This window comes from Ruegeria sp. E5 (assembly GCF_056534105.1).
Genome location: NZ_JBQFPA010000001.1, coordinates 167,971 through 617,878, shown reverse-complemented (window position 1 = coordinate 617,878; position 449,908 = coordinate 167,971). Strand labels below are relative to the sequence as shown.

444 protein-coding genes, 9 tRNA genes, 1 other RNA gene and 1 pseudogene (2 of these 455 running past the window's edge) are annotated in these 449,908 nt (G+C 56.5%); 227 read left to right on the top strand and 228 right to left on the bottom strand.

Annotated elements, in window-relative coordinates; all coding sequences use genetic code 11:
• Positions 1-1,734, top strand: the 3' portion of a protein-coding gene (locus ACR0BI_RS03150) for a ComEC/Rec2 family competence protein (RefSeq protein WP_480561442.1). The gene continues 294 nt to the left of window position 1, outside the view; the window shows 1,734 of its 2,028 coding nt (coding positions 295-2,028); its start codon lies beyond the left edge, outside the window; the stop codon is at positions 1,732-1,734.
• Here ACR0BI_RS03150 and lexA read toward each other — a convergent pair.
• From lexA to ACR0BI_RS03120, 6 genes are all read right to left on the bottom strand, one after another.
• A complete protein-coding gene (gene lexA / locus ACR0BI_RS03145; protein ID WP_170465326.1) occupies positions 1,728-2,426 on the bottom strand; it encodes a transcriptional repressor LexA in 699 nt (232 codons plus the stop codon). The two genes, ACR0BI_RS03150 and lexA, sit on opposite strands and share 7 nt — an antisense overlap.
• Before the next feature lie 70 nt (positions 2,427-2,496).
• Positions 2,497-3,669 carry a molybdopterin molybdotransferase MoeA gene (locus ACR0BI_RS03140; RefSeq protein ID WP_480561443.1) on the bottom strand — a complete coding sequence of 391 codons (1,173 nt, stop codon included), beginning with the start codon at positions 3,667-3,669 and terminating at the stop codon, positions 2,497-2,499.
• Positions 3,666-4,139: a cyclic pyranopterin monophosphate synthase MoaC gene (gene moaC, locus ACR0BI_RS03135; protein ID WP_170405973.1), complete on the bottom strand. Its 474-nt coding sequence runs from the start codon at positions 4,137-4,139 to the stop codon at positions 3,666-3,668. Before moaC ends, ACR0BI_RS03140 begins: the two co-directional genes overlap by 4 nt.
• Positions 4,139-4,951, bottom strand: a complete 813-nt coding sequence (trpC, locus tag ACR0BI_RS03130) for an indole-3-glycerol phosphate synthase TrpC (protein ID WP_170610843.1) — start codon at positions 4,949-4,951, stop codon at positions 4,139-4,141. The genes moaC and trpC overlap by 1 nt, the downstream gene beginning before the upstream one ends.
• The gene (gene trpD, locus ACR0BI_RS03125) at positions 4,948-5,967 is read right to left on the bottom strand and encodes an anthranilate phosphoribosyltransferase (protein WP_170421815.1); all 1,020 of its coding nucleotides are present in this window, start codon (positions 5,965-5,967) and stop codon (positions 4,948-4,950) included. Before trpD ends, trpC begins: the two co-directional genes overlap by 4 nt.
• A complete protein-coding gene (locus ACR0BI_RS03120; protein WP_480561444.1) occupies positions 5,964-6,545 on the bottom strand; it encodes an anthranilate synthase component II in 582 nt (193 codons plus the stop codon). Before ACR0BI_RS03120 ends, trpD begins: the two co-directional genes overlap by 4 nt.
• A gap of 197 nt (positions 6,546-6,742) precedes the next feature.
• On the opposite strand from ACR0BI_RS03120, the gene ACR0BI_RS03115 reads away from it, so the two are divergent.
• Positions 6,743-8,224 (top strand): divergent polysaccharide deacetylase family protein, encoded by a 1,482-nt coding sequence (locus tag ACR0BI_RS03115; RefSeq protein WP_480561445.1) that lies wholly within the window; start codon positions 6,743-6,745, stop codon positions 8,222-8,224.
• Between the two features lie 24 nt (positions 8,225-8,248).
• On the opposite strand, the gene trpE is transcribed toward ACR0BI_RS03115, so the two are convergent.
• The 5 genes from trpE to fabI all read right to left on the bottom strand — a co-directional run bounded on the left by trpE (position 8,249) and on the right by fabI (position 14,233).
• The gene (gene trpE / locus ACR0BI_RS03110) at positions 8,249-9,760 is read right to left on the bottom strand and encodes an anthranilate synthase component I (protein WP_480561446.1); all 1,512 of its coding nucleotides are present in this window, start codon (positions 9,758-9,760) and stop codon (positions 8,249-8,251) included.
• 12 nt (positions 9,761-9,772) lie between these two features.
• Positions 9,773-11,614: a peptidyl-prolyl cis-trans isomerase gene (locus ACR0BI_RS03105; RefSeq protein WP_480561447.1), complete on the bottom strand. Its 1,842-nt coding sequence runs from the start codon at positions 11,612-11,614 to the stop codon at positions 9,773-9,775.
• 81 nt (positions 11,615-11,695) lie between these two features.
• The gene (locus ACR0BI_RS03100; protein ID WP_480561448.1) at positions 11,696-12,871 is read right to left on the bottom strand and encodes an aminotransferase; all 1,176 of its coding nucleotides are present in this window, start codon (positions 12,869-12,871) and stop codon (positions 11,696-11,698) included.
• Between the two features lie 39 nt (positions 12,872-12,910).
• Positions 12,911-13,420, bottom strand: a complete 510-nt coding sequence (gpt, locus tag ACR0BI_RS03095) for a xanthine phosphoribosyltransferase (RefSeq protein WP_170421803.1) — start codon at positions 13,418-13,420, stop codon at positions 12,911-12,913.
• Between the two features lie 6 nt (positions 13,421-13,426).
• Complete coding sequence (gene fabI, locus ACR0BI_RS03090) at positions 13,427-14,233, bottom strand: enoyl-ACP reductase FabI (RefSeq protein ID WP_480561449.1); 807 nt, start codon at positions 14,231-14,233, stop codon at positions 13,427-13,429.
• A gap of 134 nt (positions 14,234-14,367) precedes the next feature.
• On the opposite strand from fabI, the gene pdxH reads away from it, so the two are divergent.
• From pdxH to ACR0BI_RS03070, 4 genes are all read left to right on the top strand, one after another.
• On the top strand, positions 14,368-14,973 hold the full coding sequence (gene pdxH, locus ACR0BI_RS03085) for a pyridoxamine 5'-phosphate oxidase (protein WP_170392982.1): 606 nt from the start codon (positions 14,368-14,370) through the stop codon (positions 14,971-14,973).
• A gap of 117 nt (positions 14,974-15,090) precedes the next feature.
• On the top strand, positions 15,091-15,618 hold the full coding sequence (locus tag ACR0BI_RS03080; RefSeq protein WP_170392983.1) for a cold-shock protein: 528 nt from the start codon (positions 15,091-15,093) through the stop codon (positions 15,616-15,618).
• A gap of 7 nt (positions 15,619-15,625) precedes the next feature.
• Complete coding sequence (locus ACR0BI_RS03075) at positions 15,626-16,093, top strand: DUF192 domain-containing protein (protein WP_170392984.1); 468 nt, start codon at positions 15,626-15,628, stop codon at positions 16,091-16,093.
• Positions 16,094-16,136: 43 nt separating this feature from the next.
• A tRNA-Pro gene (locus ACR0BI_RS03070) sits at positions 16,137-16,213 on the top strand.
• Positions 16,214-16,221: 8 nt separating this feature from the next.
• Here the strand turns inward: ACR0BI_RS03070 and ACR0BI_RS03065 are convergent.
• Entirely contained in the window at positions 16,222-16,656 is a 435-nt protein-coding gene (locus tag ACR0BI_RS03065) for a hypothetical protein (RefSeq protein ID WP_170392985.1), read from the bottom strand.
• Positions 16,657-17,200: 544 nt separating this feature from the next.
• Here ACR0BI_RS03065 and ACR0BI_RS03060 point away from each other — a divergent pair.
• Entirely contained in the window at positions 17,201-20,818 is a 3,618-nt protein-coding gene (locus ACR0BI_RS03060) for a vitamin B12-dependent ribonucleotide reductase (protein WP_480561450.1), read from the top strand.
• A gap of 543 nt (positions 20,819-21,361) precedes the next feature.
• The gene (locus ACR0BI_RS03055; RefSeq protein ID WP_170392987.1) at positions 21,362-21,607 is read left to right on the top strand and encodes a CREC-EF hand family protein; all 246 of its coding nucleotides are present in this window, start codon (positions 21,362-21,364) and stop codon (positions 21,605-21,607) included.
• Between the two features lie 54 nt (positions 21,608-21,661).
• Here ACR0BI_RS03055 and ACR0BI_RS03050 read toward each other — a convergent pair whose 3' ends face one another.
• Positions 21,662-23,206, bottom strand: coding sequence for a trimethylamine methyltransferase family protein (locus ACR0BI_RS03050; protein WP_170392988.1), 1,545 nt, complete (start codon positions 23,204-23,206; stop codon positions 21,662-21,664).
• 413 nt (positions 23,207-23,619) lie between these two features.
• Between ACR0BI_RS03050 and ACR0BI_RS03045 the strand changes: the two genes are divergently transcribed.
• Positions 23,620-24,138: an outer membrane beta-barrel protein gene (locus ACR0BI_RS03045; protein ID WP_170392989.1), complete on the top strand. Its 519-nt coding sequence runs from the start codon at positions 23,620-23,622 to the stop codon at positions 24,136-24,138.
• A 17-nt stretch (positions 24,139-24,155) separates the two neighbouring features.
• Here ACR0BI_RS03045 and ACR0BI_RS03040 read toward each other — a convergent pair whose 3' ends face one another.
• Together ACR0BI_RS03040 and ACR0BI_RS03035 are read right to left on the bottom strand one after the other, a co-directional pair.
• Positions 24,156-25,331, bottom strand: coding sequence for a pyridoxal phosphate-dependent aminotransferase (locus ACR0BI_RS03040; RefSeq protein WP_480561451.1), 1,176 nt, complete (start codon positions 25,329-25,331; stop codon positions 24,156-24,158).
• 57 nt (positions 25,332-25,388) lie between these two features.
• The gene (locus ACR0BI_RS03035) at positions 25,389-25,733 is read right to left on the bottom strand and encodes an MmcQ/YjbR family DNA-binding protein (RefSeq protein WP_480561452.1); all 345 of its coding nucleotides are present in this window, start codon (positions 25,731-25,733) and stop codon (positions 25,389-25,391) included.
• 218 nt (positions 25,734-25,951) lie between these two features.
• On the opposite strand from ACR0BI_RS03035, the gene cysS reads away from it, so the two are divergent.
• From cysS to ACR0BI_RS03020, 3 genes are all read left to right on the top strand, one after another.
• The gene (cysS, locus tag ACR0BI_RS03030; protein WP_480561453.1) at positions 25,952-27,532 is read left to right on the top strand and encodes a cysteine--tRNA ligase; all 1,581 of its coding nucleotides are present in this window, start codon (positions 25,952-25,954) and stop codon (positions 27,530-27,532) included.
• Between the two features lie 70 nt (positions 27,533-27,602).
• A complete protein-coding gene (gene cimA / locus ACR0BI_RS03025; RefSeq protein WP_170392993.1) occupies positions 27,603-29,237 on the top strand; it encodes a citramalate synthase in 1,635 nt (544 codons plus the stop codon).
• Position 29,238: 1 nt separating this feature from the next.
• Positions 29,239-30,015, top strand: a complete 777-nt coding sequence (locus ACR0BI_RS03020) for a squalene/phytoene synthase family protein (protein ID WP_480561454.1) — start codon at positions 29,239-29,241, stop codon at positions 30,013-30,015.
• Between the two features lie 2 nt (positions 30,016-30,017).
• Here the strand turns inward: ACR0BI_RS03020 and ACR0BI_RS03015 are convergent, their stop codons facing one another.
• Positions 30,018-31,244, bottom strand: coding sequence for an MFS transporter (locus tag ACR0BI_RS03015; RefSeq protein ID WP_170510179.1), 1,227 nt, complete (start codon positions 31,242-31,244; stop codon positions 30,018-30,020).
• A 98-nt stretch (positions 31,245-31,342) separates the two neighbouring features.
• On the opposite strand from ACR0BI_RS03015, the gene ACR0BI_RS03010 reads away from it, so the two are divergent.
• Genes ACR0BI_RS03010 through ACR0BI_RS03000 form a run of 3 tightly spaced genes read left to right on the top strand, consistent with a single transcriptional unit; the run spans position 31,343 to position 32,967 of the window.
• The gene (locus ACR0BI_RS03010; protein ID WP_480561455.1) at positions 31,343-31,975 is read left to right on the top strand and encodes a DNA-3-methyladenine glycosylase family protein; all 633 of its coding nucleotides are present in this window, start codon (positions 31,343-31,345) and stop codon (positions 31,973-31,975) included.
• Positions 31,972-32,637 (top strand): alpha/beta fold hydrolase, encoded by a 666-nt coding sequence (locus ACR0BI_RS03005; protein WP_170392997.1) that lies wholly within the window; start codon positions 31,972-31,974, stop codon positions 32,635-32,637. Before ACR0BI_RS03010 ends, ACR0BI_RS03005 begins: the two co-directional genes overlap by 4 nt.
• A 27-nt stretch (positions 32,638-32,664) precedes the next feature.
• Positions 32,665-32,967, top strand: a complete 303-nt coding sequence (locus ACR0BI_RS03000; protein ID WP_170646126.1) for a putative quinol monooxygenase — start codon at positions 32,665-32,667, stop codon at positions 32,965-32,967.
• 4 nt (positions 32,968-32,971) lie between these two features.
• Here the strand turns inward: ACR0BI_RS03000 and ACR0BI_RS02995 are convergent, their stop codons facing one another.
• Together ACR0BI_RS02995 and ACR0BI_RS02990 are read right to left on the bottom strand one after the other, a co-directional pair.
• Positions 32,972-33,397, bottom strand: coding sequence for a VOC family protein (locus ACR0BI_RS02995; protein WP_170392999.1), 426 nt, complete (start codon positions 33,395-33,397; stop codon positions 32,972-32,974).
• A gap of 31 nt (positions 33,398-33,428) precedes the next feature.
• Positions 33,429-34,034, bottom strand: coding sequence for an rRNA large subunit pseudouridine synthase E (locus ACR0BI_RS02990; RefSeq protein WP_480561456.1), 606 nt, complete (start codon positions 34,032-34,034; stop codon positions 33,429-33,431).
• A 211-nt stretch (positions 34,035-34,245) separates the two neighbouring features.
• Between ACR0BI_RS02990 and ACR0BI_RS02985 the strand changes: the two genes are divergently transcribed.
• Positions 34,246-34,833: an HNH endonuclease gene (locus ACR0BI_RS02985; RefSeq protein ID WP_170405905.1), complete on the top strand. Its 588-nt coding sequence runs from the start codon at positions 34,246-34,248 to the stop codon at positions 34,831-34,833.
• A gap of 3 nt (positions 34,834-34,836) precedes the next feature.
• Here ACR0BI_RS02985 and ACR0BI_RS02980 read toward each other — a convergent pair whose 3' ends face one another.
• Together ACR0BI_RS02980 and ACR0BI_RS02975 are read right to left on the bottom strand one after the other, a co-directional pair.
• The gene (locus ACR0BI_RS02980) at positions 34,837-35,301 is read right to left on the bottom strand and encodes a disulfide bond formation protein B (RefSeq protein WP_480561457.1); all 465 of its coding nucleotides are present in this window, start codon (positions 35,299-35,301) and stop codon (positions 34,837-34,839) included.
• A complete protein-coding gene (locus tag ACR0BI_RS02975) occupies positions 35,298-35,876 on the bottom strand; it encodes a YqaA family protein (protein WP_170393003.1) in 579 nt (192 codons plus the stop codon). The genes ACR0BI_RS02980 and ACR0BI_RS02975 overlap by 4 nt, the downstream gene beginning before the upstream one ends.
• Before the next feature lie 145 nt (positions 35,877-36,021).
• On the opposite strand from ACR0BI_RS02975, the gene ACR0BI_RS02970 reads away from it, so the two are divergent.
• Positions 36,022-36,107 (top strand) — tRNA-Leu (locus ACR0BI_RS02970).
• Between the two features lie 416 nt (positions 36,108-36,523).
• Here ACR0BI_RS02970 and ACR0BI_RS02965 read toward each other — a convergent pair.
• The 4 genes from ACR0BI_RS02965 to ACR0BI_RS02950 all read right to left on the bottom strand — a co-directional run bounded on the left by ACR0BI_RS02965 (position 36,524) and on the right by ACR0BI_RS02950 (position 41,446).
• Positions 36,524-36,748, bottom strand: a complete 225-nt coding sequence (locus ACR0BI_RS02965; RefSeq protein WP_170393004.1) for a hypothetical protein — start codon at positions 36,746-36,748, stop codon at positions 36,524-36,526.
• A gap of 615 nt (positions 36,749-37,363) precedes the next feature.
• Positions 37,364-38,398 carry a lipocalin-like domain-containing protein gene (locus ACR0BI_RS02960; RefSeq protein WP_480561458.1) on the bottom strand — a complete coding sequence of 345 codons (1,035 nt, stop codon included), beginning with the start codon at positions 38,396-38,398 and terminating at the stop codon, positions 37,364-37,366.
• Complete coding sequence (locus ACR0BI_RS02955; protein WP_480561459.1) at positions 38,388-40,802, bottom strand: ABC transporter permease; 2,415 nt, start codon at positions 40,800-40,802, stop codon at positions 38,388-38,390. The genes ACR0BI_RS02960 and ACR0BI_RS02955 overlap by 11 nt, the downstream gene beginning before the upstream one ends.
• Positions 40,799-41,446, bottom strand: coding sequence for an ABC transporter ATP-binding protein (locus ACR0BI_RS02950; protein WP_480561460.1), 648 nt, complete (start codon positions 41,444-41,446; stop codon positions 40,799-40,801). Before ACR0BI_RS02950 ends, ACR0BI_RS02955 begins: the two co-directional genes overlap by 4 nt.
• Here ACR0BI_RS02950 and ACR0BI_RS02945 point away from each other — a divergent pair.
• The gene (locus tag ACR0BI_RS02945) at positions 41,445-42,047 is read left to right on the top strand and encodes a potassium channel family protein (RefSeq protein WP_480561461.1); all 603 of its coding nucleotides are present in this window, start codon (positions 41,445-41,447) and stop codon (positions 42,045-42,047) included. The genes ACR0BI_RS02950 and ACR0BI_RS02945 overlap by 2 nt on opposite strands.
• Here ACR0BI_RS02945 and cls read toward each other — a convergent pair.
• Genes cls through ACR0BI_RS02930 form a run of 3 tightly spaced genes read right to left on the bottom strand, consistent with a single transcriptional unit; the run spans position 42,044 to position 46,125 of the window.
• On the bottom strand, positions 42,044-43,456 hold the full coding sequence (gene cls / locus ACR0BI_RS02940) for a cardiolipin synthase (RefSeq protein ID WP_480561462.1): 1,413 nt from the start codon (positions 43,454-43,456) through the stop codon (positions 42,044-42,046). The two genes, ACR0BI_RS02945 and cls, sit on opposite strands and share 4 nt — an antisense overlap.
• Before the next feature lie 23 nt (positions 43,457-43,479).
• Positions 43,480-44,454, bottom strand: coding sequence for an HAD family hydrolase (locus ACR0BI_RS02935; protein ID WP_480561464.1), 975 nt, complete (start codon positions 44,452-44,454; stop codon positions 43,480-43,482).
• 60 nt (positions 44,455-44,514) lie between these two features.
• On the bottom strand, positions 44,515-46,125 hold the full coding sequence (locus ACR0BI_RS02930) for an arylsulfatase (RefSeq protein ID WP_255612093.1): 1,611 nt from the start codon (positions 46,123-46,125) through the stop codon (positions 44,515-44,517).
• 191 nt (positions 46,126-46,316) lie between these two features.
• Here ACR0BI_RS02930 and ACR0BI_RS02925 point away from each other — a divergent pair, with 191 nt between their 5' ends.
• Entirely contained in the window at positions 46,317-46,997 is a 681-nt protein-coding gene (locus ACR0BI_RS02925; RefSeq protein WP_170421752.1) for a Crp/Fnr family transcriptional regulator, read from the top strand.
• A 7-nt stretch (positions 46,998-47,004) separates the two neighbouring features.
• Here the strand turns inward: ACR0BI_RS02925 and ACR0BI_RS02920 are convergent, their stop codons facing one another.
• Positions 47,005-48,096, bottom strand: a complete 1,092-nt coding sequence (locus tag ACR0BI_RS02920; protein WP_480561466.1) for an AI-2E family transporter — start codon at positions 48,094-48,096, stop codon at positions 47,005-47,007.
• 158 nt (positions 48,097-48,254) lie between these two features.
• Here ACR0BI_RS02920 and ACR0BI_RS02915 point away from each other — a divergent pair, with 158 nt between their 5' ends.
• From ACR0BI_RS02915 to ACR0BI_RS02905, 3 genes are all read left to right on the top strand, one after another.
• Complete coding sequence (locus tag ACR0BI_RS02915) at positions 48,255-49,112, top strand: YihY/virulence factor BrkB family protein (RefSeq protein WP_480561467.1); 858 nt, start codon at positions 48,255-48,257, stop codon at positions 49,110-49,112.
• A complete protein-coding gene (locus ACR0BI_RS02910) occupies positions 49,112-51,016 on the top strand; it encodes a cytochrome c3 family protein (protein ID WP_480561843.1) in 1,905 nt (634 codons plus the stop codon). The genes ACR0BI_RS02915 and ACR0BI_RS02910 overlap by 1 nt, the downstream gene beginning before the upstream one ends.
• A gap of 91 nt (positions 51,017-51,107) precedes the next feature.
• A complete protein-coding gene (locus ACR0BI_RS02905) occupies positions 51,108-51,302 on the top strand; it encodes a hypothetical protein (protein ID WP_170393013.1) in 195 nt (64 codons plus the stop codon).
• A gap of 6 nt (positions 51,303-51,308) precedes the next feature.
• Here the strand turns inward: ACR0BI_RS02905 and ACR0BI_RS02900 are convergent, their stop codons facing one another.
• Both ACR0BI_RS02900 and ACR0BI_RS02895 read right to left on the bottom strand, forming a co-directional pair.
• Positions 51,309-52,025 (bottom strand): RlmE family RNA methyltransferase, encoded by a 717-nt coding sequence (locus ACR0BI_RS02900; protein WP_480561469.1) that lies wholly within the window; start codon positions 52,023-52,025, stop codon positions 51,309-51,311.
• Positions 52,025-53,137: a Ppx/GppA phosphatase family protein gene (locus tag ACR0BI_RS02895; protein WP_170393015.1), complete on the bottom strand. Its 1,113-nt coding sequence runs from the start codon at positions 53,135-53,137 to the stop codon at positions 52,025-52,027. The genes ACR0BI_RS02900 and ACR0BI_RS02895 overlap by 1 nt, the downstream gene beginning before the upstream one ends.
• 241 nt (positions 53,138-53,378) lie before the next feature.
• On the opposite strand from ACR0BI_RS02895, the gene ACR0BI_RS02890 reads away from it, so the two are divergent.
• The 4 genes from ACR0BI_RS02890 (at position 53,379) to ACR0BI_RS02875 (ending at position 55,887) form a co-directional block, all read left to right on the top strand.
• Positions 53,379-53,675, top strand: a complete 297-nt coding sequence (locus ACR0BI_RS02890; protein WP_170393016.1) for a virulence factor — start codon at positions 53,379-53,381, stop codon at positions 53,673-53,675.
• 26 nt (positions 53,676-53,701) lie between these two features.
• Entirely contained in the window at positions 53,702-54,628 is a 927-nt protein-coding gene (locus ACR0BI_RS02885) for a methylenetetrahydrofolate reductase (RefSeq protein ID WP_170596104.1), read from the top strand.
• Between the two features lie 9 nt (positions 54,629-54,637).
• Positions 54,638-55,702 carry a methyltetrahydrofolate cobalamin methyltransferase gene (locus ACR0BI_RS02880; protein ID WP_170393018.1) on the top strand — a complete coding sequence of 355 codons (1,065 nt, stop codon included), beginning with the start codon at positions 54,638-54,640 and terminating at the stop codon, positions 55,700-55,702.
• A gap of 111 nt (positions 55,703-55,813) precedes the next feature.
• Positions 55,814-55,887 (top strand) — tRNA-Gly (locus tag ACR0BI_RS02875).
• Position 55,888: 1 nt separating this feature from the next.
• Here ACR0BI_RS02875 and ACR0BI_RS02870 read toward each other — a convergent pair.
• Both ACR0BI_RS02870 and ACR0BI_RS02865 read right to left on the bottom strand, forming a co-directional pair.
• The gene (locus ACR0BI_RS02870; RefSeq protein ID WP_480561471.1) at positions 55,889-56,746 is read right to left on the bottom strand and encodes a class I SAM-dependent methyltransferase; all 858 of its coding nucleotides are present in this window, start codon (positions 56,744-56,746) and stop codon (positions 55,889-55,891) included.
• Positions 56,747-56,770: 24 nt separating this feature from the next.
• Positions 56,771-58,816, bottom strand: coding sequence for an ASKHA domain-containing protein (locus ACR0BI_RS02865; RefSeq protein WP_480561473.1), 2,046 nt, complete (start codon positions 58,814-58,816; stop codon positions 56,771-56,773).
• Between the two features lie 215 nt (positions 58,817-59,031).
• Here ACR0BI_RS02865 and guaB point away from each other — a divergent pair, with 215 nt between their 5' ends.
• From guaB to ACR0BI_RS02850, 3 genes are all read left to right on the top strand, one after another.
• Positions 59,032-60,480, top strand: coding sequence for an IMP dehydrogenase (gene guaB / locus ACR0BI_RS02860; protein WP_480561475.1), 1,449 nt, complete (start codon positions 59,032-59,034; stop codon positions 60,478-60,480).
• Positions 60,481-60,540: 60 nt separating this feature from the next.
• Positions 60,541-61,704, top strand: a complete 1,164-nt coding sequence (locus ACR0BI_RS02855; RefSeq protein ID WP_170509795.1) for an RsmB/NOP family class I SAM-dependent RNA methyltransferase — start codon at positions 60,541-60,543, stop codon at positions 61,702-61,704.
• Positions 61,705-61,807: 103 nt separating this feature from the next.
• On the top strand, positions 61,808-64,099 hold the full coding sequence (locus ACR0BI_RS02850; RefSeq protein ID WP_480561477.1) for an ATP-binding protein: 2,292 nt from the start codon (positions 61,808-61,810) through the stop codon (positions 64,097-64,099).
• Between the two features lie 5 nt (positions 64,100-64,104).
• Here ACR0BI_RS02850 and ACR0BI_RS02845 read toward each other — a convergent pair whose 3' ends face one another.
• On the bottom strand, positions 64,105-64,698 hold the full coding sequence (locus ACR0BI_RS02845) for a sulfotransferase family 2 domain-containing protein (protein ID WP_170817787.1): 594 nt from the start codon (positions 64,696-64,698) through the stop codon (positions 64,105-64,107).
• A gap of 190 nt (positions 64,699-64,888) precedes the next feature.
• Here ACR0BI_RS02845 and recA point away from each other — a divergent pair, with 190 nt between their 5' ends.
• The 4 genes from recA to ACR0BI_RS02825 all read left to right on the top strand — a co-directional run bounded on the left by recA (position 64,889) and on the right by ACR0BI_RS02825 (position 70,076).
• Positions 64,889-65,953 carry a recombinase RecA gene (gene recA / locus ACR0BI_RS02840; protein WP_170595572.1) on the top strand — a complete coding sequence of 355 codons (1,065 nt, stop codon included), beginning with the start codon at positions 64,889-64,891 and terminating at the stop codon, positions 65,951-65,953.
• 180 nt (positions 65,954-66,133) lie between these two features.
• The gene (gene alaS, locus ACR0BI_RS02835) at positions 66,134-68,806 is read left to right on the top strand and encodes an alanine--tRNA ligase (RefSeq protein ID WP_480561845.1); all 2,673 of its coding nucleotides are present in this window, start codon (positions 66,134-66,136) and stop codon (positions 68,804-68,806) included.
• 1 nt (position 68,807) lies between these two features.
• Complete coding sequence (locus ACR0BI_RS02830; protein WP_170393026.1) at positions 68,808-69,095, top strand: DUF1330 domain-containing protein; 288 nt, start codon at positions 68,808-68,810, stop codon at positions 69,093-69,095.
• Between the two features lie 360 nt (positions 69,096-69,455).
• The gene (locus ACR0BI_RS02825; RefSeq protein WP_170562671.1) at positions 69,456-70,076 is read left to right on the top strand and encodes a transglutaminase-like cysteine peptidase; all 621 of its coding nucleotides are present in this window, start codon (positions 69,456-69,458) and stop codon (positions 70,074-70,076) included.
• Between the two features lie 101 nt (positions 70,077-70,177).
• Here the strand turns inward: ACR0BI_RS02825 and ACR0BI_RS02820 are convergent, their stop codons facing one another.
• The 3 genes from ACR0BI_RS02820 to ACR0BI_RS02810 form a co-directional block, all read right to left on the bottom strand.
• On the bottom strand, positions 70,178-71,035 hold the full coding sequence (locus tag ACR0BI_RS02820) for a hypothetical protein (RefSeq protein ID WP_480561478.1): 858 nt from the start codon (positions 71,033-71,035) through the stop codon (positions 70,178-70,180).
• 273 nt (positions 71,036-71,308) lie between these two features.
• Positions 71,309-73,126, bottom strand: coding sequence for a translational GTPase TypA (gene typA / locus ACR0BI_RS02815; RefSeq protein WP_170421712.1), 1,818 nt, complete (start codon positions 73,124-73,126; stop codon positions 71,309-71,311).
• Positions 73,127-73,202: 76 nt separating this feature from the next.
• Entirely contained in the window at positions 73,203-73,538 is a 336-nt protein-coding gene (locus ACR0BI_RS02810) for a DMT family transporter (protein WP_480438560.1), read from the bottom strand.
• A gap of 186 nt (positions 73,539-73,724) precedes the next feature.
• Here ACR0BI_RS02810 and ACR0BI_RS02805 point away from each other — a divergent pair, with 186 nt between their 5' ends.
• Complete coding sequence (locus tag ACR0BI_RS02805; RefSeq protein WP_255612097.1) at positions 73,725-73,856, top strand: hypothetical protein; 132 nt, start codon at positions 73,725-73,727, stop codon at positions 73,854-73,856.
• Between the two features lie 72 nt (positions 73,857-73,928).
• On the opposite strand, the gene ACR0BI_RS02800 is transcribed toward ACR0BI_RS02805, so the two are convergent.
• Both ACR0BI_RS02800 and ACR0BI_RS02795 read right to left on the bottom strand, forming a co-directional pair.
• Positions 73,929-74,174: a hypothetical protein gene (locus ACR0BI_RS02800; protein WP_170393030.1), complete on the bottom strand. Its 246-nt coding sequence runs from the start codon at positions 74,172-74,174 to the stop codon at positions 73,929-73,931.
• Positions 74,174-74,827: an alpha/beta hydrolase gene (locus tag ACR0BI_RS02795; protein WP_008758207.1), complete on the bottom strand. Its 654-nt coding sequence runs from the start codon at positions 74,825-74,827 to the stop codon at positions 74,174-74,176. The genes ACR0BI_RS02800 and ACR0BI_RS02795 overlap by 1 nt, the downstream gene beginning before the upstream one ends.
• 178 nt (positions 74,828-75,005) lie before the next feature.
• Here ACR0BI_RS02795 and iscR point away from each other — a divergent pair, with 178 nt between their 5' ends.
• The 10 genes from iscR (at position 75,006) to ACR0BI_RS02745 (ending at position 82,807) form a co-directional block, all read left to right on the top strand.
• The gene (iscR, locus tag ACR0BI_RS02790; protein WP_170393031.1) at positions 75,006-75,464 is read left to right on the top strand and encodes a Fe-S cluster assembly transcriptional regulator IscR; all 459 of its coding nucleotides are present in this window, start codon (positions 75,006-75,008) and stop codon (positions 75,462-75,464) included.
• A gap of 54 nt (positions 75,465-75,518) precedes the next feature.
• Positions 75,519-76,562, top strand: a complete 1,044-nt coding sequence (locus tag ACR0BI_RS02785; RefSeq protein WP_480561480.1) for a cysteine desulfurase family protein — start codon at positions 75,519-75,521, stop codon at positions 76,560-76,562.
• Positions 76,563-76,580: 18 nt separating this feature from the next.
• The gene (gene sufB, locus ACR0BI_RS02780) at positions 76,581-78,101 is read left to right on the top strand and encodes a Fe-S cluster assembly protein SufB (protein ID WP_170625886.1); all 1,521 of its coding nucleotides are present in this window, start codon (positions 76,581-76,583) and stop codon (positions 78,099-78,101) included.
• Entirely contained in the window at positions 78,101-78,304 is a 204-nt protein-coding gene (locus ACR0BI_RS02775) for a hypothetical protein (protein ID WP_170405842.1), read from the top strand. The genes sufB and ACR0BI_RS02775 overlap by 1 nt, the downstream gene beginning before the upstream one ends.
• Before the next feature lie 51 nt (positions 78,305-78,355).
• Positions 78,356-79,111, top strand: coding sequence for a Fe-S cluster assembly ATPase SufC (gene sufC / locus ACR0BI_RS02770; RefSeq protein ID WP_480561482.1), 756 nt, complete (start codon positions 78,356-78,358; stop codon positions 79,109-79,111).
• Positions 79,111-80,391 carry a Fe-S cluster assembly protein SufD gene (gene sufD, locus ACR0BI_RS02765; protein WP_170393036.1) on the top strand — a complete coding sequence of 427 codons (1,281 nt, stop codon included), beginning with the start codon at positions 79,111-79,113 and terminating at the stop codon, positions 80,389-80,391. Before sufC ends, sufD begins: the two co-directional genes overlap by 1 nt.
• Positions 80,391-80,876, top strand: coding sequence for a YIP1 family protein (locus ACR0BI_RS02760; protein WP_170625888.1), 486 nt, complete (start codon positions 80,391-80,393; stop codon positions 80,874-80,876). The genes sufD and ACR0BI_RS02760 overlap by 1 nt, the downstream gene beginning before the upstream one ends.
• Entirely contained in the window at positions 80,873-81,439 is a 567-nt protein-coding gene (locus ACR0BI_RS02755; RefSeq protein ID WP_170510265.1) for a Yip1 family protein, read from the top strand. Before ACR0BI_RS02760 ends, ACR0BI_RS02755 begins: the two co-directional genes overlap by 4 nt.
• 13 nt (positions 81,440-81,452) lie before the next feature.
• Positions 81,453-82,673 (top strand): cysteine desulfurase, encoded by a 1,221-nt coding sequence (locus ACR0BI_RS02750; RefSeq protein WP_480561484.1) that lies wholly within the window; start codon positions 81,453-81,455, stop codon positions 82,671-82,673.
• 57 nt (positions 82,674-82,730) lie between these two features.
• Positions 82,731-82,807 (top strand) — tRNA-Arg (locus tag ACR0BI_RS02745).
• A gap of 128 nt (positions 82,808-82,935) precedes the next feature.
• Here the strand turns inward: ACR0BI_RS02745 and mepK are convergent.
• Positions 82,936-83,505 (bottom strand): peptidoglycan L,D-endopeptidase MepK, encoded by a 570-nt coding sequence (gene mepK, locus ACR0BI_RS02740; RefSeq protein WP_170393040.1) that lies wholly within the window; start codon positions 83,503-83,505, stop codon positions 82,936-82,938.
• Positions 83,506-83,849: 344 nt separating this feature from the next.
• Here mepK and ACR0BI_RS02735 point away from each other — a divergent pair, with 344 nt between their 5' ends.
• From ACR0BI_RS02735 to ACR0BI_RS02720, 4 genes are read left to right on the top strand one after another with little or no spacing between them, the layout of a single operon-like run.
• On the top strand, positions 83,850-85,451 hold the full coding sequence (locus ACR0BI_RS02735; protein ID WP_480561486.1) for a L,D-transpeptidase family protein: 1,602 nt from the start codon (positions 83,850-83,852) through the stop codon (positions 85,449-85,451).
• Between the two features lie 34 nt (positions 85,452-85,485).
• Positions 85,486-86,577 (top strand): UDP-3-O-(3-hydroxymyristoyl)glucosamine N-acyltransferase, encoded by a 1,092-nt coding sequence (gene lpxD / locus ACR0BI_RS02730; protein WP_480561488.1) that lies wholly within the window; start codon positions 85,486-85,488, stop codon positions 86,575-86,577.
• A 32-nt stretch (positions 86,578-86,609) separates the two neighbouring features.
• Positions 86,610-86,867 (top strand): acyl carrier protein, encoded by a 258-nt coding sequence (locus ACR0BI_RS02725; RefSeq protein ID WP_170393043.1) that lies wholly within the window; start codon positions 86,610-86,612, stop codon positions 86,865-86,867.
• Positions 86,868-86,875: 8 nt separating this feature from the next.
• Positions 86,876-88,084, top strand: coding sequence for a beta-ketoacyl-[acyl-carrier-protein] synthase family protein (locus ACR0BI_RS02720; protein WP_170625892.1), 1,209 nt, complete (start codon positions 86,876-86,878; stop codon positions 88,082-88,084).
• Positions 88,085-88,136: 52 nt separating this feature from the next.
• On the opposite strand, the gene ACR0BI_RS02715 is transcribed toward ACR0BI_RS02720, so the two are convergent.
• Positions 88,137-88,736 carry an invasion associated locus B family protein gene (locus tag ACR0BI_RS02715; protein WP_170393045.1) on the bottom strand — a complete coding sequence of 200 codons (600 nt, stop codon included), beginning with the start codon at positions 88,734-88,736 and terminating at the stop codon, positions 88,137-88,139.
• Between the two features lie 443 nt (positions 88,737-89,179).
• Between ACR0BI_RS02715 and ACR0BI_RS02710 the strand changes: the two genes are divergently transcribed.
• Positions 89,180-90,727, top strand: coding sequence for a helicase HerA-like domain-containing protein (locus ACR0BI_RS02710; RefSeq protein WP_480561490.1), 1,548 nt, complete (start codon positions 89,180-89,182; stop codon positions 90,725-90,727).
• Positions 90,728-90,772: 45 nt separating this feature from the next.
• On the opposite strand, the gene ACR0BI_RS02705 is transcribed toward ACR0BI_RS02710, so the two are convergent.
• The 6 genes from ACR0BI_RS02705 to ACR0BI_RS02680 form a co-directional block, all read right to left on the bottom strand.
• Positions 90,773-90,985, bottom strand: a complete 213-nt coding sequence (locus ACR0BI_RS02705; RefSeq protein WP_480438555.1) for a hypothetical protein — start codon at positions 90,983-90,985, stop codon at positions 90,773-90,775.
• Positions 90,986-91,212: 227 nt separating this feature from the next.
• Positions 91,213-92,526: a branched-chain amino acid ABC transporter permease gene (locus tag ACR0BI_RS02700; protein WP_223118035.1), complete on the bottom strand. Its 1,314-nt coding sequence runs from the start codon at positions 92,524-92,526 to the stop codon at positions 91,213-91,215.
• Complete coding sequence (locus ACR0BI_RS02695; protein ID WP_170393049.1) at positions 92,523-93,533, bottom strand: branched-chain amino acid ABC transporter permease; 1,011 nt, start codon at positions 93,531-93,533, stop codon at positions 92,523-92,525. Before ACR0BI_RS02695 ends, ACR0BI_RS02700 begins: the two co-directional genes overlap by 4 nt.
• An 85-nt stretch (positions 93,534-93,618) precedes the next feature.
• Complete coding sequence (locus tag ACR0BI_RS02690) at positions 93,619-94,449, bottom strand: ABC transporter ATP-binding protein (RefSeq protein WP_170421675.1); 831 nt, start codon at positions 94,447-94,449, stop codon at positions 93,619-93,621.
• Positions 94,446-95,234, bottom strand: coding sequence for an ABC transporter ATP-binding protein (locus ACR0BI_RS02685; protein WP_170393051.1), 789 nt, complete (start codon positions 95,232-95,234; stop codon positions 94,446-94,448). Before ACR0BI_RS02685 ends, ACR0BI_RS02690 begins: the two co-directional genes overlap by 4 nt.
• A gap of 125 nt (positions 95,235-95,359) precedes the next feature.
• Entirely contained in the window at positions 95,360-96,541 is a 1,182-nt protein-coding gene (locus ACR0BI_RS02680) for an ABC transporter substrate-binding protein (RefSeq protein WP_480561492.1), read from the bottom strand.
• Between the two features lie 170 nt (positions 96,542-96,711).
• Here ACR0BI_RS02680 and ACR0BI_RS02675 point away from each other — a divergent pair, with 170 nt between their 5' ends.
• The gene (locus tag ACR0BI_RS02675) at positions 96,712-97,806 is read left to right on the top strand and encodes a PQQ-dependent sugar dehydrogenase (RefSeq protein ID WP_170662584.1); all 1,095 of its coding nucleotides are present in this window, start codon (positions 96,712-96,714) and stop codon (positions 97,804-97,806) included.
• Between the two features lie 88 nt (positions 97,807-97,894).
• Complete coding sequence (locus ACR0BI_RS02670; protein WP_170393054.1) at positions 97,895-98,422, top strand: GNAT family N-acetyltransferase; 528 nt, start codon at positions 97,895-97,897, stop codon at positions 98,420-98,422.
• Between the two features lie 20 nt (positions 98,423-98,442).
• Here the strand turns inward: ACR0BI_RS02670 and ACR0BI_RS02665 are convergent, their stop codons facing one another.
• Positions 98,443-99,447, bottom strand: coding sequence for a GlxA family transcriptional regulator (locus ACR0BI_RS02665; RefSeq protein ID WP_170393055.1), 1,005 nt, complete (start codon positions 99,445-99,447; stop codon positions 98,443-98,445).
• Positions 99,448-99,616: 169 nt separating this feature from the next.
• Between ACR0BI_RS02665 and ACR0BI_RS02660 the strand changes: the two genes are divergently transcribed.
• On the top strand, positions 99,617-100,987 hold the full coding sequence (locus ACR0BI_RS02660) for a class II 3-deoxy-7-phosphoheptulonate synthase (RefSeq protein ID WP_170393056.1): 1,371 nt from the start codon (positions 99,617-99,619) through the stop codon (positions 100,985-100,987).
• A gap of 55 nt (positions 100,988-101,042) precedes the next feature.
• Here ACR0BI_RS02660 and ACR0BI_RS02655 read toward each other — a convergent pair whose 3' ends face one another.
• Positions 101,043-101,714 (bottom strand): PAS domain-containing protein, encoded by a 672-nt coding sequence (locus tag ACR0BI_RS02655; RefSeq protein WP_480561494.1) that lies wholly within the window; start codon positions 101,712-101,714, stop codon positions 101,043-101,045.
• A gap of 232 nt (positions 101,715-101,946) precedes the next feature.
• On the opposite strand from ACR0BI_RS02655, the gene ACR0BI_RS02650 reads away from it, so the two are divergent.
• From ACR0BI_RS02650 to phoB, 10 genes are all read left to right on the top strand, one after another.
• Complete coding sequence (locus ACR0BI_RS02650) at positions 101,947-102,837, top strand: YicC/YloC family endoribonuclease (RefSeq protein ID WP_170393692.1); 891 nt, start codon at positions 101,947-101,949, stop codon at positions 102,835-102,837.
• A 15-nt stretch (positions 102,838-102,852) separates the two neighbouring features.
• The gene (gene gmk / locus ACR0BI_RS02645) at positions 102,853-103,494 is read left to right on the top strand and encodes a guanylate kinase (protein WP_170393058.1); all 642 of its coding nucleotides are present in this window, start codon (positions 102,853-102,855) and stop codon (positions 103,492-103,494) included.
• Positions 103,491-104,012, top strand: a complete 522-nt coding sequence (locus tag ACR0BI_RS02640) for a gamma carbonic anhydrase family protein (RefSeq protein ID WP_170405803.1) — start codon at positions 103,491-103,493, stop codon at positions 104,010-104,012. The genes gmk and ACR0BI_RS02640 overlap by 4 nt, the downstream gene beginning before the upstream one ends.
• Positions 104,013-104,018: 6 nt before the next feature.
• The gene (locus ACR0BI_RS02635; RefSeq protein ID WP_480561495.1) at positions 104,019-105,050 is read left to right on the top strand and encodes an ATP-binding protein; all 1,032 of its coding nucleotides are present in this window, start codon (positions 104,019-104,021) and stop codon (positions 105,048-105,050) included.
• Between the two features lie 181 nt (positions 105,051-105,231).
• Complete coding sequence (locus tag ACR0BI_RS02630) at positions 105,232-106,272, top strand: substrate-binding domain-containing protein (protein WP_170393061.1); 1,041 nt, start codon at positions 105,232-105,234, stop codon at positions 106,270-106,272.
• Between the two features lie 88 nt (positions 106,273-106,360).
• Positions 106,361-107,833 (top strand): phosphate ABC transporter permease subunit PstC, encoded by a 1,473-nt coding sequence (gene pstC, locus ACR0BI_RS02625; protein WP_480561496.1) that lies wholly within the window; start codon positions 106,361-106,363, stop codon positions 107,831-107,833.
• On the top strand, positions 107,830-109,146 hold the full coding sequence (gene pstA, locus ACR0BI_RS02620) for a phosphate ABC transporter permease PstA (RefSeq protein ID WP_170393063.1): 1,317 nt from the start codon (positions 107,830-107,832) through the stop codon (positions 109,144-109,146). Before pstC ends, pstA begins: the two co-directional genes overlap by 4 nt.
• Positions 109,147-109,158: 12 nt before the next feature.
• Positions 109,159-109,956, top strand: coding sequence for a phosphate ABC transporter ATP-binding protein PstB (gene pstB / locus ACR0BI_RS02615; RefSeq protein ID WP_170393064.1), 798 nt, complete (start codon positions 109,159-109,161; stop codon positions 109,954-109,956).
• 16 nt (positions 109,957-109,972) lie between these two features.
• A complete protein-coding gene (gene phoU, locus ACR0BI_RS02610; RefSeq protein ID WP_170393065.1) occupies positions 109,973-110,674 on the top strand; it encodes a phosphate signaling complex protein PhoU in 702 nt (233 codons plus the stop codon).
• 12 nt (positions 110,675-110,686) lie between these two features.
• On the top strand, positions 110,687-111,376 hold the full coding sequence (gene phoB, locus ACR0BI_RS02605) for a phosphate regulon transcriptional regulator PhoB (RefSeq protein ID WP_170393066.1): 690 nt from the start codon (positions 110,687-110,689) through the stop codon (positions 111,374-111,376).
• On the opposite strand, the gene ACR0BI_RS02600 is transcribed toward phoB, so the two are convergent.
• Positions 111,373-112,284 (bottom strand): LysR substrate-binding domain-containing protein, encoded by a 912-nt coding sequence (locus tag ACR0BI_RS02600; RefSeq protein ID WP_480561497.1) that lies wholly within the window; start codon positions 112,282-112,284, stop codon positions 111,373-111,375. The genes phoB and ACR0BI_RS02600 overlap by 4 nt on opposite strands.
• Before the next feature lie 98 nt (positions 112,285-112,382).
• Here ACR0BI_RS02600 and ACR0BI_RS02595 point away from each other — a divergent pair, with 98 nt between their 5' ends.
• Together ACR0BI_RS02595 and ACR0BI_RS02590 are read left to right on the top strand one after the other, a co-directional pair.
• On the top strand, positions 112,383-113,612 hold the full coding sequence (locus ACR0BI_RS02595; protein ID WP_170393068.1) for an acyl-CoA dehydrogenase: 1,230 nt from the start codon (positions 112,383-112,385) through the stop codon (positions 113,610-113,612).
• Positions 113,613-113,745: 133 nt separating this feature from the next.
• Positions 113,746-114,513, top strand: coding sequence for an SDR family oxidoreductase (locus ACR0BI_RS02590; protein WP_480561499.1), 768 nt, complete (start codon positions 113,746-113,748; stop codon positions 114,511-114,513).
• On the opposite strand, the gene ACR0BI_RS02585 is transcribed toward ACR0BI_RS02590, so the two are convergent.
• From ACR0BI_RS02585 to ACR0BI_RS02570, 4 genes are all read right to left on the bottom strand, one after another.
• Complete coding sequence (locus tag ACR0BI_RS02585; RefSeq protein WP_170662568.1) at positions 114,510-115,376, bottom strand: acyl-CoA thioesterase; 867 nt, start codon at positions 115,374-115,376, stop codon at positions 114,510-114,512. The genes ACR0BI_RS02590 and ACR0BI_RS02585 overlap by 4 nt on opposite strands.
• Positions 115,377-115,425: 49 nt before the next feature.
• On the bottom strand, positions 115,426-116,643 hold the full coding sequence (locus ACR0BI_RS02580; protein ID WP_170393071.1) for a serine hydrolase domain-containing protein: 1,218 nt from the start codon (positions 116,641-116,643) through the stop codon (positions 115,426-115,428).
• 107 nt (positions 116,644-116,750) lie between these two features.
• Positions 116,751-117,782, bottom strand: a complete 1,032-nt coding sequence (locus ACR0BI_RS02575; protein ID WP_223118051.1) for a phosphotransferase family protein — start codon at positions 117,780-117,782, stop codon at positions 116,751-116,753.
• Positions 117,783-117,809: 27 nt separating this feature from the next.
• Entirely contained in the window at positions 117,810-118,628 is an 819-nt protein-coding gene (locus ACR0BI_RS02570; protein ID WP_170393073.1) for an SDR family NAD(P)-dependent oxidoreductase, read from the bottom strand.
• Positions 118,629-118,736: 108 nt separating this feature from the next.
• Here ACR0BI_RS02570 and ACR0BI_RS02565 point away from each other — a divergent pair, with 108 nt between their 5' ends.
• The 3 genes from ACR0BI_RS02565 to ACR0BI_RS02555 all read left to right on the top strand — a co-directional run bounded on the left by ACR0BI_RS02565 (position 118,737) and on the right by ACR0BI_RS02555 (position 121,066).
• Complete coding sequence (locus ACR0BI_RS02565; RefSeq protein ID WP_223118052.1) at positions 118,737-119,738, top strand: NADPH:quinone oxidoreductase family protein; 1,002 nt, start codon at positions 118,737-118,739, stop codon at positions 119,736-119,738.
• A 129-nt stretch (positions 119,739-119,867) separates the two neighbouring features.
• A complete protein-coding gene (gene aroQ / locus ACR0BI_RS02560) occupies positions 119,868-120,317 on the top strand; it encodes a type II 3-dehydroquinate dehydratase (RefSeq protein WP_480561500.1) in 450 nt (149 codons plus the stop codon).
• Positions 120,314-121,066, top strand: a complete 753-nt coding sequence (locus ACR0BI_RS02555) for an autoinducer binding domain-containing protein (RefSeq protein ID WP_170393076.1) — start codon at positions 120,314-120,316, stop codon at positions 121,064-121,066. The genes aroQ and ACR0BI_RS02555 overlap by 4 nt, the downstream gene beginning before the upstream one ends.
• Before the next feature lie 363 nt (positions 121,067-121,429).
• Here ACR0BI_RS02555 and tsf read toward each other — a convergent pair whose 3' ends face one another.
• The 5 genes from tsf to ACR0BI_RS02530 form a co-directional block, all read right to left on the bottom strand.
• Positions 121,430-122,305: a translation elongation factor Ts gene (gene tsf / locus ACR0BI_RS02550; RefSeq protein ID WP_170393077.1), complete on the bottom strand. Its 876-nt coding sequence runs from the start codon at positions 122,303-122,305 to the stop codon at positions 121,430-121,432.
• 76 nt (positions 122,306-122,381) lie between these two features.
• Positions 122,382-123,182: a 30S ribosomal protein S2 gene (gene rpsB / locus ACR0BI_RS02545; RefSeq protein WP_170393078.1), complete on the bottom strand. Its 801-nt coding sequence runs from the start codon at positions 123,180-123,182 to the stop codon at positions 122,382-122,384.
• Between the two features lie 168 nt (positions 123,183-123,350).
• Positions 123,351-124,205, bottom strand: a complete 855-nt coding sequence (olsA, locus tag ACR0BI_RS02540; protein WP_170393694.1) for a lyso-ornithine lipid O-acyltransferase — start codon at positions 124,203-124,205, stop codon at positions 123,351-123,353.
• A complete protein-coding gene (gene olsB / locus ACR0BI_RS02535) occupies positions 124,192-124,947 on the bottom strand; it encodes an L-ornithine N(alpha)-acyltransferase (RefSeq protein WP_480561501.1) in 756 nt (251 codons plus the stop codon). Before olsB ends, olsA begins: the two co-directional genes overlap by 14 nt.
• 105 nt (positions 124,948-125,052) lie before the next feature.
• A complete protein-coding gene (locus tag ACR0BI_RS02530; RefSeq protein WP_170393080.1) occupies positions 125,053-125,235 on the bottom strand; it encodes a DUF3553 domain-containing protein in 183 nt (60 codons plus the stop codon).
• Positions 125,236-125,278: 43 nt separating this feature from the next.
• On the opposite strand from ACR0BI_RS02530, the gene ACR0BI_RS02525 reads away from it, so the two are divergent.
• The gene (locus tag ACR0BI_RS02525) at positions 125,279-125,875 is read left to right on the top strand and encodes a histidine phosphotransferase family protein (RefSeq protein WP_480561503.1); all 597 of its coding nucleotides are present in this window, start codon (positions 125,279-125,281) and stop codon (positions 125,873-125,875) included.
• Here ACR0BI_RS02525 and ACR0BI_RS02520 read toward each other — a convergent pair.
• From ACR0BI_RS02520 to ACR0BI_RS02480, 9 genes are all read right to left on the bottom strand, one after another.
• Positions 125,872-127,134: a glutamate-5-semialdehyde dehydrogenase gene (locus ACR0BI_RS02520; protein WP_480561504.1), complete on the bottom strand. Its 1,263-nt coding sequence runs from the start codon at positions 127,132-127,134 to the stop codon at positions 125,872-125,874. The two genes, ACR0BI_RS02525 and ACR0BI_RS02520, sit on opposite strands and share 4 nt — an antisense overlap.
• Positions 127,135-127,173: 39 nt before the next feature.
• Positions 127,174-128,280, bottom strand: coding sequence for a glutamate 5-kinase (proB, locus tag ACR0BI_RS02515; RefSeq protein ID WP_480561506.1), 1,107 nt, complete (start codon positions 128,278-128,280; stop codon positions 127,174-127,176).
• Entirely contained in the window at positions 128,268-129,302 is a 1,035-nt protein-coding gene (obgE, locus tag ACR0BI_RS02510) for a GTPase ObgE (protein WP_170405748.1), read from the bottom strand. Before obgE ends, proB begins: the two co-directional genes overlap by 13 nt.
• 37 nt (positions 129,303-129,339) lie before the next feature.
• Entirely contained in the window at positions 129,340-129,876 is a 537-nt protein-coding gene (locus ACR0BI_RS02505) for a GNAT family N-acetyltransferase (protein WP_170393085.1), read from the bottom strand.
• Positions 129,873-130,481, bottom strand: coding sequence for a LysE family translocator (locus ACR0BI_RS02500; RefSeq protein ID WP_480561508.1), 609 nt, complete (start codon positions 130,479-130,481; stop codon positions 129,873-129,875). The genes ACR0BI_RS02505 and ACR0BI_RS02500 overlap by 4 nt, the downstream gene beginning before the upstream one ends.
• Positions 130,482-130,576: 95 nt before the next feature.
• Positions 130,577-130,846, bottom strand: coding sequence for a 50S ribosomal protein L27 (gene rpmA, locus ACR0BI_RS02495; protein WP_010440093.1), 270 nt, complete (start codon positions 130,844-130,846; stop codon positions 130,577-130,579).
• 11 nt (positions 130,847-130,857) lie between these two features.
• The gene (locus tag ACR0BI_RS02490) at positions 130,858-131,475 is read right to left on the bottom strand and encodes a 50S ribosomal protein L21 (RefSeq protein WP_170421606.1); all 618 of its coding nucleotides are present in this window, start codon (positions 131,473-131,475) and stop codon (positions 130,858-130,860) included.
• A gap of 210 nt (positions 131,476-131,685) precedes the next feature.
• Positions 131,686-132,492: a DUF2059 domain-containing protein gene (locus tag ACR0BI_RS02485; RefSeq protein ID WP_170608870.1), complete on the bottom strand. Its 807-nt coding sequence runs from the start codon at positions 132,490-132,492 to the stop codon at positions 131,686-131,688.
• Positions 132,492-133,334: a DUF2059 domain-containing protein gene (locus ACR0BI_RS02480; RefSeq protein ID WP_480561510.1), complete on the bottom strand. Its 843-nt coding sequence runs from the start codon at positions 133,332-133,334 to the stop codon at positions 132,492-132,494. Before ACR0BI_RS02480 ends, ACR0BI_RS02485 begins: the two co-directional genes overlap by 1 nt.
• 123 nt (positions 133,335-133,457) lie before the next feature.
• Between ACR0BI_RS02480 and ACR0BI_RS02475 the strand changes: the two genes are divergently transcribed.
• The 9 genes from ACR0BI_RS02475 to ACR0BI_RS02435 all read left to right on the top strand — a co-directional run bounded on the left by ACR0BI_RS02475 (position 133,458) and on the right by ACR0BI_RS02435 (position 142,177).
• Positions 133,458-133,547: transfer RNA gene (locus ACR0BI_RS02475), tRNA-Ser, on the top strand.
• Positions 133,548-133,749: 202 nt separating this feature from the next.
• A complete protein-coding gene (locus ACR0BI_RS02470) occupies positions 133,750-134,304 on the top strand; it encodes a hypothetical protein (RefSeq protein WP_170421572.1) in 555 nt (184 codons plus the stop codon).
• Between the two features lie 210 nt (positions 134,305-134,514).
• Positions 134,515-135,543: a zinc-binding dehydrogenase gene (locus ACR0BI_RS02465; RefSeq protein ID WP_480561511.1), complete on the top strand. Its 1,029-nt coding sequence runs from the start codon at positions 134,515-134,517 to the stop codon at positions 135,541-135,543.
• 42 nt (positions 135,544-135,585) lie between these two features.
• The gene (locus tag ACR0BI_RS02460) at positions 135,586-136,461 is read left to right on the top strand and encodes a branched-chain amino acid ABC transporter permease (RefSeq protein WP_480561513.1); all 876 of its coding nucleotides are present in this window, start codon (positions 135,586-135,588) and stop codon (positions 136,459-136,461) included.
• 4 nt (positions 136,462-136,465) lie between these two features.
• Positions 136,466-137,563, top strand: a complete 1,098-nt coding sequence (locus ACR0BI_RS02455; protein ID WP_480561514.1) for a branched-chain amino acid ABC transporter permease — start codon at positions 136,466-136,468, stop codon at positions 137,561-137,563.
• On the top strand, positions 137,560-138,324 hold the full coding sequence (locus ACR0BI_RS02450; RefSeq protein ID WP_170421563.1) for an ABC transporter ATP-binding protein: 765 nt from the start codon (positions 137,560-137,562) through the stop codon (positions 138,322-138,324). The genes ACR0BI_RS02455 and ACR0BI_RS02450 overlap by 4 nt, the downstream gene beginning before the upstream one ends.
• A complete protein-coding gene (locus ACR0BI_RS02445; protein ID WP_170405694.1) occupies positions 138,321-139,094 on the top strand; it encodes an ABC transporter ATP-binding protein in 774 nt (257 codons plus the stop codon). The genes ACR0BI_RS02450 and ACR0BI_RS02445 overlap by 4 nt, the downstream gene beginning before the upstream one ends.
• A 5-nt stretch (positions 139,095-139,099) precedes the next feature.
• Positions 139,100-140,986, top strand: a complete 1,887-nt coding sequence (locus ACR0BI_RS02440; protein WP_223118060.1) for an AMP-dependent synthetase/ligase — start codon at positions 139,100-139,102, stop codon at positions 140,984-140,986.
• A 30-nt stretch (positions 140,987-141,016) separates the two neighbouring features.
• Positions 141,017-142,177, top strand: coding sequence for an ABC transporter substrate-binding protein (locus ACR0BI_RS02435; protein ID WP_170393109.1), 1,161 nt, complete (start codon positions 141,017-141,019; stop codon positions 142,175-142,177).
• 60 nt (positions 142,178-142,237) lie between these two features.
• Here ACR0BI_RS02435 and rpsI read toward each other — a convergent pair whose 3' ends face one another.
• Together rpsI and rplM are read right to left on the bottom strand one after the other, a co-directional pair.
• On the bottom strand, positions 142,238-142,723 hold the full coding sequence (gene rpsI, locus ACR0BI_RS02430) for a 30S ribosomal protein S9 (RefSeq protein ID WP_010440030.1): 486 nt from the start codon (positions 142,721-142,723) through the stop codon (positions 142,238-142,240).
• A 6-nt stretch (positions 142,724-142,729) separates the two neighbouring features.
• Entirely contained in the window at positions 142,730-143,188 is a 459-nt protein-coding gene (rplM, locus tag ACR0BI_RS02425; RefSeq protein ID WP_039536983.1) for a 50S ribosomal protein L13, read from the bottom strand.
• Positions 143,189-143,427: 239 nt separating this feature from the next.
• Here rplM and ACR0BI_RS02420 point away from each other — a divergent pair, with 239 nt between their 5' ends.
• Entirely contained in the window at positions 143,428-143,793 is a 366-nt protein-coding gene (locus ACR0BI_RS02420) for a nuclear transport factor 2 family protein (RefSeq protein WP_170595655.1), read from the top strand.
• 3 nt (positions 143,794-143,796) lie between these two features.
• Here ACR0BI_RS02420 and ACR0BI_RS02415 read toward each other — a convergent pair whose 3' ends face one another.
• On the bottom strand, positions 143,797-145,200 hold the full coding sequence (locus tag ACR0BI_RS02415; RefSeq protein ID WP_170595657.1) for an aminotransferase-like domain-containing protein: 1,404 nt from the start codon (positions 145,198-145,200) through the stop codon (positions 143,797-143,799).
• 99 nt (positions 145,201-145,299) lie between these two features.
• Between ACR0BI_RS02415 and ACR0BI_RS02410 the strand changes: the two genes are divergently transcribed.
• The gene (locus ACR0BI_RS02410; RefSeq protein WP_170393113.1) at positions 145,300-145,527 is read left to right on the top strand and encodes a YjiS-like domain-containing protein; all 228 of its coding nucleotides are present in this window, start codon (positions 145,300-145,302) and stop codon (positions 145,525-145,527) included.
• Between the two features lie 59 nt (positions 145,528-145,586).
• Here ACR0BI_RS02410 and ACR0BI_RS02405 read toward each other — a convergent pair whose 3' ends face one another.
• Positions 145,587-146,030 carry a PaaI family thioesterase gene (locus ACR0BI_RS02405; RefSeq protein WP_480453676.1) on the bottom strand — a complete coding sequence of 148 codons (444 nt, stop codon included), beginning with the start codon at positions 146,028-146,030 and terminating at the stop codon, positions 145,587-145,589.
• 49 nt (positions 146,031-146,079) lie between these two features.
• On the opposite strand from ACR0BI_RS02405, the pseudogene ACR0BI_RS02400 reads away from it, so the two are divergent.
• The 4 genes and pseudogenes from ACR0BI_RS02400 to gluQRS form a co-directional block, all read left to right on the top strand.
• Positions 146,080-146,874 (top strand): annotated as a pseudogene (locus tag ACR0BI_RS02400) (enoyl-CoA hydratase); the annotation flags it as partial.
• A gap of 251 nt (positions 146,875-147,125) precedes the next feature.
• Complete coding sequence (trmFO, locus tag ACR0BI_RS02395; protein WP_480561516.1) at positions 147,126-148,466, top strand: methylenetetrahydrofolate--tRNA-(uracil(54)-C(5))-methyltransferase (FADH(2)-oxidizing) TrmFO; 1,341 nt, start codon at positions 147,126-147,128, stop codon at positions 148,464-148,466.
• Positions 148,467-148,504: 38 nt separating this feature from the next.
• Positions 148,505-149,119 carry a class I SAM-dependent methyltransferase gene (locus ACR0BI_RS02390; protein ID WP_170595665.1) on the top strand — a complete coding sequence of 205 codons (615 nt, stop codon included), beginning with the start codon at positions 148,505-148,507 and terminating at the stop codon, positions 149,117-149,119.
• Positions 149,116-149,961 (top strand): tRNA glutamyl-Q(34) synthetase GluQRS, encoded by an 846-nt coding sequence (gluQRS, locus tag ACR0BI_RS02385; RefSeq protein ID WP_170393118.1) that lies wholly within the window; start codon positions 149,116-149,118, stop codon positions 149,959-149,961. Before ACR0BI_RS02390 ends, gluQRS begins: the two co-directional genes overlap by 4 nt.
• Positions 149,962-149,984: 23 nt before the next feature.
• Here the strand turns inward: gluQRS and hisI are convergent, their stop codons facing one another.
• Complete coding sequence (gene hisI, locus ACR0BI_RS02380) at positions 149,985-150,374, bottom strand: phosphoribosyl-AMP cyclohydrolase (RefSeq protein WP_170393119.1); 390 nt, start codon at positions 150,372-150,374, stop codon at positions 149,985-149,987.
• Between the two features lie 48 nt (positions 150,375-150,422).
• Here hisI and ACR0BI_RS02375 point away from each other — a divergent pair, with 48 nt between their 5' ends.
• Together ACR0BI_RS02375 and ACR0BI_RS02370 are read left to right on the top strand one after the other, a co-directional pair.
• A complete protein-coding gene (locus ACR0BI_RS02375) occupies positions 150,423-150,875 on the top strand; it encodes an iron-sulfur cluster assembly scaffold protein (protein ID WP_170393120.1) in 453 nt (150 codons plus the stop codon).
• A 56-nt stretch (positions 150,876-150,931) separates the two neighbouring features.
• A complete protein-coding gene (locus ACR0BI_RS02370) occupies positions 150,932-151,570 on the top strand; it encodes a MarC family protein (protein WP_170393121.1) in 639 nt (212 codons plus the stop codon).
• Positions 151,571-151,755: 185 nt separating this feature from the next.
• Here ACR0BI_RS02370 and ACR0BI_RS02365 read toward each other — a convergent pair whose 3' ends face one another.
• From ACR0BI_RS02365 to sciP, 5 genes are all read right to left on the bottom strand, one after another.
• Positions 151,756-151,878, bottom strand: a complete 123-nt coding sequence (locus tag ACR0BI_RS02365; RefSeq protein WP_255612104.1) for a hypothetical protein — start codon at positions 151,876-151,878, stop codon at positions 151,756-151,758.
• Positions 151,879-151,988: 110 nt separating this feature from the next.
• Positions 151,989-154,079, bottom strand: coding sequence for an ATP-dependent DNA helicase RecG (recG, locus tag ACR0BI_RS02360; RefSeq protein WP_480561518.1), 2,091 nt, complete (start codon positions 154,077-154,079; stop codon positions 151,989-151,991).
• The gene (ligA, locus tag ACR0BI_RS02355; RefSeq protein ID WP_480561520.1) at positions 154,076-156,328 is read right to left on the bottom strand and encodes an NAD-dependent DNA ligase LigA; all 2,253 of its coding nucleotides are present in this window, start codon (positions 156,326-156,328) and stop codon (positions 154,076-154,078) included. Before ligA ends, recG begins: the two co-directional genes overlap by 4 nt.
• Positions 156,329-156,453: 125 nt before the next feature.
• On the bottom strand, positions 156,454-157,170 hold the full coding sequence (gene ctrA / locus ACR0BI_RS02350; protein WP_170393124.1) for a response regulator transcription factor CtrA: 717 nt from the start codon (positions 157,168-157,170) through the stop codon (positions 156,454-156,456).
• A gap of 84 nt (positions 157,171-157,254) precedes the next feature.
• Positions 157,255-157,548, bottom strand: a complete 294-nt coding sequence (gene sciP, locus ACR0BI_RS02345; protein WP_170405653.1) for a CtrA inhibitor SciP — start codon at positions 157,546-157,548, stop codon at positions 157,255-157,257.
• 130 nt (positions 157,549-157,678) lie between these two features.
• Here sciP and mnmA point away from each other — a divergent pair, with 130 nt between their 5' ends.
• The gene (mnmA, locus tag ACR0BI_RS02340; RefSeq protein WP_170405650.1) at positions 157,679-158,824 is read left to right on the top strand and encodes a tRNA 2-thiouridine(34) synthase MnmA; all 1,146 of its coding nucleotides are present in this window, start codon (positions 157,679-157,681) and stop codon (positions 158,822-158,824) included.
• On the opposite strand, the gene ACR0BI_RS02335 is transcribed toward mnmA, so the two are convergent.
• The 18 genes from ACR0BI_RS02335 to ACR0BI_RS02250 form a co-directional block, all read right to left on the bottom strand.
• A complete protein-coding gene (locus ACR0BI_RS02335; RefSeq protein ID WP_480561522.1) occupies positions 158,821-159,402 on the bottom strand; it encodes a cadmium resistance transporter in 582 nt (193 codons plus the stop codon). The two genes, mnmA and ACR0BI_RS02335, sit on opposite strands and share 4 nt — an antisense overlap.
• Positions 159,402-160,559, bottom strand: coding sequence for a lipid-A-disaccharide synthase (gene lpxB / locus ACR0BI_RS02330; RefSeq protein WP_480561523.1), 1,158 nt, complete (start codon positions 160,557-160,559; stop codon positions 159,402-159,404). Before lpxB ends, ACR0BI_RS02335 begins: the two co-directional genes overlap by 1 nt.
• Positions 160,559-161,353, bottom strand: a complete 795-nt coding sequence (locus tag ACR0BI_RS02325; RefSeq protein ID WP_480561525.1) for an LpxI family protein — start codon at positions 161,351-161,353, stop codon at positions 160,559-160,561. Before ACR0BI_RS02325 ends, lpxB begins: the two co-directional genes overlap by 1 nt.
• A 4-nt stretch (positions 161,354-161,357) precedes the next feature.
• Positions 161,358-162,143 (bottom strand): acyl-ACP--UDP-N-acetylglucosamine O-acyltransferase, encoded by a 786-nt coding sequence (lpxA, locus tag ACR0BI_RS02320; protein ID WP_170405636.1) that lies wholly within the window; start codon positions 162,141-162,143, stop codon positions 161,358-161,360.
• Entirely contained in the window at positions 162,140-162,613 is a 474-nt protein-coding gene (gene fabZ / locus ACR0BI_RS02315; RefSeq protein ID WP_170393131.1) for a 3-hydroxyacyl-ACP dehydratase FabZ, read from the bottom strand. Before fabZ ends, lpxA begins: the two co-directional genes overlap by 4 nt.
• A 72-nt stretch (positions 162,614-162,685) precedes the next feature.
• The gene (locus ACR0BI_RS02310; RefSeq protein ID WP_480561526.1) at positions 162,686-163,270 is read right to left on the bottom strand and encodes an OmpH family outer membrane protein; all 585 of its coding nucleotides are present in this window, start codon (positions 163,268-163,270) and stop codon (positions 162,686-162,688) included.
• 6 nt (positions 163,271-163,276) lie between these two features.
• The gene (bamA, locus tag ACR0BI_RS02305; protein WP_170393133.1) at positions 163,277-165,637 is read right to left on the bottom strand and encodes an outer membrane protein assembly factor BamA; all 2,361 of its coding nucleotides are present in this window, start codon (positions 165,635-165,637) and stop codon (positions 163,277-163,279) included.
• A 128-nt stretch (positions 165,638-165,765) separates the two neighbouring features.
• Entirely contained in the window at positions 165,766-165,894 is a 129-nt protein-coding gene (locus tag ACR0BI_RS02300) for a hypothetical protein (RefSeq protein ID WP_255612105.1), read from the bottom strand.
• Between the two features lie 91 nt (positions 165,895-165,985).
• Positions 165,986-167,338: an RIP metalloprotease RseP gene (gene rseP, locus ACR0BI_RS02295; protein ID WP_480561527.1), complete on the bottom strand. Its 1,353-nt coding sequence runs from the start codon at positions 167,336-167,338 to the stop codon at positions 165,986-165,988.
• A 5-nt stretch (positions 167,339-167,343) separates the two neighbouring features.
• Positions 167,344-168,516: a 1-deoxy-D-xylulose-5-phosphate reductoisomerase gene (dxr, locus tag ACR0BI_RS02290; RefSeq protein ID WP_480561528.1), complete on the bottom strand. Its 1,173-nt coding sequence runs from the start codon at positions 168,514-168,516 to the stop codon at positions 167,344-167,346.
• Complete coding sequence (locus ACR0BI_RS02285; protein WP_480561529.1) at positions 168,516-169,298, bottom strand: phosphatidate cytidylyltransferase; 783 nt, start codon at positions 169,296-169,298, stop codon at positions 168,516-168,518. The genes dxr and ACR0BI_RS02285 overlap by 1 nt, the downstream gene beginning before the upstream one ends.
• The gene (locus ACR0BI_RS02280; protein WP_170393137.1) at positions 169,295-170,026 is read right to left on the bottom strand and encodes an isoprenyl transferase; all 732 of its coding nucleotides are present in this window, start codon (positions 170,024-170,026) and stop codon (positions 169,295-169,297) included. The genes ACR0BI_RS02285 and ACR0BI_RS02280 overlap by 4 nt, the downstream gene beginning before the upstream one ends.
• Before the next feature lie 9 nt (positions 170,027-170,035).
• On the bottom strand, positions 170,036-170,599 hold the full coding sequence (gene frr, locus ACR0BI_RS02275) for a ribosome recycling factor (RefSeq protein WP_170393138.1): 564 nt from the start codon (positions 170,597-170,599) through the stop codon (positions 170,036-170,038).
• A 184-nt stretch (positions 170,600-170,783) separates the two neighbouring features.
• Positions 170,784-171,779 carry an acryloyl-CoA reductase gene (gene acuI / locus ACR0BI_RS02270; protein ID WP_170393139.1) on the bottom strand — a complete coding sequence of 332 codons (996 nt, stop codon included), beginning with the start codon at positions 171,777-171,779 and terminating at the stop codon, positions 170,784-170,786.
• Positions 171,780-171,829: 50 nt separating this feature from the next.
• The gene (locus ACR0BI_RS02265; protein WP_170393140.1) at positions 171,830-172,924 is read right to left on the bottom strand and encodes a dimethylsulfoniopropionate demethylase; all 1,095 of its coding nucleotides are present in this window, start codon (positions 172,922-172,924) and stop codon (positions 171,830-171,832) included.
• Position 172,925: 1 nt separating this feature from the next.
• Positions 172,926-173,432: a DinB family protein gene (locus tag ACR0BI_RS02260; protein WP_480561530.1), complete on the bottom strand. Its 507-nt coding sequence runs from the start codon at positions 173,430-173,432 to the stop codon at positions 172,926-172,928.
• Positions 173,432-174,136 (bottom strand): DUF1326 domain-containing protein, encoded by a 705-nt coding sequence (locus ACR0BI_RS02255; protein ID WP_170393142.1) that lies wholly within the window; start codon positions 174,134-174,136, stop codon positions 173,432-173,434. The genes ACR0BI_RS02260 and ACR0BI_RS02255 overlap by 1 nt, the downstream gene beginning before the upstream one ends.
• Before the next feature lie 4 nt (positions 174,137-174,140).
• Complete coding sequence (locus ACR0BI_RS02250; protein WP_170562820.1) at positions 174,141-174,932, bottom strand: DUF2182 domain-containing protein; 792 nt, start codon at positions 174,930-174,932, stop codon at positions 174,141-174,143.
• An 89-nt stretch (positions 174,933-175,021) separates the two neighbouring features.
• Between ACR0BI_RS02250 and ACR0BI_RS02245 the strand changes: the two genes are divergently transcribed.
• From ACR0BI_RS02245 to ACR0BI_RS02205, 9 genes are all read left to right on the top strand, one after another.
• Positions 175,022-175,753, top strand: a complete 732-nt coding sequence (locus ACR0BI_RS02245) for a FadR/GntR family transcriptional regulator (protein WP_170732135.1) — start codon at positions 175,022-175,024, stop codon at positions 175,751-175,753.
• Between the two features lie 116 nt (positions 175,754-175,869).
• Positions 175,870-177,270 (top strand): selenium-binding protein SBP56-related protein, encoded by a 1,401-nt coding sequence (locus ACR0BI_RS02240; RefSeq protein WP_170393145.1) that lies wholly within the window; start codon positions 175,870-175,872, stop codon positions 177,268-177,270.
• A gap of 13 nt (positions 177,271-177,283) precedes the next feature.
• Positions 177,284-177,934, top strand: a complete 651-nt coding sequence (locus ACR0BI_RS02235; protein WP_170421484.1) for a hypothetical protein — start codon at positions 177,284-177,286, stop codon at positions 177,932-177,934.
• A gap of 62 nt (positions 177,935-177,996) precedes the next feature.
• A complete protein-coding gene (locus ACR0BI_RS02230; protein WP_480561531.1) occupies positions 177,997-178,359 on the top strand; it encodes a DUF4345 family protein in 363 nt (120 codons plus the stop codon).
• A 36-nt stretch (positions 178,360-178,395) separates the two neighbouring features.
• Positions 178,396-178,743, top strand: a transfer-messenger RNA (tmRNA) gene (gene ssrA, locus ACR0BI_RS02225).
• A 99-nt stretch (positions 178,744-178,842) separates the two neighbouring features.
• Positions 178,843-179,274: an ester cyclase gene (locus ACR0BI_RS02220; protein ID WP_170393148.1), complete on the top strand. Its 432-nt coding sequence runs from the start codon at positions 178,843-178,845 to the stop codon at positions 179,272-179,274.
• Between the two features lie 129 nt (positions 179,275-179,403).
• A complete protein-coding gene (locus ACR0BI_RS02215) occupies positions 179,404-180,219 on the top strand; it encodes a sulfurtransferase/chromate resistance protein (RefSeq protein ID WP_170625939.1) in 816 nt (271 codons plus the stop codon).
• Positions 180,216-181,466, top strand: a complete 1,251-nt coding sequence (gene chrA, locus ACR0BI_RS02210; RefSeq protein ID WP_480561532.1) for a chromate efflux transporter — start codon at positions 180,216-180,218, stop codon at positions 181,464-181,466. Before ACR0BI_RS02215 ends, chrA begins: the two co-directional genes overlap by 4 nt.
• 76 nt (positions 181,467-181,542) lie before the next feature.
• Complete coding sequence (locus ACR0BI_RS02205) at positions 181,543-182,010, top strand: ClpXP protease specificity-enhancing factor SspB (RefSeq protein WP_170405597.1); 468 nt, start codon at positions 181,543-181,545, stop codon at positions 182,008-182,010.
• 27 nt (positions 182,011-182,037) lie between these two features.
• Here the strand turns inward: ACR0BI_RS02205 and ACR0BI_RS02200 are convergent, their stop codons facing one another.
• Positions 182,038-182,601 carry a hypothetical protein gene (locus ACR0BI_RS02200; RefSeq protein WP_480561533.1) on the bottom strand — a complete coding sequence of 188 codons (564 nt, stop codon included), beginning with the start codon at positions 182,599-182,601 and terminating at the stop codon, positions 182,038-182,040.
• A gap of 207 nt (positions 182,602-182,808) precedes the next feature.
• Here ACR0BI_RS02200 and fumC point away from each other — a divergent pair, with 207 nt between their 5' ends.
• Genes fumC through ACR0BI_RS02180 form a run of 4 tightly spaced genes read left to right on the top strand, consistent with a single transcriptional unit; the run spans position 182,809 to position 185,259 of the window.
• Positions 182,809-184,203: a class II fumarate hydratase gene (gene fumC, locus ACR0BI_RS02195; protein ID WP_170510046.1), complete on the top strand. Its 1,395-nt coding sequence runs from the start codon at positions 182,809-182,811 to the stop codon at positions 184,201-184,203.
• On the top strand, positions 184,203-184,379 hold the full coding sequence (locus ACR0BI_RS02190) for a DUF4169 family protein (RefSeq protein WP_170393154.1): 177 nt from the start codon (positions 184,203-184,205) through the stop codon (positions 184,377-184,379). The genes fumC and ACR0BI_RS02190 overlap by 1 nt, the downstream gene beginning before the upstream one ends.
• The gene (locus ACR0BI_RS02185) at positions 184,376-184,597 is read left to right on the top strand and encodes a ribbon-helix-helix domain-containing protein (protein ID WP_480561534.1); all 222 of its coding nucleotides are present in this window, start codon (positions 184,376-184,378) and stop codon (positions 184,595-184,597) included. Before ACR0BI_RS02190 ends, ACR0BI_RS02185 begins: the two co-directional genes overlap by 4 nt.
• A gap of 59 nt (positions 184,598-184,656) precedes the next feature.
• A complete protein-coding gene (locus ACR0BI_RS02180) occupies positions 184,657-185,259 on the top strand; it encodes a DNA-3-methyladenine glycosylase I (protein ID WP_480561535.1) in 603 nt (200 codons plus the stop codon).
• Between the two features lie 12 nt (positions 185,260-185,271).
• On the opposite strand, the gene ACR0BI_RS02175 is transcribed toward ACR0BI_RS02180, so the two are convergent.
• From ACR0BI_RS02175 to ACR0BI_RS02160, 4 genes are all read right to left on the bottom strand, one after another.
• Positions 185,272-186,153 carry a fructose bisphosphate aldolase gene (locus ACR0BI_RS02175; protein WP_480561536.1) on the bottom strand — a complete coding sequence of 294 codons (882 nt, stop codon included), beginning with the start codon at positions 186,151-186,153 and terminating at the stop codon, positions 185,272-185,274.
• Between the two features lie 72 nt (positions 186,154-186,225).
• Positions 186,226-187,575: a cytochrome P450 gene (locus ACR0BI_RS02170; protein ID WP_480561538.1), complete on the bottom strand. Its 1,350-nt coding sequence runs from the start codon at positions 187,573-187,575 to the stop codon at positions 186,226-186,228.
• Positions 187,572-188,786, bottom strand: coding sequence for a hypothetical protein (locus tag ACR0BI_RS02165; protein WP_480561539.1), 1,215 nt, complete (start codon positions 188,784-188,786; stop codon positions 187,572-187,574). The genes ACR0BI_RS02170 and ACR0BI_RS02165 overlap by 4 nt, the downstream gene beginning before the upstream one ends.
• A gap of 87 nt (positions 188,787-188,873) precedes the next feature.
• Positions 188,874-189,626 (bottom strand): cytochrome c biogenesis CcdA family protein, encoded by a 753-nt coding sequence (locus ACR0BI_RS02160; RefSeq protein WP_170393160.1) that lies wholly within the window; start codon positions 189,624-189,626, stop codon positions 188,874-188,876.
• Between the two features lie 105 nt (positions 189,627-189,731).
• On the opposite strand from ACR0BI_RS02160, the gene ACR0BI_RS02155 reads away from it, so the two are divergent.
• Positions 189,732-189,965 carry a sulfurtransferase TusA family protein gene (locus ACR0BI_RS02155; RefSeq protein WP_170393161.1) on the top strand — a complete coding sequence of 78 codons (234 nt, stop codon included), beginning with the start codon at positions 189,732-189,734 and terminating at the stop codon, positions 189,963-189,965.
• A 56-nt stretch (positions 189,966-190,021) separates the two neighbouring features.
• Here ACR0BI_RS02155 and ACR0BI_RS02150 read toward each other — a convergent pair whose 3' ends face one another.
• From ACR0BI_RS02150 to purC, 6 genes are all read right to left on the bottom strand, one after another.
• Positions 190,022-192,853 carry an Rne/Rng family ribonuclease gene (locus ACR0BI_RS02150; protein WP_480561540.1) on the bottom strand — a complete coding sequence of 944 codons (2,832 nt, stop codon included), beginning with the start codon at positions 192,851-192,853 and terminating at the stop codon, positions 190,022-190,024.
• 507 nt (positions 192,854-193,360) lie between these two features.
• Positions 193,361-194,695, bottom strand: coding sequence for a sigma-54-dependent transcriptional regulator (locus tag ACR0BI_RS02145; RefSeq protein WP_170393162.1), 1,335 nt, complete (start codon positions 194,693-194,695; stop codon positions 193,361-193,363).
• 11 nt (positions 194,696-194,706) lie between these two features.
• Positions 194,707-196,485 carry a sensor histidine kinase gene (locus tag ACR0BI_RS02140; RefSeq protein WP_370644429.1) on the bottom strand — a complete coding sequence of 593 codons (1,779 nt, stop codon included), beginning with the start codon at positions 196,483-196,485 and terminating at the stop codon, positions 194,707-194,709.
• Positions 196,486-196,521: 36 nt separating this feature from the next.
• The gene (purQ, locus tag ACR0BI_RS02135; RefSeq protein ID WP_170393163.1) at positions 196,522-197,190 is read right to left on the bottom strand and encodes a phosphoribosylformylglycinamidine synthase subunit PurQ; all 669 of its coding nucleotides are present in this window, start codon (positions 197,188-197,190) and stop codon (positions 196,522-196,524) included.
• Positions 197,191-197,216: 26 nt separating this feature from the next.
• A complete protein-coding gene (gene purS / locus ACR0BI_RS02130) occupies positions 197,217-197,447 on the bottom strand; it encodes a phosphoribosylformylglycinamidine synthase subunit PurS (RefSeq protein WP_010439914.1) in 231 nt (76 codons plus the stop codon).
• Positions 197,448-197,547: 100 nt separating this feature from the next.
• The gene (purC, locus tag ACR0BI_RS02125) at positions 197,548-198,303 is read right to left on the bottom strand and encodes a phosphoribosylaminoimidazolesuccinocarboxamide synthase (protein ID WP_170393164.1); all 756 of its coding nucleotides are present in this window, start codon (positions 198,301-198,303) and stop codon (positions 197,548-197,550) included.
• 187 nt (positions 198,304-198,490) lie between these two features.
• On the opposite strand from purC, the gene ACR0BI_RS02120 reads away from it, so the two are divergent.
• Together ACR0BI_RS02120 and bmt are read left to right on the top strand one after the other, a co-directional pair.
• The gene (locus tag ACR0BI_RS02120; RefSeq protein WP_170393165.1) at positions 198,491-198,811 is read left to right on the top strand and encodes a DUF1476 domain-containing protein; all 321 of its coding nucleotides are present in this window, start codon (positions 198,491-198,493) and stop codon (positions 198,809-198,811) included.
• 121 nt (positions 198,812-198,932) lie between these two features.
• Positions 198,933-199,946 (top strand): betaine--homocysteine S-methyltransferase, encoded by a 1,014-nt coding sequence (gene bmt, locus ACR0BI_RS02115; RefSeq protein ID WP_480561542.1) that lies wholly within the window; start codon positions 198,933-198,935, stop codon positions 199,944-199,946.
• Between the two features lie 8 nt (positions 199,947-199,954).
• Here the strand turns inward: bmt and ACR0BI_RS02110 are convergent, their stop codons facing one another.
• From ACR0BI_RS02110 to ACR0BI_RS02065, 10 genes are all read right to left on the bottom strand, one after another.
• Positions 199,955-200,731, bottom strand: a complete 777-nt coding sequence (locus tag ACR0BI_RS02110; RefSeq protein WP_170393167.1) for an enoyl-CoA hydratase-related protein — start codon at positions 200,729-200,731, stop codon at positions 199,955-199,957.
• 73 nt (positions 200,732-200,804) lie between these two features.
• Positions 200,805-201,260, bottom strand: coding sequence for a cytochrome c-type biogenesis protein (locus tag ACR0BI_RS02105; protein WP_170405571.1), 456 nt, complete (start codon positions 201,258-201,260; stop codon positions 200,805-200,807).
• Entirely contained in the window at positions 201,257-203,221 is a 1,965-nt protein-coding gene (locus ACR0BI_RS02100; protein WP_480561847.1) for a heme lyase CcmF/NrfE family subunit, read from the bottom strand. The genes ACR0BI_RS02105 and ACR0BI_RS02100 overlap by 4 nt, the downstream gene beginning before the upstream one ends.
• A 74-nt stretch (positions 203,222-203,295) precedes the next feature.
• Entirely contained in the window at positions 203,296-203,874 is a 579-nt protein-coding gene (locus ACR0BI_RS02095; RefSeq protein WP_480561543.1) for a holin family protein, read from the bottom strand.
• Positions 203,865-204,476 (bottom strand): holin-associated N-acetylmuramidase, encoded by a 612-nt coding sequence (locus ACR0BI_RS02090; protein WP_480561545.1) that lies wholly within the window; start codon positions 204,474-204,476, stop codon positions 203,865-203,867. Before ACR0BI_RS02090 ends, ACR0BI_RS02095 begins: the two co-directional genes overlap by 10 nt.
• A 147-nt stretch (positions 204,477-204,623) precedes the next feature.
• Positions 204,624-205,070 carry a cytochrome c maturation protein CcmE gene (gene ccmE, locus ACR0BI_RS02085; RefSeq protein ID WP_170405562.1) on the bottom strand — a complete coding sequence of 149 codons (447 nt, stop codon included), beginning with the start codon at positions 205,068-205,070 and terminating at the stop codon, positions 204,624-204,626.
• A 7-nt stretch (positions 205,071-205,077) separates the two neighbouring features.
• Complete coding sequence (gene argC, locus ACR0BI_RS02080) at positions 205,078-206,106, bottom strand: N-acetyl-gamma-glutamyl-phosphate reductase (protein WP_170817735.1); 1,029 nt, start codon at positions 206,104-206,106, stop codon at positions 205,078-205,080.
• A gap of 94 nt (positions 206,107-206,200) precedes the next feature.
• On the bottom strand, positions 206,201-207,010 hold the full coding sequence (gene murI / locus ACR0BI_RS02075) for a glutamate racemase (RefSeq protein WP_170405556.1): 810 nt from the start codon (positions 207,008-207,010) through the stop codon (positions 206,201-206,203).
• Positions 207,011-207,018: 8 nt separating this feature from the next.
• On the bottom strand, positions 207,019-207,897 hold the full coding sequence (locus ACR0BI_RS02070; protein ID WP_170421435.1) for a lysophospholipid acyltransferase family protein: 879 nt from the start codon (positions 207,895-207,897) through the stop codon (positions 207,019-207,021).
• 78 nt (positions 207,898-207,975) lie between these two features.
• Positions 207,976-211,395 carry an indolepyruvate ferredoxin oxidoreductase family protein gene (locus ACR0BI_RS02065; protein WP_480561546.1) on the bottom strand — a complete coding sequence of 1,140 codons (3,420 nt, stop codon included), beginning with the start codon at positions 211,393-211,395 and terminating at the stop codon, positions 207,976-207,978.
• A 169-nt stretch (positions 211,396-211,564) separates the two neighbouring features.
• Here ACR0BI_RS02065 and ACR0BI_RS02060 point away from each other — a divergent pair, with 169 nt between their 5' ends.
• From ACR0BI_RS02060 to grxD, 6 genes are all read left to right on the top strand, one after another.
• Positions 211,565-212,473 (top strand): LysR family transcriptional regulator, encoded by a 909-nt coding sequence (locus ACR0BI_RS02060; protein WP_170393176.1) that lies wholly within the window; start codon positions 211,565-211,567, stop codon positions 212,471-212,473.
• 269 nt (positions 212,474-212,742) lie between these two features.
• Positions 212,743-214,989, top strand: a complete 2,247-nt coding sequence (locus ACR0BI_RS02055) for a mechanosensitive ion channel family protein (protein WP_170393177.1) — start codon at positions 212,743-212,745, stop codon at positions 214,987-214,989.
• 189 nt (positions 214,990-215,178) lie between these two features.
• Positions 215,179-217,338, top strand: a complete 2,160-nt coding sequence (purL, locus tag ACR0BI_RS02050) for a phosphoribosylformylglycinamidine synthase subunit PurL (protein ID WP_170610483.1) — start codon at positions 215,179-215,181, stop codon at positions 217,336-217,338.
• A gap of 138 nt (positions 217,339-217,476) precedes the next feature.
• Complete coding sequence (locus ACR0BI_RS02045; RefSeq protein WP_170393179.1) at positions 217,477-217,713, top strand: BolA/IbaG family iron-sulfur metabolism protein; 237 nt, start codon at positions 217,477-217,479, stop codon at positions 217,711-217,713.
• A 43-nt stretch (positions 217,714-217,756) separates the two neighbouring features.
• Complete coding sequence (locus tag ACR0BI_RS02040) at positions 217,757-218,047, top strand: hypothetical protein (RefSeq protein WP_170393180.1); 291 nt, start codon at positions 217,757-217,759, stop codon at positions 218,045-218,047.
• Positions 218,034-218,396, top strand: a complete 363-nt coding sequence (gene grxD / locus ACR0BI_RS02035) for a Grx4 family monothiol glutaredoxin (protein WP_170393181.1) — start codon at positions 218,034-218,036, stop codon at positions 218,394-218,396. The genes ACR0BI_RS02040 and grxD overlap by 14 nt, the downstream gene beginning before the upstream one ends.
• 1 nt (position 218,397) lies before the next feature.
• Here the strand turns inward: grxD and ACR0BI_RS02030 are convergent, their stop codons facing one another.
• From ACR0BI_RS02030 to ACR0BI_RS02020, 3 genes are read right to left on the bottom strand one after another with little or no spacing between them, the layout of a single operon-like run.
• Complete coding sequence (locus ACR0BI_RS02030; protein ID WP_170393182.1) at positions 218,398-218,748, bottom strand: MliC family protein; 351 nt, start codon at positions 218,746-218,748, stop codon at positions 218,398-218,400.
• Positions 218,748-219,140 (bottom strand): cell division protein ZapA, encoded by a 393-nt coding sequence (locus ACR0BI_RS02025; RefSeq protein ID WP_170393183.1) that lies wholly within the window; start codon positions 219,138-219,140, stop codon positions 218,748-218,750. Before ACR0BI_RS02025 ends, ACR0BI_RS02030 begins: the two co-directional genes overlap by 1 nt.
• A complete protein-coding gene (locus ACR0BI_RS02020) occupies positions 219,140-219,973 on the bottom strand; it encodes a coiled-coil domain-containing protein (RefSeq protein ID WP_170393184.1) in 834 nt (277 codons plus the stop codon). The genes ACR0BI_RS02025 and ACR0BI_RS02020 overlap by 1 nt, the downstream gene beginning before the upstream one ends.
• Positions 219,974-220,207: 234 nt before the next feature.
• On the opposite strand from ACR0BI_RS02020, the gene tkt reads away from it, so the two are divergent.
• Positions 220,208-222,229 (top strand): transketolase, encoded by a 2,022-nt coding sequence (tkt, locus tag ACR0BI_RS02015; RefSeq protein WP_480561547.1) that lies wholly within the window; start codon positions 220,208-220,210, stop codon positions 222,227-222,229.
• Between the two features lie 50 nt (positions 222,230-222,279).
• On the opposite strand, the gene ACR0BI_RS02010 is transcribed toward tkt, so the two are convergent.
• Together ACR0BI_RS02010 and ACR0BI_RS02005 are read right to left on the bottom strand one after the other, a co-directional pair.
• A complete protein-coding gene (locus ACR0BI_RS02010; RefSeq protein WP_170510103.1) occupies positions 222,280-223,080 on the bottom strand; it encodes a thioesterase family protein in 801 nt (266 codons plus the stop codon).
• Positions 223,081-223,167: 87 nt separating this feature from the next.
• Entirely contained in the window at positions 223,168-224,139 is a 972-nt protein-coding gene (locus ACR0BI_RS02005; RefSeq protein ID WP_170393187.1) for a DUF808 domain-containing protein, read from the bottom strand.
• A 182-nt stretch (positions 224,140-224,321) separates the two neighbouring features.
• Here ACR0BI_RS02005 and gap (ACR0BI_RS02000) point away from each other — a divergent pair, with 182 nt between their 5' ends.
• From gap (ACR0BI_RS02000) to gap (ACR0BI_RS01990), 3 genes are all read left to right on the top strand, one after another.
• Entirely contained in the window at positions 224,322-225,323 is a 1,002-nt protein-coding gene (gene gap / locus ACR0BI_RS02000; RefSeq protein WP_170393188.1) for a type I glyceraldehyde-3-phosphate dehydrogenase, read from the top strand.
• A 73-nt stretch (positions 225,324-225,396) separates the two neighbouring features.
• Positions 225,397-225,540, top strand: a complete 144-nt coding sequence (locus tag ACR0BI_RS01995) for a hypothetical protein (RefSeq protein WP_010439846.1) — start codon at positions 225,397-225,399, stop codon at positions 225,538-225,540.
• 81 nt (positions 225,541-225,621) lie between these two features.
• Positions 225,622-226,626, top strand: a complete 1,005-nt coding sequence (gene gap, locus ACR0BI_RS01990; protein WP_223118099.1) for a type I glyceraldehyde-3-phosphate dehydrogenase — start codon at positions 225,622-225,624, stop codon at positions 226,624-226,626.
• Here the strand turns inward: gap (ACR0BI_RS01990) and coaD are convergent.
• The 3 genes from coaD to ACR0BI_RS01975 all read right to left on the bottom strand — a co-directional run bounded on the left by coaD (position 226,618) and on the right by ACR0BI_RS01975 (position 228,593).
• Entirely contained in the window at positions 226,618-227,109 is a 492-nt protein-coding gene (coaD, locus tag ACR0BI_RS01985) for a pantetheine-phosphate adenylyltransferase (RefSeq protein ID WP_170393190.1), read from the bottom strand. The two genes, gap (ACR0BI_RS01990) and coaD, sit on opposite strands and share 9 nt — an antisense overlap.
• An 82-nt stretch (positions 227,110-227,191) precedes the next feature.
• Positions 227,192-227,629: a CBS domain-containing protein gene (locus ACR0BI_RS01980; RefSeq protein WP_170405529.1), complete on the bottom strand. Its 438-nt coding sequence runs from the start codon at positions 227,627-227,629 to the stop codon at positions 227,192-227,194.
• Between the two features lie 61 nt (positions 227,630-227,690).
• A complete protein-coding gene (locus tag ACR0BI_RS01975) occupies positions 227,691-228,593 on the bottom strand; it encodes a LysR family transcriptional regulator (protein ID WP_170405527.1) in 903 nt (300 codons plus the stop codon).
• 104 nt (positions 228,594-228,697) lie between these two features.
• Here ACR0BI_RS01975 and ACR0BI_RS01970 point away from each other — a divergent pair, with 104 nt between their 5' ends.
• Together ACR0BI_RS01970 and ACR0BI_RS01965 are read left to right on the top strand one after the other, a co-directional pair.
• A complete protein-coding gene (locus tag ACR0BI_RS01970) occupies positions 228,698-230,197 on the top strand; it encodes a CoA-acylating methylmalonate-semialdehyde dehydrogenase (protein ID WP_480561549.1) in 1,500 nt (499 codons plus the stop codon).
• Between the two features lie 187 nt (positions 230,198-230,384).
• The gene (locus ACR0BI_RS01965; RefSeq protein WP_170393194.1) at positions 230,385-230,984 is read left to right on the top strand and encodes a L,D-transpeptidase; all 600 of its coding nucleotides are present in this window, start codon (positions 230,385-230,387) and stop codon (positions 230,982-230,984) included.
• Between the two features lie 78 nt (positions 230,985-231,062).
• Here the strand turns inward: ACR0BI_RS01965 and ACR0BI_RS01960 are convergent, their stop codons facing one another.
• Positions 231,063-231,539 carry a fasciclin domain-containing protein gene (locus tag ACR0BI_RS01960; RefSeq protein ID WP_170393195.1) on the bottom strand — a complete coding sequence of 159 codons (477 nt, stop codon included), beginning with the start codon at positions 231,537-231,539 and terminating at the stop codon, positions 231,063-231,065.
• 71 nt (positions 231,540-231,610) lie between these two features.
• Entirely contained in the window at positions 231,611-232,462 is an 852-nt protein-coding gene (locus tag ACR0BI_RS01955; RefSeq protein WP_480561551.1) for a class I SAM-dependent methyltransferase, read from the bottom strand.
• A gap of 135 nt (positions 232,463-232,597) precedes the next feature.
• Here ACR0BI_RS01955 and ACR0BI_RS01950 point away from each other — a divergent pair, with 135 nt between their 5' ends.
• Complete coding sequence (locus tag ACR0BI_RS01950) at positions 232,598-233,713, top strand: carboxylate-amine ligase (RefSeq protein ID WP_170393197.1); 1,116 nt, start codon at positions 232,598-232,600, stop codon at positions 233,711-233,713.
• A gap of 2 nt (positions 233,714-233,715) precedes the next feature.
• On the opposite strand, the gene ACR0BI_RS01945 is transcribed toward ACR0BI_RS01950, so the two are convergent.
• Complete coding sequence (locus tag ACR0BI_RS01945) at positions 233,716-234,576, bottom strand: hypothetical protein (protein WP_170393198.1); 861 nt, start codon at positions 234,574-234,576, stop codon at positions 233,716-233,718.
• Between the two features lie 159 nt (positions 234,577-234,735).
• Here ACR0BI_RS01945 and ACR0BI_RS01940 point away from each other — a divergent pair, with 159 nt between their 5' ends.
• Genes ACR0BI_RS01940 through mmsB form a run of 3 tightly spaced genes read left to right on the top strand, consistent with a single transcriptional unit; the run spans position 234,736 to position 237,803 of the window.
• The gene (locus tag ACR0BI_RS01940) at positions 234,736-235,878 is read left to right on the top strand and encodes an acyl-CoA dehydrogenase family protein (protein WP_170393199.1); all 1,143 of its coding nucleotides are present in this window, start codon (positions 234,736-234,738) and stop codon (positions 235,876-235,878) included.
• A gap of 8 nt (positions 235,879-235,886) precedes the next feature.
• The gene (locus ACR0BI_RS01935; protein WP_170732086.1) at positions 235,887-236,927 is read left to right on the top strand and encodes an enoyl-CoA hydratase/isomerase family protein; all 1,041 of its coding nucleotides are present in this window, start codon (positions 235,887-235,889) and stop codon (positions 236,925-236,927) included.
• 3 nt (positions 236,928-236,930) lie between these two features.
• Positions 236,931-237,803 carry a 3-hydroxyisobutyrate dehydrogenase gene (gene mmsB / locus ACR0BI_RS01930; RefSeq protein ID WP_170732084.1) on the top strand — a complete coding sequence of 291 codons (873 nt, stop codon included), beginning with the start codon at positions 236,931-236,933 and terminating at the stop codon, positions 237,801-237,803.
• A 74-nt stretch (positions 237,804-237,877) separates the two neighbouring features.
• Here the strand turns inward: mmsB and uvrA are convergent, their stop codons facing one another.
• The 4 genes from uvrA to ACR0BI_RS01910 all read right to left on the bottom strand — a co-directional run bounded on the left by uvrA (position 237,878) and on the right by ACR0BI_RS01910 (position 241,716).
• Positions 237,878-240,736 carry an excinuclease ABC subunit UvrA gene (uvrA, locus tag ACR0BI_RS01925; protein WP_170662441.1) on the bottom strand — a complete coding sequence of 953 codons (2,859 nt, stop codon included), beginning with the start codon at positions 240,734-240,736 and terminating at the stop codon, positions 237,878-237,880.
• Between the two features lie 105 nt (positions 240,737-240,841).
• On the bottom strand, positions 240,842-241,384 hold the full coding sequence (locus ACR0BI_RS01920; RefSeq protein ID WP_480459362.1) for a methyltransferase domain-containing protein: 543 nt from the start codon (positions 241,382-241,384) through the stop codon (positions 240,842-240,844).
• A 126-nt stretch (positions 241,385-241,510) separates the two neighbouring features.
• Positions 241,511-241,587 (bottom strand) — tRNA-Asp (locus ACR0BI_RS01915).
• 52 nt (positions 241,588-241,639) lie between these two features.
• Positions 241,640-241,716 (bottom strand) — tRNA-Asp (locus ACR0BI_RS01910).
• A 213-nt stretch (positions 241,717-241,929) separates the two neighbouring features.
• Here ACR0BI_RS01910 and ACR0BI_RS01905 point away from each other — a divergent pair.
• Positions 241,930-242,004: transfer RNA gene (locus ACR0BI_RS01905), tRNA-Val, on the top strand.
• A 75-nt stretch (positions 242,005-242,079) separates the two neighbouring features.
• On the opposite strand, the gene ACR0BI_RS01900 is transcribed toward ACR0BI_RS01905, so the two are convergent.
• Entirely contained in the window at positions 242,080-242,307 is a 228-nt protein-coding gene (locus tag ACR0BI_RS01900; RefSeq protein ID WP_170405503.1) for a hypothetical protein, read from the bottom strand.
• Positions 242,308-242,555: 248 nt separating this feature from the next.
• On the opposite strand from ACR0BI_RS01900, the gene ACR0BI_RS01895 reads away from it, so the two are divergent.
• A complete protein-coding gene (locus tag ACR0BI_RS01895) occupies positions 242,556-244,142 on the top strand; it encodes an APC family permease (protein ID WP_480561553.1) in 1,587 nt (528 codons plus the stop codon).
• Positions 244,143-244,193: 51 nt separating this feature from the next.
• On the opposite strand, the gene lon is transcribed toward ACR0BI_RS01895, so the two are convergent.
• From lon to ACR0BI_RS01875, 4 genes are all read right to left on the bottom strand, one after another.
• Positions 244,194-246,602: an endopeptidase La gene (gene lon, locus ACR0BI_RS01890; protein WP_170393206.1), complete on the bottom strand. Its 2,409-nt coding sequence runs from the start codon at positions 246,600-246,602 to the stop codon at positions 244,194-244,196.
• 233 nt (positions 246,603-246,835) lie between these two features.
• Positions 246,836-247,246, bottom strand: coding sequence for a DUF6636 domain-containing protein (locus tag ACR0BI_RS01885; protein ID WP_170405494.1), 411 nt, complete (start codon positions 247,244-247,246; stop codon positions 246,836-246,838).
• 92 nt (positions 247,247-247,338) lie between these two features.
• Positions 247,339-248,469: a tRNA guanosine(34) transglycosylase Tgt gene (gene tgt, locus ACR0BI_RS01880; protein ID WP_170563488.1), complete on the bottom strand. Its 1,131-nt coding sequence runs from the start codon at positions 248,467-248,469 to the stop codon at positions 247,339-247,341.
• A gap of 63 nt (positions 248,470-248,532) precedes the next feature.
• A complete protein-coding gene (locus ACR0BI_RS01875) occupies positions 248,533-249,444 on the bottom strand; it encodes a nucleoside hydrolase (protein WP_480561555.1) in 912 nt (303 codons plus the stop codon).
• A 175-nt stretch (positions 249,445-249,619) separates the two neighbouring features.
• Here ACR0BI_RS01875 and ACR0BI_RS01870 point away from each other — a divergent pair, with 175 nt between their 5' ends.
• The 3 genes from ACR0BI_RS01870 (at position 249,620) to ACR0BI_RS01860 (ending at position 251,246) form a co-directional block, all read left to right on the top strand.
• Entirely contained in the window at positions 249,620-250,510 is an 891-nt protein-coding gene (locus ACR0BI_RS01870) for an SPFH domain-containing protein (protein WP_170393209.1), read from the top strand.
• Positions 250,510-250,788 (top strand): NfeD family protein, encoded by a 279-nt coding sequence (locus tag ACR0BI_RS01865; protein WP_170393210.1) that lies wholly within the window; start codon positions 250,510-250,512, stop codon positions 250,786-250,788. Before ACR0BI_RS01870 ends, ACR0BI_RS01865 begins: the two co-directional genes overlap by 1 nt.
• A 95-nt stretch (positions 250,789-250,883) precedes the next feature.
• Complete coding sequence (locus ACR0BI_RS01860; protein WP_170393211.1) at positions 250,884-251,246, top strand: SUF system Fe-S cluster assembly protein; 363 nt, start codon at positions 250,884-250,886, stop codon at positions 251,244-251,246.
• Between the two features lie 304 nt (positions 251,247-251,550).
• Here ACR0BI_RS01860 and ACR0BI_RS01855 read toward each other — a convergent pair whose 3' ends face one another.
• Positions 251,551-251,874: a hypothetical protein gene (locus tag ACR0BI_RS01855; RefSeq protein WP_170393212.1), complete on the bottom strand. Its 324-nt coding sequence runs from the start codon at positions 251,872-251,874 to the stop codon at positions 251,551-251,553.
• Between the two features lie 164 nt (positions 251,875-252,038).
• On the opposite strand from ACR0BI_RS01855, the gene ACR0BI_RS01850 reads away from it, so the two are divergent.
• A complete protein-coding gene (locus ACR0BI_RS01850) occupies positions 252,039-252,404 on the top strand; it encodes a HesB/IscA family protein (protein ID WP_170465407.1) in 366 nt (121 codons plus the stop codon).
• Here the strand turns inward: ACR0BI_RS01850 and ACR0BI_RS01845 are convergent.
• Complete coding sequence (locus tag ACR0BI_RS01845; RefSeq protein ID WP_480561556.1) at positions 252,401-253,315, bottom strand: isopenicillin N synthase family dioxygenase; 915 nt, start codon at positions 253,313-253,315, stop codon at positions 252,401-252,403. The two genes, ACR0BI_RS01850 and ACR0BI_RS01845, sit on opposite strands and share 4 nt — an antisense overlap.
• A gap of 120 nt (positions 253,316-253,435) precedes the next feature.
• On the opposite strand from ACR0BI_RS01845, the gene tpiA reads away from it, so the two are divergent.
• Positions 253,436-254,185, top strand: coding sequence for a triose-phosphate isomerase (tpiA, locus tag ACR0BI_RS01840; protein ID WP_170393215.1), 750 nt, complete (start codon positions 253,436-253,438; stop codon positions 254,183-254,185).
• A 9-nt stretch (positions 254,186-254,194) separates the two neighbouring features.
• On the opposite strand, the gene ACR0BI_RS01835 is transcribed toward tpiA, so the two are convergent.
• From ACR0BI_RS01835 to ACR0BI_RS01805, 7 genes are all read right to left on the bottom strand, one after another.
• Positions 254,195-254,641 (bottom strand): nucleoside deaminase, encoded by a 447-nt coding sequence (locus ACR0BI_RS01835; protein WP_170393216.1) that lies wholly within the window; start codon positions 254,639-254,641, stop codon positions 254,195-254,197.
• 65 nt (positions 254,642-254,706) lie between these two features.
• Positions 254,707-255,018 carry a DMT family transporter gene (locus ACR0BI_RS01830; RefSeq protein ID WP_480561558.1) on the bottom strand — a complete coding sequence of 104 codons (312 nt, stop codon included), beginning with the start codon at positions 255,016-255,018 and terminating at the stop codon, positions 254,707-254,709.
• Between the two features lie 156 nt (positions 255,019-255,174).
• On the bottom strand, positions 255,175-256,551 hold the full coding sequence (locus ACR0BI_RS01825; protein WP_480561560.1) for a TRAP transporter large permease: 1,377 nt from the start codon (positions 256,549-256,551) through the stop codon (positions 255,175-255,177).
• Positions 256,551-257,228 carry a TRAP transporter small permease gene (locus ACR0BI_RS01820; RefSeq protein ID WP_170393219.1) on the bottom strand — a complete coding sequence of 226 codons (678 nt, stop codon included), beginning with the start codon at positions 257,226-257,228 and terminating at the stop codon, positions 256,551-256,553. Before ACR0BI_RS01820 ends, ACR0BI_RS01825 begins: the two co-directional genes overlap by 1 nt.
• A 116-nt stretch (positions 257,229-257,344) precedes the next feature.
• On the bottom strand, positions 257,345-258,346 hold the full coding sequence (locus tag ACR0BI_RS01815) for a DctP family TRAP transporter solute-binding subunit (protein ID WP_304621967.1): 1,002 nt from the start codon (positions 258,344-258,346) through the stop codon (positions 257,345-257,347).
• 318 nt (positions 258,347-258,664) lie between these two features.
• Positions 258,665-259,894, bottom strand: a complete 1,230-nt coding sequence (locus ACR0BI_RS01810; protein ID WP_170393221.1) for a sigma-54-dependent transcriptional regulator — start codon at positions 259,892-259,894, stop codon at positions 258,665-258,667.
• Entirely contained in the window at positions 259,891-261,624 is a 1,734-nt protein-coding gene (locus ACR0BI_RS01805; protein ID WP_170595762.1) for an ATP-binding protein, read from the bottom strand. The genes ACR0BI_RS01810 and ACR0BI_RS01805 overlap by 4 nt, the downstream gene beginning before the upstream one ends.
• A gap of 46 nt (positions 261,625-261,670) precedes the next feature.
• Between ACR0BI_RS01805 and ACR0BI_RS01800 the strand changes: the two genes are divergently transcribed.
• The gene (locus ACR0BI_RS01800) at positions 261,671-262,852 is read left to right on the top strand and encodes a cytochrome P450 (RefSeq protein WP_170563490.1); all 1,182 of its coding nucleotides are present in this window, start codon (positions 261,671-261,673) and stop codon (positions 262,850-262,852) included.
• A gap of 106 nt (positions 262,853-262,958) precedes the next feature.
• Here the strand turns inward: ACR0BI_RS01800 and ACR0BI_RS01795 are convergent, their stop codons facing one another.
• Positions 262,959-263,432 carry an Lrp/AsnC family transcriptional regulator gene (locus tag ACR0BI_RS01795; RefSeq protein ID WP_010439761.1) on the bottom strand — a complete coding sequence of 158 codons (474 nt, stop codon included), beginning with the start codon at positions 263,430-263,432 and terminating at the stop codon, positions 262,959-262,961.
• 245 nt (positions 263,433-263,677) lie between these two features.
• On the opposite strand from ACR0BI_RS01795, the gene ACR0BI_RS01790 reads away from it, so the two are divergent.
• From ACR0BI_RS01790 to infC, 6 genes are all read left to right on the top strand, one after another.
• Entirely contained in the window at positions 263,678-263,992 is a 315-nt protein-coding gene (locus tag ACR0BI_RS01790) for a DUF2849 domain-containing protein (protein ID WP_170393224.1), read from the top strand.
• A gap of 65 nt (positions 263,993-264,057) precedes the next feature.
• Positions 264,058-265,722, top strand: a complete 1,665-nt coding sequence (locus ACR0BI_RS01785) for a nitrite/sulfite reductase (RefSeq protein WP_480561561.1) — start codon at positions 264,058-264,060, stop codon at positions 265,720-265,722.
• On the top strand, positions 265,712-266,473 hold the full coding sequence (locus ACR0BI_RS01780; protein ID WP_170510600.1) for a phosphoadenylyl-sulfate reductase: 762 nt from the start codon (positions 265,712-265,714) through the stop codon (positions 266,471-266,473). Before ACR0BI_RS01785 ends, ACR0BI_RS01780 begins: the two co-directional genes overlap by 11 nt.
• Entirely contained in the window at positions 266,470-266,877 is a 408-nt protein-coding gene (locus ACR0BI_RS01775; protein ID WP_480561563.1) for a DUF934 domain-containing protein, read from the top strand. The genes ACR0BI_RS01780 and ACR0BI_RS01775 overlap by 4 nt, the downstream gene beginning before the upstream one ends.
• 105 nt (positions 266,878-266,982) lie before the next feature.
• Positions 266,983-267,816 carry a ferredoxin--NADP reductase gene (locus tag ACR0BI_RS01770; RefSeq protein ID WP_170595767.1) on the top strand — a complete coding sequence of 278 codons (834 nt, stop codon included), beginning with the start codon at positions 266,983-266,985 and terminating at the stop codon, positions 267,814-267,816.
• A 116-nt stretch (positions 267,817-267,932) separates the two neighbouring features.
• Positions 267,933-268,523 carry a translation initiation factor IF-3 gene (gene infC, locus ACR0BI_RS01765; RefSeq protein ID WP_310793657.1) on the top strand — a complete coding sequence of 197 codons (591 nt, stop codon included), beginning with the start codon at positions 267,933-267,935 and terminating at the stop codon, positions 268,521-268,523.
• A 75-nt stretch (positions 268,524-268,598) separates the two neighbouring features.
• Here infC and ACR0BI_RS01760 read toward each other — a convergent pair whose 3' ends face one another.
• Complete coding sequence (locus tag ACR0BI_RS01760) at positions 268,599-269,915, bottom strand: aspartate aminotransferase family protein (protein WP_170625973.1); 1,317 nt, start codon at positions 269,913-269,915, stop codon at positions 268,599-268,601.
• Positions 269,912-270,664 carry a beta-keto acid cleavage family enzyme gene (locus ACR0BI_RS01755; RefSeq protein WP_255612110.1) on the bottom strand — a complete coding sequence of 251 codons (753 nt, stop codon included), beginning with the start codon at positions 270,662-270,664 and terminating at the stop codon, positions 269,912-269,914. Before ACR0BI_RS01755 ends, ACR0BI_RS01760 begins: the two co-directional genes overlap by 4 nt.
• 110 nt (positions 270,665-270,774) lie before the next feature.
• On the opposite strand from ACR0BI_RS01755, the gene ACR0BI_RS01750 reads away from it, so the two are divergent.
• Positions 270,775-271,674 carry a MurR/RpiR family transcriptional regulator gene (locus ACR0BI_RS01750; protein ID WP_480561564.1) on the top strand — a complete coding sequence of 300 codons (900 nt, stop codon included), beginning with the start codon at positions 270,775-270,777 and terminating at the stop codon, positions 271,672-271,674.
• A gap of 47 nt (positions 271,675-271,721) precedes the next feature.
• On the opposite strand, the gene ACR0BI_RS01745 is transcribed toward ACR0BI_RS01750, so the two are convergent.
• The 5 genes from ACR0BI_RS01745 to ACR0BI_RS01725 form a co-directional block, all read right to left on the bottom strand.
• Entirely contained in the window at positions 271,722-272,513 is a 792-nt protein-coding gene (locus ACR0BI_RS01745; RefSeq protein WP_170662396.1) for an FAD binding domain-containing protein, read from the bottom strand.
• Positions 272,514-272,608: 95 nt separating this feature from the next.
• Positions 272,609-274,969 (bottom strand): xanthine dehydrogenase family protein molybdopterin-binding subunit, encoded by a 2,361-nt coding sequence (locus tag ACR0BI_RS01740; RefSeq protein WP_480561565.1) that lies wholly within the window; start codon positions 274,967-274,969, stop codon positions 272,609-272,611.
• Between the two features lie 51 nt (positions 274,970-275,020).
• Positions 275,021-275,506 (bottom strand): (2Fe-2S)-binding protein, encoded by a 486-nt coding sequence (locus ACR0BI_RS01735; RefSeq protein WP_170393234.1) that lies wholly within the window; start codon positions 275,504-275,506, stop codon positions 275,021-275,023.
• Positions 275,507-275,662: 156 nt separating this feature from the next.
• Entirely contained in the window at positions 275,663-276,664 is a 1,002-nt protein-coding gene (locus ACR0BI_RS01730) for a molybdopterin-binding protein (protein WP_170510208.1), read from the bottom strand.
• Positions 276,661-277,629, bottom strand: coding sequence for an XdhC family protein (locus ACR0BI_RS01725; RefSeq protein ID WP_170735146.1), 969 nt, complete (start codon positions 277,627-277,629; stop codon positions 276,661-276,663). Before ACR0BI_RS01725 ends, ACR0BI_RS01730 begins: the two co-directional genes overlap by 4 nt.
• Before the next feature lie 206 nt (positions 277,630-277,835).
• Between ACR0BI_RS01725 and ACR0BI_RS01720 the strand changes: the two genes are divergently transcribed.
• Positions 277,836-278,336, top strand: coding sequence for a hypothetical protein (locus tag ACR0BI_RS01720; protein WP_170735148.1), 501 nt, complete (start codon positions 277,836-277,838; stop codon positions 278,334-278,336).
• A gap of 3 nt (positions 278,337-278,339) precedes the next feature.
• Here ACR0BI_RS01720 and ACR0BI_RS01715 read toward each other — a convergent pair whose 3' ends face one another.
• Together ACR0BI_RS01715 and ACR0BI_RS01710 are read right to left on the bottom strand one after the other, a co-directional pair.
• Entirely contained in the window at positions 278,340-279,596 is a 1,257-nt protein-coding gene (locus ACR0BI_RS01715) for a vWA domain-containing protein (RefSeq protein WP_480561567.1), read from the bottom strand.
• Positions 279,597-279,630: 34 nt separating this feature from the next.
• Complete coding sequence (locus ACR0BI_RS01710) at positions 279,631-280,539, bottom strand: AAA family ATPase (protein ID WP_480561569.1); 909 nt, start codon at positions 280,537-280,539, stop codon at positions 279,631-279,633.
• A 146-nt stretch (positions 280,540-280,685) separates the two neighbouring features.
• On the opposite strand from ACR0BI_RS01710, the gene pyrC reads away from it, so the two are divergent.
• The gene (gene pyrC / locus ACR0BI_RS01705; protein ID WP_480561571.1) at positions 280,686-281,723 is read left to right on the top strand and encodes a dihydroorotase; all 1,038 of its coding nucleotides are present in this window, start codon (positions 280,686-280,688) and stop codon (positions 281,721-281,723) included.
• Here pyrC and ACR0BI_RS01700 read toward each other — a convergent pair.
• Positions 281,720-283,015: an MmgE/PrpD family protein gene (locus ACR0BI_RS01700; protein ID WP_170610399.1), complete on the bottom strand. Its 1,296-nt coding sequence runs from the start codon at positions 283,013-283,015 to the stop codon at positions 281,720-281,722. The genes pyrC and ACR0BI_RS01700 overlap by 4 nt on opposite strands.
• A 38-nt stretch (positions 283,016-283,053) precedes the next feature.
• Positions 283,054-283,497 carry a type II toxin-antitoxin system RatA family toxin gene (locus tag ACR0BI_RS01695; RefSeq protein WP_170421329.1) on the bottom strand — a complete coding sequence of 148 codons (444 nt, stop codon included), beginning with the start codon at positions 283,495-283,497 and terminating at the stop codon, positions 283,054-283,056.
• A gap of 72 nt (positions 283,498-283,569) precedes the next feature.
• Between ACR0BI_RS01695 and hpt the strand changes: the two genes are divergently transcribed.
• Positions 283,570-284,118: a hypoxanthine phosphoribosyltransferase gene (gene hpt / locus ACR0BI_RS01690; RefSeq protein ID WP_480561572.1), complete on the top strand. Its 549-nt coding sequence runs from the start codon at positions 283,570-283,572 to the stop codon at positions 284,116-284,118.
• Complete coding sequence (locus ACR0BI_RS01685) at positions 284,118-284,291, top strand: hypothetical protein (protein ID WP_170421327.1); 174 nt, start codon at positions 284,118-284,120, stop codon at positions 284,289-284,291. Before hpt ends, ACR0BI_RS01685 begins: the two co-directional genes overlap by 1 nt.
• Here ACR0BI_RS01685 and ACR0BI_RS01680 read toward each other — a convergent pair.
• Both ACR0BI_RS01680 and lipA read right to left on the bottom strand, forming a co-directional pair.
• Positions 284,281-285,426, bottom strand: a complete 1,146-nt coding sequence (locus ACR0BI_RS01680) for an amidohydrolase (RefSeq protein ID WP_480561574.1) — start codon at positions 285,424-285,426, stop codon at positions 284,281-284,283. The genes ACR0BI_RS01685 and ACR0BI_RS01680 overlap by 11 nt on opposite strands.
• A complete protein-coding gene (gene lipA / locus ACR0BI_RS01675) occupies positions 285,423-286,373 on the bottom strand; it encodes a lipoyl synthase (RefSeq protein WP_170405410.1) in 951 nt (316 codons plus the stop codon). Before lipA ends, ACR0BI_RS01680 begins: the two co-directional genes overlap by 4 nt.
• Positions 286,374-286,635: 262 nt before the next feature.
• On the opposite strand from lipA, the gene ACR0BI_RS01670 reads away from it, so the two are divergent.
• Positions 286,636-287,184: a redoxin family protein gene (locus ACR0BI_RS01670; RefSeq protein WP_480561576.1), complete on the top strand. Its 549-nt coding sequence runs from the start codon at positions 286,636-286,638 to the stop codon at positions 287,182-287,184.
• A gap of 51 nt (positions 287,185-287,235) precedes the next feature.
• Here the strand turns inward: ACR0BI_RS01670 and ACR0BI_RS01665 are convergent, their stop codons facing one another.
• Positions 287,236-288,159: a hydrogen peroxide-inducible genes activator gene (locus ACR0BI_RS01665; protein WP_170562940.1), complete on the bottom strand. Its 924-nt coding sequence runs from the start codon at positions 288,157-288,159 to the stop codon at positions 287,236-287,238.
• 60 nt (positions 288,160-288,219) lie between these two features.
• Positions 288,220-289,317: a DUF6456 domain-containing protein gene (locus ACR0BI_RS01660; RefSeq protein ID WP_480561578.1), complete on the bottom strand. Its 1,098-nt coding sequence runs from the start codon at positions 289,315-289,317 to the stop codon at positions 288,220-288,222.
• 253 nt (positions 289,318-289,570) lie between these two features.
• On the opposite strand from ACR0BI_RS01660, the gene ACR0BI_RS01655 reads away from it, so the two are divergent.
• The gene (locus tag ACR0BI_RS01655; protein WP_480877981.1) at positions 289,571-289,858 is read left to right on the top strand and encodes a DUF6477 family protein; all 288 of its coding nucleotides are present in this window, start codon (positions 289,571-289,573) and stop codon (positions 289,856-289,858) included.
• Here the strand turns inward: ACR0BI_RS01655 and ACR0BI_RS01650 are convergent, their stop codons facing one another.
• Together ACR0BI_RS01650 and ACR0BI_RS01645 are read right to left on the bottom strand one after the other, a co-directional pair.
• Complete coding sequence (locus ACR0BI_RS01650) at positions 289,859-291,403, bottom strand: trimethylamine methyltransferase family protein (RefSeq protein WP_170393250.1); 1,545 nt, start codon at positions 291,401-291,403, stop codon at positions 289,859-289,861.
• A 134-nt stretch (positions 291,404-291,537) separates the two neighbouring features.
• On the bottom strand, positions 291,538-291,978 hold the full coding sequence (locus ACR0BI_RS01645; RefSeq protein WP_480561580.1) for a GNAT family N-acetyltransferase: 441 nt from the start codon (positions 291,976-291,978) through the stop codon (positions 291,538-291,540).
• Positions 291,979-292,048: 70 nt separating this feature from the next.
• Between ACR0BI_RS01645 and guaA the strand changes: the two genes are divergently transcribed.
• The 10 genes from guaA (at position 292,049) to ACR0BI_RS01595 (ending at position 302,126) form a co-directional block, all read left to right on the top strand.
• A complete protein-coding gene (gene guaA, locus ACR0BI_RS01640; RefSeq protein WP_480561582.1) occupies positions 292,049-293,608 on the top strand; it encodes a glutamine-hydrolyzing GMP synthase in 1,560 nt (519 codons plus the stop codon).
• A 57-nt stretch (positions 293,609-293,665) separates the two neighbouring features.
• Positions 293,666-294,256, top strand: coding sequence for an acyltransferase (locus tag ACR0BI_RS01635; RefSeq protein ID WP_170393253.1), 591 nt, complete (start codon positions 293,666-293,668; stop codon positions 294,254-294,256).
• Between the two features lie 187 nt (positions 294,257-294,443).
• Complete coding sequence (locus ACR0BI_RS01630; protein WP_170645961.1) at positions 294,444-295,331, top strand: DMT family transporter; 888 nt, start codon at positions 294,444-294,446, stop codon at positions 295,329-295,331.
• A 137-nt stretch (positions 295,332-295,468) separates the two neighbouring features.
• The gene (locus tag ACR0BI_RS01625; RefSeq protein ID WP_170393255.1) at positions 295,469-296,695 is read left to right on the top strand and encodes an OmpP1/FadL family transporter; all 1,227 of its coding nucleotides are present in this window, start codon (positions 295,469-295,471) and stop codon (positions 296,693-296,695) included.
• An 82-nt stretch (positions 296,696-296,777) separates the two neighbouring features.
• Positions 296,778-297,689: a DMT family transporter gene (locus tag ACR0BI_RS01620; RefSeq protein ID WP_480569467.1), complete on the top strand. Its 912-nt coding sequence runs from the start codon at positions 296,778-296,780 to the stop codon at positions 297,687-297,689.
• Positions 297,690-297,738: 49 nt separating this feature from the next.
• Positions 297,739-298,611: an ATPase gene (locus ACR0BI_RS01615; protein ID WP_170625984.1), complete on the top strand. Its 873-nt coding sequence runs from the start codon at positions 297,739-297,741 to the stop codon at positions 298,609-298,611.
• A gap of 38 nt (positions 298,612-298,649) precedes the next feature.
• Positions 298,650-299,567, top strand: a complete 918-nt coding sequence (gene metA, locus ACR0BI_RS01610) for a homoserine O-acetyltransferase MetA (protein WP_170610376.1) — start codon at positions 298,650-298,652, stop codon at positions 299,565-299,567.
• Positions 299,557-300,510 (top strand): alpha/beta fold hydrolase, encoded by a 954-nt coding sequence (locus ACR0BI_RS01605; protein WP_480561584.1) that lies wholly within the window; start codon positions 299,557-299,559, stop codon positions 300,508-300,510. Before metA ends, ACR0BI_RS01605 begins: the two co-directional genes overlap by 11 nt.
• Before the next feature lie 48 nt (positions 300,511-300,558).
• Complete coding sequence (ppk2, locus tag ACR0BI_RS01600; protein WP_170662364.1) at positions 300,559-301,428, top strand: polyphosphate kinase 2; 870 nt, start codon at positions 300,559-300,561, stop codon at positions 301,426-301,428.
• 83 nt (positions 301,429-301,511) lie between these two features.
• Positions 301,512-302,126, top strand: coding sequence for a TetR/AcrR family transcriptional regulator (locus ACR0BI_RS01595; RefSeq protein WP_170393260.1), 615 nt, complete (start codon positions 301,512-301,514; stop codon positions 302,124-302,126).
• 11 nt (positions 302,127-302,137) lie between these two features.
• Here the strand turns inward: ACR0BI_RS01595 and ACR0BI_RS01590 are convergent, their stop codons facing one another.
• Entirely contained in the window at positions 302,138-303,355 is a 1,218-nt protein-coding gene (locus ACR0BI_RS01590) for a tetratricopeptide repeat protein (protein WP_480561586.1), read from the bottom strand.
• Between the two features lie 239 nt (positions 303,356-303,594).
• Here ACR0BI_RS01590 and ACR0BI_RS01585 point away from each other — a divergent pair, with 239 nt between their 5' ends.
• From ACR0BI_RS01585 to ACR0BI_RS01565, 5 genes are all read left to right on the top strand, one after another.
• Positions 303,595-303,873, top strand: coding sequence for a hypothetical protein (locus tag ACR0BI_RS01585; protein ID WP_170817692.1), 279 nt, complete (start codon positions 303,595-303,597; stop codon positions 303,871-303,873).
• Complete coding sequence (locus ACR0BI_RS01580) at positions 303,870-305,510, top strand: sulfatase-like hydrolase/transferase (protein ID WP_480561587.1); 1,641 nt, start codon at positions 303,870-303,872, stop codon at positions 305,508-305,510. Before ACR0BI_RS01585 ends, ACR0BI_RS01580 begins: the two co-directional genes overlap by 4 nt.
• A 99-nt stretch (positions 305,511-305,609) precedes the next feature.
• Positions 305,610-307,277 carry a sulfatase-like hydrolase/transferase gene (locus tag ACR0BI_RS01575; RefSeq protein WP_480561589.1) on the top strand — a complete coding sequence of 556 codons (1,668 nt, stop codon included), beginning with the start codon at positions 305,610-305,612 and terminating at the stop codon, positions 307,275-307,277.
• 45 nt (positions 307,278-307,322) lie between these two features.
• Positions 307,323-308,567, top strand: a complete 1,245-nt coding sequence (locus ACR0BI_RS01570) for a DUF3179 domain-containing (seleno)protein (protein WP_480561590.1) — start codon at positions 307,323-307,325, stop codon at positions 308,565-308,567.
• Positions 308,568-308,647: 80 nt separating this feature from the next.
• The gene (locus ACR0BI_RS01565; protein WP_480561591.1) at positions 308,648-309,400 is read left to right on the top strand and encodes an outer membrane protein; all 753 of its coding nucleotides are present in this window, start codon (positions 308,648-308,650) and stop codon (positions 309,398-309,400) included.
• 7 nt (positions 309,401-309,407) lie between these two features.
• On the opposite strand, the gene ACR0BI_RS01560 is transcribed toward ACR0BI_RS01565, so the two are convergent.
• From ACR0BI_RS01560 to ACR0BI_RS01500, 13 genes are all read right to left on the bottom strand, one after another.
• On the bottom strand, positions 309,408-310,115 hold the full coding sequence (locus tag ACR0BI_RS01560; protein ID WP_170393266.1) for an ABC transporter ATP-binding protein: 708 nt from the start codon (positions 310,113-310,115) through the stop codon (positions 309,408-309,410).
• Positions 310,115-310,846, bottom strand: a complete 732-nt coding sequence (locus ACR0BI_RS01555) for an ABC transporter ATP-binding protein (protein ID WP_480561593.1) — start codon at positions 310,844-310,846, stop codon at positions 310,115-310,117. Before ACR0BI_RS01555 ends, ACR0BI_RS01560 begins: the two co-directional genes overlap by 1 nt.
• The gene (locus tag ACR0BI_RS01550) at positions 310,843-311,790 is read right to left on the bottom strand and encodes a branched-chain amino acid ABC transporter permease (protein WP_170393268.1); all 948 of its coding nucleotides are present in this window, start codon (positions 311,788-311,790) and stop codon (positions 310,843-310,845) included. Before ACR0BI_RS01550 ends, ACR0BI_RS01555 begins: the two co-directional genes overlap by 4 nt.
• A 2-nt stretch (positions 311,791-311,792) precedes the next feature.
• The gene (locus tag ACR0BI_RS01545) at positions 311,793-312,644 is read right to left on the bottom strand and encodes a branched-chain amino acid ABC transporter permease (protein WP_170510277.1); all 852 of its coding nucleotides are present in this window, start codon (positions 312,642-312,644) and stop codon (positions 311,793-311,795) included.
• 65 nt (positions 312,645-312,709) lie between these two features.
• Positions 312,710-313,990 (bottom strand): ABC transporter substrate-binding protein, encoded by a 1,281-nt coding sequence (locus ACR0BI_RS01540; RefSeq protein ID WP_480561595.1) that lies wholly within the window; start codon positions 313,988-313,990, stop codon positions 312,710-312,712.
• A gap of 96 nt (positions 313,991-314,086) precedes the next feature.
• Complete coding sequence (locus tag ACR0BI_RS01535; protein ID WP_480561597.1) at positions 314,087-314,497, bottom strand: Rid family hydrolase; 411 nt, start codon at positions 314,495-314,497, stop codon at positions 314,087-314,089.
• Positions 314,494-315,675 carry a malate dehydrogenase gene (locus ACR0BI_RS01530; protein WP_480561599.1) on the bottom strand — a complete coding sequence of 394 codons (1,182 nt, stop codon included), beginning with the start codon at positions 315,673-315,675 and terminating at the stop codon, positions 314,494-314,496. The genes ACR0BI_RS01535 and ACR0BI_RS01530 overlap by 4 nt, the downstream gene beginning before the upstream one ends.
• Positions 315,675-316,298 (bottom strand): BMC domain-containing protein, encoded by a 624-nt coding sequence (locus tag ACR0BI_RS01525; RefSeq protein ID WP_170393272.1) that lies wholly within the window; start codon positions 316,296-316,298, stop codon positions 315,675-315,677. Before ACR0BI_RS01525 ends, ACR0BI_RS01530 begins: the two co-directional genes overlap by 1 nt.
• On the bottom strand, positions 316,295-317,674 hold the full coding sequence (locus tag ACR0BI_RS01520; protein ID WP_480561600.1) for an aldehyde dehydrogenase family protein: 1,380 nt from the start codon (positions 317,672-317,674) through the stop codon (positions 316,295-316,297). The genes ACR0BI_RS01525 and ACR0BI_RS01520 overlap by 4 nt, the downstream gene beginning before the upstream one ends.
• Complete coding sequence (locus ACR0BI_RS01515; protein ID WP_480561602.1) at positions 317,674-318,858, bottom strand: hypothetical protein; 1,185 nt, start codon at positions 318,856-318,858, stop codon at positions 317,674-317,676. The genes ACR0BI_RS01520 and ACR0BI_RS01515 overlap by 1 nt, the downstream gene beginning before the upstream one ends.
• Positions 318,859-318,881: 23 nt before the next feature.
• Positions 318,882-319,190, bottom strand: coding sequence for a BMC domain-containing protein (locus tag ACR0BI_RS01510; RefSeq protein WP_170393275.1), 309 nt, complete (start codon positions 319,188-319,190; stop codon positions 318,882-318,884).
• A gap of 43 nt (positions 319,191-319,233) precedes the next feature.
• The gene (locus ACR0BI_RS01505) at positions 319,234-319,500 is read right to left on the bottom strand and encodes a EutN/CcmL family microcompartment protein (RefSeq protein ID WP_170393276.1); all 267 of its coding nucleotides are present in this window, start codon (positions 319,498-319,500) and stop codon (positions 319,234-319,236) included.
• A complete protein-coding gene (locus tag ACR0BI_RS01500; protein ID WP_170405351.1) occupies positions 319,500-320,792 on the bottom strand; it encodes a glutamine synthetase family protein in 1,293 nt (430 codons plus the stop codon). The genes ACR0BI_RS01505 and ACR0BI_RS01500 overlap by 1 nt, the downstream gene beginning before the upstream one ends.
• Before the next feature lie 92 nt (positions 320,793-320,884).
• Here ACR0BI_RS01500 and ACR0BI_RS01495 point away from each other — a divergent pair, with 92 nt between their 5' ends.
• Entirely contained in the window at positions 320,885-322,024 is a 1,140-nt protein-coding gene (locus ACR0BI_RS01495) for an FAD-dependent oxidoreductase (protein ID WP_170405348.1), read from the top strand.
• Here the strand turns inward: ACR0BI_RS01495 and ACR0BI_RS01490 are convergent.
• From ACR0BI_RS01490 to ACR0BI_RS01470, 5 genes are all read right to left on the bottom strand, one after another.
• Positions 322,021-322,371, bottom strand: a complete 351-nt coding sequence (locus tag ACR0BI_RS01490; RefSeq protein ID WP_170405345.1) for a hypothetical protein — start codon at positions 322,369-322,371, stop codon at positions 322,021-322,023. The genes ACR0BI_RS01495 and ACR0BI_RS01490 overlap by 4 nt on opposite strands.
• Positions 322,372-322,460: 89 nt before the next feature.
• Positions 322,461-323,105: a type 1 glutamine amidotransferase gene (locus ACR0BI_RS01485; protein WP_170405343.1), complete on the bottom strand. Its 645-nt coding sequence runs from the start codon at positions 323,103-323,105 to the stop codon at positions 322,461-322,463.
• Positions 323,106-323,155: 50 nt separating this feature from the next.
• Positions 323,156-324,580 carry an FMN-binding glutamate synthase family protein gene (locus ACR0BI_RS01480; protein WP_170393281.1) on the bottom strand — a complete coding sequence of 475 codons (1,425 nt, stop codon included), beginning with the start codon at positions 324,578-324,580 and terminating at the stop codon, positions 323,156-323,158.
• On the bottom strand, positions 324,565-325,278 hold the full coding sequence (locus ACR0BI_RS01475; RefSeq protein WP_170405341.1) for a GltB/FmdC/FwdC-like GXGXG domain-containing protein: 714 nt from the start codon (positions 325,276-325,278) through the stop codon (positions 324,565-324,567). The genes ACR0BI_RS01480 and ACR0BI_RS01475 overlap by 16 nt, the downstream gene beginning before the upstream one ends.
• The gene (locus ACR0BI_RS01470) at positions 325,275-326,219 is read right to left on the bottom strand and encodes a class II glutamine amidotransferase domain-containing protein (RefSeq protein WP_480561603.1); all 945 of its coding nucleotides are present in this window, start codon (positions 326,217-326,219) and stop codon (positions 325,275-325,277) included. Before ACR0BI_RS01470 ends, ACR0BI_RS01475 begins: the two co-directional genes overlap by 4 nt.
• A 128-nt stretch (positions 326,220-326,347) precedes the next feature.
• Between ACR0BI_RS01470 and ACR0BI_RS01465 the strand changes: the two genes are divergently transcribed.
• Positions 326,348-327,019 (top strand): GntR family transcriptional regulator, encoded by a 672-nt coding sequence (locus tag ACR0BI_RS01465; protein ID WP_170405336.1) that lies wholly within the window; start codon positions 326,348-326,350, stop codon positions 327,017-327,019.
• A gap of 58 nt (positions 327,020-327,077) precedes the next feature.
• On the opposite strand, the gene ACR0BI_RS01460 is transcribed toward ACR0BI_RS01465, so the two are convergent.
• On the bottom strand, positions 327,078-328,385 hold the full coding sequence (locus tag ACR0BI_RS01460; RefSeq protein WP_480561605.1) for an aminotransferase class I/II-fold pyridoxal phosphate-dependent enzyme: 1,308 nt from the start codon (positions 328,383-328,385) through the stop codon (positions 327,078-327,080).
• A gap of 96 nt (positions 328,386-328,481) precedes the next feature.
• On the opposite strand from ACR0BI_RS01460, the gene ACR0BI_RS01455 reads away from it, so the two are divergent.
• From ACR0BI_RS01455 to ACR0BI_RS01375, 17 genes are all read left to right on the top strand, one after another.
• Positions 328,482-329,360, top strand: a complete 879-nt coding sequence (locus ACR0BI_RS01455) for a LysR family transcriptional regulator (RefSeq protein WP_480561607.1) — start codon at positions 328,482-328,484, stop codon at positions 329,358-329,360.
• A gap of 298 nt (positions 329,361-329,658) precedes the next feature.
• Positions 329,659-330,903: a tyrosine-type recombinase/integrase gene (locus ACR0BI_RS01450; protein ID WP_480561609.1), complete on the top strand. Its 1,245-nt coding sequence runs from the start codon at positions 329,659-329,661 to the stop codon at positions 330,901-330,903.
• Between the two features lie 89 nt (positions 330,904-330,992).
• Complete coding sequence (locus tag ACR0BI_RS01445; RefSeq protein WP_480561610.1) at positions 330,993-331,172, top strand: helix-turn-helix transcriptional regulator; 180 nt, start codon at positions 330,993-330,995, stop codon at positions 331,170-331,172.
• The gene (locus tag ACR0BI_RS01440) at positions 331,169-331,354 is read left to right on the top strand and encodes a hypothetical protein (protein ID WP_480561612.1); all 186 of its coding nucleotides are present in this window, start codon (positions 331,169-331,171) and stop codon (positions 331,352-331,354) included. The genes ACR0BI_RS01445 and ACR0BI_RS01440 overlap by 4 nt, the downstream gene beginning before the upstream one ends.
• A 119-nt stretch (positions 331,355-331,473) precedes the next feature.
• On the top strand, positions 331,474-332,565 hold the full coding sequence (locus ACR0BI_RS01435) for a hypothetical protein (protein ID WP_480561614.1): 1,092 nt from the start codon (positions 331,474-331,476) through the stop codon (positions 332,563-332,565).
• Positions 332,562-334,139 (top strand): DNA primase family protein, encoded by a 1,578-nt coding sequence (locus ACR0BI_RS01430; protein ID WP_480561616.1) that lies wholly within the window; start codon positions 332,562-332,564, stop codon positions 334,137-334,139. Before ACR0BI_RS01435 ends, ACR0BI_RS01430 begins: the two co-directional genes overlap by 4 nt.
• Positions 334,140-334,475: 336 nt before the next feature.
• On the top strand, positions 334,476-334,991 hold the full coding sequence (locus tag ACR0BI_RS01425) for a hypothetical protein (protein WP_480561617.1): 516 nt from the start codon (positions 334,476-334,478) through the stop codon (positions 334,989-334,991).
• Between the two features lie 99 nt (positions 334,992-335,090).
• Positions 335,091-335,735 carry a hypothetical protein gene (locus tag ACR0BI_RS01420; protein WP_480561619.1) on the top strand — a complete coding sequence of 215 codons (645 nt, stop codon included), beginning with the start codon at positions 335,091-335,093 and terminating at the stop codon, positions 335,733-335,735.
• A gap of 150 nt (positions 335,736-335,885) precedes the next feature.
• A complete protein-coding gene (locus tag ACR0BI_RS01415; RefSeq protein ID WP_480561621.1) occupies positions 335,886-336,662 on the top strand; it encodes an HNH endonuclease signature motif containing protein in 777 nt (258 codons plus the stop codon).
• A 190-nt stretch (positions 336,663-336,852) separates the two neighbouring features.
• On the top strand, positions 336,853-337,266 hold the full coding sequence (locus ACR0BI_RS01410) for a hypothetical protein (protein WP_480561623.1): 414 nt from the start codon (positions 336,853-336,855) through the stop codon (positions 337,264-337,266).
• Positions 337,259-337,567 carry a hypothetical protein gene (locus ACR0BI_RS01405; RefSeq protein ID WP_480561625.1) on the top strand — a complete coding sequence of 103 codons (309 nt, stop codon included), beginning with the start codon at positions 337,259-337,261 and terminating at the stop codon, positions 337,565-337,567. Before ACR0BI_RS01410 ends, ACR0BI_RS01405 begins: the two co-directional genes overlap by 8 nt.
• On the top strand, positions 337,564-337,782 hold the full coding sequence (locus ACR0BI_RS01400; RefSeq protein WP_480561626.1) for a hypothetical protein: 219 nt from the start codon (positions 337,564-337,566) through the stop codon (positions 337,780-337,782). Before ACR0BI_RS01405 ends, ACR0BI_RS01400 begins: the two co-directional genes overlap by 4 nt.
• A complete protein-coding gene (locus ACR0BI_RS01395; RefSeq protein ID WP_480561628.1) occupies positions 337,779-338,054 on the top strand; it encodes a hypothetical protein in 276 nt (91 codons plus the stop codon). The genes ACR0BI_RS01400 and ACR0BI_RS01395 overlap by 4 nt, the downstream gene beginning before the upstream one ends.
• Position 338,055: 1 nt before the next feature.
• Positions 338,056-339,066, top strand: a complete 1,011-nt coding sequence (locus ACR0BI_RS01390) for a hypothetical protein (protein WP_480561629.1) — start codon at positions 338,056-338,058, stop codon at positions 339,064-339,066.
• A 2-nt stretch (positions 339,067-339,068) separates the two neighbouring features.
• Positions 339,069-339,605, top strand: a complete 537-nt coding sequence (locus tag ACR0BI_RS01385; RefSeq protein ID WP_480561631.1) for a hypothetical protein — start codon at positions 339,069-339,071, stop codon at positions 339,603-339,605.
• Between the two features lie 63 nt (positions 339,606-339,668).
• A complete protein-coding gene (locus tag ACR0BI_RS01380; RefSeq protein ID WP_480561633.1) occupies positions 339,669-340,076 on the top strand; it encodes a hypothetical protein in 408 nt (135 codons plus the stop codon).
• Positions 340,077-340,150: 74 nt separating this feature from the next.
• Positions 340,151-340,681 carry a hypothetical protein gene (locus ACR0BI_RS01375; protein ID WP_480561635.1) on the top strand — a complete coding sequence of 177 codons (531 nt, stop codon included), beginning with the start codon at positions 340,151-340,153 and terminating at the stop codon, positions 340,679-340,681.
• A gap of 14 nt (positions 340,682-340,695) precedes the next feature.
• On the opposite strand, the gene ACR0BI_RS01370 is transcribed toward ACR0BI_RS01375, so the two are convergent.
• Positions 340,696-341,397 (bottom strand): DUF5677 domain-containing protein, encoded by a 702-nt coding sequence (locus tag ACR0BI_RS01370; RefSeq protein ID WP_480561637.1) that lies wholly within the window; start codon positions 341,395-341,397, stop codon positions 340,696-340,698.
• A 188-nt stretch (positions 341,398-341,585) separates the two neighbouring features.
• Here ACR0BI_RS01370 and ACR0BI_RS01365 point away from each other — a divergent pair, with 188 nt between their 5' ends.
• Positions 341,586-342,467 carry an AbiJ-related protein gene (locus ACR0BI_RS01365; RefSeq protein ID WP_480561639.1) on the top strand — a complete coding sequence of 294 codons (882 nt, stop codon included), beginning with the start codon at positions 341,586-341,588 and terminating at the stop codon, positions 342,465-342,467.
• Positions 342,468-342,505: 38 nt separating this feature from the next.
• Here ACR0BI_RS01365 and ACR0BI_RS01360 read toward each other — a convergent pair whose 3' ends face one another.
• The 12 genes from ACR0BI_RS01360 to pyrH all read right to left on the bottom strand — a co-directional run bounded on the left by ACR0BI_RS01360 (position 342,506) and on the right by pyrH (position 354,375).
• Positions 342,506-342,934, bottom strand: coding sequence for a HEPN domain-containing protein (locus tag ACR0BI_RS01360; RefSeq protein WP_480561641.1), 429 nt, complete (start codon positions 342,932-342,934; stop codon positions 342,506-342,508).
• 150 nt (positions 342,935-343,084) lie between these two features.
• Positions 343,085-343,174, bottom strand: a tRNA-Ser gene (locus tag ACR0BI_RS01355).
• 64 nt (positions 343,175-343,238) lie between these two features.
• On the bottom strand, positions 343,239-344,066 hold the full coding sequence (locus ACR0BI_RS01350; protein WP_170645941.1) for an exonuclease/endonuclease/phosphatase family protein: 828 nt from the start codon (positions 344,064-344,066) through the stop codon (positions 343,239-343,241).
• Between the two features lie 87 nt (positions 344,067-344,153).
• Positions 344,154-346,607: a DUF3772 domain-containing protein gene (locus ACR0BI_RS01345; RefSeq protein ID WP_480561642.1), complete on the bottom strand. Its 2,454-nt coding sequence runs from the start codon at positions 346,605-346,607 to the stop codon at positions 344,154-344,156.
• Positions 346,607-347,641: a cysteine synthase A gene (locus ACR0BI_RS01340; RefSeq protein ID WP_480561643.1), complete on the bottom strand. Its 1,035-nt coding sequence runs from the start codon at positions 347,639-347,641 to the stop codon at positions 346,607-346,609. Before ACR0BI_RS01340 ends, ACR0BI_RS01345 begins: the two co-directional genes overlap by 1 nt.
• A 66-nt stretch (positions 347,642-347,707) precedes the next feature.
• Positions 347,708-348,826, bottom strand: coding sequence for an NUDIX domain-containing protein (locus ACR0BI_RS01335; protein ID WP_170393290.1), 1,119 nt, complete (start codon positions 348,824-348,826; stop codon positions 347,708-347,710).
• A 29-nt stretch (positions 348,827-348,855) separates the two neighbouring features.
• On the bottom strand, positions 348,856-349,296 hold the full coding sequence (locus ACR0BI_RS01330) for a TrgA family protein (protein WP_170405320.1): 441 nt from the start codon (positions 349,294-349,296) through the stop codon (positions 348,856-348,858).
• Between the two features lie 16 nt (positions 349,297-349,312).
• A complete protein-coding gene (locus ACR0BI_RS01325) occupies positions 349,313-350,521 on the bottom strand; it encodes an SAM-dependent methyltransferase (RefSeq protein WP_170393292.1) in 1,209 nt (402 codons plus the stop codon).
• A gap of 69 nt (positions 350,522-350,590) precedes the next feature.
• Positions 350,591-352,015: a cryptochrome/photolyase family protein gene (locus tag ACR0BI_RS01320; RefSeq protein WP_480561645.1), complete on the bottom strand. Its 1,425-nt coding sequence runs from the start codon at positions 352,013-352,015 to the stop codon at positions 350,591-350,593.
• Between the two features lie 47 nt (positions 352,016-352,062).
• Positions 352,063-353,289: an aminotransferase class V-fold PLP-dependent enzyme gene (locus ACR0BI_RS01315; RefSeq protein WP_480561647.1), complete on the bottom strand. Its 1,227-nt coding sequence runs from the start codon at positions 353,287-353,289 to the stop codon at positions 352,063-352,065.
• Entirely contained in the window at positions 353,276-353,485 is a 210-nt protein-coding gene (locus ACR0BI_RS01310; protein WP_170645933.1) for a hypothetical protein, read from the bottom strand. The genes ACR0BI_RS01315 and ACR0BI_RS01310 overlap by 14 nt, the downstream gene beginning before the upstream one ends.
• Before the next feature lie 137 nt (positions 353,486-353,622).
• Positions 353,623-354,375, bottom strand: a complete 753-nt coding sequence (pyrH, locus tag ACR0BI_RS01305; RefSeq protein ID WP_170405311.1) for a UMP kinase — start codon at positions 354,373-354,375, stop codon at positions 353,623-353,625.
• Positions 354,376-354,472: 97 nt separating this feature from the next.
• On the opposite strand from pyrH, the gene miaA reads away from it, so the two are divergent.
• The 5 genes from miaA (at position 354,473) to ACR0BI_RS01280 (ending at position 362,215) form a co-directional block, all read left to right on the top strand.
• Complete coding sequence (miaA, locus tag ACR0BI_RS01300; protein ID WP_480561649.1) at positions 354,473-355,366, top strand: tRNA (adenosine(37)-N6)-dimethylallyltransferase MiaA; 894 nt, start codon at positions 354,473-354,475, stop codon at positions 355,364-355,366.
• A gap of 352 nt (positions 355,367-355,718) precedes the next feature.
• Complete coding sequence (locus tag ACR0BI_RS01295) at positions 355,719-357,389, top strand: ABC transporter substrate-binding protein (RefSeq protein WP_170393298.1); 1,671 nt, start codon at positions 355,719-355,721, stop codon at positions 357,387-357,389.
• Between the two features lie 121 nt (positions 357,390-357,510).
• A complete protein-coding gene (locus tag ACR0BI_RS01290; protein ID WP_170393299.1) occupies positions 357,511-358,557 on the top strand; it encodes an ABC transporter permease in 1,047 nt (348 codons plus the stop codon).
• Positions 358,558-358,570: 13 nt separating this feature from the next.
• Positions 358,571-360,034: an ABC transporter permease gene (locus ACR0BI_RS01285; protein WP_170510747.1), complete on the top strand. Its 1,464-nt coding sequence runs from the start codon at positions 358,571-358,573 to the stop codon at positions 360,032-360,034.
• A gap of 93 nt (positions 360,035-360,127) precedes the next feature.
• Positions 360,128-362,215 carry a dipeptide ABC transporter ATP-binding protein gene (locus tag ACR0BI_RS01280; protein WP_170393301.1) on the top strand — a complete coding sequence of 696 codons (2,088 nt, stop codon included), beginning with the start codon at positions 360,128-360,130 and terminating at the stop codon, positions 362,213-362,215.
• 115 nt (positions 362,216-362,330) lie between these two features.
• Here the strand turns inward: ACR0BI_RS01280 and ACR0BI_RS01275 are convergent, their stop codons facing one another.
• From ACR0BI_RS01275 to ACR0BI_RS01265, 3 genes are all read right to left on the bottom strand, one after another.
• A complete protein-coding gene (locus ACR0BI_RS01275; RefSeq protein ID WP_480561651.1) occupies positions 362,331-363,317 on the bottom strand; it encodes an MBL fold metallo-hydrolase in 987 nt (328 codons plus the stop codon).
• Positions 363,318-363,447: 130 nt separating this feature from the next.
• On the bottom strand, positions 363,448-364,410 hold the full coding sequence (locus ACR0BI_RS01270) for a LuxR C-terminal-related transcriptional regulator (protein WP_170405297.1): 963 nt from the start codon (positions 364,408-364,410) through the stop codon (positions 363,448-363,450).
• 87 nt (positions 364,411-364,497) lie between these two features.
• Entirely contained in the window at positions 364,498-365,076 is a 579-nt protein-coding gene (locus tag ACR0BI_RS01265) for a lytic transglycosylase domain-containing protein (protein ID WP_170421251.1), read from the bottom strand.
• Positions 365,077-365,283: 207 nt separating this feature from the next.
• On the opposite strand from ACR0BI_RS01265, the gene ssb reads away from it, so the two are divergent.
• Together ssb and ACR0BI_RS01255 are read left to right on the top strand one after the other, a co-directional pair.
• Complete coding sequence (gene ssb / locus ACR0BI_RS01260) at positions 365,284-365,769, top strand: single-stranded DNA-binding protein (protein ID WP_480561652.1); 486 nt, start codon at positions 365,284-365,286, stop codon at positions 365,767-365,769.
• An 18-nt stretch (positions 365,770-365,787) separates the two neighbouring features.
• Positions 365,788-366,858, top strand: coding sequence for a site-2 protease family protein (locus ACR0BI_RS01255; RefSeq protein ID WP_170595835.1), 1,071 nt, complete (start codon positions 365,788-365,790; stop codon positions 366,856-366,858).
• A gap of 3 nt (positions 366,859-366,861) precedes the next feature.
• Here the strand turns inward: ACR0BI_RS01255 and aroB are convergent, their stop codons facing one another.
• Together aroB and ACR0BI_RS01245 are read right to left on the bottom strand one after the other, a co-directional pair.
• Positions 366,862-367,974 (bottom strand): 3-dehydroquinate synthase, encoded by a 1,113-nt coding sequence (gene aroB, locus ACR0BI_RS01250; protein WP_170595838.1) that lies wholly within the window; start codon positions 367,972-367,974, stop codon positions 366,862-366,864.
• A complete protein-coding gene (locus ACR0BI_RS01245) occupies positions 367,974-368,561 on the bottom strand; it encodes a shikimate kinase (protein ID WP_170393308.1) in 588 nt (195 codons plus the stop codon). The genes aroB and ACR0BI_RS01245 overlap by 1 nt, the downstream gene beginning before the upstream one ends.
• A 79-nt stretch (positions 368,562-368,640) precedes the next feature.
• Here ACR0BI_RS01245 and ACR0BI_RS01240 point away from each other — a divergent pair, with 79 nt between their 5' ends.
• The 9 genes from ACR0BI_RS01240 (at position 368,641) to ACR0BI_RS01200 (ending at position 380,195) form a co-directional block, all read left to right on the top strand.
• Positions 368,641-368,790, top strand: coding sequence for a hypothetical protein (locus ACR0BI_RS01240; protein WP_170393309.1), 150 nt, complete (start codon positions 368,641-368,643; stop codon positions 368,788-368,790).
• Positions 368,780-370,306 carry a hypothetical protein gene (locus tag ACR0BI_RS01235; protein WP_480561654.1) on the top strand — a complete coding sequence of 509 codons (1,527 nt, stop codon included), beginning with the start codon at positions 368,780-368,782 and terminating at the stop codon, positions 370,304-370,306. Before ACR0BI_RS01240 ends, ACR0BI_RS01235 begins: the two co-directional genes overlap by 11 nt.
• Positions 370,307-370,308: 2 nt before the next feature.
• Complete coding sequence (locus ACR0BI_RS01230) at positions 370,309-371,265, top strand: site-specific tyrosine recombinase XerD (RefSeq protein WP_480561656.1); 957 nt, start codon at positions 370,309-370,311, stop codon at positions 371,263-371,265.
• Between the two features lie 63 nt (positions 371,266-371,328).
• Positions 371,329-372,636, top strand: coding sequence for an HlyC/CorC family transporter (locus ACR0BI_RS01225; protein ID WP_170393312.1), 1,308 nt, complete (start codon positions 371,329-371,331; stop codon positions 372,634-372,636).
• A 105-nt stretch (positions 372,637-372,741) separates the two neighbouring features.
• The gene (locus ACR0BI_RS01220; protein WP_170817672.1) at positions 372,742-375,159 is read left to right on the top strand and encodes a GcvT family protein; all 2,418 of its coding nucleotides are present in this window, start codon (positions 372,742-372,744) and stop codon (positions 375,157-375,159) included.
• 31 nt (positions 375,160-375,190) lie between these two features.
• A complete protein-coding gene (locus ACR0BI_RS01215; protein WP_170405269.1) occupies positions 375,191-375,805 on the top strand; it encodes a nucleotidyltransferase family protein in 615 nt (204 codons plus the stop codon).
• 746 nt (positions 375,806-376,551) lie between these two features.
• Positions 376,552-377,988: a Do family serine endopeptidase gene (locus tag ACR0BI_RS01210; RefSeq protein ID WP_480561658.1), complete on the top strand. Its 1,437-nt coding sequence runs from the start codon at positions 376,552-376,554 to the stop codon at positions 377,986-377,988.
• 163 nt (positions 377,989-378,151) lie between these two features.
• Positions 378,152-378,832, top strand: coding sequence for a response regulator transcription factor (locus ACR0BI_RS01205; RefSeq protein WP_170393316.1), 681 nt, complete (start codon positions 378,152-378,154; stop codon positions 378,830-378,832).
• Positions 378,825-380,195: a sensor histidine kinase gene (locus ACR0BI_RS01200; protein WP_480569368.1), complete on the top strand. Its 1,371-nt coding sequence runs from the start codon at positions 378,825-378,827 to the stop codon at positions 380,193-380,195. The genes ACR0BI_RS01205 and ACR0BI_RS01200 overlap by 8 nt, the downstream gene beginning before the upstream one ends.
• A 35-nt stretch (positions 380,196-380,230) precedes the next feature.
• Here ACR0BI_RS01200 and ACR0BI_RS01195 read toward each other — a convergent pair whose 3' ends face one another.
• Entirely contained in the window at positions 380,231-381,454 is a 1,224-nt protein-coding gene (locus ACR0BI_RS01195) for a cytochrome P450 (protein ID WP_480561662.1), read from the bottom strand.
• Positions 381,455-381,546: 92 nt separating this feature from the next.
• On the opposite strand from ACR0BI_RS01195, the gene ACR0BI_RS01190 reads away from it, so the two are divergent.
• Positions 381,547-381,894, top strand: coding sequence for a TfoX/Sxy family protein (locus tag ACR0BI_RS01190; RefSeq protein WP_170563089.1), 348 nt, complete (start codon positions 381,547-381,549; stop codon positions 381,892-381,894).
• On the opposite strand, the gene rpiB is transcribed toward ACR0BI_RS01190, so the two are convergent.
• From rpiB to ACR0BI_RS01175, 3 genes are all read right to left on the bottom strand, one after another.
• Positions 381,891-382,340: a ribose 5-phosphate isomerase B gene (rpiB, locus tag ACR0BI_RS01185; protein WP_170563093.1), complete on the bottom strand. Its 450-nt coding sequence runs from the start codon at positions 382,338-382,340 to the stop codon at positions 381,891-381,893. The genes ACR0BI_RS01190 and rpiB overlap by 4 nt on opposite strands.
• A gap of 118 nt (positions 382,341-382,458) precedes the next feature.
• Positions 382,459-382,881, bottom strand: a complete 423-nt coding sequence (ndk, locus tag ACR0BI_RS01180; protein ID WP_008757405.1) for a nucleoside-diphosphate kinase — start codon at positions 382,879-382,881, stop codon at positions 382,459-382,461.
• A 104-nt stretch (positions 382,882-382,985) separates the two neighbouring features.
• Complete coding sequence (locus ACR0BI_RS01175; RefSeq protein WP_480561664.1) at positions 382,986-384,188, bottom strand: multidrug effflux MFS transporter; 1,203 nt, start codon at positions 384,186-384,188, stop codon at positions 382,986-382,988.
• A 105-nt stretch (positions 384,189-384,293) separates the two neighbouring features.
• Between ACR0BI_RS01175 and ACR0BI_RS01170 the strand changes: the two genes are divergently transcribed.
• The 7 genes from ACR0BI_RS01170 to ACR0BI_RS01140 all read left to right on the top strand — a co-directional run bounded on the left by ACR0BI_RS01170 (position 384,294) and on the right by ACR0BI_RS01140 (position 391,218).
• Positions 384,294-386,147 (top strand): ABC-F family ATP-binding cassette domain-containing protein, encoded by a 1,854-nt coding sequence (locus ACR0BI_RS01170; protein ID WP_480561665.1) that lies wholly within the window; start codon positions 384,294-384,296, stop codon positions 386,145-386,147.
• On the top strand, positions 386,144-386,764 hold the full coding sequence (locus ACR0BI_RS01165) for a MarC family protein (protein WP_170393323.1): 621 nt from the start codon (positions 386,144-386,146) through the stop codon (positions 386,762-386,764). Before ACR0BI_RS01170 ends, ACR0BI_RS01165 begins: the two co-directional genes overlap by 4 nt.
• A gap of 41 nt (positions 386,765-386,805) precedes the next feature.
• Positions 386,806-387,387, top strand: a complete 582-nt coding sequence (locus ACR0BI_RS01160; RefSeq protein WP_480561666.1) for a retropepsin-like aspartic protease family protein — start codon at positions 386,806-386,808, stop codon at positions 387,385-387,387.
• Positions 387,388-387,436: 49 nt separating this feature from the next.
• Complete coding sequence (locus ACR0BI_RS01155) at positions 387,437-388,063, top strand: ImuA family protein (RefSeq protein ID WP_223118162.1); 627 nt, start codon at positions 387,437-387,439, stop codon at positions 388,061-388,063.
• 43 nt (positions 388,064-388,106) lie between these two features.
• Positions 388,107-389,321: an MFS transporter gene (locus ACR0BI_RS01150; protein ID WP_480561667.1), complete on the top strand. Its 1,215-nt coding sequence runs from the start codon at positions 388,107-388,109 to the stop codon at positions 389,319-389,321.
• Between the two features lie 47 nt (positions 389,322-389,368).
• A complete protein-coding gene (locus ACR0BI_RS01145; RefSeq protein ID WP_480590666.1) occupies positions 389,369-389,914 on the top strand; it encodes a YceI family protein in 546 nt (181 codons plus the stop codon).
• Positions 389,915-389,994: 80 nt separating this feature from the next.
• The gene (locus tag ACR0BI_RS01140; RefSeq protein WP_170393328.1) at positions 389,995-391,218 is read left to right on the top strand and encodes an MFS transporter; all 1,224 of its coding nucleotides are present in this window, start codon (positions 389,995-389,997) and stop codon (positions 391,216-391,218) included.
• Between the two features lie 30 nt (positions 391,219-391,248).
• Here the strand turns inward: ACR0BI_RS01140 and ACR0BI_RS01135 are convergent, their stop codons facing one another.
• From ACR0BI_RS01135 to ACR0BI_RS01125, 3 genes are all read right to left on the bottom strand, one after another.
• Positions 391,249-392,922: a flotillin family protein gene (locus ACR0BI_RS01135; protein ID WP_480561668.1), complete on the bottom strand. Its 1,674-nt coding sequence runs from the start codon at positions 392,920-392,922 to the stop codon at positions 391,249-391,251.
• A gap of 35 nt (positions 392,923-392,957) precedes the next feature.
• Positions 392,958-393,674, bottom strand: coding sequence for an OB-fold-containig protein (locus tag ACR0BI_RS01130; RefSeq protein ID WP_170510375.1), 717 nt, complete (start codon positions 393,672-393,674; stop codon positions 392,958-392,960).
• A 206-nt stretch (positions 393,675-393,880) separates the two neighbouring features.
• Positions 393,881-394,807 (bottom strand): hypothetical protein, encoded by a 927-nt coding sequence (locus ACR0BI_RS01125; protein ID WP_480561669.1) that lies wholly within the window; start codon positions 394,805-394,807, stop codon positions 393,881-393,883.
• Positions 394,808-395,017: 210 nt separating this feature from the next.
• Between ACR0BI_RS01125 and metG the strand changes: the two genes are divergently transcribed.
• From metG to ACR0BI_RS01110, 3 genes are all read left to right on the top strand, one after another.
• Positions 395,018-396,736 (top strand): methionine--tRNA ligase, encoded by a 1,719-nt coding sequence (gene metG / locus ACR0BI_RS01120; RefSeq protein WP_480561670.1) that lies wholly within the window; start codon positions 395,018-395,020, stop codon positions 396,734-396,736.
• Positions 396,737-397,027: 291 nt separating this feature from the next.
• Positions 397,028-398,209 (top strand): efflux RND transporter periplasmic adaptor subunit, encoded by a 1,182-nt coding sequence (locus ACR0BI_RS01115; RefSeq protein ID WP_170393332.1) that lies wholly within the window; start codon positions 397,028-397,030, stop codon positions 398,207-398,209.
• On the top strand, positions 398,209-401,346 hold the full coding sequence (locus tag ACR0BI_RS01110) for an efflux RND transporter permease subunit (protein WP_480561671.1): 3,138 nt from the start codon (positions 398,209-398,211) through the stop codon (positions 401,344-401,346). The genes ACR0BI_RS01115 and ACR0BI_RS01110 overlap by 1 nt, the downstream gene beginning before the upstream one ends.
• 78 nt (positions 401,347-401,424) lie before the next feature.
• Here the strand turns inward: ACR0BI_RS01110 and glpD are convergent, their stop codons facing one another.
• Positions 401,425-403,002: a glycerol-3-phosphate dehydrogenase gene (gene glpD / locus ACR0BI_RS01105; RefSeq protein ID WP_480561849.1), complete on the bottom strand. Its 1,578-nt coding sequence runs from the start codon at positions 403,000-403,002 to the stop codon at positions 401,425-401,427.
• A 189-nt stretch (positions 403,003-403,191) separates the two neighbouring features.
• On the opposite strand from glpD, the gene ACR0BI_RS01100 reads away from it, so the two are divergent.
• From ACR0BI_RS01100 to ACR0BI_RS01085, 4 genes are all read left to right on the top strand, one after another.
• On the top strand, positions 403,192-403,950 hold the full coding sequence (locus ACR0BI_RS01100) for a DeoR/GlpR family DNA-binding transcription regulator (RefSeq protein WP_170510387.1): 759 nt from the start codon (positions 403,192-403,194) through the stop codon (positions 403,948-403,950).
• Between the two features lie 89 nt (positions 403,951-404,039).
• Positions 404,040-404,402, top strand: a complete 363-nt coding sequence (locus ACR0BI_RS01095) for a DUF3302 domain-containing protein (protein ID WP_170393336.1) — start codon at positions 404,040-404,042, stop codon at positions 404,400-404,402.
• A 21-nt stretch (positions 404,403-404,423) separates the two neighbouring features.
• Positions 404,424-405,569 (top strand): HlyD family secretion protein, encoded by a 1,146-nt coding sequence (locus ACR0BI_RS01090; protein WP_480561672.1) that lies wholly within the window; start codon positions 404,424-404,426, stop codon positions 405,567-405,569.
• Between the two features lie 11 nt (positions 405,570-405,580).
• Positions 405,581-407,131: an efflux transporter outer membrane subunit gene (locus tag ACR0BI_RS01085; RefSeq protein ID WP_480459381.1), complete on the top strand. Its 1,551-nt coding sequence runs from the start codon at positions 405,581-405,583 to the stop codon at positions 407,129-407,131.
• Between the two features lie 3 nt (positions 407,132-407,134).
• Here the strand turns inward: ACR0BI_RS01085 and mprF are convergent, their stop codons facing one another.
• Positions 407,135-409,741 carry a bifunctional lysylphosphatidylglycerol flippase/synthetase MprF gene (gene mprF, locus ACR0BI_RS01080; RefSeq protein WP_480561674.1) on the bottom strand — a complete coding sequence of 869 codons (2,607 nt, stop codon included), beginning with the start codon at positions 409,739-409,741 and terminating at the stop codon, positions 407,135-407,137.
• Positions 409,742-409,832: 91 nt separating this feature from the next.
• Positions 409,833-410,261, bottom strand: coding sequence for an Lrp/AsnC family transcriptional regulator (locus ACR0BI_RS01075; RefSeq protein ID WP_170393340.1), 429 nt, complete (start codon positions 410,259-410,261; stop codon positions 409,833-409,835).
• Positions 410,262-410,347: 86 nt separating this feature from the next.
• On the opposite strand from ACR0BI_RS01075, the gene rocF reads away from it, so the two are divergent.
• Genes rocF through ACR0BI_RS01060 form a run of 3 tightly spaced genes read left to right on the top strand, consistent with a single transcriptional unit; the run spans position 410,348 to position 413,238 of the window.
• A complete protein-coding gene (gene rocF, locus ACR0BI_RS01070; RefSeq protein ID WP_480561676.1) occupies positions 410,348-411,268 on the top strand; it encodes an arginase in 921 nt (306 codons plus the stop codon).
• The gene (gene ctlX, locus ACR0BI_RS01065; RefSeq protein WP_480561678.1) at positions 411,268-412,188 is read left to right on the top strand and encodes a citrulline utilization hydrolase CtlX; all 921 of its coding nucleotides are present in this window, start codon (positions 411,268-411,270) and stop codon (positions 412,186-412,188) included. Before rocF ends, ctlX begins: the two co-directional genes overlap by 1 nt.
• Positions 412,189-412,194: 6 nt before the next feature.
• Complete coding sequence (locus ACR0BI_RS01060; RefSeq protein WP_480561680.1) at positions 412,195-413,238, top strand: ornithine cyclodeaminase; 1,044 nt, start codon at positions 412,195-412,197, stop codon at positions 413,236-413,238.
• Between the two features lie 50 nt (positions 413,239-413,288).
• Here ACR0BI_RS01060 and ACR0BI_RS01055 read toward each other — a convergent pair whose 3' ends face one another.
• From ACR0BI_RS01055 to ACR0BI_RS01045, 3 genes are read right to left on the bottom strand one after another with little or no spacing between them, the layout of a single operon-like run.
• Positions 413,289-414,692, bottom strand: coding sequence for a TRAP transporter large permease (locus ACR0BI_RS01055; RefSeq protein ID WP_170393344.1), 1,404 nt, complete (start codon positions 414,690-414,692; stop codon positions 413,289-413,291).
• 3 nt (positions 414,693-414,695) lie between these two features.
• Positions 414,696-415,325, bottom strand: coding sequence for a TRAP transporter small permease subunit (locus tag ACR0BI_RS01050; RefSeq protein WP_170393345.1), 630 nt, complete (start codon positions 415,323-415,325; stop codon positions 414,696-414,698).
• A gap of 59 nt (positions 415,326-415,384) precedes the next feature.
• Complete coding sequence (locus ACR0BI_RS01045) at positions 415,385-416,401, bottom strand: C4-dicarboxylate TRAP transporter substrate-binding protein (protein ID WP_170393346.1); 1,017 nt, start codon at positions 416,399-416,401, stop codon at positions 415,385-415,387.
• A gap of 408 nt (positions 416,402-416,809) precedes the next feature.
• Here ACR0BI_RS01045 and acs point away from each other — a divergent pair, with 408 nt between their 5' ends.
• The 8 genes from acs (at position 416,810) to ACR0BI_RS01005 (ending at position 426,202) form a co-directional block, all read left to right on the top strand.
• A complete protein-coding gene (gene acs / locus ACR0BI_RS01040) occupies positions 416,810-418,774 on the top strand; it encodes an acetate--CoA ligase (RefSeq protein ID WP_480561682.1) in 1,965 nt (654 codons plus the stop codon).
• A 7-nt stretch (positions 418,775-418,781) separates the two neighbouring features.
• The gene (locus ACR0BI_RS01035; protein WP_170393348.1) at positions 418,782-419,465 is read left to right on the top strand and encodes an adenylate kinase; all 684 of its coding nucleotides are present in this window, start codon (positions 418,782-418,784) and stop codon (positions 419,463-419,465) included.
• Between the two features lie 182 nt (positions 419,466-419,647).
• Positions 419,648-419,932 carry a DUF4212 domain-containing protein gene (locus ACR0BI_RS01030; protein WP_010439512.1) on the top strand — a complete coding sequence of 95 codons (285 nt, stop codon included), beginning with the start codon at positions 419,648-419,650 and terminating at the stop codon, positions 419,930-419,932.
• 5 nt (positions 419,933-419,937) lie between these two features.
• A complete protein-coding gene (locus tag ACR0BI_RS01025; protein ID WP_170393349.1) occupies positions 419,938-421,722 on the top strand; it encodes a sodium:solute symporter family protein in 1,785 nt (594 codons plus the stop codon).
• Positions 421,723-421,830: 108 nt separating this feature from the next.
• Positions 421,831-423,654 (top strand): DUF294 nucleotidyltransferase-like domain-containing protein, encoded by a 1,824-nt coding sequence (locus ACR0BI_RS01020; RefSeq protein WP_170393350.1) that lies wholly within the window; start codon positions 421,831-421,833, stop codon positions 423,652-423,654.
• Between the two features lie 27 nt (positions 423,655-423,681).
• Positions 423,682-424,200, top strand: a complete 519-nt coding sequence (locus ACR0BI_RS01015) for a hypothetical protein (RefSeq protein ID WP_170393351.1) — start codon at positions 423,682-423,684, stop codon at positions 424,198-424,200.
• A 2-nt stretch (positions 424,201-424,202) separates the two neighbouring features.
• Entirely contained in the window at positions 424,203-425,615 is a 1,413-nt protein-coding gene (locus tag ACR0BI_RS01010; RefSeq protein ID WP_170393352.1) for a 3'-5' exonuclease, read from the top strand.
• An 86-nt stretch (positions 425,616-425,701) separates the two neighbouring features.
• Positions 425,702-426,202 (top strand): flavin reductase family protein, encoded by a 501-nt coding sequence (locus tag ACR0BI_RS01005; protein ID WP_170421191.1) that lies wholly within the window; start codon positions 425,702-425,704, stop codon positions 426,200-426,202.
• On the opposite strand, the gene ACR0BI_RS01000 is transcribed toward ACR0BI_RS01005, so the two are convergent.
• The 3 genes from ACR0BI_RS01000 to ACR0BI_RS00990 are packed head-to-tail and all read right to left on the bottom strand — an operon-like array spanning position 426,199 to position 428,431.
• Complete coding sequence (locus ACR0BI_RS01000; RefSeq protein ID WP_170393354.1) at positions 426,199-426,678, bottom strand: DUF6505 family protein; 480 nt, start codon at positions 426,676-426,678, stop codon at positions 426,199-426,201. The genes ACR0BI_RS01005 and ACR0BI_RS01000 overlap by 4 nt on opposite strands.
• Complete coding sequence (locus ACR0BI_RS00995) at positions 426,675-427,373, bottom strand: biotin/lipoate--protein ligase family protein (RefSeq protein ID WP_170421189.1); 699 nt, start codon at positions 427,371-427,373, stop codon at positions 426,675-426,677. Before ACR0BI_RS00995 ends, ACR0BI_RS01000 begins: the two co-directional genes overlap by 4 nt.
• Complete coding sequence (locus ACR0BI_RS00990) at positions 427,370-428,431, bottom strand: Mrp/NBP35 family ATP-binding protein (RefSeq protein WP_170393356.1); 1,062 nt, start codon at positions 428,429-428,431, stop codon at positions 427,370-427,372. The genes ACR0BI_RS00995 and ACR0BI_RS00990 overlap by 4 nt, the downstream gene beginning before the upstream one ends.
• A 132-nt stretch (positions 428,432-428,563) precedes the next feature.
• Between ACR0BI_RS00990 and ACR0BI_RS00985 the strand changes: the two genes are divergently transcribed.
• Entirely contained in the window at positions 428,564-429,292 is a 729-nt protein-coding gene (locus ACR0BI_RS00985; RefSeq protein WP_480561683.1) for a hypothetical protein, read from the top strand.
• Here ACR0BI_RS00985 and ACR0BI_RS00980 read toward each other — a convergent pair.
• Positions 429,286-431,241 (bottom strand): 4Fe-4S binding protein, encoded by a 1,956-nt coding sequence (locus ACR0BI_RS00980; RefSeq protein ID WP_480561851.1) that lies wholly within the window; start codon positions 431,239-431,241, stop codon positions 429,286-429,288. The genes ACR0BI_RS00985 and ACR0BI_RS00980 overlap by 7 nt on opposite strands.
• 250 nt (positions 431,242-431,491) lie before the next feature.
• On the opposite strand from ACR0BI_RS00980, the gene ACR0BI_RS00975 reads away from it, so the two are divergent.
• The 10 genes from ACR0BI_RS00975 to ACR0BI_RS00930 all read left to right on the top strand — a co-directional run bounded on the left by ACR0BI_RS00975 (position 431,492) and on the right by ACR0BI_RS00930 (position 440,647).
• Entirely contained in the window at positions 431,492-432,046 is a 555-nt protein-coding gene (locus ACR0BI_RS00975) for a DUF3305 domain-containing protein (protein WP_170393358.1), read from the top strand.
• Positions 432,043-432,624 (top strand): DUF3306 domain-containing protein, encoded by a 582-nt coding sequence (locus ACR0BI_RS00970; protein WP_480561684.1) that lies wholly within the window; start codon positions 432,043-432,045, stop codon positions 432,622-432,624. Before ACR0BI_RS00975 ends, ACR0BI_RS00970 begins: the two co-directional genes overlap by 4 nt.
• 4 nt (positions 432,625-432,628) lie before the next feature.
• Positions 432,629-433,240 carry a molecular chaperone TorD family protein gene (locus ACR0BI_RS00965; protein ID WP_170405167.1) on the top strand — a complete coding sequence of 204 codons (612 nt, stop codon included), beginning with the start codon at positions 432,629-432,631 and terminating at the stop codon, positions 433,238-433,240.
• Between the two features lie 56 nt (positions 433,241-433,296).
• Entirely contained in the window at positions 433,297-433,485 is a 189-nt protein-coding gene (locus ACR0BI_RS00960) for a ubiquinol-cytochrome c reductase iron-sulfur subunit N-terminal domain-containing protein (RefSeq protein WP_170393361.1), read from the top strand.
• A 105-nt stretch (positions 433,486-433,590) separates the two neighbouring features.
• Positions 433,591-436,485, top strand: coding sequence for a formate dehydrogenase subunit alpha (locus tag ACR0BI_RS00955; RefSeq protein WP_480561685.1), 2,895 nt, complete (start codon positions 433,591-433,593; stop codon positions 436,483-436,485).
• Positions 436,486-436,496: 11 nt separating this feature from the next.
• Positions 436,497-437,090 (top strand): formate dehydrogenase FDH3 subunit beta, encoded by a 594-nt coding sequence (gene fdh3B, locus ACR0BI_RS00950; protein ID WP_037307340.1) that lies wholly within the window; start codon positions 436,497-436,499, stop codon positions 437,088-437,090.
• A gap of 73 nt (positions 437,091-437,163) precedes the next feature.
• Positions 437,164-438,372, top strand: a complete 1,209-nt coding sequence (locus ACR0BI_RS00945) for a formate dehydrogenase subunit gamma (protein ID WP_170393363.1) — start codon at positions 437,164-437,166, stop codon at positions 438,370-438,372.
• Positions 438,373-439,635, top strand: coding sequence for a c-type cytochrome (locus tag ACR0BI_RS00940; RefSeq protein WP_170626029.1), 1,263 nt, complete (start codon positions 438,373-438,375; stop codon positions 439,633-439,635).
• Between the two features lie 13 nt (positions 439,636-439,648).
• The gene (locus ACR0BI_RS00935) at positions 439,649-439,774 is read left to right on the top strand and encodes a hypothetical protein (protein ID WP_255612119.1); all 126 of its coding nucleotides are present in this window, start codon (positions 439,649-439,651) and stop codon (positions 439,772-439,774) included.
• Positions 439,775-440,647 carry a helix-turn-helix transcriptional regulator gene (locus ACR0BI_RS00930; RefSeq protein WP_170635587.1) on the top strand — a complete coding sequence of 291 codons (873 nt, stop codon included), beginning with the start codon at positions 439,775-439,777 and terminating at the stop codon, positions 440,645-440,647.
• Between the two features lie 39 nt (positions 440,648-440,686).
• Here the strand turns inward: ACR0BI_RS00930 and ACR0BI_RS00925 are convergent, their stop codons facing one another.
• The 10 genes from ACR0BI_RS00925 to ACR0BI_RS00880 form a co-directional block, all read right to left on the bottom strand.
• Positions 440,687-441,502 (bottom strand): ABC transporter substrate-binding protein, encoded by an 816-nt coding sequence (locus tag ACR0BI_RS00925; RefSeq protein WP_480561687.1) that lies wholly within the window; start codon positions 441,500-441,502, stop codon positions 440,687-440,689.
• Between the two features lie 22 nt (positions 441,503-441,524).
• Positions 441,525-442,259, bottom strand: a complete 735-nt coding sequence (locus ACR0BI_RS00920; protein WP_480561688.1) for an ATP-binding cassette domain-containing protein — start codon at positions 442,257-442,259, stop codon at positions 441,525-441,527.
• Positions 442,252-442,965: an ABC transporter permease gene (locus ACR0BI_RS00915; RefSeq protein WP_480561689.1), complete on the bottom strand. Its 714-nt coding sequence runs from the start codon at positions 442,963-442,965 to the stop codon at positions 442,252-442,254. Before ACR0BI_RS00915 ends, ACR0BI_RS00920 begins: the two co-directional genes overlap by 8 nt.
• 161 nt (positions 442,966-443,126) lie before the next feature.
• The gene (locus ACR0BI_RS00910) at positions 443,127-444,116 is read right to left on the bottom strand and encodes an ABC transporter substrate-binding protein (RefSeq protein ID WP_170393369.1); all 990 of its coding nucleotides are present in this window, start codon (positions 444,114-444,116) and stop codon (positions 443,127-443,129) included.
• A 59-nt stretch (positions 444,117-444,175) separates the two neighbouring features.
• Positions 444,176-445,021, bottom strand: a complete 846-nt coding sequence (locus tag ACR0BI_RS00905; RefSeq protein WP_480561690.1) for an ABC transporter permease — start codon at positions 445,019-445,021, stop codon at positions 444,176-444,178.
• Complete coding sequence (locus tag ACR0BI_RS00900; RefSeq protein ID WP_480561692.1) at positions 445,018-445,935, bottom strand: ABC transporter permease; 918 nt, start codon at positions 445,933-445,935, stop codon at positions 445,018-445,020. The genes ACR0BI_RS00905 and ACR0BI_RS00900 overlap by 4 nt, the downstream gene beginning before the upstream one ends.
• Entirely contained in the window at positions 445,932-446,363 is a 432-nt protein-coding gene (locus ACR0BI_RS00895; protein ID WP_480561693.1) for a GNAT family N-acetyltransferase, read from the bottom strand. The genes ACR0BI_RS00900 and ACR0BI_RS00895 overlap by 4 nt, the downstream gene beginning before the upstream one ends.
• A complete protein-coding gene (locus tag ACR0BI_RS00890; protein ID WP_170421163.1) occupies positions 446,363-447,160 on the bottom strand; it encodes an ABC transporter ATP-binding protein in 798 nt (265 codons plus the stop codon). The genes ACR0BI_RS00895 and ACR0BI_RS00890 overlap by 1 nt, the downstream gene beginning before the upstream one ends.
• Before the next feature lie 55 nt (positions 447,161-447,215).
• Positions 447,216-448,670, bottom strand: coding sequence for a dihydropyrimidinase (gene hydA, locus ACR0BI_RS00885; RefSeq protein ID WP_170393377.1), 1,455 nt, complete (start codon positions 448,668-448,670; stop codon positions 447,216-447,218).
• A 92-nt stretch (positions 448,671-448,762) separates the two neighbouring features.
• Positions 448,763-449,908, bottom strand: the 3' portion of a protein-coding gene (locus tag ACR0BI_RS00880) for a Zn-dependent hydrolase (RefSeq protein WP_170563162.1). 105 nt of this gene lie beyond the right edge of the window; 1,146 of the gene's 1,251 nt are visible here — the last part of the coding sequence; its start codon lies beyond the right edge, outside the window; the stop codon is at positions 448,763-448,765.

The window sequence follows — 449,908 nt, the reverse complement described above, 5'->3', positions numbered from 1 at the left end:
TACTATGGCCCGGTCGAGGGGAGGGTCGTAGCGCTGGACCGCTCTGCGTCGGATGCGCTGAGGGTGACATTGGATCAGGTGCGGATCGGGGACGTTCCTGCTGATCAAAGACCCCGGCGCATCCGGCTGTCTATTCACGGGGAGTCAGTTGCGCTGTCCCCGGGTCAGCGGATTATGACCACAGCACATCTTTCGCCGCCGCAAGGGCCAGTTGAACCCGGAGGTTTTGATTTTCGCCGCCACGCCTGGTTCCAGCAACTTGGCGCTGTTGGATACACTCGGGTTCCGGTCCTGACGTCGGCTGCGGCGCAAGATGGTTTGGACGGAGTGCGTATCACGGCCTTGCGCATGGAGATCTCGGATCGGGTGCGCACGATCCTGCCGGGCGAAGTCGGGGGCTTTGCCGCCGCCGTAACTACCGGTGATCGCAGCGGGATGGGGCAGGCCTCGTTAGAGGCGTTGCGCGCGTCCAACCTGGCTCATCTTCTGGCGATTTCGGGCCTGCACATGGGTTTGCTGACCGGTTTCGTTTTTGTGGCGTGCCGCATGGGGTTCTCAATGGTACCTGTCATCGCGCTTCGCATGCCCGTACGCAAGGTGGCAGCGCTCTGCGCGTTATTCGCGTCGACAATCTACCTGCTTCTGTCTGGTGGGAACGTCGCGACTGAGCGCGCCTTTGTGATGGTCTGCGTTATGCTGGGGGCCGTATTGCTGGACCGGCGCGCGATTTCGTTGCGGGCGGTGGCCGTGGCTGCGCTGATTGTTCTTACCTTTCGTCCAGAAACTCTTTTGAGCCCCGGATTTCAGATGTCTTTTGCAGCCACAACCGCCTTGGTCGCAGGGTTTGGCGCGTTGCGGGGCTATGGCCCAATGCCAGGCCCAAAATGGCTGCGGCCTATGCTGGCCTTGTTGACATCCTCGGCGATCGCGGGGATCGCGACAGCTCCGATCGGGGCGGCGCATTTCAACGCTATTTCACACTACGGGTTGTTGGCAAATCTCGTCTCCGTGCCCGTCATGGGAACGCTGGTCGTTCCAAGTGCGGTGGTCGCCGCCCTTCTTGCACCTTTTGGGCTTGAAGCGATTGCATTGCACGTAATGGGTCTTGGGCTGAGATGGATCCTTACCGTTGCCAATTGGGTCGCGGGACTGGAGGGCGCGCGCGGGTACGTGGTAAGCCCAGACTATTTCGTATTGCCTGTTCTGGCTCTGTCTCTTCTGTGGCTAATGCTGTGGCAAGGGCACGCACGGTGGCTCGGCATCGCCCCGGCGGCATTGGCGATAGCGCTGTGGGGTCAGGGAAGCCGCCCAGACGTGCTGATCGCCGATACCGGCGGGCTGGTCGGAGTGATGACTGAACACGGGCGCGCGCTGAGCAAACCGAAAGGCAGCGGATTTGTCGCGTCGGTTTGGCTGGAAAATGACGGGGACGGGGCAGATCAACCAAAGGCCGCTTTGCGATGGCCAGAGGCACCAGCGGGAATTCAACGTTTTCTTCTGGGAGACAAAGAGCTTGTCCACTTGACTAGCAAGCGGGCTGCGAGCGCCTTTCAGGAATGCAGGAAAGATCAGATCATTGTCGCCCCGGTGTCGTTGACTTTGACCGGTGAATGCAGCGTTTACGATACGGAATTTCTGCGGAAGACAGGCAGTCTTGCGTTATCCAAGGGGCGTTTGTTCGCGAGTTCTGATATCTCAGGCCGCCGCCTATGGTCCCCCAAGCTGCCTCAGTAGCTTCGGATCAAGCCTACCAGGCGGCCCTGAACTTTCACCTTGTCCTCTGGCAGCACGCGGGTCTCATAGGCCGGATTCGCCGCTTCCAGCGCAATGGCCTGACCTCGGCGGAAAAACCGTTTCAGCGTGGCTTCCTGATCTTCCACCAATGCCACCACGATGTCACCGTTGTCAGCGGCCGTTGTTTCGCGGATCACCACGACATCGCCATCGTTGATACCGGCGTCGATCATCGAGTCGCCACGAACCTCAAGCGCATAATGTTCACCACGGCCCGAAACCATCGAGCCCGGTACCGCAACGCGGTGCGACACATGGCTGATCGCTTCGATCGGTACACCGGCAGCAATCCGGCCCATAACAGGCAATTCCATTGCATCAACTGTGATGGGTTCAAAGTTCGCGGGGCGTGGACCTTCAGGGCGATCGCCTTCAATCACACGGGGTTTGAAACCTGTAGTTGGCTCTCCCCCAAGGCTTTCGGGCAGCTTGACAACTTCGATGGCACGGGCTCGATGGGCAAGGCGGCGGATAAAGCCACGTTCTTCCAGCGCGGTGATCAGTCGATGAATCCCGGATTTTGACCGTAGATCCAACGCGGCCTTCATCTCATCAAAACTGGGCGGAACACCGTCCGCTTGCACGCGTTTGTGGATGAATTCCAGCAAATCCAATTGCTTCTTGGTCAGCATTGCTCATACCTCGTCGCTCATGCGTTTTCTTTTGTTCTACGCATGTTCACGTTTTGTGTCAACGGATTTGCTAGATCGGCAGGTAAAGGACCTCATCCCCGGCCTCGCGCGCGGGATCGTGGGGTTGGCGTAACAATAGTGCATTGGCTTGCGCCAAAACACTTAGCAGCGAGCTGTCCTGATCATCACAGGCGCGGATGCCGCCGTTGTCCAACACCGCCCGCATATAATGCTCACGCGGGCCATTTTTTTCGAGCGGGGCAGAAAGGCGGGCGCGTTGGAATGGCTGTAGGGCCTGTTCAATCCCCAACATGCGGCGCACCATTGGGATGAGGAACAGGTAACCGCACACCATGGCACTGACCGGGTTTCCGGGTAGACCGACCATCGCAGCATCCCCAAACCGCCCGGCCATCAGTGGTTTACCCGGTCGCATGCGAATCTTGTAGAACGATTGCTTCAGCCCAAGACCTTCCGAGACATCCGCAACCAGGTCGTACTCGCCAACCGACGCCCCTCCGATTGTCACCACGAGGTCAGCGCCCTGTGCCAAGCCAAAAGCTGTTTCTAATGACGCTAAGGTATCTTGTGCGATAGGAAGTACACGAACTTGTGCGCCAGCATCTTCCAGTAACGCCTTAAGACCAAAGGTATTTGAGGCGATGATCTGATCGGGGCCGGGTGTTTCTCCGGGCATCACCAGTTCGTCACCGGTTGAGATTAGTGCAACCACGGGTTTGCGGGTCACAGGGACCGAAGCGATGTTCATCGCTGCCATTAATGCGACATCTTCGGGTCTGAGCTGGCGCGGGGCCGTGATCTGCGTACCGATGCTGAAATCGATCCCCGCAGGGCGGATATTGGCCTTTTCACCGGGGGCGTCGATTATGGTGATCAGATCACCGCGTCGGTCGACATCTTCCTGTATGACGACGAAATCTGCACCATCCGGCACAGGCGCACCAGTGAATATCCGCACAGCTTGGCCGGGTCCGACGCTTCCAGCAAAGCGACGTCCGGCCGCTGCTTCGCCAACCACTTTGAACATTGCATGCAGTTCGACTTCGGCCGCCTTGACGGCGTACCCATCCATCGATGACGCAGCAAAGGGCGGCTGATCACGCGTTGCTGCAACGTTTTCTGCCAGGATACGACCGGCAGCCTCGGCAAGGGCAACCGTTTCTGCGGGCAGCGGTGAGACCAGATCGAACAGCAGAGCCCGCGCTTCTTCAACCGAGATCATGATGCCTCGTAACGCCCTGATTTTCCGCCGTCTTTCAGTAGAACACGAATGCCGCCGATCTCCATCGATTTGTCCACGGCCTTCGCCATATCGTAAACCGTCAGTGCGGCTGTCGAGACTGCTGTCAGCGCTTCCATCTCTACGCCGGTCTGGCCGGAAGTCTTTACAGTCGCTTCAATCTGAACGCCGGGAAGGTCCGGGTCTAAGCTCAGTTCAATTGCGACTTTGGTCACGGGTAGCGGATGACACAGAGGTATCAGGTCAGGCGTTTTCTTGGCGCCCATTATGCCCGCAAGTCTGGCAACACCAAGAACATCGCCTTTCTTAGCGCGTCCTTCTGAAATGATATCAAAGGTTTCCTTCGCCATCTTGATGTATCCAGATGCAACCGCAACCCGGTCGGTGACAGCCTTGTCGGACACGTCCACCATATGGGCCTCACCTTTGGCATCAAAATGGGTCAGCGGCATCACATCACTCCGGGAATGAGCGGGTTGGCGAGCAGTGCTCGAGTTGCCGAAGCTACATCATCCTGACGCATCAGGCTTTCACCAATAAGGAAACAGCGCGCACCGTAGCGGGCGATATCGGCGAGGTCCGCCGGAGTGCTCAGGCCGCTCTCGCAGACGATCGTGCGATCCGCTGGAACCAGCTTTGACAGATGACGAGTTGTATCAAGAGTCGTCTCGAAGGTCTTGAGATTGCGGTTGTTTATCCCGATCAGCGGGCTTTTCAGCTGCGATGCCTGCGCAAGCTCGTCTGCGTCATGGACTTCGATCAGAACATCCATGCCCCAGTCAAACGCGGTTTGCTCAAGCTCGGCGGCCTGTGCATCGCTGACCGATGCCATGATGATCAGGATGCAATCCGCACCCAATGCACGCGCTTCGACCACCTGATAGGGGTCGTACATGAAGTCCTTCCGCAATGCTGGCAACGAACAGGCCGCGCGCGCTTCGGTCAGAAAGGACTTGTCACCCTGAAAGCTAGGCGTGTCCGTCAGAACCGACAGGCAAGCCGCGCCGCCCTCTTCATAAGCTTTGGCAAGCGCGGGCGGATCGAAATCAGCGCGGATCAGACCTTTGGACGGGCTGGCCTTTTTGACCTCGGCGATCAATCCGTACCCCTTGCGCATAGCCGAATGCAGGGCTTCGGCAAAACCGCGTACCTCGGGTGCGTTCCGTGCCTCAGATTCTAGTGTTTCCAGAGGCTTATGCGCCTTATCCGCAGCGATCTCTTCCAGCTTGTACGCTTTGATTTTGTCCAGAACGGTCTCGGTCATGCGGCTTCCTGTGTAATGCGCGCCAGCGCGGTGATCTTTTCACGGGCCTTGCCGCTATCAATGCTTTCTGTGGCCATCGAAACGCCCTCGCGCAGATCGCGTGCCGCATCTGCAACGACCAGCGCCGCTGCCGAGTTCAGCAACACCGCGTCGCGGTAGGCTGAAGGTGCCCCATCCAGCAGGGCGCGGAAGGCGACCGCGTTCTCTTCGGGCGTGCCGCCGATGATATCTTCGAACGGATGCACCGGAAGGCCTGCATCTTCGGGGTGAAGCTCGACCTCTTTGACAACGCCGTCCTCAACTGATGCGACCCAGCTGACCCCGGTGATCGTAAGCTCATCCGTACCGTCTGAGCCGTGGACTAGCCAGGCATGTTCAGCCCCAAGCAGACCCAGAGTTTCGGCCATCGGGCGGATCAGGTCGCGGCTGAACGCACCGGTCAGTTGGCGCTTCACCCCGGCGGGGTTGGTCAGGGGGCCCAGAATGTTGAAAATCGTGCGCGTACCCAGTTCTTGCCGCGAAGGCATGACATGGGCGATCGCCGGGTGGTGCATTGGGGCCATCATGAAACCGATACCGACTTCTTTCAGCGCTTTTTCAACAACTTCCGGGCCGACCATTACGTTGATACCTAGCTGCCCAAGAGCATCTGCTGCGCCGGATTTCGAGCTCAGGTTCCGATTACCGTGTTTTGCAACGGTGACACCGGCGCCCGCCGTCACAAAAGCCGTGGCTGTCGAGATATTGAGTGTTCCTTTGCCGTCGCCCCCCGTGCCAACGATGTCCATCGCGCCAGCGGGAGCTTTCACTGCATTGCATTTCGCGCGCATTACGGCAGCGGCGGCGGCGTATTCCTCGACCGTCTCGCCGCGCGTGCGCATTGCCATCAGCAACCCGCCAATCTGGCTGGGCGTGGCGGCCCCATCAAAGAGGATGCCAAAGGCCTGTTCAGCCTCGGCACGGGTCAAAGGTCGATCGGCCGCAGCACCGATCAGCGGTTTCAGAGCGTCGCTCATGCGGGGACTTTCATTTCGTTCAGGAAGTTCTTGAGCAGGGCGTGACCATGCTCGGACGCGATGGATTCCGGGTGAAACTGGACGCCGTGGATCGGCAGTTCTTTGTGCTGCAGACCCATAATCGTGCCATCCTCAAGCTCGGCCGTGATCGCAAGGCAATCGGGCAGGCTTTTGCGTTCTACGACAAGCGAATGATACCGGGTGGCCTCGAAGGGCGAGGGCAGGCCAGCGAATACACCTTTGCCGGTGTGTTTCATCGTGCCCATTTTCCCGTGCACGATCTCATGACAGCGCACAACCTTGCCGCCAAATGCCTGACCGATGGTTTGATGCCCCAGACAGACCCCCATCAGCGGTGTTTGCGTTTCGGCCGCGGCTTCGGTCAAGGCCAGACAGATGCCCGCCTGATCGGGATCACAAGGGCCGGGGCTGAGCAGAATACCAGCCGGGTTCATCGCCATTGCTTCTTGCACATCCAGCGCGTCATTCCGGCGCACGACCATCTCGGCCCCGAGCTCACCCAGATAATGAACGAGGTTGTAGGTAAACGAGTCATAGTTGTCGATCAGCAGCAGCATTTGGGCACTTATCTTCCTATGGGCATTTCGGGCTGGCGATGCAGTCCCTGAGCGCGGTATAATGTCGGGACATACATGCTCAGGCTTGTGCGGCAGCGTCAAGAGGACATACCCAACTTGACACCGTACAGGTGAGCGTCGCGGAAGATGGCGTCTGGGCAGATGAGGCACGAAACAACGCGAGAGGCGAGATTTCGATGAGCGGATTTTACGGTGGAGCGATCGCCGGGGCGGTCTCGGTATTGGCACTGGGCGCGGTTCTTTCGCTGACAACTCCTTTGTCACGTAAACCAGATGTGACGGCAACAGCGCCCGAAGTGGCTGATACTCCGCAGCCCCTGGAGGCTGCGAAAGTTGAAGAAAGCAATGCCGATGCCGATCTGGTTGAGTTGCCACCATCCGGCCCTGAAACCCCCGATCTATCATCAGATTCGCTGGATGGCTTGGCAGGTATCGAGCTTGAGCCCGGTGCCCGTCCTGAGGCGGGTGGAGCACCGACCGTAGCCGAGGCACCTGCAGCGATCTCATCTTCTGACGTGACCGTTCAAACCGAAGCGCCCGCGGCACCGCCAAATCCACTTGCCGAACCGACCTCGCCACAACAGGAAGCCGAACCGGCAGCGCTCGCGGATGCTCCAGCAGCGCCTGCGCCCGAGGAAGCCCCGGAACCGCAGGTTGCGGAAGAAACGCCCAAGGAGGTCCCTCAGGTCGCAGCCCTGCAGCCTGAGACCGTCGAAGTGCCGGATGCCGCTCCAGAGGCTGAGGAAGCGGAACCCGTGCCTGATGAAAATCCAATCGCGGTTGAGGGTGAAGAAGATACCCGCCCTGTACGTCAGCCGCGCGTATTGACCCTGCCGCAAATTGGCGGAGAGGGGGTTACAGGTTCCGGTTCGTTGATCGGCAAGCGTGTCGTGCCCCTAACCGAGAGGGATGACCCGCCCGTCGAACAAGCCGTGATTACTCCAGAAGTGGTGGCCAAGCCCATCGAAGCACATGCTGCCACCTTCGAAAATCCAGAATCCAAGCCATTGATGTCGATCATTCTGATCGATGATGAAGGGGCTTTTGGGGTCGAGGCGTTGCAGGATTTCCCATACCCGCTAAGTTTTGCCGTCAGCCCGTCTGACCCGAATGCAGCGGAAAAAATGGCCCGTCATCGCGAGGCTGGATTTGAAGTATTGGCCTTGGTTGACATGCACGAAGCCGCCAGTGCTCAGGACGCTGAGGTGTCGTTGTCGGTGTGGTTGGATCAATTGCCTCAAACCGTTGGCATTCTGGAAGGTGTCGGAAGCGGCATTCAGGGCAACCGAAAGCTGGCTGATCAGGTTGCGGCGATTGCAGGAGATACCGGGCGCGGGCTGGTGACGCAGGACAATGGTCTAAACACTGCGCAAAAGCTTGCAGCGCGCAACGGCATTCCATCCAGCGTAGTGTTCCGCGATTTCGATGGTGCCAAACAGGACCCCAAGATCATGCGGCGTTTTCTGGATCAGGCAGCCTTCCGCGCCGGACAGGAAGGTGCCGTGGTGATGCTGGGTCGTCTGCGTCCCGAGACGATCTCGGCTCTGTTGCTGTGGGGGCTTGAGGATCGCGGCAGCCGCGTGGCGATGGCCCCAATTTCTGCCGTGATGATGAAAGAAGTCCAGCAGGGCGTTGCCGGATCGCTGACGGACGGGTGACGGCAGCGACCATCCGCCACCCCACTAGCTGTTTCCGCTGCCTGTAAACCGCGCCGCATCCGCAGCCGCGCCGCGAATGGCGTTCGATTTATGGACGGTCTCCATGTATTCCGCTTCTGGGTCGCTGTCATAGACAACGCCGCCTCCAGCTTGGATATACAGTTTGTGGTCTTTCACAATGGCCGTCCGCAGCGCGATGCACATATCCATGTCGCCGCCTGCGCTGAAATACCCGACACCGCCACCGTAGATGCCGCGCTTTTCAGGCTCCAACTCGTCGATGATCTCCATCGCGCGCACTTTGGGCGCGCCTGATACCGTGCCTGCAGGCATCCCGGCAAAGAACGCGTCCAATGCGTCCTTGTCTTCGGCCAGTTCACCGACCACGTTTGATACGATGTGCATCACGTGGCTGTAGCGCTCGATGATGAACTCTTCGGTAGGACGCACGGTTCCAATCTTAGAAACACGCCCGGTGTCATTGCGGCCCAGGTCCAGCAACATGAGGTGCTCGGCGAGTTCTTTCTTGTCGGCCAGCAGGTCGATTTCGTTGGCTTTGTCTTCTTCGGGCGTCGCGCCACGCGGGCGGGTACCCGCGATAGGGCGGATTGTGACCTCATTGCCGAAGACACGCACCAGAATTTCTGGGCTTGCGCCTACGACCTGAAAGCCGCCGAAGTTGAAATAGAACATGAACGGCGACGGGTTGGTGCGCCGCAGCGAGCGGTAGAGGGCAAATGGCGGCTGCGGAAAATCCTGTGTCCAGCGTTGGGCTGGGACGACCTGAAAGATATCACCTGCACGGATATATTCCTTGGCCTTTTCAACGGCTTCCATATAGCCCGATTTGGTGAAGTTAGAGACAGGAGCCCCAACTTCTATTGCGTCACCCAGATCGCGCGTCTCGGCCGGCATGGCACGCTCAAGATCACGCACGGCATCCATCACACGCTCGGCGGCCTGCGCATAGGCGGCTTTGGCGCTTTGGCCCTCGCTGGCCCATGCGGGCGACACCACGGTAACCTCGCCTTTGACGCCGTCCAACACAGCAATGACCGAGGGGCGCAGCATGATCGCATCGGGCAGGCCCAACGGGTCAGGGTTCACATCCGGCAGGTATTCCACCAACCGGACCATGTCGTAGCCCAGATAGCCAAACAGGCCAGCGGCGGCCTGCGGCAGGTCATCGGGAAGCGCGATGCGGCTTTCAGCCAACAAGGCGCGTAAGTTGTCCATCGGGTTGCCATCCTGTGGCTCGAACGCCTCGGCATCGAAGCGGGCTGATCGGTTCAAGGCCGATGTCTCGCCCTGACAGCACCAAATCAGATCGGGCTTCATTCCGATGATCGAATAGCGCCCACGCACTTCACCCCCGGTTACCGACTCGAGCATGAAGGCGTCTTTCTGAGCGCCTGTCAGTTTCAGCATCAGTGAAACCGGCGTATCCAGATCAGCGGCGAGGCGGGTATAGACGACCTGATTTTCGCCTGCATCATAAGCGCGCGCGAAACTTTCGAAATCCGGGGTCAGGGCCATGTTCTGTCTCTTTTAGTAACTGGCCCGTACCGCGTTCAGCGCTTGCTGATCCAGCACAGGGCGTGCGCGTGTCTGGGCATTGCGCACATAGATGTCAAAGATGTTCTGCGCCAGCGCCTGGCTCAATTGCGCAGCCAGTGCATCCTGCATCTGGCGTTGCTCATCGGTTTCCGCCGGAGGTAGCTCTTCATCCAGACGCACGATCAGGGCGTTACCGTTTCCGGGAATGACACGCAGCTCACCAGGGTCCATTTCAAACACCTGAGTCATGAAGTCCACGGGAACATCCTCGAGGAATGCGGTACGTGTCAGCGCATTTTCGACGCGGAAGGGCAGGCCTGTGGCGGTAAAGTCGCCATCTGTTGCCAGTTGGGTCAGAACCGTGTTGCCCTGATTTTGCAGCGCTTTCGCAGTTTCTACCTGCAGCCATGCCTCGGCGACACGGTCACGGGCGCTTTCCAGAGGTTCCGGGCGCGGTTCCAGCACTTTATTCAAGCGCAGCGCAAAGATCGAACCATCTTCAAGGAACGCGACCTCTGGGAAATCACCTTCTTGCACAGCCTCAGCGACTGAGCGGAAGCCGTCATACGCAGCAACGCCATCGTCGCTTTGCTGGGTCCAGTCGATCTGACCCAGTTCCATCTCGGTCTCACCGGCCAGTTCTTCCAGTGTTGCGCCGCCTGCAAGCAGGTCGTTGATGTCTTCGGCCTGTGCTTCGATCTGACGGCGCGCTCGGTCGGCGGCGAGTTCTGCACGAAGTTCGGGTTCGGCGTCTTCGAAACTGACATTGTTCTCGGCCAGCGATCCATTGATCCGGAACAGGGCAGGGCCGAACACCGTGGGAAGCGGGCCGACCACATCGTCGATCTCGGCGGCAAACACGGCGTCGGCTGCATCGCCCAGATCTTCACGTGTGACATCGCCCAGATCAACATCGCTCAGCTCAAGCTGACGTTCGCGGACCAACTGTTCGAAATCGGCCCCGCCAACTTCAAGTTGTGCCAGCGCCTCGGTTGCGGATTCTTCGCTGGGATAGGGCAGACGCTCGACCAAGCGGCGCTCGGGTTGGAAAAATTCGTCAGCGCGTTGGTCGTATAGACGGCGCAGAGAATCTTCGTCCACTTCGATCGTGTCGAGCAGCATGTCGGGCGACAGAATGGCGTAGGTCAGTCGCTTGGTGCGGGGCAGGGTGAACTGATCGGAATTCTCATCGTAATATGTCTGAATCTGCGCGTCTGTGGGTTGGGCCACGGGCGTTTCGAGAAGGTCGGCTGACAGGGTCGCCACGGTAAAGCTGCGGCGGGCCAGCACATAGTTCGACAAAGCCTCGGTCAGCGTACGGGGCATTTCAACACCGCTCATGACCGCTCCCTGAACGATGGTGCGTGAAGATTCTTTGCGCAGATCCGATTCGAATTCGGAATCGGTCATTCCGACCTGTTCCAGCTGAAAGCGATAGGCTTCGCGGTCGAATGTACCGTTTACACCTTGGAACGCCGGTATCTGTACAATCTCGTCCTGCAGGTTCTCGTCACCGATCGAAATGCCAAGCTGTCCGACCTCGTTATCGATTGCGGCCAGTGCGATCAGGCGCGAAAGGGCAAGTTGATCGAGGCCAAGATCATGTGCCTGCGAAATCTGCATTGCCTGTCCGGTTTGCGCTTCGACGGCCCGGATCTCGCGCTGAAGCTCACGAAAATACGCGTCGACCGAAACGCTTTCATCACCGACCTGCGCAACCGTACGAACGGTTCCGGTCAGGCTGGTGGCGCCAAAGCCCGCAAGGCCCAGCATCAAAAGACCCATGAGAATCCAGACAAAGGTTTTGGATAGGTTTTTCATGCCTGCGGCCATGGTGCCCTCTTGGTTTTGTCGGCAAATGTCTGCCCAGTCGGTTGCGGCCCTGAATACGATGCGTGCAGCCGGGGGGCAAGCTTAGAAGGACAAGCCCTGCAATCGGTCGAACAATTGCGCGATACCGGCGCGGTCAAGGTTGGCAAATGCTACGCGAACCTGCCGCTTTCCCGCGGAATCGCCCTCTGGCATGAACATGGTACCCGGCAAAAGCAGTATACCTGCCTCGGGTACCAGCCGTCGGGCCAATTCGTCGGAAGCGATGCCAAAGGGATGTTCGAGGTAGGCAAAGTAAGCGCCAAGTCCCAAAAGACGCCAGCCTTTGTCTTCAAGGCGTGGCATTCCTTCCGCGATGGCCGCTCTTCGGTCGAGAATTTCATCTCGTTCACCCGCAACCCATTGGGTCAAGTTCCGCATGCCCCAAAGCGCGGCAAACTGGCCGATCTGGCCGGGGCAGATTGCGACCGTGTCCAGAAATTTTTCGATCTCCGACAACAGGGCGGGGCTGGTTGAAATCGCGCCGACACGGTGACCGGTCAGGCGATAGGCTTTTGAGAACGAGTAGAGATGGACAAACGTATCGTCCCAACCCGATTGCTGGAACAGGTCATGAGGCGCGCCTGATCGACTGTCGAAATCGCGATAGGTTTCGTCAACCAAAAGACGAAGCCCCGTTTCCCGCGCAAGATCATAGAAGCGGCGCACCAAGTCCGCAGGATATTCGACACCACCGGGATTATTCGGCGTCACCAACGAAATCGCCCGTGTCTTTTCGGTGATAAGGGCGCGGGCCCGTTCCGGATCGGGAAGCAAATCATCGTCTGTGGGCAAATCAACGGTTTTTACCCCAGCCATATCCAGCCACATCTTGTGATTGAAATACCAAGGGGTCGGAAGGATCACCTCATCCCCCTGATCGGTAATTGCCGAAATCACGGCTGAAAAGGCCTGATTGCAACCCGAGGTGATTGCGATCTGATTCGCCGATACCTCAGCCGCATAATGTGCGCTGATCTGAGCCGCGAGTTCGGACCGCAGGTCATCGTTGCCCAGAACCGGGCCGTATAGATGCGCGCTGTCCTGCTCGACCGCGAATTCGGCCATTGCTTGCCGCAGCGCTAACGGGGGCGGATCGACCGGAGCCGCCTGACTGACATTGATCAACGGACGGTCAACTGCGAACTCGACCCCGTCCAGCCAACGGCGTGCCTCCATCACCGGAGGGGCAAAGGTGGCGGCAGTGCGGGTCATTGTCATGGTGAGTCCGTGATTTCAGCGCTTAGTTGAAACGCTTGATTAATCGGTGCCCCGATAGGGTTCGACATATTGCAGGGCCATGTCCCATGGGAAGAAAATCCATGTGTCCTGACTGACCTCGGTAATGAAGGTGTCTACCATCGGACGGCCTTTAGGCTTGGCGTATACGGTCGCGAAATGCGCTTTGGGAAACATATCGCGCACCAGTTCCAGCGTTTTGCCGCTATCGACCAGATCGTCGATGATCAGAATACCGGTGCCATCACCCATCAGATCAGCATTGGGCGCTTTGAGAATTTCTGCTTCGCCCTGCGCCTGATGATGATAGGATTTCACGCTAACAGTATCGACCGTACGGATATCCAGTTCGCGGCTGACGATCATCGCGGGGGCCATGCCGCCACGTGTAATTGCCACGACCGCACGCCAAGCGCCATCATCTGGTCCTTGCCCATCCAGACGCCACGCAAGAGCGCGCGAGTCGCGATGAATCTGATCCCAGCTGATGTGGAAGCCTTTTTCGTGTGGCAGGCGGTCCTTGGCGCTCATGGTCTGTTATCCTTTTTCAACGTCCGGCGCGTCGACGGCTTTCATCCCGACGATGTGATAGCCTGAATCCACGTGCAGATTTTCACCTGTCACTCCGCTGCTGAGATCAGACAGCAGATACAGGGCCGATTTACCAACATCATCGATGGTCACATTCCGGCGCAGGGGCGAGTTATACTCGTTCCACTTCATGATGTAACGGAAATCGCCGATGCCGCTGGCCGCGAGCGTTTTGATCGGGCCTGCCGAGATCGAATTCACGCGAATGCCGTCTTTGCCCAAATCCTCGGCCAGATACTTTACGGATGCCTCAAGGGCGGCTTTTGCAACACCCATTACATTGTAGTGTGGCATGACCTGTTCAGCGCCGTAATAAGTGAGGGTGATCGCACTGCCGCCTTCGTTCATCATTTTCTCCGCGCGCTGCATAACGGCGGTGAAAGAGTAGACCGAAACATCCATCGTCAGGTTAAAGTTCGCGCGCGACGTGTCGACGTAACGCCCGCGCAATTCGTTCTTGTCAGAAAAGCCAATGGCGTGGACGACGAAATCCAGTTTACCCCATTTCTTTTCGAGCGCGCTGAGGAGTTCATTAATTGATTCTTCGTCGCTGACGTCACAGGGCAAAACGATCTCGCTGCCCAGCTGCGCCGCCAATGGATCGACGCGTTTTTTCAGGGCGTCCCCCTGATAGGAAAAGGCCAGCTCGGCCCCGGCGTCGGACAAGGCGCGGGCGATACCCCATGCGATTGATTTGTCATTGGCCAGTCCCATGATGAGGCCGCGTTTTCCGGCCATCAACTGATTTGACATCTTCGGTTCTCCGCCTGTCGTCGCATTGTGTTCGGTTGGTTTATGCCATTGATTGTCCTGCTTCAAGGCCATGCGCTCTTGCCCGCAGCGGGTTCTCGCCTTAGGGTCATGTTAATTGTTTCCTGGGGATGGAAATGAACGAGCATAATGGCATCTTCGCCGGGGCTGATCCGTTTGAAATCGCGGATCGGTGGCTGGCCGAGGCAGAAAAGACCGAACCGAATGATCCTAATGCGATTGCTTTGGCAACCGTGGACCCGGAAGGTTTGCCGAATGCCCGTATGGTTCTGCTGAAGGAAATCGAGAAGGACGCGTTTGTTTTCTATACGAACTATCACAGCGCCAAGGCTCAGGAGTTGGACAGCGCCCACAAAGCGGCTTTTGTGATGCATTGGAAATCTTTGCGGCGACAAATCCGTGTTCGTGGTACAATCACCAAGGAAGATGGGCCGCAGGCGGACGCGTACTACGCCTCGCGCTCGCTCAAAAGCCGCTTGGGTGCTTGGGCGTCACACCAGTCGCAACCGCTGGAAAGTCGTGCATCCCTGATGGCCGAAGTGGCTAAAGTGACCGCAAAGTTGGGTGCCAACCCGCCTCGCCCTGAATTTTGGGGGGGATACCGTGTAACACCTGTCGAAGTCGAGTTCTGGGCCGATGGTGCCTTCAGGTTGCATGACAGGTTTCAGTGGAAGCGACAAAATGTCGATTCCGACTGGCAAGTGCTGAGGTTAAATCCATGACGTTCGCGTTGCGTGAAATGCAACTGTTTGCAGACAATAGCTTTTTTCAGCTTGAATTTGCGAGCCAAAACATAAACAAGAAACCCTTAACGACTTGCCTATCGTAATGGGAAAACAGTGCCAGAAGATCTGAACAGCATGTACCGCGTCCGTGGACACGTAAAATGGTTCGATCCCGCCAAGGGATACGGATTTGTTGTGTCTGACGAAGGCGGCCCGGACATTCTGTTGCACGTCAACGTGCTGCGAAACTTCGGGCAAAGCTCGGTCGCGGATGGCGCCGGCATCGAGATCATGACCCACAAAACTGATCGCGGTGTTCAAGCGGTCGAAGTGATCAGTGTTGACCCGCCTGTTCGCGCGGAAACTATGATGTTGGCCGATTTTGCCGAGCTTGATCCAACCGTGATCGGCAGCGCTCCGCTTGAGGCTGCGCGCGTCAAATGGTTCGACAAGGGCAAAGGGTTTGGCTTTGCCAATGTTTTCGGCAGCAGTGAAGACGTATTCCTGCATATCGAGGTGCTACGTCGTTCTGGGTTGGCAGATCTGCAACCGGGCGAAGCGCTGGCCATGCGGGTCATTGATGGCAAGCGCGGAAGAATGGCCGCGCAGGTTCTGGCCTGGGAAGCGGCCCTGAACGACTAGGTTCTGAATGATGAGAACGGCTTTCGTACTGGCGCTCCTGAGTTTTTTGATTGGCGGGATCGCGCGGGCTGAATGCCGTCCGGATCGTGTCGAGCTTCGAAATGATCTGGCAGAGGTTCGCTTCGACGTTGAGCTGGCCATCACACCGAAAGAGCGATCGCGCGGATTGATGTTTCGCGAAAGCATGCCGAACAGATCTGGAATGTTGTTTGTTTTTGATCCGCCGCAACCTGTTGCGTTCTGGATGAAGAATACCCTGATTCCGCTTGATATGATCTTTGTTGATCGCGCGGGCACGGTGACGCGTGTGCACGAAGGTGCAATTCCGGGGGATCTGAGCCCAATCGAAGGCGGCGATTCGGTTTATGCGGTCCTGGAAATCAACGCTGGCCTAGCCGAGCGTTACGCCATTCGGCCTGGTTCGCAGATGCGCCACGAAGTTTTTTCGCAAGGTCCTGCAATTTGGCCCTGTTAGGGCTTTTCAAATCAGATCGGCACGTTTAGGAAGGCGCACGGTCCGGGGCGTGGCGCAGTCTGGTAGCGCACCTGTTTTGGGTACAGGGGGTCGTAGGTTCGAATCCTGCCGCCCCGACCATTTTTCCTCTACACTGGCGTTCCGCCATAGTCGGTGTAGAGTTTGGAAAAATCCCTGTCCAAATCTTTGCTTTCAATAGGTATTCTAAGAGTTGAACCATCTTTCTGCGGAACCAGAAAGTACAACTCTGCGTCCACGCGATACCCGGCCTGATTCTTGGTCGAGCTCAGCCGCGTTACGATTTGCGGCAAGTTCTGCGGATAGCCGTTGAAGCTGAGAATCAAATACGCCGTTGCCTCGGGCGGCAAGGTCTCGCGGCATTCAAAGATGCTTGCGGTGGTCTTGATATACTTGTCGCCCGGCCCCGCGCAGTCGGTCCTGAAGGAATTGAAAAGGTTCTGCGGATAACCGTCGAATTGCGCGCTGCGAGATGCAGGTGGTGCTTCCTGTGATGTGCAGGACACGATTAGCGCCACAATAGTTAACAATGAAATCAAACGCATGTAGAGTAGATTTCCCATCCAGAAATGTCGTGTGATTTCAAGTATGGCACGCGCTGCGATGTCGTGACGATGATTCTCTGAACATCTCCTTAACGCGGGATCGGTTGATCAATGACCTCTAACTGTGGCGGAAAACACGAGAAATCACTCTGACACATCAAGGCGGAATGGGCTGGTCGTCCGGGACATGTCTGTGGAGGAATCGCGATGCGGCGAAATTCCGCCGGTTCAGCAAAACAGGTCAAGCTAAAAGATTCCAAAAATGACCGAAAAAGCCCGTTGACCAACTATGGGAATATACGTCAGATTGTATGGGCCGAAAGACGAGCCACTAAATCTGGTAGGCAATGACCGGAAAAGGCATCGGGCGAGGGACGGAAAGCATACCACTAAGACGTAGACCGTATTCGCGGTTCTGCGCTGTTCTAGGCAGCGTCCGGTCCCTTGCGTCTCAAATTCGTCGGTAGTGCGGGCGGCACCCCGCAGCATCAAGATTTAGTGCCGGGACTTGAAATTTGGACAGATCGAAGCTGGGGCAGCGGACATGAAGATTGAGAGAAAATTCACCAAACCGGGACAGGATGCATATGCCGATCTGGATTTTGTGTCCGCAACATCCGAGATTCGCAATCCGGATGGCACAATCGTGTTCCGTCTGGACGCGATCGAAGTGCCTGCAAAATGGAGCCAGGTGGCTAGCGATGTCATCGCACAGAAGTACTTCCGCAAGGCCGGTGTTCCCTCCAAGCTGAAGAAGGTTAAGGAAAAGAACGTTCCCGAATTCCTGTGGCGATCGGTTCCTGCGGAAGATGCTGAATTTGATGGCGAAACCTCATCGAAACAGGTTTTTGATCGTCTGGCCGGCGCGTGGGCTTATTGGGGCTGGAAGGGCGGCTATTTCTCGACTGAAGAGGACGCGAGCGCCTATTTTGACGAGATGCGCTATATGCTGGCGACCCAGCGTGCAGCTCCGAACTCGCCGCAGTGGTTCAACACCGGTCTGCACTGGGCATATGGGATCGATGGCCCGGCGCAGGGGCACCACTATGTTGACTACAAAACCGGCAAGCTAACCAAATCGAAATCCGCTTATGAGCATCCGCAACCGCATGCTTGCTTCATCCAGTCGGTCGACGATGATCTGGTCAACGAAGGCGGCATCATGGACTTGTGGGTGCGTGAGGCGCGCCTGTTTAAGTATGGCTCGGGCACCGGAACCAACTTCAGCCATCTGCGTGCAGAGGGTGAAGCGCTTTCGGGTGGCGGCAAGTCTTCGGGCCTCATGGGATTTCTCAAGATCGGCGACCGCGCCGCTGGCGCGATCAAATCAGGCGGTACAACCCGTCGAGCAGCAAAGATGGTAATCGTCGATGCAGATCACCCGGACATCGAGCAATTCATCGAATGGAAAGTGATCGAAGAGCAGAAGGTGGCCTCGATCGTTGCCGGATCGAAGATGCACGAGAAGATGCTGAACGGCATTTTCGAGGCCATCCGGTCTTGGGACGGCTCTGCCGATGATGCCTATAATCCAAACGCAAACGACGCCCTGAAAAATGCGGTTCGCGAAGCGAAAAATGTCGCGATCCCAGAAACTTACATCAAGCGCGTTCTGGACTACGCCAAGCAGGGCCACGATAGCATTGAATTCCCGACCTACGATACGGACTGGGATTCGGAGGCTTATAGCTCGGTCTCGGGCCAAAACTCGAACAACTCGATCCGGGTGACCAATGCGTTCCTGACCGCAGTTGAAAAAGACGCGGATTGGGAACTGATCAACCGCACCGACGGCAAGGTTGCTCGTACGGTCAAAGCACGTGATTTGTGGGAAAAGGTCGGCCACGCCGCATGGGCCTGTGCCGATCCTGGCATCCAGTTCCATGATACTGTCAACGAATGGCACACTTGCCCCGAAGACGGTGAAATCCGCGGTTCGAACCCGTGTTCGGAATACATGTTCCTCGATGACACTGCCTGTAACCTAGCGTCGATGAACTTGCTGACCTTTTTCAAGGATGGTGAGTTCCAGGCGGCGGACTATATGCACGCCTCGCGGCTTTGGACGCTGACGCTGGAAATCTCGGTGACCATGGCGCAGTTCCCGTCTAAGGAAATTGCGAAACTCTCTTACGATTTCCGTACGCTGGGTCTGGGTTATGCCAACATTGGCGGTCTGCTGATGAACATGGGCTATAGCTATGACTCGGATGAGGGGCGTTCGATCTGTGGCGCGCTGTCCGCGATCATGACCGGTGTGGCTTATGCGACCTCGGCAGAGATTGCAGGCGAGCTTGGCCCGTTCAAAGGATATGAGCGCAACGCAGACCATATGCTGCGCGTCATCCGCAACCACCGTCGTGCGTCGCAAGGAGTGACCGATGGTTATGAAAAACTGGCTGTTAAGCCGGTGCCTCTGGATCACGACAATTGCCCGGATAAGCGTTTGATCGATCTGGCCATGTCAGCTTGGGATGAAGCGCTGAGCCTCGGCGAAAAGAACGGTTATCGCAACGCGCAGGCCACAGTTATCGCACCAACCGGCACCATCGGTCTGGTGATGGATTGCGACACGACCGGGATCGAACCGGACTTTGCTCTGGTCAAGTTCAAGAAGTTGGCCGGCGGTGGTTACTTCAAGATCATCAACCGCTCGGTGCCTTCGGCGCTGGAAAAGCTGGGCTATTCCTCGGCTCAGATCGAAGAGATCGTGGGTTATGCGGTTGGTCATGGCACCATCGGCAACGCGCCGGGGATCAACCACACCTCGCTGACCGGTCATGGTTTTGGCCCGAACGAGTTGGCAAAAGTAGATGCCGCACTGGAAAGCGCGTTCGACATCCGGTTCGTCTTCAACCAGTGGACGCTGGGTGAAGACTTCTGCACCGGCGTTCTGGGCATCCCGGCGACCAAGCTGAATGACCCGACTTTCGATTTGCTGCGCCATCTGGGCTTTACCAAGGCGGATATCGACGCGGCCAACGACCATGTTTGCGGAACCATGACGCTGGAAGGTGCGCCGCATCTGAAGGAAGAGCACTATTCGATCTTCGACTGCGCCAACCCGTGCGGCAAGAAAGGCAAGCGTTTCCTTGGGGTTGATAGCCACATTACCATGATGGCTGCAGCGCAAAGCTTTATCTCGGGCGCGATCTCAAAGACGATCAACATGCCCAATGACGCGACCATCGAGGACTGCCAGAAGGCATACGAACTCAGCTGGTCGCTGGGTGTGAAGGCGAACGCGCTGTACCGCGACGGCTCGAAACTGTCGCAGCCTCTGGCGGCGGCGCTGGTCGAAGATGACGATGAGGCAGCCGAAGTACTAGAAAGCGGTTCGACGCAAGAAAAAGCCGTCGTTCTGGCCGAGAAGGTGATCGAGAAGGTTGTGGTCAAGGAAATGATCCGCAGCCACCGCGAGAAACTGCCGCATCGCCGCAAGGGCTATACCCAAAAGGCGATCGTTGGCGGCCACAAGGTCTATCTGCGGACTGGCGAGTTCGAAGACGGCAAATTGGGCGAGATTTTCATCGACATGCATAAGGAAGGCGCTGGCTTCCGGGCGATGATGAACAACTTTGCCATCGCTGTGTCGGTTGGCCTGCAATACGGCGTGCCGCTGGAGGAGTTCGTCGACGCTTTCACCTTCACCAAGTTCGAACCGGCCGGGATGGTGCAGGGCAACGACTCGATCAAAAACGCGACGTCGATCCTTGATTACATCTTCCGCGAACTGGCTGTGTCCTATCTGGACCGCACCGATCTGGCGCATGTCAAACCCGAAGGCGCAACCTTCGACGATCTGGGTCGCGGCGAAGAGGATGGTCTGTCCAACGTATCGGAAATCAGTGAAAGCGCGGCAACCAAATCTCTGGAAGTGCTGAAACAAATCAGCTCGACTGGGTATCTGCGCAAGCGGCTACCGCAGGATCTGATGGTCTTCAATGGTGGTCAAGCCGACGTGTCCGGTATGGCCGAAACCGCAGCGACATTCGAAGCACCCGCTGAGACGGCGGTTGCGACCGGAATGGACGCCCGTACCAAAGCCAAGATGCAAGGGTACGAGGGCGATCCATGCGGCGAATGCGGAAACTACACGCTGGTGCGCAACGGCACCTGCATGAAATGCAACACCTGCGGCGCGACTAGCGGGTGTAGCTGAGTTTAGCGCCCCGGCAACCCGGGGTGCAGGGGTCGGATGCTGCCACAGTAACCGGCCCCGACGAATACGAAGCAAGGCGCTGAGACTTACCATCGATGCCTTGTTTCACTCGGCCGACATGCCCGTGTCGGCCGGGAACAGGGTGGGGCGGAATATTTGCTCCCTCCCACTCTCTCACGGGACGGGTGCGCTCGTCCCATGCGCTGTCCAGGCCGCAGGCAAAAAAACACCGGGCGGTCAACGAAATGAGCCTGGAAGGCGAAACTGACAGGGGGCTTCGGCCCCCTTTCTTTTTTCAACCCTGAGTCGTGGATTTGAGCAGGGCATTGCCGGATCATCCCGTTTGGATCGGGCAAGAGTTGCCGAAACCTGCGCGGGCGATTTCGCCCGGCAAGCCTCCGCAAATGCGACTCAGTCAAACACGCAGAGATTGGCTCGAATGCGGTCATATCAATCTGAGCGGGTGACACGCTTTCAAGATGGCCTTTTTTTGGCGCTTGTCCGGACGCAAACACTCAAGAAAACGCAATCAGGAGGCATAACATGAAACTGCAAATAATGGCCCTTATCTCAACCTTCGCACTTGGCCTGCCGACATTGGCCGTTGGCCAAAGCGCCGCCGATACCAACGGCGACGGCGTGCTGACGATCGATGAAGTTCAGGCCGTCGTGCCTGACGTTGATGCCGAAGGCTTTGCGCAGATGGACGCAAACGGCGACGGTGCACTGGATCAGGATGAGATCACCATTGCTGAACAAGCGGGCCTGCTGCCGCCGTCCAACGGCTGATCAAGCAGGAATGCTGGCGGCCCGGAATATCCGGGCCGCTTATTTTTCAGCGGCTTACGCGGGTAAGTAAATGTTGAACTTGCCGCGAATTTCCGCGTCCAAAAGCGGGTCGAATCTGGCCGGGGATGGCACGGCGAGGATCTCTTCCTTCCGCTTCACTGCCTTTTTGATCAGATCTGGTTTGCCAAGCTCAACCCATTCCTTCGGAGATGATCGGTCACCAAAGGTAGGATAGACGTAATCTGCCTGCATACGGCCTAGCGTCGCATCGGTGCCAAGATAATGCCCAGGACCACCCATGCAGACTTCGGCCATCTGATCCAGTGCCAGCGTCTCGTCCGTTACCTCGATTCCGCGCACACAGCGCTGTGCCTGTCCGATCAGGTCATCGCTCAGGATCAGGCTCTCGTGGCAGAACCCCAGCAACGAGGCATGCATGCCTGCGGCTTCATACACCATGTTCAGGCCTGACAGCCCAGCCATGACGTTCGAACACATTTGTTCCCAACCGGCCTGCATGTCGGGCAATTTCGCGTCCGATGCACCAGCTGCGGCACCACCGGGCAGATCGTAGAACTGGTGCATTTGCGCGCAGCCAGCGGTTAGCAGAGCTTGTTCACCCGAGCCGATGGACATTGCACCCGTGCGCAGGTCCAGACCAAAAGGCCAAGTGCCAAAAATCGCGGGAGCACCGGGCTTTACGGCGTTTACATAAACCAAACCCGCCAGACATTCGGCGGTGGCTTGTGTGATCGCTCCGGCAACGGTCGAGGGTGCGGTAGCTCCTGCCATGCCCGCAGAAAGCAACAAAACCGGCATTCCGGCCTTGATGCATTCTTCCATCACCTCGCAGCTTTCGGTGGCGAATTTCATCGGGGGCACAACGAAGCAGTTGGAGTTGGACATGAAGGGCCGCTCGCGCCACTTGTCCTCTCCGCCCGCGATCATGTGCAGCATCTCGATGGCGGGGGCCACATGGCTGGGCTCCGTGAACGACGTACCGATATGTTTGAACGTGCCTGAGGTGGTGGCGTAGACCGTGTTCAGATCCATCTCAAGGTTGTCGGCGATATCTCGGCACACCATGGGGCGCTGAACAAAGTGAATGTTTTCAAGCTGTTCACAGATGCGAGTCGCGTCATGCAGGTCCTGCAGGGTCGAGTCGCGATATTCCTGCCCATGCACGTCGACCATGCTGACCGCTGCGCCTGCGGTGCCATAATGGACACGCGTTCCCGACAGCTCCAGATCCGATTTGCCGTCCCGGCTGTGCAGAGTGATCGAGCGATTGGCCTTGGCGATTGTGTCCTCGACCAATGCGCGCGGAAAGCGGATGCGGCCATCGTCGCCCAAGGTGCATCCCGCAGCCACGAGATAGTCGATCCCACTTTGTGGCGCATCAGCAAGGCCGATGGTTTCCAGTGCGGTCAGAGCGGCCTCGTGGATGCGTTCGATCTGTGCTTGGGTCAGAACCTTCAGGGTTCCGCCCTCCATACCAGGCCGAATCGGGCGAAGATGTTCCGGAAGAGCTGACGCACGGGCGGCACGACGCGCGGCGCGGCCACCGCTGCGGGATGAGTTTCGGGTTTGTTCGTTCATGTGTGTGTCCGGTCAAAAAAGTACGTTGTGGGTGAGTGTACCTAGACCAGTGCTGGCCGTCCTCGTGGCGCACGACCGCGATCCGCACCAATGGTGCGGCTAACCAGTCGAATTTTCCAAACTTCGTTATGCATCAACTTCCTCAGTCTGATGCGCCCATTGTTTCAATGCACTTCTGGACAATCTGTTCTGTTTGCGACTTTGGACTAATTTTATTGGGCCATCAGTCAAAATGAACTGGGCGCAAATCCTCGTGACTAAATGTTTTTTTCCAATTGCGGTAAGAATCTGTTAATCTGCACGTAGTTATTTGGATTTGTATCTTAGGTTTAAGTAAATACTGGGGTTGGCTGATCAGCAGATCGCTGCCTCGGGGATGCGCCCAAACCGGCAACGGATGTTTGGAGGTCTGCATGAAGTCATTACTGGCCGCACTCGCCACAGCACTGATAACAGGTGCAGGGCAGGTTGTGGCAGAAGACTGGACAGGCGCGTACGCTGGTTTCAGCTTTGGTTATGCAGATGTTGATGGGTCCGGAGGGGCAGGCGGAAGCGGGGGCAGTTTTGGCCCGCTGATCGGATACGACTATGATTTTGGAAATTTCGTGCTTGGCGGTGAGTTGGAATATAACCGCCTGAATCTTGATCTGGGACAATCCGAAGGAAGCCTTGATAGTATGTCGCGATTGAAGTTGCGCGGCGGCTACGACTTTGGATCAGCCCTTGGCTATGTTGTCTTGGGAACCGCGCGGGCCAGTACGTCGGGTGACAGTGATACGGCAGCCGTTTACGGGATCGGTGTTGCCTATCCGCTTGGCGATCGGTTTGTAATCAGTGGCGAAGCGCTGCGGCAGAACTTCGATGATATACCGGAGTCTGGTCGAAGCCTCGACGCAAATGTGTTCAACTTGCGCACCACATTCCGCTTCTGAATCTCGGTGGTCGATTGTCATCCATCTGCCAATTGAGCGGCAAATTCGCATAGGGTCTGTAGCGATGTGACGAATTTCTCGTCATCGATTGTCATGGCCACGCGGATGTGACCTGCGGCGGCAGAACCAAAGCTCTCACCGGGCATCACAGCGATGGCATGCGTGTCCAGCAGCGCATTTGCGAACACATCGCCGCTAAGACCCGTAGCCCGGATATCCAGCATCAGATACATCGCGCCTTGCGCCGGTATTAAGGTGACGACCTGCTGCGCAGCCAGCACTTCAATCGCCAGAGCGCGGCGGCGGCGAAACGGCGCGGCGATTTTGTCTTCGAGAGGTTGTCCCACGCTCAGCGCATAGTTGGCCGCATCCTGTATAAAGCCGGGCACACCATAGGTTGTATGTGTTGCCAAGTTGATCAGGTGGTCGATCACGCCTTCCGGAGCAACGATCCACCCACAACGCGAGCCAGTCATGGCATGAGATTTCGACATTGAACCCACGACCAGAGTGCGCTCAGCCATGCCGGGTAGGGCGCGCGGTGACAGGTGTTCACCCTCCCAAACCTGCGTATCGTAGACTTCATCGGAAATCAGCCATAGATCGCGGCGCTGACAAACCTCGGCGATGGCAGAAAGTGTTTCGGCGGAATAGACCACACCAGTTGGATTGTTTGGGGAGTTTATCAGCAGCGACACCGCCCCGCCTGCCGCGCCATCGATATCGGAAGCGCGAGGTTGGAACAAATCTTCGGCGCGTGTTTCTATGCGTTTGGCTACCGCTCCAACGCCACGGATCGTGCCGGGGTAGGTGGCATAATACGGATCCAGGTAGAGCGCGATATCGCCCGGATCGCAAAGCGCGGTGTGCGCCGCAAACAATGCGGCCTGACCGCCAGGGGTGATGATAACGTTGTTGCGTGTGGTCGCTACACCTGTTCGCATTTGGACACGGGCGGCCACAGTATCACGCAGCAGATCAGTGCCCGGAACCATCGCGTATCCTGTGTGCCCGCTGCGGGCCGAACTTTCCATGGCCGACAATATCGACTGATCGGTCCGAATGTCATGCTCGCCGATCGTCAGCTCGGTGACGGCATGGCCTTCGGCAATCATCCGACGCGCGCGGATGAACACCTCCCAGCCGTCTGATCCACCCTCGGTCAGATGCGTAATGCGATGCGATAGTTTCAAGGGATTCTCCCGACCGGCTATGACGCCGAATGGGGCAAAGCACAGCAATTTTGTCAATCAGCTTCGCAGCGGCAAACTCGCCTGTATCTTCTTGGTCAGCGATGCACGGACGATATCGTATGAGGTGATCAGGCGATGTTGCATCTCGTCGGCGTCGGTTTCCCACGGCAGGCGAACCCAGCTGCGGTGAAAATACGGGGCCTTGGTGCCAATCCCTGCGTCGATCAACATCTGCGCGGTCTCAATGTCGGGAGTCTTGACCGATACACCATCCCCGACCGAGCCGACGCAGGCGAACATCTTGCCGCCAACTTTCCATGCGTCGTGGCCGCCACCCCAAGGGTCCGAAAGTTCGGCACCGGGCAGGTCTGCGCATACGGAATTGACGTAATCACGGGTCATGGTGGGCAGACTGCCTCTGTGGAGGTTGAAACTCAAGGCTTGGCTCAGCATCAATCCCGTGCTAGGCAAAGCGCATGAACCGGAAAACTTGCATCATTATCTGCTGCATTACCTGCTGATTTCTCAAGCGGGCCGGTTTCTTTCGTTTTCATCTCTGAGACAAGTTGCTAAGCCCGCGCCAACGCGTGACGTATATGCTGTTTCAGGAGCACGACCCGATGACGACGATCAAACTGCACAACACAAGGACTCGGACGAAAGAGGATTTCGTGCCGATCGATCCCGATAATGTGCGGATGTATGTCTGTGGTCCGACGGTCTATGATCGGGCGCATCTGGGGAACGCACGGCCTGTGGTTGTGTTCGACGTGCTCTATCGTTTGTTGCGGCATGTATACGGTGCTGATCACGTGACCTATGTGCGCAATTTCACCGACGTGGATGACAAGATCAACGCCACCGCATTGTCGCGCAAGAAGGCTGGGGCTGACGGGTCTTTGGAACAGTTGGTGCAGGAACGTTCGGACGAAACCATCGGCTGGTATCTGCACGACATGGGCGCGCTGGGGGCGTTGGAACCCAACGCGATGCCGCGCGCCACAGAGTATATCGCGCAGATGATTGCGATGATCGAAGACCTGATGGCCAAGGGGCACGCTTATGCTGCCGAGGGTCACGTGTTGTTCGCGGTGGACAGCTGGAAGGAACACTATGGTGCGCTGTCGGGGCGGTCGGTTGATGACATGATCGCCGGGGCGCGGGTCGAGGTCGCGCCTTACAAGAAGAACCCGATGGATTTTGTGCTGTGGAAGCCGTCGACCGATGAGTTGCCCGGCTGGGACAGCCCATGGGGCCGGGGGCGTCCGGGGTGGCATATCGAATGCTCGGCCATGAGCTATGAATTGCTGGGCGAGAGCTTTGATATTCACGGTGGCGGCAACGATCTGATGTTCCCGCACCACGAGAACGAGATTGCTCAGAGCAAATGTGCCCACCCGCATGGCGAATTCGCGCGTGTCTGGATGCATAATGAGATGCTACAGGTCGAGGGCAAGAAGATGTCCAAATCGCTGGGCAACTTCTTCACTGTGCACGACCTGCTGGAACAGGGCGTGCCGGGTGAGGTGATCCGATTTGTGTTCCTGCAGACCCATTATCGCAAGCCGATGGACTGGACCGAGAAAAAAGCGCGCGAAGCCGAGGCAACATTGCGCAAGTGGCGGGCGCTGACAGCGGGCATCGAGCCCGCCGCCACCGCAGCACCTGCGGTTATCGATGCGCTTTCGGACGATTTGAACACGGCAGGTGCCATCGCGGAACTGCATCGCCTGGCGGCGGACGGAGACGCCGCTGGTTTGTTGGCGAGTGGGCAGTTGCTAGGGCTGCTGACAAGTGATTTGAGTGTATGGATTAATGACCGCGATAAACTTCAAGTTGGAGATTTCTCGGAAGAAATCGAACTCTGGGAGGCTTTGCTAACCAACATAAAAAGTGAAGCGAAAGGTCTAATCAAAGCTGGGGAAAAAGAGGTCGCGGGAAACATTTTTGATCTGAGAACTGATCTGAGAGACAAAGTCTTGAGCGAAATAGGTTTCAAAGTGAAGGACACAAAAGACGGTTATGATTGGGAACTTCTTAACGTATTAACAGTCGTTTCAATTAGGACCCCCGACGGTGTCGTGACAGAAGAAGCATTCCAGCGGAGCAAGGACGATCTACTAGGCCAGACGATTAGGCAGTTGAAAGATGCGCGCGCGCTTGGAGAACGGAGTTTCAATGACCTGCTCGCGAAGACGTAAGTATTAACTCAAAGTTCTCGTTCACAGTTTGTGAACGGGTGCCTTCGAGCTTAGCCAAAGAGCCAAACAAATGACCAAAGAACGCCTCTACCTCTATGACACCACGCTGCGTGATGGGCAGCAGACTCAGGGTGTGCAGTTTTCGACTACCGAGAAGGTGCAGATTGCGCAGGCGTTGGATTCGCTGGGGATTGATTACATCGAAGGGGGTTGGCCCGGAGCGAACCCGACCGACAGTGCGTTTTTTGAGAGCGCGCCTGAGACGTCGGCCTGTATTACGGCGTTTGGAATGACCAAACGCTCGGGCAGGTCGGCTGAGAATGATGACGTTCTGGCTGCTGTTATGAACGCGGGAACACCAGCCGTTTGTCTCGTGGGGAAATCGCACGATTACCACGTGACCCACGCGCTTGGTATCACGCTGGAGGAAAACACCGAGAACGTTCGCGCCTCGGTCGCGCATATCGTGGCGCAGGGGCGGGAGGCTCTGTTTGATGCCGAGCATTTTTTTGATGGCTACAAGGACAACCCGGAATATGCGGTTGAAGTCTGCCGCGCTGCGCTCGATGCAGGGGCACGGTGGGTGGTTCTGTGTGACACCAATGGCGGAGCATTGCCGGCAGAGGTCGGGCGGATCGTATCCGAGGTGATTGCGGCCGGTCTGCCGGGGGATCGGCTGGGCATTCATACGCATAACGACACCGAGAACGCAGTGGCGTGCTCGCTGGCTGCAGTCGATGCGGGGGCGCGGCAAATTCAAGGTACGTTGAATGGGTTGGGAGAGCGCTGTGGCAATGCCAACCTGACCGCTTTGATCCCAACGCTGATGCTGAAAGAAACCTATGCCTCGTGCTATGACATCGGAGTGATGCCCGAGGCGCTGGCCGGGCTGACGCGCATCAGCCGGATGCTGGATGATATCCTGAACCGAGTGCCCAGCAAGCAGAGCGCCTATGTGGGCGCGTCGGCTTTTGCGCATAAGGCCGGGCTGCATGCCAGCGCGATCCTCAAGGACCCGACAACCTATGAGCATATCGATCCGGCAAGTGTTGGAAATGCGCGCATCATTCCGATGTCGAACCAGGCTGGGCAATCGAACCTGCGTAAACGTCTGACCGATGCGGGATTGGCCGTAGAAGCGGGCGATCCGGCGTTGGGACGTATCCTTGAGCGGATAAAACTGCGCGAGGCCGAGGGGTATTCCTACGACACCGCGCAGGCTAGTTTTGAGCTGCTGGCGCGGGATGAGTTGGGGCAATTGCCCGAATTCTTTGAGGTCAAGCGCTATAAGGTGACCGTTGAGCGCCGGAAAAACAAATACAACAAGATGGTCAGCCTGTCCGAAGCGGTTGTTGTTGTGAAAGTGGATGGCGAGAAGAAGCTGTCGGTAAGTGAGTCGCTGGATGAAAGCGGTAGCGATCGCGGTCCGGTGAACGCGCTTGCCAAAGCTCTGGCTAAGGATTTGGGGCAGTATTCGCAGATACTGTCGGATATGCGGCTGGTCGACTTCAAGGTGCGCATCACTCAGGGCGGGACCGAGGCGGTCACGCGCGTGATCATTGACAGCGAAGACGGGCAAGGGCGGCGCTGGTCTACGGTTGGGGTGAGTGCGAACATAATTGATGCCTCGTTCGAAGCGCTGCTGGATGCGATTCAGTGGAAACTGGTGAGCGATTGCGCCCCGCAGTCAGCGGCCGCCGAATAAGGTGGAGTTCGACGACGACATCAAGGCTTGTGCTGCGCTGGTTCATCGGGCCGATCCCGATCGCTTTATGGCTGCCATGGCCGCGCCAGTTGAGGCACGGGCAGTTTTGTTCCCGATTTATGCGCTGAACGTCGAGGTGGCCCGTGCCCCGTGGGTGACGCAAGAGAGCATGATCGCCGAGATGCGGCTGCAATGGTGGCGCGATGCCTTGCAAGAGATTGCCGAAGGTCCATCTGTTCGTCGGCACGAGGTTGTTACGCCATTGTCGCGCGTGATTTCTCCGCATCTGGCAGCGCTGCTGGATGAATATGTGGCCGTAAGGCGTTGGGATATCTATCTTGATCCGTTCGTGGATGAGGCGCATTTTGACGCCTATATTGCCCATAGCGCTGGAACATTAATGGTGGTGTCGGCGCAGGCTTTGGGTTCGGCGGATGAAACTGTTCTGCGTGATTTCGGATATGCAGCGGGGATCGCGAATTGGCTGCGCGCAATTCCCGAGCTTGAGGCACGTGGGCGCATTCCTTTGCTGGACGGAACCCATGACGGGGTTCGGGCGCTGGCGCAGAAGGCTTTGGACCGATTGGCGCAGGCGCGGTCCGCCCGCAACGAGGTCTCGGCACAAGCACGGCCTGCGCTCTATGCGGGGTGGCAGACGGAATGGGTGTTGCGGACTGCATTGGCCAGACCGGACCGGGTGGCCGCAGGTGCGTTGGCTCAGGGTGAAATCCGACGTCGGTTTACCCTGATGAAAACGGCAGCGACCGGTCGTTGGTAGGATCAGGCCGTCTGGGGATCTGAAGGTCTCAGAACCAACCATAGCAGTGCGCCACCCGCAAGGGTCAGCAGCGGGATCATGGCGAGGTTTACGGCCGTCCAACCCTCGACCGCTGAGCCGCCCGAGCAGTTCATCAATCCGCCAGAGGCAAGCGAGGCAAAGGTCACGCCGCCAAACACCAGCAAGTCATTCAGGCCCTGCATTCGACCGCGTTCGTGCACTTCATGCGAGTCTGCCAACATGCTGGTGGCGCCAATGAAGCCAAAGTTCCATCCGATGCCCAGCAGGATCAGGGCGACGAAAAAGTTGCCTAGATCAACACCTTGCAGGGCGACAATGCCTGCGCCGCCAAGGATTGCCAAACCGAGAGCTACGATCTTTTCGACCCCAAACCGCGCGATCAGGTGGCCGGTGAAGAAGCTGGGAATGTACATCGCCAGTACGTGGCTGGTGACGATATCCGCGGCATCACCTTCGGTATATCCGCACCCGACGACGGCCAAAGGTGTAGACGTCATTACAAGGTTCATCAGCGCATAGGAAACCATTGCGCAGATGATCGCTACTGCGATGCGTGGGGTTTTCAGCAACTCCAGCCGTGTGCGACCTTTGGGTTCATCTTCGGTCGGTTTCGGCGGAGTAGGGATGTCGAGAAAGAAGAACAGGGCTGAGCCGATTACGTTGATCGCGATCACCGCCAGATAAGTGCCCAAGAACGGGACCACATACGCCTGCGAGGTCAGCTTGACGATCTGAGGGCCGATGATCGCCGCCGCAAGCCCTCCGGCCATGACGTATGAGATCGCCTTGGGCCGAAATGCATCCGATGCAGTGTCAGCCGCTGCAAAGCGATAAAAGCCATGTGCGCTCATGTATATGCCGGTCAGGAAGCTGCCGATCAGGAAGATCGGGAACGAGCCGAGATAAAGGCCGTAAGCCCCGATAACGCCCCCTGCGGCACCTGCGGTTGATCCCACAAGAAACCCGGCACGGCGTCCCCAGCGTTGCATGATGGCTGAAATCGGCGTGGCCGCCAGCATTGAACCCAGAACGATCAGTGAAATCGGCAGCGTCGCAAGGCAAGCGTTGCTGGCCAGCGATTGGCCTGCCAGCCCGCCGACGATGAACATCATCGGCATCTGTGCACCCAGGATTGCCTGTGCTGCCACCAAAACGGCGACGTTGCGTTTGGCCTGACTATCGTCAGGGGTGGCAGCGATCATTGTCATGGGCGAATGGTTATCTACGATTGAGACTTGGCACAAGCGGGTTGCATATGCGGCACATCCGCCTAACGTGCGGACAAGGATCACTTATCGGAGAGCGCATGTCCGTCGGACGCATCATCGAAACACCGGACTGCGTTACCGAAGGGGCCGAGTGGTTGGCTGAGGCTTGCCCCCGGATGGCTTATGCGATGGAGCAAACCGGACCCCTGCCACTCAGGCGCAAGCCTGACGGGTTCGCCCAATTGCTCAGCGCGATTGTCAGTCAGCAGGTCAGCGTGGCCTCGGCAAACGCAATCTGGAAGAGGCTGCAGGACGCAAAACTGACCGGTCCGCGCAAGATTATGTGGGCCACTGATGCTGATCTGCGCGCTGTGGGTCTCAGCCGTCAGAAAATTCGCTATGCCCGCGCCTTGGCCGAAGCGCGGATCGATTACAAAGCGTTGCGTGATACGCCAGATGACGAAGTGGTCGCAATTCTGACCGAGGTACCGGGAATCGGTGTCTGGACCGCCGAGATTTATGCGATGTTTTCGCTGGGTCGCGCCGATGTGATTGCACCGGGCGATCTGGCCTTACAGGAAGCTGCACGCATCCTCTATAAATTGTCAGAACGACCAAAAGACAAAGAGTTACGCCAGATGGCTGAAGCCTGGTCGCCATGGCGATCGGTTGCGGCGCGGGTGCTGTGGGCCTATTACCGGGTCGCAAAAGACAGAGAAGGGATCAGATGACACGGGTTTTGAACGCGCTCAGGAAAGAGCCGGTTTCAGGCGACACACGCTCGGTCGTGGTGTTTGTGCATGGTTATGGTGCAAACGGAGCCGATCTTTTGGGGCTGGCTGATCCGTTAGGCGAGCATCTGCCGGATACGTTGTTTGTAGCTCCGGACGCGCCTGAACAGATCATCGGTATGCCCAACGGTTTCCAGTGGTTCCCGATCCCGTGGATTGATGGCTCATCCGAGGAGGAAGCCCGACGGGGTATGGAAATGGCAGTTGAGGATTTCAACGCGTTCCTTGATGCGCTGATGGTGGATGAGGATGTCCTGCCAGAGCAGGTAGTGCTGTTCGGTTTCAGCCAGGGCACGATGATGAGCTTACATGTAGCCCCGCGCCGCGAGGACCCAGTGGCGGGGATCGTAGCGTTCTCGGGACGTTTGCTGGAACCTGATTTGCTGCCGGACGAAACCGTCAGTCGCATGCCAATCCTGCTGGTGCATGGCGATGCTGATGACGTTGTACCGCCGCAATCGTTGCCAGAAGCAGCTGAGGCACTTCAGGCGGCCGGGTTCAAAGAGGTTTATGCCCATATAATGAAGGGCACCGGCCACGGGATTGCTCCGGATGGCTTGAGTGTTGCGCTGGCCTTCATGCGGGATAAGCTGAGCCTCTGACTTGCGGGGTGATCTAAGGAGAGCATGATGCTGATCGTGACAGGAGTGGTCGAAGTTTCAGATGCAGCGGTCGAGAAAGCCATTGCTGCCGCGCAGGAAATGGTTGCGGAAACTCTGAAAGAACCCGGATGCCTGATCTATGAATTCAGTCAAATCCTGAGTCAGGCGACCCGCTTCCGGGTCTATGAGGAATGGCAGGATCAGGCCGCGCTTGAGGCCCATTTCGCGACCCCTCATATGGCTGCTTTTCAGGCGGCACTTGGTGAGGTCGGCGTTGTCTCTAGCGAAATCTACCGTGTGATCGGGGGCGAGAAGCAGCCGCTTCGCTGATCGATCACTCCCAAAGCCTTCCTTCCGAGAATTCGACCGAGTTGCCTGCAGGGTCTCGTACATAGAGCGACCGGGCTCCGTTGGGCCAGTCGAACTCGGCATCGACAGGGATGTTCCAGTCCAACAGATGCTTGCGCATCACGGTGATTTCATCGCGGCTCAGGACAAGGCAAACATGGCTGGGACCACGCGCCCCATGCGGTGGGACCGGCAGATCAGGGTTGCCTGGCGGTTTCTCGGTTTCGCTGGCATTGAACAGCAACAGGACGGACCCGCCGATCCGATAGAACACATGGCGGTCGGTGACGCGCTGGATTTTCTCTAGCCCCAATATCTGACCATAGAAATCCTCGGCCGCATCTAGATCGTCGACATACAGCGCGGCTTCCAGGATGGCAGACGGGGCAGGGATATCCGGAGTTACCTTCATGCCCTAAGCCTATCACATCACGCAGTTTTTGTCACCGGCGCGGGCGGCGGTCCCGCTTGCGCGACGGTGCTGCGTCAACAGCTGGCATCGGCAGGCTTTCCCACTGACCGGGATCAAGGCCGTCCAAAGTCCAATCTCCAACACGGGCTCGGATCAGGCGCAGAGTTGGGTGCCCGACTGCGGCTGTCATCCGGCGAACCTGACGGTTGCGGCCCTCTTTTATCGTCAGTTCAACCCAACTGTCGGGCACCGTTTGGCGAACCCGGATCGGCGGGGTGCGTGGCCATAGCCATTCGGGTTCGTCAATCAGCCGCGCCTTGGCGAGGCGCGTCAAACCATCCTTAAGTTCAACACCTTCCCGCAACGCCTTTAGTGCCGCTGTATCGGGAATGCCTTCGACCTGAACCCAGTATGTCTTAGGCATCTTGTGCTTGGGGTCTGATATCTGCGCCTGCAATCGCCCATTATCAGTCAGCAGCATCAAACCCTCGCTATCCCGGTCCAAGCGTCCCGCAGGATAGACACCGGGCAGGTCGATGAATTCCGAGAGCGTGCTGCGGGGCGAGTCAGAATTGGCGCGGTCGGTGAACTGCGGCAATACATCGTAAGGTTTGTTGAAACGGATGAACCAGGACATGCCCCGCCATAGCTTGCAGACCACATCTGCGCAACCTGTGGATAAGTGTCACTTATCTGTTACGTATTCGGCCTAACCAATACCCGAGATGTTGTGTGAACTCGGCACTTGTCAGAGATTTAACACGATATATAGTTAACTTAAGGCCGGGGCGGGTGTTCCCCGCTCTGATGTCACAAACGGGCAGTACAGAGCGAGGAGCGATTCTGTTATGGACGGAGACTTCAGGACCGAATTTGTCAGGGAAACCGGTGCGCTCAAGCATCATCCGGCATTGGTTTTGAACGCCGATTACAGACCTCTTTCCTACTACCCGTTGTCTTTATGGCCGTGGCAGGAGGCGATCAAAGCTGCCTGGCTGGACAGGGTGGATATTGTTGCGGAATATGACGAGGTTGTCCGCAGTCCCAGTACCGAGATCCGAATACCCTCGGTCGTTGTCCTGAAAGACTATGTAAAACCCAGAAAGCGCGTGGCCTTCACGCGCTTTAATTTATTTTTGCGGGACGAATTCAAATGCCAGTACTGCGGCAGCCGTGAAAACCTGACCTTTGATCATGTTGTACCGCGCGCTGCGGGCGGGGTCACAAGTTGGCAGAATGTCGTTGCAGCGTGCAGCCCGTGCAATCTGCGCAAGGGCTCAAAATCCCTGCGACAAGCCAGAATGTCTCTGAATAAACCGCCGCGTCAGCCGGATGCTGAGGCTTTGCGCAATATCGGTCGGAAGTTCCCCCCGAACCATCTGCACGAAAGCTGGATCGACTTCCTCTACTGGGATGCCGAACTGGATCAGCTATAAACCCTAGCGCGCGCGCCAGGCTGCGATCCAGATCAGGACCAGACCCGTCGAAATCAATCCATTCAAGCCCGCCATGGAAATCCCGAACATCTCCCACGGGATGTCATCGCAACGCACGAGCGGGGCGGACATGATCTGATCCATTAACTCTTCTGCACTCAGGCCGCCGATATCACCAGATGTGCAGGTCGATGGGCCTTCCCACCAGCCTTGCTCGACCCCAGCATGGTAAAACCCTATTCCCGCCGTCGTGGCCGCGGCCAGAGCGCCTAGTAGGGGCAGGGGGCGGACGCCCGGGAAGGCAAAGGCTAGAGCACCAAGAATCACTGCGACACCATGGGGATACCGCTGCCAGATGCACATTTTGCACGGCGCGAGCCCACCGATGTATTGAAAGCCCCAAGCCCCAAGTAGCAACGCGGCCGAGCCGGATGCGGCAACCAGAACCAGAAGTCTTTTGCGCGTCATAAGTATTTCACCACAAGAAAGCCGCCAAACAGCAGGATTATGAATAGGGTAAACATCAAACCCAACCGTTTTTCGATGAAGTCACGGATTGGTTCCCCAAATTTCCACAGCAGCCCGGCCACAAGAAAGAAGCGCAAGGCGCGCGCCAGGATCGAGGTGGCTATGAACGTCCCAATCGGCATCCCGGTCCAGCCCGACATGATGGTGATGACCTTATATGGGAAAGGCGTCACACCAGCCGCCAGCACGGCCCAGAAGCCGAAATCATTGAAGCGGGTATTGAATTCTTCCATTGCGTGGGCTTTGCCCATGGCTTCCAGAACAGGCTGCCCAAGGCTTTCGTAAAAGAATGCCCCAATTGCATAACCCAATATCCCACCCAGCACCGAGGCAACCAAGGCGACCGTCGCGATCAGCCAGGCCCGCGACGGACGCGCAAGGATCATGGGAATCATCAAAACATCGGGTGGGATCGGAAAAAACGAACTTTCGACAAAAGCCACAACAGCCAGCGCCCAGAGCGCATGAGGATGTTCGGCCAGACGAATGGTCCAGTCATAAAGGGATCGCAACATGAAGAATAAGTATCCTGGTAACCGCTGCGGCAAGCCAAACCATGCACCCGACTGACCGTCAACCTCCTTCGATGAAACATTCAGAGCAGTGGTTGTTTTTTGCCTCTGGACCTTCTCTCGGTAGGGCGCTAATCCAGTGTTCGTGGCCCAAGTGGCGGAATGGTAGACGCAGGGGATTCAAAATCCCCCGGTAGTGATACCGTGCCGGTTCGAGTCCGGCCTTGGGTACCAAAGTAAAAACAGTGAGTTAGGGGAGCCGGCTCGCTGTTTTTTCTTTTGGGGACATTTACTTTGAACTGTTTTGATTCATCAACGAGTTTGCTTTGAATGCACGAGTCATATCGCCATTTCTGGACAAGCCGTGGCTTCACAATTCTAGGTTTATGCAGATATTTCACACTTCCATAACATTTTCTGGACGGTCGGTTTCGGTATTCAGAATGGGTGCTAATCACGCGCGTTCCAGCGCTCGATCCCGCCAGTGCGATATTGGTTGAGGCAACGCGCCATTGCCCACTAAATCGCGGAACTCTGAAGTAGTCACATCCAGCAATTCTTAATAGTTCTGATGCCCAGTCGCGCGAGATGGCGGCTTTGTAATTGACCTGTGGGTGGGACCCGCTGCTTAGAACGCAGCGGGCAGAGCGTTAGCTACACTTTTGCTCGTAGTAGGCATCAAGTAATTCAATGATCCACTTGATGATAAATTTGGTTGCACCGTTCGCCTTTTCTTTGATCTTTTCCAGAACCACTCGTACCACAGGCCACGCATCGCAAAAATCGATACCTTTTACCTGTTCTGGTTGCCCTAGATCGAGTGAGTTCAAATAGGCTTCGATCTCTTCGCGGCTCACTTCAACGCCATTAGCCATTTTCAATTCCTTTCAAATAAGTGTGTGTAACAGGCAACGCCCGAATTCGATTAGTTAAAAATAGTTTTGTTGAAACGGGCGAAATTGCCGTGTTTTGAACACTAGTGCATTTGATCGAATTTTTCAATTTTCAGCACAACCGCATGAGCGAAATGGAAAAATGTTCGGCTTGCGCCTCGCTCAGACCAGACAGCTATTGCAAGTCTTCTGCCTATTCCTTGCGTGTTTTGTTAACGTGTTATGACATAGCGATTTTTCTGATTCCCTCGCCTCCCATCGATTAAAAATATGTGCAATCCTGACCGGGTGTTTATCGCACTCAGGATAGCAGAGTATGTTATAATACGACGAGGTTCAGTGTCGTGAAACTGATCTTCAGCTCCGATATCAAATACCAGCAACGTCCTGCAAACAGCTCGGGAATATCACTATGATGTGTGGGACGGCTCGGCGTGTTGTTTCTTGTGTTTCTGAATATGACCAGGAGTGGGAACTGGATTTCCACATGGTCTCGAATTTGAATAAGTGGGCGCTGGGTATTGCATGACCCTGAACAGCAAGCTCTGACCCCGTTTGGGGACATCCGCTAGCTTGAAAGAACACGAAATTTCAACTTCAATACCCCGTCATCTCAAGATATCCGCGCCCTGTGTGGCTACCTGTGATGGTGATTGGGCCTTCCCAGTATTCGAACCGGGTTCCCATCCAGGCTTTCGGGCTTATGGCATCGACTTCAACATTGATCCCGCGATCCGGCAACGACACCTGCCATTTGATCGGAACGTCACGTTGTGCCACGCGGGCGGATTCAAGGGGTTCTAGCAGGACTGAGCCGTCAGGTAGGGGGGTCGTTTGCCCATCAGGCTCAATCCACGTAGCGGCCGTGAAATCCCCTCGATCCCCGCGTAGGCGGAAGGCCATCAGCTTGTCACCGTCGTCAAAGCTGAGCGAGAACCAGTCCCAGCCGCTTTGATCTTCGGCCAAGGGTTGCGAAGACCATTCGCGATCCAGCCAACCCTGGCCGGCGACTTCGATATCTTCGTTGGGCAGGTGGAGCGTGCCCTCGACCGTGTAGAAGGGTTGCGAATAGTAATAGCTGGCCTGACCATCGGCGGATTTCACCGAATACCCCTCGGCCCCGTGAAACACCAATGGGCCTTGGGCCTTCAGAGTCAGATCATACCCAAAGTCTGATCCGTTTGCTGTCAGGCTGAGGGTTTCCAAATCATCGCCGCGCATGTGCCATTCATCGATCCATGCCTCAAACGGATGGGCCGTTACGCCAGCCTGTCCGACACCGCCGCGAGAGAGTCGTTCGGCGAAATAGTGTATTTCTGGCGTTGTGAGCGCGGCATGGCCCATCCAGATCTGCGGGCTTTGCCAGCCGTCAGCCTCGGACGGTTTCAGGGCCGATCGGAACAGGGTCCATTGTATGCCATAGTCGCGACCCTCTGCGTCTTTGATGTTTGCCGTCAGATACCACCATTCAATCCGATAATCCGGATGGGCGCCGTGATCTTGCGGAAACTGAAAGCTGTAGCCCGGTTCAGGACGCGTAAAGCCATCCGCATTGCCGCCCAACCCGGCATAACCCTGCGCCCAACCGGGAATTGGAAGGAGGATGAACAGAATGAAGGCTTTAACGTTCATTGGCAAAAACCCTCAACAGCGCAGCAGGTGGTAGGCGGAGCAATCGTAATGCGGGTAGGGCCGCTGCGAGCACGGCGGCAACCAGAGTCAGCAGGAATAAGCTCAGCCAATCAGTAGGGAACAAATACATGGGCAAGCGCCATCCGAAGGCCTGCACGTTGATCACGGCCAGCAGCACCCATGCCAATACAAGGCCCAATGGAAGGGCAAGACAAGCGGTCATCACCGCAAGCAGGACACTGCGCAGAAGCTCTAGCTTGGCCAGTTGCGCGCGCGTAAGGCCCAGCGCCCAGACCGGTGCGACCTGAGGCAGGCGCTGGGTCCACAATGTCAGCAAACTGGTGAGTATCGCGAACCCCGCAACGCCCAGTGTCAGGACATTCAGCGCTGAGGTGACGACGAAAGTTTTCTCAAAAACAGCCATCGATTGCGCTTTCATAGCGGCCTGCTGCACAACTGCCGATGGGGGTAGGCCAAATTGGTCACGCAACGCCTGTGCCAGCTCCGAGGCCTGATCCGGTATGATGCGGATGCCGAAGCGGCGTGTATCCGTATCCGGGGCAATCTGATCCAGCATCGGCATTGCGACGATGGCCTGACCTGTCGGGTTCCCGTAGTCGGAATAGACACCTGCAATCGGCAAGCTGTGCTCGGGTGTGATCGCGACGGTATCTCCGGGCCACAGATCCGCGCGTCGTGCGAGTTGCTCGTTGATGAGTACGGCGCCGCGATACAGGACGTTGTCCCAGACGTCGGGATCCTTGGCGATCAGTGGCCAGTTGTTGCGATAGCTATCGTGATCAACAATCCCGTACAGAAACAACGGCCCGGTCTCGTGCAGCAATTCGGTGCTGCGAATGGGTAGGACAGCTGACGCCCTTGGGGCGAGCCAATCGATAAGGGCTGCGCCTTGTGCATTGTCGGCTGCGGTCACGTAAAGTTCGGAGGTCAGCCGTTGATCGAGCCAGCCAGTAAAGGTGAGGCGGAAGCTTGAAACCATTGTGCCCACGCCGATATTCGCGGCGAGCGCTAGCAGCAAGGCCATCAGCGCAAGTGACAGACCGGGCAATTGCGCCCGCATGTCCGCGAGCACCCATTGACCAACAGGCGTGCGGGCCCGGCGCAGGCACAAGGTCAATATCCCTGACAGTGCGAGCGGCAGCAACAAGGCCGCTCCGGTCAGCATCCCGGCAAGCAAGGCAAACCCTGCGATAAGTCCGCCGATTGTGAAATATGCGATAAAGCCCAATGCTAGCAGGGCTAGGCCACACGCGCCTGTAATCTGGGCCGAGGCTTTACTGCCACGCCAAGCTTGTAAGCCCGGCCCTGCGAGGATGGGCATGCGCGAAAGTCGCCAAAGAGCGTGGCCACTGGCCGCCAACGTGCCGCCTGTTGCCATCGCAAGACCTGCGGCGACCCATTGGGGGCGTAATGACATCTGCCCGTCGATTGTTGCCCCGTAGAGGCCGCGCAACGTGGCGGCGACATCAGGCAACAAGGCTCCAGCCAGAAAATACCCCAGGATTAACCCGAACAGGCCACCGATCAGGGCCAAGAGAAGTAATTCACCCAGAACGATCCAGATCAGGCCCCGCATGGGAAGGCCCAACGCCCTTAATGTACGGATCGTGCCACGCCTCTGCGCGAAGGCGAGGCCGACCGTTCCGTGAACGATGAACAGGCCGACGGCGAAAGACAGCAAGCCGAAGGCTGAGAGGTTCAGGTGAAAGCTGTCGGTAAGTTGCGCGGTATCCAACTGGGCCGAGGGGCTAATGCGTTGAAGTTCAGGCGCAAGTTCTGACAGAGACGGGACACCACGGGGCTGAATGGGCAAGATCACCAGACGGGAAATCTGACCGGGACGGTTCAGAAGACGCTCGGCCACTCCAATATCGGTGAGCACCAGATCAGGTGGCAGCGCGGTGCTGGAAAGCACCGGTGGGAATTTGTCGTTAGATTGAAACAGCGGGGCCAGGGCGGGTGACATCAGCAGCCGCCCCGGAGCTGTCAGCATATCAGCCGGGTCGGGGGCATCCGCGCCTTGCTCGATCTGGGTGATCGCGGGCAGGACAGGGTAGGCCACCAAATCCACCCCCATCAGACGTACGGAACGGCCCTTGATGCGCAGCGTGCCTTCTAAGACGGCCGCCACTTGCAAGCCTGCGCGCCTGAGCTCGGAGTAGCGGGAAAGAGGGATCGTGGAACCGGAGGCGCGCAATTCGTCGAATTGTCCGATGGCAAGCTGGGTGCTGGCGCGTTCATAGCTCGCGCGCGCTTCGGCATTGATGGCTTGCACGGCCGACCACAGACAAGTTGCCAGCGCGATACCCGTCAGAAGCGTCATCAATTGCAATGGGTGCATCCGCCAATGGGACACCAGCGCCAGGACCGCAGCGCGTGTCATGCGATATGCCCGCCCGTCAGGTGGGCACGTCGGTCGAGACGGCTGGCGATGTCATTAGAGTGAGTGACCAGCAGGAGCGCAGCGCCGGTATCGGCAACCAATGAAAGCATCAGGTCCAGCACCACCGCACTTGCTGTTTCGTCCAGATTGCCCGTCGGCTCATCCGCTAGCAGCAATCGTGGTTGGATCGCCATGGCGCGTCCGATGGCAACCCGCTGCTGCTGTCCGCCCGAAAGGTTCTCGGGGTAGCGGTCTTGCAGTTCTCTCAGGCCAAGGCGCTCGGTCAGGTGGACAACCCAATCCGGGTCGTTCCGACCCGCAAGTCGCGCATGGATCGAGAGGTTCTGGGCAACGGTCAGCGACGGGATCAGGTTGAACTGCTGAAAGACCAGAGACAGGGTGCCGCGACGCAATTCGGCGCGTTCCGCATCATTCAGGGCCGACATGGCGCGCCCGTCCAGAGTAATCTCTCCGCCATCAAACCCATCCAGCGCCGCCACCAGATGCAACAATGTGCTTTTGCCACTGCCACTTTCTCCGGTCAGCGCCAAGGTCTGTCCCTGTTCCAGCGTCAATGAAACATCAGTCAGGACAGGTCTCCCACCGGGATAGGATTTTCGAACGTGATTAATTGATAGCAACATGCAAACTCTCATCTGGTCCCGTCACAATGTGCAACGCGGCGCGCCAGTGTCCAGAGCCGAGATCGGTTCTATTCGCCGCAGCCTTACGCATCGCATGGGGTTGTCGGCAACGCGCGAAACCCCCATGCTTGCACAGCTTTCAGCGATCAGAACAAAGGCCGTTTACATGACATTGTCGCAACAAATCATTTGGGGCAGCTTCTATCTGGGTATTTGTTTTCTGATCGAAATCATGCTGCTGACCTGGTGCGTTCTGGTCATCCGAAAACTGGTTGCGAAATGGGAGACGCGCAGCACTATCCTTGCAACCGCAGGCCCGATCAGCGTGGCGCTGGTGTTTATCGTGCTGACCCATACGGTTCAGGTCTGGATCTGGGCGATTGTCTGGGTGTGGGGTGATGTGCTGCCGGATTGGAATTCGGCCCTCTATTTCTCATTGGTGACGTTCACAACGCTGGGTTACGGCGACATCGTCTTGGGCGAAGGGCTGCGCATCTTCGGAGCGTTTGCATCGGTCACGGGCCTACTGGCCTTTGGGCTGTCGACCGCGTTCCTGGTGGCCCTCATGACGCGGGTCTTTGAAGAACGGTTCCTGAACTAGAGGATCGGTGCAAACAGCCGTGCAAGCGGCGCACCAAAACGGATGTGGAACGGTTGCTGGGGCAAATCGCGGGTCAATTCGTAACTTGCTTCAAAATCGGTTTCCAGCATCGCAGCCACTGCGTTTGCTGCGCGACGATCAAAGAACAGGGCCATCGCCTCAAAGTTCAGACGGAAAGATCGGTTGTCCAGATTGGTGGTGCCAACGGCGGCCAAGATATCGTCTACAACAAACGCTTTTTGATGCATGAAGCCATCGGTATAGCGAAACACACGGGCGCCACAGTCTCGGATTTCGTCGAAATAGGCAAAAGCGGCCAGCCAGGGCAGACGATGGTCGATGACATCCGGCACGAGTATTCGTACATCCACACCACGCAACGCCGCGTGCTGTAGCGCGGTCATGATGTCGATGTCGGGCACAAAATAGGGCGAGGCGATCCAAAGCCGTTCTTTCGCCTCAGTGATGGCCGCAAAGAACATCATTGCGCCGGTTTCTGTTTCGTCGCCCGGGCCCGTTGCCACCAGCAGCGCATTCATGTCCTGATCAGATTCATTTCCAGCCCAATCGAGTTGGTCGATCAGATCTTCGTTGCGCGCCCAGTGCCAATCCTCGGTAAAAATCAATTGCAGTTGCCGTACTACGTGGCCGGTCATCTTGATATGCGTGTCCCGCCAGCGACCGAACCGAGGGCTTTGCCCCAAGTATTCAACGCCGATGTTGTGACCACCGATAAAGCCGACATCGCCATCCACGATCACAGTTTTTCGGTGGTTGCGATAGTTCAGTTGAAACCGGAAATTGGGCCCGCGTTGTTCGCGGGGATCTGCAACATCCACACCGGCCTGGCGCAGCGTCTCAAAATAGCTGGACGGCAGGCCATAGCTACCCACCGCGTCGGTCATGAACCGAACATGTACGCCACGCTTGACCGCGGCGATTAGCCGGTCCCGCACCCTTCGCCCAAGATCATCATCCCGGACGATGTAGAACTGGATCAGAACGTAATTCTCGGCCTTATCTATGGCGTCGAGAATGGCATCAAACGTAGCTTTGCCGTCGATCAGCAGCTCGGCTCCATTACCACGTGAGACGGGCAAATGGGCCAACGCTTCAAACGCGCGAGGATTGACTCGCATCGTCTGAGGGTCGGGTTTCGAGAAATCGGCAAAGGTCTTGATCCCTTCGACGACGCGCTCACTTTCTTGCCGAGCGATCCGGTATCCTCTGAACCGATGGTGACCGAGGAATAGATACAGCGGCACGCCAAACATCGGGGCCGACAGTAGGAACACAACCCAGCCTACCGCGCCTTGAGGTGTGCGTGCAGTCTGCGCAGCGCGAACTGCAAAGACGACCGCTACGCAATAGAGTGAAAACAGAAAAAACGAGACGAGTAATGTCCACATCGGGGCGCAGCGATCCGGGTTGCTTAGTTTGCCCCAGTGTAGATGCGGGACCAGTCGTTGGCCATATCAACAATGACCCATCCCATATCCGGGCCTTTGTCCAACCCATCGACTAGCCGTCCAATCGGGCTTTCGCGGTCGTAGGCCCATTCGCGATCCGAATCAGTGTGATGGATCAAAACGCCCAGCCGTGGCCCGTCGCCTGCGGTGGTCCATTCTAGCATGGCAAAATCCCCGTCCGAGTTTCCCCCGGCAAATATGGGGCGCTTGCCAATGGTGCGCTCGATATTGATAGGTTTGCCTTCTTTATCATCGATGAAGGCGATGCCGGGGGCCTTGTTGATTACAGGCGTGCCGTCCACATTGTCATACGTGGTCTCACCATAGGTGCCCAGAATCTGTTCGGGCGGGATGCCATATGCCTGTGCGGCGAAGACACGCATGAAATGCAGGCCTCCGCCTGAAACGATATAAGTTTTGAAATCCTCATCCCGCAGATAGCGCAACAGCTCGACCATCGGCTGATAGGTCATCTGGTCGTAGGGCAGATCGGTCTCGGGATGTCGTGCAGTGTTCAGCCAATCGGCCACCGACGCCTGAAATACTTCAACGCTGCTGCCGGAATGCGATGCGTTGACCACTTCGATCAGAGCGTCGTGCCCGCCTTCCAGAATGGTTTTCAGATCACCCTCAGCAGCCGCTTTCAACGCTGGGGTCGATAAGATCGATGGGTCTTGTTTAGCAAGCTCTGCCAGTTGGTCCATGGCAAATATGAACTGAAAATAGACCGGTTGTTCAGCCCAGAGCGTGCCGTCATTGTCAAACACCGCAATCCGGTCGGCGGGAGTGACATAGAGTTCATTCGCCGGGTCGCTAACCGCGTCAACAAAGTCGATGATCTGCTGTTTTGTTGCTGAGTCGGTCCAACTGGGCAGGGGGTCTGCGAACGCCACTAGGGGGACGGTGGCTATAAACGCCGTGAGTTTGAGAAATCTCATGTAATAGCCTCTGATACTGGAAAAAGGGGCCGCGCTTTACGGCGGCCCCTGTCTTGTTTTCTAGTTCGAAGTTGGTGTGGCCAATTTCTGCATCACCTGATCAAGGCTGAAGCTGGCCGCCTTCTGACGTGGTGGGAATTCTTGGAAAGTACTCAGGAAACTCGCCACATATTGCTGCGCCGGTACTAGGAAATACACCCGGTCGATCATCCAGTCGTAGTATGTGTTGGATGTACGGTATCCACGCTCATAAGGGTCGCGGCGCAAATTCACGATGATCGGCACGCGCAGTTCTGTGAATGGTTCCATCCATGCGCGCAGGGTGGCCCATGCTTTTTGCTCCAAAAAGATCAGCTTCCAGTCGTCAAAACGCAAAGCGGACAGGTCGCCGTCATCCGTGAAATAAAAGATTTCACGGCGGGGGCTTTCAGTGGTCTCACCGGTCAGCAGTGGCAAGATGTTGTAGCCATCCAGATGCACTTTGTAGTCGCGACCCATGGCAGGTGAGGAATAGCCGGCTTTCAGCTTTTCCTTGATTTCGGGGTCGCCAGCGACCGCCAGATAGGTGGGCAGCCAGTCCATGTGATGCACGATTTCGTTCGAGATCGAACCCGCTTCGATCTTGCCGGGCCAACGCACCATGGATGGTACGCGCCAGCCGCCTTCCCAGTTGGTATTCTTTTCGCCCCAGAACGGTGTCGAAGCGGCATCCGGCCATGTGTTGTAATGCGGGCCGTTATCGGTGGAATAATGAACGATCGTGTTGTCGGCGATGCCGAGTTCGTCCAGCAGATCAAGCAGTTGGCCGACCTGAATGTCATGTTCGATCATGCCCGCCGTGTACTCATCGGCCGGACTACCTAGGATTTCGTTGGCTGTTTCGCGCATTTCTTCCCCGACATGGGTGCGGAAATGCATGCGTGTGCCATTCCACCATACATAGAATGGTGTGCCGTTCTGGTTGGCCTCACGAATGAACTCAACGGCAGCTTCCAGGGTTTCCTGATCCACCGTTTCCATGCGTTTGCGTGTCAGTGGACCGGTGTCTTCGATGGGGCCACCTGCGCTGGACTTGATCACACCGCGCGGACCATAGGCCTCGCGGAACGTGCGCCCATCGGGCAGAACCGCGTCCCCGGGATAATCTTCATGCTCGGGTTCTTCTTCTGCATTGAGGTGATAGAGATTCCCAAAAAACTCATCAAATCCGTGATTTGTCGGTAGATGCTCATCCCTGTCGCCCAGGTGGTTCTTGCCAAACTGGCCGGTCACGTACCCATGATCCTTAAGCAACCCTGCAATCGTGGGGTCTTCGATCTGCATCCCTTCTTTAGCGCCAGGCAAGCCAACCTTGGACAGTCCAGTCCGGAACACCGATTGGCCCATGATGTAAGATGAGCGGCCAGCTGTACAGGATTGCTCGCCATAATAATCGGTGAAGATCATGCCTTCATCGGCGACCCTGTCGATATTGGGGGTCTGGTATCCCATAAGGCCCATTGTGTAGGCCGAAATGTTGGATTGGCCGATGTCATCGCCCCAAATGACCAGAATGTTGGGTTTTTGATCCTGCGCCCATGCAGGCAGTGCGACCAGAACGGCAATCGACGCTGCTGCGGTACGGCGCAGTCCGATACGCCAGCTTTCCAAGAACCGGGTTGTAGTTAACATGTTTTACTCCTGAACTTGTGGACAATTTGTCCCTGTGAACTATCTGAGACTTGTGTCCAGAATAGGATTAGTTGCAGTCGTTAAGCATTGGATATCCCGCGAAAATAGCCAGATTGCGGGATTCGTGTGTAAGTAATGTAGGCCAGTGAGCCTGATTGAAATTTATCATATGATGAAGTTTAAATATATAGATGGCATTAATTGAAACTGATCTAGACGCGCTGCAGGAAAGTTCCTGGTTCAAAACCAGATCTCCCGCCTTTCAGGATGCTCTGTTACGCAGTGCCGTGCGCCGAACTTACGGTGCTGACGAAGCTTTGTTTGTCCAGGGTGATCCCGCCAACGGGATCCACGCTGTATTGGATGGTAGTGTTAAGATCACCGTCCCCGCAGATGACGGTCAGGAATTTGTCATACACCAAGAAGGACGTGGCTTTTGGATCGGCGATCTCGCGTTGTTTGCGACTGCGCATCGGCTGATCAGCGTGGTGGCGACTCGGCCAACCGAGACGCTTTTCTTTCCGGCCCCGCGGTTAGAACGCTTGGTGCAGGATTCTCCTGACTTTGTTCGGGATTTCTACGCCTTAAGTCATGAAAACATGCAAAAAGCCCTGCGTATCGTTGCCAATCTTGCGGTGACCGGCACCGAGAAACGGCTGGTTCTGAGGTTGCTGCATCTGGATGAGGTGACATCCGATGCAGAGGGTTGGATACCGGTTTCGCAGGAAGAGCTGGCGGCTATGATTGCAGTCTCTGCGCCAACGCTTCACCGAGCATTACACAGGCTTATCGAATTAGACTTGATCGAAGGCGGGTATGGTCGGCTGAGGTTGAAAGATCGACGCGCCCTCGTCGCTAGCTGTCAAAGTTAACGGACGTTCAAGCCGAATGTTCGGTTGACGACCGATCATCCTCACCGAGCCTTCCATCCAAAGACATCAAGATCGCGACCGGGCGCAGCGCGGGGATGTGGCTGAAGATGATCAGGATGCAGACGGTCAAAGGCACACTCAGGAACGCTCCGATCAGACCCCAGACCGTAGTCCAGAAAGTTAATGCCAAAATCACTAGGAAGGTCGACATGTTCAGCGATCGGCCCAGCATAGCCGGATCCAGAAAGTTGCCGATTAGAAACTGTAGTGTGCCGCACCCCAGAACGATCACGAGAAATGGCCCGATCGTCTCAAACTGAACCAGAGCGATCATTGCGGGAAAGATGACGGCGATGATCGAACCGATTGACGGGATGAAATTCAGGGCGAAAGTCAGCACGGCCCAGGTTTCAGCATATTCCAGACCCAGCGCTTTGAATACGGCGTAGCTGATGGTGGCGGTGATCAGACTGATAAATGTTTTCACGCCGACGTATCGCTGCAGGCTGTACGAAATCGCATCAAGAACCAAGGCCAGGTCAGCCCCCAGCCGCGGGTTGCCGGCGGCAAGCTGGATTTTCTTGCGAAAGGCCAACCGCTCGGCCATCAGAAAGGCGACATAAAGGCTGATAAGGAAGAACTGGTTAAGCAGTGATGTGGCGCTGCCCAGCAATATCCGAGCGACATAGGACATATCGATGCTGACCAGATTGTCTCGGATAAAACTTGTGACATCGTTGCCGACCAACCCGGTAATCCTATGAACAGCCCCGTCAAACTGGCTTTCGTAGGTGTTGATCGAGCGTGCAAACTGCGTGGCCTGACTTCCCAGAATGTACATGATCATGAACAAACCGGCCAATACAACCGTTACTCCCGCGACATTCGCCAGCCAGATCGGCACCCTCGTCACTGCAATGACCCGGTCGCTAAGGGCCAGGATCAGCACGTTAATCAGTAACGCCATGGTCAACGGCACCAGAAAGTTTGCCCCTGCATAGAGGCCGAGCACCATTAGCGTGGCCACGATCGCTACATCCCGCAATACGCTCAGCTGCGGACGCGCACGGGATGGGCTGTTTTCTAGGTCAGAGGTCATAAGATGGCCTTGGTCTGAGTGCTGCCTGGATGTGTTTTGATTGATCCTGCACAGGCTGGCGGGTTTATGCAATCCATACAGAAGGTTATACGCATGAAATCGGTGGCCTGATCCGATTGACGGTTCTGCCAAAGGAAAAGGCAGGCTAGGCTAGCGCAATGCCAACTGTTTTGATTCCCTCGTTCGGCCAATTCCTGCGTGCGCTCTGGCTTGCTGTGCGCCGATTTAATGACAAAAACGGCTTCGTCATGAGCAGCCACGTCGCCATGTCGTTGATGATGGCCCTGTTTCCATTCGTTCTATTCACGGTCGCGTTGGCAGGGGCCTTGTCACAGGGCTATGTGACCGATGAACTGATCGAACTGATATTTGGCGCCTGGCCCAAAGACGTGGCCGATCCCATCGTTTCAGAACTGCGTGCTGTTTTGGCCGGTGCGGGCTCGGGCGTGATCACTTTGGGTGGCTTGTTGGCGATCTACTTTGCCTCGAACGGAGTCGCCGCCGTGCGAAAGGCGATGGCGCAGGCCTATCACGACACGGACAATTGGCCGTTCTGGAAGACCCGACTGCTGTGCTTTGTGCTGGTCATAATCGGCGGTGCTGCCATTCTGGCCATCGCGGCGGTCGAAGTCGTTCTGCCGGTCTATACCCGTTTGGTTTCGGAAAAGACGGCAGTGGATGTGGACAGCTGGCTGTCGGTGGATCGTCTGCGATGGACCTTTACCGTGGCTGTCCCCGCTGGCACCGTTCTTTTGGCCCATCTGATCTTGCCCACCCGACGGCACAGCCTACTACAAATCTTGCCGGGCGTAATCCTGACATTGGCTTTGTGGGCTGCAGGTGGATGGGGCTTTTCAATCTACATCGCCAAGTTTGCGACCTATAGCGCGACGTATGCCGGGCTTGCAGGGGCAATGGCAGCGCTGATTTTCCTGTACCTGTGCTCGGCCATGCTGATCCTCGGGGCCGAATACAACGGTGCGCTGATCGATTTGCAAAACGAAGAGGGGCAATGATGTATCTCCGCGCTATCGTGATGACCGCGATCCTTTGGGCGACCGCGCAGCAGTCGCAGGCGCAGGACTATGTTGGATCAGACGCGTGCTCGGATTGTCATAAGGAAGAAACCGAAGCCTGGGAAAGCTCATACCATGCGCTTGCCTGGACCGAGGTGGAGGACGGCCACGTTCAGGCTGATTTCGATGGAACACGATTCTCGCATGATGGAATGAGCGTGGCCTTTGCGGATCAAGATGGAGCTCTTACGGCGCAGGTCACCGAAAAGGACGGCGTTACAACGACCTATCCGGTCCATTCCGTTGTCGGTATCGCGCCGCTACAGCAATATCTTTTCGAAACCGAGCCCGGCCGATTGCAGAGTTTTGATGTGGTTTGGGACGTCGAAAAGGGCCGTTGGTTCCACCTTTACCCGGATCAGGATCTGCCTCCGAATGATGGGCTGCACTGGACCGGTCCGTACAAAAACTGGAACGCCCGCTGTGCCGAGTGTCATGCGACCGGTTATGTGAAGAACTACGACTCTGAGGAAAGGCGCTATGCCTCGACACAGGTCGAAATTGGTGTCGGGTGCGAGGCTTGCCACGGGCCGGGTTCTGCGCATTTGGAGTGGACGACCGGAAAAGTGTTGCAAGACGGTTTGAGCGAGTTCGGATTCCCTACGACATGGGGCAGGGGGCAGACAGAAGCGGAAATTCAGCAATGCGCCGGCTGTCATTCCCGGCGCGAGGCGTTGGAAGATGGTAATCCGCTTCCCGGCAAGCCGTATCACGACGCCTATAACCTGGCGTTGCTGCGACCAGGTTTGTATCACCCAGATGGCCAGATTTTGGACGAGGTCTATGTTTATGGCTCATTCCTGCAGTCGCGCATGTATGCAGAAGGGGTGGGTTGCATGAATTGCCACGATCCGCACCGGGCTGAGGTGAAAGCCGAGGGTAATGGGTTGTGTACCCAATGCCACTCCCCCGCTGGCAACCCGGATTTCCCGACCCTTCGGCTGGCCGAATATGACACGCCCGTGCATCACCAACATGCTGAAAATTCTGCGGGTGCCCAATGCAAGAACTGCCACATGATCGAGCGTGTCTATATGGGTGTAGATGGCAGGCGCGATCACAGCTTCCGCATTCCCCGCCCTGATCTTGGGCTCGGAACTGATGCCTGCACCGATTGCCATGCGGATGAAGATCAGTCTTGGGCGGCGCAGCAGATTGAACTCTGGTTCCCGGAATCATCCTATAGAGTGGCGCATTATGGCACGACATTTGCAGCAGCAGGCAGTGGTCAATTGGACGACCCTGAAACGCTGGTCGCGATCGCTCTGGATGAAGGGCAGGCAGGTATCGTTCGCGCAACCGCTCTGTATTTGTTGCAACCTTTTGCAACGCCTGATCTTGCCGAGCGTCTAGCACCGTTGCTGACCGATCCGGACCCACTGATACGGGCCAATGGACCGGTACTGCAGCGTCAGGTTCCTGCCCAGTTGCGCGCTTCGCGGTTAGAGCCGTTGTTATCCGACCCCATGCGCAATGTACGCATCTCGGCTGCAAAAGAGTTCTTATCGATCCCAGCGCAGGCCATGACGCAAGACCAACGCGCAAGCGCGCAGCAGGGCATGGCGGATTGGCAACGTAGCATTTCCAATCGTTTGGACTTTCCTGAGACCCATTTGGTGCTGGGTGGCTGGGCGCTTACGCTCAGAAACGCGCCGGCTGCAGAACGTGCATTCCGCGAGGTTGTAACGCTCGACCCGCAGCGCGTTGAGGCTTGGCCGATGCTGGTTCAACTTGCCCACATCAATCGCGGTGTTCAGGCTGCGTTGGCGACATTGGACGAGGCCTTGTTAGTTCTTCCCGATGATCCAAACTTAATGCAACTGGCGCAGGAACTCGGGAGATAACTGGCATGGAACTGGCAGATTTGCGCCATCTTCACGGCGCATTCTGCGGTTAGCCAACCGGTATAAGCACTCGGATTGCTACAGGTGATGTATGCCGGATCGCACCGCTACCCTCGCAAAGCCGCTGACGGCGGCCCGTAAAACGACGCTTGACCAGCGTATTGAAGAGCTGCGCGCGCGCAAGCCTGTCGATATCAATCATGGCGAAGCACTATTGCTGCAAGGCATAGCTGCAGCGTCTCTGCGGAAACAGAGCATAGCGCCGGGAAAGATCGATCTGGATTAACGCCGCTTAACCCCGGAAGCCGGTGGCGACAACAAACTTCTCGGAACTATCAGAACGTGAGGCCGGAGGTTTCACATTGGCAACCTTGTTGAATTTCTGCTTGAGCAGTTTCTGAAGGTCCCCCTCAGCCCCGCCAGCAAGCACCTTGGCAACGAAAGTGCCGCCCTCTTCCAGCACGTCGAACGCGAAATAAGCCGCCGTTTCGCACAGGGCCATGATCCGCAGGTGGTCAGTCTGTTTGTGGCCCGAAGACGCAGCCGCCATATCAGACATGACCACGTCCGCTTTGCCACCCAGCCAGTCCCTGACCTTCTGATCGGCGTCATCTTCCATGAAATCAAGGACATGCGCGGTGGCACCGGCGACGGGCTCAACCTCTTGAAGGTCAACCCCCAGAACGGTGCCGACGCGCTTGCCGCTTTTCTCGCCGAGTGCATTGACGCGTTTCACGGCGACTTGCAGCCAGCCACCGGGCGCACAACCCAGATCGACCACGCGCGCGCCGGGTACGAGAAACCGGAACTTGTCGTCCAACTCAAGTATCTTGAATGCCGCGCGTCCGCGATAGCCTTCGACCTGCGCGCGTTTGACATAGGGGTCGTTCAACTGCCGTTCCAGCCAGCGGGTCGAGCTGAGCTTGCGCCCGCGCGCTGTCTTGACCTTCACCTTCAGGTCGCGTTGCCCGCGACCCGAGTTGCTTTTGCCAGTTGGTGTCTTCGCCATCAGAACGGTCCGTCTTCCAATACACCATCCGCACTCATTTGCGCATAAAGCAAACCCTCGCGCAGCCCACGGTCCGCCACAGAAAGGCGATCGGTGGGCCAGCAGCGCAACAGCGCCTGCAAGATGGCCGAGCCGGACATGATCAGGGCCTGCCGATCTTCTCCGATCCGGGGATCACGGCGGCGCCCACGAGGGCCGAGTTCTAGATAGCCTCGTATCACCTTGTCAATCTGATCGCTGGTCATCCGCAATCCGTCCACCTTCGTCCGGTCATAGCGCTTGAGGCCAAGGTGTGAGGCGGCGACAGTGGTCACCGTTCCGCTGGTGCCCACAATCTGAAACCCTTCGCGGGCCTGTTCATCCTTGTAAGGTGCGAAATCGGCCAGATTTTCTTCGAAAAACCAGCTCATTAGCGCAAAACGCGCGGCATCGTCTTCGACGTCGTTGAACTGATCACGCAATGTTGCCACGCCCAGCGGGACGCTGATCCAATCAACCACCTTGGCCGCAGGGAAAGGGCTTTCAGGTGTGTGGAACCCGTTATGCAATCTCATAATCGCGGCAGGCCGATCCCGACGAGGAACAGAGGAGATGTCGATCCAGACCAATTCGGTTGAGCCGCCGCCGATATCGACGACCAACAATTGCTCGGTCTTGGTCGACACCAGCGGTGCACAGGAAATCACAGCCAGACGTGCTTCTTCCTCGGGCTGGATGATGTCGAGCGTCAGGCCGGTTTCGCGTTTAACTTGCCGGATGAAATCGCGTGAATTCTTGGCGCGACGGCAAGCCTCGGTTGCGATCAAGCGCATGCGCTTGACCTTGTTACGCTTGAGTTTTTGCTGACAAATCCGCAGCGCCTGTACGGTACGTGCCATGGACGCCCGCGACAACCGCCCGGTGCGTTCCAGACCGGCACCCAACTGCACCGATTTGGAGAAGCTGTCCACCACATGAAATCCACTGCCCTTGGGCTGGGCGATCAACATGCGGCAGCTATTTGTCCCCAAATCCAGTGCCGCATATAACGCATCTGGATCGGGTCTTGCCGGCGCGGGGCTTTCGACCGCTTTCGGGAACGCGCCCGCACCTCTGGGACGCTTGGGCGCCATCTTAAACGCCCTCCGATTTTCGAGTTACCCCGACCATAGGTCGCGCAATTGGATCACGCAAGACGCTCATTAAATTCATTAGGATTTTGATGTTCGGTTTTGGCCACCAAGGCATTAAAAGCTGCGGTATGCAGCCGTGGGCAAAAAGGTCGCTGCAAATACGCCGTATGTCGAAAATCGACCGACTTGGACCCACATTGAAGTTTAGAACCGGTCCATCTGGTTAGGAGGAATCACGGTAATGCCTGACGTCACCATCGTATATTGGCGCGATATTCCCGCCCAAGTCATCGTCGGCAAGGGCCGTCGTGGCGCTAAGCGGCAGTTGGAAGAGCGGTTTGAACAAGCCATCGACCGGGCCGCAATGAAGGTGAACGCCAAGGATAGTGATGCCTATCTGGCCGAGTGGCGCAAAGCCGAGCCTTTCGCAGTTGAGGGCGACCCGTCCGAAATTGCCGAAGCCGAGGCCGCGCGTTTGGAAACAGAGTACGATCAGGACCGTATCAAGACCCTGATCGCCAATGACGGTTGGGCATGAGCCCCAGATCTTTATGGGAGGCCGCTATGGCTTTGCTGAACTTCAAGAAACGTGATGCGGTCGAAAACGGCCCTGTGAACCCGACCGTCGAAGCCTTTTTGCAGGGCTACTCGATCGAGGTGATGCCGCGCACTGCGGAAAAAGTCGAAGATTTCCGCGCGCTGCTGCCGGAAGGCACCCGTGTCTACATCGCCCATATCGAGGGCACGCCAATCGAAGACATGGTCAAAACCGCCAAGCGCATCGCGGCCGAAGGTTACCCTGTCATGCCGCATTTCCCGGCACGGATCATCAAGGATGCCGCGACACTGGAAAACTGGATTTCCATGTATCAGGGTGAAGCGGGCGTCGAGCAGGCGCTTCTGCTGGCTGGTGGTGTCGCCAAACCGCATGGTGATTTCGACAGCTCGATGCAGCTGCTGGAAACCGGACTGTTCGACAGGGCGGGGTTCAAGCGACTGCACGTAGCCGGTCACCCCGAAGGTAACAAGGATATCGATCCCGACGGCTCGACCAAGAATGTCGATGACGCGCTGCGCTGGAAGCAGAAGTTTTCGGAAACCACCGACGCCGAAATGGCGCTGGCCACTCAGTTTGCGTTCGACGCCAAGCCGATCATTGCTTGGGCAGATAGCCTGAAAGAAGCGGGTATTGATCTGCCGATCCATATCGGTATCGCGGGCCCGGCGAAGCTGCAGACGCTGATCAAATTCGCTATCGCCTGCGGCGTTGGTCCATCGCTGAAAGTCCTGCAGAAGCGCGCCATGGACGTGTCCAAGCTGCTGTTGCCTTACGAGCCAACCGATGTGGTCACCGAACTGGCCAATCACAAGGCAGCCAACCCGGATTTCAATATCACCAAGGTACACTTCTTCCCGCTGGGCGGGATCAAGACCAACGCCAACTGGGCGATCAACAACGGCGGCGCTTCGGCAAAGCCGGTTAACTCCTAAGGAACGGACATGACCCGTACAGTCGTAGAATCAAAAACAAAAACTGCCGTTCTGGGCTTTGACGAACCGTTCTGCGTTATCGGTGAGCGGATCAACCCAACGGGCCGTAAGAAACTGGCTGCCGAATTGGAAGCAGGCGATTTCTCGACAGTCGAAAAGGATGCTCTGGCGCAGGTCGCTGCAGGTGCGACCGTTCTGGATATCAACGCAGGTGTCGTCTACAACTCGAACCCCAACCCGAACGAGACCGAGCCGCCGCTGATGACCAAGATCGTCGAGCTGGTGCAGGGGCTTGTTGATGTACCGCTTTGCATCGATTCTTCGGTTCCGGGCGCTTTGGAAGCCGGTCTTGAGGCGGCGGAAGGTCGTCCGCTGTTGAACTCGGTCACCGGTGAAGAAGAGCGTCTGGAACTGGTTCTGCCACTGGTCAAGAAATACAACGTACCCGTTGTGGCGATCTCGAACGATGACACCGGAATCTCGGAAGACCCCGATGTGCGTTTTGCCGTCGCCAAAACCATCGTTGAGCGTGCAGCCGATCACGGCATCCCGGCTCATGACATCGTGGTCGATCCGCTGGTCATGCCGATTGGTGCGATGGCAACTGCTGGCCAGCAGGTGTTTGCTCTGGTCCGTCGTCTGCGGGAAGAGCTGGGCGTGAACACCACATGCGGTGCGTCCAACATCTCGTTCGGCCTGCCGAACCGTCACGGTATCAACAACGCCTTCCTGCCGATGGCAATGGGTGCCGGAATGACTTCAGCGATCATGAACCCGGTGGCTCTGCCGGTTACGCAGAAGAAGATTGCTGAAAAGAAAGAGGCCGTTGCTGCCGCCGGTATCATTCTACCCGAGGATATGGACGACGAAACCTTTGTACAGATGTTCGGTCTGGGTTCGACCCTTCCGCGTGCGGGCAAAGAGATGGAGGCCATCCGCGCCGCCAACCTGCTGACCAACAACGACGCACATGGCGGTGAGTGGATCAGGTTCAACAAACCACCCGCTGAGGCCGGAGCCGAAGGCGAGGGTGCACGCGGACGTCGTGGCGGTGGTCGTCGTCGCCGCGCTTAAGGTAAATAAAACAATGGATTGGGCCGGATTTATTGATCCGGCCTTTTCGATTCGTCAGCGTTTGTTGACCCTTGAACCCCAGTAAAGAGCAGTGCTAATCAATGCCCAGCGGCGGGTATGATGTAATGGTAGCCTGTCAGCTTCCCAAGCTGAACGCGCGGGTTCGATTCCCGCTACCCGCTCCAATCATTCTGCGCGTCGGGCCTGATAGAGGTTGATCATCGCCGGGATGAGGATCTCCGAACCAGACTTATACTGTCGGAACTCTTTTGCGACCGCTTCTTGAATAGCGTCAGTATCAGCCTCACTCCCTTCGAAATGGGCAACAACACGGCCCGCAGGACCAACACGTGTCACCAGCCTCGCCGTGCCTTCAACGCCGCCAAAACCCGTCAGGTTCACTGTGATCGCGTCGCCGGCTATTTCAGACAGCCCCGCTTGGGTCATCAGACCTTTGACATGGTCGATGTCGTGGAACGCCAGCGGCCCGGGCGCATAGCGGTCTACGCGGGGCGGTTGACCCATTCGCCGAACGGCGGCGACATGGGGTATCTTGAACCACGGGTTGACGTCCAATGGCCCCCAGGAAGCGAACGTCATTTGCCCACCGGGTTTCAGTGCCGAGGCGATGTTTCGGAATGCTGCGATCGAGTCGCTAAAGAACATGACACCAAACCGGGAGATTGCGGCATCCATTTGTCCGGGTTCAAACGCGTAGGTTTGCGCATCCGCGTGCTGAAAAGTGATAGTCTGTATCCCGTTGCTTTCAGCACGTTTGGCTGCGCGGTCCAGAAACGGCTGCGATATATCGGCCGCCAATACGTGTCCTTCGGCCCCAACCGCGCGCGCCGCTGCGATTGCACTGACGCCTGTGCCGCATCCGATATCCAGCACTTGCATACCCGCCGACAGGGCGGCCCGGTCCAGAACGAGATCAAGAACGGGCGCGAAGGCGTGGTCAAGCTGATCCTCATAGGTCAGCCATTTGGTGCCTTGTTCCGAGTTTCCCCAGAATTCCGCCTGTTCCTCGTTCACTGATGTCATATTCGCCTCCTGTGGATGGGGCGACTATGACCTCCGGCGGCGTCGGCGGCCAGATTTTTCCTCATCCCCGCCACCGGTATTGAAGGACGGAGCGGGCAGGGTGACGACCTGGGCCAATTCAGGGAACGGATCGGTTTTGTGTGGGATCGCATTGGCGGCGACGAAATGGTCCTGAAACTTGGGCTCGATTGCCGTTTCGACCTTGGTGATCTCGCGCACCACGCGTTCGATCTCGGCCCGCGATCCGATGTTACACAGCGCGATCCGGGCACCGGTTCCAGCGGCATTACCCGCGCTGGAGACCTTCTCCAGCGGTGCATCAGGGATCATACCCAGCACCATCGCGTGTTTGGTCGAAATATGCGCGCCGAAAGCTCCGGCCAGTACCACGCGGTCCACGCGGTCGACCTCCATCTCGTCCATCAGAAGACGCGCACCGGCATAAAGCGCGGATTTAGCCAACTGGATGGCACGGATATCACCTTGAGTTACCGTGATACGCGGACCGCCCTCGGCGCTGGCGTCGTGGATCAGATAAGAGTTGGTGCGGCCTTCGGGAACGCAACGCGATGTGCCCGTCTGCGCGGCCGAGCCGATCAGCCCGCTTTCGTCCAGAAGACCTGCAATGCGCATCTCGGCCACGGCCTCGATAATGCCTGAGCCGCAGATACCGGTGATGCCCGTGGTGGCAATGTCCTGATCAAAGCCTTCGTCATTAGACCATTTCTCGGACCCGATCACGCGGAAACGCGGTTCTTTGGTGACAGGATCGATTTCGATCCGTTCAATCGCACCGGGCGCGGCTCTCTGGCCCGAGCTAATCTGGGCACCCTCAAATGCGGGGCCGGTGGGTGACGAACAGGCCAGAACGCGGTGGGTGTTGCCCAGCAAGATTTCCGCATTGGTACCCACATCCACGATCAGTACCAGATCGTCGGACTTGCCGGGTTCCTCGGATAGGGCAACGGCAGCGCAGTCCGCACCCACATGGCCCGCAATACACGGCAGGATGTAGACCTGCGCGCGTGGATTCATCGTGGTCAGGTCCATCTCATGCGCAGGCAGGGACATGCTTTCGGACGTCGCGAGCGCAAATGGCGCCTGACCCAGTTCGACTGGGTCCAGACCCAGCAAAAGATGGTGCATGACCGGATTGCAGACGAACACCGTTTCGACGATCAAAGCGGCATCGATCCCGGCCTCATCAGCGATTGAAGTGGTCAGATCGTTGATCGCTTCGCGCACGGCCCGGGTCATTTCCTTGTCGCCACCGGGATTCATCATGGCGTAAGACACGCGGCTCATCAGGTCTTCGCCGAAACGAATTTGCGGGTTCATCAGGCCGGAAGAAGCCTTGACTTCACCTGTTTCCAGATCGGTCAGGTGCGCAGCGATGGTGGTCGAGCCGAGGTCGATAGCCAGACCGTAAAGCCCATGTTCGTGCAGGCCGGGCCAAATTTCGACGATACGGGCCACGTTGTCCTTGTGGCCTTTGTGGACGGCGACCGTGACCTCCCATTTCCCTTTGCGAAGCACTGGCTGCAGCTTGGACATCAGCGACAGATCGGCGGTAATCGCATCGATCTTCCATTGTTCGCGCAAGGCGCGTTCTAACCGTTCCAGATCGCCTGTGGGCGAGTGCATGTCGGGTTCCTCCACCACCACGAAATACAGGCGTGTTGCAGGGTCCATGGTGATGGCGCGGGCGGCGGCGGCCTTGCGGACCACCTGACGGTGAACCTGGCTTTCAGGAGGCACGTCGATCACCACGTCACCCTGAACCGAGGCCTGACAGCCCAAACGGCGCCCGGGTTTCAAGCCTCGCTTGTCGTCATAACGCTGTTCAACCGCGTTCCATTCGCTCAGCGCGTCCTCCGAGACGGTCACGCCATGCTTGGGAAACTCGCCATAGCTGGGGGTGATCTGACATTTCGAACAAATACCGCGTCCACCGCAGACTGAATCAAGATCGACACCCAACTGGCGCGCTGCCGTCAGGATTGGCGTGCCAACGGGAAAGTGTCCGCGTTTGCCGGACGGGGTAAAAACGACAAGAGGATCGGTGGTCATGAATGGCCTGCCTTTGTATTCGCGCGTATGCCGGCGAACATATGGGTTTGAACGCAAAGGGAAAGGGCATTCAGCGGCACGTTTTGCATTGCTTGCGTCGTTTTCGGGCGTGGCAGAAGCCCGCAGGGGAAAACAACTTGGGTTCGGGGCTTTCCCTCTGGTGAAATCCGTGCAATAGGGTCACCGTCAAACGGGCTTTTGCATGGGGTTATCAAATGCAGATTCGTGAGGCACTCACCTTCGACGACGTTCTTCTGGTTCCGGGCGCATCTTCTGTGCTGCCGGCAACCGCTGATACCACCACGCGCGTGACGCGTGAGATTACGATGAACATCCCGCTGCTAAGCTCGGCGATGGACACGGTGACCGAGGCGCGTATGGCTATCGCCATGGCGCAGGCTGGGGGCATCGGCGTGGTGCACAAAAACCTCTCGGTCGAGGAACAGGCCCGCGAAGTGCGTCGGGTTAAGCGGTTCGAATCCGGTATCGTCTATAACCCGGTCACGCTGCGCGCGGATCAGACACTGGCGGATGCGCAGGCTTTGGTCGAGCGGTATAATTTCACAGGTTTCCCTGTGGTAGACGAAAGTGGCCGGGTCGTTGGTATCGTCACGAACCGAGATATGCGCTTTGCAACCTCGGATGATACGCCGATCCACGCGATGATGACTTCGGACAATCTGGCGATGCTGCAAGAGCCTGCCGATCTCGAAGAAGCCAAAAGCCTGATGCGCGCGCGCCGGATCGAAAAACTGTTGGTTGTTGACGGTGGTGGCAAGCTGACCGGTTTGCTGACCCTGAAAGACACCGAACAGGCTGTGCTGAACCCTACTGCATGCAAAGACCGCCTGGGTCGCCTGAGGGTGGCAGCGGCTACCTCGGTTGGTGATGCAGGATTTGAGCGGTCTGAGCAGCTGGTGGATTCAGGCGTCGACATCATCGTTGTGGACACGGCACACGGCCATTCGCAGGGGGTGCTGGACGCGGTAAAGCGCGCCAAGACACTGTCGAATGAGGTGCAGATCATCGCCGGGAACGTCGCCACAGCTGAGGCAACGAAGGCGTTGATCGACGCGGGCGCTGACGCAATCAAGGTGGGCATCGGGCCGGGATCTATCTGCACAACACGGATGGTTGCGGGCGTTGGGGTTCCACAGTTGACGGCGATCATGGATTGCGCTGCTGCGGCCGGGGATGTTCCGGTCATCGCGGATGGCGGGATCAAATTCTCGGGCGATTTTGCCAAGGCCATAGCGGCGGGTGCGTCTTGTGCCATGGTCGGCTCAATGATCGCTGGTACGGATGAAAGCCCGGGCGAAGTGATTCTGTATCAAGGACGTTCGTTCAAATCCTATCGCGGCATGGGCAGCCTGGGTGCGATGGCACGCGGCTCGGCGGATCGCTATTTCCAGAAGGACGCCGCGAATGACAAGCTGGTGCCCGAAGGGATCGAAGGTCAGGTGCCGTACAAAGGGTCCGCAAGCGCTGTTGTGCACCAACTGGTTGGAGGTTTGCGCGCGGCGATGGGCTATACCGGTTGTGCCACCGTCGATGAGATGCGCCAGAACTGCAACTTTGTCAAAATCACTGGCGCAGGTTTGAAGGAAAGCCATGTGCATGACGTTCAGATCACACGGGAAAGCCCCAATTATCGCGTGATGTAAGTTTGTGAGACCCTTCAGGGGGTCTCTCGAAATTGATCGTGTAGACGAACGGAAAACGCGATGACACCTGCTGCTCGGGTACAGGCCTCGATCGAGATCCTCGATGACATTCTTGCCGGTGCACCGGTCGAGAAGGCGTTGACCGGCTGGGCTCGACGCAGTCGGTTCGCGGGATCTAAGGATCGCGCTGCGATCCGGGATCATGTGTTTGATGCATTGCGGTGCAAGCGATCCTTCTCGGCGCTCGGTGGATCCGAGACGGGGCGCGGCCTGATGATCGGTGCCGCCCGATCCTTGGACTCAGACCTAACGTCATTATTTTCGGGTGCGCGGTATGCACCTGCAGAGGTAACCGAAGCTGACCAACCCAGGTCATTTCAGAGCGACGCAGAACGTCTGGATATCCCCGAGTGGTTGTGGCCCCAATTTCAGGCCGCGTTGAAGGACGAAGCTGAACTTGCCGCAGCCGCGCTACAATCGCGCGCTCCGATTCATCTGAGGGTCAACCTGCTGAAAACTGACCTGCCTACAGCCATTCAACGACTGGCTGCCGAGGAGATCACGGCGCATCCACATCCGGCCTGCGATACTGCATTGGAAGTTACCGAGGGCGCACGCAAGATATCTCAGAGCGGTCCGTATACAGATGGGCTGGTTGAGTTGCAGGATGCCGCGAGCCAAGCGGTAGTTGCCGCGCTTGATTTGCAGCCAGGCATGCGTGTCCTTGACTATTGTGCGGGTGGCGGAGGCAAGTCCCTTGCTTTAGCGGCTACGTATATGGGTGTTCAGGTCTTTGCCCATGATGCCAATTCCAACCGTATGCGCGACTTGCCAGCGCGCGCGGCAAGGGCGGGCGCGGATGTCACGATCCTGACCACAGGCCAAATCACCGGTCAGGCCCCGTTCGATGTGGTTTTGACAGATGTGCCATGTTCCGGCAGCGGATCGTGGCGTCGCGCGCCGGCAGGGAAATGGGCGCTAACGCCCGAGCGTTTGGAGGAACTAGCGCAGATTCAGGCCACCATTCTACGAGATGTTTCACCTCTCGTTGCGCCCAAAGGCGTGCTTGCCTATGCGACCTGCTCGATGCTGGCGATTGAAAACGACGACATTATTGATGGATTCTTGGCCAGCAATCCCGAATGGCAGAGCGGATACCGCAAAACGTGGCTGGTTTCACACGGGACCGATGGATTTTTTACAGCACACTTGACGCGAATATAAACTTTAAAACACAACCTTAAGAAGTTTATGTCACTGATCATTAAGCAGCAATTAACCATTGCAGGCAGATATTGATCAGAAATTGTAATAATCCGGGCTGTTTATGTCTATTCAATCTGAATTTACCCCCTCTCGATCAAGTGGATGGGGCATTGATCGTGGGCGCTATGCCTCACTGGCATTGATCGCCATTTTATTGAGCGTACTTTCCTTCTTTGACGTCTTGCCGCCACGGTTAAGTGCCGGGGTCGCAGCCGTTGGCTTGTCCTTCCTGGTAGTAGTGGTCTTTGCATTGGCGCGTGCTTGGATATTGAATCAGATCGAAGCGCAAACATACGCTGCGATGACGGGTTTTCTAGTGCAAGAAACCGATGCCTGTGTCATTTCGGATGCGACGGGCGAGGTGCTAGTTGCAAACGCTCAGGCCAATGCGCGTCTTATTCGGAACGCGGGTACGCGACTAGATGAGTCTCTGCGTACCGTATTTGCAAACCCGTCGGCGGCGCTGTTGCGTTTGCAGTCTCATGCCCTGAAACGGGGTTTTTGGGAAGAAGATGTTGTCACGCGCGGACAAACAATACCGGTGTCTGTTTCAAAGCTGGGTGAAAATCGGTTTTGCTGGCGTTTTAGGATAGATGCACCCCAGATCTGGCGCAGCGTGCAGCGGCCGGTTCTGACGGTCGGACGAAATGACGTGGTGCTGGATGCCAATGATGCGGCTATCGAGCTTTTTGGTCAGATTCCCACATGCCTCAAGCCGATGGTTCAGGCTGGCGGTGCAGTTGTTGGTAGCATCATACAGATTAAAACCGGGGAAACTGAAGCACCATTCACTGTCACAACGCTCAGGCACAGCGGTATTGTGCGTGAGTTGCTTTTAACGCCGCTGCAGCACGCCGAAGGACCGCAGCACACGACATCATTTGCAGATTTGCCAGTTGCGATCATGTGCATGTCTCCCGATGGAGATGTTAGCGAAGCAAACCACCTCGCGGTTGAATTGGTCGGTGAGATCCAACCGGGGCGGACGAATATCGAAAGCATGATGCAGGGGCTCGGCTATCCGATCAGGGACTGGCTGGCGAGTGCTGCCGAACAAGGCGCAGCACCGCGGTCTGAATTCCTGCGTTTGGTGCGCAAGGACAAAGAGGTATTTGTGCAAGTTACGCTGTCACGGATTCTCAGGGATGGTCAGGTCTGTCTTATTGCGGTTCTGAACGATGCCACCGAACTGAAAACGATGGAGGCGCAGTTTGTTCAAGGCCAGAAGATGCAAGCCGTTGGGCAATTGGCGGGCGGGGTGGCACATGATTTCAATAACTTGCTGACGGCGATTTCGGGGCATTGTGATCTGTTGCTGTTGCGCCATGACCAAGATGACCCGAATTACGGCGATCTTGTACAGATCAATCAGAACGCCAACCGTGCTGCAGCGTTGGTCAGCCAGCTTCTGGCCTTTTCGCGCAAACAAACGCTCCGGCCCGAAGTGCTGGATCTGCGAGATACGATTTCAGACCTTATCCATTTGCTAAACCGTCTTGTGGGCGAGAAGGTCCGCCTGACGCTCAGTCATGATCCGGTGCTCAAATCCGTCTGCGCGGACAAGCGCCAGTTAGAGCAGGTTTTGATGAACCTGGTCGTCAATGCGCGTGATGCGATGCCTGAGGGGGGGGAGATTCGGATCGAGACCGAAGTAGTGACATTGGATCAATCGATCACGCGCGATCGGGCGACGGTACAGCCGGGGGAATATGTTACGGTCAAAGTCATCGATAGCGGCATCGGGATTCCTGCAGATAAACTGCAAAAGGTGTTTGAGCCATTTTATACGACCAAACGCACAGGCGAGGGGACGGGGCTGGGGCTATCGACTGTTTACGGGATCGTAAAACAGACTGGTGGTTTCATATTTGTCGACAGTGTGCAGGACCGGGGAACGGAATTCACCGTGCTCTTGCCTGTGAGTTCCCGGGTCCAAGAATCGGAGCCTGAGGCCCCCGATACGTCAGAGGTGCAAAGTTCCCGATTGGGTGAAGGCGTGGTTTTGTTGGTCGAAGACGAAGCCCCGGTGCGCGCCTTCGCGACGCGGGCGCTTCGCTTGAAAGGCTACACTGTGCTTGAAGCTGAATCAGCCGAAGATGCGCTGCAATTGTTGGACGACCCCAATTTGCTGGTGGATGTTTTTGTTACCGATGTCGTCATGCCCGGAATGGACGGCCCGACCTGGGTGCGCGAGGCGATGAAAGCGCGCCCAGACGTGCGGGTGGTCTTCATGTCAGGCTATACAGAAGGGGCGTTTGGCGAATCTGGCCCCCAGATCGAAAACTCCACTTTCCTGCCCAAGCCGTTTTCGCTGACCCAACTGACCGAAGCGGTGTTTCAGCAAATGAACTGAAACCACTATTCGGCGGATTGATACAACGCGTATTCAGCGGCGTTCAACGTCTGGAACCGGTGTTCGGTCTGATTTGAAATGTTCATCGGGCAGGTGGGTGAGACATTCTCACGCGACAGTTCGATATCGCATTCCAGCCGATTCTGAAGGAATTCCAGTATCTTCTGCTGGTTGTCATATTTGAAGATATGGGTCACGCCCGCGCCGTTGCTGCGGGGTTGCAGAAACTCGGTCTGGCATCCCACATCTGCGAAGGCCGGGCGGGGATTCTGCATATAGGCGTTCAGGAACGCCTCGAAGCTAATATCCTTCGTGGAATGCGCATGATCGGCCAATTCAGGGCGCGTTCGATATCGATACCAGCTTCCCAGCCAATCGATGGGTTCGCGCACAATGGCCATGACGTCCATTTCGGTATCAAACATCTTTCGGAACATTGTCTGGAAGAAGCGATCATAGCGACGCATGTTCGCATGTTTCAGGTCAGTTGGGCCGGACACGACGATGTCAGCCCGGTCGCGCAAGGCCGACTGATACGCTGTGCTGCCGGTCTTTGGAACAGACAGAAGCGCCAGCCGCTTTTCATAGAAAACAAGCATTTATCTTTTCTCTTCAATGCCTTTCATGTCTCAGATTGTCGTAAACGACTCTTTAACACAATTGCTGAAAAGTAGTTTTCATAAGTTTTAGTTGAAATGTTCTCTTTTTGGTCTCATAAGGAACAAGAGGCGAACAAAGCAGCGATTGCCGCCCGATCAAGGGTGTGACAAAAGAGAAGGCGACAGGACAATGGCGGATCTTCTGACGATGAGCGACAAGAAAAACGCAGACAAGCAAAAGGCGCTCGACAGCGCATTGGCCCAGATCGAACGGCAGTTCGGCAAAGGCTCGATCATGAAGTTGGGCGAAGATTCCAAGCAGGATATCGATGCGAGTTCGACCGGATCGCTGGGCTTGGATATCGCTCTGGGGATCGGCGGCTTGCCGATGGGCCGGATCGTCGAGATTTATGGCCCGGAAAGCTCGGGTAAGACCACGCTGACGCTGCACTGCATCGCTGAACAGCAAAAACGCGGCGGAGTCTGCGCGTTCGTCGACGCAGAACATGCACTGGACCCTCAATATGCGCGCAAGCTGGGTGTGGATCTGGATGAATTGCTGATCTCTCAGCCCGACACCGGCGAGCAGGCACTTGAGATCACCGACACCTTGGTGCGGTCGGGGGCCGTGAACATGGTCGTGGTCGACTCGGTTGCGGCGCTGACGCCGAAATCCGAGTTGGAAGGCGACATGGGTGACAGCAGCGTGGGTGTTCAGGCCCGGCTGATGAGCCAGGCGATGCGCAAGCTGACCGGCTCGATCAATCGCTCGAACTGCATGGTGATCTTCATAAACCAGATCAGGATGAAGATCGGTGTGATGTTTGGCAGCCCGGAAACCACTACCGGTGGTAATGCGTTGAAATTCTACAGCTCGGTCCGTCTGGATATTCGCCGTATCGGTGCGATCAAGGATCGGGACGAAGTTGTGGGCAACCAGACCCGCGTCAAGGTCGTCAAGAACAAGGTGGCACCGCCGTTCAAGCAGGTGGAATTCGACATCATGTATGGCGAAGGCATCAGCAAAATGGGTGAGCTTCTGGATCTGGGCGTCAAGGCCGGTGTGGTCGAAAAGTCGGGTTCGTGGTTTAGCTATGGTGATGAGCGGATCGGGCAGGGGCGTGAGAATGCCAAGCAATATCTGCGTGACAATTCCCGTGCGGCGCTCGAGATCGAAGACAAAATACGTGCCGCGCATGGGTTAGACTTTGAAATGCCACCCGAAACGGAAGAGGATGACATCCTCGAAGCTTAAAGCGTGCCTGAGGGGGAACCGAAGAAATCCCCCGGCACCCCGGTAGTGCTAAAATATCTGGAACAGGGTGGCCCCTCGGGGCCGCCTTGTTTCGTTTCGGATGGGCCAATGCTGTGGACACTCTCGGGGGGTGGGGCTAAACCTTTGCTGACCATAACGACTGCGCGCCGAGAGAGCCTTATGCCAACGCTGAACGACATTCGATCTACCTTCCTGAACTACTTTGCCAAGCAGGGGCACGAAGTGGTTGCGTCCAGCCCGCTGGTTCCGCGCAATGATCCGACACTGATGTTCGTCAACTCGGGTATGGTTCAGTTCAAGAATCTGTTTACTGGCGTCGAAACCCGCGACTACAGCCGTGCTACCACTGCACAGAAATGCGTGCGTGCAGGCGGCAAACACAACGATCTGGACAATGTGGGCTATACCGCTCGCCACCATACGTTCTTTGAAATGCTGGGGAATTTCTCATTCGGGGATTACTTTAAGCATGAGGCGATACCGTTCGCTTGGGAACTGATCACCAAAGAGTTTGGTATCGATAAGAACCGTCTGTTGGCCACTGTCTATCACACCGATGATGAGGCATTTGAAATCTGGAAAAAGGTTGGTGTCCCTGAAGACCGGATCATCCGCATCGCTACCAATGACAATTTCTGGCAAATGGGCCCTACCGGCCCCTGCGGCCCGTGCACCGAGATTTTCTATGACCACGGTGATCACATCTGGGGTGGGCCTCCGGGTTCGGCTGAGGAAGATGGTGATCGGTTCATCGAAATCTGGAACATCGTTTTCATGCAGAACGAACAGTTCGAAGACGGCTCGATGGTCGAACTCGACATGCAGTCGATCGACACCGGCATGGGATTGGAACGCATTGGAGCGTTGCTGCAAGGCAGCCACGACAATTATGACACCGATCTGTTCAAAACGCTGATCGAAGCCTCCGCGGATGCGACCGGTGTTGATCCTTATGGGGATCAAAACGTGCATCATCGCGTGATTGCGGACCACTTGCGTTCAACTTCGTTCCTGATCGCGGATGGTGTGATGCCGTCAAATGATGGGCGAGGGTATGTTCTGCGCCGTATCATGCGCCGCGCGATGCGCCATGCGCATCTGTTGGGGGCCAAAGATCCGGTGATGCACCGCCTGGTACCCACGCTGGTGCAATTGATGGGTGCGCAATATTCAGAGCTTGGTCAGGCGCAGCCACTGATCGAAGAGACACTGCTGCTTGAGGAAACTCGGTTCAAGCAAACTTTGGATCGCGGTCTGAAGCTGTTGGATGAGGAAGTCTCGGGCTTACCTGAAGGCGATCCACTACCCGGAGACGCGGCGTTCAAACTGTATGATACCTATGGTTTCCCGCTCGATCTGACGCAGGATGCGCTGCGCGAGAAAGGTCGAACCGTCGACACCGATGGATTTGACGTGGCCATGGCCGAACAAAAAGCCAAGGCTCGCGCGGCGTGGGCCGGGTCTGGCGAATCTGCCGATCAGGTGGTTTGGTTCGATGTGCTGGATGCGGCCGGTGCGACCGATTTCCTTGGCTACGATACTGAAAAGGCCGAAGGGCAGGTCGCTGCGTTGGTGGTCGATGGTGTATTGGTCAACAAGATCGAGAAGGGTGGTACCGGCTGGGTCGTAGTCAATCAGACACCGTTCTATGGCGAGGCCGGCGGCCAAGTCGGCGACACCGGTGAAATTCGCAGGCTGGATGAGCGCGACGATATCGCCCGCGTTGAAGACACCAGAAAGTTTGCTGATGGCAAAGTCTATGCTCACAAGGTCACGATTGATCATGGGGCGATCTCAAAAGGTGACGCAGTTGAGCTGGAAGTCGATCACGCGCGCCGCACGGCCATTCGTGCCAACCACTCCGCGACGCACCTTCTGCATGAAGCTCTGCGCGAGACATTGGGTGACCACGTGGCGCAGCGCGGGTCGCTCAACGCATCAGATCGTTTGCGGTTCGATTTCAGCCATTCCAAGGCTCTGACACTGGAAGAAGTGCAGAAAGTTGAGCGAGAGGTGAACGCATTCATCCGGCAAAACTCAACCGTGGAAACCAGGATTATGACACCTGATGACGCCCGTGAACTGGGTGCTCAAGCTCTGTTCGGTGAGAAATACGGGGATGAGGTGCGCGTGGTTTCGATGGGCAAAGCACCCACCGGCAAAGGCCAGGATGGCGAAACATGGTCGATTGAACTGTGTGGCGGTACCCATGTGCGCCAGACCGGTGATATCGGAACCTTCGTCGTGCTGGGCGACAGTGCCAGCAGCGCGGGCGTGCGGCGGATCGAGGCTTTGACCGGTGATGACGCATTTAAGTATCTGTCGAAACAGGATCATCGCCTTTCCTCAATTGCGCTTGAGTTGAAAGCGCAGCCTGATGACGTTGTGGCGCGTGTTAAGACTCTGCTGGATGAGCGTAAGTCGCTGCAAAACGAAGTTGCGCAGTTGCGCCGTGATCTGGCGATGGCCGGAGGTGCGGGGCAGGGCAGTGGCGCTGAAGCGCGCGATGTAAACGGTGTGGCGTTCTTTGCGCAGTCGCTCTCGGGTGTTTCCGGAAAGGACCTGCCTGCATTGATTGATGAGCACAAAAGCCGTTTGGGTACGGGTGCAGTATTATTGATTGCTGATACCGGCGGCAAAGCGGCTGTCGCAGCGGGGGTCACTTCGGACCTGACAGACACGGTATCTGCGGTGGATCTGGTCCGCGCGGCGGTGACCGAACTTGGCGGCAAGGGCGGTGGTGGACGGCCTGACATGGCACAGGGTGGGGGCAAGGATGCCTCAAATGCAGAGGCTGCAATCAAGGCGGCTGAACAGGTTTTGGGAGGATAAGATGCCAGCACTTTGGATCGCACACGTTACTGTGACAGATGCCGATGCTTATGGAAAATACGCCGAGCTTGCAGGGCCGGCAATTGCGGCGCATGGGGGTGAATTCATCGCCCGCGCGGCACGTTACGTGCAGTTAGAGGGCAAAGAGCGACCACGCAATGTGGTCGCCCGCTTCCCAACCGTCGAGGCTGCGGTAGAGTGCTACAATTCTCCTGCATATCAGCAGGCATTGGATCATGCCCGTGGCGCCAGCGAGCGAGAGCTGGTGGTCGTTGAAATTACCGATTGAGAATCAGGCTAAATCTACTTTTGCATGAAACTTGCAAATTCTGCCCGGCCTAGAGCGGTGCGACATGCCATGCATCTTAGACTGGGCGGCTCTTCACGAGCGCTCTGAATTTATATGCATTATTACAATGGGTTGTGCGTACTTCCTGTTGGTTTTGAACATATTTCTCTGTCCGATTGTGGCACTTCGCGCCACTTTCTTGCGCGGAAATGGTCACGAAAAGTGACGAATTTCCGCCGTTTTTTCCGCTCAATCTCGGATTTGATTGCGTGACAACCACGGTTTGCGGATATGGTCCGGTATTCAGATGGGTTCTGATCCACGCAATTTACAGGGATTAATAGGACTCGAGGGACAGGCATGAAATTCTTTGGTACGACCTTAGACGCCCACTTAAAGAGCGCTGCCAAGCTTGGCGGGCTGTTTGGTTTGGCTATCCTGATTAACGGTTCGCTGTTGTTTGGGACTGAAGCATCGGCGAAAGATGCCGCGTTTATCCCGAGTATCGCTGCCTCGCCACCACCCTCCGGCGCGCGTCAGCTTTGCGGTAAGTATTCGTGGGCATGTGCGCAAAAAGGTATCGGTTCCTTATCCACCAGCCAAGAATTGAAGCTTGTCAAAGAGATCAACCGCCGCGTTAATCGATCCACGCGAGAGGTCACGGATCAGTCGCAATACAAAACCAGTGAACTTTGGGCGCTTCCAACGTCGCGCGGTGGTGACTGCGAAGATTTTGCGCTTCTAAAGAAAAGAGATTTGATCCAGGCTGGTTTCGACCCTCGTAAACTACTGCTCGCGACAGTGTTGGATACGCGCAGAAACTCTCATGCTGTTTTGGTCTATCGGTCAAGCGACGGCGATCTGGTTCTGGATAATTTGACCAATCAGATCAAGCCTTGGAAGGCGACGCGCTATCTGTTCCTGAGGATGCAAGATCCTAAGCAGCCCGCCAGATGGCTGGGAGTTTATGGAAAAAGCTGAGTTCTTCGACCTCAACTAGAGTGGGCGGGTGCATCTGCACGCCGCCCATCCGCTATTCTCGTCAGTGGCGCTATGGTCGCGCACAACCCTGATCGAAGGAATTAATGACCGCGATCATCCTCTTTTTCGCGCTCAGCTCTGCGTTCTTGGGATTTGGCCCTGTCTTTGACCCGTTTGGCTTCGGCTATTGACAGTTTTCCCAAACGCTCTTGCGACTGCCGGGCACTTTCCCGGTACATCTTGGCGTTAGCGGCATGTTGTTGTGCGTAGGCACGTTGCTCATTAGCCCAAGCTTGGCTTTCTTTGGCCCACCCAGCAAACAGTCGCGCTTGTTCCCTTGCCTGCTTCGCACCCTTTATATCGCCAGCGTCACGTAGTTGCTTGGCTTTTTCAGAATAGTCTTTAGCCGTTTGCCGGTGCTGCTTGATTGTCTTTCTCTTATCTTTGACTCTTTCCCTGTATTCCCTTGCCTTTTCACGCTCTTCTTTCGCCTTTTTCCTGTTTTCCTTTGCCTTTTTTCTTTCTTCCTTGGCTTTTTCGTCGTCGCCGTTTGGCTTCTCAGGCGTATCGGGTGTGTCAGGCGTATCAGGTGTGTCAGGTGAATCGGGTGTGACCGGGGTATCAGGCCTATCGCGCTCGGTTCTTTCGTCTGAGGCACCGTCACCCGTGCGCTGCGGGTTAATGCCGATGCTCGCCGTAGGCAAGTCAGTCAAAACAGCTGCAAATCTCGGGCAATCAAGAATTGTACGCTCCAGGATCGACTCGAAGTCGGCGCGCCGTTGGATGTAACGGAGCATGCCTGAAGTAACCACGTCGCAGGCACAAAGAGTGTTCGACGAAACAGACTGTTTGGCCGTGCTCACTGTGCAAGTACCAGCCGCCTGAGCGGAATTTCCGAAGATGAAGGGTAAGATTGCGGAAGCAAAAGCAATCGATAACAGTTTGGATTTGATGCGCATCGCACGCTCCTTAAGCACTCGTTAACTAAATTGCCGTATACTCAAACGGCGTCACACTTTGAACACAAAGTCCTCTTTCTATCGCCTATTTTCAAGCAAACTTTCTGTTGGATTTCTGTGATCCAGCTCACTCAAACACGATTAATCCATAAAAAACAAAAAGAAGACCTGCTGTTGCACCAGGTCTTCTTTTTCTGTGTTGTTTCTAGCCTGACGCAAAAATGTCACGAATGTGGCAATGTTTCCAAAACGTGAACAAGTTGACAGCATTGATCAGGCTGATTTTGACATCCGTTTACGCTCGTGCGGATCCAGGTAACGTTTGCGAAGCCGGATCGCATTAGGCGTCACCTCGACCAGTTCATCGTCGTCGATATAGGCGATTGCCTCTTCAAGTGAGAACTGAATATGAGGGGTCAGCCTTACTGCGTCGTCCGATCCACTGGCACGCACGTTAGTTAGCTTTTTACCTTTCAGCGGATTCACTTCCAGATCGTTGTCTCGCGAATGTTCACCGATCACCATGCCCTGGTAGACATCGGTTTGCGGTCCAACAAACATGCGGCCACGCTCTTCCAAATTCCACAGCGCATAGGCGACCGCCTGACCGTTTTCCATCGAGATCAGAACACCCGCACGTCGACCAGGAATCTGCCCTTTATGGGCTGCCCAGCCGTGGAAGACCCGGTTCAAGACACCAGTTCCGCGTGTATCGGTCAGGAACTCTCCGTGATAGCCGATCAGGCCACGAGACGGCACGTGGGCGATGATCCGGGTCTTGCCTGCCCCTGCAGGGCGCATTTCAGCCAGTTCACCTTTGCGCGCACCCGTGATTTTCTCGATCACCGCGCCAGAATATTCATCATCCACATCGATCGTGACTTCTTCGATAGGTTCAAGGCGCTGGCCGTCCTCCTCGCGGAACAAAACCTGTGGGCGCGAGATGCTAAGCTCGAATCCTTCGCGACGCATGTTTTCGATCAGAACACCCATCTGCAATTCGCCGCGACCAGCAACCTCGAAGGCTTCGCCGCCGGGCGTGTCGCTGATGCGGATGGCTACGTTCGATTCGGCTTCTTTCATCAGGCGATCACGAATGACCCGAGACTGAACCTTTTTGCCGTCACGACCGGCCAGCGGGGAATCGTTTATGCCGAAGGTCACTGTGATGGTTGGCGGATCGATAGGCTGGGCAGGCAGGGCCTCTTCGACTTGCGGGGCTACAAGGGAATCTGCCACGGTGGCTTTGCTCATACCCGCAATCGTGACAATGTCGCCTGCTTCAGCGACGTCAATGGGTTGTTGAGCTAATCCACGGAATGCAAGGATTTTCGACGCGCGGAAGCTTTCAATCTGGGTGCCATCTCGGCTGAGTGCCTTGAGGCTGTCACCCGCTTTCAGAGTTCCACTTTCCACACGACCGGTCAAAATACGACCGATGAATGGATCGCTGCCCAAAGTGGTGGCGAGCATCCTGAACGGTTCGTCCTTTTTCTCGATCTGCTTGGGGGCGGGGACGTGATCAACGATCAGATCGAACAGGGCGGTCAAATCCTTGCGCGGACCGTCAAGCTCCATATCGGCCCAGCCGGACCGGCCCGAAGCATACATGGCCGGGAAGTCCAGCTGATCGTCATCGGCGCCCAAGTTGGCGAAAAGGTCGAAACACTCGTCCAGCGCGCGATCAGGCTCGGCATCGGGTTTGTCGACCTTGTTCAGCACGACAATCGGGCGCAGGCCCAAAGCCAGCGCCTTTGAGGTCACGAATTTGGTTTGCGGCATCGGGCCTTCGGCGGCATCGACCAGCAGTACAACGCCGTCGACCATGCTGAGAATACGTTCGACTTCCCCACCGAAATCAGCGTGGCCGGGGGTGTCGACGATGTTAATGCGGGTATCCTTCCACTCAACGCTGGTGGCTTTGGCCAGGATGGTAATGCCGCGTTCGCGTTCCAGGTCGTTGCTGTCCATGGCGCGTTCTGCCACGGCCTGGTTTTCCCGGAACGCGCCGGATTGTTTAAGCAGCTCATCCACCAGGGTCGTCTTGCCGTGGTCCACGTGAGCGATGATTGCGATATTGCGCAGGTCCATGAGAGGTCAGCCTTTGAACGGGAAGTTGCCGCGCGCATAACGCGGCGCGACAAAATATACCAGCCCTAACCGGCGGTCAGTGGCCCGCTGTGGCTGAAAACAGGTGGATGATCAGAATGCCACTCAAAATCATGCCCAAACCCAAGACTGCGGGCCAATCGAGTTTTTGGCCAAAAACCAGAAATCCAATCAGTGCGATCAGGGCAATACCGAGGCCCGACCAGATTGCATAGACAATGCCCACGGGCATGACCTTTAACGTGAGGGCCATAAGATAAAAGGCTGCCCCATAGCCAACCACGACAAGAGCCGACGGCCAAAATCGCGTAAACTGATGGCTAGCCTGCAACGCAGTCGTGCCGATGGTTTCCGCGATAACAGCCAACATTAGGATTAGGTAGGTCTTTGGCACGAGCGATGCCTCTCTGAATTATCGCGAAAGGTTGAGCATACTTGCGATTATTTGGGCAAGGGGATTCAGATGCAGATGATCAAAACCCTAACTTTACCAAAGGTCAGGTAAACCCGACTATTCGGGCTTTTGCATTCGTGCTAAACACTCGATTGTTTTTAGTGTGTTTTTAATGAGTTTGATAAGATGACGACTTTTGCAAAATCGGTCATTATCGCTTCGGTTTTGATTGTGGCGTTGGGATGGCTTGCAGACGGGGGGTCCGTCGACATTGATGCAGCCCAGAATGTTGAGCGGTTCACAGGTTTTCCGGTTTAGGCGCCCACCGAACGATATCCTCGAAAAGGAGCTTTCGGGCTCCTTTTCTTTTCTTCAGACGCTAAGCAATCTTTACTGCTTTTCGATCGCTTTCAGCTTGGATCGATGTTCAGACAGTCTTTTCACCACGAATTGCCGCGCCTTGCGTTCCGCCAGCCTAACCCGGATTTCGGTCAAGAACGCTTCTTCCAGAGATTGCGAGGCTGCACCGAGAACGTCTCCAACCTCCACAAAGAATCGATCCTCGCCCGTCTCGTCCATAACCTTCATCGTGTCCTCGGCCAATCTGGCGGCCAGGGTAGTGATGGTATCGGACATCAGCGCGTATTCTCTGTCAGGCGACGTTTCACGTAATCCGTCACATCTGTCATCAGTGTGTCCATGTGGCGGTCTTGGAAGAAGTGATCGGCACCTTCCACCTCATTATGGGTGATGGTGATACCCTTTTGTTCATGCAGCTTTCCGACCAGAGACGCAGTGTCTGCAGGTGGTGCCACACGGTCCGCCAATCCGTTGATGATCAAGCCAGAAGACGGGCAGGGTGCCAGGAACGAAAAGTCGTACATGTTTGCGGGCGGCGATACACTGATGAAGCCAGTGATCTCGGGGCGGCGCATCAGAAGCTGCATTCCGATCCATGCACCGAACGAAAACCCAGCTACCCAGCAATGCTTGGAGTTGTTGTTCATCGACTGAAGGTAATCCAGCGCTGATGCTGCATCGCTCAGCTCACCTACACCCTGGTCATACTCACCCTGGCTGCGACCAACGCCGCGAAAGTTAAAACGCAGAACCGTGAAGCCCATGTTGTAAAAGGCGTAATGCAGGTTATAGACCACCTTGTTGTTCATGGTCCCGCCAAATTGTGGATGCGGGTGAAGCACGATAGCGATCGGTGCGTCTTTTTCCTTTTGCGGGTGGTAGCGGCCTTCCAGGCGGCCTTCGGGTCCGGGAAAAATCACCTCGGGCATGTGTGCTTTGGTCCTGTTTTTTGACGCGTCGGCCCCGAGATTAACTTGACGGTAATCCTCAGGTACCTTAGAACGGTTCTAATTACATTGTGTCGCGTGAAAACGCTGTCAGTGGGAGATACGCACTGGCTCGGGCGACGTCAATGTTTTCGCGCAGTTCTTGCCTGAAGGAAACAAAATGAAGCTGTCGACCAAAGGCCGCTATGCGATGGTTGCGCTGGCGGATATCGCCCTTCAGTCCTCGGACAAACTTGTCACGTTGGGCGAGATTTCCGAACGTCAGGATATTTCACTACCGTATTTGGAGCAGCTTTTCGTGAAACTGCGTCGAGCTGATCTGGTCAGTTCAGTACGCGGACCGGGTGGGGGCTATCGCCTGGCGCGACCTGCCTCGGAAATCCGTGTGGTCGAGATACTGGCCGCGGTTGATGAGACGGTGGATGCGATGCACAAGGGGGCAGGTGCCTCGGGCGCGTCTTCGGGCAGCCGGGCGCAGTCACTGACCAATCGGTTGTGGGAAAGCCTGAGCGCGAATGTTTACGTATTCCTGCATCAAACGCGGCTGTCGGATGTAATTCGGAATGATCTTGCACCGTGTCCCGCTGTTCCTAGCTTGTTCGCAGTCGTGGACGATTGATCTGATGACGTTTTTCTGTGTTCCGTCAAAACCCATCTTGGAAAAGATACATCTATGAAACGGGTTTATCTCGACCATAACGCAACCGCCGCTCTGAGGCCCGAGGCCCGCGATGCAATGATCGCGGCGATGGATTTGGTGGGTAATCCGTCCTCGGTCCATGCCGAAGGGCGCGCCGCAAAAGCGGTGGTCGAGAAAGCGCGGGCTCAAATCGCAACAGCGTTTGGGGCAGATGGTGCCGACATCGTGTTTACTTCTGGTGCGACGGAGGCAGCGGCTTTGGCCATGGCGGGGCGCGATCTTCAAGGTGCAGCGATTGAACATGACGCGGTAAGAGCTTGGATTAATGAGGTTCTGCCTGTCTCCCAAGGCGGTTACGTTGACGTGCCGGACGCTTCCCGATCCACGCTGCAACTGGCCAATTCGGAAACTGGAATTGTTCAAACTTTGCCTGCCGGTCTTGCGGTCACCGACGCGACTCAGGCTTTTGGTAAGTTGCCGATAGCCTTCAACTGGCTGGGGGCTGAGATGGCGCTGATTTCAGCCCACAAACTTGGCGGGCCAAAAGGGATCGGGGCGTTGGTGATGAAACGCGGCACCAATCTTGCTGCGCAAATCAAGGGCGGCGGGCAGGAGATGGGGCGTCGTTCGGGTACGGAAAATGTCACTGGAATTGCGGGGTTCGGAGCAGCAGCTGAAGCCGCGTCCCGTGATTTAGAAAATGGCGTTTGGGAAAACGTTGCAGAACTTAGAAATATTCTAGAAAACGCTCTTGAGGCTGGTACGAAAGCTACTATTTTTGTCGGGAATGACCAAAGGCGACTCCCCAACACTCTGTGCTTCGCCACACCGGGATGGAAGGGCGAGACACAGGTCATGCAGATGGATTTGTCAGGCTTCGCGATCAGTGCGGGCTCGGCCTGTTCCAGCGGCAAGGTTCGTGCAAGCGCCGTACTGACGGCCATGGGATTTGATGAGATGACGGCCTCTAGCGCAATCCGCGTATCGCTGGGGCCAGAGACGGCAGAAGAAGATGTGCTGCGTTTCGCGGAAACGTGGCTTGAAAAAGAGAAAAAGCATCGCGCGCGGGCCGCGTGATCTGACGGAGGGTGAATTATGGCCGCTTTGGACCAGACCCAGGTGAAAGAGGGTGTCGATCAGGAAACCGTAGACGCGGTTCGCGAGGTCAGCACTTATAAATACGGCTGGGAAACTGATATCGAGATGGAGTATGCGCCAAAAGGCGTGAATCCCAATATTGTACGTCTGATTTCGGACAAAAATGATGAGCCTGAGTGGATGACCGAATGGCGTCTGGCCGCGTTCGAGCGCTGGACCCAGATGGAAGAGCCTAAATGGGCGATGGTGCACTACCCGCCGATCGACTTTCAGGACCAGTATTATTATGCCCGTCCGAAATCGATGGAAGATAAACCCAAATCTCTGGATGAGGTCGATCCCAAGCTTCTGGCGACTTACGAAAAGCTGGGTATCCCTTTGAAAGAACAGATGATCCTGGCAGGTGTCGAGGGCGCTGAGAATGCACCGGCAGAAGGCCGTAAGGTTGCTGTTGATGCAGTATTTGACTCGGTTTCGGTCGGGACGACTTTTCAGGAAGAGTTGAAGAAAGCCGGTGTTATTTTCTGCTCGATTTCCGAGGCGATCAAAGAGCATCCGGAACTGGTCAAAAAATACTTAGGGACGGTCGTACCGGTCTCAGACAATTTCTATGCCACGCTCAACTCGGCTGTATTCTCGGATGGTTCATTCGTCTACGTCCCGCCGGGCGTGCGCTGCCCGATGGAACTGAGCACATATTTCCGCATCAATGCAGAAAATACCGGCCAGTTTGAGCGCACGCTGATCATCGCCGACAAGGGCTCTTACGTCTCGTATCTGGAAGGCTGCACCGCGCCCCAGCGCGACACCGCTCAGTTGCACGCGGCAGTTGTCGAGATCATCGTCGAAGAAGATGCCGAGGTGAAATACTCGACCGTTCAGAACTGGTTCCCCGGGGATGAGAATGGCAAAGGCGGTATCTACAACTTCGTGACCAAGCGCGCCGATTGTCGGGGTGATCGGTCCAAGGTGATGTGGACGCAGGTCGAAACCGGCTCGGCTGTGACCTGGAAATACCCGTCCTGCATCCTGCGTGGCGACGATAGCCAGGGTGAGTTCTACTCGATCGCAATCACGAACAACATGCAGCAAGCCGACACCGGCACCAAGATGGTGCATCTGGGCAAGAACACCAAGTCGCGGATCGTATCGAAAGGGATCAGCGCCGGTAAGGCGCAGAATACCTATCGCGGTCTGGTGTCGATGCATCCAAAGGCCAAGGACAGCCGAAACTACACCCAGTGCGACAGCCTGCTGATCGGCGACAAATGCGGGGCGCATACGGTTCCGTATATCGAGGTGAAGAACAACTCATCTCGGGTCGAGCACGAGGCGACTACCTCGAAGGTAGACGACGATCAGCTGTTCTATTGCCGTCAGCGTGGCATGGACGAGGAAGAAGCCGTGGCCTTGGTCGTCAACGGGTTTTGCAAGGACGTTCTGCAGGCGCTGCCGATGGAATTTGCGATGGAAGCGCAACAGCTTGTGGCAATCAGCCTTGAGGGATCAGTCGGCTGATGACACCAAAACCCCAACAGCGAATCCGAAAGGACGATGTCCTGACCGTGCTTGGCTATGCGTTGCCGGTGCTCGGCGGCCTGTTGGGGGTTGCTTACGTCAATACCAAGTACATGGACTTCATAAACCCGGTTTGGGCAGTGGGCGCAGGCGCGTTGCTTGGATGGATCATCGCCCGCGTGATCCGCAAGGTGCTGGGATAAGAACTTATCGGGGTCGCAATGCGCCCCTTGCGAGATGCTAAAGGACAGAAAATGCTGGAAATCAATAGCCTGCACGTCAAACTTGAGGAAGAAGACAAGCAAATTCTGAAAGGGGTCGACCTGACGGTCGAGCCTGGCAAGGTGCATGCGATCATGGGGCCCAATGGCTCGGGCAAATCAACGCTCAGCTACGTGTTGTCTGGTCGTGATGGCTATGAGGTGACCGAGGGCGGCGCGACGCTTGATGGCGAGGATCTGCTTGAGATGGAACCGGAAGAACGTGCAGCCGCAGGTGTGTTTCTGGCGTTCCAGTACCCGGTCGAGATTCCCGGTGTGGGCAACATGACCTTCCTGCGCACCGCCGTGAATGCGCAGCGCAAAGCACGTGGCGAGGAAGAGCTGTCGGCGACGGATTTTTTGAAAGAGGTTCGTGCCAAGGCCAAGGCGCTGAAAATCGACGCTGAAATGTTGAAACGTCCGGTCAATGTTGGCTTTTCGGGTGGTGAGAAAAAGCGCAACGAAATCCTGCAAATGGCGATGCTTGAGCCGAAGATGTGCATCCTGGATGAGACAGACTCGGGCCTTGACGTGGACGCGATGAAACTGGTGGCCGAGGGTGTGAACGCCCTGCGCGATGAAGGGCGGGGTTTCCTTGTTATCACGCACTATCAGCGGCTTCTCGATCACATCAAACCTGACGTGGTTCACATCATGGCGGATGGTCGTATCGTGAAATCCGGTGGTCCCGAACTGGCGCTGGAAGTTGAAAACAACGGCTATGCCGACATACTGGCTGAGGTGAACTGATGGCTTTGCCCCAAGCAAAACAAACGGCGACCGAGGAACGGCTGGCAGCGCTGACCATGCCGGATGCGGGATGCACACGCAAAGCGCGCGAAGCCGCAATTGCACGTGTACGCGCGATGGGTTTGCCCAGTCGTCGAGATGAATACTGGAAATATACCCGTCCAGACACTCTGGTCTCTGCGGAAGCTCCCAGTGCTGCTTTGTTCAAAACGGATGAACCGGCTCTGTTCCACGCGCTCGACCGACTGAAGATCGTTTTCATTGATGGCGTATTCAGCCCGGAAGAGTCTGATGATCTGTCTCTGGAGGGTGTAACGATCGATCGGCTGGAAGATATCTGTTGCAAAGATATCCATTGGGCCAAAGAGTTATACGGCGTTCTTGAAGCAAAAGGCCAAGATCCAGTGGCGCGTCCCTTGGCGGCGCTGAACACGGCCTATGCGTCAGATGGAGTTGCCATTCATGTATCCGGCAAGCCGAGCAAACCGATTAACCTGATTTATCGCCATGAATCTGAAACGTCGGATGCGATCCTGCATCACGTCGTTCGGGTTGAAAGCGGTGCCGAAGTCACGATCCTTGAAAACGGACCCGCAGCGTCGCGCTTCAACAAATGCATGGAGATCGATATCGCCGACAATGGCACGCTGCATCATATCCGTGCGCAGGGCAGGGATCATCAACGCCGTGCGGCGACTCATATGTTCTCGCGGCTTGGCAAAGAATCCGTTTATAAATCCTTCACGCTGACCGTGAACGGAGTTTTGACGCGAAACGAGCAAGTCGTCGAACTGACGGGTGACGATGCGGTCGCTCACGTGGCGGGTGCGTGTGTTGGAGACGGTGATTTTCTCCATGATGACACGGTCTTTGTCACCCATGATGCGGTGAATTGCGAGAGCCGCCAAGTGTTCAAGAAGGTGCTTCGCAATGGTGCGACGGGTGTTTTTCAGGGCAAGATCTTGGTGAAGGAAGGTGCTCAGAAAACCGACGGTTACCAGATCAGCCAGTCGCTGCTTCTGGACGATGACAGTCAGTTCCTCGCCAAACCCGAGCTTGAGATTTACGCCGATGACGTGGCGTGTTCGCACGGTTCGACCTCGGGCGCCATTGATGAAACGGCTTTGTTCTACCTGCGCTCCCGTGGCGTCCCAACGGCAGAAGCAACCGACATGTTGACACTGGCCTTCCTGGCTGAAGCCGTTGATGAAATCGAGGACGAGGATCTGGCAGCTGATATCGTGTCCCGATTGCAAGATTGGCTGGCACGCCGACGCTGATGCCTGTCACAACTGATATCGTGGCCACGTATCGCGGACCGGGGCGTGTGGTGCGTCGGCTGCTTGATATGGGGCCGCGCGAAGATCGCGCATTGGCGTTTGTGATGGCGTTCTGTGTAATAGGCTTTATCGCGCAATTGCCCGGCCTTGCACGGAGGGCTCATCTGGAAGGGATAGAGCTGAACATGCTGTTGGGCGGGGCCCTGTTGGGCTCGGTCTTTATTCTGCCATTGTGCTTTTATCTTCTTGCTTGGCTTACCCATTTCATCGCGCGGATGATGGGGGGCGATGGCACCAGCTATGGCGCGCGGCTAGCCTTGTTCTGGGCGCTTCTCGCGTCAGCGCCTTTGGTGTTGCTGAATGGGCTGGTGTCCGGTTTCATCGGCCCCGGGTCAGCGCAAACACTTGTGGGGCTGTTATGGGTTGCGGTTTTTCTCTGGTTCTGGTTGTCGGGCCTCAAGCAATCGCAAAAGGCTGCTATATGAATTCCACCGCACTGCTCAACCTGGTCGTTCTGACCCTGTCCAATCCAGCCGAAGCCGCAAGACGATTGCTCGCGTTGCGGCTGGGTACGGATGTACTGTGGCTCGCCTTCTCTCTCGCGGTGATCCTGAACGCACTGGTCCAGTCTGCGTCCAGCTTCGTCCTGCCGCTTATCAGTCCGGATGTTCAGCAACTGGCTGAGCCACTATCGAGGACGCTTTTTGTTTCCGTTGCGGCAATCATGATCAGCGTCGTGACGTTCCTATTAGTGGGCCGCGTCCTGGGTGGAACGGGAACGTTCAATGACTTCATGACGCTGATTGTCTGGTTGCAAATCCTGCAAATTGCGGGGCAAGCAATCATTCTAGCGCTGGTTGCAGCGCTGCCGTTTCTATTCTTACCGGCCAGTCTGGCGATGCTGGGTCTTAGCCTTTACATCACCTTGCATTTTCTCAACGAGGCGCATCGATTTCAGTCGTTGGGAAAATCGTTTGTGGTGATCCTGATCTCTGGTCTTGTGGCCGTCCCGTTTGTTCTTTGGCTGATCCCCGCCGGGTCTGTATAGGGAAGTCCTGTCTATGTATGACGTACAAAAAATCCGCGCAGATTTTCCGATCCTGTCACGTCAGGTCAACGGAAAGCCGCTGACTTATCTAGACAACGGGGCCTCCGCGCAGAAACCCCAGGTAGTGATCGACGCGATCACGCAGGCCTATGCGCACGAATATTCGAACGTACATCGAGGGCTTCACTATCTGTCAAATCTCGCGACCGAGAAATATGAGGCCGTCCGTGGCACGGTTGCGCGGTTTCTGGGCGTATCAAACGAGAATGAGATTGTCCTGAATTCGGGTACGACCGAAGGAATCAATTTGGTCGCCTACGGTTGGGCAATGCCACGCCTGCAGGCGGGGGACGAGATTGTCCTCAGCGTGATGGAACATCACGCCAACATCGTACCGTGGCACTTCCTGCGCGAACGGCAGGGCGTGGTGCTGAAATGGGTCGATGTCGATGCGACCGGCCATCTTGACCCTCAGGCGGTAATCGATGCCATTGGCCCCAAGACAAAGCTGGTTGCGGTGACCCAATGCTCGAACGTGCTGGGCACTGTGGTTGATGTCAAAGCAATCACGCAAGGCGCCCACGCCAAAGGCGTTCCGGTTCTGGTGGATGGCAGCCAGGGCGCGGTTCATATGCCCGTCAATGTCGATGACATCGGATGTGACTTCTATGCCATCACGGGTCATAAACTGTACGGCCCGTCCGGTTCTGGTGCAATTTTTGTCAAATCGGACCGCATGGCTGAAATGCGCCCCTTTATAGGTGGCGGTGACATGATCAAAGAGGTTTCAAAAGATCAGGTGATCTACAACGATCCGCCAATGAAGTTCGAGGCCGGAACCCCCGGCATCGTGCAGACCATCGGGTTGGGTGTGGCGCTTGACTATATGATGGACCTTGGCATGGAGAGCATCGCATCGCATGAGGCCGGCTTGCGCGACTATGCAATGCAACGGTTGAATGGATTGAACTGGCTGCAGGTTCAAGGCACCACAGCGAACAAAGCCGCGATATTCAGCTTTACTCTGGATGGGGCAGGGCATGCCCATGATGTTTCTACCATTCTGGACAAAAAGGGTGTCGCAGTGCGCGCAGGGCACCATTGCGCCGGGCCGCTGATGGACCATTTGGGGGTCACTGCTACCTGTCGTGCCAGCTTTGGGCTTTATAACACGACGGATGAGGTCGACACTTTGATCGATGCGTTGGAGCTTGCCCACGATCTGTTTGCCTGATCGTACTGCGGATTTGCAGTTGCACCCGGATTGGAACGAGGGTAGCTAACGGCCAAGGCACCTGTAGCTCAGCTGGATAGAGCGCTGCCCTCCGAAGGCAGAGGCCAGAGGTTCGAATCCTCTCAGGTGCGCCATTTCACCTTTGCTAGTCGTCATATTACGCAGAACTGACGGTGCACGAACCTGTTTTTCCAAGCAAAACAAAACCCCCGCCAGAACTATCTGATGGGGGTTGTGCAACAGCGAAAGATGAAATGCTCGATTAGCCGCGCCACGAGCGGATGACCCCGCAATCCATGTGAACGAAATTCGAACGATAGTACTGTCCAACGCCACCGGCACGACAGGCCATCGCTGCTTTACCCATTTGCGAGACCGAGCGTGATGACAGTCGCAGATCAGCAGCCTGACCCTTCATATGAAGCGAATTCTTGGCAACACCCCGCGAGCGGCGGCGCAGCATTGCGTTGGTTTGCGGCGAGCGGTAACCCGACAGCAGCATGTAGGGTTCGCTGACATCCAGAAGATTGTGGGTGGCAGCCATGATGTCGATGGTCCTCAGGTCCACGGACTTGACTTGATCGCTGCGCCAGTCGCGCATGAAGTGGTTGACCTCTTTCACCGCGTCTTTGATGTATTTGCCATCAACCCAATAGACCATATCGATACGTTCACCGGTACGGCCGGAATACATGCGGATACGGCGAATATCACCTCCGCCGCGAAGGAAACCTGCTGCGTTGGAATATGTGGGGGCTGCAACAACTGCGGTTGCGGCGAATGCGCCCAATAGGGCACGCCGGGTCAGGCCCGAGGTACTGCTCTTGGTCATTTTTTGTTTCGTCCCGTACTGTTCCTGCCTGCACACGATGTTACGCGCGCCGTATTAATTTTTCCCATCCCAGATACGGGTTTTATGGCACAGTAGGATTCAACAGCCAAGAAATCTTTGGTCGCAGTCAAATCAAGGGGGAAATTTCGGCAGTTTTTTGCGCAACTGATGCAAGTATGCTTGCTTTTGGCGCAGTTCGCGCGTCGGCGATGCAAACGCGCACCAGGGGTCAAAGAAGCGGTCTGTTGATGAATTTGTGAATAGACATCAGGCGCTCAGCAAAACATTATTTTCAGACGCCGCTTATAGGGCGTGCCAAGTCATTGAAGAAACAGGGCCATCCTATGTCATTTGTTACCCGTGCTCGTTCAAGTGTTTTTATCGCCGCTTTCCTTGTGGCTTCGGCCTCAGTCGCGCAGGCGGGGACGGATGGCACAGCGTTTCAATTGGCCGTTGCGGAAAGTGTGTCCAACAGCCCGGCAATTGCTGAGTTTTATCGCACAAACGGGTTTGATCCGGTTTGGGTTGGCGATACGCCCGAACATTCTGCACGACGCAAAGCCCTGATCGAAGCGCTTTCGACGACCGATCTGCATGGATTGCCTGGGGCACGTTACGACGTCCAGACTTTGAAGACAAAGATGCAGGACGCGCGCGACACCCGTGATCTGGGCATGCTCGAGGCCGAGCTGACTCGGGTTTTTGTCAAATATGCCAGAGACTTGCATTCCGGTTCTGTAACGCCTTCGCAGATTGATCCCGGCCTAGTGCGGGCGGTGGAACGACACAGCGCCGCAGAGCATCTTGAACTGCTCGTTTCCAGCCAGGGTGATACCTATTTCAGGGATATGATGCCTCAATCGCGCCAGTATCTTGCGCTGTTGAAACAGAAGAAGGCGCTGGAAGCGCTGATGACACAAGGTGGCTGGGGCGAGACCGTTCCTGTCTCCAAGCTTGAGCTTGGGGACACAGGGAACAGTGTCATCAGGCTGCGCAATCGACTTGTCGCGATGGGTTATCTGAAGCCTACTGCCAGCCCAAACTATGATGATGCGCTGTTTGCGGCGGTGCAATCCTTTCAGGCTGCTCATGGTCTTGAGGCGGATGGCGTAGCTGGCAAAGGCACTATTTCCGAGATCAATCGCCCAGTTTCAGACCGCTTGAAAGCTGTTTACGTTGCGCTTGAACGGGAGCGCTGGTTACCCAAAGACCGTGGTGAGCGGCATATTCTGGTGAATCTGGCCGATTTTTCTGCCAAGATCGTCGATGACGGGCAGGTCACGTTTGAGACTCGTGCCGTGATCGGCAAAAACACACATGATCGCCGTAGCCCAGAGTTCTCGGATGAGATGGAGCATATGGTGATCAACCCAAGTTGGTATGTGCCACGCTCGATCATCACGAAGGAATATCTGCCGCAATTACGGGCCAATCCAAATGCTGTCGGCCATATCCAGATCACCGACCGCCGTGGCCGTCAGGTAAATCGTGGAGCGGTTGACTTTACCCAGTTCACTGCGCGTAATTTCCCGTTTTCCATGCGTCAGCCCCCCAGCAAAAGCAACGCACTGGGGCTGGTGAAGTTCATGTTCCCTAATAAGTACAACATCTATCTGCATGATACGCCTCAGAAATCTCTGTTCGCACGCGAGGTTCGGGCATTCTCGCATGGATGCATCCGTTTGGCGCAACCGTTCGAGTTTGCCTATAAGCTGCTGGCCAAGCAGGAAGAGGATCCAAAGGCGTTTTTCCACCGCGTGCTGAACACGGGCAAAGAAACGAAGGTTGAACTGGATAAAAAAATTCCGGTGCATCTGATTTATCGCACGGCCTATATTGGCCCCAAAGGCGAGGTGCAGTATCGCCGCGACGTGTATGACCGGGATCGCAAGATCTGGGAAGCGCTGCAAAAGGCAGGGGTGGTCCTGCCGGACGTTCAAGGGTAATCACGAGGCAAATCCCGCCACGAGGACGCCCGACATGCAGTTTACCGTTCAACAAATCGCCGATTCCCTGGGGGTCGTCGCAGAAGGCCAGACTGGCCTGACCATCTTGCGGGCAGCCGAGCCGGGAGATGCCGGGCCAACCGATCTGGCCATGGCGATGTCGCCAAAATATGCTGAAGCTTTGGAGACCGGTTCAGCACGGGCCGCGGTTTTGTGGGATGGCGCGGACTGGGAAGCACTGGGGCTTGAGGCCGCCATTTTTGTGCAACGCCCCCGCATGGCGATGGCAGGGATCACCGCGATGCTGGATCGCGGGCAGGGGATTGCGCCGGGAATTCATCCATCGGCTGTCATTGATGAAACCGCCGAGATCGGGGTCGACGTATCGGTCGGTCCGCTTGCTGTTATCGGTGCGCGCGCGCGCGTCGGCGCGGGTTCGGTTATCGGCGCGCATTGCGTGATCGGTATGGATGCGTCGCTTGGTGAAAACGCTCTGCTGCGCGAAATGGTCAGCATCGGTGTGCGGGCTCAAATCGGTGATCGCTTTATCGCGCAGCCGGGTGCCCGTATCGGCGGGGACGGTTTCAGCTATGTCACACCAGAAGTCTCGGGTGCCGAAAATGCGCGGAAAACTCTGGGTGATCAGGGGGGTGCAAAGGCGCAAAGCTGGTTGCGCATCCATTCGCTGGGTGCGGTCGAGATTGGCGATGACGTCGAGGTCGGCTCGAACTGCACTGTAGACAACGGGACCATACGCAATACTGTAATCGGAAGTGGATCGAAACTGGATAATCTTGTCCACGTGGGACACAACACCCGAGTCGGGCAGGATTGTTTGTTATGTGGTCAAACCGGCGTTTCTGGTTCGGTCGAGATTGGCAATAACGTGGTACTGGGTGGTCAGACTGGTGTTGTCGATAATATTTTCATCGGTGATGGCGTGATTGCCGGTGGCGGCACCAAGATTCTGTCAAATGTTCCTGCTGGTCGCGTGATCATGGGCTACCCGGGCATTAAAATGGAAAGCCATACCGAGATATATAAAGCCCAACGTCGTCTGCCCCGATTGTCGCGCGACGTCGAGGCGTTGAAAAAGGCTGTTTTCAAACAGCCTTCAAGTGATTAAATCATCCCCAAGGCGAAAATCAGGGGATCGAGATGAGCATCAGCGACCGCGTCATAGCAATCATTGCCGAACAGGCCGTGCTTGAGCCTTCGGATGTGACGCCCGACAGTACGCTCGAAGAATTGGGCATCGATAGCCTGGGTCTTGTTGAGAGTATCTTTGCCATCGAGGAAGAGTTCGATATCACCGTGCCCTTCAACGCAAACGAGCCCACATCCGGCGATTTCGACATTTCGAATGTGACAGCGATCATTGCGGGTATCGAAAAACTCGTGTCTGAAAAGGTCTGACCGCTGGTATGAAACGCGTCGTCATTACGGGTGCTGGCACCATTAACGCGTTGGGCCATTCCGTCCCCGACACTCTGGAAGCCATGCGCGAGGGTCGTTGTGGTATCTCCGAGCTTGAGTTTCGTGATGTGGGTCGCCTGTCGATCAAGATCGGCGGTCAAGTCCGGGGTTTTGAGGCCGAGGGCCGTTTCAACCGCCAACAGATGACGCTGTATGATCGGTTCACGCAGTTCACGTTAACCGCCGCCAAAGAAGCGATCGATCAATCCGGTATCGTATTCTCGGGTGACACAGCCGCGCGGTCGGGGGTGGTGCTGGGAACGGCCGGTGGTGGCGTCTCCACCTGGGATGACAACTACCGCTCGGTTTACGAGGATGGTAAAAATCGCGTGCATCCTTTTGTCGTGCCCAAGCTGATGAACAACGCGGCGGCCAGCCACGTTTCGATGGAGCACAACCTCAAAGGCCCTAGCTTTACAGTATCAACAGCGTGTGCGTCTTCGAACCATGCGATGGCGCAGGCATTTCAGATGGTGCGCAGCGGGGCAGCGCCCGCAATGGTGACCGGTGGCTCGGAGTCGATGCTGTGCTTTGGGGGCGTCAAGGCATGGGAAGGGCTTCGCGTCATGTCAAAAGATGCCTGTCGGCCCTTTAGCGCAAACCGAAACGGGATGGTGCAAGGCGAAGGTGCGGGTGTTTTTGTGTTCGAAGAATACGAACACGCGCGCGCGCGCGGAGCAGATATCCTGTGCGAGGTCGTGGGCTTTGCCATGTCCTCGGACGCGGCCGACATAGTTATGCCCAGCAAACAAGGGGCAGCACGGGCCATGGCCGGGGCGTTATCGGATGCACGGCTGAATGCAAGCGATGTGGGTTACATAAATGCCCATGGGACCGGCACGGCTGCAAATGACAAAACCGAATGTGCAGCCGTTGCTGGTGTGTTTGGTCCACACGCCGACGATCTGATGATTTCGTCAACAAAGTCCATGCACGGACACCTGATCGGCGGTACCGGCGCAGTTGAGCTATTAGCCTGTATCATGGCCCTGCGCGACGGGGTGATCGCCCCGACCATTGGCTATGAAGAGCCCGACCCCGAATGCGCGCTGGATGTGGTGCCAAACGAGTCGCGTGAGGCGAAAGTTAATGTCGCCCTTAGCAATGCTTTCGCCTTTGGTGGGCTGAACGCCGTTCTTGCGTTGAAGCGTATATGAAGAAACCGCCGTGTTATCACGGCGGCTTTCTTATTCGATGTTTTTGCGGGGCTTAGTTTATGGAAACATTCAGCCCGTCAAAGCCTGCTGTGAAGCCAGACAAAGACATGTCCATATTCAGAACCTGATCTGGCAGGCGCGCAGGAACCAGCGACAGCACCGCCTTTTGGCCTGATTTCATCGCGTCGATATCACCCTGAGTCAAACCCAGTTGCGCCACGCAGCCAACCGGAATGCAGTGGTGATAATTGTAAAGCTTGCGCGGTGCCCCATCGATCGACATAGCCAATTGCGCCTGCAGCAGGGTTTCGAGCGGTACAACGACATTCGCCCAAGCAACAGCGGCACCGCCTTCGGGCAGTTTTCCGATCGAAACTTCGGCAATCGGATCACCCTGTTGGTTATTGAGGATCTGAACCATCGCGCAGGGATCGTCTTCGCCTTCGGTTTTGATGCAGGAAATATTCCATTCACCCGTTTGTTCTTTGACGTATTGCTCGCCAACACGGGGACCGGATTCACCCAGATCCAGATCGCTGCCAACTTCGGCTTCAGCACCGGCTTCAGGTTGCTGTGTGGTTTCCTGCGCAAATGCTGTTCCGCATAACAGTGCTGCGGCCGCCACATTAAAAGGGACAAGTTTCCTGATCATGAATGCCTCATCTAACTGATCCAGTTTTTTGTTTCCTCTATCACCGCAATTCAGTGGTGTCAGGGTAAATCCGAATTCCAGACCGGGAATTGATCGTTTTTTGCCGAAATGCGTGGGAAACACCGCGATCTGCAACGAAAAAGGGAGCCGATGGAGCGGCTCCCTTCCTGAATAGTTTCTCCCCGTCGGACTGGCCGACTTAGTTATGCGCAGACGTTACGAAAGGGGAACCCGTTGGTCAACTCCTAACCCTAAAAAACTATTCTTGCGTCTTTCGGTTTTCGTAGAATTTATAAAAAAAAGCCGTGCCCAAAGGCACGGCCAGTCGACAGGGAGGAAGTTTGCCCCCGCAGCCAGGCCACGAGAAGCAACATTTACTCTCGCAGCGAAAGGTTAACTTTGTATGCTTGCAGCAGATCGGTAGAATTCGGGACAGATTTTCAATGGACAACAAGATCTTCGTAGGCGGTGGTGGCGACGGCTATTCAGTGGCACAGGGGCTGTCGCTGAAATATGCGAACCGCCATGGCCTGATTGCTGGTGCGACCGGTACGGGCAAAACGGTTACGCTGCAAATTCTGGCTGAAGGCTTCTCACAGGCGGGGGTTCCAGTGTTTCTGGCCGATGTGAAAGGTGACTTGTCGGGGCTGGCGCTGCCTGGAAGCGAAACCCACAAATTACACCAGGCTTTTTTGGATCGGGCCGAGAAGATCGGGTTCGGCACATTCTCTTACGCCGCGTGTCCAGTCACGTTCTGGGATCTGTTTGGCGAGCAGGGGCATCCGGTCCGAACCACAGTGACAGAGATGGGCCCACTGCTACTATCGCGACTGATGGAGCTGAGCGAGGCGCAGGAAGGCATTCTGAACATCGCCTTTCGGGTCGCAGACGAAGAAGGCATGCCGCTGCTTGACCTGAAAGACCTGCAGGCATTGCTGGTCTGGATAGGCGAGAAACGTGCCCAACTATCGCTGCGCTATGGCAATGTCTCGACATCTTCGATCGGTGCTATTCAACGCCGCTTGCTGGTTCTGGAAAATCAGGGCGGTACCAATCTGTTTGGCGAGCCTGCGTTGGACCTGGCCGACCTGATGCGGACAGATGCGAACGGGCAGGGGATGGTGAACATTCTGGCCTCTGACAAGCTGATGGGCTCTCCGCGCCTATACGCGACTTTCCTGTTGTGGCTGCTTAGCGAATTGTTTGAAGAACTGCCCGAAGTGGGGGACCCTGAAAAACCGAAGCTGGTGTTCTTCTTTGACGAAGCGCACTTGCTGTTCGAGGACGCCCCCAAGGTGCTGGTGGACAAGGTCGAGCAGGTGGCGCGCCTGATCCGATCAAAGGGCGTTGGAGTTTATTTCATCTCGCAGAATCCGGCGGACATCCCGGAAGATATTCTGGGTCAGCTGGGCAACCGAGTCCAACATGCGCTGCGGGCCTTCACCGCGCGCGACCGTAAGAATCTGCGACTTGCTGCTGAGACCTATCGTGAAAACCCAGCTTTCGATACTGAGACCGCAATCCGAGAGGTGGGCGTGGGCGAGGCCGTGACCTCGATGTTGCAAAAGAAAGGTGTTCCGGGCGTGGTCGAGCGAACTTTGATCCGGCCACCGGGCTCTCAACTTGGTCCGATTACCAAAGCTGAGCGTCAGTCGGTGATCAAAGCTTCGCCGATGGATGCAAAATACGGCAAGCGTATCGACCGCAAATCGGCGTTTGAGATTCTGCAGGCGCGCGCGGATGCCGCTGCGAATGCGGCGGAACAGGCGGAATCCGACGAAGTTCTGGAACAGCAGACCCCGGCAGAACGCGAATACGCCTCGGCCCGAAGGTATTCGGGCAACCGCGTTGGGCGATCTTCATCTCGTCTTTCGCGCAATCAGGATACCTTCGCCACGGCCATGAGCGAGGCCGTGATCAAAGAGCTGAAAGGAACAACTGGCCGCCGCATCGTCAGGGGCATACTGGGCGGCTTGTTCCGCAATCGATAGAATCCGGAGCGCAGCGCGCGCCGAACCAGTCGCGCGCCCATATTGTTATCGATTAAGCCGGCGCAGGCCTTCCTGTCTGCAATAATTATCCGCCTCGGGCACCGACATTTTGGTGGCCGGAAAATCGATTGCGCGGTCCCAGGTGACGCGGTCCTGGCGGTAAAGCTGACAGGTCACAACACCTTTGGGCGTCTGGACCTTGACCGGGGTGGTCTCCAATTGTTCGGGTGAGGGAATACACGCTGATAGCGTTGCCATCAGCGGGATCCCGATTGCGAAAACTCTGAGTGGTTTAATCATTGCGACTACGGTGCTCTCATCTTGGTTAACTGTCAGATCGTTACAACTCCGCACCAAACAAACATGGTATGGGGCACAGCGCGATGTGGTGGATCACGATACACCGATTTAGAGCGTTCTGACTCGCCGCACAATAAAACGCACCGATTAACGGTGCGTTAGGGGAATTTCGCAAGAAATTTTGCTTATTTCTCGGGGATCAGCCCTCTTGGACTGAATCTAAGAACAATCAAAAGAATCAGCCCCATGGTGAACAGGCGCATATGTGCGGCGCTATCGATCAGATGCGTCTTAAGTGCACTGCCGTCAGGCATGCCTGAGGTTATCAGGTTCATCAGCCACAGGCCCATGGGTTCAACCTGAACCCACAGGAACCAGATCAGGAACGCTCCCAGTACGGCACCGAAATTGTTGCCCGACCCGCCGACGATCACCATGACCCAGACAAGGAAGGTAAAGCGAAGCGGGTTGTAAGTGCCCGGCGTCAGCTGCCCGTCCAAAGTGGTCATCATCGCACCGGCGATGCCGCAGATGGCTGAGCCCAGAACAAAGATCTGTAGATGGCGACGGGTGACGTCCTTGCCCATCGCCTCGGCGGCGACCTCGTTGTCGCGGATGGCGCGCATCATGCGGCCCCAAGGGCTTTTCAACGCCATCTGAGCCATCCACAGCAGCACCAGGAGCACGAACAGGAACAGCAAAGAGTAGCCCAGCTTGACGGAAAGCGTCGAGGCAGTAACCGGATCCAGCCCGAACCACTCGGCCCGTGCAAGGAAAGTTGGGTCTTGCTGCAATTCAACTTCGTAGCCAACCACCGGTGAGGGGCGTGGAATGCCGTAGACGTTCTTGACCCCACGTGCCAGCCAGTCCTCGTTTTTCATGACGGCGATGATGATCTCGGCGATGCCAAGTGTGGCGATTGCCAAATAGTCCGAGCGCAGGCCCAGCGCTGTTTTTCCGATCAGCCATGCTGCGCCCGCCGCCAAAAGTCCCCCGGCAGGCCAAGCGAATAGGACAGGAAGGTTCAAACCGCCGATATTACCAGCGACAGCAGGATCAATCGCTTCGATCGCAGCTACGTTGGGATCAAAAATTGCGCGGTAAACAAAAAAACCTACGACCAGAATACCGATGATCGCAAAGGTTTGTGTGCGTCCCTTGGGCATTTTTTGGGCCACCATCACAGCTGCAACCACGGTTGCCGCACCCATCAAAAGCGACAGGATGACGCCATACCCGCCACCAGACCAGGCGCCGGGGGTTGGGGGTGTCGAAACCAGCACAACCGCTAGCCCGCCCAGCGCGACAAAGCCCATGACACCAACGTTGAAGAGGCCAGCAAAGCCCCATTGCAGGTTGACGCCAATCGACATGATGGCCGAGATCAAGCCCATGTTCAGGATCAGGATTGCGGCGTTCCAGCTTTGGGTGAATCCGGTCAACAGGATGAGTGCGCCGACGACCACAAAAAGCAGCGTGTTTTTGACGGGCTCGCTCATATCACTTTTCCTTTGAACAAGCCGGTTGGCTTAAACAGAAGTACGATCAGCAAAATGGCAAAGCTGACAGCGAATTTGTAATCGGTGGACAGGAACTGCACCAAACCTGACGGCTCCAGATTTTCAGGTGCCAGATAAGTCAGCACTTTCTTCCACGCGTAGGTGATCGTCACCTCAGAAAACGCGATGATGAAACCGCCTGCGATGGCTCCCAGAGGGTTTCCGAGGCCACCCACGATAGCCGAGGCAAAGATCGGCAGCAAAAGCTGGAAATAGACAAATGGCTTGAAGCTTTTGTCGAGGCCGTAAAGCACGCCCGCAGTGGTCGCCAGCGCGGCAACGATGATCCATGTGATCATCACCACGCGCTCGGGGTTGATACCGGACAGCAACGCAAGATCCTCATTGTCAGAATAGGCCCGCATTGATTTGCCGGTGCGCGTTTTGTTCAGGAACCAGAACAACAGCGCCACGGCGACAACCGCCACGATCACCGTGATGCCCTGGGAGGTCTTGATAGCCAGCCCTTCACGCAGCCCAGTCATCGCCTTGAAATCTCGCGCCGAGACGATGAAACGCGCTCCGTCCGAGAACCTTTGGTCATCCGGACCGATGATGAACCGCACAAGGCCGTTCATGATGAACATCACACCCATCGAGACGATCACCAGAATGACAGGCTTGGCCTTCTGTTCCCGATAGAAGCGATAGACCAACCGGTCGGTGATCAGCACCAGAACGATACAGCCCAGAATGGCAAAGGGCAGGGCGAGCAGAGCCGTTGGCAACGGCCCGAAACTGACGCCAGCGGCTTGCAGGCCCCAAGTGACCAGCACCGCGATCATCGCGCCAAAGGCCATCGTATCGCCATGGGCAAAGTTAGAAAACCGCAGGATGCCGTAGATCAGCGTCACCCCCAAAGCGCCCAGCGCCAACTGGCTGCCATAGGCGATTGCGGGAACAAGAACGAAGTTGGAGAGCGCCACAAGGGCGTTGAGGAAGTCCATTAGTTCGTTACCTCATTTTCCAAGTTCGTAAGTCTTTTCGACCTGATTTCAGAGTGATCAAACACGAGAGTAGCTGTCACTGGTGTCATCCCCCCAAGAAACTCTTGCGAACTTCTGGATCGGCCAACAGCTCCTTGCCTGTCCCGGTATAGGCATTGCGACCCTGGACCAGTACATATCCCTTGTCCGCAATCTCCAGCGCCTGACGGGCATTCTGTTCGACCATCAGGATCGGTAACCCGGTGCGCGAGACCTCGATGATCCGGTCGAACAGCTCATCCATCACGATTGGTGAGACACCGGCGGTGGGTTCGTCCAGCATCAACACCTTGGGCTGGGTCATTAGCGCACGGCCCACGGCGACCTGTTGACGTTGACCACCTGACAGCTCTCCGGCGGCCTGATTGCGTTTGTCGCGGAGAATGGGGAAGAGGTCATAGACCTGTTCCATCGTCTGGCTGATGTCGTCGCGCCGGATGAAAGCACCCATCTCTAGGTTCTCTTCCACTGTCATCGACGTAAAAATGTTCGAGGTCTGCGGGACAAAGCCCATGCCGCGTACCACGCGGTCTTGCGGGCTAAGATTGGTGATATCTTCGCCATCCAGCCGCACAGACCCTTGGCGTACGTCCAGCATGCCAAACACAGCCTTCATTGCGGTGGATTTGCCCGCGCCGTTGGGGCCGACGATCACCGCGATCTCGCCCTTATCAACGGCGATGGTGCAGTCATGCAGGATGTCCGGCCCTTTGCCATAGCCACCGGTCATGGTGTCGCCAATCAGGAAAGGACCGCCCTCGACCCGTTGCGTTTCACCGCTTTTGCGATGCGCTGGTGTCATGGTGCCGACACCATGCGTATTGGTGATCGAGGCGTCCTTGTTGCCCTTGTCGTCCTGGTAGGGGTTGTCGCTCATGCGCCCGCCTCCAGCTTGTCTTTGTTCTTCAGGCCGGTGCCTAGGTAGGCTTCGATCACGTGTTCATTGGCCTTGATCTCGTCCAGAGTGCCTTCGGCCAGCACCTTTCCCTCGGCCATACAGATGACCGGGTCGCAAATCTTGCCGATGAAATCCATGTCGTGCTCGATAACGACGAAGGTATAGCCGCGTTCCTTGTTCAGGCGCAGGATCGTGTCGGCGATGGTCATCAGCAGGGTGCGGTTCACACCAGCGCCGACCTCGTCCAAAAACACGATCTTGGCATCGACCATCATGGTTCGGCCAAGTTCCAGCAGCTTCTTCTGACCGCCCGAGACCTGACCGGCCTTGTGATCGGCCAGATGTTCGATTGTCAGGAACTCCAGCACCTCATCGGCTTTCGCCCTAAGTGCGCGTTCCTCATCCGCGATACGCTTACGCCCGAACCATGTGTTCCACAGCGATTCCCCGGATTGTGCGCCGGGCACCATCATCAGGTTTTCACGGCAACTCATCGACGAAAACTCATGCGCGATCTGGAAGGTGCGCAGCAGGCCCTTATGAAACAGCTCGTGCGGGGGCAGGCCAGTGATATCCTCACCGTCCATGTGTACCTTACCGCTGGTCGGTGGAAGTACGCCCGCGATCACGTTGAATAGCGTGGTTTTTCCGGCCCCGTTCGGTCCGATCAGACCGGTGATCGAGCCCTTTTGGATTTCCAGCGATGCCCCGTCCACCGCATGAAACCCGCCGAAATGCTTGTGCACGTCATCGACGACGATCATCTTTTCCCCTAGCCGCCGTTTTCGGCGTTTTTACCATCCCCGTTAACCGGAGTGCGGCCTTTTTTCATTGAAACAGCCCGGACACAAGGGCCGGGCTGCTTGTTTTTATGACATTTAACCTTGGATCAACGGAAGTTGACGGTCTTGTTTTCGCCGTCGGTCACCTCGATCTCGCGATAGGAACCTGCGCTTTCACCAGGGCCGATCAGCTCAACGCCCGATGCGCCGACATAATCGATGTCCTGACCGGCAGCCAACAGCTCCAGACCTTTAGCCAGTTCTCCGGGGAAGATTTGCTCACCCGGAGCATTGGCGACATCCATGATTTTCGCGCCGTATTCAGCGGGGTTGGTCGAACCTGCGGCCTGCATCGCCAGCATGAACAGCGCGGCGGCGTCATAGCTTTCCGGCGAGTAGGGCGACGAACCGTCAAAGCCCGCAGCTTCAGCCATGGCAAAGTACTTCTCGGCACCTTCACCGCCCGAGCCAGCGATCTGACCGAACGAGCCGTTCAGGTCGGGGCCAACGTTTGCCGGCAGCGAGTCACCGATCATGCCGCCCGGCAGACCGAACGTGTCAAACGCTCCGCTGTCCAGAGCCGACTGGATGATGCCCAAACCACCTTGGTCCAGATATCCTGCGACCACGAGAATATCGCCACCGGCCGAGGCCAGCGCGCCAACTTCGGCCGAATAGTCGGCCTTGCCGTCTTCGTGCGCGGCAACGATGGTGACTTCGCCGCCCGAAGCCTCGAACGAGGACTGGATCGCGTCCGCCAGACCCTTGCCATAGTCGTTGTTGGTGTAGGTCAGCGCGATCGAGTTGATGCCACGATCGTTCAGGATGTCAGCCATCACCTGACCTTCACGCGCATCCGACGGGGCGGTGCGGAAGAACAGGCCGTTGTCTTCCATGGTCGACAGACCCGGAGACGTGGCCGACGGCGAGATCATGACCATGCCGTTCGGGATCGCGACGTTCTGCAGGATCGCGCCAGTGACGCCCGAGCAGTCGCCGCCGATGATACCGGCGACGCCATCGGCGATCATACGTTCGCCGTTCGATGTGGCCAGACCATTGTCGATACAGCCGGTATCGGCGCGGGTTCCGGTCACGCTTGCGCCGTCCAGCAGTTTGCCGGATTCGGTGACCTCGGCCATCGCCATTTCTGCGCCCGAACCCATGGCCGGGGCCAGCGATTCAATCGGGCCTGTAAAGCCGAACAGCACGCCCAGCTTCACGTCCTCGGCCATAGCGGTACCCGCCAGCAGAGCGGTTGCTGCAGTAGCGGTAAGCAGCTTTTTCATTAGGTTACTCCCTATTTATCGTTTGAACGTCGTCGTTCTGGGCATGACCCTAGGCAAGCTGTCCGAAAAAGAAAAGTCCTAACAAAAAAGTGCTTTTGAATGCAGCAATCCTATCTGTTTTGTTAGGCTAGGTCAGTTCGTTGCGGTACACCACTAGGGATTGGGTCGATATGATCAGGACTTTTGCGATTCTCATTCTGTCGTGCTGGTCGATTGCAGGCTGGTCCGATGTCATCAACACAACCGGCGGGCCGGTTCAGGTTACTCAGGTGGTCAGAGGCCTTGATACACCTTGGGCGATTGGCATTCTTCCGGATGGCAGCTTTGTTGTCACTGAGCGAGATGGCGAGCTTTTGTACGTTGCCGGAGGTGAGGCGAAGCGTATCAAGGGTCTGCCAAAAGTGGTCGCGAACGGGCAGGGCGGTTTGCTAGATGTCACCATCGCGCGTGACTTCAATCAGACCCGCGAGCTTTTTCTGACTTTCTCCAAATCGCAACGAGGCGGTGCAGGCACCGCTGTCGCTGTCGCTCGTTTATCGGAAAGCGGAGAACGTCTGACCAATCTGCGCGTGATATTCGAGGCCTCTCCCGGTGGCTCAGGCGGGCGCCACTTTGGTTCTCGCGTAGTTGAAGCGAATGATGGCACGTTGTTCGTCACTATCGGTGACCGAGGTGATCGCCCGGCTGCGCAGGATCGAACGAACCACATGGGTACGGTCATTCGGATCAACCGTGATGGTTCAGTTCCCAGTGATAACCCGTTTGTGGGCAATCCCGGTGTCCGCCCAGAGATCTGGTCGTTTGGTCACAGAAACCCTCAGGGTGCCAATTTGGATCTGCAGGGTCGGCTTTGGATTTCGGAACACGGGGCAAAAGGCGGGGATGAGGTTAATCTGATCAGACCCGGTGCCAATTATGGCTGGCCAGTGATTTCATATGGCGTTCATTATTCGGGTCAGAAGATCGGTGAAGGCGCGTCGAAGCAAGGAATGGAACAGCCCGAGCATTATTGGGATCCTTCCATCGCGCCCTCTGGCTTGATGGTCTATTCCGGGAAACTTTGGCCGGAATGGAAGTGGAATCTGTTCGTTGGCTCTTTGAAATTCGACTACATTGCACGTTTGGCGGGCGATCCACTGCGTGAGGTTGAGCAGATCGAAGGCCCCGAGACCGAACGTGTTCGCGACATCGCCGAAGCACCAGATGGGGCGATCTGGTTCATTTCCGTCGGGCAAGGCGCGGTTTACCGAATGACGCCCCTCTGACGGTATTAAACGGGGTTAGGGCGTTTGCTTCTATGCCATTCGGTCACGGTGTATCTGTTCCAGGCTTCAGGGCGATCAGGAGATTTGAATGTGTGATTTTGTAATCGAGCTTTGTGAAACAATGCCGCCAAAGCGCGAACTGAATACGATCCTGGCACAATATTATGCGCTTATCGTGCAACGAATGCAGGATATGGGCTTTGAGATTGATCCAGCAGCCCCCGAAAGCGCATTGGCAGAGTTTTGGGCGCATACAGAGGATTACCTACCCCCGAATGGATGTCTTGTGGTGGCGCGAAACGATGCCGGAGACATCATTGGATGTGGGATGCTGAAACGATTTGATCACCAAACCGGTGAACTTAAGCGGGTTTTTGTGACCGAGGAGGCACGGGGGACCGGTGCCGGGCGTGCCTTGATCGAAGCCCGGGAACAGGCCGCGCGTGATATGGGTTTGAAACGCCTCATCGCCGATACGCTTACGCCGAATGTCGAAATGCGCGACCTGTACCCCAAACTTGGTTTTGTTGAACTGGACTCACCAATCGAAACCACGACCTATCTGGATCAACCGATGTTACGGCCGCACCTGCACTACTTTGCGAAAGATTTGTAAGGTTTCCCTGCGGCCGTGAATCAAACTGACAACCGACCGCTCTGTGCACCGCGTTCGCGATAAGGCGTGGTGTTGTAATGCGCCCGGTAGCATTTAGAGAAATGCGACGGGCTGGCAAAGCCGCAAGCCAGCGCCACATTGATGACGCTCATATCGGTCTGCATCAGCAAGTTCCGCGCTTTATGTAGGCGCAACTCCATGTAGTAGCGCTTGGGCGAGCGGCTGAGATAGCGGCGGAACAGACGTTCTAGCTGGCGCGTCGACATGCCTACGTCCTTGGCTAGAATAGAAGGCGAGATTGGCTCTTCTATGTTCTTTTCCATCATCAGGATAACCTGACTGAGCTTGGGGTGGCGCACGCCGATCCGTGTAGGTGTCGACAAACGTTGCGTGTCCTGATCCGTACGTATCGAAGAATAGATCATCTGATCAGCGACCGCGTTGGCCAGATCTTCTCCGTAATCTTCGGCAATCAGCTTGAGCATCAGGTCAATCGAGGATGTGCCGCCTGCAGTTGTCATTCGGTTGCCATCAACCAAAAACACCGACTTGGTCAGCTCTACTGTGTCGAATTCTTCGGCAAAACTGTCTGAGTTTTCCCAATGGATCGTTGCGCGCTTGCCTTCCAGCAAACCGGCTTTGGCCAGCGTATAGGCCGCGGTGCAAAGACCGCCGATTTTCAACCCTTTACGCGCTTCGCGGCGTACCCAATTCAGAATGCGCTTGGTGGTTGCCGCTTGTACATCGACCCCCCCGCAGATCAGGACGACGTCGTCACGCTGTAATTCGGTCAGATCAGAATCAAGATTGAAAGAAGTACCGGCTGAACAAGTCACTGTTTCACCGCCTTCGCCCGTCAAGGTCCAGGTATAAAGCTCTCGGTTGGCCATTCGATTGGCGATCCGCAGACTGTCCAAAGCCGAAGCGAATGACAGAAGGGAAAACTTGTCCAAGAGCACAAATACAAAGTTATGCGGCTTGCCTGTGCTGTGATCCACAGTGACAACTTGGCGTTGCTCTTGCATGGCGAACTGTCCTTGATTCGGCGCGCACCGGGATTTCCACGGTGGCGGATATGCCAGTCACCATGCTCAAAGCTTGATTATGGCGTCAAGAGGCGCAAAAGGGATATGGCCTCTCATTCATGCATTTTGTATAGAGGCCACCTGAAATACTTCAGCGGAGATAAAAGCTATGACTGAATGGCAAAAAACGAACTGGCGCAACAAGCCCCGGGTTCAGATGCCAGACTATACCGACGCGGCCGCGCTGGCCAAAGTCGAGGCGCAGCTTTCGCAGTATCCCCCGCTGGTTTTTGCGGGTGAAGCGCGACGGCTGAAGCAGCATCTGGGAGCCGCGGGCCGTGGCGAAGCGTTCCTGTTGCAAGGCGGGGATTGCGCTGAAAGCTTTGAGCAGTTCAGCGCGGATGCGATCCGTGACACGTTCAAGGTGATGCTGCAGATGGCAATGGTGCTAACCTACGGCGCCAAGGTTCCCGTGGTTAAAGTTGGCCGCATGGCGGGCCAGTTCGCAAAACCGCGCAGTGCGCCGACAGAGGTTGTGGACGGTGTGGAGCTGCCCAGCTACCGCGGTGACATCATCAATGAGCTGGCCTTTACACCCGAGGCACGTATTCCGAATCCCGACAAGATGCTTCAGGCCTATACACAGGCGGCGGCAACACTGAATCTGCTGCGGGCGTTCTCGACCGGTGGTTTTGCGGATATGAGCCACGTGCATTCGTGGACGCTGGGTTTTGCCGACGGGCAAGACGTTCAGAAATACTCTGAGATCGCCGACCGCATTCAGGATTCGATTGACTTCATGGGGGCTGCTGGCATCACCGCCGACACCACCCACGAATTCTCATCGGTGGAGTTTTACACCAGCCACGAGAGCCTGTTGCTTGAGTACGAAGAGGCGTTGACCCGTCTGGATTCGACCTCGGGCAATTGGTTGGCCGGTTCTGGGCACATGATCTGGATCGGCGATCGGACCCGTCAGCCCGACGGTGCGCATGTCGAGTTCTGCCGGGGTGTTCTGAACCCGATTGGTCTGAAATGTGGCCCGACAACCAGTGCCGAAGACCTCAAGGTTCTGATGTCCAAGTTGAATCCAGAAAACGAAGAGGGGCGTCTGACTCTGATCGCGCGCTTTGGTGCAGGTAAAGCGGGTGAGCATCTGCCGCGTCTGGTCAAAGCCGTGAAGGAAGAGGGCGCACAGGTTACTTGGGTCTGCGATCCGATGCATGGCAACACGATCAAATCCGCGACCGGCTACAAGACCCGGCCGTTTGATTCCGTGCTGCGCGAAGTACGCGATTTCTTTGGCGTACATCAGGCTGAAGGCACGATCCCCGGTGGTGTTCATTTCGAGATGACAGGGCTGGATGTCACCGAATGCACCGGAGGTGTGCGCGCGGTGACAGAAGAGGATCTTTCGGATCGCTATCACACAGCTTGCGACCCGCGCCTGAACGCCTCGCAGTCGCTGGAACTTGCATTCCTTGTCGCGGAAGAACTGACCAACCTACGTCGTGACCGCAGCAAGCGCGCTGCAAGCTGACTTCGAATACATCCTGAATTAGTAAGACGGCGGGCCTCATGCCCGCCGTTTTCATTTAGTCGTCACGTGATGATACCAACCTTAGGTGCGGTGCCCCTTTGAACGTGGTCTGGTTTTCAGCGAACCCCTCTGTTTGCTGTTGGACAGGCCTCGGAGGCTGTTGCAGTTCAGAGATCGGGTTGACGCGGCGATCCGAGACGATGAAGCGACGCGGTGTTGCCCCGATGGTTCCATCGCTGACCATGACCCCAAGAATGCGGCTGACGTCGCCTAGATCGCTTTTAAGCGGCAGCAGGATCATGCGGGCCTGAAGGCTGGTTCGTCCGAGCTTGCCTTTCGAAAGCAAGCCCAGTTCAGCAACTGCGGGGCCGGTGAGGACTTGGTCCAGAATGGATTTGACATCATCGCGGGCGCTCGGTTCGAAAAAAGCCGTTAGAGGCATACCGCGAACTTCCATGCCCGCCATATTGTTCAGGTGACTTCCCGCCAGCCGAAACCGGGCCAAACCCGGCGCGATGCGTTCCAGTATGAAAGTGTATTCGAGAATATTCTCCAGGCCGCGCGGATCGATCTGCGAGCGCATCGGAACGCCTTCACCTGTCAGCAAGGCGGTCCAATAGGCTTCGGCCTGACGGATGGCAGAAAGGCTTCGCCCGCTGTCAAATCGGTCCATTGCGATGATCTTTCCAAGTTCTGAGCCGGAACCAGTCCCGAAAAAGGTTTTCATTTCATCACCCTACCGTCAATCACTCGCGATTTTCCTAAAATGCCATCTAATGGGCAAAGCTGCGATCCGCCAGCTTTTCTGACTGTCAGATTGACACGGGTTAATACAATTTTGGAGCAATTCTTTAACGAATGGTTAACCTCTTGGCATTGATTGGGGAATGAGCAAGGTCTTGCCCCTTGCTGGTCAATGGCATTAGGTGCGACCAGTGAATTTGACGGAAAGGGCAGGCATGATCAAATCCATGACCGGTTTCGCCTCGGGCAAGGGGGCGTTTGGTCCCCATAGCTGGACTTGGGAATTGCGCAGCGTCAATGGCAAGGGGCTGGATTTGCGACTGCGGCTCCCCGATTGGTTGACAGGGCTAGAGGCCGCGCTGAGAGGCGATCTGTCGAAGCAGGTCAACCGAGGGAACATCACGCTGTCCCTTCGGATGGGACGGGAAGAATCCGCCGCGGATGTCCGATTGAACACCCCAGCGATGGAAGCTGCGCTGGATGCACTGGCCCAGACCGAAGCGCTTGCAGGCGCGCGGGGCGTATTGTTGGCACCGTCCAAAGCAAGTGATCTTCTTGCGTTGAAAGGGATGTTGGAAGCCGGAGCTGACGCGGATGATCCAGCCCAACTTGTCGAGCACCTGAAATCTGAGTTCGGTGGCTTGCTTGCTTCATTCATTGAGATGCGCGGTTCCGAAGGTGAAGCTCTGTCAGGCATTCTTGCGGGACAACTCGACCAAGTCGCAAAGTTGACGGATCAGGCCGCTGATCTGGCCGAGCGTCGCCGCGAGGAAATGGCGCAAAACATGCGCGAAAATCTGACGCGCGTTCTCGACAATACGCAAGGTGCGGACCCTGATCGTGTTGCACAAGAACTGGCCCTGATCGCGGTCAAGGCCGATATTACCGAAGAAATTGACCGGTTGAAGGCCCATGTCACTGCGGCGCGTTCCCTTTTAACGCAAGACGGCCCGGTTGGGCGTAAGCTGGATTTCCTGATGCAGGAGTTCAATCGTGAGGCCAATACGCTTTGCTCGAAATCGCAGAATGCCGAACTGACGGCGGTTGGGTTGGAGCTGAAAGCGGTCATCGATCAGATGCGCGAGCAAGTGCAGAACGTGGAATAAGGACGGGAACATCACATGGCGGATCGCCGCGGTCTATTAATCATACTGTCCTCGCCTTCGGGCGCAGGTAAATCCACTCTGGCCCGCCGTTTGATGCAATGGGATGTCGGTTTGGAATTCTCGATCTCGGCCACCACCCGTGCTCCGCGCCCGGGTGAGGAGCATGGCCGGGAGTATTACTTCCTATCCGAGGACGAGTTCAAACAGCAGGTGGCGGATGGGCAGATGCTGGAACACGCGCATGTGTTTGGCAACTTCTACGGCTCTCCTGCTGGACCGGTCCGCGAGTCCATTACGCAAGGGCGTGATGTGTTGTTCGATGTCGACTGGCAGGGTGAAGTGCAGATCCGCAATTCGGATCTGGGCAAGCATGCGTTGTCGATTTTCATCCTCCCGCCCTCGATCCGTGAACTACGCCGCAGGCTGGAAGGGCGTGGGCAGGACAGTGAGGATGTAATCGCCAAGCGCATGTTAAAAAGCTGGGATGAGATCAGCCATTGGGGCTACTACGACTATGTCCTGATCAACGATGATTTGGATACCACCGAGGAAAAACTGAAGACCATCGTCAGCGCAGAACGCATGCGTCGCATCCAACAGCCCAGCCTGCAGAACCACATCCGCTCGTTGCAGACCGAGTTCGAGGGCTTGTCGTGACCATCTATGCTTTGGGCGATGACTCGCCGCAAATTCACGAAGACACCTGGGTAGCCCCCGACGCCAACTTGATCGGCAAAGTAGTCCTGGAACAAGGCGCTTCGGTCTGGTTCGGGTGCACCATCCGGGCCGATCACGAAGAAATCCGTGTGGGCGCAGGCAGCAATGTGCAGGAAAACTGCGTGATGCACATCGATGCGGGCTATCCGCTGACCATTGGGAAGAACTGCACAATTGGTCACAAGGTCATGCTGCATGGTTGCACGATCGGAGACAATACGCTGATCGGTATGGGGGCTATCGTTCTAAACGGGGCGAAGATCGGAAAGAACTGTCTGATCGGGGCGGGGGCGCTGATCACCGAAGGCAAAGAGGTTCCCGATAATTCGTTGGTCATGGGCTCGCCGGGCAAAGTTGTGCGGCAGCTTGATGAGGCGGCGGCCCAGAAACTAACGCTGAGTGCGCTGCACTATCAGGACAACATGCGTAAGTTTCGCCAAACATTGCGTCCGGTCTAAACGCGCATGACGGATACCCTGCTTGCCGAATTGGTTTCAGCCATTCCGATGCCCGCCGTGCTGGTTGGTCAGACCGAGCGTATTGTCGCCGCAAATAGCGAGGCGCGGACGCTTTTGGGACACGCAATCGAAGGCAGGCATTTTGCCACAATCCTGCGCCAGCCTCAGGTCATCGATGCCGTCGAACAATGCCTGCGCTCGAAGCAGCCCGGCAAAGCGCGGCATCTGTCCAATGATGGTGCTCAGGATACGACGTTTGAGGTGCAGTGCAGATTCGTCGGCGGGACCGAAGCGGTATTGGCGGTATTTCAGGATATCACGCATTTGGAACAGGCAGGTCAGATGCGGCGCGATTTTGTGGCCAATGTCAGCCATGAATTGCGCACACCGCTAACGGCCTTGATGGGGTTTATCGAAACATTGCGAGGCCCCGCCCGCGACGACACCGCCGCCCGCGACCGCTTTCTTCAGATCATGGCGGATGAGGCCAATCGGATGAACCGGCTTGTGGGGGATTTGCTGTCGCTCAATCGGGTGGAAAGTGAAGAACGGGTCAGACCTAAAGAGCCATTGGAACTGACAGGCCTAATTCAATCGACCTTAAACACTCTGCGACCGCTGGCGGATGATGCCAGTGTTGTTGTTTCGTTGGATGCCCCAAACGAGTCGATCGAGATGGTCGGAGACAGCGATCAGCTTCGTCAGGTGATAACCAATCTCGTTGAAAACGCGATCAAATACGGGGGCAGCGGTGGCAAGGTCGGTGTGGTCGTAACCCTGTCTGAGCGGGATACGGCGATGCGCGGTCCTGCGGTACGGATCAAGATCATTGATCAAGGGCTCGGTATTGATGCCAAACACCTGCCCAGGTTGACCGAAAGGTTCTATCGCGCAGACAGTCACCGCTCGCGCGAGTTGGGCGGAACCGGACTGGGGCTTGCGATCGTGAAGCATATCGTCAATCGCCATCGGGGCAGGTTGCGTGTGGAAAGTGAACCGGGGCAGGGAGCGACGTTTACGGTCATTCTACCACGCTGAGGGCGTGCCAAACGCAGGCTTTACTGGGGTGACGCTTCGTCAAGTTAAGAATTTCTGAGAAATTCATGAGTTGTCATGAAACCGTTACATACCTGTCACAAAAGGCTTACGCAGGCGTCATAGTGCTGCGCTCAGATCATCATGGGGATGATCAGTACCCATCCTTTTCAAGGAGACTGAAATGTCCTTTGTAAAACTGTCGGCTTCTGCGCTGGCTATCGCTGCCGTCTCGGCAACCACTGCTGCTGCGCGTGACAACGTTCAAGTTGCTGGCTCTTCCACCGTTCTGCCTTATGCGTCAATCGTTGCAGAACTGTTCGGTGAAAATACCGACTTCCCCACACCGGTTGTTGAATCAGGCGGCTCGTCCGCCGGTCTGAAACGCTTCTGCGAAGGCGTCGGTGAAAACACGATCGACGTTGCAAACGCATCGCGTGCCATCCGTGAAAAAGAGATTAAAGCATGCGCCGAAAACGGTGTGACCGACATCATGGAAGTCCGCATCGGTTATGACGGCATCGTATTTGCAAGCCAGCAGTCGGGTCCTGCCTTCACGGCGTTTGAGCCTGCGGATATTTACAATGCCATCGGATCGAAAGTGATGAAAGATGGCGCGCTGGTCGACAACAGCTTCAACAGCTGGGCCGAGTTCAACGCTGACCTGCCGGATGTGGAAATCGCAATGTTCATCCCGGGCACCAAACACGGTACCCGCGAAGTGTTCGAAGACAAGGTTCTGCTGGCAGGTTGCGAAGCGACGGGCGCGATGGAAGCCATGGTCGCGGGCGGCCTAAGCGAAGATGACGCCGAAGATGCATGCCTGGACGTGCGCACCGACGGCAAATCGGTCGATATCGACGGTGACTACACCGAAACTCTGGCCCGCATCGACACCAACACCAATGGTATCGGCGTGTTTGGTCTGGCGTTCTACGAGAACAACACCGACAAGCTGAAAGTGGCTACGATGGGTGGTATCGCACCGTCGACCGAGAGCATCGCGTCGGGTGAATACCCCGTCTCGCGCCCGCTGTTTTTCTACGTCAAGAAAGCGCATATCGGCGTGATCCCCGGTCTGAAAGAATACGCCCAGTTCTTCACTCATGAAGAAATTGCTGGTCCCTCGGGCCCGCTGGCCAACTACGGTCTGGTTGCCGATCCTGAACTGGCAAAAACGCAGGACGCGATTGCCAACGAAGTAACCTTGGGTTCGGGCAGCTAATCCCTCACCCCGATTGAATTGACTGGGGGCAGCGTTTTCTGTCGCCCCCAATTTTTCCCTAATCCCGATCAAGACCTATGGGGGCGTCATGCCAATTCTTTGGCTCATTCTGATCGTGCTTGCGATCGCGGCAGTCGGATATGTTTTGGGGCGAATGCGCGCCTTGCAAAGTGCCGGAGGGGATAGCCGCAATCTGCATTCTCTTCCCTCGTTTTATGGCGCGAACGTCGCACTGAAAGTCATAGTTCCCGCCTTAGGTTTGTTGATCGTCTGGCTGCTGGTTCAGCCGCTCTACGTTAACTCTCAGATCTCGGATATGGTTCCCGAAACGGCTATCAAGGAAGGATCGTCGCGCAGTCTTGTTATGGCCGAGGTGCGTCGGACCGCAAATGGTCTGGACAGTGCCGTTGCGCAGGGACATCTCACCGAAACGCTCGCACAGGATGCGCGGGCGGATATTTCCGAGATGACCCAAAAGTTGAAGGACGCGGGTCAAGTCGTAACCTCGGACATCACGCAGACGGTTTTGCATGCAGCTCAAGCCTATCGGGCGATAAATTCAACCGGTTACGCGATCATGTCCGTCGCTGTGATACTGGTCGCCTTGGCCGGTGCTGCGTTCAGTTGGTTCCAGACGCATTCTGAATATCGTGCCCGCAATGTGGTTGAGCAGGGAATTCGTGTGATGCTGCTGGCGGCTGCGTCGATTGCGATCCTGACAACGGTCGGCATCGTCCTTTCGCTGGTTTTCAATACGTGGGAGTTCTTCAAGCTTTACCCGGCATCAGAGTTCTTTTTCGGTACTACCTGGGCGCCCAGTTTCTCGGGCCGTGGCGGGGCATCAGATCTGGGTATCATCCCCTTGCTGTGGGGCACGTTCTATATCTCGTTGGTGGCGTTGTTGGTGGCCGTGCCAATCGGTCTTTTCGCTGCGATTTATCTCAGTGAGTACGCTTCTTCGCGCGTGCGCTCGATCGCCAAACCGATGCTTGAGGTGCTGGCCGGTATCCCGACCATCGTTTACGGCCTTTTCGCCCTGCTGACCGTTGGCCCGCTGTTGCTGAGCGTGTTCGGGGATGACGGATTGGGCTGGATGAAAGCCGGTACGGCGGTGATGACCGCCGGTCTTGTCATGGGCATCATGCTGATCCCGTTCGTTTCGTCGCTTTCCGACGACATCATTAACGCGGTGCCTCAGGCCATGCGTGATGGCTCTTACGGGCTGGGGGCCACACAATCCGAGACCATCCGGCAGGTCGTTTTGCCCGCAGCCTTGCCCGGGATCGTCGGTGCGATCTTGCTGGCAGCTTCGCGCGCAATTGGTGAGACCATGATCGTGGTTCTGGGGGCAGGGGCCGCTGCGCGTCTGGACCTGAACCCGTTCGAGGCCATGACCACCGTAACCGCCAAGATCGTCAGCCAGCTGACAGGCGACGCCGATTTCGCCTCGCCCGAGGCCCTCGTCGCCTTCGCGCTTGGCATGACGCTGTTCATCCTCACGCTGGGGCTGAACGTTTTCGCCCTTTATATCGTGCGCAAGTATCGGGAGCAGTACGAATGACCGACGCCAGCATGCAAAACACCTCGACCTCGCTGACTGCATCCGATGCCCGGACCAAAAAACGCGCGGCTGCCGAAAAGCGTTTTCGCGCCTATGGGATCGTCGCCATCGCGACCGGACTGTTCTTTCTGATTGTGCTGTTTGCCTCAATCCTGTCGCAGGGCATCCCGGCCTTCCAGCGCACAGTTATCAGTTTAGAATTCACGCTGAGTGAAGCGCAGCGCGATGAAGCCGAAGGCACGATGTTCAAGACAAAGGCCTACTCCAATCTGTTCATTGCGGAACTGAATGAACAACTAGCCGAAAGTGGCATCACCGTGGATTTCGATCAGGATGCCATCGAGCGTCTGTTGGGCAAAATCGGCGGTACGATCCGAACCTTCTATGCCGATAATCCTAGCAAGCTGGGTGAGCCGATCATGTTCGATCTGGCGGCTTCAAGCCGTGTGGATGGCTACTTCAAGGGTCGGGTGTCTCGTGACACCCTGCAGGACAGCCGCTTCCTGCAACTCAGCGATCTGGATCTGGTGGACGCGTTGAAAGAGGCAGGGATCATCAAACAGGCATTCAACTGGCCGTTCATCACTGGTGCGGACTCGGGCGTGGATAACCCCGGTGGCGCGGGTATTGGTGCCTCAGTTGTTGGCTCGTTCTTCATGATGCTGGTGGTGCTGTGCCTATCGCTGCCCATTGGGGTCGCCGCCTCGATCTATCTGGAAGAGTTTGCGCCGCAGAACAAATTTACCGACCTGATCGAGGTGAATATCTCGAACCTGGCCGCCGTTCCGTCCATCGTCTTCGGTATCCTGGGGCTGGCAGTGTTCATTCAATTCATGCACCTGCCGCAGTCGGCACCGCTGGTGGGTGGTCTGGTGCTGACGCTGATGACCCTGCCAACGATCATCATCTCGACCCGAGCCTCGCTAAAGGCGGTTCCCCCGTCTATCCGCGACGCGGCGTTGGGGGTAGGGGCCTCGAAGATGCAGGCCGTCTTCCACCACGTGCTGCCGTTGGCCGCGCCCGGTATCCTGACTGGTACCATCATTGGTTTGGCGCAGGCGCTGGGTGAAACTGCTCCGTTGCTGTTGATCGGCATGGTGGGTTTTGTCGCCCGAGGCTATCCCGATGGCTTTTTGGCGGGCTTCACCGAGCCGAACTCGGCCATGCCGGCACAGATCTACACCTGGGCCGCGCGTGCCGATGTGGGTTTTTACGAGAAAGCCTGGGGCGGCATCATCATCCTTTTGATGTTCCTGCTGACCATGAATATCATCGCTATCATCCTGCGCCGCCGCTTTGAACGCCGCTGGTAGGAGGGGTTTAAAATGAACGATATGACACGAGTGGAGAGAACCGTGGACTCCAAAGACATCAAGATCAACGCCAAGCAGGTTCAGGTCTACTACGGTGAGACCCACGCCATTAAGGACGTGAGCGTCGATATCGAAGACAAGACTGTGACGGCTTTCATCGGTCCCTCTGGCTGCGGTAAATCCACCTTCTTGCGCTGTCTGAACCGGATGAACGACACAATCGACATTTGCCGGGTGCAGGGTGATATCCTGCTGGACGGTGAAGACATTTACGACAAGCGCGTCGATCCGGTACAGTTGCGTGCCAAGGTCGGCATGGTTTTTCAAAAACCGAACCCGTTCCCCAAATCGATCTATGACAACGTGGCTTACGGTCCGCGTATCCACGGCCTTGCCAAGAATAAGGCAGAACTGGATGAAATCGTAGAGAAATCTCTGCGTCGTGGTGCGATCTGGGATGAGGTCAAGGACCGTCTGGATGCCCCCGGTACCGGCCTTTCTGGTGGTCAGCAACAGCGTCTTTGCATCGCGCGCGCCGTAGCCACCGAGCCTGAGGTGCTATTGATGGACGAACCCTGTTCGGCGCTCGACCCAATCGCAACCGCGCAGGTCGAGGAACTGATTGACGAACTGCGTTCACGCTATTCAGTGGTGATCGTAACCCATTCGATGCAACAGGCCGCGCGGGTCAGTCAGAAGACAGCGTTTTTCCATCTGGGGAACTTGGTTGAGTTCGGCGAAACCGGGCAGATCTTCACCAACCCCGAAGATCCCCGAACCGAAAGTTACATCACCGGCCGGATTGGCTGAGCACAGGATAACTGCAATGAGCGAACAACATATTGCATCCGCGTTCGACCGCGACCTTGAGGCCATCCAAGCACACATCATGAAGATGGGTGGACTGGTCGAAGCCGCCATTATGGGCGCGGCCCGGTCGCTGGAGACCCGCGACGAAGAACTGGCAAATGAAGTGCGTCAAGGCGACAAGGCCATCGACGCACTGGAAGAACTGATTGACGAAGAGACCGCGCGCCTGATTGCCTTGCGTGCACCGACGGCCAGCGATTTGCGGCTGGTGCTGTCCGTGCTGAAGGTTGCGACCAACCTTGAACGGATTGGAGATTACTCCAAGAACATCGCCAAGCGAACGACCGTTCTGGTGAATGCCGGCGAAATCAACGGCAGTGCCGCCGCTCTGCGCCGAATGGCGCGCGAGGTCGAGCGGATGCTGCGCGACGCGCTGGATGCCTATATCCAGCGTGATGCTGAGCTGGCGCAGGACGTGATCGAGCGGGATCTGGAAGTGGACCAGATGTATAACGGCCTGTTTCGCGAGTTCCTGACCTTCATGGCGGAGGATCCGCGCAACATCTCATCGTGCATGCACCTGCATTTCATCGCAAAAAATATCGAACGCATGGGCGATCACGTCACCGCCATTGCCGAGCAGGTCGTCTATCTCGTCACCGGCGAGAGACCCAGCGAAGCGCGCCCCAAAGCCGACAACACGTCGCAAACGATCTAGGAGATCTCAGTCATGTCCGCTGATCAACCGACGGTACTGGTTGTTGAGGATGAGTTGGCCCAAAGAGAGGTACTGGCCTATAATCTGGACGCCGAAGGGTTCCGGGTAATCCGTGCCGCTAATGGCGACGAAGCTTTGTTGCTGGTCGAAGAAGACCGCCCGGATATCATCGTTCTGGATTGGATGATGCCCAATCTCAGCGGTATCGAGGTCTGCCGCCGCCTGAAAACGCGGCCGGACACCCGATCAATTCCGATCATCATGCTGTCGGCACGCTCAGAAGAGGTTGATAAAGTGCGCGGCCTTGAAACCGGTGCCGATGATTATGTGGTCAAGCCTTACTCGGTTGTCGAATTGATGGCACGTGTACGGACACAATTGCGCAGAGTCCGTCCAGCGACCGTTGGCATCCGGTTGGAGTTTGACGATATCATACTGGACTCTGAGACCCACAAGGTCAGCCGCGACAACAAGCTGTTAAAACTGGGCCCGACCGAGTTCCGGTTGCTGAGCACATTCATGGAAAAGCCCGGCCGGGTCTGGAGCCGCGAGCAGTTGCTTGACCGCGTATGGGGCCGCGATATCTACGTCGACACGCGTACTGTTGATGTTCATATCGGTCGTCTGCGCAAAGCGTTGACTCAACATGGCGGCGAAGATCCGGTGCGAACGGTGCGCGGGGCAGGGTACGCGCTCGGCTAACGTGGCAGTGCTTCTTCGGTCTGGGCCTGAGAAGCAAGCCAGTGTCGAAACTCTCGCAATGATCCGTCATCCGATTTTTCGCGCGGCCAAACCAGATAATATGCCCCCATCGTCTCTATCGCGTCAGGGAAGGCTGCAACCAGCCTACCTGTCGCAAGGTCTTGTTCCACCAGATAGTTTGGCAACAGGGCAACACCCAGGCCGTGCAGCGCGGCTTGGTTGATGGTGTTGAACTGGTCGTGGACGGTGCCGGGCAGGGGATGCGGGTGCGTGACACCCATCTGTTGAAACCAGTCCTGCCAGGCGCGCGGTCTTGTCTGGATATGCAGCAGCGGCAGTTTTAGCAGATCGCGGGGTGACGTCGGAGTGCCTTTGGGTAAAAGCTCGGGCGCGCAGACGGGCAAAACCCGCTCGACACTTAATAGCAAGCGATCAGTTTCAGGCCAATCAGGTTCCCCAAAATGTAAAGCCGCATCAAAGGGTTCCGAAGCAAAACTAAACGGTCGCAATCGCGTGGTCATGTTGATTGTGATATCCGGATGGCGGCGGGCGAAATCCGGCAGACGCGGTACCAGCCAGCGCATTCCGAATGTCGGCAGAATCGCCAGATTCAATGTCCCACCGACAGGGGAAATGTGCAGTTTCAGCGCCGCCTGCGCGATCTGAGACAAGGCTGGCCGAATTTCTTGTACATAGTCTTGTCCAGCCTTTGTCAGTGACAATCGCTTGCTATCACGGCTGACCAATTCTGCGTCCAAATGCGCTTCAAGCGTCTGCAGTTGCCGACTGACCGCGCTCTGCGTCAGTGCCATTTCATCCGCGACTGACGAGGCTGATCCAAGGCGATCCAAAGCTTCAAGCGCGCGCAGCGCGGATATAGGCGGCAGGATAGGGCGCTTGGTGTCCATCTATGCGTTTTGATCATGAAACAATGCAAATGTCTCGCTGTTTTTTGAATATTTCTCAGATTATAGTTGCGCAAATCTATTCAAGTCGGAGAAGCAAAATGAACGCTCCAGATACAAAGCCTGTCCTGCGCGCAAAAGATGCGCCTGACCTTGGACGTTTCAACTGGGACGACCCGTTTCGCTTGTCGGACCAGTTGGAAGAGGATGAACGCCTGATTGCCGACAGCGCGCGCGCTTACGCCCAGGAGAAATTGCAGCCGCGTGTCACCAAGGCTTTTGCAAACGAAGAAACCGATCCCGAGATCTTTCGTGAAATGGGTGAAATGGGGCTGTTGGGCACGACAATCCCCGAAGAATATGGCGGGATCGGTGCGAGCTACGTATCTTATGGACTGGTGGCGCGGGAAGTTGAACGGGTGGATTCCGGCTATCGCTCGATGATGTCGGTGCAAAGCTCGTTGGTGATGTACCCGATTTTCGCCTATGGCAGCGAAGAACAGCGTCGCAAATATCTGCCGAAACTGGCAAGTGGCGAATGGATTGGGTGTTTTGGCCTGACAGAGCCGGATGCGGGTTCGGATCCGGCGGCGATGAAGACCCGCGCCGAGAAAATTGATGGCGGGTATCGTCTGACCGGCAGCAAGATGTGGATTTCAAACGCACCGATCGCAGATGTCTATGTGGTCTGGGCCAAGTCTGATGCACATGACGGCAAGATTCGTGGGTTCGTGCTGGATAAAGGCACCAAGGGCCTGAGCGCACCGAAGATCGAGAACAAGCTGAGCCTGCGTACTTCGATCACAGGTGAAATTGTCATGGATGGCGTTGAGGTAGACGAGGGCGCTTTGCTTCCACATGTTCAGGGTCTCAAGGGGCCGTTCGGCTGCCTGAACCGCGCACGCTATGGTATCAGCTGGGGTGCGATGGGGGCCGCGGAATGCTGCTGGCACGCAGCGCGTCAATACGGCTTGGATCGTAAACAGTTCAATCGACCACTTGCGCAGACCCAGTTGTTTCAACGCAAACTGGCAGAGATGCAGACCGAAATCTCTTTGGGACTGCAAGCAAGCTTGCGCGTCGGCCGTCTGATGGATCAGGCTGAAGCTGCGCCCGAGATGATCTCGATCATCAAACGTAACAATTGCGGCAAGGCATTGGACATTGCGCGGATGTCGCGTGACATGCACGGCGGCAACGGTATCTCACTTGAGTTCCAGGTGGTGCGTCACATGATCAATCTTGAGACAGTCAACACCTATGAGGGCACGCACGACGTTCATGCATTGATCCTGGGGCGGGCGCAAACCGGACTACAGGCATTTTACTGAGGCTGCATCTGTTACTCGCATAATCGGTATTATGTAAAATACGTAGCAAGCGAGCCACGACTATAGAACACACATTGGTCGTGGCTTGCCAATATGTTACGCTGTGTTTGAGAAGTAAGACACGAGCTATGCAATGGTTCTGATTGGGAAGACCGTCGTCATCACTGGCGCTGCAAATGGCATAGGTAAAGGTCTTGCCAAGCGGTTCTCAGAAGAAGGTGCGCATGTAGTCTGCGCCGATATCGACCTTGCCGGCGCGCAGGCCGTGGCGGCGCAAATTGGCGGTGATGCACTCAGCTGTGATGTGTCCAAGGAAAGTGATATTCGAAATCTGATTGAGACTGTCGAGGATAAGATCGCTCCGATTGATTTATTCTGTGCCAATGCGGGAATACTCACCCTAGGTGGATTTGAAGTGCCGGATGCTGAATGGGACCGCATCTGGCAGATCAACGTGATGTCCCATGTCTGGACCGCGCGGCACCTGATCCCAAGGATGGTTGCGCGTGGTGGTGGTTATTTGATGATCACTGCTTCAGCGGCTGGATTGCTCAATCAACCCGGCGCAGCCCCTTATGGCGTAACCAAACATGCGGCTGTGGGTTTTGCTGAATGGATCGCGATGACCTATGGCGATAAAGGTCTCAGGGTTTCGGTTCTGTGTCCGCAGGCCGTTCGGTCCGAGATGATACGTGGACATGAGGATTCGGTCGCCGCGATTGACGGAATATTTGAACCTGATGAGGTCGCCCAAGCCTGTGTCGAGGCGCTGGCGGATGAACGTTTCTTGATTCTTCCGCATCCACAAGTGCTTGACTATATGCGTTTAAAAACAGAAGACTACGACCGATGGTTAGGTGGAATGATGAAGCTTAATCAAAGGTTTGCTGGCAGTTCTTAGCGCGGTTTCCGTCTTCTGAGCAGGCCTTCTTGCGCGACGGATGCAACTAATTCGCCATTCTGCGAGAAGATCGAACCCCGATTGAAGCTGCGCCCCTGCCCTGTCCACGGCGATTCCATCGAATACAGATGCCAGTTTTGAAACTGCACGGGCGCATGAAACCAGATTGCATGGTCCAGACTGGCCCCATCAATTTCACCAGTGAACCAGCTCAGCCCATGGGGCCGCATTCCGGAACTGAGCAAGCTCATATCCGAGGCATAGGCCAATAGAAGATGTTGTGTGACGGTGTCCGCGTGGTTCGCTGCGCCCATGCGAAACCAGACGTGATTCTTGTCATCTGCCTTTGCGGGTGCAAACAGGTCCAGCGGATCGATTTCGCGCACTTCGATCGGGCGCTCGCGCAGCAATTCAGCTTTCAGCTTTTCGGGAACGCGATCCAGGTATTTTTCGCGCAATTCGTCACGCGATGGATGGTGCTCGGGCGCTTGAACGTCCGGAATCGAATGCTGATGTTCCCATCCGTCATCCTGCTTGTGAAACGAGGCCGACATGTTCAAAATTTGCTTGCCATGCTGGATCGCAACCACGCGGCGGGTTGTGAAAGAACCACCATCGCGCGCGCGATCCACTTGATATATAACCGGAATTGACGGATCTCCGGGCCTTATGAAATAGGCGTGCAAGGAATGGCATAGACGATCCTCGACCGTCCTGTACGCTGCCGCAAGCGCTTGCGCGATCACCTGCCCGCCAAAGATACGCGTTGGTGTCTCGCCACCAGAACCGGTTCCGCGAAACAAATCGACCTCAAGCGGTTCGATATTCAGCAGATCAAGCAATATGCGTTCGGCTTCGGTCATTCGGGGCTCTCCGGCGTCTTGGCCTTTTCCGGTATCACTCAAACACCGATCATTCAACGAGCGCCGCGTGAACAAGCGCCTTTAACTCGGCTCGGGATGGATAAGAGCTGGATGGCGAGAGCTGTGTAAAAAACACAGTCGACAGCGCGTTGACCGGATCGATCCAGAAGTAGGTCGAGGCCATCCCGCCCCAGCCATAGTCGCCAACCGAGCTTGGGGCTCGGGTGCGCGCCGGGTTCAGTACCACCGCGCCTCCGATGCCAAAGCCTGTGCCTTCCATGGGTTGCTCGGCAAAGCTTTGTGGACCCATGGATGCAATATCGTCCGGTAAATGGTTGCGAAACATGAATTCTACAGTCTTCGGCCCAAGCAATCGCGCGCCATTTGCGGTTCCTTTGTTTCGCAACATCTCGGCGAACTTGCTGTAATCGTCGATGGTACTGATCAATCCGCCACCGCCAGAAAAGGTCGTTGCCGCCTCAAACGGGGACTCTCCGGCCCGATCCACCAACCGCAGTGTTTCGCCACCCGATTTTGCGGCATTCAGCGCCATGGCATCGCCTTCGAGCGGGGTGTAGAGCGAGGCAAATCGGTCCCCTGCCCCTTCAGGCACTGAAAACGCGGTTTCACTCATCCCAAGTGGTCGAAAGATGTGTTCGGTCAGAAACACGTCCAGCGGTTTGCCTGATACGACTTCAATCACGCGGCCAATCACGTCGATCCCTACCGAATATTCCCAGCGGCTGCCCGGCTGAAACGCCAGCGGTAACTCTGCCAGCACTTTGACCCGATCTGCCAGAAGACCCTGTTGCGGAGAAAAGATTAGATCAAACGCATCCATAGCCTCGGGTAACACACCGGGATTGAACGGGTAGCTCAGCCCGCTGGTGTGCGTCAGCAATTGATGCAAGCTGGGTGTCGGCGCGTCCTCGGTCTGGTTCAACTGCGTTGCACCCGGGACCAAGGCTTGCATCGTTGCAAACTCTGGCAGGAAATCGGAAACCGGGGCATCTAGATGAAACAACCCTTGTTCCACCAACATCATCAAAGCAACGGACGTCACAGGCTTAGTCATCGAATAGATCCGAACCAGGCTATCGCGCTGGAACGCGAGGTCGGTTTCAATGCAGCGGCGGCCACATGCGTGAAAGAATGCCTCTTGCCCGTTCTGGTGGATCAGAAGGGCGCTGCCTGCGTATTTCCTCTGCTCCACATATCGGTGCATCCAATTGTGGATGTCGGTCTGCGCGGTCGGATCAAATCCCATGAGGCAACTCCATCTTGATCAGGCCGATCTTGCCTTCGTGAGATCCGAGGCAACAGCGAATTCTGCTGATTTTTGCTGGATTTGTTGAAGGGCGCCGAGAATACTGCCTACGTTTTTTGCAGCGCAGATAATCCGTTTTGGGCGAAGACCGGCACATAGGCACCGAAAGCCTTAGCGCGTGCCGGGTCTGACGCGTTTCCATCCAAGGCCCGCTTGTAGACACCTTGCAGAATACCGGCCATCCGAAAGAAGTTAAAAGCAAGGTAGAAGCCAAAATTCTCAATCCCCGTTAGGCCGCGGCGCGCGCAATACTCGGTGATGAAGTCCTGATCGGACGGCAGCCCGAGGCTTAACCGATCTACGCCAGCCAACCCCCGACCCTCCTTGCCCGGGGGCAGCTGCCACTGCATGATGACGGCCGCCAGGTCGGCATATGGATGGCCGATGGTCGATAGCTCCCAATCCAGCACTCCGATGCAGGCGGTGCCATGCGCCTCGAACATAAGATTGTCGATGCGGTAATCCCCATGAACCAGTGTTCTTTGATTATCATCCTCGGGGATCTGGCGCTCAAGCCCGGCGATCAGCTGATCCATCTCGGCGATTTTTTCGGTCTCAGAGGCGCGATATTGTTTGGTCCAGCGAGCAATTTGCCGCTCGAAATAGTTGCCTGGAGGTCCGAAATCCGAAAGACCCACCGCATCGATATCGACCATGTGCAGTTCGGCCAGTACGCGGTTCATCTCTTTCAGCACACCCGTGCGCGTCGCATTGTTTTCGCCTTTCATGACAGGGTCGACAAATGTGCGCCCTTTCAGATGCTCCATCACGTAAAAGGCAGAGCCTATGACGCTGTCATCTTCACAAAGCAGATGTACTTGCGGGACGGGCACTTTGCTACCAGCCAGCGCTGCTTGTACGCGAAATTCCCGATCCACTGCATGTGCGGATTTCAGCAATATGCCCGGCGGCTTGCGTCTCAGAACATAGGATTTGGCCGGCGTACGCAGCAGATAGGTTGGGTTCGACTGACCCACGGTGAATTTTGTAGCTTCAAGAGGGCCATGATACCCAACAAGATGCGTGTTTAGATAAGCGTCGACGGACTTGATATCCAAAGTGTTTTCAGTGTGTGTCATATATTCAGCCTGCGTATGAACCCACGGCTAAAGGGCATCGGCAAAGATATTGCCACCGGTCTGCACATTTATCCCGCCGGAGACAGGGATGACCGCGCCAGTGACATAGCTGCCTCCGCGACCGCATAGAAACAACATGCAACCAGCGATATCCTCGGCCTGGCCAACCCGGCCCAGTGGAACACCTTTGCCGACGCGCGCGCGCTTGGTTTCGTCTTCGGTGGCAAAGGCCGTCATGCGCGATACGAATGGTCCCGGGGCCAGCGCATTCACCGTGACTCTGTATGGTGCCAATTCTTTAGCCATGATTTTGGACAGGTGAATAACCGCCGCTTTGGACGCGGAATAGCTGTAGGCCCCGTCACCCATCGGAACTTCACCCATGACCGAACCTACATTGATGACCCGCGCAGGATCCTCGTCGGTTGCGGATTTCATCAGAAGTGGCAGCAATTTTTGGGTCAGATCAAATACGCCTGCGACATTAACCGACATGACTTTGTCCCAAGCGAAATGAGGGAACTGCCCCATCGGCGCGCCCCAAGACACACCTGCATTATTCATCAGTATATCAATCGCTTGAGTGCGGTTTTTGACTTCATCCACCAGCGCATCTACACCCGCCTCACTGCTGATGTCGCCAGCAAACCCTTCGGCCGAACCTGGCGCGTCCAGAGCGTTCAACTCTGTTGCAACCTCCTCGCATGCCTCGCCTTTGCGAGAAGCGATCAGCACATGCGCCCCGGCACGTACCAACGCCTCGGCCGCCATTCGGCCGATACCGGTGGCACCCCCAGTTACCAGTGCCGTCTTTCCACTGAGCGAAAACAAAGTCTCGGGCGTCATGTGCACTCCATTCAGGCGATCTGGGATTCTGGCGTGAGGTCTTCTTGACAATACCTGCTGACAATCCAACGATTTCAAAACAGGTGAAGCAAGAGGCAATTGAAAAACATGCAGGCATTACTCAGCGTCACACCAGGCGGCCCCGAGAGTTTGGAACTGACCACCCTGCCCGATCCAACCCCTGAGTCAGATGAAATTGTAATGCGTATCCGCGCCGCCGGGGTGAACTTCCCTGATACGCTGATGATCCGGGACCTCTATCAGATAAAACCACCCCGCCCCTTTGCGCCAGGTGGTGAAATCGCCGGAGAAGTTGTCTCGGTCGGAGAAGGCGTTGCAGACTTCGCGCCTGGTGATCGGGTTCTGGCGCTGACAGGGCACGGAGGGTTCGCCACGCATCTGAAGCTCAAACCAGCGACTGCCGTCAAGATACCCGACGTGATGCCGTTTGAAGATGCGGCTAGCTTTGTCTTCACCTACGGCACTTCATACCACGCCCTCAAGGACCGTGCGCTACTTAAGCCCGGCGAAAAAGTACTTGTTCTGGGGGCCGCCGGTGGCGTTGGGTCTGCGGCGATCGAGCTAGCCAAAGCGATGGGGGCACATGTGATCGCGGCGGTCTCGTCTGAAGACAAAGCATTGTTTTGCAGAGATATTGGCGCAGACCAGACGCTGATCTATCCACGCGATCTGGACCGCGAAGCGCAAAAGGCCCTGTCCGCCGAGATAAAGGCACTGGCCCTGGGCGAAGGTGTGGATGTGGTCTACGACGCGGTCGGCGGAGACTACGCTGAGCCCGCCTTGCGAAGTATGGCATGGGGCGGGCGCTATCTGGTTGTTGGCTTTCCTGCCGGCATCCCCAGCATTCCGCTGAACCTGACTTTGCTCAAGGGCTGTCAGATCGTCGGGGTGTTCTGGGGTGCGTCCGTATTTCGCGACCCGAAAGGGCACACACAGAACCTGGCCGAGTTGTTCCGCCTATATGGTTCGGGAGAGATTTCACCCCGTATCAGTGCACGATTTCCGCTAACCCAGGCGGCAAAGGCAATTGGCATGCTCGAACGGCGCGAGGCTCTCGGTAAAGTTGTGGTCACGATGGAAGATAATTGAATAGAGGATGGGATTGAGCCGATCCAGCAACCTGCATGCGTCAATGAAGCTCTACCCATAAGAGCGAAGGTCGCTGGACGACCTTTAAATTCATGTTTATGAAAAAAGGAAGATGGGGACAGTTTGAATATGCACAATATCCTGGTTCTGAATGGTCCGAACCTGAATTTGCTTGGTACACGGCAACCCGAGGTCTACGGCGCAACGACGTTGCAGATGATCGAGGACCTGTGCGTTGCGCATGGTGAAACGCTGGGTCAAAACATAACCCATCTCCAATCCAATCACGAAGGCGCGCTGATTGATGCGATCCACGCGGCACGCGGCGTTCAGGATGGCATAGTACTGAATGCAGGCGCATTCACGCATACATCGATTGCGCTGATGGATGCGATATCTTCGGCCGAAGTACCCGTGGTCGAAGTTCATTTATCTAACATTCACGCGCGCGAGGTGTTTCGTCACAAATCGCATATCGCACCAGTCGCGATTGGACAGATCTGTGGTTTTGGCGCGCAAAGCTATGTTCTTGCACTGAACGCGATTGCCGCGCATCTGGCTGAGAGGGACACAGGATGACCCTCAAAGAGTATCTGAATTTTCTGAGCTACACGAAAACTCTGGAAGAGCTTTGGGATGCACATTGCCGCCAGATGGAAAAGTATGGCTTCGACCGGTTGTTGTATGGGTATACGCAATACCGAACGGCGACTTCGCTCGGCGATCCAGAAGATTTTGTAATCCTGACCAATCACTGCTCGGATTACTTGGAAGGGTTCCTTCAATCCGGTCTGTATTTTCATGCCCCGATGCTGAAATGGGCCCTGAACAACGAAGGCGCTGCAAGTTGGAGCATGATACAGGACATGATGTCCAGCGGGGTCATGTCGAACGAAGAGCTTCGGGTTTTTGAGTTCAATAAGTCGCGTGATATTACAGTAGGTTATACGGTCAGCTTCAACTCGGTATCGATGCGTTCCAAAGGGGCGATTTCGCTTGCGGCACGTAATCACAGCCAGGAGGAGATGGACGAGGTCTGGAACGAGCACGGCGACGATATCCTTCTGATGAACAATGTTGCCCATCTCAAAATCCTGACATTGCCATATCATGCCCCGAACCGCGCGCTGACCAAACGCCAGCGCGAAGCTTTGCAATGGGTCGGTGACGGAAAGACCACGCAGGACATCGCGCTATTGATGGGTTTGACTTCGGCAACGGTGGAAAAACACCTGAGACTCGCGCGTGAGGCGCTTTCGGTTGAAACAACGGCACAGGCCGTGTTGAAGGCCGCGTTGCAGAATCAGATGTTTGTGATGGAAGCATGACCCTATTTTGATGCTAATTAGCATCAAATTGACCTAGGGTAAGGAATACATGACTTTCCGAATCTCCCGATAAAATTGCAAATTGATATTGTTCCGTGAGTGGTGGCTTTAGCCAGGGAACGTTTTGATCGGATCTTTGTAATACCAAAGCTCTCTGATCGCTCTGACACCGAGGCGTCTATTCGTCCACGTCTCTTTGTCGGGATTATTGAGGGGCCCTTCCATCCCCATCATGCAGGGCCCCTCAATTCACCAATCTTCGCAAGCATCGGTTCACAGGCTTTTGACATGAAAAAAACCCGGCTGCGCTATGCAACCGGGTTCGGTATTTGTTGCAGCCTCTAACCGAAGCTGCAAAAGATTTTAGCCTTGGGCTGCCTTTGCAACTTCGGCAGCGAAGTCTTCTTTTTCGACCACGATGCCTTCGCCTACTTCCATGCGGACAAAACCGGTGATGGTCGCACCCGCTTCTTTGGCGGCCGCTTCGACGGTCAGGTCAGGATTCACAACGAAGTCCTGGTTCAGAAGGGTCGCTTCGGCGACGAATTTCTTCATGCGACCGACGATCATCTTTTCGATCACCTGCTCCGGCTTGCCGGATTCGCGAGCGATGTCCATCTGGACCTGCTTCTCTTTCTCGACAACTTCCGGATCCATGTCCGCCTCGGACAGGGCCGCCGGGTTCACAGCCGCAATGTGCATTGCAACCTGCTTGCCGAAGGCTTCATCGCCGCCGGACAGAGCAACCAGAACGCCGATTTTGCCCATGCCGGTTGTCGCCGCGTTGTGAACGTATGACACGACGGTATCGCCCGACAGTTTCGACATGCGGCGGACCGACATGTTTTCACCAATGGTGGCGATCTTGTCAGTCAGGGTATCTGCAACAGACTTGCCGCCCAGATCAGCAGCCAGTAGCGCATCGACGTCATCAACACCCTCGGCTGCGTAGGTGATCTTGCCGACCATCTCCTGGAATTCACTGTTTTTCGCAACGAAGTCGGTTTCCGAGTTCACTTCGACAGCAACACCGTTGCCGCCGTTGACGTGAACAGCAACCAGACCTTCGGCTGCGGTACGGCCCGATTTCTTGGCCGCCTTGGCCAGGCCTTTGGTGCGCAGCCAGTCAACGGCTTCGTCCATGTTGCCGCCGGTTTCGGTCAGCGCTTTTTTTGCGTCCATCATGCCTGCGCCGGTCGAGTCGCGCAGTTCTTTTACCATTGCTGCTGTGATTGCCATCTTTTGGCTCTCCTCAATTCAAACGGAATTGGGGCAGGTCTACCCTGCCCCATATGTCATTTACGTGACGGGCAGCTTACGCTTCGGCTTTGGCTTCCGGCGCGGCTTCTTCAGCGGGTGCTTCTTCGGCTACGACTTCTTCAACCGGAGCTTCTTCGAATGCACCCAGGTCAACGCCAGCAGCACCCATCTGAGCGGTCATGCCGTCCAGAGCGGCACGTGCGGCCAGATCGCAATACAGAGCGATTGCGCGCGCTGCGTCGTCGTTGCCGGGGATGATGTAGTCAACACCATCGGGCGAGCAGTTGGTGTCGACAACAGCCACAACCGGGATACCCAGCTTGTTGGCTTCGGCGATAGCCAGTGCTTCTTTCTTGACGTCGATGACGAACAGCAGATCCGGAACGCCACCCATCTCGCGGATACCGCCCAGTGAAGCCTGCAGCTTGGCCTGGTCACGTTCCATGCCCAGACGCTCTTTCTTGGTCAGGCCTTCGGCACCCGATTCCATGGCTTCGTCGATCTGGTTCAGACGGTTGATCGACTGGGAAACGGTTTTCCAGTTGGTCAGCGTGCCGCCCAGCCAGCGGTGGTTCATGTAGTACTGAGCTGACTTTTCAGCGGCATCTGCGATCGGCTGAGCTGCCTGACGCTTGGTGCCTACGAACAGAACGCGGCCACCTTTTGCGACGGTGTCACGAACAGCCTGCAGAGCCTGATCCAGCATCGGAACGGTCTGAGTCAGGTCCATGATGTGGATGCCATTGCGCGAGCCGTAGATGAACGGGCCCATGCGGGGATTCCAACGCTGTGTCTGGTGACCAAAGTGAACGCCAGCTTCCAGCAGCTGACGCATGGTGAACTCGGGAAGAGCCATGCTTTACTTTCCTTTTCCGGTTTACGCCTCGGCGGGGGTGAAAGAAGCGGATGCTCCAACCGGCGGGCCAGATAAGGATGTCTCCCTCAAAAAGCCCAAACCCCGCCTGCGGGTTTGAATGGCGCGCGTATACGGCAGGTTTAGCATCAGCGCAAGGGCCAAATGCCCCTATTTTTCAAGCCGCGCCAGTGAATGCGCATGACGTACCGCGTCTTCGCAATGGGCTGCCAGAGCTTTGCGGTTTTCAAAGTCGCTAACCTTGGCTGGCGCGTGGTAGATCAATTCCACGGTGCCTTGTCGACGTGCCCCCAAAGTCTTAAGCAAATGCGGTCCGAAATCCATGTCGCCCCACCAGCCATAAAACCTATCGGGCTGACCTTGGGGAGCGTGAAAGATGACCGAAACCGGTTGAACATACATGAATTCCCGCAGCTCTTCAGTGAAGAACGCGGCAAAGAGTGTTGTTTTAAAGGGTAAAATTCGCTGTCCGTCGGTCGAAGTGCCTTCTGGAAAGAACAACAGCTTGTGCCCGGCTTTCAGACGTTCTTCGAAAATCCGGGTCTGCTCGCGGGCTTTCTTGCGATCACGTTCGATAAAGACCGTACCCGTCGCGCGTGCCAGCCAGCCGATGCCGGGCCATTTTGCAACTTCGGCTTTCGATACGAAATACACGCGCTTACGGGCATTCAGCGCAAAGATATCCAGCCACGACGTATGGTTTGCAACCACAGCGCCGCGTTCCTGCATGAGCGCGCCAGAGGTGCGAAATCTGATCCCGAGAATTCGAAATGCATTGCGACAAACGAACTGAGAAATGAACGGTGTCACCGGCCGTTGAACGCCATAAAGCGGTCGTTCGATGAGACGTATGGCCAATAAGACGAACAGCCCCCCAAAAACCAAAAGGGCCAGCGGCAAACCGCGAAGTATCACCAGGACCCAACCTATGAAACCAAGCTCAATTGGATCAGGCGCGTCTTCACTCTGCCACGATGGGTCGCTCACAGGGTTATGCTCCACCATAAATACGCCGCTGACGCTCATTCATGCGGGCTGTGTCAAGGATCAGACACACATCGGTTGTGTTGAAGGCATGATCGATAAATGCTCCCTCGCCCACGAATCCACCGAGGCGAAGGTAGGCCTTGATGAGAGACGGCACTTGAACCATCGCCGCGCGCCGATCCAGCGCGTCGGGTGCCAAAAGGTCCATTGATTCAAACACATCTGGCTGGGCCCGAACCCGCAAATCCAGCGGGGCAAGATGGTTGTGATGCAGCATCGACAGCGGCTGCGCCAATTTGCTCACGTCGGTTCCGTGGAAACTCGCGACCCCGAACAAGATCTCAATATCTCGCTCAGTGACGTATTCAGCCAGACCATTCCACAGATGATACATCGCCGTGCCACCACGATAATCCGGATGCACGCACGAGCGTCCAAGCTCCAACAGCTTGCGCCCGCTTTGTTTCAGGACGGTGAGATCGTATTCATCCTCGGAGTAGAATTGCCCCAGTTCGGCAGCTCGCTCACCAGGAAGCAGTCGATAGACGCCGATCACCGCTCCAGATGAATCGTCGATGGCGAGCATATGATCGAAGTATGGATCGAACCGATCCTTCTCGAGCCCCGCCTCATGATCCACCATCTCGCCGCCACCGCCCAATTCCTGAACAAACACGTCATAGCGCAGCCGTTGGGCCGCCCGCAGTTCAACCTCGGTATTGGCCAATTTGACAGTGAATGAGGGGCCTTCGTCTGGCATCAAGAAAATTCCATCGATCGCGGTTGCGCGCTGATAACGCGATTGCTCGGCCAAAGGCAACAAGCCCGCGTTTTGCCCGAGTTGTTAACCTTTCCTAAACCAGTTTCACGGATCAAAGACCGGCATCAGGGCTATACGTGTCCCGTCGATCACCACTTTCCCCTGCTCGCGAAAGTTAACGGTGATCTTGCCTCCGATATTGGACTGCACCTGTCCAACGCCCCAATCGGGGAAATCGGGGTGGCGGACAAACATGCCCGGTGCAAGAATGGCATTCAGATCTGTCATATCGGGCCTCCGGGTCCAATGGCAGGTGCAGCAGGAGGTACGCATGGGCGCGTCAGACGTCAACCTGGCCGAATTGATCGGTTCTCGGATCTGTCATGATCTGATCAGCCCCATTGGGGCAATTACCAACGGGCTTGAGCTGTTGGAGATGGTTGGCGCAGTCCAAGGCCCTGAAATGGAGCTGATTTCAGGCAGCGTTGGCAGTGCAGGCACCCGCATCCGGTTTTTCCGCGTTGCCTTTGGATCAGCAAGCGATCAGCCATTGGGTCGCACCGAAGTGGTCGAGCTTCTTAAAGATGTGGAAAAGGCCGGGCGTCTGCGGATCAGTTGGAACCTGACCGAACCTGTCCCGCGCAATCAGGTTAAACTCGCGTTTCTGGCTGTGATGTGCTGTGAAAATGCGATGCCCTTCGGCGGCGAAGTGGAAATCGAAACTCAGGGCGACGCATGGACGGTGACTGGCGTTGCTGACAAGCTGAACCTCAATACGGGTCTGTGGAAAGGGATTGGCTCGGGGCGATTTACCGAAAAACTAAGCCCGGCGCAGGTTCAATTTGCCCTGCTGCCGGACACAGCCTCGACGATGGGGCGCAGGATCACGGCAGAAACGACCGCAACCCGGGTGACACTGCGGTTTTAGTGCCGAGTGGTCCCGTTTCCGCGCACCAGATACTTAAAACTGGTCAACTGAGCGGCACCGACAGGACCGCGCGCGTGCATCTTGCCGGTGGCGATACCAATCTCAGCGCCCATGCCAAACTCACCGCCATCCGCGAATTGGGTCGAGGCGTTATGCATCAGGATAGCGCTGTCGAGCCGTTCGAAGAAGTGCTCGGCGGCCGCGGAATCCTCGGTCATGATGCAATCGGTGTGGCTTGAGCCAAACTGCCGGATATGCGCAATCGCGGCGTCGATATCTGCTACGGTCCGTGCAGCGATGATGCTATCTAGGTACTCTTTGCCCCAGTCATCATCCGACGCAGGAATGGTGTTCTCATTGGCCAAAACGCCTTCGGCATGCACTTCAACACCCGCAGCTTGAAGAGCAGCGATCAGATCACGGCCCAGTGTTTCTGCAACGTCTTGATGGATCAGCAAGCATTCTGCCGCGCCACAGATACCGGTGCGCCGGGTTTTGGCGTTCAACACAACATCCAGCGTCTTCTGGGGATCGGCGGCTTTATCAACATAAATATGAACGATGCCTTCGAGATGCGCAAAGACGGGCACGCGCGCCTCGCGTTGCACAAGACCCACCAATCCTTTGCCACCTCGGGGAACGATGACGTCGACATAATCAGTCATGGTTAAAAGCTCTTGCACCGCAGCCCGGTCGCGAGTCGGCACCAGTTGAATGGCGTCTTCGGGCAAGCTAGCAGCTGCTAGCCCCTCAACCAGACAGGCATGGATCGCGGTTGACGAATGAAAGCTCTCAGACCCGCCGCGCAAGATCACGGCGTTCCCGGATTTCAGGCACAATGCACCCGCATCCGCCGTCACGTTGGGGCGGCTTTCATAAATCACGCCGATTACACCCAAAGGCGTGCGCACACGCTGAATGTTGAGGCCCGAGGCCATGTCCCATTCGGCCAACACCTCACCCACAGGATCGGTCTGATCGGCAACGGTGCGCAGCCCGTCAACCATGCCCTGAACGCGTGCTTCATCCAGCATCAGGCGGTCCATCATCGCGGGGCTCAAACCCTTTTCTCGCCCGAACTCCAAATCCTTCTTGTTCGCTTCGATAATGTCGGCACGTTTGTGCCAAACGGCGTCTGCGGCTGCGATCAGCGCGGCGTGCTTGCGTTTGGCGGTGGCAAAGGCAAGCTCTTGCGAGGCTACTTTGGCGCGCGCACCAAGGTCGGCCATCATTGCGGGAATGTTGTCGAAATCCTTCATCTCATGCGCCTTTCGGTCTCAGTTTATCAAATCACGCCCTTATAGCGCCAGATCGTCCCGGTGGATCAGGGCCGCGCGGCCTGGATAGCCTAGCGTCGCCTCGATTTCAGACGATTTACGTCCTTTGATCGCATCCGCCTCTTGCGCGGTATAGCGACTTAGCCCCTGTGCCAGCCTCCGCGCCTGCGCATCCAGAACAGCGACGGGATCGCCGCGACCGAAATCACCCGTGACCTCGACAATGCCAGCGGGCAACAGGCTTTTGCCATTGGAAAGCGCCCTTGCCGCGCCGTCATCGATCACGATCTCTCCGCGCGGTTTCATCGCCGAAATCCAGCGTTTCCGGGCTGCATGCGGATCGAGTGTGGCCGTGAACCAAGTGCAGCTCGCGCCATTTTCAAGCGTTTTCAGCGGGTTCAGGGGTGATCCTTCAGTTATCGCCATATCGCAGCCAGCTGCGGTTGCCATCTTGGCAGCCAACAGCTTGGTCTTCATGCCGCCCTTTGACAGCCCCGATCCTGCGTCACCTGCCATGGCCTCGATCTCGGGCGTGATCTGTTTGATTACGTCATACCGGGTGGCTGTCGCGTCCTCGTTGGGATTGCCCGAATAGAACCCGTCGACATCTGAAAGCAGGATCAACTGATCCGCGCCGATGGTCACGGCGATTTGCGCTGCCAGCCGGTCATTGTCGCCATACCGGATCTCATCCGTGGCGACTGTATCGTTTTCGTTGACAATCGGAACAACACCCAGGCTCAGCAGCGTTTCCAGCGTTGCACGGGAATTCAGATAACGCCGCCGATCCGCGCTGTCTTCCAACGTGACCAGCACCTGAGCGGTTTTGATCTCATGCGGCGTCAACGCTTCTTCATACGCACGGGCCAGCCGAATTTGTCCAACCGCCGCAGCGGCCTGTGACTGTTCCAGCGGCAGATTCTGCATCGGCAGGCCAAGTACACCTCGACCCAACGCGATTGACCCGGACGAAACCAGAACAACATCCGTCCCCTGCCCTTTCAGCCAAGCCACGTCCTGCGCCAGCGATTTCAGCCAATCCGACCTGAGCAATCCCGTATCCCGGTCGACCAACAAGGCCGATCCGATCTTGACCACCAGGCGGCGGGCATGGGTCAGGGTTGCCAAGGCGTGGCCTCCTCGGCGGGTTTCTGGCGCAGGCGGTTTTCATCGATCTGAGCCCGCAAGGACCGCAGCACCTCGGTCACGCCCAAATGCGCAACGCCTGACATGGTTATGACCGGGCCGCGAACGGCTTCTTCCAGTTCGGCCTTGATCAGTTCGCGTTCCTCATCGTCCAGAGCGTCGATCTTGTTCAATACGGTGATACGCGGCTTATCCGCCAGCTCTCCGCCATAGGCCTCAAGCTCGGTGATGATTGTGCGATAGTCATCGACCACAGTTTCCGAGGTGCCGTCGACCAGATGCAACAGTACCGCGCAGCGTTCCACGTGGCCAAGAAACCGGTCACCGATTCCACGCCCCTCATGCGCGCCTTCGATCAGACCTGGAATGTCGGCAACGACGAACTCCACGTTATCGACACCGACAACGCCCAGATTGGGGTGCAGCGTAGTAAAGGGATAGTCGGCGATTTTGGGCCGTGCATTGGATGTGGCAGCCAAGAAAGTTGATTTCCCGGCGTTGGGCATGCCCAAAAGACCCACATCCGCAATCAGCTTCAGCCGCAGCCAGATGGTGCGGTCGATCCCCGCCTGCCCCGGATTGGCGCGGCGCGGGGCCTGATTGGTCGCGGATTTGAAATGCAGGTTGCCAAAGCCGCCGTTGCCGCCTTTTGCCAGCAAAAACCTCTGGCCAACCTCGGTCAGGTCACAAATCACGGTCTCTTCGTCTTCGTCCAGAATCTCGGTTCCGACGGGAACGCGCAGGATGATGTCGTCACCATCCTTACCGGTGCGTTGCTGACCGCGACCGGGTTGGCCGTTCTTGGCGAAGAAATGCTGTTGATAGCGAAAGTCGATCAGGGTGTTCAGCCCGTCCACAACTTCGGCCCAAACAGACCCACCCTTACCGCCGTCCCCACCATCGGGTCCGCCGTATTCGATGTACTTTTCACGTCTAAAGCTGACGCAGCCGCCACCTCCGGCCCCGGACCGGATGTAGACCTTTGCAAGATCGAGAAATTTCATAGCTGTCCCCTACTGCAAAGGCCCCATCGGCCACAAGTCAGAGTTTCTTTGTATAGGTCCAGGTGGGCACATTCGCATCGCGCGCCACCGAATAGGTTTCCGCATCGCCAAGATACTGGAATCCGCAATGGGTCAGAACCCGGGCCGAGGCCGGGTTGTCCTGGAACACGCTGGCGAACATGGTCGCGTTTTCCAGCGGATTGGCGTTGACCAGCGTTTCAACGGCCAGCGATGCAATGCCGGTGTTCCAATACACCGGGGCGACCCAATAGCCGACCTCGGACTGGTTGCGATCCAGCCGAGTCAATGAAATCAGTCCGATCAGCTCCGGGCCACCATCCTTTGTGGCATCCATTGCCCAGACATCCTCGTCCCGGTCTTCGGCCATCGCGCGCATCACAAACGCCTCAATCGAGCCGGGTGGCAATGGATGCGGGATCGATGTCGTCATGCGCGCCACACGCTCATCGCCTGCGTAATGCTCAATGAGACCCAAATCCGACCGACGCAGAGGGCGAAGGTCGAACCGCTCGGTTTCAATGACCGGCTGATTTATTATTGCCTCAATCTTCATGAGTGCGTTCCTCCTCCGAACAACACAAAAAGTACGGACGCAACTGTCAAACTGGCTAACGTCCACATCAGATATTTTTCTGCAGGCCGACCTTCAACCGCATGGGCGATCCGATCTCCAGCAAATGTCCAGATCGGGTGCAATACGATCTGGCAGATTAACAAACAGAGAGCGATCGTGAGGGTCGCCTCAAAACTGGGTGTTCCTGTTGCCACAAACCCGGTGAAACCTGCGATAATCATTGCCCAAGCCTTAGGGTTAAGCGGATGCACTATTAACCCCGCCAGAAAACCGGGCACTTTCTTATCCGATTGACCTCGGGAAAGCCGCAGATTGGCAATTTTCCACGCGAGCCAGCAAATATATGCAGCAGAAGCATATTTGAGTGTCTCGAACACCAACGGCACCTGATCAGCCAGTTGCATCAGGCCAAAACCAACCGGCCAGATGATCAGCTGTTTGCCCAGAATGACCCCGCCCACAAAGGGTAGAGCCGACCGAAAGCCATAACGCGCACCTGTTCCCAGCAGGACCATATTGGCCGGTCCCGGCGTGCCGACCTGCGAAGCGGCAAAAATCAGGAAACTGGTGGTTGCGACTGTCATCGGTTCTGGTGATCACGACTGCGTTAAAACGAAAAAGGGACCGGCACTTTGTGCCGGTCCCCCATGAATTTTTCTTAAACCTTCTGGGTTTCGGCTTACTCTGCGGCCTCCGCCACTGGCAGGACCGAAATAAAGGTGCGGTTTTTAAGTCCCTTATGGAACTTCACGGCGCCATCGACAGTTGCAAAGATGGTATGGTCTTTGCCCATGCCTACGCCTTCGCCCGGCCAGAACTTGGTGCCGCGCTGACGCACGATGATGTTGCCTGCGATGGCGGCCTGGCCACCATACAGTTTCACGCCAAGGCGACGACCAGCTGAGTCGCGACCGTTACGGGAGGAACCGCCAGCTTTCTTATGTGCCATTCTCTCTCTCCTTAGCCCTGAGCCAGCTCTTTGGCTTGCTCAACCCATTCGGGTTTCACTTTGATGGTGTCGATAGCAGCAATCTGCTCGTCCGACAAGGCGGCCAGAGCGGCAAAGCTTTCGATACCGGCTTCAACCAGCTTTTTGGCAGCGGCAGGGCCGACACCATTAAGAGCTGTCAGATCGTCAGCGGCAGCAGCTGCGGCGGGTGCCTCTGCTTTGGCTTCAGCTTTCTTGGCAGGCTTTTTCGCTACCGGAGCAGCTTCGCCAGCCGGTGCCGAACCGGTTGCAGCTTTGATGCCCGACTTGTCAGCGCCCGACGACAGGATGTCGGTGATTTTGACCAGAGTCAGTTTCTGACGGTGACCAACGGTACGCTTCGAGCTGTGCTTACGACGGCGCTTGACGAACTTGATGACCTTGTCACCTTTGATCTGTTCGATCACTTCGGCCTGTACGCCTGCCCCTTCAACGAAAGGTGCACCAACAACCGGTGCGTCGCCGCCCAGCATCAGAACATCGTTGAATTGAACTTTTTCACCTGCGTCGGCAGCCAGCTTTTCAACACGGAGCACATCGCCCGCCTGAACCTTGTACTGCTTGCCGCCAGTCTTGAGGACCGCAAACATGCGTCTTTCCTTTGTCTAACCGCGTTCTGTGGTCCCCGATTGGGTGTTACTGGCTTTCGCCACCTCGAACAGCGCGCCCTTTTCGGGCTGTGTGAATGACCTTTGGCACATGCCATCAGGTCAAAGAATAACGATACCCGGCGCGGAAAGCCGGCCGGGATGCGCGCTTATCGAAGCATTCATGAAGAAAGTCAACCAAAAATCTGCGGCTCAGAGATCCGACGCTTTCATGGCTTGCGCGACGGTTTGACCAAGCTGGTAAGAGATGCCGTTTAGCATTTCATCAAAACCCATGAACAAAGCGGAATTCAAGGCCCGACCCGCATCGGTGCGGGAAAAGGCGATGTTCTCTCGCATCTGAGACTCGTTCAACGGCTGATAGGCCAATAAAAGGAACGAGTACATCCATTCAGTTGTCTCTGCCCTGGTGTTCTCATGCTGAGATAGCAGTTCCTGCAACACGGATGCATCGTCGAACAGGGCACTTTGCCCAGAGGCAAGTCCTTGGTAAAAACTATAATCGGCGCTGATGGTGCCTTGCACATTTTTCTCGATCAGGTCGTTGACCTGCACATATTCATCTACAAGACGAAAAAACATGCCCTCGCGATCAGCCTGTTCGTAAGCGCTGCGTGCCATCTCTTCGATCGCGTCATCTGCAATGGCCCGGCGCGCCGAATTTTCCAGAGAAACGATGCTTTGCCCCAGTTCGCTTTCAAAAAAGATCGAAGCTTGTTCTAGCTGCGCATCGGACATCATCTCGCCAACAGACAGCGAAAGTTGCTGGTGCATCGTAGTCGGATCGTACAGATCCTCAACTTGCGCCAAAAAATAGGCTCCTCCTGAGCTGCCCAGCATCGACTCGTTGATTGCATGCCCTTGCGCCACGCCTTCTTCACTAAGAATTTTCATAAAATCCAAAATATGCATCGCCTGCATCAGTCTTTCAGCACGCTCGCTTGCGGCCAGAGGCAGCGCCCAGATCGTCAAACAGAGTGCCGTAGCTAAAACTCGCATCAGATATCCTGCGCCGGGCGCAATTCGGCCATGCGGGCGGCCAATACTTCAAACCGCATCGCCATGATTTCATATTGGATCGCATTCAACAGCTCATAGACCTCCTGCATCAGAGGCTGTTCCAGAGCGTCAACATAGGCGTCGACATCCTCATCCGAGAAATCCTGGTAGGTGTAAGCCGCCCCTGCCAAAGCTGACAGTTGCAGAGATCGACGCAACTCACCTTCATTGCGTTGGATCATCGCGCGCAGTTCATCTCCGCTCAGTTGCATGTCGATAATGCCAGACGCACTTGCCGCCAGCAAAAACCGCACCTGGATCTCTTGCAGCGCGCGCAGCGAGGTTCCGCTGGCGTCCACCGCACGGTTCATGCGTTTCAGGCTTTCAACACGAGATGAGCCTTCTTTTATCAACTTCGAGACGATTTCTTGCCCGGCCAGTTGTTTGGCATCATCATCGTCATCCATATGAGCGGCGTTTTCAGCAACGACCAGTCTTTGCCCCAACTCCGAGGCGTAAAACGAGACCGCGTGGACCAGCGCCTCTTCGCTAAGCGTCTGTTCAAGGATTGAGACGGCCGTTTCGTGCATCAAAGCGGTATCAAACACCTCTTCGGTCAGACGCGCCCAATCCGATCCGAAACCGTCAGGGTCGATACCCAGCATCTGCGGGGCCGAAGCAGAGGCCTGCGCTATGCTTTCCAAGGCAACGTCAAACCCTGTCGTGGTCAGAAACGCCTCAATCTGATCCTGACTGGCGGCCTGAGATGGCGGGGCCATGACACCTAGCGAGAAAATTGGAAGGATGAGGCTGATTGTGAACTGGCGTATAAAGTAAGTCATACATATCAGCCTAGGTGTTTTCTTACCTCTGGCAATGGAAAATCCCACTATCGTCAAAATCCGGTATTTTCTGCTTGCACCCCTGCCCGTTCACCACTAAATCCCCCCCTCACAGACCCCCGCGGAGAGGTGCCGGAGTGGTCGAACGGGGCGGTCTCGAAAACCGTTGTGGGTGCAAGCCCACCCAGGGTTCGAATCCCTGTCTCTCCGCCATAAATCAATTCATCCTTCAAGGCTGTTTCTTTGCTTGTGTTGCGATTCCTGCAATGGATGGCATGATGTTGCCACTGCCTGCAGTGTCAATCAGCGCAGTGTGGCTCAAACCCGCAATATGCTGCAAACTCACGTGTTTTCCCCTTTGCTTTAACGTACCTTAACCCCATCTGAGCGACACATCATTTGAAGGAGACATCCAATGTCGCGTCTTTTACTTATCGTAGCCATCGCCGTTATCGGCGGAGGCGCTTACTATTTCGCCACAAAACCTGAACCAACCCCTGCCGAGCAGTTGCAATCGGCGGCTGAAGATGCCTCAGAGGCGGTTGGTGAAGCAGCCTCGGCAATACAAGAGGGCGCTGCTAATGCCGTTGAGGCGGCGACTGAACAAGCATCCGAGGCTGCGTCCTCGATTGCGGATCAGGCCTCGGAAGCTGCATCTTCGGTATCGGAACAGGCCAGCGACGCTGCTACATCTTTGACCGAGCAGGCCAATGATGCAGCCTCAGCAGCTGGCGATCAGGTCGCAGCGCTTGCCGGTCAGGGACAGGAACTGTTCAACTCGTGGGTTCAGGACGGCATGCTGACCGCGCAGAATTTCGACTATGACGCAATCGTCACGTCAGTTCAGGAAAGCGCCTTGTCTCAGGACATCAAAACACAGGTTATGAAGATCCTCGACGAGATCAAAGCGTCGCCTGAGCTGGTTGTCGCGAAGATACAGGATCTGCGCAATCTGATGACGCAGCAGTGATCAATTCTAGAACCAGCCCCAAGAGGGCTGGTTCACCCGGTCGGGATGCGACTTAATTTGCGTCACTTTACGGCATTACCCAATTGACATAGCTCACCGTGTTTGATTGCTTTCTTGAGATTGTTTTGAAAAAATAAAACCTTTTGTCAGTGTGTTACATTGTGACGATGAAGGCCTCGTGCTGAACTCGCATCAAAGAAGGATCGAACGATGACCACCCTGCCCGACACCATGTTTGCCGTTGTTCAGACGCAGGACGGATATTCCGGCACAGCCACGGGACCGACGCTGGAGAATGCCTCGGACTGGTTAGCGGAGGCTGAACTGCCTGTACCTGTCCCAAAGGCGGGACAAGTGTTGATCAAAGTGCGCACTGCCTCGGTGAATCCTTCAGATATCCATTTTATCAAAGGGGAATATGGTCAGCCGCGGGTCAAAGGCGCCGCAGCAGGGTTCGAGGGGTGCGGAGATGTTGTTGCCACCGGTACCGGCGCTGACGCCCTGCTGGATCAGCGCGTGGCCTTTGTGGCAGCAGGCTCTGGTGCCTGGGCCGAGTATGTTGTGACGCAGGCCCAAATGTGTATCCCCTTGCGCCCCGAAATCTCGGATGAAGACGGGGCGGCGCAGATCGTAAACCCGCTAACCGCTATGGCGATGGTGGATATCGCACGGGCTGAGGGCGAGGCTTTTGTGGTCTCTGCCGCCACCAGCCAGCTTGGTAAGTTGATGTGCAGCCTTGGACGGGATCTTGGGTTGAAACCGATCGCTCTGGTGCGGCGCGCCGAAACGGTCGAGATGTTAAAAGGCCTGGGTGCGGCAGAGGTGGTCGTGACCAGCGATACGGATGCGCCGACGCGGTTTGCCACGATCAGTGCAGATCTGAAACCTCGTGTTTTTCTCGACGCGGTTGCCGACCAACTGTCAGAGCAGGTGTTCTGCGCGATGCCCAATGGCGCGCGGTGGATTTGCTATGGGAAACTCAGTACGGAAATGCCGAAGTTGACTCAGATGGGCCAGTTGATCTTCATGAGCAAACGGATCGAGGGCTTCTGGCTGACCCGCTGGATGATGGACACACCCCCGGCTGATCAAATGCGAGTTGTCAGCGAAGTGCAGGCGCGATTTGCAGATGGGCGCTGGCGCACAGATGTTTCCGCACGGCTTTCGCTACGAGAAGTGCTGCCAAATCTGGCGGATGCTCTGAAAAAGAGTGACGGGAAGGTGATAATCACTCCATAGTAGAACAAAGCGCCGGACTTAACCGGCTTAGGGAGGGTGAGATTGGATAACGCACAGCTGCTGATTAGCGGGCTGGCGAATGGTTGTGTCTACGGCCTGATCGCCCTTGGCTTTGTACTGATTTACAAAGCCACCGAGGCAGTGAATTTTGCGCAGGGCGATTTCATGATGCTGGGTGCGTTTGTCACCATTGGCCTTACGAATACGGAATATATGGGGCTGCCCTTCTGGCTGGCGCTACCGATTTCACTGGGGATTATGGGCACACTTGGGTATCTGATCGATCGGCTGATCATCCGCCGCGTCTTTGGCGAAAGTCAGACTGCCGTGGTGATCCTAACCATCGCCTTGGGCTTTGTGATCAGGTTTGCAGCTGGTCTGATCTGGGGGCACGAGCCGCAAACGCTGCAGAACCCATTGGCTGGTAAGGAAATCCGGTTCGGTGGTCTTGTGCTGGGGATGGAGGACGTGGCCGTGATTGTTGTCACCGTCCTACTGACCTGGGGTCTTTATGTGTTCTTCAGCAAGACCAAGCTGGGGCTTGCCATGCAAGGTGCGTCTCAAAACCAGTTGGCGGCCTATTACATGGGGATCCCGGTCAAGCGGGTTCAGGGCTTAATCTGGGCATTGGCCGGAGTTGTCGCTGGGATTGCCGGAATTTTGTTCGCGGCCAAAGGCTCGGTCGATCCCACAACTGGGCTTCTGGGAATCAAGGCATTTGCAGCAGCTGTGATAGGCGGATTCGGCAGCCTGCCCGGCGCTTTGGCCGGCGGGCTAATCGTCGGCGTAATCGAGCCCTTTGCCAGCCGCTATATCGCAGCCGGGTACAGTCAGATCGCGCCTTATGCGCTGTTGCTGGCAGTTCTGATCTTTCGACCGCATGGGCTGTTCAGCCAGGTGCGGGTCAAGAAGGTCTGATCGCATGCGGATTGTTTTCAAAACAAACTATATGCAGGACATTCGCCCTTGGAAGGATGGCTATCAGCTCAGCCTCTATCTGATCCTGTTGGCGGTCGTAACCGCTGCGCCGTGGTGGTTGGATGACTTTTATCTTGGCGAACTGACCAATGTTCTGATCTGGGCCATCGCGGGTTTGGGCTTGATGATCCTAACCGGCCATACCGGGCAGGCCAGCCTTGGCCATGCCGCCTTTCTGGCCGTTGGGTGCTATGCCAATGTCATCCTGATTGAGGCTGGGGTGCCCTTTCTGCTGGCGTTCCCGTTGGCGGGCCTGTTAACCGGCATCGTCGGAGCAACCGTCGCCATCCCTGCCCTGCGCCTGCATGGCATCTATCTTGCGATCTTCACCCTGGCTCTGTCTGTGCTCATGGACGACATCATCGTTCTGGCCGAACCCGTCACCGGAGGTGTCGCGGGTAAATATCTGGGTGGTGTCGAAATCTTCGGACATCTGGTCGATCGTTGGGCGACCCCGGCCCCGTTCTTCTGGCTGGTGCTGGCCGTCGCCGTTGTCGTGACACTGGGCTATATCAACCTATTGCGCGCGCCCTTGGGCCGCAGCTTCATCGCCGTACGAGACTCTGAGATCTCAGCGCAGGCGATGGGTGTGGATATCGCGCGCACCAAGACGATCTCTTTCGCCCTCTCCTGCGCCGTCACCGGACTAGCAGGCGCATTGATGGGTATGTTCTCTGGGGCGTTCAATAACGAGACATTCAGCGTCGTAATTTCCATCCAATTGCTGATGATGATCGTTATCGGAGGTCTGGGTTCGATCCATGGCGCGTTTTTGGGCGCAATCGTGATCGGTTTCCTGCCGCAGTTTTTGTCGATTTCAAAGGAATACGCAGCAGCCCTGTTTGGTGGCAATACGGTCGCCATTCCGGGGCTCGAATTCGGCATCTTTGGCATGATCCTGATCGCCTTCATCCTGTTCGAACCGATGGGTCTGTATGGTCGATGGCTAAAAATCCGGACGTGGTTCGAACTGTTCCCCTTCTACCGCAAGGACATGTTCAAACGACAAAAGTCCTATCTCAAGACGGAGCGTCTGAGATGAGCTTGCTGGAGTTTGAAAACGTTACCCTGAAATTCGGCGGTCTGACTGCTGTGGATGATCTGTCCTTCAACGTGCAAGAAGGTGAGGTGTTCGCCATCGTCGGTCCCAACGGCGCCGGCAAATCAACGGTCTTCAACCTGATTTCGCGCTTCTATGATCCTTATGCAGGGGCGATCCACTTTGACGGGCATGATCTGCTGCGTATCAAGCCCTCGGGTGTCGCGGCCTATGGCGTCGCGCGGACATTCCAGAACATTGAACTGTTCGAACATGCGACCGTTTTGCAGAACCTCCTGGTCGGGCGCCACCGGCACCGCAAAACCAATCTGATCTCGGAAATTCTGTTCTCGCCCTCAGCTCGCAGGCAGGAGATCGAGAACCGAGAAAAGGTTGAAGAGATCATCGACTTCCTCGACCTCCAGGCCTTTCGTGACAAGATGATCTCGGGCTTACCCTATGGCGTGCGTAAGGTGGTCGAAGTCGCTCGAGCGTTGGCCACCGATCCAAAACTCCTGCTGTTGGACGAACCCGCCTCGGGCCTATCGGTGGAAGAGACCACAGATATGCGTTGGTGGATCGATGACATCCGGCGTCAGATGGGCATTACCGTGCTTATGGTAGAGCACGATATGGGTCTGGTCTCGGGCGTGTCCGACCGGGTTCTTGCCATGGCCGACGGAGCGAAGCTTGCCCTTGGAACCCCAGCCGAAGTTCAATCTCATCCTGCTGTGGTAGAGGCCTATTTGGGCAAAGCTTCATGAACCAACCGATCCTTAGCATTCGCAATGTTGAAAGCTTTTATGGCCCGATCATGGCCATTCGTGGTGTGTCATTGGACGTGCATCGAGGGCAGGTCGTTTCAATCCTGGGCGCAAATGGCGCGGGCAAGACAACGCTGATGAAAACAATCTCAGGCGTGATGGATCCCGAAAAAGGTTCAATCACATTTGACGGTCAGCAGATACAGGGATCGGAACCTCACAAGGTCGTGCAAAAAGGCATCGTCCATGTGCCCGAGGGACGCGAGGTCTTTCCACTTTTGACCGTCGACGAGAATCTGAATCTTGGGGCTTATACCCTGTCGGATAAAGGACAGATCGATCATGACCGCGATCTGGTGTTTTCCTACTTTCCTGTGTTGAAAGACCGCCGCAATCAAGAGGCTGGCACTCTGTCCGGCGGGCAACAGCAGATGCTGGCGATTGGGCGCGGCCTGATGGCTAACCCGCGTATCATGCTGCTGGATGAGCCCTCGCTGGGCCTATCGCCGCTGCTGGTGCAAGAGATTTTTGGCATTCTCAAACGCCTGAATGACGAACAGAGCATGACAATGATGCTGGTCGAGCAGAACGCCAATGCGGCACTGGAACTCGCCCATCATGGCTATGTAATGGAGATCGGACGGATCGTTATGGATGGTGCGGCTGAAACCTTGCTGCAATCCGAGGACATTCAGAATTTCTATCTGGGCGTTCAGGAAGAAGGCGCGCGAGAAAACCGCCGCTGGAAACGCAAGAAGACATGGAGGTGAGCTGGATGGACGCAAGCCCCCTGCCCCCTCAGACCAGAATCAACGGTGTGCAGTTCAACGCTACGCCAGGTCAGAGACCCCTGCGAGTTGATGGCTGTGTCACGATATGCGAGCTATTCCAGAAACGCTGTGCCGAACTGGAACAGCGTACGGCGCATCGCGAGAAGGACTTCGGCATCTGGAAATCCTACTCATGGGCCGACTACTGGCAACACGCCAAATGGATCGGGCTGGCCCTGCGCAAGCTGGGTCTGCAACGTGGCGAGGTTGTCTCGATCCTGTCCGAAGACCGCAAGGAATGGGCGTGGTTCGACATGGGCATCCAGTGTGTCGGAGGGATTGCTTCGGGCGTCTACACCACAGATTCGGCCAGCCAGTTAAAATATCTGATCAATGACAGTGGCAGCCGGTTTCTGATCGTTGAAGATGAAGAGCAGTTGGACAAGTTCCTCGAAGTCGAGGCGGATCTGCCCGATCTGCTCAAGGTCATTATCCTTGAGGATGAAGGCCTGCACGACCTGGATCATCCGCGTTGCATGATGATCGAGGACTTGTACGCTCTGGGGCAGCAGGCTCAGGTCGATGAACCCGGCGCATTCGAAGCAGAAATCGCTGAAACCACGTCACAAGACACCGCCCTGCTCATATATACTTCAGGTACCACCGGTAATCCCAAAGGCGCCATGCTGAGCCATGAGAACATCATGGCCGCGATCGAGGCAGGGGCACATTCCCTGCCCTCCCAATCAGCCGACGAACAGCTATGTTTTCTGCCGCTCTGTCATATCCTCGAACGCGACGTGTCGATCTACTACCCGCTTGCGATGAAGACTACTGTGAATTTCGCTGAAAGCCCCGAGACAGTGTTCTCCAACCTGCAAGAGGTCTCTCCCGCCACCTTCACTGCCGTCCCGCGCGTGTGGGAGAAGATCTACTCGCAGGTCATGTTCATGGCGAAAGAAGCAACGCCCACAGGGCGCTTCGCCTTTGCACAGGCGCTCAAGTCTGGAATGGCGCGGGCCGAATTTATCCTTGCAGGCAAACCTGTTCCAGCACCGATCGCTATGCAGTTCTGGCTTTGGGATCGGCTTGTTCTGCGTAACCTGCGCCGGATGCTGGGCTTAGATCGTCTCCGCCGAGGCGGCTCTGGTGCAGCGCCGATCTCTCCCGATTTGCTCAGGTGGTATTGGGCAATTGGTGTGCCCATTGTCGAGGGCTTCGGTATGACTGAAACCGCCGGCATAGCAGCGCTGAACACGCTTGAGGCCAACAAGATCGGCACCATTGGAAAACCTGTTCCTGGCAACGACCTGCGCATCGCGGAAGACGGAGAAATTCAGGTCAAAGGCCTGAACGTCTTTCAGGGCTACTGGCGCAACAATGCCAAAACAGCTGAAAGCTTCACCTGCGACGGTTGGCTGCGCACTGGGGATATGGGGCATATCGACGAGGAAGGTTTTGTCACCATCACAGGGCGCCTCAAGGACATCATCATCACTGCGGGCGGTAAGAACGTCACGCCCGCAGAGATCGAGAGCGGGTTGAAGTTCAGCCAGTATATCTCGGACGCGGTGATCATCGGGGATCGGCGCAAGTATCTGACGGCGCTAATCATGATCGATCAGGAAAATGTCGAGAAATTCGCACAAGAGCGCAAGATCCCCTTTTCGAACTTTTCTTCCCTTTGTGCTGCTTCCGAAGTGACGGAGCTGATCGGCGAGGAAATCGCAGCGGTTAATAAGGACTTTGCGCGGGTCGAACAGATCAAGGATTTCCGGCTGATCGACGTGTTGCTCACTGCCGAAGATGAGGAGCTGACGGCGACGATGAAACTCAAACGTGGTCTGGTGGAAAAGAAACACGCACATCTCATTGAAGATATGTACAATTAGTTAAGGGGCGACCCAACAGGGAGGAGAAGTATGAAACACTTATTTAAGGGCCTTGCCGCAGCGACGGCATTGACTGCATCCGCCACGATCAGCTGGGCGCAAACACAAGGCGTGACAGATGACGAGATCGTCATTGGCTCAGTCAACGACCTCAGCGGCATCTTCGCTGCCGTGGGCGTTCCGGCCACCAAAGGCGCAAATGTGGTCTTTGATCGCGTCAACGCCGAGGGTGGCGTGCATGGCCGCAAGATCCGCTTTGTCGTCGAGGATAACGGCTATCAGATGCCACGCGCGATGCAGGGCTATAACAAGCTGCTGAACCGTGACAAGGTTTTCGCGATGTTGCAGTCGCTGGGTACGCCGATGAATGTTGCTGGGTTCAAGCTGCTGGACCCGAAAGGTATTCCTAATGTCGCCCCCTTGACCGCCGCGCGGCAAATGCTGCAAGAGCCGATGAAGAACAAGTTCACCTCATTCTCGACCTATTACGATCAAGCTCGGATCGGGGTGAAGTATCTGAACGGTGAGTTCGGATCGCAAACCGTTTGCACCATGTATCTGCCCACCGATTTCGGTGAGGAAATTCTGGAAGGCAGCAAAGCGGGAGCCGAAGAGGCTGGCATCACTTTCGGCGCTGAGACCACCCATAAACCGGACGAGACGGATTTCGTGGGGTCCTTGAGCAAGCTTAAAGAAGAAGGTTGTGACATCGTCACGATGGCGCTCGGCGTGCGTCAGGCAATCACTGTTGTTGGAACGGCCAAGAAAATGGGCCTGACCGACATGAAGTTCCTCGGCACCTCTGCCAGCTTCCTAACCGTGGTGGCGCAGGTGCCCGGTGGTGTGACCGACGGTTTCTATGCGGCGGCCTCATGGCTGGATCTCTGGGCGCGCGCCGAAGAGCCCGCCCCGGCAGCATTTATTGCTGAATACAAAGAGGCTACGGGCGAAGACCCGGTCGGATTTTCAATGCTGGGCTATTCAGCGGCCGAGATGATGGTCAAAGCACTTGAAGCTGCAGGTCCTGATCTGACGCATGATAGCTTCATTGCCGCGATGGAATCTCTGGATTACATGGATGAGTTGGTCGGCAACCAGATCACATATGGGCCCGATGACCATCAGGGTGCTGACTCTGTGTTTGTCAGCGTCGTCGAAAATGGTGCGTGGAAACTGGTTTACGAAGAATAAACCGACCAAGGAAAAAGGGCTCGCAGTTGCGAGCCCTTTCCAATTCGGTATCCGTAGCGATTAACGCTTCGAGAACTGGAACGAACGACGCGCTTTGCGCTTACCGTATTTCTTACGTTCCACAACGCGGCTGTCGCGGGTCAGGAAGCCTGCGGCTTTCAGAGCGCCACGCAGGTTGGGATCGTACAGTTGCAGCGCTTTCGAGATGCCGTGCTTGACCGCACCGGCCTGACCGGTCAGGCCACCACCTTTGACGGTTGCAACAACGTCGAACTCACCTTCCACACCAGCAACCTGGAACGGCTGGCGCAGGATCAGCTGCAGAACGGGACGCGCAAAATACTTGTCCTGATCCTTTCCGTTCACGGTGACCTTGCCGGAACCCGGCTTGATCCAAACGCGGGCAACAGCGTCTTTACGCTTGCCGGTGGCGTAGGAACGACCCAGCTCGTCACGTACGGGTTCACGTACGATGACTTCTTCGGCCACGGTTTCAACGCCTGCGACGGCGCTCAGCTCTTCGAGAGTATTGATCTGATCAGCCATCGGTCATTAGCTCCGGGTGTTTTTCTTGTTCATGGACTTAACGTCCAGAACTTCGGGCGCTTGCGCCTCATGAGGATGCTCGGCACCTGCGTAAACGCGCAGGTTGGTCATCTGCTGACGCGCCAGACGGTTGCCCGGCAGCATGCGCTTGACCGCTTGGGTCACGACGCGCTCGGGGTGTGCACCCTCGAGGATCTGCTGCTTGGTGCGCGACTTGATGCCGCCCGGGTGGCCAGTGTGCCAGTAGAAGTTCTCTTCGCGCTTCTTGCCGGTCATCTGGATTTTGTCAGCGTTGATCACGATGACATTGTCGCCCATGTCCATGTTGGGTGTGAACGACGCTTTGTGCTTGCCACGCAGGCGCATGGCGACGATCGAGGCAAGACGGCCCAGAACAACGCCCTCGGCGTCGATCAGGATCCATTTCTTGTCGATGTCTGCAGGTGTTGCAGAAAAGGTTTTCATGGCAGGATAGTCCTGTTTGATGTGAAAGACCGCCCCTTGGCGGAGCGGCCCGAATTCGATGGAGGGGGTTTAGACCTACTAGTTATGCAGGTCAATACAGGCAAAGTATAATATATCTATCAATAACAATAACTTATAAAATAGGTATTATTTTACCCCAAAATTTCTTCGGCATATCCAATTTTGCGTAGCTTAGTTAAGCTAGACTCAACCAAGATCATCCAATGTCGGAGGTGGCTATGCAAGAATTGGAACAGGTTATCGCTGCCTATGGTGCGGCATGGCAGTCGACCGATCCCGAAAGGCGACTGAGCCTTCTTGAGCAGTGTTTTGCACAAACTGGTCGTTACGTCGATCCAACTGCAGAAGTTTCCGGCAGAGATCAACTCAATGCCCATATCGGAGCAGTTCTGAGTGATACAAAGGGCCGCGTTGAGCTGACCAGTGAGCCGAATTCACACCATGATGTGGTCCACTTCACCTGGCATATGGTTGCTCCCGATGGTTCCATTATGGTGGCCGGACATGATTTCATTCGTCTCGATGCCGATGGTAAGATTTCTCATTTGTCGGGCTTTTTCGGTGACCCTGCCCCAGTGCAATAGCGGCTACACGCTTATTTGTTCGGGTGGGTTATCGAGCAGCGCGCGCAGACGCAGCATGGCATCTTCGAACTTCTCAAGCGAGACATGCCCATTCACCGCTATACGAACGGCATTTGGCGCGCGACCATCCCGCAGCGCGAATTCATCGGCCGATCGCAGCTGAATACCTTCCCGCTCGGCCGCACGGCTGAACGCAGCGGACCGCCAACCGGAAGGCAGATGAAGCCAGACGAAGGGAATCTCCGAATCCCAGTTTAGATCGAAGCCACCCAGGGCGTTTACCGCCACACGTACATATTCGCCCATCTTGGTACGGACGTTTTTTGCAAGTTGCCTCGCCTCTGGATGTCCCAACAGCAACCGCGTCAACTCAGCCAAAGGCTGGGCGAGCCCGAAATACCCGTATTCTGCAGAACGCCGCAGATCGACGCTCTGCTCTTTCGGTGCGATGGCGAAACCTACCCGTAATGCTGGTGTGAGAGTTTTCGAAATTGACGAAACATGCCAGCCCCGTTCGGGTGCCAAAGCACGATAGCTGGGCGCGCGGGCCTCGCCCATGCGATAGCAATCGTCTTCAATGATCTGTAATTCATGCTTTCGCGCAATCTCGACAACTTCTTTGCGCCGTTCCAACGGTGAATGCCCGCCCGTTGGGTTCTGCACTTCGGGTGAGACGCAGATCGCCTGCGCCTTCGTCTGCCTGAGGATGTGGTCCAGCGCATCGGGGCTTATGCCCCATTTGTCCATTTTTACCCCGACAACCTCGGCGCGCATCAACTCACCTGCCCGTCTGAACCCGGCATAAGACAAGTCCTCAACCAACACGATGGGTTTCGGATCTTTCAGAACGGTCTGGAACACAACGCAAATGCCACTTTGCCCACCATGTGTCAGTACAATGTCATCTGCATTCAATGAGCCCAGAGGAAGATCTGACAACCAGTCGGCCACAACCTGGCGCACGGGTAGGTAGGCATCTCGGGTCGGATAGTTCATAAACATCCGCGGATCGCCTTTTGCAACCTTTTCAAGGCATTCGCGGATTAATGTCACCTGCCCCACATCTGGCAAGCGTGGGCTGAACAGACTGACGTTGGATTCATATTTGTCGTCCCTCAGATGTAACTGCCGCGACCAGACATCGTCCAGAATGGGCGATCTCGGCGGGGCTACAAATGTACCACGCCCGACCTCGGCTTGTAGCAAACCTTCATCGGTCAGGATCGTATAGGCGCGCGCGACTGTGCCTGGTGTAATCTTTAATCGATACGCCAGTTCCCGCACCGGAGGTAGTTTCTTTCCAACCTCCAGTGTTTTGTTTTCTATCGCTTTTCGGATCGTGTCAGCGACCAGAGTATATTTTGGACCTTTGGATTTCGGTAACGCCTCTGGCCAAATTGTATCCATTACAATTCTTCCTTTGATTTCGACACAATGCTGAATGTATCAAAGTAATGTACCGAACATTTTTACTTTGTGTCAATACAATTTGAAAGGATACCCAAGATGACACGCGCAATGCACAACCCCGCCCTCTTGCTGCTGAACGACAGCCCCCGGCTGCCGCTGATCGCCGCGCTGGCCGTGCGGTTTGCGGCGTCGGTCACACAATGGGAACAACGCCGCCGCAGCCGGGTAAACTTAGGTAAGCTGGATGACAGGCTGCTCCGCGATGTCGGGCTGACCCGCCATCGGGCAGATGCAGAAGTCAGCCGCTATTTCTGGATGAAATAGATTATCCCCAGTCCCATCTAAGGGACCTCTTCCTGGCCGGGGTTTATCCCCGGCCTTTTTTACCCAAAGGCAGCAGCGGCTGAGCCTTCTGGAGGAAGCGAATAGGTCATGCTGGCCCGCGCGACGGGCTTGTCAGAGCCTTCCGAGTAAATCAGCACATCCCCGACAGCCAGTGTTCGACCTAATTTCAACAACCTACACTCAGCAATCAGGTCCGCCCCGCCTTCGGGCTTGTGCAAGAAATCCAGAGAACTGTTGGTCGTGACAGCCAGAGATTGCCGACCTTTCCGCGCCAAAACCATTGCATATACACTGACATCGGCCAGCCCGAACATGGATGGACCAGATACTGTGCCTCCGGGGCGCAGGTGACGGTCTTCGACCCTCAGGCGCATGGTGATGTTGGCTTCTGTCAGACCCTCGACAACAAAGTCGTTATGAACCTGTGGAAACACCTGCGCCAGGTATTCCGTCAATTCTTGTTTATTCAGTGCTAATGACATGCTTCCCCTCGTCGCTCTGCCCGCCTAGAGTTGGCCTGAACGCCAGCGGGAGGGCAAGATGGCAATTCTGGAACGTCACGACACAGGTGCGATTGCACGGCTTCGAATGAACGCGCCTGAGCGGTTGAACGCCCTCAGCGATGAAATGCTGGCGGCCCTGAAGGCAGAGTTCGATGCGCTGCGCGAAGACAAGTCGATTCGTGTTGTTGTTCTTTCCGGTGCGGGGAAAGCGTTTTGCGCGGGGCACGATCTGAAACAGATGACCCAAGGGCGGCAGGCACCCGATGGTGGGCTTTCCTATTTTCAGGATCTGTTCGACCGATGTGCCAAGATGATGATGTCCATTCAATCCCTGCCCCAACCCGTGATCGCCCAAGCGCACGGGATCGCCACTGCCGCAGGGTGTCAGCTTGTAGCAACCTGTGACCTGGCAATCGCGGCCGAGGGTACACGGTTCGGCGTAAATGGTGTCAATATCGGCTTGTTCTGCTCCACTCCGATGGTGGCTCTCAGCCGGAATATACCGCGGAAACAGGCGTTTGAAATGCTCACGACCGGTGATTTTATCACCGCCGAACGCGCGGCTGAGCTGGGTCTGATCAATCGAGCGGTTCCCGAGAACTTGTTGGAAGATGAAACCAATGCGTTGGCCGAGAAGTTGGCAGGCAAGCTCAGCAGTGCGGTGAAAATCGGTAAAACCGCTTTTTATCAACAGATTACAATGCGAACTGATCAGGCATACGATTATACCGCCGAGGTAATGGCACAGAATATGATGGACCGGAATACTGAGGAAGGAATTAGTGCCTTTATCGAAAAGCGCCCGCCTGATTGGCACCAGTAACGCAATTATTTAATACATTTTTGCCGACTGTTCGCATTTTTTCACTTTTCAAAAGGGCGACACTGTGGCAAAGCTGGGTCAAGGCCAAGGCCTGACCATACTTTTGGGTCGCCGTGGGCGGAAGGTCCCTCCAAGCTGGTTTCTCTCACCGGCGTTGACATTCCCGCAGCGGCGACCCCAAGAATTCCCCTCAGAACTAAAGCGATTACTGCGCATTGCGCATGGCGCTGCTCTGCCCTATTTGGCAGCACATGACAGAGACATTGCATATCGTGGGCGGCGGCATGGCCGGGTCCGAGGCCGCCTGGCAGGCAGCGGAAATGGGCGTGGATGTTGTGATCCACGAAATGCGTCCTAATGTGGGCACGTTTGCACACCAGACCGGCAATCTGGCCGAGATGGTGTGTTCGAACTCATTCCGATCGGATGATGATGAACAGAACGCAGTCGGCTTGCTGCATTGGGAAATGCGCGCGGCAAACGGGTTGATCATGACGACCGCAGATAGCCATCGCCTGCCTGCGGGTGGCGCGCTTGCGGTTGACCGTGATCCTTTTGCCGAAGCCGTAACTGCCAAGCTGAAGGCCCATCCACGGGTCTCGGTCTCAGCGGAAGAAGTAACCAGTCTACCCCAAGACGGAAAGTGGATCTTTGCAACCGGGCCGTTGACCTCGCCCGCATTGGGGGAAGCCATTCGCGCAGAAACTGGTGCCGAGGCGCTGGCCTTTTTCGACGCGATCGCCCCCATCGTCTATGCAGACAGCATTGATATGAGCAAAGCCTGGATGCAGTCACGCTACGATAAGGGCGAGACTGAGGAAGAGCGTACCGCCTACCTCAACTGTCCGATGGATCGTGATCAGCACGAAGCCTTCATTGATGCGCTGCTGGCTGCAGATAAGACCGAATTCCACGAGGGAGAGACCGCTGGTTATTTCGACGGCTGTCTGCCGATCGAGGTTATGGCCGAGCGCGGTCGTGAAACTTTACGCCATGGCCCGATGAAACCTGTTGGCCTGACAAATCCGCATCAACCGGACGTAAAACCTTATGCCGTCGTCCAATTGCGGCGCGACAATGCCTTGGGCACGTTGTTCAACATCGTCGGTTTCCAAACCAAGATGAAATACGGTGCGCAAACCGAGGTATTTCGTATGATACCGGGTCTGGAAAATGTCAGCTTTGCGCGATTGGGTGGCATTCACCGCAATACTTTCATCAACTCTCCGACTTTGCTGGACGCGCAGATGCGGCTCAAGTCTAGGCCAAATATTCGTTTTGCGGGGCAAATCACGGGGGTGGAAGGCTATGTGGAAAGCGCAGCGATGGGCCTTTTGGCAGGCCGTTTGGCCGCTGCCGAAATACTAGGCCGATCCCTTCCCGACGTACCGCAAGACAGTGCGATGGGCGCATTGATCCACCACATCACGGGCGGCGCCGAAGCCAAGACCTTCCAGCCGATGAACGTGAATTTCGGTCTGTTTCGCCCGGTCGACGGCCTGAAGGGGGGGCGCCGAGGCCGTAAGGACCGCTACAAGGCCTATACCGATCGCGCAAAAGAAGTCTGGAGCGATTGGTTAAAGCAGTGTTGACTGGACGTCGCCCCCAGCCTGCGCCTAACATGTAAGGTATGAGCGATAAGTTTCTGAAAGACACATACAATCTGAATTCTGCCCAGGAAACGCACGATCACTACCAAAAATGGGCGGCCTCATACGATGATGAAGTCGGTGAGCACGGATATGTCACACCGGACCGTGTTGCGGCAGCATTGAAATCCTTTGTCTCAGATGCTGATGTGCCGGTGCTGGACTACGGATGCGGTACCGGGTTGTCGGGTTTAGCACTTCGCAAGGCGGGTTTTCGTGTCATCGATGGGATGGATCCAACACCAAAGATGCTGGAAGGTGCCGCTGCCAAGGGGGTTTATCGCAACTTGATAAACTTCGAAGTTACTGATCCCAACCCCATTGAGGCCGAAGCTTACTCAGCCATAACATGCATTGGCGTCATCGGTGTTGGTGCCGCGCCGCCTGAAACCTTTGATCTACTTATGAACGCGCTGCCACGTGGCGGATATCTGGCGTTTTCCTTCAACGATCACACTTTGGCTGACCGCACTTACACCGGGCGGCTGAACGACTGGCTGGATATGGGTCACGCAAGGCTGTTATTCCGCGAATACGGTCCGCACCTACCGGGTATGGACATGAAATCTGACGTTTATGTTGTTGAAAAAACGTGACATTCACAACGCGTTTCGCACCATCTCCAACAGGTCCGCTGCATCTAGGGCATGCCTATTCCGCGCTTCTTGCGTTTGATCAGGCACGGGCTGCGGGTGGATCATTTCTTTTGCGGATCGAAGATATTGATCAATCGCGATCCAGGTCTCGTTGGGAAACCCAGATCTACGACGACCTGCACTGGCTTGGACTGCACTGGCCGCACCCGGTGATGCGCCAGTCGGACAGGCTGCCGCGATACAGAGAGGCATTGGAGATTCTCAAAAACACGGGCCTGGTCTACCCTTGCAGCTGCAATCGTGCCGATATCGAATCTGCGGCCGGTGCTCCGCAGGAAGGTGTACCCCAGTTCGGACCTGACGGGCGCATCTATCCAGGCACGTGCCGCGACCGCCCTTTGTCGGATGCTTCAGCTGGTGATGTTCTGCGCCTGAACATGCACAAGGCAATCAAGGCATCCGAACTTCGTGGATTTTGTGAAACTGGTGCGAAGTATTTGGGAACGCATGAGCTTGATGCGCACAACCTCATGAACGCGGTTGGCGATATCATTCTCGTTCGGCGCAATATGGGCAGTTCGTATCACCTGTCCGTCGTGGTTGATGATGCGGATCAGAACATCTCCCATGTGGTCCGGGGCGAGGATTTGTTCGATGCCACGCAGATACATGTCCTTTTACAAGGGCTGCTTGGGTTGCCGACACCTGTTTATCATCATCACCGTCTGATCCGGGACAACAACGGCAAACGCCTCGCGAAACGTGACGACGCACGCGCCATCTCGCTTTATCGCGAACAAGGAGCATCTCCTGCTGAAATCAGAGAGATGGTGGGCATTTGACCTGACCACCATCAGAGGCCCCACTATTCCATCGGCTTCATGAGCTCGACTTCGGTCCCATCGCGGACGGCCGTGTAGAAACAACTTCGCCGATTGGTGTGACAGGCTGGCCCCGTTTGGTTCACCACAATCAGCAGGCAATCCCTGTCGCAATCGACGCGAAAATCCACCAGGGCCTGAAAGTGGCCCGAGCTTTCGCCCTTGATCCAGAACGCCTGTCGTGACCGCGACCAATACGTAACCCGTCCGGTTTCCAACGTTTGCTCGATGGATTGGGCATTCATCCAGGCCATCATCAGAACCTCACCCGTCGCTTCGTCCTGTGCGATCGCGGGGATCAAACCCGCCTCGTTGAATTTCAGTGTCGACGGATCGAACAAGACTGCGTCAGCCATCGCAAAAACCTTTTGCATCCCAGAATCCCGCCATTATGTATGGGGAATGGACAACGAGGGAAAGCCATGAGCGGCGAAACCGATCTGATCAAGCTCTATTCCGGACGCATCTTGGCGCTAGCTGCGGATATTCCGCATCTGGATCGCTTGGATAATCCCGATGCGACGGTAAAGAAACGAGCCCCTTTGTGTGGATCGACCGTGACTGTTGACGTCAAGCTTGAAGATGGGCGGATCGTGGACTTTGGGCAAGACGTCAAGGCCTGTGCGTTGGGTCAGGCCTCGGCTTCGGTCGTAGGCAGCGCCGTGATCGGGGCGACGCGGTCGCAGGTCGAAACCGCACGTGATCAGCTTTCCGCAATGCTGAAGAAAGACGGCCCTGCCCCCGAGGCGCCCTTTGAGGGGCTCGAAGTTCTGATGCCCGCGCGGGACTACAAGAACCGCCACGCGTCAATCCTGCTGGCGCTTGACGCGACCGCCGAGGCGATGGAGCAGGCCGAACAAGCCAACTGCGCCTGATTGGCTTTTCCATACAAAGCCGTATAGGGTGCCCCCAATGATTGGGGGGGGCTAACGTGAACAATTTGCTGGAACATTTTGTGACGCTCTGGGTCGTGATCGACCCGATCGGCACCATCCCCGTCTTTATCGCTGTCACTGCTGGGATCGCGACGGGTGCGCGTCGTAAAACTGCTTTACTGGCCGCGTTGGTCAGCGCAGGCATTCTGCTGTTCTTTCTGATCTTTGGGCAACTTGTGATCGAGGCTTTGGATATCGGCCTTAACTCGTTTCAGGTTGCAGGCGGAATTATTCTGTTTCTCTTCGCTCTGACCATGATCTTTGGCGAAAGCAAACAGGTGATCGAGCAGCGCCAGGCCGAAGAAGACTTGGACGACAAAATGCACAAGACCAATCCGGCCATTTTCCCTTTGGCCGTCCCTTCGCTTGCGTCACCGGGCGCGATGCTGGCGATAGTGGTTCTAACGGACAACAACCGATACAGCGTCGCCGATCAGAGCATTACTGCACTGGTTATGTTGGTCGTTATTGCCATAGCGTTTGTGCTGATGCTGCTGGCCGAGCCGATCATCCGGTTGATCGGGCATTCCGGCGCTGCGATCATCAGCCGCGTGATGGGGATGATCCTTGCATCCGTCGCCGTAAATTCAGTTCTATCCGCCACGATCGAAATCATCAAAACCGGACAGCTGTAAAAAGAACCGCCGCACCTTCCGGGCGGAAAGGGCGGCGGCAAGTCATGCGTTTCTCATGTAGGGTCCGGATCACCGCACGGGGCCGAGGCAGGCCCCTTCAAGGGAAATGGGACAGGCAGGTCACCCTTGACTATGACGGGGAGACAAGCGCGGTGTGATCGGCACGAGATCGCAGGCAGAAAGGCTTAGAACCCGGTTGGCAGGTGAAGGGCAACCACCAGCATCACAACCAGTGAAACCGCGCCCGCTGCATCCTGCAAAATCGTGGATTGTGAACGGGTAAAAGCAGTTTTGATCTGGCTCAGCATGGTCTCACCTCCGGTCAGGTTTAATCCTTTGTTGACCTTTTGTTCTCATATTTTAACGAGTCGGTAAAGAACTTTTTGAGAACATTTGTGAACTTAGTGGGATTTTCGGTCTAACCCACTGATATCAAACGGATCGCCTGATCCTGCTTCATAAGCCACAGAAGAACACGCGCAGCCTGCCCCCGATCCGAGGTCAATTTGGGGTCTGCGGACAGCAAAGCGCGCGCATCTGATTGCGCCACCGCCATCAGCCCAGCTTGCCTTTCAAGATCAGCTATCCGGAACTTTGGCAGGCCAGATTGTGCGGTTCCGATCAAGTCACCCGCACCGCGCATCTGCAGATCGGTCTCGGCAATGCGGAAGCCGTCTTCAGTTTCTCGGAGTACCTCCAGCCGTTTGCGACCACCCTCGCTAAGCGGTGGCTGATAAATCAACAAACAGGTTGAGGCATCTTCACCACGTCCAACTCGGCCCCTAAGCTGATGCAACTGCGCCAGACCAAAAATCTCTGCCCGCTCAATCACCATGATCGTGGCGTTCGGCACGTTCACCCCAACCTCGATCACCGTAGTAGCGACAAGGACTTTGGTCTTACCACTCTGAAACGCCGCCATTGCCGCGTCTTTATCGGCGGGCGGCATTTGGCCGTGTACCAGACCCACCACATCGTCCCCCAAGATCGCGCGCAACCGTTTGAAACGCTCCTCAGCCGCAGTCAGGTCCGAGACCTCGGATTCATCGACTAATGGGCACACCCAATAGCATTGTTTGCCTGCATCAATCGCACCGCGCAGATGGGCCACAACTTCATCCATGCGTTGCGTGCTGACGACTGCGGTCTTGATCGGTTTACGACCCGGCGGCTTTTCATCCAGCACCGAAACGTCCATATCGCCGTACTGCGCAAGCGCCAAACTGCGCGGGATGGGCGTAGCGGTCATCACCAGCACATCAGCGCGTTGGCCCTTTTCGGACAGCTCCATGCGTTGGCGGACGCCAAAACGGTGCTGCTCATCAACGATGGCCAGCCTTAGGGCTTTGAATTCAACATCGTCCTGAAACACCGCGTGGGTACCGACCAATATCTGAATATCTCCCTGCTTCAGCGCAGCCAGCTTCGCTCGACGCTCAGCCCCCTTGTCGCGCCCGGTCAGGATTTCCAGCACAACTCCGGCTTCTTCTGCCAATGGTCGCAGCCCTTCAAGATGCTGCCGGGCAAGGATTTCGGTAGGGGCCATCATCACCCCCTGCCCGCCAGCTTCGACGGCTATAAGCAGCGAAACAAATGCTACCAGAGTCTTTCCTGCCCCCACATCGCCCTGAAGCAACCGGTTCATCCGCGTCTCAGCGGTCATATCTGCCGAGATTTCCTCGATCGCGCATGTCTGCGCTCCGGTTGGTCGATATGGAAGGCTTGCCAGCACCTTGGATTGCAAAGCACCGGTGCCGAGACTGACGATCCCCCGCGCTTTACGCTCACGCTGTCGTGCCAGGGCCAGCGTCAATTGATGTGCGAGCAGCTCATCGTAAGCCAGACGTTCCCGCGCAGGCGCAAAAGGTGCTACGTCGTCCGCCCCCTGCGGGTGATGCGCAGCGTGAATTGCTGTTGTCCAATCTGGCCAATTCTGTTGTGCCACCTGAGCGGGGTCGGCCCATTCGGCCAATGCAGGTACTCGCGCCAACGCACTTTGAGCAGCTTTATAGGCAGTTTTTTGCGTCACACCCTGCGTCAGATGATAAACCGGTTCAAACTCGGGCAATTCGCCTGCGTTTTCAGGCGCGACCATATGATCGGGGTGTACCATCTGAGCCATGCCATCGAACAGCTCAAGCTTTCCCGATACCACCCGGCGTGCGCCCTCCGGCAACAGCTTCTTCAGATAGTCCCCTCGGGCATGAAAAAACACCAGTTGGAAATCCGCCTGACTGTCTTCAACATGAATGCGATATGCGCCCCCTTTGTTCCGCGGTGGTCGATGCGCGCCGATCGTCACCTCAACAGTCAAAGTCGTCGGAAGGTCGGCGCCCTTTATCGTATCGCGTCGCCGCCGGTCAATCACCGCATAAGGTAGCGAAAACAATACATCGCGCGGTGAATCGATCCCTAATTGGCCCAGAAGCTGCGCGGTCTTCGGCCCCACACCATCTAGTGTTTCAAGACCCGCAAACAGCGGAAAGAGCTGTTCAGGCCTGCCGCTCATAGATCGCCAATCAGTTGAAGCCAGCTATCTTCATCCAAGGTTTCGATGCCCAGATCAGCCGCTTTTTTCGCCTTGGACCCTGCGCCCGGGCCCGCCACGAGCAAATCAGTTTTCTGACTGACCGAGCCGGATACCTTGGCCCCCAGCGCTTCGGCGCGGGCCTTGGCCTCGGCGCGTGTCATCTTTTCAAGCGTTCCCGTAAACACGACGGTTTTTCCTGCGACCGGACTGTCCGACGCAGGAGCCTCTGGTGGAACAACCGTCAGATGTTTACGCAGATCATCAAATGCTTGGCGTTCCTCCGAATTGGCAAACGCATCAGATAGTGACAACCCGAGCGTGGCGCCGATTCCGTCGATACCAATCAGATCTGCCCAGGCGCTGGCGGCATCTGTCGAAACATCCATTCGCGCGAAAGCCGCGTCCCGAACTTCTTTAACTTTCGCACGCCTCGCTTCTGCAGTAGCCGCGATCCTCTCGGCGTCTTCCGCTTCATCGGCTGCACGCTGCGCAAGCGCGGCAGGCCGGGCCGTATCAATGGAGGCCGCCATTACATCCCATTCCCGATAAAACAACGCCAAATCTCGTGCACCAACTTCGCCCACATGACGAATCCCCAGAGCGAACAACAGACGGGCAAACGGTATGGTTCGCTTGTCATCGATCGCTGCAAACAGGTTGCTTGCCGATGTCTCGCCCCAGCCGTCGCGGTTCTTCAACCGGGCCAGGTTTTCGGTGTCGCGATCTTTCAATGTAAATATATCAGCGGGTGTGTTTATTGGCAGAAGAGGATCGCCATAAAACATCTCGATTTGTTTTGCGCCAAGCCCTTCGATATCGAACGCCTTGCGCGATACGAAATGTTTGAGTTTTTCAACCGCCTGCGCGGGACATATCAGCCCCCCTGTGCAGCGGCGGACCGCATCCCCCTCTTCCCGGATCGCGTCGCTGTCACATTCCGGGCATTTCGTCGGGAAAGCAAAGGGCCGCGCATCATCGGGTCGTTTCGACAGATCAACATCCGAGATTTTCGGGATCACATCCCCGGCCCGATAGACCTGAACCCAATCTCCAACGCGAATATCCTTGCCCTCACGAATGACTCCGCCTTTGGCGTCCCGCCCTGCAATATAATCTTCATTGTGTAGGGTCGCGTTCGAAACAACTACCCCGCCAACGGTTACCGGATGCAGCCGCGCTACCGGGCTAAGCGCGCCGGTACGGCCCACCTGAATGTCGATGGCTTCAAGCCGCGTCCAAGCCAGTTCGGCAGGAAACTTGTGCGCAATCGCCCAGCGGGGCGTGGTAGATCGGAAACCCAGCCGGGCCTGCAGACTCAGATCATCGACCTTGTATACGACCCCATCAATGTCATAGCCCAAGGTCGCGCGCTGAGCTTCAATCTGACGGTAATGTTCCAACATCTCATTAGTCGTTGAGCAACGCCTTGTCAGCGCATTTACCTGGAACCCCAAGGTTTTGAGGCGATCAATTGCGCCCATCTGAGTCTCAGCTAGCGGTGCAGACAGTTCACCCCAGGCGTAGGCAAAGAAATTCAGCGGGCGAGATCGTGTTATTTCGGAATCCAGTTGACGGAGGGAACCAGCCGCAGCGTTGCGCGGATTTGCAAAGGTCTTTCCACCTGTTTCGACCTGACGTGCGTTCAAAGCCTCGAAATCATGGTGAGACATGTATACCTCGCCGCGAACCTCAAGAACGTCTGGTGCACCCTCAATTCGGTGTGGAATATCGGAAAGCGTACGCGCATTTGCGGTAACGTTTTCACCGGTCTCACCATCACCACGTGTTGCAGCCTGCATCAGTTCACCCTGCTCATACCGTAGGGATAATGACAGGCCGTCGATTTTGGGCTCAGCTGTATAGGCGAGCGGTGCCTCATCTCCCAGTCCCAGATATTTGCGGATCGAGCGGTCAAAATCGGCAACATCCGTGTCATCAAACGCATTGCCCAGTGACATCATACGCACGGCGTGGGTCACTTTTGCAAACCCATCTGAAACGCGTGCGCCCACTTGTTCAGTAGGGCTGTCGGAGCGTTTCAGTTCGGGGAATCGCGCCTCGATCTCGGCATTGCGACGCTTGAGAGCATCATAGTCGGCATCCGAAATTTCTGGAGCATCTTCAGTGTGATAAAGCTGGTTTGCCCGCAGCAATTCCTTGGCGAGCCGGGCCAATTCTTCCCGTGCTTCATCTTCTGTCAGATCTGCGATTTCTGTGGTATCGCTCATGGCCCCGCCCTGTCACGTCGTCTTGAAAACCAGTGATAGGACGAGGCCATGGTCAGGTCCAGTGTTGTGCTGACACGCGAGTGGATTTACCGCCCCGGACCATCGACGGTAGCAATCAGATCAGATTAGGCACCCACGGCCATGCGGGTTTCACCCATGTTGTTGGCTTGCGGATCACGCAGGACATATCCACGGCCCCAGACCGTCTCGATATAATTCTCACCACCGGTCGCATTGCTGAGTTTCTTGCGTAACTTGCAGATGAAGACGTCGATAATCTTGAGCTCGGGCTCATCCATGCCGCCGTAGAGATGGTTCAGGAACATTTCTTTGGTCAGTGTTGTTCCTTTCCGCAGGCTCAGAAGTTCCAGCATCTGATATTCCTTGCCTGTCAGGTGTACGGTTTTTCCGTTCACCTCTACGGTTTTGGCATCCAGATTTACGGCGACCTGCCCGGTGTGTATCACGGATTGAGAATGCCCCTTAGAGCGGCGGATAATCGCATGAATGCGCGCCACCAGCTCTTCGCGATGGAAAGGTTTGGTCAGATAATCGTCTGCTCCAAATCCAAATCCCTTGATCTTGCTTTCGGTGTCATCAGCGCCCGACAGGATCAGAATCGGTGTCTCTACCCGTGCTATGCGCAGTTGGCGCAATACTTCATGGCCGTTCATATCCGGCAGGTTCAAGTCCAACAGGATGAGGTCGTAATCATATAGCTTGGCCAGATCGATGCCTTCTTCGCCAAGGTCCGTCGCATACACGTTGAGATTGGCGTGTGTCAGCATCAGTTCGATGCTTTTGGACGTGGTTGGATCATCCTCGACAAGAAGTATGCGCATGTTCACTGCTCCAATTTAGGTCAAATTCTTCAACTGATTTGAGCCTGAATAAAAATGGTTAATCTGACGTTACCGTTGAATCATTTATTCACTTTCATCTTTAAGTTGTCGATATTTTTTTAAGGCCGTCACCTTCAACGCATCGATCCCGTGCTCAGCAACTGCTGAGACCCACGAGTTGAACTCTTCATCGCTGATGCCATAGCGCTTTTTGGCTTCGGACAACGAAATCAACCCATAAAGTACACCGCGCACAACGATCACCTTGCGCGACGCCACCCAGCGCCGCGTATCCGCAGGAGGCAAATCGGCGCGTGTCAGCACGCTCCCGTCCGGCAGGGTGACCGACCTTGGACCTTCCACTTTGTGCAAATACATCTCTCATACCTTCTGCTGCTGCGACAAAGCTGCACCCAGCCTACTTAAAAGGGCGTGAAACCGCCCCTTGAGAGTGTCTAGAATTTTCTTATATTCTGCCGGTCTTTCTTAACCCGGACAGGAACCGCCTATGGCCCTCGATACCGAGACCCCGCTGAACTCGCTTGGCTTTGCCAAACCACCCTCGGAAACGCGGGTTGTCGTGGCCATGTCCGGCGGTGTGGACAGCTCTGTTGTGGCGGCCCATCTCGCTGATCAAGGCTATGATGTCGTAGGTGTTACTCTGCAGCTTTACGATCACGGTGCGGCGTTGGCCAAGAAAGGCGCGTGCTGTGCGGGAATCGACATCCACGATGCGCGTCGCGTGGCGGAAGAACGCGGGTTCCCTCACTACGTCTTGGACTATGAAAATATCTTCAAGGACGCTGTAATCGACGAATTCGCCGACAGCTATCTTGCCGGCGCGACTCCGGTGCCCTGCATCCGTTGCAATGAACGGGTGAAGTTCAAGGACTTGCTTGAGACCGCCAAGGACCTTGAGGCCGATTGCATGGCCACAGGCCATTACATCCAGCGAAAGATGGGCCCCAATGGCGCCGAGCTTCATAGCGCTGAGGATGCAAATCGCGATCAGTCCTATTTCCTATTTTCGACCACACCGGAACAGTTGGATTTCCTGCGTTTCCCGCTTGGCCACCTGCCCTCCAAAGACGCCACGCGCGAGATGGCGGCACAATATGGGCTGGCCGTTGCGGACAAGCCGGATAGTCAGGACATCTGTTTTGTGCCCAACGGAAACTATGCCAGCGTGATCGAAAAACTGCGCCCCGGAGCCGCAGAACCCGGTGAGATCGTACACGCCGATGGCCGCGTTCTAGCGCAGCATAACGGGGTGATTCACTATACGATCGGTCAGCGTCGTGGGCTCGGTATCGGTGGTCTCAGCGAACCTTTGTATGTGGTCAAGCTGGATGTGGACAAGAAACAGGTTGTTGTCGGCCCCAAAGAGATGTTGGCCACAAGAACCGTTCCCGTGCGCGAGATCAATTGGCTGGGAGACGAACCGTTCACGTCAAAGAACGAATGGCATGTTTCGGTCAAAGTCCGCTCGACCCGCCCCCCGCGTGAGGCGATTATTCGCCCCCTTTCGGACACAACAGCCGAGGTTGAATTGCTGACGCCCGAGGAAGGTATCTCTCCGGGTCAGGCTTGTGTGTTCTACGAAACCGATAGCAGCCGTATCTTTGGCGGCGGCTGGATCTGGCGCGGTTACTAAATCGCGTCAGTCCACGAGTTGCTGAGGATATAGATCCCGGCACAAATCATTACGTAAGGCACCAGTTTCTCAAGCCGACGTGCGAAACCGCCGGTCATGATCGGGGATTGTGCACCCCAAAGCCCCAGCATGGTCAGCGTCAGCGCTGCTGCCACCGCGCCGGTGACACCCGCAATCCGATAGCTGGGGGCTGAGTCGGCCAATAGCGGCGCAAGCACAGCGAACGTGTCCATCGACAGGCTTATGAACAGCAGCATGGTGACGAATGTTGAGGCACTCGTGGATATTTGAGGGGCCTCCTCGGCCTCTGATCCCTGGAACTGGCGGACAACTCCGATCAGCCCGAGGCCAAGTGGTATCACGCCCAGATATCCAGCCCAATGTGGCACCACATCATCGACACCCAAGGCCAACAATAAGGCGGCCGCGATGATTAACATCTGCGCCAGCAGGAACCCCGCAACGGTCCGGCGCGGACCAGACACCATCATCAACGCTACAAGAGCTGCAAGGTTGTCGAGATTGGTCAAAACCTGCGCCATGAAGGCCGAAGCAGCAAAGATCACATGATCCAGCATCACGATTTCATTCTGTCCAAAATGGACCTTGCCGCACGCAAACCCGGTGCTTCGCCACCGCGACCAAGACGCTCCATCGTCGTCGCCATGGCTTGATGTTGGGCGTCGGGGGTGGCGGCCACCTGTTCCAACGCCGAAGCGATCTTGTCCGGTTGGCATTCATCCAGCAGACATTCGGGTACTGCGTGTGTCTCCGAGACCAGATTGACCAGTGTGACGGTGTCCAGCTTAACCATTCGTTTTGCGATCAGCGTGGTCAGCCAGTTGAGGTTATAGGCGATCACCATCGGTGTTGCCTGCGCGGCCAGTTCCAATGAGACCGTGCCGGATGCAGCCAATGCAAGATCAGCTGCGGCAAACGCTGCCCGTTTCTGCGCTTGCGCGTCGTCCGAAGGCAATTCCCGCGGATCGACAACTATCGGATTCCCCGGCCAGTTCCGAACCTGTTCGGCGACCGCATCAACCATATGTGCAACTGCGGGCACGACCACGCGCATATCGGGACGGTTTTTCAGAAATTCCTGCAAAGCAGCGCCAAAGATCGGAGCCAGCCGTTCGACCTCACCCCGCCGAGAGCCGGGCAAAGCCAGCACGATGGGCGCGTCGCCCAGATCGTGAGCCGCGCGGAATCGCTGGATATCCTGATCGGACGCAATGGGTTCGTTCACAACCGGATGGCCGACAAAGTCACACTCCATCCCTGCTCGCTCCATATAAGGCGGTTCAAAGGGTAACAGCGCAAGGACGTGATCGATTACTTTCGCCATCTTGTCTGCGCGCCCCGGTCTCCAGGCCCAGACGCTGGGGGCAACGTAGTGGACAGTGCGAATCTCGCTGGAGGCCTTTACCAGCTTAGCCACACGCAACGAGAAATCCGGGCTGTCGATAGTGATCAGTACATCAGGCTTCGTGTCTAGAACTGCCTGAGCAGTCTCAGCGATACGGCGTTTTAGGTGAAAGAACTTGGGCAGAACCTCGACCAACCCCATAATGCTGAGTTCAGACATGGGAAATCGGCTGGTCAGCCCCTGCGCCTGCATTAGCGGCCCGCCAACCCCATCAAAGTGCACCTCTGGCAAAAGGGTACGCAGACCTTCCATCAACGCGGCTCCTAAACGGTCGCCCGAAGGTTCACCGGCGACCAGAAAAACGCGCATCAGACCGTGCGCTCGCGGACATAAAGAAACAGACCAAGGCGATTGCATTCTTCAATCACGCGATCGCGTTGCAAAACGATGACGCCGCCCTTTTCAATGACAATGCCAGACAAGCCCGCAGCGACGGCTGCTGACACGGTGTCGGGTCCGATGGCAGGCATATCTGCGCGCCGGTCCTGATCCGGCTTTGGACCTTTGTACAGAATGCCACCGCCCGCGTCGGGGCGCTGTGTCAAGGATTGCAGCATCCATGCGGTGCCATAGATGCCCTCGATCGCCAACGCTTGGGATTTCAGTACTACGCAAGCCTGACCGATATCCGCCGCCCCCATGTTGCGCAGGATTCCTGCCGCTCGATCTGCGTCGGCGTGATCCGCTTCAGAAGGCTGGGCTTCGGTCAATGAGCCAAGCGGCGGCAGCAAATCCGGCGCGATCTCATGCGCCGCACGGACCGTCAAACCGGCATCCTCAAATATACCAATGACCGCGCGCAATGCGCCGTCGTCACCGGCCATTATGGCCTTTTGCAGGATCGGCACCAGCGGCATCGTCGCCGCATCAATGCGAGCTGGATTGACAGTCGGACGACGCACTGCCCCTGCCATGCAAATCTCGGTCACGCCGCGGGCTTTGAGATCGGCGACGAAGCTACCCAGTTGCTCCAATGGAAAAACCAAGTCGGTGGTCAGTGTATCGGGCTCAAACCCTTCCAGAGCGCAGATCAGCGGGCGGTTTGGCAGACAATTGACCACCTCGTCTGGTAAAGCGCCAGTTCCTGCGATCAATGCCAGCATTGGCCTACTTCCTCGGGGTCAGGAACGAACGGTCTGTTTGCCCCGTCACAAATTCGACGATCTGGCGCACATATTCGTTGTCTGCATCCTCGCCCAGCCGGGTGGCGCGATCCATGAAGGTGCCGTCTCCTTCTGACAGTTCCTTGAAGGCCGCGCGCAATGCCGAGATATCCTCACGCGTTACACCACGCCGCTTCAAACCGACCAGATTCAAGCCATCCAGCTCGCCCCGAGGCGCCTGAACAAGCCCATATGGGATCACATCATTCGGGACCATCGTAAGCGCGCCAATGATGGCACCGCGACCTACGCGCACGAACTGATGTAAGCCCGAAATTCCGCCAACGATGACGTCATCCTCGATAATACAGTGACCAGCTGCGCCAGCGTGATTCACCAGAATGACCCGGTTGCCGATTTGTACATCATGCGCCACGTGGACACCGGCCATCAGTAAGCAGTCATCGCCAATCCGGGTGATACCACCGCCGCCATCCGTGCCGGTGTTGATAGTGACGTGTTCGCGGATACGGTTGCGCTCACCGATTTCAAGGCGCGTGTTCTCACCACCGAATTTCTTGTCTTGCGGAATTTCCCCGACAACAGCAAAGCTGAAAATCACTGTGTCATCACCAATTGACGTATCGCCGGTGACTACGACATGGGATTTCAGTTCGACCCGATCGCCCAGACGGACCTGCGGACCGATATGGCAGAATGGACCAATCGTACAACCCTGCCCGATCTGCGCACCGTCTTCGATAATGGCGCTGGGATGAATACCGCTCATGTTGTTTTTTCCATGTCCCAGTCGACATAGGCCGAAAATTCAGCTTCGGCAGCAACCTCGCCCTCGACTGTCGCGCGGCCGCTGAACTTGAAGATCTTGCCACCTTTCTTACCGCGTACAGTTTCGACATGCATTTCGAGAACATCGCCAGGTACGACCTTGCGGCGGAATTTGCATTTGTCGATATTCATGAAATAGATCAGCAACTCGCTGTCGATTACATCCATGCCGACACCCAGCATAACCCCTGCAGTCTGCGCCATCGCCTCGACAATGGTCACGCCAGGCATGATCGGAGTTCCGGGGAAATGGCCCTGAAAGTGCGGCTCGTTCATGGTGACATTCTTGATGCCCACCGCTGATTGATAGCCATCGATATCCACAACCTTGTCGACCAACAAAAACGGATAGCGATGCGGCAATATACGCTGAATCAGCTGAATGTCGGCGCTCTTGGTTTCCGTGGTCATGGTGCGGATGTCCTGTTCTGGATGTCTCTTTCAAGCGTGGTTAGCAATACCCGTACCCAAGGGCAAGCCAGCCTATTCGTTGTTATTGTTTTCAAGTGTAGCGCCGTCGCCGATTGCGGCATCAATCCTGGCGATCGCAGCGTTGGTAATATCTGAGGCGTCCGTGCTTAGAACCGCATTGGACCGCTCGATCACAATCGAGGCGCCAAATTCGCGCAGCAATTCGATCAGCACCGGTTGCGCCATTTCAAAAAACTGACCACGCGCCTCTTCGCCGCGCCGCGCTAATGCGTCCAGTTTGGCGCGCTGGCCGTCACGGTGTGATTGAACTTTCTCGTCAAAAGCTTCGGCAAGCGGGCGAAACTCGTCCGCCGAAAGATCTGACCTCTTTTCGGTCAGATCTTTTTCTTCCTTGCTCAACTGCGCCACAATCCGTTCGTTTTCTTCAGCCAAAAGGGTGCTTTCGGCTTCAATCTCGCGAAAGACGCGCTGCCCAAAGGCGGAATCTGCAAACAAACGCTCACTGGAGATTGTCAGAACGTCTGTTTGTGGCACGCCCAATTGCTGTGCACCCAGCGGCATTGCTACAGCTAGAAGTACCAAAACGCACAGGGCCCTTAGCGGGCCCTGCAGGATGTTCTTAACTTCGGTGATCATTCGCGATCAGAACCTGGCTTGAACGGTCAGGTCAAAGCTTTGCTCTTTATCGAAGTCCTCTTTCTTGAGGGCCTGCGAGAAGTTGAAGCGAAGCGGACCAAACGGTGTTTCCCACAGTACGGATACCCCTACAACATGCCGGATCGAACCGCTTTCACCAACAATATCAGCGCCAGCGGTGTTGACGTTGTTGAGATTGTAGAGGTTGCCAACATCGTAGAAGACGCCGCCACGCAGCCCCAGTTCTTCGGGCAGCCCCAGCGGGAAGTCCGATTCGAAACGAGCAACCCAGTAGTAGTTGCCGCCGATGGCATCGTCCTGCCCGTTCGAAAGGTCACGCGGCCCGATACCAGCAGGCTCAAACCCGCGGAATGTGCTAGGACCTAGAACAAACCGGTCGAGCGTGCGGCTGAAATCGTCCCCGGTCCAGTTCAGTGCACCCAATTCAAGCGTCGCGCGCAATACGACTTCTTCGTTGAGGACGCGTTTTTGGGCTATCGCCCGTGCCGTGGTTTTGAAGAATTCATTGTCCCCGCCAAGACCAGCAGCATCCACGCCGACTTCGAACAGGACGCCCGCTGTGGGGTTCAGGCCACCAATACGGCTATCGTATACGTAGGACACACCCAGAGAACTGCTGGTTCGTTTCCCCTGATCGATCTCTGATGAGATGACAGCGCCGTTCCGCTCATTGCTCTGCTGGGTCATTTCGCTGCGATCCCAACCATAGCGAAGACGCAACGCCGACAATTCACCGATCGCGTAGCTCAGCTGTGGGCGGAAGAACACTGTTTTTGTGTCGTAGCTGGCAAAGCTCGAATTGGTGCTGGCCAGGCCAAGCCCAAGATCAAAGCGTAGCTTACGGCCCAGCAGATAAGGCTCGGTAAAGTTGATAACGTACTGTTCAGAATCCTGAGCTGTCGACAACGTGATACCCAGGTTTTGCCCGCGGCCGAGGAAGTTCGATTCATTCAATCCGATTGCGATCCCGAAACCGTCCGAGACCGAGTAGCTACCACCCAGGCTCAACGAACCGGTTGGTTGTTCTTCGACATCCACGTCCACGATAACCTGGCTTGGCGACGATCCCTCGCGGGTTTCCACATCAGCGACCGAGAAGAAACCCAAGGCGCGAATACGTTCGGCGCTCTGGCGGATTTCGCGGGGATTGAAGGGGTCGCCTTCAACGGTATCGAATTGACGGCGGATCACACGGTCTAGCGTGGTTGTGTTCCCCTCGATATCGATGCGTTCCACAAAGATACGCGGGCCACGGGTCAGCACGAACTGGACATCCAATGTCAGATCGCGGGGATTACGCGTTACCCGGGGCTCGACCCGCAGAAAATCAACGCCGTTTTTCAGCCCCAGACGCTCCATCCGCGCGATCGAGTTCTCAAGCACCGTCGGAGAGTAAATTACACCTGGTTTGACTTTCAGAGCCGCCTGATAAGGCGCCGGGTCCACACCCGGGATCTCACTGACGGTCGTAATCTGACCGAACGAGAACCGCTGTCCTTCTGTGACGTTCATAACCAGAAAGAATGCATCCCGTTCGCGGGTGAATTCGACATTGGCACTATTGACGCGAAAATCGATATAACCGCGTGACAGGTAGAAATCACGGATCACCTGTTTGTCGAATTCGATTCTGTCGGCAATGAAGGTGTCGCCGCGAAGGAAGGTCCGCAGAATGTTCGCCTGCTTTGTTTCAAGCACGCGGCGCAGTCGACGGTCCGAAAACGCGCGGTTTCCTACAAAACTGACTCGCTCAACCTCAATTGTCGTTCCCTCGGCGACTTCGAACACCAGATCGACACGGTTATCGCTGCGACGAATGATGCGCGGGATAACCGTCGCGGATACGCGGCCCTGCGCCGAATATACTTCGGCAATCAGGTCAGCGTCCGCTTCGGCCTGTTGAGGCGTGAATACGCGGCGGGTTTGGGACGATATCGCTTCGAGCAGGAGATCATCTTTTACGCGGCGATTGCCCTCGATGCTAATCTGGTTGATGGTCGGGTATTCCTCGACCGCGATGACCAACGTACTGCCACGTGGTGTAAGTTCGACTGTTTCAAAAACACCACTGTCAAGCAAACGCTGGAAGGCATCATTCAATTGTCCTGCCGTAACAGTCTGCCCCGGTTCGATTCCGGTGCGGGCGATAATCGTCGAAGTCTCGATCCGTCGATTGCCCTCAACTTCGAAGCTGTTGATGGTGTAAGATTGCGCCTGTGCGGGCTGCGTCAGAACCAGTAAACCCGGTGTAGCAAAAAGGAAAAAGAACGTTAGTGCCTGCCACAAAATGTTGCTTTTCCGCCCCCGCGAGCCGCAGTATGTGCCCGTGCGCCTGCTGTCAGTCATTTTTATCACTACCCAGAATTTTCAGCCTTTAGCTGCTGAGTAGCCCGATTGTGGGGCCATGTCAAAAGACGAAAAAGCAAAAACGGCCCATAAGGCCGTTGCACGTAAGTCAGACATGTTCAGGAGAATCACAAACCGAGCAGATAACCACCAACAGCTAGGGCCAGTGCGGTCACGGCAAAGCTGAGCAGCATATCCCAGTTCAACTGGAACAGGACGCTGACACTCTGATAGGATTTTTGAAACGCCTTGGTCATTGAACTCAAGCCTACACTTATCGATGCACCCCAATAAGATAGGCTTGAATTGCGGCAATTTTGCGTCGGAACGGTGCCAAGATCGCCTTAATCAGCAGAACAGATCATTACTGACCGAGAAAAGCATCAATGACAGGATCAGTGTGACACCGACCCCCATCAGTACCCTCAGCGCTTTATCACTGGGTGGTCTACCAGACACAGCTTCATAAGCGTAGAATAGCAAATGCCCCCCATCCAAGGCTGGGATCGGGAACAGGTTCAGCAACCCGACCGCCGTTGACAATACGGCGATGAAGAAGATGAAGTTCTGTGCCCCCTGGCTGGCCATAGCACCCGAGGTTTCGGCAATACCGATCGGCCCGGAAATGTTGCAGGTGCTGATCGCTCCGGTGATCATGTGCCACATTCCCGACAGTGAGCCTTCGATGATGCGCCCGGTTTGGACCACGCCACCTTCGATCGAATCCCAAATGCCCGCTGGAACGGTTTCGGGATCGATCATCATGCCGCCTACGATACCGATGCGCCAATGGGTGATGAAACCACCATCCGACGTCGGCTCGTCCGTGCGTCGGGGCGCAAGTGCAAATTCCAAATCCGCCCCGTCGCGCCATACATCCAGCAGCAATACGCGCCCGTTCGATCCTTCGACATGTTCCTTAAGCTGCTCGAACGCAAAGATCGGATCACCGTCTACCGCCGTGATTACGTCGCCCTGCTGCAACTGTATGTCCATCGCTGCACTGCGCGGCGTAACCTGTTGGATTAGCGGTGGAAAGAGCCAAGGTGCCACGACATCAGTGGTCTCTCCATCTCGGATAACCGTATAGTCCAGCTCTGGTTCTACAGGCAGCGAATTGATGAAATCGGACCAGTTGCTTGCGTCATCGAAATCCGGTGTTGGAATGCCTGCGATGGCGATAATCTCATCGCCCTCCTGCAGACCCTGAATTGTACCAGGCAACGGCTGCAGTGCGCCAACAGTCAAAGGTTCACGGGAAACACCCTGCGACCAGAAAATCAGGCCAAACACCAATATCGACATCACGAAATTAAAGACCGGCCCTGCCGCAACAGTAGCCGCACGCGCCCAAAGCGGGGCGCCGTGCATGGTGCGGCGCAGCTCTTCCGGGCTTTGTGCAGAGATCTCACTCATCGCGTCTACGTCTTTGCCGGACGCGGCATTGGCATCCCCCAGGAATTTGACATAACCGCCAAATGGCAGCAGCGCGACCTGCCAGCGAGTGTCGCGCTTGTCTACGCGGCTCCATAGAACCGGGCCGAAACCGATCGAGAACACTTCGGCATGAATGCCAGACCACCGACCAACGATGTAGTGGCCGTATTCGTGCACCGCGACAATCACTGAAAGCGCAATAACGAAGGCTATTATCGTGTAGAGCAGATTGCCAAATTGCGGGATCAAAGAGAGTATGTCCAAAAGTTCTATCCTGCTCGTTCCAATACGGTTTCATCGACCCACTGACGTGCGAGATGGTCCGTTTGCTGTACATTATCAAGGGTCAATGGTGCATCAATCAGGCTGTCTGAAGCCTCAAAACGCTCCAACACGGCCGACACCGTGTCTGCCATATCCAAAAAACGTATCCGGTTTTCTATAAAGTGGTCCAATGCGCGCTCTTTGGCGGCGTTGAAGATCGCACCGGACAAGCCGCCGCGCTGCATCACTTCGCGGGCAAGACGCAAAGCCGGGTAACGCGCTTCATCCGGTGCATGAAATCGCAACTGACCCAGTTGCGCGAGATCCAGACGCGCAACAGGTAAATCGCGCCGTTCGGGCCAATGCAGCGCGTACCCGATGGCATGGCGCATATCCGGAGCCCCCAGATGTGCCATCAAGGCGCCGTCCTGAAATCCGACCAGTGCGTGAACGATGGATTCGGGGTGCACTAGGACTTCGATATTCGATGGGTTAACGCCAAAATATTCTTTGGTTTCTATAACTTCCAATGCCTTGTTGAACATAGATGCGCTGTCGATTGTAATCCGCTGTCCCATGTTCCAGTTCGGATGACTCGATGCCTGTTCAACAGTTGCTTTGGCCAGATCGCCAAGCGGCCAATCCCGGAACGCTCCACCGCTTGCGGTGATAATGATCCGTTCGACGCTTGTCATATCCTCGCCCACAAGCGCCTGAAAAACTGCCGAATGTTCGCTATCCACGGGTAATAGCGTGGCGCCATGCGCCCGAGCCGTTTCCAGAACCAGCGGCCCGGCACAAACCAGCGTTTCCTTGTTGGCAAGCGCGAGTGTCGACCCTTGTTTCAACGCTTCGATCCCCGGAGCCAATCCTGCGGAACCGACAATCGCCGACATCACCCAATCCGCCGGTCGCGCCCCGGCCTCGATCAGAGCGGCCTGCCCCGCAGCCGCTCGCACTCCGCTGCCGGCCAATGCGTCACGCAGATCATCGAGTTTGTCATCAAACGCAGTCACCGCCACGTCTGCATCCAGGCGCACCGCATCGCGAGCAAGCTGCGCGACGTTGCGTCCACCGGTCAACGCGACCACGTCATAGGCATTCGGATTTCTTGCGATCAGATCAATCGTATTCTGGCCAATGGAACCAGTCGCACCAAATATGGATACCCTTCGCATCACATACCTCGGGGCGCGTAAAACAGCCCTGCGAGCAACACAAAGACCGACGCGCCCATCATCCCATCAAACCGATCCAGAAACCCGCCATGACCGGGTATAAGGTTTGAGCTGTCCTTAACGCCAAGGCCACGTTTTGTCGCGCTTTCAACAATATCACCGATCTGGCTGGCCATAGAGGCAAGAACGGAGACAACGATAAAAGCAATGCCGAAACCGGCATAGTGCGCAAAAACTGTTCCGACCAGCGCGGCAGCAACCCAGCCTCCAACCGTACCGGACCATGTCTTCTTGGGGCTAACTCTGGGCCAGAACTTAGGTCCGCCAAGCGTTTTGCCCACAAAATACCCGGCGACATCCGTGGCCACGACCACAAGGATCAGCCAAACCATCCATCCAAATCCCAGGTTTTCTCGGATCGATATGAATCCCAGCCCCGACATCGCGATCCAAAGGGCAAACAGGACGTATATCCCACGCGCACGGCTGATCTGTCCTGCTCCTACCAATGCCGGGGCCACCAAAAACGGCAGTTTGTATAGCGGTGGTAGATGATAGCTTAGGACCACGGCGAACCCGGTCAGTATCGCCAGCTGAATCGCGACACCCTGACGTTCTGGGTCGATCATCCGGATCAGTTCCCATATCATCAGACCGCAGACGGTGCCGATAAATATCTCAAACCACAGGCCGCCTAGCCAAACTTCGACTGCCGCAATAGTCACAAGAACCGAAGCCGACAAAACCCGGGCAGTCAGATCAGACCATCGGCCATCACTCATGCCGGGACCGCTCCAAACCGCCGTTCACGCGATCCATAGTTGCGGCACAGCCGTTCCAGTTCTGCAGCGGTGAAATCAGGCCACAAAGTATCGATGAATTCGTATTCGGAATAGGCAGACTGCCACAGCAGGAAATTCGAAATCCGCGCTTCACCACTGGTACGGATCACCAAATCGGGGTCAGGCAGAACGCGCGTGTCCAGATATTTGGGCAGAGTTTCCTCGTCCACGTCCTCGGGTCGCAGTACGCCCTCGGCCACGTCACGTGCCAAACGTCTGGTCGCGCGCGCCACCTCGTCACGACCGCCATAGTTCAAGGCAACGGTTAGATGAACCAGGTCGTTGTTCTGTGTTTCGCGTTCAAGCGTATCCATCAGCTCGGTCAGCTTGGCATCCAGCCGAACTCTATCCCCAATGAAACGGACCCGAATGCCGTTATCTTTCAAGGTCTTGGTCTCTTTGACGATGTAACGGCGAAACAAGCTCATCAGGCCTGCAACTTCGACCTGAGTGCGTTTCCAGTTTTCAGTCGAAAACGCAAATACTGTCAGATACTTGATCCCTAAACCCGGGCAGGCCTCGACCACCTCACGGACGCGGCGCGCACCTGCATGATGGCCAAACAATCGAGGCCGCCCGCGCGACTGTGCCCAGCGACCGTTGCCGTCCATGATGATAGCAACGTGGCGCGGCCCTGCAATCGGAGAGGTATCGGGATCCTTTGGCATATCCGAGGCTCAGACCTGCATGATCTCGGCTTGTTTGGTCTCGAGCGCATCATCGACGGATTTGATCATGGTATCCGTCAGCTCCTGAACCTCGGTTTCCCAGAATTTCTGATCGTCCTCGGACATGCCGTCTGCCTTGGCCTTTTTGATCTGGTCCATGCCATCACGGCGCACATTCCTGATCGAAACCCGTGCGCTTTCTGCATATTGACCCGCGACCTTGCCGAGCTCGCGACGGCGTTCTTCGTTCAGTTCGGGAATCGGCAGCATGATGATGGTACCATTCAGTTGCGGGTTAATACCCAAACCGCTTTCCCGAATGGCCTTTTCAACTTTGCCGACGAGGCCCTTGTCCCAAACATTCACGGTTACCATGCGCGGTTCAGGGACGTTCACGGTACCAACCTGATTGATCGGAGTCATCGCGCCGTAAGCATCGACCATGACGGGCTCAAGCATTGAAGCCGATGCACGACCGGTCCGCAGCGAAGCGAATTCGGTTCTGAGGTTGGCCATGGCACCGTCCATGCGGCGTTTCAGATCATCGGTATCGAGTTCGAAATCATCAGACATGCTGCTCACTCCCCGTCTTCAGGTGATGTTCGGATGGGTCTTAAGCCATCACAAATGGGATGTATAGCAATCATGGTCACGAAATGTGGCAATGGCCAGAACTGTTTCCGGCATTTCGGCCTCATTCCCGACAATTGGGTCGGCCGGATGCATGCTCCGGCCGATCCGTTGTCTGTTTTGTCTATCAAGCGTTCACGTTTACCACGACGCGCCCTTTTACCTGACCTTGCAGGATGTCCGCTCCCAACTGGGGCAGATCAGAAAGGGTTGCTGAATGGACCATCGCCTCAAGCTTATCCATAGGCAGATCGGTTGCGATACGCGTCCAGGCACGGACCCGGTTGTCATATGGCTGCATCACGCTGTCGATGCCCAACAGATTTACACCGCGCAGCAGGAATGGGATCACGGTTGCGGGCAGCGCCGCACCACCGGCAAGGCCAACCGCAGCGACCGAGGCCCCATACTTCATCTGCCCCAGCACGCGGGCAAGCATCGCTCCGCCCACCGCATCAACACATCCGGACCAAGTTTCACTTTCCAGCGGACGCTTGGTGGTCTCGTTCAACTCGTCACGCGGGACAATTGTGGTTGCACCCAGTGATTTCAGGTATTCTTCGGTTTCAGGACGCCCGGTCACAGCTGCAACCTCATAGCCCAGATGGGCCAAAATGGCCGTCGCGACCGAGCCGACACCTCCTGCGGCACCTGTGACCAACACCGGGCCATGACCCGGCTGCAAACCTTGATCCTCCAGCGCCATGACGGCCAGCATAGCGGTGAACCCGGCAGTGCCAACTGCCATCGCCTGCCGTGTATCCAACCCATCCGGCAACGGCACCAGCCAATCTGCCCGCGCGTTTGCTTTTTGTGAATAGCCGCCCCAATGCGCTTCACCTACGCGCCAGCCCGTCAGCACGACCTTGTCGCCAGGTTTGTAGCGTGCATCCGAGGACTGCTCGACCGTGCCCGCATAATCGATGCCCGGAATATGAGGATAGCTACGCACCAGACCACCGCCTTTGGGCGACATGCACAGACCGTCCTTGTAGTTCACCGTTGAATATTCAACGGCGATCGTCACTTCTCCATCCGGCAGCGTATCCAGAGAAATCTGCTTCACCGAAGCGCTTGCGAGGCCACTTTCTTCATCTTTTTCAACGACAAGTGCATTAAACATGAACTTACTCCTTCTATTGCCTCAATCGGCTGTGTTCCTGAAACAAGGGCTTAGCGCCAGAATTTTTCCTGCACCTCGGCCCATCGCATTCCATGTTCGGTCATCAATTCAATCCGTGTACCTGGCGCCCAATGGGACCGGTCGACCATTCCAATGGCTACATTCACTCCAAACTCGGGTGAATACGCAGCCGAAGCCACCTGCCCGACCTGCCGGCCCCCGGCCATCAGCGGCCAAGATTCGGTGCACGGTCCGATCTCACCTTCAATGACAAGCGGACGGATCTGCCGGGGTGGACCGTTTTTCGCCTGATCCGCCAAAGCGGCTTTGCCGATGTAATCCAGCGGAGAATTGCAGAACCGTGCTAGCCCGCATTCATAGGGCGTATTCTCGCGCCGCATGTCCGACCCGAAACTCAACAGACCGCTTTCAACACGCTCTATCCCGTTTGGGCAACCTGCCCGCACGTTCAGGTCTCGGCCATTAGAAAACAGCGTGTCCCATAGTGGCATGCCATAATCCGTCCCTTCGACGTATATCTCGAACCCGCCTTGTTTTGACCAGCCAGACCGGGCGACGACGAATGATGTATCTTCAAACGCCAACCGTTTATATCGAAAGAACTTTATATCCCTGACTTCATCACCAAAGACGCGCGTCATCAGCTCGTCCGCCTTGGGGCCTTGTACCGCCAAGGGCGACACATCCGGCTCAGAAATATCGACATCCAGCCCCAGCGCAATCACGATTCCCAGAGCAAACTGCCAAAGGTCACCATCGGCAACCGACAACCAATAGTGATCATCCGCCAGTTTGATCGCAACAGGATCATTCAGCATGCCGCCATTGTGATCTACTATCGGCACATAATAGCACTGGTTCGCCTGCATTTTGTCCATATCGCGCGGGCTGAGCATCTTCATCAGCCGCAACGCATCCGGACCTTTGATCTGTACCTGCCGCTCACACGAGACATCCCAGACCTGAACATGCTGTTTCAGATGCGCCGCATCAGCCTCGATGCTTTCAAAAACCGTCGCAAGCAGCATGTGATTATAAACGGTATACCCTGTGACGCCTTCGGCCTCGACGCCCGGAGTGAATGGGGTTTTGCGCACGCGCCGGTTCGGTGAGATGACTGCCATGTCAGAAATCCTCTGGCAGAAAGACAAGATCGCTGACAGGTGCCTGCGAACCAGCCTCGGTCAGCATTTGGTGCAATTGTCCGCGATGATGCGTCTGATGATTGAACATATGAATGACGCATTGCCCGTAAGGCTTTGTTACGTCGTTCTCTTTTGCAGCCGAGTACCACGTGAACGAACCGCTCAGGACATCATCCCCCAACGTATTGGCCCATCTCGCAATACGGGCGTCAATCGTATCGCGCAGCGGCAGCCAGTCGGCCATGCCAGTGCAGATCGAGACACTCTTAGGAATGCCACCACCTGGCCCCGGTCCCTTGTCAAACCGGGAAATCCAGATCCAATCCCCCCAAAGCAGATGATTGGCAGTTCCCATGATCGACCCGAAAAAAGCGCCGCGATCCCGTGCCAATTCTTCGTCTGAAAGAGCTTCGAGAAAGCCCTTTAACTGGTTGTTTTGCCAGTGGTTATATCGCGCCATTTCACGGGCATAGGCACCGGTTATCATTACTTAGGCCCGTGCCAGTCAATCGGGCAGATCTCGGCTGACTTGCCGCCGAAGTCCCATACGCGACCATAGTCGCGCACCTTGGATTTCGTGCCTTTTGCTACAATGATGTCCGGCCCCATCCAGTATTTCGAATTTGAAACCATCACCGGGTGCTCTGGGTCTTTGCCCGCCAGCATTTCGATCTCACCCTGAATCTTGCGCCCTATCATGATCCGGCGTTTGGTGCCGTCCCTTTCGATCTGAACCGGTGCACGTTCAGCCCCTATGATCTCGCTGACCAACATAGTGAACAGCCCGGTTGTGCCACCTGCCTGACCGCTGAATATCTGCAACAGTCCATTATAAGCCTTGCCGCTGGCACGTTCATCCACATAAGCCGCGACTTTCCACTGGCCTTCGCCCATGCGTCCGGGGATATCAACCAGCAGACCTACATTCAGACCGGACAAATCTTCGCCTTCGTAATGGCCTTCGTCGATCGCGATACCCATCCACGCGTGGCAATGCCCTTCGGTCGGAGGGTGTGCACCCAGCGAAACCACGCATGGGCAGAATACGTCGCACGAACAATTCAGGATCAGTTCACCCTTAACCGCCCAATCGGTCGGGCTCATCTCACGCCGCTTGGGATTTGGCATCCGGCTGTCAATTCTTTGACTGACCGGCAGCTTGTCTGCATCCGGTTTTCTATTTTTAGCCATCGACTTATCCTCCGTAAACAATGTGATGAGCGAGCAGTGCAAAACCACCCGCAATCAAGACGAATCCCATAGGACGGGTCACGGCGTGCCCGATCTGGGGAAGTTTTTCCAATACCATGAACAGGGTCGCCAGCCCCATCCAGAGCAGGCTCATGACGCCGCCGACAAAGCCCAACGCCATGAAGCCCCAGCAGCAACCGACACAGAACGCACCCAGTCCAACGCCCATGCGTACACCGCCGCCGAATCCGGTTTTCCAGTGGCCCAGAAAATACGTCATCGGTGCATGGCAAACACCGTGGCAGACTTCTTTCGCCCGAGAAAACTGAAAGGCACCCACGGCGATCAACAGGCCGGCGGCCAGATATGGCGATTTAGCGATTCCCAACATATCAACCGCGCCGCCAAACAGCAGCGCCAATTGCAGGCCAGTGATCAGCGCAGCGAAGCCCACCCAAACTATGAAGTATCCGGATAGAACGCCCAGCCACCCTGCCCGCGTACCGTTCGCGCTGCGGATCAGATCATCATAACTGCGCAACGTGGGCACCAAAGTCGGCAGCATCATGGCCGCCATCATGATCGCCCACATCCAGAAAAGTGGGCCGAACTCGGCCATGGGCATATACATGTCCATACGCGGATCCATGGCCGCCATCGCCTGACCCATCGGTCCAGGTCGACCGATCCAGTCCACGTCCATATCGCGGCTCATCGAGACCATCATCCACCACGACCAAAGGATCGTGATGTAGAAGCCCAACCAAAGCGCGCTGCGGAAAATTGAGCGACTCACTTGCTCCTCCCGACTCAACTCTCTTGCTTTTCAAATGTCAGACTTTTAAATGTCAGACAAATAAAAATTACGCATCGCCGAAAACAACCATGAAAATCGACCCTCAGAGTACTGCAGATCTATCCGCTCAAATTGCTCAGGCGATCCGGGACGCAATTATCTCGGGTCGGCTGATCGTAGATGAGCGTCTGCCCTCAGAATCTGAGTTGGCCGATCAGTTCAAAGTATCACGGCCTACGGTTCGCGAAGCACTGAAACGCCTGGCAGCGCAGTCCCTTATCCGCACGCAACGCGGGGCATCGGGTGGTGCGTTTGTGAACCGACTGAGTTTTGAGGACGCCTATTCCCAACAAGTCACAACCTCGACACTGCTGCTGTCGATGAACGCAGTCAGTTTCGACACCGCATGCGAAGCGCGTTATGCGCTCGAACGTGCATGCGCTGCTTTGTCGGCACAACGTCGTACCGCGGATCAACTCGCCACCATGCGGGCCGAGATTTTTCGTCAGGCGCAACCAGGTCTCACAGATGAGGCTTTCTGCGCGTCCGACGTCGCCTTTCATCGCGCGCTTGTGGATGGCGCGGGCAACCCCGTTCTGTCCTACCAATTGGCCGGTGCGGTCGAGGCTATGCAACCTCTGATGAATATGATTACGTTCACGGCTCGATCCCGCGAAGAGATCATCGCCCTCCACAGTGACATCACAGACGCACTGGAAGCGCGTGATGCCGGCCCGGTCGATGCGGCATTGATCAAACTTGAGGCCTATACACGGCAACTGGCGCAGGACGTGGCCGAAAGACGACGCAAACCCGCCTGACCACAGGCAAAAAGGAACGAAGGACGGCGAGGTGCCCGAGCAGGCAGCATGACATCCGGCGTTAAGACCGGAACTTCCAACATGTATTGAAGATCAATGACTTACGGGAGGACGTTATGAACCAAAGACCGGACCCAACCTTTTACCCATCAGCCAAACTGGCGATGGAGGGCCCCACTGAAACGCTTGCATTCACGTTGATGCTAAGCCCTGATTTTTCCCAACCAGACGGTTTGGCCGTCGTGAACGTGGATCCGACTTCGGATGATTACGGAAAAATTGTCCATCAAGTGATCATGCCAGAGAAAGGCGATGAGTTTCACCATTTTGGGTGGAACGCTTGTTCCTCTGCGCTGTCACCGCTTAGTGGCCATGCGTTTCTGGAACGCCGCTACCTCATTGTTCCTGGCATACGATCAAGCCGGATCTACATTATCGACGTCAAGAACCCGCTTGAGGCCAAGATACACAAGATCATCGAACCCGAAGAAGTTTTTGCAAAAACTGGATATTCCCGCCCGCACACGATCCATTGCGGACCGGAGGGGATCTACGTGAGCACGCTTGGAGGCGGTGGCGAAGACGGCACGGACGGTCCTCCGGGCATTTTCATCATGGATTGCGAGAGCTTCGAGATCATCGGGCGCTACGAGATCGAGCGAGGTATCCAAGACAAACACTACGATTTCTGGTGGAACCTGCCACGCGACTATATGGTCAGTTCGGAATGGGGGCTGCCTCCGCAATTCGAAAACGGCATCGTGGCCGAGGATCTGCTTTCGAACAAATACGGGCACAGCATCCATTTCTGGAACCTGCGCAGCCGGACCAATATTCAGACCATCGATCTGGGTGAAAATCACCAGATGGCCCTGGAAATCCGGCCCGCTCACGATCCGGTCAAACAATATGGGTTCTGTGGTGTGGTGGTTGACACGACCAACCTGCAGGGCGCGATCTTTACTTGGTGGCGTAATGATGATGGCACCTTCGAGGCCAAGAAGACCATCACGATCGATCCGCAGCCCGCTGATCCAGATGACTTGCCTGAATTGCTGAAAGGCTTCTCTGCCGTTCCGCCACTGGTCACGGATATCGACCTCAGCCTGGACGATAAATACCTTTATGTGGCCTGTTGGGGTACGGGTGAGATGCATCAATACGATGTCTCTGATCCGATGAACCCGACCCTTGCAGGCAAAGTCGAGATCGGGGGGATCGTCAAGAAAACAAAACATCCCAACGGGCAAGACTTTGGTTACGGGCCGCAGATGGTTGAAATCAGCCGCGACGGAAAGCGGGTATATTGGACCAATTCGCTTTATTCCACTTGGGATGATCAGTTCTATCCCGGTGAACGCGGGGCTGCGATGGTCAAGGCGGATGTTGGCGAAAACGGAGGCCTGACATTGGATCCGAAGTTCTGGGTCGACTTCCCCGACGGATATCGGGCCCACCAAATCCGGCTTGAGGGTGGAGACTGTTCTACCGATAGTTTCTGCTACCCATCGGTCTGAGTTGGAGACTCTGATGACATCAACGGCTGGTCTCTGGCTGGCCGTTGTGCTTAGCGGCGCTTATCATGGCCTGAATCCCGGAATGGGCTGGCCGCTTGCGGTATCTTCGGCGCTGATGGAACAACGGCCATCAGCTTTGTGGCGCGCATTGACCGCCCTGGCTGGTGGTCATTTCGTCGCCATGCTGGGGGTCCTACTGCCATTTGCTATGATGGCAGTTCTGGTTGAATATCAACGCGAAATTCGTATCGGTGCTGCGCTGATTGTGATCACAATGGGTGTTTACATCGCCATAACACGCCGGCATCCCCGGATGTTGTCGCGCGTACCGCCAAGCAAATTGGCACTTTGGTCGTTCCTCGTTGCGCTGGCACACGGCGCGGCGTTGATGCTGGTTCCGATTTATCTTGGATTGTGTGGATCAGACGAGTTGGAAACGGGCCAGATCGCAGTCTCTCAGATCATGGCGAGCAATGGCCTGCTCGTACTGACGGTCGCTGCACTTCACACAGCCGCCATGATCCTTGGCGGGGGCATTCTGGCCTTCGCCGTCTATCGCTGGCTGGGCCTTCAATTTCTGTCACGCAGTTGGTTCAATCTGGAACTTGTCTGGGCTCTCAGCCTGATCGCGGTCGGAGTTATAGGCTTGTGGTCAGCGATTTAGATGCTTTTCTTTACATAGTGCTGCGCTAGACTCTGCGGGCAGAGCAGAAAGGGAAAAAGTCCATGATCACAGCCCTTAACGTGATTGCCGCCTTGCTGACCATCGGCTTTGGTTTGTTCGGATTTCTGGCCCCGGCCTACACAGCCAACGCGCTGGACCTAGCCCCCACCAAAAGCACCATGGGACTTAGTGAGATGCGAGCCTCGGTTGGCGGGTTGTTCGTGGTGACAGGTGCCGTGGTTCTCTGGCTCAACACACCGATGGCATATGCCATGCTGGGCGTTGTTTATGCAGGGGCGGCGTTGGGTCGATTTGTGTCTTTGGCGCTGGATAATCCCCCGTTCGTCAAGGCGCTGACTTTTGGTGGAATCGAGCTTGTTCTGGCCCTTTGGCTTATTCTCGCCAACATGAACAAAGCTGCTTAACTTATTGAATTTGATATAAGTCAACCTTAGAATTCCGGGTTTGCATCCGACCACGTCCTAACCTATATATGAGGGGTCCTTCGGGACTATGGACATAAACGCGCTCGTAATAAGCGGATCGGACCCGGGGGCGGTACCCGGCGGCTCCACCAATCATCCTTCGTTTGGGGATTTTGGGGCCGAAACAGGATCGACGAACGTCTAAAGGGGTTAGCTTTGTCTCGGCTGTCTGCCACCGTTATCGGCGAAACTAGTACAATTGCAAACGACAATCGTGCTCCGGTTGCAGTTGCTGCGTAAGCAGTAGCAAGACCGAAACTTAAGCCCTTGCGCCTAGCCGCGTAAGGCGGGGTTCGCAGGTACCTGGCAACAGAAACCTGCATTTTACCGATTATGTCTGCTCCATGCCCATAACTCACCTGGGATTCAGGGTTTATTCATTTCTCTGATCCATCTTCCTGAACAAGCGACAGGAGGGCTGAGATGACGAATTCTGACAGGCTTAGGGCGTGGTATTCAGAGGTCTGGGAACAAGGCAATACCGATGCAATCGATCAGTTTTTTGCCCCGGATACGATGGCCGAAGGGTTGATACCCGAAATGCAGGTTGGCGCGGACGACTTTCGCGATCTGGTCATGGCGTTTCGTCATGTTCTGGGCGAGATCACAGTCGAACTGCCGAAGATCATCGAAAATGGTGATTGGGTCTCTGGTATTCTGCATGTCCGCACCTTCCGGGCCGATAACGGTGCCCCGCTTGAAGTTACCGGACAAGTCATGGCGCGCTTCAAGGGGGATAAGATGGTCGAGGCCTATAATCAGTTTGATTTCATTACACTTTTTGAACAACTGGGGCAGTTCCCACAGGATACTCTTCCGGTTTGCATGACCGGGCAAAGGTTGGACTGGGCCTGACAAACTTGACCGCAAGCTTGACCCATCCCGCATTTGCACGCTAGCAGAGGATCAAGGGGTAAGCTTGCGAACACCCCGTGAGGCGGCAGCCCAAGTTCGCATGTATCCAAAGCAATAAGGAAACATGCAATGGCTGCCCCCAATGCAATTACACCCCGACAACTTTTGCGCCTGATCGGTACGCCTCAGGCTCCTATCCTGTTTGATGTGCGCACAGATGGGGATTTCGACGATGATCCCTCCCTCATACCCGGCGCATTCCGAATGCCATATCAAAATGTTGATGGCATAAGAAATCATACCGGCGATCATTCTTGCGTTGTAATTTGCCAGAAAGGCAAAAAGCTGAGTCAGGGCGTTGTTTCATGGCTGCAGGCTGAAGGGGTGGTGGCAGAATTTCTGGAAGGTGGAATGTTCGCCTGGCGCGCTATGCCGGGCGCAATGGTCGTGCCTGTGCCTGCCCTTCCTGCAGTTGCAAAAGGCAACACGGTCTGGGTGACGCGGCACCGCCCCAAGATTGATCGCATCGCGTGCCCCTGGCTGATCCGCAGGTTTGTCGACAGGCGCGCACGGTTCCTGTTTGTAGCACCGGATGAAATTCAGGGGGTTGCCGAGCACTTCGGCGCCACACCCTTTGATGTTGAAGGAACTGATTGGAGCCATCGCGGCGACAATTGCACCTTTGACACGATGCTGGATGACTTCAAGCTTCGATCAGAGCCCTTGGACCGCATGGCCACGATCATACGTGCAGCCGATACAAACAAGCACGATCTGGCGCCTGAGGCCGCCGGGTTGCTGGCCCTTTCAGTCGGCTTGTCACGCCAGTATCGGGATGACCAGCAGCAATTGCAGGCTGGATTGCACATCTATGATGCACTCTATCGCTGGGCGCGCGATGGCTCTAGCGAGACGCATGATTGGCCCGCGGGTCACGGCCGATGACCCCTTCATATCACGAGTTGATCAGGGTGTTTGGGCGCATCGGGCTGTTGTCCTTCGGCGGCCCCGCCGCCCAAATTTCACTGATGCATCAGGAGCTGGTCGAAAAGCGCCCTTGGTTGGACGAACAGACCTATCTGCGCGCGCTTTCCTTATGCATGCTGTTGCCGGGTCCCGAGGCCATGCAGCTTGCCACTTATGCAGGATGGCGGCTGCGCGGAGTGGCCGGGGGGTTAATCGCAGGCAGTTTGTTTGTACTGCCGGGTGCTCTGGTGATCGCGCTGCTGGTATTGCTTTATGCGGCCTATGGTACATTGCCTTTGGTTCAAGCCGGATTCTTGGGCATCAAGGCCACGGTGATCATCATCGTCCTGCAAGCATTACGGAACCTATCGAGGAAAGCGCTTACAGACGTCGAGCACCGGGTTATCGCGGGCCTAGCCTTTTTGGGGATCTTTGTCTTCAACCTGCCCTTCCCGCTAATCATACTGTGCGCTGCCGTTTGGGGATTCGTGACTTCGAAAGACGACAAGCCCGTTGCCGTTCAAACCAGCCCAACACTTGCTAATCCTGTTCGCACAGCGGTTTTCTGGCTTATTCTTTGGCTGGGGCCGTTGTTTGTGCTGTCTTTGAGCGGTCAGGAACTGCTCAGCGATCTGGGCTGGTTCTTTGCCCGCCTTGCGGTTGTAACTTTTGGCGGTGCCTATGCGGTGTTGGCCTATATGACCCAGACCGTGGTCGAAACCTACCAATGGATCAGCACGGACCAGATGATCGACGCGCTAGGTCTGGCCGAAACCACGCCTGGGCCACTGATTCTGGTGACTCAGTTTGTGGCCATGCTTAGCGGTCAGATTGCCGGAGGCGCCTCGCTGGCGTTTGCGGCGGGCATTGTCGCTTTATGGGCGACGTTTGTACCGTGTTTTCTGTGGATTTTTCTTGCAGCCCCGCATCTGGACAGAATCGCCGAGCGTCCGCGTCTTGGGGCCGCGATGCACGGAATCACAGCTGCGGTCGTCGGAGTGATTCTCAACCTTTCCGTGTGGTTCGGGCTAAACGTCTTGTTCACCTCAATTCCGGGGTGGCATTGGGGACCAGTTTCTCTCCCCCTACCCGACCCTTCGTCGCTTGAATTCAGCGCACTTGTGTTGACCGTTCTGGCTGGCCTGTTGATTTTCCGTATGAAATCCGGTTTAGCAACCACACTTGGTATCATGGTTCTGGCCGGACTAGGCATGCAGATTTTGTAATCAATACAGCCCAGCACAGCCTTTCGTTTCCGTCCGAATGAACTATGCTGGGATTAACCACTTTCGAGGATCAACCATGTCGCAAGACATCGACTACGGGAATCTGATGCACACGGCCATGCGAGGCCTGATCAAGACCGTCCTGACCGACGTGTCCGAAACCGGCCTGCCCGGTTCGCATCATTTCTTTATCACTTTTGATACACGGCATGAGGGCGTTGAGTTGGCCGATTGGCTGCGTGAGCGCTATCCAGGCGAGATGACGATTGTCATGCAGCACTGGTTCGAAAACCTCGAAGTCGGTGACGATGGCTTTTCGATTACGCTGAATTTCGGGGATGCGCCGGAACCGCTTTACATCCCCTATCTGGCGATCAAAACCTTCGTGGATCCTTCGGTTGAGTTTGGCTTGCGCTTTGAAAGCCCGGAAGACGAGGACGAAGAGATCCATGTGACGGAAGAAGCCCCGATTGAGCTTGAGGCCGAAGAGACGGAACCTCAGCATGATGCGGATGTGGTCTCGCTGGACAGCTTCCGGAAATGACCCAGAAAACCCCGCTTGATGCGGGATTTATTCTTTTCGAAGGAATGTCTCGACCGAGCGCGACTTAGTCCCATCGCGAAACCGGGAAAATGACAGGTCGAGCCCACCATCAGCTAGTGTCCGGTCAAATTGCTGAAGCTCATAGCCACCGTTTTCGGCTATGAACAACGAAAACACCGTCAGAGTATCTCCTTCGATCCGCCCCCAAACAAAGGGTTCCCCTTTCATCGGGTCAAGCGGCACCTCATGGCCAAACACATTACGCTTCATGGCCGCAGAATAAACATCGGGCCGATCCGAGCTTTGAAAATCAACCGAGTATTTCTCATCCTTGATGCGACCGTCGGCTTTGTAAGTCGTGGTGGTCCAACTCACGTTGAAGCCCCCTTTAATTTCCTGTATCGAAACGCTCATATCCCGAGGGGTCGCCGTACCATCCGCATCAACAACGTCGGCCGAACCGGTATAGTCGCCCACGAACGGCTCGATTCCCGTCGCCTGAGCGTGTTGCACAAATACTGCCAGCCAAAAACTCGCGGCAAACAATAACGCAAGCGTATACAAAGGGCTTTTGAGAAGTGACACGCGCATGGTTGCCTCCGTCAGGGTTATTGTCCCATCTTAACTTTAGCCCGCCGACGTACAATGGCACTGTTTTCGCTAACAGAAATTATTTGTAGCTTTGCCGCGTCTATACCTTTGCGCGGCCCAAGTTTAAGGTGCGCTCAACTGGCCGATTGCGCCACAGCCTTGCTGCGGGTAAACGGCATACGACTGCATACCAGACCGGAGCGACCGATGTCTCAAACCCGCACTGAATCCGACAGCTTTGGCCCGCTTGAGGTGCCTGCCGATAAGTACTGGGGCGCGCAAACGCAGCGTTCGATCATGAACTTCCCCATCGGCTGGGAAAAGCAGCCCGTCGCCATCGTGCGCGCGCTGGGTGTGATCAAAAAGGCCTGTGCAATTGAAAACAAAGCCATCGGCAAGCTGGACGCCAAGATCGCCGACGCGATCATACAAGCGGCCGGTGAAGTGTTCGAAGGCAAGTTTGACGACAACTTTCCTCTGGTCGTATGGCAAACCGGCTCGGGCACGCAATCCAATATGAACTCGAACGAGGTTATTGCCAACCGCGCGATTGAGATTATGGGCGGCGAGATTGGCTCGAAAGATCCCGTTCACCCGAATGATCACTGCAATATGGGTCAATCCTCGAACGATACTTTCCCCACCGCGATGCACATCGCCACAGCGATGAGTGTGCGCGATGTGTTGATGCCCGGGCTTGAGAAGTTCGCCTCGGCGCTGGAAGCCAAGGCAAAAGAGTTTGCCGGTATCATCAAGATCGGCCGTACCCATACGCAGGATGCCACGCCGTTGACGTTGGAACAGGAATTCGGCGGGTATGCGCACCAAATCCGTCAGGGCATTGCGCGCGTAGAAGCTGCAATGCCCGGTATCTATGAACTGGCTCAAGGCGGTACTGCTGTGGGTACCGGTTTGAACACGCATGGCGGCTGGGATGAGGCTGTCGCCAAGAATATGGCCGATATCACCGGCCTGCCCTTTGTGACCGCGCCGAACAAATTCGAAGCTCTGGCCGCACATGATGCCATGGTCTTCCTGTCGGGCGCGTTGGCCACGATCGCCGGTTCCTGCTACAAGATTGCCAACGATATCCGTCTGTTGGGTTCGGGGCCCCGCTCAGGATTGGGTGAGCTTATCCTGCCCGAAAACGAGCCCGGTTCCTCCATCATGCCCGGAAAGGTGAACCCGACACAGGCCGAGGCGCTGACTCAGGTGGCCGCACATGTGATGGGCAACGACGCAGCAATGAAGTTTGCAGGCTCGCAGGGCCATTTCCAGTTGAACGTCTACAACCCGATGATGTCCTATAACCTGCTGCAGTCGATCCAGCTGCTCGGCGATGCAGCCGACAGCTTTACCGAGCGGATGCTGTTGGGCATCAAAGCCAACGAGCCACGCATCGACAAGCTGATGAAGGAATCCCTGATGCTGGTGACTGCTCTGGCACCGACAATCGGGTATGACAACGCCACGACCGTCGCCAAAACAGCGCACAAGAACGGCACAACACTTAAGGAAGAAGCGATTGCGTTGGGCTTTGTGGATGAGGCGACGTTTGATGCGGTTGTGCGGCCCGAGCATATGATTGGACCCAAGGACTGATGGGTAAACCGGTTAACCTGAACCGGTTTCGAAAAGAAAAAGCGCGGGCTGAAAAAAAGGCCCGCGCGGATGCAAACGCTGCGAAACACGGACAATCCAAAGCCGACAGGACCGTTGTAAAGCTGCAGCAAGACCGGCAGCGCCGGGACCTTGACGGTCACAAGGTCGACGAATGAGTGGACGTCCTGTCAAACGCTCCCTGACCTTGCAAGGTCATCGAACATCCGTTTCGCTTGAGGATGAGTTCTGGCAAGCCTTCCGTGATATCGCGCGGGAAAAAGATATCCCAATCAATGTCCTGGCGGCAAATATTGATGCTGAGCGCGACCCGGAAACCGGACTGGCTTCGACCATTCGTGTCTTCATTCTGAATTGGTATCGTCAAACCGATTGAGTACTTGATTTCAAACAATCGCGTCGCTTATCTTCGCGGAGAACAAAAAGGGTACATTCATGAACGATTTGGCAACAGGCCCAGATGGAAAGCCTCGGTGTTCGTGGTGCAACGCCGCCCCCGAATTCTTTGACTATCATGATAACGAATGGGGATATCCGGTTTCCGATGACAGACGACTGTTTGAGAAACTGTGCCTCGAGAGCTTTCAGTCAGGCTTGAGTTGGCGCACCATTCTGTCAAAACGCGAGAATTTCAGGGCAGCGTTTAGAAACTTTGATTTCAACAAGATAGCAGAATTTTCTGATGCAGATATCAATCGACTTCTGGACGATAAAGGCATCGTGCGACACCGCGGCAAGATTGAAGCCGTGATCAACAACGCCCGCCGCGTGCAGGACCTAATCGCTGACGAGGGATCATTGGCCGCTTATGTCTGGAGGTACGAGCCTACGGCGCCACCCGCCCCGCAAAGCGCTTCCACATCGAAAGAATCCATCGCGATGTCGAAAGATCTGAAGAAACGCGGTTGGAAATTCGTAGGCCCCACCACGATCTTTGCCTTTATGCAGGCCATGGGGTTGATCAATGATCACGCCAACGGATGTTTCATGCGCGAAAAAGCGGCGCAATTACGCCGCGATTTCATCAAGCCCGAATAGATTACCCCGCGATCAGATCGAGGCGCGGTAGATATTGTCGATATTCCCGCCGAGCGCTGCGTTGAATTCTGCGTCAGATTGCTGTTTGGACAGCCCTTCGGTCAGTGCGCGCGAAAACGACGCGATCATCTTGCTGTTTTGGCCAAGCAGGTCGCAGGCCTGCTCGGTCGAGTATCCGCCGGAAAGCGCCACAACACGCAGGACGCGCGGGTGATCCGCCACCTCATCATACAGGTTGGCCTGGCTGGGTATGGTCAGCTTCAGCATCACTTCCTGACCCTCGACCAATTGATCCAGGTTCTTCAGAATTTCTGATTTCAGAATGTCCTCAGCCTCGGCCTTGGTTTCCGAGTGGATGTTTACCTCAGGCTCGACAATTGGGACCATTCCCGCATCAGTGACCACGCGTGCGACCTGGAACTGCTGCGCGACAACGTCGGCAATGCCCTGAGCATTGGCTTCGTGGATAACTGAACGTTCCTTGGTGCCAAAAACACCATCCGCCTTGGCCAACGTCTCAGCCAGCCCCGGAATTGGCTTCATCATCTGAACACCGTTTGCCTCATCCTCAAGCCCTTTGTCGATTTTCAGAAATGGCACGATACCTTTTTCGGACCACAGGTAATCCGCGACCTTCTTGCCGTCGATTTCTTCGCCCAAGGTCCGTTCGAACAGGATCGCACCAATCACTTTATCCTTGGTGAAATCGTCAGCCAGAATGATCCGCGCGCGCATCTTCTGAATCTCGCCGAACATCTCTTCGTCTGATCCGTAGTCCGATGCTTCAACGCCGTACAAAGCCAGCGCTTTCGGGGTTGAACCGCCGCTTTGGTCCAGTGCTGCGATAAATCCTGCGCCTTCGGACATCTGCGCGCGCTGTTCTGCTTTCGACATAACTCAATCCCGTTCAATATGATTCCGCATTTTCAATCCGCATACAGCATGCCGAAGAGCGATGGTAGTTTGTTAGCGCTCAACCAAGCGCAACCAAATTCCGTCTTTCGATCTGACGGTCAAATGCGCGACCGGTACCGGCGTTTCGTCTGGTATTGTTTCGAATCGGTAACGACGCAAGAGCATCGATAAGATCAAAGGACCTTCTACCATCGCGAACCCTGCGCCTGTGCAGACCCGGGGGCCAGCCGAAAAGGGAATATAGGCCTCGCGCTGGCATTTCTTTCCGTTTTCCGTCGTCCATCGCGTGGGGTCGAAATCGTCTGGCCGGTCCCAAAGCCTTTCGTGCCGATGCAAGTGCCAGGGACTTACAACGATCTGAGAACCCTGCGAAATATCCCGATCACGGAAGCGTTCAGGGCATGTCGCCTCGCGCACCATCATTGGAACTGGTGGATACAGGCGCAAAGCTTCACGAAACACATCGCGGCTGAGTTTCAGTTGGGACATGGTAGAAAACTTGGGCATGTCCAGAGCTTTCGCTTCCTCAGCCAGCTCTTCCTGCCAGTCCGGATGCATCGCCATCAGATAGAGCGTCCAAGCCAGTGCAGACGCGCTGGTTTCATGCCCCGCCAAAAAGAAGATGGCGACCTGATCGACCATTTCCTGCGCATCAAACCGGTCTCCGGTTTCCGGGTCTGTTGTCGTCATTATCTTGGTGGCCAGATCATCGGGGGCCGACCCGTTTTCGATTGCTATAGCGCGTTCATCCGTCAATCGGCTGATCAGATCCCGAATCTCGCTGGCGGTTTGGCGAGTTTTGCGAGAATGAAATCGGGGCATCCAGCTTGGAACCGGAACGAATGCGGCCAGGTTCAGCAAGGGCTGTTCGCGCTGATAGATTCTGAATTTATCGAAGACCTGCGCAGCAACCTCATGTTCGATGGGAACCGAAAACAGGGTGCGGAAAATCACATCCGCCGCGACATGGCTTGTGATTTCTTCACATTCCACCTTCTGCCCAACCCTGCCAGAAAGCCGATCCGCACAAGCCTGCGCCGCATTTAACATCGCGGGAAACGTATCTTTCAAACGTCCGCCTTCAAAGGCGGGATCAATGATCCTGCGCTGCCGTTTCCAGACTTCGCCATTGGTCAGGAACACGGACCGGCCCAATAAGGGGCGTAAGCCTTCGCTGATGCGATTTGATTTTGGAAACGCATCCGGGCGCTCTTTCAGAACTGCGCGGATCAGATTGGGTTGGTTGACCATATACGAGCGAAAGAACGGCGTTCGGAATTCAGCCATCCACGCTCGATATAGACGCTGGGGCTGAGCAGACAGCAAGTCTTGACGAAACAGACGCAGATACCGCCACAGCGAGACTTTATCCGGTCGTGCTTCGGGCTTTGGGGGCGTCATGCTTCCACCGCAATGTATTTCGAAACCGCCCGTTCAATGCGCGACCGAGATGGCGCGCGCCCTTCAAACCGCTGCTTCAATGTTTCAGGACCTGCGGTGATGCGGAAATAGTCATAAAGTCCAGGTTGATCGAACGCACAAAGATATTGAAAGTGCAGGCGAAAAAAGCGCCAACGCAATTGCTGCCATCGCGCGGGGGACAGTGTTTGGGTGAAGGCCGCAGAAAGAACCAGCGGCCCGCACTTTTTGGGGCCAGCGACGCCGCTGACCGCGACCGGATCGCACAACGCAAACGCGCAGCCATCCCCCGGTGCAGAGACATCGATCCAAGTCATATCCGCGCGTTCGGATAGATATTTAAGATCAGCGCGAAGCGTGTGTGCCTGCGGTAGAAACGAAACCATTGGCACCACCTGTCCCAAGGTCAGAAAGGATACGACTGTCTTATCCAGTACACCGCCCCGTCGTCGTAAAACATCTGCCAACACTGACACACCAAGATGGGCGCCAGAGCTGTGACCTACGACCAGCACCTCATCGGTGTCTGTGTCCAGCGTCTCGGTGATCAGGTCAGAAAACTCCCGCAGCCTCGATTGCAGATCTTGCGAATACGCGCCGTATAGCTTCGCCGAGTGGGCATAGTCATGCATAAGGTAATAAGCGAACAGACGATTATCGATCTTTCGGAACCATTGCATCAGAGCATAGATTGCTCCGGCAGCAGGTACCAAAGACCACCACCCAACGAGTGGTTTCAATACAGCGACTAAACCCCAAGCAATCAACAACGATGCCAAAAGCTGCAGCAGCAGCATTGCCACCGGGTATAGCGCCGCAATTACGGGCCCCTTGCGCAGCTGCATCAGCCGCCAAAGCGTACCGGTCGAGATATATATCCAGGCGGTTCTCGCCAGTTGCAGATAGGTTGCCGGTATCGATTGAGCCATGCTGTCACGCACGATATCCGACCAGACCAGAACCTGAACATCTGCATCAACAGGACTGCCGTCCTGCTGAGAAGTCACCTGCCAGCCGTAGGGACCTTCGCCCGTCCTAGCGCTAATATCGATCTGGTATCCCGATATCTCAGCCTGGGCGCCCCCCTCTTTGCGGTAGAGCTCTCGATATCGGCGCGGATGAATCGGGTCGTAGCCGGGAATGTAAAACACCCGGCGTTTGCGCACCTGCGGATTGGATTGCTGACTGCTCATTACCCGGCCCTCTGCGCCAAAGATTAGCGCAGCGTTGACGCCAAGGTAAGACCTGGCGTCTATCCATCCGTGTTTAAAGCCAGAGGGTTAACCGAGGTTTGCCAAAGCCGGAAATGTTTCCAGCAGCCACCAGCTGAATTCGGTGAACAAACCGGTGACAAGCATGATGCCGACAAAAAGCAGCAGCCCGCCCATCACCTTCTCGATTGTGCCCATATGCGGTTTGATGCGGTTCATAACCGCCATCGAGCGGTTCAGGAACATCGCAGCCAGCAAGAATGGAATGCCCAGGCCTGCCGCATATACGCCAAGCAATACGGTGCCACGCGTGACTGATGCTTCGGAGGCGGCCAGCGACAAGATTGCACCTAATTGTGGGCCGATACACGGCGTCCAACCGAAGGCGAAGGCCAGTCCCAGAATATATGCCCCGAACACAGATCCGCTGGAGTCACCCGTATCAACGCGTGCCTCACGATCCAACAAAGGAATACGGAACACGTTCAGAAAGTGCAGGCCAAAGACAATGACGACAGCGCCCGAGAGTTTGGCGAAAAGCACCTGATTCTGAAGAACAAACGCCCCAAAGACCGAGGCTGTAAAGCCTAGCAGCAGGAACACGGTCGACAGACCCAGAACAAAAAACAGTGCCGCCAGGGTCGCCTTGCGCCGCGCGCGCGCCTCATCCTGCATCTCGTTGATAGTCACACCGCTCATATACGCGAGGTACGGTGGCACAATCGGCAGCACGCAGGGAGACAGAAAACTTATCAACCCGCCCAGCATGGCGATAAACATGGCAGGCAGAAGGCCCGCGTCTATGATCTCAATTCCGAACATGACTCAGCACATATGGTATCGCGCGGGTTTCGTCACGAGGCCATTCGGTCACATCCTCGTGGTTGCGCGCTGGACAGTATCGCTCGTTAGAAATATCTCAGCCCCATGACCAATGAGATTGAAACACTGGATGCGTTGGGATTGTTGTGCCCCTTGCCTGTTTTGAAGGCTCGGAAGCGCCTGAAATCCTTGCCTGCGGGGGGTATGCTGCGCGTGCTGGCCGATGATCCTGCCGCGATTATCGACGTACCGCATTTCTGTACCGAATCTGGCCATACACTTGTCTCGCAAGATACAGTGGATGGTCATCAGATATATGTGATCCAAAAATCGGCCTGAGGATTCTTTGGAACGCACCCTAATGAAAAAGGCGGGCCAGTTGGCCCGCCTTTTTCTTACTGTCCCAATGACCACCACCCTCGGCGCTTTGGCTTGGCCGGCGCGGGTTCGGGTTCGTCCGCCACTGCCTCCAAGACCGGCTCTGGGGTGGCTGCTTCAATGACTTCGGGTTCTGCTGCCACGGTCGATTCTTCGGCTTCTTCGGCAACCGGTTCAGGCGCTTCAGCAGGTTCCTCTGGCACTTCTTCATCGACTTCAGAAGCCGACGTTGCTTCGGCGATCTCAAGTTCTGATGGTGCATCAGCACTATCGGGCTCAGCGGCTGGTTCGATGCTTTCAGACTCATCGGCTGGCTCTTGCTGTTCAGCCTCGGCGGCCTCAGCATTGACCGGCTCTTTCTGCGGATCGGAGTTCGCATTATCCGCTTCGGTCTGCGTCTCGCTTGCTTCGACTGTGGCCTCAGTATCCTTTTTGCGTCGACGCGGTGCCCGGCGCTTTTTCGGTTTGGCCGCTTTCTCAGCATCTTCCTCAGCAACAGGCTCAGCCTCGGTCTGCTTGGTATCGACGCTCTCAGCTTCGTTGCTCGAGTCGGTTACACTGTCTGCGTCAGACTCGTCTGCATTGCCATCCGGCGCGTCACCATTGCCCGAACTCTTCTTGCGCCGGCGCCGACGCCGTTTACGCTTGGGCTTAGTCTCTTCCTCGGTCTGAACCGCAATTTCTTCTTCGTTTTCGTCCTCATCCGTGGCGTCGACCATATCCATCAGCGACGCATCAACCGATACCACCGGCGCAGTTGCTTCAGGAACAACGCGGCTAGCGGTCTTGAACTTCTCCATCGAGAAGTCGGGGCTGACCAAATGAACGTCCCCTTCGATCCGAACCGACAAACCATACCGCGCTTCGATCTGCGCGATGTGTTCGCGTTTCTGGTTCATCAGGAAGTTGGCGATGCTAACCGGGCAACGCACCAATACCTCACGCGAACGGCGGCGAGTGCCTTCCTCTTCAATCTGGCGAAGGATTGACAGTGCCATATTGTCGTCCGACCGGATCAGGCCGGTGCCATGGCAAGACGGGCATGGCTGGGTCGTCGCCTCAAGCATTCCAGGACGCAGACGCTGACGGCTCATTTCGAGCAGTCCAAAGCCCGAAATCCGGCCCACCTGAATACGGGCACGATCCGTTTTCAGCTTGTCCTTCAGTCGCTTCTCAACGGCCGAGTTGTTTTTGCGCTCGTCCATATCGATGAAATCGATCACGATCAGACCGGCCAGATCGCGCAGACGCAATTGGCGCGCCACTTCTTCGGCGGCCTCCAGATTGGTCTTCAACGCGGTTTCCTCGATCGAACCTTCTTTGGTCGCCCGACCCGAGTTCACATCGATCGCCACCAGCGCTTCGGTCACCCCGATCACGATATAGCCACCGGATTTCAGCTGAACCGTCGGGTTGAACATCCCGGCCAGATAGCTTTCCACCTGATATCGCGCGAATAGCGGCAGCGCGTCTTCGTATCGCTTCACGTTCTTGGCGTGCGACGGCATGATCATCTTCATGAAGTCTTTGGCGATGCGATACCCGCCCTCGCCTTCAACCAGAACCTCATCGATGTCGCGATTATACAAGTCGCGGATCGAGCGTTTGATTAGGTCGCCTTCTTCATAAATTTTCGCAGGCGCAATGGATTGCAACGTCAGCTCGCGGATCTGCTCCCACAGTCGTTGCAGGTATTCATAGTCGCGCTTGATCTCTGATTTTGTCCGTTTGGCTCCGGCCGTGCGCACGATCAGACCCGCGCCCGTGGGCACGTCGATTTCAGCGGCAATGTCTTTCAGTTTCTTCCGGTCAGCGGCATTGGTGATCTTGCGGCTAATTCCGCCGCCCCGTGCGGTATTGGGCATCAGTACGCAGTACCGACCCGCCAAAGACAGATACGTGGTAAGTGCCGCACCCTTGTTGCCGCGCTCTTCCTTGACCACCTGCACCAGCAGGACCTGACGCACCTTGATAACTTCCTGAATCTTGTAGCGGCGCGGGCGTGGCTTGCGCGGAGGACGGATATCCTCGCTATCGTCTTCGTCTGCGACCGACTCGATGGTATCGTCTTTCGAAGCCGCGTCAGCGCTTTTGCTTTCTGTCTCGCCATCCGCCTCGGGCTCGTCACCAGAAGCTTCCGCCTCTTCTTCGTCAGACTTGGCTTCGACCTCATCCGAAGGTTCTTCTTGGTCGGTATCAGTTGCTTCGACAGGCGCGTCTTCCGCTACCTCAGCAGTCTCTTCTGGCGCTTCCGCCTGCTGATCTACATCTTCGGACTTAGCTTCTTCGGTCGGAGCTTCTTCAGCAACAGGCTCGGCGGCATCCTCTGGCTCTTCCACCGGCGTCTCGGCAACGATTTCCATCGGAGACGTCCCTTCGGGCACCTCCGTCTCTTCACCGTCATCCAGATCGATGGTTTCCATTCCGGTCGGCTCTGAGGAAACCTCCAGCGTCTCAACCGGATCGTCCGTCTTGACGTCAGCGGCCTTCGAGCGCGAACGCGACCGGCGCTTCTTGGGCTTTGTTTCCTCGGCCTCATCCCGCGCCTTCATCGCCTCGGCATAGGCGCGCTCTTCCTCCATCAGCGCCTCACGGTCGGCGACGGGGATCTGGTAATAGTCGGGATGTATTTCAGAAAACGCCAGAAACCCGTGCCGGTTCCCGCCGTAGTCCACAAATGCCGCCTGTAGCGACGGCTCAACCCGTGTTACTTTTGCAAGATAGATGTTGCCAGCAAGCTGGCGTTTGTTTTCGGATTCAAAGTCAAATTCCTCAACCTTGTTTCCGTCGACCACCACAACGCGGGTTTCCTCCGCGTGGGTGGCATCGATAAGCATTTTCTTAGCCATGTGTCCTTGGTGCACCGCGCCAAACGCGTTGTCCTGACCCGTCCAGGCGGACAGGCGCTTTTGGGGAGGTGTCTTGTACGGGCGATATCGGACGGCGCGCGGCAGGGTCTGGCGCTTTGGCCCCCTGCCCGTATACTCAATCGTTGCGCGCGCGTCATCGCGGTTCTTCTCCGACAGGCGCGTCTAAATGCGGCCCGCCCATTTATTCCTTTCACCCGCATAGACGGGTTCAGGCGTTCATCTGCCCCATTGGGGCATAATCGGTCTGCCGCGCCGCGCGGGATCTATCCTCACCATCAGCTCAGCAGCGAAACTCAAAACACGGGGCTTGCAGGCACAAAATACCCGGCCCGTTCGATCACAATAAAAGCAGTCCTGTGGAAAAGACAATGGGCAAACTGCATCGCGACCCAAGAACGCGCCGAAGAGTCCCTTCATCTGTTCAGAAATATCCAGGGGTTGAATTGAACCGCAGGCTCAAGAGGGGGCCAGCCCCCTCCTCCGCTTTCACAGGTAATCCGAACGCTGCAACCCGTACTTCGCCATCTTTTCGTTCAGTGTCCGGCGTGGCAGGCAGAGTTCTTCCATCACCGAGGCGATCGATCCCTTGTGACGGCGCATCGTATTGTCGATCAGCATCCGCTCGAAGGCTTCAACATATTCCTTCAGCGGCTTGCCTTCAGTTGTCATCACAGGCTGCATCTCTTCGTGATCCGACATCAGCAGCGAAGCAATTGTCCCCGACCCGCGCCGCGACTGCAGCACCGCACGCTCAGCAATGTTGATCAACTGCCTCACATTCCCGGGCCACGGGGCCTGAAGCAGCTGAGCCGCTTCCTGCGCACTGACCTGAGGCGCGTCGCAGCCATATTCCTCTGCGAACTGTTCGCTCAGACGGGTGAACAGCGTCAGGATGTCCTCACCCCGCTGTCGCAGCGGAGGCATGGTGATGCGCAGCGCCGCCAACCGATAGAACAGATCGGGACGCAATACATCTTCTGAGGTTTTGCCCGCTTCCTGCAGGTTCGAAATCGCAACGATCCGCGTTTCCGCAGGGGTGCCCTGCTCATTCATAACGCTCAAGAGACGGGCCTGCAGCGTATCACTCAGGGCTTCGACATCCTCGAGAACCAGCGTACCGCCGCGGGCCTCTTCGATGGCGGGCAACTGCGTGTCCTCGGGCAACATCGGGCCAAACAGGCGTTTCGACAGCGCTTCTTCCTCAAGTGCTGCGCAAGAAACCAGGACGAATTTCTTACCCGCCCGGCTACCAACCGCGTGCAATGCATGCGCCACCAAAGTCTTTCCGGTTCCGGTTTCCCCATCGATCAGGACATGACCATCCGCCTGCCCCAGATCCAGAATATCTTCACGCAACCGCTCCATGACGGGGCTGGCACCGATCAGCTTGTTCATGATCTGCGTACCGCCAGACAGCTCACGCCGCAGGGCTCGGTTGTCGAGCGTCAGACGACGCGCATTGCTGGCGCGTTTGGCCAGTTCGGACATGCGATCGGGGTTAAACGGCTTTTCAAGGAAATCGAACGCCCCGACACGCATCGCCTCTACGGCCATTGGCACGTCGCCATGTCCCGTGATCATGATCACCGGAAGCGTGCTATCGGCCCCCATCAGCTTTTTCAGCAGTTGAATGCCATCCATTCCAGGCATCTTGATGTCAGAAATCACGATCCCGGGGTATTCTGGCCCCAAGACCTTGAGCGCATCCTCGGCGCTTGAAAAGGTTTCGGTGTCGTACCCCGACAAAGCCAGCCACTGGCTGATCGACTGGCGCATGTCCTGTTCATCATCCACGATGGCGATTTTCATGGCCTGTGCCATAGTCACTTCCTCTATTCCGCGGCCTCAAGGCCGTCGCTTCCCAATATGGGCAATTGCATCTCAAACACCGCGCCACCCTGTTGGCCGTTGCGCGCGGTCAGCCGTCCGCCATGGTCGTTCACGATCCCGGACGAGATGGCAAGCCCCAGACCAACGCCGTCCCCCGGGCGTTTGGTCGTATAAAACGGCTCGAACAGGTTTTCGATATCCTCGATCCCGTGGCCATTGTCCCGCACGGTCAGTACCGCAGTTTCACCTGCAGCGAGAATGATCTCGACATCCGGCTCATCCACAGACTTGGTCGCATCCAGCGCATTGCGCAAGAGATTGACCATAACCTGTTCGATCCGCATCCGATCACCCATCACTATAACAGGTTCTTCGGGCAAAATCTGGGTTATCTTCACATGCCGCTGACGCAGCTGCGGTTCCATCATCGACAGGGACGAGGCCAGCGCTTCGCCAAGATTTACTGGCGAAAACGCATCTGCACCTTTGCGCGCATAGGATTTGAGCTGGCGCGTGATCGCTCCCATCCGCTCGATCAATCCGTCGATCCGCCCAAAGCTGGCCAACGCCTCTTCGGGCCGGTTTCGACGCAAAAGCAGACGCGCGCCGGCCAGATAAGTTTTCATCGCAGCCAGAGGTTGATTTAACTCGTGACTGACTGCCGCAGACATCTCGCCAAGTGCTGCCAGTTTTGAGCTCTGGGCAAGGGTTTGTTCGGCAACTTCCAGCGTCTTTTCAACACGTTCACGCTCAGCGATTTCCCGCTGCAGCCTTACGTTCAATGCGCGAAGCTCCGCCGACTCGCGCTGGAACAAGGTCATGCGCAACGTCGCCCTGCGGCTGAGCGCATAGAAGGTCAGCGCCAGAAGAATCGCAAATGCCATGATCTCAAGCGCCAGAACGCTGTTCACCCGCTCGCGGATCGATGAATAGGTGGTGAACGAGGTCATTTGCCAGCCCCGGAACGGAATACGGGTCTCCATCCGCATCACAGCCTCGCCCTGAAGATAGGCATCCGGGGGCAAAGCGCTCCAATCGGTTGTGGCCCGGATTGCGCGCTGAATCGCGTTCTGAGGGGGTTGGCGCAACATGGCACCGCTTTCATCCAGACCTCGCCACTGAGGCTCGGTCGAGAGGATGATCGTACCAGTGCTGTCTGTGACCATCACCGCGTCAGAAATACCAGCCCAGGCGCGTTCAAATTTCTGCAAATCAACTTCGACTACGATCACGCCAAGAATCTCTGCATTCGCCTCGATTCGCCGCGAGTAGACAAAGCTGTAACCGCCGGATTCACGTGGAATGACCGAGAATATAGTGGCATTCGACCGGATAGCATCGATGAAGTAAGGCGAGTTCCGGTGGCTTTCCTGCAACCGGTTCCGGTCGGTTGCAGCACGTGTCAGGCCATCCCCATCCAACAAAACCAGCGAGGCCGCCCCGATTTCTTCAACGAAAGAGATCAGACGCTGGCTAGACAGCGTGTAATCGCTGGATTGCAGGGCCGAAATCAGGGTGGGGTCACGGGCAAGCAACTGCGGCACGATGGCGTTGCGCCGCAACTCACTCAGCAGGTTGCCGGAATACAAGGCTAACCGCAGTTCGGCGCGGTTTCTGGTCGATTCGGTGAAGCGACTGGTTAGCAGACTGTTGGTGATCCACACTGTGGCGACGGTAGCAAGCAGCAACAAAAACACGGCAAGACGCAGCCGCCAGCCCATAGGCGCGCCGCGAAACCGGTTCAGAAACCCTTTGCTGTCTGCTTGATCTTCCGCGCTCATGTACTGACGCTACGCGTCCCGACTGATGACCTCAAGTCACGCGGGCGTCAGCACCCCGGCCAATGCGCGGAAGAGCGCCGTCCCGTCAGTGCCTCCGTGGCCTGAATCCGCCGCTCGTTCTGGGTGGGGCATCATGCCTAACACGCGCCGGTTGTGCGATAAAATCCCTGCAATATCGTCGCGCGAACCATTGGGATTTTCGGCATATGTGAAGGCAATGCGATCCTGATCCTTCAACTCGGCCAAGGTCTCATCGTCTGCGAAATAATTGCCATCGTGATGCGCAATCGGGATATCGATCACATCCCCGGCATTGTATCCTTCAGTAAAGGCGCTATCGCTGGTTTCGACCTTGAGTCCGATCGTTTTGCAGATGTATTTCAGACCGGCATTGCGCAACAGCGCGCCAGGTAGAATTCCGGTTTCGGTCAGAACCTGAAAACCGTTGCAGATGCCGACGGCATAGCCACCACGCTCGGTATGCGCGGCCAGCGCTTTACAAATGGGCGATTGCGCCGCAATCGCGCCGCAGCGCAGATAATCGCCGTAAGAAAACCCACCCGGCACACCGACGATATCTATACCCTCGGGCAGCGCGGCATCCTTGTGCCAGACCATATCGACGGAAAAACCGGCCTGCTCGAAGGCAACAGCAAGATCACGATCGCAGTTGGAACCGGGGAAAACGATGACGGCTGCGCGCATGGCGGACCCTCCTAGGTCAGAAAAACTTAGAGCAGTTCGATCTCAAAGCGTTCGATGACCGTGTTGGCCAACAGCTTTTCGCACATCTTGGTTACGTCCGCCTCGGTCGCGCCGTCTGCCAGTTCCAGATCGATCACCTTGCCCTGACGGACACCTTCGACCTGATCAAAGCCCATCGCACCCAATGCGTGACGCACAGCCTCGCCCTGCGGGTCCAGAACCCCGTTCTTGAGCATCACATGCACACGTGCTTTCATTTTCGAGAACTCCACTGATGGACCGCGCATCGATCCGTTTCGTTGGGCGCGGGATACCCCGCTTGGGCTTGTCGGACAACCCTGTCGATATGAGACAGGATCAGTTGATCAGCGTTGGTTTTGTGACATTGCTTTTGGGCAGAACGCCAAGACGGCGGGCGACCTCAGAATATGCATCAGTCAGACTACCCAGATCACGGCGGAACACATCCTTGTCCAGCTTCTGACCGGTTTCGATATCCCATAGACGGCAGCTATCGGGGCTGATTTCGTCCGCAATGATCAGTCGTTGGAAATCGCCTTCGAACACGCGCCCGATCTCGATTTTGAAATCGACCAGACGAATACCAACCGCCAGCATCACGCCGCTCATGAAATCATTAACGCGCAGTGCAAGGCTCAGGATATCGTCCATATCCTGCTGGCTCGCCCAGCCGAATGCCGCAATGTGCTCTTCGGTCACCAACGGATCACCCAGCGCATCGTCCTTGTAGCAGTATTCAACAATCGGGCGCGGCAGTTGAGTACCCTCGGCGATACCGAGGCGTTTGGACATCGATCCGGCGGCATAGTTGCGGACGATCACTTCCAGTGGAATGATCTCACAATTCCGCACAAGTTGCTCCCGCATGTTCAGACGGCGAATGAAGTGCGTCGGAACTCCGATCTGGGCCAGACCGGTCATGAAGAATTCGCTCAACCGGTTGTTCAGAACGCCCTTTCCATCGATCACGTCTTTCTTCTCGGCGTTGAAAGCTGTGGCGTCATCCTTGAAGTACTGCACGATGGTGCCCGGCTCGGGACCTTCATACAGGATCTTGGCTTTACCTTCGTAAATCTTCTTGCGACGCGCCATGAGCGACCTTTCCAGTCTGGGGAAAGGGAATGAGTCCCTTCACGTTGGCGCCCTCATAGTGCAAGCCCCGCTTTCCCGCAAGTTCGCAACCCCGAGAGGCTTTGACGCAGCGCAAATACCTTGCGCACAGGGCGTCGTATAGTCATATCATCAGAAAAGAACATCTAACCCAAGAGGTCCCCAACCAATGACCACATTCGACGAACGTGAAGCCGCGTTTGAAAACAAATTCGCTCATGACGAAAAGATGCAGTTCATCGCTCGGATGCGCCGCAACCGATTTATGGCTGTATGGGCCTCGGCGCTGAAAGGCGAGACTGTGGAACAGGCGCGTAAATACGGGCAGGAACTTGTCCACACCGACCTGCAAAATGTCAGCGAAGACGATGTTGTCGAGGCGGTCAAAGGGTACCTCGGTGATCTCGCGGATGAGGCTAAAATCCGCGAGAAGATGGTCGAACTTCTAGTCGAAGCCAAAGAGCAGGTGATGGCAGAAGCCGAGTCCTGATGCCTGAGCTGCAAAACTCATGATCTTCATGAGTTTTATGAATTTGATTTGACGCCCCGGTCGTGAGACACGGGGCGTCTCATATTTTTACGGGCTGTGGCCCCAATTTTGGAATACTCCAATGACAAACGCGCTCAGCAACCTTCTGGAAACCGTAGACGTCATTCTGGCGGATGGCGCGACCGGGACGAACCTGTTCAACATGGGCCTGCAATCAGGCGATGCGCCGGAATTGTGGAATGTCGATGCGCCTGACAAGATTCGTGCTCTGTATCAGGGCTCGGTCGATGCCGGCAGTGATCTGTTTTTGACAAACACATTTGGTGGAACAGCCGCGCGTTTGAAGTTACACGACGCCCAGAACCGCGTGGCCGAGCTGAACCGTACTGGCGCTGAACTGGGTCGCGAAGTCGCTGATAAAGCAGGCCGCCCAATCATCGTGGCCGGATCCGTTGGTCCGACCGGCGAGATCATGGATCCTGTCGGTAGCCTCTCACACGCCGAAGCCGTCGAGATGTTTCATGAACAAGCTGAGGCATTGAAGGCCGGAGGCGCAGATGTTCTGTGGCTTGAGACCATAAGCGCGCCGGAAGAATTCCGGGCTGCGGCAGAAGCGTTCGCTCTGGCAGATATGCCGTGGTGCGGCACCATGAGTTTTGACACGGCTGGCCGCACAATGATGGGTGTTACATCTTCTGATCTCGCAATGATCGTGGAAACTCTGCCCAATCCTCCGGTTGCGTTCGGGGCGAATTGCGGCACTGGTGCCTCGGATATACTGCGGACGGTGCTTGGGTTCGCTGCCCAAGGAAACGAACGTCCACTGATTTCCAAGGGCAACGCAGGGATCCCGAAATATGTGGACGGTCATATCCATTATGATGGAACGCCTGAACTGATGGGCCAGTACGCCGCCATGGCGCGCGACGCAGGTGCAACGATCATTGGCGGTTGCTGTGGCACCATGCCTGCGCATTTGCGCAAAATGCGCGAGGCGTTAGATAACGGTCCGCGCGGCGAGCGCCCGACCCTGGATCAGATCGTATCGGCGCTTGGTCCGTTTACCTCAGCCTCAGATGGCACTGGGGACGAGGCCGTTCCCGAACGGCGCACTCGTCGCCGCCGCCGGGCCTGATTGAATGATCAGCGCCCTTCGAATTTCGCAGGGCGCTTTTCCAGAAAGGCTACGACGCCTTCGGCAAAGTCTCGGGTACGTCCGCATTCGCCCTGCAGGTGGGCTTCGGCTGCAAGTTGCTGAGGTAATGTTCTATCGTAAGTTCCCCGGATCGCTTGTTTGATCGCGCGAAACCCGGAGGTTGGGCCATTCGCCAAATACGCGGCTCTCTTGCGCCAATGAGCGTCGAACTCATCATCTGCAACCGCTTCCCAGATCAATCCCCATTCATCCGCCTGTCGCGCACTGATCTTGTCTGCAAACAAAGCTGCACCCATCGCTTTGGCAAACCCCATCTGACGCGGCATGAACCAGGTGCCGCCTGCATCAGGCAGCAGACCGATCCGAGCGAAAGCTTGCAGGAAATAGGCACTCTCGGTTGCTATCACCACATCGGCACAAAGCGCCAGGTTGGCCCCCGCCCCCGCTGCAGGCCCGTTAACTGCCGCTATAGTTGGCACGGGGCAATCATAGACAGCCTCAAGCATCGGTTCATATTCATCGCGAAGCGCGCGTTCGAGGTCGATCTTTCCTGTGCTCGACGCGTCACCCAAATCCTGACCTGAACAAAAGGCAGGTCCAGCACCGGTCAGGACGATCGCGCGAGCGTGTTGCGCGGCATCTTTCATTGCGTAGGTGATCTCGGCCCGCATCTGCGTCGTCAACGCATTCATCTTATCCGGCCGGTTCAATGTCAAAACCGCCAAATTATCAGTAATGTCCAGAAGGACCGCTTCGTATTCCATGCAAAACCTCAGCTGCGCAGCGTTCTGCAAAACACTGACGCAAATGCGGAAAAAGGAAAAGAAGAACCGCGCGTCAGTCTTCCAGAATTCGGCGCAGACGCTCTTGTTCTTCCTCACTAAGGCCTTCGGAATGCGCTACTTCTTGATGCTGCGCACGCTTGCGCAAAAAGTTCCACCCCATGCCGGCCGCTATCAGCAGCATGACAGGAGCCGACAGCCATAACAACAGATTGGCACCGGTCGCGGTGGGTTTCAGCAGCACATATTCGCCATAGCGATCAACGATGAAGTCCACAACCTCTTGATCAGTATCCCCCGCAACCAGACGTTCTCGCACCAAGATACGCAGATCACGCGCAAGTTCGGCATTGCTTTCGTCAATGCTTTCGTTCCTGCACACCAAGCAGCGCAGACCGGTACTAATATCCCGCGCTCGTGTCTCGAGCGCCGGGTCGTCAAGCACTTCATCCGGCTGAATAGCCATGATCGGGGATGCAATCAGCAGCAGGATAACAAGCAGGCGCTTCATTCGGCAGGAACCCCGCTTGCAGGCGTTTTCCGTGCACCGGCTGCAACACGGAAACGGCGATCCGACAGGCTGAGCACACCGCCCAGAGCCATGAGGATACATCCGCCCCAAATCCAGTTGGCCAGAGGTTTGATATAGGTTCGCATCACCCAGCCGCCATCAGCTTGTTGATCCCCGATCACAACATATAGATCGCGCAGAAAGCGATAGTCGATTGCAGCCTCAGTTGTCGGCATCCGTGCCACAGGGTAGTCGCGCTTTTCCGGGTTAAGAGTCGCGATATAGCGCCCGTCCTTCTCAACAAGCACATCCGCCATGGTTGAGAAATAGTTCGGCCCCTGTACCTGACGCACATCTTGCAACGTCAACGTAAACTGCCCCACTTCAAAAGGCTGACCCGGTTGAGCGACACGAATATCCTCGACTTCCCAAGCGGTTAGGCCTGCGATGGCAAACATGGTGACACCCAAACCACAATGGGCCACCGCCTTACCCCAGTCTGCGCCGGGCAGTCGAAACAGGCGTCCAAAACTGCCTTTGCGGCCAGTGCGGCTCCAAAGATCGACGATGGCGCCGAAGGTGATCCACGCCCCCAGCAACAAACCTACGGGTCCCAATGCGCTGCGTCCGGTCTGCATCACCCAGACCAGTATCGCGATCGTGACCGCCAGTACAAATGCATAGCGCAAAGACCATGCCGCCCGGCTTAGCTTGCCCCGCTTCCACGGCAGCATTGCGCCGACGGGAAGAACGATTCCGAGGGCGACCATGAATGGGGTAAATGCCGCATTGAAGAACGGCGCGCCCACCGAGAGTTTTCTATCGAACGCCATCTCGGCCACCATTGGCCACATTGTGCCAAAAAACACGACAAAGCAGCTAACTGCCAACAAGATGTTGTTCAGAACCAATGCACTTTCGCGGCTGACCATTCCGAAGACACCCTTCGCCTCCATCGCCTGCGCGCGTGCAGCAAACAGGGTCAACGCACCGCCGGTAAAGATGATCAGGATGAACAGGATAAATACGCCACGCTCAGGATCATTGGCAAAAGCATGGACCGAAGTCAGCAGCCCCGATCTCACGATAAAGGTCCCGATCAGAGAAAACCCAAACGCGATGATCGCAAGCAAGATCGTCCAGCTTTTCAACGCCTCGCGTTTTTCCACCACGATGGAGGAATGCAATAGAGCGGCCGCCAGTAGCCAAGGCATAAAGCTGGCGTTCTCAACAGGGTCCCAGAACCAGAACCCGCCCCAGCCCAATTCGTAGTAGGCCCACCATGATCCAAGTGCGATACCGATCGTCAGGAAGACCCAAGCCGCCAATGTCCAAGGCCGTACCCAACGCCCCCAAGCCGCGTCCACCCGGCCCTCGATCAATGCAGCAACGGCAAAACTGAACGCCATGCTGAGGCCGACATAGCCCAGATACAGGAATGGCGGATGGAAGGCCAAACCGGGGTCCTGCAGCAGCGGGTTCAGGTCCCGTCCATCGAACGGAGGAACAGGCAGTCGGTCAAACGGGTTCGATGTGAAGAGGATAAAGGCATAGAAAGCTACTCCGATCGCGGCCTGAACGGCCAGCACCCGCGCCTTTAAGGTCGGAGGCAAGCCAGCGCCGAATATGGCGGCCATCGCGCCGAATATCGCTACAATCAGGACCCATAACAGCATCGAACCTTCATGGTTTCCCCAGGTCCCGGTGATCTTGTAGAGCATCGGTTTTGCCGAATGGCTATTCTCCACCACGATCCGTAACGAGAAGTCAGACGTGGTAAACGCCCAGACCAGCGCACCAAAGGAAAAGGCGGCCAAAATGAACTGCGTGATGGCGGCCGGTTCAGCGAAAACCATCCACCCGTTCCAACGGTTGGCAGCCCCGATCAACGGCACCACAGTTTGGACGATGGCAACGAGGAAGGCTAAGATAAGTGCGAAATGGCCGAGTTCTGTAATCATGGCCTGCTTATACTGCGGCACCGGTGCAAGTGCCATTCACATTCGCCTCGGATCACCGCACATAATGTCGCGCCTCAGGTCTTTCGAAGCCGCTTCCAGTCCTCCAATGCAGGGTTCGATTCCGGCTGGTTGACTGCTTCGGCCAACGATGCGTCCGAGCCAGTATCGGCGGCACCCGGACTGTCATCGCGCAACCCGCGGATCGTTACAAGATTGGCGATCACCTCAGGCGCCCTCAGCATTGTCGCGCTGATTTCCCTTTGAAAATCCTGCGCTTTGATCTGATGCCGCGCGCCAAAGTAAAACGACACGATCACCCCTAACAGCCACCACAGTGGCTCTGGCACCAGCGCAATTCCCTGCATTCGTGCTGCGAACCACAACGGATCGATCATGGCGGCCAGAAACAAACCCAATGTTCCCAAAGCCAGCGCCGGTCGCGGAAGGCGATTCAGCCCATCCATGAATCGATCAAACCTGGTTTTGCTTGGAACTTGGAATTCAGTGCCGAATTGCGCCATGGCTGCACCGCGCAGTTCGACAGAACGCTCGGCACCGCTTTCTACATTTTCGCGAAACACTTCCGCAGTTTCGCGAACCACATTGCGACCTCCGCCAAACAAGAGCGCCAACAAACCCGAGATCAAACCCATCCTGAAACCCTTTTCTGAAACGCGTCCTCGCTCAGATGATACTTGGGCGATAAAAACTCTTCGGCACGCTTGATCCATCCGCCTTTGCCGCCCGCGCGAGTTCTGGCATATTTGCGAAGAGCGATCCGCCGGTCTGCTAAACGGAAGTAATAGTTTCGTCTTGCGACCCCATAGGCATCACGAAACACCAGAGGCTTTGGACTAGCCGCCTCCCGGCTAGCCTGCGCAGTCTGAGGGCCGATGACCCCGTCAACCGTAATGTCATACTCCATCTGCCGCAGCAGGTTCTGCAGGATTTTCACCGCTTGAGCTCCTGCATTGACGTACATGTCGAACACGGATGCCTGTACGGCTTCCGGCAGCACCTGAAGGCGTGGTTTCTCAAAATAGTGTTCCAGAAAAATATCGACGGCCTGCGCTTTGCTAAGCATGCGCACGTCTTGTTGCGTCACCGAACCATCTCGGTCCAGATCGAGACCCAATCGGCGCATGGTATGGATCGTCACCCCGTATTTCGTGGCACCGCCGGGATCATCGGGGTCATCCACAAAACCACCTTCCCGCGCCACGATCCCTTTTGCAATCTGCCGTACCGTCAACATCGTCAACCCTATGCCAAACTTTGGCAAACGGTCGGACAATTTCGTTAACACCACTGCAAAACAAAGGGCGCTGCCTACCTCTCGCACGCAACGCCCCGCTTCTTCTGTTTAGAAATTTGACGCCGATGGCATTCAGCGATGCTGCATTCAGCTATCGCCTGATTCCTGATAAACGCCTTGTTCTTTTAATGCGTCCACAACCTCTTTTGGCATGTAGGTTTCATCGTGTTTCGCAAGGATTTCAGTGGCTTCAAAAACTCCGTTCACATAACTTCCGGTGCCCACCATACCCTGATTTTCCGAGAACAGATCAGGCAGAACACCGGTAAAAGCGACCTTTACGCTTTCACCGCCGTCGGTCACGACGAAATGCACAGTCTCACCCTGCCCGCGAATGATCGAACCTTCTTCGACCAATCCACCTATACGGAACACCTCGGTCGGTTTCGGCGGTTCTGCAATCACCTGACTGGGTGAGCGGAAGAAGTTGATGCCATCACGCATCGCATATCCGATCAGACCCGTCGCCAGTATCAGGGCCGCAACAGCCACTAGAATGACTTGTACACGACGACGTTTCTTAAGCGTTTTCATACCGTCCTCACGGGAACAAGGGGGCCATCATCAGACCCAGGGTTTCATCCTCACCTAACATCAGGTTGGCGTTCTGCAAGGCTTGCCCACTGCTACCTTTTGTCAGGTTATCCAATGCTGCCACCACGATTGCACGGCGTTCGATCCGATCTCCAACGACACCGATATGGCAGAAGTTCGACCCCCGCACATGGTGGGTTGAGGGCGTCTCGCCAAATGGCAGCATCTCAATGAAGGGCTCGGCTTCATAGGCCGATTGAAGTGTCTCATACACGCTCTGCGGGTCACCCTTTACATAGGTTGTGGCCAGAATACCCCGGTTGGCTGGGATCAGGTGCGGTGTGAACTGCACATGCACCGTCCGTCCAGCCAGTTCCGTGAATTCCTGATCAAACTCGCCCAGATGCCGGTGCGTCCCGCCAACGGCATATGCGTTCGCCCCTTCACTGAGTTCTGCGTGCAATAGATTCTCTTTCAGCGCCCGACCTGCGCCCGAGACCGCGCATTTCAGGTCCAGAATGATGTCATCCAGATCAATCACACCCGCCGAAATCAGCGGACGCAGCACATACTGACCCGTCGCGGCATTGCATCCGGTCCCGGCAACCAGCCGAGCGCCGCGGATTTCGTCACGGTAGAACTCGGTCAGACCATAAACCGCCTCTTCCTGATGCCCAAGCGCGGCATGTGAATTCCCATACCACTTCTTGTATTCGTCGCCATCGCGAAGTCGAAAATCTGCTGACAGGTCAACAATTTTCAAGGTGTTGGGCAGTTCGCGAATGACTTCCTGACTAGTCTTGTGCGGCAGAGCGCAGAAACACAGGTCGATTTGGCTAAAGTCGATCTCGGAAATCTTGCAAAGCACCGGCAAATCCATATGGCGTAGATGCGGAAATACCTGCGCCATTGTCTGTCCAGCCTTCCGCTCGGCGGCCAGAGATTTGATTTCCATACTCGGATGCCCGGCGATCAGCCGCACGAGTTCCGCGCCGGTGTAACCAGAAGCGCCAAGAATTGCGATTTTGTGGGTCATGTCAGACCTCTTTCATTCATGTGTCACATGGGGTGACCGCCGCTGTGACGGTCAACGAATTACGGAATCGGAAAAGCGCCGTCCTTGACCTAGGTCAGGCGGCTTCAAAGGTGATTTGTCGTCGGAGGAACTGAGTCGCGCGATCCGTCACAACGCCCGGCTTACCCGTTGTCAGGAAGCCATCAGTGCCCTCACCCAGCATATTCGGATGCCGTTGCAAGTAGTCTGCAAGGCTTTCCGCAACCAGATCACCCTGGCTATAGACTTTCACATCCGGTCCGAGCGCCTGCTGAAACGTCTCTGCCATCAGCGGGTAATGCGTACAGCCCAGAATGGCTGCTTGCGGTTCCGGCATCTTGCGCTTCAGAGCATCCACATGGCTGCGTACCAAAGCCTCGGCCAAGATCATGTCGCCCTCTTCGATGGCGTCCACAACCCCGCCGCAGGCTTGCGCCTCGACATCAACCCCTATCGCCCGAAACGCCAGCTCCCGCTGAAACGCACGGCTCGACACTGTCGCGGGCGTCGCAAACAGCGCAACATGCTGCACCTGAACCTCACGCGGTGGAGAGTTGTCGCCCCATTGCCGTTCAGTCAGCGCCTCAATCAAAGGCACAAATACGCCCAGTACACGCTTTCCTTCTGGCACGCCCGCTTCTTGCATCCGACGCAGGGCGGCGGCGCTTGCGGTATTGCAGGCCAGAATCACCAGATTGCAACCGCGATCCCAAAGGTCCTGCACAGCGTTTCGTGTCAGGTTAAAGATATCCTCGGCATCGCGCACACCATAAGGCGCATGCGCGCTGTCCGCGAAATAAAGGAAATCAACGTCGGGCAGACGTTTCTGCGCGGCGTTCAGGACGGTCAAACCACCCAATCCGGAATCAAAGATACCTACTGCCATTTGCCCCTTCAGGCGCGATGCCGTTCCTCGAATTCATAGCCATAGTCATAAGACTTCAATGGCTCTGGAGACAGCTCATACGTGGCTTTGCGCAGGAAATCCATCATCTTGCGCGTATCCTTGCCCAGCGGGTCCAGAATGTCGCGCCCAATGGGGTCTCCTACAACCACGCGGACGGGGGTATCGACACGTTTCTTGAACTCTTTGATCAGCAACCCCATCCGCAGAGTGTTGTGCAGATGGCTGGCAATCTGGAACAAACGCGAGGTGTGACCATCGAAGAAAACCGGCACAACGGTCGCATTGGATTTGGCAACCATCCGCGCTGTAAATCCGCGCCACCCTGGATCCATCGGATGAGAAAATGGCTTGGCCGCAGTGCTGACGGTGCCACCCGGGAAGATCCCGATTGCACCACCATCGCTTAGGTAGTTCAGAGCGGTTTTTCGGGTCGCAAGGTTCAGCTTCATCGCATCTTTTGTGGCATCAAACGAAATTGGCAGCACGATGCTGTTCAGGTCTTCAGCTTTGCGAAAAACATGATTGGCGAGAATGCGAAAGTCTGTCCGAGTCTGAGACAGGATGTGTCCCATCATTAGCCCGTCTAGAATGCCATAGGGATGGTTCGCAATCAGGATCAATGGCCCATCTTTTGGGATGTTCGACAACGCACCGCCAACCACGTCTAATGTCAGCCCATATCGATCCACCATTACGGACCAAAAATCACGCCCCTGTGCGACCTCCTGCTCATACCCGTCAGCGCGGCGGATAAGACGCAGACGACCGGTGGTGTTTTCCATCAGCTTGATCACCATCCGCCCGCTCCGCGTTTCTGCGGAATGGGCGTAAGAGATGTCACGAGCGACGTGATGGCGCGAGGGCATTGGCTACTCCGGTTTGCTGCCGCTTAGATAAGGCCGGGTAGCCATTTTGCATAGGTTTGATGACAAGCTTGTAAAGCCTCACTCTGCCGCAGCTTTCATCTGAGGCCCGCCATCGCGAATAACAGCCAACAATTCCTCGCGACGTTTCGCAGCCTTGGCTTCATTCGCGACCAAAACCGGACCGAAACCGCGAATGTCCAATGGCAGAGCCGCAAGGGCCGCGATCGCATCACTGGTTTCGGGTGTCAGGCTGGGCAAAACCTCTTTCATGTCCTTTTCATACTGGCGGATCAGAGCACGCTCCATTTTGCGCTCTGTCGTGTAGCCAAAGATATCCAGCGGAGTGCCGCGCAAACCTTTCAGCTTGGCTAGAACCTTCAACGGACCAAGAAACCACTCTCCGAACGCTTTCTTGGCCGGGCGGCCATTGTCGCCCTTCGTCCCCAGGGTTGGCGGCGCAAGTTGGAAGGTCATCTTAAAGTCACCATCAAACTCGGCCTCCGCCTTCTGGCGGCTGTCGAGCAGCAATCGGGCGACTTCATATTCATCCTTATATGACAAAAGCTTATGGTAGCCTTTGGCAATAGCCTCACGAACGTGTTGATCTTCGACGCTGTCGACCAGCTTGCGATAACGTTTCGCCAACCGCTTGTTCTGATAGTCGATCAGGTGCGCAGCGCGGAAATCGATCACTTGATCGAGGGTCTTTGGTAACTCTGCTACGTTGGGGCGCAAAATATTGGCCACGTCGTCGGGGTGGGTCACCGCCCAGCGACCAACTTCAAAGGCGCGTTTGTTGCGCTCGACCGCCGCACCATTCAACTCAATAGCACCCATTATCGCTTGGTGACTGATCGGTAGCAGACCACGCTGCCAGGCTGCGCCAAAGACCATCATATTGGAATAGATCGAGTCGCCCATCACGGCTCGCGCCAGATCGGTGGCATCGAAAAGGGCCACCCCGTCTTTCAACCGCGCCTGCAGCGCAAGCTGCAATTGATCTCTGGGGATTGTGAATTCTGTATCGCGCGTGAAGTCACCGGTGATAATTTCATGACTGTTCACAACAGCGCCGGTCTGGCCGGTTTGCGTGAGGCCAAGCGTCTTGGCCCCGGCCGATACCACCAGATCACCGCCGATCAGCGCATGCGCCTCGCCAGTGGCAACACGGATCGCGCTGATATCATCGGGCCGGTTGGCCAGACGGCAATGGATATGTACGGCGCCGCCCTTCTGTGCGAGGCCGGCCATTTCCATCATACCGGCACCCTTGCCGTCGATTTGTGCGGCTTGCGCCAGAACCGCCCCGATGGTGACAACGCCTGTGCCGCCAACTCCGGTAATTACGACGTTATGAGTGCCATTGATCTGTGGCAAAACGGGGTCCGGTAGATCGGGCAAGTCGAGGTCGGTCGTCGCCTCTTTGCGGATTTTCGCCCCTTCAACGGTTACAAAAGACGGGCAGAACCCGTTCAAGCAGGAAAAATCCTTGTTGCAGCTTGACTGATCAATCGCTCGCTTGCGGCCAAGTTCGGTCTCTTTCGGTACGATGGAAACACAGTTCGACTGAACGCCGCAATCTCCGCAACCCTCACAGATATCAGTATTTATGAACACTCGCTTATCGGGGTCGGGGAACGTGCCGCGCTTGCGTCTCCTGCGCTTTTCAGCTGCGCAGGTCTGGACATAAACAATGACCGATACACCCTCGATTTCGCGGAATTTTTCCTGAACCTGCATCAGTTTTGAACGCTCGAACGTCTCAACGCCCGAAGGCAACGCACCAAAATTCACATCTTCTTTTTCGTCGTAAACGACAGCGACGTTGCTGACACCCATCGCGCGGACCTCGGCGACGATGCGTTCGGCACTTAGCCCACCTTCGTTCTCCTGACCTCCGGTCATCGCAACGGCGTCGTTATAGAGGATCTTAAAGGTGATATTTGTGCCCGCGGCCAGTGCCGCCCGGATCGCCTGCACGCCGGAATGGTTATAGGTGCCATCGCCGAGGTTTTGGAAAACATGTTGTGTGGTCGAAAACGGAGCCTCGCCGATCCAGTTTGCCCCTTCGCCGCCCATTTGGGTGAAACCGGTGGTTTCGCGATCCATCCACTGCACCATGTAGTGACAGCCAATCCCGGCATAGGCTCGGCTGCCATCAGGCAGCTTGGTTGAACTGTTATGCGGACATCCTGAACAGAAGTATGGTAAACGCGCCGCGATTTCCTGCGCATTGTCAGCCCGGCGCGCTTCGGACAGCGCCTCCAGTCCGGCACGAACGCCATCTGTATCCCGCCCCTCTTCGATCAGGATCTCACCCAGCTTCTCGGCAATCATGATCGGGTCGAGCGCTCCTCGGGTCGGGAACAGTTCTTCGCGGTGCAGCGTCCCCGCGCCGCCTTTGTACCAGCCATAAACACGGCGCCCACGACGGTCGTCAAAGATCGCCTCTTTGACCTGAACTTCGATCAGCTTGCGCTTTTCCTCGACGATCACGATCAGATCCAGGCCCTCAGCCCAATCGTGGAAGCCCTTCATATCCAAAGGGAAAGTCTGACCGATCTTATAGGTGGTAATGCCTAGCCGTTCGGCCTCATCCGCGTTGATGTTCAGCAGCGACATGGCATGAGTCAGATCAAGCCAGTTCTTACCCGCCGCCACAAACCCAATCTTGGCGCCCGGTTTTCCCCAGACCCTCTTGTCTAGTTTGTTGGCGTGAGAAAAGACCTCTGCCGCAAAGCGCTTGTGGTCGATTACGCGCGCTTCCTGCAGATGCGGTGTATCACCCAGCCGAATATTCAGCCCACCCTCTGGCATATCGAATTGAGGGGTGACCAGCTGCATCCGGTCAGGGCGGCCATCTACGACGGAAGTCACTTCGATTGTGTCTTTCATCGTTTTCAGCCCGACCCAAACCCCGGCGAACCGGCTGAGCGCGAATCCGTAAATGCCATAGTCCAGAATTTCTTGCACACCTGCCGGGCTGACCACGGGCATATACATGTCCACCAGTGACCATTCCGACTGATGTAAAACAGTCGAGCTTTCACCCGTGTGATCATCGCCCATGGCCATCAATACACCGCCATGTTGCGCCGTGCCCGCCATATTGGCATGGCGCATCACATCACCGGATCGATCTACGCCCGGCCCCTTGCCATACCAGAGCCCAAAAACACCATCGAATTTTCCGTCGCCACGCAGCCCCGCCTGTTGGCTGCCCCACAATGCGGTTGCAGCCAGATCTTCGTTCAATCCGAATTGAAAGGTGACATCCTTTTCGGCAAGTTGCTTTTCTGCACGAGACATCTGAAGGTCTACAGCCCCAAGCGGAGACCCCCGATAGCCTGTGACCAGACCTGCTGTGTTCAATCCCGCCGCAGTGTCTCGTACTTTTTGCATCAGCATCAAACGCACCAGTGCCTGCGTGCCGTTCAGAAGAACCGGGCTTTTGGACAGGTCGAACCGGTCGTTGAGTGAAATTTTCGGCTGACTCATCTGACGTCTCCCCTCGTCGGATTAGTGTGCTTTATTCTCGTGCATATTAGGTCATAAATACTGACCTGTATAGTGATTTTACTCTATTCCGTAACGATTTCCGGGTTTCATTGTGGAATTTGTTACCTGTTTCATATAGGGCTGCGCGAGGATAACGAAAGTTGCGGCGATGGATTGGGACAAGCTCAGAATATTTCACGCGGTTGCAGACGCTGGCAGCCTCACACACGCGGGAGACAAGCTCAATTTATCTCAATCCGCGGTGAGCCGTCAGATCCGCGCGCTTGAAGAATCACTCGATGCAACCTTGTTCCACCGTCATGCACGCGGCCTGATTCTGACAGAACAAGGCGAATTGCTGTTCGATGCCACGACGGCCATGCTGAAACGTCTGGATGCCGCTGCGGCGCGTATCCGGGATAGTGAAGATGAGGTCTTTGGCGTACTGAGGGTGACCACAACCTTCGGGTTCGGCACGCTGTGGCTCGCCCCGCGCCTACCGAAGCTCTATGAACAGTATCCCGACCTCAATATCGACCTCATGCTTGAAGAACGGGTATTGGATCTGCCAATGCGTGAAGCCGATGTGGCCATCCGCATGAAAGAGCCCAGCCAGGCCGATCTCGTGCGCAAACGTCTGATGACTGTGCAGATGCTGCTCTATGCAACGCGCAGCTATTTGGATGCTCATGGTGGGGCGCCTGAAACGCTGGAAGATATTTCCAAGCACCGATTGATCTGCCAAACGCCCGCAGCCCCTCAGGTTGGGGCAAGCGCGTCGATGGTGCGTCACCTTATGACATACAATCCCGGCTCGTTGCTGACCGTGAACAACTATTTCGGCGTTCTTCAGGGCGTGCTGCATGATCTGGGTATCGGAGTACTTCCTGATTATGTGACCGAGGACTTCCCGGATCTGGTCCCCGTCATGTCAGACATCGAAAGTGCTGATGTACCGGTTTACCTCGCCTACCCCGAAGAATTGCGTCATTCCAAACGGATAGCGGCATTTCGGGACTTTGTGCAGGATGAGATAATCGCCCATCGCAAACAGCTAAGGCAATTGGGCAAGCTATAGCCATGCACTCAGAGCATAGCGGGCATGACGCCGGGGTCTGCTAATAGACCTTGATCGTTAATAAACTGATCCCTAAATGAGCACATGAAGGCGGTGATGCTGAAACGCTCATCATCTTCATACCTCCCTGTTGGACTACGGCCGAGCTTAGTGCTCGGCCTTTTTTTTGCGCGAGGCTGATGCAATTCAGTGGAAAGCACTGGGAAAATCCAACGCGTAGGCCTATGATCCCGAAAAAACACCTAAATTTCGTGTTCGAGGGCTAATTCATGTTCCACTCATTCCGCCTATTGTTGGCGATGATTTCAGTCTTGTTCCTGGCCGTGCCACTTCATGCACAAGACACAAGCACAACCGCTACAGTTGAAATTCCCGAAGATCTGACGCCAGAACAGGTTGATGATCTGGTTGCGCGCATGTCTGACGACCAGGTACGGGCAATCCTTCTGGAACGCCTTGACGCTGTTGCCGAAAAGCAAGCGGCGGAAAAGGAAGGTCAGGAAGACCCGCTGACCGAGCTCAATGAGATCTGGGCAGAAATGGTCGCATCCTGGACACATGTTCTGACCACAGTTCCCAATATCATCAGTGCGCAAATCACTGCATTTAGCAATTTCTCTGACAAATTGGGGGGCGCTGGTGTTCTGACGCTAATGGGGCTGGTGCTCTCGGTCCTGATAGTCGGCTTCATTGCTGAGAAGCTATTCATTTTCCTGACCCGCCGCTGGCATGAGGCAACCGAGCCCTCGGGTGACGCTGATCTCAGAGGCGCTGTGAACTACCTGTTCCGCCGATTTTGCCGCGAAATTGCAGGGCTTATCGTATTCTACGTCGTCATTCGGGCGATTGGCCGAGGATTGCTGAGCCCCGAGCAGATCATCTATGCAGCCCCATTTGTATTCTACCTAATCTGGGTGCCGCGTCTGGGGGCAGCAGTCTCGCGCTTTGTTCTTGCGCCGCAAAAGCCACAATTCCGATTGGTAAACATTGACGACCACTGGGCAAAATACCTGCATCGCAACCTGATCGGTCTGCTGATCCTGATCGGCTTTACCTTGTTCGTACTAAGGTTCAATGCGCTGAACGGGGTTACCGGCGATCAGACGCGCATCGGTTTCTGGCTGAACGCAGCAATCCACGTCTATATTGGCATAATCGCCTGGACAGCGCGCGAAGGTTTGTCACAGATGATGCTGGGTACCGACCCGGACCACACCAAGTTCGACGAAGAAGTCGCGCGGTATTACCCGTATTTTGCAATCGGCGTTTCTGTCGTGATTTGGCTGCTGGTCGAATTCCTGGTGGCACAACGCAACCCGGCGCTGATCCGCGTGTTGTCCGGTGGAGCGCATTTCACAACCATGTTCTGGCTGTTGATTGCACCTGCACTTGATACATTGATACGTGGTTTGGTGCGTCACCTGCAGCCGCCAATGTCGGGCGAAGGGCCATTAGCAGAACGCGCCTATCGATCGGCCAAGCGCAGCTATATTCGCATCGGTCGGGTGATTGCTGGCCTCTTCGTCGTCTTCATGATTTCCCGTGTTTGGCAGCTTGATCTGCGCCATGTTGCGTCCGCAGGTATCGGTGCCGAAGTTGGCGGCGCAATCATCGAGTTCCTGCTGATCATCGCTGTCGGCTACATCCTGAACGAGATCGTCTCGCTATGGATTAACCGTCGTCTGGCCAAGGAACAGACAGCGGCCGAGGAGCTGGATGAAGAAGCCGGCGGAGAAGGTGGCGGCGCAGGTGGTTCGCGTCTGGCGACCGTCCTGCCCTTGTTGCGGATTACCGCACAAGTCACCATCTCGGTGATCTTCGGCCTACTAGCCCTGAGCGCCTTGGGCATCAACATCACGCCGCTGCTGGCTGGTGCTGGTGTTTTGGGTCTGGCCATCGGCTTTGGTGCGCAGAAACTGGTGGCCGATATCGTAGGCGGCATCTTCTTCCTGATCGATGACGCATTCCGCGTCGGCGAATATGTCGATGTCGGCGGGACCATGGGAACGGTCGAGAAAATTTCGATCCGCTCAATGCAGCTTCGCCACCATCGTGGTCCAGTCCACACTATACCTTATGGCGAGATTCAAAAGCTCACCAACTTCAGCCGTGACTGGGTGATCATGAAGTTGAAATTTACTGTGCCGTTCGACACCGACCCCAACAAGGTCAAGAAGATCTTCAAGAAGATCGGTGCCGAGATGATGCAGGACGAGGTTCACAAAGATGGCTTCCTGCAGCCCTTCAAATCTCAGGGTGTGTTCGACTTCGACGATGTCGGTATGATCATCCGAGGCAAGTTCATGGCCAAGCCCGGCAAGCAATTCACACTGCGTAAGGAAATCTTTAACCGTGTGAAGGCCGAATTCAACGCAAATGGTATCGATTTCGCCCGCCGCGAGGTGCGTGTCGCCATCCCGGGGTTGGATGAGGCTGAGAACATAACTGAAGAACAAAAAGCTGCCGCCGGTGCAGCCGCCGCAGATGCGGTCAACAAAGGGCAAAACCCCGCCTGACACTTAGGCTTCGACACGTTTCAGCCGCTGGCTGAACCAAATCAGCACGCCTCTGAAATCGGAACCGGTCTTATGGCCGGTTCCGTTTTTTATTGCCCGATGTCCCCTGTGCGGGTTTGGCCCTTTCCTCAAGCGGCCCATTGCCCTAAAAGGCCCGCAATCTCGGCCCACATGGACACAGGACAGAAGATGCAAGAGCCCGCCATCACACCCGATCTGATTGCCGCACATGGGCTCAAGCCCGAGGAATACGACATGATCCTTGAGATCATCGGGCGTGAGCCGACCTTTACCGAGCTTGGCATCTTTTCAGCGATGTGGAACGAGCATTGTTCTTATAAGTCGTCCAAGAAATGGTTGCGCACCCTTCCGACCTCTGGCCCTCAGGTCATCTGCGGCCCAGGCGAGAATGCGGGTGTCGTCGATATCGGCGACGGCCAGGCCGTGGTGTTCAAGATGGAAAGCCACAACCACCCTTCGTATATCGAACCTTATCAGGGCGCGGCGACCGGCGTGGGCGGCATCCTGCGGGATGTTTTCACCATGGGCGCACGGCCCATCGCCTCGATGAACGCACTGTCCTTTGGCGAGCCGGGCCACCATAAGACGCGCCAATTGGTGAACGGAGTGGTCGAGGGGATTGGCGGCTACGGCAACTGCTTCGGTGTGCCTTGCGTGGGTGGCGAAGTTCGGTTCCACCCGGCCTATAACGGCAACTGCCTTGTGAACGCGTTTGCCGCTGGTCTGGCTGACAGTGACAAGATTTTCTACTCGGCCGCTTCGGGCGTTGGGATGCCCGTCGTCTATCTGGGCGCAAAAACCGGTCGTGACGGTGTGGGCGGAGCAACCATGGCATCGGCCGAATTCGATGACACCATCGAAGAAAAGCGCCCCACCGTTCAGGTCGGCGACCCCTTCACCGAAAAGCGCCTGATGGAAGCAACGCTGGAACTGATGCAGACCGGTGCCGTGATCTCGATCCAGGACATGGGCGCAGCGGGCTTGACCTGCTCGGCTGTAGAGATGGGCGACAAAGGTGGTCTGGGTGTGCGTTTGGACCTCGAGAATGTCCCGCAGCGCGAAGAGAACATGACAGCCTATGAAATGATGCTGTCGGAATCTCAGGAACGGATGCTGATGGTCCTCAAACCTGAGCTTGAGGCCGAGGCCCGCGCCGTGTTCGAAAAATGGGACCTCGATTTTGCCATCGTAGGCGAAACCATTGCCGAAGACCGTTTCCTGATCATGCACAATGGTGAGATCAAAGCCGATCTGGTCCTGTCTAAACTGTCCTCGACCGCGCCTGAATACGACCGCCCGTGGGAACCGACCCCTGAGTCCGCGCCACTGGAAGACGTACCACAGATCGATCCGATCGACGGTCTGCGCGCCCTGCTCTCTTCACCCAATTACGCAGGCAAACAATGGGTCTATGAGCAATACGACACCATGGTCATGGCGGATTCAACTCGCACGCCGGGTCTGGGCGCTGGCATGGTCCGCGTACATGGCACCGACAAGGTGCTAGCCTTTACCAGCGACGTAACCCCACGCTATGTCCGTGCAAACCCGGTGGAAGGCGGCAAACAAGCGGTGGCCGAGGCCTATCGCAACCTGACCGCCGTGGGGGCCAAACCACTTGCCACCACAGACAACCTGAACTTCGGGAACCCCGAAAAGCCCGAGATCATGGGTCAGTTCGTCGGCGCGATCCAAGGTATCGGTGCCGCCGTTGGTGCGCTGGATATGCCCATCGTGTCGGGCAACGTCTCGCTTTATAACGAGACTGACGGCCAGGCGATCCTGCCAACCCCCACCATCGGCGCGGTTGGTCTTCTTGCTCATAGCGACGAGATAATCGGAAACGAAGTTCGGGATGGCCATGTTGCGCTGGTCATCGGCGAAACCAACGGCCATATGGGTCAGTCCGCCCTGCTGGCCGAGGTATTCAACCGCGAGGACGGAGACGCGCCGCATGTTAATCTGGCTGCAGAGGCGCGCAACGGGGAATTCATCCGTGCCAATCGCGAGATGATCAAAGCATGTACCGATCTTAGCGATGGCGGCCTTGCACTGGCTGCGTTTGAACTTGCTGAAGCTGCAGGCGTCGGCGTTTGCCTGGATGATGCATCATCCGAGTTCCTATTCGGCGAAGACCAGGCCCGTTATCTTGTGGCGTGCAACTTCGATCAAGCCGAGGCGCTGATGATCGCTGCCGGTCAGGCCGGTGTCCCGCTGGTCTCGGTTGGTCGATTTACCGGTGACAGCGTGAAGATCGGCAATTCCGAAGCTCCTTTGGCAGAACTGACCGAGACCTTCCGTCAGAGCTTTGCCGCCGCGGTCGCCTGATAAATCGTCTCTTCCGAATTCCAGAATTCTCGCGTCTTCCATAGGCGCGGGATTCGCGTATCTGAAAAATGCTCGACATCTTGCACGCCCGCTCCCATCACTCTACATCTTGGGAAAGACCTACAGGAGTGAACCTACATGCCGATGAGCGCCCACGAGATTGAAACCCTGCTGCGCGAAAGCTTTCCCAATGCGGAAATTCAGGTTGGTGGCAGCGATGGCGTGCACATGTCCGCCATGGTCGTGGACGAAAGCTTTCGCGGCAAAAACCGCGTTCAGCAACAGCGTGCGGTTTACGCTGCGCTGAAAGGCAAGATGGATGGATCTGATGGGGAATTGCACGCGCTGGCGTTGACGACGAAGGTACCTGAATGACACAGAACTACTTTCAAAAAAGCGCCTAAGTGGCTTTGAAAAGATGAGTGGCTGGCCCTTCTGGATATCTCTTCTTGGTGCATTGATAGTTGTCGCCGCCCTCATCGAAGCCTATGTCAAACGCAACAGAAAACGAAAACTGTCGGATATGCGCCCTGACCCCGATACGCTTAGCAAGGTTGGGGGAATTGAACGATACGGGCTTGATCCGGTGACGCTTGCACAAGCAGAACACCGGCGGCTTGAAGAAGAAGGATGGGCACCTGAACTGCCCGATAACCGAACGACCGCCGCGCAAGCGGATGAAAAGGAAAAGCAAGATGAGCGACGTTAAGACCCAGATCGACGAAACCGTCAAAGCCAACGATGTGGTGCTTTACATGAAAGGCACCAAAGAGATGCCGCAGTGCGGGTTCTCATCCCGGGTGGCCGGTGTTCTGAATTACATGGGCGTCGAATACACCGACGTAAACGTTCTGGCTGACGAAGCTGTGCGCCAGGGCATCAAGGACTACTCCGACTGGCCAACCGTGCCTCAGCTTTATGTCAAAGGCGAGTTTGTCGGCGGTTGCGACATTATCACTGAAATGACGCTGTCGGGCGAGCTAGACACACTGTTCGATGAAAACAGTGTGGGCTACAACAAAGACGCTGCGGACAAAATCCGCGAAGCAAACGCGTAAGCTATCGGCTGCTACAGTCCTTGAACAATACGAGTTCCGGGGCTGTGTCGCCTTCGGCCTGATGGCTGATCGTGGCATCCCACCCCTTGGAGCGCAGGGTGTATGTCCCTGCCCCTCCGACGGATTCATACCGGATGCCCGAACCGCTTGGAACCTGTTTCATGGGGATCAACTGATCATCGATCATCATCGCAGCCGCCCCATCGCCATTTGAGGCGTTAAAGTAGGACACCGGCACTTGCGTGTTGTTTTCACAGATAAACGTCACGGACAGAATGTCGATATCGGCCTTTGCCATCGTGCCAGTCAGCGAGACGACGGCCGCGCAAAAGGCCATTCGGGCGATCGGCATTAGGCCGTCCTTTCTTCAATGACTGCCGCCAGGGCTTCGGCGCGCGCCGCCATTTCAGCCAGCGTATCCGTGACAGATGGCGGCACTACCGCGACCTCGATCCGTTCAGGTTCCGGCTGCGGTTGGCTGCGGAGCCGCTTCAATTCGGTCTCCAATTCAACCAGCTTGGCCTCGGCCAGTTTCATGCGATCTTCATGCGCGGCTGCCTTGTCTGCCAACATGAGTCCCGCCATCAGCAGCATCCGCGATTCCGGCATACGTCCGATCTGGTCCGACAAAACCTGAGCCTCATCATCCAGCAGTCTGGCTGCCGCTTGCAGAAACGGTTCTTCACCGTCCTGGCACGAGACATCAAAGCCGCGGCCACCGATATGAATGGTTACTTCGGGCATTATTCCACCTCTCCCTCGGCCAGATTGGCATGACTTAGCAATGGCTCAAGTCGAGCCAGGACCGCATGCGCTTCGGCTGCGTCCGACGCGCGCGCGGCACGTATGGCTTCTAATTCGGCTGTCGTGGCCCGGTTCAGCATGTCAGCATCCGTGACACCGTCCTCTGCGGCGGCGCGTAATTCATCGACAGCGCTCCGGAGCTGATCGTTTGCATTGCGAAGCCGTTGCAAATCATCATCCAACCGGGACATCGCGGCCCCATGGCTAGCCCGTTCCGCGCGCAGCATCTCAAGCTCGGCATTGAGTTCGGTTAACCGCTCGCTATCGACCAGTTCAGCCCGCAGACGCGCCAATTCGGCCTCCATCTCTTCCGCGCGATCCGCGATTGGGGTCAGTTTCTCGACCTGCGCGCGCAACGTATTGGCCTCTTCTGCGGCGCCCTGATGTGATCGCAGAGTCTCAATCTCAGCCTTCAAGCCCTCGACTTCGTCCGTGTTTTCAAGCGCAGCCTTGGCATCCGCCAACTCGGCCCGCGCAGCCTCAACCGTGGCGAGCTGAGAGGTCGCCTCGGCCAATTGCGCACGCAGCGCATCCACTTCCGAACTCGGTGCCGGTTGCGCACGCAGCGCGTCAATCTCTTGCGCGTGTCTCTCTTTGATCGTTTTCAGCCGTTCCTCAAGCTGGGCATTGGCCACCCGCTCTTCTTCAAGCGCCGTTCGCAGCGACGTGTCATCACCGGCTGCGGATCCAGCATCGTGCAAGGCCTCGACACCATTACCGATCCGCTCCATCGCGGTGATAATACGGCGTTGTAGTTCTTCGATCTGACTCATGCCTGTGTCACCTCTTTATCAAGGTTCGTTCTGATATTCGCCTACCCGAATCAAAAGCGGCGGCGCTCAGCCCTAGTCTAACGGAATGCGACAGAAAATACCCACTGTTTGGTTTCAACCACTTGCACACCGCTCTTGAAGCGCCAATTCGGTGTGCCACGCGGTTCTGCTTGCACTTTGACAATCGGATGGTATTCAGCGCCCATCTGCCCGTAAACCAAAGGAACTACGCCCGTGGACCTGACTGCGCTGCGCAATGCCAACCCCGAACACTGGGACAAGGCTGCGGCCATCCGCACCCTGACCCTCGACGCTGTCGCCGCCGCCAATTCCGGCCATTCCGGTATGCCGATGGGCATGGCCGATGTTGCGACCGTATTGTTCGAAAAGCACCTCAAATTCGACGCCACTGCCCCGAACTGGCCGGACCGCGATCGGTTCATCCTATCGGCGGGTCACGGTTCGATGCTGGTCTATTCGCTGCTGTATCTCACCGGTCATGGCGATGTTACGCTGGAAGAGATCAAGAACTTCCGTCAATTGGGCGCCAAAACTGCCGGGCACCCCGAGAACTTCCTGATCGATGGTGTCGAAACCACTACCGGACCTTTGGGTCAGGGCATTTCGAATGCCGTTGGCTTTGCGATGGCCGAGGAAATTCAGCGTGCGCATTATGGCAAGAAGATCGTTGATCACTATACCTACGTGATTGCGGGCGACGGCTGCCTGATGGAAGGCGTCAGCCAAGAGGCGATCACTTTGGCCGGTCGCCACGAGCTAAGCAAACTGATCGTCTTCTGGGATAACAACAACATCACCATCGACGGCACAGTCGACATCGCCGACCGCACCGATCAGGTGCGCCGTTTTGCGGCCTCGGGCTGGCATGTGCTTGAGATTGACGGCCACGACCCCAAGGCCATCGATGCGGCCATCGTGCAGGCGAAGAAGTCGAACAAACCGACGATGATTGCTTGTGAAAGCCACATTGCACTGGGTCACGCGGCGCAGGACACTTCAAAAGGCCATGGCGCTCTGACCGATCAGGATCAGTTGAACGCCGCCAAAGAAGCATATGACTGGCCGCATGATGCGTTCGTCATCCCTGCTGAGGTCAAAGCCGCTTGGGAGGCCATTGGTGCACGTGGCAAAGCCGAGCGCGCAGCGTGGGAGGAGCGTTTTGCGCAAGTCTCCGAACGTAAACAAGCCGAATTCAACCGCGCCTATGCGTTTGAGGCGCCAAAGAAGCTGGCCGGCGCCATCCGGTCGTTCAAGAAACAGATGTCGGAAGACCAGCCAAAGCTGGCCACACGCGCCTCTTCAGAGAAGGTGTTGAATGTCGTTAACCCGATCATGCCCGAAACCATTGGCGGCTCGGCTGACCTGACTGGATCGAACAACACCAAATCGGCTGATATGGGCGTGTTCCTTCCGGAAAACCGCAAGGGTCGGTATATCCATTACGGCATTCGTGAACACGGTATGGCCGCTGCTATGAACGGTATGGCGCTGCATGGTGGCATTCGCCCGTATGGCGGTACGTTCATGGCCTTCACCGACTATGCGCGGCCCTCGATGCGTTTGGCTGCACTTATGAAGATCCCGACGGTGTTTGTGATGACCCACGACTCGATTGGTCTGGGCGAAGACGGTCCGACGCACCAACCGGTGGAACATCTGGCGATCTCACGCGCGACGCCGAACACTTATGTGTTCCGCCCAGCCGATACGATTGAGACCGCCGAAGCCTGGGAATTGGCGCTGACCTTCAAGGATAGCCCCTCAGTCCTGTCGCTGACCCGTCAAGGCGTGCCAACTGTTCGGACCCAGCACAAAGCCAAAAACCTGACCGCGCAAGGCGCTTATGTATTGGCTGACGCAGAAAACAAGCGTCAGGCGATTCTGATTGCCACAGGTTCCGAGGTTTCGCTGGCGATGGAAGCTAAAGCAATACTTGAGGCCGAAGGCATCGGCACTCGGGTCGTTTCCATGCCCTGTATGGAGCTGTTTGCCGAACAAGACGAAGCCTGCCGCAAGCGCGTACTACCTGCGGGAGCCGTCCGCGTCGGTATCGAGGCTGCGGTTCGCGCCGGAGGCTGGGACCGTTGGCTTCTGGGCGAGCGTGGTCGCGAGGCCAAAGCCGGGTTCATCGGCATGTCCAGCTTTGGTGCGTCGGCACCCGCCGGAGAGCTCTACAAGCACTTCGGCATCACGACCGAGGCAACAGTCGCCAAGGTCAAAGAACTGCTGGGTTGAACCTACCCAAATAAGTCAGAAGGCCTCGGTTAAAACCGGGGCCTTTTTTTTTAGACGAAAATTATTACTGACTGCATACCATCGACAATTAGATCACCATCGGTGTTCCACATCCGCATGACCTGAGAGCTGTAGCCGTCATGTCCAGCTGTCAATTGATGTTCCATCAACCACCATCCATCGCGAGTATGAATATCCTCGGACAGCACGTTGAAAATCCAGTTCATTGACGAGTTGTTTCCCGGCTTCTTCAATGTCGGGAATATGGCCGGTGGCAATAGGTCCGCAATTGCGATCAACCCTTCGATCCTATCGCGCATGTCGGCATCATTATGGCGCGCCCAAACCTTCACATAGCCACGCTCTGCACCAGCAAATGGCCGCGCCCCGTCGATCAACCGAACGTCGAAGTTCTCAAGAAATGCGATGGGAAGTTTTGGCAAATCTGGCGGGAAATAGTGTTCTGTGATCTCTGGCTGTATCTCTGCCTTAGCCGGATGTTCGAACGCCACATGGCTTTCCTGTGCCTTGCCAAACGTAAATGTCCCAAGCGCGGCTGTATTCCCCTCAATCCTTGCTCGTGTATTGATCGTTGTGACATTCCGCCCATTGCGAAGCACCTCGGTTTCGATCAGCGGAGGTGAACCGATGGGCGCGGTAAAATTGATCAGGGCCGAGCGTAATGGCGGCAGAACATCGACCGCATTTCTCGCAGCAGCCAGCAGCAAGGCAGACGAGAAGCCGCCATATGTTGTGCGGCCTTGCATCCAGTTTGGCGGCACCGGAAACTGCAGCATCCCGTTCAACCGATCTGAACTGGCAAGGACTTGGGAAAGGCTGAGTTTAGTCATCGATCTCACACCGGGTATGCTTCAAATGGAACTTACCCCGCTCTTACCGTTGTGCCAGATGAAACCTCACGTCACATGATCCTGATTTCAGTGTTTATTCGCAGATCCCGAAATCGCGCTGATCGCGGGGGACAGCAGCTTGGTTGCCACCGGTATCAGCGCCAGCCCATAGGCCAGACCGAATACACCATCCATTGTCGCCTTCGCGATCCACTTTACCGCGCCTGCCCATTGTTCAGACACAGCATGACTCGCAGCATTTGCCCAGTCGTAAATGTGATGGCCCAGCCAGCCAAAGCCCAGGACCTCCATACCGTGGATCATGATCGACCCGCCGACCCACAGCATCGCAGCAGTACCAACGATAGATAGAACTTTCATGACAACGGGCATCGCTTTGACTAGGCCCCTTCCCGTTCCGCGCCCTATCGGCGTCGGAGCGTTTTGCGCCAAATACAGGCCGACATCATCCATTTTCACGATCAGAGCGACCGAGCCATAAACGGCGACGGTGACCCCAACGCCCACCACGGCCAGCGTCGCGGCTTGCATCCACACATTCGGCGCTTCAATGGCCGCCAAAGCGATGGTCATGATTTCAGCAGACAGGATAAAGTCAGTCTTGATCGCACCCTTCACCTTCTTTTCTTCCAGATGGCCGGGATCGGGATTTTTCATATCTTCGTCTATCGCATGGCTCCCATGTGGAAACAGGACGTGAAAAATCTTCTCGGCCCCCTCGAAACACAGATATGAACCACCGAGCATAAGCAGCGGTGTGATCAACCAAGGCGCAAAATTGGCGAGTAGCAAGGCAACCGGCAACAACAGAATGATCTTGTTGAAAATTGATCCGCGCGCGATGCGCCAGATGATCGGCAGTTCCCGCGCCGGGGCAAAACCCTGAACGTATTTGGGCGTCACGGCCGCATCGTCAATGATCACACCCGCAGTCTTGGCCCCAGCCTTGCCGGCAGCGGCCACCACATCGTCCACCGAAGCCGCCGCGACCTTTGCAATGCCCGCCACGTCGTCCAACAGGGCCAACAGACCACTCATCGCGCTTCCTTTCCATTCATCTGTTCGATCGGACCCTACCTGATCCAACGGCTAGCGCAAGCGTTAGCGCAATCGGCGCAGGTTTGCGCTAACACCTTAAAAATATGCCATTTTTGCCCTTTTGAGATTCAATATTCGCGGCTATATGGCCTGCAACGCAAGCGCATTTTTGGAGACGTCGGATGACCATCAAGGTCGGTATCAATGGTTTTGGCCGCATCGGCCGCTGTACTCTGTCGCACATCGCCGCATCGGCGCGCAACGACATCGAAGTGATCAAGGTCAACGCCACCGGCCCGCTGGAAACCTCGGCGCATCTGTTGAAATACGACAGCATCCATGGACGTTTCCCACGCGACGTCTCGGTCGAAGGCAACACCATGGATCTGGGTCGCGGCCCGATGGAGATGTTCTCGACCTACGATATGAACGAGCTGGACTGGGAAGGCTGCGATGTCGTTCTGGAATGCACCGGTAAATTCAACGACGGCCTGAAGGCTAAAACCCATCTTGAGCGCGGCGCAGGCAAGGTTCTGCTATCGGCCCCTGGCAAGAATGTCGACAAGACCATCGTATTTGGTGTGAACCACAACAGCCTGACTGCAAACGACAACATGGTGTCGAACGGTTCTTGCACCACCAACTGCCTTGCTCCGCTTGCCAAAGTTCTGGACGAAGGTATCGGCATCGAGCATGGCATCATGACCACGATTCACGCCTATACCGGCGACCAACCGACGCTGGACCGTCGCCACAGCGATCTTTATCGCGCCCGCGCTGCCGCCATGTCGATGATCCCGACGTCCACTGGCGCCGCTGCAGCACTGGGAGAGGTTCTGCCGAACCTCAAAGGGCGCCTGGACGGCTCGGCCATCCGCGTGCCCACTCCAAACGTCTCGGCCGTTGATCTATCATTCCGCGCCTCGCGCGACGTCACTGTCGAAGAGGTCAACGCCATCGTCGAAGAGGCAGCGAAAGGCCCGATGCAGCGCGTTCTAGGGTATGAGCCTGCGCCGCTGGTTTCGACCGATTTCAACCACACCGAAGAAAGCTCGATCTTTGCGCCGGATCAGACCCGAGTTGTCGACAACCGAATGGTGCGCGTATTGGCATGGTATGACAACGAATGGGGATTCTCGGTGCGTATGGCGGATGTCGCCGTCGCGATGGGCCGCCTTAACTGACCCTTCGCACATCGCTTGTACCTTTATGCCCGCTCAGGTTATCTGAGCGGGCATTTACGTTCAGGGTGCAGAAATGACAAATCAAATCGCCATCTGGCTTGGAATCCTAATTCTGGGCGGTCTGATGCTGGACGTGGCACTATTCGGCACCGAACACCTGCTGTTCCTGGGCAAGAAGCTCTACGATTTCCTGGATTGGCTCGCCTTCTGGCGCTGACAGAGGTTTTTCTTGACTTTCGCGCCAATCTGGCTTTGTTAGCGCTAACCATCTATGGACCATGTTCTGACGGAGCGCATTATGACACTCAAGCTGGCAATCAATGGATTTGGACGGATAGGGCGCGGCGTTCTTCGGGCCGTCATGGAATCCGGACGTACTGATGTTGAAATCATCGCAATCAACGATCTGGCAAAGCCCGAAATGAACGCACATCTGTTCGAGTTCGACAGTGTGCATGGACGCTATTCCAAACCCGTAACTCTGACTGATGCAGGTCTGGATGTGGGTGCTGGGCCCATCCGGCTGACCAGCGAGCGTGATCCCGAAGCACTGGACTGGTCTGATGTGGATGTGGTTCTGGAATGCACCGGTGTTTTCCGGACCCGTGAAGCAGCTGAGCGGCACCTGAAAAACGGATCAAAGAAAGTATTGATCTCGGCCCCTGCCCGTGGCGACGGCGGCGTGAAGACAGTCGTGTTCGGCGTGAACGATCATGAGCTAACCGCCGACGATATCGTTGTTTCCAATGCCTCGTGCACCACCAACTGCCTATCGCCCGTGGCCGCAGCATTGGACGCAGGGCTTGGCATCAAACACGGCAACATGACAACCGTTCATGCCTATACGGCGAGCCAACCGGTTCACGACACTGCGGGCAAAGACCCCTACTTGTCGCGCGCAGCAGCACTGTCGATGATTCCCACGACAACCGGCGCGGCGTCTGCAGTGGGTCTGGTATTGCCGCAGCTTGCTGGTAAGTTGACCGGGCAAGCCATTCGTGTCCCCACGCCCAATGTCTCAGTCGTTGATCTGGTTGCTGAGGTTTCGCGACCGACGACCGAAGAAGAGGTCAATGCCCTCTTTGTAGAAGCCGCCGCCAAAATCCCCAGTGTGCTGGCGGCCGAGAATCGCCCCTTGATCTCGATCGATTTCAACCACGACTCGCATAGCTCGACGGTTTCACTGGCTGAAACCAAAGTAACTGACGGCACATTGGTTCGTGTGCTTGCATGGTACGACAACGAATGGGGCTTCTCGAACCGGATGCTGGACACTGCCGCCGCGATGGGCGCGCTATCCTAACCGCTCTTTCAAGGCGGAATTGACGCGGGGCGTGACGAATTTTGACACGTCCCCGTTCAATCTGGCGATTTCTTTGACCAGTTTCGACGCAATGGCTTGATGCCGTGCCTCTGCCATCAAGAACACGGTCTCAATCGAGTCGTCCAACGCGCGATTCATCCCAACCATCTGGAATTCATACTCGAAATCCGCAACCGCACGCAGTCCGCGCACGATGATCTGAGCGCCTACATCGCGGGCGCAATCGATCAGCAGGTTTTCAAACGGATGCGCGACAATCTCAGTGCCAGTCTGCTCGGTTAGATGGGCGCATTCGGCCTCGATCATCGCGACACGCTCTTCCAAAGAAAACAGCGGGCCCTTGTCCCGGTTGATAGCAACACCAATGACGAGCTTATCCACCAGCGCAGCCGCGCGGCGAATAATGTCTATATGACCCATGGTGATAGGGTCGAAAGTACCGGGATATAATCCAACCCGCATTGGGCTCTCCAGCGCAACAATATTTCTGCGCAAGCAAACATAACTTTGCCGCAGGTGCAAGAGGCTGAAACAGCCCCCGCGTTCAGTGCCCCATGATCATGCCCTCAAGCGCGTCTTTTTCCATAGCAAGTTCAGCCAGTTGCGCCTTGACCGCATCACCCAGCGTAACGATGCCGACCAGTTTGCCATCTTCCAATACAGGCATGTGGCGAAATCGTCCTTCGGTCATCTGGGACAGGATAGACTCAACAGTATCCTGCTGGCTGGCGGTCACAAGTTGCTTGGTCATATAGTTGCTAACGGGTTTATCCAAGCATCCGCTGCCGCTGGCAGCCAACTCGCGAACAATGTCTCGTTCGGATAAAATGCCCGCTGCCGTCTGCCCCCCATCCTCGGAAATGACCACAGTACCAATCCGCTTTTCCGCAAGAATCTCGGCAGCCTGAGAAACGGATGCCGTTGGCTCGACCGTCTCCACACCGCCGCTGGCCTTTGATTTGAGAATGGCCTGTACAAGCATAAGCGAAAACCTCCGGAATTACGTACTGTTTTCCAAAGCGTTGCCGGAATGTGTGAATGTGTCAAGGTGAAGCTTCGCGCTCAAGCCGCGCTACTTCGTCCCGTATTCCGCGCGTCAACGCCTCGGCAAAGCGGTTCAATCGCTCATTGCGCTGATCGCCTTGATGGCGGACCAGATAGAACCCCCGGGTCAGACTGACCTGATCCGTCAGGATTTTCTGCAATCCCCGATGAAACGGCAATGTGAAATCATGTGCCACGCAGACCCCTGTTCCCAGCGAAACTTGTCGCAGCTGAACGGAAACAGAGTTTGATGCAAGCGCGACACGTTCAACACCGATGTCGTTGAGATAGTCCAGCTCGCGGTCGAAAATCATGTCCGGAATATAGCCTATCATCCGATGCCCTTTTAGATCCTCGATGGATCGAATTTCGGCGTGACGACTCAGGTATTCCTTCGTTGCGACCATATGCAGCCGATAGTCGGATATCTTCTGCACCAGCAGTTTCCCTGCGGTGGGCGCACTGACTGTTACCGCCATGTCGGCCTCTCGCCGGGATAGGTTGATGATGCGCGGCAACGCCAGGATCTGAATGTCGAGATCAGGATTGGCATCGCTGATCTTGGCGCAGACCTGTGGCAACAGGTAATTGGCACTACCATCCGGAGCACCAATTCGGATCTGACCGCTTAGCGATTTGGCAGAGCCTGACATGACACCAGTCGCTGCGCGCATAGCTTCTTCCGCCTGCAGCCCATGCTCCATCAGGCGTTGTCCTGCAGTCGTCAACACATAGCCCTGCTGTGATTTCGTGAACAACACCGCGTCCAATGCCGCTTCGAGCCGCGCGATTCTGCGCCCGACTGTCGCCGGGTCTATCTTGAGAACCCGCCCCGCACCCGAAAGGCTTTCATCGCGCGCGACCGCCAGGAAAACCCGCAAATCATCCCAATTCGGCGTCATGCTCTACCCTTTGCATTTTTGCAAAACTGATTTGAAATATTGCCTCTGTTCAGGTGATTTTCGCAAGTCTATTCTTCGCGCAACTTAATCCGGAGGAGTTTGCAATGCAGAACCTGACCCATTTCATCAACGGCGAAAATGTCGCTGGCACATCTGGCCGCTTTGACAATGTATTCAACCCAGCAACAGGTGAAGTGCAGTACCAATGCCCGATGGCCAGTGTCGCCGAGACCACCGCTGCGATCGAAGACGCTGCAGCAGCTCAGGTCGCTTGGGGCGCAACCAACCCGCAGAAGCGCGCGCGCGTTATGATGGCGATGGTTGGCTTGATGAACCGCGACATGGACAAGCTGGCCGAGGCTCTCAGCCGCGAGCACGGCAAAACCATCCCGGACGCCAAGGGTGATCTGCAGCGTGGTCTGGAAGTGATAGAATACTGCATCGGCGCGCCCCAGATGCTGAAAGGTGAGTTCACCGACAGCGCGGGCCCGGGCATCGATATGTATTCGATGCGTCAGCCAATGGGCGTGGTCGCTTCGATCATGCCATTCAACTTCCCTGCAATGATGCCGCTTTGGCACGTTGGCCCGGCACTGGCCTGCGGCAACGCAGTTGTTCTGAAACCGTCCGAGCGCGACCCCTCTGTTCCATTGATGCTGGCAGAGCTGTTTGTCGAAGCTGGTCTGCCCAAGGGCGTGTTCCAAGTCGTAAACGGTGACAAAGAGGCCGTGGACACCCTGCTGGACAGCGAAATCATTCAGGGCGTGTCGTTCGTGGGTTCAACCCCGATTGCGCAATACATCTATGCTCGTGCAACCGCCAACGGCAAACGGGCGCAGTGTTTCGGTGGTGCCAAGAACCACATGATCGTTATGCCCGATGCCGATCTGGATCAGGCTGCTGATGCGCTGGTCGGTGCAGGTTTCGGCGCGGCTGGCGAACGCTGCATGGCAATCTCGGTGGCCGTGCCTGTGGGCGAAGAAACCGCAGACGCACTGATCGAAAAACTGATCCCGCGCGTAGAAAAGCTGAAAGTCGGCCCCTACACAGCGGGCGACGACGTAGACATGGGTCCGGTTGTTACTGCTGCCGCGAAAGAGCGTATCCTTGGCCTGATCAACTCGGGTGTTGAGCAAGGCGCTAAGCTGGTTGTCGACAACCGCGACTTCAGCCTGCAGGGCTATGAGGATGGCTTCTTTGTCGGCCCGCACCTGTTCGACAACGTCACACCCGAGATGGATATCTACAAGCAAGAGATCTTTGGCCCGGTCCTGTCAACCGTACGCGCGGGTTCTTATGAAGAGGCGCTGAAACTGGCGATGGATCATGAATACGGCAACGGCACTGCGATCTTCACCCGCGACGGTGATACGGCGCGTGACTTTGCCAGCCGTGTGAACATCGGCATGGTCGGCATCAACGTTCCGATCCCGGTTCCGCTGGCCTACCACACTTTTGGCGGCTGGAAGAAATCGATGTTCGGCGACCTGAACCAGCACGGTCCGGACAGCTTCAAGTTCTACACCCGCACCAAAACAGTGACATCGCGCTGGCCGTCGGGCATCAAGGAAGGTGGCGAGTTCAACTTCAAAGCGATGGACTGATCAACAGCTTTCAAATCAGGAAACCCGGCCCTACATGGGTCGGGTTTTTTCGTGCATGCGCCAGTTGCTGCCTGATCGCGTACCTCACAAGAAATTCAGAGGTCGCCCTCTGGAAAAAGCAGACATTCACTAATATTTTATCGGTAATTCAACTATTCGAGCAGCTCATAACTCCCTGGAGGCAACCTTGTCCCAAAATCGTTTTACCCGTCGTCACGCCCTTTTGGGCGCTGCATCGCTGATTGCGGCCCCTGCTATCGTGCGTGCTCAAAGCACTGATGCTTTCCCACAGACCGAGGAAGCAATCAGCACGCAGCTTCCAGTACGTCGTAACGTTTCCTCGTTCTCGCAACAGAATTGGCAGGATCACTTTGACGAGTTGGGCGTCGGCGCATTGTTGGCCGATATCACCAGCCGGGCTGTTCATTACTGGGGGCCGGATGGAACCTACAAGCTGTACCCCAGTTCTGTCCCGATGAGCGAAGAGCTGACCAAGCGCGGCTATACCAAAGTCACACGCAAGGCGGAGAACCCAAGCTGGACACCAACCCCATCAATGCGCGAGCGCGATCCCTCGTTGCCAATTCGCATGGAGGGTGGTGAACCTGGAAACCCATTGGGAACTCGCGCTATGTATCTTGGCTGGCCTGCCTACCTGGTTCACGGCACCTATGATACCCGCAAGATTGGACGTCAGAGCTCGTCCGGCTGTATTGGTCTCTATAACCAGCACGTTGAAGAGCTGTATCCGCTGGTAAAGGTCGGTACTCAGGTACGTTTGGTCTAAACGGCGAGTTTCTACACGAAACACAAAAAAGCCCCGTCCATCAGGAACGGGGCTTTTGTTTTCGTGAAGGTGGTAGATTTATTCGGGAATGATCACTTCGTCGACAACGTGAATGACGCCGTTGCTGGCTTCGATGTCGGCCTGCACAACTTTGGCACCATTAACTTTCACGCCATTTTTTGCGTTCACGCTTAGTCGGTCGCCTTGCACGGTCAAAACCTTCGCGCGCTTTCCTGCAATGTCGCCGGACATCACTTTGGCTGGCACGACATGGTAGGTCAGGATCGACACCAACTGGTCCTTGTTTTCTGGCAGAAGTAGGGTTTCAACAGTGCCTTCAGGCAGAGCTGCAAAAGCTTCATCCGTGGGTGCAAAGACGGTGAAGGGCCCATCGCCTTTCAGCGTATCAACCAGGCCCGCGGCCTGAACGGCAGCAACCAGGGTGTTGAAAGACCCGGCAGCAACTGCGGTATCTACGATATCAGCGGCCTGTGCCTTGACGGGCAGTGCAAGTGCAAATGCGGCGGCAGCGCCCATGAATGTGCGGCGGAACATGGCTGTTAACTCCTCTCCAGCTTGTTATGGAAAGGGTTACGGACCTGGGTTCGAACCGGATCACACAGAAATCAATTTTCTTTGAGCTGAACCCAGATGCTCTGCGCACGGCCCTCTTCTAGAAACGGCAGCGCTGCAACGGCGTCGGGGCGATCCTGCTGCAGGTGATATCCGGGCCAAAGCATTGAATAGAAACCGGATTGCAGCAAGGCGTGCAACATGTACTGCTCACCCCATCCTGGGCAGTCATAGAAGAACCGTTTGGGATATTCATAAGGCAGAAAAACATCGTGGACATGAATGACAACGCCGGGTTTCAGCGCCGGAATGATCCGACAGAATAGATGGGCGACATCGTTGCTCATCCGAACCACATGGCTTGAATCGATGAACAGAACATCCCCAGCCTCAAGCTGATCGAACAGCGCGGGATCTACTTCTTCCAGTCGCTTCTGCTCAAACTGATCGACGACATGGGCGATATCTGCGCGCGGGTACGGATCAATTGCCGTGATCGTCGTATCCAAACCACCATCTATGATCGCCTGCCGCGTCACGCGGGTAGAGTTCCCGCAGCCGACCTCGATCACGCGCTTGGGCTGAAAGCGGCGGATCATCAAGTAAAGCGCATCCGCATCCGGGCTATCGTAATATCCGTTGCCGGTGTAATAACCGGTTTGGTTTCGCGCCGGGTCCTTCAACGCAGCAAGCTCATCGGCATGGCGCGTATACTCTTTGATCAGTTGCGCGATATCGAATCCGTCCATCCCCGGTGACAGGGCATAGGCAGCCCTGTTCAATCCCCCTGCCCGTTCGAACGCTTCGAGCCGCGCCCGTTCATCCTGTTCTGTAACCTTGTCGATCAGCTTAACGCCCAACTCATCCAGGGCGGCATTGATCTGCGGAAATTTTCTGGGTTTCACGAGGACAGCTCCACATTGCGTTGCGCCCGCTCTTTACCTGTGCACGCAGGACCTCTGCAAGAACCGACAGGCCAAACCCTTGGCAAAACGCTAATTTCCGTATTCACTAACGTGAATTGACCAACGAGGACCGCCATGCAGCAGGAATTTACGATCGGCATTGAAGAGGAATACCTGCTGGTCGATCAAGACAGTCTGCAGCTCGCCGAGGCGCCCGCAGCATTGATGGAAGCTTGTCAGGCAGATTTCGAAGGCCAGGTCAGCCCGGAATTTCTGCAGTGCCAGATCGAAGTCGGGACCCGCCCACATGCTACGATCAGATCGGCGCGCGAAGATCTAAAGCGCCTGCGTTCTTGTGTATCAAAACGTGCGTCCGAGTATAATCTGGCTCCGATCGCGGTCTCTTGCCATCCGTTTGCGAACTGGAAAGATCAACACCATACACGGAAAGAACGCTATGACGCCCTGCAGCATGCTTTGGGCGGCGTGGCGCGGCGGATGCTGATCTGCGGAATGCACGTGCATGTGGGCGTCGAAGATCAAGCCTTGCGCGCCGACCTGGTACCCCAGCTTTCTTACTTTCTGCCCCATCTGCTGGCGTTGTCGACCTCGTCTCCTTATTGGAACGGCGAAGATACCGGGCTTTCCTCCTATAGGCTCACCGTGTTCGACAATCTGCCCCGGACCGGTCTGCCCCCGGTGTTCAGCAGTTGGGGCGAATACGAACGCACCACCGGCGTGCTGGTCGAACTCGGCGTGATCGAGGACACCTCTAAAATCTGGTGGGACCTACGTCCATCTCACCGGTTCCCCACCCTAGAAACACGCATCATGGACGTACAGCCAAGGCTTGAACATACGCTTTCGCTTGCAGCGCTAGTGCAGGCGCTGACCCGGATGCTGTGCCGCCTGAAAGACCGCAATCTTCGTTGGCGGCAATACGATAAGTTTCTGATCGGCGAAAACCGTTGGCGCGCGCAGCGCTACGGTGTGGGCGAAGGTCTGATCGATTTCGGTGATCGCTCAATCAAGCCGATGGCTGAACTGATCGGAGAGCTGATGGGCATGTTGGCCGAAGACACCGAGGCATTGGGCACCATGACCGAACTCGCCCGACTTCGGCAGATCGCAGAAAATGGCACCTCCGCCACCCGCCAACGCCGTGTTTACGCTGAAGCTTTAGCGCGCGGGGATGATCCGGGCATGGCGGTGGTCAAGCACCTGATCGAGGAATTTCACGCCGACCTATAAAGTCAAACCGCCGCCAAAATCTCCTTGATCCGGTCCGCTACGGGTTCATACAAATCGCGATCCGTCCAGTATCCGTTATGCGAAAGCGGGTTCCACGACGTAAAGATTTTGCCCGCATTGATCGGCTTATCCTTCAAGGCCCCACTTTGAGCGAGCTGTTCATAGCTTGGCGCGCTTTTGCCCAAAGGAAAACCCAAAACATCATGCTTGTCATAGTAGTTTCGCCACCAGGTCGAAAACTGCAACGCAGGCGGCAGCGCGCGGTTCGGGGCCATGATCGGAAAAATCTCATTCTCGGGATATGCGAACAGAAAAATCGGAATATTGCACCCAAACGTCACGAGGCCAGCAACGGTTTTCATGTTTTCAACATCTGTCGGGTGAACCGGTGAACCACCCTGGCGCAGATGTCTTTGCATGTCATAAATATAGTTCGACATTATGTGCCCACCCAGCGAATGCGCCAGGATCAGTACAGGCCCCTGTGGTCCGACCTGGTATTTGACGACCCCCATCACATTCTCGATTTTCTTGTGGATCGCCTCATAGATCTTATCGCCATCATCCGGAGTTGGTCGGTAAGAAGCAGCATCCGACAGATTGCACACTACAAACTCGCGCAGCTTGTCGTATCCTAGGCTGCGGTTGACCTTACGCAGATATGCCTTTTGCCGCCCTTGCAGGATCTGTGCCCAGACCACCTCGTGCCAGATCACATCATCCATATCCGCGCCGACCCGGTTCGAAACGCGTCGTTTCAGCCCTTTGGAAAACGTTGGGGTCGTGGATGGGGGCTGGTTCTGAGGATTGTACTGGCTGCCCATGCCGTGAATCGCGATAACAGCAAGCTTGTGTGACGACATAAGAATACTCCGTAATGATCAAGAAAGCAGAATTCCCGCAGTATACCTCACCGTCCAGAAATCCCCTAAATCGCCGGGTTTGCCGTCATTGAAAAATTTCTGTAAGGATTGAAGAATAAAACGCTCGTTCAATTCTATAGCCATCAGGAAGCACACGTCATGGATTTCGCGCTGACCGAAGAACAAACGGCCATTTTCGACATGGCCTACGCCTTTGGCCAAGACCACGTCGCCCCCTTCGCGCGTCAGTGGGAAGCAGACGGAACCATCCCCAAAGAGCTTTGGCCCAAAATCGGCGAACTAGGATTTGGTGGACTTTATGTCTCGGAAGAGGCTGGTGGTTCGGGTTTGACGCGATTGGATGCGACACTGGTGTTCGAAGCGCTATCGATGGCCTGCCCCTCGGTCGCGGCATTCCTGTCGATTCACAACATGTGCGCCAAAATGCTGGACAGCTTTGGCAGTGACGATCTGAAGTACCGCATTATGCCAAGTATCCTCAGCCTCGAAACCGTCCTCAGCTACTGCCTGACGGAACCCGGATCGGGATCGGACGCTGCGGCGCTGAAAACGCGCGCTGAACGGACCAATGAAGGCTTCACGCTCAACGGCACAAAAGCGTTCATTTCCGGCGGCGGCTATTCGGATGCCTATGTCTGCATGGTGCGCACGGGTGAAGACGGCCCTAAAGGAATCTCTACCGTCTATGTCGAAGACGGCACGCCGGGCCTGAGTTTCGGTGGTCTGGAACAAAAAATGGGTTGGAAAAGCCAGCCAACCGCGCAAGTTCAGTTTGACGATTGCAAAATTCCATCCGGCAATCTGGTCGGGGCTGAAGGCGACGGTTTCAAATACGCGATGATGGGGCTGGACGGTGGCCGCCTGAACATCGCCTCCTGCTCGCTGGGGGCAGCTCAGAACGGTCTGGACATGACGTTGCAGTATATGTCCGAGCGCAAGGCCTTTGGACAATCGATCGATCAGTTTCAAGCGCTGCAGTTCCGACTGGCAGATATGGAGATTGAGCTACAGGCGGCGCGCACATTCTTGCGTCAGGCAGCGTGGAAACTTGATCAGGGCGCACCAGACGCCACAAAATTCTGTGCGATGGCCAAGAAATTCGTAACAGAAACCGGATCGAAGGTTGTGGATCAGTGTCTGCAATTGCACGGCGGATATGGCTATCTGGCGGATTATGGCATCGAGAAACTGGTGCGGGATCTGCGCGTGCACCAAATTCTGGAAGGCACGAACGAGATCATGCGCGTGATCGTTGCGCGCCAGATGCTCTCCAATCGCTGAGGTCTTTGATGTCCGATATTGACATTCGCACCGCAGGCCGTGCCGGGCGCATAACGCTGACACGTCCACACGCCCTGAATGCCCTTAGCTATGAGATGTGCATGGCCATCGATACCGCTCTGCGCAACTGGCGTGAGGATGATCGAGTCGATCTGATCATTCTCGATGCCGAAGGCGACAAAGCCTTTTGCGCTGGCGGAGATATTGCCGAGCTTTATGCAACCGGCACCAAGGCGGACTATGCTTATGGCCAAACGTTTTGGCGCGACGAATACCGACTGAATGCCTTGATTTTTGAGTACTCAAAACCAGTGATCAGCTTCCTGCAAGGTTTCACCATGGGTGGCGGGGTTGGCATCGGGTGCCATGGCAGCCATCGAGTGGTTGGAGAAAGCTCAAAGATCGCGATGCCGGAATGCTCAATCGGGCTGGTTCCAGATGTGGGCGGATCGCTGATGTTGGCGCTGGCGCCGGGGCGATTGGGCGAGTATCTGGGCACCACCGGCCACCGCATGGGGCCCGGAGATGCGATCTATGCCGGGTTTGCCGACCATTTCATTCCCCAAGAGCATTGGGCGGGACTGATAGACCAGTTGGAAGCCTCTGGACGGGCGGAACTGGTAGATGAGCATGCAGTGCCCGCACCGGATAGCCCCTTGGCTGAAATGCAGGGCGAGATCGACAGGCTATTCAGCGGAGAAAGCCTTGGCGATATCCTGAACAGCTTGCGCTGCGATGACACAGAATTTTCGACGAAAATTCTCGGCACACTGCAGCGAAACTCTCCTATCTCCATGGCTTGTGCTGTCGAGATTTTGCATCGGCTGCGCGGAACCAACCTGACAATGCAAAAAGCGCTGGATCTGGAGTACCGGTTTACCTATCGCGCGATGGAGCATGGCGATTTTCTGGAAGGCATTCGCGCCCAGATCATCGACAAGGATCGCAACCCAAAATGGCAGTTTGCTGATTTGGATGTGCCTGCCGTCGCAGTGTCCAAGATGCTGCAACCGCTCGGTGCGGATGCATTAAGCTTTTCAGAGGAGTAAGGGATGAAAATCGCATTCATAGGGCTTGGCAACATGGGCGGCCCGATGGCGGCCAATCTGGCGCGCGCGGGCCAAGACGTCATCGGATTTGATCAAGTTGATGTCGCCATCGAAGGCGTTTCCAAGGCGTCCTCTGGCGCCGCTGCAGCTGCGGAAGCCGACGCCGTCATCACCATGCTTCCCAACGGGCAAATTCTGCGCGCTGTGGCCGATGAAGTTGTTCCGGCAATGCAAGACGGTGCGGTTCTGATTGATTGCTCTACGGTCGATGTCGACAGCGCCCGCGCGGTGGCGCAGCAAGCTGCTCAGGCTGGTCTGCTATCAGTCGATGCACCTGTATCCGGCGGGATTGGTGGGGCCGCTGCAGGCACTTTGACCTTTATGGCCGGTGGATCTGACGCAGCTTTTGCCAAGGCGGCCCCGTTATTTGAAATCATGGGGCAAAAAGCGGTTCACTGCGGTGAAGCTGGCGCGGGTCAGGCCGCCAAAATCTGCAACAACATGATTCTCGGCGTGACGATGATCGCAACCTGCGAGGCATTTGCGCTTGCTGATAAATTGGGATTGGATCGACAAAAGATGTTCGATGTCGTCAGCACGTCCTCAGGGTACAGCTGGACAATGAACGCCTATTGCCCTGCCCCCGGCGTTGGACCCGAAAGCCCATCCGACAATAACTATACCCCTGGTTTCGCCGCCGAGCTGATGTTGAAAGACCTACGTCTCAGCCAACAGGCTGCCGAGAGTGCGGACGCTGATACGCCCATGGGACAGGTTGCGACAAAGCTCTATGAATTGTTTGTCGAACACGAAGATGGCTTGGGGCGCGATTTCAGCGCCATGCTGCCACGTTTTGAGAAGCGGTCCAGAGACTGAACAACCTCAGAACGCAGCGCTCTACGAAGCACCAGAGAAGAAAATTCGCAGCATTTTCTTCTCTCGCTCTGTTCCTATTCGGCAGCTACGGCTTGCCCATCCAGCATTGGCTTCAGATAACGCCCAGTGTGGCTACGCTCACATTCAGCGACGTCTTCGGGCGTACCCTCAGCCACAATCTGACCTCCGCCATCGCCACCTTCCGGGCCAATGTCGATTATCCAGTCGGCGGTTTTTACGACATCGAGATTATGTTCGATGACAACAACAGTATTTCCTTGGTCGACCAGTTCGTGCAGGACTTCCAACAGTTTACGCACGTCCTCGAAATGCAGACCCGTTGTGGGTTCGTCCAGAATATACAGCGTTCGACCCGTTGATCGCTTGCTCAGTTCTTTAGAGAGCTTTACACGCTGCGCCTCACCACCGGAGAGCGTGGTCGCCTGTTGACCAACTTTGATGTAGCCGAGCCCAACGCGAGCCAAGGCATCCATCTTGTCACGGATCGATGGCACCGCTTTAAAAAACTCCTGCGCATCTTCCACTGTCATATCAAGTACATCCGCGATGGACTTACCCTTGAATTTGATCTCAAGCGTCTCACGGTTGTATCGCGCGCCTTTACAGGTTTCGCAGGTGACATAAACATCAGGCAGAAAGTGCATCTCGATCTTGATGACGCCATCACCCTGACACGCTTCGCACCGGCCGCCTTTGACGTTAAAGCTGAACCGCCCGGGCTTGTATCCACGCGCTTTGGCTTCTGGCAACCCGGCAAACCAGTCTCGGATCGGGGTGAAAGCCCCGGTGTAAGTCGCTGGATTTGAACGTGGAGTCCGGCCAATGGGTCGCTGATCTATGTCGATCACCTTGTCCAGATGCTCTAGCCCTTTGATCGTTTCACAGGGCGCCGGTGTCTGGCGAGCGCCGTTCAACCGCATCGAGGCGGTTTTGAACAAAGTCTCAATCGTCAGCGTCGATTTTCCACCGCCAGACACACCGGTCACACAAACAAATTTTCCCAGCGGAAATTCGGCCGTAACGTTCTTGAGGTTGTTTCCCGTCGCCTTAACAACGGCTACTTTTTGCTTCTTACCCTTTCGCCGCTCAACCGGCACCGGGATCTCGCGTGTGCCCGAAAGGTATTGACCGGTAATCGAGGCCGCATCGCCGGCGATATGCTCGGGCGTACCGTGGCTGACCACCTGTCCGCCATGCACTCCTGCACCGGGACCGATATCAAACACATAATCCGCCTCGCGAATGGCCTCTTCGTCATGTTCAACGACGATGACCGTGTTGCCCTGGTCACGCAAATTCTTAAGCGTTCCCAGCAGACGATCATTGTCGCGTTGGTGCAGACCAATCGATGGCTCGTCGAGTACATACAATACCCCGGTCAGGCCCGAGCCGATCTGGCTCGCCAGACGGATACGCTGACTTTCACCTCCGGACAGGGTACCACTTGAACGAGACATCGTAAGATACTCTAATCCAACATTATTCAAAAAACCCAACCGCTCGCGAATTTCCTTGAGAATTGCGCGCGCGATCTCGTTCTTTTGTGCGCTCAGATGATTTGGGGCATCCTCGACCCAGGCCAACGCCTCGCGGATCGACATTTCGACGACCTGTCCAACGTGCAAACCCGCAATTTTGACGGCCAGCGCCTCAGCACGCAGACGGTAGCCTTTGCATGTGCCGCAGGGTCGGTTGTTTTGATAGCGCTCGAATTCTTCGCGAATCCAGGCGCTGTCAGTCTCGCGATAGCGGCGCTCCATGTTGGGGATGACGCCTTCAAAGCTTCGGGTAACCTGATAGACGCGGCCACCTTCATCATAACGGAACTGGATCTCTTCATCACCAGACCCGCGCAGAAACACCTGCTGGACTTTCTTGGGCAAGTCCTTCCAGGGAGTGTTCTTGTCAAACTCGTAATGCCGCGCGATAGCTTCGATCGTTTGCAGAAAATATGGTGATTTACCCTTCCGCCAGGGCGCAAGTGCCCCGTCATAGAGTTTCAATGTCTGGTCCGGCACGACCAGACGTTCATCAAAGAACAGTTCGACCCCAAGCCCGTCGCAATCGGGGCAAGCCCCAAAGGGCGCGTTGAATGAGAACAGGCGCGGCTCGATCTCGGGGATGGTGAACCCACTGACCGGGCAAGCAAAATTCTCACTGAATGTGATCCGTACCGGGTCGCCCTCCTTCGGTGCGGTTTCGAGGATTGCGATCCCGTCCGCCAGATCCAGTGCGGTCCTTAGGCTGTCGGCCAGGCGTGTTTCCATGCCTTCTCGTACCACCAGACGATCGACAACGACGTCGATATCGTGGCGGAACTTCTTGTCCAGTGTCGGCGGCTCATCCAATTCATAGAACTCACCATCTACCTTGACGCGCTGAAAACCCTGCTTGCGCAGCTCAAGGAATTCTTTCCGATATTCACCCTTCCGATCACGAACGATGGGGGCCAGCAGATAGCCGCGCGTGCCCTCCTCCATCGTCATGATCCGGTCGACCATGTCCTGCACCTGCTGTGCCTCAATCGGCAATCCTGTGGCCGGGCTGTAAGGCGTACCAGCACGGGCAAAGAGCAAGCGCAGATAGTCGTAGATCTCGGTTACGGTGCCCACGGTCGAACGCGGGTTTTTTGAGGTCGTCTTCTGCTCGATCGAAATCGCGGGGCTTAGTCCGCTAATGTGATCCACATCGGGCTTCTCCATCATATCGAGGAACTGGCGCGCATAGGCCGACAGGCTTTCGACATAGCGGCGCTGCCCTTCGGCATAGATCGTATCAAATGCCAAAGAAGACTTACCCGAGCCCGACAGGCCAGTGATCACCACTAGCTGATCCCGTGGGATGTCGACATCAATGCTCTTGAGGTTATGCTCGCGCGCACCGCGCACCTCGATATTCTTCAGCTCAGCCATTCAGGCCCCCAACAACCAACGTCACTCAGAGATAGGCGAGAGCGGCTGAGTCTCCAACCAAAAAATTAGAACAAAGTAAGAACAGGCGATTTTTCGACACTCGGCTTAAGCACTGGTTTTCTTAGCCAGAGCCCATGCGCAGATTGGAAAATCGGGATCGTTCTCCAAATTGTCTGTCTCAGGGTCATAAACAGGAGGCCATTCAAGTTCGAGATTGCGCAAAGCGGCATGCCGATTGCCCCACTGTTCGGCCCGGATGAGATCCGGGTCGAACCCACACTCAGTGAGCAGGTTTTTCAATCCGCGCGCAGACCAGCGCGAACAGTCATGCGGAGCGGCGTGAAACGGAATGAAGAACGGGACGGCCAGCCAGAAATACCCTCCGGGTCTTAGCATCTCTAGCACGTTCAGCGTGGCTTCAACCGGGCGATCCAAGTGCTCCCACACCTGATTGGCCAAAACCAGATCGACCTTTCGCACCTGCTGTTGTTTGTTCAGAACGGGTCCGGTGCAGATATCATGTTGCTTATGCCAAATCTGTTCATAGCTGCAAAATCCAAATTGCTTACCCCACGAACCAGAAATCTCAATGACATCAAGTGTTTCCGGCTTCAGGCCGCGGACCCACTGCCGGCTGCGCCGTGCCATGATGACTCGATTTAGACTGGTCACTGCTTGCCCCTGATGTTTTGCAGGCAATAAACCATAAGATCAGTAAGATGTCGGCACAAAAAAACGCCCACAAGGGCGTATGACTTTCTAAATCGAAGGAAATGGCGCGGTTGACGGGGCTCGAACCCGCGACCCCCGGCGTGACAGGCCGGTACTCTAACCAACTGAGCTACAACCGCGCATTTAGGGTCTATGTGCGATCCGTTTGCCCGGATCAAAGGCTGGCAGCGATGGCGCGGTTGACGGGGCTCGAACCCGCGACCCCCGGCGTGACAGGCCGGTACTCTAACCAACTGAGCTACAACCGCCCACTGCCCGTTCATCTCTGAACGTTGGGGTGTATTATGGCTACACCCCGGCATCGTCAAGCGGCGTTTTCAAGTTTTTTGCTCGAACCTGATTTTTTCCGATCTATCCGACTTGGCGGGCAATGTGTGAAAACCGGATTTCGTCTGACGCGCTGCAATTTGAACGCTTTGAACTTGCGGCGAAACACAAGCCGCTGTATCAAACGCCGCTATGGGTGATTAGCTCAGTGGTAGAGCGCTTCGTTCACATCGAAGATGTCAGGAGTTCAAATCTCTTATCACCCACCATATTATTCAAATGCTTATGCGACATAGTTGAAGCGTTTTGGAACCATTTAGTTCAACGCTGCGAGCACAATGCTGTCATCCTCCGACATACACGCCGGATTTAGGACGATAAAAAACCTTTTGGTCATGCAGACGCCCCAGAAGGTCGTGTGCCTTGCGCACAAAGTCTTCACGGGTTTCCCTTTCTTCTACCCTCTCGTCAACAGGGACATTCGATCTGGAAGCTATGGCATGACGCATGGCCTCTTCGATTATATCCATATCTTCGACCGAAAGCTCGAACATATCATTGTACAGAGGCATCCTGGGTTCTCCTACCTTGGCACAGACGACCAGCGTGCCTCATGTTCCGAGTCGATTCCACTTCAAATACCTATTGCCGGCGATCGCGTTTCGAAGAACACGCCCAGCAGGATTTAGAAGATGAATCGGGCAGACCTCGTTTTCACGAATTTTCTGCATGATATGTGGCACTTGCCATGTTTCCCGTGGCCTGCTTATCCTGATGTCATAGCCACCAATAAGGCACCCCTCTTTGGGCGAGAAATAACATGGCGAAACTGAAGCGGGAAATTGGCCTGGTCGGCCTGACCTTCATTTCGGTTGGAGGAATCATTGGGTCAGGCTGGCTTTTCGGCCCCCTACTCGCCGTGCAACACGCAGGCCCCGCCGCGGTTCTTTCTTGGATTATTGGCGCCGTTGCGATGTTCATACTGGCAATAACATTCGCCGAGATTTCAGCGATGTTACCTATCCCAGGAGGAATCGCACGCGTCCCTCAGTTCTCACACGGCAACATCGTGTCGATGGCGATGGGATGGACGGCCTGGATTGGCTACAACACCACCGCTCCGATCGAAGTTGAAGCCATGCTTAAATACCTCGCGCCCTACGCGTCATGGCTCCACGCCGCAGATACCGGCGAACTGACCGGCGCTGGTGTTTCGGTCGCCTTGCTATTCATGTTGCTGTTCGTCGCTGTGAACGCACTGGGCGTAAAATTTTTTGCACAGGTAAATGCAACGCTGACCTGGGCCAAGATTGCCATTCCGATAGTATTGTCCGTGTTGTTGATCGCGACCCGCTTTGACGTGCAGAATTTCTCCGCCCCTGACGGTTTCGCCCCCTACGGCCTGAAAGGCATCATGGCCGCAGTATCAACCGGTGGGGTGATCTTTTCCTTTATAGGTTTCCGGCATGTTGTTGATATGGCAGGAGAAGTTCGAAACCCAAAATTCGACATCCCGGCCGCTCTGGTTCTGTCCATTGTACTATGTGCCTTGATCTACCTTGGATTACAGGTGGCCTTTATCGGCGCGCTTGATCCCATGATGATCCGCGATGGTTGGGCGAGTCTCAGATTCGGTGGGCAAGGTCCTTTGGATGGCGTCATAATGTCTGTCGGAATATTGTGGTTCCTCAGCTTGCTGAACGTCGGGTCGGTCATCGGCCCGTTTGGCAATGGGTTGGTTGCAACAGGATCGAACGCCCGTATCGCTCTGGCCCTGTCGCAAAACGGGTTCCTGCCGAAACGTTTGCAGATCGTGTCATCGTTCGGAGTACCGCTTTGGGCCTTGGCTCTCAACTTTCTGATTGGCACTCTGTTTTTACTGACGGTCCCGTTCGCAACCGTAATCGCCCTGAACGGGGCCGCCATTGTGCTTTCATTCGCGGTCGGCCCAATCGCCGTGGTGTGTTTACGCGATCTGATGCCTGACCGCCCGCGCTCAATCCGTATTCCCGCCGTCAAACTTGTCGGGCTCACGGCCTTCGCGATCTCAACCCTGATCGTCTACTGGAGCGGGTGGGACACGGTCTGGAGGCTGGGAATTGCCCTGCTCATCGGCATGGCGCTGCTGCTGATCCGCTTTCACAATCGGCTCGATGAAATGGACGCGACCGAGGCGCTTTGGCTGATGCCCTATTTCTGTGGTTTGGGGCTGATCTCCTACATGGGTCAGTTTGGAGAAGGCGCGCAAAAGCAGATCCCGTTTGGTTGGGACATTGTGCTGTGTGCGGCATTTTCGGCAGTGATTTTTGCGCTCGCCGTACGCTCGGCGCTGTCAGACAAAAAATTCCAGGCTTACATCGAAAACGAAGAGGTGCTGGACCCGGCCAAACCTGTCATTGGACTTTGAACAAAAAAAGGCGGGGAATGACCCCGCCTTTCTAATTAATCTGTTTCAGGCTTAGTGGGCTGTTGCCGACGGTCCTGCCCCTTCGGCCGCCTTGGCGGCAGCGGCAGCGGCCTCTTCAGCGGCCTCATCCCACTCAATTGACTCGGGCTTACGTATCAACGCTTGCTCCAGTACCTCCGAGACGTGTTTGACCGCGATGATCTCCAGCCCTTCTTTCACGTTGTCGGGGATATCCGCCAGATCCTTCTCATTCTCTTCGGGAATGAGGACAGTCTTGATCCCGCCACGCAGGGCAGCCAGCAGTTTTTCTTTCAGCCCGCCAATCGGCATCGCGTTGCCGCGCAGCGAAACCTCGCCGGTCATGGCGATGTCCTTGCGCACAGGAATACCGGTCAGGACCGAAACAATCGAGGTCACCATAGCCAAGCCCGCAGACGGACCATCCTTTGGCGTCGCACCATCGGGCACGTGCACGTGGATATCGATTTTGTCGAACTGCGGCGGTTTAACCCCGATCTGAGGCGAAATTGATCGGACGTAAGACGACGCCGCGTCGATCGATTCCTTCATCACATCGCCCAGCTTACCAGTGGTCTTCATCCGCCCTTTGCCGGGCAGTTTCAGAGCCTCGATATGCAGCAGATCACCACCGACCGAAGTCCAGGCCAAGCCAGTGACTACACCAACCTGATCGTCCTGTTCAGCCAAGCCATAACGGAACTTGGGCACTCCAAGAAAATCATCCAGATTGTCGGGCGTCACCTTTACGGTCTCCGCCTCTTTCTTGATGATCTTGGTCAACGATTTCCGCGCCACTTTGGCGATTTCGCGTTCGAGGTTCCGCACACCCGCCTCGCGGGTATAGGTGCGGATGATCGATTGCAGCGCCTCATCGGTCAGCTCAAACTCCTTGGCTTTCAGACCATGGTTTTTGACCTGTTTGTCGATCAGGTGTTGCTTGGCGATCTCGCTCTTTTCCTCTTCGGTGTAACCGGCCAGCGGGATGATCTCCATCCGGTCTAGCAGAGGCCCAGGCATGTTGTAGCTGTTAGACGTGGTCAGGAACATCACGTTGGACAGGTCATATTCGACCTCAAGATAATGATCCATGAACGTGTTGTTCTGTTCCGGGTCCAACACCTCCAGCATCGCCGAGGCTGGATCGCCACGGAAATCCTGCCCCATCTTGTCGATTTCATCGAGCAGGATGAGAGGGTTTGTGGTTTTCGCCTTCTTCAGCGCCTGAATGATCTTGCCGGGCATCGACCCGATATAAGTCCGACGGTGGCCACGAATCTCAGATTCGTCGCGCACACCACCCAGCGAGATGCGAATGAATTCGCGCCCCGTGGCTTTAGCGACCGATTTACCCAGCGAGGTTTTACCCACACCCGGAGGGCCAACAAGGCACAGGATCGGGCCTTTCAGCTTTTTCGAGCGCTGTTGAACCGCCAGATATTCGACGATCCGCTCTTTGACTTTCTCAAGTCCATAATGATCGGCGTCCAGAATGTCCTGCGCGCGACCCAGATCCTTTTTGACACGGGATTTGGTGCCCCACGGCAGTGACAGGATCCAGTCCAGATAATTGCGCACGACGGTTGCTTCAGCCGACATGGGCGACATGTTCTTGAGCTTTTTCAGCTCACCCTCGGCCTTTTCGCGCGCCTCTTTCGACAGCTTGGTCTCGTTGATCTTGGCTTCCAGTTCGGCAACTTCGTTGCTGCCGTCCTCCCCATCGCCAAGCTCCTTCTGAATCGCTTTCATCTGCTCATTCAGATAGTACTCGCGCTGCGTCTTCTCCATCTGGGATTTGACGCGGGTCTTGATCTTTTTCTCGACCTGCAGGACCGACATCTCGCCCTGCATCAGGCCATAGACCTTCTCAAGCCGCTCGCTCACCGAGAGCGTCTCAAGCAGTTCCTGTTTCTGTTCAACCTCGATGCCCAGATGACCTGACACAAGGTCGGCCAACTTTGCAGGCTCGGTGGTTTCACCGACGGCGGCCAGCGCCTCTTCGGGGATATTCTTGCGCACTTTTGCATAGCGCTCAAACTCGTCCGCGACGGTGCGCAACAGCGCTTCGGTCGTGGTGACATCGCCCGGAATCTCGGTCAGATACTCGGCGCGCGCTTCGAAAAACTGATCGTTTTCAAGGAATTCTGTGATCTGCACCCGCGCCTGCCCCTCGACAAGCACCTTCACGGTGCCATCGGGCAGTTTCAGCAGTTGCAGCACGTTGGCCAGAACGCCCGAGCGGTAGATACCGTCGATTTCCGGATCATCCTCACCAGGATCAATCTGGCTGGACAACAGAATTTGCTTGTCATCCTGCATCACCTCTTCCAGGGCGCGGACCGATTTGTCACGGCCCACGAACAGCGGCACGATCATATGTGGGAAGACCACGATATCGCGCAGCGGCAGGACGGGGTATGAGGAATTCAGAGGCTCTTGCATGCTCTATCCTTATCATTGGCAAGACGGCGCTGGTCCCTGATTCAGGCAACCTTTGGCCATCTCCTGTCTTGGACGATAAAGGTGGGGCACCTGTTCCCCCATTTCAACCTCATCGTCATTTGTCGTGATGCAGCATGACCCGATGATTTGGGGACTTCAAGGCATCCGACAGACATATCCTCCGATTTTAGCGAACCCAGCATTAAAACGGGCAACAAATCATCCAGCGTGGATCAGAACACCCTCTGCTTAGCTCGCGACAAAAAGAAGCCATGACCGACTTCGTTTCTACATTCCAAGCCCTTTTTCGAGGAATGGCAGACGAACCCGCCAAACTCTCCGGTTACGCCGTAGTCTGCACGGTCAAATCCGTCCCGGTTATGGCTGACTGGTTGGCACAGCATGCGGACGGCGCCCGTATTGGTCATGAAAAAATCATGTCCCCAGTCCGACTGGCAATCCGCCGGGCGCGGGAACGCAGGCGCTCCGCTGCGCTCAATTATGGTGCAAGACAGGTCCGAAACACTCGCCCCCTGCCCGACGACACACTGAATATTCTCGGACGGGGTTTCGAAGGTCCAGACATCCGCAAGAGATGTCGATGCGCAAAGAACGATTGCGATAGAAACAATAAAGCGAGGCATTGAATCCTCCTGAACAAAACAAATGAAAATGGTAAATAATGCGCGAACAGTATAGCAAAAAATACCGCGTTTGTCACCGCAATGGCCACAATCTACAGCGGTTCAATATCGCCTTGCTCCCGAAGCGCGTGGAATTGCGATTGCCACTCTGCGAATGTGCCCTGTGAAATCGCGTCCCGCATTCCCTGCATGATTTCCTGAAAGTAATGCAGATTGTGCCAAGTCAGCAGCATGCCCGAGATCATCTCATTCGAGCGGAACACGTGATGCAAGTAGGCCCGAGAATAACTTGAACACGCGGGGCATGTGCAGTTCTCATCCAGCGGGCGTGGGTCGTCAGCATGGCGGGCGTTCTTGATATTGACCACACCGTAACGCGTGAACACCTGCCCGGTGCGACCCGACCGCGAAGGTAGAACGCAATCCATCATATCTATCCCGCGTGCAACGGCACCTACGATATCATCAGGCTTGCCTACGCCCATCAGATAACGCGGTTTATCCTGGGGCAAGAAGTCGGGCGCATAGTCAAGGCAGCTGAACATGGCCTCCTGCCCCTCACCCACGGCAAGGCCGCCGACGGCGTAGCCTTCAAAACCGACCTGCTTAAGTGCCTCGGCACTTTCTTCCCGAAGATCTTGTTCCAGCCCGCCCTGCATGATCCCAAACAGGGCATGTCCGGGGCGGTCTCCAAACGCTTCGCGCGACCGCGCAGCCCACCGCATCGAAAGGCGCATGGAATCGGCGATACGGTCGCGATCGGCGGGCAGCGCAGGGCATTCATCAAAGCACATGACGATGTCCGAGCCCAAAAGCCGCTGGATTTCCATCGACCGTTCCGGCGTCAATTCGTGCTTCGAGCCATCGACGTGAGATTTAAAGGTCACGCCCTTCTCGGTCAGTTTGCGCAGACCGGCCAGCGACATCACCTGAAATCCGCCAGAATCCGTCAGGATGGGCCGGTCCCAGTTCATGAACTTGTGCAGGCCTCCCAAACGATCGATCCGCTCGGCCGTTGGGCGCAGCATCAGATGATAGGTGTTGCCCAACAGAATATCGGCACCCGTGGCGCGCACACTTTCCGGCATCATTGCCTTGACGGTCGCGGCTGTGCCCACAGGCATGAACGCCGGCGTCCGCACCTCACCGCGCGGCGTGTTGATCACGCCTGTGCGGGCCTTGCCATCGGTGGATTTCAGGTCGAAAGAAAATCGCTGGGTCATGGTAACGCCTTGGATCGCTGAACCGGGCAGGCTTTGCCCGATCTGCAAGGGCATTGCAACCCGTCAGGGCAGCGAGGCTACACGGTCCGTAAACAGGCGCACCACCCCTGCCCCATCGACATCCCGGCACACTCGCACTGGTGGCCGTGCAGGGTCAGGACGAGTCGCACCGATCTCAGCCCCGTCCAACGCCACCTGCAAACCCGTTTCGACCATTTCGAACATCGGTTCATGGGTGCAGGCGATAACGGCAGTCGAGTCATGCAATCCGCACCCTTCAAGCCCACCGATCTCTTTGTAGAACTTTAAATAGAAGCGCGAGATATCACGCAGAAAACCACCCATGTCAGGGGAACGTTCAGCGAGCGCCTCAAAATCAGCGGTCTCGTAGAGCGTTTTCAGAGTCACATCCAATCCCACCAGAATCGTAGGCGGCGGCGCGGCAAAGACTTCGTCTGCAGCTTTGGCATCGTGATAGATATTCGCCTCGGCATGTTCGGTGATATTGCCCGGGCAGTACACGGCCCCGCCCATGATGACGAGCTTGCCAAGATTGTCCGCAAACTCGGGGTCCAATCGCATGGCATCAGCGATATTGGTCAATGGCCCAACCGCGCATACGACCAGCTCTCCGCGATGGCTGCGCGCCATGTCGACAAGAAACTCTGCGGCGGACAAGGCGTGGTTTTCACCGATCTCTTCAATCTGGGTCAGGTCACCAAAGCCTTCGGGGCCGTGCACATGTTCCGAAGGTGAATGCGTACTCTCTCCCAAAGCGGAGGACGCGCCTTGGGCCACGGGTATGCCCAGCCTCAGTTTGTCCACCAGAAACCGCGCATTGCGGCTGGATTGATGCACATGGGTGTTGCCGAACACGGCGGTCAGGCCGATCAGGTCAATTTCGGACGCAGCGGCGGCATAGGCAATGGCCATTGCGTCGTCGATGCCGGGGTCTGTATCGATAATCAGTTTCATCCTCGTCCGATAACGCAAACACCAGTGGGATGCAAAGCTGCCACAAAAGGGAATTTCTGGCCGGTATGAACGTTTTCACCGATTTGCATTCCGGCCAGCACAATCCATACCAGAGTTGAAATTGAGCGACTCAATCCCCATATGTATACCATAGTACACAATAAATGAGGACAGTATGATAGAAGACCAGATTATCGGACTGATTACTTCGAACATTATCTACCTGCTGGCAGCGGCGCTTATTGCCATTGTCATATTCAAAGGCATCAAAATCGTGCCTCAATCCGAAAAGTACGTGGTTGAACGGTTTGGCCGCCTGCATTCGGTGCTTGGGCCCGGGATCAATTTTATCGTTCCTTTTCTAGATGTTGCCCGCCACAAGATATCCATCCTTGAGCGTCAGTTGCCAAACGCAACGCAAGACGCAATTACCAAGGACAACGTTCTGGTGCAGATCGATACCTCGGTGTTCTACCGCATTCTCGAGCCAGAAAAGACGGTTTATCGCATCCGCGATGTCGACGGTGCGATTGCAACGACTGTAGCCGGTATCGTCCGCGCCGAGATCGGCAAGATGGACCTGGATGAAGTGCAATCGAACCGGGCGCAACTGATTGAACGTATTCAGGAAAGCGTAGAAACCGCTGTTGACGATTGGGGGATCGAAGTAACCCGCGCTGAGATTCTGGACGTGAACCTCGATCAGGCCACTCGTGACGCGATGTTGCAGCAATTGAACGCCGAACGTGCCCGCCGCGCGCAGGTGACCGAGGCCGAGGGCCAAAAGCGTGCCGTTGAGCTGCAGGCAGATGCCGAACTTTATGCGGCAGAGCAGACCGCCAAGGCCCGCCGAATCTCGGCTGAGGCCGAAGCTTATGCGACTCAGGTCGTGGCAAAGGCCATTCAGGACAACGGGCTGGAAGCGGCACAGTATCAGGTTGCGTTGAAACAGGTGGAATCGCTGAACGCCCTGGGCAACGGCACCGGCTCGCAGACCATCGTTGTGCCTGCAAACGCACTTGAAGCCTTCGGCAATGCCTTTAACATGCTTAAAGGAGGAAAATGATGGCCGATCCTTTCTGGCTGACGTGGTGGATTTGGTTGGCCGGAGCGCTTGCTCTGGGCATCCTTGAGGTCGCGCTGCCCGGCTTCATCTTCCTGGGTTTTGCCATCGGTGCAGCCATTACCGGAGTGGCTTTGCTGATCCCTGGCCTCACGCCATCCCTGCCCGTTCTGCTGTTGATATTTGCTGTTCTGTCACTGGTCGCATGGCTGGTTCTGCGCCGTATGTTTGCCCTGCCGCACGGTCAGGTCAAAACCTTCAGGCACGACATCAACGACTGATCTGTCGTGGCGCCCAAATCAGGCGCCACGGCACCTCTGGACGCTGCCCGGCACTTTCCCTATATAATTTCTCAGGTAACAGACCCGAGGCATCAATGACCCACCCCAGTGAACAGTTCGAAGGCAGCCCTCTGATCGCTCCCTCGACCATCGATCACCCGCTCTACGAACCCGTGGTCGAAGCTTGCCGGACGGTGTTTGACCCAGAAATACCGGTCAATATCTACGATCTCGGTCTGATCTATACGATCGACATCACCGGAGAAAACGCGGTCAAGGTGATCATGACCCTCACTGCGCCAGGTTGTCCTGTCGCAGGCGAAATGCCCGGTTGGATCGTGGAAGCAATCGAACCCGTTGCTGGCGTCAAAGAGGTCGACGTCGAACTGACTTGGGAGCCACCTTGGGGCATGGAAATGATGTCAGATGAAGCCCGGCTTGAGCTGGGTTTCATGTAACTCTCGACTTACTCACAAAAAACATGGCGATGTTACAAAACGGTGTACTGCGTGTTACTTAACCGTTTTCATGTTGTCACAATGCTGGGTCACAAGGTCCTCAGGTACTGACCCAGTGATTAAGCATGCGTTTTTCGATCTGCTGGACGTGCTGGCGCAGGATGTCGAGTAGCGGGCGTCTTATCCGATTGCCCCGCTAAATTGACATACTTCGTGAATTGCATGGGCCTCTGACCATAGCCATCCCCCATTCAATGGGCCCATTCCGGGCCGCTCTTGCCCGAGAGCGGCCCTTTTTGTTTGATTATTCGATGTTACAGGTCGACTTGATTTCAGCAGCGCGCGCGTCCAGCTCTTTTATATAGTCGCCTGACAGCATCTTCAGGTGCTTGCTCTCGGTTCCTGTGACGAGACCCAGCAAGGCACCGGCAGGGAGGATCGAGAACACGCTTTCAGCCTGCTGGTCCTCGGCATGTTTCTTTTCAGCTGCGATTGCGCGCAGATCACCGGGTGCGGTAGCACAGTTGACCGGGTGCCGTTTTGTGTCATCTATCGCAAGTGCCGCAGACGCGGACGCCAGCAACATAGATGTGAAAATGGCTGCTCCTGCCCAGTTCTGCGCTCTCATCGATCCAAACCTCTCTGGAATGCCTGTCCTTTACTTCAGGTACGCTAAAGCTTTGCGCACCATCGTGACAACCCTGCGCGGAGTGTGTATTTGAACAGGCTCTCTCTTGAGCCCGGCGCGTGTCGGCCTTAGATTAGAGATAACGCGCGATAACGGAGCCCACCATGTTTGGCATTCCCGGCAAACAAGCCGTGACCATGACACCTAAAGCTGCTGAACAGATTGTTCGGCTTATGAAATCCGGCGGTCACACCGGATTGCGCATCGGCGTCAAGAAAGGCGGCTGTGCGGGGATGGAATACACCATGGACTACGTCGATGATGCCGACCCGAACGACGAAGTGGTCGAGCAGGATGGCGCGCGTGTAATGATCGCCCCCATGGCACAGATGTTCCTGTTCGGAACCGAGATCGACTACGAGGTTTCACTGCTTGAGGCCGGGTTCAAGTTCCGAAACCCGAATGTAGTCGATGCATGCGGATGCGGAGAATCGATCAAGTTCGACGAAACCTTGGCTGAACAACGCTAACTCGCAGCTTTTAGGTGGACGTAGGTCTCATTAAATCGCCGCGTCAGGTGCTCTCCGGCGCGGATCGTGGCGTATGAACCCGGCGGCGCAACATTTGTGTCGTAAGAAGGATTGAAGAACAACGGAACCGAGATCCTCTCGTTCACGCTGCCTTTGACCCTATGCTCGGTCGCTTTGACTTCTCCTGCGGTCCAAAACTCCAGCATCTCGCCGAAATTGATTATGAATTGTCCCGGTGTGGCGTTTACAGCTTGCCAATCGCCATCGGGCATACGAACTTCCAGACCCGGTGTGCCGTCCGTGGCCAGCAAAGTCAGGCAGCCATAATCCGTATGCGCGCCGATACCAAAGTCCTTTTCTCCTGCCCAATCAGGGCGTTGCGGATAGAAGTTACCGCGCAGCAGCGCCATTGGCGTATCAAAGGCCGCATCAAAACTGTTTGCATCCCTACCGATGGCAATCGCAATCGCGCGCAAAACGCGAATGGCAACTGAGCAGGCGTCTGAATAGTAACTCTGGATCGTTCTCCGAAACGTGTCGGCCCCGTCTGGCCAGAGATTTGGGGCATACACACTTAATCCCCGCCCCGCATAGGGATCATCGGCTGGCAGTTCAAAACCGCTATCAAAGACTTCTTTGAAATCCGGGTTCGCCCTGAGATCCACCTGTTCGGAACGCGGCGCACCCCAACCGCGGTTGGCACCCGTAGCTGCCATATCGACGCTCTGCTTGATCTCAACTGGTTGACGAAAAAAATCGCGATACGCGTCGATCACCTGCTTCACACGGGCGGCATCAAGGCCGGAATTGAAGATCGTTAGAAATCCGATCTGGCGAACAGCACGTCTCAGCTTTTCCATCTCAGCTGGATCACGCAGATCCAATTTGGCGAGATCGAGATCGTCTATCATGCAATCCTCCGCAACAACGCGCGCAATGTGTCCTGACAAGTAGCGCTATGCAACCGGAATTGTCAGCCCCGCCTGCGGGTGATATCCGAGGGTTCAAAGCAGAAAACCGGAGGGATCGCGATGCGGCGTAAGTTGGCGGCAGGCAACTGGAAAATGAACGGAACTGGCGTCGCGCTGAGCGAGTTGGAAGCGTTGAAAGCCTCGCACCCATCTTCTGCGGTAGAAATCCTGATATGCCCACCAGCCACTTTGCTTCATCGCGCGGCAAATACGGTTGAAGGTTCGGGCATTACCGTTGGCGGCCAAGACTGCCACGCGGCGCTCTCGGGTGCGCATACCGGGGATCTGAGTGCCGAGATGCTGTTGGATGCAGGGTCGAGCGCAGTGATCCTTGGCCATTCCGAGCGCCGTGAAGATCATGCTGAGCAGAACGAAGACATCCGTGCCAAAGCCCGCACCGCCATGGATGCAGGCCTGAAGACGATCATCTGCGTCGGTGAAAGCCTTGAGCAGCGCGAAGCAGCAAATACTCTGGATATCATCGGTGGACAGATGTCGGGTTCGATCCCGGATCAAGCGACAGGCGAGAACCTGATTGTCGCATATGAGCCGATCTGGGCCATCGGCACCGGCAAGGTTCCAACTTTGGAAGAGATCGGAGAAGTGCACGATTTCATACGCGCACGTCTGGAACGCCGATTTGGCGAAGGTGTCGGCCGGTCAGTCCGCCTGCTGTATGGCGGATCGGTCAAACCCGGTAATGCTGCCGAGATTTTTGGCGTTTCAAATGTTGACGGAGCGTTGGTGGGTGGCGCCAGTCTGAAAGCAAATGATTTCTCGGGCATCATTCAGGCGCTTGAAAGCGCCTGATCGCCAACCTCATTCGGCAATATCTTCGGCCCAAAGCGCGGGCTTCTCTTCGATAAAACGCCTCATCAATGCAATGCAGTCCGGGTCATCAGCGATGATGACCTCGACACCGCGATCGCGCAGGAAGTCCTCATTTCCGCCAAAATTCACGGTGTCTCCGATCACAACACGCGGGATACCGAACTGTACGATCGTGCCAGAACACATCATGCAAGGCGAAAGCGAGGTATAGAGCACAGTATCGCGATAGGTCTTCTGCCGCCCTGCCTTGCGCAGCGCATCCATTTCCCCATGGGCGATCGGGTCGCCCAGTTGGACACGCTGATTACGCCCTTGCGCAACGACCTCACCACCCCGCGCAAGCACTGAACCGATTGGGCAGCCTCCTTCGTCAAATCCAGCTTTCGCCTCATCATAGGCGACGCGGAGCAAGCGTGCATCGGTGTCGGTCAGCATATGCAGGTGTCCTTTGTTCGGAGTTGTTTCGCAAAGCTGCCCGACACCACTATGGCCGTCAACGCTTAGGCCAGTTTCATGATGATCAAACCCGTCACGATTAGAATCGCAGCGCCGATCCGCATGGGCGTCAGCGCTTCGCCCAGGAATAGGACGCCAACAGTGAACGCCCCTACTGCGCCGATCCCGGTCCAGATCGTATAGGCGGTGCCAAGCGGCAGCTCCCGCATGGCCATTGCAAGCAGGCCAAATGACCCGATCATCGCAACACCCATGATCGCCGTCGGCCACAGCCGCGTGAAACCAGCGGTCTGCTTCATCGCGACGGCCCAGACGATTTCGAGGAGGCCAGCAAACAACAGTAATACCCAGGGCATAAGAACACCTCACTTTCCGAGATCGGGTCGTCCCGAATAATCGTCCATGATGGTGAGGTCGTCCTCTGACCCTCAGATATGCGTTTGGGCATCAGTTTCAAGACAAAAAAACCGGGCGGATTACACCGCCCGGTTCATATGCTCGGTTTAACCGATCTAGTTGGTTATGATCTCAGGCCCCATGAATGTGTTGGGCAGGAATGTCGAAATCCACGGGATATACGTAACCATGATGAGGAAGACGAACAGCACGGCCAAGAACGGCAACGCTGCCTTCACAACACTCATCATCGGCATACCTGCCACGCCCGAGGTTACGAACAGGTTCAACCCGACCGGAGGCGTGATCATCCCGATCTCCATGTTCACCACCATGATAATGCCCAGATGGATCGGATCGATACCCAACTCGATGGCAATCGGGAAGACCAGCGGGGCCACAATGACCAGCAGACCTGAGGGCTCCATGAACTGGCCACCGATCAGCAGGATCACGTTGACCACAATCAGGAAAGTCACTGGCCCCAGACCCGCCGATAGCATGGCGCTTGCGATATGCTGGGGCACCTGCTCATCCGTCAGCACATGTTTCAGGATCAGCGCGTTGGCGATCACGAACAGCAGCGTGACAGTCAGTTTGCCCGCCTCGAAAAGTGTATGCTTGGTGTCGGGGTGCACAAAGGCCGTGATCAACGCATAGGGTTTCTTGAGCAGCGAGATGTTCTGCGCATCCCCTTCGGTGCTGAGCGGACCCATATCCTTGTAGACAAAACTTGCGATCAGGAACGCATAGACGGCAGCAACAGCCGCGGCCTCGGTCGGGGTAAAGATACCTCCGTAGATACCGCCGAGGATGATGACGATCAGGAACAGACCCCAACAGGCCTCGCGCGCCGAGGTGAAAACTTCGCCCCAACCTTTCCAATCGCCTTTGGGAAGGTTCTTGACCTTGGCCATGACGTAAATGGTGATCATCAGCATCAGACCGGCCATCAAACCCGGAATAACGCCTGCAAGGAACATTCGCCCGACCGAAACCTCCACGGCTGCCGCATAGACCACCATCACGATTGATGGCGGAATCAGAATGCCCAGTGTCCCTGCGTTACAGATCACACCGGCGGCGAATTCCTTGGAATAGCCCACCTGACGCATGCCAGCGATGACGATCGACCCGATTGCGACAACTGTCGCCGGAGACGAACCCGACAAGGCCGCAAACAACATACACGCGAAGACGCCAGCAATTGCCAGACCTCCGGGCAAGTGCCCTACACAAGCGATCGAGAACCGGATGATCCGCCGCGCCACTCCACCTGTGGTCATGAAAGATGACGCGAGAATGAAAAACGGGATAGCCAAGAGGGTGAAATGCCCCTCAAATGCCTCGAATAGCGTGCCAGCGACCGAAGCCAATGAGCTGTCGGAATAGATCAGCAGGAAGAGGGTCGAGCTGAGACCAAGTGCCACCGCAATCGGAACTCCGATCAACAATAGGCCAATGACCATCGAGAAAAGTAGTACGACGTCCATCAGTCATGCTCCCCCTGCTGGGCGCGGACTTCTTCGATCTCGTCCTCAACCTCGTGGCTAGCTACAAGGCGATCAGTTTCACCGCGCCAAATCTGTACTGCGACCTGTGCAAAACGGATCACCAGCAGCAACATCGAAAGAGGCAGAACGAAATACGGAACGACCTTGGGCAGTTTCTCGTAATATTCGCCATAGTTGATCATATCTTCCAGAAACCGCAGCGGCGCGACCATCGGGATATCATCAACTTCATAGAAGCTCTGGCTGCGCGCACTCATGTCAAAGCCGGTCGGAAACCAGCGACCCGAGGTGGGCGGCAGATCGGCAAACACTGCCCAGTAGTCATACGACCCCTTGAGCAGGAGCAGAGAAAACACCAGACAACAAGCAACGGCTATCAGCGCTAAAACCCGGCGTGGCGCGGGGGCCAGCATGTTCAGGATCGCATCAACACCCAGATGTGCATGCTTTTTCACTGCATAAGACGCACCCAGCAGCACCAACCAACCGAAGGTGAATACTGTCAGTTCCAGCGCCCAAAGAATGTTAGAATTGAATACAAACCGCGCGATCACATTGGCGAAGGTGACAATTGTCATCAGACCCAACAGGCACGCAATCATGGTTTCTTCGATATGGTCGACCAGCCCGCCTTGGCCGGGTTTCGCACCAGACATCTCTCTGTCCCCGCATTTTTTTGATGAGAGTGGTGGGAGTGTGGCGGGCCACTAAGGCCCGCCCAGCCTATGCGTCCATAACTCCCCAGTCCCCGGACGCGTGGCTTGAACCGGGATCAGAACCCGGCGTTGATCGCCTGTGCGGCGTCGATCTTGTCCTGACCAACGTCACTGGCAAATTTATCCCAGACTGGCTTCATCGCATCGACCCAGGCCTGGCGCTGCTCGGGGTTCAGTTCCCGGATGATGCCCCCTGCGTCAGTGATCGAAGCCTTGGCAGCTTCGTTTACGGAAAAGGCCTCCTTGTTACGAGTCTCGGTCACTTCGGCGAGAATCGTCAGGAATTGATCGCGAACTTCAGGCTCCAGGCTGTCCAGCCAGTCAACTGAGGTTACAACCAGATAATCGATGATACCGTGGTTCGTTTCTGTGATGCCGTCCTGCACCTCGAAGAACTTCTTGCCGTAGATGTTCGACCAGGTGTTTTCCTGCCCGTCAACAACGCCCTGTTGCAGAGCACCGTACACTTCCGAGAACGCCATCTTCTGAGGGCTGCCACCAATTGCTTCCATCTGGGCAACCAATACGTCCGAAGACTGAACGCGGAACTTCAGGCCGTTCGCATCCGAAGGATCTTCCAACGGCTTGTTCGCAGACATCTGTTTCATGCCATTGTGCCAGAATGCCAGCCCCTGAAGGCCGCGGCGCTGCATGCTGTCTTTCATCGCCTGACCATCAGCCGAGGCTTGGAACGCATCCACAGCATCGATGTTCTTGAACATGAACGGCAGATCGAACAGGCGGAATTGCTTTGTAAATTTCTCAAACTTCGACAGCGAGGGCGCGGCCAACTGCACGTCGCCCTGCAGCATCGCTTCAAGAACCTTGTCATCGTTGTAAAGAGTGGAGTTCGGATAAACCTCCATGCACATCACGCCGTTCATCTCGTCATTGACGCGCTGCTCAAGCAGCGAAGCGGCGATGCCCTTGGGGTGTTTGTCCGTATTGGTCACATGCGCAAACTTCACGACGATCTCGCCATCATCGCAAGCTGCTACACCAGCGGTCGCTGTCACGGACAGTGCGATTGCGGTTGCTGCCGTTGTCAGGAATTTCATCAGTCTTATCCTCCCAGACTTCCCTAAAACTTCCATCGAGCGCCCAATCAGCGCCGTATGTTGCGGAGTGAACCGAATCGGCTCCTCACTCTCAACATTTTGTTTAGATGTTGCTGAAATCTGTTTTTTCCAAATAATTTCTTACGGTTAAATGATGTCCGTTATAAATCTGGTGTTTCGGCAGAACTACGCTGTGCGATTTTTCGCACAGGCAGTCAGCACCTTGTGCGAATTTCCGCACAATATCCGAATCGATGCGAGCGAATCGCTCGCTTAAGCCACAGCGCAACCGCAGTTCGCCCTAGCGGAAGTGTTTTGCTAACGACGATAGTCTTCTGGCCTAATGTGGTAGCGGGTCAGCTTGTCATAAAAAGTTTTGCGCGGCAGCTTCAGTGCCTTGGCGGCATCCGCAGCCTTGCCATTGTGGCGCCCAAGGGCTGCAATCAGCAAAGACCTCTCAACACGCGCCAATTGCTCGCTCAACCCCAGATCAGCGGCCTGTGCAACCTCATCCGGCATCCCCAACACAAACCGCATTGCCGCCGACATCAACGATCGGGCATTGCCCGGCCAATCCTGCGCCATCAGCGAGGCCAGATGCTCGGGTGTCACTTCAGGTTCCGCAATCCCGGCCTGCTCAGCGGCCTGCGCCACATAGCGGCGAAAGATGACGGGGATATCCTCGGGCCGTTCTGACAGGGCCGGGATTCGCACCCGCATGACATCCAACCTATAGAACAGATCGGCATTGAACCTTCCCTGTGCAGTAAGGTCCGACAAATCGGCCGTTGCCCCTGCGATGATTCTGGCTTCCGTCCCTTGTTCGATCAGTTCCAGCGCGGCGTATTGCGTGGCATCCGACATCGCCGAGATCTCATCCAGATACAGCGATCCGCCTGCCGCATCCTTACAGACACGCAACAAATCATCCGGGTTCAGGCCTGAGGCAGGGCGTTTGACAAATGGCCCCTGTCCAACCGGAGACATCAGATGGACAACTTCAGCGACCTTTGAAACTCCGCTACCCGCTGGCCCGGTAACCAGTACCTCGGCCCGTGTTGGCGCTACGCTCCGCACTCGCTCACGCAAGGCCTCGGCTTGATCTGACAACCCAAACAGCATGCGTGCTGCGGGATCGCCACGCTCAAGTTCGCGCCGTTGCTCGCGTTCCTGCAGAATTTCTGCGCGCGCTGCGAAGGCTCGCTCGAGTACCGCCAATAAGTCCGCTGCTGCACAGGGCTTTTCCAGAAAATCAAATGCTCCCTGCCCCATGGCCTGTACCGCCATCGGGATATCGCCTTCACCTGTCAGCAATACCACCGGAAGCTCAGGATCAACCTCGCGCGCGTATGCGAGCAGATGAAACCCATCCCGCCCCGGCATGCGAATATCCGAGATGATCACACCGCCGAAGTCACGATGAATATGATCCTTTGCGGCCACGAAAGATCCCGCGGTGACCGGTTCATACTCGGCCAATTCGAGGGTTTGCGCCAAGGCCTCACGTACGGCGGCATCATCATCGACCAAAAGCACTTTGCGGATCATGCTGCCTCATCTTCTTCAAAGGGTTCCAGTTCAACCGTGAATTCAGCACCCTCGTCCGTGTTGGCACCGCGAATATCCCCCCCGAAGCTCTGAACCAGACCGTAGGATATCGACAGCCCCAGACCCATCCCTTCGGACGTCCCAACCGTTTTTGTGGTGTAGAACGGCTCAAACACGCGGTCGGGGTCCTCGATGCCGGGTCCGGTATCCCGCACCGACACGCGAATAGGCTTTCCCCCTGACAGAGTGACCAATATTCTGCGCGTCGGTCGATCGACCATCGCATCCGCTGCATTATTGATTAGGTTGACAAACACCTGCACCAGACGCACCTCTCCACCCCAAGCATAGACCGCAGTCTTTGGCGGCACCCACTCCAACGCGACGTTCTCATCGCGCAGGCGCGCCTCGGTCAATTCTGTGGCAGTGTTCAGAACCTGAACCAGATCAACGCGCCCCATTGGTTCGCTTTCATTTCTCGCAAAGGCCCGCAGGTTCTTGATGATCCGCGCCATGCGTGCGGCCATATCGGAAATGCGGCCCAGATTTTCGCCAGCTCTCTGGCCCTTGCCGCGCTCAAGAAAAGCAGATCCGTTGTCGGCAAACTGCTGAATCGCCATCAAAGGCTGGTTCAATTCATGACTGATGCCTGCCGACATCTTGCCCAAAGCGCTCAACTTACCAGCCTGAACCAAATCGGCCTGCGCTTGTTTGAGCGCGGCTTCCGCCTCCTGCCTCTCGGCAACTTCGTGACGCAAAGCGCTATTAGCCGCCGTCAAAGCGCGCGTACGTTGCGCGACCCGGCTTTCCAGCACGGTATTTGCCTCTGCAAGTGTCCGACGGCGTTCCGAGGCCAGAAACAACAAAGCACCAAAGGCGAAACAGATCGCCGCAACCGCCGCCGCCTGCAACCCCGCCAACCGGCGCGCCGGGGCGACATCAACCAGCATCTCTGCGGTCATCGCAATCACCGGAAGATCGAGCGTCAGATGCAGGGCGCGACGGGGCAGATAGCGACCCCAATTGAGCTTCCACACTTCATATCCCGCAATCCGGGTTGAGGCGAAATCGACATTCTCACCTTCTGGTGACATCAGCCCTTGCTGCCCTTGCCCGCGGCGCCATAGTAGCAGATCCGATCGGTTCGAGATAAAGACAACCCCATCCGTATCAACGAAAAACACCGCATCGGTACTGCCGCGCCATGTTTGTTCCACATCCTGCACATCGGCCAGAACCATCAACGCGCCTTCTATTTGGCCCAAATCCCCGAATGATGGGGCCGCGTATGAATAAATGCGGTCACTGCTTGCGTCTTCGACCCCATGTGCGCTGCCCAGGGCCCCCTGCATGGCGCGCTCGAAGGCCGGATGTGCGGACATATCGCGCTGCGTCACCGGTTGGGCCGCGACCAGAACCTGACCCTCCGGATTCAGGTACATAACGTTAACGGCAGCGGTTTTGTCTGCCACATCCAGCAGCACCTTTCGGGCGGCCCGTTGCTGTTCTGATGTTTCTAGCTCCTGCAAAGCAGGATGGTCCGCCATCAAGGCGGCCACTTCCTGATAGACCTGCATTTGAGTGCTCAGACGGTCGGCGGCCAGTTCTAAATCGGCCTCGGCCTTCTCGCTCAGTTGCGACAGGGCCTGACGATAGCCATAAGTCCAGACCGCCGCTGACAGCAATCCGACCGCGCATAAGAAACCGGCTATGATCCAAAAACGTTGCATATCTAGGGTCTTGCATTCAGCAGCCGCCATGGCAAGTCTGCACCGCATGAAGACGCTGACCCAATCCCCGACCGACCCGGCATTCGTGCAAAACCCATACCCCTTTTATGACAGCGCACGTCAGTCGGGCGATCTGTTCTACTGGAAAGACTACGGCCTTGTCGCGGCTGTCTCGCACAAAGCGGTGCAAATTCTGCTGCGCGATCGGCGCTTCGGGCGTGAAATCCCGGCGGAACTTGCAAAACCCGGCCCAGACCATCTTGCACCCTGGCTAGAAGTCGAATCCCATTCGATGTTAGAGCTTGAACCCCCGCGTCATACTCGATTGCGTTCTCTGGTACTGCGGGCGTTTACCTCTCGCGCGATCACGGCGCTTGAGGGGTCCACTGAACAGTTGTGCCACGATTTGATCAAGCAGTTCCCCGCTGGCCCCTTCGATCTGCTGGAGGCCTATTGCACCCAGGTCCCCGTGATCACGATCTGCCGTCTGCTTGGTGTGCCGGAAGACATGGCACCGCAACTGTTGCAGTGGTCGCACGCCATGGTGGCCATGTATCAGGCAAACCGGACGCGCCAGACCGAAGACGAAGCCGTCCGTGCCACACAAGCCTTTACCACCTATCTCGAAGAATACATCGAAAAACGCCGCACTGACCCACGTGACGATCTGATCACCCGGTTGATCGCGGCAGAGGAAGATGGTGAAAAACTCTCGCGCGACGAACTGATCACGACCTGCATTTTGTTGCTGAACGCTGGTCACGAAGCCACCGTGCACGCCATCGGCAATGGCGTGAAGACTATGTTGACGACGGGTACACAGCAGTATGTCCTGACGCCCGGCACCATCGACGGCGCAGTCGAGGAAATCCTGCGTTTCGATCCACCACTGCACATGTTCAGACGCTATGCCTATGAAGATATTGAACTCTTCGGTCACCGCTTTGCGCGTGGTGACGAAGTTGCCTTGCTTCTGGGCGCAGCCAATCGCGACCCTGCTGCTTGGTCCCAATCCGATACATTCGACCCGATGCGAGATGTAAGCGCCAATACTAGCTTTGGTGGTGGCCTTCACTTCTGTGTGGGCGCTCCGCTGGCCCGACTTGAGATGCGGATCGCCCTGCCCATCCTGTTCCAGCAATGCCCAAAGCTAAAGCTGACGGCAGAGCCGCAGTATTCGGACAGCTACCATTTCCACGGGCTGACCAAACTCATGGTAACGGTCTGACTTAATATCCTGTCAAGAAACCCGGATCCGTGCTTCATCTGGCCATAAATATCTCGGGGGAGTCGCCTTCGGGCGGCGGGGGCGGCGCCCCCATTCACGCTTCATCCTATCCGACAGACTTCAGTGGTAGCATGGTGGTCGATTTGATCTCTTCCATCGAAAGCAAGGCTGTTACGTTGTGCACTCGCACCTCTGAAATCAACGCCTGATAAAACGCATCATACGCACGCGCGTTCTTGACGCGCACTTTCAGAATGTAATCAATGTCTCCCGCCAAACGGTGCGCTTCCTGAACCTCTGGACGATCGCGCAACGCTTTCAGGAACTTCTGCTGCCACTCCGCTTCATGTTCCGACGTACGGATCAGCACAAAGAATGTGGCCTCAAAGCCCAACGCTTCGGCATCCAGCAATACGGTCTGCTGGCCAATGACTCCTGCCCCCTTCAGCTTGCGAATGCGATTCCAAACCGGCGTCTTGGAGCTCCCTACACGGGCTGCGATTTCGTCAAGCGACTGGCTGGCATCCCGTTGCAGCTCGGCTAGAATTTTCCGATCCGTGTCGTCTATTCGCACCGACATTCCAATTTCCCTTCCAATTCAGAACAAACCTTCTTTCACTCACCGCATATAGAACGTTTGTTCTTATTTCTTCGCGCATATGGCGATTTGACGGGAATATTTCCTATATTGGCACTCAAGTCAAATCAGTCACGAGATGATCCGATGCAGGTCAAACAAACAAATATGCGCATTCACAAACCCGGCGTCGCCCGAGTTGCGCAATACCCGCACGTAGTCTCGGTTTTCAATAAGGAGCTTGCCTGATGGCCCGCGCTTTTACCCCCAAAGTCGTCACCGCCAACGACTTGTTGGAAGGTGATGTGATTTACCAGACCGAAGATGACCGGTGGTCGCGCGAGTTGTCCGATGCCGAACTGATCACGGACGAAGCTCACGCGCAGGTTCGTCTGCTGGATGCCGCGCGTCAGGCCAACAAGATCGTCGGCGCCTATCTTGCCGACGCGGTGGCCGGAGAAAACGGCCCCGAACCCACCCACTTTCGGGAGGATTTCCGCCGGACTGGTCCGTCCAACTATGCCCACGGCAAACAGGAAACCTCCCCGCAGCCTCGGGCCTGATCTCAGGCCATTCTCTCTCCCCTTCAAGGCCCCTGGTCCGGGGCTGCAACTAAGGACAGCTAAACATGTATCGCTACTCCGAGTTCGACACAGCTTTTTTGGCAGAACGCAACGCGCAGTTCCGTGCGCAGGTTGAGCGTCGCATTGACGGTTCGCTGACTGAAGACGAATTCAAGCCACTGCGCCTGATGAATGGTCTGTATCTGCAATTGCACGCTTATATGCTGCGGGTCGCTATTCCATATGGCACGCTGTCCAGTGCTCAGATGCGTCAGCTCGCTTTGCTGGCCGAGAAATGGGACAAAGGTTACGGCCATTTTACCACCCGTCAGAACATTCAGTACAACTGGCCGAAGCTGAACGACGTGCCGGATATGCTGGACGCACTGGCCGAGGTTGGCATGCACGCCATCCAGACCTCGGGTAACACCATCCGCAACGTGACCGCTGATCATTTCGCCGGTGCCGCCGCGGATGAGGTCGCTGATCCGCGCCCCTATGCCGAACTGCTGCGCCAGTGGTCGACCGACCATCCTGAATTCCAGTTCATGCCGCGCAAATTCAAGATCGCCATCACCGGCAGCGAGAATGACCGCGCCGTGATCAAGGCGCATGACATCGGCCTGCAACTGGTCGAGCGTGATGGCGTTCTGGGTGCCCGCGTCATCGTTGGCGGTGGTCTGGGCCGTACGCCCATGATCGGCAAAGAGCTATCGGAATTCGTCGCCTTTGAGGACCTGCTGGCCTATCTTGAGGCCACCGTTTCCGTGTGGAACCAGATCGGCCGTCGCGACAACAAGTACAAGGCACGTATCAAGATCACCGTGCACGAGCATGGTATCGACGCCATCCGTGCCAAAGTGAACGAACGCTTTTTGAAGGTTCGCCCGCAATTCAAAGGCGCGGATATGAACCTGCTGGACAAAATCAAAGGCCACTTTGCGCCTCCAGCCTTCCGTGATGGTTCGGTTGCCTCGTTCGAGAGTGCCTATACCAACGATCCGGTCTTCCGTTCGTGGGTCGACACCAACATCGCGCCGCACAAGAACGCGGACCACGCGATCGTCACGATCTCGATCAAGAAGCACGGCCAGACGCCGGGCGATGCGACTGCCGAGCAGATGCGCGTGATGGCCGATCTGGCCGAAGAGTTCGCCTATGACGAACTGCGTATCAGCCATGAGCAGAACGTAATCCTGCCCCATGTCCACAAATCCGACCTGCCCGCGATCCACGCAACGCTGAAAGAACACGAGTTGGCGACCGCCAACATCGGCTTGATCAGCGACATTATCGCCTGTCCCGGTATGGATTACTGCGCACTGGCGACGGCACGTTCGATTCCCGTGGCGCAGGAAATCGCGACCCGGTTCGAAGACTTGAAGCTGGAGCATGATATCGGTCACCTGAAGATCAAGATTTCAGGCTGCATCAACGCCTGTGGTCACCACCATGTGGGTCACATCGGCATTCTTGGCCTAGACCGCGCTGGCGTCGAAAACTACCAGATCACTCTGGGTGGTGACGGTACCGAATCCGCCGCCATCGGTGATCGTACTGGCCCGGGCTTCGCCTATGACGAGATCGTTCCGGCGGTAGAGCGCATCGTCGACACATATCTGGAGCAGCGCGACAGCGCCGAAGAGACCTTCTTGCAGACCTATCGCCGCGTTGGCATGGCACCGTTCAAAGCGGCGCTCTACCCCGAGGCACAGGCCAATGCCGCTTGACCTGATCCAAACGGAACTGGGGGCTGACCGCGCCGAACTGACCGAAAAGGTCGAGGCGCTGAACGCCCGCTTCCGCCACCACAGTGCCCATGATGTGATGCATGGCGCTTTGGACGAGATCGAGGAGCTTGCTCTGGTCTCCAGCTTTGGCGCGGAATCGGTGGTGTTGCTGCATATGGCTGCAGTGGTCGACAAGATGACCCCAGTGCTGTTCGTGGACACCCAGATGCTGTTTGCCGAAACGCTGGAATACCAGCAGGAGGTCAGCGAGCGTCTGGGCCTGCGCAATGTGCAGATCATCCGCGCCGAGGATGAAGATGTTCAGCGCGACGATCCTTATGGCGCGTTACGTCTGCGTGACACCGATGCTTGCTGCAACCTGCGCAAGACCTTCCCGCTGCAGAAAGCTCTGACTGGGTATTGTGGCTGGATCACCGGGCGCAAACGGTTTCAGTCCGGCACCCGTGCCGCGCTGGACTTTTTCGAGGTCGAGGACGGAACCGGCCGGATCAAGGTCAACCCGCTGGCCCATTGGGCACCCGAGGATGTGCGCGCCTATATGGACGAAAACAACCTGCCCCGGCATCCGCTGGTGGCCAAAGGATACCCCTCGATCGGCTGTGCGCCCTGCACCTCGCCGGTCAAAGAAGGCGAAGACCCCCGCGCCGGGCGCTGGCGCGATCAGAACAAGGAAGAATGCGGCATCCATTTCGTTGATGGAAAAATGGTGCGCATCGGAGAGAAAACATGAACGTAATCGTAAACGACGAGGGCTTTGCCCCCGATGATTGGACCGATGGCTATGTCACGCTGGACGATGCAGCGAATGACGTGGTTGCGCTGGATATCGCCTCGGACACTGACCCCGATGAACTGTTTGACCGGCTGGGCAGCGCCCAAATGGTGCGCGTGGACTTTCCATCCTCAGCGGATGGGCGCGGTTTCACCATCGCGCGTGTTCTGCGTCTGAAAGGTTATACAGGTCACCTGCGGGCAAAAGGCCATGTTCTTGCAGACCAATACGCCATGGCGCGTCGTAGCGGCTTTGACGAAGTCGAAATTGATGACACCTTGGCGAACCGGCAGCCCGAAGATCAGTGGCTGGCCCGGGCCAATTGGCAGGACAACAACTACCAGGCCCGCCTGCGCGGCTGACCCGCCATCGCCAACCTGTGATACGAAAGGGGCAATCTGCCCCTTTTCCTGACTTGGATCAAAGATTAAACGGAGATACCGGTTTAGCAGACCGGCAGTGAAATGATGACAGAGATGAAATCCGTGAGTGAAGCAACCGCCGTTAAGGCCCCCGTCCTGCCCGACGCCCAGACTGTGACCGAAGTCAAACATTGGACCGACCGCCTGTTCTCTTTCAAGGTGTCGCGCCCGGCTTCCTTGCGCTTTCGCTCGGGTGAGTTCGTTATGATCGGCCTACTGGGCGATAATGGCAAACCGCTGTTGCGCGCATATTCCATCGCCTCGCCTTCATGGGATGAGGAACTGGAATTCTACTCGATCAAAGTGCAGGATGGCCCGCTGACCTCAAAACTGCAGCACATCCAGCCTGGTGATCAGATCATTCTTCGGCCCAAACCCGTCGGCACGCTGGTGCATGACGCATTGCTGCCCGGCAAGCGCATCTGGTTCTTCGCAACCGGCACAGGCTTTGCGCCCTTCGCGTCGCTGCTGCGTGAACCGCAGACCTATGAGGATTATGACGAGGTTATCATCACCCATACCTGCCGCGACGTAGCTGAACTGGATTACGGTCGCGAGTTGATCGAGGGCGTCAAACAGGACGAGTTGCTGGCCGAACTGATTGGTGACGGTTTCGCCGACAAGATCCGCTATTATCCCACCACCACGCGGGAAGAAAGCCCAAAGATGGGCCGTATAACCGAGCTGTTAAAAGACGGCACCGTATTTGCCGATCTGGGCATCGAAGGTGGTATCAAGCCAGACACTGATCGCGCGATGGTTTGTGGCAGCCTTGCCTTCAACCATGACATCAAAGCAATTCTGGAAGAGTTCGGCCTGCGAGAAGGCGCCAATTCCGAACCCAAGGAATTCGTGATTGAAAAGGCATTTGTGGGCTAATGGGGTTTGCCGGTGGAGTTATCGACACCCTAAACCGGCAAAAACTCACGAAATTCATGGAAAATTCATGCGGCTTGCAATTTATGCCGCTTGAAACACCTCTCAGCCCGGTCTAAATTCCGGGCTCGAAATTCTGCAATCATCAAAGGAATGAACCCATAGCCCGCAGACCTCACAACGCGCCGCCACAGCGAGATACCGGCCCGCGCGTCAATGACAAGATCCGTGCTCCCGAAATTCGCCTGATTGGCGCCGAAGGTGAAAATGTCGGGGTGGTTCATCCCGCAAAGGCCATGCAGATGGCCGCCGATGTCGGCCTCGATCTGGTTGAGATTTCGCCCAACGCGAACCCGCCGGTCTGCAAAATCATGGATTTCGGCAAGTTCAAGTACGAACAGCAGAAACGCGAAAGCGAAGCCCGCAAGAAGCAAAAGATCATTGAGGTGAAAGAGGTCAAGTTCCGGCCCAACACCGACACGCATGACTATGACGTCAAGATGCGCAACGTGTTCAAGTTTCTTGAGAACGGCGACAAGGTCAAAGTCACCCTGCGTTTCCGGGGCCGCGAGATGGCGCACCAGAACCTGGGGCGTGAGCTGCTGGAACGTGTGGCCGAAGACGTCAAGGATCTGGGCAAGATCGAGAACATGCCCAAGATGGAAGGCCGTCAGATGATCATGATGATTGGCCCGCTGCCACAGAAGTAGGTTTTCTTTTTGTAGAATGACAAAAGCCCCTCCGAAATCGGAGGGGCTTCTTTGTTTTCTGGCTTCTCGCCTAAATCAGATCACCGAGGATATCGCCCGATCCAGCTTGTCTACAAGCTCGACCAGTTGGTCATCTTCGATGACAAAGGGCGGTGCTAGGAGGATATGATCTCCGTTGCGTCCGTCACGCGTGCCTGACATCGGGTAACAGATCAATCCCTCGGCCATGGCGGCCTTCTTGATTTTGCCCGCCACGCCACGCGACGGATCAAACGGGGTTTTCATATCTCGATCCTCGACCAGCTCAATCCCTCGGAACAAGCCGCGACCGCGAATATCCCCGACATTCGGGTGCTGACCGAACTTGTTTTCCAGCATGCTCTGCAGCTTATCCCCCATTACACCTGCCCGCGCCGGCAGATCACGAGAGGTAAGTTCCTGTATAACGGCAAGCGCAGCCGCAGTCGCAACCGGATGACCGATATAGGTGTGGCCATGCTGGAAGAAACCCGATCCATCCCGGATCGCATCATAGATTCGACCCGAACACAGCATCGCTCCGATAGGCTGATACCCTGCACCCAACCCTTTGGCGATACAAAGAATATCCGGCGCGACATCGTCATGATCACAGGCAAACAAATGCCCGGTACGACCCATGCCGCACATTACTTCGTCGAGGATCAGAAGAACGCCGTGTTGATCGCAAATTTCACGGATTCGCTTGTAGTACCCCTCGACTGCCGGAACAGCCCCAAGCGTCGCACCAACCACCGGCTCTGCCATGAAAGCCATGACCGTTTCAGGCCCAAGGCGCAGGATTTCTGCCTCCAGCTCATTCGCAACGCGCTGACCATATTCAAAACTGCTCTCATCCTCAGGCTTTTCGGCGTACTCATAGCAAGGAGCGATATGAGTCATCTCGATCAGCATCGGTGCAAACTGCGCCCGCCGCCATTCATTGCCACCCGCCGAAAGTGCCCCCAAAGTGTTGCCGTGATAGCTTTGCCGACGCGCGATCACATGGCGGCGTTCTGGCTGACCGGTTTCCAGATAATACTGCCGCGCCAGTTTGATAGCAGCCTCGGTCGCCTCTGACCCGCCCGAGACAAAATAGACCCGGTCCAGTTCGCCGGGGGCGTGTTTAATCAGCAGATCGGCCAGTGCCTCGGCCGGTGCCGAGGTCATAAAGCCCGTATGCGCAAACGCAATCTGCGCCACCTGATCCTGCACCGCTTTGACCACAGCGGCGTTGGAATGGCCGAGGCATGAAACGGCAGCATCACCACAATCCAGATAGCGACGGCCGGTTGAGTCGATGAGATAACAGCCGTCACCACCAGCGGCCTCAGGCAGTTCCGACTTTGTATGGCGTGGAAATACGTGACTCATGTCGACGTCCTTTTCAGAAGATCAATCAGCGCCGCGACGGATGCGGCATTGTCTGCCCAAGCCTGGCCATCCGGACCGGCAAGGCTGTTCTCAAAACCAACGCGCACATCGCCACCCAGCTGCGCGGCCTTTTGCAGGCACGCATGCTCCTGCCCTCCAAAGGCACAGACCATCCATGGATCAGCGCTGTGCGGAAACACATCCAGATCATTCGGACTCGATTCCTGCGCCGTGGAATAGCGACCAAGGACAAGCAGACGGTCGACCTGATCCGATTTTACCACCCCTTCAGCCTGCCAATGGGTCAGTAACTCAACGTCAGCGACATCATAGAGGATATGCTGAACACGAGTCCCTTGTTCCGCGCATAGTGCGTAGACCTTTGGCGCAAGTTCGGGCGACCGTGCAATCTCGCGCACCGAAATCGAAGCCCAGTCCGGGCGCACATTTTGCAAACAAGCAAGTTGTGCTTGAACGCCGAAAACGCCAGCAGCTTCTGTCGTAATCTGGATGTCCATGTCAGGGGCCGCAGCACGCAGTTCAGCAATGGTTTCGCGATACAAACCCGCATCTAGTGAATGGTTACCTGACTGATCGCGAATATGCAGATGCAGACCTTGCGCACCTGCCCTATGGCACGTTTTCGCGACCTTGACGATTTCATCAGTCTTGATCGGCAGGGCAGGATGATCTCCATGCCCTCGTCGCGCCCCGTTCGGAGCCACCAACACATATGGCCTTCTCGTCATCCTCAAACCAGTCCCAGACATTCCGTCACCTGTTTTTTACGATCCCGAATTAGACACCTCGCTCACGTTTTCAATTTGCAATCTTCATAACATTTGTTTTTTCTTACCAAATGCAACACACCTCATCCCAACTGACCGAGCAGCTTCGGCACGAAATCGACACCCTGCCTCAGCAAATGCAAGCCGCAGCGAAATACATCATCGACCACCCTGGCGATTTCGGGCTCGACCCGGTTCGGCTTACCGCCGAGAAAATCGGTGTCAGTTCAAACGTTCTGGTTCGGTTGGCACAACGTATGGGGTTCGACAGTTTTGAGTCGTTCAGACGGCCCTTTCGCCAGACCCTTGTCACAGACCGGGAAGATCGGCTGGGTCAAGGCTGGCTGGATCGCATGAAATCGGGGGGCCAATTCAGCGCCGCGCAAGCTGGGTTTGCGCAAAACGAACTGAACGTCGTAGCCCGCTCCCTGCGACTGGCCGATCCTGATTTGATGCAACAGGTCACGGAGTACATGATTGCAGCTAATCGCTGTTTCATAACCGCGACCCGGGCCAGCTATGCTTTGGCCTATTATCTCCACTATGCGGGTCGGATGGCACACCCAGGATTTCAGCTTATCCCGCGACATATGGGATCAGCCATCGATGATTTGCTCGAGGCCGATGAAGCGGACTGCCTTTTCGCTATTACCGTTCACCCCTATTCCTCTGACACCATACAATCCATGCGTTTTGCGCGTAAACGCGGCATGCGCATCGTGCTATTGTCGGATAGCGACGTCATCGCCCCTGGTGTTAACCCTGACATCGTGCTGCCTGTAAGTACCCGCGCGCAACATCACTTTTCCAGCTTCTCCGGAGCGATGGCAGTGCTTGAATGCCTGCTAGGTCATCTCTTTGCCGCCGGGGGATCAGCCGCGCGTGACCGCGTGGAACGCTATCAGACGGCACGAGAAGACACCGGCGCCTACTGGCGCTCCGCCAAGCCCCCAAGAGTTCGGAAAAAATAAAGAGCCCCGGCTTTCACCGAGGCTCTCAAAGCTGATTAAAAATCAGATCAGCTGCAAGCTTCGACAGCCCGTTTCGTCATAACAGTGACCAGATGCGCCCGATACGTTTTGCTCCCGTGCAGATCACCAATCATGTTCATCGGATTGATGTGCAGCCCCATCAAAGCGTCCGCGCGGAACTCTTTGTTCAGGGCCTCCTCAGCCTCCGCCCAGCGGAAAACTCCGTCCTCGCTTGCACCGGTTACTGCAACCCGAACGCCATCGGCAAACCGGGCAAGATATACCCCGACCAACGCAAACCGAGACGCGGGCTGCAAAAACTTCTGATAACTCGCCGCCTGAGGCACGGGGAAACGCACCGAAGTGATAATCTCGCCCTCTTCCAGAGCTGTCGTAAACATGCCCTGAAAGAAGTCATCCGCCGCTATCTGGCGATTATTGGTGACAATGGTCGCGCCTGAACCCAGCACTCCCGCCGGATAACAGGCCGCTGGATCATTGTTGGCAATCGAACCGCCAATAGTGCCACGATTACGCACCGCAGGATCACCGATCTGGCCGGCCAGCGCTGCCAGCGCCGGATAGTTACCAGCAGCTTCAGCGGCCACATTTGCGTGGGTTGTCGCACCGCCTATCGCTACCGAGCCATCATCCTCGACGCAGACCCCTTTCATTTCAGCGATTCCATTGACCGAAACCAGCTTGGATGGCGCGGCCAACCGCTGCTTCATTGTGGGGATCAGGGTTTGCCCACCCCCCAATGCCTGAGCATCCTCAACTCCCAACGCAGTAACCGCCTCAGCGATGGTCGAGGGTTTCTCAAACTCGAAATTGTACATTTCGTTCTTCCTTTCCGAAAAGCGCGGATCCGCCCTTCATCTGGCTATAAATATCTCGGGGAGCGCGGGGGGCTGCCCCCTGTCACCCGAACCTCTCAACCATGCATTGCTGTCCAAACACGCGACGGGCTCATCGGCATGTCAATGTGATCAACAGCCTTTCCACCCGAGTTCAGCGCATCCAGAACCGCGTTGACTACCGCAGGCGGCGAGCCAATCGCACCAGCTTCACCGCAGCCCTTCACACCCAACGGGTTGTGCGTACACGGCGTCTGGCTGGAATGGTCGACCGCATAGAACGGCAGATCATCGGCGCGTGGCATCGCGTAATCCATGAAGGATGCGCTCAGCAACTGGCCATTCTCGTCATAGGCGCAGTTTTCCAACAAAGCCTGACCGATACCCTGACCGATGCCGCCATGTACCTGACCATCCACAATCATCGGGTTAACGATGTTGCCAAAGTCATCCGCAGCGGTGAAGGCTTCGATGGTCACCTGTCCAGTCTCGGGATCCACCTCAACCTCGCAGGCATATGCCCCCGCTGGGAAGGTGAAGTTGGCCGGGTCATAAAATGCGGTCTCCTCCAGCCCCGGCTCAACCTCCAATGGGAAGTTGTGCGGTACATAGGCTGTCAGAGTCACATCACCCCAGGCCACCGACTTGTCAGTGCCCGCGACGCTGAACTGACCGTCCTTCAGCTCGATATCGGCCTCGGACGCCTCGAGCAGGTGGGCCGCGATCTTCTTGGCCTTGTCGATCACCTTTTCGGTCGCCTTAACCATGGCCGAACCACAGACCGCCAGCGAGCGTGAGCCATAAGTGCCCATGCCGAATGGGATCTTCGAGGTGTCGCCATGCACAATCTCGACCATCGACTCGTCGATGCCGATCATGTCGGCCACAACCTGCGGGAAAGCAGTCTCATGCCCCTGCCCGTGGCTATGTGCACCAACCATGACGCTGATGGAACCGGTGGCGTTTACCCGAACCGTAGCTGCATCATAGAGTCCTGCCCGGGCCCCCAGCATACCGACGATGTTCGAGGGCGCGATGCCGCAGGCCTCGATATAGCAATTGACGCCTAGGCCACGCAGCTTGCCATTGGCCTCGCTTTCCGCCCGTCGCGCGGCAAAGCCAGCCAAATCAGCAGCAGCTTCAAGCTTATCCATCGTCCCGTTGTAATCCCCGGTGTCGTAGGTCAGCGCCACCGGTGTGTCATACGGGAACTGGGTGATGAAATTCTGGCGACGCAGGGCGATCGGATCGACACCCAGTTCACGCGCCGCCTTGTCGATGACGCGCTCCAGCTGATAGGTCGCCTCTGGCCGACCCGCACCGCGATAAGCGTCCACCGGCACTGTGTTGGTGAACATTGCCTTCACATTCACCTGAATGACCGGCGTTTTGTAATTGCCCGCCATCAGAGTGCCATGCAGCCAAGTCGGAACCGAGCTTGAGAAGGTCGACAGATACGCGCCCAGATTGGCGTAGGTGTTGGTGCGGAGGCCTGTGAAGTTATTGTCCGCGTCCAAAGCGAGCTCAATCGTGCTGACGTGGTCGCGGCCCTGCGCATCCGACATAAACGCCTCGGACCGGCTGGCGGTCCATTTGACCGGACGGTTGCAGGCCTTGGCAGCGAATGTACAGAACGCCTCTTCCGCGTAGTGGAAAATCTTCGTGCCAAATCCACCACCAACATCAGGCGCTACAACACGCACTTTGTGTTCAGGCAAGCCCAGAACAAATGCGCACATCAGCAAGCGGATCACATGCGGGTTCTGCGAAGTGGTGTAGAGCGTGTACTCATCCGTACCCCGGCTGTATTCGGCCACCGCAACGCGCGGCTCCATCGGATTAGCAACCAGACGGTTATTGATCAGGTCCAGAGTGGTGACATGGGCCGCGTTGGCAAAAACCTCATTGACCTTGTCATTGTCTTCTTCGCCTAGATGCCAGTCATAGCAGATGTTGTTCTTCAAATCCTCATGGATAAGCGTCGCGCCATCCTGCGCTGCGGCTTTCATATCCAGCACGGCAGGGAGCTCTTCGACATCCACTTCAATCGCTTCCGCCGCATCGCGGGCGAGTTCAAGGCTGTCCGCGACAACGGCAGCGATGGGATCGCCTACATGTCGGACCTTGCCTTGCGCCAGAATGGGATGCGGTGGTTCCTGCATCGGGGCGCCATGACGGTCGGTTACTTCCCAGCCGCAAGGCATTCCGCCCACGCCTTCAAAGTCCTTGCCGGTGAACACCTTCACAACCCCCTGCATACCCTCGGCGGCAGATGTGTCGATGTTGGTGATCCGGCCATGCGCGATGTCGGACCGTAGGAAATGCACATAGGCCTGGCCATGTACGTTGATGTCGTCGGTGTAATTGCCTGCTCCGGTCAGAAAGCGTACGTCCTCGCGCCGCTTGGAACTGGCTCCGATGCCACTGTCTTTGGGCATTGCTTGTTCTCCTCCGTGGAAAAGAATTTTCGTCGAAAATTCTTAACCGCCTCACTCGGCGGCGATGCTGGAAACGTCTTGACCCGATGCGGCCATGATTGCCTTGACGATGTTGTGGTAGCCTGTGCACCGGCATAGGTTACCCTCAAGGTACTTGCGAATTTCGCCTTCGGTCGGGCGCGGGTTATCCTTTAGCAATGCTGCAGCGCTCATCACCATGCCCGGAGTGCAAAACCCGCATTGCAGCCCATGATGATCCTGAAAGGCCTGTTGGATCACGTTCAGCGTGCCATCTTCGGCCGCCTGCCCCTCGATCGTGCCCACATCCGCGCCGTCTGCTTCAAGCGCCAGCATGTTGCAGGATTTGACCGCCTCACCATTCACGTGCACCACGCACGCGCCACATTGAGCCGTGTCGCAGCCAATATGTGTACCTGTCAAATTCAGGTGGTCGCGTAGAAATCCGGATAATAAAGTCCGCCCTTCGACATCACCGCTGACGGCAACGCCATTCACGGTCATTGAGACCTTGGTCATAAGATCCTCCCCTTTTTTTGGCTTATTTGCTAAGCCAGAGTTAAACACGGTAAATTTCGTTTGAGAACAAAAATATTTGCCTGATTTTTCCGCAGTTTCGCTGATCAGTCTTCTAACAATGATGCGTCTACCAAACAGGGCAAAATTGCCGTTGCGTCATTTACTCTTGGCAGCGCGGGGCTGTGGCCGCGTCGGGATTTCTTTTAGCAGCCCACCGACACCCATCCCTGCGATGTCCGCGCCCGTCGTTTCGATTCCGCAAGCAACGCGGGACAAGACCCAATCCGCCCCGTTCAATGCTGGTGAGCGCGCGCATCCGGGCAAACCGATGATGGGGCGCCCGCCGGAAGATCCCAAAAACAACAGGTTCCCCGGATCGACCGGCATTCCAAACCGGTCGACGATACCCCCCGCCGCCCGCACAGAAGCAGGCGCCACATCATCTTTATCCGACGTGGCCGATCCGGTCAGGATCATGACGATTTCACCCCGAATGGTCGAAATCGATGCTGTTAAGTCGCCCATCCGATGCGGCACCACCTGAACATCTGACAGATTCATACCCAAAGCCTCAACCCGGCTACGAATAGCAGCGATACCTTTTTCATTAGATGGCCCGCCAGCAATGTCGGTAACGATGAGACCCGCGTTTTCGTATTTGGGCACCGATAAGCGAATAGCGTCCTGCGCATGACGGGCCGCACTCTCAACGTCGGATCGAGGTACGGCATAAGAAATCACCTTGATCGTCGCGACCATACCGCCAGCCGTCATCTGCTGATATTGTGGCACCGTCGCAACCGTGATCATCGGGTTGACCTGATTGAACTTTTGCAAGGCATCGGTATCCAGCACCGCGACGCCTGGTCCATTTGCTAAAAGGTTGACCCGGCCTGTAAAGGCTTCGGTGACACGCAGATTTGCCTGTGTGGGACTTGGTGCAAGCGCTTCTGCCAGCAGCGCTGCGGCTTCGTCCTCATGGCAATCACCTTGCTCCAGTCTGGCGACTGTGACCTCGGTCAGACCGACTTGTTGCAACTCGGCTATGTGCTCGGACGAAAGCGTTATACCTTTCCTAAGCTTGCGGTTTCCCGCTTTGACGGAATGGGCTAATATCGCGCCGTCGGCGTCGGAAACGGGTACCGGACCAAACTTCACGCTCTGCCTCGCAGGACCGCCGTCATCTGCGCCAGAATCGCAACGGCTATCTCAGACGGCCCAGCCGCCCCGATATCAAGCCCAACAGGTCCGTGAATCAGTGAAATCTGGTCATCGTTGAACCCGGCCTGCTTCATCCGCTCCACGCGTTTGGCATGTGTGCGCTTAGATCCGAGTGCGCCGATGTAGAACACATCGGCCGCCAAACCGGCCTGAAGCGCGGGGTCATCAAGTTTGGGGTCGTGGGTCAGCAACACAAGCGCCGTGCGCGAGTCGAGACCAAGCTTTGACACAGCCTCATCCGGCCAATCCGTCAGGATGGTTTCTCCGGGAAAACGTGCGTCCGATGCGAAGGCCTCGCGCGGATCTATAATCGCCGGGTCATAACCCGCGATCCGGGCCATCGGCACCAGAGCTTGGGCGATGTGCACCGCTCCCACCACTATCAACCGTAACGGTGGGTTGTGGACAGCGACAAAGGTCTGCCCATCCTCTTCGAACCCGGACCTGTCCATACGCAAGCGTTCGGAATAGGCATTACGGCGCAACGCGCGCTGGCCCGTCTCGACATTGACTTCATAGGCCAAGGGTTCGCGCCGCGCCCGTGCCGCGATCAGTTCGGCCAGCATTGGTTCGGGCAGGACCTTGCCGACCGGTTCAACCAAAACCCTGATCGTACCGCCGCAGGCCAGACCGACTGCAAACGCATCCTCGTCGCTTACACCGAACTCTAGCAGCCTTGCCTCGCCTTCCTCTATGGCTTCCAGCGCTTCGACGATCACGGCACCTTCGACGCAACCACCAGAAACCGAACCTTCGATACGGCCGTCGCCCGATATGACCAACTGCGCGCCTACACGGCGCGGCGCGCTGCCCCAGGTCTCAACCACAGTGGCCAAAGCCGCGCCCTTCCCGGCGCGATACCATTTTAGTGCGGTTTCCGGGCTGCTATCGAATCGTTCCATTTAGACCTCCGGCCGTGCTTGGGTTCAACATAGTCAGCTTTGGAGCAATGAAAAGCGCTCAGCGGGTCGATCTTGTGGCGCTAACAAGCCGATTTTGAACTCACATTCACAAATTGTTGAATGTTGGAAGGCGTCATTCTAGCCTGCATGCGATTCCGGGGCCTATTCGGGATCGTCCCAACATATTTCATAGCGGAGACAAACAGTTGAAACGCATTCTTACACTCGGAGCAGCGATCGGCCTGTTGACTGCCAGCACCGGCTGGGCTGACACATTTCTGAAATACGGTGAGGTCGAAGGCTGGAAGGTTTTCATTGATCAGGACAAGAAATCCTGCCTGATCGAAGCGGTTGATGACGCTGATAATGTCGTACAGATGGGCCTGACCGAAGATCGCGGCGTTGGCTATGTGGGCGTCTTCACCAAAGCCGAGACCAACATCAAGAAAGGCGAGAAAGAGGCCGTCGCCATCCTGATCGGAGACAATATCTATGTTGGTGAGGCCACCGGCATGAAGGGGAACATCACCAAGGGTTATTCGGGCGGATATGTCCTGTCGGACGACCCTCAGTTCGCGGATGACCTTGCCAAGAAGAAGGTAATGGTCGTGTTCCCGGAAAAAGAGTTCGCCTTCACCGTCGATCTGACCGGCACTTACAAAGCCATGGAGATGGCACGGAAGTGCAATGAAGAGCAGCTTTCGTAACAGCTAGTCGGAAAGCGCGGACATCAGCCGCGCTTTCTGCCCCTGATCATCTGGCTGTGAAATCACGGCGGCCAGATCTTCCAGCGACGCAATCGAATGCCCGGCGCGGAAGCTGTCGACATGTGGAAGCATTGTCGCCACACCCTGAGCTTTCGGTGCGAACCCGTCCCAGCGCAGCAATGGGTTCAGCCAAATCAGACGCCGCGACGACAGGTGCAGGCGCTCGATTTCCTTTTCCAGCATCTCGGGATCGCCCCGCTCTAACCCGTCGGTGATCAACAACACGACCGCCCCCTGCCCCATGACGCGCCGCGACCAGTCGCGATTGAACTGATGCAGGCATTCTCCGATCCGGGTTCCGCCTTCCCAGTCCCGTGCCTCGGCCCCAGCAGCGGCCAGCGCTGCATCGACATCACGTTGATGCAGATGGCGGGTGATGTTGGTCAGGCGTGTGCCAAACGTGAATGCGTGCACTTTGGCCCAACCTGTGCCTTTGGCATTCGAAACCGCGTGTAGAAAGTGCAGAATGATCCGACTGTATTGGCTCATCGACCCGGATATATCGCACAACGCCACCAAATTCGGCCACCGAGGTTTGGGTTGCAAGTGCGCGATATCGCGTAGTTCGCCACCCTGCCGCATCGCTGACCTAAGTGTCCGAGCGCGATCAATGCGGTGACCGAGATGACTGGCCTGACCTCGGCGAGACTCGATGGGTTTGACCGGTAAGTTCAGGCGCGACAGCATGCGTTTGGCCTGGGCGATCTCGGATGTACTCATCTGTTCGAAATCGAGGTTGCGCAAGCGTTCTTCAGATGACGCGGTTTGGGTTGCGTCGATCTCGATCTCGCTTTCCTCTTGTTGCTCGGTTGATTCTGGCAAGTCGCGTTCGACGCCATCCAATAACGCCTCAGCCGCGCGCTTTTCAGCCGCATCCGCTTTGCGCTCCTCCTGAACACCGCGAATGGCGGGCAGCATCATGGACATCATATGTTCTAGATACCGCGGATCGCGCCAATAGAGGCGGAAGACTTGCGCAAAAACCGTTCGATGTTCCGGCCGGTTCACGAAACAGGCATGCAGCGTCCAGTAGAAATCTCGTTTCTCGGTGAACCCCACAGCCTGCACGGCGCGGATCGTGTCAACCACGCGCCCAGTTCCTATCGGCAGTCCGGCCTTGCGCAAAGCGCGCGCAAAATGGGTGATGTTCTGGGCCAGTTTGGGGTTGTCCGGTATATCGAGTGGGAGTTGTTCGGCCATCAAACCCCCGAAATATTCTCGAACAGATGAAGCATCAGGCCGGTTCAAGATCGGCTTTCGCCTGATCCAGAATGCGTTTGGCCTCGGACCCCTGTAACTTTTGGATGTCGTCCTGGTATTTCAGGATGGCACCCAACGTATCGCCGATTACTTCGGGACTCAGGTTGATAACGTCCAGCGCCAGCAGGCACTTGGCCCAATCGATAGTCTCGGCCACCCCCGGTTTCTTGAACAAATCTTCAGTGCGCAAGCGCTGAACAAAGGCGACCACCTCACGGCTCAGCGCTTCTGCCGCTTCCGGCGCTCGGGCGTGCAGGATTTCGATTTCGCGCGCAAAGTCAGGGTAATCAACCCAATGATATAGGCAGCGGCGTTTCAGCGCGTCATGTACTTCGCGCGTGCGGTTCGAGGTAACGATCACAATGGGCGGTTCTGGAGCTTTGACAGTACCAAGCTCGGGGATCGTGACCTGAAAGTCACTGAGCGCCTCCAGCAAGAAAGCCTCAAAGGGTTCGTCGGTCCGGTCCAATTCGTCAATTAGCAGTACAGGTGCCCCAGTAGCATCCGGGCGCATGGCCTGCAGTAAGGGGCGCTCGATCAGATAATCATCCGAGAACAGCTCGGTCTGCAACGCGCCTCGGTCCGCCCCACCCGACGCTTCTGCGGTTCGGATCGCCACCATCTGGGCGGGGAAATTCCACTCATACACAGCGGAAGAGGCATCAAGGCCTTCGTAGCACTGCAACCTGATCAGGCGCCGCCCCAAACCTGCGGCCAGCGCCTTGGCGATCTCAGTCTTGCCGACGCCCGCCTCGCCTTCCAGAAATAGAGGTCGACCAAGTTTCAGCGAAAGAAACACAACCGTCGCCAAAGCCCGGCCACAGACATAACCCTCAGAGCCCAAAAGCTCTTGCACGGCATCGATGGAGATTGGCTGTGTCATGAGTTCCCCTTTTTCCTGCGCCCCAACAGGTCATGACCACAACCAGAGGTCAAGACCACCATCCGTCAGTGACTTACGGCGATCTGTCTCATCGGCAAGGGCAAGAGGGTCTTTCACCACCCAAGCGGCTGTGTTAGCCGGGGGCCATGACTCAATCCCTGACGATCCGCCGCCCCGATGACTGGCATTTGCATCTGCGCGATGGCGCGATGCTGCAAGCCGTCTTGCCTGAAACCGCGCGCCATTTTGCCCGTGCCATCATCATGCCGAATCTGGTTCCGCCCGTTGTCAAAGGTGACGACGCAGCAGCTTATCGGGACCGCATCCTTGCTGCTCTGCCTGAGGATATGACGTTTGAGCCGCTGATGACGCTCTACCTGACCGAAGACACGGACCCGGCGGATGTGGCCGCCGCACATGCAAGCGGATTGGTCAAGGCGGTCAAGCTTTACCCGGCTGGGGCAACAACCAACTCGTCTTCTGGCGTTCGCGATTTCGACAAGGTGCGCCCGGTGCTGGAGAAGATGGCCGAGATCGGTCTGCCGCTGTGTGTGCACGGCGAAGTCACGGATGCCGAGATCGATATCTTCGATCGTGAGGCGGTGTTCATCGACCGCGTTCTTGATCCGATTCGCAAAGCAACACCCGGACTGCGCGTGGTGATGGAGCACATCACGACGTCAAACGGCGTGGATTACGTCAAGGCGAACGAGAAAGATCTGGGTGCGACGATTACAACGCATCACCTGATCATCAACCGCAACCACATTCTGGTTGGCGGCATCAAGCCGCATTACTACTGCTTGCCGGTCGCCAAGCGCGAAGAGCATCGGCTGGCGCTGCTGACCGCCGCGACATCAGGCGATACGCGTTTCTTCTTGGGCACAGACAGCGCGCCGCACACGGATGCTAACAAGGAAATGGCCTGTGGCTGCGCCGGCTGTTTCACTGCAACTAATACAATGTCACTGCTGGCCGAAATGTTCGAGCGCGCAGATGCGTTGGACAAGCTAGAGGCGTTCGCGTCACTCAACGGCCCGGCCTTCTATCGCCTGCCAGTGAACGAAGAGACCATCACGCTGACCAAAGGCGATGAAGTCGTCTATCCGGCCAAAATCGAAAGCGGCGACGGCCCCGTGACCGTATTCGATCCGGGCTTTCCGCTGCATTGGCGGGTCACTTAATCGGTTAACCTGTCAGCCAAATCCGCTGCGCGCCCGCCGGTGCGCAGCATCGACCAGATGGCGTCCGCCTCATCCCCCCCGATCAGCTTCGCCGCTTTCTCCCTGACGCGATCTTCGCGATCCGATAGAGACATCGGTGCCAGCAGATCATGGCTGGCCTCGCGGCGCGCGCCGTCCCGGCGTAACAGGGACAGATGGGCTTGTGTCTCAGACAGACTCTCATCCGCCTCGACCGTGATTCGGTCCCTTAAGGATTGTAGCCTTGGATCAGCACAAATCTTGTCGGAATAGCTCCCTGGCAGAGCTGTATCGTAGCCCATTGCCTGCATTGCGATCACGGTACGATAGGAAAACTTCGCTCCTAACCCACTGGTCGGCTGCAGTTGATTGCACACACTCATCCAGCGGGGGTGGGTTTTGATCTTGATCTCGGCCACCTCAGGCTCGGCGATGTCGAGATCGCGCGCAGCCTCAAGTGCCGCGTGCAGGCCATGGCAGCAAGCGTGGAATTTGTGGCTGATGCTTTCGAACAGCCACTCGTCCCCCAAACCATCAAGCGCAGCAGCTAAATCGTCAGCCCCCAAATGTGTCGCCCCAAACCCAAACGGGCCTTCCAATGCGTCAGCACCGGGTTGAAAACCGTTGCGGATCAACTGGGCGGCCTCAACACCGTTCGAGGCCGCAAGTCCAGCGTTATAAGGTTTACCCATGGTCCCGAACTGTGATTTCTGCCCTGAGGCCCGGGTCGCGGTTAGCCCCAACAGGTCACGCATCTGCTTTACGTCAAATGCCATAATCCGACCCGCAGCCACCGCAGCCCCAAACGCGCCAGCCGTGGCTGTTTGGTGAAAACCAGCCTGGTAATGACCACGACCAAGCCACAAACCGATGCGGATCGATAACTCCATTCCCACTAGCGCTGCCTCAAGCAGATCGACCAGAGGTCGGTCTTCCCACGCAGTAAGAGCAAGGGCTGCAGGAAAAACAGCAACCGATGGATGACCGATATGAGCGAAATGCGTGTCGTCATAATCAAGCGCATGAGAAATGGTACCATTCACTAGCGCCGCTGCACGTAGCGGCGCATCACCGCCTCCGAACAAACGCGCCTGTGCGGCACCGCTCTCGGAAAGAACCATCTGACGTATGATGCGGGAAACCGGCTCATCTGCGCCTGCCCGCCCCACGGCAAGCCAGTCCAACGCGGATAAAGATGTCACGATACGGGCCTGCGCCGTGGTCGATACAGAACCAGCAGCAAACTCGGCAAGGGCAGTTGTCAAATCGGTCATGTGGCGCAGTCTAGCGCGCGCCGCTCGGGCGTAAAGCCTCAGCCGTACAGGACGGCAGCACGTTGTTCGAATGCTCGGACGATACGGTGCATGGCTTCGTTGAAAACCACGCCAATGATTCCTTGCAGAACCGCGTTCTTGAATTCGAAATCAACGTGGAACGAGACGTTGCAGCCGTCTTCCGTATCTTCAAACTCCCAATCCGAGCGCATGTATTTGAACGGTCCGTCCAGATACTCGGTATCGATCCGTTTCAGCTCATCAAACAGCGTGACGCGGCTGCCGAAGCGTTCGCGGAACACCTTGAATGAAATAACCAAATCCGCCTCCATCACCTTGCCATCTCCGGCTTGATAGGTCCGACGGATGCGGGCCGCAGCGCACCATGGCAGGAACTCGGGGTATTTCGCCACATCCGCGACCAGATCATACATCTGCTGAGCGGTGTAAGGCAGCGGGCGGGTCTCGGAATGGGTTGGCATGATATCCGGGATTAACTGGTGACAATGGCGCGTGATTTCGTATGTTGCGCGCCAAAGATCAAGGGGGCAGCGATGAGCCAGTGCGCATATGTGATAGATGAGATGATCTCGGCCAAGGCAATTGCTGCCCGGATCGAAGAGCTTTGCCGCGAAATAACGGCTGAATTCGGCGGCACCGACAAGCTGGTCGTTGTCGGCCTGCTGCGCGGCAGCTTCGTCTTTATCGCTGATCTGGTGCGTGAGCTGGACCTGCCCATCGAGGTCGATTTTCTTGAGGCATCATCCTACGGTGACTCGATGGAAAGCAGTCGAGAAGTTCGTATTCTTAAGGACTTACGCGGCGCCATTGAAGGGCGCGATGTTTTGGTGGTCGAGGATATCGTGGATACCGGCCATACCCTGAACCACGTCTCCAAGCTGCTCCGTACCCGCAAGCCACACCGGTTGAAATCCATCGCCCTTCTGGACAAACCCAGCCGGCGCGAGGTTGATTTCCGCTCGGACTGGATCGGGTTTGAAATCCCTGATGAATTTGTCGTGGGTTATGGCATCGACTATGCGCAGCGCAATCGCAACCTGCCGTTTATCGGCAAGGTTCGATTTGTCGAAGATCAGGACTGATGAGTCTGCGCCATTTTGTTCGCATGTCGAAATGGGGGCGAAACCCGCCCTCGGAACGGCGCGTGAAACTGGTGTTTGGCGCGATCCTTATCTGCCTGATGATTGCCGGAATTGAATATATGGGTTGGTGGCCCGAATGGGCAGAAAGCCAGCCCAGAAAACTCAGGCCTTGAGCGTTTGTTCGATAGCAGCCAGAAAAATATCTGTCCCGATCGGGATCAAAGCATCCGGGAAATCATAGTCGGGGTTGTGTAGCTGCGGATGATCCCGCCCCGCGCCTAGCCAGAACATGGCGCTTTTGGCGCCTTTTCCGAACTGCCCAAAATCTTCCGAAAACCTTTGTGGGGTCGCAACCAGCTTGCAAGGAATGTCGCGGCTTTGGCAGGCCTCTGACAGGATCTGCACGGCTTCACCCGTATTTGTGCAAGCCTCAAACACATCGTCATAGGTGATTTCAACACCTAATCCCTGTGCCTGAGCACGTGTAGCCACCAGCTGTTCTGCGTCGCGGATCAGGCTTGCCATCCGGCTGTCCGAGACCGTGCGCAGGGTCACCCACAGTTCGGCCTGACCGGGTGCGATACCAAAAGTGGCCTCACCCAGCCTAGCATGGGTTACCGTTGTCAGCGCATATTCTGCATCCAGCGCCCCACCCTGCCCCAGAATGGCCAAAGCAGGCATAAGCTCTGCCAACGCACCGGCTGGCGACACTCCATCCTGAGGAGCCGCCGCGTGAGAGGTTTTGCCCGTCAAAACAATTCGCATCCCACGCGAGGCGCAATTCGCCGGACCCGAGCAAAGCTCAACCCCGCCCAATTCCAAACCCGGCAAATTGTGCAAAGAAAACACATAGTCCGGAGCGATATCCGCAAACTTGGGATCAGCACGATAGGCAATCGCACCTTGACCGGTTTCTTCGGCGGGTTGAAAAATCAGAACCACCCGCCCCTTGGTCGGACGCTTGTCCCCCAATACAAAGGCAACACCAAGCACCATCGCCATATGGCCATCATGCCCGCAAAGATGCCCCTTTCCGGGATGTTGCGACGCGTATCGTGCACTTGAGATTTCCTGAATCGGCAAACCGTCCAATTCACATCGGATTCCGATGGTTGGTCCGGGCTGTCCGCTATCATAAACCGCCGCGACACCGTGGCCACCGATACCTGTCAGAACCGCATCGGGATCACACGCCTGAAGCAAGTTCGAGATACTCGTCGCGGTTCCACGTTCCTCGCCCGATATCTCAGGCACTTGATGCAGTTCATGACGCTTTTCGGTAAGCCAGGATTGAAGTTCGGGTTTCACCTCTGGTTCAACTTCTTTTGTCGAGCTTCGCGCAAACGGGCGAAATCATCGCCCGCATGGTAAGACGACCGGGTCAAAGGAGTTGCCGAGACCATAAGGAAACCTTTGCCGAATGCAGCTTTTTCATAGGCCGCAAACTCTTCGGGTGTAACAAAGCGGTCAATGCCATGATGCTTGGGTGTTGGCTGCAGATACTGGCCGATAGTCAGAAAATCGATATCCGCCGCGCGCATGTCATCCATGACCTGACGAACTTGCTGCTCGTCCTCGCCCAGTCCGACCATTATGCCGGATTTGGTGAAAATGGACGGGTCCATCTCTTTGACCCGCTGCAGCAAGCGCAATGAGTGGAAATATCGCGCACCGGGACGCACCTGAGGATAAAGGCCCGGCACCGTTTCAAGATTGTGATTAAACACATCTGGCTTGGCCTCGACAACAATCTCAAGCACCGAGGGATCGCATTTCAGGAAATCCGGCGTCAGAATCTCGATCGTAGTCTTGGGCGAGCGGTGTCGCACCGCACGGATGGTCTGTGCAAAGTGATCGGCGCCTCCATCGAGCAGGTCATCCCGGTCCACGGATGTGATGACCACATGGTTCAAGCCCAGTTTCTGCACCGCATGCGCCACTCGACCCGGTTCAAATGCATCCAGAGTATCCGGCTTACCGGTCGCGATGTTGCAGAATGTACAGCCGCGCGTGCAAATCTCGCCCATGATCATCATGGTCGCGTGACCCTGGCTCCAGCACTCACCTACATTCGGGCATCCGGCTTCTTCGCAAACGGTGACCAGATTGTTGTCACGCATGATCTTGTGCGTCTCGGCATAGCCCTTGCCACCCGGCGCTTTGACCCGAATCCAGTTCGGCTTGCGCGGAGCCGCATTGTCAGGTCGATGTGCCTTTTCGGGGTGTCTTTGCTCGGGTATTTTCAGATCACGCACGGCTGGCTTTCCTGACTTTGGGTCAATTTTCTTTGTTCATAACATAGACCGACTCATTTGGTTACACCAGCGGCGCATAGCCGCTATGCGGCACGTCTACGCGCGTGCAGCGAAAGTGACCATGCACATCATTTTACGCATTACTTATAATGCTTTATCGCCATCAAAGATATTATGCTTTTGCAGCACATATATCATTGAAGCCGAGTTAGAATCATTTTAACTCTCGCGGCAAACATATGTGAATCACAGGAGTTTGATGATGAAAACCGGTGCAAAACTACCTGACGTAACCTTCCACACCCGTGTCCGCGATGAGGCCGTCGAAGGCCCCAACCGGTTCCGTTGGGAAGACAAGACAACTGCGGATTATTTTGCAGGCAAGCGCGTTATCCTGTTCTCGCTGCCCGGCGCATTCACCCCGACATGCTCGACCTATCAATTGCCTGGTTTCGAAAAAGGCCACGGCGAATTTGCGGCCAAGGGCATCGATGCAATCTACTGCATGTCCGTCAACGACAGCTTTGTCATGAACAAATGGGCCGCCGATCAGGGTCTGGAAAACGTCAAGGTCATTCCTGATGGGTCCGGTGAGTTCACGCGTAAAATGGGTATGCTGGTCGACAAGGACAATCTGGGCTTTGGCATGCGCTCGTGGCGTTACGCAGCCATCGTCAACGATGGCGTTGTGGAGGCATGGTTCGAAGAGCCCGGCCTGATGGATAACTGCCCCGAAGACCCTTACGGCGTGTCGTCCCCAGAAAACCTAATGAAGCATCTGGACGAAGCCCGCGAACCGGCGCTGGCATAATCCTGTCATGCCCTACTTTGAAAGGCCCGCCATTTCGGCGGGCCTTTTTCGTTAGGTTCGAGTTTTAGCTACCACGTCTTCACCGACCTGCCGGATTACTTGCGCCAATCGATCGAACCACTCCTCCGCTCCGGTCGAGCTGCGACGCACCAGGCCAATGGTCCTCGCCGGTTGCGGCGCACCAAATCGCAACAATCGCAGACCAGGGACTGCATCCGTCTCGGCCTGCGCCGCAAGTTCAGGCATCAACGTCAGGCCAAACCCTTCGGCGACCAAACGCGACAACGTGGCAAGTGAGGACGCACCCATATTAATTTGGCCGCTGGTACGATCCTGACCGCAAACTTCTAGCGCCTGATCTGTCAGGCAGTGCCCGTCTTCCAACAGCATCAATTGCGCTGTCTTCAAGTCCACAGGCCGCAACTCTTCCGGGCTGATGGTCAATCGATTCAAGCGAGTCTGACTTCCTGCCAGCAAGAACCGATCTTCGAACAGTGGCTCTTCGTGGAAAGTTCCATTTCCCAGGGGCAGCGCCAGTACGGCGGCATCTATTTCGCCCAAGCCCAACATGGATAGCAGCCGCTCGGTCCGAGCCTCACGAATCTGAACCCGCAACGAGACATCCGCAGCCCGCAACCCGGCCAGTACCCCCGGTAGCAAATATGGCGCAACCGTAGGAATAATCCCGATCGACAGGGACCTATGGCCACCCGAATGGTCGCGCGCAAATCGATCCAACCGTTCGGCCGCGTTCAGGACATGTTGGGCATAGTCCAATACGTCTCGTCCAAGTGGTGTCAACAGGATGTCGCGGGCCTGCCGTTCGAACAACGGCCCACCGATCGAGTCTTCCAGTGACTTGATTTGAACCGAAAGCGCAGGCTGCGACACATGGCAGACCTGCGCGGCACGGCCAAAGTTACGCTGTTCGGCGACGGCCTGGAAATATTGCAGCTGGCGGAAGGTGAAATTCATAATCCCTGACTATCATTTGGGGTCATTTCCGCAAGGCCGGTATATGGCTGCATGAATCGTTCAGCCGATCATCCGATCCCGCTCGGTCTGGTCCTCGTAGTGGCGCTTCAGCCTTTGCAACGCGATCCGCAGCACGATCTTGCCTGATCGCGCAGACCAGCCCATCCGCTTTTCAGCCAGCTCAAGCCCTTCTAGATAACAACAACAGCGCAGCGCGACGTCGCTCAAACCCGGCCCAAGGTCAGACAGCGCGCGGGCCACACGATCCCTGGCACCAGAAGTTCCTCGCCCCAAATGGCTGTCCGAGGCAAAGTCACCGCGTCCACCGCCTGTCAGAAAGCGATCCCAATTTTGTGTGACCTGAGGTCCGATCTGGGCCAGTTCGAAATCCTCACGCAAGCGCTCGCCCGCGCTCACCAGAGTTTCATCCAGAAACGGCTTGCCATCCCGGTCGCGGCGGCGCGCCAAAGCGATCAGCGGGCTTTCCACAGTGCTGTAACGGACGCGAGGCTGTGATGGCGCCCTTGCACCCGCAGTTGCGGGTTTGAATGCGGCCTGCGCTTCCGCCATGCCAAATTCATTCTGCGTACGCGCCCGGTTTTCGGCCTCGGCAATCAAATGACTTAGTGCAGCCCTGCCCGAGGTTGAAATCCGGTAGCGCGAGATCCGACCCGGACTATCGCATGAAATCCAATCATTCAGCGCCAGAGCCTGCGCGATCCGGCAATCTACAACTGCTGTTTTGGTAGTTCCTCCTTTGCCGTTGTCCCGAACCACAACAGCCTTGTCCATATCCTCGGCCACGGCAAGCACGGCACCGGATTCACACATGCGCCTCAGTACACGCAGCGACTCGCGCTCGAATTCGTCGTCTTGGGCTTCGGGCCGTCCTGCCTCAGACGTCACGATTGCAAATGAAGAACCTGTGCGCTCCATTGGCGCAAAGTGTGACTGGGCCAGAGAATGCAGAGCTGCATCCACCAAAGGATCGTCCCTGCGCATCTCAACCCTGCGGATCTGACGCAGAATGGTCGAGGCATGGCACCCTGCGGACCGCGCAATATCCCGAATAGATCGCCCTGACTCCGTATGGTCCAGATATCGTTGCGCCCCTTCGGGAACCCATGCCGGAACAGTGAATGCCACGCTGTTTTCCATATTTCTTCGCCCTCGTCGACAAAACAAACTGACAGTTTTAGCCGTCGGATTCTTAGTTAACCAAATCTAACTAGAGTTGCTTTCGTTACTCGTTCGTTAATCACAGACGGCACAGAGCAGAATTGATTCAAAAAGATAAACAGTGGTGAAACCATAGTTCGGGGTGATCCCGCACAAGGCAACACCCGCTTAGGTTGTGTCACATTTCAGACAGCGAAATTGAAAAAGAAGGAAAGCTGCCGTGCAGGACCTGATGACCATGATCACCACACTCCGCCGCCCGCGATTACTGGCCCGTGCCGCCAAGATCGGGGTGCAGGACTATAATCGCGACCGCCACCTGCAACGGCTTCTTGGATATGGATCAACACCGGGCACTGGTGCAGCGTTGATCCGTTTGCTGGAATTGGAGCGTGAGATTAACGCGCAACGCATCGAAGAAGACGCGGCCTATTCACTGGTGCGCCATCTTGATCTGCTGATTGCATTAAATGGCGAAGCGCAACTGTATCAGGCCAGTCGCGCCACGCAGTATCAGTAATCAGGTGAACGCGTCCGGCATCGATGCTTTCTTTTCGGCAACATATGCGTCGAGCGCAGCCTTTACATCAGGGTCAAGCTGCGGCTGCTGGTAGTTCGCCAACAGATGCTCAACCCGTGCCGAAGCCAGCGTCCGTGTATCGCGGGCGCCTTCTTCTTCCCAGGTCTCAAACGGCTTATAATCCAAGAGATCGGTTTTCCAGAACGCTTCCTTGAAGTTGGCTTGCGTATGGGCACAACCCAAATAGTGACCTCCGGGACCGACTTCGCGGATGGCGTCCATCGCCTGTGCATTCTCATCATAGGCCACACCTTTGGCCAATCCGTGCAAGACGCCCAACTGATCGGCATCCATGACGAATTTCTCGAAATCCGCCACCAAGCCGCCTTCGAGCCAACCGCAGGAATGCAGCATGAAATTCACGCCCGACATAAGACCCATGTTCAACGAATTCGCGGTCTCATACGCAGCTTGCGCATCCGGCAATTTTGAACCACAGAACGAACCCGCAGAGCGATATGGTAGACCCAGTCGGCGCGCCAACTGACCCGCGCCATAAGTGACGTGCGAAGCCTCTGGGGTGCCAAAGGTCGGCGCTCCTGAATTCATGTCGATCGACGATACGAACGCCCCAAAGATCGCAGGAGCACCCGGACGGATGATCTGGCTATATGCTACACCTGCCATGACCTCGGCCAGAACCTGCGTCAGCGTGCCCGCGACCGAAACCGGTGCCATAGCACCACCCACGATGAACGGCGAAATAATGCAGGCCTGATTGTTTGCGGCATAAACTTCCAGAGAACCCATCATCACGTCGTCAAAGGTCATCGGCGAGTTGATGTTGGTCAAAGATGTCATCACGGTGTTGTTCTGCACGAACTCTTTGCCGAACAGGATCTCGCACATCTCGATCGAATCCTGCGCCCGGCTGGGATCAGTGACCGAACCCATGAACGGTTTGTCGGACAGAGTCATATGCGCCATCAGCATGTCCAAATGGCGCTTGTTTACCGGAATATCTGTCGGTTCGCAGACCGTACCGCCCGAATGGTGCAGCCACTTGGACATGTAGGCCAGCTTCACGAACTTGTTGAAATCGTCCATTGTCGCGTAACGACGTCCGCCTTGCGCATCGCGTACAAACGGAGGACCATAGACCGGAGCCAGAACCATATTGCGGCCGCCGATGACTACCGATTTCTCGGGATTGCGGGCGTGCTGGGTAAATTCGCTAGGGGCGGTCTTGATCAGCTCACGTGCCAGGCCGCGCGGCAGGCGGACGCGCTCACCATCCACATCTGCACCCGCGTCTTTCCAGCGCTCAAGCGCTGCCGGATTGTCTACGAAATTGACGCCAATCTCAGCCAATACGGTTTCCGCATTGGTTTCGATAATCTCCAGCGCCTCTTCGTTGAGGACCTCGAAATTGGGGATATTGCGTTCGATATATTTCGCGGTTTCGATCTTGACCGCCGTACGCTCGGCACGACGGGCGGCACCACCGCCACCCCGTGCCCTGCGCCGGGTGTTTGCCTCTGCCATTGAGTAAATCCCGTGATTGGTTGGTTTGGTAGATGTGTTACATGAACGGCAAACTTCGCCACAGGTAGTTTACGGCGCTCTAGAGGTAAAAGCGACATGAACCGCGGGCCGCTGCGACATATGTCTGTCGGTTACTACTTTGCCTTTTTCTGCATAACGACAGTGTTTCCTGACACCTCGACCTCAACCCACTCCAGATGAGTGTACATTTCGCGGGTTGCACGCATCAGCCGATGTGTCCGCAAGCGCAGGACTGAAAGCCCGGCCTCAACGGCCTTAGCTTCAGCAACTGCAAGCAGTTGTCGCGCAATACCCTTGCCCTGAGCCTCTGGCGAAACGGCGAGATTGAATATCATCACGGCCTCGGCCTGTTGATCGAATATGATGACACCGAGAAGTGCACCGTCCACTTCAGCAATGACGACCTGATGCTCTGCGATCTCTTCCTCGATACCAGACGCAACATCCGGCAGATCGGCAATGTCTCTCATCGCATCGGCATAAGCGCTTGCGATACAAACTTGTATCGACTTGGCGTCGCTTCGTTCGGCAGTTCTGAGTTTTATGGTGGTCACGTATCAGCCTCCTCGCTGAATTGACGTCATTACGCTTGCACAAGCAAGGCTTGCGACCTAATAGCCAATCATGACCCAAGACAGCCATGACCGCCTTTTGATCATCGACTTCGGCAGCCAGGTGACGCAGCTTATTGCCCGCCGCTTGCGCGAACTGAACGTCTATTGCGAAATCCACCCCTACCAGAACGTCACGATGGATTTCGTGCGAGAGATGGCGCCCAAGGCCGTCATTTTTTCGGGCGGCCCTGACAGTGTTACGCGCGAGGGTTCACCCCGCGCCCCGCAAGAGATTTTTTACTACGGCGTGCCGATCCTGGGCATCTGCTATGGTCAGCAGGTGATGATGCATCAACTGGGCGGCAAGGTTGAAAGCGGGCACGGCACCGCAGAATTTGGCCGCGCATTTGTTACTCCGAATAATCGGCTTGATATCCTCGATGGCTGGTTCGCCGAAGGTGACGAGCAGGTCTGGATGAGCCACGGCGATCATGTCAGCGAAATCGCTCCGGGTTTTGAGGTGTTCGGCACTTCACCCAACGCGCCGTATGCCATCACGGCCGACGCCTCGCGTCATTTCTATGCGGTGCAATTTCACCCCGAGGTTCATCACACACCCAAGGGTGCAAAGCTCTATGAGAATTTTGTCAAACTGGCAGGGTTCAAGGGCGATTGGACCATGGGGGCTTATCGGGACGAGATGATCCGCAAGATCCGCGAACAGGTCGGGGACAAAAAAGTCATTTGTGGCTTGTCTGGCGGTGTCGACAGCTCGGTTGCGGCGATCCTGATACATGAGGCGATTGGCGATCAGCTGACCTGCGTGTTTGTCGACCATGGGCTGCTACGCAAGAACGAGGCTGCCGAAGTCGTCGGCATGTTCCGCGACAATTACAACATCCAGTTGATCCACGCGGACGAAAGCGAACTGTTCCTGGGTGAACTTGATGGTCAATCCGATCCAGAGACCAAGCGCAAGATTATCGGCAAGCTGTTCATCGACGTGTTCCAGAAACACGCCGACACAATCGACGGCGCCGAGTTCCTTGCTCAGGGCACCTTGTATCCAGATGTGATTGAATCCGTGTCGTTTTCAGGCGGTCCATCTGTGACCATCAAATCGCACCACAATGTGGGTGGCCTGCCTGAAAAGATGGGCCTGAAGCTGGTCGAGCCTCTGCGTGAACTCTTCAAGGACGAGGTCCGCGCGTTGGGCCGCGAGTTGGGCCTGCCCGACAGCTTCATCGGTCGCCATCCCTTCCCCGGCCCCGGCCTTGCCATCCGCTGTCCGGGTGAGATCACCCGCGAAAAGCTCGAGATCCTGCGCGAAGCCGATGCCATCTATATCGACCAGATTCGCAAACATGGTCTGTATGATGAGATTTGGCAGGCCTTTGTCGCCATTCTTCCGGTGCGCACGGTCGGTGTCATGGGGGATGGACGAACATACGATTATGCCTGCGCCCTCCGCGCGGTCACATCCGTCGATGGCATGACAGCGGACTACTATCCGTTCAGCCACGAATTCCTCGGTGAAACCGCCACGCGTATCATCAACGAAGTCAAGGGCATCAACCGATGCACGTACGACATCACCTCGAAACCTCCCGGAACGATTGAATGGGAATGATTATTCCCCCTCGGCAGTGCTGAAATGCACCGCATTTGACGGGAGAAGGACAATTCGATGAGCAACTACTCAGTACATGAAACGGCAATCGTCGATGAAGGCGCGCAGATCGGAGATGGCTGCCGAATCTGGCATTGGGTGCACATCTGCGGAGGCGCCAAGCTGGGCCGAAATGTTTCACTCGGGCAGAATGTCTTCGTTGGGAACAAGGTCATAATTGGCGACGATTGCAAAATTCAGAACAACGTTTCGATCTATGACAACATTACGCTGGAAGACGGCGTATTCTGTGGGCCGAGCATGGTGTTCACGAATGTGTACAACCCGCGTTCATTGATCGAACGAAAGGCCGAATACCGCAATACTCTGGTAAAGAAAGGGGCCACGCTGGGCGCCAATTGCACGATCGTTTGCGGTGCCACAATCGGGGAATACGCGTTTATCGGCGCAGGTGCCGTTGTTAATGCTGACGTGAAGCCATACGCACTGATGGTGGGCGTCGCTGCAAAACAGATTGGCTGGATGAGCGAGTATGGCGAGCAGTTGGATTTACCTCTCACTGGTCGTGGTGAGGTTACCTGCCCTCATACCGGTGCTCGATACGTCTTGAACGGCGATTCGGTCAGCAAAGCTCTGCCAACCACCTGAGTATCAGTGCCAGCACGCCGAACGGCTAAGAACCCCTTTTATTTGCGGGTTCGCGTCAGAATACTGGCATCATCTAAGCCGCTCACCCAAAGCGATCATAGACGGCCAGACGTACATTTAGCCTTGCTTCATCGGGTAAAACGCAATCTATTCAGCCCGTTGCACCACGGCACATGTAAGAGATCTCATGAACAGCAATAAAATGCAGATCGGTAAGGCGGCGCTGTGGATGACAGGGGCGATCGCCTCATTCACATCGATGGCCATTGCCGGCCGCGAGCTGAGCGTGACGCACGACACCTTTGAGATCATGTTCTATCGCAGCCTAGTGGGTATCTGCGTGGTGGCAATCGTCCTCTCGGCTTCACGCAAATGGCATCAGGTAACCACCAAACGTCTTGGTTTGCATGGTATTCGGAACGTGTTGCATTTCACCGGGCAGAACCTGTGGTTCTATGCAGTAACGGTGATCCCGTTGGCGCAGGTCTTCGCGCTCGAATTCACTCAGCCCATCTGGGTGATCCTGCTGTCCCCACTGCTGCTGCACGAGAGGTTGACCGCTTTGCGTCTGACCGCAGCCCTGATCGGATTTGCTGGGATTCTCATTGTGGCCCGTCCAGGGGCCGCCACACTTAGTCCCGGCGTTATTGCTGCGGCCGCATCTGCGATTTTCTTCGCGTTAACAGCAATATCGACCAAGTCCTTAACACGCATAGCCAGCATCGGATGCATTATGTTCTGGCTTACTTTGATGCAGGCCGGTTTGGGTCTGGTTGCATCAGGTCTGGATGGGCAAATAACACTTCCAACCTTAACGACTGCGCCGCTTCTTTTGCTTGTCGGCTTGGCAGGCCTATTGGCCCACTACTGTATTACCAATGCCCTGGCCATCGCGCCTGCGACCGTGGTCGTGCCGTTTGATTTTGCACGCCTTCCGACCATCGCGATCCTCGGGATGGTCCTTTATCACGAGCCGCTGGATCACTGGACGCTGCTGGGGGCCGTGGTGATCTTTGCCGGGATTTTCCTGAACGTTTGGTCCGAGAACCGTAGCAATTCAGCAACACCCGCATAGAGCTATTTTGCTGAATAACGCTCCGTCACCGGTTGACCCAATTTTAAAGTTTAAGACAGTAAAAAGCGGTAACGAGGCCGAATACGCCCAATGAGGATGCGTATAACAGGCAATTTGGACAGTGTAGGGAGGAATATATGAAACGAGTGTTGTTGCACACATGCGCGTTGTGCATTGGGGCAACCGCGGCGCAGGCCGGCGGCCTAGACCGAAGTGGGCAAGGTGTTAACATCCTGTTCGAAGAGGGATCTGTCGTGCAGTTTCGGCTTGGGTATACAAAGCCGGACGTAAGCGGGTCGATGGAGGATCAAATCCCGACCAGCCCGACGTTTGGGGAAACGATTGACTCGGGCAATGTCTCGAACAGCTTTTTCACACCGCATCTGGCATACAAGACTTCTTTGACCGAAAAGCTCGACTTCGCGCTGGTTTATGACGAGCCGTTTGGCGCGGATATCGACTATTCTTCGGATTATCCCTTGTCGCAGAATGTCTTGGCTCTGGCAGGTCTTCCCGGAGCAACAACTGACGTGCTTCGCGCAAAAGCAGATACCGATGCGATCACGGCTTTGCTTCGCTACAAATTGGATGGTGGCTTCAGTGTTATCGGTGGTCTACGCGCCCAGCGTCTGAAAGCAAGTGTTTCAGTTCCGATCGCTGGTGCAAGCACAACACCATTCGCGTCCGGCGGATACCGCGTTGAAACCGATGCCGAGATCGATTTCGGTTACGTTGTCGGTGTTGCTTGGGAACGGCCAGATATCGCCGCACGGGTCGCTCTGACCTATAACTCGAAAATCACACATGATCTATCGCAGACCGAAGCGAACGATGCCATCACGGGAATTGTTCCACCCGGCATACCCGTCGTGGGTCGCGTCAGCGCTGATTCATCGACCGAGGTTGTGACGCCTCAATCGGTCAATCTCGATTTCCAGACAGGTGTCGCGCCAAAAACCCTGTTGTTTGGTTCGATCCGTTGGGTTGACTGGCCGCAAACCGTGTACGCGCCGCCGGTCTATACTGGTCTGACAGGTATTAACCTGGTCGACTACGAAGAAGCGACATGGACCTACTCACTGGGTCTCGGCTATCAGTTCAGCGAAGAATTCTCTGGCGCGGTAACGCTGGGTTACGAGAGCTCTCAGGGGAACTCGGTCTCGAACCTAGGCCCGACGGATGGGTTCTGGAGTATCGGTCTGGGCGGCACTTACTCTCTTGAAAAGGCCAAGATTTCCGGTGGTGTACGCTATACGGATATTGGGGATGCCACTGCCAACGGTACTGGCCCCGATAACCGTGCCACGTTCACTGGCAACAGCGCATGGAGCGTTGGTATTCAGGTGACTTACGCGCTGAACTAAAGCAGATGCAAATGTGCATATTAAGCCCCGCCATCTCGGTGGGGCTTTTTCGCATGTTCCGGGTCGATATGCTGATTGAGAGATGCCAGAACAAGCCATGACTTCTCAGAAAACACTCACAGCTCGCACTTGGTCCGAATTGATACTGCTTGGTGTCATTTGGGGAATGTCATTCCTAGCGATCCGAATCGCACTTGATACGATTCCCGTCATAACATCAGTTTTCCACAGGGTTTTTTGGGCAGCGCTGGCGTTGTGGATCGTCATCATCTTTCAACGCCAACCGGTCCCGAGCGATCCGAAGGTCTGGGGTATTTTTCTGATCATGGGGCTGTTGAACAATGTCCTGCCATTCTCGCTTATGGCCTGGGGACAGCTCTATGTCGAAACTGGGCTGACATCGATTCTGAACGCTGCCACCGCGATCTTCGGCGTCCTTCTGGCGGCCTTGTTTTTTCGCGACGAGAGGTTGACCAAAACCCGCCTCCTTGGCGTAGGGCTTGGGTTTCTGGGCGTTTCAATCACAATTGGCCTCAGACAGTTTAGCAACCTAAACCCAAGCAACCTGGGTCAGGTTGCGATCCTGGCTGGGACGCTTTCTTATGCGTTTGCAGCCATCTGGGCTCGCATCCACATGAGCGCCCTTCCCCCTCAGATCGCCGCGGCAGGTATGTTGACCGGATCTGCGATCCTGATGACGCCTGTTATGTTGTTGGTCGATGGAGTTCCGACCTTCACCCTGCCCCTGCAAACCTGGCTGGCAATCGCCTATTACGCCCTGCTGGCAACAGCCGGAGCCTATTTGCTGTACTATCGGGTGCTGCAACAAGCAGGCAGCGGCAATGTTCTGCTCGTAACGCTCATCATTCCGCCAATCGCAATCCTAATGGGTGCTTTGGTGCGCGATGAAGCTTTGCCACCACGTGCTTTTATTGGTTTTACGGTACTGGCGATCGGCTTGCTCATCCTCAGCCGATCTCGCCGACGCGATTGACGCCGCCAGCGGCCCGTTTTAGCTAGGGCAAAACAAGGGACGGCGGATTATGATCTACAACTCGGCAACGGACTGGCGTCAGGCTGCGCGAAAGAAGGTGTTGTTCTTCGGTATGTCCGGGTTGGGAAAATCCTATGTCTCAAACACGCTGCGAGATGCCGGGGACTGGTTCCACTATTCAATCGATTACCGCATCGGCACCCGCTATATGGGCGAACATATCGCGGACAATGCCAAGGCTGAGGCGATGAAAGTACCCTTTCTCCGCGAGCTTTTGCTGTCGGATTCAATATATATCGGGTCGAACATCACGTTTCAGAACCTGACCCCGGTGTCGACTTATCTGGGCAAGCCGGGCAATCCCGATCTGGGCGGCCTTGAAATCTCGGAATATCAGCTGCGGCAAGACCAGTTTCGGCAGGCCGAAATCCATGCCTTGTTGGATACCAAGTATTTCATAGACCGGGCCAATCGTCTTTATTGCTATCCACACTTTATCTGCGATACCGGCGGGTCAATCTGCGAATGGGTAGAGCCTGAAAATCCAAATGACCACATTCTGACCGAATTGTCGCGCCAGACCCTGATGATCTGGATCAAGGGCGATGAAGCCCACACTGAAGAACTGATCAAACGCTTCGACAAGGCACCAAAGCCTATGTCCTATAAGGCCGAGTTCCTGCAGCGGGTTTGGGACGAATACCTCGCCCTAAACAAGTGTTCCGGCACCAAGGTTGATCCGGATGCATTCATCCGCTGGACCTATGCGCAAGCGCTGGCGCACCGGCAGCCACGCTATGAAGCGATGGCCCGAAATTGGGGCGTTACAATAGCAGCCGATGACATCGCCAAAGTGCGGGATAGTGGCGATTTCGATGAGTTGATCGAACGCACCCTTGAGACCCGCCCCAACCCCGCCTAAGTTCCAGACTTCCTTCGCAGTTTCAACAGCGTGACCAAATGCCGATCAAAATCCCCTCTGACCTGCCCGCCTTTGAAGTCCTGACAAATGAGGGCGTCATGGTCATGGCTGATGATCAGGCCGCACGGCAGGATATTCGCCCCCTTCGGATCGGGCTTTTGAACCTGATGCCAAAGAAGATACAGACCGAAAACCAGTTCGCACGCCTGATCGGAGCGACCCCGCTGCAGATTGAGCTGTCTCTAATCCGCATGACGGAACATCAGACTAAGAATACCGCCGCCGAGCATATGGCCGAGTTCTACCATCCGTTTCAGGAGGTGAAGAACCAGAAGTTCGACGGCCTGATCATAACCGGTGCACCAATCGAACATCTGGATTTCGCTGACGTCACCTATTGGGATGAAATCCGCGAAGTGTTTGAGTGGACCCAGACCAATGTGCATTCCACATTTGGCGTATGCTGGGGTGGTATGGCGATGATCAACCATTTCCACGACGTTGAAAAACACATGCTGGATGCGAAGGCCTTTGGCTGCTTCCGGCACCGGAACCTTGCACCCGCGTCTCCATTTTTGCGTGGTTTTTCTGATGATTGCGTGATACCCGTTAGCCGCTGGACCGAGATGCGGCAATACGAGATCGATGCGGTTCCTGATCTGATCACTTTGCTTGGCAGTGATGATGTCGGCCCCTGCCTGATCGAAGATCCCGTGCATCGGGCGCTCTATATCTTCAATCACTTTGAGTATGACAGCGATACGCTTAAACAGGAATATGACCGGGACATCGCAAATAACACGCCGATTAATGTGCCTATCAACTACTATCCCGACGATGATCCAAGCCAGAACCCTCAGAACAGGTGGCGCAGTCACGCGCATCTGCTTTATGGTAACTGGATCAATGAAATTTACCAGACAACCCCGTTTGATATGAGTAAAATTGGCCAGTAAGCTTTTGATATCGCTCAGCGTTGCGCTTGTGGGTCTCGCCCTTGTGACCGCATGGCGCAGCGCGCAGCGTGAAAGCAGCGCCGAGGCTTCGTTTCCGCCAGAAGGCCAGATCGTCGATGTCGATGGCGTTGCTGTGCATGCCGTCGTGATGGGCGTAGGGCCGGATGTGGTGCTTATCCACGGGTCCAGCGGAAACACGCGCGACATGACTTTTGCGCTGGCCCCAATTCTGGCCGAGACCTATCGCGTCATCGTCTTTGACCGCCCGGGTCTTGGATATTCAGATAGCTTTAACTCCGACGGCGAAACCATTGTCGAACAAGCGGAAATCCTACAACGGGCCGCATCGAAACTAGGCACAGAAAAACCGATCGTCGCCGGGCAAAGCTATGGCGGTTCGGTTTCGCTTGCCTGGGCTGTCACCCGGCCCGACAACATCACAGCTTTGGTCCTGATCGCTCCGGCGGCGATCCCGTGGGAAACACCTCTGGACGCGTTCAACACTATTGGTGCGACGACAGCGGGCAACGCCCTTGCCTTGCCTTTGGTCAGCGCATTTGTTCCTGACTGGTTTGTTACGAAGGCATTGGACCAGGTGTTTGCACCGCAGAAAGCCCCCGAAGGATATGCCGAGCATTTCGGGCCGGGCTTGACCATGCGCCAGTCTTCGATGCACGCAAATGCCAAACAGCGTGCAAATCTGCTGGATGAAATCACCGAGCTTCAACCCCGCTATGGCGAGATCTCCGTGCCAACCGAAATTGTCCACGGTACGGCGGATACGACTGTCGGGCTGGGCTGGCATTCCGAGCGCCTGATCGAACAGATTCCCGGCGCTGAGCTGATCGAATTGGACGGCATAGGACACATGCCGCAGGTTGTGGCCGCCCCAGAGGTTGCCGCCGCAATCGACCGCGCAGCCGAGCGCGCGGGTTTGCGTTAAGTCCATCCGTAATTCATAGTAAGATATGGATTTTATGGCGAGGCGTGCATGACCCAATCAGACCCGGACACTATCGAGAACTATTTTCACAACCACGCCCCAAGATCCATACGCTCGGCTATTGAAGAGGCCAAGAAGGGTGAAATTCTGAACCCGACCTACCCCTACTCCAAAAAGCTTAAAGGCAAGGAATACGATCAGCAGATGGAAGGTCTGCAGATTGAGCTGGTCAAGATGCAGCGATGGGTCAAGGAGAACGACCAGCGCATCGCTATCCTGTTCGAGGGCCGTGACGCCGCTGGCAAAGGCGGAACCATCAAAAGGTTCCGCGAGAATTTGAACCCAAGGGGCGCGCGGAACGTGGCGCTTAGCAAACCCTCGGACGCAGAACGCAGCCAATGGTATTTCCAACGCTATATCTCTCATCTCCCATCGGCTGGTGAAATCGTGTTTTTTGATCGCAGTTGGTATAATCGGGGCGTTGTCGAAAATGTCTTTGGCTTCTGCACGACGGAAGAGCGTGAACGTTTTTTCAGGCAGGTCCTGCCCTTGGAAACCGGGTTTAGCAACGATGGCATACATATCTTCAAGTTCTGGCTGAATGTCGGGCGCGCCGAGCAGCTTAACCGCTTTCTTGCCCGCGAAACCGACCCTCTGAAGCAGTGGAAACTCAGCCCGATCGACATCGCAGGCCTACACAAATGGGACGAATACAGCCAGTCGATTACCGAAACCCTTACACGAAGCCATTCCGAAAACTGCCCTTGGACGATCATTCGATCAGATGACAAGAAACGCGCCCGGCTGGCAGCCATTCGCACCGTGCTAAGCCAACTCGACTACGAAGGCAAAAACCTGGAAGTGGTGGGCATGCCGGATGAAAAGATCAGTGGTGGTCCGGAAATCTGGGATGCATAAGCTAATTGCAACACTCTGCTCAGCCTATGCTGGATTAGGCCCTAGCCGCTGCATATATATAATAAAACGCGCCTGAGGCCGGGATGACGAAACGCGGATATCACCACGGAAACCTAAAGCAAGCCTTGATGGAGGCCGCCTTATCCCTGATCGAACAGAAGGGACCGACCGGTTTTACATTGTCAGAGGCCGCAAAGACCGCTGGGGTCACTCCTGCCGCCGTTTATCGCCATTTCGAAGGGCGTGAGGACCTGATCGCCGAGGCTGCGCGGCAGGGGTTTGAGATGTTCGCCGACCTGATGCAATTTGCCTATGACAAAGGGCAACCCTCGGCACTTGCGGCGTTTGAGGCCACGGGCCGCGCCTATCTGGCCTTTGCCCGCAAGCACCCCGGCTATTATATTGCGATGTTCGAAAGCGGGATTTCAATCAATCGTACACCGGAACTGGCGCTGGCCGCGAACCGGGCCAAAAACGTGCTTGAAAAGGCCGCCAGCGATCTGTCGCAGCATATTCCGCCGGAGAAGCGTCCGCCCGCTTCGATGTTCAGCGCCCATATCTGGGCCATGAGCCATGGTGTTGTCGAACTTTTCGCACGCAATACCGGCGCAAGTTCCCCCTTCCCGCCTGAAGACCTTCTGGAGAGCGGAATTGGAATCTATCTGCGCGGTTTGGGTCTGGTCGCACAGGACGAATAAGACCCTGCCAGTCAATCACTTTCGCGGGCGGTCCCGCCGTCGATCAATGGGACTCCCGCTGCCCTCACGCCTGCAATAAGCGCATCAACCGGTTGCGACTCTTTGAATACGCGGCGTTTCAGGGCCTCCAGCGGAAAACCAGGCCAAGTTTTCTGGTAAACATTGGCGAGACGCCGTGCCTCGACTTGTTCGCCATTGTTCCAATGCGCGGCCATCAGATAGGCCGCTGATATCGGCCCAAATGGTCCTCCGCGCTCGATCGTGTCCTCGTAAGTTCGGATCGCCGCTGCATAGTCTCCGGTATGAAAATGCGCAGACCCTAGTACATTGCCAAAGACAAGCCCGCCGCTGCGTTCCGCAAGCTCTTCATACCATTCAGATTGCGACAGGATCCGCTCGAAATTCAGAGTATAGAGTGAAATAAGTGCATCGAACTCAGCGACATGCGGATCGGTGGGGGCCAGATCAACGGCTCTGCGAGACCGGGCTGATGCCCGATCGTAATTGCCCAGTGCAAATTCCAGCCAGGCCCGCGCCGAAAGCGCCCAAGCCTCATCAGGTGCGATATCCATCGCATGGGCGCTTTTTTCATCGGCAGACTTCAAATACTTTTCTGCATCCGGTTCAAAGAACAACAAAATGGCCAGCATGGTCTCGACCTGTGCCGCTCCGGCATAGCCACAGTAAAAGAGTGGATCTCGTTCAATCGCCGTCTCAAAAATCAGCAAAGCCGGTTGCAGACGCGATAGGTCAACGACGGGGAACATCACATCGCGGCCAGCACTGCAAAGGTTTATCGCTTCTACCCGGGCGGGAGATACGTCATAAATCGCGCTTTGCCCTCGGCCCACAGTGCTGCGTGGCTCATTCTTTGAATAATAGCCTGATACCCAGGTGCCTACGCCAATCAAAGCCAGAAAGAACGCGATGACCAACGCGCTTCGCCGAATGCCCTGTGGGTTCTGGGCTTGCGAACTCCCCAGCGTAAATTCGGGTGCATAGCTACCGACAGGCAGCGAAATCACCACCGCATCAGTTGCGCCATCACCTCCGTAGTAAGCTTTTAGCTTTCGCCGGACACGACCCGCATCGACGCGCACAACCCCTTCCCGCTTGGTCAAGTCGTCGGCGCTGTAACCATAAACATCCATGGCAATGGTCTTGGCGCGGATCTCATCCTTGCGGCCCGCAAGCGCTTCGGTCACGACATAGCTAAGAAAGGCCCGCATTCGGGCAGATCCTTTGAAGCCACCTGAGTTCAATACCCGCTCAAGAGCACTTCGCACCTCCTCATCCGAGAAAGAAGGCGCTGTGTCACGTTGTTTGTTATCCGCCCGGGCAGTCAAGAACTATCCTTTCATGACAACGGCTTGACCCCATGGTGCTACGGTAGCATGCGGCTTAATACGTTCAAGTCATATTCTAGGGAATGCATACTTTATGAGCAATTTCCACGAAGGCAACGCGGATGGACGAAGAAGACTTCTTTGACGCACAATTCCCGGGAACCTCCGTTCTGCTGCGAAACATGCGCGCCCAAGACAGTGAGTTCGACCGGATTTGCCTCGATTATCAGGAGATGATGACCGAGCTGGCACAGTCTCCTCTTTCCGACACGGGCGTTCGCCCTCGGTACCTCGCGGATCTGGCGGAAACCGTTACTGATTTGCGAAGCTCTATCGAAGCAAAGCTGTCAGACGTTCCGGGTACGCCTGGGCATATGGATAAAACGAAAGGCTTGAAATGACCCTGAAACACATTTTACCCGCGCTAATCCTGACTGCAGGTTCGGCATATGCCCAACAGAACCCGATTATTCACGATGGTGAGTTCGAATTTCTGCGTGCCCAGTTCGGCACGGTCTGGGATGCCCAGGACATTGAGATTGACGCGAAACTGGCCGAAATCCGCGACGCAAACGGGGGCAAACCACCCAATATCCTGTACATCCTGATCGACGACATCAGCTTTGGTCAGATGGGTGATCGCAAGATGAACTACGTCATGGGCATCGAAACGCCCAGCATCAACCAGTTCGCCACCGAAGGTTTGTCGCTGATGCGAATGTACACGGAACCCTCGTGCACGCCGACCCGAACGGCGATGCTGACCGGGCGACATCCGGTGCGTGCCGGTGTGACAGAAGTCAAAGTGGCTCTGGTAGGCGAAGGCCTTCCAGCCAGCGAGGTGACCCTGCCCGAGATCCTAAAAGAGGTTGGCTACAACACCGTGCATGTTGGCAAGTGGCACCAAGGTGACATCGAACAGGCCTACCCCCACAACCAAGGTTTCGATTGGGCCGCCTTCCCCCTGCATCAACAAGTTCAACTGAGCCTCATGACCCCCGAGGCGATGCGCGCGAATAACATGCTCGGATACGTGCCCGAGGGGCAGAACAATCAGTTTCTGCTGGATGAGCGTTTCAAACCCTACGGACTGGTGACTGGTGTCGAGGCAGAAGCAGGCGGCACCGCCCGAGAGGTGGATATGTCACCGGGCGAGGTCTGGACCCAAGCCAAGTATGAAGCGATGAACGAGAGGTATCAGCGTCAGGCTCTTGAGCAATTGGAGCGTGCCGCAGCCGAGGAAGAACCGTTTTTCCTGCAATATTGGCCGCTCTACCCGCTGAATTTCGTTTATTCCGAGAACGCGATCTCTCGCAACGGCGGGTTTCATGCTGACAAACTGCAACTACTGGATGGCTGGATCGGTGACCTGCTGGTCAAGCTCGAAGAAACCGGAGAAGCCGACAACACGATTGTGGTTTTGATGGCCGACAATGGACTGATGTACCACTACGAAGGAACTTCGGGGCTCAATCAACTGATCTATCGTGGCGGTAAGACACAACATCTGGAAGGTGGCGTACGCACGGATGCATTCATTCGCTGGCCCGGAGTAATCGAGGCTGACAGCGCCGCCGGAGATATCATTCATGTGTCTGATATCTATACCACAATGGCTCGGATCGCAGGCGCGACTGATCATATCCCGCGCGACCGCATCATCGATGGTGTCGATCAGACCGCCCTGCTGCTGAACGGTGAAGGCAACGGTCGCCGCGATTATGTATATGTCTATGAAGGCCCGGTTTTGCGCTCGGTGGTCAAGCAGGAATTCAAAATGCACCTGCCCGCGCCCGGCCAACCCGGAGCGGCGGCCCCGACCTTCAACATCTATCGTGATCCACGCGAACTGCACCCTTTGGTCGGTTACTCACTTTGGGCCGGAGCGTCGTTTCAGGACATGATCAAACGCCATCAGAAGATGATCGCGAAACACCCGCATTCCGAAATCGGGCGCGGCATCCCCTACGAGGGCATCGACAACCTGCGCCCGGAATCTGAACTGGCTCGCGATGTGTTCACCAGCTGGCAGCAGTGAAGGTTACAGAAATTCCTGTTTAAATATGATAATGTTTTAATGTGAAATCAGCGGCAGGAGTGTTTGCGTTCCGCCCAGTACACGATCGGGGGATATCGAATGAAGATTTCAGGGGTATTGGTTTTATTCGTCAGCCTTGCCGCGCGCAGCACGTTCGCGCAAGAAAACCCAATCCAACACGATGCCGAATTCTATATCTTGCAAGCACAGCGCGCAGAGCAATGGGCCCAGGATGATATGGCTGTGGATGAAGCCCTGGCTGCATTTCGCGAAGGCAACAACGGTAAGCCACCGAACATCATCAGCGTTCTGATCGATGATCTGGGATTCGGCGACATGGGGATACCCGAGTTGAACGCCGTTCGGGGTTATTCGACGCCGAATATCAACGATTTCTCCGACGACGCGATGCGCATGGTTCGGATGTATACCGAACCCTCTTGCACCCCTACTCGCGTCGCCCAAATGACAGGGCGGCTGCCTGTACGCATGGGAATGGGAGATACCACCGTTGATATTGCCGGCTTTGGCCTGCCGGGGGCAGAAGTGACATTGGCCGAAGTGCTGAAACAGGTTGGCTACGCAACCAGCCATGTTGGCAAGTGGCACATGGGGGATATCGCGGAAAGTTGGGCGATGAACCAAGGCTTTGACTATGCGCAACACGCCATTCACCAGCAGGGTCAGCTGACGATTTTCAATGATGATGCAATCAAAGAGCAGGTCTCGGTCGCGATCAGAGATTATGATGACAAATACACGCTGGACGGTTGGTTCAGGCCGGACGCCTCAGCGATGATGACCGTCATCGAAGGCGAAACAGGCGGTCCAATTCGCGAAATTCGGATGGAGTCAGGGGAGCGCTGGAATGCGGCCAAATACGATGAGATGAACCAAGCCTTTCAGGACAAAACCTTGTCTGAGCTTGAACGTCTTGCCAGCGACGATACCCCCTTCTTCCTGCAATATTGGCCGATGATCCCTCTGGATAATACCCGCGCCGGACGCTCTGGTCCCGAAAGCGCGAATGGCGGTCTCTATGTCGACAAGATGCAACTTTTGGATCAATGGCTGGGTGATTTGTTCGCCAGCATGGCAGAGTTGGGGGTCAGCGAGAATACCATCGTCATCGTTATGGGGGACAACGGCCACTTTACCAAATACGCCCCGCAATCGGGCTATACTCCGATGATATATGCTGGTGGCAAAGGGGATACGACCGAGGGCGGTGTTCGGGTCGATGCCTTTATTCGCTGGCCGGGGATGATTCAGGCAGATGGTTTGCTGAACAGCATCATTCACGTGTCGGACCTTTATACAACGCTTTCACGTTTTGCGGGGGCCGAGCAATACATCCCGCGAGATCGTCTGGTGGATGGCGTCGATCAATCCGCAGCGCTATTGTTTGCGGACGAAGCCAAAGCGCGCAGAGATCACGTGATCATCTATTCGGTGAACAAACCCGAGGCGATCGTGAAGGACCAGCTTAAGCTGAAGCTGCCGGGAGCCGGGGAAAGCGCCATTCTGGCAAAGTTCTTTGATCTCTACCGGGACACGCGCGAGGAATATTCAGTCTCGACCGAGGTTGGCGCCTGGGGCGGGCAGGAATTCGCACGCATCCTTGGCCGACACATGGCCCGCAAAGAGAAATTCCCCGACACGCCGCCCGCGTATGGCGTGCCCTATGAAGGGATCGAGAACCTGCGCCCCGAAACCCAACAAGCGGTCGAGGCTTTCCTGATCAAAAGCCAATCCCCGCAGCAGTAGCACGGTGTCGCCGTCGTCATTCACTCAAGTTTCTAGGATCATCACATGCTTGGATTACTCCTATTCGCACTGGGTTTAATCGGATCACTCGGGATCGGATTCGTCTATTTCCGTGATTTGGGCGACGTGTCCCAGATGCTGTTGAAGGTAAAGCGCGAGAATATGGTGCGTTTCATCCGCAATGAATACCGCTTGATTGCCATCGGGTTGGGCGCATTTGCTCTCGCAACGCTCGCGCATTTCGCCCTGGGAGCCGGGCCGTTCTGGCTTTGGCTCATTGCCGCTTTATTTGTTCTACTTCTCTATGGCTTTCCCTTTGTCTGGGTTCATCTAGGTCTGAGAAATCAGCTAAATGACGCGCAGTATTTTCCCATCGACGAGGCCCGCAAATATGTCGGGCCGACTGCCCCCGTGATGGTGATTGAGAATGACGGCCATGCCCGAGCCCATCCTGATGCACAAATCATGCGCCCACATTTGGCGGGCGACGACAAAGGGCTGGGCGGAGAAGACGTCGTGATGACCTATTGCGCCATGGCCAATCTCGGTCAGGGCTATGCGCCAAGCATCGAAGGCAAACGGCTGAACCTTGAGGTTCTCGCCCAGCATGGCAACAACCTGATCCTGCGGGACAACGATACTGGCGAGCCCATCCAGCACATATACGGTTTTCGCGAAGCGGATCGTGACACAAATGCAGACGGTCTCGCGTGCCCTCTGCGGCCCGAAGCGCAGATGACACCCTGGCCAACCTATCGGATGACTTTCCGTGGATTTCAAAAGGCTTTCCCGGAAGGCGAGGTGTTTTTGAACAAACCCTCCCCAAACCCCTTGCTGCGGCTGCTGGACATGATGACCGAGATCACGTTCGGCTGGGGCATTGGCCGTCAGCATCAGGAGGACGCTCCTGTAATGGACAACATGGATCGATCGGATGACCGATTACCCAACAAGACCTATGTCTGGGGGATCACAATCGGACAGGATGCCACCTGCTGGACCGACGATTTCGTTGTCGACAACGATTGGATCGTCAACGCGCGTGTCGGCGGGCGGGATATCGTCGTCAGCCTCGATCCGAAATTTGAAAGCTTGGGCGTTTGGTACAATGACAGCGGTCAACCCGTGACCCAATGTGACTTTTGGGGAATGTCTGATCAGGGCCAACTACAACGGGTCGAAACGCTGCGCGCAGGCGTGTTCTGGCATGTCTGGTCCGAGTTTTTTCCCAGCACCGATATCAATCGTGTCGGTGACGGCGCAGGCAAATCCGAAGACGTGGCAGCATGAAGGAACGAACAATGCGCCTGGCTAGGTTGGCATGAGGCGACAATAGAAATCAATTCAAGGTTCTTGGCGGGAGACGGAAAATGGATGTGACAGTAAAGTGGACAGGATTGGCTCTTGGCCTCGCAATGGCAGGTTCGATGGCACCAATGGCCTTGGCCCAACAGTCGGACTGGTCATATGAGGCCTCAATCTATCTTTTCATGCCGGAAACTGAGACCTCACTCAGCACACCGATGGGTACACTGGATGGCACCCTGAGTTTTTCCGATGCGTTGGACAATCTCGATTTTGCTTTCATGGCCGCGTTTGCCGCCACAAATGGCCGGTGGTCCCTGTTGGCCGACTATAACTATACCAATCTGTCTTTCAGCAGCGACACTCCCGGCCCTGCCAGCTCAGGCTTGGACACATCCTTTACCACGCAATTTCTCAGCGGCTATGTCGGATACAGGGTCTACGAGGATCAAACCGCGAATGTGGATATTGTCGGTGGATTCAGGTGGTTCAGCACGGAAACCGACTTTGAATTGCAACCAGGCGCGGCCCCCGGCCGTCGAACAACGGTTGATTCAAGCTGGACCGATCCCTTGATCGGGGCCCGCGCACGCGTCAAGTTCTCGGACAAATGGTCAGGAACTGGGTTTGTAGACTATGGCGGCTTCCGCAGTGGCAGCGAGACATGGCAGGTTCTGCTGACAGCCGACTATGCGATTAATGATCGTTGGCTGATCCGCGGTGGATACCGCTATATCTCATTCGACCACGACATCGACGGAAACGATTTCAAGTTCGACCAATCCGGTCCACTGATTGGCGCGACTTACCGCTTTTGAGCGGCTTTTAGTGACCGCCAAAGTAAGCCTCGAGCAATCGCTTATCATTCCGCAACTCGTCTGCGGTGCCTGATGTCTGCATGCGTCCTGACTCGAGCACGTAAATCCGGCTCGCAAGCGAAAGCGCGAAATTGGCGTTTTGCTCGGTGATTACAACTGTCAGCCCGTATTCCTTGTTGAGCTTGCGCACCACCTCGGCGATTTCGTGACAGATTTTTGGGGCCAGACCAATCGTCGGTTCGTCGACGAGCAACAGCTCGGGGCTGGTCATCAGCGCGCGTCCGAACGAGACCATCTGACGTTCCCCGCCCGACTGGGTCGAGGTCTCCTGCCCTTCCCTCTCTTCGAGACGCGGGAACAGGCTGTGTACCATTGCCAGATTGCTCTGGATGTCCTCGCGGGCCGTGAAGGCACCGACCATTAGGTTGTCACGCACTGACATATAGGGAAACAGGTTGAAGCGTTCGGGCGCATAACCCACGCCATGCCGTACAATTTCGGAAGGCGTCCGACCGGCAAGGCTGTGCCCCCTGAGCCGGATATCGCCCTCGATTTTGACTAGCCCCATGATGCTGTCCAGCAAGGTCGATTTTCCAGCCCCATTTGGACCCACCACAGCGACAATCTCACCGGGTTGGACGGTGATCGAGATGTCGGTCAGAGCTTGCGCCTTGCCATAGAATGCCGACAGGTTTTCGATTTCCAGATACGACATTACGCGCCCCCCAGATACGAGGCCTGAACAGCCTTGTCGTTCATGACTTCGCTGAACGAGCCCTCGGCAATCATCGTGCCCCGTTCAATGGCGATCGCGCGGTCGACCAATGGCTCAAGCGCAGGCAAATCATGGCTGACGATCAGAAAAGTCATCCCATCTTTGCGCATCGACTGAATGAGATCAGAGATTTGGGCGATCTCTCCTGTGGTGAGACCCGCAAACACTTCATCCAGCAGCATCACCTTGGGCACGGTTGCCATTGTGCGCGCCATCTCAAGTTTACGCAGATCACCCATGGCCAGTTCTGTTGGCGCGCGTTTCAAATCCGCTTCTGTAAACCCGACGCTGAGCGCAAGCTCTCGCTCACGTTCTTTATCTGGGGGTGAGACGATCATCTGCCAGATATTGTCGGGCATTAGGCCAACCCGGATATTTTCGGCAACGCTCATATCACCAAACGGGCGTGGGATCTGATAGGTTCGGCTGACCCCGGCCCGAATGCGTTGTGGCGTCGACAGTGTCGAAATCTCCTGCCCGAACAGTTCGATCGTTCCGCCGTTTTGCCGCAACTCACCCATGATCTGGCTGAACACGGTCGTCTTGCCTGCCCCGTTGGGACCGATCAAGCCAAGCGACTCGCCCTCTTTGAGAGAGAACGAAAGATCATTCGTCGCGACTAATCCGCCGAAACGTTTTACCAGACCTGAAACCTGTAACGCCACGCTCATGTCGTCCGCCCCTTGCCCAGGCCTTTGAAACCACGCCGAACCAGCTCAACAATGCCTTTCGGCTGATACATATAGAGGAGCAGCGCTATGGCTCCGTAGACGAAATACCGTTCGGCGCCAGGAAGGACCGGTCGCAGATACTCCAACAGGAATGTCATGAAGAACGCGCCGATCATGGGGCCAATGATGGTCGAGGTTCCCCCCAGAAGTGCCGCAACGATGATTGTGAACAGGAAGTTAATATCAAACAACGCACGCGGCGCGAGCGATCCCAGATAGTGAACGTAGAAGGCACCACCCAAGCCCGCGATCATCGCACTTGTCAGAAAGGCAAAAGCTTTGAGGCGCGTGGTGCTGAGGCCCGAACCGCGCACACTTTCCTCGTTCATTCCGATGGCAGACAAGGCCGTACCTAGTCGCGTCTTCATCAAAAGCCACATGCTGACGGCGATTGCCAACATCAGCGTCGTGGACAGGTAATACCCGTTCGCCGCGCCGCGCGTCAGAGTTTGAATACCCGACATGCCGCGCGTTCCGCCAGTCAGATCCGGGCGAATGACCTGAACCAGTTGGTAGAGCAACTCCATGAACGCCAGCGTGACGAGCGCAAAATAACTTCCACGTATACGCAGCGCTGGAAGCAGCACCAATAGGCCTGCGATCATGGTAACAAGTACGGCGATCGGGATCGAGATTTCGACAGCGACGTCAAAGCGCTTGGTCAGGATTGCCGTGGTGTAGGCCCCGATACCGATCAGGAACGGATGACCAAAGCTCACATAGCCTGTTCGGCCAGACAACACGTCCCAGCTGATAGCGAAGATCGCCAGGTAGTTGGCAAAGATCATCGTGCGCATCGTCCCGTTCGAGACGAATTGCGGAAGCAGGAACATTCCGACGATCAAGCCACCCCAGAGTGCAAAGTGAAACCAGCGTAGCCCCATCGTCACAGCTCCTCTCGGCCGAACAGGCCCTGCGGTCGCGTGACCAGCACCCCGATGATCAACAGCATCGTGAAAACACCGCGCAACTCAGGTGCAAGCGTCGCCACAACGATGACTTCGAGGAAGCCCACAATATGCGCCACCACCAAAGTGCCCAGGATCGATCCGATCCCGCCAACGATAACCACAGCCACCGAAATGATTAGCGGAGCCACCCACATGGATGGCGATAGCTGAGTGTAGCTGGCAAAGAAGACGCCTCCGATTGCGCCCAATGCGCCAGAGATACCCCAGGTGATCAGATTGATGCGATCCGGATCGATCCCGGAAATTGCAGCGCCTTTAGCATCCATCGACACCGCCTGCATCGCCCGTCCGGTATGTGTGAGCCGCACAAAGGCATAGAGCCCTAGCAGAATTGCCCAGCTAATAAGGGTTGCAATCAGGATGTTATACGTGACCGAGGCCCCGGCCACATTGATCACCCCGGGAACAATCGGCAAAAGGATTTTGCTGCTGTCGCCAAAGACCAAAACGATCCCGGCCTGAATGACGACCGCAAGGATCAGCGTCGAAATCTCGACGGCCACGTGATCCCCTTTGAGCGTTTTGACAATCAAACGGTACTTCAGAACTCCCATCAGCACACCCAGCGCAGCGGCCACGGCAACCCCCATAAGCTTAGGCATACCAAGTGACTGCGATATCCAGAAGTAAATGTAGCCGCCGACCATCAGATAGGCGCCATAGGCGAGATTCAGAACGCGGCCTATGCTGAAGATCAGCGTGAACCCCATAGCGATGAGCGCGTAGAGACCGCTGAGCAAAAGCCCCTGAATCAGTATCTGCAACATGTGTGGATCCTTGGCTGCGAGTGCGCGTCGCCGCGCACCCGTTTCAAGCTATGGTTGGGGCAGGTTTATGGCTTTACCCAGCTGGGCAGCGTGAACTCGCCCGTCGCGTATTTCTCGGGGTACACAACTGCGGCAGTGCCGTCTTCGTACCACTGGACCACGACCATTGACGGGGCCGCATCATCAAACGGCTCGGAAAGATCAAAGCGAATGTTGTGGGGATAGGTGCGGCCTGTCACAGGCTCGACCTCATCATCGCCCCAGAAGGCATAGCGCAGCCAAAGCTGACCACCCATCTCAAGAACCAGATCCTGCTTCTTCATGGCATCGGCCCAGCCTTCGACATTGTCGAAGCCACCCGCCTCTTCCGCGGCAGCCATGGCCTGCTTCAGCCCGTGATAGGCGTTGAACCCATTGAAATGCGGCAGCAGTGGGCGGCTGTCATACTTGGCCTGATAGGTGTCGACAAAGGTCTGGCTTGCCGGGTCAAGTTTGAACCCTACAGACGGGATCGGTGACAGGGTCGAGATGCCGCCCCCGGCTCCGCCAGTGTCTTCCCAATATTCCATACCCAATGCAGCTACGTTCACGCCTGTCATCGCCATGGGCACCTGCAGTTTCACATATTGCGACGAGACCACCTGAGAATTTACGGATGAGACCTGGTAGATGAAATCCGCCCCTGTATCCTGCGCGCGGCTGAAGATCGGCGCGAAATCAACGGTGGCAACATCATAGGTGATGATGTCCTTGACCTCGATCCCCGCAACCGGCGCAAGCGCCTCGGTCACCAATCCGGTGATCGCTTCGCCAAATGCCGTATCCTCAGCCAGAATGACAACGGAATCCCAACCCATCTTTTCCTTCAGAACATCCGCACCGAAATTGATATAAAGCGTGGCAAGCGCCTCGTCTGAGGCGATGTTCATGAAATATGGTGCCATGCTTTCGGGATCTTCGACCACCATGTCGATGATGCCGATATATGACGTCCACGTGTCCAGCGTCGGTATCCGGTATTCCTGCATTCGCGGCAGCCAGCCCAGCGAAACATCATCGATAGAGCCTGAGATGATGAAATCTACTTCCTCGGTTTCCGCCAGATATTCATAGGCCCGCACACCTTCAGTCGGGTCCTGACCGGTATCGGCAGACACCAGCGTGATCTGTTCCCCCATAACGCCGCCATTCGCATTAAGCTCTTCAATCGCGATCTCTGCACCACGCAGCGTCGACAGACCGGTGTCTGAGGAAAGAGATCCAATAAAGCCCACCTTGATTTCAGCTGCGGCCGCCGAGGCCACAAGCGCGATACATGTTCCGCTGAGTAGCGCTGTCTTGATCATCACATTAGCTCCCTGTGTCTTATTGTGCCCTTCTTGTATTCTGTATACAGTACACAAGACGATAGTTCGATCAAATCCTTTCTTGGTGACTCATGTTCAGATTCCGCTGATTTCGCCGTTTTCGTCGTGAATTACCGCATCCACATCGATTTCCACCGTCAAACCGGGTTGCGTCAGCCCGGCTTGAACGGCTGTCAGAACAGGATCGATATCTTTGAATACCTCTCCGTGAACGCTCGCGAATTCACCCGCGCGCGACAGATCGGTCAGATAGGCGCGGACCCGGCCTACATGGCGCATCTCGGCACCGACGGCCTTAAGCGCCTCTTCTATACGGGACAGAATGTATTTTGTCTGGGCGCCCACATCTCCTGGCGCATGAATACGCCCGCTGGGTTCGATCGCTGTGGTCCCTGCGACCCAAACGAAGGGACCGATGCGCTTTGCGCGGGAATAAGACGCAACTTCTTCGAACCGCCCGCCTGACTTCCAGATGCGGAGGGTCACAGGCCTAACCTCGATCGGATGGCATCCGCCGCTTTCTTCAAGGCTGCTTGTTCTTGATCGGTCAGCCGCAACTCCTCGACTTCGACCAACCCGGAAGACCCCAGATGGGCAGGAACACCAAGCACAACCCCATCGATGCCATATTCCCCCTGCAACATGACCGAGACCGGAACCGGGCCGGTGCGTGCGCCCCGGATATGGTCGATCAACTCGATCGACGCGTGCGCCGGTGCTATGGTTGCGGAACCGGATTTCTTCAGGGCAACTACCTGCCCACCGCCGGTCACGGCGTCCTGAACGCAAGCCTCAATCTGATCAGGCGATAAAAACACATCCAATGCCCTGCCCTTAATTTTTGCCCGGCTTGGGATTGGCGCCATCTCGTCCCCGTGGCTTCCGAGCGTGAAGGCTTCGACATCAGCGGGCGCTACTCCCGCAGCCATAGCAAGGGCGTTGCGAAACCGGCTGCTGTCCAGAGTACCGGCCATTCCCAGCACCCGTTCACGAGGGAACCCGGTTGCGCGCAGCATTTCTACGGTCATTTCGTCAAGCGGATTGGTCACCACGATGACGATGGCATCAGGCGCAGCGGAGCGTATGGCCTCAGCGGCCTGGCGGATCACGCGCGCATTCACATCGATCAGATCCGCGCGGCTCATACCTGGACGCCGGGCACGGCCTGCGGTCACCACGACCACCTCAGCACCTGCCACAAGGTCCAGCGACTCGCCGCCAACACATCGTGACCGAGCGCCGGTAATGCCTGACGTGTGGTTCAGATCCAACGCCGTAGCAGCGGCCATTCCGGGCGCAATATCGATCAGCGCGATCTCATCCGCGATATCCTGCATCGCCGCCAGATGCGCCACATTGCCCCCGACGCCCCCTGCCCCGATCATGGCAAGTTTGCCAAGCCTTCGGGCCTTGCGTTTCGAACGCACCGGAGCAACCCATTTGGGCGAGCGGCGATACAACACACGCTGCATTGAAATAGTAGCGTCTGTACGCGTTGGTTGTGGCTTTTCCAGCGGTCCGTCGACAAGCTTTATGCCAACACGCTCGGCAGTTTCGCGTGCCAAGGCCGTCACGATATCGTCGGGCAGGACTTCAAACACGATCCGACCGCGACGGCGGGCATCTTCGACCGCCTCTGAACCTATGACGCGCGGCGCTGCCATCAGTTGGCTTGCCCGTCCACCGCCTCTATCGCGCGGGTTGCGGCCTCGACGGCGGTCTTGACCGAGTTTTCAGACCCCGAGATGAACAGGCGGCCAAACCGCCCCACGGCGCGCACTTCGACAATATCGATCTCTGCCGCCTTCTCCGCTTCATTCGCGGCAATCGAGATATAAGCAGCCGGGGCACATTCGACGATGCCCAACGTCTGCCCTGGAACGATCAGAGCCCCCTTGCGCCATTTGTTCAGCAGTTGCGCCTGATAGGGTTCGACGCTGGTGATAATCTGCGTGGAACTGATCGCCGGCTTCAACCGGTCAGACATTGTTGCGCCGAGCTCGGCCAGCATCGCATCGCGCGCGGCGGACACCTCCGCATTCGACGGAGACCGCAGGATAAAGAACCCGAACTCGCGCTCGACCATCTGTGTTGTCGCCTCAACCGAAGATGCCTTGAGCGCCCGGTCGATCAGCGAGAATACTCCGTTACCCGGCGCAAACTCTCCGATCAAAACCGTATCCCCGGACAAGGGCACCGACCCTTGCACCGTCGCACCGTTATAGGCGGCGAATTTTGGTTGCAGGTTGTCGATCTGCATCAGCGCCCGGATGGTAATCTCGCTCATGCGCCATACTCCTCGTAAATGTCGCGCCAGGGCCTGCTTTCGTAGGCAACCCGTTTGATGTTGATGAGATGCAGGGCTGTCACATTGTCCGAAGTGATCGAACCTGACCACGTGCCGGTGCCCAACATGAAGGATGGTTCCAGATCAGTCGAATATCCCATACCGCCCATGATGCCCGGTGTATTCACCAGTACCCGACCCGTCGGCACGGTGGCAAAACGGGCCACGATCTCAGGGTCGTCCGAATGGATGACCGAGGAATGACCCCACCCTTCGAACTTGGCGATGGATTGCGCCAACTCGATCCCATGGTCTGTGGATTTCGCCGCGTAGAACGCCAGAACGGGGTTCAGCTTTTCTGCAGACAGCGGGCGCTGCCAACCTACTTCAGTTTCTTCCGAGACGAGGCACCGGGTGCGTGGTGGGATGGAAAAACCGGCAGCATCCGCCAGCGCCTGCGGGCTTTGCCCCACCTTCTCAGGGTCCATGGTCTGCACGCCTTTGAAGATCACCCCGGCAAGACGATCCGCTTCGGCCGGAGTGCAGAAATAGGCACCTTTCAATTTTAGCTCGTGGCGCAAATCACGTGCGATCTCGGGATCAGCGACGACGGCCTGCTCACTGACGCAGGCGGTCCCGTAGTCAAAGCTCTTCGACGTCACGATCATCTCGGCGACTTCCGCCAGATCGCGTGCTTTCGACTTGTGTACGTAACACGGCACGTTGCCCGCACCAACCGCGAGCGTGGGTTTGCCGCTGGAATACGCCGCTTTGACCATGGCAGGACCACCGGTTGCCATCACAACCGAGGTACGGCGATGTTTCATCAACTCGGCTGTGCCCTGAATTGTCACGGAATCCAGACATTGGATTAGACCCTTGGGCGCACCAATTTGTTCAGCCACGCGCGCCATAATTCGCACCGTTTCGATGCCACAACTCACACCACGCGGATGCGGCGCACACACGATCGCATTGCCTGCCTTCACCGCAGAAAGCACTTTGTAGATGATGGTTGAAGTGGGGTTCGTCACCGGGATCAGAGCTGCCACAACGCCCATCGGTTCACCGAAGGCTGCGATCTTTGTCGCATCATCGCGCCAAAGCAATCCCAGCGTTGTCACATCTCTTAGATAATCCGCGACTGAAAGCGCGTTGAATAGGTTCTTGACGCGCTTGTCCGGCACATTCCCATATCCGGTTTCCTCGACGGCCATTTGCCCCAGCCGTTCGGCCTCGGGCTCGATGGCGCGCGCCATGGCGTCGACTATTGCGTCTACCTGCGCCGGGTCAGTGCCCCAAAAGGCGCGATAAGCCTCGAAAGCGCTATCTGCGGCACGCCGTGCGGCGGCGATTGATTTCAGATCTGCATCCATCAAGTAGCTCCGGTGACGATGGTGTCAAAGATACGGCGCGCTTGATCAACGTCGCCCGCTGAAACCCCTATGGCTTCGAGGCGCCGTCCAGCGGCAGCCACATCCGCCCCCAAAATTCGGTCGGACATCGCGATCAGGCTGTGCGTCAACGGGCTCGGGATACCCGCAAGCTCACCCGCTGAGACCAAAGGTACAAGCGAGCCCAACACGCCATCCCGCATCATACCGCGCGACGTTTGCTGATCCGGGATCGGACGCGCGCCCGAGCCACGTTCGGCGCCGACAAAAGTGGATATCCACTGCCCTGTCTCCGGCAGGTTGCGAACTCCAAACGCAGCAGCAATGCGTCGCCGTTCGTCTGCAAGCCCCTGAATGACCTCTGTCTGGTCCGGACCAATCAGAGACGCAAAGGTCTGGTTATCCTCAAGCGGAACACCACCCATTGGAATGTCAGGACCACCTGTCCCCATTGCGGCACCGCCGAGGATCAGTGCAGGTATCTCGACTGCGGCCGACAGATCGTTGAAGCCGCACGACAAAACCGAGTCGACCGCCTGAATGTTGGACAAATAGGCGGACACGGTGTCCAGAACCTCTTCCCGACCGCGCGGCAAGGTTGCCGCAGCCATCGGTGCCGCCTGCGAAAGCGTCAAAGCTGCGCCCTCGGAACGGAACCAGTATGGCAGACCCTGAACCTCGACCAGCGTGACGTCTGCCGCGCAGCCTCCGATACGCAACAACCAGGCTGTTTCCACAGCCCCCAGGGATCGTCCTGGCGCAAGGACCAAGATTTGCCCGTCGCTGAGGTGATCGGCCAGCACCATCGCATAAGTGCGCTGTTTGTGAAGCGGTCCGGTCAGGAATATCACCTGTGCATCGCGCACCGCTGCATCCAGCTCAGCGGTTGTGCGCACCGACGGCCCATCCCGATCGACTTGATAGGTCCCGACCGGACCTTCACCGCGAAGCGAGATGCCTGAGGACTGGGCCAACAGCGACAGTTCGGCCCCATAGGCCGAAAACAAGGTGACCTCAGCCCCTTCGGCAAGGCAAAGAGCGGCCAACAGGCGTGCATCAGCCCCGCCGCCCAACACCGATATCCGGTCGAGCTTGGGATGTTCAGGTGCACCCCGGGTTGAGCCACGTGTCGCTGCACGTGTGAATTCCTCGAAACCGGCTGACATAGCGTCTCCTCAATACAGACGGATTAAGCCGCAGAGCCAGCACCAAGGCTGTCGATTATGGCCTCAAGTTCATCATGTGGGCGCGCGATCACGTGGACGGATACGACTTCACCCACTTTGTTTGCCGCTGTCGCACCGGCATCCGCGGCGGCTTTGACTGCGCCGACTTCACCACGCACAAGGGTGGTGACTAGGCCTCCGCCAGCCTTGGTTTGGCCGACAATCGAAACGCTGGCCGCCTTGACCATCGCATCTGCCGCTTCGATCGCGCCGACCAGTCCGCGCGTTTCGATCATGCCCAGGGCCATTTGCCCCGCCACTGGTTTCGCCATTTTTCGTTCCTCCAAAGAAATTTAGATGTTTGGTGTTCTTGGTTCAGGTCGTGGACACGCGATCCACAATCGCGATGATCGCCAGATCGACGGGCGCGGTGGACAGACCGGCGGCCATACGCGCCGCCGAGCCGTTGACCAGCAGAACCGTATCCCCCACCCCGGCACCGCAGGTGTCGACGGCGACCCGCGCCGGTTCGATCACCTTGCCTTTGCTATCGACCAAATCCGTCACCAGCAGTTTCGTACCGACCAGTTTTGCGTCTTTGGCCGTGGCTGTGACGGTCCCGGCGACCTTGCCCAAATGCATCAGAAGGTCCTCAGGTAACGGTCCAACTCAACCGGAGTGACCTGTTGATTGAAGAATTCAAGCTCGCGCTCAGCCTGCTGCAGAACCAGCTCCCACAGCATTTCGCCCATGAGATCGCGAAGCCATTCGGATCCTCGCGCCAGTTCGATCGCCGTTGGCAAGTCGGTCGGGATCGGATCGCCGATCCCTTCTTCGTAACCGTTGCCGGTTGTCGGCTCTGACGGAGCCAGGCCCTGCTCGATCCCGTCCAGCCCCGCTGCAATCTCGGCCGCCAGCAGAAGGTAGGGATTGGCATCTGCACCAGCGTCACGTTTTTCTACGCGCACCGCGCTGTCGGATCCTTCAATGACCCGAATACCAACGGTCCGGTTGTCATAACCCCAGCTCGTGTTGATCGGGCAGAAAGTATAAGGCTGACGGCGTCGATAACCATTGACGGTGCCACTGCCACAGATTGCCGTTTCGCACATGCGTTGTTGCAGCCCGGCGATGAAGGATTTGCCAGTATCGTTTATCTTGCCGTTATCGGCAAAGACATTCTTGCCGTCTTTCCAAAGAGAGTAGTGTGTGTGGAAGCCGTTGCCGGACTGATCGAAGAACGGTTTTGGCATGAAGGTTGCCAGATAGCCGTGGGCGATGCCCAGCTGGCGGATCAGCGACTTAAACAAGACGACACGATCTGCCGCTGCGAGCGCTTCGCCGTAACGGATATTCACCTCAATCTGACCCGCAGCGTATTCGGGGTTCGATTGCTCGATTGGAATACCGCACTCGTTGATCTGTTGGCGGATCGGCCCAACGATGTGCTCCATCCGCGCAGCACGGCCCAGACCGTAGACCTGGATCCCGCTATCGCGCGGCTGTCCGGTCTCCGGATCCAGTAGATAGAATTCAAGTTCAGTACCGACATTGACCTCGAACCCCATTTCGCGGGCCCGTTCAACTTGACGCACCAACGCCTGACGCGGATCGATCGGAACCGGCTTGTGATCCATACCTTCCGCCCGACCAAAGCAAACAGCGACGCCTGGCTCCCACGGCACAGCGACGGGCTGGGTCATTGGGAAGACGTGCATATCGGGGTAGCCGTTGTCGAAATTGACATAAGGCGTATCCCAGACGTCGCACGTCATATCGATCGCCATCAATGCAATCGACAGCGCATTGCCGCTTTTGCAGACGTGGTCCCAGTGGCTGGCCGGAATGCGCTTGCCGCGCATGATGCCGTTGAGGTCACCCACGCCGAGTATGACGGTGTGCGTGCCTTCGGGCAGATCAAATCCCGAACTCATTGATGCGCTCTCCCTGTTTTTTGGCTTTATAATTGTTGTATTCTGTATACAGTATTCACAAAGACAATCGATAAACAAGGAAAATCTGCATCATGTCCAAGAACTCGGTCATCGTTGTCGGAGGCGGCATCGTCGGCGTCATGACGGCGCTTACACTGCAACGACGTGGTGAGGCAGTGACTTTGATAGATCGCTGGGAACCGGGACATTCCCGTGCATCTTCAACGGATTACAACCGTGTCATCCGTGCGATTTCCGGGCGGGATGAGTTCTATACACGTTGGGCCCGCGAAAGCCGCCTGCGCTGGCTGGAACTGCAAGCCGAGAGCGGCCAGAACCTGATGTATGAATGCGGTGCGCTGATTCTTGCAACAGGCGGTCATTGCGACTGGGAGAACGCCACAGCCGAAACCTTCGACCGCGTTGGTGTGCCCTACTACAAGTTCGGGCGGCAGGACATCGAATCGCGATTTCCGCAGTTTCGCGTTCCTGACATCGAATACGCCCTGTTCGAACCCGAAGCCGGAATGCTGATGGCGCATCGCTGCGTCCTGACCGGGCTTGAGCTGTTTCGTCGAGCGGGCGGGATCGTACAGCGCGGTCGCGTGACCACCGATGGATCAGAGCGCCCAATGCTGGATGGAAAGCCGCTTGAGGCTGATCTTATCATTGTCTCAACCGGCCCCTGGATGGCGGACATGTTCCCCAGGACGATCAAGCCGATATCGACGGTGGTTGGTGTGAATGTCCTCTATACCTCGACGCCAGATGGGTCCGAGGAGTTCGATATGAGCCGGATGCCCTGCTGGATCGATCATGGTCAGGGCTCATTCGGGCTACCCTCATCCGAAGGTTCAGGCGTGAAAGCCGCGGTCGTCATCCCGGACAAGATCGATCTGGACAATGACGAAAGGCTAATCCGACAGGAAACGCTAGGACGCACTCGCAGCTACATCCGTCATCGTCTTCCGGGCCTTGAAGGTGAGCGGATAGTGGATTCCAAATTCAACCAGATCATCCTGACACCTGACACGCACTTTATTGTCGACTGGCACCCCGAGCATGAAAACGTGCTGTTCGCCGGAGGCTGCTCGGGACATCTGTTCAAACACGCGCCGGTTTTTGCAGAGTTTGCGGCAGGTGTTGGAATGAAGGATTTCGGAACGGCTGATCGTTTCAAGATCACTGGTCGAAGAAAACTGAGCCCAAAAGAAAGTCCAAGCGGGCGTTAACCTTCTGAAAGCGCCGCATAGAGCCCTGAATTCGGGCACTTTTCCTGAGGCAGGCGAACACCTGATCGAATTGCATCTCGGCAGGTCTTTGCTTGGCGACAATGTCCACATTTTTCCGCCAACTCAAGGCCAAGCTCAGGATGGGCCTTAAGATCATCTTCACTCAGGCCAAACTGACTAGCCATCGAGAGTATACGCTCTCGCGCGTTGGGCGCGCCAGAACGCAACATGGCCAAATCAGTGCGGGACAGGCCGAGATCCGATAGCTCCAGATCGCTGATACTTCCCTCGCGTGGAGCATTCACAATCCGCGCAATCCTCTCAAAGAAATCCTTGTATCCCGTCATTGCCAAATCTCCCAACCGATTGCGTATACAGTATACATAGTGCGGCTTGGCTGGACTTGATTAGGATCAAGAGCCGCTCGCTCAAAGGCTTATTGCTCAGGGACGTATGTACCGCGAAAAAGCTCTACTGCTTGAAGCGCTGCAATATCGTCGGGCACATTTGCCGCGCTGACCGAGGACATCCCATCATCCGCTTCCGTAGCTGACAAAAGCACCTCTCGACCTCTGGTGAACAGATCGCGCAAGTGATGCGCCTTGTATTCGGGATGAAACTGAACAGAGCGGGCAGGAAAATCATAATCCAGTGCACCAACTGGACAGTGGCCCGCTGATCCGGTCACCCGAGCCGAGTCCGGAATGCTTGTTACCTGATCCTGATGCCAGACATATGCATCCACGCTATCTCCGCCATAGTTGAAGGGCCGTGCGCCAACGACATTGCCTACCTCGACTTTCTCGGCCCGACCACCATAGACGTCAGCCATGATCTGATGTCCGAAACAGATACCAAAGACTGGTTTTCGGATTTCTCGACAACGGTCCAGGAAGGCACGTAGCGGCTGCATCCAATCCGTGTCATCATAAACGCCAAATTCAGATCCGCCGACTATAGCGCCGTCGAAATCGCTCTCGTCCGGGAGCGGTTCTCCATCAACGACCCCGACTACTACGAACTCGGCTTCCGGTAGGTGTGGGGCGATCCACTCCTGAATCTGCTGTGAAGTCCGCGGCATTCCCTCCAACAATGGCAGCGGGTGGCTAGTCAACTCAAGAACTGCGATTTTCACCAGTCAAAAGCCCTGTCAATTCCAGCCATTTTCACCCCAGTGAAAGCTGACGCTTGAAAGCTAAGCGCACGCAAGTCTTCGGTTTCCAGATTGTGTACCGAGGACTTTCCGCAGGCTTTCGCAAGCGCTGTAATCTCCATGGTCATGGCCGTCAGATAGCGCGCAATGCGCTCTGCCCCTGCATTAGGGTTCATACGAGCTTCGAGACTTTCATCCTGCGTCGCAATGCCAACCGGGCAACGACCAGTGTGGCAATGGTGGCAGGCGCCCGGCGAGGTTCCCAACGCCGCGTAATCTTCGAGATAGCGCGGACTGTTGCATCCTAGCGCAACCATGGCCGCGTTGCCGATCATCACAGCGTCAGCACCGAGGGCCAGACACTTCGCGGCGTCCACACCGGACCGAATGCCACCGGCAGCGACCAGAGAGACTTTGCCGGTCATGCCGCATTCGTCCAATGCTTCACGCGCGGCACGAATAGCGCTCATCGTTGGGATTCCGGTATGGTTTAGCAATAGCTCCGGAGACGCGCCGGTGCCACCTTCGGCACCATCAACTACTACAACATCTGCACCCGCTTTGGCAGCAACTGCCACGTCAAACCGGGGACGTGTCGCACCCATCTTGATGAAGATTGGCACCTGATAGTTGGTGGCGATGCGCAATTCTTCAATCTTCACTGCCAAATCATCAGCGCCGAGAAAATCGGGATGGCGGATCGTAGATCGCTGATCCACACCTTCGGGCAAAGTTCGCATCTGGCTGACGCGCGGGCTGACCTTCATGCCCAGCAGCAGACCCCCGGTTCCGGGTTTCGCACCCTGCCCCACGACAAGTTCCAAGGCATCCGCGCGGCGCAGATGATCCAGATCCACACCATACCGCGCGGGTGACATCTGATAGAGCAGGCGTTGGGAGGCTTCGCGCTCCTCTTCCAGCATGCCACCCTCACCCGTGCAAGTCATGGTTCCTACTTTCGAGGCCCCATAACCCAGCGATGCCTTGGCCGATGCCGACAAAGCACCAAAGGACATTGAAGCGATGTAGATCGGGATCTTCAATTCAAGCGGGCGCTCCACAAGGCCGCGCCCTCCACCCAGAACGGTCGTCGTATCGCAATTCTCGCGATAGCCTTCCAGCGGCAGGCGGGTCATCGTTGCAGGAACGAATGTCAGATCATCAAAGGTCGGCAATTGCTTGTTGAACGTGTTGTATCCACGCACTTGATAGCGCCCAAGCTGCGCCAGCGCGTGAACTTCCGAGATCGCCTCGGGTGTCCAGCGGGTCGATCCTCCTTCGTCATACGACGAAGGAACGCCAGCCGGGCGGCCGTCGATCGCTCCCGCATCGCGGAACCTGATTTCCTCTTCCGAGGCAACGTCGAACGGATATTCGTAAGGTTTACTCAGATCATGAGCCATGCGCTTGCGTCCCTGCTTTCAAAATACCAAAGACGCTGGCCCGAAACCATTTTGCGCCAATTTCGCGAACTGTCGACAAGCCCGAGCGGGTCGAGGATCGCATCGACCTCGGCCACTTCTTCAGCAGTCGGTTCGATCACGTCGACATCCACACCCAGGCTGTCGACCTCGCCAGCTACCCAGACTTCGCCTTCCCAAAGCGCATCAGCACAGGATTCACCCGCACCGCCAAGCGCTATGATCCGACCGGAATGCGCCATGAAGCCGGACTGATAGCCAATCTTTCCTTCGACGACGATGTTTCCACCTTTCATCGCAACGCCCACCCTTGGCCCCGCATCGCCTTTGACATGGATCGTGCCGCCGATCATCGCAGCACCACAGGACATACCGGCATAGCCACCGACAGTGATGTGCCCTTTGGCCATACCTTCGCCAACGGCCCAGCCGCAGTTGCGTTCGATAGTGATTTTCGCCCCGGTATTGAGACCGCCGCAGTAATAACCAACCGACCCCTCGAAAGTGATATCCACATTGTCTGGCAGACCCACGCCCAAATTATGACGAGACAGCGTATCTACCACGCGGATCGGCCGGCCCATTGTGCAGGCTTCCATTATCTCACGATTGACCTCGCGGATATGTCGCTTGCCGACTTCGATGACGATCTCATCCATCTTTGCAGCCACCTCATTCATGCCGCCAAACTCCGGTTTCCGACGCCCCAGATACCGGTCAGCGACGGGCCGTCGTAGTTGATCACATCGCATTCCTCGGTCATCACCCGGCGGACCGCTTGTTCTTCGGTCGCAGCCGCCAGATGGCCATTGCGGTTGACGACGACCAGAGGCTTCATTGCAAATCGGTCTTTGGCAAACCCAATCCCGTTTGGCGTTGCGATCATGTAGGTAAACACACCATCGATAGAGGTAATGGACTTCTTTAGCGCCTGCTCCATGGTCAGGCCCGCCTTCATCTGGTCGCTGACCCAGACGGCAATCAACTCGCTGTCATTCTCAGTCAAGAACCGATAACCCATTCGGGTCAGCTTATCGCGCCAGGTGAAGTAATCGGTGATCTGCCCGTTATGTACGATCGCGACATCCGAAAATGGGCGCGCCCAGAACGGATGCGATGCGTTAGGCAATACCGAACTTTCCGTAGCAAGCCGCGCATGCCCCAGCCCATGTGTTCCTATCATATCGCGAACGCCGTGCTTTTCTGCCACGGCTTCGGCACCACCAATATCCTTAATGATCTCAAGACTGCGGCCGCAGGATTGAACTTCAATGCGGTCTGTCAGCTCATCCGCGTCCGCGACCCAGGCTTGAAGATTCCTTGGGTCTGAAATTTCCATCCGAAAGCAATAGTGACGACTTTGGTCCGTTACGATTTGGGGGTCAGACATAAAGCTGCTTCCGTGTTCACGCAATATCGTTTCAAACGCGGAGAGATCCGCATCCTGTTGAGACTTGTCGAATCCCATTCCGCGTAAAACGTATCCCGTTTCTCGTGGCAAACCATAAACGGCGAAGCCAGTGCTGTCGGCGCCTCGATGTTCCTGCGCATCCATCAGGTCAACAAGATCCGCCCCAACCTTCCCGGGCGCGGCCAGTATTCTACCAGCAATTCCACACATGAAGAGCTCCCTGTTCATTCTTTCCTGTATACTGTATACAGTACACGAACAATAGCAACCCCATTCGCCTTGGCAGCAGTTGTTTTATTGAATACAGAATTCATGAAGGACAGAAAGAGAGGCTCCGAGTGGCTCTGAAACAAATCAAAACACAGCGCAGACGCCTGGCGGACGAGGTCTATGACCAACTGGTCGAAGCCATCATGAGTCGCGAGATCACCGGTGAAGATCGGCTGGTGCAGGAAAAGCTGGCCGCCGAGTTGAACATCAGCAGGACGCCTGTACGTGAAGCGCTCATGCGGTTGGAGACTGAAGGCGTGTTGGAAGTGGCCGCCAGCGGCGGATTTCGACTGGCGCGCATGGACCAGACCGAGGTTCGGCAACTATACCAGGCACGTGCCGCGATCGAAGGACAAGCCGCGCGCATACTTGCGGTACACGCAGAACCAGAGGTGCTGGATCGATTGCGTGAACTCATTCGTCGCGAAGAAGATCTGAGCCAGCCGACGACCCGAGACTATTTTATCGCAAACCGGCGCATTCACCGTGCCTTCATGGTTGAGGCGGGCAACAAATTTCTGATCGACATGTTCGATATGATTTGGGGCAAAGCAATGGCGTTCCATCTGTTTTCGGCGATTGAAAACGTCGATATCTCCAAATCGCTCGGAAACCACCTGACGCTCGTTGACGCGATTGCGACGGGTGATGTCACCGAAGCGCTGGAAACTTTCACCAGCCACATTCAGGAAGGTTTCGACCTTCAGATCGAAGGTCTGAAAGAAGCAGATAACGGCTAAACCGCGTTTCTGATCGAGCGGCCAATCAGGGCCTGTGACCTGATTGGCTGCAACTGGTTCAAATCACAAAATGCAACCTATCGAACTCACCACGCCATCCTGATACCTCGGATAGAACGGATTCACCGCTCAAGCCACGTCGGATCAGTTCTGCCAGACGCTCTGCATCTCCTGCTGTCATACCCCACCGGACCAGCTCGGGCGTGCCGATCCGTAGGCCATTCATGTCGCCTTCCACCGGCTCAACTGGCAATCCGATGCCACATGCCAGAAACCCGGATTTACGAAGCAGTTTGGAGGCAGTCTGACCCCCACCATACGGCGCTGCCAGTACCGCGAATTGATGAGAATTGGTGAAACCCTCTCCACCCGCGAAGACCGGAACACCTTGCGCATCCAACGCGGCAGCAAGTGCTTTGGACATCGCAATCATTTCATCTGCATAGGCTGATCCGAACTCTTTCCAATCCAGCATGGTGACGGCAAGTGCAGCCGTTTTGGCTGCATCAAAGTTGGCTGTCATGCCGGGGAAAGCAATTGTATCCAGCGCCTTGGCGATTTCCGCATCGTTTGACACAATCAGCCCCCCGGCCGGTCCGCCAAGGCTTTTGTAGGTACTCATGGTCATGAAATGCGCACCCTCCTTCAGCGGGTTGGACCACGCATGCCCGGCGATGATCCCGCACTGGTGGGCGGCGTCGAACATGACCTTTGCGCCGATTTCATCCGCTATGGCACGCACTTCGGCCACGGGATGCTCAAACAGGTTCAGACTGCCGCCTATCGTGATCAGCTTGGGGCGTTCGGCTTTCGCCAAAGCCCTCAACCGTTCCAGATCAACGGTATACCCATCCGCATTGACGGGGGCTTCAATAGTGCGCAGACCAAACAGCCCCGCACACCCCGCCAAATGGTGAGTCACATGGCCACCAATCGATGCTGGCGGAGCGATTATCGCATCACCGGGTTTGCAGGTCGCCATAAAACCATAGAGGTTGGCAATTGCGCCCGAAGGCACGCGAACCTCGGCGAATTGCGCGTCGAAAACATCGGCACACAACTCTGCTGCGATGACTTCGATCTCTTCGATCGCCTCCAACCCCATTTCATATTTGTCACCGGGATATCCCAGCGATGGTCTGGACCCGATGCCTGACGACAAAAGTGCCTCGGCCCTTGGGTTCATGACATTTGTCGCCGGGTTGAGATTGAAGCACTCTTTTTCGTGAATGCGCCGGTTTTCCTCTGCCAGATTCTCGATTCGGGCCAGCAAATCGCCAGACGACGTCGATGCGGCCTTGGTCGCGATATCCTGAATCAGGGTTTCGCTTGCAGCAGGCACCCAGTCTCTTTGTACAAGTGTCATCTGACATCCTCCTGTTTTTTGCAGTTTGGCGGCTTTCGCGTGACACCGCAAAGCAGAATTGTTATTTCTTGGCGTAGAAAAACTAAGGTTAGATCAATGAGTGTCGCCCCCAAACGCCCCAAGGGACCTCCGCTAAACGCAATGAGGGCGTTCGAGGCCGCGGCGCGTCACGTCAGCTTTGTCGCGGCGGCGGAAGAGCTGAACGTTTCTCCGGGTGCGATCTCACAGCATGTAAAGGCGTTGGAGGGTTGGGCAGGTGCGCCGCTGTTTCGCCGCAACGCGCAAGGGGTTGAACTGACGCCCCAAGGTCAATCACTTGTCGCTGTCTTCACCACAGCCTTTGATCAGATGGGCGATGCCGCTCGGGCCTTGCGGAACCTCAAGCCAAATGCCGATTTTCACATCGCCGCCTTGCCTGCTGTTGCCCAACTCTGGTTGCCCATACGATTGCGCCGGATCAGAGAGTGTTTTCCGCATATCAATTTTTCGGTCACGGCGCTGGAAACACCACCCAGCCTGTCGCGTGAGATGTTCGATTTGGCGATCTTCTTCGCGACCTTGGACGAAGCACCTGACCAAATTGTGCTGTGCGAGGATGAAATCCAACCGGTTTGCGCCCCTGCTCTGCTGGATCAGTTAATCGGCAACAACGGGTTTCAAGGCACTCCCTTGTTGCACGATCAGACTTGGAGCAGCGATTGGTCCACATGGTCGCGAAGCACAGGTTGTGAGGTCCCAGATGTCAAAACTGGCCCGCAGTTTTCGCTTTACAGCCTTGCCGTGGAAGAGGCCAAGGCCGCAGCTGGCGTGCTAATGGGGCACCTATGCTTACTCGAAGAGCCATTGAAATCTGGTGCACTCGTTACGGCCCACGCGCAATCCTGCCCGACAGGGCGTGCTCTAGCGGTTCAAGTGCCAGTGGCATCGCGACGAAGACCCGAAACCGATCAAGTCATCGCCTTGTTGTCAGATTGAGTCAAATCTCATCAATCCGGTGCATTGTGCACGACACTTCACATTGAAAGCCGTGCACAAAACAGGCTCGCATAGACCGCAAGGCAACTCAGATTACATAGGGCATATGGCGGAGAGACAGTCCGCCATAAACCTCTCTTAACCCGTCTCAATCAGCCCTAATGTATATGGGCATCCCATTATTTTTACATGCTTTTCTGTTGCAATCGGTCTCGATCCTACCTAACTACTCTCTCAATCAATCCCAACCAATCTCAGATTTTTGGGCGGGTTAGTGTATGTATGACAGGAACCGAGAATGCCCAAGATCGCGAAAGAACTGACACCGCTCGCCGTCCGCAAGCTGGCGCACGATGGTCGCAAAGGTCCGATGGTCGTCGCTGTTGGTGGTGTCGCCGGGTTGATGGTCACAATCTCACCAACCGGCGCGAAAAGCTGGATTCTGCGCTACCGGATCGGCCAGCGTCGCCGCGAACTCGGCCTCGGCCCGTTCCCCGAAATCTCGCTCGCAGACGCGCGCAGCGCCGCCACAGACGCACGTGCGCTGCTGCGGCAAGGCACAGACCCGCTGGACGCCCGCAAGGCGGCTCTGGCTGCTACAGAGCGGCAGAAGACCTTCGCGGAGGCCATGGACGCCTTTCTCGAACAGAAGGTGCAGGAACTCACCAACGCGAAGCACATCCAGCAGTGGCGCAACACCCTGACCACCTACGCTCTGCCACACCTCGGTCATTTGCCGGTCGACGCCGTGGGTACAGACCAACTGCTCGCCGTCTTGCAGCCGATCTGGACGACGAAGACCGAGACGGCCACGCGGGTCAGGCAGCGGATCGAAGCGGTGTTGCAGTACGCCATTGCGCGGGGCTGGCGACCGGGACCGAACCCGGCGATCTGGCGGGGCGGCCTGCAGCCGCTGCTGCCCAAGCCCGCGAAGATCAAAAAGGTGCGGCACCACCCATCGGTCGCGCAGGACGACATGGCGGCATGGTACGCCGACCTGCAGAGCCGCAGTGGTACCGCCACCCGCGCTCTTGAGTTCCTTGCCCTGACCGCCGCCAGATCGGGCGAGGTGCGCGGGATGCGCTGGGACGAGGTACAGGGCGATGTCTGGGTTGTTCCGGCTGATCGTATGAAGATGGGTCGCAGGCATCGCGTGCCGCTGTCACAGGCCGCCATGGCGCTGCTGGCAGCCCTGCCGCGCGACAACGACCTCGTGTTCCCGGCTACACGCGGTGGAATGCTGTCGGATATGTCCCTGTCGGCCTGCATGAAGCGGCAGAACGAGAAACACGGGTTCAAAGACCCAGACAGCAGCGACGGGCCTGTGCCGCACGGGTTGCGCTCGACGTTCAAGGTCTGGGCCAGCCGGGCGGGTATCTCGAAGGAATTATCAGAGCTCGCACTCGCCCACGCCAAGGGCGACAAGGTCGAGGCCGCGTACCAGCGCGACGACCTGCTGGAGCAACGTCGCCCGGTCATGGAAGCGTGGGCCGAAGCCCTTACAAACACACGCGAAAACAAGGTCATCACCCTGCGCGGTTGACATATGGGCATCCCATAAGTCATTGTAATAACTTGCGAATCACCTTTGGCGTGGTCTAGCTTGATCGCTACCGGAAAGGAGGTTTTGCTATGCAGAAGTATCTGAAGATCAGCGAGGTCTGCACTCGCTACAACGTTGCCCACAGCACTATCTACCGCCTGATGGATCGTGGTCAGTTCCCACGCCCGACGATGAAGTTCGGCAACGACAATCGCTGGTCCGTGGAAATGCTCGACAAATGGGACAAAGAGCAGGCAGCCGCCGCATGACCCACAAGATCGCCGACACCATCGACGCGGCAGCCGACAAGCTATCACTGGCCGCCTGCCGGTATCGCGGGCGGCAGATCAATCAAGATGACCTGATCGAAGAGGTCAGGACGATCTGTGGTGAAGCGGTCGCCGCATCCCGCGAGGGAATGCACAAACAGAAGACGCCCGCCATGACGTAATACGCGCGAGGCCCGGACGATTGCCGTCGTCCGGGCCTTGTCATGACCACCGGGTCAGAATGCTGTATGCCTGAAGAACAAATAGCACGCTGACCCCCAAAGATAAAGGACAGGGGCCAATGAGTGCTAACTGTAATACGCGGTCGACGCCACCGCAATCATTCCACGTCTGCACAGGGAACGGCAGCGGCGACACCCACGCGCTGACGCTGTCGAACGGACAGCCCAACAGACACACCTCTGCCGGGACCGCATACCGGGTCATCGACTGGGACAGTATCGTGGCGCTCGCAGGCGATCCTGTGGCCGTCGCGAAGACGAAGGGGCCGTGGGTCATCCCCAGCGCCTACGCAGGCCCTGACGCGCGGTCTCACAGCGTCCAGCGGCAGCACGGGCACTACTGGATGCTGGCGGCGGACATTGACACAGGCAGCCCGTCTCTGCGGCGCGTGAAAGCCTCCGTGCGCAAGGTCTTCGGCAACACCGAGTGGCTGGTCTACGCCACGGCGTCAGCCGAGCGCCATATCCGCAAGTGGCGCGTGCTGGTGCCGCTGTCGCACCGGCTGCTCGGCGCGTTCTACAAGTGCCACCAGCAGGTGTTCTTCGACCGGCTGGGACTGGAAGTCGACCACGCCCTCGAACGCCCCGGCCAGTTGATCTACCTACCCAACCGGGGCAATTACTACGACTGGTATCTGAACCCCGGCCCGCGCTGGCAGATGACTGGCGAGTTCGAGCGCGACGCCATGCGGCGGTACGCTGCCGAAGAGAAGGCCCAGCGTGAAAACCCGGAAGCGACCCCGTCCGACATCCACGAGATTGCGCGTTTCAACAGCGAATACGAAATCCCCGATCTACTGGAGTTCTACGGCTACGAGACGCAGGACGGTATCAACTGGCGGTCGCCGATGCAGCGCAGCGGCTCGTATGCGACGCGGTCGTTCGGGTCATACTGGGTGTCGTTGTCCGAAAGTGACAAGGCTGCCGGGCTAGGCCGCGAGACCTTCGACGGATTCGTCAGCGGCGATGCGTTCGACCTGTACGCGTTCTTCGCATTCAGCAACAACATGGGCCACGCCATCGCCGATCTGCGGCTGGAATATGCAGCGGCTGACCGACAGGGCTTGGCGGACGCATTTCGCCGGAACCTGAACCGGTCAGGGCTGGGCGCACGGGTGATGCAAAACATCCGCGAAAGGATGGGCGCATGACCGAGCATGTGATGCCCGACGAGGAATACACCGAGCGGTTGCTGGCGATCCTCGGAATGAACGCTGCCGTGCAGGGGCGCGAGAAAAAACGACTGCGCAAAGATGCCCCCGGTAACGGGACGCTCGAAGACATCGAGCGCGCCCTGAAAGAGATGCGCAATCTCGGCGTCGATGACATGGCGGAAATCGTGACGAACATCTGCCTGAACGAAGACTTCGACGGGGGTAATCACCTGATGGTGCCCACCGATGGTAAGTTCTGGATGTACAGCGGACGGGTCTGGGAACGCGTACCGAACCGGATCATCGCCGGGATCGTCCTGCGGCGGCTCGGCACGTTGGATGAAGAGACAACCCAACTCGTGCGCGAGAACCGGCTAACGACGCGCCAACTGATCAACGAGGTCGTCGCACTGCTGCAGAGCAAACAGTCGACGACCGAAGACCTGCTCGGCCTGCTACGACCGCCACCTGCGATCCTGAACTGCACGAACGGCGAACTGCATCTAGACACGATGGAGTTCAAAGAGCACAGCTATGATTCCTACCTGCGGATCGCGCTCGATGTGGAATATGACCCTGACGCCAAGGCCCCGCTGTTCGAGGCGGCCACCAAGGCGATGATGTCCGGCAGCCGGAAGCGGCAGCGGCACCTGATCGAAGTGCTGGGCTTTGCCCTGAACCCCCGCAAACCATTCCCGGCGTTCTTCCTGTTTCTGGGGCGGGGCGCGAACGGCAAGTCGGTCCTGCTGGAACTGCTGGCGCACATCATGGGGCAAGCCGTGCGGTGCGACCGACTGCAGGCCCTCAACCGCAACAACTTCTCGTCGAACGCCATCGTCGGGCGCAGCGCGTGGATCGACGACGACCTCGACTACAAGCAAGAGTTCCCGGTGGCCGAGGCGAAGAAAATCAGCGAGCGGAAAACACAGGGTGGCGAGGCCAAGCAAGGTGACCATTTCGACTTCATATGCGAACTGACCCTGATCATGGGGGCCAACGGTCTGCCGTATGTACCGGATACCAGCCGGGGTTATGTGCGCCGGGCGCGGGTCATCAAGTTCAACGAAACGTGGTACCTGCCGGAAGAGGTGATCAATACCAAGACGCAGAAGGTGGCCGACCTGCACCTGCTCGACAAGCTGAAAGGCGAGGCGTCGGGTATTCTGAACCTGCTGATCGCCGGGATCAAACGGACGCGCGAGCGCGGCAGCTTTGAAGAGACACAGACCGAGCGCGATGCGCTGATGCAGTGGCGGCTGCATTCGGACAGCGTGCTGGCATTCGTCGAAAGCCAACTGACCCCGGTCGAAGGCGCTGGCATCCCGATGAAGGTGGTCCGCACGATCTATCTGGAATGGTGTCAGGCCATGGGGCTGCGGGCCAAGGGAATGCGGCAGATCACCGATGCGTTGAAAGACGCGGGGTTCACCATCACCACCCCGCAGGGGTCGCAGTGGTTGAAGGGCTACCAGCTTGGTTTCCTCGACAGCCAGTTGCACGCCCAGTACGCCACCGAAGAGGCGATTGCGGATTACATAGAGCGGCAGAAGGTCGTGAAGCTGCCCGTTTAGGGCAGCCGACTCACCCCTCGATGGGTCAGACGGAAAAGCAGGCGTAAGCCCACCGGGTCAGGTGGGCTAAGTGGGCATCCCCAGAGGCATAGTGTGTCGTATACTGGGGGGGGTATACTCTGCTAAGTGCTTGATATTTCATATGTCTCGAAAATTACGCGACCCGAGGCGGACTGTTGTAATCCGGTAACATACCCCCAGCATATGCATAGGTATGCGCGCAGAGATGCCCACTTAGTCCACCTAACGGTGCGCGTTTGCTGGTTTAGGGGTCATAACCGCAGTCTTATGTGCATAAATGTTGATCTCGACCGGGTTGGGTGGAATGATGGGGCCATGCCCGGAAATGCGTGTTCAATCTGCAAGCGGGGCCATGAGGTCCGTCGGCTCGTCGATCAGGCGATTGCCGAGGGTGTGCCATTGCGGACCATTGCGAGACAGCACGGCTTCAAGCACCACGAGAACGTGAGACGGCATCGCGATCAGTGTGACACGTTGGTTTTGCCGGAAGCGGTCGAGGAAGCCGTTAAAAAGCAGGTGGATGTGGCCGCGATTGATGTCGGGCACTTCATCAGTGGGATGGTCGAAACCTTTGATGCGATGCAGAAAATGTCGGTCGACCCTGAGAAAGACGACCTTGTGCGCGTTGCCGCATCAAGGGTTGTGACATCGACCGGCGTCGCTGTGGTGAACGCCCTAGCGGAAGAGCGCCAGCGGCAAGACCTACGTGACAGGCTGGATCGCCTCGGCGCACTCGTCGATGGCGGGGCACGTTTGGCACAGCCTGATACCGACTTGTCTCGCAATGGCACAACGGTCGACGCCGACTGGTCGCCCACCGACGGCCTGTGACTGGGTCTTGGATGGGATGCCCTATGCACCACATTTACATGTACATTTATTTCAATGGGTTAGCTGCCGTATATGGCGGATGCAGTAGGAGTCGAACCTATGTCTAAACGCAATGCCGAACTGCGTAAGATGTCCGAGAAGTTGGACCAGTTAGAACACAGGCTCGGTGCGACACCGGCGCAGATCGTCGCCACTGCAGAGCAGGCCGAGGTGGAAGCGGCTGCCGCACATGTACACGGTATCCTCGAACGGTATGCTGAATTGAAGTCGGGCGGGCACGAGACGGCCACACCCCAACCGCCTAACGCCGACGACATCGCCCAGCAAATCCTGACCGCCATAGAGTTCGACGTCGGTGTCGACCCATCACCCAGCACCAACGTCGACGGTGATGTGGTCCGCATTGAAGAGTGGTGCAACCGGATGACCAAAACCCGGCGGATGCTCTGCACCGATCCACAGTTCCGGCAACGGGTTTACCGCCGCCTATACAAACGCGCAGGCCCTGACACGTTCCACATGCTGGCTGCCCGGCTACACACCGCCCTCGACCTGCCACGTCGCTCCCGGCCAGAGCCAGTGCTGCCAACCCCAGAGCCTGAAGCGGTCGAGGTCTTCGAACCTCACCAACCCAACCGCAGAGCGGACGAGGCCAAGCCGGTGTACGCGGCACCACCCGACATGGGCGGACCCCGCAAGCCGAACGGCAAGACGTTGACCGACATCGCCCGGTCACTGCGCTGATCACTCACGAACGACAACCTATTGAATGTACTTTGGGCGTTTCGGGTATGCTATTTCGAAAGTTGCTAAGAGTGCCTAAGTAAGTTGTGAGACCATTCGTAGGGTGGCCTCAAATGGCGGTCCGTAGTCTGGGATGGTTTTACAGTGAACATGAGTGATTACATCGAAAGATATGAACATGAATTGCCTCTGCCGCCACTTGAAGAGGTCTTAGAACAACTTGAGGCCGGTGAGCTAGAGTATTTCCTTAGTCAAGAGAACCGCGATGGCAAACGGTATAGGATAGTCCAGCTTAGGGGGCCATGTGGTGAGACAATTACGGGACTGCACCGGATTATTGCGGCCAGCGCGTTGGGTCACTGGGTGGATCGAAGAGCCGAAGTCGATCATATCAACCATGACCCCAGCGATAACCGAGCGGAAAATCTTGAGATTGTTTCACCTGCTGTAAACCGCGAGAGGCGTCGTCAGCGGCTAGATGCTTCGAAAGCTGCAAATCCAGACAAAGTGCGCAAACGGATCAGTCGAAGAAAAGCTAAGGTTGAGAACCAACAGGCTAGAACGAAGGCAGCAATTGATGCCTATTTGGCCGGGATAAAAAAACCAGACGAAGTATCGAAACGGTCCTTCGAACCTCAAAGACAGAACCGAGTGGTGCCAGCGTTCACCCCTCGTTCAACATCGACGTCGGCAAGTCATGTGGTGCCGGTACCCCGTTCCAGATCGAATACCGCTAGTCGAAAGACGCTACCTAGCGGCAATGATCTGGCGGCAAAATTGAGTACCGTGACCAGTCTTGAGGAACTGAACGGCATGCTCAATCGCAGAGACATTGCCCCACACCTGCCCGAATGGACAGAGGACGAAATCGAATTGATTGAAAGCCGCAGACGCTTTCTCGAAAAGCAGCGCTACCGTCCTTATTGAAGCGATACCAACACCGTCGGGCGGACACCCGACCCAGCGAATCACCTCTCAGCCGATCCTATTTCATCCCTGATAGACAGGGACGTAACCGTATCACAGTTAACCGCCTCGAACCTCTAACTGTATGACAGATAGAGTATTTTTGCCGGTTTTTGTTGCGGGACCGACAAAGGTGGGCATCATTCCCACTATGAAAACGAAAGTCTCACTCGCACTCGATCCGGCTGTGCTGCAGCAGGTCGACAAGTTCGCTGCCGACAATGCGTTGAGCAGGTCTGCCGCTGTGACCACAATCCTGAAAGGAATAGATATGTCCAACCGCGCCGCCATCATGAAGGGCTTGGAAAGCCACACCGGCGACTTCCTCGAAACGGCCATGAAGACCGCACCGTCTGAGTTCATGCGTGTACGTCAGGCTGCTGGCAGCCACCTTCTCGAACGGGCGAAGATCATCGCATCGGTCAAGGGCACCAATCCCACCGACGAGATGATGGACGACGACCCGATGACCAAGGCAGTCGCCCGCCTGTCGCAACTGAGCAAGGAAAGCGACCTCGCAGCAATCCAGAATGCGATCCGGGCCATGGAGTCCAGCCGTGGCTGATAGTCCCGTCACCAAGGCCGCGAAACGCGTCGACACGGACCTGAAGCGATTGCAGAAGTCCATGGCGACCTACCAGCAGGCCCGTCTCGACGCCGGGCTGCCGACCCTGCCGGTCAGCCCCCTGCGGATGCGCTTCGGCCTCGCCTGCCGCCACCACGGCGTGTTGGGCCTCAAGTCCGACCGGGTCACTCTCGACGACAGCCAGTTCGACAGCGCCACGCTCGGTGCTGACAAGTGGGCGTTCAACGACACCGAAGGTCGCGGCGAGCCGTGGCGTCGCCATCAGGAGACCGCCGCATGATCGACTGGAAGGACATCACGCCTGAACAGGCCGACGCAACGTCGCCAGAGGACAAGGCGGCACTGGCGGATCGAATGGTCGTCGACACCCGTGACATGCTCGTCAGGGCGTTTGCCATACAGCGCGAAGCGTATGCCGCTGCCGGGATCGACTGGGATGCCTTCGCCGCGCGCCTGCTGATCAACAGCACCGCCGAAGAGGTGCCAGCCCAGTGACCCAAGGCGTCCTGCATATCGACCTCGCCACGGCCACCGTGTCCGCCGTCACCTGTCAATCGGTGATGACCCACTGGTCCTTCCTGAAGGCCCAGATGGCGCTCTACCAACCGGCTGAACTAGAAGAGGTGTTCGGGGCTGATGATGTGGTGGCGTTCTACGACGTGCCGGGCGCACTGGAGATGCAGAACATCAACGTTGTGCACATGCACCACTGGCTGACGGCCTTCGGTGAAGCGCTCGACAATAGCTTCGAAACGAAGGGTTGCTGATATGGGCTACTCATTCTCGAAAACACGGACAAAGTCAGCCGCGCCGGTTTCGGTGCCTGCGCGGTCTCCCCGGCAGCAGCAGGTCACTCGGCGATCTGCTGCTGCCACTCTGCCCCAGCGTATGCACGGACTGTTGCCGGGTCAGGATGGGTATGCGGAACAGGAAGACGCCGAGGTCGCGGCGATCTTCGACGCGCCACGTACACCCTACCGCCCGGCACCGATGCCTGACCTAGAGGCCATCTGGCTGGAACCGCCCAGTATCGACACATCACCCAGCCCTGAGTTCTTGGCGAAGATGGAAGAATGGCGGCGAGAAGGTCGTGAGCACACCGAACGTCTGCTGGCCCCGTTCAAACAGATGAATCGCGAGTTGGAAGCCGAGGCCGCCAAGCGGCAGCACCGCTGGGAGATGGAAGAACGCGCCGCCGCCCGTAAGGCAGCCCGGCAACCAGAACCGAAGCCGTTCCTGAAGCCGCGCAGCGCTGCCGACATCGCCAAGGAAGAGGCCGAGCGCCAGCGGATCAGTAACGAGAACCGTCGCAAACACGGCCTGCCCACCCGCGCCGAGTGGCGCAGCCAAGACCTGAGCGCCCGCCTGACCGATGACGACTATCGGACATATCTCGTCGACGAGAACTACGACCGCCGCAAAGCCTATCTCGCCAAGGCGGCAGCCCTGCGCGGGCGGGACCGCAAGAACAAGGCCGCGTACGAGAAAGCCGCCAAGGTGGAATCCGAAGAGCGCCGCCAAACCAAGGCCCTGAACGCGGCACTGGACGAGCGGATCGCCGTCACGCAGCAGAAGATCAACGAGGCCGATGTCGAACTGGCTGCTGCCGCACAGAAGCGCCAGTCGGTGCTCGATCTGGACGCCATCGCCGAGTTCAACGCAGCCATCAGCGCCGACATCACCGACCGCACAGAACACATCCGCGCCACGCGCAAGAGCCTAGAGACCGAGGCCGTGCCCAGCATGTTCGATCTGATGGCAATGGCAAAAGGGCTTTGATCATGGACGCCACCACGACCAGACTTGTCGCCGAGTACAACGAACTGCACCGCGCCCGCGCCGCAGAGGCCGCCCGGCAGCGCGAAGAGGCTGCCGCAGCCGGAAAAGCCGCCGAGGAAGAGAAGGCACGCCAGCAGGCCGAGGAAAAGGCCAGACAGGCCGAGGGCCGCCGCAAGCAGCAGGAGGTCATCGCCGCCCGCCAGAAGCGCCACGACGACGCACAAGCGCTGCGGGACAAGTTCAAGGCCGAGTGCGACGCGCTCGGCACCCAAGGCGAGAACGACGCCAACGCCCTGCTGCGGGTTGCCACCTATGACGAGCCGTTCGAGGCGCTGCTGGGGGCCTGTGCAGGGGCATGTGGCACCGTCTCACCGATGCACGCTGGTCTGATCCGCACACGAGCGGCAGAGGCAGGGCTGCAGGACCATTTCAAGCCGCCATCGGGCGAACACCTACGCAAGCAAGCGGCCTACATCCGGGCATGGACTCAGACCTTGCACCGGGTGCACGAGGACATCAGGAAGGCTGCTGCACATTAAGAAGCACCGCCCCGGCTGGACACGGGAAGCGGTACCATATCTCAACCAAATGACAGAGGTAAGATGACGAGACGATATGACGAACACCCTATCATTGCCAGCGACCGGCGCTGGTTCAAAAAGCGGCCACTCGCTCGACATCGACTTCGGCGCTACCGGCGCGGTGAACTGGGCATAGCCAACACATCACAGGTCAGGTCGGTCGAGGGTAATGACAGCCCAAACACCGTCGACAAGCTGCAAGTACAGGCGGACGTCGCCGCCACAGAGACGAAGTTCCTAGAGGGCGTACCAGATGATCACATCGCCTGTACTTTGGTTTCCCGGCACGCCGACATACCCGGTGCCCGTGTGCGGCAGACCATAGCCCTTCCGAAAAGCATGTTCGACAAGCGGCACATGGTCGATCAGGCGTCGCTCGACATACTCGCTGCTAAAGGATGGCTGCCGCTGGACTCTTTTCTGGAATAGTCAATCGCGCGTGTCACGTGCTACGCTGAAAACCTTAGCCAAAGGATTTTTTGAACTCGCATTAAAGGCCGAATATGTATTATCTACCGACCGCGTTTGCGCAGTTGTTCTTTTCTTGGAAACTCTACAACTATGCGCTCGAAGGCAAGATTGATCAGGAAGCATTAGACGCGGACATCACGTTTCAAAGCGACGACGGGCAACATGTGTTTGTTCTGCCACCTCGGATTTTCTTCAATGAAGATGACTTTATGTTGGCATTTGAGAACAACCTGTCCATCGCGTTTGGTGCCGCTGCAATCACGCTTGATAGGGCGCGTTACGAAGCGGGGTATGACCTACCGAACCCAATACAATCGGAACAAGACCAGTGCATCGCTCTAATCTACCAGCTTCGTTGTGCTTTTGCCCACGACATTGCAGAACCAAAATGGAAAGTTAAAGAACGATACCGTCGCGGATATGAGTTCGGTGGTATGAGATTTGACCTATCAAATCTGGATGGAGACACTTTCGACTACCACCATATTGGGGGACCTGACCGCCTGATCGCGATCAAGGATTTTGCCGTCGAAAATCACATAGTTGGCCAGCGAGTTCGATAGACTTAACCGTAAGCCTAACTCTGACTTGACTGAGGAAAGTCGTCTTCCAAAAACTCTTGAGTGACTTTCGTCGTTTCAACGACCCAGTCTCTAACACCAAGCAAGGTGGCCTGCATCGCTTCGATGTGTGTGTCTACGAAAGCAACGACTTCGACTTCATCTTTAACGTGAGTGATGTGACGCTGCATAAGATCACTCAACCGACCATGGATGCCGCCCGATAGATTTCGGTAGACCGTCTCATATTCGTTGCGCAGGCCCACCGCTTCGAACTTCCGCAAGACTGTCATTTTGCGAGCACCTTCGCCTTTCAAGTCTGCGATGTCCTTCTCGTGCGTGGCGATGACCTCGTCGATGTTTTCCATCTTCGCGAGCTTTGCGTTGTAAGGGTTCCCGGCGACCGCCTCTTCAAGCTGCTTCAGCCAGTAGGACTCGTTCGCGAGCCTCATGCACCCGACGTAGTCCTCCGACTTCGCCAGCATCTTCACTTCTACCATGCACTCCAGCACCCGCCGGGCGAGAACATTTGCATCGTTACCTTTTTTGTTTAAAGCCAGAAGAACGATGGTGTGAGCAGTCTCGACCACCGTACACGCCATGGAGATAATGAGCAGATGCCGCCAGTAAGTCGGCTCGAATTTGAGTTTCTCCAGCGCGGGCACACACTCTTCCAAAATGGTGCGTTCCAATTCTTCTGTGGTGATGTGAACAGTCATGTTTTGCGTCGATCTGTGTAGGGAAAGTCTTGGATGGATATGACGCCTAGCCATATTTCTTGCAGTAGCGATCGGCAACTTCAAGGAAGCGGTCCGGTCATAAAATATCGCTAAGTTGCCTTAAGCTGTCGCCTAGTAATATTGCCGCCCGTCTGGACCGTCTATGTGGATTACAGTTTACTGAAATTATGACTAAAAACCAGATTCGCTTTCCAACCGAATTCCGTGAAGCACTCCTTCGTCAGGTTTCGCGACACAACTACGACCCGCGTGATTTCAATGCGGAAAACCATCCAGACGAACCTTGGATCGCATGGTGGTCGACGGAACCTTCAAAGTTCTTTGCTGAGATACATGACCTTGAGAATCTGACATCATTTGATTCTCGTTACGAAAACGCCCTGCTAGACATTCGGCAGCACACCGAATGGAACAACGACTGGGATGATGACTACATCCTGAACGAAGACTCTCGCTTCAATCCGAGACTTTATACCGACGAGCAGTTTCTGAAGTTCGTCGACACTGCGTTGCGGCATGACATGAACAGTTCGGCAAAACTACTGGCGGACCTTCTTCAACCCATGTTCGAATCAATTGGGTTGAGCATTGTTCCGTTCGTCCGTTTCGGCGTCGAAGAGGGGTACCGGATCGCAAAGGTCAAGGGTGGTATTAGCAACCAAGGCCGTGCTCACAGTTCAAACCCGGCACAGCTTGAATATCGTGGTCTGCATTTCAGATCAAAGATCGAAATCGAGTTCTTTAAGGCCCTTTACAATGCTGACTATCTCGTCGCGCCGCTACCGGTATTCGTCCACCGGCCAACAACGCGACGGGTTGAACCAGACTTCGTGATCGTAAAGTTCGGCATTTGGGCAATCATAGAAATCGATGGAAAGGCATGGCACCACGAGACCCCAGTAGCGGCAGCGAAAAGGGTCGAGCCATTCACCGATGAAGACGTGCGGATCATTCGGTTCGACGATGAAGAACTTCAAGGTGAAAACGGCATCGAAAACGCGCTTGGCAAAATCGCTTCGAAGTTCGAGAACTGGCAAAAGAGTCGTTAGGATCGATTGTCAGCCCGTCTTCCTCGAACCAACCGCGACTAGTGCGGGTTGTCAGGCCTTGCAGGAACCCTTTTCTTAAGTTCGCCAGCAGCAACAAGCACATCAACCATCTGGTCAAAAAACACGGAGCATGTTCCCCAGAGATTACCGGGGTGAGCCTTGGTAAAGGGGCCAGTTCTCAAGTACCGCGCGTCCATGTAGTTGGCGTCGGCAAACTTCAGGGTGTCGAAGTCAATCTGGTCTACTTGCAGGCCAAGGCTTTGCGCGGCCTTAGCGGTCTTCTCCAACTTATGGCTGTATTTCTTCCTAAGATCGTCTCGGCTCACGCCATGTTGCAGTAGGTACGATTTCAGGAACAATTCAATGGCGTGATAATACAGGTAGTCAACGGGCGCTGCGGGATGTGTTGCGTCCACTTGGGCAGCAGCAAGCGCAGATGCAGATGCCCAGTACGAATGCGCGTACATGAAAAGACCCAAGGGAGACGCGTCTTTCCGTGGGAATCCGCTCTGATTCATACTTTTTTCTCAATCTCGCTGTCTTGGGTGGGAAAGTGGATGGATCGGCATACCGCCTACAGTATCTTCCCAGCAATATCAGTATATTAAGAGGGTAAGTGGCGGAGAGACAGGGATTCGAACCCTGGAGACGGTTTCCCGCCTACACACTTTCCAGGCGTGCGCCTTCGACCACTCGGCCACCTCTCCGGTAGAGGTGACTTATGCGAATTTCTGAACCGAGCGCAAGGCCCCTTTCGCAAAAATGGACGGGTCAGAAAATACGAAAGCTGGCGACAAATGGCAGATGATCCGACACCTCATCCTTGAACGCCTCGCGCCCCATATTCATGGTCCAGTGCATAGGAAACAGTCGCAAGCTGCCGCGGACATAATCGGTGGAATAAGTGCGTGATACGGCAAAACCGTCCAGTAAATTGGCGCGACCCCTATCCAGAATATGCGAAAATCGGTCTTGTAGATCCCAGCACGAAACAAAGTCCATCATGTCATCCCCACCAAGATGGTGGAAATTGCTGACGTCCTGACCGGGGATCATGTTGAAATCACCCATCAGAAGGATCGTGCGCTGTGTCAGACCGGGGGTCGAGCGGATCTCGGCGATCTTGTCTCCGATAATCCTGCATTGGCTGTCACGTATCTGCTGCTCGGGCCGGTCTCGTCCGGATTTAAGATGCACAGCGATCAGCTTGGCCTTGAATTTGCCGACCTCGACATCGGCGATCAGGGCCTGACGTCCGCCGGGATCGTCACCTTCCGAGCCGTCGATCAGCTGCAAACCTGTCACCGAGACCCCCGGTTTGTGCAGAAACCCGATATGGATATTGCCGTTGGGCTGCGGCAGGATCTTGACCTGATAGTCCAGCCCCTTATCGGCCAGACCCAAGGCCAACCGATCGATATGTTCGATGGGGCTGACCTCGACCAGAGTGATCAATTCGGCGTCCAGCAGGGCCAGCCCTTCGATTTGATGGGTGACCCGGTCACTGCTGGCCGGAATACCCAGACTTGTGTTTACTGGATTGAAGCCGGCCAGATTCCAGACGGCAATACGCGCGAGGCTGTGTGAAAATGTAACCATCAAAATTCCTCCTGCAAATGACTTCAGACTACATCAAAATGAAACAGTCCGATAACCATTTGCGGGAAAATGCCGATCGCATCACGCTCAGTGGTTGTCGCCCTCGCCGTCCTGATCCCCTGCCGCGTCCAGATCGTCTGCTGTCATGTCCACTGGTTTTGTCGATGGCGCATGGGGTGATAGGTCGTCATCCACGGCAGAAGCATCATTGGACGGATCGGACTGACCCGTCAGCACCTCAGGGTTACGGAGCCACAGGTCACGCTGCGCAAACGGGATCTCGATGCCTTCCTCAACGAACCGGCGATTGATCTCGTGGTTCATGTCGGATTTGACAGACAGCACCCAATTCACATCCCGCAGGATTGCGCGGATTTCGAAATCCAACGAGTCTGCACCGAAGCCCTGGAACACTACGCTGGGCGCGGGATTGGCCAGAACCATCGGGTGCCCGTTTGCGATCTCGCCCAGAATAGTTTCGACCTTGCGGGTATCGGTACCATAGGCGACGCCTACAGGCACGATCACTCGGCCAATCGTATTGCCCCGGGTGTAATTCGTAACCACCCCACTGATCAGGTCCGAGTTCGGAACGATCACATCCGTCCGGTCGAACGTCTCGATCCGCGTCGACCGGACTGAGATATCGCGCACATATCCCATCATGCCGTTCACATCGATCCAGTCACCTTTGGAGATAGGACGCTCAACCAGCAGGATGATCCCTGAGACAAAATTCGATACGATGGTCTGAAGACCGAAACCGATGCCGACCGACAAAGCACCCGCCACGATCGCAAGCGAGGACAGGTCAAAACCGGCAACCATGATGGCGATCAGTGCCGCTAGAAAAATTCCGACATATCCGGTACCCGACACGATGGCATTCTGCCCGCCGGGATCAATGCTGGTCTTCGGCAGCAGTGAATTGCGCAGCCCGCTTTGCAGCAAACGGGTCAGCGTATATCCAATGGCGAAAATGGCAACGAACGTCAGGAAGTTACTGGGTGAAATCGTAACCCCGCCAATATCGAACCCCAGCAACAATCGCGACCAAGCTTCAAGCAGATCCGTCTGCCGCGCGCCCCAGTAAAGCGCTAATATCGGCAACGCCAGAATGGCAAGCGCGAACCCGACCAGAACCGAAAACAGTGAATCGCGCGCGGCGTCGCCCTGCCCCGAAAGCCAGCCATACACTGTACCGATAAATCGCTGCACGATCACCAGAGCTGCAATCAGAACCAGCGTTTTGATGGCAGGAAATACGATAGCTTCGGCGGCGTTAATGTATCCGAAGGCCCCCAAGATTGGAGTCGCAATCCCAAGCATGAACAAGGCGCGCCGCAGGAACTCGACCAATTGGCTGAACCCTGCGCCACGGCGGGTAGCTTCTTGGTCTGTCTGTTCTTGCTGAGGCTCTGATTGGCGGACCTGACGCACACGCAGCAAAAGAAGGGCCGATACCACAACGATCGGGAAGCCAACAACGGCGCGGGTCGCGTCCGAGATATTCTCGATCTGCTCGAACAATTGCGCCAGCTCGTGCAGAATAAGCATGACCGCCAACAGGTCGATATAAACCCGCAATTCTCTGATTTTACCTGCGGACAGTCTTTGGAAGTTCTGCGCCGCTCCCATCAGATAGACCTGCCGGCCGATCCAATCAAAATAGAAGATAATCGCGGCCCAATAGGGGATTTGCTGGAACAAAAGTGTACCGCGCAGGCCCAGCACGCCAGTTAGCACGACGGCGGTGACCAACGCCAACACGCCCAACCAAGGCAAAAGAATGCGCAACAGCGAAACAATAAAGGTCCAAACCCCGCTGCCGCTACCTCCTAGCGAGCGGAGATATTCGCCGCCTTTCTCGGACCATTTGCGCCCAAACAGCAATAGAACTGCTGAAACAACCAACAGCACGAGAATGCCAAGACCGCGCTCGCGGATTTGTTCGCGCACCACATCAGAGCGCAAGTTTTCGATGGTTTCGTTAATAAGACTGTGCGTCGCCTCTTTGATGTCGACCCAGGCTGGTCCCCAATAGACGGGGTTGAGCGGCGACGGCCCGCGTTTCAGCATCTCTTTCTTTTGTCTGTCCCGGACGATCCGATCAATTTCGCTGATCAGCCCATTCGCGCGACTGAAAGCCTCTTCCGAGATGATGCGGGGAACACGCAAACTGTTCAGCTGGGTTTCGAGTTGCGCGCGCAGCTTGGCAATGTCTTCGGCCTCGCTTTCCCCGTCAGCCGGCTTTGGGCCAAGCGCCTTGAGTTGGCTTTCCAGCGTCTGAATACGATCGGTGTTGGCACCTCGGGCTTTGTTAAAGTCTTCGCGATACTCATTTATTTCCGAACGCAAATTCTCTAATGCTGCGTTGGATGCACGGTTCGCGCGAATAACAGATTCCGCCCGGTCCGCCGTGCTGACCCAGCCCTGATAATATTCGCTCTGCCGGTCAGTAAGTTGGGCAGAGGCAATCCCGCCCAAACCAATCAAGCAGAATAGCACCAGAACCAGACACAGGCGGACCTGTCGCAGCATCACACGTCCTCAAACACGCCAGGAATACTGCGCGGCGCATCGGTCATCCAATCGGGCACGGGAAGTTCCTTTTCACGCAGGAATTCAGGATTGAACAGTTTGGATTGATAGCGAGTGCCATAGTCACACAAAATCGTAACAATGGTGTGCCCTGGCCCCAGTTCTTTCGCCAAACGGACGGCACCGGCAATGTTGATCGCGGTTGACCCGCCCATCACCAGACCCTCTTCGCGCAGCAGATCGAAGATATAGGGCAGCGCTTCGCTATCGGTAATCTGCCAGGAATGGTCAGGTGTGAACCCTTCTAGGTTCTTGGTAATCCGCACCTGTCCGATACCTTCGGCGATAGAACCTCCCTCCATCGCGATCTCACCAGTGGTGTAGAAGGAATAGAGCCCCGCCCCCATCGGATCAGCCAAACCGATCTTGACACCCTTGGGCTGCAACGCTTCGGCCACCCCGGCCAGAGTACCACCCGATCCAACGGCACAGATGAAGCCATCGACTTTACCGCCGGTCTGCTCCCAGATTTCGGGACCAGTGGTTTCCACATGTGCCTGACGGTTGGCGACATTGTCGAACTGATTGGCCCAAATCGCGCCATTTGGTTCGGTTTGAGCCAATTGTTCGGCCAGTCGGCGCGAATAGTGCACAAAGTTGTTGGGATTACGGTACGGCGCCGCAGGCACCTGCACAAGCTGAGCCCCCGCCAGGCGGAGCATATCCTTTTTCTCTTCGGATTGGGTTTCGGGAATGACGATCACCGTCTTGAACCCCATCGAGGCACCAACCAGCGCCAGACCGATGCCGGTATTCCCGGCCGTGCCCTCAACAATCGTGCCGCCGGGTTTCAGATCACCGCGCGCTATCGCATCGCGGATGATAAACAACGCAGCACGGTCTTTGACGGACTGACCCGGGTTCATGAATTCGGCCTTGCCGAGGATCTCGCTTCCCGTTTCTTCGCTGACGCGACGCAGCCGGATCAAAGGTGTTTTACCGACGGCGTCGGCAAGGTCTCGTGCAATGCGCATGGCATCCTCTTGTAATATGGTATTGCAGCAGATTTACAGGTGCCCTGACGCGATCACAAGCAGGGATCACTTAGCGCGCAGTCGATCGCGGTTCCGCGCCAACCAATAAGCAAGAGTTAGAAGCGGCAGATCCTTGAAAACATGAGCATCTACCATGCTCATGAATTCATCAAACGGCAGAATTCTGCTGCGGATATCCTCACCTTCCGAAGCGAGGCCACCGCTTTCAACCGTACTAGTCAGATCCCCAAGACCGACATAGAGATAAACATATTCTGTTGACGATCCGCTGGATGAATAGGCACCACCTGCATATTCCAGTTGGTATAGTGAAATCTGCGCTTCTTCCATGGCCTCGCGGGTGGCCGCCTGCTGAGGTGTTTCGCCCGGGTCGATCATGCCAGCCACAGGCTCCCACATCCACGGCTCGGGGTCGTCGATCAAGAACACGGGCGCGCGAAATTGCTCTACCAGCAACACCGTGTCGCGCACCGGATCATAAGGCAGGACGATCACTGCAGACCCTTGCATCAACCCGCTGCGATGCAGCACCGGGCTCAGGGCGCCGTCATACTGACGATGCTGCAGTTCAATTTCATCCATCCCAAAATAGTTGACATAAGCGTGCTTGCGGTCATGAACGATCACGTCATCCGCAACGCTCCGCTCATCCCCCGTTCCACGTTGTCTTGCCGCTAATCTGGCCCAGGCGCGTGTTCTCATAGCTGGAAAGCTGCGCACGATGTCCGAGGCATCGACTCTTCCAAAATGGGCCATCACCTCGTCTGCCGCGAACACCGAAAGCGCACCCCAATCCCTGATCCAGGTTTCAAGATCCCACGGTGCGCCTTTTTTCCAAATGTCAGTATCCGGAAAGAACACCAAGGCCTGATGTTCTTTTCCATCCTCAGTCACGATTGTCTCCGGGCGCAGTTCATATTCGAACCCGCCTTCATAGAAGGCCAATCGACTACGCTCGACGTCACCTAGGCCCTGCACCAGAACGCCACTGGCCTTACTGCCCTTTTCGGTGACAATCATTGGAAAGGGTTGATCTTGAACCGCATATACGGCGTGATCGGGCAAAACAGCCTGCATCGCCGATAAATCGTCTGCGCTGCGACCCATGACGAGTTCCAGCAAAGAGACATGGCGCAGAGTGCCATAGAAAAACAGATTGGACAAAGTTGAGGCCCCGAATTGGCAGATCAGATTTAACGCCAGCGGCGAAAGGCAATTTCGGTAAGTATCCCGCTGAGAACAGCACCAAAACCCAGCGTAAGCAGGATTTCCGGTGCCAGAAGCTGTTCACCATAGCCAATCCCGATCTGAAAGATAGCAAGCAGAGCCTCAAACGGACCACCAAACCGATGGCGCATCGCCTGACTGAACATCTCGTAGGTGCCCTGAACGAACAGCCCCCAGAACACCAGCGCCGCAACACCGGTCAAACCGTTGTTGACGGCCGCGGTCCAGCCACGGCCAGCACGTTTACCCATGACAACCCAGCCGCAGATCCAACCCAGGATTATGTTCACGTAGGTGAAATAACCATAGTCCTTACCCTCTTCCCCGTTATCGATAATCATGCCCGACACAAGGAACGCGATCACCAGCAGACACAACGCGGCGACGAGACGTGAGGCTGTAGGCATTCGATTTTTCCGTTCTTCAACTGGGTTTGGCTATCGTGATCTGTGTCACATCACAATTACCGGTGTCAAAGGCTGCGCCACATGCGGTCAAATAATAATTCCACATGCGGCGAAAACGCTCATCAAACCCCATCTCCGATATCTGATCCCACTTGGCATTGAAGGTCTCGTACCAGCGCCGCAGGGTCAGATCGTAGCTTTTGCCAAACTCTTTTGAGCGTACAACGGTCAACCCCGCCTGATCGATCTGATCTCTAAGGATAGACGGTGCTGGCAACATCCCGCCGGGAAAGATGTATTTCTGAATGAAATCAACGCCGTTCTTGTAAATATCCCAACGATGATCCGCGACCGTGATGATCTGCAAAGTGGCATGGGCACCCGGCTTCAACCGATCACGGACCGTGTTGAAATATGCGGGCCAATATTTCTGACCGACCGCCTCGAACATCTCGATCGAGGCAATTCCATCATATTGACCCTGCTCATCGCGGTAGTCCTGTAGCTTGAACTCCACCAGATCAGAAAGCCCTGCTTTTTCAATTCGCTCTCTAGCAAACTTCAACTGCTCTTGGCTAATGGTCAGCCCGGTGACGCGCAACCCACGCTCTTTCGCGGCATATTCGGCGAACCCACCCCAGCCGCACCCGATCTCAAGGATATGATCCCCCGGTTTGGCCCCCATTTCATCCACCAGGCTGGCGTATTTCGCAGTTTGCGCCTTTTCGAGGCTTTCCTGACCCGTTTCAAATATGGCACTGGAATAGGTCATCGTGTCATCCAGCCACAGGCCATAGAAGTCATTGCCGAGATCATAGTGATACGAGATGTTCTTTTTCGCCTGCGACCGGTTGTTACGATGCAACCAGAACCGCAGTCTTTCATAGGCTCGCACTAGAAACTGTCCGGTAAAATCATCGTAGACCGTCTCAGTTCCCAGATGCACGAGGTCCATGAAACTGCGTAGGTCCGGTGTGCTCCAATCGCCTTCGAGGTAGCCGTCCGAGAAGCCCAACTCTCCCTCGCGCACCAGCCGGGAAAAGACGTCCGGGTCGTGGATGTCCACATGTGCCACGGGGCCTGGTTGTGGCGCATCCGCGCGGAAAATGCGTCCGTCGGGCAGCGCGATGTCAAGTCGGCCGCGCTCCATCCTCTTCAGCATCTTGAAGACTTGTGTAAAATATCTCGGCAGGTTTTCCTGCCCTTCGGTGCTCGTCAGGAACATCCGCTCTCCCCTCTGCGGTTGCGGGTCAAAGCTAGGACGGGATTCGGTTTCTGGCAAGTTTTCAGTTCCTTACTGGTCTTTTCTGGCATTATACGCGCCCAACGCACGGGCGCGGCCTTCCTTCAGCCCCACCACCGGTGCGGGATACATCTGGCCACGAGAAAGCCCCCATGATCGCGGCACGGCATCAAAATAGGCCAGCGCGGTGGATGGCGGCTCGGATTGGCCCTCGGCAATCCAGCGACGCACATAACCTGAGTTTGGATCAAACCGCTCGCGCTGTGTGTCGGGATTGAAGATACGGAAATACGGTGCGGCATCAGGGCCGCAACCGGCCACCCATTGCCATCCCATCGCATTTGCAGCTGGGTCCCAGTCGATCAGGCAATCCCCGAACCAGTCTGCGCCGATTTTCCAATGCGTCATCAGATGCTTTGTCAGATAACTCGCGACAATCATCCGAGCCCGATTGTGCATGCGTCCGGTGACATACATTTGTCTTAGACCGGCATCGACAAGCGGAATTCCGGTTCTTGCCTGACGCCACGCGCGCACTTCGGGGGTGTAGGGATCAGTATTCCAAGGGAATGCGTCCCATTCAGGCTTCCAATTGGCACTCAGAAGATGCGGCCAGTGGTACATTAAGTGATATGCGAACTCACGCCACACAAGCTGACGCAGATAGCCTTCACCACCATGCGCTCCGGTTTGGTCGGCGATTTGCACCCGGTGCCAGATTGTACGCGGCCCGATCTCGCCCAGTGCAAGGTATTCTGAAAGATCAGAGGTACCAGATTGATCCAGTTGATCCCGCTGTTCGCGATACTGATCAATACGTTCCAGAAACGCGTCCAACTGGTCCAGCGCCGCATTTTCACCCGGGTGGACAAACGGGCGGACCACTGCGGCCCCGCGCTGCATATCCCGATCCAGACGCCAATCAGGCAATTGATCGGACGCAGGCCAGGTTTTCGGCGTCATAAGCCGCGTGGGCGCGGGCTCGGGCAAAGAGACTTCGCGCCCCTGCACTGATCGCCACATCGGAGTGAAGACCCGAAACGGCTGGCCGGTTTTGGTGGCGATCGTCCAAGGCTCAAACAAAAGCAGGCCAGCAAAAGACTGTGCCTGGATACCCTGTTCGGTCAAAGCAGCCTTGATCTGGGTATCCCTGTTGATCGCCTCTGGATCATAAGCCCGCGTCCAGAATACGGAGCCTGCCCCAGTTTCTCTGACCAGTTCACAAAGAACATCCAGTGCTTGACCCTGGCGCAGTATCAACTTGCTGCCAAGCTGCTCAAGCCTGCCGGCAAAAGCGTCAAGGCCCAGACCAAGGCGCCATTTCGGCGCGGCACCCAAAGTCTGAACCTGATGATCTAGAACAAATACGGGCACGATGGGTCGACCTGATTGCACCGCCGCGCTCAGCGCCGGATGATCTCCTAACCGAAGATCGCGCCTGAACCACAAAATGATCGGAGAATGATCAAAATCCATGTCCGCCCCATGTTTTCTTCGAACTACGAAGCGCCGCAGAAACTGGATCACAAAACGCGGTCAAGCGCCTCCAAAAGCTGATCAATTTCCTGTCGACTGGTGTAGTGTGTAAAGCTAAGGCGCAAGACCCCTTGTTCTGCGTCAACGCCCATCGCTTGCAACGGGCGATGTGCGTAGAAATCACCGCCACCTGCCATGATACCGTGTTTGGAAAACTCGGCAGCAACAGGCTCGGCCTTCTTATTCAGACTTAACGCTACCGTCGGTGCGCGCCGACTGGCATCAGACGGTCCGATCAGGCGCAGAGCGTTCCGGTCTTTGACCGCGTCCAGTAGAGGTTGCAATAAAGCGACCTCGTGTTCCCGCATCAGATCATGCACAAAGGACCCCCGTGCCGAAGCTCCTGCTTCCGGTCCGCCATGATGGGCACAAAGCAGGTCCACATAGTCCGCCATGCCTGCGCTGGCCGCGATCTGAGCATGATCAGGCCCGGCTGGTGTGAACCGCTTGAAAAGAGTGTCGCCGTTGAAATAATGCGCTTGGTTGGGCAGCAATTCACCCAGAGCTCGTCGAATAACCATGCAACCCTGATGCGGGCCATAGGTTTTGTAGGCGGAAAACAGATAGATATCAGGGCCCAGATCACCGACATTGGGGAACCCGTGCGGTGCGTAAGAAACCCCGTCGACACAGGCAAAAGCACCCGCAGCATGGGCGATCGCGGTGATTTCGGTGACCGGGTTGATTTCCCCAACGACATTCGAGCAATGCGGAAAGCACACCAGCCGCACTTTCTCGTCCAGCAAATTCTCCAAATCTTGCGGGTTCAAAGACCCACTCTCCGGATCAATCTTCCATTCCCGAATTTCGATCCCCTCATCGGCCAATCGCCGCCAGGGCCCCGAGTTTGCTTCGTGGTCCTGATTGGTCACGACAATCGCTTCGCCCGGCTGCATCCACTGCCGGAATGCCTGAGCCAGTACATAGGTGTTCTGCGTCGTCGAAGGGCCAAAGCTCAGCTCATCTGTTTCCACCCCTAATATCGCGGCAAGTCGCGCTCGTGCTTCGTCCATTTCCACGCCACCCGCACGGCTCGCCTCATAGGGCGCGTAGGGCTGAACCTTTCGCTGGGTGTAGAACCGGCTCAACCGATCAAGCACAGGTTTGCAGGTATAGGATCCACCTGCATTCTCAAAAAAGGCCTGTCCCTGAAGGCTGGGTTCCGAAAAGGCCGGGAACTGTGCCCGAACGAATTCAATATCAAGAGCGCCCATCGCATCTCTCTCCCTTATCATGCACTACAGTCCGGGTCGTTGCCCGCGCAAAGTCCGGACATCCCCGAAAACAAGGCAGGTCTTCCAGCCCAGCCGCAGGTCCTTGGAACGGGTAAGGATCGACGGCAGCCCCCATGATGGCCCCATCACCACCAGCAGACCCGGCCAGATAGCCAGAGGTAGAAGGTTGGGTCAAGTGATTGCGTTAATGGTATTTTTTGCCGCCACGCAATGCGTGCACTGACGAAGTCATTGGCCCACGCGGGGCTTAGTTTCTTTTAGGTAGGAAAATGCCGGGCAGAGATGCCCGGCTCAGTGTTGCTCAAATCAGCATTAGCCCTGAACTTTGGTATAAGTCCCTTCGCCCGCCAGGATGCCGCGGAACCCGCCGGGTTCATCCAGACCGAAAACGATCAGTGGCAGATTGTTGTCGCGCGCCAATGCAATGGCCGATGCGTCCATCACGCGCAGCCGCTTGGCCAAAACATCGTCATAGGAAACCTGATCATAGCGCACTGCATCCGAGTGTACCTTGGGGTCTTTGTCATAAACGCCATCCACACCGTTCTTGCCCATGAAGATCGCCTGACACGCCATTTCGTTAGCGCGCAGAGTCGCAGCGGTATCGGTGGTGAAATAGGGGTTCCCGGTTCCTGCGGCAAAGATGCAAACCCGCTTTTTCTCAAGGTGACGAACAGCACGGCGGCGAATGTAGGGCTCGCACACCTCATCCATCCGAATGGCCGAAATTACACGTGTAAAGACCCCTACCCCCTCCAGAGCGGATTGCATCGCCAGCGCGTTCATGACAGTCGCCAGCATACCCATGTAGTCGGCTGTCGTACGCTCCATCCCCTGCGCCGAACCAGACAGACCACGGAAGATATTGCCACCACCGATGACCATGCAAATCTCAACACCAAGATCATGAACCGATTTGACCTCTTGCGCGATGCGCTGAACGGTGGGCGGATGCAGTCCGAATCCCTGATCTCCCATCAGCGCCTCGCCGGAAATCTTCAACATGACACGGTCATATGTTGTTTTTGGGGTCTCGGTGGTCTCGACGGAAGGGGAAAGGCTCATGTTGCGCTCCGGGCTGGCACGGGGTTATTTTCCGGCGCAAAATGAAGCAAAACCTCCGCAGGTTCAATGCGGATAGTCAGGAACGGGGCAACCAGTCATGGCCGACAACTCTGAGAACCGGCTTTTGGCGCAATTGCCGTCGATTCCCGATGACAAACCTGTATTGATCGCCGGGCCCACTGCCTCGGGTAAATCGGCGCTGGCGCTGTTGATCGCCGAGCGTTTCGGAGGCGTGATTGTCAACGCCGATGCTAGTCAGGTCTATGACTGCTGGCGTATTATCTCGGCCCGCCCCTCGCCCGAGGATGAGGCCCGCGCACCGCACCGTCTGTATGGGCATGTTGCCTATGACCAGACCTATTCGACTGGTCATTGGCTGCGAGAGGTCACGCCGATGCTGTCGCAACGCCCTCGTCCGATAATCGTCGGAGGGACCGGTCTGTATTTCACAGCTCTGACCGAGGGGATGGCCGATATCCCCGCAACCCCGCCGGAAATCCGGGAACACGCGGATAAGTTGCCGTTGCAAGAACTAATCGCGGGTTTGGACGGTCTGACCCTGCAGAGGATCGACACCCAAAACCGCGCGCGTGTTCAACGCGCCTGGGAGGTTCAGAACGCAACCGGGCGATCCCTTTCGGATTGGCAGGCCGACACACCCGCCCCGATACTGGATATTCAAAACACGGTACCGATTGTTTTCGACGCCAGAAAAGACTGGCTGCTGGATCGCATCAACCGACGGTTCGACCTGATGTTGGACCAAGGAGCTATAGAGGAAGTGGAGGCCATGCGCGATCGCTATGACCCCTCTTTTTCCTCCTGTAAAGCGATCGGCGTTCCGGAGCTAATGGGCTACCTGGACGGCCGCATGACACTGGATGAGGCGCGCGAAAAAGCGACGATCGCGACACGTCAGTTTGCCAAGCGCCAACGCACATGGTTCCGTGCGCGCATGAAGTTCTGGCATCACCTTGACGCAGCGCGTTGAAGGTTGCAGTCGCCGGATACGATAAAGCCCAATATAACAACGCCTTAATCAGCACCATGGTGAGAGATAGATATGTATCCATCTATCCGTCACAACGCGACTCGTTTCCTTTCACATTGAAACTTTCCGAACCTCACTTTCTGCCCGGATGTCGTTTTTGTACCATCTATGACGATTTCCAACATTGACGCAGGGAAAAAACTGGTGCCGAATGCGGCTATGGGGATGTTGATAAATCGTAAATCCAAGCCCGTGGCCCTACCAACCGAGACCAAACGGTCCCTGTAGTGCCCGGCTCTATCAATCAGAAACACGAAATCTAAAAAAAATTATGTGTCACAGGGAGACATCTATGGAAAACCAGACAATCAACGGAAAGCCGATGCATTGGGCGGCAGAGATGCACGCCAAGGAATATCGTGAGGGCAATCTGAGCCGTCGTGAATTTCTGGCCCGTGTAACCGCGCTGGGCGTTGCCGTACCGACGGCATATGGCATGATTGGCCTGCAGTCACCGGCAGCCGCTGCCGAACCTCAGCGTGGCGGCACCATCCGCTATCAAATGGAAGTGCGCGCACTGAAAGATCCGCGCACATATGACTGGACGCAGATCGCAACCTTCACGGCTGGCTGGCTGGAATATCTTGTCGAATACAATAATGACGGCTCGTTCAAACCCATGCTGCTGGAAAGCTGGGAAGCCAATGATGACGCCACCGAATACACGCTGAACGTCCGCAAAGGTGTGAAGTGGAACAATGGTGACGATTTCACTGCCGAAGACGTAGCTCGCAATATCGAAGGTTGGTGCGACGGGTCTCTGGAAGGGAACTCGATGGCCTCGCGCATGGCCTCACTGATGGATGAGAGCACTCAGAAAGCCGCAGATGGCGCCATCACCGTTGTCGACTCGCATACAGTCAAGCTGAAGTGCAACGCGCCGGATATCACGATCATCCCCGGCATGGCAGACTATCCGGGTGCAATCGTACACAGCAGCTTTGATGCAAATGATATGCTGTCCAACCCAGTTGGTACGGGTTTCATGATGCCCGAAAGCCATGAGGTCGGCGTGAAGGGCGTACTGGTCCGCAACGAAGGCTTTGACTGGTGGGGCTACGAAGCTGGTAAAGGCGGCTATATCGACCGGATCGAATTCATCGATTATGGCACTGACCCTGCCGCTTTCCTGGCCGCCTATGAGGCCGAAGAGATCGATATGAACTGGGAATCGGTTGGCGAGTTTGTCGACATCTTTGACAGTATTGGCCTTGTCCGCTCGGAAATCCCATCGGGCTTTACCATTGTCATTCGCCCCAACCAGCTGGCTGAAGACGCCGATGGCAACAAAATCTATGGCGACAAGAGGGTCCGTCAGGCCCTCGCCATGGCAGTCGACAACGCCGTCTGCCTTGAACTTGGCATGTCCGGCTACGGCATCACTGCCGACAACTGTCATGTAGGCCCGATGCACCCCGAGTACGACTCGGCTGTGACGCGTATCCCTTACGATCCGGCAGGCGCAAAGGCGCTGATGGACGAAGCGGGTATGGGCGATTTCGAGCACGAAGTGCAGTCGATCGACGATGACTGGCGTCGCAATACCACGGCTGCGGTAGTGGCTCAGTTGAACGATGCGGGCATCAAGGCAAAGCACACGGTTCTGCCCGGTTCGACATTCTGGAACGACTGGACCAAGTACCCGTATTCCTCGACCAACTGGAACCACCGCCCGCTGGGCACGCAGGTTCTGGCACTGGCGTATAAGTCGGGTGTCGCTTGGAACGAGTCTGGTTTTGCCAACGAAGAGTTCGACAAGCTGCTGGCCGAGGCGAACTCGATCGCGGATGTCGATATGCGCCGCGAGGTGATGGCGAAACTGCAGGCGATCATGATCGACGAAGGCGTGGTCATCCAGCCCTATTGGCGGACCGCGATGCGTCACCACCGCGATAATATGGTCGGTGTCGAAAAGCACATTGCGGACCTGCCGCAGCTTTATAAGTTCGGCCTGACTTCCTAAGCCGAAACCTACAAGGGCCGCGCCAATCTGGCGCGGCCCTTCGTCCTCAATACGGCGACCAGAATAATAGCAATGCGTGGGGCGAAATGCCTGTCACGCCAGCCGATCAACAGGGGCTAACATGGGACTTTTTATTCTAAGGCGTGTGGGGATTATGCTGCTGACAGCATTGTGCCTGACATTCCTGGTCTTCTTCCTTACCAATCTCTACCCGAACCTGGAAAAGCTTGCGAAGACGCAGGGCAATTTCAGGATGTCTGATGAACAGGTCGAAAGCTATCTGGAGAAAAACGGCTACCTCCAGTCCACGCCGATCAAATACGGTGAATGGCTCGGTGTCCTGCCCTCGTTCCGACACACAAATGAGGACGGAACCGTTCAGGGTAGATGTATCCTGCCAGGCAAAACTGCCGAGGAATCTCCGAATTTCTGCGGTATCCTGCAGGGGTACTGGGGATATTCAACTGTCTTCAAGGAAGAGGTCTCTACCGTTGTTGGCAACCGGCTGGCACTGACCGGACGGCTGATGTTCTGGGTGATGCTGCTGATGGTCCCTTCGGCACTCATTCTGGGCATCCTGGCCGGGATGAAGGAAGGTTCGGCCACTGACCGGACGCTTTCAACCTTTGCCATCACGACGACGGCGACCCCAGAATACGTCTCGGGCGTTATCTTCATAGCGATCTTCACATCCTCCGCCGTCGGACTCAAATGGTTCAAAGGCACCGCCACTCAGGCGATGGAGAACCCGACATTTGAGAATTTCTTCCTACCAGTGTTGACCATCGCGCTTTACGGGATGGGCTATATCGCCCGGATGACCCGCGCCTCAATGACCGAGGTGATGACGGCGCAATACATCAGGACGGCGCGTCTGAAAGGCGTGTCATTCCCGAATATCGTCATGAAACACGCGCTGCGCAACGCGCTTATCGCGCCCTTTACAGTCATTATGCTGCAGTTCCCATGGCTGCTGAATGGTGTCGTGATCGTCGAGACCCTGTTCAACTACAAGGGCTTTGGCTGGGCGCTCGTACAGGCAGCGGGCAACAATGACATCCAGCTGCTGCTGGCGATCTCGGTCGTGTCGGTCTTCGTGGTGCTGGTGACGCAGCTGATCTCGGATATCGGCTATGTCTACCTCAACCCGCGCATCCGCATTTCGTAAGGAGGGATAGATCATGGAACCACTTACCTGGACCGGCTCTATCGCCTTCCTGAACCCGCTGTTGATGCTTGCGTTGGGACTGATGCTTTTGTCCATCGTTGTCTGGATGCTGGCAAGTATCGTGCTGCCCGAAGATCAGATGATTGTGAATGCCGATGGGACGCTCAGTTCGAGCTCTGGCCTAAGAATCCTGATACAATCGTCGCTACGCTATAGCTTTCTGGCAAGTGTGGGAATTGCGGTGGCGTACATTGTCCTTGGCATCCTGATGGGGACCAGTGCTGGCATCATCGGCGCTATCTCTCAGCAGTTTCTGCCCGTCTGGCTGTCGCTGATCATCCTTTATGCGATGTCGATTGCGTTCAAGCGCAAGCTGGGCCTGTATGGCAAGCTGTTCGACAGCCCCATTGGTATGATCGGCTTTGGCCTTGTGATGTTCTGGGTGTTCACCGGCATATTTGGCGCACTCGATCTGATCGTAACCCACGATCCCCTGTCGCAGGTCTCGGGTATGAAGAACAAAGTGCCGGGCACCCCGCTTCCCAATCTGGAGGACGGTCAATACGCTTGGTATTTGCTGGGTGGAGATAACCTCGCGCGCGACGTCTTTAGCCGTATGGTTAAAGGTGCTTGGATCGTCGTGCAGATCGCGCCGCTGGCGACGATGTTTGCCTTCATGGTCGGTATCACTCTGGGTTTACCCGCAGGCTACTATGGCGGGCGTCTGGATACGCTCCTGTCATTCCTCGCGAACCTGATCCTGGCTTTTCCCGTTATCTTGCTGTTCTACCTTTTGGTCACGCCCGAGATCGTAGCGACCGGCGTGCCGAACTATATGGCGGCGATCCTATTCGTGTTCCCGATCATCTTCCTCGGCGTTCTGCTGAATTCGCGTTTCTATACGCGTCCCAGTTTTCGAACGCCTTTGTTGATCGGCGTTCTGGGTGTTGCGCTCTGGCTCTACCTGTCGCTGATTTCGACCGGTGGCTACATCATCAACACCGACAGCTACCGCATCTGGGGTCTGCCGACCTACCTTGATCTGTTCGATATTCCAGGCGGTATTCTGGTGGTGTTCGTCTCGGTGGTCTTCGTGAACTCTCCGACCGTGTTCCGCATCGTACGCGGACTGGCGCTGGACATCAAAACTCGCGACTATGTGGCTGCGGCCCAAACGCGCGGCGAGGGTCCATGGTACATCATGCTGTGGGAAATCCTGCCCAACGCGCGTGGCCCGCTGATCGTCGATTTCTGCCTGCGCATCGGCTACACGACCATCCTGCTTGGAACCTTGGGTTTCTTCGGGCTGGGGCTGCCACCGGAAAGCCCGGACTGGGGCTCGACGATCAACGAGGGGCGCAAGCTTCTGTCGATCTATCTACATCCCGCACTGCCGCCCGCGCTGGCATTGCTGTCGCTGGTTCTTGGCTTGAACCTGCTGGCGGATGGTCTGCGCGAAGAAAGTCTGAAGGACTGATTGTGATCGAGGCCGGGGGCTCTGCCCCCGGACCCCCGAGATATTTTTAGCCAGATGAAGGGGAACCCCCGGACTCTCGCGAGGAGTAATAAGATGAACAAACTGGCGGATTATGACGGGCCAATCCTGGAGATCGACAAGCTTTCGATTTCCTTCTTTACCCGCCTTCGTGAGATCCCTGCCGTGATGGATTTCTCGGTCAGTGTGCAACCCGGCGAAGCCGTCGGTTTGGTGGGTGAATCAGGTTGTGGGAAATCTACCGTGGCGTTGGGTGTCATGCAGGATTTGGGCAAGAATGGCCGCATCGTCGGTGGCTCGATCAAGTTCAAGGGGCGTGATCTGGGTGAAATGACCACCGAAGAGCTGCGCGACATACGTGGCAATGAAATCGCGATGATCTATCAAGAGCCGATGGCATCGCTGAATCCGGCGATGAAGATCGGCAAGCAGCTGATGGAAGTGCCGATGATCCACGAAGGTGTGGGCGCGGAAGAGGCCTACGCGCGTGCGCTGGAGGTCGTCACCGATGTACGCCTGCCCGACCCTGAGCGGATGCTGAACTCGTTCCCGCATCAGCTGTCAGGCGGTCAGCAGCAGCGGATCGTGATTGCGATGGCGCTGATGTCGAAACCTGCCTTGTTGATCTTGGATGAGCCAACAACCGCTCTGGACGTGACGGTCGAGGCCGCCGTGGTCGAGTTGGTCAAGGATCTGGGCAAGAAATACGGCACCTCGATGCTGTTCATTTCGCACAATCTGGGTCTGGTGCTGGAAACCTGCGACCGGCTGTGCGTGATGTATTCAGGTGAAGCCGTCGAGCGTGGCTCGATCAAGGATGTATTCGACGAGATGCAGCACCCGTATACGCAGGCGCTGTTCCGCTCGATCCCGCTGCCGGGCGCTGACAAGAACTCGCGCCCGCTGGTGGCCATACCTGGGAACTTTCCCCTGCCCCATGAGCGGCCTCCGGGATGTAACTTTGGTCCGCGCTGCGACTATTTCGAAGAAGGCCGCTGTGACGCCAAGGATATCCTGATGGAGGCGGTACCGGGCAACGACCGACACCATACGCGATGCTTGAAATTCCAGGAAATCGACTGGAACGCGCCAATCACCGTTGGTGAGCAGAAAGAGAAAGGCGAGATTGGCCGGACTGTTCTGAAAATGGATAACCTCAAGAAATACTATGAGGTGGCTGCGAATGCATTGTTCGGCGGTGGTGAGACCAAAGTGGTCAAGGCCAATGAGACGCTAAGCTTTGAAGCGCATGAATCCGAGACGCTTGCCATCGTCGGCGAATCCGGTTGCGGCAAATCCACTTTTGCGAAGGTCTTGATGGGGCTGGAAACGGCCACCGACGGGCAGATCCTGCTGGACAATCGCAATATCGAGGACGTGCCCATCGAAGAACGCGACGCCAAGACCGTTGGCGAAGTGCAGATGGTGTTTCAGAACCCGTTCGACACGCTGAACCCGTCGATGACCGTAGGCCGTCAAATCATCCGGGCGCTGGAAATCTTTGGTGTCGGTGACTCCGAGGCCGATCGCAAGAAGCGGATGCTGGAACTGCTGGATCTCGTGAAATTGCCCCGCGCCTTCGCGGACAGGATGCCACGCCAGCTATCAGGCGGTCAGAAGCAGCGCGTCGGTATCGCCCGCGCCTTTGCCGGTGATGCACGGATCGTGGTTGCGGATGAACCGGTTTCGGCGCTGGACGTATCCGTACAAGCTGCCGTTACAGACCTGTTGATGGAAATTCAGCGCGAGCACAAAACCACGCTGCTGTTCATCAGTCACGACCTTTCAATCGTGCGCTATCTCAGTGACCGTGTGATGGTGATGTATCTGGGGCATGTGGTTGAACTGGGCACCACCGATCAGGTCTTTAGCCCACCCTATCATCCCTACACTGAGGCATTGTTAAGTGCGGTTCCAATCGCGGACACATCGATCGAAAAGCAGCACATCGTGCTTGAGGGCGATATCCCCTCGGCCATGAATCCGCCGCCGGGTTGCCCGTTCCAAACACGCTGTCGCTGGAAATCAGAAGTGCCGGATGGGCGATGCGAATCCCATGTGCCCCCGGTGCAAACACTTGCGGATGGTCATCAGGTGAAATGTCACCTTGCCGAAGACATTCTGGCCAAAATGGAGCCGGTTATCAAAATTGCGGCCGAATAAATCCGCACGAACGAAAGAAAAGGGCCGGTCAAAGACCGGCCCTTTCAATTTGCGTCACGTTTATTGGGGAGACAGGCGACGCAGGTCGTGGGTGAGTGGCAGTTTCTGATCGTAATCAGCCCGTCATCACGTTGTTGCCGAAGTGCATGAACTCCTGGTTCATACCCGCCACATCTCCGGCTTCCAGTTTTAGACTGGCGCTGTCGAGCATCTTGTAACTCTGCTGGCTTTTGACCCAATCGTCTGCGGCCTGCAGCGTCGTAAGCGTGTATGACGTAACCTCATTGAGGTAGTGCGTCGGGATGATGATCTTGGGCTTGAGCTTGGCGACAATATCGTTGCCCTGATCGAAGCTAAGGATGTGTTCCGATCCGTCGACGGGCAAAGTCAGCACGTCTACCTGTCCTAAAGCATCCCAGAACTCCTGAGGCGGATTGTGGCGGTTGTCGCCCCAGATCAAGGTGCGAATGCCTCCGGTTTCGACAAGGTAGACCACCATGTCCATATGTCCGACGTTGTTGGGCGGACAAGCTTCCGCGCCAAACTCGGCCAAGGCGTTGGTCCATTCGTACCAACCCGGCGCAACGCAGGCATGTTTGTCAGCAAAACCTGTGATCTTAAGATCAGCAAATTCAAAAATGCCCGCCATCCTGTCTAAAACCATTGTGGAACTTGGCCGCTCGATAGCGTCATGGTCAAAATGAGCATGAGTGGACATAGTGATATCAACTGGGATCTGCGGGAACTCGTTGCGGAACCACAGGCCCCACGCGCCGGAGGGATCATCGCGCCAAGGATCAAACAATACGGTCGCTCCGTTTGGAGAGGTAATTTTGATCGCGCAGTGACCGTAATAATCGATTCCAACCGCTCCCGTACTTGCCTGACCAGTCGAGCCCTGTAGATCGATTACATGGTTATTGTTGCCAGGCTGCAGCCAGGCCTGCGATTGCGCCTCGGCCGGTTTGCTACCCAACAGTGAGGCCCCTGCACCGACACCGGCGGCCCCGGCAGCCATAAAGAACGATCGACGCGACAGACCAGTTGCCAATGTGTCGCGTTCTCCGTTTAGAATTGTGGGTTTCAGATCTTTGCGATCCATTTTTTATCCTCCCGAGTTGAAAAGGCCCGGCTTGGTCCGCACCCTTGCGACCAGCCTAGCGCGCGTGGCACAGGTTGCTCAGATCAGAAAAATCGGGGGGGAATATGGGGGAAATCCCCATATTCAGAAATCACGAAATCGACAAAAGATGGCTTCGCAAGTTCTGGTCACGGCCTTCGAGGCCAAGTTTTCGACGAATATTGTTACGATGAAAATCAATTGTAGAAGTTTCGCGCGACATCGCCCGGGCGATATCTTTCGTGGTTTTGCCCGACATGACCAGCTGAGCAATTTCGATCTCGGTCGGCGTCATGACCGAAAACGCATCCGAAAGCTTGTCGGAAATCATTGAAGTAATCTCTTGCAGATTGCGCTCGGCCAATTCCAGATAAACTTGCGAGGCGTCGCCTTCGGTCAATAGCCCGCGCAACTTGTCCAGATAAGGCAACACCATCGTGCGAACCTGATCTACGATATCCTGATCCCGGTCTTTCCGATCGTCGTCCAAACTGGTCAACAGCACCCGTAGCGCCGTGTTTGTTTCCTGCAGCTCCCGCGTCCTCGCCGCGACGCGGTGCTCCAGTTGCGCCAGAGTTTCATTCAACTTCACTTCCAGCGCTCGGCGCAGGTAAACCTCTTGGATCAAAGCCAAATCCGATTCAACCATGCGCGCAAACTGTGCCAAACCTTCACGAAACAACAAGGCTCGGCGATTGCGGTGACGGTCCAAGACGCAGATTGTTCCGAATACCGAACCATCCGGCCACTTCAGCGGAAAACCGATATAGAAGGACATGCCATGCTCCATGTCCTCATTGTCGCTCCAGGCCGGGTCACATGTTGCGTCCTCGACAACAAATTCGCCGTCGCGTTCCAGAACGCCCTGACAATAGAGCTTGGGGTTCAGTCGAAAATTCATGCCGACCGGGTATGGGTTTTCTGGATGATCCGATGTGATCAGAACCGCATGATCCGGCGCTTCGGTCTTCATGATCAAAGTGGCGGGCACATCGGCCAGCTGCGAAACAAGGTCGACCAAACGCTGCCAGTTCGCCATTGTTTCGGGTGGTATGTTGGGTCGATCTTGGATCATCGTAATTCGCACAAGTCCGAAAGGTTATCCAATCAGACTAGGACAGCGTTTGGCGGTAGATCAAGAAACAGACACGCTGCGGCGCAGCTAGCCCCCCCAGATCACTTTTACGTAGTTCTGGGTTTCCTTGTAGGGTGGAATTCCGCCGTGCTTTTCAACTGCTTTGGGCCCTGCATTGTAAGCTGCCAGTGCAAGGCGCCAGGACTTGAACTTGCGGTATTGCCAGGAAAGATAACGCGCACCACCCTCCAGATTCTGGATCGGATCGTGCGGATTGACGCCCAGCAGCCGCGCGGTCTGGGGCATCAGTTGCGCAAGACCTAAGGCCCCTTTGTGGGATTTGGCATTCGGGTTCCACCCGCTTTCTTGTTGAACAAGTCGCAGGAAAAGTTCTTCCGGCACGTTATGTTGCCGCGCTGCTTTTCTGGCATGATCCAGATACTGGCCTCGATAGTTACCAGAGTAACGCTTGACGAATTTCCCACGCTCGGTCTTGGGTTTAAGCCGTTCAGAGCCGCGATATTGCGTAGCGGCCCGATTATCCAAAACCTTGGATTGCTTGAGGAATATCGCCTTGCGATTCTTGGTGGACAGCGTTTCTGCCTGCGTCGCGAACGACGTCAGACAAAGACCCAATACCGAGATACCGCCGACCAGAAAACGCATTAATGCCAATCCTGCACCCTCAACAACCAATCAGATTATAGTTAAATCAGCCGGAAATGAAAGCTTGGTTAAGACAGTCCTAATGTTTTCCTGCTCAGCGTTGCACGATCAATCATGTTTCAACCAAGTCGTAGCCCGTATAGGGTCAGCACCAGAATACAGCGCCAGATTCGGGCGCCATCCAGTCAGAGTAAAACGAGGGAATATATGGCGGGTTCAGTCAACAAGGTCATTCTGATCGGCAATCTCGGTGCCGACCCCGAGGTGCGGTCGTTCCAGAACGGTGGTAAGGTGTGCAACCTGCGCATCGCAACGTCAGAGACATGGAAAGACCGCAACACTGGTGAGCGTCGGGATCGAACCCAATGGCACACAGTCGCCATCTTTTCGGAACCTCTGGTTCGCGTTGCCGAGCAGTATTTGCGTAAAGGCAGCAAAGTCTATGTCGAGGGCCAGTTAGAGACCCGCAAGTGGCAGGATCAGTCGGGGCAGGATCGCTATTCGACTGAGGTTGTCCTGCGCCCTTACCGCAGCGAGCTGACTATGCTGGATGCCCGCGGTGAAGGCGGTGGCGGCGGTGGTGGCTATGGCGGTGATCAGGCCGGAGGAGGCTATGGTGATCCCTATGGCGGCCAGTCCAGCGCCCCTGCCCCTGCATCCGGCGGCATCGATGACGACGAGATTCCGTTCTAAACCAAACGGAGAAACAACATGGCATGGTCCTTCTCACTTGGCCGATTGCTCGGCTCGGAACTGAGGGTCCATGTCACCTTCTTCCTGCTGCTCGCCTGGGTTGGTTTTGCAGCGTATTCCAGCGGTGGTTGGCCCGCTGCGCTCAACAACATCCTGTTCGTTCTGGCTTTGTTTGCGTGTGTCGTCGCGCATGAATTCGGTCACGCGCTCATGGCAAGGCGATACGGGATTCGCACCCCTGATATCACTTTGCTGCCAATCGGTGGACTGGCACGTCTTGAGCGGATGCCAGAAAAACCGATGCAGGAGGTTTGGGTCGCCTTAGCAGGCCCGGCCGTAAACGTCGTCATCTGGGCCATCCTCGTGGTTTTAGGCGCGGGGATACAACTTGGATCGCTGGCCCAGATCGACTCGGCAGGCACAAACCTACTGAGCCGTCTGGCCTATGTGAATCTGCTGCTGGCGGCCTTCAACATGATCCCGGCATTTCCGATGGACGGCGGGCGTGTATTCCGCGCCTTGCTATGTATGAAGATGGAACGTGCCAAGGCCACGCGGATCGCCGCCCTTGGCGGTCAGATCGTAGCGGTCGGGCTTGGTTTTCTGGGGCTGACCTCTGGCAACCCGATACTGGTTCTGATCGCCGTCTTTGTCTTCATTGCCGCGAATTCCGAAAACCAGGACGTTGCGCTACGTTCGGTTGCGCGGCGTGTTAAGGCCCGGGATGCGATGATCACCGAGTTCAAGGCGTTGTCGCCCGATGATACGTTGGCGACGGCGGCTCAAGCGGTCATTCATACGACCCAGCACGAGTTTCCCGTCTTGGCCGAGGATGGCAGCCTTTTGGGTTTTGTCACCCGTGACCGACTGTTCGCAGCGTTAGCAAGCGACCATCCCCGATCCGAGCCTGCAGCGTCGATTATGGATAAGAACATACCACAAGTCGCGCTCACCAGCGGTTTGGACCAAGTTCTGAATGGCCTGCATAAAGGTGCACCCGCAATTGCTGTATGCACCAAATCGGGACACATGGTTGGCTATATCACCCGCGAAAACATCGGCGAGCTGATGGTAATCCAGGGGCGCTGAATTTCAGCAGGCGGCCAGCGCATCATCAAGCACCGAGACCACTGTCTCGCGCGGCACTTCTGAAGTGACGAATGCCTGCCCGATGCCTCGTGCCATAATGAAACGCAACTGGCCATCCACGACCTTTTTGTCCTGCGCCATCAGATCGACCAGTGTTTCTGCATCCGGCAGTTCACCCGGAATATCGGCCAGATCAGTCTTCATGCCCATGGCGCGCAAATGCGCCCTGACACGGCTTGGATCTTCTTGCGGGCAAAGCCCCAACCGAGAAGAAGTTTCAAACGCCAGCGCACAGCCGATGGCGACACCTTCACCGTGCAGCAATCGATCAGAATAATCGGTTGCAGCCTCAAGCGCGTGGCAGAAAGTATGACCCAGATTGAGCAGCGCCCGGTCGCCCTGCTCGGTCTCGTCGCGTGCCACGATATCGGCCTTCATCTGAACCGAGCGTGTGACGGCCTGCACGCGCGCCGCCATGTCGCCGGATGCTAACAGAGGCCCGTTGTCTTCAAGCCACTCAAAGAACTGGGCATCGCCCAACAGTCCATATTTGACGACCTCGCCGTATCCGGCGAGAAAGTCCCGCGCCTGTAACGTGCCCAGCACGTCCGTGTCGGCCAACACCAGTGACGGCTGGTGAAACGCTCCAATCAGGTTCTTGCCCTGTGGCGCATTGATCCCGGTCTTGCCCCCAACCGAGCTGTCGACCTGTGCTAGCAGCGAGGTAGGTATCTGAACAAAGCGTACCCCTCGCCGCATCACTGCTGCAGCAAATCCCACCAGATCACCGATCACACCCCCACCTAGCGCAACGACGATGTCGTTCCGTTCGACCTTCTCCGCCAGCAACCATTCTACCGCGCGCTCAAAATGCGGCCAGCTTTTGGTGGCCTCACCCGCTGGCAGTGCCAGAGCATTCATCCCGATCCCGGCTGAGGCCAGGCCTTCACGCAGTGCATCCAGATGCAGGCCCGCGACAGTCTCATCCGTCAGAACCGCGACACGCTTACGCTTTATCAGTGGAGCAATCCGTTCCCCAGATTGCGCCAAAAGGCCGGGACCGATCTCAACATCATATGAACGCTCGGCCAGATCAACATGTACGGTTTGATGCATTAAATTCGTTCCAAAATATCAGGGCGCGTCACCAATGCAGCGATCACCCGATCCACCATATCTTCGATTGCGGTTTCGCCATCTGAGTCAGCCACCAGATCGGCCTGTTCATAGATCGGCACGCGCGCCTCGTACAAACCGCGCAACGTTGCATACGGGTCTGCCGTACGCAGCAATGGGCGCGTGTCTTTATGTTTGACGCGATTCCACAACACGTTCAGATCGGCCCGCAACCACACAGATGCACCGCGATCTGAGATCATTTTTCGATTGCCTTCTGCCAGAAACGCGCCGCCCCCAGTCGACAGGATGCCTTTTTCCTCGTCCAGAAGCCGCCCGATGATCTGACTTTCCTTGCTGCGAAAGAACGCCTCACCATCGCGGGCAAAGATCTCGGGGATGGTCATGTTGGCGGCCGATTCGATCTCGGAATCGCTATCGAGAAAGGGAACGCCTAGCCGAGCCGCCAGAGCCCGGCCCACCGCAGTCTTTCCAGCCCCCATCATTCCGACCAAAACGACGGTTTTGTGCAGTTGAAACTGCGCCGCTGTGTCGGAACGCACCGTGTTATGCTTAATTTCGCTCATTTCGTCGTGAATGACGTGATCTTAAGAAAAATGCTAGTTATAACTTGGGCAAAAGCAAAAATTGAGGCAGCGTTCACCCATGGGCCGTTTAATCAAGTTCCTGATTTACCTCATCTGCCTGTGTTTCATCGGGCTGGTTGGGTATGCCTATGTCGGGCCGTTTTTTGGTGCGGACTTTTCCGCTCCTCAAAGTGAAGTCCGCGAACCGGTCATCTTGAATGCCGACTAGAACCACTCTTCTGGCGTTTTTTCTAGCCGGAACTGCGCAGGCACAATCGACGGAGCCCTTGTCGATCATCGACTGGCTGACCGACCCGCCTGAGAATCTGCCGGGCACAGTGCTATTAGAGCCACCTGTCACCCAGACAGGGTTGCAGCCGGATATTCAGGTCACCCCGCTTGAGGCGCTGTCGCCACCGCTGGGTTTGGTGGCCTCTTCCGTCACAGGTCTGCCGGTCAACTTGTGGCAGAACAGCGATGCGGATCGGTTGGCGGAACTGATCGCGCAGGTGCGGGTCAAGTCCAACCCCGCAATGCAGCGGCTGCTGTTCACCCTGCTCCTTTCCGAGGCACGTCCCCCGAGCGGAGGACAGGCAGAAGACAAATTGCTGATGGCGCGACTGGACCGCCTTATGCAATTGGGCGCATCCGATCCGGTACAATCTCTGGTTCAGCTGGCCGGTCCGACCGATACGCAAGCTCGTTTCAAACGCTGGTTCGATGCGACGTTGCTGACGGGTGACGAAGACCGGAGTTGCACCGCGCTGATCGCGCAGCCGAATTTGTCTCGGGATTACGCAGCGCAAATATTCTGCAAGGCCCGTCGTGGAGATTGGGCGTCAGCTGCTCTGACACTCGAAGCCGCTCATGCGCTGCAGGTGCTTCCCGATGAACAGCTGGCATTGCTCGATCGCTTTCTCAGCCCGGAATTGTTCGAAGGGGCCGAGTATCTTCCTCAGCCCGACGACCCGAATCCGCTTACGTTCCGTCTGTTCGAAGCCATTGGTGAACGTTTGCCCACGGCTTCACTGCCACGGGCGTTCGCCAATGCCGATCTGCGCGATGTGGCGGGCTGGAAAGCCCAGGTCGAAGCTGCTGAACGATTGACGCGGATTGGGGCGCTGACACCCAATCAGTTGCTTGGCCTATATACCGAACGTTCGCCGGCTGCTTCGGGCGCCGTGTGGGATCGCGTGGCCGCCATTCAACGGTTCGAAACCGCATTGGGAACCGGAAATCCCGATGCGGTTTCCAAGACTTTAATTGAGGTTTGGGCCCAGATGAAGTCAGTCGGGCTTGAAGTTCCGTTTGCCGAACTCTTTGCCCCGCGCCTGGCTGCAATCAAACTGTCTGGTCCGGCTGCCGAGAATCTGAGGTGGCGTATTCTGCTGTTGTCCGAGCTTTATGAAGACGCGGCGCAAAACGTGCCTGATAGTTCAGAGACCAACATGTTTCTGGCCGCCCTGGCGCAGGGCGATCCGCAGCGCGCACCGTCACCAACCCCTCTGGCGGATGCCATTTCGCAGGGCTTTGCCTGGTCCGCGCCCATCCCTTCGGATATCGACGGGCTTCTGAGCAACGATCAATTGGGCGAAGCCATTCTGGAAACGATGCAATTGTTCGCCCATGGCGCGCGCGGCAATCTGGTCGACCTGACCGCTGCAATCGCTGCGTTCCGCCGCGTGGGTCTTGAAGACACCGCACGTCGGGCCGCGTTGCAGTTGATGATCTTGAACGGGGCTTGAGCATGACCGCGCCCGCGTCTCAGGAGCTGTGGATTTCCACCTTCCTCGAAGCGCAAGCTGCCGAGCTTGGCGCTGCCACCAACACCCTGCTCGCCTATGGCCGGGATCTGAAAGATTTCTCTGATTGGTTGACGCGTCGGAAATCGGGCTTTTCCGAAGCGGATCGCGATCGGATCGAAGGTTACCTGATCGATTGCGATGCGCAGGGCCTGTCGCGCTCGACAAGGGCACGGCGGTTGTCGGCGATCAAACAATTGTACCGATTTGCTTTCGAAGAAGGCTGGCGCGAAAGCAACCCGGCCATCCAGATCAAGGGACCAGGGCGCCCCAAGCGATTGCCAAAAACACTGGACGTGCCCGAAGTTGACCACCTGCTTGCAGCAGCGCGGCGCACGGGCCGTTCCGACGCAGACAGAATTCGCAACACGTGCCTGATGGAACTGCTCTATGCGACGGGGATGCGGGTGACAGAGCTGGTATCGCTGCCGGTCAGTTCAGCCAGAGGTGATCCCCGCATGCTGCTGGTCCTCGGCAAAGGCGGGAAAGAGCGGATGGTTCCGCTGTCCCCCCCTGCCCGCGAGGCGTTGGCAGACTGGCTGCAAGCCCGCGATGCGGCCGAGGAAAAAGCCGTTTCCAAGGGAGGACAAGCGTCGCGTTTCCTGTTCCCGTCGCGCGGGAAATCCGGTCACCTGACGCGGCATCGCTTCTTTCTGCTGGTCAAGGAACTGGCGATCGAAGGCGGTGTTTCGCCTGAAAAAGTCACACCTCATACGCTGCGCCATGCGTTTGCGACGCACCTGCTGGCCAATGGCGCGGATTTGCGCTCGATCCAGACGCTGTTGGGCCATGCAGATGTGGCGACGACCGAGATCTATACGCATGTTCTGGATGAACGCCTGTCGGAACTGGTGTTGGAACACCACCCGCTGGCCAAAGACGACACCACAGATCAGGGCTAACCCCTTGATTGGCCGGGCCCGCACCACCATAACGAATGCAGCAACACGAACAACCTAGGACCAATGGAACCCACTCCTTCTCTGCTTGATGGCGCATTCTGGATCACGACAGGATCCATTCTTCTTCTCCTTGTCCTATCGGGCTTTTTCTCGGGCTCCGAAACTGCGCTGACCGCATCATCGCGTGGCAAGCTGAGAGCGCAGGCTGACAAAGGCTCGCGCGGGGCGAAAAAAGCGCTGGAAATCACCGATGATAACGAACGTCTGATCGGCTCGGTCCTTCTCGGCAACAACCTTGTCAACATCCTTGCCGCTTCGTTGGCGACCGCCCTGTTTACCCGCCTGTTCGGCGAAAGCGGTGTGGCGCTGGCGACGCTCGTGATGACCCTTCTGGTGCTGATCTTTGCCGAGGTGCTGCCCAAGACCTACGCGATTACCAACGCCGAAAAAGCCGCCGCCTTGGTGGCACCCGTTATCAGCGTCGTCGTAACGGTGTTCTCGCCGGTGGTGGCTGCCGTCCGGCTACTGGTGCGCGGTGTATTGCGCCTGTTCGGCGTACAGATCGACCCTGATAGCAACATCCTTGCGGTCCGTGAAGAAATCGCTGGCGCATTGCAACTGGGCCATTCCGAAGGTGTGGTCGAAAAAGAAGATCGCGACCGTATTCTGGGCGCGCTCGATCTTGGCGACCGCGCGGTGGAAGAGATCATGCTTCATCGCTCGAATATTGAGATGATCGATGCGGATGACGAACCCGAAGCGATCTTGAAACAATGTCTGGAAAGCCCGCACACCCGCCTGCCTGTGTTCCGTGAAGAACAGGAAAACATCGTGGGTGTCGTGCACGCCAAAGACCTGTTTCGCGCAATGTATGCGCAGGTAGGTGGCGCCGATGGTGATCCAGAGCGGCTTAAGAATTTCGACATCGCGAAGGTTGCCAACGATCCTTATTTCGTGCCCGAAACCACCACTCTGGACGACCAAATGCGTGAGTTTCTTCGCATGCACAGCCATTTCGCGCTTGTTGTTGACGAATATGGATCGCTGCGCGGGCTGATCACGCTGGAAGATATTCTGGAAGAGATCGTGGGCGAGATCGCAGACGAGTTCGACATCGACGAAGATGTCCCCGTTACCCGATCTGACGACGGCCAGTATCTGGTCGAAGGCGCGATGACCATCCGCGACGCAAACCGCGCGCTTGACTGGTCGCTGCCGGATGAAGAAGCCAACACGCTGGCCGGGTTGGTGATCCACGAGGCTCAGATGATCCCCATTGTGGGCCAAGTATTCTCGTTCCACGGTTTCCGGTTTGAGGTCACGGCCCGCGAAGGCAACAGGATCACGGCCCTCAAGGTCCGTCCTCTCTAAGCCCTACAGCGCGCGTATTCAGCAAACGACGCGCGGTGTCGCGAACGGAACAGTAATACGCCAGAGCCCTCGGCAGGCTCGGCCAAAAGCCGAGGGAGAAACATCGTGAAAACCACCACCCGTGTCGCAGTTATCGGAGGCGGCGTTGTCGGATGCTCGGTCCTCTATCACCTGACCAAGCTCGGTTGGTCGGATGTGATGCTGCTGGAACGGTCTGAGCTAACCAGCGGTTCGACCTGGCATGCGGCGGGCGGGTTTCACACCCTGAACGGTGACACAAACATGGCCGCCCTGCAGGGCTATACCATCCGGCTGTACAAAGAGCTGGAAGAGATCACGGGCATGTCGTGTGGACTGCACCACGTCGGCGGCGTCACGCTGGCCGACAATCAAGACCGGTTCGACATGTTGCTCGCCGAACGCGCCAAGCACCGATTCATGGGTCTTGAGACCGAGATCGTCGGGCCTGAGGAGATCAAAAAAATTGCTCCGATCACCAACACCGATGGCATCCTTGGTGCGCTGTATGATCCGCTGGACGGGCATCTTGATCCGTCGGGTACAACACACGCATACGCCAAGGCCGCGCGTATGGGCGGGGCTACGATCGAAACACATTGCATGGTGCGCGAGACCAACCAGCGCCCGGACGGAACTTGGGACGTGGTGACCGACAAGGGTACAATTCACGCCGAACATATCGTCAATGCGGGCGGATTGTGGGCGCGCGAGGTCGGTGCGATGGCCGGGATCTATTTCCCGTTGCATCCGATGGAGCATCAATATCTGGTCACCGATAACATACCCGAGATCGAGGCCATCATCGACGCAGGTGGCGAGCACCCGCATGTGATGGACCCCGCTGGCGAAAGCTATCTGCGGCAGGAAGGGCGTGGACTGTGCATCGGCTTTTACGAACAGCCCTGCAAACCTTGGGCGGTCGACGGCACCCCGTGGGAGTTTGGCCACGAACTGCTGCCCGATGACTTCGACAAAATCACCGATAGCATCGAATTCGCCTACAAACGCTTCCCTGTTCTCGCTGAGGCGGGTGTCAAATCCGTCATCCATGGGCCGTTTACCTTTGCCCCGGATGGCAACCCTCTGGTCGGTCCGGTGCCTGGCGTGCGGAACTACTGGTCAGCCTGCGGTGTCATGGCCGGTTTCAGCCAAGGCGGTGGTGTTGGCTTGACCCTTGCTCAATGGATGATCGAAGGCGAACCCGAACGCGATGTGTTTGCCATGGATGTGGCGCGGTTTGGCGATTGGATCAGCCCGGGCTACACGCGCCCCAAGGTGATCGAGAACTATCAGAAGCGGTTCAGCGTCGCTTATCCGAACGAGGAACTGCCTGCAGCGCGTCCCAACCGAACCACACCAATGTACGACATCTTCAGCGATCTCGGTGCCGTTTGGGGGCAGCAATACGGGCTGGAAGTACCAAACTACTTTGCCCAAGGCGATGAACCGGATTTCGAGACACCCTCGTTCCGCCGTTCCAACGCCTTTGAGGCCACCGGCCGCGAAGTTCGTGCCGTGCGTGGAGGTGTTGGGATCAACGAAGTCCACAATTTCGGAAAATACCGTATTACCGGTGCCGGTGCTCGTGCATGGCTGGATCGCATCATGGCGGGCCGCATACCCAAACCAGGCCGCGTTTCACTGACGCCAATGTTGTCGCATAAAGGTAAGCTGATCGGGGATTTCACCGTCTCCTGCTTGGGCGACGACCTTTTTCACCTGACCGCCTCCTACGGCAGTCAGGCATTTCATATGCGCTGGTTCCTGAAAAACCAGGACCATGGCGTGGGCATCGAGAACATCAGCGACCGGTTGAATGGGTTTCAGATCGCAGGCCCCAAGGCCACCGAGGTTTTAGCGGCCTGCACCCGCGATGAAGTCACCTCATTCAGGTTTCTAAATGTGCGCGCGATGACAATTGGCATGACCGACTGCATAGTTCAGCGTGTCAGCTATACCGGCGATCTGGGTTATGAGATTTATTGCGACCCAATGGCCCAACGGCAACTCTGGTGGAGTTTGTGGCAAGCGGGTCAAGCTCATGACATGACCCCATTTGGCATGCGCGCAATGATGAGTCTGCGTCTGGACAAGTTCTTTGGCTCGTGGATGCGAGAATTTTCACCCGACTATACAGCGGCAGAAACCGGGTTGGATCGGTTCATCTCATTCTCCAAGAACAGTGATTTCATAGGCCGAGCAGCGGCCGAGGCCGAGCGCGCATCTGGCGCTGATCGCTGCTTGGTGGCTTTTGAGGTCGACGCGGCAGATGCAGATGTAAACGCGTACGAACCGATCTGGTTAGACGGCGTTGTTGTCGGCTTCTGTACATCTGGTGGGTATTCGCACTTTGCGGGCAAGTCGATTGCCATGGGGTTCCTCCCGACTGAACAGGCCACCGAGGGACGTGCGGTTGAAATTGAAATTCTAGGTCAGATGCGCAAAGCGCGTGTCATCACGACCCCACTTTTCGATCCCGATGGCGCAAGAATGCGGGGATGACTTATTAATCCACCGACGGCATGCTTGCGAAATGACCCAGATTCCCATCATCCTGCTCGCTGCCGGGCAATCCAGCCGCATGGGTGGTGCTGATAAGTTAATGCAACCGATTGAAGGCGTGCCGCTTCTGCGCCGAGTGGCTCAGCGGGCGCTTGCCGCAGGTCACGTTATCATCGCCCTGCCTCCGGCCCCACATCCCCGATATACGGTGCTGGAGGGCCTCGATGTTCAACTGGTCGAAATCCCAAATGCGCAAGAAGGCATGAATGCCAGTTTGAGAGGCGCAATGGCCTCCATTCCAGCAAATGCACCTGCGGTCATGATCCTGTTATCGGACCTTCCGGACCTCACAACCCAAGACCTGAACAGCGTTCTCCGATCAGTCAAAACCCACCCTGACAATCTGATATGGCGTGGGGCTACTGACGAAGGCGCTCCCGGCCATCCTGTCGTCTTTGATCGTTCTCTATTTTCAGAGCTTTCGGAACTGAACGGTGACAGCGGCGCGCAGATTGTCGTGCAACGCTACAAGGGCAAGGTTCATCTGCATCGCCTGCCCGCCCAGAATGCGCTGCTTGATTTGGATACACCCGCCGATTGGACCCGTTGGAATGCGGGCCGACCGCAAAAGCAGCCCCTCAAATAAACGCGACCCGGTCAATAATGACCGGGTCGCATGCCCAAAAACAGGACTACCACTTTCACCAATCTCTAAAGCGCGGTCAGATCGCCAATCAGGCTTCCCGACGTTGTGCTGCTGAACCTAAACAAGACCCCCTCGTTAACATGCCGCTCAGCGCTATGGAGATTGAGATGCGCCTTTGACACCCCCTAGTGCCTAAGGCCCCCCTCACTTGGGCAACTCCAATGTCGCTGATCCGATGCGTTCAAACAATGTAAAATTGGATGAAATGGTAAATTTCAGCGCAGGCGCACTGGCTTTTGAGCAACAATGCAACACTCTGCATTCTACCAATGGTTGCATCGTCTTATATTTTTTCCAGAAGTTTGCGTCAGTTGCGCACTTTGAATACGGCTAACTTACCTATTTCAAAGGCATCGACGGGCGTGTTCGAAATTTGAACACTCCATCTCACGCAACTTTTAGGAGAAGTATTTTTGAGACCGCAAAAGCGTCGTTTCTTTGTTAACAAAAATGAATCAATTCAATGCTTTTTCGAAATTATTGACTTTATCGGCAACAATCCACCGATTCGCCACATAGCACCCAAGCTGATTCTTGCTACCCGAGCACGTTGAACGGAGTCATTAAAGCGGCGAAACGTGGCGAAATTAAGGTTTCTTAATATTTCTCTCAGGATATCCCAAGGTTGCCAGTGCATCTCCTGTCTCAATGCGCGGGATCAACCGCCGAAATAGACAGGAGTCAAAATGAGCATCCGTAAATCCTCACTGCTTATTCCACGCACATCCAGCTGGATGGGAGCTACCGCACTGGGCGCGGCCATGATGGCCACCACCGCCCTGCCCGCAATGGCAGACGAGGCTCTGGCCGATCTGGTCGAAACCGTCTCGCCTTCGGTGGTCACGATCACCGCCAAGCAAGATGCCAAACCACGCCCCACACAAGGTCAGGAGTTCGACCTCGAAAACCATCCCTTTGGCGAGTTCTTTAAGCGGTTCGGCGGTCCTGAAGGATTTGACATGCCGCAGCGAGGCCCCAGCCAGGGTTTGGGATCAGGCTTTGTGCTGGATAAGGCAGGATACATCGTCACCAACCACCACGTTGTCGACAACGCCAGCGAAGTGACCGTACGTCTGAGCGATAACCGCACATTCGAAGCTGAAATCGTTGGTACAGATCCGCTTACGGACATCGCCGTGCTTAAAATCGACGCAGGAGAAGACCTGCAAGCCGTTCAAATGGGTGACAGCGATGTCATTCGCGTGGGCGAGGACGTCGTCGCCATCGGCAACCCGTTTGGCCTGAATGCAACTGTTACGACCGGTATTGTTTCCGCGAAGGGGCGCAATATTTCGGAAGGCCCCTACGCCGAATTTATTCAGACCGATGCTGCAATCAACAAAGGCAACTCGGGAGGTCCGCTATTCAACATGGATGGTGAGGTGATCGGTGTGAACTCGGCGATCTATTCGCCCAGCGGCGGCTCAGTCGGGCTCGGCTTTGCGGTGACTTCGAATATTGTAGATCACATCACGGCTGATCTGCGCGATGACGGCGAGGTCAGCCGCGGTTGGTTGGGAGTGTCGATCCAGAATGTCAGCCCCGAACTGGCTGCTGCGATGGGTATCGATACGGCAACAGGTGCACTGGTATCGGATGTTGTACCTGACAGCCCGGCCGATGGCGTACTGCAGCAAGGTGACGTGATCCTGACCTTCAACGACGAAGCCGTTGATTCCAGTAGCGATCTTCCGATCCTGGTTGGCACGACCAAGGTAGGTACTGATAGCACGCTGACTGTTCTTCGAAATGGCAAAGAAGAACAGATCGAACTGACAATCGGTCAGCATCAGTCAGCCTCGGCGGCTAACGATAGCGTGGTTGAAGACAAGTTCGAAGGTACGTCGCTGGGCGTAACCGTGGCACCGCTGACCGAAACCGCCCGCGCCGAGATTGGCGTGGCCGAGAACGTCGATGGTGTTGTTGTCACCGATCTGGAGCCCGAAAGCCCTGCGGCCAAGGCCGGATTGCAGCGTGGTGATGTGATCGTTCGACTGGGCAATCTGGATACAGTTACGCCAGACGCTTTGAAAGAAGCGCTGGAGAACGAAAAGACGGATCCAGCTCTGGTTTTGATCAATCGCGGTGGCAACCAGATCTTCGTCGCGGTCGAAATCGCCTAACCCTACACCTAAGCGCGCCACATGATGGGGAAATCTGGAGCGCTTATTCTGGCAGGCACGGATTGTCCACGTGCCGCCGGAACAGCCGGGTGCACCTTTGCACCCGGCATGTTTTTTTCAAAGAGTATGTGTGTTTAAATCCCATTGGGAAGGAGCCCTGACCATGAGCAGACGCTTGTTGATCGTTGAAGATGACCAAGACACACGGGACTTCATTGCCAAGGGATTTGGTGAAGAAGGCTATGTTGTCGAAGTCGCATCAGATGGCCGCGAAGGCCTGTACCACGCAACTGACGGCGGATTTGATGCGGTCGTACTGGACCGAATGCTTCCCGGGCTGGACGGGTTATCACTGATTAAGTCAATGCGTGCGGCTGGGTTGAAAACACCTGTTCTGATGTTAACCGCCATGAGTGCAGTGGACGAGCGAGTCAAAGGCCTCCGCGCGGGCGCAGACGATTATCTGGTCAAACCATTTTCATTCCAGGAACTTCATGCCCGGATCGAAGCCCTGTTGCGTCGACCGCAAGAAGCCGAAGAAACGCCGACCCTTGCCTGCCGCGATCTCGAAATGGATCTGTTGACCCGCAAGGTCACACGCAACGGTCGTGAAATCACCCTGACCCCGCGCGAATTTCAAATTCTGGAGTTCTTTCTGCGCCGAAAAAACCGCGTCGTCTCGCGCACGATGTTGCTTGAAGGTGTGTGGGATTACCACTTTGACCCGAACACCAACGTGGTCGACGTCCATATTTCGAAACTGCGCCGCCAGCTTGATGAAGACGGAGCTGACCCGGTGATTGAAACAGTCCGAGGCGCCGGATACATGGTTTCGGATGGATAACCTGCGCCTGTCGCTGAAAAACTCTCGTACTCGGTTGGTTCTGGCCAGCATGGTGCTTAGCACTTTGCTGACGGCGACCGTTCTGACGATGGTGTATTTTACGGCCAATCGCACGATTTCAGGCGAGACGCGTTCGGTCGTTCAGGCCGAGCTTACGGGCCTCGCAGATGAATATGAACGGCGTGGCATGATCGGGTTGATCTCTGCCATCGACCGCCGTTTGCCGACAGCGGCTGAGCGGGATGCCTTGTACCTGCTGACAGGTCGGCAAGGCACGAAACTGGCGGGCAACCTGACGCATTGGCCGGAAGGGATAACTCCGGGCAGCGGCTGGGTCGATCTTCAGCTTCGCAAAGAAGATACGGATCAATATGTCCCGATCTCTGCCGCTTCGGTCCGGCTGCCGGGTGGTGAGAGGCTGCTTGTCGGGCGTGATTCATTGGCCAGACAGCAATTCGACCGGGTTCTGTTCCGGTCTGTTGCACTGGCACTTGCCACTGCATTGGCGCTGAGTTTGTTGACCGGCTGGCTGCTGACCCGGCTGGTGTTTTCACGACTGAAAGACATCGCCAATACAGCCGACAATATCGTTTCCGGCGATTTAGCTCTGCGCATGCCTCTACGTGGCACGGGCGATGAATTCGATCAGGTCGCGGGCACGTTGAACAACATGCTGGATCGTATTGAAGAACTGATCAGCAACCTGCGCACAACCTCCAATTCGATTGCTCATGACCTGCGCTCTCCCCTGTCGCGACTGCGGCAACGGGTCGAATCCCTGGCTGAGCCCGGCAAAAGCGATCAAGATCGCGAGATCGACATGGCGCGCGCGACCGGCGAGATTGATCACCTGCTGCGCGTTCTCAGCCAACTGACCGAGATTTCGCGCGCCGAGGCCGGTCTGGGCCGCGAACAATTTGAACCGGTAAAGCTTTTGCAACTGGTCGGTGACGTGGTTGAGTTATACGAACCTGTCGCGTCTGATCAGAACATCCGACTTGAGGTCGTTGGAAACGCGGACCCAATCCAAGGCCATCGCCCTCTGCTGTCTCAAGCACTGTCGAACCTTCTTGAAAACGCCATGCGCTACGCCCCGCCCGGCACAGCGATCACCATCGAAATTCGAGACGACGGCGACTATGCGTTACTCAGCGTTCGCGACCGGGGCCCTGGCGTACCAGAAAGCGATCTGCCCCGATTGCAGATGCCGTTTGTCACGCTTGATCCCGCAAGGACCGGGCGGAATGCCGGCCTTGGACTGGCGCTTGTGGCGGCAATTTCACATATGCACGGCGGCACATTTCTGGCGCGCAATCGTAAACCAGGGCTTGAGACAACCCTGAAGTTGTCACGCAATTCGTAATTGCATGAAAAACATCTACTAGAGCGTTGATCTAATTACATAAATGCAGGCAACGACGCGTATCCGTTAAACCGAATGCGACCACCCTGCACCCGTTTTCCTTGAATCTGGTAATCGGGAAATCGCTTCAGCAATCGATCCAGTGCAACACGACCTTCAAGGCGCGCCAAAGTCAGGCCAACGCAGACATGCGGCCCGCCCGCGAAGGCCAGGTGCCTGTTCGGCTTGCGTGTGATGTCAAATCGGGTCGGGTCGGCGAACACCTCGGGATCACGGTTCGCTGCCCCGATACAGAGATGCAGGTTCGTTCCTTTGGCGATCTGATGTCCTCGGATTTCAACGTCCTCCGTGGTTTCCCGGTTGCCAAATTGGTTGGGTGACCGAAAGCGCAAGACCTCTTCAACCGCCGGGGCAATCAATTCGCTATCTTCCAGTAGTCTTTGGCGTTGTTCTGGATAGTCATGAAGCAGCGCCAGCCCATTGCCGATCAGATTGGTGGTCGTTTCGTGACCCGCATTCAGGATAAAGATACAGTTTTGCAGAAGCTCAATCTCGCTCAGCATCTCGTCCGCGCCTTCGCCTCGGATCAGACGTGTCAGAACATCTGTTTCCGGATCTCCCGGATTTGCGCGACGACGGGCAACAAGATCCTGAAGATAGGTTTTGAATTCGCGAACAGCAGTGTGGCCCTTTTCCAGCTGAGCTTCTGTCAAAGCGGGTTCCAAAGCACCAAGGATGGCCAACGACCAATCGCGCAGAGGCGCGCGTTCGTTCATCGGTACATCCAGCAGATTGCCGATGATCTGGATCGGAATGGTCGAAGCAAAATCCGCGATCAGGTCAACCTGCCCCCTGCCCGCCATATCATCCAGCAGCGTATCAACGGTTTCGATCAGACCCGGCTCCATCCGCGCGATTGCCCGGGGCGTCAGGGCTGAGGTCATGATCTTGCGCACACGCGTGTGCAAAGGCGGGTCGGAGAACACCAATGAAGTTGTATGATGTTCGAATAACGGCGAGCCAACACCGAATTTAGGGCCAAACGCCGCCTCCTTATCCGAGGAATAAAGCGTCGTGTTGCGATAAATGGCATCCAGATCCGCATGGCGTGACAACAACACGGAACCGTCCGGCTGTCGCAATACTGGCGCATGCTCAAGCAGTGCATCGTAAAAGGGGAACGGGTCGTCGACAAACCCCTCGGGCGGGTTCATCAGGTCCAGATTTTGCGCGACATTCTCTAGGCTTAGATCGTTCATTCTTGACCCCTCCAATGCTTGGGTAGCGGAAAGGGAAGCCGCAAACAACCTTGAGCGGGTGACAGGCCGCTTCGGGCGGGATAAGACAAGGCATGTCTGATCCGATCTCCTCCATCCGCAATCTTGGCCCGGCATTCGAACAAGCCTGCGCACGAGCGGGCATTATGACAGCTCAGGAGTTGCGCGCGTTGGGAGCAGACGAGGCTTATTCGCGCCTATTGCAGGCCGGAACGCGCCCTCATTTCATCGGCTATTATGTATTGGTCATGGGCTTGCAAGGTCGCCCCTGGAATGACTGCAAGGGCGAGGAAAAGAAGGCCTTGCGCGAACGGTTCGATGCGATCAAGGCCGGAGTCAGCATAGCACCAAAGCATCAGATGATTGCCGATCTTGATGCTTTGGGCGTGCGTATATCGGCCAAGGATTTGGCGGCAGACTAGGCTTCGAGCGCCCCGATCATATCGACCCGCATTGCGTGGCGACCACCTTCAAATTCGGATGTCAGGAAAGCAGCCGTGATTTCCAGTGCTTGCTTTTCATCGAGAATCCGCGCCCCCAGCGAGAGCATGTTTGCGTCATTGTGCTGCCGGATCATCTGGGCCGAAAAGACATCACTGCAAACACCACATCTGACGCCGTTGATTTTGTTGGCCGCTATCATGATGCCCTGCCCGGTGCCACACAGGATGATACCAAAGCGACAATCACCCGATGCCACGAGGCGCGCGGCGGCGGCTCCGTGTTCGGGATAATGAGTGCTTTCCGATGTGGTCGGACCGATATCTACGGCCTCCCAACCTTGGGATTCAACGTAAGCAGAGATAGCCTGCCTGAGGTCGATTGCAGCGTGATCACTGGAAAGAACAATGCGTTTGTTTGTGCTCATGACGGCATTTCGCTCCTGTCGACTAAAGCAATGCGGACAAACACTCTTGAGCCCTGCCCTCATAAGAAAGGCCGCACCCGATATGGGGTACGGCCTAAAGCTGTGATCTGACGGCCGATTAACCGACCAGTTCGATGCCCGAGAAGAAGTAGGCGATCTCAACCGCGGCAGTTTCCGGAGCGTCCGAACCGTGGACCGAGTTTTCACCGACCGATTCAGCGAACTCGGCGCGGATGGTGCCAGGTGCTGCGTCTGCAGGGTTGGTTGCACCCATGACTTCACGGTTCTTGGCAATGGCACCTTCGCCTTCCAGAACCTGAACAACAACAGGGGCCGACGACATGAATTCGCACAGTTCGTCATAGAACGGACGCTCGGCGTGCACGTCATAGAACTTGCCTGCTTGGGCTTTGGTCATGTGGATGCGCTTTTGCGCAACGATGCGCAGGCCAGCTTCTTCGAACTTGGCATTGATCTTGCCAGTCAGGTTGCGGCGGGTTGCATCGGGTTTGATGATCGAGAATGTGCGTTCCAGTGCCATATTGGCCTCTCCTTGACTTAAGGGCGCGATACCCGCGCCGAAATCCATCGCGCGCCGCCTAACATGGTATTTGCCTCATGAAAAGCGTTATGATCGTTTATCACTCAGATCGCATCGGGCAGCGGGTCGGTACGGTCAAGCCTTCGGACGTAGAGCACCGCCAAAAGGCCTGCGAAGCTGCTGCCAAACATCATACCCAGCACCAGATAGGGCCCGTTTTCAGGGCTTACAAATGTCCCGGTTATCAGCGTCAAAACAGCCCCTAACGCCACGATTAACGCGCCCGACAAGCCCGCCGCGCTGCCAGCCAGTTTTGGGCGCACCGACATCACCCCGGCCGAGGCATTTGCATTAGTCAGGCCATTGCCGAACCCGACGCAGATGGCCGATCCAAAAAACACCCAGACCGAGCCCATGTTGCCGATGAACAGCAACAGCCCCCAGAATGGCCCGACAGATGCCACGATCCGACCGATCAGGATCATTGTGGTGAGCTGAGTGTGCTTGGCGATGCGTCCTGTCACAAAGTTGCCGACCATGAACCCGCCAGTAATGATCCCGATGCCAAGGCCCAGCATTGCAGGGCTCAGATCAAACCACGCCGCAGCGACCAGAGGTGCTCCGGTAATAAAGCTGAAAAACCCGCCAATGGAAAACGATGCGCATAAGGCGTAACCCCAGAATCTACGCGCGCGGAACAAGTGCGGGTACTCGCGCATCTGCGCCACAAGGGTGGAAGATCGATTGGTGTTGGTCTCTCCCATGTCGAACCAAAGCAGCAGCAGCACCCCTGCCCCAAGCAGCGAATACAGCACGAACCCGGCTCGCCAACCAAACAGCATGTCCAGTGCGCCGCCCAGCATTGGCCCAAGCATCGGTGCCAGTGCCATGGCCATCGCAACATAGCCGAGTTTGCTGGCGGCCTCGTTTGGGGGATATCGGTCGCGGATTGAGGCACTCGACAACACGGGCCCGGCCACCACTGCGGCCTGAATCATTCGGAACGAGAGGAAAGCCCAGATCGACTCGGCCAAGACGCATCCAATTGATGCAGCAACAAAAACAGCCATTGCGATCAGCAGGACTGGCCTGCGCCCATAGCGATCTGACAACGGCCCAACGATCAACTGCAAGACCCCCGAGACACAGAGATACCCGGCCACGGAAACGTTCATCAGGCCATAATCCACACCAAAATCTTCGCTCATATGCGCCAGCGACGGCAGGAACATGTTCAATGTCAGAACTGACAATGCCGTCGCAAAGATCAGCGTTATCAGGGTCGGAGGAGTTTGAGCCGCACGCATAGCGAAACCAATTGGAGGACGAACCGGAACAGCGCTAACACATCGCTTCTGAATTGAACATGGCGACCTCTGGCGGCGTCTTGGATGCTCTGATAAGAGCGCCTCATGCTACGGATCGAGAACATCACATACGCCGTTGAAGGCCGTCCTCTGTTCGACGGGGCCAGTGCGACCATTCCCGATGGCCACAAGGTCGGCCTTGTCGGGCGCAATGGTACCGGGAAAACGACGCTCTTTCGGTTGATCCGGGGCGAGCTGTCGCTTGAAACAGGCAATATATCCCTGCCAAAACGCGCGCGGATCGGCGGTGTGGCGCAAGAGGTGCCATCCTCGGATGTCTCGCTGATCAACACCGTTCTGGCCGCGGATGTGGAACGCAGCACATTGATGGCCGAAGCAGACAGCGCGACAGATCCGGCCCGCATTGCTGAAATCCAGACACGGCTGGCTGATATTGATGCTTGGTCGGCTGAGGCTCGGGCAGCCTCGATCCTCAAAGGACTGGGCTTTGACGATGAGGATCAGCTGAAACCCTGTTCGGATTTCTCGGGCGGATGGCGCATGAGGGTGGCGCTGGCGGCCGTACTGTTTTCGCAGCCTGACCTGTTGCTGTTGGACGAACCGACCAACTATCTGGACCTTGAAGGTGCGTTGTGGCTTGAAAGCTATCTGGCCAAATACCCTCACACCGTCATCATCATCAGCCACGACCGGGGGTTGTTGAACCGCGCCGTCGGATCAATTCTGCATCTCGAAGATCGCAAACTGACTTATTACGCGGTTCCCTACGACAAGTTTGCCGAACGTCGCGCTGAACGTCTGGCACAAGCAGAGTCGGAAAACGCCAAGGCCAAGGCCCGCATCGCACATCTGCAAAGTTTCGTGGATCGTTTCCGCTATAAGGCGTCAAAGGCCGTTCAGGCCCAGTCTCGTTTGAAGATGATCGAGCGCATCCAACTGGTTTCAACTCCGCAAGAGGCGGCTTTGCGCGCCTTTTCATTCCCCGAGCCAGAAGAACTGTCGCCACCGATCATTCAACTTGAAGGAGGGGTAACCGGTTATGGTGAGACCGAGGTTCTGCGACGACTGAACCTGCGTATTGATCAGGATGATCGCATCGCTCTGCTAGGCAAGAATGGTCAGGGCAAGTCGACCCTTTCGAAACTGCTATCTGACCGCCTACCCCTGATGGCGGGTAAAATGACCCGAAGCTCCAAGCTGCGCATCGGCTATTTCGCGCAGCATCAAGTAGATGAGCTGCATGTTGACGAAACACCATTGGATCACCTGCGCCGCCTACGCCCCAATGAGGCGCCCGGCAAGTGGCGCTCGCGTCTGGCGGGGTTCGGATTGAACGCGGATCAAGCGGAAACGCTGGTCGGTCGCCTGTCGGGCGGACAAAAGGCGCGCTTGTCGCTGCTGATCGCTACCATCGACGCGCCGCATATGCTGATCCTTGACGAACCGACGAACCATCTGGACATCGAAAGCCGCGAAGCGTTGGTCGAGGCACTGACTGCCTATTCCGGCGCGGTCATCTTGGTCAGCCACGACATGCATCTACTGTCGCTTGTCGCTGATCGGCTATGGCTGGTCTCGGATGGCACCGTGAAGCCATTCGATGGCGATCTTGAGGCCTATCGCACTCTTTTGCTGGCCCGCGAGAAACCGGTCAAAGATAAACTACAGGCGCCCAAACCCAAACGTGCGTCACGCGAGACCGTATTGGCCCTGCGTGCGGATCTGCGCAAATGCGAAGACCGGGTCGAGAAACTGACCAATATGCACGACAAGCTTTCTGCCAAGCTGGCGGATCCTGCGCTTTATGAAGATGACCGGATCAACGATCTGGAAACCTGGAACCGCAAATTCGCCGAGGTGGTCGAAGCCATGCAAAAGGCTGAAGCCCTATGGGTCGCCGCCGCAGAACGGTTGGAACAGGCAGAGAGCGCAGCATGATCGACATGGCCTTTTTCATAACGGCTTTCACCACGATGTTTGTGGTGATCGACCCTTTCGGAACCACGCCAATTTTCGTTGCCTTGACGCAGGACATGGATGCGGCCACACGCCGTAAGATTGCCATTCGCAGCTGCCTGACCGCGGTTTTCATCCTGATCGCCTTTGCCGCTTTTGGTGAAGCGGTTCTTGGATTCGTCGGCATCTCGATGGAAGCCTTCCGCGTTGCAGGTGGCGCGCTTTTGTTTCTGACTGCGCTGGACATGCTGTTCGACCGCCGTACCAAACGCCGCGAGGACCGCGCCGAGGAAGAAGATCATTCTGACCCTTCGGTTTTCCCCCTGGCAATACCCCTGATCGCGGGCCCTGGATCGATCGCAACAATCATTCTTTTGGCCGGACAAAACCCGGGCGTCCCTGGGATCGCAGCGGCCTGCGCTGTTATGCTTGCCGTCATGTTGGTTGTATTTGTGTTCTTTCTGGCCGGAGGCATGATCGCCCGTATTCTAGGTAAGACCGGGCTGAACGTGCTGACACGGCTGCTGGGTATGCTGCTGGCTGCACTGTCGGTTCAGTTCATTCTTGATGGCCTCAAAGCCTTTGGTTTCGCCTCGTGAAACACCATATTGGTATGAGACAACTGATTTCGGGTGATTGAATGGACGGCTACGATATTGGGCGCTTGACCTATCTGGTTCTGCTGGGTGCGGCCCTGTTGATGTGGTTTATCACTCAGAACCGTCAGTCTTTGGGCAAAACCATGCAGCAGGTCGCGGCTTGGGTGTTTATCTTTATCGGTGTCATTGCCGTTGTCGGATTGTGGGATGACATCCGTTCAACCGTCAGCCCGACCCCGCAACTGACCGTAACTGATCAGCGGATTGAAGTGCCCCGCTCTTATGATGGACACTACTATTTACCAATGCTGGTGAATGGCACAGCGGTGACCTTTCTGGTCGATACCGGGGCCAGCAATATCGTCATCAGCCCGAAAGATGCCGAACGAATTGGAATCGATACGGATCAATTGAACTATCTCGGCCGCGCCTCGACGGCCAATGGCATTGTGCGTACGGCGCCGGTCCGGCTGGACAGCCTGTCTTTGGGTCCCATCACCGATCGCGGTATCCTGGCCTCGGTCAATGAAGGCGATCTGGGTCAATCCTTGCTAGGGATGGCGTATCTGCACCGCTTTTCGAACATCCAGTTCGCAGATGGGCGTCTAATCCTGTCGCGTTGACCGCATTCCCCAATTGAGAACAAAATGAGAACATGCTAATTTGATCAGCATGTCCACCAATCTTCTTGGCCGCAAGCCCGCGCGCACCCCACCCGGGGTGGCCCTGCACCCACAGATCAGTCTGCAACTGGCCCGTGTACACGAAGCCTGCGGCCCTGCCCGGCGTAGCTTTGCTCTGTGGGTGGCGGGGCAGACTCAAGGGCCAGTGATGTGGATTGCCCCGGCTTGGGAGGTGGCGCAGCTGCATCCCGAGGGCATGCTGCCTTTTGCCGATCCGTCCCGGTTTCTGCTGATCCACCCTGACAAACCTGAAGACCTGTTGTGGTGCATGGAAGAAGCCTTGCGCAGCGGTGCCGCCCCGTTGGTCATTGGCGATTTGCCCGGCCCGCCGGGTCTGACCCCGGTCCGGCGAATGCATCTGGCTGCCGAACAGGGCGGCATATCGGGACAGGCTCCGCTGGGGCTATTGCTGACGCCTGACGATGGTGGCGCACAGGGGATTGAGACGCGCTGGCATATGGTGCCCACCTATCGGCACGAGGCCTGCAGTTGGTGTCTGACCCGCCGCCGCGCCCGCGCCCTGCCCCCGGCCAGTTGGCACGTGACGCGGGCTGCTCCTCATTCCGGACTGCAGTTAAAGCAGATCAAATCCGAAGACGCCCCGATGATCACATAACTTGTGACTGGCCAAAACCGGACTTGCCCCCTAGCGTGCCGGCATGACACACCCGATCCATGACAGCCGATATTCGTGGCTTCGCCTGCTGATCACCCTGGCCATCGCAACCGTGGTCAATGTGGGCATGTGGGCTGTGATCGTCGTCATGCCCGCCATCGAGGCCGAGTTTGGCGCGGACCGAGCCGCAGCGTCGATACCCTATACGCTCGCCATGATCGGCTTTGCCTTCGGCAACATGTGGCTGGGCAAGCTGGTGGACCGACTGGGCGTGACAATGGCGTTGATCGGCGCCGCTGTGCTGAGTGCGGTAAGCTATCTGCTGGCAACCCTTGCGCCGAATATCGCGCTGCTGTCGGTTGCGCATCTTCTGCTGGGGCTCGGTACGTCAATCGGATTTGGACCACTGATCGCCGATATCTCGCATTGGTTCATGCGCAGGCGAGGGATTGCTGTGGCACTGGTGGCCAGTGGCAACTACCTGTCTGGCGCGATATGGCCCACGCTGCTGTCGGGCATTCTGCAGCGCGACGGGTGGCAGCAGGTTTATCTGAGTCTCGCCGTCATCACCCTGGTCGCCGTCATTCCTCTGTCCCTGCTTTTGCGCAGACAGGTCCCCGTCGAGGCGCACGGCACGGCAGCAGCGGCAGCACAGGTCAAAGCACAAAGCGTCGGCTTTTCACCCCGCGCCCTGCAGTACATCCTTGGGCTGGCTGGCATCGGCTGCTGCGTGGCCATGTCGATGCCCCAGGTCCATATTGTCTCCTATTGTGTGGGCTTGGGCTATGGCCCAGCCGTTGGGGCCGAGATGCTGTCTCTGATGCTGTTGGGCGGCGTGGTTAGCCGCATCATCTCGGGGCTTGTCGCGGACCGGTTGGGAGGGCTTTCAACACTGCTGATTGGCTCGGTCCTGCAATGTATCGCTCTGTTCCTGTTTCTCCCTTATGATGGGATGGTTTCGCTTTATGTCGTCAGCATGCTATTCGGGCTGGCCCAGGGTGGTATCGTCCCCAGCTACGCGCTGATTGTACGTGAATATATGCCCCCGCAAGAGGCCGGTGCGCGCGTGGGTTTTGTTATGATGATGACTATCCTCGGCATGGCTCTGGGTGGTTGGATGTCGGGCTGGATCTATGACGTGACTGGCAGTTATCAGCTTGCTTTCATCAATGGCATCCTTTGGAACGGGCTGAACATCGCAATCGTGCTGATGCTCATGAAACGCTCGCGCCCGCGCGGTCGCACGGCGATGGCATGAGGAACCTTACCCGACGCAGCCTGATTGCAAGCCTTTGCGCGTTACCAATGGCACGGGCAGCGATGGCCGCCCTCACCCCATATGCGCTGGCAGCATCGCGCAGTTCCGTTGGCTTCACCTATGATTTGTCCGGCGCGCTTCAGACGGGCACGATGCCAGTACAGTCGGCCCAAATTCTGATTGATACCAATCGCTTGCAAAACAGCCGGGTCGATGTCGTGCTGGACGTGGCCCGGGCGCGGACGAACCTACCATTTGCCCGAGGTCCGATGTTGGGAAAAAGTGTGTTGAACGCTGCCCAATACCCCACCATCCGTTTCATCACGACCAAGATTCAGTTGGGACCCACTGGCCGTATCTCGGAAGGTGCAACCGTGACCGGCGATCTGACAGTGCGCGGTATCACGCGCCCGGTGACTTTGAGCGCCAACCTGTATCGAAGACCGGGAAGCGCGGTGGATGATTTGGACACCCTGTCCATCCGGCTAGAGGGGGCGATCAATCGAAATGAGTTTGGCGCGTCTGGATATCCTGATCTTGTACAACCCACGATCGGCCTGGACATCCACGCCGAAATCATCCGGCAGGATTAACCACAAAAAGGCAAAAAACGACGTCAGGGCGTCGATTAGGCGCGCGCATTTCGTGGCGACAAGGTCAAGTTGCACCTATCATGCGTACGATCATTTCATTTGCCGCCCTCTTTCTTTCGGTCATTCTGCTGCAGCTCTCAACGGGCGGTGTCGGTCCGCTGGATGCAATCTCGGGGCTGACGCTTGATTTTTCGACCGAACAGATCGGTCTGCTGGGGTCATCGCACTTCATTGGGTTCTTTGTTGGTTGCTGGTGGGCTCCGCGGCTTATGGGCAGCGTCGGGCACTCGCGCGCATTTGCGGTCTGCACCGCTTTGGGCGCGATGGGGTTGCTGGGGCATACGCTGACTGAAAACCCTTATGTCTGGGCCGCCCTGCGTATCGCGTCGGGCACCTGTGTCGCCGGTTGTTACACCGTGATCGAGGCTTGGCTGAACGCCAAGGTCACCAACGAAACCCGTGGCCGCGCGATGGGCACCTACCGTATCGCCGATATGGGGGCCTCGCTTTGTGCACAGCTTATCATTGCTGTTCTGCCACCCGCCTCTTACGTTTCATACAACCTGCTTGCGATCCTATGCTGTGCATCGATCTTGCCGCTGGCCCTAACTCGCGCCAGCCAACCCAAGACACCGGACACCCCGCGCCTGCGTCCCAAGCTGGCCTGGCACAGCTCACCACTGGCTGTGGCGGGCGTTATCGTGGCTGCGCTCAGTTCGGCATCATTGCGCATGGTCGGCCCGGTATACGGTCAGGAGGTCGGATTGGGCGTAGATCAGATTGCCTTCTTTCTGGCCTCTTTCGTTCTGGGCGGCGCACTGGCCCAGTACCCCTTGGGTTGGCTCGCAGATAAGTATGATCGACGCTGGGTGCTGATCTGGCTGTCCGTGGCAGCCGTGCTAAGCTGCGGTGTCACGATGTTGGCTAGCGGAACTGGAACGGTCGGCGTTATGCTGGCCGCCGGGTTCTTTGGCCTGACCACATTTCCGATTTTCTCGGTTTCCTCGGCCCATGCGAATGATTTTGCGACGACCGAACAACGCGTTGAATTGGCAGCAGCGTTGATGTTCTGGTATGCATTGGGGGCAATTGCCTCGCCCTACATCTCATCCACGTTGATCCAGCAATTCGGCCCAGGAGCCCTGTTTGCTTTTGTTGCATTGGGTCATGTGTTTCTTATTGTCTTTGGCCTCGCCCGTATGCGTTCGCGCCCGACGCCCGAGAAACGGACGAATTATGTCTATGCACCGCGCACATCCTTTACCATCGGCAGGCTGCTCAAGGGTTCTCGCGAAAAGCAATGAAAAAGGGCCGGGAAATCCCGGCCATTCTGTTTACTGCTGGACCGCTGGCCCGTGGTCCTCGACCGCGTCGACCACCTCATCTGGGTCCACGGTGCTCTCAAGCGCACCGCTCACCACGCCCCCGACGCCGTTCTCCATGGACAAGCCAAGCTCTTCGCCCAGTTTCTTGAGCGCTGGCATCTGCACGGCCATTCCCATGATCGAATCCAACGCCTGATTGACAACCGGCTTTTCACCGCTTGAAACACCACCACCATTGGCAGCTCCGATCCCACCAACCTGATGGATTTTGATCGAGTCGATTTTTTCGGCCGGTTTGACCATTTCCGAGATGATCGAGGGCATGGTTTCAATGCGGGTCAAGTCGACCTTCATCCGGATCTGCTCAGGTGACAGGGCATTGTCGGCCTCTACGATCGCACGCTTACCTTCCGCCTCGGCCAGCATGTCGTTCTTCTTGGCCTCGGCGCGAATGTTCAACGCGTCTGCTTCGGCCTGCGCTTCCTCGCGGCGGGCTTCGGCGCGATCTGCGGCGGCCTCTTTCTCGGCCTGCGCTGACAAACGGATCGCGGTGGCCTGGCGTTCAGCCTCACGGGTGGCTTCAATCAGAACAATCTGCTTCTGGCGCTCGGCCTCGGCCACTTCGCGCGCCGTAGCCACGGCTTCGGTTGCTTTGGTCGCCTCGGCTCGAGCCAGATCGGCGGATGCGCGCGCGCGGCTTTCCTCTTCGGATTTCTGCGCGATGATGATCTGGCGTTCCTGTTCCGCGACTTCGATCTCACGCTCTTTGGCGATCTCGGCATCGCGGATTTTGCGCTCGCGCTCAATCTCGGCCGAACGAATGGCCTCTTCACGGGCAATCCGAGCGCGTTCGGTTTCGCGTACCGAGTCTTCAGTTCGCGCAGCGATCTCCGCCTCTTGCGCCACACGAAGAGTTTCCACCTTCTGCGCCTGCTCGATGCGCGCCTGCTGTTCGTCCTGTTCGATCAGCAACTTCTGACGCTCCGCTTCCATCGCCGCACGACGCACCTCAACCTCGGCCTCGGCGTCGATCTGCGCGCGTTCTTTTTTGGATATGGCGATCACCTCGGCCAGCTTACGCATACCCACGGCGTTAAAGGCGTTGTTCTCGTCCAGCGCTTCAAACGGCGTCTGGTCGAGCGCAGTCAGCGAGACCGATTCCAGCGACAAACCGTTCTTCAGCAAGTCTTCGGACACCGCATTCTGCACTTCCTGCACAAAGTCGGCGCGGTTTTCATGAAGACCATCCATGGTCATCTGAGCGGCCACGGCACGCAGACCGTCGATCAGCTTGCCTTCGATCATCTCACGCAGTTGCTCGACGTCAAAAGTGCGATCACCCAGCGTTTGCGCGGCGCGCGCGATGCCCTCTTCAGTCGCCATCACCGAGACGTAGAATTCGACACCCACGTCGACACGCATCCGGTCTTTGGTGATAAGCGCGGCCTCACCGCTGCGCTGCACCTCAAGGCGCAGAGTCTTCATGTTGACCGGGCTGACTTCGTGCAGCAACGGTACGATGATGACGCCGCCATCCATAATGACCTTTTTGCCACCCGCGCCGGTTTTCACCAGGCTGATCTCGCGCGTGGCGCGTCGATAAAGGCGGCCAAGTACAAGGCCTATGAACAAGAGTACGGCTAAAATAGTCACAACTGTAACGGCCAGGAATGATAGTTCCATGCAATATCCTCCGGATTGGGGTTAAGATTTTTTGGTTAAACTGACATGCGAACCAGAACGAACCGGTCGCGCCGTCGATCACGCAGAACAAGGACTTCTGTTCCCTGCTCCAGCGAATCTTTGTCCTGCAACGGCTCTGCGCGCAGGTAGTGCGTGTTGCCAAAGCGATCCATGACGCGGACTTCGGCTGGACGGCCTCGCGATGCGATACCCTGAGTGATCACGCCACGGCGGCGGGCCAGCATCCGTTCCGACATCGCTTCGGTTTCGGTTTTGGGCAGGAGGCGAGCGAAGACACCACCAAAGCCACGTGCGAACCATAGGCCGAACACTCCGGCCGGAATCGCGGCCAACCATGCAGGTAAGTCAAAGCCCAGCAGATCACGCAGCGCCAGTTGCAGGCCAATGCCACTCAGGCCGAAACCAGCCAGCAGCACAACGAGCCAGATCATGAATGGCATCTTGCCAATGCCCAACCAGCCAAACGGGCCGACGGGCGTAGCCGCAGGCACATCGGTTTCAATTTCGGCCAGTTCCAAGTCACTCAGATCGATGTCGGCGTCGATATCCAGATCAAAGTCGACGACGTCCAGATCGGGCGCGTCGACCATGTCCAGATCAACCTCGCCCTCGCCTGCCAGAAGACTTCCCCCGAAAACCAATGCGATCAGTTCAAGGCCCAGAAGACCGAACAGAAGCGCAAGCGCCAAGGTAAAGGGCACAAATGCGCCCTCTAGTAAAAAGTCAAACATCAGCAGATTGCCCTCGTTATTGTATACTTTTGTATACACTACAAATGGGAAGTCATTGCTACAATTTCAAGAGGTTGTGATTCTGTGTTTCAACCTGAGGTTATTTACATCCAAATGTCAGTTACAATCTGCAACCATGACATTAAGCTCAATTTCTTTCGCCCGTGCGAAACGTATTACCTGTTCACACCTGCTGGAGTAATTCTCTAATCGGTGGGCTTTGGCGGTGGTGCCGGGATCATTTCATCCAGGATTGATCCCGCCTCATATCCCAGCAGGTCAACCCGCATCCGTTCAGGGTCTCCGAACACCCATGCACCAACATGCCTCTGCATTCGAACGTATCCGGCGTATCCAGCCAACGCGTCGTTCCCGTGTGCGTTCTCAGCGAACAGAACCTGCCCGGCAGCAACCTTTTCCGGCATCACGCGCTGTAGGTACAGTAGCACGACATTGACGTCTTTGACGCTGGAGCCGCCGTGATGCACCACATACATCTTGGCCCACTCCTCTTCGCTTATGGCTGCGCGTGCATCGGACACGGCGGTATGAAGTGCGTTCAACTCCGCACGTGCAGATTTCTCCATATTCTCTGCCCAGATGGGCCGCATGTCGTTGATCACCTGCGAAACCGCTTCACGTGTGATCTGATCCTTGTCGAGTGCACCTTGAGCAAATGCCCGGGCTGTTTCGAGCATTTTGCGCTGGCTCGCCAAGTCGCCCTCGGTCATGCCCAGTCCGCCCAATGTCGCAAGAAATACATCTATCTCATTGATGATAATTGCAAACTCCGCCTTCCAGCGCTCATCATCGGTATTTTCATCAGGCCATGGAGTCACCGCCCCGATCAATCCCAACACAACATGCGACGTGGACTTCAGATGCTGATAGGTTGGCGCATCCCTTGGATAGCTCGCCTCTCCGTCTTCGGTCATGACCGTGACATCACGTGCGATAATCATGACGGGCCGGGTTTCAGCCGTCAGCGCATCCTGGCCACGGTGAAAGATCGAGAGCATAGCGTGATCAAAAGCATGCACCGGATCATCTGTGGCGCTCTGATCGGCGATGGCGCTGGCGGTAAATACAATAGCTGCAACGGCGGCACAACAGCCCAACCATAAACTCTGCATAATGAAATTCCCCCTAAGCTGGGTTCTCCTGATCATCATACACCATTGGTACGCACGGGGCGAAATCGCTGACGAACGCGACACAAACTCGCGGGAATGCACGAAGTCGCGTAGTAATACCCGTTAAATTCAAGCGTGTATGAATGCGGGCTTTTTCTTACTGGCCACATAAGGTAGACGGGCGCGCAGACAGAAACGTGGAAGCGCATAATGGCCCGAATTCTCATCACCTCGGCGATCCCTTACATCAACGGGATTAAACATCTCGGCAACCTGATCGGCTCGCAATTGCCTGCCGATCTGTACGCTCGCTATCAGCGCGGCCGGGGCAACGAGGTCATGTTCCTGTGTGCAACCGACGAGCACGGCACCCCGGCCGAGCTGGCCGCCGCCAAAGCGGGCAAACCTGTGGCTGAATATTGCGCTGACATGTACGCAGTACAGGCCGATATCGCCAAGCGCTTTGGCCTGAGCTTTGATCACTTTGGCCGCTCGTCCAGCGATCAGAACCGTAAACTGACCCAACATTTCGCTGGCAAACTGGATGAGGCCGGGCTGATCCGGGAAGTCAGCGAAAAGCAGGTTTATTCCAACGCCGATGGCCGTTTTCTGCCCGACCGCTATATCGAAGGCACTTGCCCCAATTGCGGTTATGAGCGCGCGCGCGGTGATCAGTGCGAAAATTGTACCAAGCAGCTAGACCCGACCGACCTGATCGAGCCCCGCAGCGCGATCAGCGGCTCGACCGATCTTGAGGTGCGTGAGACCAAGCATCTGTATTTGCGTCAATCCGCAATGAAAGATCAGTTGGACGCGTGGATCGACAGCAAGACAGACTGGCCGATCCTGACAACCTCGATCGCCAAGAAATGGTTACATGATGGCGACGGCCTGCAGGATCGCGGCATTACCCGCGATCTGGATTGGGGTGTACCAGTCAAGAAAGGTGATCAAGATTGGCCCGGCATGGAAGGCAAAGTCTTCTATGTCTGGTTCGATGCCCCCATTGAATACATCGCCTGCGCCAAGGAATGGGCCGACGCCAATGGTAAGTCTGATGCCGATTGGGAACGTTGGTGGCGCACCGACAAAGGCGCAGAAGATGTGCGTTACGTTCAGTTCATGGGCAAGGACAATGTGCCCTTCCACACCCTGTCTTTCCCGGCCACCATTCTGGGATCGGGCGAGCCCTGGAAGATGGTCGACCACCTGAAATCATTCAACTACCTGAACTATGACGGTGGCCAATTCTCGACCTCACAGGGCCGTGGCGTGTTCATGGATCAGGCGCTGGACATTCTGCCCGCCGACTACTGGCGCTGGTGGCTGTTGAGCCATGCGCCAGAAAGCAGCGACAGCGAGTTCACATGGGAGAACTTCCAGCAGTCGGTGAACAAAGATCTTGCGGATGTTCTGGGTAACTTTGTCAGCCGGATCACTAAGTTCTGCCGCTCGAAATTCGGTGAAGCAGTGCCCGAAGGTGGTGCGTATGGCGAACGTGAACAGACCCTGATTGCTGAGCTTAATAGCCGAGTACGTGCCTACGAAGGCCACATGGAAGCGATGGAAGTGCGCAAATCCGCGCAAGAGCTGCGAGCGATCTGGGTCGCGGGCAACGAGTATCTGCAGGCTGCCGCACCATGGTCTACCTTTAAGGAAGATCCTGTGCAGGCTGCGGCGCAGGTGCGGCTGGGGCTGAACCTGATCCGCCTCTATGCAGTTCTGAGCGCGCCGTTCATTCCCGATGCGTCTGCAAAAATGCTTAGTGCGATGAACACACTCAATACCAGCTGGCCCGAAGATATCGATGCCGCGCTGTGCGCCCTGCCCGCTGGCCATGAATTTTCGGTTCCCGACGTGCTGTTTGCCAAAATCACGGACGAACAGCGCGAAGACTGGCAGAAGCGGTTTGCGGGAACGCGTGAATAACAACAAAATTCGATTTATGAATGCCGCAGCGGAGCCCTGAAGCCTCTCCGCTGCTGGTTTTTGGCAGAGAAAATTCGCCCGCCCCTATTGTCATCGGGCAGGTAAACGCCTGCGGATGCAGGCTAAGTCTGCAGACTGGAAAGAAATTTCGGGTCGATTCTTGCCAACGCATTACCTCAACACGCTTGAGAAACTGCGTCAAACCCGCCATCCTGCCTATAAAATCAATCGACTCATCCGGGGGTTTCTGTTGCCCGGTTGTGCAATCTTCACTTTGAACGAGGCGCCAACATGTCCCTTGCATTTAAGAAGCCAGCACTCCGCCCACGCGGCTATTTCAGGGCACTAGGCGTTTCTGCCGCTTTGTTTGCATGTTCCAGCCTGCCTCAGATAGCGGTCGCGCAGGATCAGGGTGATGCCCCTGCGCCCAAGGTGTCGATCGCCGCAGCTTATACCGAAGAGATCACCGATCAGGCCACCTTCATTGGACGGGCCGAGGCAATCGACAAGGTCGATATTATCGCGCGCGTCAGTGGTTTCCTGGACAGCCAGAACGTCGACGATGGCTCTCCGGTGAATGAGGATGACCTGCTATTCACGATCGAACCTGATCTTTACGAAGCCACGCTTGAGGCGCGTAAAGCCGATCTGGATCGGGCGCAGGCAAACCTTGAACTGGCCAAAGTCGATCTCGCCCGCAAGGAAGAGCTGTATAAGCGCGACGCTACACCGGAATCAGAACGTGACATTGCCCGAGCCAATGAACTGGTCGCCGAGGCCGAGGTCAAAGCCGCCAATGCAGCGATCCAACAGGCCGAGCTTGATCTGAGCTACACACAGATCCACGCCCCGTTTTCGGGCCGCATCGGCCGCGTGGAAACCAGTGTCGGTGATGTTGTGGGCCCCAACAATCCGCCGCTTGTCACCCTGGTCAGCGAAGCCCCCATCTATGTGAATTTTTCGTTGAATGAGAAGCAGTTCACGTCGGTTCTTGAACAATTTGGCGAAGACCCGGCCACGCTAGCTGAAAGCAGCCAAAGCCCGAATGTTCATGTGACTCTGCCGAACGGTACTGAGCTGGATGAAACCGGCGAAATCATTTTTGTCGACAACCGCATAGATCCGCTGACCGGCGCCATTACGATCACGGCTCAATTCGACAATGCCAAGCGTCTGCTCGTTGATGGTGCCTTCGTGAACGTTCAGATCGAAGCGCTTGAGCCGACGCTGCAGGTATTGATCCCTCAAGCAGCGCTGCAGCGTGATCAGCGCGGCGAATTCGTTCTGGTCGTCAATGACAAGCAGATGGTTGAACAACGCTATATCACAACCGGAGATACCGTGGATTCGGCGATTATCGTCACAGATGGCCTGCGCGAAGGCGAAAGCGTCATCGTCGAAGGCCTGCAACGCGTGCGCCCCGGCGTCGCCGTTGATGCAGTCGTTGCGTCCGAGCAGCCGGAGAATAACTGATGTTCTCAGCCCTGTTTATCAGCCGGCCCAAGCTGGCGCTTGTCATTTCGCTGGTCCTGACCATTTTGGGCGGGATCGGTTATCTGGTTCTGCCGGTTGCGCAGTTTCCCGATATCACGCCGCCGGTGGTCAGCGTAACGGCCACCTATACAGGTGCAAATGCCGAAACCGTGGAAAACACCGTGGCCGCCCCGATCGAGGCGCAGGTCAACGGTGTGGACGACATGATCTACATGACGTCGACCTCATCGGATAACGGTTCGTATTCGTTGAACGTTACGTTCGAGGTGGGCACCGACCCCGATATCGCCTCGGTCAACGTACAGAACCGTGTGGCACAGGCGATGGCATCGCTGCCGTCCGAAGTGACTTCATCCGGTGTTGTCACGCAAAAAGCGTCAACCAACATGTTGTTGCTGGTCACGCTGACCTCGCCCAATGGCATATATGACAGTGTGTTCCTGTCGAACTATGCCTCAATCAACTTGAAAGACGCTCTGGCGCGGGTTCAGGGCGTGGGTAAAGCGGATGTTCTGACCAATCTGGAATACGCCATGCGGATCTGGATGGATCCGGACAAGATGGCCGCGCTGTCAATCACTCCGGGTGATGTGATCAATGCCATCCGCGAACAGAATATCGAAGTCTCTGCGGGCTCAATCGGGTCGCCTCCTGTGCCTGAAGGACAAACCTTTCAGTACACGATCAAGACCAAAGGCCGCCTGACCTCGGCCGATGAATTCGGAGATATTGTAATCCGTACAGGCGAAGCCGGTGCGATTGTGCGCGTCAAAGACATTGCGCGGGTTGAATTGGGGGCTCAGTTCTATTCCGCCTCGGGCTATTTCGAAAGCGTTCCTGCGACCGTTATCGGCATCTATCAGGCCCCCGGCGCAAACGCCCTTGCGGTGTCCGAACGTGTTGAGGCCGAACTTGAGCGCCTGTCACGATCCTTTCCCACTGATGTCGAATACGATGTTCCATTCAATACGACGGATTTCGTGGAACAGTCGCTCAATGACGTGGTCTCGACCCTCATCCTGACATTCATATTGGTGATCACAGTTGTGTTCATCTTCCTCGGCAGTTGGCGGGCGACGATCATTCCAGCGGTGGCCATTCCGGTTTCATTGATCGGGACATTTGCCTTCCTGCTGGCTTTTGGCATGTCGCTGAACACGATCTCTCTGTTCGCGCTTGTGCTGGCCATCGGGATCGTTGTGGATGACGCGATCGTTGTGGTGGAAAACGTCGAGCGTATCATCGCCGACGAAGGCCTTTCCCCTGCCGAGGCAACCCGCAAGGCCATGGGCCAGATCACCGGCCCTGTCATCGCAACCACGCTGGTGCTTCTGGCCGTGTTCGTGCCGGTGACGTTCATGCCCGGCATATCCGGGCGATTGTATTCGCAGTTTGCCGTCACGATCTCGACCGCTGTTGTGATCTCGTCGATCAACGCGTTGACCTTGTCTCCGGCATTGTGCGGGTTGGTCTTGCAGCCACGCTCAGGGCCACCCAAAGGGCTGCTGGCTGTGTTCGAGAAATTTATCGGCGGCATGCGCAGCGGCTATGTCGCCATTGTGCGAAAGCTGTTGATCCTGCCCGTCATTTCGCTTGGGATCATTGCGGCGTTCGCAGCAGGCACTGGGACCATTATGGGCAACACGTCCAAAGGGTTCATTCCGCTGGAAGATAATGGATATCTGTTCGTCGATATCCAGCTTCCCGACGCGGCGACGCTTGAACGGACCGAAGCGGTTTCTGCGCGGATCGATGAACAGATTCAGCAGATCCCGGGTGTATCCAGCACCGTTCTGGTCAACGGCTTCTCGCTTTTGAACGGGACCACTACCAATGGCGCGGCCATCTTCGTCAACCTGACCAACTGGGAAGAGCGGCAGGAGCCCGAGCTCAGCGCGGATGCGATCCTGAACCAGGTTCTGGCAATTGCATATGGTGAATCTGCGGCGTCGATTGTTGCATTCAACCCGCCACCCATTCAGGGCCTTGGGATGTCCGCAGGGGTCGAGATGGAGGTACAGCAGACCGGTGGCGGCTCGCCGCAGGATCTGGCCTCGGCCGTTGGGTCTTATGTCTACGCCGCAAACCAGCGGCCCGAGATCGCGCAGGCCTACACCACCTTCCGTGCGAACGTCCCACAATTGTTTGTTGATCTGGATCGGGAAAAGGCCAAAACCCTGCAAGTCTCGGTGGCCGAGATTTTCCAGACCATGCAAGCTCAGCTTGGCTCGTATTACGTGAATGACTTCAACCTGTTTGGTCGTGTCTATCGCGTAATGATCCAGGCCGAAGGCTCGTACCGGAATAAAGTCGACGATATCTCAGAGCTATACGTGCGTTCCAACAAGGGTGAGATGGTACCGCTGGGCACGCTGATCGATATCGAGAACGTGCTGGGTCCGGTCCTGCTAAAGCGGCATAACCTGTTCCGCTCGGCCACTGTGACAGCGGTTCCGGCACCGGGGCTCTCCACCGGGGACGCCATCAATGTCATGACCGAGGAGTCGGCGACCGCCCTGCCCCCCGGCTATGCCTATGAATGGACCGGAACGGCGCAGCAGCAGCTGGCCTCGGGCGGCCTGGTCGTGGTGATCCTTGGGTTGGCGATCCTGTTTGGGTACCTGTTCCTTGTCGGCCAATATGAAAGTTGGACGATGCCCGTTTCGATCCTAATGTCGGTGACCGTGGCCTTGTTCGGTGCCGTCGCAGCGGTGGCGATCGTTGGCAGCGACATCAACCTCTACACGCAGATCGGGATGATCATGCTTGTCGGGCTTGCGTCAAAGAACGGGATTCTGATCGTCGAATTCGCGATGGAGCAAAGGGCCAATGGGCTGTCAATCAAGGAGGCCGCGGCCGAAGCCGCATATCAGCGTTTCCGCGCTGTGATGATGACCGCCCTGTCCTTCCTTTTGGGCGTGGTTCCCCTGCTGGCCGCGAACGGGGCCGGAGCTGCCAGCCAGAAGGCCATCGGCGTCGCCGTGTTCGGCGGCATGCTGGCTGCGACGCTGTTCGGGGTCATTCTGGTTCCCGTGCTCTACGCCGTGATGCAGAGCCTGCGCGAGTGGGTCAAAGGCAGCAAGAACGATCCGGAACCGTCAGAGGAAGCTGCGTAGGGCCGGCATTGAAATCGAAATACGCCCCGCACATCTGCGGGGCGTTTCTTTTTTTGCACGGATCAACCGATCCGCGCGCTAGTCAGTTAACCGTTTGGCCATCCAGTCGTCTATCCGGCCGATCTGCTCGAGGCTGAGCCTTAGACCCAGCTTATTGCGCCGCCACACGACATCCTGAGCGGTGCGCGCGTATTCCTTGTCCATCAGCCAAACCAGTTCCGCCTCGGTCAACGTCGCGCCAAAATCGTCACCCAGATCGCTCTGATCCTTTGCCGGACCCAGAAGGTCCCAGGTCTCGGTGCCATAGGCCCGGATCAATCGACGGGCCCAAAAATCGGTCAGGAACGGGTACTCCGCTATCAGTTTTCCGATCAAATCCTGCACGCCGTCGACCGGAAAATCCCCGCCGGGTAATGGGACGCCTGCGGTCCATGGTCCGCCAATATCCGGGAAATGCTCTCCAATCTTCTCCAGCGCGCTTTCCGCGAGGCGTCTGTAGGTGGTGATTTTACCACCAAAGACATTCAACACCGGAGCCCCGCTCTCGGCATCAACTTTCAGCGTGTAATCGCGGGTAGCCGCCGTGGCACTGCTTGCGCCGTCATCATATAGCGGTCGGACGCCTGAATAGGTCCAGACAATATCTTCACGGGTAACGGGCTTCGCGAAGTAATTCGATGCGAAAGCGCACAGATACTCCTGCTCGGCCTCGGTACAAACCGGAGGCTCGGAGGGGTCAGAATGATCCTGATCCGTGGTTCCGATCAAGGTAAAATCCTGCTCGTACGGGATCGCAAAGATGATGCGCCCGTCTTCGCCCTGAAAGAAATAGCACTTGTCATGGTCAAACAGCTTGGGTGTCACGATATGGCTGCCACGCACCAGACGGACGCCTTCTCGGGAATTGACCCGGATCTTGGTCTGGATGATGTCACCTACCCAAGGTCCGCCCGCATTGATCAACATCTTCGCAAGGACGGTTTCGGTCTTGCCGCTATCCCGATCCCGGATCGTGACTTGCCACACTTGATCGATCCGCTCAGCCGAAAGAACCTCGGTCCTGACCATGATCTTGGCCCCGCGTGCCTCGGCATCGCGGGCGTTCAGGACCACCAGCCGCGAATCCTCGACCCAGCAGTCCGAGTATTCATAGGCGGTTTCAAATTTGTCTTGCAGCGGAGCCCCCTCGGGTGCCGCGCGCAGGTTCAGCGAACGTGTGCCCGGCAGGATTTTACGACCGCCCAGATTGTCGTACAGAAACAGGCCAAGCCGGATCAGCCAGGCCGGACGCCGCCCGCGCATCCAAGGCATCACAGTACTAAGCAACCGTGAGGTCGGTGTTTCAGAGTCAAAACGCATATCAGCGTGATAAGGCAGAACGAAACGCATGGGCCAGCTGATATGGGGCATCGCGCGCAGTAAGGTCTCGCGTTCGACCAGCGCTTCACGCACCAAACGAAATTCAAAAAATTCCAGGTACCGTAGCCCGCCATGAAACAGTTTGGTCGAGGCTGACGACGTCGCCGAGGCCAGATCGTTCATTTCAGCCAAGGTGACCGATAGGCCCCGACCTGCCGCATCACGTGCGATACCGCACCCATTTATACCCCCGCCGATCACAAAAAGATCGGTAACTTGGCTGCTGTCCGATGACATATCCAATTGATTCCCCAACGTGGCAGTTTCAAGCGCATTAGCAGCATGATGGTTCGTATCGTCAACTTTATTTTTCGATAATGTTCGTTTTAGCTGAAACAACGAATATTAATAAATGCAACTAACGAATTCCCTTGCTTAACCGCAAAATTAGAACAAAAACGAAAACTCCGGAACTCAGGACCGCCCATGTCACTATCATTTCGCCAATCGGACATTCTTTTAGTCGCCGAGCAAGAGGGCCGCGTTACTGTCGAAGGGCTGGCCGAGCGTTTTCACGTGACGGTCCAGACCATTCGCCGTGACCTGACTGAACTGTCAGAAGCTGGTAAGTTGGATCGGGTTCACGGGGGTGCCGTTCTGCGTTCTGGCGTGTCTAATATTGGATACGAAGACCGGCGCGCCCTGAACCATGAAGCCAAGACACGCATCGCTGAACGCTGCGCGGCCGACATCCCCGAGGGCAGCTCGATCTTTATGAACATAGGCACCTCAACTGAGGCCGTTGCCCGCCAATTGCTGAAACACAAAAACCTAATGGTCGTGACCAACAATATGAACGTTGCCAATATACTGGCCGATAACCCCGATTGCCAGATCGTCGTTGCAGGCGGTGTGCTGCGCAGATCAGATAGTGGGTTGGTCGGGAATCTTGCGGTCTCGACCATCCGCCAGTTCAAATTCGATCACGCGATTATCGGCTGTTCCGCATTGGATGCGGATGGGGATCTAATGGATTTCGATCTCCAAGAAGTACTGGTCAGTCAAACTATCATTGAACAAGCCCGGCAGATCAGCCTAGTTGCGGATGCTTCAAAGTTTCAGCGCACCGCGCCCGCACGCATCGCCTCATTATCCGATGTTGATATGGTTTATACTGATCTACCGCTGCCCGGCGACCTCCATCAGAAGTGCATAGACTGGAACACCAAAATTATTGAATGCTGATGCATCCTTCCGATCAGCCAGAAAGTGATTGATTAGCTGGACAACAGCGCCCGAGGATGGAACAGTTTCCAACAACAGGAGGCGCGAGCATGGGACTTTTGGGGCAGCCGCTGGGCTACTATGACTATCTGACATTTGTTGCACTTATCTTGCTGCTGGCAGCGGTGATGGCGTTGTTTCTATTCATAATGGGTCTGCCCGGACGTATCGCGATCAAACGCAATCACCCCCATGCCGAAGCGGTCAAGATCATGGGATGGATGGGATTTTTGGCGATTGTCCCTTGGGTGCATGCCTTTATCTGGGCGTTTCACGACGGCGTCACCGTCGACATGCGCCGCGGCCCTGATGAAGAACGCAAGGCCATAAGGGATGAAATCAAGCGTCTGGGAGGCACCGTCAAACCGGAATACCAGGACCCACTTGATACCGACGAAACAAAGCAAGCCTAAGGCCAAAGGAATTCAGCACTCATGTTCGTCGCCCTAGGCATCACGCTTTTCTACATTATTTTTGTCTGGTTCATCTTCTTCAAGGTGCAATGGCTGAAATTCAACATCATGTGGGGGATCGTCTCATTCTGGGTCGGCGCTCATCTGCTGCTGATCTTTTTGGTCGCGCTGCGCTTCTTTCAACCCTTTTCCGTCGACAGCCACGTCGTGCGCTCCACCATCCAGATCGTCCCGCGTCTGACTCAGCCCACAATCCTGTCCGAGGTTTTGGTCGAGCCCAACACCTGGGTCACTAAGGGCGATCCGCTGTATAAGTTCGACGACACGGTGTTTTCGCTGGCCGTGGACAAGGCGAATGCACAGCTGGTGGCGGCGCAGCAAAACGCGAAGATCCTTGAACAGGATGTCAACGCCGCTGGTGAAGCGGTCGAACGCGCAAACGCGCAGTTGGCCTATGCGCTGACCGAGCAAGCGCGATACGAGAATCTCGTTCCCGCCGGAGGTGCCCGTCAGGATGAACTAGACCGCTGGAACGAACAGGTCGCGGAAGATCAGGCGAAGATTAAGGAAGCTCAGGCCAATTTGGAAAAGGCCAACCTTGCGCTGGATTCGCAGATCGACGGCGTGAATACGGGCATTATTGAGGCTGAGGCGCAGCTGGCCGAGGCCGAGTATTTTCTCGACAACACAACGATCTATGCCCCCGAAAATGGCATGATCGTTTCGCAACAGGCCCGCCCGGGGATGGTTGTGGGGGAAATTCGTCTGGGTGCCATTGCCAGCTTTGTCACCGAAGAAGACCCCTATATTCTAGCCACCTTCCGCCAGCAGAACCTGAAATTTGTCGAGGTCGGCCAACCAGTCGAAGTTGCTCTGGACCTCTATCCCGGGGAAATTCTGACCGGCAAGGTTGAGGCGGTCTGGTGGGCCACACGTCAGGGCCAATACTTGCCCTCAGGCCGCCTGCCCGGCTTTGAATTGCCAAAACTGCCCGGTCGGATCGCTGTTCAGATCTCGGTCGATGTGCCTGAGGGGCATACTTTTCCTGCAGGTGGCCACGCTGCGGTGGCGATTTACACCGGCATGGGAAAAAGCTTTGAGTTTCTGAGGCGCATCAACATTCGCCTCTATTCCTTCGCCAACTTCATCCGGCCACTGGATATCTGAGGATGCGTACGATGACACTCCGCCGGTTGTTAGGCACTGCCCTTTGCGCTGCCACCCTCACCGCCTGTACACCGGTGGGGCCTGATTTCGTGCGCCCAAACTCTCCGGTCGTGAAGCAATGGATGGAGGTCAACAACCCCAGCGCGGGCCAGAGCGGCCTGACCTCACGCAGCGCTCCGGTTGTGCGCTGGTGGGAGACATTCAATGATCCGACGCTGAACAAACTGATCGCCGAAGCCTATGCGCAGAACCTGACCTTACAGGTCGCAGGTGCCCGCGTACTTCAGGCCCGCGCGCAGCTTGGTATCGCATTCGGAGAGCTCTACCCGCAATCGCAGGCCGTGGGCGGTTCGCTCCAACGCCGACAGATCAGCGACAATCTTGGGCCGATTTCGGATATCCGGCGGATCATCCCTTTGGACACCGAATTCTCGACCTCGCAGGTTGGGTTTGATGCGCAATGGGAACTGGACGTATGGGGCCAGCAACGTCGCGGCGTACAGGCCGCGCGATCGAACCTGGCACTGCAGGTTGCTAATTATGACGACGCACTGGTCACGCTGACCGGGGACGTAGCGGCGCTTTATATCAACATCCGTTCGTTGCAAGAGGCTCTGCGCATCGCGCGGGAAAACATCACGATTCAGCAGGCATCGGCAGACCTCACTCAGCTGCGCTTTAACAACGGCGTTACAACCGAGTTGGATGTGCAGGAATCGACTGCCCTGCTCAACAACACCAAGGCACTCGTGCCCGAGTTGGAAAGCGATATCCAACAAGCCAAGAACGCACTGGCGGTTCTGTTAGGAAAAACGCCGTCTCAGATGACTGGCTTGATCGGCAATTCAGGCCGAATTCCAACAGGGCGCAGCAACGTGGCCGTTGGTGTGCCCGCCGAATTGCTACGGCGGCGGCCTGACGTCCGCGCCGCCGAATTGGCGGCAGCCACCCAATCGGCGCAGGTGGGGATCGCGTTGGCTGATCTCTATCCACAATTCATCCTGTCGGGCGCGATCGGTTTGCAGGCCTCGGGTGGGCGCGATCTGTTCAGCACCAACAGCGCCACAGGATTGGCTAGCGCAGGCGTTGTCTGGAACGTCCTGAATTATGGCCGCATCAAGAACAATGTCCGCGCGCAGGATGCCGCCTATCAAGCGTTGATCGCCAACTATCAGAATACTGTTCTGACCGCGTATTCCGAGGTCGAAAGCGCGATGGTTGCTTACGCACAGGCGCGCAAACAGGTCACCTTTTATCAGCGCAGCGTCGAAGCTTCGCGCAAGGCGGCTGAAATCGCGGTCGATCAGTACCGAGACGGCATCGCCAGCTATTCGCGTATCCTGAACACGCAGACCGCGCTATTAAGATCGCAGGCGAACCTGATCGAGGCCCGGCAGGAGGTCTCTTCGAATCTGGTCGCGATCTACAAAGGTCTGGGTGGTGGTTGGCAGATTCGGCAGAATCAGGAATTCCTACCCGAGACGGTGCTGGCCGAGATGGCCTATCGCACCGATTGGGGTGATCTGTTGGAGAAAACGCCAACACGCGCCAGCTTGAACTAAGGCCTATTTCGTCAACCCGCGCAGGCCACCCGAGATCAGGATGTTAACTTCGTAGAGGATACGTGGCGCGGCCAACCCGCCGGGGCTGGCTAGATAGTTGGGGCTCCATTCCGGATCGAATTTCTGCTTGAAGGTGCGCAGGCCTTCGAAGTGGTAGAATTGTTCGCCATGTTCATAAACGAACCCACCGATCCGATTCCAAAGCGAGGCCAACTGCCGGTTTTCGATCCCTGAAAATGGCGCAGCACCCAGTGAGAACCAGTGGAATCCCTGCTCGGACCCCCAGACCATCATCTCAGCAAACAGCGCATCCATGACAAAGCTGGGGCTGTCCGGTTCATAACGCATCAAATCCAGAGACAGTTCGGATTTGTTTCCGCCTTGAAACAGGTTCGCAAAGGCCATGATCTTGCCCGTCTCATCCCGCAGAACCGCATGGTCGAAATAAGAAAGGTAGGCATCATCAAAGCCGCCCAAGGCAAAACCCTTTTCCTCACCTGCCTTTTGCGCCAACCAATCGTCCGAGATCTGACGAAGTTCGGGCAACACCGGTGCAAGCTGTTCTTTGGGGATAATTTCGAACTTGTACCCCTCACGCTCAGCCCTGTTCTTCGCCTGCCGGAACCGTTTGCGCGATTTTCCGTCCAGCGAAAAATTCTGCAGCGGTACGCGGGCCACTTCTCCGATCTTCAGGATCGATAGGCCGAGGTCCAGGAATGTCGGCAGATATTTGGTCGATACACTGTAAAACGCACAAAGCTTGCCTTCGCGATCGGCCATTTCTCGCAATTGCCAGATCAGTTGCTGCCCCGCTTGCTCATCACCCACAGGCTCTCCTTTGGTGATCAGCGCATTGCCAGTATCGGCATAGGCAAGGAATGCGGTTTCGTCAGGCGAGATCAGGAATTGCTTATCACCCGTCAGTGAAATCTGAGATTCGGTGTCTTCGCACTCCATCACCAGCCGTTCGACAACTTCGGGGATTTCAGTCCTAACCGGCGCGGGGATTTCACGGCCGAACAGCGAGTTCACCGCCACGATGCCAACGATCACGGCCACCACGAGGCTGGACCGCAGGAATCGCGAGGCGTCTCCACTCCAGGCAAAGTCCCACCACAGCGCGTTTTGATATTCGACATGAGAATAAGCGAACAATCCGATCCAGAAAATCACCGCCAGCAACGCGACGACGCTGACCAGCCAAGGGATATTTAGCCGAAAGATAGATGCACCGCTTACCCGGTAAAACGCACCCCGAAACATCGCCAAAAGGCCAATCGTGAACAGCAATGAAAGGGCTTCATGCGTATCAAGCCCTTTGGCGAGCGAGGCGAAGAAACCTGCCACCATCAAAAGCATGGCAACAACCCATGCCCGATAGAGCTTGCGGAATAGGCCACGTGAGACAAGTAGCAGTAGGACACCCACGGCGCTGCCTGCAAGATGAGATGCCTCGACAAATGACAAAGGCAAAACCTCTCGCAGTACGCCAAGGTTCTGCGTACTGGAAGGCAAAGCCCCTGAAACCAACAGGATAACTCCTGCCACAGCCGCGACGCCGGCAGCCACCATCGGGACAATGGGGCGAATTGCGCGATAGACCCAAGTGACCGCGCCCCCGATGCGATGGCGCTGTGTCAGCACCGACGCGACCGCGATCGACAGGCTGGCGATGGCAAACGGAAGGAACGTATAGACCAGTCGGTAGAGCAGAAGCGCAGCGATCACATCAGACCGGCCCGACGCCCCTAGACCAGCGATCAGAGTGGCTTCGAACACACCGATTCCACCCGGTGCATGGCTAAGGATACCCACCGCTATTGCGCCTATATAGACCGCGAAGAAATACGGGTAGCCAACCCCCAGATCGTCCGGCATGAGCACATACAGCGCCATTGAAGCGCCGAACAGATCGCCTACCGCCGCGATTGTCAGCAGACTTGCCAGCTTGCCGCCCGGCAGGTTGAACCCAAACCCGCCATAGGCCAATCGCCGCCCTCCGCTTGAAAGCCAGACAAACAAGACCGCAAGCCCCGCCAACATGCTCAGACCGATCACAGTTTCCGTCGTTTCACTGATCGGCAGGACCTTGGAAATGCCATCCGGGTGTATTGTAAGCAACAGGCCCAAAAGCAGGATCAGTCCCATCCAGAACGCCACCCAAGAGGTCGCGATCACCCCGGCCACGCGGCCAAGATCAAGCCCCAGCGACGCATAGATACGGTATCGGATCGCGGTGCCGGTGATATAGGAGAATCCCAGGCAGTTCGATACCGCATAGCCGCTTGCTCCGGCCATCCCTGCGACGGGCAAAGGCACTTTTCCATCGGCGACGCTCTGCACGGCAAGCACATCGTAGAACGAAAGCGACAGAAAACTGAAAGCCGTCCAGCACATCGCAAAAAACATGAATTTCCATGGTTTCGCTGCGATATCGCTTTGGATATCTGACCATTTCACATGCGCAGAGAGGTCATGCAGAACCGCAAGCGCGATTCCTGTAATCAGCAACGGAACCGCAATCTTGACCAGCGGCTTTTCCAACAGCCCTGTCACATACTCGGCCAGACGTACGGCGCGTGTCTCTTCCGTTGTCGGCTGTGTCGTCATTCCGTTCGCCCCTGCCCCGCGATCCTCAGATCAGTGTCAATTCAAAGCTTTGCACGAATTTTCCATCCGGCAAAGGGCCTTGGGCAACGCGTCACGAACGGCCCTTGCGTGTCGAAAGCAACAGATTGGTCTCAGATCGTGTGACACCCTCCATCCGACGGATCTGGAACAGGACTTCATCAAGCTCATCCAGTGTATCGGTTCCGATCTCTGCGATCAGATCCCAACTTCCATTGGTTGAGTGCACCGCCCGAACTTGACGCATCGCAGCGATCCGCGATCTGATCCGCTCGGTCCCGCGGCCTGCGATCTCAAGCATCATCAATCCACGAACAGGGCTTTCCGATACTCCCTGCCGTGTCACAACGGTAAAGCCGACGATTTCGCCAGACTGCTGAAGCCGCTTTAGTCGGCTGCGCACGGTTGTTCGGGTCACCCCGAGCAGTTCAGCCAGTTCCGACAACGAAGCCCGAGCGTCCCTGTGCAGTGCGTTCAATAAGCGATTGTCCAGTTCGTCCATGCGTGATTACCAAATCGGAATTAGCCAATTCACTTTGACCAATTTGATCTCTTTTCTCAATTCATATCGTATCGATAGATAGACTTATGAGCAAAATGAACATCATTCTCGCCGGAGCGCCGATGGATGCCGGCAAACACCGCCAAGGCTGTCGGATGGGTCCAGATGCCTATCGGGTCGCGGGTCTCGCCCAAGCGCTGTCAGATCTCGGGCATTCTGTGTCGGACATCGGTGACACGCGACCAGATGCCGTCGACATTTCGGAAGACACCCATCTGTTCTCTTTACCGGAATGCGTGGGCTGGACACAGGCGCTAAGCCGCACGGCACAAGAGGCCGCGCTTGAAGGCCTTCCTATCTTCATGGGCGGTGATCACGCCCTGTCGATGGGCACAGTGGCGGGAATGGCGGCACATGCGGACCGTATCGGGTGCCCTCTGTTCGTGCTCTGGTTAGATGCACACAGTGATTTCCATACGCCCAGCAGTACGGCCAGCGGTAATTTGCATGGAACGCCGGTCGCTTATTTCACTGGCCAGTCAGGCTTTGACGCCTTTCCACCGCTGATATCGCCGATCCCAACGGATCGCGTCGGTATGATAGGTTTGCGCTCGGTCGATCCCGCCGAACGTGCGGCATTGGAAAAAGATCACGCGATGCTCGCCGATATGCGCAGCATCGACGAGCATGGTATCAAGACACCCCTACTGGCCTTCCTTGACAAAGTGCGCGCAGCAAACGGCATCCTGCATGTCTCGCTGGATGTGGACTTCCTTGATCCCTCGATTGCGCCTGCGGTTGGAACCACTGTCCCCGGCGGTGCCACCGAACGTGAGGCCCATCTGGTCATGGAACTGCTGCATGAAAGCGGCCTTGTCTGTTCTCTGGATCTAGTTGAACTGAACCCATTCCTGGATGAGCGCGGCCGAACCGCAAAACTGATGGTCGATCTTGCAGCCTCGCTTATGGGTCGTCGCATCTTCGATCGCCCAACCCGGAGCTTCTGATGATTTCTCTTCAATCTCCTTCAGCTGTCGTGATGGTGCGCCCCCATGCATTTGCGTCAAATCCAGAGACCCGCGACGACAATGCGTTTCAAACATTGGCAAATCGATCTGCTGCAGCGACGTCTGCTGCCGCGCGGGATGAGCATGACAAAGCAGTAGAACAGCTTCGCGCTGCTGGTGTGACCGTTCATGTGTTTGACGACGAAGGCGAACGTGACACACCCGACAGCGTGTTCCCAAACAACTGGTTTTCGACCCACCCAGGCGGTCATGTCGCTGTTTATCCGATGTGCGTTCCATCGCGCAGACGCGAAAGACGCTCAGATGTAATTGAGTTACTGAAGCGGGAATATCGAGTGCAAGACGTCATCGACTATTCCGGCCTCGAACAGGACGACCTCGCGCTTGAGGGCACGGGCGCGATGGTTCTGGATCACGTGGGCCGTATTGCCTACACTGTTCGATCCAACCGCGCCGATCCGGTGTTGTTGGAGCGTTTCTGTACGCATTTCAACTATGAGCCGATTGCCTTTGATGCAAAGGACGCTGAAGGCCGTGATGTCTATCACACCAATGTCCTGATGGGGATCGGCACGCACTACGCCCTTATCTGTTTGGACATGATTTCCAACCCAGAACGTCGGGCAACAGTTCGGGCACGGCTTGAGGAATCTGGCCGTACTGTCATCGATCTGTCCCATGAGCAGATTGCAGATTTTGCAGGAAACGCGATTGAGCTTAGTGGCAATGATGGTCTTGTCCTGGCGTTGTCCAGCCGAGCGCTACAGGCTCTTACACCTGCTCAAGTCGCGATCATCGAAGCCAGTGCAACTCCGCTGCCGCTCTCGGTTCCCACAATTGAAACAGCCGGTGGATCCGTACGTTGTATGATCGCTGGTATCCATCTTTCCCGCCGATAGGAGTCTTTGATGCAACCTTCTGATAAGGCCCTCGTGCCGTTTGTATCCGTCGACAACATGATGCGTCTGGTCCACCACATCGGGGTCGAACAGATGATCACGCAGATTGCCGCGCAGATCGAATCCGATTTTAAACGCTGGGAGAACTTTGACAAAACGCCCCGCATCCCGGCCCACTCACCACATGGGGTGATCGAACTGATGCCAACCTCGGATGGTGAGGCATACGGGTTCAAATACGTCAATGGGCATCCCAAGAACACGTCTGAGGGCCTGCAGACCGTGACCGCGTTTGGCCTGCTGGCTGATGTCTATACCGGGTACCCGACATTGTTGACCGAAATGACGATGTTGACTGCTTTGCGGACAGCGGCAACCTCTGCGCTGGTCGGCAAATATCTCGCGCCCAAATCCGCGACGACGATGGCGATGATTGGAAACGGCGCGCAATCCGAGTTCCAGTGCCTCGCCTTCAAAGCCATGTGCGGCATCGATACGGTCCGGCTCTACGACACAGACCCGAACGCGACGGCGAAATGTGCAGCCAATCTGCAGGGCAAAGGGCTGACGGTCGTGCCCTGCAAAACACCGGAGGACGCAATCGAAGGCGCTCAGATCATAACGACCTGCACCGCTGACAAGAAATACGCCACCATCCTGACCGACAACATGGTCGGCCCCGGTGTGCACATCAACGCCATTGGCGGTGATTGCCCCGGCAAAACCGAACTGCACCGCGATATCCTTCTGCGCTCGAATATCTTTGTAGAATACCCCGAGCAAACGCGGATCGAAGGTGAAATTCAAGCTCTGGAGAATGATCACCCTGTCACCGAGATGTGGGAAGTTATGACCGGACAAGCCACAGGGCGCACCGATGATCGACAGATCACGTTGTTCGACAGTGTCGGCTTCGCGATCGAGGACTTCTCGGCACTACGTTACATCAAAAGCGCGATTGAAGGCACTGATTTCTATGAGGCATTGGATATGCTGGCAGACCCTGACGACCCGCGGGATCTGTTCGGGATGTTGATGCGGGCAGGATAAAGAACCCGCACTTCTAAAACTGTGCCCCGGCCTTTGGCCGGGGCTTTTTCTTATCCCGCAAGCGATGGCAGGTAGAGAACAATCCCTGGAAAGGCCACCAGCAGTGCGATGGTAAGTGCATCGGCAATGAAGAACGGCGTTACACCCTTGAAGACATCCTGAACACTAAGATCGGGCCTCACGCCTGCGACAACAAAACAGTTTAGACCAATAGGAGGTGTGATCAGGCAGAACTCGGCCATTTTGACCACCAAGATACCAAACCAGATCGCACACATCGGCCCGGACATACCAAAGGCGCTGTCTGCTGCGCTGACGGCCTCGCCTCCGTTCAGGGCCATAACGGCGGGATACACAACCGGAAGTGTCAAAAGCAACATACCGATCGCATCCATGAACATGCCCAGCACTGCGTAGGCCAGCAGGATGCAAATGAGGATCAACATAGGCGACATTTCGAGCGAAGTGATCCAGTCGGAAAACGCCCCCGGCAGATCTGCGAAACCAAGAAAGCGCACGTAGATCAAAACACCCCAAATAATCGCGAAAATCATGGCGGTCAGTTTGGCGGTTTCAAGCAAGGCCGATTTGAATTCAGGCCAGCGCATGCCGTGGATCAGGGCAAAGCAGAACACGATGAAGGCCCCGATGGCCCCGCCCTCGGTCGGGGTGCCCCAAGCCTTGTCGCCGAAGGGGTTATAGACAAAGCAGATTATGATGAGGATCACCGCCACAATGGGCAGTGCGCCCGGAAGAGCAGCAAATCGTTGTTTCCAGGTAAACCCGGTGACCGGCGGTCCGACGGACTTGAAGATCACGGCGATACCGACGATCAGCAAGCCATAGATCACCGCCGAAAACGCGCCGGGGATGAAGCCTGCGAGCAGCAGTTTTCCCACATCCTGTTCGACAATAATGGCGTAAATCACAAGGATCGCGGATGGAGGGATTAGCGAGGCCAAGGTTCCGCCAGCGGCAACCACACCTGCGGCGAAACGTTTGTTATACCCGACGGCCAGCATTTCAGGGATGGCGATGCGCGCAAAGACGGCTGATGTGGCGACCGATGCACCTGATACGGCGGCGAAACCGGCGGTCGCAAAAATCGTTGAAACGGCCAACCCGCCAGGCACCCATGCCACCCAGCGTTTTGCCGCCTCAAACAAGGCGCGGGTCAGGCCAGCGTAGTAGGCTAGATAGCCGATCAGGATGAATGTTGGGATCAGGCTCAGCGTATGAGACGCCACCTTGGAATGTGGCACCTGGCCAGCCGTTTTGACGGCCACCGTCAGTGCCTTACCAAACCGCTCGGGATCATACCCAAACTTTGCCCAGAATATCCAAACAAGGCCAACCAACCCTGCCAGACCTGCAGCAAATGCCACCCGCATGCCAGTGACGACAAGAACCAACAGTCCGGCAGTGACCCAAAGGCCGATATCAATCGTGTCCATGGGTCAGTTACGTCCTTCGAATTGTTCGGCCTCGGCTGCAGCCTGTGCGGCGGCATCCTGTATCAGCGGTACGGCCACCGGTGCCTCGAGCCCCAGCATGAAGGCGCGTCCATAGCCCCAGACCTGCAAGATTAGCCGGGCGCACAGCACCGAAAAAGCAACGGGTGCCAGCAGCTTGGCTGGCCAAATAGGAATCCCGATATCAATTGAGCTGTCGCGACTCCACATCGGAGCGCCGAAGTCAAAGGACCGGTCAAAGTGGGACCAACTACCCCAAACAAGCGCCAGCATCAGCAGCAGTATCAACAGAACCGAGATCAGCTCGAACAACCACAGCGCCCGCCCTTTCAGACGCGAGATAACGATATCCATTCGGATATGCCCGCCATCACGTTGCACAAACGAGATACCCAGAAACGCGATCAGGGGCATCGCCTGTTCAATCCAGTCAACATATCCGGGCAAAGGCGCGTTTAAGGCGTTTCGGCCGCTGACTGACACAACAGCCAGCACCATGAGCCCGAAAACCGCGAAACCGCTGATCAGCGCCATAAAACGCTCTAGACGTAACAAACGGTGATCCAACCGGCTTAGAAGACTGCCATCCTCAAGCACCGTGGCATGTCCTGCCATCTCAGCATTCCTTTGATTGAAGGAGATGCCGGGTGCCTAATGACACCCGGCTGTGGCGATCAGTTACCGCCGCGCTGCTGTTGCAGCGTCGATTGCACAAGATCATAAAGATCCTGCGCAGGCAGACCCTGGGCGGTCATGTCTTCGATCCACTTCGCGCGAATAGGATCAGCGGCTTTGGCGCGAAACTCCTCAAGCACGGCATCGTCAATCTCGACCTTTTCAACGCCTTTCTCTGCCAGCACGCCATCCCACTTTTCAAGCAGTCCACCGTAGTTGGCCAGATAGTGATCGATAGCCTCATTAATCGAGCTGTCCAGCGCTTCGCGATGTTCGGCTGGCAGCGCTTCATAAGCGTCGATATTCACCACCACCGGACAGTTTACCGTTCCAGGATTCAGATTGGCCGTCCACCAGTCAGCTTCGTTGATCGTCCCGAATGACAAATGCGCATGCTGAGCGAAGGCCACGGTATCGACCACGCCAGATTCCATCGCATTGTAGGCTTCGGTCGCAGGCACGGACGTAGGTACGCCACCAACTGCTTCAAATGCTTGCCCCAAACCGCCAGTTGCGCGTACGCGCATACCGTCGAACTCGGCAAGCTCATCACGAGGGTCACCGGTACCAACAAGATTATATTGAGGCATCGGTGAAGTCATGATGATGCGCGCGTTCCACTGCGCCATCTCGTCCTTGACTGCTGGATGATCGTAGACTGCGTGGCTGACGGCCACCTCTTCATCCAATGTGTTTACGCCAAGGAAGGGCAGTTCCAAAACGGTGATCGCGCGGTTCTTATCGCGGTGATAGCCCGCACAGAACTGCGCCATCTCGAACGCGCCAATCTCGATTCCATCCAGGTTTTCCTTGGGCTTCGACAATCCGCCATAGCTAACATTGATGGTGAAATCGCCGCCGGTTTTTTCGTTCACCAGTTCAGCCAGTTTCTCAACATGCTCGGTAAATGCGCGGCGCTTACCCCAGACCGAGGCATTCCATTCGGTCGCGGCTGCTTCGGTGACAAACGCCACACTCAGGGCGGCAAAAGCCGCACCGCTCAACATCTTTTTCATAGTGGTATCTCCCTTAGTTGCGCCCCCTATCGGGATGCTTGTTTGTGAAGCTAGCGCCAAGTCTAGAAGCTGCCAACCCCTGCGAGGAGAAGTGGTGTTATCGCCACCAGACTTCGAGATTAAAGTGAAGCTATCGGCCAAAGCCCCAGACACATGCCAATGAGCACTTAGGTCATTACAGCTATCTTGCTGATTTAAGGTGTATATTACGCACAATTTCAGAATTATTTACAATGTTAGTGCCGAAAATGAAATTTCTTTACAAAGAAATCCAAGGATTATGGCAATTTATTTATTTCTTTTCTGATCCCCGTATTATTCAACTTGGGGAGGAACCGGATCGACATTGCCTAATCGGCTGGCAAAATCGGTCCCATGTAATCCAGTCCAGAGGGAGGAGCCTCAAAGATGACTACCGCTGCCCAGGCAGATGCCAAGACATATCCGCCATCCGCAGAAACTGTCGCCCGTGCGCATGTCGACGCCGACAAATACGCAGATATGTACGCTGCGTCGATCAACAACCCCGAAGCATTCTGGGATGAGCAAGGCAAGCGCGTTGACTGGATCAAGCCTTATACTCAGGTCAAAGACGTCAGCTATGATTTTGGTTCGGTTGGTATCAACTGGTATGCGGACGGCACGCTAAACGTCTCGGCCAACTGTCTTGACCGTCATTTGAATACGCGCAGCGATCAGACCGCGATCATCTGGGAACCGGATGATCCAAACGACGAAGCTCAGCACATTACCTACGCCGAATTGCACCGTCGCACCTGTCGCATGGCCAATATTCTCGAATCGATGGGCGTGCGCAAAGGTGACCGCGTTGTGATCTATCTGCCGATGATCCCAGAAGCAGCCTATGCGATGCTGGCTTGTGCACGGATCGGAGCAATCCATTCGATTGTATTTGCTGGGTTTTCACCCGATGCGTTGGCAGCCCGAGTCAACGGATGTGATGCCAAGGTCGTCATCACTGCCGATGAGGCACCACGTGGTGGCCGAAAGACTCCGCTGAAGTCCAACGCAGACGCGGCCCTGCTGCACTGCAAAGACAGCGTGAGATGTCTGGTGGTCAAACGCACCGGTGGGCAGACCACTTGGATTGATGGCCGCGACTATGATTACAACGAAATGGCGCTTGAAGCGGATGACTATTGCGCACCCGCCGAGATGAATGCCGAAGATCCGCTGTTCATTCTCTATACTTCCGGTTCGACCGGTCAGCCCAAAGGTGTCGTCCATACGACCGGCGGTTATCTGGTCTATGCCGCGATGACGCATGAGATCACATTCGACTACCATGAAGGCGACGTTTACTGGTGCACCGCCGATGTCGGCTGGGTCACCGGCCACAGCTATATCGTCTATGGCCCGCTGGCCAACGGAGCGACCACACTGATGTTCGAAGGCGTGCCGACCTATCCGGATGCATCACGCTTCTGGCAGGTGTGCGAAAAGCACAAGGTGAACCAGTTCTACACCGCTCCGACGGCAATTCGCGCTCTGATGGGTCAGGGTACCGAGTTCGTCGAGAAATGCGACCTGAGCGATCTCCGGACGCTGGGCACAGTCGGCGAGCCGATCAACCCGGAAGCCTGGAACTGGTACAATGAAGTTGTTGGCAAAGGCAAATGCCCGATTGTTGACACCTGGTGGCAGACCGAAACCGGCGGTCACTTGATGACCCCCCTGCCCGGTGCGCATGCGATGAAGCCGGGATCGGCGATGAAACCGTTCTTCGGCATCCAGCCGGTGGTTTTGGACCCGCAATCCGGTGTTGAGATCGAGGGAAATGGCGTTGAGGGTGTTCTGTGCATCAAAGACAGCTGGCCCGGTCAGATGCGCACCGTCTGGGGCGATCATGAGCGGTTCGAGAAGACCTATTTCTCGGACTACAAAGGCTACTACTTCACCGGCGATGGCTGCCGTCGCGATGAGGATGGCGATTACTGGATCACTGGCCGCGTCGATGATGTAATCAACGTCTCCGGCCACCGGATGGGCACGGCCGAGGTGGAAAGCGCGCTGGTCGCCCATGCCGCCGTCGCCGAGGCCGCTGTGGTTGGTTACCCCCATGAAATCAAAGGGCAAGGCATCTATTGCTATGTCACTTTGATGAATGACCGCGAGCCGTCGGATGAGTTGCTGAAAGAGCTGCGAACCTGGGTCCGGACCGAGATCGGCCCGATTGCCTCGCCTGATGTGATCCAGTGGGCCCCCGGCCTGCCCAAGACTCGCTCGGGCAAGATCATGCGCCGAATTCTGCGCAAGATTGCCGAGAACGACTTTGGTTCGCTTGGCGATACGTCGACCCTGGCCGATCCGTCAGTGGTCGAAGACCTGATCGAAAACCGGGCAAACAAGTGAGGATGTGATGGACGCTGCCACGACCATATCCCCTGCTGTTCTGATCCTTCTCGGCCCTCCGGGCGCCGGGAAGGGTACGCAGGCTCGTATGCTTGAAGAGAAGTTCGGGCTTGTACAACTCAGCACCGGTGATCTGCTGCGTGACGCGGTCGCCGCAGGTACCGAGGCTGGTAATGCTGCCAAAGCGGTTATGGAGGCAGGCGATCTTGTCAGCGACGGCATCGTCATCGCGATCCTGCGCGACCGCATGGCAGAACCGGACTGCGCCAAGGGCGTCATACTAGATGGTTTCCCCCGGACCACAGTCCAGGCCGAGGCTCTTGATGGTCTGCTCGCGTCTTCAGATCAGAAGATCAACGCGGCCATCAGCCTTGAAGTTGAAGACGCCGAGATGGTGACGCGGATTTCGGGTCGCTACACCTGCGCTGGATGCGGTGAGGGCTATCACGACACGTACAAGCAGCCCGTCGAAGACGGCAAATGCGACAAGTGCGGACACACAGAATTCAAACGCCGCGCCGACGACAATGCCGAGACGGTCGCGTCGCGTCTGGCGGCCTATCACGCGCAGACCGCACCGCTGATTGACTACTATCAAGCCCAAGGTGTGCTGAAAGGCATCGATGCCATGGGTCAGATCGACGACATCGCGCAAGACCTTCAAGGGATTGTCGGCGAGGTCATGAAATAAGGGGAGGAGATAAGCCCTAGGGCTTTGATCCTAAATCAGAATACTTCAATGGACCCGCCCTGGCGGACCAGAGAAGTTATGCCTGACGTCACGGGGCGTTTGGCACAACCGAGAAGCGGCCCACCGCACTGGAGGAGTTGGGCAATGGGCCGCCAATGAGGGAAGCGAAGGAGGAACCCGCGATGGCGGATCATTCAACAAACTCCGCGCAGACTGCTGAAGCCGACAAGGGCTATTGGCAGGCCAACCTGCGCCTCATCTACATCAGCCTCGCGATTTGGGCGCTGGTGTCGTTTGGATTCGGCATTCTGCTGCGTCCGCTGCTGTCCGGCATCGCCGTTGGCGGTACAGATCTGGGCTTTTGGTTCGCTCAGCAAGGATCGATCCTGGTCTTTCTGGTGCTGATCTTCAACTACGCCTGGCGCATGAACAAGCTCGACGCTGAACACGGCGTGGACGAGGAGTAATAGGCATGGATCAGTTTACCATCAACCTGCTGTTTGTGGGCGCGTCTTTTGCGCTTTACATCGGCATCGCGATCTGGGCCCGTGCGGGTTCCACATCGGAATTCTATGCCGCCGGTCGCGGCGTTCATCCGGTCACCAACGGTATGGCGACAGCGGCGGACTGGATGTCTGCGGCCTCGTTCATCTCGATGGCGGGCCTGATTGCCTTTACCGGCTACGACAACTCGACCTTCCTGATGGGTTGGACCGGTGGCTACGTGCTGCTGGCCCTGCTGCTTGCGCCCTACCTGCGTAAGTTCGGCAAGTTCACCGTGTCGGAATTCATCGGCGATCGTTTCTACAGCCAGACTGCACGTATCGTTGCGGTGATCTGTCTGATCGTTGCGTCGGTGACCTACGTGATCGGTCAGATGACCGGTGTTGGCGTGGCCTTTGGCCGCTTCCTCGAAGTGTCCAACACTACAGGTCTGCTGATCGGCGCCGGCGTTGTGTTTGCCTACGCAGTGTTTGGTGGGATGAAGGGCGTGACCTACACTCAGGTCGCTCAGTACTGCGTGCTGATCACCGCTTATACCATCCCGGCCATCTTTATCTCGCTGCAGCTGACCGGCACGCCTGTTCCGGCGCTGGGTCTGTTTGGTGACACCGCCAGCGGTGAACCCCTGCTGACTAAGCTGGACGCCATCGTGACCGAGTTGGGCTTCAACGACTACACGGCTCACCACTCGAACACGCTGAACATGGTGCTGTTCACCTTGTCGCTGATGATCGGTACAGCTGGTCTGCCGCACGTCATCATGCGCTTCTTCACCGTTCCCAAAGTGTCTGACGCACGTTGGTCGGCAGGCTGGGCGCTGGTCTTCATCGCTCTGCTGTACCTGACGGCTCCTGCTGTTGGTGCAATGGCGCGCCTGAACATCACCGACATGATGTGGCCCAATGGTGGCATCGAAGGTGGCGCTGTTTCGGTCGAAGAAATCGACAACGATCCGCGTTATGACTGGATGGCCACGTGGCAGAAAACCGGTCTGCTGGATTGGGAAGACAAGAACGGCGACGGCAAAATCCAGTACTACAACGACAAGTCGGAAGCCATGACCGCGATCGCGGAAGAAAAGGGCTGGGTTGGTAACGAACTGACCAAGTTCAACCGCGACATCCTGGTTCTGGCCAATCCTGAGATTGCCAACTTGCCAGGTTGGGTGATTGGTCTGGTCGCTGCTGGTGGTCTTGCGGCTGCTCTGTCAACCGCTGCGGGCCTGCTGCTGGCGATCTCGTCGGCTGTGTCCCATGACCTTGTCAAAGGTGCAATCAACCCGTCGATCTCTGAAAAGGGTGAACTTCTGGCGGCACGGATTGCCATGGCTGTAGCCATCGTCGTTGCAACCTATCTGGGTCTCAACCCTCCGGGCTTTGCGGCACAAACCGTGGCCTTGGCCTTTGGTCTGGCAGCAGCCTCGATCTTCCCGGCGCTGATGATGGGGATCTTCTCGACCCGCATCAACAACACCGGCGCGGTTGCAGGTATGCTGGCTGGTCTGACCGTAACCCTGGTCTACATCTTCCTGCATAAGGGCTGGCTGTTCATTCCGGGCACCAACTCGTTCACCGATGCTGATCCGCTTCTGGGTCCGATCAAGTCGACCTCGTTCGGCGCCATCGGTGCGATGATCAACTTCGGCGTTGCCTACGTCGTTGCCGGTATGACCAAAGAGACTCCGCAGGAGATCAAAGATATGGTCGAAAGCATTCGCATTCCCCGTGGTGCGGGCGCAGCTCAGGATCACTGAGTGTGATGCGGTCGGCGGCTCTTGTCTTCGATCGCATCTTTCGACTTACTGTTCCCGCCCGGCACACCACCGGGCGGGATTTTTTATTCGGAACTCCGGAGAGCGTAAATGCCCCTGTCCCATGACGAAATCACCCGGTTTCTGAAGTCTGTACACCCCTATGACTCGTTGCCCCATGATGCTTTGGACGATCTGGCCAAGCAGATCGAAGTGCGCGAAGTCGATGCCGATGGCAGCATTTACCAGCTGGGCAACGCTCTGCCCGGCGTCTTTGTGATCTATGAAGGACAGGTAGAAATTACCGATGAAAACGGCGCTGTCGTTTCGCATCTGGGATTGCGCAATTCTTTTGGTGAGCGCGGATTGCTGAAGGACGGCAAAGCCGCCACACATGCGCGCGCGCACACGCCGTCAGTGTTGATCGTGTTGCCGCCAGACCTTGTGAAAAACCTGATCGAAGGTCACGATGTGGTGTCCAAGTTCTTTAACCGTTCACGCGGTGGGCGGAGCGGACCGCAAAGCCTGGCTACCAGTGCAATTGACGTGCTGATGGCTCGTGACCCTGCCACCTGCCCGCCCGATACTCCGGTTCAAAACGCCGCGCAGATCATGCGCGACCGCCATATCTCATCGCTTTGCGTGACCGAAGGGGACAGATTGTTGGGTATCGCAACCCTCCGCGATATTTCCGGCAAATACGTCGCCGAGGCGATGCCCGCTGACACCGCGGTTTCGGCGATCATGACCGCCGATCCAATCATTCTTGCCCCGACAGATATCGGCTCGGACGTATTACACGTGATGATGGAACGTGGCATCGGTCATATTCCAATTTCCGAGGCCGGTAAGCTGGTCGGAATCGTAACCCAAACCGATCTCACCCGCTATCAGGCGGTCAATTCTGCCGAGTTGGTAGGACGAATTGCCCGCGCCGACAGCCCGCAAGAGATGGCTCAAGTCACCGCTGAGATACCACAACTGCTGGTCCAACTCGTAGCGGGCGGCAACCGGCACGAGATCGTTACACGGCTGATCACCGACATCGCAGACACTGCGACGCGGCGGTTGCTGGCACTGGCTGAGGCTGAACTGGGTGCGCCGCCAGTGCCCTACTTGTGGCTTGCTTGCGGCTCGCAAGGACGGCAGGAACAGACCGGAGTTTCTGATCAGGACAATTGCCTGATGCTAGATGACAGTGTGGCGGTCGGTGATATGGCCTACTTCGCTGCGCTGGCCAAATTCGTCTCAGACGGGCTGGATACCTGCGGTTATTTCTATTGCCCCGGTGACATGATGGCGACCAACCCTCGCTGGTGCCAGCCCGTGCGTGTCTGGCGCGAGTATTTCAATGGCTGGATTGCCAAACCCAACCCTGAGGCGCAAATGCTGGCCTCGGTGATGTTTGACCTGCGGCCCATCGGAGGGTCCTTCGATCTGTTCACCGACCTGCAGGCCGATACGCTGGCGGCAGCCAATGCGAATTCGATCTTTGTCGCGCATATGATTTCGAACTCACTGAAACACACGCCTCCTCTGGGCCTGCTGCGTGGATTCGCCACCATACGTTCGGGTGAGCATCGCAATACGCTCGACCTCAAGCATAATGGCGTGGTGCCTGTCGTGGATCTGGCACGCATCTACAGCCTGCAGGGACAATTAACCGAAGCGAACACCCGCGCCCGTCTTAGCGCCGCCGAGGCTGCGGGTGTGCTCAGCGCGTCCGGCGCACGCGATTTACTGGACGCATATGACCTGATCGCTGAGACCCGATTGGAACATCAAGTGCGTCTGGTCAAATCCGGGGATGCACCGGACAATTACCTGCCACCCGCTGAATTGTCGGACTTTGAGCGAAGTCATCTCCGCGATGCCTTTGTCGTGGTAAAAACCATGCAATCAGCGGTTGGCCATGGCAAAGGAATGCTGGGTTAAGAAACTGGAAATGAACGGAGAAATCACATGTTTCTGGAACTGATCGGCACGATTTTTGCAGGCTTTGCCTTTGCGGGTGTCGTGATGGTGGTGAACAAGCTGACCGGGGGCCGCTTGCCCAAATGGGCCGCGCCGGTTGCGGCAGGTGCGGGGATGATCGGTATGACGATTACCAGCGAGTATTCTTGGTATGACCGTACGCGCGACCAACTGCCCGACAGCCTCACCATCGTGCAGGAGGTGGAAAGCCGCGCCTTCTATCGTCCATGGACGTATGCCGTGCCCTTTGTCGACCGCTTTGCTGCAATCGACGCCACATCGGTACGCACAAATGCCAATTTGCCGGACGAGCGTCTGGTCGATCTTTACTTCTTTGGACGCTGGGCACCGGTCTCGAAGATGCCGGTCGCTGTAAACTGCGCCGAAAACAGCCGCGCCAACCTGGCAGACGGGGCCGAATTCGCCGATGACGGACGTTTGCTGAACGCCAGCTGGATCAAGATCGACGCTGAAGATCCGGTAATCGAGGCAACCTGCGGGGTCTGACTATGTTGAACCATCTGAGCCTGCGCCTGAGGGTGTTCCTGTTCTTCCTATTACTTGCGGCAGGAGGGCTGATCATCAGCACCCTGGCTTTGTGGGTCGGTTATCAGAGGGCAAGTGATCCCGCGCTTATGGATGCGTTCATCTTCGCAGAGATACTGATCGCGTTTGGAATGTTGGCGCTGGTTGCCGGAGTCTGGCTTCTTTTTGATGATAACGTTGCAAAACCAATCGAGCGGCTCTCGGCCCAACTCCGGGCGCGCGCACACGCCGGGGTCAGCACGGATCTGGACCTTCAAGCGGCGCGCTATTTGGGCGATCTGGCTCCCGCCGCCGCTGGACTGGCCGAACAACTGGCTGCCAACGCCATGACCACGGCTGAGGCCGTGGCCGCGGAAACGGCCCATCTGGCATCGGAAAAACAGCGTCTCACCGCGCTGCTGACCGAGATCCCGGTTGCAATGCTTTTGGCCGGACCGAAGCATCAGATCGTTCTATATGACGCGCAGGCGGCTGAGGTTCTGGCACAGATCGCACATCCTCGGCTAAACGCCTCGCTTTTTGACTACCTCGAAGCGACCGGTCTGACGGATTCCTACGCGAAGCTGATCAAAACCGGGAAAGACGTCCATTGCACACTAACCAGTGTTGATGGGCGGCAATCCTATTCTGCCCGTATGAAACCATTGGGCGATGCCCCCGGTTACATGCTGGTCTTCGATGACAGTGCCGCGCAAATCGAACCCGACGCGGCCCGCCCGCTGGTTTACGATTTCGAACTTCTCGACACACCCGGTGACGACGCGTTTGAAGATAGACCCCTGTTGGACCTCTGCTTCGTAGTCTTTGACACCGAAACCACGGGCCTGCTCCCGCATAAGGATGAGATCGTACAGATCGGTGCGGTGCGCGTCGTAAAGGGTAAGATCGTCGAAGGCGAACGGCTTGATACCCTGGTCGACCCCGGCATCCCGATCCCCCCAGCTTCAACCAAAGTGCATAAGGTCAGCGACCGGATGGTTCAGGGTGCGCCTGATATTGCCGAGGCCGGTCGCAGCTTTCACCAATTTGCCCGGGATGCCGTCATTGTTGCCCATAACGCACCATTCGACATGGCTTTCCTGCGCCGCCATGCCGAGCGTATGGGGGTGGAATGGAGCCACCCCATTCTGGATACGGTCCTGCTGTCGGCGGTGCTGTTCGGGGCAAGCGAAACGCATACGCTGGACGCGGTCTGCGAGCGGTTAGGCATAACGATCCCGGAAGCCTTGCGTCACACGGCCTTGGGTGATGCCGTCGCGACCGCCGAAGTGCTGGTTCGGATGCTACCGATGCTTACGGCCCGTAATTTGGTGACCTTTGGCGACGTCATCACCGAGACTCGCAAACACGGACGGTTGCTTGAAGACCTGAACTGACCAGAAATTCCTAAAATCACCGCAGCTTTCCGTGGACAATCCCGGCGTCGCGTGGCACCTGAGACAGGCCCATGTACGAGCGCGCGATGACGGAAAAAACTTTCATTCCCAGCCCCGAGCAAAGCCTTGCCTTTCGCGAGGCCTTGGGCTGTTTCGGCACCGGCGTCACCGTTGTGACCACAAATACCTCCGAGGGCCCTGCAGCAATCACGGTGAACTCATTTGCGTCTGTATCGCTGGACCCGCCGCTGGTCCTGTGGTGTCTTGATCGGGGCTCGAACCGGTACGACGCGTTCCACAACTGCGAACATTACGCGATCCATGTAATGGCGCAGGACCAGCACGACCAAGCATTGCAATTCGCGCGAAACGGGTTCGATTTTTCCCATGCGGATTGGCAGGAGGATGACGCCGGGCGCCCCCGACTTGCGGAATGCCTCGCCCGCTTCGATTGCCGCCTGTCGGCCCGTCATGAGGCAGGTGACCACCTGATCCTTGTTGGTCATGTTGAACAGGTCATGCATCGCCCAGGTCAGGGGCTGATCTTCAAGCGCGGACAATTCGGCGGCTTCGCCGATCTGATCTAATCGTCCAGCGAGCCGTGGACGGCCAACGCTTCAAGTTGCGTCTCTTGCGGGGTGATCACTCGGAATGCCTCGTGCACCCCTGCCCCCGTCAGCTCTCGGGCGACGGTCAGCAATGTGTTCGGGGCATGATCTTCGCACAGCTCGGACATATGTGAGACTTCGGCCTGCGCCACTTCTAACGCGGCTTCAACCGAAGGCGCGCCGTAGAATTGCACGAAATGCTCGGCCAGATATTGCGTGATCTGGTCAATCTCGGCCTGCTCGACTTGTGTGACGGCAACAAATGTAACGCGCCCGAAGGTTTCAAGCCCCAGCCATCCATTGGCAAAGGCCTGACGCGCCTTGCCTTCCAGATCAGCCTCACTCCAGTTCGAAAACTCGAATCCGCCCGAGATGCACCATTCACCGGTTCTTGCGGGTGAATGAAACACGTTCATATCGCTTTCATCAAAATGGATAGCACGGGCGAGTTTCATCTGGCGGTCTCCAATAATTCTGTCAGCGGGCGTAAATGTGTGTCCGCGCCGTCGCGGATCAGCATACCGAAGCGCTCGTCGGTGCCCAGAAAGACACCCCCTTCTCCAATAGGTTCTCCGACACCGCGCAGCAGCCCCATCCACTCAGCGTGAATCGGCGCGTTACCGTCCTCGGTCCAGCGGTTCAACCAGGTCAACATGTGACGCGACCAGCTCTCGACCAACTGCGTCGCAGAAACCTCGGCGCATCCTTCATCATAGAGCGAGGTAACATCCGGTGTTTCCCCTGGTGCATCGCTGGTTTGAAGCAAGGCCAGTTCCCAACCAACGATCAGCCAATCGGGAACCTCATCCACCTCGGCAGACGACGCTGCAACTTTTATTGTCCCACATTTTGCACCGTTTACACAGATCAGCCCATCCCAACCCAAGTGCACCGCGACCTCGGGCGGGGCCAGCGCGCCCAGCGCATTCTGGAACCCGACAGCACAAAGCGGCAGCATTGCCATAGCATCCCGCAACGGAACCTCGGGCGCGAATACTATCGCAACGCGCAGACGATCCGCCTGAATATTGTGGACCACAGTTCCCGCGTCACAGCCCAGCGCTGCCATCGCCTGGGCACGCTCGAACGGGTCTTCGCCAGCCTTGGCAGGTTGCCCTTTGAGCAATGGGGGAAAGACCGGCTGGGTCACGCTTTGCCCTTGGCAATCATGTCGCGGGCGATCTTGCGGAAGGCTTCGGCTTGCGGGCTGTCAGGTTTGCTGACCACGATGGGGGCACCCCCGTCGGCGGCAACTCGGATATCCAGATGCAGCGGAATTTCCCCTAGCAATGGCACGCCCAGCGCCTCGGCTTCTGAGGCAACACCGCCATGGCCAAAGACATGTTCTTCGTGTCCGCAATTCGAGCAAATATGCGTCGACATGTTTTCGATCATCCCAACAATGGGCGTCTTGAGCTGGTTGAACATATCGATCCCCTTGCGGGCGTCGATCAAAGCAACATCCTGTGGGGTTGAGACGACAATGGCTCCATCCACCTGAAACTTCTGGCTCAGCGTCAGTTGCACATCGCCGGTTCCGGGGGGCAGATCAACGATCAACACATCCAATGCGCCCCATTGCACCTGACTCATCATCTGCTGCAAGGCGCCCATCAGCATGGGGCCGCGCCAGACAACCGCCTGCCCTTCGTTGGTCATTAACCCCATCGACATCATGGTGACACCGTGATTGCGCAGCGGCAGGATCGTCTTGCCATCTGGGCTGGCCGGTCGCCCCGACACACCCAGCATCCGGGGTTGTGAAGGGCCATATACGTCTGCGTCCAACAGGCCTACGCGACGGCCTTCAGCAGCCAGCGCACAGGCAAGGTTGGCCGACACGGTGGACTTGCCCACGCCACCCTTGCCCGACGCAACCGCGATGATCCGGTCCACACCGGGAACGGCCTGCGGTCCGGTTTGTGAGGGCTTGGGCTTGGGCTTCAAATCAGGCGGTGCCTTGTCCGAATGCGCGGTCAACATTGCCGAGACCTTTGAAACACCATCAACCATCTGCGCCGCCTGTTCGGCTGTGGCGCGAACGGGCTCCATCTTCTCGGCCTGTTTGGGATCGATCTCCAGCACAAACCGAACGGTATCGCCTTCAACATTCAATGCACGCACGATACCCGCGCTCACAATATCCTGACCAGAAACCGGATCGGTAATCTTCTTCAAGTTCGCTAGAACTGCATCACGGATGCTCATGCCGTATTCCCCTTGATCCGCCCCACGCTGGGCGCCTTGCGTATCGACAGAATATAGTCGCCGCTCATTGCATGTGTCTCCGTCTCATTTTGTACATTTGACGCATCGGGTCAGCCGCCGTTAGGCTTAACCATGCGCTTTGTCCTGTTGTGCCTGAGCCTGACGCTCACCGCCACCCCCTCTTGGTCGCAAGAGGCATTGGGCCTTGCCGCCCCGGATGAGGTGACAAACTCAGGTCTTTTGCAACATATTCTTCCGCGCTTTTCTCTCAAGACCGGAATACGTGTTGTTGCGGATGAAAGCGGCGTCATGTCACTGGCCCCGAGTTCGCCCGGCGATCCGGTCTTTGCCCGTGACGGGGTGGTCTATCATCTACGAATCGACGACAGCGCCAGGCAGGTAAGGTTTCGTGAATGGCTACTTTCCGACATTGGCAGACGGACGGTTGAAAACTTCATCCCCGACGAGGGCACGCCCTTTAGCGCAAGTTTCGAAACTGCCACTGTTACCAAAGAGGTCGTGGTCGACGGAAACGCGCTGCTTGGCGAAGATCTGTCGATGACCCATTGTGGCCGGTGCCACGTAATTGGCCCAAAGAATCGGATGAACGGGCTGGGTTCGACCCCGTCTTTCGCAGTGCTGCGCGCAATGCCCGACTGGTCGGAACGGTTTCAGGCGTTCTTTGCCCTGAACCCACACCCAGCTTTCACGCAGATCGAGGGCGTCACCGAACCTTTCCCGCCCGAGCGTCCCTCACCGATCCATCCGGTCGAGATGAGCCTGGATGACCTCGAAGCAATTCTGGCTTTCGTGACCGCCATGCGCGCCGCCGATCTGGGCGCGCCACTGCAACTTCAGTGATCCTTGCGCTTTGAAAGGTAATCATCCGTTGTGACAACCCGTGGTCTGGGGGCGGATTGAAATGGATTGTCAGCGCTATGGAACTGGGCGTTCACCCGGCAATTGTCGCACATCTGGATCATCCGCGCCTGATCCGAGGTCGCGAACATCGGATGTGTGCCCGACAACTTTTCCATGATCCGCTCAACCGTTGATTTAACGCCAAACGCTGCGCCGCATTCGACGCATTCAAAGGGTTCCTCTTCATTCAGCACCTGTTGTGACAGCGCTTGGTCGCTCAGATCAAGCTGGGGCACTAGTGTGATCGCCTGTTCTGGGCAGATCGTTCGGCAAATCCCGCATTGCAGGCAGGCGTCCTGCTGGAAATTCAACTGCGGCTTGTCCGGGTTATCGATCAGCGCCCCCGATGGGCAAAGGGACACGCAACTCAGGCACAATGTACAGGTGTCGGTATTCACTGCAATCGCGCCATAAGGTGCGCCCTCGGGCAGGGCCAGCGGCACCTCGACCTCCGGGTTCAAAGCTTGCGCCGCCAGACGCGCTATTTGACGACGATTACCCAGTGGAAGCACCGGATCAGCCAATGGCTGCAGAACATCTTGCGCATAAAGCAGATCTGCCAGCGCATCCGGGTCGGTTTCATCGATCAGACTCAGCGCGTCGTACTCTGCGATTGCCAGAGCCAGCTCTAATTCACGATCAAGCGCGTCCCGTTCGGTCTTGGGGCTAATCAGGATATCGGCGCGCGCAAAGCCATGCGCCAGCGCTGCGAGCATCTCGGCATGTCCAAAGCCCGAAACCACATTCAGCTCCAGCGGAATGACATCCGCTGGCAGTCCCCGTCCAAACCGGGCCGCCATCCGGATCATCTGCGCCCCATGGGCGTCGTGCACCAGTAGTCGCGGTGCAACGCCGCCCGCGCGCCGGAAGGTCCGGGCCAGAATGTGCATCCGCGACAATACCGCCGAGACCGGAGGATCTTCATATGTGATGGCAGTCGACGGGCACAACGCCGAACACTCACCGCACCCGGCGCAAATCATCGGATCAATGGCTACATGATCGCCAGCCGGTGTGATCGCACCGGTCGGGCAGACGTCCAGACAGTTTGAACACCCCGTTTGTTCCGCTCGCGAATGGGCGCAAAGCGTCTCATCCAATCGGACATAGAGCGGTTTTTCAAAGGTCCCGACCAGTTGCACCGCTTCAAAAGCAAGACGCGCGACGGCCACCGCATCGCGGGGATCAGCGCGCAAGTACCCCTCGCGCTTTTCGGGGGCATTAACCAAAGGTGTTGCTCCGGTCAGATCAACAACAATGTCGCAACGCGACGTTGCACCGTCACGGGGTGCGCTCCAACCAAATTCTCCGCGTCCGCCGGGATCTAGTTGCTGCACCTGATCCAGATGCCAAACAAATCCGCCCAGCGCGCCGGTCAGTCTGCGTATCCGTGCGCGCGCAACGTCATAGTTGCGGCTTAGCGGTTCTGCATCGTCAACCAAAAGCACAGTCACGGCCAACACAGCGGACAGCTGTTCGGCCAACGGAAAGACAACCTCTCCGGGCCCGACAATACAGCAGGTTCCTTCACTGATGACATCGAAACTTGGGGTCACTGGCTGCGGCAGTAATGCCTCAGCCGCGAGCGCAGCCATTTTGGGGGTTGCATCGGTCCCCTGTTCGGACCAGCCAGCTCGGTCGCGCAGATCGACAAATCCGGGCGCTTCAACACCCAGTTCCTCGGCAAGCTCGCTAAAAACTGCACTTTCCTGAGCGCAGGCAAACACCACCTGCTCATCGCCCGTCATCAACTCGGCGGCAGTTTGAATCTGGCGCGTACAAAGGGCGGTATGCACCTTCGAGCACTCCGTATCGCAGGCTGCAGAAATACCATCTGCGTTCAGGGACTGCGTCCCCTCGCAATCACACAATATGAGCTTGCTGGCCATTTCCCCTCCCGACGCTGCGTTCTGCCCCATCAGCAGCTTAGACCCAATCCGCGCCGAGGCAATGCGAAGCATCAGAGAAAATCCCGATATGTGCATTATTTTTCATCACAAATCGCCATCAAAACCTGAAGTTGGAAATAAACTCTAAGTGAATGTCTCATATTAGGCGAAACTAGACTTGGCAGGTCGCCAATTTATGTAACATAGTACATCAATGGAAGGCAGGGGAGAGCCTTCCGGGGAGGAGCCAGTGGCCAAGGCCGCAAGCCGGACTGAAATGACAATTGGCGTCGTCGTGCGCAGAACACCCGGGGTGACACGCTGGGCGCGTTGGAACTGGCGCGCGGTCGCTGTTTTGCCAGGTGCAAAGCCTGCCGACTGGCAAGAGTTGCGACGTGAAGGTGAGGCCATCGAATACCATGCAGCCACCCTGCCCCTCACCCTGTGGGCCGATGAAACCGAAGCCTACATGGTCAACCTGTCGGACGGTCAACCTTCGCTGTACCTGGTTTTGCGGGATGAGCTGAAAGGCGAAACACCCCTGAATGCCGTATTGATCACCGCCTCACCGTTCGAGGGTCAGGATTATGCGGATACCGGCGAAGAGATCGTTGAGAAGATTCCGATGACCGAAGGGTTGATTGCATGGCTCCGCGATTTCACCCTGCAGCATCATCAGGACGAGGTGTTCATAAAACGTAAACGGGACAAGAAACGCACCGATCTGGTGGAAGACGGCAAGGGCGATGCACGAATCCGGCAGGATTCAGATGTCTACCGGGCTCCGCGTCGGGTGCTGCAATGACCCAGGCCCGCGATTTCTGGTCCCGCCGCAAGGCCGCCGTTCAGGCCGAGACCGAAGCAGAAGCTTTGGCCGCAGAGGAACAGATTATCACAACGCGGCAAGCTGAGTTGGAGGAAAAAAGCGACGCCGAAATTCTTGCCGAGTTTGATCTGCCCGATCCCGACACGCTGGAAGCCGGCGATGATGTCTCGGGCTTCATGGCCAAAGCTGTACCTAACCGTTTGCGCCGCCGCGCCTTGCGGCGCCTATGGCGGTTGAATCCTGTTCTGGCCAATGTCGACGGGCTGGTCGATTACGGCGAGGATTATACCGATGCGGCCTGCGTGATTGAGAACATCCAGACCGCGTATCAGGTTGGCAAGGGTATGTTGGCGCATGTCGAAGCGCTCGCTGCCGAGGCAGAAGTGTCCGAAGCAGAAACAGAAGCTGACATGCCCGAGGCGATCGAGTCAGGTGAAGAACCGATCAACGCCGTCAAACCAGAACCGGAAGCCCCACAGATGGTTGAAATGGAAGAGCCAGAGGAAATCGAACTCCCCCCTGCTCCACGCCGTATGAAATTCGAATTCGAAGGATAACTCTATGACCGCAGACAACGCGCAAACATTGGATATCTCGACTGAGGATCGTCTGCGTGCGGATTTCTATAATTTTCTTGGCCTGCTATTGGCCGGTCCACCCGATCAGTTGCTTTTGGATCAGATGGCCGGGCTAAGCGGTGATGACTCGGTTCTAGGTCAGGCCATTCAGGCAATGGCACGGGTGGCCAAGGTGACCAAGCCTGCCGCCGCAGAGCGCGAATTCAACGCACTGTTCATCGGATTGGGCCGAGGCGAACTGCTGCCTTATGCCTCTTTCTACCTGACGGGATTTCTGAACGAAAAACCCCTGGCGCAGCTGCGCAATGACATGGCCGCGCGGGGCATCACCCGGGCGAAGAATGTTTATGAACCCGAAGACAACATCGCCTCGCTAATGGAAATGATGGCGGGCATGATCGTCGGTCGGTTCGGCGCGCCCGCCACGCTGGAAGATCAAAAGGCGTTCTGGAGCAAACATATCGGGCCCTGGGCCGCGCATTTCTATTCGGATTTGGAAGGTGCCGAGAACTCGGTTCTCTACGCCTCGGTCGGCACGGCTGGTCGGGTGTTCATGGAGATCGAACGTGAAGCCTTTCGAATGACGGCGGCCTAGCCCGCCATTCGCCGGTGCCTTTAGGCACCAAACCGCAATTGGGACAGGAGGAGCCCATGAGCAAGACCAAGGAAGAAGGCGCAACCCGCCGCGACTTCCTGAAACTGGCCGGTACCGCAGCGCCCGCTGCTGTAGCCGCCGCCAGCCTGTCTGGGAAAGCCGAAGCAGCCGAACTGCCGACGGACGAAACCCGGATGCAGGACACCGCGCACACGCGCGCATACCTCGACAGCGCCCGGTTCTGACCCGGACGTAGTCATACCCGACTGACGGTTGCGATTGGCCCTGAAGTCGGTTTCGCGAAGTACCAAGCCAGCCATGGGTTACATGGCCAGCAAGGGAGGAAAGAAATGCTTAGGAAAAAGACCAACGGGGTTGCGAGACGCCCCCAGCGGACAAGTATCCTGTCCCAGGTCGGCGAGAAAACCGTCGATCGCCGCGCATTCTTGCGTGGCTCGGGCCTGACGATCGGCGGCCTTGCCGCGATCAGCGCCACGGGTGGAACCGTGACACCCGCCAGTGCCCAGACAGCGGCAAACACCGCCGTTGAGAATATCAAATCCGTATGCACTCACTGCTCGGTCGGCTGCACGGTCGTTGCCGAGGTACAGAACGGAGTCTGGATCGGGCAAGAACCCGGCTGGGACAGCCCATTCAATCTGGGTGCACACTGCGCCAAGGGGGCCTCGGTCCGCGAGCACGCCCATGGCGAGCGCCGCCTGAAATATCCGATGAAAAAGGAAGGTGGCGAGTGGAAGCGCATCAGCTGGGAAGAGGCGATCAACGAGATCGGCGATGGCATGATGAGCATCCGCGAAGAATCCGGGCCGGACAGCGTGTACTGGCTGGGGTCTGCGAAGCACAATAACGAACAGGCCTATCTGTTCCGCAAGTTCGCCGCCTATTGGGGCACGAACAACGTGGACCATCAGGCGCGTATCTGCCACTCGACCACTGTCGCGGGTGTTGCGAATACATGGGGCTACGGCGCCATGACCAATTCGTACAACGACATGCACAACAGCCGGGCCATCTTCATCATCGGTGGTAACCCGGCCGAGGCGCACCCCGTCTCGCTGCTGCATATTCTGCGTGCGAAAGAGCAGAACAATGCGCCTTTAATCGTCTGCGACCCGCGCTTTACGCGCACCGCGGCCCATGCGGATGAATATGTCCGCTTCCGCCCCGGTACCGACGTCGCTCTGATCTGGGGTATCCTGTGGCACATCTTCGACAACGGCTGGGAGGACAAAGAGTTCATCCGCACCCGTGTCTGGGGGATGGACCAAATCCGTGAAGAGGTTGCCAAGTGGAACCCGGATGAGGTTGAACGTGTCACCGGCACGCCCGGCTCGCAGCTGCGCCGCGTCGCACGGACCATGGTGAACAACCGCCCCGGTACCGTTGTATGGTGCATGGGTGGTACGCAGCACACCAACGGCAACAACAACACTCGCGCCTACTGCGTGCTTCAGCTTGCGCTTGGCAACATGGGCACCTCGGGTGGTGGCACCAACATCTTCCGCGGCCATGACAACGTGCAAGGCGCGACAGACCTTGGTGTTCTGTCCCACACCCTGCCCGGCTACTATGGCTTATCCAAAGGCGCATGGGGTCACTGGGCACGAGTCTGGGGTGAAGAGCCCGAGTGGCTTGCAGGCCAGTTCGCCACGATCAAGGATAAGGAAGGCAAGGATAAACCGCTGCAGAATGAGCGCGGCATCCCGGTCTCCCGCTGGATCGACGGTGTTCTCGAAGACCCAGCTAACATGGATCAGGACAACAATGTCCGCGCCATGGTTCTGTGGGGCCACGCGCCCAACTCGCAGACCCGGATGACGGAAATGAAGACGGCGATGGAGAAGCTGGACATGCTGGTCGTGATCGACCCGTATCCCACCGTCTCGGCCGTGCTGCATGACCGCACCGATGGCGTCTATCTGCTGCCCGCCTGTACGCAGTTCGAAACCCGTGGCTCGGTCACGGCCTCGAACCGATCGCTGCAGTGGCGGGACCGCGTGGTCGAACCTCTGTTCGAAAGCCTGCCGGACGAGGTCATCATGGCCAAGTTCGCCAACAAGTTCGGCTGGGCGGATCGGTTCTTCCGCAATATCGAGATGGAAGATGCCGAAACCCCGAATGTTGAAAGCATCACGCGTGAGTTCAACAGCGGCCTTTGGACAATTGGCTATACCGGTCAGTCGCCGGAACGTCTGAAAAGCCATATGGCCAACCAGCACACGTTCGACAGAACCACGCTGCAAGCCATTGGTGGCCCCAACGACGGCGAGTATTACGGTCTGCCCTGGCCCTGCTGGGGAACCGCTGAGATGGGTCATACGGGGACACCAAACCTCTATGACATGTCCAAACCGGTGGCCGAAGGTGGCCTGACCTTCCGCGCCCGTTTCGGAGTGGAACGTGACGGCGACAACCTGCTGGCCGAAGGGGTCTATAGCGTTGGTTCGGAAATTCAGGATGGTTATCCGGAATTCACGATGCAGATGCTGATGGACCTTGGCTGGGACGGTGATCTGACGGCTGAGGAACGTGCGGCCATCGACGCCGTTGCGGGACCAGAGACCAACTGGAAAACCGACCTTAGCGGCGGTATCCAACGGGTCGCGATTGCCCATGGCTGTGCGCCCTTCGGGAACGCAAAGGCACGCGCGGTCGTATGGACCTTCCCGGATCCGATCCCACTGCACCGCGAGCCGCTTTACACGAACCGGCGCGATCTGGTGGAGGACTATCCAACCTACGATGACCGTCAGGCCTATCGTCTACCTACCCTTTATGCGTCGATCCAAAAGAACGACTTTTCAAAGGATTACCCGATAATCCTCACGTCTGGTCGTCTGGTCGAATATGAAGGTGGCGGCGATGAGACGCGGTCGAACCCGTGGCTGGCCGAGCTGCAGCAGGACATGTTCGTCGAGATCAATCCGCGCGATGCCAATAACCTTGGTATTCGTGACGGATCGCAGGTCTGGGTCGAAGGTCCGGAAGGCGGCAAGGTCAAGGTGATGGCGATGCTGACCAACAGGGTCGGTGCCGGTGTCGCCTTCATGCCCTTCCACTTTGGCGGCCATTTCCAGGGCGAAGACCAGCGGCACAAGTATCCTGCTGGTGCAGACCCCTATGTGCTGGGTGAAAGTACCAACACCGCCCAGACCTATGGCTATGATTCAGTGACCCAGATGCAAGAGACCAAAGCGACTCTCTGCAAAATCTGGTCAGCGTAAGGAGGACGATAATGGCTAGAGCAAAGTTTCTCTGCGACGCTGAACGCTGCATCGAGTGTAATGCCTGCGTAACCGCGTGTAAGAACGAGCACGAGGTGCCGTGGGGCATCAACCGCCGCAGGGTGGTGACGATCAATGACGGCAATCCGGGTGAACGCTCGATCTCGGTGGCCTGTATGCATTGTTCGGATGCGCCCTGCATGGCGGTGTGCCCGGTCGACTGCTTCTATCAGAACGAAGAAGGGGTCGTCCTGCACTCCAAGGACCTGTGCATTGGCTGCGGCTATTGCTTCTATGCGTGCCCCTTCGGCGCGCCGCAATACCCGCAGGCGGGCAACTTCGGATCGCGAGGCAAGATGGACAAATGTACCTTCTGTGCTGGCGGCCCCGAGGAAACGCACTCGACCGCAGAGTTCGCCAAATACGGACGCAACCGGATCGCAGAGGGCAAATTGCCCATCTGCGCCGAGATGTGTTCTACCAAGGCCCTGCTCGCCGGCGATGGCGACGTGGTCTCGGCTATTTACCGTGAGCGTGTCGTCGCGCGCGGATTTGGTTCGGGCGCTTGGGGTTGGGGCACGGCCTACGATCAGAAAGACGGCTGACCCCGTCTACTAAAGCAAAACGGATGACCCGCAGATGTGGGTCATCCTGCATTGGATTTTTATTGAGGTTCCGATGTTGCGCTTATTCATCGCTTTCCTGCTTTCGCTAACGCTGACCCAAGTTGCGGGCGCTCAAACCAGTGAGGGGGCCGCCCCTGCGGATCCGACCGACCGGTCTACAACCGGCGGCGCGACCACGCTTGAGGACATTCTGGCCCGCCAGCGAGGCGAGAAGGTCGACAACAGCTACAGATCTGAAAACACCGGTCAGGGCAATGTTGAAGGCCTGCTGGGACAGTTCGGCACCCGCGGTGTTGCCTCTGACAGTGACGTCTACCGCGCGCTGCGTTACGGATCTGCGGACGTCACCGTTTCTTCCCAGGGACCTGCGGACAGCGTGCTGATTCAAGACGGCGGCATGTGGTGGTTGAACTTCCGAACTGGCCCGTTGCGTGATTATGGAACCTACATTCTGGGCGGAATGCTTGCGATCATTGTGCTTTTCTTTCTGATCCGAGGAAAAATCCGCATCGACGGAGAAAAAACCGGCCGCACGGTCCTTCGTTTCAACAGTTTCGAACGTTTCGGTCACTGGCTCTTTGCCGGGTCGTTCCTTGTGCTCGGCATCACAGGCCTGCTGACCCTTTATGGCCGCGATTTCTTGATCCCGGTCTTTGGCAAAGAAGGGTTCGCCACTATCGCGCAAGGGTGCAAGTGGCTTCACAACAACCTCGCATGGGCCTTCATGCTGGGACTGATAATCATCACCATAAATTGGATTGCCCATAACATCCCCAACAAGACCGACCTGAAATGGTTGGCCGCCGGAGGGGGCTTGTTCACCAAAGACAGCCACCCACCAGCCAAGAAATTCAATGCGGGTCAAAAGATAATCTTCTGGGCTTGCATTCTACTGGGTGTCTCTATCAGCCTGTCAGGCCTGTCGCTGCTATTCCCGTTCGAGCTGCCGATGTTCGCCAAAACCTTCTCAATCGCCAATTCGACAGGTATTCCGCAGGCGTTGGGTCTGAACCTGCCAGTGCAGATGTCACCGCAGGAAGAGATGCAATATGCCCAAGTTTGGCATGTCATGGTCGCCTACGTGTTCATCGCCATCATCATCGCCCATATCTACCTTGGCTCGGTGGGCATGGAGGGTGCGTTTGACGCCATGGGCACCGGTGAAGTCGAAGAACAATGGGCACGCGAGCACCACTCGCTGTGGCTGGAAGAGGTGCAAGAAAAAGAGGCCGGCAAGGCAGCGGCCTCACCTGCAGAATAGATGCGCTGGCTCGCTCTTGCGCTTGTTTTGACCCCCCTGCCCGCCTGGTCCGAGTTTTTCACGCTCAAAGGCCATGGCGGGCCGATCATGGGGATCGCTTCGGCGCCGGATGGGCGTATCGCAACGGCCAGTTTCGACAATTCGGTCGGTCTCTGGACCGGACAGACACCGGAATGGCTGGAGGGGCACGAAGCGGCAGTGAACTCGGTCGTTTTCAATGGCACTGCAATCTATTCTGCCGGGGATGACTTCACCCTCCGCCGCTGGCCCGGCGGCGATGTAGTCGGGCAGCACAAAGGCAAGATTATCGGCATTGCAGCGTCGAAAACTCATATCGCGACGGCCAGCTGGGATGGCACCATCGGCCTGTGGCCGGTGGACGGGTCCGAGCCGACCCTGCTTGGGCCAATCGGCAGCGGGGTGAATGCAGTTGTTTTTACGCCGGACGGAAAGCAGCTTTATTCGGCAGGTGTCGACGGAGCGTTGCGTATCTGGGATGTCGCCAGCGGTCAGGAAACAAATCGCCTGATCGAGCATGGTTTTGGCATCAATGAATTGGTCCTGAACGCACAAGACAACTGGATCGCCTACGGTACCGTCGATGGAGTGACACGCATCCTGAGCCTCACCACCGAAGAAGAACATGACTTTACGTTGGATCGGCGCCCGATCCTCGCCATGGCATTGAGCCCCGATCGCAAGCTGTTGGCTGTCGGTGATGGTGAGGGCTTTATAATGGTCATCGACACGGCTGAATGGCGCATTGCACAAGATTTCCGCGCCACCCTGCGCGGTCCGGTTTGGGCGCTCGCTTTTTCTGCCGATGGTCAAAACCTTCACGCAGGCGGCATTGATGAGGCAATGTACAGCTGGCCCGTTTCAGCATTGGGCGATCGCGAACAGATGGCCGCTGCCGAACCCAGCTTTCTGAAAGACCCAAGCGAGATGGGCAACGGAGAACGGCAATTTGCGCGCAAATGTTCGATCTGTCACAGCCTGACGCCGGATGGGGGTCGACGTGCAGGCCCTACCTTGCACGACATCTTTGGGCGGAAAGCGGGCACATTGCCCGGTTATTTGTACTCGGATACGCTGCAAGACTCTGATATTATTTGGAATGAAGAGACAATAAATGCTCTTTTCGACGAAGGCCCGGACCATTACATTCCGGGGTCAAAGATGCCAATGCAGCGGATCACGCAAGCACAGGACCGGTTAGATCTGGTCGCGTTTCTGCGCAGCGCCACCGCACCGCAGGATTGAGCCGGAGGAGAACATGAAAGCCTTTCTGACCGCCGTCGCAGCGATGGTCGTGATCACTGTCGCCGCTCCTTACACGCTGGATCAATTCGGTTTCAGCGCCGCCGACAAGACGTCCGGTTCGGCTGTACGCCTCGACTGAATGCCGCAATACCTGACCACCCGCGAATTGGCGGATCTGCTGCGCATTGGTGAGCGGAAGGCCTATGATCTGGCATCCTCGGGCGAGATCCCCTGTGTACGCGCCATGGGCAAGCTGTTGTTCCCAAAAGCCGAGATCATAGCGTGGCTCAACGCCTCACGCTCTGGCCCCGATGTCGTCGAACCACCCCTGCCGCCGATCGTGGCAGGTAGCCACGATCCCCTGCTGGACTGGGCTTTGCGGGAAAGCGGCTCTGGGCTTGCGACTTACTATGATGGGTCTTTCGACGGGCTGAATCGTCTCGCGGAGCGCAGCGCACAGGCGGCGGCCTTGCATATCCACGAACCGGAAGGCTTCAACACTCAGACCCTGCGCGACACGATGGGCGAAGCACCTGTGATCCTCTACCAGATTGCCAACCGGCAGCGCGGCCTGTTGCTGGCACCCGGCACCTCGGACATCTCGGGGTTTCAGGATCTGAAAGGCAGACGGATCATTTTGCGGCAAGACAGCGCCGCCAGCCAGCGTCTGTTCGATGCACTGCTCAGCGCCCACGGTTTGGGTCGTGATGATCTGAACACCCTGCCTGTTTGTGCCCGCACCGAAGAAGAGCTGGCCACCGCCCTGCGTGACGGCAAGGCAGAGGTTGGTTTTGGCCTCGGTGCATTGGCGCGCCCGTACGGGCTGAGTTTCGTGCCCACCCATTCCGAGCGTCTGGACCTTGCAATCTGGCGCCGCGCCTTCTTCGAGGCCCCCATGCAGACGCTGACCCAGTTTTTGAAATCCGAGCGTTTTATCGAACGCGCTGATGAAATAGGCGGCTATGACCTCGCAAATCTGGGTCGGATCCACCACAACGGCGCCAGTGGTTGATCTGTTGTCTATTCGCGGTTGCGCTAACCCAAGTCGAACTTACTGTGCGTTTGGAAAAAACAACTGCTCACCATCCAGCGTGTAAGACGCAATCGCCGCCTGTCCATCAGGGCCGATAAGCCAATCGATAAACCTTTGCCCGGCAGCGGCGCGAACGCCGGAGTGCTTTTCAGGGTTCACGAGGATTACACCATATTGGTTAAACAGGCGCGGATCGCCCTCGACCAAGACCTCCAGATTGCCCCGGTTTCCGAAAGACAACCAAGTCGCCCGGTCGGTCAGAGCATACGCGTCCATGCCGCTGGCCACGTTCAGCGTTGCCCCCATCCCCGATCCGGTCTCGCGATACCAAGTCCCCGAGGCCTCCGTCGGGTCAACGCCGGTCGCCTCCCAATAGCGCATCTCGGCTTTGTGAGTGCCGCTATCATCACCGCGCGAGGCAAACGGCAGTTTCGCTTCGGCCAAAGCGGTCAAAGCGGTTACAATGTCGTTGCCCCCGGCAATTCCGGCCGGATCAGATTTTGGGCCAACCAATACAAAATCATTGTACATGACATCGAACCGTTCGACACCCCAACCGTCCGCTACAAACTGCTCTTCAGCGGGCTTGGAGTGAACCAGAAGAACATCGCCATCGCCGTTGATTGCGTTCCGGATCGCCTGACCGGTCCCGACGGCCACAACCCGTACATCGATACCGGTTTCGGCCTCGAACCCCGGCAGGATATAGTCCAGCAGACCCGAATTCTGCGTCGAGGTCGTTGATTGCACAACGATAAAGGGTTCTTCGGCCAAACCTGTGCCTGCGGTCAGCCCAAGTGCGACAATTGATGCCCGAACGAAATCAGGGATCATTCGAAGTCTCCATCTCTGTTCATCAGGTTACCAGACCGCCAGCCAGATACCGGCGCGACTCGTTGCTTTTGGGGGCTTCCAGAACCTGCTGCGCCCTTCCGTGTTCCACCACACGCCCTGCCTGCATCATCACGATGTCAGATGCCAGGCGCCGCGCCTGCCCGATGTCATGCGTCACCATCACGATGCGCACACCCCGGGCCGAGGCACGCAGGACCATCCGCTCGATCATCTGCATGGCGCTTGGATCCAATGCGCTGGTGGGTTCGTCCAGAAACAAGGTCCTGGGGTCTAAGGCCAGCGCGCGCAGGATCGCCAACCTTTGCGCCTCGCCACCAGACAGCGAACGCGCGGATTGACGTGCCTTGCCATCCAGTCCACCTTCGGCCAGCAAAGCTTCGATACGATGCCTGCGCAAGGCACGGGGCATCGATTTCCGCTTTAGCACAAAGTCCAGATTGGCCGCGACCGAGCGGCGCAGCAGCACGGGGCTTTGAAACACCATCGCCTGCCGCGCTTTGTGGGCTGCATTCAACACAACACCGTCCTGACAGACACGCCCGCTGTCGGGTTGAATCAGACCATGCAGACAACGCAGCAACAGACTTTTGCCAGCGCCGTTTGGACCCAAGATCATGGTCGGACCCGGGCCATCCAGGCACAAATGCGGGACATCGAGCAGCACCTTGCCTTCGCGTGCAATGTGCAACCCTTGGACCTCTAACATACCCGGCGCCTCGGTCACGACATCACGCATGGCGCAGCCCTTCCCGCTCGGCCCGCAGGGTCAACGCGCTGACCATCGCGTTTACCGCCACGGCCAAACCGATCAGGATCACACCCAAGGCCAGCGCCAGCGCCAAATTCCCCTTCGAAGTCTCAAGCGCAATCGTGGTCGTCATCACACGCGTCACGTGATTGATATTGCCGCCGACGATGATCACTGCGCCTACCTCGGCGATTGCCCGGCCAAACCCGGCCAGTAATGCGGTGACCAGAGCCAGACGCGCGTCCCACAACAGCACCGAGATCGAAGCCAACCGCGATACGCCGAGCGAGCGGAGCTGTTCAGAATACTCTTCGGCCAGCATCTCGACCACCTGCCGGGTAAGTGCGGCCATGATCGGCGTCACCAGCACCACCTGCGCTATGATCATTGCGGTGGGGGTGTAGAGAAGTTCCAGCACCCCCAAAGGACCGGATCGGGACAACATCAGGTAGACCAGCAAACCGACGACGACTGGTGGGAACCCCATCAGAGCGTTCACAAGGATAATCAGCGCCCGCCGTCCCGGAAACCGCGCGACGGCCAAAGCTGCCCCAATAGGCATCCCGATGACCGCCGAAATCAGAACAGCAAAGATCGAAACACGCAGCGACAACAACACAATTGCCCACAGCTCTGCATCCCCTTCGAGGATCAGCGAGAGCGCTTGGGTGAATTCTGATGCAAATCCCTGCATATCCTACCATTCATGCCGTATGCTGTGACAAAATGCTATAAATTACAGGGAAATACTAAAGGTTCTGTCCAGCAAGTACAGGCACAAATTCGACATTCAAAACTAAGAACGCGGCCCCGTCAGGGCCGCGTTTGATTGGCACGTCTTTTGCTGTAGCTGGCTCAGTTCAGCGCAGCGTCGGTGATCTGATGTGTCCATGCTCCTTCAGGCTTTTTGGTGATAACCGGATCAGATCCGCCCGCCAGCAGGGTATCAACCGTGCGGTCGAAATCGGCTGGATCCAGCGCCCCGTTCGACCCTGCGGTCAGCTTGGCAATCTCGCCCATCATGCGCTTTTGATGCTCCTCGGTCTGGGCACCGGTCGCATCGTTTTCGAGAACGATCTCAGCAGCTTCATCCGGGTTCTCTTCGGCGTATTTCCAACCCTTCATCGAGGCACGGACAAACCGTTCCATCTTGTCGGTGAAGGCCGCATCGCTCAAATTTTCTTCAAGCACATATAGACCATCCTCAAGCGTGGCGACGCCCTGATCTTCGTATTTGAAGGTTACCAGTTCTTCGGGCGTGACACCGGCATCAATGACCTGCCAATACTCATTGTAGGTCATGGTGCTAATGCAATCGGCCTGACGCTGCAGCAGCGGGTCGACGTTAAAGCCTTGTTTCAGCACTTCGACACCGCTGTCGCTTTTGCCATCGGTACCGATTCCCAGCTGACTCATCCAGCTCATGAACGGGAATTCGTTGCCGAAGAACCAGACTCCCAGCGTGCGATTTTTGAGATCTTCGGGCGAGGCAATCCCCGCATCTTTCCAGCAGGTCAGCATCATGCCCGAGCTCTTGAAAGGCTGCGCGATGTTCACCAGAGGCAGACCCTTTTCGCGCGCAGCAAGTGCAGCCGGCATCCATTCCACCGTAACGTCTGCTCCACCACCTGCGATCACCTGTGTGGGCGCAATATCAGGACCACCGGGCAGAATGGTGACGTCCAGCCCCTCTTCTTCGTAGAACCCTTTATCTTTTGCCACATAATAGCCCGCAAACTGCGCTTGCGTGACCCACTTCAATTGCAGTGTCACCTCATCCGCAGCAAGTGTCGCACTGGCTGCCAGGCTAAAGGCCGCAACCGCCCCACTGAGTAGCTTCTTCATCTTAATATCTCCTAGTTGCTTATGTTTGCCCCGTTTATGGGGTCTGTTGAGTTATTCCTTTATCCTCGCTGCGACGGATGCCAGAAGGTCACCGCCTTTTCGATCATCGCCACTACGCCATAGAAGGCCGTCCCCGCCAGCGCGGCCACCACAATCTCGGCCCACACCATATCCAGCGACAATTGCCCGACGCTGGTCGATATCCGAAAGCCCATGCCCAATGTGGGGGAGCCAAAGAACTCAGCCACGATAGCGCCGATCAGCGCCAGAGTGGTAGAAATCTTTAGCCCGTTGAAAATAAATGGCATAGCGGCGGGGAGGCGAAGTTTCAGGAAGCTCTGCCAATAGGTGGCGGCATAGGTCTCCATCAGATCGCGCTGCATCGTTGTGGCTTCGCGCAGCCCTGCCACCGTGTTCACCAGCATCGGGAAGAACACCATCACTACGACGACCGCCGCCTTGGAATGCCAGTCGAACCCGAACCACATCACTAGAATGGGTGCGGTGCCCACGATCGGCAGCGCTGCAACGAAGTTGCCGACGGGAAGAAGCCCGAGGCGCAGGAAATCCCATCTATCCACGGCAATTGCCATGAGAAAGGCCGAACCGCAGCCGATGATGTAGCCGCTGAGTGCTCCCTTGATGATCGTTTGAACAAAGTCAGCCCAAAGTGTCGGCAAACTGTCCCAGAAACGGTCCCAGATGACCGATGGTGCGGGCAGGATGACCAAGGGCACTTCTAGTCCACGCACCACCAGTTCCCAGATGCCAATCACGGTCAGACCGAAGATCAGGGGCGCAAGAAACCGCACCATCCGTGTGTCAGAATAGGGTCCGCTGGCCAGACTGCTGTTCAACCACCAGCCCAATAACCAGACTGCGATTGCACCAAGAATAGGTATCATTGTGCCATCCCCATTCGTTTCAGGACAGTCCGCTCGATCAGCCCCAGCAACCCGACGAGACAGGCGGCGAGAATGGCCGCAGCGAACAGCGCCGACCAGATCTGTACCGTCTGGCCATAGTAGCTACCGGCCAGCAGCCGTGCACCCAACCCGGCAACAGCCCCGGTCGGCAGTTCTCCAACAATGGCCCCGACCAGCGAAGCAGCGACGCCAATTTTCAGCGATGTGAAGAGATAGGGCATCGAGGCCGGCAGGCGCAGTTTCCAAAACCCCTGCGAACGGCTGGCATTGTAGGTTCGCAGCAAATCCAACTGCATAGCATCCGGGCTGCGCAGCCCTTTTACCATGCCTACGACGACGGGGAAGAAACTCAGATACGCCGAAATGATCGCCTTCGGAATGATCCCCTGAACCCCAACAGAATACAGAACAACGATGATCATCGGAGCCAGCGCAATGATAGGAATGGTCTGGCTAACGATCGCCCAGGGCATCACCGACAGATCCATCACCCGACTGTGCACGATCCCGACCGCCAGTAGGATGCCCAACCCGGTTCCGATAGCAAAACCCAGCATCGTGGCGCTCAGCGTGACCCAGCCATGATAAATCAGAGAGCGTTTCGAGGTGATTTTTTTCTCAATCGTGGTTTCCCACAACTCAATCCCAACTTGATGGGGTGCAGGCAGACGGGGGCGGTCCTGCTCCCATGTGGCTGGGATTGCAAACGCGTTGTTCAAGGCCAGACCGATCTCACCCATGTCCCGGCGATCCTTGGCTGAAGGTGGCTGGACTTCAGCACCCACGCGCTCCTGTTCAGTCAGAACCCCTTTGATATTCATAGGAATACAGGCCGCGTACCAGACAACGACAATGGCGGCGATCACGGTGAGGACTGCAATGATCTGCTTCATGCGTGCCACTCCATCCGAATGACAGGCACCGTGTCAGGTGGCACCGGAGGCTCTCTTCCCGTCTCAACAAAGCCCTCGCGCCGATAAAACCGTTGCGCGTCGACATTTGGCAAATGTGTGGTCAGCCAAAGATGGTCGCGCCCCTCCTTCGCCTTATCCAGCAATTGCTTGCCGATGCCCTGCCCAGTGCGCAAACAATACAGCGCACCAACCTTATGTTCGACCGGATCGACAGACATATAGCAATCAATCGGATCACCTGCGATCCAGATGTCCCTGTTCGGAAACGCCTCAAGGATCAGATCCGCCAGCTTTTCTTCTGGCAATTCCTCGGGTATCCAATCGGTCTGCGCGGCCCAGGTCGCGATGATGCGCGCGCAATCCCCCACATCTTCGCGGGATGCCCGTCTGATGCCTTTATCCGCCATCACACATCATCCCCATGACCCGCTCGCAATCCTTCTCGCACGCGGTGGGCGACTTCGATAAACTCGGGCGTGTCACGGATATCCAGAGGCCGCTCTTTCGGCAGAGGGCTATCGATCACATCCGTGATCCGGCCAGGCCGAGGGCTCATTACCACGATCTTGGTGCTGAGATACACCGCTTCGGGGATCGAATGTGTTACGAAACCGATGGTCTTCTCGGTGCGCGCCCATAATGCCAGAAGCTGTTCGTTCAGATGGTCGCGCACAATCTCATCCAGCGCACCGAACGGTTCGTCCATCAGCAGAATATCCGCATCAAATGCCAAGGCCCGCGCAATACTGGCCCGCTGTTGCATCCCGCCCGAGAGCTGCCAGGGGAACTTACCGCCAAATCCATCAAGATCAACAAGTTCCAGAACCTTTCTAACGCGTTCCTCCTGCTCGGCGGAGGAATAGCCCATGATCTCAAGCGGCAGCTTGATGTTCTTTGCAATGGTCCGCCACGGGTAGAGCCCGGCCGCCTGAAACACATACCCATAAGCGCGCTTTCGCCGTGCTTCGTCAGGCGTCATGCCATTCACGGTCAGGGTCCCGCCGGTCGGTGTTTCCAGCGCTGCGATACAGCGCAGGAACGTCGTCTTGCCGCAGCCCGAGGGGCCGATAAAACTAACGAACTCCCCCTTGCCAATCGACAAGTTCACATCTTTCAGCGCATGAATAGGCCCATCATTCGTCTGAAATGTAAGATCCAGCTGCCTTGCCTCAATAACGGGCTGAGTAGTATTTTCTGTATTCATTCCATTGCCTTGAAGAAGCTCAGACCCGAGTCGCCAGAAAGGCGACCCAAGGGGTTTATACTCCCGTTGCCGGTATACCTGTCCGCTCAACAGGCCGGGGCGCTGTCAACTCTTTCCAGGTGCTCAGCGCCTTGTTCACATGGGTATTGGCCTCACGTGCCACGAACTTACCGTGCCCTTCCTGAGTCTGAATCTCGCCATCATGTACAGCCACCGCACCGCGGGTCAGCGTGAACCGAGGCAGCCCTCGCACCTCCTTGCCCTCGAAGACGTTGTAGTCGATCGACGACTGCTGCGTATCAGCCGAGATCACCTTGGCCTTATCCGGATCCCAAACCACCAGATCAGCATCCGCTCCCACGAGAACCGCACCTTTTTTCGGATAACAATTCAATATCTTGGCGATGTTAGTTGAAGTAACAGCCACGAACTCATTCGGCGTCAATCGCCCGGTATTCACCCCATGCGTCCAAAGCATCGGCATCCGATCCTCCAGCCCTCCGGTCCCGTTCGGGATTTTGGTGAAATCACCCACGCCATATCGTTTCTGCTCGGTCGTAAAGGCGCAATGGTCCGTGGCCACGACGCTCAGAGTTCCCGATTGCAAACCGTTCCACAAGCTGTCCTGATGCTGCTTATTCCGGAACGGAGGGCTCATGACTCGCCGTGCCGCATGCTCCCAATCGTGATGGAAATACTCGCTTTCATCCAATGTTAGGTGTTGGATCAAAGGCTCGCCCCAAACCCGTTTGCCCTGCATCTTGGCGCGTCGAATAGCCTCATGCGCCTCCTCACAGGAAGTATGCACCACATAGAGCGGTACGCCCGCCATATCCGCGATCATGATCGCGCGGTTGGTTGCCTCACCTTCCACCTGTGGCGGGCGGGAATAGGCATGCGCCTCTGGCCCGGTATTACCTTCTGCCAATAGCTTCGCACTCAGTTCTGCAACCACATCGCCATTCTCGGCATGAACCATCGCGGTGCCACCCAACTCGGCCAGACGCTTGAACGAAGCAAACAGCTCATCGTCGTTCACCATCAGCGCGCCTTTATAGGCCATGAAATGCTTGAACGTATTGATGCCACGCGTCTCGATGACGGTTTTGATGTCGTCAAACACCTGCTCGCCCCACCAGGTCACCGCCATATGGAACGAATAATCACAGTTCGCGCGCGTAGACTTGTTGTCCCAACGCTTCAGGGCGTCCAACAGGCTTTCGCCCGGATTAGGCAACGCGAAATCCACAACCATCGTGGTCCCGCCTGCCAGCGCTGCGCGTGTTCCGCTTTCGAAATCATCGCTGGAATAGGTTCCCATAAACGGCATTTCCAGATGCGTGTGCGGGTCGATCCCTCCGGGCATGACATAACAGCCCGATGCATCAAGTTCCTTATCACCTCGCAGGTCCGGCCCAATCTCAGTAATCACACCACCTTCGACCTTTACATCCGCCTTATAGGTCAGATCAGCGGTCACAACGGTTCCGTTCTTGATTACAGTGCTCATGTTAAACTCCCTGATGCGGTCTGCGCCGCTTGCTTCATCTGGCTAAAAATACCCCGGGGGAGCCGCCCATCGGGCGACGGGGGCAGAGCCCCCTATTCCACGATCCCAGCCGTCTCGACGACCGCATGCAGTAGAACATCCGCCCCGGCTGCAGCCCAATCCTTGCTGATCTCCTCAGCTTCATTATGGCTCAACCCATCAACGCATGGGCACATCACCATCGCCGTTGGCGCTACCCGGTTGATCCAGCAGGCATCATGCCCGGCGCCCGAGATGATATCCGTATGCGAATACCCCAACCGCTCAGCCGCATCGCGCACCGCCGCCACGCAACCTTCATCAAACTTCACCGGATCGAAACCGCCCACTTTCTCGAATTCGATCTGCAGCCCCATCTCTTCGACGATATCTTCAGCTGCGACTCGCAGACGGTTCTCCATATCAGTGATCACGTCCAACTCGGGCGAGCGAAAATCGACCGTGAACACTGCCTTTCCAGGGATCACATTGCGTGAGTTCGGATAGACATCGATATGCCCCGCCGCACCCACGGCATGAGGTGCATGCGACCATGCAATCTCGTCCACTTTCTCAAGAATACGCGCCATCGCCAGCCCGGCATTCTTGCGCATCGGCATCGGTGTAGACCCAGTATGCGCATCCTTGCCGGTCACGGTAACCTGGGTCCAGCTCAAACCCTGACCATGGGTTACAACGCCAATATCCTTACCCTCAGCTTCCAGAATCGGGCCCTGTTCAATGTGCAACTCAAAGAAAGCGTGCATCTTGCGCGCGCCAACCTCTTCATCGCCGCGCCAACCGATGCGGTTCAGTTCATCCCCGAACTTCTTTCCTTCGGCATCCTCACGTGCATAAGCCCAGTCCTGAGTGTGCATTCCGGCAAACACCCCCGAAGACAACATCGCCGGGGCATATCGCGTTCCTTCTTCGTTGGTCCAATTGGTGGCCACAATAGGGTGCTTGGTCTTGATGCCCAGGTCATTCAGCGTGCGAATGATCTCCAGCCCACCAAGCACGCCAAGAACGCCATCATACTTGCCACCTGTGGGCTGCGTATCCAAATGCGACCCTACATAAACCGGCAGTGCCTCGGGGTCCGCTCCCTCTCGTCGGGCAAACATGTTGCCCATCTGGTCCAACCCCATCGAGCAACCGGCATCCTCGCACCATTTCTGAAACAACGCGCGCCCTTCGGCATCCTCGTCCGTTAGCGTCTG

What these genes read in the sequence shown, in the direction of transcription:
- lexA (WP_170465326.1), bottom strand. Translation starts at nt 2,426, where the DNA reads ATGCTGACCAAGAAGCAATTGGATTTGCTGGAATTCATCCACAAACGC.
- ACR0BI_RS03140 (WP_480561443.1), bottom strand. Translation starts at nt 3,669, where the DNA reads ATGATCTCGGTTGAAGAAGCGCGGGCTCTGCTGTTCGATCTGGTCTCA.
- moaC (WP_170405973.1), bottom strand. Translation starts at nt 4,139, where the DNA reads ATGCCGCTGACCCATTTTGATGCCAAAGGTGAGGCCCATATGGTGGAC.
- trpC (WP_170610843.1), bottom strand. Translation starts at nt 4,951, where the DNA reads ATGACCGAGACCGTTCTGGACAAAATCAAAGCGTACAAGCTGGAAGAG.
- trpD (WP_170421815.1), bottom strand. Translation starts at nt 5,967, where the DNA reads ATGAGCGACGCTCTGAAACCGCTGATCGGTGCTGCGGCCGATCGACCT.
- ACR0BI_RS03120 (WP_480561444.1), bottom strand. Translation starts at nt 6,545, where the DNA reads ATGCTGCTGCTGATCGACAACTATGACTCGTTTACCTACAACCTCGTT.
- ACR0BI_RS03115 (WP_480561445.1), top strand. Translation starts at nt 6,743, where the DNA reads ATGAGCGGATTTTACGGTGGAGCGATCGCCGGGGCGGTCTCGGTATTG.
- trpE (WP_480561446.1), bottom strand. Translation starts at nt 9,760, where the DNA reads ATGGCCCTGACCCCGGATTTCGAAAGTTTCGCGCGCGCTTATGATGCA.
- ACR0BI_RS03105 (WP_480561447.1), bottom strand. Translation starts at nt 11,614, where the DNA reads ATGGCCGCAGGCATGAAAAACCTATCCAAAACCTTTGTCTGGATTCTC.
- ACR0BI_RS03100 (WP_480561448.1), bottom strand. Translation starts at nt 12,871, where the DNA reads ATGACAATGACCCGCACTGCCGCCACCTTTGCCCCTCCGGTGATGGAG.
- gpt (WP_170421803.1), bottom strand. Translation starts at nt 13,420, where the DNA reads ATGAGCGCCAAGGACCGCCTGCCACACGAAAAAGGCTTCCACATCAGC.
- fabI (WP_480561449.1), bottom strand. Translation starts at nt 14,233, where the DNA reads ATGTCAAATCAGTTGATGGCCGGAAAACGCGGCCTCATCATGGGACTG.
- pdxH (WP_170392982.1), top strand. Translation starts at nt 14,368, where the DNA reads ATGAACGAGCATAATGGCATCTTCGCCGGGGCTGATCCGTTTGAAATC.
- ACR0BI_RS03075 (WP_170392984.1), top strand. Translation starts at nt 15,626, where the DNA reads ATGATGAGAACGGCTTTCGTACTGGCGCTCCTGAGTTTTTTGATTGGC.
- ACR0BI_RS03065 (WP_170392985.1), bottom strand. Translation starts at nt 16,656, where the DNA reads ATGCGTTTGATTTCATTGTTAACTATTGTGGCGCTAATCGTGTCCTGC.
- ACR0BI_RS03060 (WP_480561450.1), top strand. Translation starts at nt 17,201, where the DNA reads ATGAAGATTGAGAGAAAATTCACCAAACCGGGACAGGATGCATATGCC.
- ACR0BI_RS03055 (WP_170392987.1), top strand. Translation starts at nt 21,362, where the DNA reads ATGAAACTGCAAATAATGGCCCTTATCTCAACCTTCGCACTTGGCCTG.
- ACR0BI_RS03050 (WP_170392988.1), bottom strand. Translation starts at nt 23,206, where the DNA reads ATGAACGAACAAACCCGAAACTCATCCCGCAGCGGTGGCCGCGCCGCG.
- ACR0BI_RS03045 (WP_170392989.1), top strand. Translation starts at nt 23,620, where the DNA reads ATGAAGTCATTACTGGCCGCACTCGCCACAGCACTGATAACAGGTGCA.
- ACR0BI_RS03035 (WP_480561452.1), bottom strand. Translation starts at nt 25,733, where the DNA reads ATGACCCGTGATTACGTCAATTCCGTATGCGCAGACCTGCCCGGTGCC.
- cysS (WP_480561453.1), top strand. Translation starts at nt 25,952, where the DNA reads ATGACGACGATCAAACTGCACAACACAAGGACTCGGACGAAAGAGGAT.
- cimA (WP_170392993.1), top strand. Translation starts at nt 27,603, where the DNA reads ATGACCAAAGAACGCCTCTACCTCTATGACACCACGCTGCGTGATGGG.
- ACR0BI_RS03015 (WP_170510179.1), bottom strand. Translation starts at nt 31,244, where the DNA reads ATGACAATGATCGCTGCCACCCCTGACGATAGTCAGGCCAAACGCAAC.
- ACR0BI_RS03010 (WP_480561455.1), top strand. Translation starts at nt 31,343, where the DNA reads ATGTCCGTCGGACGCATCATCGAAACACCGGACTGCGTTACCGAAGGG.
- ACR0BI_RS03005 (WP_170392997.1), top strand. Translation starts at nt 31,972, where the DNA reads ATGACACGGGTTTTGAACGCGCTCAGGAAAGAGCCGGTTTCAGGCGAC.
- ACR0BI_RS03000 (WP_170646126.1), top strand. Translation starts at nt 32,665, where the DNA reads ATGCTGATCGTGACAGGAGTGGTCGAAGTTTCAGATGCAGCGGTCGAG.
- ACR0BI_RS02995 (WP_170392999.1), bottom strand. Translation starts at nt 33,397, where the DNA reads ATGAAGGTAACTCCGGATATCCCTGCCCCGTCTGCCATCCTGGAAGCC.
- ACR0BI_RS02990 (WP_480561456.1), bottom strand. Translation starts at nt 34,034, where the DNA reads ATGTCCTGGTTCATCCGTTTCAACAAACCTTACGATGTATTGCCGCAG.
- ACR0BI_RS02985 (WP_170405905.1), top strand. Translation starts at nt 34,246, where the DNA reads ATGGACGGAGACTTCAGGACCGAATTTGTCAGGGAAACCGGTGCGCTC.
- ACR0BI_RS02980 (WP_480561457.1), bottom strand. Translation starts at nt 35,301, where the DNA reads ATGACGCGCAAAAGACTTCTGGTTCTGGTTGCCGCATCCGGCTCGGCC.
- ACR0BI_RS02975 (WP_170393003.1), bottom strand. Translation starts at nt 35,876, where the DNA reads ATGTTGCGATCCCTTTATGACTGGACCATTCGTCTGGCCGAACATCCT.
- ACR0BI_RS02965 (WP_170393004.1), bottom strand. Translation starts at nt 36,748, where the DNA reads ATGGCTAATGGCGTTGAAGTGAGCCGCGAAGAGATCGAAGCCTATTTG.
- ACR0BI_RS02960 (WP_480561458.1), bottom strand. Translation starts at nt 38,398, where the DNA reads ATGAACGTTAAAGCCTTCATTCTGTTCATCCTCCTTCCAATTCCCGGT.
- ACR0BI_RS02955 (WP_480561459.1), bottom strand. Translation starts at nt 40,802, where the DNA reads ATGACACGCGCTGCGGTCCTGGCGCTGGTGTCCCATTGGCGGATGCAC.
- ACR0BI_RS02945 (WP_480561461.1), top strand. Translation starts at nt 41,445, where the DNA reads ATGCAAACTCTCATCTGGTCCCGTCACAATGTGCAACGCGGCGCGCCA.
- ACR0BI_RS02950 (WP_480561460.1), bottom strand. Translation starts at nt 41,446, where the DNA reads ATGTTGCTATCAATTAATCACGTTCGAAAATCCTATCCCGGTGGGAGA.
- cls (WP_480561462.1), bottom strand. Translation starts at nt 43,456, where the DNA reads ATGTGGACATTACTCGTCTCGTTTTTTCTGTTTTCACTCTATTGCGTA.
- ACR0BI_RS02935 (WP_480561464.1), bottom strand. Translation starts at nt 44,454, where the DNA reads ATGAGATTTCTCAAACTCACGGCGTTTATAGCCACCGTCCCCCTAGTG.
- ACR0BI_RS02930 (WP_255612093.1), bottom strand. Translation starts at nt 46,125, where the DNA reads ATGTTAACTACAACCCGGTTCTTGGAAAGCTGGCGTATCGGACTGCGC.
- ACR0BI_RS02925 (WP_170421752.1), top strand. Translation starts at nt 46,317, where the DNA reads ATGGCATTAATTGAAACTGATCTAGACGCGCTGCAGGAAAGTTCCTGG.
- ACR0BI_RS02920 (WP_480561466.1), bottom strand. Translation starts at nt 48,096, where the DNA reads ATGACCTCTGACCTAGAAAACAGCCCATCCCGTGCGCGTCCGCAGCTG.
- ACR0BI_RS02915 (WP_480561467.1), top strand. Translation starts at nt 48,255, where the DNA reads ATGCCAACTGTTTTGATTCCCTCGTTCGGCCAATTCCTGCGTGCGCTC.
- ACR0BI_RS02910 (WP_480561843.1), top strand. Translation starts at nt 49,112, where the DNA reads ATGTATCTCCGCGCTATCGTGATGACCGCGATCCTTTGGGCGACCGCG.
- ACR0BI_RS02905 (WP_170393013.1), top strand. Translation starts at nt 51,108, where the DNA reads ATGCCGGATCGCACCGCTACCCTCGCAAAGCCGCTGACGGCGGCCCGT.
- ACR0BI_RS02900 (WP_480561469.1), bottom strand. Translation starts at nt 52,025, where the DNA reads ATGGCGAAGACACCAACTGGCAAAAGCAACTCGGGTCGCGGGCAACGC.
- ACR0BI_RS02895 (WP_170393015.1), bottom strand. Translation starts at nt 53,137, where the DNA reads ATGGCGCCCAAGCGTCCCAGAGGTGCGGGCGCGTTCCCGAAAGCGGTC.
- ACR0BI_RS02890 (WP_170393016.1), top strand. Translation starts at nt 53,379, where the DNA reads ATGCCTGACGTCACCATCGTATATTGGCGCGATATTCCCGCCCAAGTC.
- ACR0BI_RS02885 (WP_170596104.1), top strand. Translation starts at nt 53,702, where the DNA reads ATGGCTTTGCTGAACTTCAAGAAACGTGATGCGGTCGAAAACGGCCCT.
- ACR0BI_RS02880 (WP_170393018.1), top strand. Translation starts at nt 54,638, where the DNA reads ATGACCCGTACAGTCGTAGAATCAAAAACAAAAACTGCCGTTCTGGGC.
- ACR0BI_RS02870 (WP_480561471.1), bottom strand. Translation starts at nt 56,746, where the DNA reads ATGACATCAGTGAACGAGGAACAGGCGGAATTCTGGGGAAACTCGGAA.
- ACR0BI_RS02865 (WP_480561473.1), bottom strand. Translation starts at nt 58,816, where the DNA reads ATGACCACCGATCCTCTTGTCGTTTTTACCCCGTCCGGCAAACGCGGA.
- guaB (WP_480561475.1), top strand. Translation starts at nt 59,032, where the DNA reads ATGCAGATTCGTGAGGCACTCACCTTCGACGACGTTCTTCTGGTTCCG.
- ACR0BI_RS02855 (WP_170509795.1), top strand. Translation starts at nt 60,541, where the DNA reads ATGACACCTGCTGCTCGGGTACAGGCCTCGATCGAGATCCTCGATGAC.
- ACR0BI_RS02850 (WP_480561477.1), top strand. Translation starts at nt 61,808, where the DNA reads ATGTCTATTCAATCTGAATTTACCCCCTCTCGATCAAGTGGATGGGGC.
- ACR0BI_RS02845 (WP_170817787.1), bottom strand. Translation starts at nt 64,698, where the DNA reads ATGCTTGTTTTCTATGAAAAGCGGCTGGCGCTTCTGTCTGTTCCAAAG.
- recA (WP_170595572.1), top strand. Translation starts at nt 64,889, where the DNA reads ATGGCGGATCTTCTGACGATGAGCGACAAGAAAAACGCAGACAAGCAA.
- alaS (WP_480561845.1), top strand. Translation starts at nt 66,134, where the DNA reads ATGCCAACGCTGAACGACATTCGATCTACCTTCCTGAACTACTTTGCC.
- ACR0BI_RS02830 (WP_170393026.1), top strand. Translation starts at nt 68,808, where the DNA reads ATGCCAGCACTTTGGATCGCACACGTTACTGTGACAGATGCCGATGCT.
- ACR0BI_RS02825 (WP_170562671.1), top strand. Translation starts at nt 69,456, where the DNA reads ATGAAATTCTTTGGTACGACCTTAGACGCCCACTTAAAGAGCGCTGCC.
- ACR0BI_RS02820 (WP_480561478.1), bottom strand. Translation starts at nt 71,035, where the DNA reads ATGCGCATCAAATCCAAACTGTTATCGATTGCTTTTGCTTCCGCAATC.
- typA (WP_170421712.1), bottom strand. Translation starts at nt 73,126, where the DNA reads ATGGACCTGCGCAATATCGCAATCATCGCTCACGTGGACCACGGCAAG.
- ACR0BI_RS02805 (WP_255612097.1), top strand. Translation starts at nt 73,725, where the DNA reads ATGACGACTTTTGCAAAATCGGTCATTATCGCTTCGGTTTTGATTGTG.
- ACR0BI_RS02800 (WP_170393030.1), bottom strand. Translation starts at nt 74,174, where the DNA reads ATGTCCGATACCATCACTACCCTGGCCGCCAGATTGGCCGAGGACACG.
- ACR0BI_RS02795 (WP_008758207.1), bottom strand. Translation starts at nt 74,827, where the DNA reads ATGCCCGAGGTGATTTTTCCCGGACCCGAAGGCCGCCTGGAAGGCCGC.
- iscR (WP_170393031.1), top strand. Translation starts at nt 75,006, where the DNA reads ATGAAGCTGTCGACCAAAGGCCGCTATGCGATGGTTGCGCTGGCGGAT.
- ACR0BI_RS02785 (WP_480561480.1), top strand. Translation starts at nt 75,519, where the DNA reads ATGAAACGGGTTTATCTCGACCATAACGCAACCGCCGCTCTGAGGCCC.
- sufB (WP_170625886.1), top strand. Translation starts at nt 76,581, where the DNA reads ATGGCCGCTTTGGACCAGACCCAGGTGAAAGAGGGTGTCGATCAGGAA.
- ACR0BI_RS02775 (WP_170405842.1), top strand. Translation starts at nt 78,101, where the DNA reads ATGACACCAAAACCCCAACAGCGAATCCGAAAGGACGATGTCCTGACC.
- sufC (WP_480561482.1), top strand. Translation starts at nt 78,356, where the DNA reads ATGCTGGAAATCAATAGCCTGCACGTCAAACTTGAGGAAGAAGACAAG.
- sufD (WP_170393036.1), top strand. Translation starts at nt 79,111, where the DNA reads ATGGCTTTGCCCCAAGCAAAACAAACGGCGACCGAGGAACGGCTGGCA.
- ACR0BI_RS02760 (WP_170625888.1), top strand. Translation starts at nt 80,391, where the DNA reads ATGCCTGTCACAACTGATATCGTGGCCACGTATCGCGGACCGGGGCGT.
- ACR0BI_RS02755 (WP_170510265.1), top strand. Translation starts at nt 80,873, where the DNA reads ATGAATTCCACCGCACTGCTCAACCTGGTCGTTCTGACCCTGTCCAAT.
- ACR0BI_RS02750 (WP_480561484.1), top strand. Translation starts at nt 81,453, where the DNA reads ATGTATGACGTACAAAAAATCCGCGCAGATTTTCCGATCCTGTCACGT.
- mepK (WP_170393040.1), bottom strand. Translation starts at nt 83,505, where the DNA reads ATGACCAAGAGCAGTACCTCGGGCCTGACCCGGCGTGCCCTATTGGGC.
- ACR0BI_RS02735 (WP_480561486.1), top strand. Translation starts at nt 83,850, where the DNA reads ATGTCATTTGTTACCCGTGCTCGTTCAAGTGTTTTTATCGCCGCTTTC.
- lpxD (WP_480561488.1), top strand. Translation starts at nt 85,486, where the DNA reads ATGCAGTTTACCGTTCAACAAATCGCCGATTCCCTGGGGGTCGTCGCA.
- ACR0BI_RS02725 (WP_170393043.1), top strand. Translation starts at nt 86,610, where the DNA reads ATGAGCATCAGCGACCGCGTCATAGCAATCATTGCCGAACAGGCCGTG.
- ACR0BI_RS02720 (WP_170625892.1), top strand. Translation starts at nt 86,876, where the DNA reads ATGAAACGCGTCGTCATTACGGGTGCTGGCACCATTAACGCGTTGGGC.
- ACR0BI_RS02715 (WP_170393045.1), bottom strand. Translation starts at nt 88,736, where the DNA reads ATGATCAGGAAACTTGTCCCTTTTAATGTGGCGGCCGCAGCACTGTTA.
- ACR0BI_RS02710 (WP_480561490.1), top strand. Translation starts at nt 89,180, where the DNA reads ATGGACAACAAGATCTTCGTAGGCGGTGGTGGCGACGGCTATTCAGTG.
- ACR0BI_RS02705 (WP_480438555.1), bottom strand. Translation starts at nt 90,985, where the DNA reads ATGGCAACGCTATCAGCGTGTATTCCCTCACCCGAACAATTGGAGACC.
- ACR0BI_RS02700 (WP_223118035.1), bottom strand. Translation starts at nt 92,526, where the DNA reads ATGAGCGAGCCCGTCAAAAACACGCTGCTTTTTGTGGTCGTCGGCGCA.
- ACR0BI_RS02695 (WP_170393049.1), bottom strand. Translation starts at nt 93,533, where the DNA reads ATGGACTTCCTCAACGCCCTTGTGGCGCTCTCCAACTTCGTTCTTGTT.
- ACR0BI_RS02690 (WP_170421675.1), bottom strand. Translation starts at nt 94,449, where the DNA reads ATGAGCGACAACCCCTACCAGGACGACAAGGGCAACAAGGACGCCTCG.
- ACR0BI_RS02685 (WP_170393051.1), bottom strand. Translation starts at nt 95,234, where the DNA reads ATGATCGTCGTCGATGACGTGCACAAGCATTTCGGCGGGTTTCATGCG.
- ACR0BI_RS02680 (WP_480561492.1), bottom strand. Translation starts at nt 96,541, where the DNA reads ATGAAAAAGCTGCTTACCGCTACTGCAGCAACCGCTCTGCTGGCGGGT.
- ACR0BI_RS02675 (WP_170662584.1), top strand. Translation starts at nt 96,712, where the DNA reads ATGATCAGGACTTTTGCGATTCTCATTCTGTCGTGCTGGTCGATTGCA.
- ACR0BI_RS02670 (WP_170393054.1), top strand. Translation starts at nt 97,895, where the DNA reads ATGTGTGATTTTGTAATCGAGCTTTGTGAAACAATGCCGCCAAAGCGC.
- ACR0BI_RS02665 (WP_170393055.1), bottom strand. Translation starts at nt 99,447, where the DNA reads ATGCAAGAGCAACGCCAAGTTGTCACTGTGGATCACAGCACAGGCAAG.
- ACR0BI_RS02660 (WP_170393056.1), top strand. Translation starts at nt 99,617, where the DNA reads ATGACTGAATGGCAAAAAACGAACTGGCGCAACAAGCCCCGGGTTCAG.
- ACR0BI_RS02655 (WP_480561494.1), bottom strand. Translation starts at nt 101,714, where the DNA reads ATGAAAACCTTTTTCGGGACTGGTTCCGGCTCAGAACTTGGAAAGATC.
- ACR0BI_RS02650 (WP_170393692.1), top strand. Translation starts at nt 101,947, where the DNA reads ATGATCAAATCCATGACCGGTTTCGCCTCGGGCAAGGGGGCGTTTGGT.
- gmk (WP_170393058.1), top strand. Translation starts at nt 102,853, where the DNA reads ATGGCGGATCGCCGCGGTCTATTAATCATACTGTCCTCGCCTTCGGGC.
- ACR0BI_RS02635 (WP_480561495.1), top strand. Translation starts at nt 104,019, where the DNA reads ATGACGGATACCCTGCTTGCCGAATTGGTTTCAGCCATTCCGATGCCC.
- ACR0BI_RS02630 (WP_170393061.1), top strand. Translation starts at nt 105,232, where the DNA reads ATGTCCTTTGTAAAACTGTCGGCTTCTGCGCTGGCTATCGCTGCCGTC.
- pstC (WP_480561496.1), top strand. Translation starts at nt 106,361, where the DNA reads ATGCCAATTCTTTGGCTCATTCTGATCGTGCTTGCGATCGCGGCAGTC.
- pstA (WP_170393063.1), top strand. Translation starts at nt 107,830, where the DNA reads ATGACCGACGCCAGCATGCAAAACACCTCGACCTCGCTGACTGCATCC.
- pstB (WP_170393064.1), top strand. Translation starts at nt 109,159, where the DNA reads ATGAACGATATGACACGAGTGGAGAGAACCGTGGACTCCAAAGACATC.
- phoU (WP_170393065.1), top strand. Translation starts at nt 109,973, where the DNA reads ATGAGCGAACAACATATTGCATCCGCGTTCGACCGCGACCTTGAGGCC.
- phoB (WP_170393066.1), top strand. Translation starts at nt 110,687, where the DNA reads ATGTCCGCTGATCAACCGACGGTACTGGTTGTTGAGGATGAGTTGGCC.
- ACR0BI_RS02600 (WP_480561497.1), bottom strand. Translation starts at nt 112,284, where the DNA reads ATGGACACCAAGCGCCCTATCCTGCCGCCTATATCCGCGCTGCGCGCG.
- ACR0BI_RS02595 (WP_170393068.1), top strand. Translation starts at nt 112,383, where the DNA reads ATGAACGCTCCAGATACAAAGCCTGTCCTGCGCGCAAAAGATGCGCCT.
- ACR0BI_RS02590 (WP_480561499.1), top strand. Translation starts at nt 113,746, where the DNA reads ATGGTTCTGATTGGGAAGACCGTCGTCATCACTGGCGCTGCAAATGGC.
- ACR0BI_RS02585 (WP_170662568.1), bottom strand. Translation starts at nt 115,376, where the DNA reads ATGACCGAAGCCGAACGCATATTGCTTGATCTGCTGAATATCGAACCG.
- ACR0BI_RS02580 (WP_170393071.1), bottom strand. Translation starts at nt 116,643, where the DNA reads ATGGGATTTGATCCGACCGCGCAGACCGACATCCACAATTGGATGCAC.
- ACR0BI_RS02575 (WP_223118051.1), bottom strand. Translation starts at nt 117,782, where the DNA reads ATGACACACACTGAAAACACTTTGGATATCAAGTCCGTCGACGCTTAT.
- ACR0BI_RS02570 (WP_170393073.1), bottom strand. Translation starts at nt 118,628, where the DNA reads ATGACGCCCGAGACTTTGTTTTCGCTCAGTGGAAAGACGGCACTGGTA.
- ACR0BI_RS02565 (WP_223118052.1), top strand. Translation starts at nt 118,737, where the DNA reads ATGCAGGCATTACTCAGCGTCACACCAGGCGGCCCCGAGAGTTTGGAA.
- aroQ (WP_480561500.1), top strand. Translation starts at nt 119,868, where the DNA reads ATGCACAATATCCTGGTTCTGAATGGTCCGAACCTGAATTTGCTTGGT.
- ACR0BI_RS02555 (WP_170393076.1), top strand. Translation starts at nt 120,314, where the DNA reads ATGACCCTCAAAGAGTATCTGAATTTTCTGAGCTACACGAAAACTCTG.
- tsf (WP_170393077.1), bottom strand. Translation starts at nt 122,305, where the DNA reads ATGGCAATCACAGCAGCAATGGTAAAAGAACTGCGCGACTCGACCGGC.
- rpsB (WP_170393078.1), bottom strand. Translation starts at nt 123,182, where the DNA reads ATGGCTCTTCCCGAGTTCACCATGCGTCAGCTGCTGGAAGCTGGCGTT.
- olsA (WP_170393694.1), bottom strand. Translation starts at nt 124,205, where the DNA reads ATGGTGGAGCATAACCCTGTGAGCGACCCATCGTGGCAGAGTGAAGAC.
- olsB (WP_480561501.1), bottom strand. Translation starts at nt 124,947, where the DNA reads ATGCCAGACGAAGGCCCCTCATTCACTGTCAAATTGGCCAATACCGAG.
- ACR0BI_RS02530 (WP_170393080.1), bottom strand. Translation starts at nt 125,235, where the DNA reads ATGACAGATCTGAATGCCATTCTTGCACCGGGCATGTTTGTCCGCCAC.
- ACR0BI_RS02525 (WP_480561503.1), top strand. Translation starts at nt 125,279, where the DNA reads ATGGGCGCGTCAGACGTCAACCTGGCCGAATTGATCGGTTCTCGGATC.
- ACR0BI_RS02520 (WP_480561504.1), bottom strand. Translation starts at nt 127,134, where the DNA reads ATGAAGGATTTCGACAACATTCCCGCAATGATGGCCGACCTTGGTGCG.
- obgE (WP_170405748.1), bottom strand. Translation starts at nt 129,302, where the DNA reads ATGAAATTTCTCGATCTTGCAAAGGTCTACATCCGGTCCGGGGCCGGA.
- ACR0BI_RS02505 (WP_170393085.1), bottom strand. Translation starts at nt 129,876, where the DNA reads ATGAAGATTGAGGCAATAATAAATCAGCCGGTCATTGAAACCGAGCGG.
- ACR0BI_RS02500 (WP_480561508.1), bottom strand. Translation starts at nt 130,481, where the DNA reads ATGACAGTCGCAACCACCAGTTTCCTGATTTTTGCCGCTTCGCAGGTC.
- rpmA (WP_010440093.1), bottom strand. Translation starts at nt 130,846, where the DNA reads ATGGCACATAAGAAAGCTGGCGGTTCCTCCCGTAACGGTCGCGACTCA.
- ACR0BI_RS02490 (WP_170421606.1), bottom strand. Translation starts at nt 131,475, where the DNA reads ATGTTTGCGGTCCTCAAGACTGGCGGCAAGCAGTACAAGGTTCAGGCG.
- ACR0BI_RS02485 (WP_170608870.1), bottom strand. Translation starts at nt 132,492, where the DNA reads ATGCGAGTTTTAGCTACGGCACTCTGTTTGACGATCTGGGCGCTGCCT.
- ACR0BI_RS02480 (WP_480561510.1), bottom strand. Translation starts at nt 133,334, where the DNA reads ATGACTTACTTTATACGCCAGTTCACAATCAGCCTCATCCTTCCAATT.
- ACR0BI_RS02470 (WP_170421572.1), top strand. Translation starts at nt 133,750, where the DNA reads ATGTCGCGTCTTTTACTTATCGTAGCCATCGCCGTTATCGGCGGAGGC.
- ACR0BI_RS02465 (WP_480561511.1), top strand. Translation starts at nt 134,515, where the DNA reads ATGACCACCCTGCCCGACACCATGTTTGCCGTTGTTCAGACGCAGGAC.
- ACR0BI_RS02455 (WP_480561514.1), top strand. Translation starts at nt 136,466, where the DNA reads ATGCGGATTGTTTTCAAAACAAACTATATGCAGGACATTCGCCCTTGG.
- ACR0BI_RS02450 (WP_170421563.1), top strand. Translation starts at nt 137,560, where the DNA reads ATGAGCTTGCTGGAGTTTGAAAACGTTACCCTGAAATTCGGCGGTCTG.
- ACR0BI_RS02445 (WP_170405694.1), top strand. Translation starts at nt 138,321, where the DNA reads ATGAACCAACCGATCCTTAGCATTCGCAATGTTGAAAGCTTTTATGGC.
- ACR0BI_RS02440 (WP_223118060.1), top strand. Translation starts at nt 139,100, where the DNA reads ATGGACGCAAGCCCCCTGCCCCCTCAGACCAGAATCAACGGTGTGCAG.
- ACR0BI_RS02435 (WP_170393109.1), top strand. Translation starts at nt 141,017, where the DNA reads ATGAAACACTTATTTAAGGGCCTTGCCGCAGCGACGGCATTGACTGCA.
- rpsI (WP_010440030.1), bottom strand. Translation starts at nt 142,723, where the DNA reads ATGGCTGATCAGATCAATACTCTCGAAGAGCTGAGCGCCGTCGCAGGC.
- rplM (WP_039536983.1), bottom strand. Translation starts at nt 143,188, where the DNA reads ATGAAAACCTTTTCTGCAACACCTGCAGACATCGACAAGAAATGGATC.
- ACR0BI_RS02420 (WP_170595655.1), top strand. Translation starts at nt 143,428, where the DNA reads ATGCAAGAATTGGAACAGGTTATCGCTGCCTATGGTGCGGCATGGCAG.
- ACR0BI_RS02415 (WP_170595657.1), bottom strand. Translation starts at nt 145,200, where the DNA reads ATGGATACAATTTGGCCAGAGGCGTTACCGAAATCCAAAGGTCCAAAA.
- ACR0BI_RS02410 (WP_170393113.1), top strand. Translation starts at nt 145,300, where the DNA reads ATGACACGCGCAATGCACAACCCCGCCCTCTTGCTGCTGAACGACAGC.
- ACR0BI_RS02405 (WP_480453676.1), bottom strand. Translation starts at nt 146,030, where the DNA reads ATGTCATTAGCACTGAATAAACAAGAATTGACGGAATACCTGGCGCAG.
- trmFO (WP_480561516.1), top strand. Translation starts at nt 147,126, where the DNA reads ATGACAGAGACATTGCATATCGTGGGCGGCGGCATGGCCGGGTCCGAG.
- ACR0BI_RS02390 (WP_170595665.1), top strand. Translation starts at nt 148,505, where the DNA reads ATGAGCGATAAGTTTCTGAAAGACACATACAATCTGAATTCTGCCCAG.
- hisI (WP_170393119.1), bottom strand. Translation starts at nt 150,374, where the DNA reads ATGCAAAAGGTTTTTGCGATGGCTGACGCAGTCTTGTTCGATCCGTCG.
- ACR0BI_RS02375 (WP_170393120.1), top strand. Translation starts at nt 150,423, where the DNA reads ATGAGCGGCGAAACCGATCTGATCAAGCTCTATTCCGGACGCATCTTG.
- ACR0BI_RS02365 (WP_255612104.1), bottom strand. Translation starts at nt 151,878, where the DNA reads ATGCTGAGCCAGATCAAAACTGCTTTTACCCGTTCACAATCCACGATT.
- recG (WP_480561518.1), bottom strand. Translation starts at nt 154,079, where the DNA reads ATGAGCGGCAGGCCTGAACAGCTCTTTCCGCTGTTTGCGGGTCTTGAA.
- ligA (WP_480561520.1), bottom strand. Translation starts at nt 156,328, where the DNA reads ATGAGCGATACCACAGAAATCGCAGATCTGACAGAAGATGAAGCACGG.
- ctrA (WP_170393124.1), bottom strand. Translation starts at nt 157,170, where the DNA reads ATGCGCATACTTCTTGTCGAGGATGATCCAACCACGTCCAAAAGCATC.
- sciP (WP_170405653.1), bottom strand. Translation starts at nt 157,548, where the DNA reads ATGTATTTGCACAAAGTGGAAGGTCCAAGGTCGGTCACCCTGCCGGAC.
- mnmA (WP_170405650.1), top strand. Translation starts at nt 157,679, where the DNA reads ATGGCCCTCGATACCGAGACCCCGCTGAACTCGCTTGGCTTTGCCAAA.
- ACR0BI_RS02335 (WP_480561522.1), bottom strand. Translation starts at nt 159,402, where the DNA reads ATGCTGGATCATGTGATCTTTGCTGCTTCGGCCTTCATGGCGCAGGTT.
- lpxB (WP_480561523.1), bottom strand. Translation starts at nt 160,559, where the DNA reads ATGCGCGTTTTTCTGGTCGCCGGTGAACCTTCGGGCGACCGTTTAGGA.
- ACR0BI_RS02325 (WP_480561525.1), bottom strand. Translation starts at nt 161,353, where the DNA reads ATGCTGGCATTGATCGCAGGAACTGGCGCTTTACCAGACGAGGTGGTC.
- lpxA (WP_170405636.1), bottom strand. Translation starts at nt 162,143, where the DNA reads ATGAGCGGTATTCATCCCAGCGCCATTATCGAAGACGGTGCGCAGATC.
- fabZ (WP_170393131.1), bottom strand. Translation starts at nt 162,613, where the DNA reads ATGACCACGGAAACCAAGAGCGCCGACATTCAGCTGATTCAGCGTATA.
- ACR0BI_RS02310 (WP_480561526.1), bottom strand. Translation starts at nt 163,270, where the DNA reads ATGATCACCGAAGTTAAGAACATCCTGCAGGGCCCGCTAAGGGCCCTG.
- bamA (WP_170393133.1), bottom strand. Translation starts at nt 165,637, where the DNA reads ATGACTGACAGCAGGCGCACGGGCACATACTGCGGCTCGCGGGGGCGG.
- ACR0BI_RS02300 (WP_255612105.1), bottom strand. Translation starts at nt 165,894, where the DNA reads ATGACCAAGGCGTTTCAAAAATCCTATCAGAGTGTCAGCGTCCTGTTC.
- dxr (WP_480561528.1), bottom strand. Translation starts at nt 168,516, where the DNA reads ATGCGAAGGGTATCCATATTTGGTGCGACTGGTTCCATTGGCCAGAAT.
- ACR0BI_RS02285 (WP_480561529.1), bottom strand. Translation starts at nt 169,298, where the DNA reads ATGAGTGATGGCCGATGGTCTGATCTGACTGCCCGGGTTTTGTCGGCT.
- ACR0BI_RS02280 (WP_170393137.1), bottom strand. Translation starts at nt 170,026, where the DNA reads ATGCCAAAGGATCCCGATACCTCTCCGATTGCAGGGCCGCGCCACGTT.
- frr (WP_170393138.1), bottom strand. Translation starts at nt 170,599, where the DNA reads ATGTCTGATGATTTCGAACTCGATACCGATGATCTGAAACGCCGCATG.
- acuI (WP_170393139.1), bottom strand. Translation starts at nt 171,779, where the DNA reads ATGTTTAATGCACTTGTCGTTGAAAAAGATGAAGAAAGTGGCCTCGCA.
- ACR0BI_RS02265 (WP_170393140.1), bottom strand. Translation starts at nt 172,924, where the DNA reads ATGGCAGTCATCTCACCGAACCGGCGCGTGCGCAAAACCCCATTCACT.
- ACR0BI_RS02260 (WP_480561530.1), bottom strand. Translation starts at nt 173,432, where the DNA reads ATGATAACCGGTGCCTATGCCCGTGAAATGGCGCGATATAACCACTGG.
- ACR0BI_RS02255 (WP_170393142.1), bottom strand. Translation starts at nt 174,136, where the DNA reads ATGGCTAAAAATAGAAAACCGGATGCAGACAAGCTGCCGGTCAGTCAA.
- ACR0BI_RS02245 (WP_170732135.1), top strand. Translation starts at nt 175,022, where the DNA reads ATGAAAATCGACCCTCAGAGTACTGCAGATCTATCCGCTCAAATTGCT.
- ACR0BI_RS02240 (WP_170393145.1), top strand. Translation starts at nt 175,870, where the DNA reads ATGAACCAAAGACCGGACCCAACCTTTTACCCATCAGCCAAACTGGCG.
- ACR0BI_RS02235 (WP_170421484.1), top strand. Translation starts at nt 177,284, where the DNA reads ATGACATCAACGGCTGGTCTCTGGCTGGCCGTTGTGCTTAGCGGCGCT.
- ACR0BI_RS02230 (WP_480561531.1), top strand. Translation starts at nt 177,997, where the DNA reads ATGATCACAGCCCTTAACGTGATTGCCGCCTTGCTGACCATCGGCTTT.
- ACR0BI_RS02220 (WP_170393148.1), top strand. Translation starts at nt 178,843, where the DNA reads ATGACGAATTCTGACAGGCTTAGGGCGTGGTATTCAGAGGTCTGGGAA.
- ACR0BI_RS02215 (WP_170625939.1), top strand. Translation starts at nt 179,404, where the DNA reads ATGGCTGCCCCCAATGCAATTACACCCCGACAACTTTTGCGCCTGATC.
- chrA (WP_480561532.1), top strand. Translation starts at nt 180,216, where the DNA reads ATGACCCCTTCATATCACGAGTTGATCAGGGTGTTTGGGCGCATCGGG.
- ACR0BI_RS02205 (WP_170405597.1), top strand. Translation starts at nt 181,543, where the DNA reads ATGTCGCAAGACATCGACTACGGGAATCTGATGCACACGGCCATGCGA.
- ACR0BI_RS02200 (WP_480561533.1), bottom strand. Translation starts at nt 182,601, where the DNA reads ATGCGCGTGTCACTTCTCAAAAGCCCTTTGTATACGCTTGCGTTATTG.
- fumC (WP_170510046.1), top strand. Translation starts at nt 182,809, where the DNA reads ATGTCTCAAACCCGCACTGAATCCGACAGCTTTGGCCCGCTTGAGGTG.
- ACR0BI_RS02190 (WP_170393154.1), top strand. Translation starts at nt 184,203, where the DNA reads ATGGGTAAACCGGTTAACCTGAACCGGTTTCGAAAAGAAAAAGCGCGG.
- ACR0BI_RS02185 (WP_480561534.1), top strand. Translation starts at nt 184,376, where the DNA reads ATGAGTGGACGTCCTGTCAAACGCTCCCTGACCTTGCAAGGTCATCGA.
- ACR0BI_RS02180 (WP_480561535.1), top strand. Translation starts at nt 184,657, where the DNA reads ATGAACGATTTGGCAACAGGCCCAGATGGAAAGCCTCGGTGTTCGTGG.
- ACR0BI_RS02175 (WP_480561536.1), bottom strand. Translation starts at nt 186,153, where the DNA reads ATGTCGAAAGCAGAACAGCGCGCGCAGATGTCCGAAGGCGCAGGATTT.
- ACR0BI_RS02170 (WP_480561538.1), bottom strand. Translation starts at nt 187,575, where the DNA reads ATGACGCCCCCAAAGCCCGAAGCACGACCGGATAAAGTCTCGCTGTGG.
- ACR0BI_RS02165 (WP_480561539.1), bottom strand. Translation starts at nt 188,786, where the DNA reads ATGAGCAGTCAGCAATCCAATCCGCAGGTGCGCAAACGCCGGGTGTTT.
- ACR0BI_RS02160 (WP_170393160.1), bottom strand. Translation starts at nt 189,626, where the DNA reads ATGTTCGGAATTGAGATCATAGACGCGGGCCTTCTGCCTGCCATGTTT.
- ACR0BI_RS02155 (WP_170393161.1), top strand. Translation starts at nt 189,732, where the DNA reads ATGACCAATGAGATTGAAACACTGGATGCGTTGGGATTGTTGTGCCCC.
- ACR0BI_RS02150 (WP_480561540.1), bottom strand. Translation starts at nt 192,853, where the DNA reads ATGGCTAAGAAAATGCTTATCGATGCCACCCACGCGGAGGAAACCCGC.
- ACR0BI_RS02145 (WP_170393162.1), bottom strand. Translation starts at nt 194,695, where the DNA reads ATGGCACAGGCCATGAAAATCGCCATCGTGGATGATGAACAGGACATG.
- ACR0BI_RS02140 (WP_370644429.1), bottom strand. Translation starts at nt 196,485, where the DNA reads ATGAGCGCGGAAGATCAAGCAGACAGCAAAGGGTTTCTGAACCGGTTT.
- purQ (WP_170393163.1), bottom strand. Translation starts at nt 197,190, where the DNA reads ATGCGCGCAGCCGTCATCGTTTTCCCCGGTTCCAACTGCGATCGTGAT.
- purS (WP_010439914.1), bottom strand. Translation starts at nt 197,447, where the DNA reads ATGAAAGCACGTGTGCATGTGATGCTCAAGAACGGGGTTCTGGACCCG.
- purC (WP_170393164.1), bottom strand. Translation starts at nt 198,303, where the DNA reads ATGGCGCGTCGCAAGAAGATTTACGAAGGTAAAGCCAAGATCCTGTAT.
- ACR0BI_RS02120 (WP_170393165.1), top strand. Translation starts at nt 198,491, where the DNA reads ATGACCACATTCGACGAACGTGAAGCCGCGTTTGAAAACAAATTCGCT.
- bmt (WP_480561542.1), top strand. Translation starts at nt 198,933, where the DNA reads ATGACAAACGCGCTCAGCAACCTTCTGGAAACCGTAGACGTCATTCTG.
- ACR0BI_RS02110 (WP_170393167.1), bottom strand. Translation starts at nt 200,731, where the DNA reads ATGGAATACGAAGCGGTCCTTCTGGACATTACTGATAATTTGGCGGTT.
- ACR0BI_RS02105 (WP_170405571.1), bottom strand. Translation starts at nt 201,260, where the DNA reads ATGAAGCGCCTGCTTGTTATCCTGCTGCTGATTGCATCCCCGATCATG.
- ACR0BI_RS02100 (WP_480561847.1), bottom strand. Translation starts at nt 203,221, where the DNA reads ATGATTACAGAACTCGGCCATTTCGCACTTATCTTAGCCTTCCTCGTT.
- ACR0BI_RS02095 (WP_480561543.1), bottom strand. Translation starts at nt 203,874, where the DNA reads ATGGGTTTGATCTCGGGTTTGTTGGCGCTCTTGTTTGGCGGAGGTCGC.
- ACR0BI_RS02090 (WP_480561545.1), bottom strand. Translation starts at nt 204,476, where the DNA reads ATGTTGACGGTACGGCAGATTGCAAAAGGGATCGTGGCGCGGGAAGGT.
- ccmE (WP_170405562.1), bottom strand. Translation starts at nt 205,070, where the DNA reads ATGAAAACGCTTAAGAAACGTCGTCGTGTACAAGTCATTCTAGTGGCT.
- argC (WP_170817735.1), bottom strand. Translation starts at nt 206,106, where the DNA reads ATGACCCACAAAATCGCAATTCTTGGCGCTTCTGGTTACACCGGCGCG.
- murI (WP_170405556.1), bottom strand. Translation starts at nt 207,010, where the DNA reads ATGGCAGTAGGTATCTTTGATTCCGGATTGGGTGGTTTGACCGTCCTG.
- ACR0BI_RS02070 (WP_170421435.1), bottom strand. Translation starts at nt 207,897, where the DNA reads ATGCCCTCGCGCCATCACGTCGCTCGTGACATCTCTTACGCCCATTCC.
- ACR0BI_RS02065 (WP_480561546.1), bottom strand. Translation starts at nt 211,395, where the DNA reads ATGAGTCAGCCGAAAATTTCACTCAACGACCGGTTCGACCTGTCCAAA.
- ACR0BI_RS02060 (WP_170393176.1), top strand. Translation starts at nt 211,565, where the DNA reads ATGGATTGGGACAAGCTCAGAATATTTCACGCGGTTGCAGACGCTGGC.
- ACR0BI_RS02055 (WP_170393177.1), top strand. Translation starts at nt 212,743, where the DNA reads ATGTTCCACTCATTCCGCCTATTGTTGGCGATGATTTCAGTCTTGTTC.
- purL (WP_170610483.1), top strand. Translation starts at nt 215,179, where the DNA reads ATGCAAGAGCCCGCCATCACACCCGATCTGATTGCCGCACATGGGCTC.
- ACR0BI_RS02045 (WP_170393179.1), top strand. Translation starts at nt 217,477, where the DNA reads ATGCCGATGAGCGCCCACGAGATTGAAACCCTGCTGCGCGAAAGCTTT.
- ACR0BI_RS02040 (WP_170393180.1), top strand. Translation starts at nt 217,757, where the DNA reads ATGAGTGGCTGGCCCTTCTGGATATCTCTTCTTGGTGCATTGATAGTT.
- grxD (WP_170393181.1), top strand. Translation starts at nt 218,034, where the DNA reads ATGAGCGACGTTAAGACCCAGATCGACGAAACCGTCAAAGCCAACGAT.
- ACR0BI_RS02030 (WP_170393182.1), bottom strand. Translation starts at nt 218,748, where the DNA reads ATGCCGATCGCCCGAATGGCCTTTTGCGCGGCCGTCGTCTCGCTGACT.
- ACR0BI_RS02025 (WP_170393183.1), bottom strand. Translation starts at nt 219,140, where the DNA reads ATGCCCGAAGTAACCATTCATATCGGTGGCCGCGGCTTTGATGTCTCG.
- ACR0BI_RS02020 (WP_170393184.1), bottom strand. Translation starts at nt 219,973, where the DNA reads ATGAGTCAGATCGAAGAACTACAACGCCGTATTATCACCGCGATGGAG.
- ACR0BI_RS02010 (WP_170510103.1), bottom strand. Translation starts at nt 223,080, where the DNA reads ATGACTAAACTCAGCCTTTCCCAAGTCCTTGCCAGTTCAGATCGGTTG.
- ACR0BI_RS02005 (WP_170393187.1), bottom strand. Translation starts at nt 224,139, where the DNA reads ATGAGTGGTCTGTTGGCCCTGTTGGACGACGTGGCGGGCATTGCAAAG.
- gap (WP_170393188.1), top strand. Translation starts at nt 224,322, where the DNA reads ATGACCATCAAGGTCGGTATCAATGGTTTTGGCCGCATCGGCCGCTGT.
- ACR0BI_RS01995 (WP_010439846.1), top strand. Translation starts at nt 225,397, where the DNA reads ATGACAAATCAAATCGCCATCTGGCTTGGAATCCTAATTCTGGGCGGT.
- gap (WP_223118099.1), top strand. Translation starts at nt 225,622, where the DNA reads ATGACACTCAAGCTGGCAATCAATGGATTTGGACGGATAGGGCGCGGC.
- coaD (WP_170393190.1), bottom strand. Translation starts at nt 227,109, where the DNA reads ATGCGGGTTGGATTATATCCCGGTACTTTCGACCCTATCACCATGGGT.
- ACR0BI_RS01980 (WP_170405529.1), bottom strand. Translation starts at nt 227,629, where the DNA reads ATGCTTGTACAGGCCATTCTCAAATCAAAGGCCAGCGGCGGTGTGGAG.
- ACR0BI_RS01975 (WP_170405527.1), bottom strand. Translation starts at nt 228,593, where the DNA reads ATGACGCCGAATTGGGATGATTTGCGGGTTTTCCTGGCGGTCGCGCGC.
- ACR0BI_RS01970 (WP_480561549.1), top strand. Translation starts at nt 228,698, where the DNA reads ATGCAGAACCTGACCCATTTCATCAACGGCGAAAATGTCGCTGGCACA.
- ACR0BI_RS01960 (WP_170393195.1), bottom strand. Translation starts at nt 231,539, where the DNA reads ATGTTCCGCCGCACATTCATGGGCGCTGCCGCCGCATTTGCACTTGCA.
- ACR0BI_RS01950 (WP_170393197.1), top strand. Translation starts at nt 232,598, where the DNA reads ATGCAGCAGGAATTTACGATCGGCATTGAAGAGGAATACCTGCTGGTC.
- ACR0BI_RS01945 (WP_170393198.1), bottom strand. Translation starts at nt 234,576, where the DNA reads ATGTCGTCACACAAGCTTGCTGTTATCGCGATTCACGGCATGGGCAGC.
- ACR0BI_RS01940 (WP_170393199.1), top strand. Translation starts at nt 234,736, where the DNA reads ATGGATTTCGCGCTGACCGAAGAACAAACGGCCATTTTCGACATGGCC.
- ACR0BI_RS01935 (WP_170732086.1), top strand. Translation starts at nt 235,887, where the DNA reads ATGTCCGATATTGACATTCGCACCGCAGGCCGTGCCGGGCGCATAACG.
- mmsB (WP_170732084.1), top strand. Translation starts at nt 236,931, where the DNA reads ATGAAAATCGCATTCATAGGGCTTGGCAACATGGGCGGCCCGATGGCG.
- uvrA (WP_170662441.1), bottom strand. Translation starts at nt 240,736, where the DNA reads ATGGCTGAGCTGAAGAATATCGAGGTGCGCGGTGCGCGCGAGCATAAC.
- ACR0BI_RS01920 (WP_480459362.1), bottom strand. Translation starts at nt 241,384, where the DNA reads ATGGCACGGCGCAGCCGGCAGTGGGTCCGCGGCCTGAAGCCGGAAACA.
- ACR0BI_RS01900 (WP_170405503.1), bottom strand. Translation starts at nt 242,307, where the DNA reads ATGCCTCTGTACAATGATATGTTCGAGCTTTCGGTCGAAGATATGGAT.
- ACR0BI_RS01895 (WP_480561553.1), top strand. Translation starts at nt 242,556, where the DNA reads ATGGCGAAACTGAAGCGGGAAATTGGCCTGGTCGGCCTGACCTTCATT.
- lon (WP_170393206.1), bottom strand. Translation starts at nt 246,602, where the DNA reads ATGCAAGAGCCTCTGAATTCCTCATACCCCGTCCTGCCGCTGCGCGAT.
- ACR0BI_RS01885 (WP_170405494.1), bottom strand. Translation starts at nt 247,246, where the DNA reads ATGCCTCGCTTTATTGTTTCTATCGCAATCGTTCTTTGCGCATCGACA.
- tgt (WP_170563488.1), bottom strand. Translation starts at nt 248,469, where the DNA reads ATGACCCAGCGATTTTCTTTCGACCTGAAATCCACCGATGGCAAGGCC.
- ACR0BI_RS01875 (WP_480561555.1), bottom strand. Translation starts at nt 249,444, where the DNA reads ATGAAACTGATTATCGATACAGACCCCGGCATCGACGACGCAATGGCC.
- ACR0BI_RS01870 (WP_170393209.1), top strand. Translation starts at nt 249,620, where the DNA reads ATGATAGAAGACCAGATTATCGGACTGATTACTTCGAACATTATCTAC.
- ACR0BI_RS01865 (WP_170393210.1), top strand. Translation starts at nt 250,510, where the DNA reads ATGGCCGATCCTTTCTGGCTGACGTGGTGGATTTGGTTGGCCGGAGCG.
- ACR0BI_RS01860 (WP_170393211.1), top strand. Translation starts at nt 250,884, where the DNA reads ATGACCCACCCCAGTGAACAGTTCGAAGGCAGCCCTCTGATCGCTCCC.
- ACR0BI_RS01855 (WP_170393212.1), bottom strand. Translation starts at nt 251,874, where the DNA reads ATGAGAGCGCAGAACTGGGCAGGAGCAGCCATTTTCACATCTATGTTG.
- ACR0BI_RS01850 (WP_170465407.1), top strand. Translation starts at nt 252,039, where the DNA reads ATGTTTGGCATTCCCGGCAAACAAGCCGTGACCATGACACCTAAAGCT.
- ACR0BI_RS01845 (WP_480561556.1), bottom strand. Translation starts at nt 253,315, where the DNA reads ATGATAGACGATCTCGATCTCGCCAAATTGGATCTGCGTGATCCAGCT.
- tpiA (WP_170393215.1), top strand. Translation starts at nt 253,436, where the DNA reads ATGCGGCGTAAGTTGGCGGCAGGCAACTGGAAAATGAACGGAACTGGC.
- ACR0BI_RS01835 (WP_170393216.1), bottom strand. Translation starts at nt 254,641, where the DNA reads ATGCTGACCGACACCGATGCACGCTTGCTCCGCGTCGCCTATGATGAG.
- ACR0BI_RS01830 (WP_480561558.1), bottom strand. Translation starts at nt 255,018, where the DNA reads ATGCCCTGGGTATTACTGTTGTTTGCTGGCCTCCTCGAAATCGTCTGG.
- ACR0BI_RS01825 (WP_480561560.1), bottom strand. Translation starts at nt 256,551, where the DNA reads ATGGACGTCGTACTACTTTTCTCGATGGTCATTGGCCTATTGTTGATC.
- ACR0BI_RS01820 (WP_170393219.1), bottom strand. Translation starts at nt 257,228, where the DNA reads ATGTCTGGTGCGAAACCCGGCCAAGGCGGGCTGGTCGACCATATCGAA.
- ACR0BI_RS01815 (WP_304621967.1), bottom strand. Translation starts at nt 258,346, where the DNA reads ATGAAATTCCTGACAACGGCAGCAACCGCAATCGCACTGTCCGTGACA.
- ACR0BI_RS01810 (WP_170393221.1), bottom strand. Translation starts at nt 259,894, where the DNA reads ATGATCCGCAAAGTGCTTTTGGTCGATGATGATGCCGCCGTACGTGAG.
- ACR0BI_RS01805 (WP_170595762.1), bottom strand. Translation starts at nt 261,624, where the DNA reads ATGCAACGTTTTTGGATCATAGCCGGTTTCTTATGCGCGGTCGGATTG.
- ACR0BI_RS01800 (WP_170563490.1), top strand. Translation starts at nt 261,671, where the DNA reads ATGAAGACGCTGACCCAATCCCCGACCGACCCGGCATTCGTGCAAAAC.
- ACR0BI_RS01795 (WP_010439761.1), bottom strand. Translation starts at nt 263,432, where the DNA reads ATGTCGGTGCGAATAGACGACACGGATCGGAAAATTCTAGCCGAGCTG.
- ACR0BI_RS01790 (WP_170393224.1), top strand. Translation starts at nt 263,678, where the DNA reads ATGGCCCGCGCTTTTACCCCCAAAGTCGTCACCGCCAACGACTTGTTG.
- ACR0BI_RS01785 (WP_480561561.1), top strand. Translation starts at nt 264,058, where the DNA reads ATGTATCGCTACTCCGAGTTCGACACAGCTTTTTTGGCAGAACGCAAC.
- ACR0BI_RS01780 (WP_170510600.1), top strand. Translation starts at nt 265,712, where the DNA reads ATGCCGCTTGACCTGATCCAAACGGAACTGGGGGCTGACCGCGCCGAA.
- ACR0BI_RS01775 (WP_480561563.1), top strand. Translation starts at nt 266,470, where the DNA reads ATGAACGTAATCGTAAACGACGAGGGCTTTGCCCCCGATGATTGGACC.
- ACR0BI_RS01770 (WP_170595767.1), top strand. Translation starts at nt 266,983, where the DNA reads ATGACAGAGATGAAATCCGTGAGTGAAGCAACCGCCGTTAAGGCCCCC.
- ACR0BI_RS01760 (WP_170625973.1), bottom strand. Translation starts at nt 269,915, where the DNA reads ATGAGTCACGTATTTCCACGCCATACAAAGTCGGAACTGCCTGAGGCC.
- ACR0BI_RS01755 (WP_255612110.1), bottom strand. Translation starts at nt 270,664, where the DNA reads ATGACGAGAAGGCCATATGTGTTGGTGGCTCCGAACGGGGCGCGACGA.
- ACR0BI_RS01750 (WP_480561564.1), top strand. Translation starts at nt 270,775, where the DNA reads ATGCAACACACCTCATCCCAACTGACCGAGCAGCTTCGGCACGAAATC.
- ACR0BI_RS01745 (WP_170662396.1), bottom strand. Translation starts at nt 272,513, where the DNA reads ATGTACAATTTCGAGTTTGAGAAACCCTCGACCATCGCTGAGGCGGTT.
- ACR0BI_RS01740 (WP_480561565.1), bottom strand. Translation starts at nt 274,969, where the DNA reads ATGCCCAAAGACAGTGGCATCGGAGCCAGTTCCAAGCGGCGCGAGGAC.
- ACR0BI_RS01735 (WP_170393234.1), bottom strand. Translation starts at nt 275,506, where the DNA reads ATGACCAAGGTCTCAATGACCGTGAATGGCGTTGCCGTCAGCGGTGAT.
- ACR0BI_RS01725 (WP_170735146.1), bottom strand. Translation starts at nt 277,629, where the DNA reads ATGGAACGATTCGATAGCAGCCCGGAAACCGCACTAAAATGGTATCGC.
- ACR0BI_RS01715 (WP_480561567.1), bottom strand. Translation starts at nt 279,596, where the DNA reads ATGGCCGAACAACTCCCACTCGATATACCGGACAACCCCAAACTGGCC.
- ACR0BI_RS01710 (WP_480561569.1), bottom strand. Translation starts at nt 280,539, where the DNA reads ATGACACAGCCAATCTCCATCGATGCCGTGCAAGAGCTTTTGGGCTCT.
- pyrC (WP_480561571.1), top strand. Translation starts at nt 280,686, where the DNA reads ATGACTCAATCCCTGACGATCCGCCGCCCCGATGACTGGCATTTGCAT.
- ACR0BI_RS01700 (WP_170610399.1), bottom strand. Translation starts at nt 283,015, where the DNA reads ATGACCGATTTGACAACTGCCCTTGCCGAGTTTGCTGCTGGTTCTGTA.
- ACR0BI_RS01695 (WP_170421329.1), bottom strand. Translation starts at nt 283,497, where the DNA reads ATGCCAACCCATTCCGAGACCCGCCCGCTGCCTTACACCGCTCAGCAG.
- hpt (WP_480561572.1), top strand. Translation starts at nt 283,570, where the DNA reads ATGAGCCAGTGCGCATATGTGATAGATGAGATGATCTCGGCCAAGGCA.
- ACR0BI_RS01685 (WP_170421327.1), top strand. Translation starts at nt 284,118, where the DNA reads ATGAGTCTGCGCCATTTTGTTCGCATGTCGAAATGGGGGCGAAACCCG.
- ACR0BI_RS01670 (WP_480561576.1), top strand. Translation starts at nt 286,636, where the DNA reads ATGAAAACCGGTGCAAAACTACCTGACGTAACCTTCCACACCCGTGTC.
- ACR0BI_RS01665 (WP_170562940.1), bottom strand. Translation starts at nt 288,159, where the DNA reads ATGAATTTCACCTTCCGCCAGCTGCAATATTTCCAGGCCGTCGCCGAA.
- ACR0BI_RS01660 (WP_480561578.1), bottom strand. Translation starts at nt 289,317, where the DNA reads ATGGAAAACAGCGTGGCATTCACTGTTCCGGCATGGGTTCCCGAAGGG.
- ACR0BI_RS01655 (WP_480877981.1), top strand. Translation starts at nt 289,571, where the DNA reads ATGACCATGATCACCACACTCCGCCGCCCGCGATTACTGGCCCGTGCC.
- ACR0BI_RS01650 (WP_170393250.1), bottom strand. Translation starts at nt 291,403, where the DNA reads ATGGCAGAGGCAAACACCCGGCGCAGGGCACGGGGTGGCGGTGGTGCC.
- guaA (WP_480561582.1), top strand. Translation starts at nt 292,049, where the DNA reads ATGACCCAAGACAGCCATGACCGCCTTTTGATCATCGACTTCGGCAGC.
- ACR0BI_RS01635 (WP_170393253.1), top strand. Translation starts at nt 293,666, where the DNA reads ATGAGCAACTACTCAGTACATGAAACGGCAATCGTCGATGAAGGCGCG.
- ACR0BI_RS01630 (WP_170645961.1), top strand. Translation starts at nt 294,444, where the DNA reads ATGAACAGCAATAAAATGCAGATCGGTAAGGCGGCGCTGTGGATGACA.
- ACR0BI_RS01625 (WP_170393255.1), top strand. Translation starts at nt 295,469, where the DNA reads ATGAAACGAGTGTTGTTGCACACATGCGCGTTGTGCATTGGGGCAACC.
- ACR0BI_RS01620 (WP_480569467.1), top strand. Translation starts at nt 296,778, where the DNA reads ATGCCAGAACAAGCCATGACTTCTCAGAAAACACTCACAGCTCGCACT.
- ACR0BI_RS01615 (WP_170625984.1), top strand. Translation starts at nt 297,739, where the DNA reads ATGATCTACAACTCGGCAACGGACTGGCGTCAGGCTGCGCGAAAGAAG.
- metA (WP_170610376.1), top strand. Translation starts at nt 298,650, where the DNA reads ATGCCGATCAAAATCCCCTCTGACCTGCCCGCCTTTGAAGTCCTGACA.
- ppk2 (WP_170662364.1), top strand. Translation starts at nt 300,559, where the DNA reads ATGACCCAATCAGACCCGGACACTATCGAGAACTATTTTCACAACCAC.
- ACR0BI_RS01595 (WP_170393260.1), top strand. Translation starts at nt 301,512, where the DNA reads ATGACGAAACGCGGATATCACCACGGAAACCTAAAGCAAGCCTTGATG.
- ACR0BI_RS01590 (WP_480561586.1), bottom strand. Translation starts at nt 303,355, where the DNA reads ATGCGGGCCTTTCTTAGCTATGTCGTGACCGAAGCGCTTGCGGGCCGC.
- ACR0BI_RS01585 (WP_170817692.1), top strand. Translation starts at nt 303,595, where the DNA reads ATGGACGAAGAAGACTTCTTTGACGCACAATTCCCGGGAACCTCCGTT.
- ACR0BI_RS01580 (WP_480561587.1), top strand. Translation starts at nt 303,870, where the DNA reads ATGACCCTGAAACACATTTTACCCGCGCTAATCCTGACTGCAGGTTCG.
- ACR0BI_RS01575 (WP_480561589.1), top strand. Translation starts at nt 305,610, where the DNA reads ATGAAGATTTCAGGGGTATTGGTTTTATTCGTCAGCCTTGCCGCGCGC.
- ACR0BI_RS01570 (WP_480561590.1), top strand. Translation starts at nt 307,323, where the DNA reads ATGCTTGGATTACTCCTATTCGCACTGGGTTTAATCGGATCACTCGGG.
- ACR0BI_RS01565 (WP_480561591.1), top strand. Translation starts at nt 308,648, where the DNA reads ATGGATGTGACAGTAAAGTGGACAGGATTGGCTCTTGGCCTCGCAATG.
- ACR0BI_RS01560 (WP_170393266.1), bottom strand. Translation starts at nt 310,115, where the DNA reads ATGTCGTATCTGGAAATCGAAAACCTGTCGGCATTCTATGGCAAGGCG.
- ACR0BI_RS01555 (WP_480561593.1), bottom strand. Translation starts at nt 310,846, where the DNA reads ATGAGCGTGGCGTTACAGGTTTCAGGTCTGGTAAAACGTTTCGGCGGA.
- ACR0BI_RS01550 (WP_170393268.1), bottom strand. Translation starts at nt 311,790, where the DNA reads ATGGGGCTACGCTGGTTTCACTTTGCACTCTGGGGTGGCTTGATCGTC.
- ACR0BI_RS01545 (WP_170510277.1), bottom strand. Translation starts at nt 312,644, where the DNA reads ATGTTGCAGATACTGATTCAGGGGCTTTTGCTCAGCGGTCTCTACGCG.
- ACR0BI_RS01540 (WP_480561595.1), bottom strand. Translation starts at nt 313,990, where the DNA reads ATGATCAAGACAGCGCTACTCAGCGGAACATGTATCGCGCTTGTGGCC.
- ACR0BI_RS01530 (WP_480561599.1), bottom strand. Translation starts at nt 315,675, where the DNA reads ATGGCAGCGCCGCGCGTCATAGGTTCAGAGGCGGTCGAAGATGCCCGC.
- ACR0BI_RS01525 (WP_170393272.1), bottom strand. Translation starts at nt 316,298, where the DNA reads ATGAGCGAGATTACCATCCGGGCGCTGATGCAGATCGACAACCTGCAA.
- ACR0BI_RS01520 (WP_480561600.1), bottom strand. Translation starts at nt 317,674, where the DNA reads ATGGATGCAGATCTGAAATCAATCGCCGCCGCACGGCGTGCCGCAGAT.
- ACR0BI_RS01515 (WP_480561602.1), bottom strand. Translation starts at nt 318,858, where the DNA reads ATGTCAGCCGGTTTCGAGGAATTCACACGTGCAGCGACACGTGGCTCA.
- ACR0BI_RS01510 (WP_170393275.1), bottom strand. Translation starts at nt 319,190, where the DNA reads ATGGCGAAACCAGTGGCGGGGCAAATGGCCCTGGGCATGATCGAAACG.
- ACR0BI_RS01505 (WP_170393276.1), bottom strand. Translation starts at nt 319,500, where the DNA reads ATGCATTTGGGCAAGGTCGCCGGGACCGTCACAGCCACGGCCAAAGAC.
- ACR0BI_RS01500 (WP_170405351.1), bottom strand. Translation starts at nt 320,792, where the DNA reads ATGAGTTCGGGATTTGATCTGCCCGAAGGCACGCACACCGTCATACTC.
- ACR0BI_RS01495 (WP_170405348.1), top strand. Translation starts at nt 320,885, where the DNA reads ATGTCCAAGAACTCGGTCATCGTTGTCGGAGGCGGCATCGTCGGCGTC.
- ACR0BI_RS01490 (WP_170405345.1), bottom strand. Translation starts at nt 322,371, where the DNA reads ATGACGGGATACAAGGATTTCTTTGAGAGGATTGCGCGGATTGTGAAT.
- ACR0BI_RS01485 (WP_170405343.1), bottom strand. Translation starts at nt 323,105, where the DNA reads ATGCCGCGGACTTCACAGCAGATTCAGGAGTGGATCGCCCCACACCTA.
- ACR0BI_RS01480 (WP_170393281.1), bottom strand. Translation starts at nt 324,580, where the DNA reads ATGGCTCATGATCTGAGTAAACCTTACGAATATCCGTTCGACGTTGCC.
- ACR0BI_RS01475 (WP_170405341.1), bottom strand. Translation starts at nt 325,278, where the DNA reads ATGAATGAGGTGGCTGCAAAGATGGATGAGATCGTCATCGAAGTCGGC.
- ACR0BI_RS01470 (WP_480561603.1), bottom strand. Translation starts at nt 326,219, where the DNA reads ATGTGTGGAATTGCTGGTAGAATACTGGCCGCGCCCGGGAAGGTTGGG.
- ACR0BI_RS01460 (WP_480561605.1), bottom strand. Translation starts at nt 328,385, where the DNA reads ATGACACTTGTACAAAGAGACTGGGTGCCTGCTGCAAGCGAAACCCTG.
- ACR0BI_RS01455 (WP_480561607.1), top strand. Translation starts at nt 328,482, where the DNA reads ATGAGTGTCGCCCCCAAACGCCCCAAGGGACCTCCGCTAAACGCAATG.
- ACR0BI_RS01450 (WP_480561609.1), top strand. Translation starts at nt 329,659, where the DNA reads ATGCCCAAGATCGCGAAAGAACTGACACCGCTCGCCGTCCGCAAGCTG.
- ACR0BI_RS01445 (WP_480561610.1), top strand. Translation starts at nt 330,993, where the DNA reads ATGCAGAAGTATCTGAAGATCAGCGAGGTCTGCACTCGCTACAACGTT.
- ACR0BI_RS01440 (WP_480561612.1), top strand. Translation starts at nt 331,169, where the DNA reads ATGACCCACAAGATCGCCGACACCATCGACGCGGCAGCCGACAAGCTA.
- ACR0BI_RS01435 (WP_480561614.1), top strand. Translation starts at nt 331,474, where the DNA reads ATGAGTGCTAACTGTAATACGCGGTCGACGCCACCGCAATCATTCCAC.
- ACR0BI_RS01430 (WP_480561616.1), top strand. Translation starts at nt 332,562, where the DNA reads ATGACCGAGCATGTGATGCCCGACGAGGAATACACCGAGCGGTTGCTG.
- ACR0BI_RS01425 (WP_480561617.1), top strand. Translation starts at nt 334,476, where the DNA reads ATGCCCGGAAATGCGTGTTCAATCTGCAAGCGGGGCCATGAGGTCCGT.
- ACR0BI_RS01420 (WP_480561619.1), top strand. Translation starts at nt 335,091, where the DNA reads ATGTCTAAACGCAATGCCGAACTGCGTAAGATGTCCGAGAAGTTGGAC.
- ACR0BI_RS01415 (WP_480561621.1), top strand. Translation starts at nt 335,886, where the DNA reads ATGAGTGATTACATCGAAAGATATGAACATGAATTGCCTCTGCCGCCA.
- ACR0BI_RS01410 (WP_480561623.1), top strand. Translation starts at nt 336,853, where the DNA reads ATGAAAACGAAAGTCTCACTCGCACTCGATCCGGCTGTGCTGCAGCAG.
- ACR0BI_RS01400 (WP_480561626.1), top strand. Translation starts at nt 337,564, where the DNA reads ATGATCGACTGGAAGGACATCACGCCTGAACAGGCCGACGCAACGTCG.
- ACR0BI_RS01390 (WP_480561629.1), top strand. Translation starts at nt 338,056, where the DNA reads ATGGGCTACTCATTCTCGAAAACACGGACAAAGTCAGCCGCGCCGGTT.
- ACR0BI_RS01385 (WP_480561631.1), top strand. Translation starts at nt 339,069, where the DNA reads ATGGACGCCACCACGACCAGACTTGTCGCCGAGTACAACGAACTGCAC.
- ACR0BI_RS01380 (WP_480561633.1), top strand. Translation starts at nt 339,669, where the DNA reads ATGACGAGACGATATGACGAACACCCTATCATTGCCAGCGACCGGCGC.
- ACR0BI_RS01375 (WP_480561635.1), top strand. Translation starts at nt 340,151, where the DNA reads ATGTATTATCTACCGACCGCGTTTGCGCAGTTGTTCTTTTCTTGGAAA.
- ACR0BI_RS01370 (WP_480561637.1), bottom strand. Translation starts at nt 341,397, where the DNA reads ATGACTGTTCACATCACCACAGAAGAATTGGAACGCACCATTTTGGAA.
- ACR0BI_RS01365 (WP_480561639.1), top strand. Translation starts at nt 341,586, where the DNA reads ATGACTAAAAACCAGATTCGCTTTCCAACCGAATTCCGTGAAGCACTC.
- ACR0BI_RS01360 (WP_480561641.1), bottom strand. Translation starts at nt 342,934, where the DNA reads ATGTACGCGCATTCGTACTGGGCATCTGCATCTGCGCTTGCTGCTGCC.
- ACR0BI_RS01350 (WP_170645941.1), bottom strand. Translation starts at nt 344,066, where the DNA reads ATGGTTACATTTTCACACAGCCTCGCGCGTATTGCCGTCTGGAATCTG.
- ACR0BI_RS01345 (WP_480561642.1), bottom strand. Translation starts at nt 346,607, where the DNA reads ATGCTGCGACAGGTCCGCCTGTGTCTGGTTCTGGTGCTATTCTGCTTG.
- ACR0BI_RS01340 (WP_480561643.1), bottom strand. Translation starts at nt 347,641, where the DNA reads ATGCGCATTGCACGAGACCTTGCCGACGCCGTCGGTAAAACACCTTTG.
- ACR0BI_RS01330 (WP_170405320.1), bottom strand. Translation starts at nt 349,296, where the DNA reads ATGCCTACAGCCTCACGTCTCGTCGCCGCGTTGTGTCTGCTGGTGATC.
- ACR0BI_RS01325 (WP_170393292.1), bottom strand. Translation starts at nt 350,521, where the DNA reads ATGTTCCTGACGAGCACCGAAGGGCAGGAAAACCTGCCGAGATATTTT.
- ACR0BI_RS01320 (WP_480561645.1), bottom strand. Translation starts at nt 352,015, where the DNA reads ATGGATTTTGATCATTCTCCGATCATTTTGTGGTTCAGGCGCGATCTT.
- ACR0BI_RS01315 (WP_480561647.1), bottom strand. Translation starts at nt 353,289, where the DNA reads ATGGGCGCTCTTGATATTGAATTCGTTCGGGCACAGTTCCCGGCCTTT.
- pyrH (WP_170405311.1), bottom strand. Translation starts at nt 354,375, where the DNA reads ATGAGCCTTTCCCCTTCCGTCGAGACCACCGAGACCCCAAAAACAACA.
- miaA (WP_480561649.1), top strand. Translation starts at nt 354,473, where the DNA reads ATGGCCGACAACTCTGAGAACCGGCTTTTGGCGCAATTGCCGTCGATT.
- ACR0BI_RS01295 (WP_170393298.1), top strand. Translation starts at nt 355,719, where the DNA reads ATGGAAAACCAGACAATCAACGGAAAGCCGATGCATTGGGCGGCAGAG.
- ACR0BI_RS01290 (WP_170393299.1), top strand. Translation starts at nt 357,511, where the DNA reads ATGGGACTTTTTATTCTAAGGCGTGTGGGGATTATGCTGCTGACAGCA.
- ACR0BI_RS01285 (WP_170510747.1), top strand. Translation starts at nt 358,571, where the DNA reads ATGGAACCACTTACCTGGACCGGCTCTATCGCCTTCCTGAACCCGCTG.
- ACR0BI_RS01280 (WP_170393301.1), top strand. Translation starts at nt 360,128, where the DNA reads ATGAACAAACTGGCGGATTATGACGGGCCAATCCTGGAGATCGACAAG.
- ACR0BI_RS01275 (WP_480561651.1), bottom strand. Translation starts at nt 363,317, where the DNA reads ATGGATCGCAAAGATCTGAAACCCACAATTCTAAACGGAGAACGCGAC.
- ACR0BI_RS01270 (WP_170405297.1), bottom strand. Translation starts at nt 364,410, where the DNA reads ATGATCCAAGATCGACCCAACATACCACCCGAAACAATGGCGAACTGG.
- ACR0BI_RS01265 (WP_170421251.1), bottom strand. Translation starts at nt 365,076, where the DNA reads ATGCGTTTTCTGGTCGGCGGTATCTCGGTATTGGGTCTTTGTCTGACG.
- ssb (WP_480561652.1), top strand. Translation starts at nt 365,284, where the DNA reads ATGGCGGGTTCAGTCAACAAGGTCATTCTGATCGGCAATCTCGGTGCC.
- ACR0BI_RS01255 (WP_170595835.1), top strand. Translation starts at nt 365,788, where the DNA reads ATGGCATGGTCCTTCTCACTTGGCCGATTGCTCGGCTCGGAACTGAGG.
- aroB (WP_170595838.1), bottom strand. Translation starts at nt 367,974, where the DNA reads ATGCATCAAACCGTACATGTTGATCTGGCCGAGCGTTCATATGATGTT.
- ACR0BI_RS01245 (WP_170393308.1), bottom strand. Translation starts at nt 368,561, where the DNA reads ATGAGCGAAATTAAGCATAACACGGTGCGTTCCGACACAGCGGCGCAG.
- ACR0BI_RS01240 (WP_170393309.1), top strand. Translation starts at nt 368,641, where the DNA reads ATGGGCCGTTTAATCAAGTTCCTGATTTACCTCATCTGCCTGTGTTTC.
- ACR0BI_RS01235 (WP_480561654.1), top strand. Translation starts at nt 368,780, where the DNA reads ATGCCGACTAGAACCACTCTTCTGGCGTTTTTTCTAGCCGGAACTGCG.
- ACR0BI_RS01230 (WP_480561656.1), top strand. Translation starts at nt 370,309, where the DNA reads ATGACCGCGCCCGCGTCTCAGGAGCTGTGGATTTCCACCTTCCTCGAA.
- ACR0BI_RS01225 (WP_170393312.1), top strand. Translation starts at nt 371,329, where the DNA reads ATGGAACCCACTCCTTCTCTGCTTGATGGCGCATTCTGGATCACGACA.
- ACR0BI_RS01215 (WP_170405269.1), top strand. Translation starts at nt 375,191, where the DNA reads ATGACCCAGATTCCCATCATCCTGCTCGCTGCCGGGCAATCCAGCCGC.
- ACR0BI_RS01210 (WP_480561658.1), top strand. Translation starts at nt 376,552, where the DNA reads ATGAGCATCCGTAAATCCTCACTGCTTATTCCACGCACATCCAGCTGG.
- ACR0BI_RS01205 (WP_170393316.1), top strand. Translation starts at nt 378,152, where the DNA reads ATGAGCAGACGCTTGTTGATCGTTGAAGATGACCAAGACACACGGGAC.
- ACR0BI_RS01200 (WP_480569368.1), top strand. Translation starts at nt 378,825, where the DNA reads ATGGATAACCTGCGCCTGTCGCTGAAAAACTCTCGTACTCGGTTGGTT.
- ACR0BI_RS01195 (WP_480561662.1), bottom strand. Translation starts at nt 381,454, where the DNA reads ATGAACGATCTAAGCCTAGAGAATGTCGCGCAAAATCTGGACCTGATG.
- ACR0BI_RS01190 (WP_170563089.1), top strand. Translation starts at nt 381,547, where the DNA reads ATGTCTGATCCGATCTCCTCCATCCGCAATCTTGGCCCGGCATTCGAA.
- rpiB (WP_170563093.1), bottom strand. Translation starts at nt 382,340, where the DNA reads ATGAGCACAAACAAACGCATTGTTCTTTCCAGTGATCACGCTGCAATC.
- ndk (WP_008757405.1), bottom strand. Translation starts at nt 382,881, where the DNA reads ATGGCACTGGAACGCACATTCTCGATCATCAAACCCGATGCAACCCGC.
- ACR0BI_RS01175 (WP_480561664.1), bottom strand. Translation starts at nt 384,188, where the DNA reads ATGCGTGCGGCTCAAACTCCTCCGACCCTGATAACGCTGATCTTTGCG.
- ACR0BI_RS01170 (WP_480561665.1), top strand. Translation starts at nt 384,294, where the DNA reads ATGCTACGGATCGAGAACATCACATACGCCGTTGAAGGCCGTCCTCTG.
- ACR0BI_RS01165 (WP_170393323.1), top strand. Translation starts at nt 386,144, where the DNA reads ATGATCGACATGGCCTTTTTCATAACGGCTTTCACCACGATGTTTGTG.
- ACR0BI_RS01160 (WP_480561666.1), top strand. Translation starts at nt 386,806, where the DNA reads ATGGACGGCTACGATATTGGGCGCTTGACCTATCTGGTTCTGCTGGGT.
- ACR0BI_RS01155 (WP_223118162.1), top strand. Translation starts at nt 387,437, where the DNA reads ATGTCCACCAATCTTCTTGGCCGCAAGCCCGCGCGCACCCCACCCGGG.
- ACR0BI_RS01150 (WP_480561667.1), top strand. Translation starts at nt 388,107, where the DNA reads ATGACACACCCGATCCATGACAGCCGATATTCGTGGCTTCGCCTGCTG.
- ACR0BI_RS01145 (WP_480590666.1), top strand. Translation starts at nt 389,369, where the DNA reads ATGGCACGGGCAGCGATGGCCGCCCTCACCCCATATGCGCTGGCAGCA.
- ACR0BI_RS01140 (WP_170393328.1), top strand. Translation starts at nt 389,995, where the DNA reads ATGCGTACGATCATTTCATTTGCCGCCCTCTTTCTTTCGGTCATTCTG.
- ACR0BI_RS01135 (WP_480561668.1), bottom strand. Translation starts at nt 392,922, where the DNA reads ATGGAACTATCATTCCTGGCCGTTACAGTTGTGACTATTTTAGCCGTA.
- ACR0BI_RS01130 (WP_170510375.1), bottom strand. Translation starts at nt 393,674, where the DNA reads ATGTTTGACTTTTTACTAGAGGGCGCATTTGTGCCCTTTACCTTGGCG.
- ACR0BI_RS01125 (WP_480561669.1), bottom strand. Translation starts at nt 394,807, where the DNA reads ATGCAGAGTTTATGGTTGGGCTGTTGTGCCGCCGTTGCAGCTATTGTA.
- metG (WP_480561670.1), top strand. Translation starts at nt 395,018, where the DNA reads ATGGCCCGAATTCTCATCACCTCGGCGATCCCTTACATCAACGGGATT.
- ACR0BI_RS01115 (WP_170393332.1), top strand. Translation starts at nt 397,028, where the DNA reads ATGTCCCTTGCATTTAAGAAGCCAGCACTCCGCCCACGCGGCTATTTC.
- ACR0BI_RS01110 (WP_480561671.1), top strand. Translation starts at nt 398,209, where the DNA reads ATGTTCTCAGCCCTGTTTATCAGCCGGCCCAAGCTGGCGCTTGTCATT.
- glpD (WP_480561849.1), bottom strand. Translation starts at nt 403,002, where the DNA reads ATGTCATCGGACAGCAGCCAAGTTACCGATCTTTTTGTGATCGGCGGG.
- ACR0BI_RS01100 (WP_170510387.1), top strand. Translation starts at nt 403,192, where the DNA reads ATGTCACTATCATTTCGCCAATCGGACATTCTTTTAGTCGCCGAGCAA.
- ACR0BI_RS01095 (WP_170393336.1), top strand. Translation starts at nt 404,040, where the DNA reads ATGGGACTTTTGGGGCAGCCGCTGGGCTACTATGACTATCTGACATTT.
- ACR0BI_RS01090 (WP_480561672.1), top strand. Translation starts at nt 404,424, where the DNA reads ATGTTCGTCGCCCTAGGCATCACGCTTTTCTACATTATTTTTGTCTGG.
- ACR0BI_RS01085 (WP_480459381.1), top strand. Translation starts at nt 405,581, where the DNA reads ATGACACTCCGCCGGTTGTTAGGCACTGCCCTTTGCGCTGCCACCCTC.
- mprF (WP_480561674.1), bottom strand. Translation starts at nt 409,741, where the DNA reads ATGACGACACAGCCGACAACGGAAGAGACACGCGCCGTACGTCTGGCC.
- ACR0BI_RS01075 (WP_170393340.1), bottom strand. Translation starts at nt 410,261, where the DNA reads ATGGACGAACTGGACAATCGCTTATTGAACGCACTGCACAGGGACGCT.
- rocF (WP_480561676.1), top strand. Translation starts at nt 410,348, where the DNA reads ATGAGCAAAATGAACATCATTCTCGCCGGAGCGCCGATGGATGCCGGC.
- ctlX (WP_480561678.1), top strand. Translation starts at nt 411,268, where the DNA reads ATGATTTCTCTTCAATCTCCTTCAGCTGTCGTGATGGTGCGCCCCCAT.
- ACR0BI_RS01055 (WP_170393344.1), bottom strand. Translation starts at nt 414,692, where the DNA reads ATGGACACGATTGATATCGGCCTTTGGGTCACTGCCGGACTGTTGGTT.
- ACR0BI_RS01050 (WP_170393345.1), bottom strand. Translation starts at nt 415,325, where the DNA reads ATGGCAGGACATGCCACGGTGCTTGAGGATGGCAGTCTTCTAAGCCGG.
- ACR0BI_RS01045 (WP_170393346.1), bottom strand. Translation starts at nt 416,401, where the DNA reads ATGAAAAAGATGTTGAGCGGTGCGGCTTTTGCCGCCCTGAGTGTGGCG.
- acs (WP_480561682.1), top strand. Translation starts at nt 416,810, where the DNA reads ATGACTACCGCTGCCCAGGCAGATGCCAAGACATATCCGCCATCCGCA.
- ACR0BI_RS01035 (WP_170393348.1), top strand. Translation starts at nt 418,782, where the DNA reads ATGGACGCTGCCACGACCATATCCCCTGCTGTTCTGATCCTTCTCGGC.
- ACR0BI_RS01030 (WP_010439512.1), top strand. Translation starts at nt 419,648, where the DNA reads ATGGCGGATCATTCAACAAACTCCGCGCAGACTGCTGAAGCCGACAAG.
- ACR0BI_RS01025 (WP_170393349.1), top strand. Translation starts at nt 419,938, where the DNA reads ATGGATCAGTTTACCATCAACCTGCTGTTTGTGGGCGCGTCTTTTGCG.
- ACR0BI_RS01020 (WP_170393350.1), top strand. Translation starts at nt 421,831, where the DNA reads ATGCCCCTGTCCCATGACGAAATCACCCGGTTTCTGAAGTCTGTACAC.
- ACR0BI_RS01015 (WP_170393351.1), top strand. Translation starts at nt 423,682, where the DNA reads ATGTTTCTGGAACTGATCGGCACGATTTTTGCAGGCTTTGCCTTTGCG.
- ACR0BI_RS01010 (WP_170393352.1), top strand. Translation starts at nt 424,203, where the DNA reads ATGTTGAACCATCTGAGCCTGCGCCTGAGGGTGTTCCTGTTCTTCCTA.
- ACR0BI_RS01005 (WP_170421191.1), top strand. Translation starts at nt 425,702, where the DNA reads ATGACGGAAAAAACTTTCATTCCCAGCCCCGAGCAAAGCCTTGCCTTT.
- ACR0BI_RS01000 (WP_170393354.1), bottom strand. Translation starts at nt 426,678, where the DNA reads ATGAAACTCGCCCGTGCTATCCATTTTGATGAAAGCGATATGAACGTG.
- ACR0BI_RS00990 (WP_170393356.1), bottom strand. Translation starts at nt 428,431, where the DNA reads ATGAGCATCCGTGATGCAGTTCTAGCGAACTTGAAGAAGATTACCGAT.
- ACR0BI_RS00985 (WP_480561683.1), top strand. Translation starts at nt 428,564, where the DNA reads ATGCGCTTTGTCCTGTTGTGCCTGAGCCTGACGCTCACCGCCACCCCC.
- ACR0BI_RS00980 (WP_480561851.1), bottom strand. Translation starts at nt 431,241, where the DNA reads ATGGCCAGCAAGCTCATATTGTGTGATTGCGAGGGGACGCAGTCCCTG.
- ACR0BI_RS00970 (WP_480561684.1), top strand. Translation starts at nt 432,043, where the DNA reads ATGACCCAGGCCCGCGATTTCTGGTCCCGCCGCAAGGCCGCCGTTCAG.
- ACR0BI_RS00965 (WP_170405167.1), top strand. Translation starts at nt 432,629, where the DNA reads ATGACCGCAGACAACGCGCAAACATTGGATATCTCGACTGAGGATCGT.
- ACR0BI_RS00960 (WP_170393361.1), top strand. Translation starts at nt 433,297, where the DNA reads ATGAGCAAGACCAAGGAAGAAGGCGCAACCCGCCGCGACTTCCTGAAA.
- ACR0BI_RS00955 (WP_480561685.1), top strand. Translation starts at nt 433,591, where the DNA reads ATGCTTAGGAAAAAGACCAACGGGGTTGCGAGACGCCCCCAGCGGACA.
- fdh3B (WP_037307340.1), top strand. Translation starts at nt 436,497, where the DNA reads ATGGCTAGAGCAAAGTTTCTCTGCGACGCTGAACGCTGCATCGAGTGT.
- ACR0BI_RS00945 (WP_170393363.1), top strand. Translation starts at nt 437,164, where the DNA reads ATGTTGCGCTTATTCATCGCTTTCCTGCTTTCGCTAACGCTGACCCAA.
- ACR0BI_RS00940 (WP_170626029.1), top strand. Translation starts at nt 438,373, where the DNA reads ATGCGCTGGCTCGCTCTTGCGCTTGTTTTGACCCCCCTGCCCGCCTGG.
- ACR0BI_RS00935 (WP_255612119.1), top strand. Translation starts at nt 439,649, where the DNA reads ATGAAAGCCTTTCTGACCGCCGTCGCAGCGATGGTCGTGATCACTGTC.
- ACR0BI_RS00930 (WP_170635587.1), top strand. Translation starts at nt 439,775, where the DNA reads ATGCCGCAATACCTGACCACCCGCGAATTGGCGGATCTGCTGCGCATT.
- ACR0BI_RS00925 (WP_480561687.1), bottom strand. Translation starts at nt 441,502, where the DNA reads ATGATCCCTGATTTCGTTCGGGCATCAATTGTCGCACTTGGGCTGACC.
- ACR0BI_RS00920 (WP_480561688.1), bottom strand. Translation starts at nt 442,259, where the DNA reads ATGCGTGATGTCGTGACCGAGGCGCCGGGTATGTTAGAGGTCCAAGGG.
- ACR0BI_RS00915 (WP_480561689.1), bottom strand. Translation starts at nt 442,965, where the DNA reads ATGCAGGGATTTGCATCAGAATTCACCCAAGCGCTCTCGCTGATCCTC.
- ACR0BI_RS00910 (WP_170393369.1), bottom strand. Translation starts at nt 444,116, where the DNA reads ATGAAGAAGCTACTCAGTGGGGCGGTTGCGGCCTTTAGCCTGGCAGCC.
- ACR0BI_RS00905 (WP_480561690.1), bottom strand. Translation starts at nt 445,021, where the DNA reads ATGATACCTATTCTTGGTGCAATCGCAGTCTGGTTATTGGGCTGGTGG.
- ACR0BI_RS00900 (WP_480561692.1), bottom strand. Translation starts at nt 445,935, where the DNA reads ATGAAGCAGATCATTGCAGTCCTCACCGTGATCGCCGCCATTGTCGTT.
- ACR0BI_RS00895 (WP_480561693.1), bottom strand. Translation starts at nt 446,363, where the DNA reads ATGGCGGATAAAGGCATCAGACGGGCATCCCGCGAAGATGTGGGGGAT.
- ACR0BI_RS00890 (WP_170421163.1), bottom strand. Translation starts at nt 447,160, where the DNA reads ATGAATACAGAAAATACTACTCAGCCCGTTATTGAGGCAAGGCAGCTG.
- hydA (WP_170393377.1), bottom strand. Translation starts at nt 448,670, where the DNA reads ATGAGCACTGTAATCAAGAACGGAACCGTTGTGACCGCTGATCTGACC.